Source organism: Paenibacillus sp. FSL F4-0097, from assembly GCF_038593125.1.
Classification (GTDB): Bacteria; Bacillota; Bacilli; order Paenibacillales; family Paenibacillaceae; genus Paenibacillus_AQ; species Paenibacillus_AQ odorifer.
Map to the genome: position 1 here is coordinate 1,211,097 of NZ_CP151965.1, position 461,373 is coordinate 1,672,469.

The following is a 461,373-nucleotide window of genomic DNA, read 5'->3' on the forward strand; positions in this document are numbered from 1 at the left end:
CTTTCCACTTGTGAAGCTCTTCTAAAGAGAAGGACGATAACGTCATATCAGTTCTCCATCCTTTCCTTGGTATAAATATTATAAAATAAACTCCCGATAAGGGACGTTCCATACCGTCTCGTGGGCAAGGCGATGCCCCTGATAGCCATCTTCCCCATAAGCGGTTCCATGATCTGAAAAAGCCAGGCAGAAGACCGGATTGCCGCGTTCCCGGAACGCATCGAACAACCGGCCCAGTTCACCGTCCACATAACGAAGAGCGGCGCGCTGGCTGTCTACGGAGTCTTTTTTAGCACCAGGTACAAAATAATGATTTGGTCCGTGAATGGCAGAGACGTTGAGGAACATAAACAATCTTTGCTCGCTAGGAGTATCTCTTAGCAGCTTCAAGGCATGGTTCACCTGATGCTCTGTGGAACGCGGATTGGTCACACCGAAGGTCATCCGCCAGTAGCTTTGCTGGAAATAGCTTGGCAACACACGAGCGAGTGGATTTTTTTTGGTGAAAAAAATAACGCCTCCAATACAAACCGTACGATAGCCCTCAGCAGCAAGTCCTGACACGATATCCGGCGTATCGAACAGCCATGTATGGGGATGCGTCTTCATTCCGGTGTTTCGGGAATGGAACATGCGGATATGCTCGGTTTTATCCGTTGTAGCTGGAGTAGGCAAGAAGCCGCCGAAAAAAGCGTGATGGGCCGCATAAGTAAAGCTGCCGGGAGTATGTCTTTTCTCCCAGGGTCCCGTTCCGCACAGGTTCGGGCAGTTCGCTTCCTCCATAGTAGCTGCATCGTATCGAAGGGTATCGAGTGTGATCATTAGAATGTCATGGGTGCCAACGATAGTGTTCATATCCATTAAGAGGATCCTTCCTTTATAAGCGGTGTTGAGGGATGAGTAATATAGTCTCTGGCGGTCAATACCTTCATTTCCCATTCGTAGGTGCTGCAGCCACGGTATTTCACATCGTACAGCAAATCGCCAAAAGGATTAACATCGGCGACAAAACACTGCTGCGATCCTCCAGATATCAGCACGTCTATCCCGGCAACTCCAGAACGGGGAAATGCCGCCAGCGCTTGCAACGCGGTATTTCGTACCTGCTCCTGTATGAATTCTGATAGACCGGCTTCCGAAGGAGACATCCGCTGGCTGCGTAAATGCAGATTCGTAATTGGGGTGGAACTTACACGAGCAATTGCATGACAGGCTTCGCGGAGAACCACGAGCTGGCGGATATCGAAGGCTTTGCCGTTATGGCCGATCTTAGGAATCCATTGCTCGGCATAACCACCATGTCGATAAATCCAGTTAATAATGCCGGAGATCGTGGCGGTATCTGTGTACCGCCGCAGTTTACCGGAATTATAGTAAATGGGTGGTCGGGTGATATAATTCTCGACCCCCACTGTTGTTAAGGCAATTTCGGCACCCGTCACGGGATGGATCTGATAGGCGACCACCCCAGAAGCCGCAGAGCCGAAGGCCAGCTTAATGAATACCCGGTGCATTCGCCGGGATAACATCATCTCCCGGAGAGAGGCATAATCCGTAGGCTGCTGATCTTCACCTACTGGGCGAGGAATTGGAATCCCTGCCTCGCTCAGAATCTGTTGCGTCTGGCGTTTATCGGTCATAGCCGCAATGTCAGTAGGGTCATTTAACCATAGTGAACCTGGACATGCGGTTTTGGCCTCGCGCTGTAGTCTTGCCAGCATCCGGCAGTAGCCACGGAACCATTGAGATGGATGATGCAGGACACCTTGCATTTCCTTCAATTGACGGACTACCTGCACGCGGAGTGGTCGCGGATCAGGTCTATCGGCGTAGGGATGAAGCGAATCGTCCATATCATCCGAGTCCGGTGCGCCTAGAGCGATTAAGGCACGTTCTACCTCGAAGCTGCTGCCAGGTGACTCTAGTCTCAGCAGCGGTGGAGCTGCACTGAGATCTACTCCGTTGTAAACGGAGGACTGATGGGATAATTGCTTCTTCTGCTCTTCCATAAGATCACCTAATGATCTACCTTGCAGAAACTCAGCGTACGATAAAATAATGGCAGGGGGCATTCCTAGATCGGAACGCGCTTGCTGGATGCCGCTAGCCCGTTTATCACCGGGAATACCGATAACGATCATCGGCCTCATGAGAGGCTCACTCTGTGATGGAAGGATAACGCCAGTCTTCCTCATCATCGCTTTCCTGCTTGTCGCTAACATCAACAGGCAATCCACTTTGCTTCCAGCGGCTAATCATCTCGTCAGACATATAATGATGGCTTAGGTTTAATGCTTTTAATTTTTTGATTCTGTCGCTGGCTAGAAGCAATTCCGCCCCCTCATCGCTTAGGGTACCGAGTGATAGATCGAGCGTATCTAGCTGATCCAGAATAGGAGCATTTGCTAGTGCACCTGCGATCTCATCTTGGATCTGGCTATTTTTTAAACCGAGATAAGTAAGCTTAGGAAACTTTCCTACTTCTATAAGAGGGAGAAGATCTGCGAGGCTGCCGTCAAATCCGTAGTCTTCTACACCTAGATATAGCTCCAGCTTGCGCAAATTCGGCAATTGGCTAGTTGCAATATGATCTAGAACGGCTTTACCTAAGCCTCCGCTTATAATAATCAATTCTTCTAGCTTATCGTGTTTTAGTTCTGCGAGGCTCAGCTCATTCCCACCTTGAATCGTGAGTGACTGTAGCTCTGGAAAAGCAGGGAGCAGCGGCGATAGATCGCTTTGGGTAATCCAAGAAATCTCGCATTCCTCATAGCCCATCTCGCCTATGAAAAGCTTGCGTAAAGCAGGGAAGCTAGCACTATGCGTAACCAGTGCCTCTACAACTTCTTCTGAACTATTTTCGTAGGCTTGCCCCCAATCACCGATAATTAGACTTGTCAGCGAAGAACTTTCAGGGGTGCTGCTAAGCTTCTCAATTTCCGTGCCAATTCTTTGGCCTTCCTCGAATTCGTCGTATCCGATACTAAGCTTTACTTCCGTCATGGGCATTCCCTCCCGGAAAAATTTAACTTCGAAAATACCCTATCATCTGTAGCCGAGGGAGTCAAATCACAGGTTTAAATGATTATAGTCAAATTCGTCATGTCATTGAGCTAATCATTTATGGTAGGTTTATGCTAGGGAGAATTACATTATTGAAGGAGCTGCTCTGATGAAGATCAAACTTCAGGAATGGATAATAGAAGCGGATATTGCAAAGCTGCAAGCGGCTATGGAAGCAGGCGTAGTCAGTTCAGAAGATTTGGTAGTAGCCTATTTGGAACGGATTCATAAGTACGATATAGACATAAACGCAATCTTAGAAATCAATCCAGAGGCTAAAGACATCGCGAGAACACTGGATATTGAACGTAAGGAACAAGGAAGTCGGGGAAGTCTACACGGCATTCCTATATTGTTGAAGGATAATATAGATACCGCGGATAAAATGCATACGAGTGCTGGGTCAGTAGCTTTAGCAGGATCATTTGCGGCAAAAGATTCCTTCGTAGCTGCGAAGCTCCGGTCAGCAGGAGCTGTTTTGCTTGGAAAGGCGAATATGTCGGAGTGGTCTAACTTTATGTCTAGTTCAATGCCGGCTGGGTATAGCTCACGAGGTGGTCTAGTACTTAATCCATATGGGCCAGGGAATGTATTTGTCAGTGGTTCAAGTTCTGGACCTGCAGCAGCTATTGCGGCGAATTTGGCAGCAGCCTCGATCGGAACGGAAACCGCGGGATCAATTGTTGGGCCAGCCTGTCAGCATGCTCTCATCGGGATCAAACCAACGGTCGGATTAGTCAGTCGTACTGGAGTGATTCCTATTTCAGTTAGCCAAGACACTCCTGGACCTATTGCTAAAACGGTTACGGATGCGGCGATTATTTTGGGGGCATTAACGGGAGTGGATGACAGGGATGAAGCAACATTATCGAGCGAGAAGCATGCTTTTACGGACTATACTCCATTTCTAGATAAAAGCTTTATACGGCAAGCAAGAATAGGCGTTCCACGGCACTATTATAACCATTTAGATGCAGAGCGACTTTCAATTATGGAAACAGCTATCCAGACTTTGAAGAACGAAGGGGCTACGATAATAGATCCGGTTACGCTTTACGTTGAACAACAAAACTGGAATAATGATGTAATCTGTTATGAATTTAAAAAGGGGCTCAACGCGTATTTATCTGGGGTAGATGATTCCGTTCCGATTCACTCTTTGCAGCAATTGATAGCGTATAATGAAAGACATGCTGAAATCGCATTACAATTTGGGCAAGATACATTAACTAGGTCAGAGGGTATAACTTTAACCGAAGAAGAATATCAGCAAAAGAAACAAGAATACAGAGAGCTAGCACTTGAGCAAGGCATAGATTATGTGTTGGAGCAATATAGCTTGGATGCATTATTACTGCCTGGAGATGTAGATGGTATGTATATTGCAGCACGCTTGGGGTATCCGTTAATTACCGTTCCGGCAGGATTTGTAGCTCAGGGCATTATTGATTCCGACGGTGACCCAACTCGGGGGCCCTTTGGGGTAGTTTTTTCCGGAAAAGCCTATAGTGAGCCTACGCTCCTATCCATAGCCTACGGGTTTGAACAAGCTACGCAGCATCGTGTTCCACCGCAATTGGAATAGGTATTGACTACTTTATTATAGAAGGAAGAGATCAGCTTGAAATATTGCCTAGAATGTGGAACAGCGTTAGTAATGAAAGAAAGCGATGGGGAAGGACAGGTACCTTATTGTAATGCATGCGAAATGTTCAGATTCCCTATTTTTAGCACGGCGATCAGTACAGCAGTATTAAATCAGGATATGAATAAGATTCTATTGATCCAGCAGTATAACCGACCAGATTATATATTGCTTGCAGGGTACGTGAATAAAGGTGAAGATGCGGAAACCACACTTATTCGTGAAGTAAAAGAAGAGGTAGGAATTGATATTGTAGCCTATGAATATATGCGCAGCTTATATTTCGCACCTTCTAATACGCTAATGCTGAATTTTATAGGTGTTGCAGATTCGGAGGACTTAAGTCAGATGAGTGCTGAGGTTGATCATGCAGAATGGTTTACCTTGGAAGAGGCCGCCAGAGCCATTAAAAAGAATAGTCTAGCCGAAACCTTCCTGTTGGCGATTATTGAAAAATTGCATGCAGATCAGGTACAGGTAAATCCGGTGTCGGTAGGAGGAACAGTGTAAGATGATAGTATATAGCTTTGCCAAAGAAGCTGGTAAATCTATTGATGCGTTCGGAAGCCAGCAGCTTTATATGTCGAGAATACTGACAGAGGCGGTTTCTCCGCATGTGGGTTGTATGCACTTGGGTGTGAATGGACTTGTTGGCTGGCATCAGGCTCCGGTTCCACAGCTATTTCTTGTCGTTAGCGGAGAAGGCTGGGTCAGAGCAGGGGAAGAAACAGAGCTTTCAGTTAGCGCTGGCTCAGCTGTGTATTGGGACAAGGGCGAGTGGCATGAGACACGCACAGAGACAGGACTAACAGCGATAGTAATCGAAGCAGAGAATATGAGTTTGGCGATGCCAATTGTGCAGGAGATTCTTGAGCGGAGGTAAAACAATGTTTAATCAAGAGAAAAGAACAATTACGACCGAAAGATTGATACTGAGACCCTTTGAATTATCTGATGCAAAACGTGTCTCTGACCTCTGCAATAATTATAATATCTACAAAAGTACGTTGACTCTACCTTATCCTTACACTATCGAATGTGCAATATCCTGGATTGAAGCTCATGAAGAGAATTTTATCAATAATATGTATTATGAGTTTGCCATTACTGATAAGAGTACAAACGAGCTTTATGGAGCTATAGGACTGACAAATAAGCAAGCATACAGAAATGGTGAAGTAGGATATTGGATCGGTGAGGAATATTGGGGGAAAGGATACGCGACTGAAGCAGCAAAAGCGATCATTGCGTTTGCTTTTTCAGAAAAGCATTATCATAAAGTATTTGCAAGACACTTTGCTTCAAATCCCGGCTCTGGGCGAGTGATGCAAAAATGTGGAATGGTGGAGGAAGGCATTTTATTGCAGCATATCTATAAAGAAAATAAATATGATGACCTAATTCATTATGGGATTATAAATACTGAAGGTTAGGCTACATAAGATGGATTTTTAAAGTTTTTACAAGCAAATAAAACAAAAAGGAGCCGAGTGGCTCCTTTTTGCTGTGCAATAAGGGCTATACAAATTGTTATTTGGATTTATTGCGATAGGTGCGCGGCGTTGTACCGACGATCTTTTTAAAAGCACGACCAAAATAGGAGAAACTGTTAAAACCCACGGCTTCCGAGATTTCTGTGATCGGCATGCTAGTATTTGTGAGCAGCCGCTTGGCGTGATGAATCCGTGTTTGGATTAGAAAATCGGTTATAGTCAGACCAATCGTTTTTTTGAACAAATGACACAGATAATACGGATTGATATATAAATCCTGTGCAAGCTTTTCGAGCGAAATATCCGTGGTGAAGTTTTTGGATAAATATTTTACCGCTTCTTCGATTTTGACATTGATTGTATTTCTCTCAATGGGCTCAAGACCATGCTCTTCTCCGTTAAACACAAGGCGGTGTATTTCAAGTAGCATCTCATTGAGGTAAATTCGCATAGCCAAAAAGTCACCAGTATTCAGCTTTACATATTCTTCTTGCAGTCGATCTAGGAGATATTCGAAATGACGCAGACGTTCACCGCTCATTCGTATATGCCTATGCTGGTTACTGCGGTCAAACATACGAAGAAATCGTTGCTGAATTTCAGAATCCAGGAGTTCAGGGAGAAAGTGGATGGCGGTACGTGTGCTGGGTACTTGCAGCTTAGGCGAACTTTTATGAGATTCTAGGGAGCTTATCAGAATCAAGTCGTTGCCTTCAAGCGGATAGATATTTTCTTCTATTAAAAAATAACCACTGCCTTCGTGAAACATATAGATCTCAAATCCGGCATGGGAATGGAAGTTCATGTAAAAGGTTTGTTCAGTTTCTCTATACTTCATATGAATGGGTAGTTCTTGCAATTTATTGTTCACGAAAACGTCAGTCGATTGGTAAGCTCGGTCTTCCATACTCCACTCCTCCTGTATTAGAATGCGCTTTCATACATCATATAGGCTCGTAATCAATAAAGCAATATCGGTATGGTTTTACGCAATTCATCGAGAGAATTGCATCCGTTTTCATAATATACTTGGATTCAGGCCGCTAATAGCGCCGTTGGGAGGTGGCGATATATTGTATGGCGGTATTCAACCAGAGGAGTGGAATTAAGGAAATGATTATTGAAATGAATGAACAAATAAGACATGCCGCTGATCGTGTGTATCGATATATGACGGAAAGCAGATCGACCGATTGGGGAATGAACATCAATGAATGGGACTGGGTCCCTGGTGTAGGTACGATGGCATTGCTGCATTATTACGAGAAGACGGGAAACCAGGAAGTTCTTGATTATTTAATTAGATGGGTCGAAAGAAATCAAGAAAAAGCAGGACGTACGAAAGTTATTAATTCGATGGCGCCGTTCGCCATTTTTCCCAGGCTGTATGAATTAACCAAAGAAACGTATTATTTGGACCAAGCGAAACAAATCTCTCAGTGGATGGTACGAGAGGCTCCGCGAACGCGAGAAGGTGCATTTGAGCATACCGTCACGGAGAAAGGTAGCTTCCCAGAGCAGGTATGGGCAGATACAATGTTTATGGCTGTACTACTGCTTGCCCGCACAGCGAAATTAACGCAAGATTCGGATCTTGCAAAACAGGCTTTGGAGCAGGTCAGCTTGCATATGCGGTTGCTGCAGGACGAAGTGACCGGGGTTCTATTTCACGGCTGGAACAGTGCCGAGAGAAATCATTTATCCGCTGCCAGATGGACGCGGGCGAATGCATGGGTTTGTATAGCCGTACCTGAAATCTTGCAGGACATCGTAGGACTAGTCACGATCCCGTCTGATATAAGGTCTAGCTACAAGCGCATGATGGATGGCTTGATCGAATACCAAAGCAGCAACGGTCTATGGCACACGGTAATGGACCGGACAGACTTTTACCAGGAAACGTCGGGAAGCGCGGGTATTGCCTGCGGAATACTGCTGGCTATCCGTACAGGTCTGTTGGAAGAAACCTATGGAGTACACGTGTTAAAAGCTTTAAAGGGTGTTTTGAGATGTATTAATACTGCCGGAGAAGTGAGCAGTGTTTCCGGAGGGACACCGATCATGCCGACCATCGAGGCGTATCAAACGATTGAGCGTATACCGACCTTGTATGGTCAAGGGCTTGTGTTGATGCTGTTTTCGGAGTGCTTCGGAAATGAGTAAACGAAAGCTATTTTTTGTTCTGGAGGGTTAGGTATGAACTTACAAAAGTCAGCGTCACCTCTGACCAGCCCCCGAAAGGGATCGATATTGCGCAGCATGTATCGCTATCGCAGGTTGTATGTGCTCGCGCTTCCCGGCATCATATATTTTATTATTTTTCATTATGTGCCAATGTGGGGCGTGTTGATCGCGTTTCAAGATTACAGTCCGTTTCAGGGTTTTTTTGGAAGTGATTGGGTCGGGTTTAAACATTTTATTGACTTCTTTCAAGGGGACAATTTTATCAGGTTGCTAAGTAATACACTCGTGATCAGTGTGCTGAAGCTTATCTTTTTCTTTCCTGCACCGATTGTACTGGCGCTTTTACTGAATGAGGTTCGGAATGCACTTTACAAGCGATGGGTACAAACGATCGTCTATTTACCTCACTTCTTATCGTGGGTCATCGTCATAGGGATCTATTCACTGATGTTTTCTTCAACGGGCTTCGTCAATGAACTTGTAGTCATGCTCGGAGGAACGGTCAAGAATTGGATGATGATGCCTGAGCTATTTAAAATAAGCATCGTACTCCAAAATATCTGGAAGGAAACAGGGTGGGGAACGATCATCTTTCTCGCTGCACTAAGCAGCGTATCACCTGAACTCTATGAAGCAGCGGTAATGGATGGGGCAAGCCGCTGGCGCCAGTTGTGGAACATCACGCTTCCTTCGATCCGCCCAACCATCATCATGATGCTGTTACTGCAGCTCGGCCATATCCTTAATGTCGGCTTCGAGCAAATCTTCTTGATGCTGAATCCGCTCGTTATGGATGTTGGTGATGTATTTCCTACTTTTGTGTACCGTGAGGGTATTCTTCAAGGGGACTTCAGCTTTGCCTCAGCGGCGGGTTTGTTCAACTCTCTGGTAGGACTCATCTTAATTCTGAGTGCAAACAAGCTGACCAAAAAACTGGGTGAAGAAGGAATATTCTAAAGAGGTGAAATTATGAGATTCAAAAGAACCCTTGGCGAAAGATTGTTTGACCGCTTGAACTATGTACTACTTGCCCTTGTGTCGGCTGCCATGCTGCTACCCTTTGTCAATGTGCTTGCTTCGTCGCTCTCTACCGGGGTTGGGCTGAGCAGAGGGGGTCTTGTTCTCTGGCCGCGTGGCTGGTCACTGGAGGCATACAGCTATATTTTCAAACAAGGGGATTTAATTCGGGCTTTGGGCGTTACCATCTTTATCACCGTAGTAGGAACAGCACTAAATCTAATCGTTACATTTACCCTCGCGTATGCACTATCGAAATCGCATTTGCCGTTCCGTAATCCGATGCTTATGATGGTATTCTTTACTACACTATTTAGTGGCGGGATGATTCCAACATTTATTCTAGTTAAAGATCTGGGGATGCTGGACAGTCTTTGGTCGCTTATCATTCCCGGAGCGGCAAGTGCATTTAACATCATTATCGTAAAATCGTTCATGCAGACGATTCCAGATGGGCTCGAAGAGTCAGCGACGATTGACGGATGTACGGAATTCGGTACCTTTTTCCGCATTGTGATTCCGGTGTCTATGCCAATCATTGCGACCATGATCCTGTTTTACGCCGTCGGACATTGGAATGAATTTTTTCAAGCGATATTGTATATCAACAACCCACTCAAATGGCCTATGCAAGTGTTCTTGCGCCAAGTGCTTCTGGTATTGAGTTCATCGGAGCTTAACGCTTCTATGATTGATCAGGATCAAATGATGCAGCTGGCTGAACCTATCAAGATGGCGATGATCATTGTGGCTACAGCACCGATTGTTATTGTTTATCCTTTTTTACAAAAGTATTTCGTGAAGGGTGTCATGATCGGTTCAATCAAAGGGTAGATTTCCCCTCGATAATTAAAGTAAGCGATTTATTCCAAGGAGGAATATCAAATGAAAATGCTGTCTAGAAAAAATGCTTATACCTGCTTCACTGCCCTGATTGGGGGAACGCTCATCTTGTCTGGCTGTGGCAATTCGAAGGGAGGTAGTTCTGAGGGAACTGCCAATGCTCCATCCAAGCCAGTACCGATTGAATTCTCGATGAACGTGAACACGGTTCCAGATGTTAATAACAATGAAGGGATCAAATGGTTGAATGAAAAGTTCAATATGGATCTAAAATTCACACCGATTCCAAACTCTAATTTTAAGGAAAAATTCAATGCGATGGTCGCTTCTGGCTCGATGCCTGATGTATTTACCTTTAATTTCGATGCAACCGCGATCAAGCTCATCAAGCAAGGAGCCGTCGCTCCGCTCGACGAGTACATTTCGGAGTATCCGAATTTGAAATATACCCAGCTTCATTATGATAATGTCAGCTATGATGGGAAGGTTTATGGTATTCCTATTGCACGCTCATTGCTTGCTGCTCCAAACGCGCCGCTGATCCGCCAAGATTGGCTGGATAAATTGAACTTGCCTGTTCCGAAGACATTGGATGAGCTGTACGCTACCATGCAGGCGATGACAAATAATGACCCGGACGGCAACGGGAAGAAGGATACGTATGGGCTGCAGCTTGGTGAAATTACTGGTCGAGCAGGCGATTTCAATGGACGGGAATTTTGGGGAACAGGCGACCTGTTATACAGTTTCGGTCTTGATGGCTCGGGCTGGGTGCTGAAGGATGGTCAGCTTGTTATGAACGAAGCGATGCCTGAATATAAAGTTTATCTGGATTGGCTGAAAAAAGCTGTCAGCGAAGGCTTGGTTGATCCTGATTTCGTCTTGAACCAAGCGAATGAGGCACAGGATAAATTTTTCAAAAACGGAAAAGGCGGAATTGCCTTCGACTTTGTTTCGATGATCCGTAATTTTACTTCGACCGTTCCAGTGACTACACCTGGGGCTAAGCTAACTGCATTTGAACCTCCGGTTGGACCTAATGGCGAAAGCGGAGTCGTATCTGGTCCGGGTAATGTAGGTGTCATCTTTATCAGTGCTGAGGCCGCGAAAGATAAGAATAAAGTGAAGACGATTCTGCAATGGCTTGACTACGGTCCGTCCATGGAAAATGGTTATGTTGTAGACGGTGTACAGAAATACAACAAATTGCAAAACTATGGGCTTGATGGCGTTACCTTCAAAACGAACAGTGACGGCAGTGTTGAAGTGACCGATAAGGATAAGCTGAAAAAACTTGGAGGCGGATACATTTTGCCAACTCAAGCACTTCCGAATCCGGAGAACACGAACTATACAAAAGATTCGGATGATCCTGAAACATTGGCACTGGAAATCGCTGCTAACGATATTTTGCTAAAGCATCTGAAAGTAAGCCCCATCGCCGGACTTCATTCCCCTACAGAACAAAACACTCCGGATATGTACATGGATCTTGTAAAAGCCAAAGTGAAATACGTCATGAGTCAATTGAGCTCTGAGGAATGGGACAACGCGCTTAAATCGTTCATGGACAAAGATGGTACAAAAGTGACGCAAGAATTTAATGAAGCACTGAAAAACGCTAAAAAATAAAGCTTCTCCCCCGGTTTCCGGGGGATATTTTCAAATTATCCTCTGTAAAGGAAGGGCAAGACATATGATGAATTCATCAATCCAACAAGTCTATAAAGATGTTATAGAGAAGCAGTGGAAGGATTTCGACAAGCAGTGGCTTGCACTTAAGACTAGGAGAGGCCCAGCCTACAATTATCATACTAATGTGCGCGACGCAGAGGTTCATTTGATTCGTGAATCGTTTTATTTTTCCTTATCTTTACTAGACCGCCAAGATGAGGGCGATGCCGAACTTGCGGCGCAAATGATCGGCTGTCTGCTCGACTTCCAGGAACTAGATAGAGAACACCCTTATTACGGAATTTGGCCTTATTATATGGAAGAATCAGTCGCCGATATGGCCTCTCCTGATCGCAATTGGGCTGACTTCTGTGGGAAAGCGCTCATTCAGGCCTATGTGGATCATGGCGATAAGTTGCCGGCTGAGCTACAGGGTCGAATTAAGAATTCACTGGAGGCAGCTGCTGAATTAATTAAAGAGCGCAATGTATTACCTTCGTATACGAATATTTGTATCATGGGGACTTACGTAGCACTGCTTGCAGGGGAATTGCTCGACAACAAGGACTTGTTCACTTACGGACGGAGTAAATTGAAGCTTCTGCATGAATATTGCACACTGCATGGTGCATTTACGGAGTACAATAGTCCGACTTATACCATTGTAGCGATTGAAGATTTGTCACTTATGCTCAGACATATACGGGACACAGCCAGTTTAGAGATGATCCGTGAGCTGCATGACATGGCGTGGGCTTCCATCGCTGAACATTATCATAGCACTACTGGACAATGGGCAGGACCCCATAGCCGATCATACGAAACGCTGCAAGGAAAGGGATTATTGTCATTCTTACAGCTTGCAGGGCAGGGACGTCTCCATTTCTTGGATGAGGATGAGCTGGAGATCAGCGCGCTTTGGGTGCGTGTCGGGTTAAATATGCCGGAACAGTATGTGTCTTATTTTAAGGAATCACGCGCTGCTTCATACTCGGAAAAGGTGATAGTTAAAGGAGCTATTCCGGTAGTTGCATCTTCTTACCTGACGCCTGAATTAGCGCTTGGTTCTTTCAACCATTGTGATCTGTGGAATCAGCGCAGACCACTGACCGCGTACTGGGGAGAGAGAGGGCATGCTTCCAGCCTGCGTTTCCGCTGTCTTCATGACCAATATGATTTTAGTTCTGGATTGCTACACACGGTTCAGCATCGTGGTATGCTGCTTGGCATCGCTCATTTCTGTGCGGATCATGGTGACAAACATTTTGTCTTGGACCCTATTCATGGAGTGGTTAAAGCTACTTCCTTACTCTTTCGATTTGAATTCGGTGGAGAACGAAGTCAGCTGGTGATGCCGGAGCAGATAGAAGCGGGCAAACCGCTGTTAATCCGTTCTCCATATGTAACGATAGGGCTTGTGTTTGAAGATTACCGTTTTGGAGCTTATATACCGCAGCTTCGCGTGATCGAAGAAGAAACAACAACCTCTCTGGAAATCATCCTATATGAAGGAGCAATTAAGGAGTTGAAGTTAACTGAACTAAAGGAAGCACATCTTGCGTTCGGATTAGTGGTTGAAAATGCGAATGGTTCAGAGGAAGAAATACTTGCTAAGCTTGCTGGTATAAGTACGGTAAACAAAGAGGGGCAGTTACAGCTTGCTTATGAGGATCCGTGCAAAAAGTTGGAATTACAGGTGCCAACTGGGGTATTGCCATTCCGTCAAACGATGGAGCAGGCTGCTGGAAGGATAGAAATTAAGCTCGAAGCGGGAGCGCCGATATGGTCGGTGTAAAAGGAGGAGCAGCTTCACGCTCGCTCCAACAAAAACATGTAAGTAAATATTAAGGTGTGGGAGGTCAACTATGAAGGATAGATTGAAACGAAACCCAAGCAAACGGTGGTACTCGCTGGTACTCACCATACTGCTTACAATCACTGCCGTTAGTCCGGCAGTGGAAGCTGTCGGGCTAACGACCATGACACAGGACACACCGATCTATTACGATAGGGTAGACAATGTCTATCCTGATTTGGCCAGAAGTGAAGTAATGCTGGACTTTTTTGAACAGAACCTAATTGCCAATCAGCAGCCTGATGGACGTTTTGACAATTATCCGCAAAAAGTATATGTCACAGGAGATACCTTAACCGCAGGAAACGTTACAGATAATTACGGTTTTGAGTCTGGCGCATCTGGCATAGCGGAAGGCTGGAGTATTATTGACGAAGCCGAAGGAGCACCAGAACAGGTAAGTGTCGCTTGGCAACAGGATGTTTCTGCGGCTCTGGAGGGTAAGAGTTACTTTGAAATGACAGCGCATTCATTTGGCAGTGCTGCGCTCGTACAGCATATAAGTAATCCGCTACATGTTTTGGTGGACTACACAAATCCCGCTGATGTAACGCTAAAGCCTGGCAGCCTGATGATTTTCAGCGCTTTTTATAAAGCGGATCAGGTTATGACAACACCACAAGGTCGGGGAATTTATGGCAAAGTGACATTTGTGGATCAGGGTGGTACCCCGATTGGAGACCCTTATGTGTTCAATGCTGCATCCAATGCTGCATCCAATGCGGTAGACTGGCAAGAGATTCGCGGGCTTGTGACGGTTCCTCCACAGCAGCCTGCTGGCATTATTGTGCAAGTAGGCTTGGATGAGAGTAAAGGAACCGTAATGTGGGATGGTGTCCGTCTGATGCGTGTGAACACATCGGTTGGAAGCGATCAGATTCCATATGCAACGAAAGGAACAGCAGCAGTTCCGAACGCCGGATTTGAATCGTCTGCTTCATGGATGCCGGTGACAGAAAGCGGATCGGTGGATTCCATAACACCGTCGGTCGCTGGAGGTTATAGTGGAAAGGGTGGCTGGATTGTGTCCTCATCCACCTCGGCTGTCGCTCTACTGAGCAATACGCTGTCCGCATCTGGTAACGGGACGCGGCAGTTTGGTGGGGATTATCGCATTTTCAACGTGAAGTACAAAACAGAACCGGGTTTTACCTCTACCGAAGAACATGGCGTAGAAGCTCGTCTTATCTATCTTAATCAAAGGAAGGAGCAAATCGGCAGCCAGAGCTTTTATGGAGATTCGACAGGGGGAGAGTGGATGGAGATCAATGGCGTCTTTGATACTCCATATCCCGTTTATTATGTGCGGATCGAACTGCGGAGCAATCATGCCCAAGGCACGGTAGTTTTTGATAATGTCTCATACATTGGTGTAGATCAACAGGCCAGCAGTACGGAGGCGGGCTTCGGCACGATAGGGCTGCTCGCTTTCAACTGGGTCCGCGGCGGCAAAACAGACGAGATGCTTGCCAAACGTGCTAGAGACGGACTTGATTTTTATTTAAATAGTAGAGTCACTGCAATCGATAATATTGCTAATGCAAGTAAGTTAATGCCCGGTCAGGCTAACAGTGGGGCAGCTTATGTTCCATACAGCGTAAGTGGTGCTACTACAGGTGCAGATTATCCAACGACAGCCTTTGGTCTGCATAACTTGGCTACGGCTATCGAGTATGGAGACGACTTGTTTACGCCACAGCAAATGGAGGACGCCAAGGAGAAAGCTTTGTCAATGTGGAATTGGCTCACTCGGGTAAGCCAATTCAATACACAGCAGTCTATGAACCAATCACTTGTCGCTTTGTTAGGTGGGATTCAGATGGCGAACCTGGTTCAAGATGATGCGTTGAAAAGAGAAATTCGCGATTATTATGCGGCAGGCATCGACGGCACAAATCTCCCGATAGTGTCTGGTGGCATGCGCAAGGCCGCGCGGCAAAATATCGATGGTTATGATATTTTTTACGAAGTTAATGGATTTGACGTGAGTTATGCGGGCGTTTCGTTAAGCGACTTAGCCGGTATTATGCAGGCTCTTCCCGATCAGGATGCTGGTTATGGTGATGTGAAGGAACTGCTATATCAGGATGGCTTGGAAATGGCGAACTATTTCAACATTCGCATGTCTGCGGATGGGTGGATTTTTGCGGGATCACGGCATAACGAGGGCGGCAGCTCAGCTTATAATATGGGGAACTTTTCAGGGCTTTCGTACTGGGGTCATGCACTGCAAGCGGATCTCGGTCGTTTTTTGATCAAATCGTTCGGCTCTCCTGTAATGTCATACGGGGATACAGCCAATTTGGGACATCTAGCGGTACATGGTCCGCTGCAAATGTACGAAACAATCAAGCGATATCCGTGGGATCGTACTCAGCAGCAGAAGCTGGAAGATAGCAGCATGCGCAAAGGAGAGGTATCGATTTATTTTAAAGCCGATTCCAAGCAGCCGCTTAATATTTCTGTATCCGGCACCGATTTCATGGAGAGCCTGCACGATACCGGAAAGGATGATCCCGATAAACCAGGCTTCCCAAAAATCGATCGGGTGAACGGTTGGTATGCAAAAGGGGCTGACGGAAACTGGAAATACGATGATATCAAACAGCTTACAGTGAGTCACGAGCTTCCTTCTTATTATGTACACCAAGATGAAGGTACGACAGCGAATGGAGTTAATTTGACGAAGCAATATTACATCACCGACGGCAAATCGTTATATAATCTTTTAGCGGTCCGGTTCGGATCTGCTCAAAGCTATTTATCACTTGGTGAACTGATCGGCTTGCCATATATGTCTGTACCAAATCGGGTGTATATTCCGGGGGAGAATGAGCTTGATCGGATTCGTATTAATGGTCTTTACGGCACGGACGGTACGCCACTGCTCGATTTAGCTCAGGATAGCGGTTCTGTATCAGCACCTGCTTTTGTGGCGGGGACGGCCAGAATTACCGGATTCCCGATGTTGAAGGCGGAGAATGCACCCGCTGGAGGAGCAGCCAAGCCGACATGGTTATCCACTGCAGATGAGGGGGCGCTAAGCACAGGATTTGTTACTACACCCGGAAAAATTATGGACGATTTGTATTCAAAAGCGTTATGGGATCCAACGAATGTTCGTTCTTCCGCGAACAACGGAAATATCGTTCAGTTCGCCAACAGCGATAAGATTACTGTTCAAGTAACGGACAGTACACTTCCTGTATCCTATAAAGAAGGAGACTGGGTCTACTTCGTTAGTAAAATCGAGCCTAATGCAGAGGCGTCCGGCTTTACAGTCAAATCAGTTGCGAAGTATACAGGACGAACGGACGTACTTCGTGTATTGATGATTGAAGATGAAGGGATGCAACTGGTGTTGTATGACGGGCACTCCCTGTTTATTGATAAAGCGGGGAAAGCAGCTTTAATTGATGGTCATCTCGTTCATGGATCAGGTTTGTCTTTGCTTAGGGGACAACTAGACCGTTCATTAGGAGACGATCCAGAACAATTTCCATATATATTAGATTTGAACGGGGACGGCCAAATTGATGCTGATGATTTGGAATTAATGTCAGTGAATCAACTTCAGACAGAGTAGTATCAAAAAAAGGAAGAAGTCGCGAGGACTTCTTCCTTATTTAAATTATTTAAGCTTATATACACGAGCTTCATAAGGACGAAGCTGAATTGTGTTTAGTTCTTCTTCTGGATTTATTTCGTAGTTGGCAATAAGCAATTCCTTCGCTTGGAATTTCACAGTAGAAGGAAGTTCGAAAGTCGTAGGCTCTCCGAAGAAATTCAATACAACCAGTAGCTGTTCTTCTCCAAGAGTACGTAGATAAGCGTATACCTGCTCATTCTCCTCGGCCAAGATTGTATAGTTTCCGTATACGATAATCTCATGCTGCTTACGCAGTTCAATTAGCTTCTTATAGTAGTGGAAAATAGAATCGGGATCAGCCAGTGCCTTCTCTACGTTGATATCTTTGTAGTTAGGGTTCACAGCCAACCACGGATTGCCGGTAGTGAAGCCTGCCTGCGGTTCCGAGTTCCATTGCATCGGCGTACGGCCATTGTCCCGACCTTTGATGTAAATGGAATTCATGATTTTTTCTTCCGAGTGTCCGGCAGCCAAGTATTCCTTATACATATTTACAATTTCAATATCCTTGTAGTCATCGATGGAAGCAAATTGAACATTTGTCATGCCGATTTCTTCACCTTGATAGATGTAAGGTGTACCTTGGAGCGTGTGAAGCAGTGTTGCTAGCATTTTGCCAGACTCTTTCGGGAACAGCTTATCATCACCAAAGCGGGATAGCATACGTGGCTGATCATGGTTGTTCATATACAAGCTGTTCCAACCCTTACCGTCGAGTGCGACTTGCCACTTGGAAATAATGGACTTAATGTCCGCCAGCTTCCAAGGCTGTACATTCCATTTACCTCCAGGACCAGAATCGACGTCCATGAGCTCGAAATGGAATACCATGTTCAGCTCGTTACGATCCTCGGAAACATACAGTGAAGCTTCTTCTGGAGTGACATTAACGGCTTCACCCACGGTCATGATATCGTACTTGGATAGCACCTCACGGTTCATTTCCTGCATATACTCATGTACGCGTGGACCGTTAACGAAATAGTCTCCACCGAAGTGGTACGTAGGCTGTTCTCCGTTACTTTCCCCAGAAACGCTAGGTAATTCCGGTACTTTGGAGATCAGGTTGATTACGTCCATGCGGAAGCCGTCAATTCCTTTATCCAGCCACCAGGTCATCATATCGTAGATTTCCTTGCGGAGCTTTGGATTGTCCCAATTTAGATCAGGTTGTTTACGGGAGAAGAGATGGAGGTAATATTCCTCCGATTTCTCATCGTATTCCCAAGCTGATCCACTGAAGAAGGAGCCCCAGTCGTTCGGCGGCTGTCCGTCTTTACCCGGACGCCAGATATAATAATCACGATAAGGATTATCCTGCGATTTGCGGGACTCTACGAACCAAGCATGCTCATCTGAGGAATGGTTGACCACAAGGTCCATAATCAGCTTCATGCCACGGCTGTGAAGACCAGCAAGCAGTTCCTCCCAATCGGAGAGCGTTCCGAAATCATCCATAATACTTTGATAATTACTGATATCATAACCGTTATCGTCATTAGGCGACTGGTACACTGGGCACAGCCACACCACGTCGACACCAAGATGATTTAAATAATCGAGTTTCGAGATAATCCCTTGCAGATCACCAATGCCATCCCCGTTACTGTCTTTAAAGCTGCGAGGGTAAATTTGATACACTACGCTTTCTTTCCACCATTTTTTATCCAAGGTTGTAATCTCCTATCTCTATATAGATCTAGCTATTTTATTTAATGGACCCTGATGTAAGTCCGCTGATAATCCATTTTTGTGCGAACAAATAGACGATGAGCATCGGGGTTAATGCGAGCAAATATGAAGCGAAAGCTAAGTTGAAATCTGTACTGAACTGCCCCTGGAATACATATTGTACCAGCGGAAGTGTGTAGGAATCCTGATCGCCGAGCAGAACCAGCGGTAGCATAAAGTCATTCCAAGTGGATAGACAAGACAGGATACCGATCGTTGCACTAACAGGAGCAAGAAGTGGAAAAATAATCTTCCAGAACGTTCCAAAGGTCGATGCGCCGTCTACTGTAGCCGCTTCTTCCAGTTCATACGGAATGGAACGGATATAACCGGTGTAAACAAACACGTTAAAGGCCAGACCATAAACGACGTATAGAATAATAATCCCTACAATGTTGTTCATGTGTAGATCCGTAGTCACTTTGACCACAGGCAGCATGATAATCTGGAAAGGGATAAACATTGCGCTGATAAAATAGAAGTACAGCACTTTGAAAAATCTTCGCTTCATATTACGTGCAATAGCATAGGCTACCATGGAGTTGGTAAGCAATATGAACACGACTGTTGTAACGGTAATCACGGTACTATTTCCTAATGCATTGAAGAAATTCGTTGCTTTAATCGCATTGGAGAAGTTCTCAAAATGCAGGCCAGTTGGCAGCGAGAAGATAGATTGAGCCATTTCCTCGGGATTCTTGAGTGCGATGGCAATGGTCATGTACAGCGGAAACAGGATCAGTAGTGAGCCTAGGGCGATAAGAATCGTTACAGGCCAGTTGGTTGATTTTTTGATCATAAGTCCATCTCCCGTTTCTGCAGAAATTTAAGCTGAAGGGCGGAGATAACGACAATCACGATAAAATAAATCACGGCGTTCGCCGATTGATAGGCAAATTCTCCGCCTTGGAAGCCGCCTGTGTAGATTAAGTGGGCAATGGATTGCGTTGAACGACCTGGACCCCCGCCTGTCAAGGCAACGATTTGGTCGAATACCATTAGACCGCCCTTCATCGCGAGCACCATATTGATGGTGAAGAAGGAAGCAAGCATTGGGAACGTAATGCTCCAGAATTCTCTCCAGCGGCTAGCGCCGTCCAGATTGGAAGCTTCGTAAAGATCATGAGGAATGGTTTGAAGGCCCGCGAGATAGAGAATCGTGTTATAAGCAATCCCCTGCCAAACGGCTACAATGACGATACCGATCCAAGCCCAGTCCGAGTTACCGAGAATGTTCTGTGATAGGAATTCGCTGCCGAGCTTCGCACCCCAAATAGGGAATACATTAGCGAACAAGTAGTTAAAAATAAAACCAACAATCAATACGCTGAGGATATTCGGTAAGAAATACACGCCACGGAAAAAGTTTTTAGCTTTAATTTTGGCGTTAAGTCCAAGCGCAATCAACAAGCTGATAATGTTGATAAGAATAGTGGTTAGAATGGCATATTTAAAAGTGAACACATATGAATTCAACACATTTTCATCTTGAAAAATGTTAATGAAGTTCTTAAATCCTACGTAATCAAAGCTGTCACTAAAGCCGTCCCAGTTCGTGAACGAATAATATATACCCTGGATTGCAGGAAAGGTATGGAAGGCAAAGAAAAGAAGTAATGCCGGTATAGTCATCAGATAAAAGGCGACTCGGCGTTTGGCCATCATGTAATCCTCCTCATTGTAAAAGCGAAAGAGAAGAGGGGAAGCCCCATTCTCTTTCGCGGTTCATGTTTGTCTGATCAGTTTATTTCCGGTTAGCTACTTTATCCCATTCCTTATCAAGCTGTTCTAGGTAAGCTTTAATGTCTTTCTTTTGCAAGAAGGATTGGTTGATGGTATCCACTTTCATTGCACTTGGGATGTAGTGGTCAGCAAAGTCAGCCAAGTTGCCAGCGGTAAACGCTTCTTTAAAGCCATCCATTGTTGGATCATCTTGTGTTACACCTTGTACAGCTGGGAATGCTTTTTGCTCATTGATGTATAGGCTAACATTCTCAGGTTGAAGCAGGAAGTCTACGAATTTCTTTGCTTCTTCTTTATGTTTAGTGTTCTTGGAAATCGTCAGTAATGTATCTACGCCAGAAATGACCTTGTTATCGGCAGCATTATTTGTCGCTGGGAATGGGAATACGCCAAGTTCAATGGATGGATTGGCTTTCACGATTTCTGGGATCGCCCATACGCCTTGCAGGTACATTGCGGATTCACCTTTAGCGAATGCTGTGTTTCCGTCATTGTAGCCTTTACCAAAAATATCTTTTTGTCCGTATTCCGTCAGCTTAAGCAGCTTTTCAGCAACCTCGTTAAAGCTGTCTGAGAAGGTTACAGTACCTGCCGCACGCTCCTTGAAGAAATCATTCCCTTTAATGATCGTGGAAAGGGAGTTGAACGGCGTAAGTGTTGTCCATGAATCCTTCAGTGTCAGGTAAAAAGCATTTTTACCGCTGTCCTTGAACTTTTGAGCGACAGCCATGAACTCATCCCAAGTAGTTGGAACAGTCACACCGGCTTCAGCGAACATCGCTTTATTGTAAATGACACCACTTGCGTTTGAAGAGAATGGAAGACCATTCAGTTCTTCCGAACCTGTCAGGTCTTTCAGCATTTGGAGATATGCTGGCTGGATATTCTCAGCAAGTGGATCGCCTGTGAAATCTTCAAAAAGACCGCTGCCAGATAACGTCTTGTAGGTGTCAGTTGCTCCGATCCCTACCACGTCAGGAATATCTTTTTTCGCTGCACGAGTTTTCAATACCGTTTCAGCATCTGGCGGGTTAACCTGTGTGACAACAATATTTGGATTGGCTTCATTGAATTTCGCAACCAGCTTGTTGAAGGTGGCTTTGGCTTCGGTTTTATTTTGGAAAAACTCGACTTTTACCTTTTCACCGGAGGAGGCATTTCCACCACTATTTGCGCTGTTGTCAGCCGCATTGCTACCACAGGCACTAAGTACGGACATAGCCAGTACGCTAACCACTACGGGTTTAATTGTTTTTTTCATGATAAATCCTCCTAATAATGTGTTGGTATTATGGTGAATTTGGTAAGAGTAAACGTTTACGTTGATTGCAGATTTAAATGATATGCATGTTCTTCTAAGCGACGGGTATGCCATAAAAGAGACAGTAAACGTTTACGTAATATTGATAAAAAGACTTAGGTAAGCGATCTTACCGTTTGTCTTTCCACAATTGTGTGATCGACAATCTGGCTGTTCACAGACTCGCCTGTTTCAATCATCTGAATGAGCTTCTCCACGGCGATCTTTCCAATATCGTACAGCGGTTGGCGTACTGTTGTTAAAGGCGGAATAACCATTTTGGCTAATCCAAGATCGTCATATCCCATAATGGAGATATCCTCGGGCACGCTTAGACCATTTTTGATAACGGTGGAGAGGGCACCAATCGCCATTTCATCACTAGCAGCAAAAACGGCAGTCACATCAGGCGCTTGCTCCAAAAGAGTCTCCATAGCTATACTTCCGCTCTCATACAAAAAATCTCCGTAAGCAAGATAGCGGCTGTCAAAAGGAATGCCATTTGCTTCAAGCGCATGCTTGTAACCTTCTGCTCTTGGCGCACCAGCGATAAGATCGCTAGGGTTCCCACTAATCATGGCTATTTTGCGGTGACCTTTTGAAATTAAGTAGAGGATAGCGTCAAAAGCAGCTCGATAATCATCTACTTTCACATAAGGGACCTTGGCGAATTCTGTTTGGGAAGAGACCAGTACAACGGGGATCCTCATGGTTTCTAGCACATCGTAATATTCTTTCTTAAGGACTTCACTCGAAAAAATAATGCCATCAACCTGTTTCTCTCTCAGGAGCTGCAAATACTTCAACGTTCTTTTACCGTCCTGATCGGTATTGCATACCATCACACTGTAGTTCCGGTCATTGGCCAATTCTTCAATACCTTTGAGCAGATCGGAAGAGAAGGCACCAGAAACACTAGGGAACATAACACCAATGGTCTGTGTACGCTTATTGATTAGACCCCGGGCAATCGCATTGGGTTGATAACCAATTTCTTTGATCGCCTCATTTACCTTTTGTTTCGTTTTGTCCGAATACCCACTTAAATTGTTTAGCACGCGAGAGACTGTGGCAATGGAAACGTTCGCTTTCTGTGCAACATCTTTAATCGTTGGGTTCATTCCTATGAGCTCCTTAAACTACGGTTATCCTTGAATTAAACGCTTACGCTGATGAGAGTAAGTTATGAAGGAAGAGAACGTAAACGCTTACCCCGAATATAAATGCTGGTAGGCGCTTTTGTCAACTGTACTTAAAAAATAAAAAAATGATCAAAACTACGCAAGAGCAGTAATCTTTTAATAGGAATGATACCGATGTATATACCAAAAATTTACTTAGAAATATCGGAATTGACAAAAGAATATTGGAGGTCTAACATTTAGAGAGTAAACGCTTACGTAAAATTTTAAAATATGGCATGCAAGCCCTGGTTTTAATGATTTACTCGGATAAGGAGTTGCATTTATGAATATTTATCTCGAGATTCCGGATGTAGATAAGCACTTTCCTTACCGCAGTTTACTCTGCAATGGTGATACGTTGTGTTATCCGCATTGGCATAAAGAAATTGAAATTATCTATGTTACCAAAGGAAGCCTGAATCTGGGAATTAACGATACCCCTATTCACATGGAGCAGGGCGAGGTTCAGTTTATCAATGGTGGGGATGTGCATTATTTTCTCTCTTCACCTGAGAGTGAACGGGTAGTGATTCAATTTGACCTGAATTTGTTCCAGGAAGTAGCCGCTTTGAACGGTAATGACTACTCACTTCGTGAGGTCTTTACGCTTATGGAGTATTCCAGTTCAAGATGGCCCGTGGCAACTGCCGCGAAGGTCAAAGGGCTGATTGAGAGTATTTACGAGGAAGATGTACAGCGAAGAGAAGGGTATGTTTTTCTAATCAAGGCTAGATTGTTTGAACTGCTGACCGTTATTTTACGGGAGGTGCCAAAGAGTCCGATCAAGAAACAGCCTAAGTTCTCGGAAGATACACTGAATCAATCCAGAGAAACACTGGAAAGACTAGAGCGGATTTTTATTTATGTGGAGCAGCATTATCAGGAGGCTATTTCGCTGAATGAGGTAGCTAATTATATGGGTTTTAGTCCTTATTATTTCACCAAATTGTTCAAGAAAAACACGGGCATGACCTTTATCGCGTTCTTAAATGAATACCGGCTTAACAAAGCCAAATGGATCTTGATCAATGAAGATCTGCCGATGTCTGCCGTGGCGGAAGCAGCCGGGTTTGGCAGCGTGAAGACCTTCCATCATTTTTTCAAGGAAGCAACGGGGATATCCCCGCTGAAATACCACAAGACAATATTCGGGAATAATACAGCAAGATTGCAGGAAGAAAGCCCTTCCTCAGCTTTGTATGATAGAGATATCAAAACAGGAATAAGTGGAGGTTAGACCAGAATGACTTTAACAGTAGGAATTATCGGCTGCGGAGGTATTGCGAACGGCAAGCACATGCCCGCGTTAAAAAAAGTAGAAGGTGCGCGAATGGTTGCTTTTTGTGATATCGTCGCTGAACGTGCCGAGAAGGCAAAAGCGGAGTTTGGAGATGAGCAGTCCGTAGTTTACACAGATTATAAAGAGCTTCTTAACGATGCAAGTATAGATGTGATTCATGTATGTACGCCGAACATTTCCCATGCGGAGATTTCCATTGCGGCTATGGAAGCAGGCAAACACGTAATGTGTGAGAAGCCGATGGCTAAAACCACGGCAGAAGCACAAGCGATGATCGAGGCCTCAGAGCGAACTGGGAAAAAGCTGACCATCGGTTATCAGAACCGTTTCAGACCAGATTCAGCTTATCTGCATGCGGTATGTGAGAATAATGAGCTTGGTGAGATCTATTACGCCAGAGCTAAGGCTATCCGTCGTCGCGCTGTCCCAACTTGGGGTGTGTTTTTGGATGAAGAAGCGCAAGGCGGCGGTCCGTTGATTGATATCGGCACCCATGCGCTCGATTTGACCCTGTGGATGATGGATAATTACAAACCTAAATATGTCGTGGGCAACGCTTATCATAAGCTGTCCGGTCGTAAAAATGCTGCAAATGCTTGGGGCCCGTGGGATCCTGAGAAGTTTACAGTTGAGGATTCCGCCATTGGATTCATCACTATGGAGAATGGGGCTACCATCGTCTTAGAAGCAAGCTGGGCACTGAATACACTCGATGTCGGTGAGGCCAAAACGGTACTTTGTGGGACTGAAGGCGGAGCAGATATGGAGAACGGTCTGCGCATTAACGGAGAAGCCTACGGTAAAACCTTTGAAAAGCATATCGGTCTGGATGCCGGTGGCGTCGACTTTTATGATGGTGCGGGAGATGATCCTGCGATGATAGAGGCAGCTCAGTGGATTGACAGCATTGTAAATGACACCGAACCTGTAGTGAAGCCGGAGCAGGCGTTGGTTGTGACTCGCATCTTGGAGGCTATTTATAAATCCTCTGAAACTGGAATGCCTGTGTTTTTTGAATAATTAAGCAAATTCGATGGTCATAGATAAATATGAACTAGGAGTGTGTCCCAAGTGACAAGAGTAACCGTATGGAATGAATTCCGTCATGAACGGCAGGAAGAAAGAATTCTTAAGGTCTATCCGCAAGGTATTCATGGACAACTGGCCAGCTTCCTTCAAGAAGCAGGACTGGACACTAAGACAGCTACGCTGGATGAACCAGAGCATGGACTGACGCAAGAGGTATTGGATAACACGGATGTACTGATCTGGTGGGGACATATCGCCCATCATGAAGTAAGTGATGAGATTGTAAACCGTGTACATGCGCGAGTGCTGCAAGGTATGGGACTTGTAGTGCTTCATTCGGGCCATATGTCCAAAATCTTTATGAAATTAATGGGCACCAGCTGCGATCTGAAATGGCGTGAAGCTGAGGAGAAGGAGCGCCTGTGGGTCATGGACCCAAGTCACCCGATTGCTGAGGGCATTGGTGAATACATCGACTTGGAGCAAGAGGAAATGTACGGTGCGCATTTTGATGTGCCAGCACCAGAGAGTCTTGTATTTGTCGGCTGGTTCGAAGGCGGCAACGTCTTCCCAAGCGGATCGACCTACCGTAGAGGCAGCGGTAAGATCTTTTATTTCCAGCCTGGTCATGAATCTTACCCAACCTATTACAACAAGGATATTCAAAAAGTTATCATCAATGGCGTGAACTGGTGTGCCCCAACGAAACGTGACTATCCGGTTTACGGACATTCTGAAGCCTTAGAGCCTATCAAAGAAAAGGTGGTCGTATAAATGAAATTAGGCGTATTTGATCCTGTATTTGGAAGCTTGAGTCTTGACGAGATGTTAGATAAAATCGCCGCCGCAGGTTTGAATGCGGTAGAAATCGGCTCGGGTGGTAATCCCGGTAATGCTCACTGTCCGACAGATGAGCTGCTTGCCAGCGAGTCAGCACGTCAAGAATATTTGGAAAAGTTCACGAAACGTGGCATTATGATCAGTGCCTTCAGTTGCCATAATAACCCGATTTCACCAGATAAAGAAGAAGCCCGCGCTGGAGATGAAATTCTCCGTAAATCGATCAAGCTGGCTTCACTCATGGGTGTTAAGGTCGTGAACACCTTTTCGGGAACGGCTGGGGACAGCGATGAGGCAAAAGCACCGAACTGGCCAGTCACGCCTTGGCCTACCGTGTACAGCGACATCAAAACCTGGCAGTGGGAACATAAGCTGATCCCTTACTGGAAGGAAATCGGCAAGCTGGCCGAGGAGCATGGCGTTAAGATCGGCATCGAGCTGCATGGCGGCTTCCTGTGCCATACCCCTTATACGATTTTGAAGCTTAGAGAAGCAACCTGCGATGCTATTGGAGCCAATCTGGATCCGAGCCATCTGTGGTGGCAAGGTATTGATCCTGTAGGTGCTATTAAGATTCTCGGTAAAGCTGGCGCGATTCACCATTTCCATGCCAAGGATACTTACTTGGATCAGGACAACATCAATATGTATGGTTTGACCGATATGCAACCTTATGGCGATGTGCAGACCCGCGCATGGACCTTCCGCTCCGTTGGTTGTGGGCACAGCATATCTGAGTGGTCAGATATCATGAGCGCGCTGCGCACTTACGGTTATGATTACGTGGTGAGCATCGAGCATGAAGACCCTCTTATGACGGTTGACGAAGGCTTCCAACGTGCAGTAACCAATTTGCAATCCATTCTTATTCATGACCAACCTCAGGGTATGTGGTGGGTGTAAGGTCAATTTAGAAAGCCTTGATTCTCTATTAAGAGAATCAAGGCTTTTTCTGTGTGTAGTGGGGGTGGAGGGGAAAACGGAAGAGCGGAAGGGGAGAACGGCAGAATGGGAGGGGAAAACGGAAGATCGGAATGAAAGAACGGAAGAGCGGAGGGGAGTAGAAATGAGCTGGCAAAGAGATAGGGAGGAGGTAGAGACGAGTAGGAGCTAATAAGAAACGAACTAGAAACTAACCAGAAATGTACTGGGGACGAACTAGTAACTAACCCAGAAATGAAACAAGAAACGAACGAAAAACCAACTAAAAACGAACTAAAAACGAACTAAAAACGAACTAACTAACTAACTACCAATCAAAAATGAACTAGTTTGCTAACGGACTCAAATGCAGCTATTCGCGTGTTTTAGGTCTTTTTGAGCGAGTTTCGGACCCGAGAGACCTTATTGGTCGTGAAAAGTAAGGAATTCGAGGTGTTTAGAGCAAATAACTGCGCTGGAGTCCGATAGCATCTCAAAACAGCGGATTTGTTGCAAATAGGGTCTCTGGAGTCCGCAACTAATGTGCTTATGCGCTAGCTGATCTTCGATGGTAAAACCGTAGTTAGTTTGGGGGCTGGTGCGTTGAGCTTCGGTAGAATGGGATACGGGTAAATGTGCAGCGCAGTTAGTCTGGGACTGGAGCGGAGCGTGGTGGAGATGTGGTGGAGATGTGGTGGAGATGTGGTGGAGATGTGGTGGAGATGTGGTAGAGATGTGGTGGAGAAGTGGTGGAGAAGTGGTGGAGAAGTGGTGGAAAAATGGTGGAGTTTTGGTGCAGATGTGGTAGGTAACTGTGCTAACGGTAACGGGCAAATGAGCGGACGCAGTAATGTATGAGACGTAGGGCGGAAATGTATGAGACGTAGGGCGGAAATGTATGAGACATAGGGCAGAAGTGTATGAGATGTAGGGCAGTAATGTATGAGACGTAGGGCAGTAATGTATGAGACATAGGGCAGAAATGATAGAGACATAGGAAAGAACAAGGTAGAACTGTGCTAAAGGACTCAGATGCAGCTATTCGCGTGTTTTAGGTCTTTTTGAGCGAGTTTCGGACCCGAGAGACACTATTGGTCGTGAAGAGCAAGGAATTCGAGGGTATTTGAGCAAATAACTGCGCTGGAGTCCGATAGGATCTCAAAACAGCGAAATAGATGCAAATAGGGTCTCTGGAGTCCGATAGCATCCCAAAACAGCGAAAAAGTTGCAAATAGGGGCTCTAGGGTCCGCAACTTATGTGTTTATGCGTTAGCTGATCTTTGCGTATCCAAAGGTCGGCTTTTTGTCGTGCATTCACTGGTTACAGTATTGCAATCTCTGCGTCAAGCGGGAGGGGACGAGTTGAAAAGAATAGGTACAGGCTGGTACGCAACATATTTGAAATGATTTCGTCTTTATATAACGGAGGTGGAGCAAGATGAATTTATGCTTTTCGGGAGGCCGGTTTCAAACTTTTTTACAGCGGAACATTAAACTGATGCTTGTATTTGGGCTTTTGTTCGCTGCTTGCTTTACAGGAGTTGGAAGGGTGGAAGCTGCTGGCTCAGATCTGATCATCGTGAACAAAAAAACAAACAAACTCGCGTATTTCAGTGACGGCAAGCTGGTGAAGACTTTTCCGGTTGCCACAGGAAAGTCGAAGGAACTGACGCCAGAAGGTAGCTTCAAAATGGTGGTTAAGGTAAAAAACAGACCCTACTACAAAGAGAAAATTCCCGGTGGGGACCCGGCCAATCCGCTTGGCGACCGCTGGCTGGGGCTGGAAGTGAACGGGACCTATGGCACGACGTATGCGATTCACGGCAATAATAATGAGTCATCGATAGGGAAGTATGTTAGCGCCGGTTGTATTCGAATGCATAATGATGATATTCATTGGCTGTATCCAAAAGTAGCCAAGAATACTCGAGTTATCATTACAACGAGCACACTGGCTATGGAGAATATTGCAACTAAAAACGGGTACTCTGTGGGAAGTAATAAGTTTGCGGGGACTTTTGAGATCAATGGGACGACAACAAAGCTGAAGGATCCTTTTATATTGGAAAATTCCCGTGTGTTTGTTCCGCTGAGAGAATCCGTGGCCTTACTGGGTGGTACTTTGCAGAGTGAAGCGGGGACAGGAGCACTGATAATTACGATCGGCAATCGTACGGTGACACATAAGCCATTATCTAATAAGGCTATTGTGAATGGGAAATCCATTACGATTTTACCGTCACGCAATGAAAATAACCGATTACTAATTCCGCTGAGTATCCTGCCTGATTTATTTGCTGTTCAGGTGCAGTGGAATGCGCAGACTCAGGTGGTAAAGATTAAGTTATAATTGTTCTTGACCTTTTATTTCTGATTTAAATTGTTATATACTGTACTTATTCTAAAATACGGACAATTACGGAGGGCCACCGACTGATGAATAACTAACACGTTTCCTGAAACAGACCATAAAGTTTGTGAAGTGCATATGCACAAGTCACGGAGCACCCGCGCAGGGTGATAACGGTCAGGGATACGTGTGTCGGTCGGGGGTCTTACGATGCTTTTATATGGATAGTTCTATCTATTGTGTTGGTTTACTCTGCATCCAGCAGGTGAACACGGCCGTAGTCTATCCATGTCTGGGCACATTCCCCCTTCATACGCTATTCGACCGCAGACCGTTGGCTGCGGTTTTTTATTTGCAATGAAATCGGAGGAATGAAAGATGACTGTAATTAAAGTGAAGAATTTACGTAAGGAATGGAATGGGGTCCCTTTATTTAAGGAGGTATCCTTTGAGATAGCAGAGGGAGAGCGCGTGCTTTTATTCGGACGAAACGGGATTGGCAAAACCACACTGCTTAAGGGGCTGATCGGTCGGCTTACTTTTGAAGAGGGAAGTATCTATCATGGTTTGCCATCTGAAGAATGGGGTGTGCTCGATCAACAGCTTGAGGTACCGGGGGAAGTAACCGCATTGGACTACGTTCTTTCAGGGTCAGCACAGCTGCCTGAATTAAAACGCCAGCTCGAAGCCCTCAGTCAGAGACTGCAGGAGCAGAATGCTGATAACGAAACTGAATTGGCTGAATATACAGAGGTGTACGATCGTTACTTGCAGCTCGATGGATATGGCTGGGAGGTCAAAGCGGAAAAAAGTCTAAAGCAGCTCAAGCTTGAACATGCAGTCTGGGATTTGCCATACGCCTCACTTAGTGGAGGGCAAAAGACACGGGTGCAATTAGCAGCATTATTAGCCCGGCAGCCCAAGCTATTGATTCTGGATGAACCGACCAATCACATAGATGGAGAAACGATGGAGTGGTTGGAGCATTGGGTGTGCACATACCCTGGAACCGTGTTTTATGTATCACATGATCGTACATTTATTGATCGAACTGCGACGTCTGTGCTGGAGCTTAGTCCGGAGGGATGCCGGCGTTATTCGGGTGGATATACACAATACCGGGAGCAGAAGACTATAGAGCTGAGAACATTGGAGGGACAATATAAAAAGCAGGAGCAAGAAAAGGAGAAGCTGCTGGAGAGCATTAGGCGGTATGCAGAATGGTTCCAGCAAGCGCATCGTGCTGCCGGACAAAATGATTTTCTGCGTTCGAAATCCAAGAAAAATGTGTCTCGTTTCCATGCCAAGGAAGCTGCACTGGAACGGTTAAATAAGAACCGTGTAGAATTGCCCCGTGAGACTGGCAAGCTGAAGATGAAGCTGGAAAGCGAAGAGTTTCTGGCAGATTCTTTGCTGACACTCCGTGAGATAGAGTTTGCCTATGAGGGGAGTGCGCCTTTTCTTAGGGATTTCAGTTTGTCGCTAAACCGGGGAGACCGATTGTCTATTCTGGGTCCTAATGGTGTTGGAAAGTCTACGCTGCTGAAATTGATTGCAGGGATCAATAAGCCTACAAAAGGTGAAGTGCGGCTGCATCCACGGACGACAATCGGTTATTTTGCACAAGAGCTAGATAACTTAGAAATGAACTCTACGATTCTGGATAGCTTGCTTGAACTGCCGGGAATGACCCAGACGGAGGCGCGGACAATTCTGGGTTGCTTTTTATTTACGCGGGACGATGTATTTAAACGGATTGGGGATTTGAGTCTGGGGGAGAAATGCCGTGTAGCTTTCCTCAAGTTGTATTTTGGAAAAGCAAATCTATTGGTCTTAGATGAACCCACTAATTATCTGGACATTGACACTAGGGAACGAGTAGAAGAGGCACTTATGGTGTATCCCGGCGGGTTAGTAATGGTCTCGCATGACCGTTATCTTCACTCTAAAGTGGCTAATCGCTTGGTGATATTAGAGCCGTCTCAGGCACCAAAGTTTTTTCAAGGAACGTATGCTGAATACTTCGCAAAAGACAGAACCTGTCTGCTTACTGGTATAGAACAGGCTCGGGAGGATGACCTTGCCCTCCTGCAGCTGCGTCTGAATCAGCTGATTCAGAGTAGCAGTGTGGATTCTGAGGCGGAAAATGCAGCGCTAGTGGCGGAAATCGTTAATTTGCAGCGACAAATACAGGAACTAAGGGGCGATGGGAAACCCGCATCCTCCTAAGCTGATAAAAAACACAACCTTGCTCAGGATAAATTTATCTTGGGCAGGTTGTGTTTTTAGGTAGGAGTCGTAAGGTGTAAGGTGTATAATTTGGAGGAATGTGGATTTTTTTGGCGATAAAGAAACCTTGAGAGGATGGTTGCAGAATTGCTGAAATTGGGCTCTTTTATATTGGAATTACTTCGCTTGTGTATATTGCTTGTGCTGACTTTGTTAGTTTTGGGTTGGGCAGAAAGATTGATCTATCAATTGATATTTGGTCAGCCCGTGTATAACTGGAGTATGGGACTCGGGAATTTATTTGTATTTTTTATGCTGTACCGGAATCATTTTCAGTTTAAGGGCTGGTATAAATCAGAGAAAAATAAAAAGCTAACGCTCCTCACCACAAGAATAATCACCGTAATTTCTATAGGACTAATAATCCTGCCGATAGGGCTAGGCTGAGCTTATGAAGATTAGAATCATTGGAGCTTGCGGCAGCGGCAAATCCTATATCGCCCGGGAGTTATCTAAAAAATACGGTGTAGAGTATTACGAGACTGACAACTTGGTATGGGACAGAAGTGCCGAGAATTTGCGCTTTTCAGTTGAAGCAAGGGATGCTCAGTTGGAGGAAATCCTTGATAAACCCTCATGGATTCTGGAAGGCGCACATTACAAATGGGGACAAGAGAGTTTTAAAGCTGCTGACTTAATCGTTATTTTGAATCCTAATAAAGTGATCAGGGATTTGAGAGTGTTTACAAGGTTTATAAAAACAAGACTGGGTTTAGAGCAAGCAAATTACAAGCAGTCATTTAAGAATCTCTATGTGATGATTTTTGAATGGAACCGTGGATATGATCATGAGGCCGCACATAGGATTATAGAGTTAACGGATACTCTGTCTGATAAACGGGTAATTGTGAAAAATAACAAAGAGCTGGAGTCCATTATCCAAGAGCATCTGAGGAAGGGATTGTTAAATAGGGATTGAGCGACAAAGTAAATGATAGAGAGAGGAGTGCTTGCATGGATAACATTCTACCCGAGCATTTGGATCAGGAGAATTTCATAGGGTTTTGGAAAAGAGTGCTGGCTTCCATTCTTGATTTCTTGGTCATTGGAATACCTGGGGTTATCGTATACTGGATACTCAATTCATTAGCTGTTTCATTACACTCGGAGATACCTATTATCCTGGAGTACATTTTGTTTATCGCATTTGATATCTTTATGATCGTTAGATTTGGCGGAACCCCTGGGAAGCTGATTTTAAAAATAAAAATTGTCAATGAACACGGGAATTACCCAACAGTGAAGGAAGCTCTGATTCGAAATGTTTTCCGAATGATTAGTATGATTCTTTCAATGGTAATTGCGGTCAGCAGCTATGACTTTACCGTTATTTCCGCCAAATTATCCTTATGGTCGGATTTGGCTTTTGACCTCACTCAAATCCTGGGTCCAATCATGCTGGTGGATTACCTGTTGGTTGGATTCCATCCCCGTAAACGTGCGATTCACGATTTGCTGGCTGGCACTTATGTTGTTGATAAATCCGCAATTTGAAGAATGCTTTTCACCAAGCATTCTTTTTTTTAATATTAGGTATTTTACTATTAAATATTTTAGTGTTAAAATACTTTTATAAGCAGCCGATCATCATGAATGTCAAAGGAGAACCTCTTGGAAAATCCAGATATTTTTAAGCTAATACATGCAGTTGAATTATTTACGAATGAAGTTATTGTCCGATGGATGAACGCATTTGATCACAATATTGGGATATCTCCAGTTCTAGTCTTGGGCGAATTGAATAAAAAAGGCCCCTTGAAGCAGACTATTTTGGCTAAGAGACTAGGATATACGCCGGGAGCAATGACTAACATTGCTAATCGCCTGATTAAGCAGGGGATGGCCGAGCGAAAATATAACGAAGATGATCGACGGAATGTACTTCTATCTATCACGGACAAAGGAAAAGACGTTTTGAAGGAAGCACAGCTTAAGGGACAGGAGCTAAGAGCTGAAATGTTCCAAAAGCTCAATGAGGAGGAACTGCAGCAATTCTTGAAAATCTATGAGAAGTTGTTAACGAGCTTTGATAGCTCTGAAACATAAACCAAGTCATCTTAGAAGCACAATAACATTATAAAGGGGTATGAACATGGGAAGAGTTCAAGGTAAAGTTGCATTAGTAACTGGAGGCGCTTCAGGTATTGGCTTATCAGCTGCCACTCTATTAGCTAGAGAAGGAGCAAAGGTTGTTATTGCCGATTTTAATGTGGAAGCAGCCAAAGAAGCAGCATCTAAGATTAAAAATGAAGGCGGAGAAGCTGAAGGTCTTTTCTTAGATGCCTCCCAAGCGGATTCGATCAAGGAAGCTGTTGACTTCACAGTTGCTCAGTATGGCACCATCACAATATTGTTTAATAATGTAGGTCTAACTAATCTGCAAAAAGACCTTGATGTGGTCAATATAGATTTGGAAGAGTGGGATCGCCTGATGAACGTAAATACCAAAAGTGTTCTGTTAGGCAGCCGGTTTGCTATTCCTCATATGATTAAAGCGGGCGGAGGCTCGATCATTAACACAGCTTCGATGTCAGCATTCGCAGGGGATTCATTGCGTACTGCTTATGGCTCCTCTAAGGCAGCTGTTGTGAACCTTACTCGTTACATCGCTACACAATATGGTAAAGACAAAATCCGTTGTAACGGGGTGGCACCAGGGCTGATCCTAACACCTGCCGCTGCAAGAAATATGCCGCCAGCGGTATTGGATATTTTCCAAAAATTCAACGCGCTTCCTTATCACGGTGAAGCTGATGATATCGGCAATACGGTTTTGTTCCTGGCATCGGATGAATCCAAATTCATCACAGGCCAAACGATTGAAGTAGAGGGTGGCCACTATATGTCTAACCCAAGTATCACGGATTTCCAGAATTACATGATGGAAGCTAAATCTAAATAAAAGATTATGTGTAATTAAAAATCCGGTCCATGCTCGAATTTGTCGAGCGGGACCGGATTTTTGTTTATTTTAATGAATTAGCTTACCTCTAAAACTGCCTGCATAAAGGTCTTCAAAGCGGAGGGTTTGGCATTTGCGATCCATTGCTTTAACTCATCAGTTTGACCATTCACATACCATCCAAGCTTCTCTTTTAACTCTTGGTCAAAGACTTTAGGTTGATTTTTTCGTTCCGCTAACAGTTGTTTAATCATTTGTGGCCAGCGATACCCACTATGACCAAAGCTGAGTTCAGGATAACGCTCAGCAAGTGTCATTACCGAAGAGAGTGATTCACCAGCGTATAATTCTGCCGCCAAAAAGCTGCCAATAAAACGATGGCTATCATCATACTTTAGGGCGATCGCGAATTGTTTACGAGCTTCTTCAAGCTTCCCTTGTTGCATGAGGGCTGTGGCGTTAATAGAAAGTACATAACCGTTAGTATTGGGTCCGTTTAGTTCGTTGTAGTAGGAATAATATTCGTTATACGACTTCCAGTCCGCATGGTCAAAATAGTACTGCGATAATGTGAAGGCGTAATTAGTAGAAGGCTGTAGTTGTATTAGCTTTTCGAGTAAGGGAATCGCCTTATCTTCTAATGTTGTATCCTTTGTGAGGGATGATTTTGCCAGCATCAACTTTACTAGCATGTGCATGGCATGAACATCCTGTGGGTCATCGGCAATATTTTTTTGGTACATTTCTAGTGCCTGATCCGTTTTTTTATCCAGTAGTAGTTGGTCAGCCGTAGTAAGCTCTCTTTCCTTGAGATAAAAGAACGGCAGATTGCCGACGGTGTCTTCGTTCAATCTGTAGCCATTACTGCGGGTAATCAGGCGTCCATCTGCATCTAAGGCTTCAATATTCCAAGAAAAGCGCACTTCGGGATTCATAAATCCGAGAAGGGAGAGGGGATCAATAGATTCCCAGCCATCTCCACTGCTGCCATAGGAAAAACCGCCGCCATCGTAAAGTTCTTCTACAGGAATGGAGATATGGTTATCTACAATACGATCCCGAATTTGTACGCCCAACACGGCCCCCTCCCCGCCACCGCTTAAACGATAGTAAGCTGCTCCTTCAACAGCTTTCCAGCGGAAATCTATGGTCTTGCCTGTTAGGGTTTCCTGATTAATGGGAGACTGCAGCTCAAGCAGAGGTTGTAGAACTATGCTCTCATTCAACCTGCCATCCGGTTTAACTTCAATCCAATCGTCATATTGTACAGGCCAAGTCCAGCCGTCGATCTGATCATAGCCAAGTCCAAGCTGTAACTGATAAAAGCCCGGAATCACACCGTGAAATTCGAAACGTCCTTCAGTATCTGTGACGATTCGGTAGGGTTCAGCAGAAGTGATGCTATGGTTAACTTCGCTTTCAGCGCGGAGAAAAATACCAGCCCGCGGAACTGGGGTGCCATCGCTTCTTGTAAGGGTACCGGAGACGACAGCAGTTGAAGTATTTCCCATATCTATAGCAGACTGAATTGCGGTTCGAAGCGATTCCAGCTGTCTTTCAGTATCCGAAGTCCCAGCTTCTGGTGCTGCTGCTGATCCTGTATTGTCTCTGGAGCCTTCGTTCGAACTGCTGGTGGCAGCGTTCATTTGTTTATGAATATCCTGCCAGAATTTTTTGTAGCTCTCCAAGCCATCGTTTACTACGGCAAGTGCTTCCTGCGCTTCGCCTTTTGTAAAGAGTAAACGCCCGGTAAGCCATGCCTTTTGTGCGTTTAGCTCTTCCTGAGACTCGGATGGAAAGGGGGTTTGTTCAAGAATTGTTTCAGCGGTTGTTATATCGCCACTATTTAGGGCTCGCTCCGCTCGAAGGAGCTCCAGCTGTTTAGCTACAGAGGAGCTGCTGTTTAACTGTTTCGCTGCGGTGATTAGCGCTTGATCTCCATCTTCCTTTCGGCCAAGAGCATCATATTCATAAGCTAACTGCTTAGCCGCAAATATACGTGTATTATCCGAAGGCCCCTCAAGGATATATTCCTCAAGTAAAGGTACTATGTCCTCCGGTAACAGACCGGAACGCTGGGTTTCATCATTACTCCACTGGCTCATCGAAGGGCTAACATTAACGTCATATCTGTAGGGATCATAGCTGTGATCCTTATCAAGGATGTTTGTACGGATTAGCTCGATACGTTTACTCCCGGTTGTGGAAGCCAGCTTTTGCAGAAGATCAGTCCTAGCTATGTTAGATTGAATAGCTGTGCTCTGATCTATCTGCGCCTGTGAAGGTAAGAAGTTAAACAGAAGAATAAGCAGGGAGGCAGGGAGTAACACGAATAACACCAGATGTTTGATTTTTATCTTAATTCTCATGTTTTTTCACCGCCTGCTCGTAGATATCCTTCCAATACGTATTTCCTCCAGCTTCGATTAGTTCTCGGTTCGCACGCTGCGGGGTGTTTTGTTGTGGCTGTTGTTTAATCTCTGGCTGATGCAGGGTCAGCGAAACGATTAGAATAATGGCACCGATCGCACCTATAGGTTTGACAGGGATCTCAATTTCCTTATTCCACAGCGCCAATAAACGAGCTCCAAAGGTTGGAGGGTGAGTCTGCTTAATGACCCGGTCGTGTCCAGTGAACTGGAGGTTCTTTAATTCTTCATCCAGCTGCTTTTTGACCACATCGCGTTCTGTATTCATAAGAAATGTCCCTCCTTCACCAAAATCTTTTTTAAGAGCGTCCGGCCTCTGGCGAGTCTGGATTTGATCGTATTTTCAGATGTATTTAATTGCTCGGAAATTTCCCGGATGCTCATCTCATGAAAGTAATATAAAGTCAGACATTCCCGGTATAGATAATCGAGATTTTTCAGGGACTCGGTGAGCCTGACATTATGCCATTCCACCATAAAAAGCTCTTCTGCTCCGGCTGTGAAGTCAGCATCCCCGTTGGTTTGCAGCTCTGACCCTCCCGCCGGGAAAATATTACGCCAGCTCCAAGTCCGTTGCCTCATGCGGCAGCGATTGACCACTATCCGTATCAGCCATGCCTTCAGCCGATCCGGCTCCTGTAACTGACTCATTTTGGTATAAGCTTGAATAAAAGTATCTTGTACCGCTTCTTCGGCACTTTGTCTATCTTTAAGCAGTAAAGAAGCGGTTCGCAGCAGCATATCTCCATATTCGTCCATTAACAGGCGGAGAGCTGACTCATCTTTTGCCACAATTCTCTCTATAATATTCAGATGCAGCTCCCCTCCCTTTACTAATAAGATGCGGCTTGGAGGATTAAGGTTGCGTTTGGATGGGAAATTCTTCAACAAATGTCGCGATTGCAGTTCGCCGGATAAGAGGTTACTGTTGGAATCTATTGTACAGATTGCAATGGGTCGCTTTTTCAAGCAGGATTAGCTCCTTTCTATTGTACGTTCTGCAATGAAACCCTTCGAGGCTGGGAATGACGTTTAAGGTCATATAGTTCATGGGTTTATGAGTTTATGAGCTTATGAGTTCACGAGTTTATAGTTAGATGGAGTTATGTGGAGATTTTAAAAGAGAAACTTACTTGAGTTAGGTGTCGGAAAAAAGGGTTTTATGTAGAAAAATAGAGTGTGTATGAATTTATATTTGTAGATATGGGTAAAAGAGGGTTAGCCAGAAAAATTGCCGCTATCCTGCAACTATTTGATTTTCACCTCGTCTGTATGTTCAGTTTCATTTTTGCAAGATGACTTTTGCAAGATGACTTTTAGGTAATCTACTAAGGAGATGACATCATGTCAGTACAGATAAAATTAATAGCAGGCTCTATCCTACTCGCAGGAATGATTGGGCTTGCTGGATGCAGCTCGAACAATGAGGCGGGGAATTCAGAATCCCAGGCAACGGCGCCAACAGAAACGGCTGTCACAGCAACCTCTGAGCCGGAAGTTAGTCCATCAAGCATCCCAGCAGAAACTGCGCCAGCAGCGACTTCCTCCCCTACGGAGACTGATAAAGATTCAACCAACTCAAATTCACAAAATAGCGACAAACAGCTTAAAGAGTTACTCGAGCTTGCCAAAAAGGGGAAGGTGCCTGGCGTAAAATATGCCGCTCATACCGGACTCATTGATGAGGTCGAAGCGGATTGGGGCAAACCTGATCAACAAGAGTCAGCGGGAAAAGGAATTTATGCTACCTACACTGACAAACATGTCGTGTTTGGATTTAATAAAGGAAGTTTAATCTTCGATGTTCGTTCAAGTGATTCCGCGCTGCAAAAGCTGACGCTGAAGCAAATTGAGGCAACATTCGGCAAGCCTGACGATACCAAAGTGAACGGAGACGATAAGATTTACACCTATCAAGCCAATGACCAATACCAGCTGAAATTTATTATTCCAAGCTCGACCGGTACAGTAGATCATATTTCCGTGTTTAGTGAACAGGACTCTTTTAACAATATGGCTGGGTAAGTGGCATGGGTTAGAAGAGGAGAGAGCAATTTTGCAGAGGAATCTGTGGGTTGCTCTTTTTGTATGTTCTTTTTTGAGGTGGAGTAGGCCTTGGACGGACTGTTATAATGTAACCAATGAGCGGGTTCGGGGAAAGTGAGGTTCTATCATGCAGCTGGAATTAAATGAAAGTGAATATAAAGTGACCGCAGAAGGGATAACGATAGAATTATTCCCAAAAGAATTTACGCTTTTTCAGTTCTTGTATAAAAATAGAGGGCGTACATTCAGTCGAGAACAGCTGTTGGATAAGGTGTGGCCGCTTGAATATCCGGTAGAGCGAACAGTAGATGATCATATTTATCGGCTTCGTAAAAAGCTAGGCAAGTTTCAAGACTTAGATATTAAGACTGTTCGGGGATTTGGTTATAGTCTGACTATGCAGGAGCCCTCAGCTGCTATGGCCAATCCGACTACATATGACTTAGAGATGCAAAAGACGATGCGGGAGGTATTCAAGAAATATCACCTATATGGCCAAGGTCGCTCGATGTTAATCCTCGCACGCCAACAGGATGTTTTGGGGTATGCGATGGATCCGTTTTATTCGATCTATATTCATTTTGTACAGGGAGATTTGGATTGGCTGCTGAACACAACCGAGGTGGGGATAGAGGAACGGTTTTATTCCTTATTAATCTGTTATGTTCTATTGGGTGATCCTAAGAAAAAATTAGAGTTCTGTGAGTTGGTCCTTGAGAAAAAAATTCTTTTGCCGCCTCAGCATCGCGAAGTGGAGATTCTAAATATTCTGGATTTGTACACGCTGGCAGGGCAACCGGAAAAAGCACTGGAACGACTAAAGCTAACATATGAAGTGATTAAAGAGCCGGGGTATGAGAGTTTCATTCCTATAACGGCGACCTCAGAAATGCTTACACACTTGTGGATGGGAACAGAAGATCACGTAATAGAACGGATGGCAACAGACATTGAAGCACTTTTGCTGGAGAAACCTTATTTGCGTGAGATTGGTAGTTATAAAGTTACAAGGGGCTTGTGGTTTCTACGGCGCAAGTCTTGGCGTGAAGCCGAGCAACTGTTGGATGAGGCACTTCAGGTGCTTGAGATGTCAGGGTTCGTGCCGATACGGATATATGCATTGTACCGAATAGTTCATTTTTGTAAACAGTTTCCACCTAAGCCAGCTTTGTATCGCAAATATGTGGATATATTTGAACGGGAGAAGGAAGAGCGGGGATTCCATCGGTTAGAACAATCCTTGGATACCGTGCTTACGAACCTTGTGACTGCCCCCTGATAATTCTCTGACAATTCTCCATTACATTAAGGTCATGCTAATAAGTTCTTAATTGTAATTTGGAGGAATGTTTAATGAATGCTTCAACACAAGCAGGCACGAGCCTGCTTAAGAACAAGGTGTATATGCGTGTGTACAGCGCATATGCGACGGCTACCTTTGGGGATTGGTTCGATGCCTTAGCAATTCAGGTACTCGTAGGGTACCGCTGGCAGGCCAGCCCGCTAATGCTGGCTTTGATTCCGGTCTCCATAGCTTTGCCGGGGATTTTGCTGGGCTCGTTCGCAGGGGTAGTGGCTGACCGACTGAACAAGCTGAAGCTAATGCGGATGTGTGATCTGCTTACGGCATTGTTAACCGTATTCGTATTATTTGCTCCCAGTATGGTGTGGTTGCTCCCGTTATTGATGTTGCGTGCTGCCATTTCTACGTTAAACGTGCCTGCTCAGCAGTCGATGACCCGTAGTATGGTTAGAGAAGACCAACTGCTTCAAGCTACCTCGCTTAATGGGCTTGTAAATCAAGGCTCGAAAATCGCGGGACCTTTACTGGGCGGCTTCGCGTTGTCTGTTCTTACGCCACAGTGGTGTATATTGATCAATGCTTGCCTTAGAGGCTGTTCCTATTTGCTCCTACTTACAGTTAAGAAAAGTGAAGTAGAACAAGTTGGCACAGAAGGCAAGGGCGATCAAGAGGAACGTGTTGCTCTCCGCACGATGTGGAAAGAAGGCTGGAATTTTATGCTGCATAGTAGGTTGCTGCTAAATACCATGCTGTTTGGCATAGTCTGTTCAATGGCTATTCAGATGATTGATTTTCAATTCACCAGTCTATTTAGGGTACTTGCACCCTCTAATGAATCTTTACTGGGCTGGCTCGTGGCGGCATCCGGAGGCGGTGCTGTATTCATCATTATGGTCATGAACAAAATGAATCGCGGAACAGGTTATGGCTGGAAGCTTGGAACGGGTTATGTGCTGATGGGTTTATCGGTTGGGGGACTTGGACTGCTTCAGCCAGGAGCTTCCAGTATTTCTGTATTGCTATTAGGGTTCTTACTAGGTATTGGGAATGGAATTTTTATTATCACGTTCAATTATTGTCTGCAAAAAGAAACACCCCCGCATATGACAGGGCGTGTGTTCGGTATTCAGAGTACCATTCTTAGCGGAGTTATGATTGGCGCACCACTTCTCGGCGGAATGATGGTTCAGATTGCTGGGCCTAGCCGTATCTTTTTGAATTTCGGCATCGTAATCGCTCTGATTGGTGTGCTGGGCATCGCATTTGGGCGTGTGCTGTGGCCCGCGCAGAAAGAGATGAACGATAGCTCTGCGGAGCAATCTAGGACAGTTGAGGTGATGGAGGGGAGCTAGCAGGTAGCACGCTAGTCTAGCTAGCGGGACTTCCTAGCTGGACTAGAAAGTTTGAGTGGTAAAGATAATCTAGCGTGGCAAACTAGCTAAAACTTAGCTAGACTGGGAAGGTTGAGTGGCAAAGACAATCTGGCGTGACTCCCTAGCAGATACTTAGCTAGACTAGACAGGTTGAGTGGCAAAGATAATCTAGCGTGACAAACTAGCCGTTTTCTAGCGTGACTAGAAAACTTGAGTGCCAAAGAGAACCTAGCCTGACAACCTAGCCGATACTTAGCTAGACTAGACAGGTTGAGTAGCAAAGATAATCTAGCGTGACAAACTAGCAGATACTTAGCTAGACTGGAAAGGTTGAGTGGCAAAGATAATCTAGCGTGACTTCCTAGCATTTAGTTGCAGAATGTGCAGTTAAATTCCCCTCCATCGATCAAACTGGGATTTAGTTGTATTTTGTGCAGTTATTATTTGATATTCTCCCTTTTAGTCTAGGAATGATGATTTTTAGTTGCACAAAGTGCACTTATTTGCTCAGGATGTCTCTTTTTACGCTTAATAGCTGTATATAGTGCAATTAAGAGTCTCCTTAGTCATAGTCGCCTTAATATGTGACTTCTCAGTAAGTGACTTCTCAATATGTGACTTCTCAATAAGTATCTCCTTAATAAGTGACCTCTCAATAAGTTATTACTTTGTGATCTAAAGCAACTGCTGCACGAAACGTTATAAGTTACAATATTACCTAGCCCGATAGGACAGTTTCTCGTCCGTAAGGGCTTTTTTAGTGTGTAGAGGAGATTGGCTAGAACATTAGAATTTGTAGAGGTAAAGGAGGGAAAGGATGGCTACTTTTATTTATATGGTGAGGCACGGTGAGTCGCCCAAACTGCCCGGAGAAACTGAAAGGACTCGCGGACTAACCGCGAAGGGGGAGGAGGATGCCCGCAAGATAACGGAAAAACTACGTCTGGAAGGAATTCAAGTCTTCTATTCAAGTCCATACCTTCGGGCTATACATACGATTTCTGGATTGGCGCAGGACTTAGGAGCAGAGATTCAGAGTGTTGAAGACCTCCGGGAAATCCATTTCTCGGACGGAAATAAGATTATGACTGATCAGGAGCTGTATCCATTACTGACAAAAATGTTTGAAGATCCGGATTTTGTCCCAGTTGGTGGGGAATCCATTCATGCGTGTCAGAAGCGTTCAGTTAGTGTGCTGGCAGAAATACTGAGCAATCACAGCGGTCAAAAGGTTGCTATTGGAACTCATGGGGCAGTCATGACGCTTATGATGAACTATTTTGATGCCAAATATGATCTGAGCTTTCTTCTTCAAACCACAAAGCCGGATATTTATAAAATGAAGTTCGCAGGCGGAACGTTAGTGGGTGTGGAGAGGTTATGATTATTGGGGACTGCTTACAAGCGTCCCGAGTCATCATCAACCTGAGGCTTACGGACCCAGATGACATTATTCGCAGATTATTAGCCTTTGGAGCATGGTTTCGGACTCCATGAAGCTAGAATAAAAAGTGGACAGTAGTTAACAGACTGGCGATAATGAGTCCACGGAGGTGTGTTCACATGGGAGAACATCGACAACGGTATAACGAAGAATTTAAAAAACAGACAGTGCAGTTCATTCAAGAGCAAACAAAGACAGTGGGCGACTTGGCGGAAGAGCTCAACATCCCAAAAAGTACCCTGCATCAATGGATGAGCCAGTATCGAGAACTAAAGAATGAACCGGCAGCTAGCGTGGATCGAGTACGGGAACTCGAGGCACAGTTGAAAGAAATGAGCCGACAACTTCAAGAAAAAGATAACAAGATTGCTGATGTGGAAGAGGAATTAGCGATCGTAAAAAAAGCAGTGCACATCTTCAGCAAACCAAGGAACTGAGATTCCAGTTTATTGAAAAACATCGCTCCGAGTTTCTCTTGGAGAAGATGTGCATGACCCTACATGTGTCACGGAGCGGGTACTACAAGTGGCGGACAGAAAAAACCAGTACGCATATGCTTCGTAAGGCTGCGATAATGAAGCGAATTCAGTATCATTTTGCAGACCATCAAAAGCGGTATGGGAGTCCGAAGATCACCCGCCTGTTGCATCAAGAAGGTTATACCGTTACCGAACGCACGGTGAGTGTGTACATGCGACATATGAAGCTTCGCTCCATTGTCTCCAAAACGTATCGCGTACAGACCACCGACTCCAATCATGACCATCCGATTGCCCCGAATACGCTGAACCAGCAATTTAAAATACTCAAACCCAATTCAGTATGGGTTACCGACATTACGTACATTCCTTGCCGGGGAGGGCGCTTGTACCTGGCTAGTGTGATGGACCTTTGCACGCGCGAAATCGTGGGGTGGCGCTTGGAGAACCATATGGAAACTAGCTTAATTTCGGGCGCCTTACAAGATGCTTACGAAGCTAAACAACCGGAAAAGGGTCTATTACATCACTCCGATAGAGGTTCTCAATATACTTCTCATGAATACAGGCAGCAGTTGAAAGCGTATGGCATGGAGTCCAGCATGAGCCGCAGAGGTAACTGTTATGATAACGCCTGTATCGAGTCGTGGCACAGCATTTTGAAAAAGGAGCTCATTTATTGTAATCCACGATTCAAAACTAAGGAGCAAGCCTACCAGACACTTTTTCAATATATTGAGTTTTATTATAACCGCAAGCGAATGCATGGCGCGCTGGGGTATCTTTCTCCAGTTCGTTTTGCTGAGCAATTGACTAGAATGTCTATTGCGTGACTGTCCACTTTCTTGACAGAGGTCCACCAGCGTCGTTATTCCTTAAAAAGAGCACCTTATTGGGTGTTTTTTATGCCAATAGCGACTCTGGGGTCCTTTCTCATCCCAAAAGTGGGGAATTGCTGCATATAAGGTCAGCTGTGTCCGATAGCGGCTTCACACACGTAAATACGTACGAGTGAATACGCACGAGTAAATACGTACGCGTAATTACGTACAGGTAATACGTACACGTAATTAGATACACGTAAATGGGTACGCGTAAAATACATACGCATAAATAAGTACACATAAACACGTACGCATAAATGCGTACAGGTATAAGTACGCGTAAACTACGTCCACGTAAATACATACGCGTAAATTACGTACGCATAAATACGTACGAGTAAATACGTACGCATAAATACGCACGAGTAAATACGTACGCATAAATACGTACGCATAAATACGTCCACGTAAATACATACGCAAAAATATGTACGCAAAAATATTACCGAAACGAAAATGGGTAAGGGGATTTGGATTAAGTAAGGTTGGCTTGTGAACAGTACTTCCACTATGAAAAATACGGCTTCACAAGCCAAGCTGTGTTTAATCATAACGTTAGTCTGACTTTAGGCTATTCTAGCTAAGGCACTGACTTTCTTCTACTCTAACAATAGAACTATCTACAAGCAATAGATCTATCTATAGTCTATAGAGCTATCTACAAGCTATGAAACTATCTACAAGCTATAAAATCGCTTAGTATTCGCAGTCACTAACTCTTCCGCTTCGCCGGGGGTGTAACCATGGAGCACTCCCCAAGCAGCGGCGACTTCGCGAATCATAGACGGATGGGTTATATTCCCAGCAAAAGGTCCTTCGAACGGCCAAGGACCATCGGTTTCAGCCATGACTAGCTCTGGGGGATAACGGCGGGCAAGCGCCTGTATCTCCGGCTCATACAGGATATCCGGGGTGAAGGAGATATAGTAGCCGTTCTTAATCATGCGGGCAATGGCTTCTTCTGGACCTTTGAACCAGTGAAAGTGGGCATGCTGTATGTTATGTTTTTCCAGGAGATCACAAGCAATAAGCGCATCTTCATAGACAGCATGCAGCACCACAGGTTTATCGAGACGGGCAGCTAACCCAAGCAACTGATCCAGCAGCTCAATATAGGGCTCCATATCAAAGGTTTCGCCACGTTCTAAAGCTTCAGCACGCGTATAGTAAGGCAGCCCGATTTCCCCCACAGCAATATAATCCTCACTAGATTGACTCTCGATCCATTTCAGCAGAGCAGCCAGCTCAGCATCCTGCGGCAGGGGTTGCTCTGGATGAAAGCCATAAGCTGGACGGACCACGCCGGGATTTATGGCTGCAAGTCTTTGGGTGCGTATACAAGAGTCCAAGTTCATAGAGACAGCGATAAGGGCTTTAATTCCCATGTCAGGCAGTTCACTCAGTATCTGTTCGGCAACTTCAGGTTCATATTGCTCTAAATGTATATGGGCATCAATCATAACTGTTCACCCTCCACGTAAGAAGCTAATTCCTCATGAACCTCAAAGCGAATAGAGTCGGGTTCCATTCCATCTTTTCCCGGTTTGTAGGCAAAGGTTAGTGTGCCAATACTCTCCAGAAATCCAATATAAACATTTGTTTCCGCCTTTAGCTTGCCCTCTTCCACTATGTAGTGAGTAACAGCACCAATGCCGGCTTGTTCGCCTAGATTGCCATCCTCAGCACGATCTGGATATCGCAAAGTCACCATGGATGGAGTTGAGCCTTTAACTTGAATTTGAATCAGGGCGTCCCCTTTTTCATTAGAAATTTTTGACGTAACCAATGCGGAGGCGGCTTTATCTGCAGAAGGGACAGTGACTTCTTCCCACGGGTTAGGCTTAATCACGTGAAGTTCCTGCATGGACATGCCCGTACCTGTTCCGAGCCACAGAATGACAACGACTTCTTCCTGTCCATCCTGATCGATGTCGGCATAATGAATCTCAGGAGGGTAACTTAGGAGTCTGGGTGTTTCCCAATCAAATGTATGCTTGTTACCGTTCACCTCTACAACAAATCCTTCGTAGGTACCGCCATCTTTAAGGGCAGTATACAGCTTCACTTGGTCATTTTCTGTAGCAATAGCGAGAGGTTCGCTGGGTGTTCTGACGGTAGTACTAACATCCCCTGATGTTATTAATACTTCAGTTCCAGCTGCATTCAGCTGCGCAGTGGCACCAGACAGAGAGTTTAAGGAATCGGCAGGAATATATAAAATACCATTTCGTAGAATAGCTGGTCCTTCAAGCGAGGTTTGATATCCATCAGCTTGCATATACTCATTGTCCGGCGTCAGAACATAACTACTGCTTCCATCAGAGATGGTCAAGGTCTTTAAGTTATTATCCCATTTTTGTTCTGAGGTGTAGTATTCCATTAGTACTTTTGCAGGTACATAGACCTTATCATCTAGGAAAAAAGGGGAGAGAGTAGGAAGAACGGCTTCGCCGTCCACGATTAGTTTCAGTGGTGCTGAAGTAGCTTGTGTTTGATTAATAGCCATTGTTGTATCCATATCTATGGTTGCCGATGCTCCGCATCCGGCCAAAAAGAGCGTGATAGCTCCTATAGCGATGATTTTATTCATAATTACCTCCAGGATAAAGTCCAGTCCCCTTAAGTATAGAATAAAACAGCGCGTTGTAGGTCACTTTCTATTAACAAAGAGAATACAAGCTTGTTACAGTTCGCTAGTTTTTTATAAAATGCAGGCATCCACGCAATAAACGACGAGTGTAATAGAAAGAAATGAACAAAAGTAAGGAGAGGCACAGACCAATTGGAAGGCTGAGAATGTTCGGGAAATCATAATCTGGGAAGGCATTTAGTCCTATCCCTTTGATGCCAACAATACCTAGCACACCACCGATAGGTGCAATGATTGCACAGACAACACTCCCCACGGCCCAGACACTAAGGATCGGTACACAGAACAAGATGGTGGCACCTTTGGCGATATTTTTGAGTACAGTGGCTCCTGACAAATGAGTGATTTTTTCCATGTAGACTCTCCTTTATTGGTTTAAAAATACAGTTCGGTCAACTTGCGACTTAAGATCCACCGTTAGACTTTTGCTATAGCGGATTTCCCCAATGGTACAACCCGGTCCGACGATGATTTCTTCACCGCACACAAGGTCAGCTGTCGTCCGGTATAACGTTATGCTAGTTCCTTCAATCGTTGTGCAGGTAAGTTTTCGAAAAGGGTGCATCAGCGCATTAATCAACTTGGAGGAGGGTTTAACGATAATGTCACCGCCAGCTCTCATAACCTCGACTGTGCTTCTATTGCCTAAACGGATCTCAATCGATGAATCTGCATTTAGTCTCTTTATGTTCACAGCACCTTCAGCATAAAAAGTCCCGGCCGCAGCATTTTCTGCTACGGACATGTATCCAGAAGATCGGAGATTATCTGCTTGGATATTTTGAACGCGCAGACTCCCTAGATTGTTTACCTGATTGGCCTTACAATTCCCCCCAATTGTACAGTCGCCAGATACTTTGAGTTTTGATGTCGAGACACTACTTTTAGTACTTAAGTGGCCAAACACATCAACAGTGACCGCACGAATATTCTCTCGGACAAACAGCGAACCTCTTACCTTCAACGGTGGATCGATCATGTCAGTACGTTCATAAGTATTGTTATTATTGGACATTTACAGTACCGTCCTTCAAAATATATTTTAATGATTAAAATATATATTCATTATAATATATAGTCAATATAATAATTTGGGAGTTTAACATAAAAAACACTGCCGTCAGTTTCCTGACAGACAGTGTTTATAGAAAAGAGTATAGCTGATAAGGAGCAAAATGAAGGCTGTTAGTGCATCATTTGTTCCATCAATTTATTTATTTGTTCTAAAGTTCCGGAGATTTTATTCAGATCTGAGGTAGGAAATGCTTCAAATATTGTATGGATACGCTGATCGCCTTGTTCTGTAAGGACAATATTGACAACTCTGCGGTCTTCTTTAGTCCGCACCCGTTCAATAAGTCCGGCTTCCTCAAGTTTATCGCACATGGAAGAAGCGGCTCCGGGTGTGACCACGAAGCGTTCAGAGATGTCAGTAATGTTCAAGCTTCCGGTAAGCCGGAGTTGAAACAGCAGCATGATCTGATTGTGAGTCAGGGCTTCCTTTTTAGTGATCATATCAATGAAAAACTGGGATTTCTGCTGCACATTTGCCATAGATTCCATGACCTTATGGATAGCATTTTGTTTCTCTTCCTTTGTGCTCATAACATTGCCTCGCTCCAATTTACTTTAGTTACTAAAATATATAGAAGCTATAATAAGCTTGTCAAGTTGACGGGTTACTGTAGCTTGGTTAGAAAGACTGAATTTAGCGCTGGAACCCTTCTTTTTTTTATATCTTGTAATGAAATTGGAAATATATCGTATTAACTGATGAATTTACTTAGCTAAGTGAAAATTTGGTGGGAAAGGAGAGTTAGATTGATGCATGAGCGCGCATTGCTTCATCCTTTTGTTAAAGAGAATATACAGGAAAATACTGACATAAATGTTTTGTTCACAACGATTTTTGAAACCTACTATAAAAGAATATTCAACTACATCGCTTACCGGGTTAGTTCTCTCCATACGGCTGAGGATCTGACAAGCCTTGTTTTTGAGAAAATGTTGGCGAAACTATCGACCTATTCTCAGGAAAAAGCTCCTTTAGAGGTATGGTTATTCGCCATTGCCAGAAATGTGGTCAATGATCATTACCGGAGTTTTAAAAGGAAAAGTTTCTTTTCGCTGGATGCCGTCAAGGAACTGGTTTCTAGCAGAAAAGATCCAGAATGTTTGATCCTCCAGGGAGAACGTAGTGGAAGGCTTAACGAAGCCTTGAATACATTGAGCTCAAAGGAGCGGAATATTGTGGCTCTAAAATTTGGAGCTAATCTGAGAAATAGAGAGATTGCCCAGGTTACGGGAATTTCGGAGAGCAATATCGGTGTGATACTCTACCGGACTATGAAAAAGCTGAAGACTGAAATAGGGAGCGTGGAGCAGCTATGAACAGTAAAGACATACAGCAGAAGTTCTCAGCAGATTTAGATGAAAGTATATATGGAGCGGCAAATGATTTAAAGGGTGCTGGGGAGTACAAGGAGCTGCTGGAGCTAGGCAGGGTTCTGGCCCATAAAGATTTCAGCGAGGGCTCTGACAAAACAGCCATTCTGAATAAGGCTCGGAGAAAGTATGCCGGCCAAAAGGAGGAGAAAGGATTGCATACAAAACATAGATTAAGACGTCCTGCTGTTATGCTGGCAACTTTGCTAGTGGTTAGCGTATTAAGTGTAACTTTTGTGCAGCCGTCATTTGCACAGGAGCTGTTAATGAAAGTATTGCAAACGATAAACTTAGGCCATATTGTAGCCCATGAAGTAGAATTTTCTGCGGATTCCAACGTGATTCCGGATGACTTTAAGGGGAAGATTTTTGATAGCAAAGGAAATGCGTTTGTGACCCTCGACGCTGCTCAAAAGGCAGGTGATATCTACAATGCTGATGGGGAAAAAATCGTCGGAGTTGAAGACGGCAGACTGGTTACGCAATCTGAGAGGGATCAAGAGAAAGCGGAATTGCTGATCGAGAGGGATTCTAGCAAGCTAAATGAATATACGATTTTTAATGTGGGATTGCCGGAGTATTTGCCAGACGGTTATACCTTTGATCGTGCAGAGTTTTATAAGGATAGCAATGGTGAAGTAATCGACAGCAAATATATTAATTTATATTTTGTTAATGAAGCTACCGATGAGATCATCTCGATGCAGCAGCGGCACGCTGATTCCGAAACGGCTTATGAGATGTCGACGGATGGCACCATCGAAAAAGTGAAGATTAACGGAGTTGATGCTGTATTGGTTAATGGAAAAGGGTTGGACTGGGAAGCCAATGGAGTCTTATACGGTGTAACATCAGCTAGCTTGGACAAGAATGATTTGATCAAAGTTGCTGAGTCTATCCGCTGACTGATTTTTTAGAGAGATAGGCGGTTACTGTTCGAGTATATATAGGCAAGGGGATGATCCATATGGATCTCCCCTTTTTCGCTTTATTGAGGGCACATGCAAACAATGAGTGGGAGAATATAGCTGTACTTCGTACAACTATATTTCTGCGAAATAACGCTTGGATGGATATAATTGTATTTCGTACACTTATTTTCACGATTTATCCCACTATAGGAAGTTTCTCCGCTTTTTAATTGTATAGAATACACTTAAAATCAGAGTAAACCTTTTTGCATATGGAATAAGTGTACAGAATGCAGTTATCTCATAGATTTCTGCGGGATCCGGCCAAAGCTGGCGTGTAAAGCCGAACATCAGCTTCCACCGCCCATAATCTGTTCAAGCAAAGCTGAACATCAGCTTCCACCTGTCCATAATCTGTTCAGCTGGCAGTCGCCTCGGCTTACTTCATCTACTCCATTAAGCCGCTGCAGAGTAAAAAATAAATCGAACGATTTATTCTCTATGTACCAATACATAGTGTAAGACCGAAGGAGGGATTGAGAGGGATGAAACATCCAAATGAATATTCTCAGCTCATTGCGCTTACGCTAGCCGGCAGCCGTGAAGCGTACAGTGAACTATATGAAGCAACGATTCGGGATGTGTATCAGACCGTTCATTTTCTCGTTCGCGAAACCTCCGATGTGGATGATGTTGTTCAGGAGATTTATATTCAGGTGCACCGGTCGCTTGAGCAATTTGACGTCAATCGTCCTTTTAGGCCTTGGCTTATGGGGCTGGTTATGCGGCAAATTCATGCCTATCGAAGAAAGAGATGGACGCATCTCCGAATGGTTAAAAAAGTAGAGCAGACTGATTTAAGGATGGAACCTGATTTCACTAGTGATGTTGTGGACAGGTTAGCTAACCGCCGTCTACTAGCAAGTGTAGATCGTCTTCCATTTAAGCTGAAGCAGGTGATTATTCTGCACTATTTAAATGAATATTCACAGGAAGAAAGTGCCGCGATACTGGGTATCCCTCTGGGTACGGTGAAATCCCGTATTCATGCTGCACTGCACAAGCTTCGTCAGAAGCCGGAGAATCATACTCTTTTTAAGGGAAAGGTGGAGGACCTGCATGAATTTCAATGAAGAGTTACGGACAGTTCTGCAGGAAGAGGCGAGAAATCTAAGTGCCCCACCGGAACTGAAGAAGCAAATACTAAATCAGACCGAGACGAGATCAGGGGGAAGACGAATGAAAAAATGGCTTGTAGCAAGCATTTTGGCGGCTGCATTATTAATTCCTACTGGAGCATATGCCGGATATAATTATTTGGCGGATACCCTGTATGGCTCACAAGCAACTGCTGCTACGATTGGAGTAACCCAGCAACAATATGACAGGCTTGAAGCCAAGCTGCAGAACGCGAAACAAAGCTTTAACGAAGAGGAATTTACAAGATTGATGTCTTTACTAGAGGAATTGGGAGCTTACAATCTGCAAATGGCCGATGCTGACGGAGTCTTTCACCTAGAACAGTTAAGTGCGAAAGATCAAAAGGCATATAATGATTTACAGGTTGAGCTTAAACCTTATTTCGAGAAAATGAATGAAAATGAAATCCCTCAGGCAAAGGCGGCTGTCGTTGATCGTGATACTTTCTGGAATGGCGTGCTGGAAAAAGCTGAACAGAGGTTTACTAAAGAAGAGTTTGAGGAGATCGAACAATTAATAAATGAGTTGCAAAGCTATGATGCCAAGGTATTTGATGCAGATGGAAGTGTTCATATGGATCGGCTTTCGAAAGAGGAGATACAAAACCAAGAGAAGTTAATTGAAGCGCTCGGTCCTTATATAAATAAGCTGGACATGATGATTAAACCTAGTTCTTAGTTGAATTTAAATGCATGTATTGAATAACTATGGATAGAAGTAGCATTAGAAAAGCCACCAGAAAAGGTCTAATACACCTTGTGTTCTGGTGGTTTTTTACATTCGGCTAATTTGTATTTTATACATCACTAATTGAATAAATGTATAATCAATTAAGCCAAAAAAAAGTATTTGACCACTGGAATAATTAGACATATTATTATTTAAATACTATTGATCTATATATGAATCATGATGGCGAAAGGTGGCTTTGATCATGAAGCAGATGACCATTCGTGCAGAACTGGCGGACTACCTCAAGAAGAATGGAATAACAATTAATCAATTCGCAGAGGTATCTAAAGTGAATTCGGGCACAATTAGCAACATTATCAATGGGAATCGGCCTATAGCCATGCAGCAATTAGACCGTATTACAAAAGGTATGGGATTAGAAGAAGGCGGCTTTTATGATATGTATGTGGAGGAGTGTTTCATACATTCCAATCCCAATTGGAGACGACTTCGACCTTTTCTATATCGCTGTGCTGAACTAGATAAGCTGGAATGTATAAGTCGGGTGATTGGAATCATGATGGACAGCCTATCTTATACACCCTCGTTGTTTGATACAGCAGAAGATTTTTTTGTACAAGGAAAATATGATGCTGCAGCGTTGTTATACCGGAGTGTCGCGGAGAGTGAGAAGTATCAGCATTCAGAGCGGCTGGCTTTTTGCCAATACAGACTGTTCACGATTGCTCTAGGGGGTGATCAGGATCTGAATTTGCGAGCAGCTGTGCAGTTTGAGGGTTTTGTAAATCGGCTTGATGAAGTCGATCAACTTGACGCGCTGAAGGCTCTGGCGAATACATATAGCGCATTGAGGTATTGGGATAAGGTAATGCTCATAGCTATTGAAATTGAAAAAAAAGCATCCATTCAATATAAGTATAATAATGAGCGAGCCAGAAAAAACGGGTTACAGAAGGAACCTGCAATGCCCTTATTTTCATATATTCTATTTTCTTATGTGTTACGTTCAGTAGTTTACAGAGAGCTGGGAGATTATGATAGAGCATTGCAGTATGTTAACCTTTACATGGATATGAGCTGGATCCGTGAGGATACGGAGGAAGCTTTGCAACTTATGAATCGATGTATGGGTTGGGCACAGGGCAATATATATTTACTGAGAATTTTAAAAGGTGATGTGACAGCGCTTCCGGAATATGTGACCTATATTGAAAAAAGAGAGGAAGACATTCTTCCAGGTCTGTTCAAAATCCTTCAGGCAGCCAATCACTATGATTTTAATGTGGATGATATTCTTCAGCGGTTTGAGCAAGAAATATCAGATTATAGAGATCAGCAGAGAAATCTTAAATGTTATAATCGACAAATTATCGAAGACAGATACACTTTTTTTATGGCTGAAATAGCATTGTATTATATAAGAAGAGGAAAATATGAGCTTAGTATAAAGTATATAATGGATAGTTTGGAGACTTCTATAAGGATTAATAACGAATCCTGTATAATAAAGTGTGTCAGAATGTTTGAGCAGCTTCGGCATACTGCATCTTTAGAAACGCAGAAGCAATACCAAAATCTGATTAGAATCAATGAAAAGAAAAATGGTTTTGTTATTGGAAGTGCCTAGTATTGATAGTTTTATAGAAGAAACAAAAAAGAGTTTTCAGATTAAATCTGAGATCGCTATCTATTGAATTGTAGTAATGCACTTTAATGTAAAATATAGAATTTGACATATACCTCTAATATATTAAATTAGGGAGGTAGTGTTAATGAATGATCAGGAAATTATCCAAAAGAGAATAGAGGGTGCTAGAAAAAAACTTTATTTAATGGAGAGGCAACACGGAGGGCTTTTGCATCCGAATGTGATCAGACAGTCCATGAGATTAGATGAATTAATTAATCAGTACAATAAAGCAGTACATAGCGATAATGAGGATTGAAGAGAATGGTTAAACACCCTACATAATGATATTGCAACTTCTGATGAAGTATAGAGCCAGCGCTGTGCGCGGGCTTTTTGGCTTGTTAGATCTCATAAAATAAATCAATGCTGCACGCTTGTCATGCCCGTCTGCATATTGCGGCCAAGTCCCTCATAGACATGTACTAATCAATGCATTCAAAACAGGTTAAGGGGATGATGTCATGCGCCGGATAACATGGGTACTCGCGATCATTATGAGCGTGGCCCTGGTGATGACGGGGTGCGGGAAGAAGGATGCCGCTTCCGTAGTCAAGGATTTGAACAATGTGGCTGACAAGTTGGAAAGTAAGCAGGGAACGTACCAAGGTTCTGGCACAATGACCCTGTATACCGGGGAACAGCCGCAGGAGTATAAGGTAGAAGTATGGTACAAGAATCCTTCCTACTACCGGATCAGCTTGGCAAATGTTCAGAAGGATATTACGCAGATCGTACTTCGTAATGATGAGGGAGTGTTCGTACTCACACCAAGTATGAATAAGAGCTTCCGTTTCCAAAGCGATTGGCCGGATGATCAAGGTCAGGTCTATCTGTATCAGACGTTGGTTCGTGGCATAGTTTCGGATAATAACCGCCAATTTGTGGAAGATGGAGATAACTATGTGTTCGAGGTAGCCGCGAATTATCAAAGCAATGCCCTTGTGCGGCAAAAGATTTGGCTTGATAAAAAGACTTATGAGCCTAAACAGGTTCAAGTCTCTGATTCTGAGGCGAAGGTAGTTGTAAACGTGAAGTTTGACACCTTCAAATTCGATACGGATTTCACCAAGGATTCCTTTGATATGGAAAAGAACATGGCCTCGGGTAAGTCCGCAGAGAGCACAGTAGCTGAGGTTGATGAGAATGGTAATCCGGTTACAGCTCCTGAGGGCCAGGAACAGGCTGAACAACCAGTGGCAGCAGAGCTTGGAGACTTTGGGATCATTGAACCTGATTATATTCCAGCTGGTGTAGAGTTCAAGGACTCGCATAAATTGGAGGGCAACAAAGACCATGCTGTTCTCATCCGATATGATGGGATTTATCAGTACACTATTATGGAATCCCGTCCACTGGACCGTGCGGTAGCACTGGCGCCTGGAACCCTGAAAGACCTTGGTTTTACATGGGGAGTTTTGAGTGGGGATGAGCAGCAGACATTGACTTGGATGTCTGAGGGTGTAGAGTACCGAATTACAAGTGCCAATCTTCCTGCTAATGAAATGATGCAAATTGCCGCTTCTATGGAGGCACAATCGGGTAAATAATAAAAAGTAGGCGGATACTGCGTTTTGTGGGATTCTTTCCTCTACAACGTAGTATCCGCTTTTCTTTATTTGCCGGGGCTCCAGCACACATTGACAGCCACCTTCTGTAGCATTACCATTGGTACTAAGACAATGATTAATGCAATGCAGCAATGACGTTTTACTACAACGTAAGAAGGTGACTTGAAGTGCAAGCAAGCTATCGACCGACAGTAGCCGAAATTAATCTGGATGATTTGCGTGCCAATTACGAAGCCTTTCGCCGCTACTTGCCGGCAGAGACAAAGTTTATGGGATGCGTCAAAGGAAATGCGTACGGCCATGGAGCAGTGGAAGTGACACGGGAGCTGGAAAGACTCGGAGCAGATTATGTTAGTGTGGCTTTTTTGGATGAAGCATTGGAGCTGCGTCAGGCGGGAATACTGATTCCTATACTGGTGCTTGGCTACACTTCCCCAGAAGGAATAGCCGTTGCCTGGGAGAACCATGTAACTGTAACACTGTTCACACCGGAGGTACTGGAGGCTATAAGACAGCTTCCTATAGATCCGGAACATCGGCTAAAGGTGCATATCAAGATTGATAGCGGGATGGGACGACTGGGTCTTTTACCAGCTGACGCACCTGCATTTATCTCTGAAGTGCAGTCTGTTGCGCAGGCGGAGCTGGAGGGTATGTTTACCCATTTTGCCAAGGCAGACGAACAAGACAAAAGCTATACACTGGAACAGCATCGACGGTTCATGAGCGTGGCGGAAACGCTGCGGGAGCAGAACATTCAGATCCCGATCATACATACGGGCAATAGCGCTACGGCCATTGATTCACCTTATTTATCCAGCAACATGGTGCGTGTAGGCATCAGCTTGTACGGATTTTATCCCTCCACAGAGGTGAACCGTCAACTGGTAGAACTACGTCCGGTATTGACGCTGAAGACGCAGGTTGTATATGTCAAAAGCCTGCCTGCCGATTGGGGCGTCAGTTACGGCACTAGGTACATCACAGAGAGCGAGGAGATTATTGCAACGCTACCTGTGGGGTACGCAGATGGATATTCCCGCATGCTAACTGGCAAAGCGGAGGTGCTAATACGTGGACGCCGCGTTCCTGTCGTCGGAACAATCTGCATGGATCAGTGTATGGTATCACTCAAATCTTTCGCTGCAGAAGCGGAACAAATTAAAGCAGGCGAAGAAGTTGTTCTCATCGGCCGTCAAGCTGACGTGATGATCACGGCAGACGAGTTGGCTCTCCAGCTTGGAACAATTCACTACGAGGTTATCTGCATGTTGGCTCATCGGGTGCCACGCGTTTATATAAGTGAAGGCACACTTCCTAAATTAGTAAATGCTCTACTCACAAACTGAAAGTTCTTGACAGTGATGTTATACAAGGGAGAAAATAGAAGGAATTGTATCGTATTAGGAGATGTGACTAAAAGCCTATACGAACCACCATTTCTAGTTTATAATGGGATGCAGCATACTTGATATACTGGCGGCATATATTCCTTGTATAAAATTCCTTGTATATTGTAACACTGGAACACAAGGGCAGAAGGTTTGTGGGGGTGGAAGAGAAGGTGGCTAATTTGCAGAACACCAAAAGAATCATGATCAGCTTGCCCGATCATCTCTTGCAGGAAGTGGACGGAATTGTTCAATTGGAGAATTCCAACCGGAGTGAATTGATTAGGCAGGCCATGAAGCTGTACTTGAGCGAACGGAGGAAACGTTCCATCCGGGAGTCCATGCAGCGCGGCTACATGGAAATGGCTAAGATCAACTTGACCATGGCATGCGAGGCTTTCCTCGCGGAGGAAGATGCAGACAGCACTCTTGGCCGCTTAGTAAGCGGGGTGTAGACATTGATCGTTAAACGTGGCGATGTTTTTTTTGCTGATCTTTCGCCGGTTGTAGGTTCTGAACAAGGCGGAGTAAGGCCAGTTCTGGTCATCCAGAACGATATTGGCAATCGCTTTAGCCCGACGGTAATTGTGGCTGCAATCACAGCCCAAATCCAGAAGGCTAAGTTACCTACACATGTGGAAATTGACGCAGCTGCTCATGGCTTTGACAGAGATTCTGTTATTTTGCTGGAACAGGTTAGGACGATTGACAAACAACGCTTAACTGACAAGATCACCCACCTTGATGATGAAACGATGAAAAAGGTGGATGAATCGCTGCAAATCAGCCTTGGTCTGATTGATTTTTAATCACCCTAGGTTATAGATAACTCATGAGATTGGCGCTCGGGTACGAATCCGGGCGTCTTTTAATGTGCGTTTTTGCGTATAGTAAATAAAGAATCGTTAGGTCTTCACTTTTTGAAAATGATCTGATATTATTAGACCGTACGGTCGGTTTAGGAGGTGCTTAGAATCAAAGGACGCTCAGACGGAGAAGAAACTAAAAAAAGAATTGTGCGCAAGGCCACGCAGCTGTTTGTACAGAAGGGTTATGCTGCCGTAACTATGAATGAAGTTTGTGTAGCCTCGAATGTCAGTAAGGGCAGTCTGTATCACCATTTTCCGAGCAAGGATGAGCTTTTTCTATTTGTAGTGGAAGTGGATACGTTAGAGTGGCTGCAAGCGTGGAATGATAAGAAACAGGAAATTGCAGGGATCGAAGAACGATTTTATGCGTTAGCCGAGCACTACGCAAATGATTTTCAGAATCCACTGATTCATGCGCTCGAGGAATTCTCCAGAAGCAGATGCCACCCGGAAGAGATTAGCAAGCGGCTTTCACTTCTTTATGAAGCAGCCTCACATGCTTGTCGTGATCTTTTGAAGGAAGGGATTGAAACAGGATATTTGGTAAAAGGCGACTTGGAGAACTATGTAATTATCGTGAGTGGCATGCTTGAAGGGATTGGAAGAGTTTCTGAATTCTCGATTCATGAGAAGACCCGGGAGGATATAAAAAAATATTACCGGGAAGCAGTAAATTTATTATTACAAGGGATTCGTACGGGGTAAGATAACGAGGGGCATGAAAAGGAGCTTTACATTCAGGATTATGAAGGCTGAAGCTTCTCAAAGGCACCGGAATAGGAAGGGTTATTTTTTTACTATTATTTAGACCGGATGGTCGGTCTTAACATCATAATATTCGAAGATTTGGCTTTAAACACACGGAGGGTTAATACAATGTCATTGTTACTTAGAAACAGAGGCGCTATGCTGCTTGTTATGCTTAATATTTTTCTGGCTTTCACTGGAATCGGGCTTGTAGTCCCAATTATGCCAACCTACATGAATGAGCTTGGGATCAGCGGAAGTACCGTCGGGCTCTTGGTCGCCTCCTTCTCGCTTGCCCAATTATTAATATCGCCATTTGCCGGCAGATTATCCGACAGAATCGGTAGAAAAAAGGTGATTGTCGCAGGTCTGATTGTGTTTGCGGTATCGGAGCTGATTTTCGGTCTGGCCAATGTACCTTGGCTCTTGTTCGTTTCGAGATTGCTTGGTGGTGCAGGAGCTGCTCTAATTATGCCGGCAGTTATGGCTTATGTAGCGGACACGACTTCTTTTGAAGAGAGAGCTAAAGGAATGGGACTAATTAATGCAGCCATTACCACCGGCTTTATTATTGGTCCTGGGATTGGCGGTTATCTTGCTGAGCTTGGAATGCGGGTACCCTTTTTCTGTGCGGCTGGTGCAGCTGGAGTTGCAGCTCTAATTACAGTTTTAATTTTGCCTGAGTCTCTGTCTGAAGAGAAACGTAAGGAAGCGACGTTATCAAAAAATAATCAGGAAAGCTTCTTGACGCAGCTGATGCGCTCTTATCGCGAACCGTATTTTTTCGGCTTAATTATTGTATTTGTCATGGCTTTTGGATTGGCTAATTATGAAACAGTGTTCGGATTGTTCGTGGATCATAAATTTGGCTTTACGCCTAAGGATATCGCTTTTGTAATTACCTTTGGTTCTATTGCAGGTGCGGTGGTGCAGGTGTCCGCATTTGGCTGGATCTTGAATAAATTCGGGGAGAACAAGGTGATCTCCACTTGTCTTATAGTCTCATCATTGTTTATTCTGCTGACCTTGTTTGTAAGCGGCTTTTGGGCGATTATTACGGTTACCTTTATTGTGTTCTTTGCAATGGATATTCTGCGTCCAGCAGTAGGTACACAGCTTTCCAAAATGGCCGGAGAATCACAGCAAGGTTTCGTAGCGGGAATGAACTCAGCTTATACAAGTCTCGGAAATATTGCTGGGCCTATCGTCGCAGGGTATTTGTTTGATCTTAGTATTAACTTCCCATATGGGGCAGCCGCGCTCGTTCTGGCTTTGTGTTTTGTATTGTCACTGAGTTCCGGCAAACGGGGAATGGGGCAGCGGGCGTAATCGCTAAATCCGGGCTCTGACCCGTCCACGATGCCTCGCTATATGCGCACAGCGGTTCAGTACAACGCGCGCTATTCGGGCTGGTCTTTGGTGCAGAGCCGAATCTGTGATACTATTTTAATTATGAGATCAAGATATGTATAAGCAGATTGTGTACGGGAAGAGGGATACTAATGGCGGTAGATAACAGCAATACGGAAGTCATTACGGATGAGGCAAACGCACAGCGGGAGCAGGAATTGATAACCGTAGCGATTGCCAAGGAATTGAACATTAGTCTGAAACAGGTACGCACTACGGTAGGATTGCTGGATGAGGGAAATACCATTCCGTTCATCGCCAGATATCGGAAGGAAATGACAGGTGAGCTGGACGAGAATGCGCTTCGTGATATTGAAGAACGGCTGGGTTATCTTCGCAATCTAGGCGAACGTAAAAAAGACGTTATACGCAATATTGAAGAGCAGGGCAAGCTGACCAAGGAGCTTCATGAGCAAATTATCAATGCGGTCAAGCTTCAGGAAGTAGAGGACTTGTATCGTCCCTTCAAGCAAAAGCGTAAGACGCGGGCTAGTGTTGCGAAGGAAAAAGGACTTGAGCCGCTGGCTAACTGGATCTTGGAGCAGCAAAGACAAGGGGACCCGCAGACTGAAGCATCGAAATATATTGATGTGGAAAAGGGAGTAGAGAGCGCAGACCAAGCGCTGCAAGGCGCACTGGACATCATTGCCGAGAACATAGCAGATGATCCTGCGATCCGCTCTTGGGTTCGCCAGTATACAGCAAGTCAAGGTATTCTTGTGTCTGAAGCAAAGGATGCAGAACAAGAATCCGTATACGAAAATTATTATAGTTACCGTGAACCTGTACACAAAATGCCACCTCACCGCATCCTAGCAATTAACCGTGGTGAGCGTGAAAATATATTAAAGGTAGGCATTGAGGTCGTCACTGATAAAATTCATGCCTATATTGCACGGAAAATTATTAAAGGGCCATCCCCGGTGAAGGAACTGCTGGAAGCAGTGACTGAGGATGCCTACAAACGTTTGATTGCTCCTTCAGTAGAGCGCGAAGTTCGTGGAGAGATGACCGAACGTGGGGAGAACCAGGCGATTTCGATCTTCTCTGGCAATCTACGTAGCCTGCTGCTGCAACCGCCAGTCAAGGGGCGTTGTGTTCTGGGGGTTGACCCTGCATACCGTACTGGATGTAAGCTAGCCGTTGTAGACGATACTGGTAAGCTGCTAGAGGTAGCCGTGACCTATCCGACGCCGCCGAATAACAAGAAGCGCGAAGCTGCTGCTAAGTTCAAAGAGTTGATTGCTAAGTACGGCATTCAGCTCATCGTAATCGGCAATGGCACAGGCTCGCGTGAAACGGAGCAGTTTACGGCAGAAGTGATTGCCGAGATTGGCAATCCAGAGCTGGCGTACCTGATCGTTAATGAAGCGGGAGCGAGTGTCTATTCTGCTTCCAAGCTGGCGCAGGAGGAATTCCCGGATCTGGATGTAGCGGAGCGCAGCGCGGCTTCTATCGCCCGCCGTGTGCAAGACCCGCTGGCGGAGCTGGTGAAGATCGATCCGAAAGCTATAGGTGTGGGACAGTACCAGCATGACGTCTCCCAAAAGCATCTGGAGGAGAGTCTTAAAGCCGTCGTGGAATCGGCGGTTAACCATGTTGGCGTAGATGTCAATACGGCATCTCCTGCCTTGCTCTCTTATGTAGCAGGGGTTAATGGAACGATTGCTAAGAATATCGTTAAATTCCGCGAAGAGAACGGCAAGTTCACGACCCGGAAGCAGCTGCAAAAGGTTCCTCGTCTAGGTGCCAAGTCCTATGAGCAATGTATCGGCTTCTTGCGGATTCCGGGTGGAGACAACACCTTGGACCGCACGCCTATTCACCCCGAGTCCTATCCGGTGGTGGATCGTTTGTTCCGTGAGCTAAGCCTCGATGTGAATAAGCTTGGCAGCAAAGAAGTAGCCTCACAGCTTGAGGTACAAAATGCCGAGGAGCTGGCTGTGAAGCTGGATGTCGGCGTGCCTACGCTGCGCGACATCCTGGAGAGCTTGCAGCGTCCGGGCCGCGATCCGCGCGAGGAGCTGCCGCTGCCGATCTTCCGCACCGATGTGCTTAAGATCGAGGATCTGGTTCCTGGCATGGAAATGCAGGGAACCGTCCGCAACGTTATCGATTTCGGCGCATTCGTCGATATCGGCATCAAAAATGATGGGCTGGTGCATATTTCCCAGCTCAGCGGCAGCTTTGTGAAGCACCCGATGGACGTCGTCTCCGTAGGAGACAATGTCACCGTCTGGGTGATGGGTGTTGACCTGAAGAAGGGCCGGGTCAGCCTGACCATGCGTCCGCCGCGTGTTGAGGCGGGAAGCGTGAAGTAGACAGATAGCAGTGATCCTCAAAGAACGACAACAAGAAGCCAGTCTCCTATTATTGGGGACTGGCTTCTTGTTGATTATTTTCAGCTGCAACCCTTTTTGTCATTATAGGAGTGAAGGACGTGCACTCTTTGGGTAAGTTTAGAGTAACAGTTGAACTAATGGCTTATTACTAGGAGGAGATAGATGTGGGAAATCCATTGAAAGAATTAAAAAATAGTGTGAATGGCCCAAAGCAATCCCTTGATGGAGTTAAGCAATCGGTAGAGGGATTGAAAGAACCTATAGATGAGATGAAGGGAAATATTCAGGTCACGTTGGAGCAAGCGAAGGACAGATCTGAGGGATTTAAATCGGAGATCAATCGTATGAAGGAATGTGTGGAGGAAACTAAGCTGGTTGTTAATGAGGCGAAGGAAACCGTAATGGAGGCGGGCGAGGTGCTATACACTCAGAAACGCTATAAAAAATTGTTGAAGCGAAACCGAAAAATGCAGCCTGCAAAGGCAGGCCGCCGTTTACTATAATCCGCCGGAAGTCCAAACATTCACCGCAGTTACAACCCGTACCTTTTAATTATAGGAATGAGAGGGAAGCGCATTTAAAAAAATCTGCAACAGCTCATTTACCGAAGCCTCCATATTGGAACGTTGCTCAGCTGCAAGCCAATCCTCTTGAATGATGATGTAGCTGCAGGAGCTGCTTTTTAAATAGCTGTATATTATTTGTGCTTCGTCAATTTCATGGCGCCCGATCGCTGCCGAGGTCTGATTGGGTTCACTGTGAAAAGTGGTCATAATCGCTGACTTTATTGCCGCTTGCAGGTGGGTGATATCCGGTTGATCATATTGTAGCTTGGTATGGGACAGGATACGGTTGCCCTTGAGCAGAATGAGTTTAAGCGTCTGTTCATTCATGGCCTCAAGAACTGCAATATTCTGATTCTCCTGTGCGAATTCGATGACCTTCTCTTTGTGAATCAGGAAGCTGACAGCTCCAATATAGTCCCTGTATTTGGCGGCGGTTTCGAAGTCATAGTGCTCCGCGGCCACTGCCATCCGTTGCTCCATTTCCTCAAGGATACTGGAATCTGAGCCGTTTAGTAAGCCAATGACTCGATCAATAATTTTATTATATTGAACAGCGGCATCTCCGCCTGCACACATCCCTATGCATAGGCCAAGCGAATGGTTTAGGCATAGGGAATTTTTAAAGCTAGGGTTACTGCAAAGGATTCTTGAACTTTCTTTAATGCCTTGCACGGCCCGTTCCACGGTGCTTCTGCTTGTATAGGGACCAAAAACCTGAGTGCCTTCTTTGACCGCAGGATCATAGGTAATCTCTAACGAACGTATTTTTTCATCCGCTCCTATTACGATATAGGTATAAGCCTGCGGATTTTTCATTTTTTTATTGTACATGGGTTTGATCTCTTTAATTAATTTGCATTCCAGCATAAAGGCTTCAAATTCGGTATCCGTAAGGATGATTTCCAGATCTTTAATATTTCTTACAAGCTGTTTAACCTTTGGGGAATGAGATTTTGAGTTTTGAAAATAGGATTGGACTCTCCGTTTTAACTGTTTTGCCTTGCCAACATATATAATATGACCGAGATTATCCTTCATGAGATAAACGCCGGGAGTTAGGGGAAGGCTTTTAAGTTTTTCTGTTAAATGAATAGTAACCCCGCCCTCTCATAAGAGTTGTATGATTGATAGTTTTAGTATAAGCTTGCAACCTTCATTTGTTCAAATCAGTCTAAAGAGTGAAGAATCAAAGCTAAGGAGGGATCTTATGTACTTCGCAAAAAAAATCGGTGGGCTGGCGCTTATAGCAGCTATGTTATGGCTTACAGCCTGCAGTGGAACGCCAGAAGCGGGAACGGAGCCGAAGCAGACGCCTGAGCAGTCACAAGAGCAGGCACCAGTGCAGACGCCAAAGCAGACACCAGAGCACACACAAACTGCACAGCCAGCGGCTACTACACAACCACCACAGGAGACGGAACTACCACAGGAGACGAAGACATCAAGTACGGGGCAGCCGCAGGATCTAGAGGGATTGCCGCCATTAGTTGAGGAAGCGGCGTCTACGGTAATGAACTCCATTAAGAATAAGGATATGAAGCAATTAGCGGCGTGGGTACATCGGGATAAAGGGCTACGCTTCTCTCCATATGCATACGTGGATACAAAAAATGATCTTGTATTCACCCAGGAGGAAGTAGAAGGATTAATGAATGACTCTACCAAAAGAGTCTGGCGAACATTTGCTGGCTCCGGTGATTTAATCGAGCTTACATTCGCAGATTACTACAAGCGGTTTGTCTACGATGCGGACTTCATTCAGAAGGCCGAAATTGCTGTGAACAAGGGGCTTGGACAAGGGACGACGATCAACAACTTAAACGAAGTGTATCCAAAGGAGCAATATGATTTCGTTGAATATCATATTGCTGGTATCGATCCTTCTGTCGAGGGAATGGATTGGCGCAGCCTGCGTCTAGTTTTTGAGAAGATCGGAGAAGACCATGCATTAGTCGGCATTATTCATGATCAATGGACGCCTTAGCTTACGGACTCAGATGACGCTATTATGGACGCTGTTTGCCTGCTTCAACTGATTATTCACATCCGTTGGCATACGCTGATCCTTACGGACCTAGATGACGCTATTCGCGTTTTTTTAGCGATTAGAGCACAGTTTCGGACTCCAGTGCAGCTATTCATCAGAAAAAGGCATATCTATGGTGCTTTTTGAGCCAATAGCGACGATGGAGTCCTTTAGTAGTCCAAATGTGCGATTATGCAACGAATAAGGTCAACTGGGTCCGATAGTAGCTGCATTCCTATCCGCTGTAGACCCATCTGTTGCACACCTAACTGCTGCATACCTAACTGGTGCACACCTAACTGCTGCATACCTAACTGTTGCACACCTAACTGGTGCACACCTAACTGCTGCATACCTAACTGCTGCATACCTAACTGGTGCACACCTAACTGCTGTGCACCTAACTGCTGTGCACCTAACTGCTGTGCACCTAACTGCTGTGCACCTAACTGCTGTGCACCTATCTACTACACACCTATCTACTACACACCTATCTGCTGCGTTCGCATAACGCAAACATTGGAGCATCGCTGATTTGTATATTGTTTTTGGCTACCTGCTTCAGCGGATTTTCATATCCGTTGATACACGCTGATCCTTACGGACCCAGATGACGCTATTCGCGTGTTTTTAGCGATTAGAGCATAATTTCGGACTCCAGTGCAGCTTTTCAATAGAAAAAGGAATATTTATGGTGCTTTTGGTGCCAATAGCGACTATGGAGTCCGATAGCATCGTAAAAGTGGCATATTTTTGCGTATAAGGTCATCTGAGTCCGATAGCTGCTGCGTCTGTGTAAATATGATCTAATCGCTCGAAGTTTGATGTTCATCACCATCAAATAGCCTCATGCACTCAAATATGATCTAATTGCTCGAAGTTTGATGTTCATTACCGTCAAGTAGCTTCATGCACACAAAATATGATCTAATCGCTCGAAGTTTGATGTTCATCACTGCCAAGTAATCAGCATTTCTGAGCCTGAGTTAGCTTGAGGACCCAGATGACGCTATTCGTATGTTTTTAGCGATTGGAGCACAGTTCGGACCCCAGTGCAGCTATTCGTTAGAAATAGGTTCATATTGGGTGCTTTTTGAGACAATAGCGACGATGGAGTCCGATAGCTAACAACAAGTTGGATTATGAGACGATCTATGGGGAATTACCAAAGACGTCCCACCCCTGCTTAAATATGTGTCAGACCCTGGTGGGGCCTCCTCTGTAAAAGTGGGGCAAAAATTATAATCAGTACAGCTTTTTTTCGGGAAATATGCTTTAAGCATGGAGTCTCAAGTGCGCTTCAGGAATTTCCCCCTGCACCGGAAGCCACACCAAAAAAACCGGCAGAGGATTCTGCCGGGTAATACAGGATAGATTAAGAAATTAAATATTAGCAGGTTTAAGCTTTCTCGCTTCTTGCAGATGAAAAGACAAGTATAATCCTAATCCGGCAAAAGCCGTCAACGTCCAGAATGCAATGTGGACCCCTTTGAGCATATCCAATGGAAAGGATAAGGAACTGGCACTCGCAGTAGAAGTCATTATCGTTACAAGCAAGGCGCCTCCTATTGAACCGCTGAGCGAGCGCAGCGTGATTGTCATTGGAGAAGCATGTGCAACCATGGTGTTGGGGATACTTGCCATGGCATAGGCCGTAATTGGAGCCATAACTGCCCCTACTCCAAACATAAGCAGGGCATACATTATAACCAGTAGATTAAAGGACGTCTCAGTTGATAACGTGAGGGAAAGAGCCGCTGCCATGATCAGAATGAGCAGAAATCCTCCCTGGGTTACGCGGCTAACCCCAAACCGGTCATATAGTCTGCCTGAGATCAGACCGGAGACACCAATCAGCAGTGCACCTGGCAACAACATAAGCCCGGACTCCCTTGGTGTTAAGCCTCTTATCGTCTGTGCATACAGAGGAAGAAGGAGTTCAACTCCCACCATCACCGCAAATAAGATCACCCCCACAATAGAAGAACGGGTAAAGGAGCGGTGCCGAAACAGCTTGAAATCGAGCAAAGGTGCCGTGAGCTTGAGCTGTCTTTTAATAAACAGCGCCACGATCAGGAATCCGGCCAGAAGGATGATCCCTGCGACAACAGGATTTCCCTTTTCTTCCCCGACAATGCTAAAACCATATAATATACCAGCGAATCCGAGTGAAGAGTAGATAATGGACCTGGTGTCGAGCTTGGTCTGATGAGTCTCTCCCACGTTCCGCAGCGTGAAATGCGCTAAGAATAAATTGGCGGCTGCGAGCGGAGCCACAGCATAAAACAACAGTCTCCATGAATGATTCTGAACCACGAACCCAGACAGAGTAGGCCCAAGTGCAGGAGCCAACCCCAGAACCAAACCGACTACTCCCATCGCTGCACCGATTTTCTCCTTCGGGAAGACTCTGAGTATCGTCGTCTGAAACAGAGGGAACAGAAGACCCGCACCGATGCCTTGAACCAAACGCCCCGTCAGGACTAGGGGGAAACTCCAGGCGATCCCGGCAATCAGTGTTCCTGCTGTGAACGCTCCGACAGAGGCCATGAACAAGGCCCTCGTAGTAAACTTTCCGATCAAAAATCCAGCAACAGGAACAGTTATACCTATCATCAGGTAGTACACCGTAATCAGCCACTGCGCTTGATTCTCATGAATGGCAAGATCCTGCATGACACGCGGCAACGCCGTATTTAACATCGTTTGCATTAATTGGGCTAGAAAATTGGCAACCACCAGAGAGGCTACAATAATGCTGGGTTTATTAGTCAAGCTGTCTTCACTGCTTTCAGAGGTATTATTGGGATGCAACGAGCTGCTGCAAGGCATGTATGGATAACATCCCCACCTCTTGTTGCCGTAGTTGTCCATCCTTGAATATGAGTGTGGCCGGTATACTCATCACGTGGTATTTTCCAGTCGTCTCCGGGTTGTCATCCACATTGACCTTCACTACAGTTATTGTAGCATCCGACTCCCGCTCAAACTCTTCCAGCACAGGTGCAAACATCCGGCACGGTCCGCACCAGGGCGCCCAGAAGTTGACTACAGTTATTCCTTTCGATTGAATGAGTTGTGCAAAAGTAGCATCTTCCGCATGGAGAACTGCCATTATGAATCATCCTTTCAAGATTAATGAAATATATTATAGATCCATTATATCTATAATTAGGATAAATAATAGACTTAGTGTATCCACAATATATCTAAATCAGTATTTTGTCAAACCGATTTTCACTTACTCCTGTGCTTGTACATATAAAACAAAAAGATCCGTTAATTGCGCTTGAAGCAGTTGATAGATCTATGATTGTAAATGATGCGGTCGAGAGGACTCGAACCTCCACGATATTGCTGCCACACGAACCTGAATCGGGCATGTAATTCGGTCACTAGCGGGTTGTGAAATCCTTGTATAATCAAGGGTTTTTGCGGTTTTTCTGTTTTTCTCAAGCACAACAAGGGGATGCCGGGTTCACCCAAAACGCAGTCAATTTTGTAAGTTTGAAAGAACTCAGAGAGAACTAGACAAGAAACAGCTGTGTTAAGGTCATCTGAGTCCGATAGCGGCGTTACTTAATCAATCAGAGTTCGGAGTTGGGATAAAGGGGGAAGGAACAACAAACAACAAATAAGGGATGCTTCAGCAGCCATATGATGGCTTTTGAGGCATCCCTTCTCCGTATCTCAGCCGTCATAAACGGCAGCTGGAAGTCCAAATATACACCGCAGCTGCGTCGGACTCTTAACTCTAAAACCTTCAAGTTGAATTTATATTATTGTGCCGCGCTAGAAGACGAATAAGAAGCAGAGCCTGTTACAGGTTGAGCGACAGCTTTGTATCCATCTGGCAGATAAGTGGCAACAGATGCTTTTGTGATCACCTGCGCGTACATTTTCCCTGGTTCAGGAGCAGTCACGTTAAAGTAAATCACAGCCGTATTGTCTTTACCAAATTCGATTCGCTCAATCACCAGCCCATACCCGGGGTTAGGCAGATTATTAACGGTAAGTGTGGCTTTATTTACGCCTTCACCCGCTTTGGTCAACGTAACCTCTGTTTCGTAGGTGGGAGTAGTGGGACTGCCATTAGATACAATTACACGTTTAGCAAAAGCGGCTGCATCATAGATGAGAGCGGCTGCTTCAGAGCGGGTAATAGCATCATTTGGCCGGAAATTACCGTTCTTATCGAGTGTGGCAATATGTGTATTCAGCAGGATCTGGAGACTATTTATAACCTCCGTAGAGAGTTTATCGCCATCCTTAATGTCTACATACATCAGCGTAACAGGGAAGTTACCTTTACTTTGCAGCGCTTGCGTCAATAAGTGAGCGAACTGAGCACGGGTGATGGTTCCGTTAGGATCCACTGTCCGGTCGAGTGAAAGACCATTTTGCTTGGCAGTCAGGAAAGCCGAAGCATACCAGGCTTTGTCGTTTACTTTATCGAAATAATCACTGGCTTTGGAAGAATTACTACCTACCGCTGGTTGCGGAGTCAGATTCAGACCCCCAACGATGAATTGTATCCCTTGCGCAAAGCTTACCTTAGATTTAGGGGCAAACTTATCTTTGTCTACTCCGTTTATAATCCCCTCTTTATGCAAAGAGTTGATTTTTGCTTCCGCAGGATCACCTTTCAAATCTGAAAAAGCAAAAGCGGATGCCCCAAAAGACACACTCGCTGCCAAAATGCCGCAGGCTATAGTCATTTTTTTAGCGTTATTTATGAATAATGGTTTTTTCATTTGCGTCACCTCCATACTCTTAGATGGTAGATTAGACCAAAATGTTGCATAGATTTTAAAATATTATAACGATTCGAGTAAAAACTTATCCGCGCAGGAGTGACTCGGCACCATCTACATAAATCTCAGTTCCCGTAACATGAAAAGATTCATCCGATGCGAGAAATAATACCAGATTGGCAACCTGCTCAGGCTTACCCGGTGCATTTTCCAGCGGATGATTACCTTCCGGAAATTCCACAGGAATCTTCACTTTTTGAAGATCATCGCTTTTATACGTATTATCTCCAATTTGTGTATCGATTGATCCAGGACAGATTGCATTTACACGGATGCCGTATTGCGCCAGCTCTAGTGCAGCCATTTTCATAAAAGCAACTTGTCCTGCCTTGGAAGATGAGTAAGCGGAAGCGCCAATGTTCGAGAATACTCGGTTGCCGTTAATGGAGCTGGTGATAATGATGCTGCCGCCATTTTCTTTCATATGGGGGATGGCATATTTTACTGTGGCAAAGGTGCTGCGTAGGTTGGTATCCAGTGTCTGGTCCCAATCTTCGATTTCTAGTGTTTCGATTGGAGACCATGTACCATTAATGCCAGCATTGGCAAAAACAATATCAATCTTCTCGGCCGCCTCCCCAACCTTACGAATACTTTCTTCGACCAGACCTGGATTGGAGACATCGCATTCAATTACTGTTGCTGTACCGCCAATAGATTCAATCTCACGTTTAGTTTCATAGGAATCCTCGGGAGTGCGGTCAAGCATATATACCTTAGCTCCGTGTTGGGCAAACCTTATGGCTGTAGCTTTTCCAATACCGGAACCAGCACCTGTAACCACTGCAACTTTATCCTGCAAACGTTTATCTGTCATGATGAATTTCCTCCTCGGCGTTAGATTTCTTATTAGTAATTACATACCCGGCATAGCTGAATCTAACCAATTGAACTGGAGGGTGGAACAACGTGGGTGGATATATTACTATGGGATATAAGGATGTAAATAATATAAATTCAGATAAATCTAGCTCATGATAGGGGAACTATAGATGATTCAGCAGCAGGGAGCAGAACGGATTAATGTGGGGATATTTGCCCATGTGGACGCCGGGAAGACGACAACAACGGAGCATATTTTGTATGAAAGCGGTCGCATTCGCGCGCTTGGTAGCGTAGACACTGGGACGGCATTGACGGATTCAATGGATGTGGAGCGGCAGCGGGGGATATCCGTACGGGCGGCATTGGCTTCTTTTGCTTGGAAAGGTGTGCATATTAATCTGGTCGATACCCCGGGGCACGTCGATTTTCTGTCCGAAGTTGAGCGGTCTTTGCGGGTGATGGATTGTGCGGTGCTTATTCTTTCAGCCGTGGAGGGTGTGCAGGCCCAAAGTGAGATGATCTGGAACGCGCTGCGGAAGCTGGGAATCCCCACGCTTATTTTTGTGAACAAAATGGATCGCGTAGGCGCTAACCCTGAAGCTGTGCTGGCAGAAGTGCGAAATTATTTGTCTAGTGATATCCTTCCAGTTCAGCAACCCATCGGCAAAGAGAAGGGGTACATAGGAGCAAGAGATTTATGGGAGAACGAAGCTGATGCTAGCGCACGAACAGAATTATTAGAGGCGTTAGCGGAACGGGACGAAGAGCTGTTGGAGAAGTATATGTCAGGTAGCACTATTGATTTGGCTGAATGGAAAAAATATATGAAAACAGCCTCCTCATCAGGCCGCTTTTTTCCGATGGTTTATGGCGTCGCCGCCAAGGGGCTTGGGATTACTGCCTTGCTGGATGCGATGGTTGAGTATTTTCCCCGCGCTGGTGGGAATGTGGAGGGGGCGGTGTCAGGCATCGTATACAATATTCAGCGTGATAAAAGTATGGGACGGATGGCGTTTGTCCGCCTTTATGAAGGGACGATCCGTAACCGCGATACGCTGATGAATTATACGCAGGATATTCAGGGGAAAGTGACCCAGATCCGCAAGGTCGAAGGTGGTCGGACCGAGGATGTCGGAGCGCTTGAAGCCGGAGATATTGCTGTTATCTATGGCCTTTCAGGGGTGCGCATCGGAGATGTGCTCGGCCATCCGGGGGCCATTCCGGAGGAGGCGAAGCTGGCTGTGCCGCTGCTAACGGTGCGTGTATTCTGGGAACCAGATGTGGATGACCATAAGGTTATCGGAGCGCTGCAGGAACTGGCGGATGAAGATCCGCTTTTGGATGCGCAGTGGCTGCAGGATGAGCGGGAGCTGCATATCAAAGTAATGGGACCGATTCAACTGGAGATTCTGAACAGTGTTCTGGAGGAGCGATATGCGCTGAAGGTTACTTTCGGTCAGCCTTCTGTCATATATAAAGAAACGCCAGCCCGTGCCGGGGAAGGTTTTATCGCTTACACGATGCCGAAACCGTGCTGGGCGATTCTGCGCTTTCAGATTGAGCCGGGATCTCCGGGCAGTGGTTTAGTCTACGATTCGGTAGTGCGGAGTTCCGACCTGCTGCCGCAATATCAGAGCGAAACCGCACGCCGAGTACCAGAAGCCTTACAACAGGGTTTGTATGGCTGGGAGGTTACCGATCTTAAAGTGACCTTGATCGAGGGACAACATCATGTATGGCATACCCATCCGCTGGATTTTGCTGTGGCGACTCCGATGGGAATTATGGACGGACTCGCTCGGGTAGGCACTAAACTCCTAGAGCCGATTCTGCAGGTTCGCATCGTGGTTCCTGAGGAGAATGGCGGACGGGTGATGAACGACCTTGTGCAGATGCGTGGCACGTTCGAGCCTCCCGTGCTGCAAGGCGAACGGATGATCATCGAAGGACGTCTGCCGTTGGCAACGTCGCTCGATTATCCCGTCAGCTTAAGCTCCTACACGAAGGGGCGCAGCACGTTTACTTCTTTTTTTGCCGGCTATGAAGAATGTCCACCAGACGTATCTGCTGAGCGCACCCGCCGGGGCGTGAACCCACTTGATCAGGCGAAATATATATTAAGTGTGCGAAAGGCACTGCAAGGTTAAATTGAGCTTGAGTGTTAAATAGGCTGACGGGGAATAAAAAACTAGAGAGTGTGCGAGGATGTTGGTACTAAGATATACTCAGAAAACTATTAGAAGATATGAAAGTAGCTCCAGTAGAAGTAGAAGTAGAAGTAGAAGTAGAAGTAGAAGTAGAAGTAGAAGTAGAAGTAGAAGTAGAAGTAGAAGTAGAAGTAGAAGTATAAGTAGAAGACATCTCCTCGTTTTTTAGTTGGCATGTGAATATTATACAGCTCAGAAAAACATATCAATTCAGTAGCCCAAAGTGATTTCAATAGTTTGTTTGAGAGGAATAAGTGGTTGAACACTAGTCAATGTTGGACTAGCTGAAGCTTTTATTGGAAATCTAAGGGGGAATTAAATTGAAGATTAGAGAAGCAACAGCTAGTGATATAGACGGGATCGCTTTTGTCCACGCTACGAGTTGGAAAACCACATACAGAGGGCTAATATCAGATGAGTTTCTCGATAAAATTACAGTGGAAGCTAGAAGGAAGCTCTGGATTCGGAATTTTGAAACGCCCAATAAAGACGAGGTTATGTATGTGGCTGAAGATGAGGCTGGGACGATTATTGGTTTTGCAAATGGAGGAGTGCGAAGAGGGCCAGATCTCTCAGATCTCTATGATGCGGAGCTATATGCACTCTATTTGCTTAAGGAACAGCAAGGAAAGGGTCTTGGAAGGCAACTCATAAGAAGCGTAGCACAGAATTTATTGGAGAAAAATTATAGCTCGTTCATGACTTGGGTGGTAACAGGAAATCCCGCGATTCATTTCTACCACAAAGTGGGTGGGCAATCTGTTGCGACAAAAGAAGTGAAGATTGGGAATGAGGTTGTCGAAGAGATCATGATCGGGTGGAGGGATATTGGGACTGTTGGGGATTAAGAGCCAAGGGGAGCGATGTGCAGAAGCTTTTAACTGTATTTTGTACAACTATAATCCTGCAAATAACCCGTCAAAGGATATAACTGTATTTCGTACACCTATTTTCGTGATTTATTACTCTATGGGCACATTTTCTAGTTTTTAAGTGTACAGAATACAATTAAAGTCTTGATGATCCCATTTGGATGCGGAATAAGTGTATGAAATGCAGCTATTTCATGAGTTCATAAAGCTCCGTGCACAAAACTATCTAGAGAAGGCCAGGTTTTTTTCGCTAAAAAATAGGATGAGTTAAAGGTTGTGAGAAAGTGAGTGATAAACAATCACGGCTATTTCGTATGGAGCAACTGAAAAAAAGAGTGAAAATAGAGAACTTATCAGGTTCTCTGTACAGTGAGTGTATCGAAGCTTTAGGTCCCAACACAAGAATATATAGTTTAGAAAAGTCGTCCGAGATTGTAGCTATGATGGAGAGTATAGTTAATTTCACACAGTGGGCGCGGATTGACTGGGAATCTATTGATCAAAAGAAATCCTTTAAGACACCGGAAGAACTGAAAGACATAGAGTCTATTTTATTGCGTGATAACTATTTTATTGTGTGGAATGAGTTCAATCTTCCGGTAGTGGAGACTAATTTAAAAAATATTATAAACAATTTCAATGATGTTATTGCTGTTGGATTTGATACATGGATTGTGAATTTGGATAAAGGAATTATTATTGAAAGTCATCACGAGGGGGATTTAACAGTGGGTTGGATCTCGCCTCCTCCATTACCAGCTTAACCATAGGCTCTAATGGATGCACAGAGAGTAAAAAATGTACGTAATTCACACTGCGCTAATAACCTCAAGTTTATCCTTCATACACATAACAAGCTTATATTAAGTATAAGAGTTTTAATATGATCTATTAGCCTATAGACTTTATTCCCCCTCAGACTCAGCCTTCTTCCGCGCCCGGAAACGCCGCACTTTCATAAGGTTGCCACAGGCTTTGTCATCGCAGTACCGCTTGGAGCGGTTGCGTGTATCATCGTAATAGACCCAGAGGCAATCGGGATTCTCGCAGATACGGAATCTTGTGGGTTCTCTTTCAAGTAATGCCTCGGCAAAAGACGCTGCAATCTCCGCCATTACCTGCTCCCAGCCACTATGGAGTGGCAATAGCTTTATTTCCGCTTGCTCGTCGCTTTTCCACACAATTCGCCGTATAACAGGACCCTTGTCCATATAGACATTGAGCTGTTCCAGTATTTCTCCATACACCGAGTTTCCTTGCACAATGGCCTGTACCCAGTTCCATAGTAGTGAGCGAAGCTTTTTAAGCTGCGCCATTTCTATCGTGTTCGGCATCTGTGTTTCTAATAGAGCATACTCCTTCAGCCATTTAAAAACCCACTCTTCTTCATCGAGTCTGTCCCGGTCTTTATTCTTATCTCCTGTTCGCCAATCCCGCCAGTAACTGTTAATGAAATCCTCCCACAACACGGTCTGTTCATCCTTTCCGATTCAACGCTCATTACAAATCATTGTAACAGTTAAAAATAAGTTTAGCTAGTTACTTGAATACAATCTGGAAATATGCTACATTTCTTTTGTAACCACTATATTATGGTTTAAGTCGTTACATATTAGTTCGCTTTGAAGTAGTTCTTTTTGAAGCTACACCATGAAGTTTATGTTTACACAAATTTTTAGGAGGTTGAACATGCAAAATAAAATCAGTGAGGTCTTGCTCCAAAATTGGGATTATTGCATGGATATCGAGGATTGGGCTCCGCCGCTTAGCGATGCGCTGGAAGGTGTGGATAGCAAACAGGCTCTCTGGAAGCCAGAGGGTGGGGCGGCCAATTCTATCTGGGAAACGGTTAACCATCTAACTTATTATAAGGTGCGTTTGCTGCGAAAGCTAAAAGGGTTGCCCAAACAACCCGATGCTGAAAGCAACGATGATACCTTTACTGTAACAGCTGAAGGAGAAGAAGCATGGGCGAAAGCCGTTGCAGACCTGAAAGACGTGCATGCTGCTCTTAGAGAAATCATTGAAGCGCTGGAAGAAGGCGCGTATGATTGGGGCGGTTCGGGTCATGCGCCAGGGGAAGAGGTAATGAGCCTTATCCTACACGATTCGTACCATACTGGACAAATTATTATGCTGCGTAAATTGCAGGGTTCGTGGGTGTCCAACCGTAGTTTTAATTAGAACCTCCATATTTAAAAATACAAGCCGTACACTGCTATTCCGGTATACCCGGGTCAGCGGAGGTACGGCTTTTTTTTGTGCAACTCTGGGAGGCACGAGTATATATTCTATATTGCTTTTTTTGGTTGATTTGGATAAATTAAAACGCGATATGGATATGGGCTCAGAAACTAATCACTGATATCATATAATCCAAAGGCTGAATTAACAAATAACTAGAGCTGTAGATGATTCCTGAAGATTCAAGGGTCATCTTTTTTGATGAGGAATCAAGTCTATCTGGCGGAGGGGAGTGTAAAGATTGACGAGGTTTGGACAGTTAAACACATTGCGTAATCAAATTTTCCTGGGTTTTATGTTTGTCATGGTGATCGTACTCGCCACGGTTGGTTTTTTTATGTACGGTCAAGTTTCGGTTCTATTACGCAATAGTGCGGAGAAGCATATTGAACAGACTGCAGTTCAGGCAACGGGCAAATTGGATGTACTGATCCGGCAGATTAACACGTTGACGGCGCAAGTGGCAACCAACGCCTCCATTCAGCGATTACTCGCTCAAGAGGCCGAAGGAAAGCCGATCAGCTTCGCCGAACGTCAAACCATCCAGCAGGAAGTACGTAAATATGAGGCGTATGCGACAGGGATTCGTTCCATTGAGCTGTATGCAGGTGATTATCAGAAATTACTTTCTGTTGATGACGCCAGCCTGAACAATCGAGTATCAGAAGAATGGATCAGCCGGGTGGACGAGGGCAAAGGACGTCTCGTATGGTTTGGACTTGACCCGCGGAATTCGGATATCGTCATCGCGATTCGTAATATTAGACTGATTGATCATTCATTCACGAAAGCTGGCTATATTATGGTTCAAATTGAGAAAAGTTACTTCCAGCTTACGGATGAGGTGGACAGCTCACAGGCGGAAACGCGTGAATTAATGAGATTATTTGATGAAGCGGGACGGCAAATTTCTTCCGATTTTTCCGTAAATGTTAATGCAAATAAGATACTGGATCATGGAGGAGAAAAGGTTGAGGTTGGCGGTGAAGACTACATTGTGATTCAGAAGCAGTCCAAGGCAACAGGTTGGAGGCTAGTAATCCTCACTCCAGTTGACTATACGACAGAGGGGATATCTGTCCTTCGTACAGCGATCATCGTATCCGGTGTTGTTGGCAGTTTATTGTTTCTCATTTTTACTTTTATTTTATCCACGATGATTACACGTCCTATACTGAATTTGATAAAAGTGATGCGCGGTTCACGATTTGGAACCTTGAAACCGATTTCAGTCACTTCTACAACTATGGAGATCAATGAGCTCAATAATACTTACAACCAGATGGTTCACTCTCTGAATGAACTAATTGAAGTCGTCTATCAGAAGGAGATCGTCCAGAGTCGCACAGAATTAAAGGCACTTCAGGCTCAAATCAATCCGCATTTCTTATTTAACACATTAGAAGCATTCTATTGGGCCCTCGATGAAAAGGGTGAGGAGGAATTAGCTCAAATTGTGGTTGATATGTCGGGGCTTTTTCGTTATGTCATCAATCGAACTGATGATGATGAATGGGTGACTATCGGCGATGAGCTCGACCATGCCGAAAGATATTTGAAGATTATGGAGATGCGTATGCTCGATAGGTTATCCTGGCGGATTGAGTCAGATGAAGCTTGCCGAAGTGTCCCGCTACCGAAGCTGTTAATCCAGCCTCTTGTCGAAAATGCGATTCTTCATGGCGTAGAGCAAAGGGTTGGACCGGGGACAGTTATGCTAATTGTAAGGCCCTCAAGTCGTCCGGGATATACATTGGTTACGGTAACTGACGATGGTCCAGGGATGGATGCAGCAAAGATATCGTCTATCTATCACACCATGGAGAAGGGGAGCATGAGGTCTTCCAAAGGGACCGGGATTGGTATTGCTAATATAGAGCGGAGACTGAAACTCAGTTACGTAGACAATACGGACGGACTTGGAATACGAAGTGAAGAAGGTTACGGAACTAGCATTTCTTTTACAATACCGAATGAACCTGGAGAGGGGAAAAACACGTGAAGACTATACTCATCGTAGATGATGAACCGAGAACAAGAGAAGGGGTTCGTAAAACATTAGAAGCCTGGTCATCCGGTCAATATCGCATCGAAACCGCAGCAAGCGGTGTTGAAGCACTGGCATGGCTGCAAAATAACGAAGTTAATCTGCTTATTACCGATGTGCGCATGCCTGAGATTGGAGGGCTAGAATTAGTTGAAAAGCTGAACGAAATGCCTCATCCTCCAGTGGTTATTGTGATCTCCGGCCATCCTGAATTTGACTATGCACAGAAAGCCTTGCAGTTTGGTGTGGTTGAATATTTACTGAAGCCACTCGACAAAACGAAGCTGGTCCGAGCAGTGGAACTGGCATTGAAACGCAAGGAGGATATATATCGAATCGAACGAATGGAGAAGCTGATCGATCCCAAGCTTATGGAAACGGTACAGCAGGAGAAAGTGTATAGCACTCAAGTGCGTGAGGCACTCCAATACTTAGACGAACATCTTCACGAATCGATATCCATGCGTGATATAGCGGATCAATTACACATGAATGCCAGCTATTTCAGCGTCCTTTTCAAAGAGCAGACGGGACTGACTTACAGTGAATATGTAACGAGAAGGAGAATACAACGAGCCAAAGAACTACTGGTGAGCACACGGCTGTCCATTGCTGAAATCGCGGAACAAGTAGGCTATCAGACGGCCAAATATTTTGTGAAGGTATTTCGTGCACTCGAAAATGTTAGTCCAGGGCAATACCGCCAGAACGTCATGACCACGGAGGAAAGAATCCAATAATAGTGGTATTAGTCCCAATCCTTATGACCTTACGACAGCATGGGATCCAAGCTACAATTTAGTTAAGCGGTTACAAGGCCGCTAGACAACAATAGAAAAGGGGTTGTAAGCGTGCGCAATAAAAAATGGACAATATTGTTCTTAACGATGTGCCTCGTTCTTGTCACAGCTGGTTGTGGTCAAAAAGATAACAATGCAGGTGAATCTAAAGGTAGTGCAAATGGGGGAAGCGACAAAGTCACCGTTAACTTCATGCATTTATGGCCAGAAGGTGTTTCTGCCGGGCAAAATAAAATTGTTAATCAAATCATTAAAGAATATCAAACAGAGCATCCCAATGTTGTGATCAAGCAAGAGGTTCTGGACAACGAGCAATACAAAAATAAGCTGAAGGTATTGTCTGCTTCTAACGAATTGCCAGACGTTGGGGTAACTTGGGCCGCTGGCTTTTTGCAGCCTTACGTTGAAGGAAATCTCTTCGCTCCTGTAGATGACTTGTTGAATGGTGAATTAAAAGACAAGTTCGTCGCAGGAACTACAGAAGCTTATGCTATTAACGATAAAACGTATGCGCTTCCACTTGAGTTTAACATCGCACCTATCTACTACAATAAAGCTATTTTTAAAAAATATAATCTTGAGGTCCCACAAACCTACGATCAGTTTAAGCAAGTTGTAAAAACACTATCTGAAGGGGGCATTGCACCGATTGCTCTCGGTAATAAGGATCGCTGGACAGGATCGCTTTGGTATATGTATCTGGCTGATCGGATCGCAGGCCAACAGGCACTTGCAGGTGCGATCAGTGGATCAGGCTCATTTATGGATGAAGGATTAGTAAAGGCGGCTTCTGAGGTTCAATCACTTGTTGACAGCAATGCATTTGTTAAGGGTTTCAACGGTTTATCAAATGAAGAGGCAAAATCAGAGTTCGTAAATGGCAAGGCAGCAATGTACATGATGGGATCATGGGATCTGCCAAATTTCACAACCAATGAAGAAATTCCACTGGAATTCCGTAATAGTGTTGGTTTCTTCAAATTCCCGACAGTTGAAGGCGGGAAGGGCGACATTAACAGCTGGGTAGGTGGACCAGGCGTAGGATTATTTGTTGCTGAGAACTCTGAGGTAAAAGAAGAAGCAAAATTATTCGTCGAGTATTTCGTATCCAAATGGGGAGAGCAATCCGTAACTGGAGCAGGCGTTATTCCAGCTACGAAGGTGGACACCGCCACACTGGATCTACCACAGCTGTACATCGATTTGTTTAACGAAATGAACAAGGCTAGCAGCATCACTTTATTCGCAGATGTTCAAATGCGTGCCAATGCAGCAGAAACGCATCTGAATATGATCCAGGCTCTTTTTGGCAAAGCGGTGACGCCAGAGAAGTATTCCGAGGAGCATGACGCAGCCATCTCCAAAGGCAACTAAAGCTTCGACAACTAGGTGAAGGGGACAATTAGCTTATCCGGCAGCGTGATGCCGGATAAGCCTTTCCTCAAACGGTTTATGAAGGAAAGGAGTCGGACACTTTGGATAAAGTGATGTCTAACAAAAAAATAATCGCGTTATACGTATTTCCCGCCTTGCTTCTCATTCTGGCTATTGTATATATTCCGATTGTTCTAACGGGTTATTACGGACTGAATAAATGGAATGGTATAGGCGCTCTGACTTTTATCGGATTTGATAACTATAAAGCTTTGCTAACAGACCAAACCTTCTGGAATAGTGCTTGGCACTCTCTGCAGTTAGCGTTGTTTTCTACCCTAAGTCTCATTATTTATTTGGCAATTGCTATGGTATTAGCCGCCCGGATCAAGGGAGCTAACTTGTTTCGCAAAATATATCTGATTCCGATGCTGCTATCGTCCGTTGCGATTGCGCAGCTTTGGCTAAGAATTTATCATCCGACGAACGGAATTGTGAACAGCTTATTAGTATCCATTGGTTTTGCTAATCCTCCTGCATGGCTTGCAGAGCCTACATTAGTTTTGTTTGCTTTATTTATTCCCATTCTGTGGCAATATGCTGGTTTCTATATTCTGATCTATTACGCAGCACTCAAGAATATCCCGACCTCTCTGGAAGAGGCAGCAAAGATTGACGGAGCCTCTGCCTTACAAATCGCTTGGAAAATTAAGCTTCCACTCGCAATGGAAGTCATCAAAGTTACGATTGTTCTAGCCGTTGTAGGTTCTCTGAAGTATTTTGACTTAATCTTTGTTATGACGGATGGAGGTCCTAATGGCTCTAGTGAAGTGATGGCGTCTTATATGTATCATCAGGCTTTTCGGGCTTATGATTTCGGCTACGGGAGTGCAATTGGATTCTTCCTGCTCGTCATCTGTCTCGTCATTACTTGGGTCATTCGCAAATTAACTGCTACGAAAGATTCGATCCAATACTCATAAGGAGGGGCGCTTCATGATGTCTGGAACTGCAGGAAGGCTAGAAATCGGGCCAAAGACAGGCGGCGCAGGTGCGGAGATCACACGTAAATTCGGCTACTCATTGCTATATATCGTGTTGATTGCCGTTGCTGCTCTGCAATTGTTTCCGCTTGTATGGCTGCTGTTTTTCTCATTAAAAAATAATCAGGAAGTGTTCAACCTTCCTGCTCTATCGTTGCCGATGAATCCTCACTGGGAGAATTACGCGAAGGTCTGGAATGTAGGGAACATCAACGTGTATTTCTTCAACAGCGTATGGATTACCATCGTGGCTACGGTGTTAACGGTTATCTTCGGGAGCTTGGTTACGTATGCAGTTACCAGGATGAAATGGAAGGGAAGCTCGTTCGTACTGGGTTTGTTTATGGTAGCGATGATGATTCCTGTTCACTCCACGCTTATTCCGTTATTTAGTATATTCAATAAGATTGGCTTAACGGATCACCCTTTGTCACTTATTTTGTCTTATGTCGCTTTTAACATGCCGATAACGATTATGATTTTGCTGGGTTTCTATTACGCACTGCCACGCGAAGTGGAAGAGGCCGCGGTTATTGATGGTTGTTCCGTGAACAGAATGTTTTTTAGAATTATACTTCCTATGACAAGCTCGGTGATCGCGACTACAGCCATTATTAATATGATCTATAACTGGAACGAATTTATTTTTGTAAACACATTTATTAGTTCTGATTCTTACAAGACGCTGACCGTGGGGGTGCAAAACTTCATTGGTCAATATACAACGGATTGGGGTGCGATCGGGGCAACGCTTATGATCAGTATTTTGCCTATCCTGATTACATTCCTGTTCCTCAGTAACCGTATCGTTGAGGGAATTGCGGCGGGTTCGGTTAAAGGGTAAGTAGAAAGAAGACCTGAATTTCTCAGCTCGAAAAGCTGAAGAGAATTCCGGTCTTTTTTTTTAATCCAATCTAGAATTTTGATTCAATCCTGAAAGCCTCGGGTTAATGGAGGCTATCAAAGATGAACATTCGAAAGGAGAGATTGCTGATGGAACCGGGCTATAAGGATAGAAGTGTTGAAGTGGAGCATAGGGAGGTACAACGGAAATCGGATTCCAGCGTTGTCGCATCTACCTTTATTAAATATGCTGCTTACATTATAATATTTTTTGGTTTTCTGTTCTTTTTGGTTAAATATGTATTTCCTAAGTTTTAATAAGAATTGATTCTTAAGGCGGAGTTTTATTGTTTCTCTGCGATGATCTTTTTTATTACTGCTATAGTTTCTGGTGCAGCATTCTCCAGCATAAACTCAATTGCAGCGAACTGCCGCATAACGTACCTGTGCTCAAGCTTCTCTAAAGGGTTGAAAAAGTCTTTCGGATAATCGATAATCTTCAGATCCCGCTCCGTGACCTGTCCTATGTATTCAAAGTTGTATTCGAATGTACCTTCTGAAATATATAAATCGACGACTTCTTCAATTCGCTTGCGATCAATATGATCCACGACAGTTAGATAATTAGGTGCACTCCAGTAGGCCCCATTTAGACAAGCACCACTTTGGATGTAGTCTTGTCGGATCGCTTCGATGTTCTTGAAGGTGTAGAAATCCGATGCCCAGCGGGAGCGGTCAGGGAATGTGACTATGACATAGAGATTATAATTGTCTTCTTCCTCAGTCCCACTTTCCGGAGACAGCTGTATATGTCTTGTTCTACTGATCATGATTATAAGTCCCCTTTCTTAACAAAAACGGATACCGTCTTCTTAAAAGACGATATCCGCTGCTTTAAAGATGTCCTAGATCTTAATCATCCGAGGCTATAACTTCATCTCATTACTCGATTCCGCAGAATTACGATAAAAGAACCAGCACTCATTCAGCAGCTTGATCTGACGGCGGTCTTTTTTGTAATAGGCTTTCATTAGCTGATGGCAGAGCCACTGTGGCAAGCGAATCCCTCCTCTAACAACTTACGTAAGTTAGAATATGGAGAAATAAGCCTAAAGGTGCGGATTACAGTAGGCTTTCTGCTTCCTCTTCGTACCACTGCTCCAATTGAGCCTGTAGCGCTCGGATCTCAGTAAGCAGGGAGATCAGTGGGTAGTTCTTCTGCTCTTGAACAGAGGCGAAGGCCTGTTCCAATCTATTGATATAATCCAGACCGGACTCCAGGGAGTAATCCTCACGTAACAGATCCAGCGAGTCACATTCGGCGATGGCTAAGGGCAGATCCGGAACATTATCGGCTGTCAGCTTATCGATTTCTTTGTTCAGGCGTAAATTGAGCGCACTTAGTTGGTACGCATATTCCTCAGGCATTTCCACGAATTGTAATTCTTGATTTTGCTGCAAAATTACATACCGCATTTTCGGCATTGTTCATTCTCCCTCCGTACTTGTCTTCCTTCTTGACAGTTTAGCCTATGCACAAGTTACAATTCAAGTAGAGATCTTATTTCCCGTGGAAAGGACTTGTGATAGAACGCTATGGAAACTATGAGCAACGAAGAGCTGCAGCTGTGGATTGAGCAGGTATCACGGGACAGCTTTGGCGTGCCGTTTAGACACAAGGCGAGCTTTAACAGCCGGTTGTCCTCAACGGGCGGCCGATATTTTACCAAAAGCCATAATATAGAGATTAATCCCCATCAGCTTGCCATGTTTGGCAGAGAAGAGACGGAGCGGATTATCAAGCATGAGCTCTGCCATTATCATTTGCATTTGGCTAAGCGAGGGTATATGCATCGTGACGCTGATTTCAAAAGCCTGCTGGCGCAAGTCGGCGGAAGCCGCTACTGTCAGACACTGCCGGGTGCAAAAGCTCGGAAGTCGCTGCCCTATCGATATAAGCTTGTATGCAGTGCCTGTGCCATGGAGTATCCGCGTAAGCGAAAAGTAGACCCTAAGCGTTATCGCTGCGGTAAATGTTCGGGCAAGTTGAAGTTATTTATTTTATAACCAAACCTAATAATCCGACAAAAGAAACAGCTTGCTGAGGCGAAATGATGCATCCTTCTAAATCTTTGATATCCACGATCAAGCCACTGAACTCGCAGTCACTAAGATCGATCCCATTAAGCTTTGATCCTGACAATGTGGCTTGATCCATATTACACTCGCTGAAGCTGATTTTTTGGAAATTTGACTGATAGTAGTCGGAACTCATTAATGAACTGCTCTCAAAAGCAACCTGCTTCAGATTAGCGAATCGAAACGTAGCAAAATCCCCGATACAATCTACTACACGAACATTTTGGAATCTGCCTCTTGTAAAGTCTGTGCCAATAAGCTTGCAGTTTCTAAATTCAGTTCGATGAATAATGCCATTCGTAAAATCCACATTAGATAGATCACAGCGATCAAAAATCACGTCCATAAGCTCGATCCCAGTTAGGGAGCACTCCGTAATCGTTACATTTTTAAAAATCACGCGATCAAAGCTGACCTTATTAGCCTCTTGATTATCAATAACCGTATCGCTGATGCTGCAACAGCTGAATTCGTCCTTGGTTTGCAGCGAATATATTTGCTCAGGAAGAAGAGAGTCTGGATCTGCTATTTTTGGCGAATCAATTTTGAAATTCATATGTACCTCCGTTTGTTTACTCTTTGCGGGTAGCTAAAACTAACTATCATCGCGTTAAACCGATTTGTCAATCTTCATGAAGGTTGTAGGGATTGGATATCCGTACAAATACACCTTTTTCTGGATAAAATCGCACATCGTTTTGTAAGCGTTCCCAAACTAATATGAAAAGGAAGTCCATATTAATTAGAGGGGGCACATGTATGAAACGAATCAGGTCCGCAATGGCGGGTCTGCTCGCGCTGCTGCTGATTTTTTCAAGCTTGCCTGTAATGGGAACCGGTAAAGGTTCCGTAGGAGCAGAAGGGGTTGGAGGAACAGGCGCTGAGCAAATTCCATCAGATACGGTACTCATCAAGAATAAGTGGAAAAACAACTTTTTATATGAGACATCCGCAGGAATCGTGCGTTATGGCATGACCAATCCAGCCGATACTTCAGCGCATTGGACGGTTGAGACGGTGAATGGGCTGTCACGAATCAAGAATGTGAAGACAGGCCATTACATTACAATGGATGGTAACAACGGCAAAGAGGATTCACTTAAGGCGGCAGAACGCCAAGGTTCAGGAAGTGTTGCGGATCAGTGGCTGATCGATACTTCCAATCGCAATGGATACATGATCATCCGAAGTGCGACTGTGCCAGAGGGGAAGTTGGTTATCCACGAGGAGAATCAGCTTGGTTATGCGCAAGTAAGCTCGGATATCAATGTTACGTTTGAGAGTCCGCAGTGGGCTTTTATAGATCCAAATGCAGCACCTGTACGGCTAGAGAGCCGTCTCCGCCCCGGTCAGGTAATGTATGAAAGTGAAGGGAACGTTCTTTACGGTAAACAGCCTGTCAGCAATGAAGCAGCACAGTGGTATCTTGAATCAGGGACGGATGACGGAACAGTAATGATTCGCAACCGTGCGACAGGCCATTATATTAAGCAAAATGAAGTGACCTGGGCTGGGGTTTTTTCGCAGGAAGTCGATATGGATCACGTGAAGCTAAGTGAGTGGACCCAAGAGCATGCACCAGGCCCTGATGGAACGGGCTTCATTACCCTTCGTAACAGTGGTTTAACTGAAGAGGGTAGTCCATTATGGCTAAATCCGCAATTCAGCGATGACAATAATGTGCGATCTAACAGCTGGCCGGGTTCAGCCTCTAATCCAAGTGCACAGTGGAGAATCGTGCCTATTTCCGAATTACAGCCTGTACGACTGGCAACTTATACGGATGCACAAGTGGCTACAGATTTTTTATATGAATCCGTAAACGGCGAGCTTAAGCATGGAATTATTGCGCCAGATGCCGCCAACACCTCTGACTATCTATGGTATATAGAGGATTATGACGGCAATAAGCGTATCCGTAATGCGGCAACCGATCATTATGTTTCTTATAGTGAAGGTACCGCCAAGGCCTTGCAGATTAGCGGAAGTCAGCCGTCGGATCAATGGATTTTTAATGATTCCGATGATTATGATGATTACCAGACGCTTCAGAATCTCGAAAGCACAGGCATTTATTTGTCTACATTGGGTGGAGAACAGGCTGGTGCGATTGGGGATGCGACTTCTTTGAGCGCTCAGTGGCAGCTTTTAGATCCTAACACACCGACTGACGGCACAATGCCATATTACCGGATTCAGAATGGCTGGAAGTCATTTTATTGGTATGAGAGTGTTGATGGTCTTTTAAAATATGGAAATATGCAAAAGGACGGCTCCGATCAATGGCTCGTGGAGAAATATAACGGCCGCAAGCTGTTCAAAAACAAGAAAACGGGCCATTACATGAACACGATGAACATGCCAAATGGCCACCTTCAGGTCACAGAGCTTCCAGACAGAAATCATGTGGAACGAGAATACATCTGGACAGGCAAAAATGTTGGGAACAACACCTACGTAATCAGTAGCGTTCTAGACAAGGAACTTAATAAAATCCCAGAGAAGTATATTTCACTTCAGAACCTCACTAAATATGCTGAGTACGGAGTGATCAATCCAGGTTGGGGCAGTCCGCAGTGGAGATTTGTACCGGTTACCGAGATAAAACAAGACTTGTTCCGTTTTCAGCTAGATGCTGTAAATGGAGAGGATCAATATCTTAAGGACGGTCCTTTGCTGACTTCTCCAGCTGCACTAGAGGAATTGCCAGAATCTAAGACGGTTACTGAAGCTGTCTATGCTGACCAGGACTCTGCTCACTCTAACCAAAATCTTGCACCTCTAGCAGCTGCCAACGAGGATGTAACAGTAGGCCAGGCTACTTATGGTCCACTTGATTTGAATGACGATTCCTTTGTCTGGCAGTTGCAAGAAATAGCCGGCAGCAATGGATCGGTGAAGATAAAAAATAAAGGCACTGGACGCTATCTCTCCCTTGAGCATATAGGTGGGGCTGTAGATGAGATTGATCCTAAAGTTAGCGTTCAGACTTTGCAAACAGTGTACGATGTATGGGCCAGCATTAAGTGGAAGGTTGATATGCAGGCGTCCGGTGTGACTACCATTATGAGCTCATGGGCTGGTCACTATATCTATGGTGCGCCGGATGATAACGGCAACCCAATTCTCCGAATCAGTAAAGCTGCAGATACAGCGGAAAAAAGCAGTGCACATTTTACTGCTGAAGCGGTTGAAGCGATTGCTCCGCCATTGCCTGATTACCCTGTAAGATTCAAGAATGCAAGCAGTGGAGAGTATTTATACGAAAATGAGCATGGGGTTGTTCTGTACGGGCAGCCGTCAGCAGACAATGGATTTTCGCACTGGAATGTATCTGTGCAGGAGGGTAAACAGACGATCACCAACCGGGCAACAGGTCATTTTTTAACGCTGAATGGTGATTATTCATATTTGGAGAGCAGTAGTACAGATCCTGCTGTAGACGGAGCATCCGCCTGGGAAGTGAGCTTGGCTTCCGATTATACACATTACACCATTCGTAGTCTCTTTGGAGAATACGACGATGAATTAATAAACATTGCCAATAAGACAGGATATGCTGAACGTGCGCTTTTGCTAGAAAGTGAGGGTACGGCACTATGGACACTTGAGGCGGCTCCACAGGAGTTTACTACTCCATCTGGAGAACTGCGCAATAACAATACAACAACTCCAGTTCAAAATGATACCAACATCATAACCATTGTACCGAAAGGCATGGCTGGTAAAGTATTGGCCGAAAAAGAGGGGGCTGTCCTATATGCAGATGCTTCCGATGTGGCGGCTCAATCCCAGTGGCTGGTGCAGGAGATAAACGGACGCAAACGAATTATGAATGTTCAGACACAACATTATCTTTCACTCAATGAATCGGGCCAAGTGGTCTTGTTAGCTGCTGGAGATACAGAAAGATCCCAATGGAAGCTGGAAGAGAAGTTAGGTTATGCTGTTCTGCTAAGTGCGAATGGAACAGGTCTTCTTTCTCACAGCGCATCGGCTGTTCAGCTTGGTTCTGCTGCAAATGGAACTGATAGTGAGCTCTGGAGCTTCTTACCTATCCCTGCTGATGCAATTTATGCAGGAGGAGAAGCATTCAAAGGGGAACGTGTTATACGGTTTGCAGTCAACGCCCAGCAGGCTGGGGAATACGATGCTGTTATTCGATACAAAAATACCGCTGCTGCCGCAACGGATCTGGCACTAGAGGTGAATGGATTAAACGAAGGGGGCAAGGTTAGTCTTGGCAAGTCTGCCTCTTGGAAGACTGTAGCGGTAAAACTGCAGCTTCGCGCAGGCATCAACACGGTTTCTCTAAGCAGTGACAACGTGGATTGGAGTAAAGTAACCCTTGATAGCCTGACCGTAAAAAACAGCGTAAACAAAACATACCGTGGAGCAACGGTTCCATATATCAGCTATGAAGCTGAGGATGCGGCAACAAACGGAACGTTGATTGGTTCGTCGCGGAAATATCTCAGCATGGCTTCCGAGGCTTCTGGACGACAAGCGGTGGCCTTAAAGAATACGGGAGATTATCTAGAGTTCAAGCTTGCAGAATCAGCTAACTCCATCGTTCTTCGATATTCTATTCCTGATAGTCCAGATGGGGCTGGTGCGGAAGAAACCTTGACTCTATATGTGGATGGAGTTAAGAAGCAGCTTAAGCTGACATCCAAATATGCTTGGGAATATGGCAGCTACCCATGGTCAAATGACCCTCGCCAAGGCAGTGGACACCGCTTCTTTGACGAAATCCATGCTCTGATCGGCGATGCTCCTGCCGGAGCAACTATTCGCTTAGAGAAGGGAACAGGAGACAACGCAGCTTCTTACGTCATTGACCTGGTGGATATGGAGCAGGTTGCCCCTGAGTTGGCTCGCCCGGACGGATTTATTTCCGTAACGGATTTTGGAGCGGGAGCGAATGATGAGGGAGATGATACCGCAGCCTTCAAGGCAGCCCTTGCCGAAGCGAATGCGACAGGTAAAGGTGTGTGGTTCCCGGCGGGTACCTTTAATGTCGGTGAGGGTCTGCTGGATCTGGATACCGCTGAAATACGTGGTTCCGGCATGTGGTATACAGTTCTGAATGGAGCTAAGTTTTATGGTCACGGCGGTAAGGTTGGTGTTTACGATCTGATGATTGAAGGCGGCATTAACGAACGGGATGATGAAGCGATCACCAACGCTTTCCATGGTGCTTTTGGCCAAGGTTCGATTATACAGAACGTTTGGATAGAACATACCAAAGCAGGCTTGTGGTTAACTCAGCCGATGGGTGAAAAGGCGCGTACGAATGGTCTGTACATGGCAGGTCTGCGGATCCGCAATCTTATGGCAGACGGAATTAACTTTGCCGTAGGGACTGGCAACAGCATGATGGAACAAAGTGACATCCGCTATCCAGGGGATGATGGAATCGCAATGTGGTCGTTTACTGACGGCAAGTTGACGGATGTGAATGGTACGGAACGTACACCGAGCTATAACAACACGGCACGTTTTAATACGGTATCCTTGCCTTGGTTAGCGGATAACATTGTAATCTTTGGGGGGAAAGATAACAAAGTCCAGGACAACGTGGTAAAAGACACTGTGACTAATGGAGCCGGGATTGCAGTCTCTACCCGTTTCACCGCCGAGCCCTTCCAAGGAACAACGGTTGTGGAGCGAAATACCTTGCTTAGAACTGGCAGTTACGATTCCGGTTACGGCGTGAATCTGGGTGCGTTATGGCTTTATGCTGGTGAGAGTGATCTGAAAGGAAAAGTACTCATTCGCAACAATACGGCACTGGACAGCACTTATTCGGGGTTGATTGCTCAAGGTGATCTAGAGGGAGATACTCTCACTTCCATTGATGGAGTTGTGCTGACGAATAATGTATTGGATGGCGCAGGTACAAGCGGTATAGAAGTTACGAAAAATCTGAAAGGGAGTCTGTTGGTCGACAACATGATTATTCGTGGTGAACGGATGAACCTACTGACCAATGCCTCTCCTGACTTAAGCATTAAAGAACAAAATCAAGGAATAGCCTCAGCCATTAAACCGTTCTCTATCAAACTAGCAGATGGACAGAGCGGGCCTGTGATATTAGAGCAGGGTAAGTCAGCTACGCTTAAGGTACTAGATAAAGAAGGCAGAGATCTTACCGCACAAGCTACTCTAAATATTATGAGCAGTGAGATTGCTACATTTACCAACGACAGTCTTAATGGAATTCAAGCGGGAATCACAGACTTCACGGTAACTGTGGGCAACGAGAAGAGGGGATATACAATTGAGGTGCTATCACCTGGCGGGACAGATCCTGTAGATCCGATCGATCCTGTGGACCCAACAAGTACTCCTAGTCCGACGAGTACTCCAGAACCAACAAGTACTCCTGGTCCAACAGACCCTACAGGGTCAGTGAACCCTGTTCAACCCGGCACACCGACGGCTACACCAGCACCTACGCCAGCAGCTAATCATGATGTGCAGCTAAAAGCTAAGGCGACTGCAGGGCAGGCTGTTATCGAGATTTCAGCTAACGGTGACGGCACAGCCCGGTTTAGTGCAGATGCTTTACGTAAGGCGGCGGCACTTAGCCCCAAAGCTGTGCTTGTTATTGAAAGTGGGGGGATGAGCTACCGCTTCCCGTTAGAGCTTGTGGAGAGTGTGCTCAAAGCCGCACAAATGCCGGCAGGCACACTGGAGTTCAATGTAAATTCGCTAAGCGGAAAAGGATTGGAACAACTGCTTGCCAAAGCTAAGCAGCAAGGCTTTACTGTGCAAGGAACACCGGCTAATTTCACTCTAAAGGTAACGGATGGAAAAACCTCTGTAGCAGCAAGCGGGTTCGGTACCACTTATGTAGATCGTACATTTATGCTTAAGGAGGCGCTGGATGCGAAGACAGGTGTAGTCCTTATTTACGATGAACAGACGGGTTCCTTCCGTTATGTACCTGCATTGTATGAGCTCGTTAATGGGATGACCAAGGTTACGGTTAAGAGCAGTATTGCGAGCGGTGTATTTGTCGCTGCGCTGCACCCTGTGACTTTTGGAGATATTTCCACACATTGGGCGAGAAATGAGATTGAGAGACTTGCCAGCCGACTGATCTTGACCGGACAATCCACAGATACCTTTGCACCTCAGAAATCTGTCAGTCGTGCCGAGTTCGCAGCTATGCTGATTCGATCGTTAGGTCTTGTAGCTGCGAATACGACGAAGACCTTCAGTGATGTGTCCGATTTATCTTGGTATGCAGCGGACGCCAGAGCTGCTGCAGCCTTAGGACTGGTTCAAGGCTATGAGGATGGAACCTTCCGTCCGAACGTCCCTATTACACGGGAGCAAATGGCTGTTATGGCAGCCAGAGCAATGAAGCTGCTGAATCTAGAAGCTGAAGGATCTAGAGCAATCGTTGCTACAGATGTTTTCAGAGACGCTTCAACTATTTCCTCATGGGCTAAAGAAGCAGTGTCTGACCTGGCTGCAAAAGGCATTATGAAAGGTCAACCATCAGGCAGCTTTGCACCTAGCAGTGATACTAGCCGTGCAGAAGCCGCCGTAATTCTTGTACGGTTGCTTAGAGCAGCTGAATTATTGAATTAGCTACCGTAGTAGAAGCTACAATATGGCATAAGTAAAAGGACAGCAGAGCAACGATCCTCCGGTTATTGGAGGATCGCTGCTCTGCGTTTTTGACGATGGCTGGCCTGCTATAAAAGCTTATGAGCAAGCGAAAGCTCATTGACTTTGAGTAACCCAATCACTTGCATAAACACCAACACCAACATCGCCGAGCTATCATTGGCTGAGGCTTGCGGACCCCAATGACGCTATTGGCAAGTTTTTAGCCTTTTGGGCAGGGTTTCGGACTCAAGTGATGCTATTCGTTCGAAAGAGGCTCATATTTGGTGTTTTTCGTGCCAATAGAGGCAATGGGGTCCGATAGTATGCCAAATATGCGATTATGCTGAGTATAAGGTCAACTGGGTCCGATAGTAGCTTCATATCCGATTCCGATACAGACTTATTTCAGTTTTCCCATCGATAGATTGACTCTGTAATTTCCGAACTTCAGCAGTTCGTCGAGAAAGCTATTCAACTCCTTTTGGCTTCCGGTACGAACACGTATCCAGTAGCAGCCTTCTCCGCTGACCCTATGTATTTCTTTTACACTATCATGCTGCTTTGCGAATGTCTGAAAGGCTGGGTGAACCGTATTCGAACCCAAAAAAACAGTAATAAAGGCATGAATAGTCTCCCCAACCTTATCCGGATTCCAGCGGACCGTGTAGCCTTCAATCACTCCGGTGTCCTGCATTTTGCGAATACGTGCGCCCACAGCCTGACCGGTCATATGCACTTGCTGCCCAATATCTTTGTGACTGATCGTGGAATCTTCAATTAGAAGCTGCAGGATGCGAAAATCCACATCATCTATAAAATAAGAACTCATTATTATCTAAAATCCTTTCTGCGTGAAAGTAGAACAGGCCAATCTTTTTCCAATCTCAATGTATTCTGTTTCAAGGTCCAACTATAATTAATTGTAGCAGAAGATATCTGAAAGAAAGAAGGGCTTCCGATGAAAATACAGCATATTCGCAACGCGACCCTATGGCTAGAGTATGGTGGCAGTACATTTTTAATTGATCCTATGTTGAGTGAACAGGGTGCTAATCCACCTATTTTTAATACTGACAATGATCGCCGCAATCCGCTCGTTCCTTTGCCGGGAGCCGTAGAACAATGGCTGAGTCCTAATGCAATTCTTGTCACACATCTACATCAGGATCATTGGGATGCCGCTGCTATTTCTTTGTTGCCGCATGATCTACCACTATTATGTCAGGAAGGAGATGGAGATAAATTAGCGAAGCAGGGGTTTGAGCATACCACGGAAATTAGCGGTTCACTGACGTTTAATGGAATAACTATAACACGTACTGATGGACGGCATGGCACTGGAGTGACTGGTAAACTTATGGGTAAGGTATCCGGGTTTGTGTTTCAGGCGGAAGGCGAACCTGTTCTATATGTGGCTGGGGATACGATTTGGTGTGATAAGGTGAGAATGGCATTGGAGGTTTTTAAACCTGAGGTGACCGTTGTGAATGCTGGTGGTGCGCAGTTTTTAAGCGGATGCCATATTACAATGAATGAGCAGGATGTCGTAGACCTATGTGAATATGCTCCTTCTACTAAAGTGATTGCTGTGCACATGGACGCCATTAACCATTGTTTGGTTACCCGAGATAAGCTAAAAGCTCATTTAGAGAAGGAATCGTTGGGGGATCGGGTACAGCTTCCGCAGGATGGAGAATGGTGTAATCTATAGACGGAGAGGGATGGAAATCTCTTTAAAAAATCTAGCAAGCGGCCGAATCATAGCATAAATTTGAAAACGATCACAAAAATTATTTTGCCCGCTTGACTAGACCTTGAAATCATGATAAATTAATTCATGTTCACTTGTAATGTTCCCTGATAGCTCAGTTGGTAGAGCACTCGACTGTTAATCGAGTTGTCACAGGTTCGAGTCCTGTTCGGGGAGCCATTTTCATGGAGAGATACCCAAGTGGCTATAAGGGGACCCTCTGCTAAGGGGTTAGACTGCGTAAGCGGTGCGTGGGTTCGAATCCCACTCTCTCCGTTCTGAATTACATAAGAAGAGCTTCCATTCTGGGAGCTCTTTTTTGTTGTGTGTGAATTTATTTTTCGGTTGCTATATGCGATTCTGAGAAACGGTGTATTCAATATTTTGGAAGGGGAATGGTGTGGAGGGATCGAATGTTTAATTGATAAGTGTGAAGAGTTTAAAGGAGGGAGCATGAAAACAATAAATCAAATACAAACAAAACCGTCAAGCCGATATGATAGTTTTGATCCGGATCAAGAGGGGAATAAAAATACTATTTTTGCCGACGTAATAATTGATGGTAGATCTCTTTACCAAATGTTAAAAAAATATGATAGGGTTCCTTCCCTCGGGTGGGGTAGTGAAGAGCATCAAAGGAAAATGATTAATTATTTTTTGTTAAACGAAATGCATGAATATTTGTACTACAGGTACCCAATATTAGTCTGTCCCTGGTGTGGCGATGAAGAGTGTGGCTTTATATCCGTATTTATTGAGAAAGAAGAGGATCTTATCATATGGAGAGATTTCAAATTAGAATCCGGTAATAAGACTATTGATATAGGCCCTTTTTGCTTTAAATGGGATGAATACGAAAAAGTTATTAAAGAGACATTTGGAACTGCGGGGATTCAATAAAGTAAACCTGAAAACCCATGGAAGAGATGTGCTCAAATAATTTATATGGGAAAGATCTATGAGTAAATCCAATAACTACATGGTCAAAGGAGTGGAATCAACATGGAACTGTTTAAGCAAATCCCCTTGTACAGATTTTTGGCATTATGCAATGAAAGTGGTATGGAAAAAAACATATTAGACTGCGGAGCGGGAGGGGATTCACCTCCACTAAGTTTGTTTGCGAACTATGGATACAGTACAAACGGAATTGAGATGAATGACGAACAAATTAAAAGAGCTAATCAGTTCGCAACTGAAAGGGGACAGAATCTAAATATACAACAAGGCGACATGAGACAGTTGGCGCTAAGTGATGAGTCGATGAGTTTTGTGTATTCATATAACTCTATTTTTCATATGAGAAAACAAGATGTGGAAAAAGCGATAAATGAAATGAAACGCGTTCTAAAACCTAATGGATTATTATTTGTGAATTTTTTAACCCTAAAGGATTTTAGAGTCGGCGATGGAGTTGATTTGGGGGATAATCAGTTTGAACAAATGGAAGACGATGAATTCGTAATACACTCATATTATGATTATCATGAGGCGGATTCTATGTTTGATGATTTGCAGTTATTATACAAAGAAGATCGAGTACTGGAAAGAAAGTTTGAAGGCGAATGGATACGACAAGGATTTATCGATTACATATATAAAAAATAGCTGGATGCTGAAGAACATATTAGTAGCTCCGAAAAAACTAGATATCTGCGAACAATACGTTCACGCTGTGGACCACGAGGTGTTGGTTCGATAGAAGGTAAAGGTTTGAAGAAGAGTTAGCCAGGTGGACAACCCCACGAGTCTAGTGCAAACTACTGTTTCCTAGGGTGATTTAAGCCGCTTGAATGTCAATCAGCACTTGATGCTTGTTCGCAACCATTATACTTCGGGGGGGATTTCAGATGGATGTAATTATAAATAACTCAATGATTCAGTTGATTCAAGGAGATATAACTAAATTAGATGTTGATGCTATCGTCAATGCAGCAAACACAAGCTTGATGGGTGGAGGCGGAGTAGATGGAGCTATCCATAGAGCTGGTGGAAAAGCGATATTAGAGGATTGCATGAAAATTCGTAACCAAAGGGGAGGTTGTGAGGTTGGAGAAGCGGTAATAACAACAGGAGGAAATCTGAAATGTGAATTTGTTATTCATACCGTTGGTCCTGTTTGGAATAGTGGAAAGAATAACGAAGAAGAGAAGTTAAGGAATTGCTATAAAAATTTATTAATATTAGCTGAATCTAATGAAGTAACAAGTATTGCGATACCTAATATAAGTACAGGAATATATAATTTTCCGAAAGATCTTGCTTGTAGCATAGCTATAGATGAAGTTTCAAAATATATTATAAATAATAAGTCGGAAATAAATAAGGTTATTTTTATATGTTTCGATGAAGCGAACTATGAACTATATAGGAATGAATTAAAGAGATTTTGTTAGAATTTTGATGTTTACCAGAAAAGGAGATGTGCCAATGAATAACAGATCAGATTTGCTAAATCAGTTTAAGGAATGGAATGGATTTGTTCTAGAAATTATTGATTTAGATTGGAAAACACCCATCGCTGAAGGAAAATGGACCATTCATGATGTTGTTAGTCATATTTTGTTATGGGATAAATACTTCTATGAATCGACGATCGAACCGATAGCATGCGATAAAGCGATAACACTTCAACTTATTGATTTCGATCAATTCAATAATGATGCTGTTATATATGGTAAGACAAAAACCAAAGACGAATTAATAGAATTGACTGTGAAGTATCGTAACTTAATATTAGATTGTATAAGTAGTCTTGAGGAGGGAAAATACTCAGGCAAATATGTGGACGGAAGGTTTTCCTTTGAGTCCTATTTAAAGGATTTTATATCGCATGACCTACATCATATGATGCAGATTAAAGAATTAAAAAAGAAAATGATGAGTAATTGACTCGTGACGGAAGTGCAAAGAATGGAACTGACCACCCTAATTAGCTTTCTCTCACTCGATTATTGTGTGGGACAGAGCTTTTTTTTGCGCAAAAATAGAGATACAACTTGACCAGGAACTCATAATAAACTCGAAAAACACATATCCAAAGAGACAAATGTTATATTATTTATCATTAAATGCAATCTGTAGGTAAAATCAAAGACTCCCCCTCTGAAAATCAAACTTTAAAAATCTCCATAATTCTCCTGTTTTCTTCTCTTTACCCACTTTCTATCTATATACGTCCCAAAGGATTAACTCAAAATGTTATGTAATATAACATAAAATATTGAATATTATAGTAAAAACCACAAATTTTACTGACGAATGTATAGTGCTGTGTTAATATAAGTGACATAAAATAATGAAAATGAATGTAAGCTAAAGAAAGGTGTTTTTAAAAATAAATATGGGGATTGGGGGACGGCGATGGAGTATTTCATTCAACAGTTAATTAACGGGATTTCTGTAGGGAGCATCTATGCTCTGATCGCACTTGGGTACACCATGGTTTACGGGATTATTAAATTGATCAATTTCGCCCATGGGGATGTGTTTATGGTTGGGTCGTTTATTGGATTGTTCAGTGCCAGGTACTTGGCTTCAGCAGGGCTTCCTCCGATACTGGTCTTACTTATCTCATTGGTGATCTCTATGACAATCAGTGCGTTGCTGGGGATGTCAATCGAACGGCTAGCATACAAACCTCTACGAAAAGCTTCGCGAATCGCTGTGTTGATTACTGCAATTGGCGTTTCTTTTTTACTGGAATACAGCGGAGTGTTTGTGCTTGGTCCTCAGGCTAAAGGATTTCCGGAGATTCTTAATAAGCAGCAATACAACTTGTTTGGTTCCTCGATTCAGGTGGACTCCAATCAAATCATGATCTTGGGGACGACGGTTATTTTGATGATCATCCTTCAGTATATTGTGCACCGAACAAAGATTGGTAAAGCGATGCGGGCCGTTTCCTTTGATATGGAAGCAGCACGGTTGATGGGGATTAATGTAGATCGGACCATTTCAGCCACCTTCGCGATAGGATCTGCACTTGCGGCAGCAGCAGGCGTTATTTTCGGAATGACTTACAATTCAGTGGATCCGATGATGGGGGTACTTCCGGGGCTTAAAGCTTTTGTGGCTGCGGTTTTAGGTGGCATTGGCAGTATTCCTGGTGCTCTGGTAGGGGGACTTCTGCTGGGCACAGTCGAGACAGAGGTTTCTTCTCTGGGATACTCTTCGTGGCGTGATGGTGTGGCATTTGCTGTACTCATCCTAATCCTTATCTTTAAACCATCCGGGCTATTTGGTAAAAATGTCCGCGAGAAAGTGTAGGGTGATGCCGTATGAAGAAGATAAACAAGTCATTTTGGATAGGCATTGTCTTTTCTATCATGCTATATATCGTCATTCAAGTTCTTCTAACAACGGGAATATTTGATGATGTCATGGAGTCTACGCTAATTCTAATTTGTATAAATGTCATGCTGGCGGTGTCTTTGAATCTGATTAATGGGATAACGGGACAATTCTCAATCGGGCATGCTGGATTTATGTCCATTGGTGCTTATGTTTCTTCCATTTTAACTTTGAACTTTGATATGCCATTCGTGCTGGCGCTAGTGATCTCTGGACTGGTTGCTGCATTTTTCGGTGTGCTTATCGGGATTCCGACCTTGCGGCTGAATGGAGACTATCTGGCGATTGCTACGCTGGGATTTGGTGAGATTATCCGGATTGTCCTGCTCAATACAGAATATGTGGGCGGAGCTTCAGGCCTAAGCGGCATCCCTAATCAAACGACTTGGACGATTATGTTTCTATTCACATTGGTCACGATTGTTGTGATCAATAACTTTATACGTTCCACTCACGGCCGGGCTTGTATAGCGATTCGTGAGAATGAAATTGCTGCTGAAGCGATGGGGATTAATACAACTTTGTACAAAGTCATTGCTTTTTCACTTGGAGCATTATTTGCGGGGATAGCTGGTGGTCTCTCTGCTCATAAGTTCTACGTCATCAATCCTGGAAGCTTTAATTTTCTAAAATCATTCGAAATTCTAGTCATGGTTGTGTTAGGTGGACTAGGAAGTACAAGCGGGGCCATCGTGGGTGCGATTGTACTGACGGTGCTCTTCACGGTGCTTCAGGAATATCCGGAGCTGCGGATGATTATTTACTCGGCGATTCTAATTCTGATGATGATTTTTCGGCCTAAGGGGCTGCTTGGCAGCACGGGTTTTTCTTTCTTGAAATGGTCTAAAAAGGAGGTCAAACCAAGTGACAGCATCAACAGTGGAAGTGCTTCTTGATGTTCAACAAGCAAGTCGTGCATTTGGCGGGCTTAAGGCGCTTAACGAGGTATCCCTCCATATTAATAAAGGCGAGTTGATTGGGCTCATCGGACCTAATGGCGCAGGAAAAACAACCCTTTTTAACTTGCTGACAGGTGTATACCCGCCTTCCAGTGGCGATATTATCCTCAGTAATCAGGCAGTAGGCGGGATGAAGCCTTATCGGATTAACCGAAAAGGGGCAGCACGGACATTTCAGAATATCCGTCTATTTACTTCTATGACGGTGCTGGATAACGTTAAGATCGCATTTCACCAGCATGCCAGACATTCGATGTTCACTTCCATGCTCCGCCTGCCTAAGCATTTTGCAGAAGAAAACGAAATTACGCAAAAGGCTATGGATATTCTCAAAATATTTAATCTTGCCGATCAATGTGATGAATGTGCCGGGAATCTTAGCTACGGAAATCAAAGGCGTTTGGAAATTGCGCGCGCGCTTGCAGCAGGACCTAAGCTTTTGCTATTGGATGAACCAGCCGCAGGGATGAACCCGAATGAAACTCGGGATCTAATGAATCTTATTGCCTGGATCCGTGAAGAGTTTGAGCTGACGATCCTGCTTATCGAGCACGATATGTCCCTGGTTATGGGGGTGTGTGACCGGATTTATGTGCTGGATCGCGGAATGTTGATTGCTGAAGGTACGCCCGTTGAAATACGGAATCATCCCAAAGTCATAGAAGCCTATTTGGGACAGGAGGCGTAGTGGACCATGCTTAGCGTACAGGGGATCAATGTATATTATGGGGCTATTCATGCCTTGAAGGATTTAAGTATGAATGTAAAAGAAGGCGAGATTGTAACTCTAATCGGCGCAAATGGAGCGGGTAAGTCCACATTGCTTAAGACGCTTTCGGGACTACTGAAACCCAAAACAGGCTGTATAGATTTCATGGATAAATCTATTACGAATCAGAGTGTTCAGTCCATCGTAAAACAGGGGCTTATTCATTGTCCGGAAGGCAGGCGTGTATTTGCTAATATGTCTGTGGAAGAAAATCTGGAGCTAGGAGCTTTTTTACAAGATTCGGGCAGCTTAGCTGCTGATTTTGCCAAGGTCTACTCCACCTTCCCGCGTCTTTTAGAAAGAAAAAAACAGCTTGCCGGCACATTATCCGGCGGGGAGCAGCAGATGCTTGCTATGGGGCGTGCGATGATGGGGCATCCCAAGCTTTTATTATTAGATGAACCCTCGATGGGGCTTGCTCCATTACTCGTTCAGGATATTTTTCGGATCATCCAGGAAGTAAATGCCTCTGGAACAACAGTGCTTCTTGTAGAACAAAATGCCCATCAGGCGCTTAAAATTGCTCATCGGGCTTACGTTCTTGAGACGGGCAGAGTCGTGCTTGAGGGAGATGCCAAGGAATTGGCAGATTCGGAAGAGATCAGAATGGCTTATCTGGGACATTAATTCATCGGCTAGTTCATAACAGCATCACAGAAAGAACCTATAAATTATTTATTTTGGGAGGCTGGAAGAGGATGAAGAAAATCGGGGCCATATTGCTGACTGCGTTACTGGCTGGTGGATTGCTGGCAGGCTGTGGGAACAAGACAGACAACACTACTGCTGAAGGTGGGAATGCTGGCGGAGGGACCATCAAGATTGGAGCAGACCTTGAGCTTACAGGCGGCCAGGCTTCCTTCGGTGATTCTGCACTCAAAGGGGCAAAGCTGGCGGTAAAAGAAATTAATGACGCAGGTGGAATACTAGGCAAAAAACTTGAACTGATTGAAGCGGATAATGCCTCCAAGTCAGAAGAGGCGACACGCGCAGCGCAAAAGCTGATTACTACCCATAAAGTTGTAGCTATTATCGGTGCAACTACATCTACGAATACCCTCGGGATTGTTCCCGTTGCTCAAGAAAAAGGCATCCCGCTGGTTAGCTCCTCAGCCACCAATCCCAAAGTGACAGTTGATGAACGTACTGGAGATTTGAACGAATGGGTATTCCGGGCCTCTTTTATTGATCCTTTCCAAGGTGAAGTAATGGCTAACTTTGCTAAGGATACACTTAAAGCGAAGACGGCTGTTATTTATACGGATGCTTCAAGCGATTATTCCAAAGGGCTGCAGACCTTCTTTAAAGCAACGTTTACTAAGAACGGTGGCTCTATCTTAAGCGAAGAATCCTATCAACAAAAAGATTCTGATTTTAAAGCTGTATTAACACGTATTAAAGAAGCTAATCCCGATGTTATTTATCTTCCAGGCTATTATGAGGAGGTCGGCAAAATCGTAAAGCAAGCTCGCGAAATGGGGATCACCGTTCCGTTTATGGGCGGGGATGGCTGGGATTCACCTCAACTGGCTGAGATTGCCGGAGCGGATGCCCTAAACAATACGTTTATGTCCAATCACTATTCACCTGAAGATAGTTCGCCAGAAGTAAAATCGTTCGTAGATGCCTTCAAAGCTGCTAACGGTGATCTTGTTCCAGATGGGATGGCTGCGCTTGGATATGACGCCGTGAAACTAGTGGCAGACGCCATTACACGTGCGGATTCCACAGAACCTGAGAAGCTGAAGGATGCACTGGCGGGGACGAAGGATTTACAACTGGCCACGGGTAAAATCACAATGAATGAAACGCATGACCCGGTAAAAGCAGCTGTGGTGCTAAAGTTTGTAGATGGGGTACAAACCTTTGAGGCAAAAGTAAATCCATAAGCGTTGTGATTAGAGGCGCGTACCTTTATTGGTGCGCGTTTCTTTTAGTTTAAACTTTTTTTTAAAAAAGGCTTGTCAAAATTCTTATGGTTTGATATACTCATTTTTGTTGTGACAAGAAAATAACTTGTAAAGCATGGCCCGTTGGTCAAGGGGTTAAGACACCTCCCTTTCACGGAGGTAACATGGGTTCGAATCCCATACGGGTCATATTATGCGGTAGTGGTGGAATGGCAGACACGCTATCTTGAGGGGGTAGTGGGTGTATACCCGTGGAGGTTCGAGTCCTCTCTACCGCATACAAATAAAAAGTAAGAAACCCTTTGTTCGCAGAGGATTTCTTACTTTTTTTTATAAGATCAGAAGTGAAATTCAGTGGCCTCAGGTCATCTCTTAAAAGCCCCAGCATACTGGGGATAGAGCTGTCTTATGCAGTCTGGGCAGATATCATGGGTGAATTGCAAAGAAAGCTGATGCTTTAAGAAATGTTCAATGGTGATCCATTCATCCTTGGGATTACGAATACATTTACAGGAAGCACAGATTGGGATTAGCTCAAAAGATGATGGTAAGGTTGAACGGAGGTTTATGATCTCCGGATGAAGAGGTTCTTCTTTATAGGGGCCCACATCATATAGTGAAATTATAAAAGTGGCTTCTGGGTGCGGATCTGAGAGAAATGGATAGATCTCCAAACGGAAGATTCGTTTCCCTTTATTAGCGGTTTGTATGGAGAATTCGGAAGTATAAACCTGATGCTCTCTGCGGAGTATATATTTCACTGATTCATAAAGCTTGGCCCATTGATCGGGATCGATAATCACATCTTGCATGAGCTCTGAGTAATACGCACCAATCCATTTCTTATTAGTAGAAAGACCATATTCATGACTAAAGGCCTTCCACCTACTGTTGGTGAACTGGATAATCCCATGACTGTTGATCACCACCGCATTGTGCGGTAAAGCTTCAAGTGAATGGATAATGGAAGATGATAAGCATTTTGACAAAAGTCACCGCTCCCTCCTAGAGATCATTCAGGATGATAAGTTAACAAAGGGGGCCAGACGGTATTCTAACAGATACTTGTCACCTGAGTCGCCTCTTATCGTCACTCCAGCCATATGATATAATCGGATAATACATAACAATACTAATTATATACTTATTTACGTTATTTTGCAATAGGAAATTACGTAAATAAGTAATTTATTTTTAGATGGAGGGCGATTCACCGATGCAGACCATATACGAACGTATAGAATACCTGATTAAGCAGAAAGGTTTGACCAAAAAATCATTCTGTGAGCAGTTAAATATCAGCACAGGTAATATGGGAGATTGGAAGCGGGGGAAGACTACTCCAGGAACACATAAGCTGATTGAGATCGGTGATTTTTTTCATGTTAGTCTGGACTGGCTTATTCTCGGCAAAGATACACCGGATACTGTACGAGAGAGCGGCGTAGACTATGATTTGAGTGATGTTCAGCTATCGGAAAGCCGAGTAGATGAATTGCTTCCAGCAGAAAAGAATTTTATCAAGGAATATATAGCTTTTGCTGAATATCGTAAACAGAAAATGGTCGACGAAGAATCTTAAAATCTGTATCTTTACTTTTGAGAAAAGTACATTTATAATAATGAATGTTGACCTCAAACAAATTTATGTTCTATGTTTAACACACCGCGCGGTAGTGGTGGAATGGCAGACACGCTATCTTGAGGGGGTAGTGGGTGTATACCCGTGGAGGTTCGAGTCCTCTCTACCGCATACAGAATGAAGAAAGAGGCCTTGCGATGCAAGGCTTCTTTTTTTGTACATTCCTCAATCACATAACCTACTTCTTTACAAGCGGCACGCATAGATTGGCTTCGAATCCTTCATCATCCGGACCGGACTTCTCCGTGTATTGGATGTAAAAGACTCCATCAGGGTTGAACTTATAACCGGAATCCGGCAGCCATTCATTATGTATATAATTCCAGGTGTGTTGAAAAGCCAACTGAGGGAAACCGTTTGCAGTAAATATAGCATAGGTAGACGCAGGAATTTTCTTATGAACAAGGCCTTCAGGGATACAATCTAACTGCTCGACTTCAACACCAAGGAAAAAATCAGTATCCCATGCGGTATGCTCCCACAGTTTAGGCACGGATGTACGGTTCTGAAATAGACCGAGATAACAACCGCTGCTTTGAACTTTTGTGGGTATAGCATCAAATTTTGCATCAATATCCAGCTCGCCAAAAACATATTCCCAAAGATTCGCGTATGGCTCCCCAGATGAGTTTAGATTTGCCCAGCCAATAACATTTAGTTCGGGTATATCAAGCAGTTGAACAGTCACCGATTATCCCTCCCAGAAAAAATATTCCAACAATATTATAAAATATTCCAAGAGATTAAAGGGTGCTGATATATAGCGATATTATGACGTTCTTCCAAGTTGAAAAGGATACTTTACCGCATAACAACAGGGGGGGCTGTGTGATGTGGTGAGTATCCTTTTACTAAAGAATTATTTTAAAAGCTTGGAAATATCGGATTCGATCTGCTGTGGAGTGGTTTTAGGAGCAAACCGTTTTAGAACACGGCCATCTTGGTCAACTAGAAACTTCGTAAAGTTCCATTTCACGTTTTTTGAGCCTAAGACACCAGGGGCTTCCTTAGATAAGTATTTGAATAATGGATGTGCTTCATCACCTTTTACATCAATCTTCTCGAACATAGGAAAGGTTACCCCATAATTAATCTCACAGTATTCCGCAATTTCATCACTTTCGCCAGGCTCTTGTCCAGCAAATTGATTGCTTGGAAATCCTAATACTTCGAACCCGCGGTCCTTAAACTTCTCGTACACTTCCTGAAGACCTTTATACTGGGGAGTAAATCCACATTTGCTGGCAGTATTCACAACCAGGAGTACTTTACCTTTGTACTTTGACAATGATTCCTCTTCACCCTTAAGAGTGTTGACCTCAAAATCATAAATACTCATGGATGACACCTCCATAGTTAATTTAAGTTTTTAACAATTTAATTGTACACTATTTATGGTCTGGAGCCAAATAAGAAAGTATTATGAATCATTCCTCATCTTCGTTTCAAATCATACCTGTTGTTTAAAGTATAAAGTATGAGCATGACCAATACAGCTTGATGAAGGAGAAGATGACTCATGAAAGCATTATACACAGCAACTACAACAGTCCATGGCGGTCGTGAAGGCTCCATTGAATCCTCGGATGGCGTGTTAAAGCATAATCTAAGCATGCCTAAAGAGCTTGGAGGACCGGGAGGTTCTGGTACCAATCCAGAGCAATTATTCTCGGCTGGTTATGGAGCGTGTTACGAGAGTGCACTAGCGAATATCGCTCGTAAAGAGGGCGTGAAACTCCATGACGTGGAGGTAACTTGTAATGTGTCCATTGGGAAGGATGACAGTGATGGAGGCTTTAGACTAGCTGTGAGAATGGATGTGAAGCTGCCAGGGATTGAGCATGACAAAGCAGAGGAACTGGCGAAGAAGGCTCACGAATTCTGTCCTTACTCCAAAGCAACCAGAGGTAATATCGAGGTTGAATTAAAGATTGTTGATTAAATGTATCTGTATATATTTTATGGAAATAATGGCTAAATAGAGACGTAAATCATAAAAGAGTAATAAATAGCTGCCGTGTTAGGCGTCTTTGGTTGACATCACCCTTAAAATTCTTTAATATGTCTAAGTATCTGAGAATGTGCCTGCGTGTGCAATTTACAACCAAAAATTTAAATAATGGGTGATGAAGATGTCTTACAGACCGAATATTACGAATGTGACCAAAGCCAGCAGCAACGATAAGGAAGGATTGTACGAGTTCATTATCAAGCTTGCTGATGGAACGGAGTGCCGCGCGTTTTATCATCGGTTTCCGGAATGGAAAATGACGAACATCAGCCGCCTGCTTAAAACTCCATGTCCAATTTGCCGCAAAGATTTCATCTGCAAATGCATGGAGGCATTCACTGCTGATTTCGAAGGGCAAATGATCGGGGATCAATGGATTGAGAAAGCAATCGCAGAATAATTAAAGAACGGCACTTGATGGCGCGGGAGGATATCCCGCGTTTTTGTTTACCCAAAAAAGCAGAAATTTACGCCTTTAAGACGGAGGGGGAGCCATGAACGAAGAACTGAACCTTATGAAAGATAAGTCCATTGTATTGATAGACGGAGTGTGTCATCTTTGCCAGGGGGTAGTTCGTTTCATTATCCCGCGTGACCCCGAGGCTAAATTTCTATTCGCACCTTTACAGAATGAAATTGCGGCAAATCTAATGAAAGAGTCCGGACTTCAGCCTGGACAATTAAACACGGTGATTTTACTGGAGAACGGAGTGTATTATACAGAGTCGGCCGCTGTGCTAAGAATTGCCCGTAAATTGAGATTTCCTTGGCCTGCCGCATACGTGTTCATCTTAGTACCACGCCCATTGCGCAATGCCCTTTATCGGTATGTAGCTAAGAACCGCTATCGTTGGTTCGGACGTGATGAGCAGTGTATGCTCCCTACCCCAGAGATCAAACGGAGATTTTTGTAAACCATAATCTGGGAGAATGTTATAATGAAACTATAAATTGGTATAGTTTTTTCATATTATCACTAGGGGTGAACGAATAGTGAAACGGAAAGGGCTTCTGCTTTTTATAGTCATGTTGTTATCTTTAAGTATGATCGGTACGGCCTCAGCTGCCCCCAAGCTTCGTATTATGGTGAACAATTCAAGTGTGGATGTTGGTGTGCAAATCGTGTCGGGGAAGACGCTGGTTCCGCTGAAAGCTTTTGAAAGATTCAAGAATACTTCTATTCAATGGGATGCCAATACCAAGCAAGCTACGATTGCTAGAGATTCTATGAAGATTAAGCTTACGGTTGGTTCACGGACGGCTTGGAAGAACTCGGAAGCTGTACAATTGGATGTATCGGCCAAAATAGTGGATGGAAGAGTAGCGGTACCCCTGCGATTTATTGCGGAGGCTCTTGGAGCGAGAGTAACAGTAGATGCTGCTACGAATACAGTCTGGGTTCAGGAACGGGCCAATGCTAAACTTGTGCAGAATTATAATAGTAATGACTTAGTTGTTTCCCGCATAGCTGCTTTGCAATTCCCGGTTGAAGAAAGAGAACCCTCCAAATTGACGGGTGATAATGAAGCATTGTCCATGACGTATTATTTTCCTGAAGGCAGATCTGATGGTTATTTTATAATGTATGGACATTTCGTAAAGTATTATGAGATCAAGGATAATATTGTAAAAGTAGTTTGGGAAGCTGATCTGGATATGTCCAAAGAGGCTACAAATAAAGATTTTACCGCGATATTCGGTTACCCAGTTGCGAAGGAATATGGTAAAGCACCTGTTCTAGCTCCATCTTATGCCTCTTTTTATACGAGTGTTTGGGGAAGTCAGATTATTTATGGAATGGTTCATGCGGATGGAACTACTAAAGTTTCAGGACAGTCTCTGACTTGGGACGATACTAGAAAACCATTTGTCGTGGCTATACCTGGAGAGACCAAGCTTCAGTAATATATAAGTCAAATAAATATGGAGATGAATTATGAATAAGGGGAAACCTAAAGGTTTTATGCGTTTTGATTGGCCTTATCATTTTGTAACTATGCCGCTTGCGCTGATTATATTTGTATGGTCGGGAATTTATGTCGTTCAGGTGTTACGTGATGATGGTGCTTTAACAGTGCCCTTGCTATTATTTGGTTTATCTCTATGCCTGTTATTTGCGATTACTCGAATTCGAATTTATGCGACAAAAAATCAGGATCGAGTAGTGAGGGTGGAGGAGCAGTTCCGGTATTTCCGATTGACAGGTGAAGCATTAAATCCAGAGCTTGAATTAGCTCAGATTATTGCGCTTCGGTATGCAGGAGATGAAGAGTTTCCGGCACTATGTCAGCGGGCGGTGAAGGAAAAGCTTAGTCCTGCCGATATCCGGTCTGCCATCAAGAATTGGCGCGAAGATACGATGAGAGTCTAAAAACCACTTGATGTGCGAAAAAACTTATTGCTGCCTTCTTATATATATGCTACTATAGCTGTAAATTAAAGGGATAGTAACGGAAGCACCGTTCAATGTACCGTATCCACGGTTATTGTCGGTGCTTTTTTGCTGTCTTTTTTTTGATAATATTTATAAATTTCTTACGAAAGGAGAGAGGTTTTATGGCGGCAAGGATTGTACTCGCAGTGCGTGAAAGCCAATATATCGAACCATTGCTACACTATCTTCATCATAGTGAGTATGGAGAAATGCTGCGAATTACGGCTTTTAGCCGGCTGGATGCTTTTATCGAATTTATGAGGGGAGAGGATATGCCGGATGCTGTTGTAGGTGACGTTACTTTTATCGAGGCTTGGCTTGTGGAGGGAAGAAATAAGGTGCCTTGGGCAGTTTTGAGTGAGGAGGGTGCTTATCTTAGCAGGAGTTCTAAGAGCTTGGCTGGAGGCATTATGATTGCGAAGTATCAGGCGCTGCCTTCTCTGCTGGGAGCATTTCTTCAGCTATGTGAAGTGAAACGAGCTAGAGGTTCCTCTGTATTAGATGAAACGCTGCTGCTCGGTATCGTCTCCTCAAGCGGGAACACGGGCAAAACCACAGTAGCTATGAATATGGCTAAGCAGCTAGGTGAAATGGGGCTTTCGGTATTTTATTTGAATCTTGAAAGTGTGGACAGCAGTGGATTATTTTTGCGCCCCCCTGCAGGGGATACGCCTGGACTAGAGCGGCTCCTTTATGAAATCAAAGCTAGTCGAGATAAGGGCGGAGCCGATACGATTGATTTGGGACAATACGTCATCAGGTATGATCACCTTCGAAGCGCTGCATTTAGGCCAATTATTAATGTAAAAGAAATGCTGCAGATGACTACGCAGGATACGCTAGATTTATTGGGGCTGTTGGTTGCCGAAAGGAATTTTGACGTAGTGATTGTAGATACCGGCAGTATTGAAGAAGAACGTGCCAAAGCTGTGTTACATAAATGCGGAATTCTATTGTGGGTAGTTAGAAATGATGAGGTAAGCATTCATAAGACCATGAGATGGCTATCCCATTGTAATGCTCCTAATTCTGGTATGCCCTCCCAAGTGATGGATAAAAGTAGATTTGCAGTGAATTTTGCTGCAGATGGTTTGGAGGTGTGGGCACCTCCCGAAGGGATAATCGTTGAAGGTGTACTTCCATATATCCCATCTTGGACACTGCAGCATCGTGAGGAGCTTTTTCTGAACTCACCACAATTCCAAAGGGAGATCTTACAGCTGTGCAAGCAGATTATAGAACCGTCGCTTCCGCAAGTATTCACTGGTAAGGGTTTACATGAATGAGGAAATGTTTAAGGCACTTCGTAGTGACATCCGGGCAGGATTAGATGTTACTTCTGCAGTTGGAAATCGTGAACTCACCCAATATATTGAAAGGACAATTTTGGACAGCGAAAATCTGCGTTATTTAACAGCACAGGAGAAACATGAGCTCGTGAAGAGATTGTTCGATTCTTTTCGAGGGTTGGATGTGCTTCAGCCCTTAGTGGATAATCCGTCGATCACTGAGATTATGATTAACAGCCATACTGAGATTTTTGTAGAAGAGGAGGGTCAGATTCGTCGCCTTCATTTGGAATTTGAGTCCAGCAGCAGGTTAGAGGATATTATCCAGACGGTTGTATCCGGTGTGAACAGGGTTGTAAATGACTCTTCTCCTATCGTTGACGCTCGGCTAAAAGACGGATCGCGTGTAAATATCGTGCTTCCGCCAGTAGCTCTGAAGGGCCCGGCGATGACCATTCGTAAATTCCCTGAAACACCGATGACGATGCAGGATTTAGTCCGTCGTGAAGCCTTAAGCTTGGAAGCCGCAGAGCTGCTGCAAATCTTAGTGGCTGCTAAATACAATATTTTTATTAGTGGCGGGACCGGCTCTGGGAAGACCACATTTCTTAATGCGTTATCTCAGTATATCCCCCCACAGGAGAGGGTCATTACGATAGAGGATTCCGCTGAACTCCAGATTGTTACGGTGCCGAACCTTGTTTCACTGGAGACCAGAAATGCCAACACGGAAGGTAGAGGGGAGATTTCCATCCGGGATTTGATTCGTACTTCCCTGCGAATGCGCCCAAACCGGATTGTTGTGGGGGAGGTACGGGGAGCGGAATGTCTCGATATGCTGCAGGCGATGAACACCGGACACGATGGAAGCTTGTCTTCGGGCCATAGTAACAGCGCACACGATATGGTCAGTCGACTGGAGACGATGGTGCTGAGTGCTGCGGAGCTTCCGGTAGCTGTTGTTCGCCAGCAAATTTCATCGGCAATTGATATCTTCGTACACTTATCACGTCTCCGTGATCGTTCCAGGCGGGTGATGGAGATCAGTGAGGTTGCGGGGCTGAAAGACGGGGAAGTAATCTTGAATCCTTTATATGAATTTCAAGAAGCTGGTGAACGAGAGGGACGGGTGCAAGGGGGGCTGCTTCCCTGTGGTAATCCATTGTTGCATACAACGAAGCTTAGGATGGCTGGCGTAACCTCCTATCCATTGGCTCAATAGAGATTCAAAATTCCAGAAGGGGGGAGGTCATGCTTAAGTTTAAATTTGTTGCTGCAAAGCCTGTAGAAGCGGATCCTGATGGTCCTTCTTTGTTGCCAGATTATAAGGTATACGAATTGACCTTGCTGCAGAGGATTCTGACCCTTACTGCAGGTGGACTGCTGATGTATGGAATTGGATATCTTTTTTATCATCATTGGCTGCTGTCGTTGCTGCTTATGCCATGCGGAGCTTATGCCCCGCGTATGCTGCGTAACTATTTGCTGAAAAGACGTCGAAATGCACTGAATTTACAATTTAAGCAGACGTTATTTTCGCTTTCTTCCTCCCTTTCAGCTGGGCGTTCGGTGGAGAATGCATTCCGAGAGGCGGTTCAGGATTTACGTATGCTCGACCCGGAGGGAAGCAGTGATATGATCTCCGAGTTAAACATTATCTGTGCACGCATGGAATATGGACAGCCTGTGGAAGAAGCGCTGCGGAACTTTAGTGAAAGAGCGGGAATGGAGGACATCGAGCGATTCGCGGATGTGTTCTCGGTCTGTAAACGTACTGGTGGTGATCTTGTAGAAGTGGTGCGCCGTACATCAACGATTATCGGTGAGAAGCTGGATATTCAGCAGGATATTGCTGTAAGTATTGCTCAGAAGAAATTTGAGGCTAAGGCACTGCTGATATCTCCGCTGATCATGGTGATGTTTATGAGTTTGACGGCTGGAGAATATATGCAACCTATGTATACAGGAGCGGGTATAGCCATATCGACAATAGCGCTTGTTGCTTTATTCCTATGTTATCTCTGGACTACTAAAATAATGGACATTCCACTGTGAAGGGGGTGAAAACATGCGCTGGCTATGTGCGGTGGTTACTGTTATTTTGCTGATAGTCTGGGTTCTACTGCGAATTCAATGCGGCAACAGATATGTCGCGTTACGCAGTCTTCCTATGGAAGGATTACGGCTTCGGAAGTTAGGCGAACCGTTATTACTGCTTATTGAGAAGAGTGGTATCGCCAGTCGGTTTCCCTCACTGCTGTTCAGAATTCAGCGTTCTCTACAGCGCAGTTATGGGATGCGTTATAGCGCAGAGCGGACCCTGCTGTTCATGGGTGAGATGATAAGTTACAGCTGGCTGTTGCTTGTAGGTGGAAGCTTGATCACAGCATTTAGTGGCGAACAGGCAGGTATGATATTGGGTGCTTTTTTGGCAATTGCTCTACCAACCGCTATGGTCAGTGATCTGCACAAAAAGGTGAGGGTAAGGGAGCAGAGTATTATGCTCGAATTGCCAGAGCTGCTGAACAGTATTGTGTTGTTGGTTGGCGCAGGAGAGACCGTGCAACGAGCTATTATTCGCTGTGTGGAAAGCCACCGGGGGGATACGAATCATCCTCTGTATAAGGAGCTAATGATTATGACTAGTGAATGGGAGGGCGGATATTCCTTCCAGCAGGCGTTTGAAAATTTCAGCAAGAGATGCGCTGTGCAGGAGATATCGGTATTCACAACGACAGTTCTGCTGAATTATCGCAGAGGCGGAGCGGATTTTGTGCTATCGCTACGTGATCTGTCGCGGATGCTGTGGGATAAACGAAAGGCACTTAGCCGGACGCGCGGAGAGCAGGCATCCTCCAAATTAGTTTTCCCGATGGTAGTTATCTTTTTAATAGTAATTGTACTGGTGGGAACGCCAGCATTTTTGATGTTAAAAATGTAGGAGGCTGAAGCTGATGGTATCAACAATGTTGGACAGTATGAAGAACTTTTGGGAAGACGAGGAAGGTTTAGGAACTTTGGAGATGATTTTGATTATTGCTGTCTTGATTGCGGTTGTTCTTTTGTTTAAGGACAAAATTCAAGAGGTAGTAGAAGCCTTAATTAAAACGGCGGGTGAAAAGAGCCAGGAAGTATTCGATTGAACAAGCTTAAGGGTGATCAAGGCAGCTTTACCATTGAAGCTTCACTTCTGTTGCCGATCGTCATGTTTATTACGATGCTTCTTTTGTTTTTTTGCTTGTATAGCTATCAGAAGTCCATGCTGTTGCAAGTGGCCTCAGGAGCTACTGAGCGGGCGGCTTACAACTGGGACAACAGTCACAAGGAGGTCTCTGGTTCTTACATGGCTGGTGAGTATGACTCCCTTTATTGGAGAATTGGGGATGATGCCTTGCTAGCCTCATTATTCGGTGCAGAAGCTGGCAGTGCTGGCGTGACAATAGAGTTGCCCGGTGAAGTATCAGATAAGGGTGATTTGCCAGTGCTTAAACTGGGCCATTCGTCTACCATGATTCCGGACAATATGCCAGGAACTATGCGTTATGCTCACAGCCTTACAGGACGGAGAGTAAGTGCTGAGTTAAACCGTCTACTGAGCTTACCTGTGCTTGATAAGGTTCTATCGGATGAGGCTAAACCAACTGTTGAAGCCCAGTCTATCATTGTTGAGCCTGTTGAGTTTATTCGTACGGTCGACCTGATGCGTTATTTCGGAGCTAAATTTAAAGGGGGCCCTGAGGGCAGTGGATCAGCAGTTTACATGGATAAGAAGGATGCTTCTGCTATGCTGACCAAGCTTCAGGATAAGTAAAATCTCTGCTCAAGGGAGGGGGTTTTAATGAAAAGTAAATTTACCGGTTGTCCTGCTAAGGGCAAAACAGAAGGCTCAGTTACAATTTTTCTAATCATGGTGCTGGCTTTCGTCTTTCTTTTTACTGCTGTGCTGATTGATTATGCGCGAATTGCTGCGTTCAACGTTCAGGAGGAACGATTAGCGAGAGCCAGTGTCCGCTCTGTTATGTCTTCATATCATGTTGAATTACGAGAGAAGTACGGTTTGTTTGCATTTGGTGATAGCAATGGAGATATGCTGCTGTCCAAAGTGCTCAACGAAAATTTGCATAAAAGTGGGCGGGGGGATACGTTCAATCTCTTACCCTTTGCACTGGAATCCTCCTCCTTGGAATGGAGCCGGCCGCTGGGAAGTTATGATGTTTTTCGTCATCAAATACTGGAAGAGATGAAGTATAAGGCTCCGGTAGATTTCGCCTTGGAGCTGGCAGGTAAATTCAAACCGCTGTCAGGCGTAATGGCAGAGGCCTCAAGAGCTACCGAATTACTTAGTAAGCTGCAACCTTTATATGATGAACGTGAAGAGAATTTGGATCTAATGTTAGAGCGGAGAAGCCAAGCGTCGGAGAGTGGAAGAAGAATACTGCTATGGATTATGAATCCGCCCGGGGATTCTATCTCGGCCCATTCGCTCGGAAGCATGCAAGCAGCCGCGGATATACCAGCACAGTATAGTGACTATCTCGGGAAATATTACGACGATCTGTATCGTGATAGTAAAAAGCCTGCAAAGTACACTTATCAGTTGGCACTTTATCAGAGCCGAACTTCAGAAATGTTATCGCGGCTCCCAGCCTTATTAACAACCTTTCGTGAAGAACATGGACAATCAATGGAGGAAGCGAAGGATGCGTTAAACAAGGCGCAGCAATTGAATGACGAGATGAGAGATGTTTTGGCAGCTTCCCGAATAAGTGGCGTAAATCTGGCGGACGATCCTGCTAAAGACTGGGATATTCCGGGAAGTTCAGGGGAAATAAGTGCTGAGCCACTTAAAAAGCTGCATGAACAGGAAGATGCCTTGATCCTCTCTTCGGCTGACATTAGTAGTATGGAGAATAGTTTATTTATGCAGCAAAGTGTGTACGAATCCATTGAACCGACGGTAACAGGATTGTCAGCAGAGCTGCAGGAAGCTTTGGGAGTCAACGGCGATTCCTACCAAATGATTTCCTCTGTTCTAGGGGCTTCGCATGTAGTGGACAACTATTATAAAAAATACGGTAAGAAGGGAAGTGTAATCGCTAGTGATTTGGCTTTTCTTGAACAGCATCGCAGCTCGGATAAAGCACGTAAGCAAGTAGAGTGGGAAGCTAAATCCAAGCTGGGCGAGGTTAGAGCACTGCTGGACAAGATTAGAATGCTAGGTAGCGGAGCGGCAGCTTCGATGGAACGTTATCAAATCCTTCATCAATTTTATGAGGACAATGTTTCATTTAACAACGGATTGGAGTCTCAATCCTCTGATAAATCTGAAGTATCCTCAGATCCCTATGCTGCTGGAAGTTCGGCGATGAAGGATATTGACGGGATTTATGCAGCAATGAGTGGCATTATGGGGGGCGCTAGAGACAGGCTTTTTCAAACGGAGTATTCCGCGCTTTATTTTCAGCATTTTGATGTTTCAAAGTTAGCTAGTCTGGCACTGAATTCTCTGGAAGACACTAGTGAGCTCACAGATCAGCTTGATCCTCGCGCTCAGGAGCTGGAATACATTTTATACGGATTTCATAATCCCGCGGGTAATGTGGCTGCAGCCTATGCCGAAATATTCGCGATGAGGTTGTCCATTCGCACGATGGAAGGTTTTATAGAGAAGGCAACCTTGGGAAATCCACTGGCTGTTCTAGCGGCGGCACTGTTGTATGGAATCCAGCATGCCATTCAGGATATGTTGCAGCTTTGTGAGAAGGATGCGATTCCTTTATCTAAATATATGCCGGCGCAGCTGACTTACCGTGATCATCTGCGACTGTTCATGATAATGCATGGAGGCGGGGAAGTGCAGCTATCGCGGATGCTGGCTCTGATTCAACTGAACACAGGAATAAATCCAGAGGAAAGAAACACCTATGTATCATCGGACATTAAGCTCCAAATGCAGTTATGGTTTCTGCCAGGTGTAGTTAAAATGTTGAATTATACTGCTGGTTTTCCGGGAGATGTACAAGGAAATAAGTATCTGAGGGCAGTAAAAGCTGATTATTCTTATTAGCGGGAGGTTGGTAAGGAGATGGGGGATGGGTATGGAATCAGAGGGGAGGACAAGGAAGAAGGTAGCATGGTAGTAGAAGCGGCGATGATTCTTCCGTTCTTCCTGCTATTCGTCCTGTTCCTGATATCTATCGTACAGATGACCTTGTATTCGACAGCTTTGCAAAGTACAGCATCAGACACTGTAAAGTCTATTTCAACTCATATGTATCCTGCGGCTTTGGCGGTGCAGAAATGGGGAACATCCAGCGAAGTAAGTGATGATTCAGGGTGGGATGACAGTGATCATTCTGCTGGCCTGAATTGGACTATTCCTCGCTTGTCACTTACTGATTGGGGCAATAGTTATGCTGAGTCTTTACCCAATCCGTTAAATGAGTGGGTTATGTCCGCTTTAGAAAGTGGTGAGGGACCGTTGCAGAAGCTTCAGGCAGAGACCAGTGAAAGTGTACTTGATCTTGCGATCAAACCTTTATTGAAACCATACCTGACATCAGATTTACTGGATTATGAGCGAATTCATGTATCCAATGTTATGGTGCCGGAGCTAAAAGAGGGTACTTGTCCATACCTTGGGCTAGTGGTTAGTTATAAGCTGCCGATGAAAGTCCCCTTTCTAAACCAAAGTATTGTATTAGAAGCAAGTGCTGTTGAACGTCTCTGGATCGGGGATACAGGAGAAGGCACAACCAAGGAGGGGAACGGTACTGGCCAACCAGAAGAATTCATTGAAATCTTAGAAAAGCCGAACCCGGCTGTAGCGAATAAGCAAGGCAAGGTTCGTGCCAGAATACCGCCGGATGCTTCTGCCAGCTTGTCAGTCTTTTATAAGAGCGGGGGCAGTACTGCCAAATATTTAGGCTGGAAACAAGCGGATGCAGATGGATATATCGAGTGGGAATGGAAAATTGGCGTAAATACCACACCGGGCTCGTGGCCGTTTGTTATACAACTGGATGACGGTAGATCTGTTGAGGTTATGTTCACAGTAGTGAAGTGAAAGGGTGGAAAAAGGAGTGTAATAAATGGCAGAGTGGGCATTTTGGGGATGTCTACCGTTTTTAGCAGCGGCACTTATTACAGATTTAAAGTCGATGAGAATACCAAACTGGATCACCTTGTCAGGCTTTTTCACTGGTCTGCTCGCACAAGGGGTGATAAATAGCTGGCATGGACTGCTGAGGGCTTTCGGGGGAGCTGCTGTAGGATTTACAGTCCTTCTGATCATGCATTTAATAGGGGCGGTTGGCGCGGGGGATGTTAAGCTTTTTGCTGGAATCGGCGCGTGGACAGGGATGTTTTTTACGCTGCAAGTCGTGATGTACTCCGTACTATTTGGAGCTTTAATAGGCTGGCTAATTGTTTTAAAGAGACGGGAGGCGATCAGTCGTTCGCGTAAGATCATCAGCAGAATTTCTGGATTCATTTTATGGAAGAGTCCGTTTCTATTAAAAAATAACGATAGTGAACTGTTGAAATTCCCTTTCATGCTGGCTGTTATCCCTGGTTCCATATGCGCTTATCTATACTTTTAGTTCGGGAGCTGATGTTTGTTGTTCGGATTAACCCATGATTTTATACAACAGGATGGTATATATATGATCCTTGGTGAACCCGAAGGAATACCTGCGGAGAAGCTTAATTTGATTCAGGCACGCATGCTGATGAACACCGACATTCCTCATCATTTGAGGCTGTTACTTAGAGAAATAGATATGAAGGTTACTATGGAATACGCTGTTTTACGCAAAAAAATGCTTAGTCATCTACTCAAAGGAGAGAAGCTAAGTATGAACTCGTTTTACGGGTTATTGCTGCAAATTGCCCAAGGCATGGAAGATGGCAGGTTATATATGCTGCGGGCGGAACAGTATGCTTTGCATACAGATTACATTTTTATTGAAGGGTCGTTACAGAGCGGTAAAGTATACCTAACCTACATACCCATTCAGGAGAGTAAGTCTGTTTCAAAGCTTGGAGAGTCACTCAAGACACTGATTATGGTGTTAATGGCATCTATCACAGAGCTTACTGGCAGTGGTGTGCAAAGACTATTGCAATATTGCAGTGAAGAGGGATTTACTCCAGCTGGCTTAAAGATTCTTTTATCAGAGTTGCTGACAGAAAGAGAGCCCGTTACACCTGAAAGACAGCTTCATGAAGGTGTAAAAGAATATCTAGTGAAAGAGGCAGCAGCTCCACCATTAAGAAAAATATATGAGCATCGCGAAGATAAGGAATTGGAGCTGCAGCCGACTGCTACTCCTTGGATCAGCAGCTATCCTAATCTTAAGATAAAAGAGGAGGAGAGCCTGTCTCTAAGCTTGGAGGATGAGCAGGTAACGAATCCACAAGCCTCAAGCTCAAGAACCTATATAGTGCTAGGGTTTCTATTAGGCGATGCACTACTGTGGAAGTTTCTATATTTGGATAGTCCCAAGCCGTTATGGCTTGCCGTCTGTGGAGTTGTGACGATTGTATTGGCTGTTTTAAGCTGGATGGTTTGGAGCGGAAGGCTAAAGGTTGGTAAAGAAGATGTTGATGGCCTGGGTGAGGATTCTGAAGATACTAACTGTAATCCGAGTCGAAAAGAATTGGAGTGGAATTTTGGCAGGAACCCTGTGACTTCTACGCGTTCTCCAGCAACAATTCCAAAGATAACTCCGCAATCCTCGGATTCAGCAGCTAGCGTTCCGGCGACACGTTATGAATCACTAGCAGAGGAACAAAGTTCTGTTAAAGCACCAGAAGCAATAGCTCCAACAACCTTATTATCACAGGAGAAACCGCCTGAGCAAGGACGACAAATCGAAAAGCTGGATCGGAGTATTCCTTATCTCCAAAGAAGCGGTGAGGAGGGCGAAGAGGCAGAGATGATCGAGTTAAATCGAACTAGCTTCATTATCGGCCGATCGGCAGAGGTGGCTCAATATGTGGAAAGATCAGAAGGCGCCTCTAGAGTACACGCTGAGATATCTAGAAGCACCAGCGGATATATTCTGAAGGATCTTGACTCCAGAAATGGAACGCTTTTTCAAGGTGAAGCCATGGTCCCGTATAAAGAGTATCCACTAACAGAGGGGACCACATTTAAAATTATAAAAGGAAGCTACACATTTCATACAGTATGAAGGTGAGTTCTAACGATGAATGTGGCTCTACAATTTTTGTTTTTTCAAATCTTCTAAAGCGACTTGAAGTGTAGGGAAGGTAAAGTCAAAGCCATGATTTAATGCCGCTGCGGGCAGGACGCGCTGACCTTTAAGTAAGATTTCGGATAATTCTCCGGCTGCTGTTTTTAACAGGAAGGCTGGTAAAGGGAACCAATGTGGCCGTTTGTAGACTGTGCCGATCGTTCTGCCGAACTCTTCGTTCGTTACCGGATGTGGAGCAGTCGCATTAACAGGTCCGTTAATCGTTGGATTTTGCGTACAGAAATCAATTAGACGGATGATATCCGTCAGATGGATCCAAGAGAGCCACTGCTTTCCAGAGCCAATGTTTCCGCCAAAACCTAATAAATAAGGCAGCTTCATTTTGGGGAATGCTCCGCTCTCATTGCCGAGCACAACTCCGGTACGCAGCTTGACCACGCGGATATCATGGTAGGTTTCATCTGAAGCCTCTTCCCATGTCTTAACTACTTCTGAAGGGAAATCCATGACCTGGGCTGGTGAGGACTCATTAAAAGTATCCTCTAAAGAGGTACCGTAAATCGCCACGGCGGAAGCCTGAATGATTACGGAAGGCTTTTGCTTCATTTGATCTACTAACTTAGCTGCTGCGGAAACGGTTGCAAGTCGGGACTGCATAATCGCTTTTTTGCGACTTGGACTCCAGCGCTGGCTAAGGGAAGCTCCGGCGAGATTAATTAGGGCAGCTGCATTTTCCACTGGAGCGGGATTAGAACTTAGACTGTCCCAGGTGTGGTAACTCAGCTTAGGATGAATTGTTGTTGCGTCTTTTGGTAAATTCCGACCTACAATAGCAACTTCATTACCTGCTTGCAGCCAGTATTTTGCTAGTTCGCTACCTATAAAACCGGTGCCGCCACATATCACATATTTCAAAGGAGGGCCTCCGTTCTAAATCGTACAATTCATTAAAAATTACTTAAACAAATGCTGGTAAGCAGAGTAATCGATTTTATTCTTTTCGAGAAAATTGACAAGAAAACGGTTATCGCGCCGCGGTGTGGCAACTATGTAACCTTTAATGCAGTGATCGCGAGTAACTTCTTTTGCATTGCTCTCGACTGCGATTTTTCCGATCTCGGCAGCAATAGAATGCTTCGCAATATCACGAAATGGCCCAGGTACAGGTTGAACAAGCTGGTCCAAAAAGGCCTTTGTTTCGTCACTCCAGAGCGGGCGGCTACGTTCCACCCAGTAATTTTGCCAGTCTAGCTTTGACTTTCCATCAGCTTTGGGCAGGACCTTTAGGAATTTGCGGAACATAAAAAAACCGCCGATACACATGGAACCAAGCAGCATAAATGTCCAGAAAGCGATAGAGTTCATAAACCAATTGCTCGGTGTGGATAATAAACCAAGTCCTGATTGGATAAACATGCATACACCACCTTTTGGCAATGAGGATTCTCACACGAATTATTCTCATATTAAAGTATAGCTTATTTCCAAAGTTTTGCGAAGCAGAACCCGGCATATTGGCCTCGTCTAGATTTATTTTTCCGATCACGGTAGAATAGGGGTTAATTCGTGAAGGAAAGAGGGAAGAAGTATGCTGAAAATAGGTTCACACGTGTCTTGCTCGGACAAGGGTCTTTTGACCGCAGCAAATGAAGCAAATGAGTATGGTTCCAGCTCGTTTATGATATATACAGGAGCGCCGCAGAATACGCGCCGCAAGCCGATTGATGCCATGTATCCCAACGAAGGGAAGCAGGTTATGAAAGAGAATGGTGTAGAGGAGATTGTTGTCCATGCACCTTACATTATTAATCTCGCTTCCTATAAAGAGAATACGTATCAACTGGCTGTTGATTTCCTGCAAGAGGAAATTCGCCGTACCCATGCACTTGAGGTCAAGCATATTGTATTACATCCAGGTGCGTTCACTGATAAAGATGCTGAATATGGTATTCAGCGGATTGCAGATGGTCTGAATGAGGTGCTTGGAGGCACGAACGAAACGGAAGTGCATATCGCTTTAGAAACTATGGCTGGTAAGGGAACAGAGATCGGCCGCAGTTTTGAAGAAATCGCTTCTATTATTGCTAAGGTCGAACATAACGAACGTCTGTCGGTCTGTCTTGATACTTGCCACATTCATGATGCTGGCTATGATATCGTTAATGATTTGGACGGTGTTCTCAACAAATTTGATGAGACTATCGGATTGAACCGTCTTGGTGTAATCCACATTAATGACAGTAAAAATCCATGTGGCGCTCGCAAAGACCGTCACACTCCAATTGGCTCGGGTTGGATTGGCTTTGATACGATTAACAAAATCGTACACCATGAAAAGCTGGAAGGTCTGCCTTTCATTCTGGAGACCCCATGGATTGGTAAAGATGCTAAGACACAACGTCCGATGTATGAGGTGGAGATCGCTTTGCTGCGTGGTAATGTAGCTGAACGGTTTGGAGCGGAATTCGTGCAGGATGTTGAAACATTACGTGAATTTTTTGCCAAGCAGGAGATCGATTCCCGTCAATATGTACTTAATGTCTGGGAGCTGCTGAAGAACGATGCCAAAGCTAAAAAAGCTGATCCACGTGAACCACTGGAGCGTCTATACGATGAAGTTGTCGCTGCCCAGCTGTTCCCGCAGCTAAGCGAGGAAGCTATTAATCATCGCTTAATTGCTTGGTTAGCAGGCAAATAAGTGCTCGTGAACGCTTAAGCTATACTTCAGATTGCGTATGTAGATGAGAGGATGGGAAGAGGGTCATGGAATTACACGTAAAAAGAAACAATTCGTCAGGTGTCGAGCATTATTCCAACCGGGCACGTATGCTCATTTCCTGTCCTGACGGACCGGGAATTGTGGCGGCTGTATCACACTTTCTGTATCAGCATGGCGCAAATATTGTGCAGTCAGATCAGTATACGATGGATCCAGATGGTGGAATGTTCTTTATGAGAGTCGAGTTTGACCTACCTGAATTAGGCGATCGTCTGGAAGAGATTCGCTCTCAATTTGGCGGAGTGGCGGAGCGTTTTAAGATGGACTGGAAGATCTTTAATGTTCGTCATAAGAAGAAACTTGCCATATTCGTCTCTAAAGAAGACCATTGTCTTGTTGAACTGCTCTGGCAGTGGCAAGCGGGCGATCTCGATGCCGATATTGCCCTCGTCGTTAGTAACCATTTGGATATGAAATCTTATGTCGAGTCGTTTGGCATTCCATTTCATCATATTCCAGTCACAGCGGATACTAAGGCTGAAGCAGAAAAACGCCAGTTAGAGGTCATCGGAGACGATATCGATGTTATTATATTGGCACGGTATATGCAGATTATTTCGCCGTCCTTTATTGAGCATTATCGCCATCAGATTATTAATATTCATCACTCTTTCCTGCCTGCCTTTATTGGCGGCAATCCATACGCCCAAGCGTATCAACGTGGGGTGAAAATTATCGGGGCAACTGCTCACTATGTTACTGAAGAACTAGACGGTGGACCGATTATTGAACAGGATGTACAGCGGGTAAGCCACAGTGATGATGTTATTGAGCTGAAACGGATTGGACGTACCATTGAACGTGTTGTTCTGGCTCGTGCGGTGAAATGGCATATCGAGGACCGGATTCTCGTCCATCAGAATAAAACTGTAGTATTTAAATAAAGGTATTCTCCGGTGAAAGCAACGATTATGCCCGAGGGCTTTCACCGGAACCCTTTAATTTAATAGTTCTCTAAATCTCTATGAGGTAAAAAAGCATTTTACCAGCAGCTTGGCTATTTATGCCAAGGTGCTTTTTGTCGTTCTCAAAAATCATGTAGTTAAGGAGGTGGAAGGTTTGTCGTTACAGCGGGGACGTTTGTTAAAACGTAATTATTTCTTCGCAAGTCTCATTTTGATTACTGGATTCGGGGGATTGCTAGGTTATGATCTCTATTTCAAGCCCTACGTGCTTTCCCAAACCGTGGTCAAAGTTAAGGTGGGAGCTGGGGAGTCTCTACCTAAAAATTATGAGCTGAAAGCAAGTGATTTGTATCTGGATTCTGTTCAGACCAAGGATATACCCTCTGGTGTAATTACGGAAATCGCACAAGTGGAGCACAAAATTACGAATGTGAATCTGACTAACGGTAGTATTTTGACAGCATCACTGGTGGATGTTAGTGATTTAGAGCCTTTGCGGGATGAAGGTATATTTCCTATTCCGAAGGAGGCCATCTATGCCATTAATGGTTCGTTGCGAAGCCGGGATAAGGTAGACATTTATCTTGTAGAAGGTGATCGAGAGAAGCAGCGAGAGGCGCTCGTTTCAAATACAGGGGAAAAAGAAAACGAGGAGCAGGTGAAAGAACAAAGCTGGCTTAGCGATCCTGCTAAAGAGATCTTCTTATCTGGAGTTACCGTGAACTATGTGCGAACAGAAGACAATAATGATGTGCAGGATTCTGAGAAAGGTAACAACAATAACCGATTCACTTCTACTGGCAAGGTGGCGACACCAGAATTGAAGCTGAAGAAAAATGAGGGTCAAAGGCTAGGGAAATTTTTGGAGCAGGGCAAAATGCTGTGGATCGTACGGGTAGAGTAGGGGGAGATTGCCTTGAAAATATTTAGTCTGGGCATAGATCAGTTAACGATTAATGATATCAAAAACGCGGGATTTAATGTAGTTACACAAAACGTGTATCCCGATCCGGCGCATACCGAAGGTCATATGTTAATGGTTACTAGTGACCAGGTACCTGTTCAAGCGCTTAGCGAGCTGCGATACAAATATCCAAGCTCTATGATCCTGTATTTATATCTGCAAAAGGGAATTCGGGGCTATCAAGCTGTGCATATGTTATGTGAAAGCTTAGGTCTATATTTTATTCCTCCTCGTTCTACCTCGTCAGCAGTGATAGAGAAGATTCGTTTTATCCTGGAAGAGGATGGGGAGGAACGGAGCAATTTGGTTGGTTTTTTTGGCTCAGGTCCAGGCATTGGTTGCACAAGTGTGGCGAAGCTGTTTGCAAGACGAATTGCTGCGGCAGGTCTACGTGTTCTTGTACTTGGTTTGGATCTATATGATCCCGGGTATGAGCGCAAAGCTACGATCAGTCTAGACAAACTGCGCCCCAAGCTTACAGGGAAGATGATTCATGATGAAGATTTCCAGCAATTGATTAGACAGGATGGCTATTTGTATCTACCGGGAAATTACGACTACTTAAGTGTTCAGGATTATCTGGAGGAGGAGATCGAATATTTCTTGGCTAGAGCTGGAGCAAATGCAGATGTGGTTATTGCTGATTTCGGTTCAATTCCCGAGAGTGCTGCGTGGTATGTCGGTATGCAAAAGTCGTCGTTACGCATGATTGTCACTCATCCTAAACATGAATACAGATTAGAACCTCTTTTCGAGCTTACGGGGCATATAGATCTGCGTCCGCATGATTTCCAGCTGATCATTAACCGCAGTAATGTGGAGGAAATATCTTCGTCCAAAAATATGGCCCTTAGATTTGGTACTGAAATCTTGCTGGAGTTACCGTATTACCAGCCCTTGCAGGAAAGCTTGCCTCTAGGCAAAAAAGAGCTGCAGCATGTGGATGATAAGGTACATTCTCTATTGGTGTCGATGGGATTAGCGCCAGAGGCCAAAAAGAAAGGGATATTTCTATGATTGAAACTCTCGCGAGTCGTCCACTCTTTTCTCTAAAACAAAGCGTGTTACGCACTAGCAAACCGGGCAAGGAAGATTTTTATGCTTTTTTACAAAAAATGAAGACCGAGATGAACGAAGGATTAGAACGTGAGGATGACGCTTACTTCGAGCTAAATGCAAAGGCTTTGATTGGCGATCCGCAGGCAGTTAGTTTTTTTATGAATGAGATTGAGAAGTACTTACGAAAAACACCTTTTACTGGAAAGGTTCCAGAAGCGTACCGAACGGCGGCAGAGGCGCTGTATCACGAGTGGAAGGGCTTTGGGCCAGCGTATCGTTGGTTTACTGATCGTGCATACAGCGAGTCAACTGGATTACAAATGATTGGGAAGCAAATTTTTTATAACTATAAAGGTGAATTTATAGCTTATCCGTATGAGATGCCTTCACTGGATCGGGTGGAGCAGCTGAAGCGTTCCTTACTAAAAAGTGATCCCAATAAAAAGCTGAACAAGGATAATCCTTCGGTGGAGTTCAAAATGGATGATCCGCTCTGGCCAGGTAGATTTATTCGGCTTGCGATTTGGGTATCACCTAGGGTCTGGGAGGGTTTTACTACGATATCACTGCGGCGACAGGTTGTAGAATTCCTGGATTTGGAGGATCAAGCGGGTACGGAATGTATTCCTGCAGAGGCGGTTGAGTTCATTCGTGCTTTATCGTCCACGTTTCGCAATACCATTATTGCAGGTGCTGTAGGGTCAGGAAAAACAACCTTTGCCAATACGATCGTTGGTGAGCAACTACTTGGCTCTTCATCCTGCATGGGAGTAGTGATGATAGAGAAACATCCGGAATCCATTTTACCGTATCAAATTAAAGGCCATCGGATTATTCCAATTCAAGCTGCGAATGAGGAACTGATGGAGGTGGGAGTAGAGTCGCTGCGGCATGACCCAAATATTTTGTATATGACAGAGATGCGTTATAACGAGTGGGAATTTTATTTGTGGAGTGGGGAAAAAGGATACGACGGGATTACCGGAACCTTCCACACCGTGGATTCGGAGGACATTCCTTATCAAGGTGCGTTTGCTGTGTCGACAAGAATTGGCGGGAGTCTTAAGGGGCATTTGATCTCTGCGCTGAAATCATGCGAGCTAGTGTTTATTTTGGAGAGTGTTCCGAACGGGAAGAAGCGGCTGGCGCGAATATCAGAAATCTTTTACGAAGAGGATAGAAATTCAGTGTTTGCTAATGATCTTATGCGCTGGGAGCCGCAGGAAATGTGTTGGTCTTACAATGACAAGCTGACGAAAAATCTGATGCTGAAAATGACTAAGAAAAATGCGCAGGCTACGCAGATTGTCCAAAAAGAGCTGGGACGACTTGCTTCAACAAAGCCGATGGATCAGCCGCTTAAAGAAAGCTTGAAATCTAAGATAGTACTTAATGAGTGAGGAGGTGCAGCTATGGATTTACTATTGTATATTTTTCGTTTTGTCCTTCATTTATGGATTGCGTGGGGACTGTGGTTACTCACCAAACTGCTCATCGAAAGGCATTTACGGCAGGTAGTCCAGAAAGTGGATTTTCGAATTAAACATAAGATGAGTATTTTTGGCAAAAGAGTCAGCTCGGTTAAAAAAAGGCTGTGGCTCTACCGCCATCTGGACAAGCTTCTCTATTTCGTACACCGGAAGTATGAACCGGGCATTAGCGTTATGCGTTTTGTTATGCGTACAGCCATTTTGTTTATTGCGGTTTTCTTATCAGGACTACTGACACTTAGTGAGCTCCCTGGAAGGTTGCGTTTTAACAATCCTTTTTTGGAGGGGATTACTTTTAATGAGGGACAGCCGATTCAGGGGGCGTGGAGATTTCCGCTTTTTATAGCTGTAATATCTGCGACGATTCCTTATTTTCGTATGAGATACATCTATGCACAGCGGAAGGTACATGGAAGCTACGATCTCCTCGATGTAGTCAAAATCTCCACCAAATTCACACATTTGTCGGTAGATTCGATCCTTGATCGGACAGCGGATTTTCTTACGGATAAAAATGTACTAAAGAGCCCTCTGAAGCTGCTAGGTGCCGCATTTTCTAATTACAGTAATGAGAAGGAGCTTGTTGAGGAGGCAGGGAGATTCTCCAGCGCGATTGGCACCACCTTCGCTTTAGAGTTTATATCAGATTTGCTCTATGCCGAGAAGGAGGGAACCCGTTATTTAAAAAGCTCGCTAATGCTGTTGAATCGTTCTATGGAGCAGCAGAGAGAGACGATTTTGACTGTAAAAACAGGAAGCAGAGATGCGATCAGCCTTGGCTTATATGGGAATCTTCTGGTGCTGGTATCTACGGTTGGAACCTTTATGTATATGCTGAAGCCCGATGTCTATTTTCAACTGCAGTTCGAAACTACGGTAGGTCTTTCCTTTTTGATGGTGATCGTCTCCGGCCTTTTTATCTCTTTTGTGATCAGTACTATTCTTGCCAGACCCAAACTGGACTACCACTAAGGTGATGAACTATGGATAGATTATTACTACTAATTACAGTGATCGGGATCGTGTATATCGCATTACTTGTGTTTGTGAGCAGCAGCAGTAAGCAGGAACGATATCTTGTCCGACTGGGCATACGGTGGAATGCGCTGGGTGAACGCGTGCAGAGTGATAGATTTCAGCAATTATTGAATGAATGTGGTTTATCAATTTCAGCTCGAAAAGTTACGCTATTTCGTTATTCAGCGGCAATCATCTATTTATTTAGCCAAGTCGTCAGCAATTTCATCCGATCTGTTCCTTTTTCATTCTATGACCCTCTAATTGCTCTACTTATTCTCGTAATCAGCAGTCCGATGCGTTATCTTCCGCTTGGTTGGGTGTTGGCGTGGCTTCACCAAAAGACGAATATTCAAAAAGATGGCGAGTTGATCTCCTTCATTCGCCTCTATGAGAATAATCGCCTACGTAAGCGCGGATATGTGCAGTTTGGTGCTTTTTGTGGGAGTACAGCGGGACATTTTCAATATATACGTCAGGACTTGTATGAGCTGTCAGAACGGGCAGTAGATGAGGGTGTGGAGGGGGCGATTGAATGGTTTTGTGCCAAATTTCCGGATAACCATCACTTTATTAATGACATCCGGTCCATTTTGCTGGCTACAGAAGGTATGGATGATGATACGGAAGCTGCAAACTATTTGCGTGAACAAGGCAAAGTTATCTCCAAAATCTCCAGCGATCAGTATTTAAAAAAATGGTCATTCATCGGTGATCTATCGACGATTATTAATGTTATTCCATCGATTGCTACTTTTTTGATGATCGTTGCGATGGCGATGCAGTACATTTTGCTAATCAAAGGAAATTTTAATGGAGTCGGCATGTTCCAGTGAAAAATTGTATATTCAACCTTATTTTTAAAACCTAAAATAAAAAGGGAGAAATTAACAATGAAAAAAGACGCTATTTCTACAGGTTTGTTTATCGCTATCGGTTTTTTGTGTGTGGCCATCGTAATTGCCATTTTGATTCCTCTGGTGCGTGACGTGATTAATGCTGCCGATGATAATAGACCGACGATCCCGGGGGTATCTCTAACTCAACCGCTGGTTCCTAGCCAAACTGCTGTAACTATGTCCATGACTTACGTTTCGGTATAAATCAGATGAAAAAAGACTCTATTTCCGTCGCTATGTTTTTGGCCATTGGATTTATAATTGCGGGGATGTTTGTCACGGTAGCTACGCATATGATCGGCAGCAGTCAGGACGACATCATCTCACATACTAAGCAAGTGGAACAGTATTAGAAGGAGGCGTATCTAATGAAGGAGACCGTCCTCCGGGCATTGTTCATGTGGCTAGTCCTGTTTATTATCCTGCAGCCTATCTTCACCTACATAGATTATCTGCTAGATTTACAGGTCAAAGCTAATACGTCCTATATCACACAAAAAGCAGCAACAGAGGGGATGGTTACAGCTTCTATGCGGAATGAAGTAATTTCAAATCTGAAGGCGATTGGATTTTCTGAAGCTTCGATAGAAATTATGAGCAGTACAGACACCGTTCAAGAGCGAAAGCAACGAATTGATGTGTATGTAACCGCGCCGCGGATAAATCTGTTTCCTTATAATTTTTCTACGGTTTCGCAGCCGACTCGATATTATGGGCATGGATCAATTATGAGTGAGTATCTCGATTGACTAAGGGATGAGCGTAATTTATGGATTACATTATTAAGCTGGCATTTGTCCTACTGATCTTTATCTACTCCTGGTTCTTTCAGATCCAGAATCAGGAGTGGGACCAGCTGCGCAGCATGTTAAAAGACGCAAATAATATCGCTGTTCACGATGCCGCACAGGAATTAGATGAGACCGAATTGACTCGTGGTCGTCTGATTATAGATCCCGAAGATGCGTACGATACTTTTCAGCAAACCCTACAGAACAATCTAGGCCTTGATAGCGGCCTTTCCCCCCAAGGGGGCAGTCGTTTTAAGACACAAGTAAAGATTGTGAAGTTCGATATTATTGACGATTCCGATGGCGTGAATTTTCCACTTTTATACGAGGATAGCGAATATGGCATAACCAAATACATCGCAGGTCCTTCGGTTATTGCCGTCATTGAGACGGAGCACCCGGTTCTGATCTCCAGATCCAAAACGCAACAGCCCATCAGGGTGCCAGCAGTTCAGGAGTATAAGATCAATAAGTAGTGAAAAGCCAATTAAAGAAAAGGGAGAGATTCAGTGATGAAGAAGACCATTGTAAGGGCAGTTTTGACTACGACAATGTTACTTAGCATGGTATTGGGGCAGAACGTGATTACTAACGCAGCAGCGGTTACACCAATAGCCGCAGCTACACCAACAACTACAACTACAGTAAAATCTACTGCTACACCAGTACCTATTATGAGGGATAACTTAAGTAAATATGGTTTGAAAAAGGATTTGGAGTTACCGATTACGGTTACGGCGGGTGGGCTTAGTTATACGCTGGAGAAGTTTATGATTTATGATTTCAAGTCAAAAGATGCACAAAATCTAGTGAAACAATTTAAATATGACTCATTTGGAGGAATGGTTAGTAATCCTAAACATTTCATTTGGACAAAGATTACGATTAAGAATAACAGCAATAAAATTGTTAAAAGATCCTTAAATGATCAAAAAGATAAGTGGAGTTTAACCCTTTCCTCAAGTGGTGGGAGAATAGATGCAATTTGGCCAAAGGCAAATGTGGAAAAATTGAACAATAAAGATGCTTTTTATTATTATTCTCTTAAGCCAGGGGAACAATTAACCACTTACCAAGCCTTCTTATATGATCAGGATTTTAAATATCTTGTCATTCGTTTGTTCCATGAAGGCGGATTCGACGAGAAATTTGTAGTCAACTCACAGGAGTAGTAGGAATGAAAAAAATAATCATCTCATGTCTATGCATTATGCTAATCAATTCGTTAATGACAACCATTTCAGTAGAAGCAGCCGAGACAAAATTGACCTCGGTTGCTGTCCCTATTACTACAGGTTTACAAGGATCAAATAATGCTGCGAAAGACTTTTATTTGGAACTTCCTAATGGCGTATCTAGCTCATCAGTTAAGACAAATACTTTAAAATATAGTGGATCTAACGAAAAAAACAACCTCTCTCTTGAGAACGGAAAAATTAAGATTACATTAAAAGGGGTTGCAAATCAAAAATATATAAAGGAAGTCCAGGGTTATAGAGGCTCTTTTGAAGAACGTTATTATACTCAAATCTACAATTCGATTTGGTTATACTCAGACGGAAGAAGATGGCAAATAAATCAGTATGATGAAAAAAAAGATAGTATGGTGACAGATGATAAAGCTGCAACGGATGGCTATCCTTCAAGAAATCCACCAACATCAGTAGTAACCGCAGGACCTTATCAAGATAAAGAATACCTAAAATGGTACAACGGATCGAAAACTGAGGTCATCGATACACATGACGTTATTCAGTCTACTATTAAACCTCAAATATTTAAGAAATCTTCTTATGCTCAAGATCCAAAATTTAAAAATGGAAGAATTATTTTGAATTATACGATTCCTGCGGGAGTTCCTTGGGATCCTGAAGATAACACAGGTTTAACTGGAAAAGCAGAAGGACGAAGATATATGGCATTTACGGAGTATTATTACACAGCTGACGCCAAAGTAACCACCTACAGCTACGGGGGAACAGTCAGCTTTGAATACGGTCTCCCAGATGAAGCTACACTCACAGGTTCCGCAATTATAGAACAACCTAATCCAAACCCAATTAAGTTTGATAATAAGAACGTGCCAGTTAAAATCGCTTTGAAGGGCGAACTCGTATCCTATAAAGATACTTCGAACATTTCAGAATGGATTTTTTATGCCAAAGAAAAAGGGAATGACAGTTCACTCCAGACAAAAAAGGTGTATACCAAAACCCTAACGGCAAACGAAACTTTCAAATTTGAAATTCCAAAGGAGAAAGTGGCAGGTAAAAGTAACTACAGTCAAGAGTACGAACTAAGTATAGTAGTGAGATTTAAGAATGAAGTCGTGACCAAAAGAAGTAAGTTCGACTCGTTAAAAGAATCTTTTACAGTCAAAGCAGGAGTGTATACAACCTCAGATCCTCCGGGAGGAGGGTTTCCAGGTCCTACATCACCGCCAGAACTACCGAGAGAGTTAAAACCTCCAGTAGCTCTTATAAATGCACCCAAAACTGTAAAAGCAGGACAAGAGTTTGTAGCCAGTGCAGCAGGGTCGTATGACCCTGATGGTTATATTACGGATTACTTTTGGGATACGCCTAATGCTAAGGGAGAATTGAGCACTTTGCCAAGGGGAACGCTTTGGTATGATAAAGACCATTTGGGGGAACAAACACTTGCTTTGACTGTAATAGACGATGACAAAATGACTGGAAGTACTAGCACTGAGATCAATGTCATCGAGCCAAAACCAGATGCATCTATCAGGGTAGATGGTACATTAAAGCAAAATCGAAAGGTTATCATACAAAGTTACGTTAGTAGCCCGACTCACTATCCGTTAGTAGATGCTAAGACTAAAATCACCATCACAGCCGTATCAGGTGGAACGAATTCTGATATTAAATATAGCGGATCCCTGAACGGAGTATATAGCAAAGATGTGCTATTCAAGAAGCCAGGGAAATATAAAGCAACCATTTTTGTGGAGAATACATTAGGGCTAACTGCGAGAAACGAAACAACTTTTGATATAGCACCAGACCAGAAACCTTTTGCGTACTTTACGATGGCTGGAACTGCGTATCGTAATCCTTCAGATGGTAATCAAGCGACCATATCAATAGATGATATGTCTTACTCTCCAGATCAAGATATTGTGGTTAGTAGGCTTTGGGAATACCGCTACGATTCAGATAACAACGGTAGTTTTACAGGTGAGCCATGGGCTATTTTTAGCAATGAGAATTTAGATCGTTTGAATCTCAAGGTAAAGGAAGTCGGAAAATACGAAGTAAGACTAACTGTATTTGAAGAGTTTGGTCAGCCGACTATTGCTGAGTTTGTGACGCAGGCTGATCGGCAATCCATAGATTCGGAAGCTACACAAAATGTAATCGAACGAATCTTTACGGTTAAAAATCAAGCACCTGATGTCGATTGGTCATGGTAGAGAGGATTAGAGATGCGGAAATTAAAAAAAACAATTTCAACGTTTATGGCCCTTGTATTACTACTTCTTTCATTCCCTGAATTTTATTCGGGGAGTGTTAAGGTAGAGGCGGCAGGTGACCCAAATATCGTCAATTTTATGGATATTCGTCTTGAAGGATTTAATAAAACAACTCCTTGGGAGCCTGCTATGGGGAATATAGGATCTTTGAATTTGAATATGCCTGCTATGACCCTAACCAATATTACTTTTAATCTAACAACAAGAATACTGCGCTACGATTATGTACCTGATGCGCCTGTAGTTTTAACATCAGGGGATATTAATTGGTACTATGATACGCAGCGTACTAGATTTCTTAATATTTACAGTTATATGTACAGGACAGATGGAAGTGGTAATACTGATTATGCTACTGATGCCTCATGGAGAATTGAAGAAATGCCACCTGTGAAAAGTTCGGATAGTCTTCAGTTTAACCTTGACAGAAATACGACCGCTTTTTATGAAAGTTATGCTTATCCAACGAAGTATGGAATTCCAAAAGCTCTTAAAGTCGCACTAAGAGCAAGTGATGCGCAACACCAACCTAACGAATGGATGAATGGTTGGCATAACAACGTATATTATGATTGGGATAACATACCTCTAATAATAAATTCAGCACCTACGCTCACAGTGACTACACCAAGCGAGCAGCAGCTACTGAATGAGCCAGGATTCAGTGGTATGAACATCGAGGGATATGTTCGAGATGTGGACAATAATGATCTAGTCGTTAGTGCTGAAATCCCTAATGTGTTCTATAAACAAGTCAATATCCAACAGGCATTAAATAATAAATGGTTTTCCATCCCAATAGATGTTTTGGCAGACGGAATTCCTCCTGGACAGCACAATATCATTATCAAGGTTGTGGATCCCTATAATTATAAGGATGAGAAATCGTTGGTCGTTAATGTATCCTATAGGCTTAGGAATAAATCCTTTATATTGATTAACACTCCTATAGACTTATCAACCACATACAAGGACTATGAAGGAGATTCTAAATATCAAGAACGCTATAGATACGACCATAACCCGTATTTCTTCGATAATTCGATGGGTATCATTTCGGATAGTGGGTTATGGCGTTCAGAAAGGTATACCTCCTTTCCATATAGCGGACTCTATAACGCAACCTTTCAAGCACGAGATAATCCTAAAAACGATGACAGATTCGATGTCTATCGTTTATGGAGCCGAGATAATTTATCTTCAATGACCTATCATGTTCATCGAAAGCCAATTGCATTGTTTGCTGCCAAACTGGCGTGGGGATCTCTTCTGCTAACAGATAGTTCCTACGATTTGGACCACATCACGGCTGTTAATAAGGGACTTATAGCTTGGCAATGGCAGTATAAAAAAACTGATTCTGAAATATGGACAGATGGTCAACCGCCAGCTCAATTACCGAGTTCTGTACAATATGACATACGCCTTAGAGTACGTGATGTCGATGGCGAAAATGGGTTGGGGGTCTGGAGCGACTGGTGTGTAAGGACGGTGGGGGCTGCAGGTAATCTACCTCCCGTAGCGCTATTTACTGTTGATCCTAATATTGTTTCCTATCGCAAAGCTACTACCATAACAGACAAATCGTTTGATCCGGATAATGATCCATTAGATATGTATTACTGGACGGTTATCAAAGATGGTTGGAACAAAGTTTGGGAGCATTGGGGTGGAGCTACAACGCCACCTAATATCGCAGCTTTTGGAATCGGTAATTATCAAATTAGTTTACAAGTGCATGACAACCGAGGTTTATGGTCAGATTGGTATCGCCAAAATGTCCAGGTGATTAATCACCCACCTGCAGCAGCATTTAACATGCCAGCTGAAGTATATCGAGATACTGTAATTACAATGGATAATCTAACACCAGATCCTGATGAAGATGGAGATTCGCTTGCTTATTTATGGTACGCCAAACTCAACAATAGTCCTTATTATTATGCTGGCAGCAACCGCAACCAATCTTTGACGATACGAGATCTTATTGCTGGAAACGGAATTTCACCGCAACAGGCTATATCAGAAGGATGGGAAATGCGCCTTAAAGCAACAGACGTACCTAATCCCTCAAGTATTGGAGCTTTAAGTTGCAATGCAACACGTGTATTTACTGTTAAAAATCATGTTCCAACAGCTGCTATTAATGGTCCATCGGCAGTATTCCAATATGATACCCGACAATATACATCTTTTGATGAGGATGGAGATCCCTCAGATCTCGCTAGTCTGCAATACTTCTGGAAAGTAACAGATAGTGATGGCATTACGCAATGGTTTCGAACTCCTAATATTGATGTTAATTTTCCTGAGTCCGGTATCTATACATTGGAACACTGGGTTATCGATCAGATCGGTGATAAGTCTAATATAGCTACGTTGAAGGTGAATGTTACTAAGAATCTAGCGCCCTCGATGACATTGATAACCCCGTCGGGAACCGGAACCAATCCATCCGTAATAGATGCCGAAATACAAGGAGATCCATTAATTAAATGGAATTATACAGATCCAGAGAGTGATCGGCAGGAGAAGTACCGTTTAGAATTTTTTTCAAAAGACGGACTCTTAGTTAGGACAGTTGAGAACCTTGACACCACAGGTCAGCTGCGGCAATATCAACTCCCTAACCATACATTCAATCGATTTGAATACTTCACTGTATATGGGCGGGCTTATTCCAAGTTATCCTGGTCAGAAATATCTAACGAAAAAACGTTTATCATCGACAATCCGCCGCAGCCTGGATTCACATTAATCACGGATACAGGTAGAGATGCTGCCAAAGAGCCGATTTATCGGACGGATCTTCTTAATATCAAGAGCAAAGCGACGGATCCAGACCTTCCAAAAGGAGATACGATCAGCCATAAGTATGATTTGAAATCATCTAACGGGACGGAAGGATTGGCTAGTACTCAAGCTGAATTTACGAAGAAATTCACCTCAAATGGCGTCTTTACCTTGAAACAGACCGTTACGGATTCTCTAGGACTGTATCGAGAGCTATCTCTGATTATCACCGTAGCCAACCGTAAACCGACCGTAACGATAACGTACCCAACAAGTACTGACTCAAGTAAGCCTATGATCGCAAGTACGCTTACACCAATCATCAAGTGGGATTATCAAGATGAGGATGGAGATGAACAACAGCGGTATAAGGTACAAATTATCAACTTGGCGACAGGGATGGTTAAGGTTCAATCTGGCGAACAAAATTCAAGTGCCAAACAGTGGCAAGTGCCCGCGGGAATATTGGTTGAGAACGAAAAATATGCCGTGGAAGTGGAAGCTTTTGATGGTTATAACTGGAGTAATATCTCAGCGCGTAAATATTTCATGGTTAATCTGCTGAATATTAAAGGTAGGGTCCAGCACACAGAGGAATGGAATAACAACCGTAAAGGCTACAATTTGAACAAGAGCGGTAATGAGGAGAGTCCAAGAGGCTACAATGTGTTTTGGGCAGGTGAGCGATTTATATTGCAAGGGATAGCAACCGGTCTACCTGATACTGTTGAGGTAACGATGACGGGAGGTTATTTTACGCAACTAAATCCAACGAACAGTGACAAAACCTTGTGGACAGGCGAATTATATGATCCAGCATTTGTGAAACTTCCCGATGGTCCAGTGAAATTTACCTTCACAGCTAAGAATGAGTACAATACCAAAATAGATACAGTTACTGTTGTGATCGCTGGCGATTGGTCCGAATATTTTCGGAACCATCGTGTGAAGTAATGATACATCTACGACTTTATCCTTTTTCCATCTAAAAAGGGCTACGCGGAAATACGATCCGTATAGCCCTTTTTTACGAGCAACAACTTATATAACTCCTTCAGTCCGTTCTTCATTCATTCTCATCATTCTTGTCGCAACAGAAGGTGTATGTAAAGGTATATTCGTCGAACGTGCCGAGGCTCTTTGAGCTCTACGCACATAATAGGATAACTTGCCGCTGAATATTTTATGGGAACAGAGTGAAAGAGCGAAATCCTCCGGGGTAACAAAGCAGGAAGGCTTATTCACAGGCTGAACTGCGGTATTTTCAAATAAGGAAGCAACAAAATGAGAGCAGAAATAAGCGTTCTCTCGATCTATTTTAACATTTAGAAGTACGCCGATCAGGCCTAAAAGATGGTATTTATAACGTTCCTGATTTTTCATCATCCCTTGGACATGATTGTACATGGCATCGTATTCCGTGGCACTAACACGTAACTGATAAATAGAGCAATTTGCGCTGCTATAAAAAGGGTGAATGAAATTTTCTTGAATCAGACCCGCGACGAATGGATTGTGCATTTTTTTTCTTCCGAAGCTGTACACCTCACGTAGTTCACTATCAAAGGCGATCGAAGCATGGTTCAGATCAGCTTTTGTAAACCACTTAATGAAACCACTGAAGGCTGTACCTGTACCGGTAAGCACAATATAAACATCCTTTTTCGAAGTCATGTTCAGAATTCCTTTCCACTTGGAGATATTGGATAATGAATGAAAATTTTACTTGAGTAACTCCATCTTACTTTATATTCGAGCATTGTAAAACAAACTTTAGTCGCAATAGAAAACTAGACCATAGGCTAAGTAAAAACCCGTCTCATGACATAGTTACTTTTGCGTATATAAATGCGTAGATATTGCAAAACATAAGCTGTCAAACAAAGAGTTTTTAAAAACAATTGGAATTGCTTCCACACTAGTGATACAATAAGAGTCAAAATGACATTCTTGAGATTTCAGAGGAGGAACTATTAAATGAGTGAACAAGAACAAGCGATCCAGAAGGAAGAAAACTCAACAGTAGATAACCTGTCTATCACAACAATTCGTACGTTGGCTATTGATGCTATCGAAAAAGCGAATTCCGGCCATCCAGGTATGCCAATGGGTTCTGCACCAATGGGCTACCAACTGTTTGCAAAAACAATGAATCATAACCCTGATCATCCAACATGGGTAAACCGCGATCGTTTTGTATTGTCCGCTGGACATGGTTCCATGCTTCTGTACAGCTTGCTGCACCTTAGCGGCTATGATCTTCCTATGGAAGAATTGAAACAATTCCGTCAATGGGGTAGCTTGACTCCTGGTCACCCGGAAGTTGGTCACACAGCTGGTGTTGATGCAACTACAGGTCCGCTTGGACAAGGTATTGGTATGGCCGTTGGTATGGCTATGGCCGAAGCTCAATTGGGCGCAACCTACAACAAAGAAGGACATAACGTAGTTGACCACTATACTTATGCTATTTGTGGTGATGGTGACCTTATGGAAGGGATCTCTTCTGAGTCCGCTTCTCTTGCTGGTCATTTGAAACTCGGAAAATTGGTTGTATTGTATGATTCAAATGATATTTCCCTTGATGGTAAATTGAATCTTTCTTTCTCCGAAAATGTAGCTCAACGTTTTGATGCTTATGGTTGGCAAGTTCTGCGTGTAGAAGACGGAAATGACCTTCCGGCTATTGAAAAAGCTATTGCTGAGGCGCAAGCTGAGACTAGCAAACCGACTTTGATCGAAGTGAAAACAGTTATTGGTTATGGTAGCCCTAACAAACAAGGTAAAGGCGGCCATGGCGGTACTCACGGTTCCCCACTTGGAGCAGAAGAAGCTAAGCTGACCAAAGATTTCTACAAATGGGTATACGAAGAAGATTTCTATGTGCCTGACGAAGTTCGTGCACATTTTGCAGAAGTGAAGAAAAACGGAATCGCAGCTAACAAAGCTTGGGACGATAAATTTGCAGCTTACAAAAAAGCATATCCAGAGCTGGCTGCACAATTCGAAACAGTAATCAATGGCGATCTTCCAGAAGGCTGGGATGCTAACCTTCCAACTTACACTACTGAAGATAAAGCAGTATCGACTCGTGTCGCTTCCGGTAGTGCGCTTAACGGTCTGACTGCTGGCGTTCCTCAGCTAGTGGGTGGTTCCGCTGACTTGGAAAGCTCCACTATGACGCATTTGAATGGTTTGACATCTTTCACACCAGAATCTTATGATGGCCGCAACATTTATTTCGGCGTACGTGAGTTTGGTATGGCTGCTGCAATGAACGGTATTGCTCTGCACACTGGTCTTAAAGTATTCGGAGGAACATTCTTCGTATTCACAGACTACCTGCGTCCAGCAATTCGTTTGGCATCGATCATGAAATTGCCAGTAACCTATGTACTGACACATGACAGTATTGCAGTTGGTGAAGATGGTCCTACGCATGAACCAATCGAACAATTGGCTTCCTTGCGTATCATCCCAGGTCTAACTGTTATTCGTCCGGCTGATGCTAACGAAACTTCTGCAGCATGGGCTTATGCTATGGAAAACAAAGAGAATCCGGTTGCTTTGGTTCTGACCCGTCAAAACTTGCCAATTCTTGCTGGAACCGTAGATGGCGTTCGTGAAAATATCAAACGTGGTGGTTATGTTGTCTCTGATTCCAAAAATGGCACTCCACAAGCACAACTTATCGCAACTGGTTCTGAAGTACAGTTGGCAGTTAAAGCGCAAGCTGCTTTGGCAGAAGAAGGCATCGATGTTCGTGTAATCAGCTTGCCAAGCTGGGATCTGTTCGAAAAACAAGACAAAGAATATCGCGATTCCGTAATTCTTCCAGGAGTCAAAGCTCGTCTTGCTATCGAAATGGCACAAACCTTCGGCTGGGAACGTTACACTGGTGACCAAGGCGATATCCTAGGCATCACTACTTTCGGAGCTTCCGCCCCTGGCGATAGAGTTATGAAAGAATACGGCTTTACTGTAGAGAACGTAGTTAGCCGTGTGAAAGCACTTCTGTAATTAACTGAATAATCATTAGGGGGAGAACAAGTAATGAGTCAGTTTAACAACGCAACGATCGAAAAAGCAGCCAATGTATATTATGGCGGACAAGTAACCAGCCGTACGGTAATTTTGCAAGATGGATCTAAGGTGACACTGGGCATCATGTTGCCGGGTGTGTATGAATTTGGTACTGATGGTCCTGAAATTATGGAGATTCTGTCCGGCGATCTTAAAGTGCTGCTTCCCGGCACTGAGGTATGGCAGGAGATTAAGGGAGCGTCAACGTTCAATGTTCCTGGCAACTCTAAATTTGCGTTGGAAGTATTTGAAGTAACTGATTATTGCTGTTCTTACCCGGTTCTATAGAAAACAGACTTTTCTAAGGGCTGTCCTATAAGTAGCTTTTTTCATTGAGTGAGACGACCCGGATACACTTTAAAAATCGTAGAAGTCAGCAAAGCAGCGGTTCTCCCGTTATTGGAGGATCGCTGCTTTTTGTTGTGGCTGGTGATTGCTTGATGTTCAATTATGTATTCACCATTCTCTTTTGGAGCTTAAGGACTCAAATGACGTTAGAGCTGAATCGGATAATCACTAAATTAGCACTGAGTCAGCACCATTCCTACCACTTAAGGACCCAGATGACGCTATTAGCAAATTTGTAGCCTTTGGAGCAAGCTTTCGGACTCCAGTGCAGCTATTCCATAGAAACAGCCTCATAATTGGCATTTTTTATGCCAATAACGACTATGGAGTCCGATAGCATGCCAAATGTGAGATTATACTGCGAATAAGGTCAGCTGAGTCCGATAGCGCTGTGTCATCACCAACTTTAGGCACCCGGTTAGCGCCAACCCACCGCGTACGGACCCAGATGACGTTAACACTAGATCAACACCAATGTAGCACCGGGTCGACACCAATCCTACCGCTAAGGACCCAGATGACGCTATTAGCAAATTTATAGTCTTTTGAGCAAGTTTTCGGACACCAGTGCAACTATTCCATGGAAATAGGCCCATAATTGGCGCTTTTTATGCCAATAACGACTATGGAGTCCGATAGCCAGCGACTAACTAGCCTAACCAGTAACTAACCAGCATTTCACCACTAATTCAGTAACTTTTTGCGACTAACCAGTACTTCGCGACCTTCTTAGTAACTATCCCACCAACACCGCCACAACGTCCCGAGTAACTCTACAGCAACCAATATTTTCTTGCACTACAACTGTTAATTTGGTATTATAAATATACAAACAAACGTTCGTATATTTGATTTAACAATGGAATTCTCCATAAAGAAAAGACCGTATCGCAATATCATGTGCGGGGCGGTCGTAAATGTTCTTATGAAGGAGGTATTGAGTTCTTGAATTTATTTATCGGATACATTTGCACCCATCTTTTGGCCGATCCACTCTTCGTAACATTTCACTACGGCAGAGAGATCTTCTTCACCATAACCTTGGGTGAATCCAGCTTGGAACATGCTTTTAGCCAAGCCCAGCATAGGAGAAGGAACGCCTGTTGAATCGCTGTGGGCAGAGGCAAGCTTCAAATCCTTAAGCATTAGAGCGAGGGAGAATTGATTGCTGAAATCATCTTCTATGATTTTACGGCCTTTAAGCTCAGCTTGTTTGCTGCCCGCAGAACCAAGTTGTACCAGTTCCAGGAACTTGTCTGCTGGTACGCCTGATTTAACGGCAATGGCGAACCCTTCGGCTAGGGCAACATTATGAATACCTACCATAGCATTGTGAGCCAGCTTGGCCACAGCGCCGCTGCCGTTATCACCCATATGTAGCAGCTTCTTACCCAAAGTATCAAAGATATCACGATGTTGTTCTATGACCTCAGCACTACCGCCGACCATGAACACTAAGGTTCCTTCAATCGCTGCTGGTTTGCTTCCAGTTACTGGCGCGTCTAGGAAATGTCCACCGCGAGCTTCTACAGCAGCGGCAATTTCACGAACTAGTCCTGGTGAAATTGTGCTGGAATCAATAATTAGTCCACCAGGCTTCACAGCATCAAGAATACCATCTTGACCATAAAACACTTCACGAACTGAATCATCATTGCTGATCATGGTAATAATAACATCCTTACCCTCAGCCGCTTCGCGGGGCGTGAGAGCAGTCTGGGCACCTTCTGCTTCAAGAGGTTTACATTTGGCTGCCGTACGGTTGTATACCGTAACCTGAAAGCCGCCACGTAGTAAATTGGAGGCCATAGGCGCACCCATTGTTCCGAGTCCGATAAAACCGATTTGTTTCATTTATATAGCCACCTTCCGTTTTCTTTATTCTATCACGGCACTTTGTCCAGCACCACAGCACACCTATGTCTTTTGATACAGGAAACGCTTCCAAGGAACTTTGAAAAACTTGGTTCTAATGCCCTCTATGTGCCCTAAGACCTTGCCAGTCAAGGCAAATTAAAGTATCCTAATTATAAAGTTGTAACAAACGGTTTTAAATTTAAAGAGATAAAACAGGAGGTTACCATTACCGATGTCTAAGAAGATTAATTTTGACTACACAAAAGCTCTTTCGTTTTTTAACCAACAAGAAATCGACAACCTTGCCGCCCCAGTTAAGCTAGCACACGAACAGTTGCATAACAAAACTGGTGTAGGTTCTGACTACCTTGGATGGATCGATCTGCCGACAGCATATGATAAGGAAGAATTTGCTCGCATTCAACAAGCTGCTAAGAAGATCCAAAGCGATTCCGAGGTACTGATTGTAATTGGTATCGGAGGTTCTTATCTGGGAGCACGCGCAGCTATTGAGGCGTTATCGCATTCTTTCTACAATAACCTTTCTAAAGATAAACGCAAAACTCCAGAAGTTTATTTCGCTGGTAATAACATTAGCTCTACATACATCACGCATCTGCTTGATCTAGTAGAAGGTAAAGACTTCTCCGTGAACGTAATCTCCAAATCTGGAACTACTACTGAGCCAGCGATTGCTTTCCGCATTTTCCGCGCTGCTCTGGAGAAGAAATACGGCAAGGAAGAAGCTCGTAAACGCATTTACGCTACTACAGACAAGGAAAAAGGTGCCCTTAAGAAATTGGCAACTGAAGAAGGTTATGAATCCTTCATCATTCCAGACGATGTAGGCGGACGTTACTCCGTATTGACACCTGTAGGCTTGCTGCCGATTGCTGTAGCTGGCATTAACATTGAAGAAATGATGCAAGGTGCTGCTGCCGCTGCGGATGAGTTCAACAATCCAGATGTAGCTACTAACCAAGCTTATCAATATGCTGCAGTTCGTAACGCTTTATACCGTAAAGGTAAAACAACTGAAATCCTCGTCAACTATGAGCCTTCCTTACACTTTGTATCTGAGTGGTGGAAACAATTGTTTGGCGAAAGTGAAGGTAAGGACTTCAAAGGAATTTATCCTTCTTCCGTTGATTTCTCCACAGATCTACACTCCATGGGTCAATTTATCCAAGAAGGTAACCGCAACATTTTTGAAACGGTTATCCAAGTAGATCAAGTAGCTCATCATGTTACGATTGAGAATGATCCGGATGATCTGGACGGCTTGAACTTCTTAACAGGTAAGACTATGGATTTCGTGAATAAGAAAGCTTTCCAAGGTACAATGCTTGCACATACAGATGGTCAAGTACCTAACCTTATCGTTACTATTCCTGATCAAACACCATACACCTTTGGATATTTGGTGTACTTCTTTGAAAAAGCCTGCGGTATCAGCGGATACTTGCTCGGTGTTAACCCATTTGACCAACCAGGCGTAGAAGCATACAAGAAAAACATGTTCGCATTGCTTGGCAAACCAGGTTACGAAAAAGAAAAAGCAGAGCTAGAAGCAAGACTTACTGAATAGTATTGCAGTAGGTTTTACAATAGCTAGTTATCACAGAACATTCATACTAATGTAAGTCACCAGGAGCAGTCCATAGGTAATCCAATACCGGGACTGCTCCTGACATTATATGAAGACATCATATGTAAATAAGGACTGGAATAATTATGTTAGAACACTATCGAACGGTCCGCTCTTCCGGCTCAAAGGAAGTTGTGATCCGCAAATCTCGCTTCATTGGTCATGTTATGCCAGTGGAGAATGAAGAAGAAGCTTTGTTGTTTATCGAGGACATCAAGAAGAAACATTGGAACGCAACGCATAACTGTTCTGCTTATGTGATTGGGGAGAGAGACGAAATCCAGAGGCAATCGGACGACGGGGAGCCGAGTGGTACAGCCGGCAAACCGATTTTGGAAGTAATCCGCAATCAGGGAGTTAAAAATGTCGCAATCGTAGTTACCCGTTATTTCGGAGGCATTATGCTGGGTGCCGGTGGGCTGATTAGAGCTTATACGGATGGAGCAGTGCTTGCGCTTGAAGCAGGAGAAGTAATCACCCGTGTACTGAGACGAGAGGTATTCGTAGAGATCGAGTACACTTGGCTGGGCAAGGTTGAGAACGAACTTCGAGGAAGAGGGATTCAGACTGGCGAGACTTTGTTCACCGACAAAGTAACGTTGTTATGTTTGCCGCGAAATGATGAGGGTGAGACTTTTATGGCATGGATAACAGATCTAACCCAAGGGCAAGCCCTGATAACAGAAGGGCGGCGGATTTACTACAGCGAAGGGGATTAGTATATGGCAAGGAGAGCAGTGGAGCAGGAGTTGTCGAGGGAAAGGATTCTAGAGGCCGCTAGGCATCTATTTATAACCAAAGGGTATCGGGCAATTTCAATGCGAAGTATTGGTCAGCATTTGGGATATAGCCACGGCTCTCTCTATTATCATTTCAAGGAAAAGGCGGAGTTGTTCTACGCTATTGTTGTAGAGGATTTTAATCATGTGGCTGCTTTACTCAGCCAAGTAATGAATAAACCGCCTGAAGAAGGAATGACAAGGGTAGAACAGCTGATTATGGAATTTATTAGATTTGGAATAGATCATCCCTATCAATATGAAATTATGTTCATGATTCGCGATGAGGAATTGCTAGCTTATTGTAGAGCAGAACAGGGACGATGTTTTGATTTATTCTCAAGTATTGTACGCCGTCATATGAAGGAAGAGGGATATGTGTCTGAGGACTGGCAGAATGTGCCGTTAACAATGTTCTTGTCTGCACACGGATTTATTTCTTATTATATCCAGGATAAAGTATCGTTTGACGATGTGAAAGAGGCAGCGTTAGCTCATATAAAGGTTTTATGTCGCAGCCTTTAACATGCTGTTTTTTTTATAGATCTTCACTTTAAAGCTGTGCATTGGTATAACACTGCTTCTCTGCTTGATGAAAGTATTACTAGACTCTAGTTATAGTCTAAATGGCCGCTCCGTAGCGATAACGGAAGCGGCCATTTGTATGTTTATTATCCCTCTACTATTTTTAAGAAACATTGCCGGCGTCTAGGTCCATCGAACTCACAGAAATAAATACCTTGCCAACGACCGAGAATTAATTCACCTTCGTGGATGATCAGGGTCTGGGAAGGCCCGGTAGTAATAGATTTAAGATGAGAGGCAGTATTGCCTTCCGCATGCCGATACTTCGGATGCTCCCAAGGGTAGACCTCATCCAGACGCATCAGAACATCATGCTTCACATCAGGATCCGCATTTTCATTAATAGCAATACCAGCAGTGGTGTGAGGACAATAAACTACAATTAATCCGTCTTGAATTCCACTTTTTTTTACATAAGAAATGACTTCCCGAGTAATATCACGCAATTCATCCCGCTTTGTAGTAGTGATCTCCATAGTATGCAACATAATCATTCCCCTTCCTGTGAGGTGCCATTTTTTAGTGTACCTTTGATACATATATTTTAACCCAAATTCACTTGAAAGTAATTGACGGCGGTGAGAAGGATTTGGTAAAGTAGTAATAATATAAAACCAAGTATATAAATAGGAATAATTAATGAGGATTTTGGTTAGTATACCGACCGGTTATCCGGAGGTGGGAGGGCAAAAATCATTGAATTCGCTGCTTAGACACAAAGGCTGGACTTGGGGTTTCCGAACTACAATTTTGCTCTATTTTGTAGTATTGATCGTGTTGCCCATACTCGGGGTCTATTACAACTCTTTTTCTCTTGGTTTTGGCAATTTTGTGGAAAGCGTCAGCGACCCAATTGCTTGGAAGTCGGTGCTGTTAACCTTAAAGCTGGCGATTATCGCTACTTTAATTAATGTCTTGTTAGGAACTATGATTGCTTGGGTCCTTATTCGTTATCAATTTGCTGGTAAAGCGCTGCTAAACAGTCTGGTCGATTTACCTTTTGCACTGCCAACAGCTGTCGGAGGTTTGATGATTCTACTGCTGCTTGGACCAGGGAGCCTTATCGGCAAAGCAGCTGAGGCACTTGGATTTGAAATTGTTTTTCATCAACCGGCTATCGTAATTGCTATGGTGTTCGTGACGTTTCCATTCGTGATTCGAGCGGTTCAGCCCTTGCTGGAGGAGTTGGATCCATCCGAAGAGGAAGCAGCATATACAATGGGTGCCAAGGGAGCAAGGGTATTCTGGCAAGTTATTCTTCCATCTATGGCGCCTGGGATGATCAGTGGTGGGATGCTCGCATTTTCAAGGGCACTTGCGGAATTTGGTGCAGTGGTACTCGTCGCAGGTAATATTCCGGGCCGTACGCTTGTATCTTCTGTTTTTATTTTTGGTGAAGTTGAAAGTGATAATCCGGTCTCCGCCGCTGCGGTTTCTGTTATTCTCTTGACCTTATCCTTTCTCATTCTTTGGCTGATTAATATGCTGCAGATGCGGGGGAGACGCTCATGAGAAAACTATGGATTGCTCTTACTTATTTAGTGTTTTTTTTGCTGATTGCTGCTCCATTAGGAAAAATGGCTATGGGTGCTTTTAGTGAAGGATTTGGTGGTTTCTGGAATGCTCTGACTAGGCCCGAAGCGCTGCATGCGCTAATGATGACTGGGCTTGTTGTGATAGTAGTTACGTTATTAAATACATTGTTCGGTATTATGATGGCTCTGTATCTTGTTCGGGCGAACTGGATCGGCAAGCGTCTAAAAGGATTATTGAACAGTATTGTAGATTTGCCTTACGCAGTATCCCCTGTAATTGGAGGATTGATGATTGTCCTGTTGCTGGGTCCCGATAGTACCTTGGGGGCGATTTTTGAGGGGATTGGACTAAAGATCGTTTATGCGATTCCCGGAATGATCATTGCCACTTTATTTGTTACCTTTCCTTTAATGGTGCGCGAGGTGATGCCGGTGCTTCAGGAGATTGGTTCACAGCAGGAGGAAGCGGCTTCGACATTGGGCGCTCGTAGCTGGACTATTTTTTGGAAGGTAACTTGGCCTTCGATTCGTTGGGCGGTTGTGTATGGTGTCATTCTTACGGTGGCACGTTCACTTGGAGAGTTCGGTGCGGTGCTCGTGGTCTCGGGGAACATTATGAATAAAACCCAGACGGCGACAACTTTAGTCTATCAGGATGTTGAGAATTTTAATGTAACGGCTGCTGGAGGAATAGCGCTAGTTCTGGCTGCATTTTCCGCAGGTCTGCTGCTGTTGATGGAATGGACCAAGAGAAGAAAGGAAGTGCAGTAATATGCATGTAGAAGTGCGGGGGTTAAACAAGCATTTTGGAGATTTTCATGCGGTCAAGGACGTCAATTTCACCATTACAAAAGGTCACCTGATTGGATTGCTCGGCCCAAGTGGAGGCGGGAAAACCTCAATTCTACGTATGCTGGCGGGACTGGAGTCACCGGATACCGGAGAGATTATTTTTCATGGTCAAACGGTGAACAATCTTCCTCCTCAAGAACGTGGGATCGGCTTCGTCTTCCAGAACTATGCACTCTTCAAACATATGACTGTATTTGATAATATCGCTTTTGGTCTAAAGGTTAAAAAGGCTAACAAAACAGCCATCCGCGATCGTGTTATGGAACTTGTGGAGCTTACAGGGTTAAAAGGGTTCGAGAAACGTTATCCGCATCAGCTATCAGGGGGACAACGTCAGCGTGTGGCTTTTGCACGTGCGCTTGCGCCTGAACCACAGCTGCTGCTTTTAGATGAACCTTTTGCCGCTATTGATGCGAAGATCCGCCAGGAGCTGCGCGCTTGGCTGCGTGAACTGATTGAACGTGTAGGTATCACCTCTATTTTCGTAACCCATGACCAAGATGAAGCGATTGAAGTAGCGGATGAAATCATGATTATTAATCAAGGACGCTTGGAACAAAAGGGTACCCCGTGGGATATTTACAAGGAGCCTAAAACACCGTTCGTGGCAACATTTATCGGTGAATCTACGCTGATTGAGAACGCTTCTGAGGTTAAAGGCTTTACAGGTGCGGGGGACGGCAAGCCTACCAAAGCACTGATTCGTCCTGAATATATTGAAGTGGGTAACCTGCATGAGTTCAAGATGGCTTCTGCCACGGAAAAAGGTGTTGTGAAACATCTGCATTTCCGCGGAAGCGAATGGCTCGTTGAGGTTGAAGTAAATGGCCACAAGCTGGTCACCTACCGTTCGTTGGAGAAAGAAACCTTGCAGCCGGGTCAGGAAATTTCAGTACTGGTACATCGGGCTTATTTATTTAATGATGAGCGCAGCTGGATCCAGGAGAACAACCTGAAAGAAGATCCAATGCCGATTTTTATTTAAAAATAAATAAAATGATTTTCAATTTTTTTGATAGTAGCGAATGTGATGAGCTAGGATTAGAGGAACTGATGTGAAGGTAAGAAGTAATGAAGTGGAAGTTTGGAACTGTAGGAGCGGAGTGACCGCCTTTGTTTCCGGATTTAATCCGCTGAGATTATAAAATCAATAAATCTGGGAACAACAGCGGCCGAAAGTCCAAACATTCCACGTAATTACGGCAAAGACCAAACGTTGGTTACTTGAATTTTAAGTTTCAGCCATAGAGCTACTTTCAAGGAAATATTAAAAATCATTACCTCGAAGGATGTGGGCCGCAATGAATGTCAAAAGGAGCAGACAACTGCACGGATGTTTTGCTGCCCTAATGCTGGCCATACTCACGCTGACAGCAGTCGGTTGCGGGAATGTGAAGGCAGTTACGACGATGGCAGAGCCTTCGAAGCAAGGGGATGTTACGCTGGTAATTGGCGCATACAGTGTGGCTAAGGATGCAATGCAGGATATTTTGCCGTTATTTGCTGCGAAGTGGAAAGCGGATACGGGTCAGGATATTAGTTTTCAGGAGTCTTATGAGGCTTCAGGGACACAGGCACGAGCGATTGTAGGTGGATTTGAAGCGGATGTGACGCTGCTAGCCATGGAAGGTGATGTCGAGAAGCTAGTTAAGGCTGGACTCGTAGCGTCAACATGGAAAGAGCAGGGTGAACAAGGTATGGTGACACGTTCAGTAGTTGCTCTTGGTACCCGCGAGGGAAATCCCAAAGGCATTCGCGATTTTGCGGACTTAGCCAAGCCGGGGATTAAGGTGTTATATCCAAACCCGAAGACCTCTGGTGGTGCGCAATGGGATATCAACGCGATCTATGGGGCTGGTCTGAAGCTGTCAGAGGAGCAGGAGGGGGCAAAGGATCCAGCAGCAGCCAAAGCTTTTTTGGAAAGCATCCATGCCAATGTAGAGTCTCTGGATAAGAGTGGCCGCGCTTCTATGGCAGCCTTCGAGTATGGAGTGGGGGATGTAATTGTCACCTATGAGAATGAACTGCTGGCGCGGATTGCTCAGGGAGTCAAATACGAAGTCATTATTCCTAAAAATACAATTCTGATTGAGAATCCGGCGGCTGTTATAGAGAAATATGCGGATGAGCATGGGACACGCATAGCATCAGAAGCACTGGTTGATTTTTTGATAACCCCACAGGCACAAGAGATCTTTGCAAAATATGGCTTTCGTCCCGTGGATAAACAAGTCTATACTGAGCACAAAAGCGATTACCCTGATCCGGCGGGCCTCTTTGATATTAACTATTTAGGAGGCTGGGATGAGGTGCGAAGTTCACTTTATTCCAAGCGTGGAATTTGGTATCAGGTACTTGCCGGAATATAAGGTAGAGGTATAACAAAAGAGTCATCCCAGCAGTTCTTCTGTGGTGGGGATGGCTTTTTTTGGTGGGTCTCTTTAAGATAGAGAGAGGGTAATTTTGATTTATTACTTCGTTGAAGAGAACCTGAAGGAGAGATAACAGATGGATACGTTGGTGTTTTTGGGTACAGGGGATGCCATGGGGGTTCCTCGGGTATATTGCAGCTGTGAGACCTGTACAGAGGCAAGGGAACAGGGTGAAAATATTCGCCTGCGCTCTTCTGTACTTATAGATAATGGCAGTGACTTTTTAGTGATCGATTGTGGGCCTGACTGGCGGCGTCAGATGGAGGCGCAGGGAGTACGGAATATGCGCAGACTGCTGGTGACACACGCTCATTTTGATCATATTGGTGGGCTGCCGGAATGGGCGGATTCTTGCCGTTGGATGGGATATAAGGGCCAGCTCTATGCACCAGCGGAAGTGATTCCGATTATTGAGCGGCAATACCCGTGGCTGCGCAATCAGATCGAGATGATTCCTTGTGATGAAGGTATAGAGCTAGACGGCTGGACAATAGATACCTGGAAAGTGAACCATGGCAAGAATGGATACTCGTATGCTTTTCGTCTGGAGAAGGAGGGCTATGTATGGGTGTATTGTCCAGATTCCATTTCTCTTGGAGCTGAAGAGACACGCCTGATGCATGGAGCTGACTTGCTGGTATTAGGTACAAGCTTCTATTACGAAGCAGCGGAGTTATCGACTCGTTCTGTGTACGATATGACGGAAGCAGCGGAGCTGCTGCAAACTGTGAAGCCTCAAAAGGCAATCTATACCCATATGTCGCATGATGTGGATATGAGAAAATCATATATTTTACCGGAAAATGTTACGCTGGCCGAGACGGGGATGAGAATACCCTTAGGATCTTCGGAGATCAGCTGAAATTTAGATAAAAAGAAAACTCCCTTTTGCTGGAAGGAAGTTTTCATGATCCTATTTAAACCTGTTAAATTCCGCCTTGTTGAATATGTTTAATGAACTCTTCAAGCCAATAAATGGAGTGGTCCGCTTTAGTTGAGATATTCACTAAATCAAAAAGGGACATCATTCGGGCAACTTCAGCCTGTTGATGTTCCTTTTGTGATTTCTATTGCATTCAGTATTCAGATCCCGATATATACTATATAATCAAAAAGCATATCGTATTATTTTTACATATTTAGAATAATTATCATCGCCAAAGGAGGAGTACGAAGTGGCTGACTCCAAGGATCCAATCCTGCTTGATTTTCCCGAGAGTTTTGAAACAGAGAGGCTGCTCATTCGTGCCCCTTTATGGGGAGATGGAGTTAGCATGAATGAGGCTATCCGTGAAAGTATAGATGAATTGAGACCTTGGATGGCTTTTGCTCAAGTAATACCCACATTAGAAGAATCAGAGAAAGTTACTAGAGAAGGCAGACTGGAGTTTCTAAAAAGGGATAAGCTACATATGCGTATTTTTAGAAGGGATACGGAGGGTTTTATCGGCTGCATTAGCCTGCATCATCTAAACTGGGAACTCCGCAATTTTGAGATTGGTTATTGGATCCGGAGCGCCTGTGCAGGCAAAGGATATATGACAGAAGCCGTAAATGGAATCACCAATTTTGCCATACGGGAATTAGGGGCGAATCGTCTCGAAATCTTTTGTAGTGCACGAAATATCAAAAGTGCCGCGGTAGCCGAACGTGCGGGTTTTACACTGGAGGGGATCCTGCGCAGTACGAGTCTTGGGCATGATGGGGAATGGCATGACAGTAAGGTGTTCGCTAAGGTTAGAGGTATAGAATTTTAAGTGAGAGGGCTGGTTCTTTGAAGCAGAAAGGCGTATTTTCAAGATTAAGTACATATATGTTAAGGCACAAGCTCTTATATACGATTTTATTATTTACGACTTTATTTGGGATTGTTCTGGATTTAACGATTGCTTGGCTGCTCTCAGTAATTACGGATGCTGCGGTTAGACTCGATGTGAAAGCTTTTAAAGGGCTGGTTATTTTCGGATTAATCTACTTATTAGTGAGTGCAATTAACGGTTTCATCGATCGATATTTCAAAAATAAAATCTCTGCCAAGATCAGAAATGAGCTGCGGTTGGATATGATGCGGCATGCCTTAGCTCTTCCTCAGTCTTATTTTGACCGTAATCATTCTGGGGATTTATTGTCCCGCTTTACTAATGATAATCAATCTGTTGGTAATGCTGCAGGCGAGGTAATGATTGATCTAATCCGTAACCCTTTACTAGCCCTCGCGGCTTTTGGTTATTTGCTCTATATTAACTGGTTACTGGCATTGATCTGTTTTGCAATGGGGCCTTTGATGTTCCTTACGGGAAAAATCTTCGGTTCAGCGATGCGTGAGAACAGTGTGAAGATTCAGACTAATATGAGTAAGATTACTTCCTTTTTACATGACATTCTAGGCAGTAGTATGGTGTTTAAATCCTTTAGCATTGAACGCAGACTAATGAAGCAATATCAGGAGCATAGTGAGAATATTACTTCTGAAGAATTAAAACGGGGAAGAATTGAGGGAGCTACTGGCTCATTCTCCTCTTTTTTGGGAAACTTTACGTTTCTTCTGGCGCTGGTCGTGGCTGGTTATTTTGTGGCAAAAGGATCACTTGAGGTCGGTGCGATGATTGCTTTCATCCAGCTCATGAATTATTTAGTGATGCCGTTCTCGTCATTGCCGGGACTGATCAATTCGATGCAGCAATCACTTGGGGCGGCGGGACGGATCTTTGAGGTGTTGGATAGCCCGGTGGAGGTTGAGACCCTTCCAGAAGTGGAGACAAAGCAACCAGAATTTGAGAGTATGGTTATGTCGTCGATCTCTTTCTCGTATCCGGGAGCAGAGAGACAAAGTATAAACAAGATCAGCTTAGAGCTTCAAAAAGGAACACAGATGGCGGTTGTGGGACCGAGTGGTGGAGGTAAATCTACGCTTTTCAAACTATTGCTGGGATTGTATGAACCCGATGAAGGCGAAGTAATAATCAATGGGCAGCGGATCAACGAGATGAGTCTGGCTAAGCTTAGAAGTTATTTTTCCTATGTGCCGCAAGAGGCAGGTCTTTATACGGGAAGCATTCGTGATAATATCCGGAATGGAAATCCAGAGGCGGATGAGCAAGAAATTCTGGAAGCTTTGCGAAAAGCGAATGCCTATGATTTTGTAATGGAATTGCCTGAGGGACTGGATACTGATATTGGTGAGGAAGGCTCACGACTGTCCGGGGGACAACGTCAGCGGCTTTCCATTGCAAGAGCAATTCTGAGAAACGCTCCTATTCTGCTGTTGGATGAAGCTACTGCTGCACTTGACAATGAATCAGAAAAACTGGTGCAGCAGGCCATTCGTAAACTAATGGGAGACAAAACTACACTCGTTATCGCGCACCGTTTATCTACGATTCAGAACGCTGATATCATTCTCGTGATGGAGAATGGTGAAATTGTGGAGAGTGGAACGCATGATGTACTGCTTGCTGCTGAAGGAAGATATAATGATTTGTATTATTCTCAGCTAGAGCAGGAAGAAGAGAGTGGAATGGGACCCGAGAAAGTGGAATTAGCTTCTACAGGTGTTTGAGTGTTGGAATAAAAAAGGGTGCAGCAACGTCATAAAATATGGCGTTGCTGCACCCTTTTGCTTAAGGAAGTTTAGTTCACTTTATTAAGAATGAATTTATCAATCGCATATTTCACGCCATCGTCATTGTTGCTTAAGGTCACAAAATCAGCAATTTCTTTCAGAGCAGGAATAGCATTCTCCATAGCGACGCCAAGTCCGGCAGCTTCCAGCATCTCATGGTCGTTCCAAGAATCACCTACAGCGATAGTCTCGGAAAGCTCACAGCCGTAATGTTTGGCTAGGAATTCAAGTGCAATGCCCTTGGTTCCTTCATGATGCATGATTTCCAGGAAGTGTGGTTTGGATTTGGTAATATGCACGGAATCACCAAGCAATTCATGCAGGATTGGAGCCAGTTCATCCAAGAAATCAGGATCATCGATAATTAGCATTTTTGGTGTTTTTTGCGGGACAAGCTTTTCCCAGTCAGGCTCAATAAAATATTGCGTTTTATTCAAGTCCGTATAGTCTTTGATCTTTTGGTTGTCTTCACGGGCATATAGCTTGTCGTCAATGTAAGTTTGCAGATGCAGATTATGCTCCACGCAGTAAGTGAACAGCTTGCGGACTGCATCTTGCGGGACGTAACGCTCATACAGTACTTTTTCATCGAGCAAGTTCTTAACGAGTGCACCCTGGTAAGTAATGATAGGTACGTTTAGTCCAGTTTGACGGGCAATGGCTTGAGCGGAAGCGTAAGCACGGCCTGTAGCAAGGGTTACAACAACACCTGCGGCAACAGCCTCTTCAAGCGCAGTTTGGGTAGCGGGTGTTACTTCCTTGTCATCATTAATCAGAGTGTCATCAATATCAATCGCGATCAATTTGTACATTTGTCTCTCTCCTTATCTCTTTCTAAATAGATGTAATTTGGAAAAATAACTCTTCTTATGTTGATTCTGACCCGGTTCCGGGCTCAGCTCTGCCATAAGCATAGCCCCCAGAATACAACCACAACCGAGCAGAGCGGACAACCCGAGTGTTTCCCCGCCAAAGGCTAAACCCGTCAGAACGGCAAATACCGGTTCTGTGGCATAAATAATGGCTACCCGTGATGGGGTAGTATATTTCTGACAGGCGGTTTGAATCCAGAAGGCAAAAGCGCTGGTTGGCCCGATGGAGATCAGCAGAGCCCAAAGCACATCTGGGTCCTTAATCAGCTCCCCGCTGTGGGCGAGCGGTGTTGCCCCTTCAAAAATAAGCGAGGCAGCAATACTGAACAGCCCAACGAAAGCAAGCTGCAGAGTAGCTAGCGGCAACGCCGGATAATGAGGTGCATAAACGCCAGTATAGGCTACCTGTAACGCAAAAGCTATGGCACACAGAAGAATCAAGGCATCGCCTTTATTCAAGGATAATGCAGAGCCCGTGAAGGTCAACAGATAAAGCCCGATTGCGGCGAGTGCCGCACTGAACCAAGTGTATCGTGAAATCGCATGCTTCAATAAGGCTAGAGACAGAAAGGGTACTAGGACAACTGATAGCCCGGTAATAAAGCCGGTATTAGAGGTTGTTGTATATAGAAGTCCCATAGTCTGAAAGCCATAGCCCATAAACAAAAAAAGGCCAAGCAGCAGAGAATCGCGTACCATGCGGAAACTTAGCTGTTTCCAATCCTTGCGGTAAGAAATAACTGTGATTAGAGCCAGCAACAGGGCAGCGCCCATAAAGCGGATGCTATTAAACGCGAGCGGTGGCAGCACCTTGACAGCATTTTGTACAATCAGAAAGGTACATCCCCACATCATCGCCACTAATAGCAGGCTAAAATCGGCTATACGGGAACGCTTCACTACTTAGGTCATCCTTTCTTCAGCAGCTGTCGCCTCTATGTAGACGACAAGGTCAAGTTGTCCAAATTGTATCGTATATTCATGGAGAGGACAAGATAGAAATCGCGTAAAGGCTTATATACTAAGCGATTTCAGCGTTTTATGTAGACAAAAAATCCGGGTCTTGATATACTTCGATAACCGCACATTTGTTCTTGTTTTTGCATCTTAGAAAGGAGCGGTTTCACTATGATGGGCAGATCCCATTTAATTATCAGCACCGGGGTTACCCTATCTGTTATGAGTTTGATGGCCCATGAGATTACAATCCCGGTTATTGCCGTCGCGGCATTAAGTTCGCTCCTGCCAGACATTGATGAACCGAATTCGTTACTGGTACGCAAGGCGATTCCTGACTTTCTGCTCAGGATACTACAGGTTGCTTTGATAGGAGCAGCGATTTATCTTTATTTTGCAGGAATCGTTGAAAGCCCGTGGAATATTGTACTGGCCCTACTTGTGGGGAGTGTAACTTTCCTGCCGGGAAGAAAGCTGCGGCATCTGGTGATGGTACTAATCGCTACTGCGGTATTTGCATACGGAGGGGCGTATGATCCTTGGAACTACATAGTAGCTTGTATACTCGTAGTTACATCACTTGTCCCGCATCGTGGATTGACTCATACCTTATATGCTGTTGCAGGCTGGAGCACTTTATTGTATTTTGCTTCATCGGGTATACAGGATGGTGGCAGTCTATGGATAGCAGGCGGCATGTCTTATGCGCTTCATCTATTGGCCGACTCTCTCACCCAAAGGGGAATTACGCCCCTGCCGCCCATTCCATTTAAGCTGCGTCTAAAGCTAATGAGTACAGGCACGAAAAAAGGTGGAGCTGTAGAGAATGTTTTTATCCTGCTCACACTCGCCCTAGTTGTATATGTATTTATACTTTCTCCTTGAGATTTACGGATATGAAGCACATAATGAATTACCGCTAGAACACACAGGAGGCGGCTGTTATGCGGGGGGATTCCTTAGTGAAGTGGTTTGGAAGATTGCAGATTCGTAATAAAATAATCCTTATTTTTATACCGTTGATCATTTTTCCATTGCTTGCTTTAGGCTTGCTCTCAGGGCAGATGTTCAGCCGTTCGATGATCGAAAAGGCTAAGTACAATTTTAAAGATGAATCCAAGCTCATCATGCAGCAAATAGATACGATTGTAAAAAATACGGAGAGCAGTGCCAACATTATAACTACCGACATCCATCGGATGTATGCTGAACGTCCGTTGTTATCCTCGACAGTGGAGCAGACGCGGTTTCGCAATTTAATGCAGAGCCAGCTTTCTATCGATCTGATTATTTTTCCGGATGTCGATTCTGCTGTATTTGTGGATACGGAAAGCCAGATTTATTCCTCTTACGCCTACGGTAATCCTAACGAGCAGAAGGTATTTACCAGCGATATGCTGGAGAAGGCTAAAGAAAAAGGCAGCTACGGTGTCAACCGTTGGCTTCCCATGGAACAGAGAGATTATCTGGTTAGTGATCCGGCAGTTCCGGTGCTCACACTAAGTAAAGTCGTGTACAATCTTAAAACGGGCAACCTAATAGGTACATTATTTGTGAACGTAAAAGAAGATGCTCTCTCTGCTTTTCTGGAAACCGCTAGAGAAACCTCTTCGGACAAGAAATATTTTATAGTAGACGGAACGCAAAGGACCGTGTCCACCCCTGATAAATCAAAGCTTCTACTGAAGCCTGAGGACAGACTGAACGGCAGTCTTAGGAAGACGGGAAGCTCTGTCTCGGAAATTATCGGCAAGGGGAGCGGGCGAGAGCTGGTCACTGTGACGTATTATGATAAGCTGAATTGGAAGCTTGTGAATACGATTTCGCTGCAGAAGTTAACTGCGGATATTCACCGTAATATAACGTTAACTATATTCGTGGGAATAGGATGCCTGTTACTGTCTCTGCTGCTTGCAGGAAAGCTGTCACAGATTATCGTAAATCCGCTTCTTCAGGTGACGAAGGCGATGCGTAAAGTAAGGGAAGGCGATCTGAATGTCACCTCACCAGTGACTACAGAGGATGAGACGGGGCTGATCTCCACCGTATTCAATTCCATGGTTGGTCGTATTCAGGAGCTGATGCGGACGATTACGAACGAACAAGTCCGGAAACGTGAATATGAACTAGCTCTGATTCATGCCCAGATTAAACCCCATTTTCTGTATAACACACTGGATACGATTTATGTACTCAACGATTTGGAGCTTAATGAAGCAGCTCGGGATACGACCAAGGCACTGGCAGACTTCTATCGGGTTGTTCTTAGCAAAGGGAACGAGGTTATTCCACTGTCCGAGGAAGTATCAAATGCAGCTGATTATTTGGCTATTATGCAGGTTCGCAACCCCGACGTATTACGTTACGAGATTAATATCCCGAAATCTCTCGAAGGAGTCAAGGTACCCAAATTGTCCCTGCAGCCGCTCATCGAGAATGCAATCTACCATGGATTAAAAACAAAGGGAAGTCAGGGGCTAATCTCAATAGAGGCTTATACACACGGAAGAGAAGTTATCATTACCGTGGAGGATAACGGTGTTGGCATGTCCGGGGAGCAGGTGTCGCGGATTGTAGAATACCGCTCACGAGAAGGAAAACCGGCATCCATTGGCATTTACAGCGTTCATGAACGGATTAAGCTGTATTTTGGAGAACCATATGGCCTATCGGTAGAAAGTAAACTGGGAAAAGGTACTGTTATGAAAATGACGATTCCCGGTACGGAAGCGCAGGGGGGCAGCATAGATGTATAAAGTGATGGTTGTAGATGACGAGCCGCTGTTTCGTTATTATATGCGGACCAAGCTGGATTGGAGTAAATATGATTTCAGTGTCTGTGGTGAAGCGTCAAATGGCAGAGAAGCGCTGGAAGAAGCGGAACGGACGAAACCAGATTTGGCTTTAGTGGACATTAGTATGCCCTATATGGACGGTATGGAGCTGGTTACCCGGTTACAGGCCAATGCTCCTGATATGCTTATTGTTTTTGTAACAGGGCACAATGAATTTGATTATGCGCAAAAAGCGATTCGCTTAGGTGTACAAGATTATTTATTGAAACCGTTTAACCAGCAAGAGTTTAACGAGATGATGATCAAGGTGAAGCAGCGCCTTCAGTCACATAAAATAGGTGCACGCAAAGCTGGGAAGCCGGAAATAATTGCAGAAGGAACGGCTTCCAATAAGCTCTTTCCACTCCAAATGGACGAGCAGAATTCCTCTGAAGGGATAGAGGAGTTCTCCTTTCCATCCAAAGAAATCACTCATCTTGGAATTCAGGATGCCATGCTGATGGCGTTAAAGATGGGGGATGGCGATGCAGCGGCGAAGGACATAAGCAAATTAATTGAGATTCTACGACGCCAGAGAGGGGGAGGCAGCTATTCCTTTACTCTATTAATGAGTATAGTATCCCTTTGCCTTGCCTATGCTGGAGAAAGAGGGATCAATCCGGAAAGTCTCTGGAAACCAGCAGGTTCACCGGAGCAGCGGCTACGGGAGATGGATAACTGGGATGAGACTGAAAGCTGGATAAAAGGCTTGTACAGTAAAGTCATTGATCAAGGTCGTGAGCACCGCCCCTCTAAGTCGTACAATTTATTCATTGCCGCCAAAGAGTACATCCGGGAGCATTATTCCGATTGTGAGCTGACAGTTGACCAGGTGGCGAATGGCGTTTATGTAGATACCAGCTATTTACGGAAGGTTTTTCGAAAAGAAGGTGGAATCTCTGTACTTGATTTCATTACCTATACTCGTATGAAGCAGGCCAAGGAACTGCTTGCTGGAGGAAATGTGAGACTGTCTGAAATCGCCGGTAAAGTGGGCTATAATGACCCGAATTATTTCAGTAAATGCTTTAAAAAACACTATGGCATGCCGCCGTCTGAATTTGAGCAGCTGGCTGCCCGTTCCCGCCATATTGGCGTTAATAATGAAATTTAATAAACATATTTGGTGGCGGCTCTCTGGTGAGGCCGCTTTCATTTTGTCCTGTTTATTACCGATTGTGCCCGATATGGCTCTTTTTGGGTCTTCAAGGCTCAAATATAATAGAAACAGGACGATGAAAACGCTAACAAATAGCGGATTCAACTAGCTCCACTAAATAGAGCATCAGAAAGGGGATTCATTATGAGCAACAAGCTATTCAGAACACTGGGGGTTGCAACCGTTTTATCCTTAGCTTTCTCACTTACAGCCTGTGGTGGTAACAATGCCGGAAACGGTGGTTCAACCTCTGAAGGTTCCAATACGACCGCTGGGAATACCGATAAGAAAATTCAAATAAAAATTTATGCACAGCATTTTGACGAAGATACTTCAAAGCCATTTGATTATGCCGTAGAGGAATTAAAAAAGGAAATGCCGGAGGTGGAGATTGTACTGGATGAGGCTGTTCAAGATGGCTACCAGAAGCTGAAAACATATGCCGCGACTGGGAACATGCCGGATATTTATGAAACAGACTGGCCTACGCTGCAAACCTTCGCCAAATCTAAAAATGTTGAGCTGCTTGATGAATACCAAGCCACCAAAGATTTCAAAGCGAATCTAAATACAGGGAATGAATCCCGTCTGATTGCCCCAGACGGTCATGTATATGCATTCCCATATACGGGAATTGAATTCCAAATGTTGTTTTACAACAAGGATATCTTTAAAGAGGTAGGCATCGAGATGCCGATCAAGACGATCGATCAGCTGGCTGAAGCGGCTAAGAAGCTTTCTTCAGCAGGTTATACACCGCTCTCAATTTTCGCGAAAGAGAAATGGATCACTACTTCTTTTTATAGCGGACTTGTGACTCGTGAGGAGACGAAAGGGTTTGGCCCACTCGAAACGAAGGGAACGACAACATTGCCTTCGCCTTATGTAACAGCAGCAGAACAAATGAAGAAGCTGGAAGAAGCAGGCTTGTTCGACGTCAATGCTACGAATACCAATTATGATCAAGCTTCATCTTTGTTCTACCAAGGAAAAGCTGGCATGTTCGTCAACGGTCAGTGGGAAATCTACAGCAGTGCTGAGAAGCTTGGGGATAAAGTGGATTGGATGTACTGGCCAGCTAAGGACGAAGCGACTTATGAGAACAACAAAATGTACATTAACGGTGCAGGAGGTCCTGGTGGCTTTGCCGTTTCTCCAAGCAGCAAGAATGTAGAGACTGCAGTGAAAGTAGCTAGTTTCATCGCACAAAAATATAGCGAATACAAATATACACAGCTGGGTAGCCCGATCGTAGCGACTAAAGTGGATAAAGAAATGACCGGTGAAGTGCCTGCCATGATGAAAAGAATCGCTGAAGAAGTGCTGCCAAACGTGAAGGGTTACGCCAATGCGGTAAGCAGTGTTCAAATTAAAAATGCACTGGACGACAATACACAAAATATGTTGATTGAAGGATTCTCGGCTAAGCAGTTCACGGATAACATGAACCGAGTGCTGAACAAAGAAAATAAATAATTAGAGAAATAAAATAAATAAAAATTGGTCCATGCCAAGCCGCTCACCCGGATCGAGCCCTTATATCGGGTGAGCGGCTTGGCAAGGAAGGAGTGGAATCTTACCGCATGCATAAATACTTAGGTAATAAGAAAGCCATAATGCTGTTTCTGCTTCCCGCTCTGCTGATTTATAGCGTAGTGATTATCTATCCGGTGCTTCAATCCTTTTATCGTAGCTTTTTCGAGTGGGACGGGCTCAGTACGGCTACTTTTAACGGATTGTCCAACTATGTAGAGTTGTTTGATGATCCATTGCTTTTGACTTCCCTTCGTAACGGCCTTATTTTTGCACTGGTACTCGCTGTATTTCAGATCGGATTGGGAACCATTCTTGCGCTTGCCTGTGCCGATCCTCGAATCAAAGGGCGTAAATTGTTGAAAACAGCTTATTTTATTCCCGTAGTTCTGTCGGTTACGGTTGTTTGTCAGCTATGGATTGCCATCTACGATCCGAATAACGGATTGATCAATAGGCTTTTTGAAATTTTGCATATTCCTTATCAACAAAACTGGCTTACTTCTCCAACCACATCCATAATTGCGATTGCCTTTGTTAATGCCTGGCAGTTCATGGGTTACCAGTTCAGTCTTTTATATGCGGGGGTTAAATCTGTCCCTGAGCAGTACATGGAAGCTGCCACGATTGACGGTTGCTCCAAATGGATGGCGCATCGTAAGGTGACAATTCCAATGATGAAGGAGACGTTCAAATTCTGTCTGATCATTGCCATTACTTCAGGAATCGGTGCTTTTGTACAAATGTTGATTATGACTAACGGCGGACCGGGAACGAGTAACTATACGCTTACCTTTATGATTTATCGTTATGCATTCTTGGAAAGCAACTACGGCTATGCCTGTGCGGTATCGGTTGTGCTTGTCCTTCTGTCGCTTCTGGCCACCATTATTATCAACAAGACATTTGACCGAAATGAAGCATAAGGCAGTACGCCGGAAAGGAAAAGGAACGTTATGAAAAAAGTGAGAGCATTGCTCATACAGCTTCCCTTATGGATTTATTTTATCATTTCCATCTATCCGCTATTATGGATGATTTCTTATTCTCTGAAAAATAACGATGAGATTTTTGTCACCAACCCTTTCGGATTTCCGACTAATTTCCGGATTGAAAACTATGTGGCCGCTTGGTCACAGTTCAATATACCGCGATATTTTACGAATAGCTTGGTAGTCTCTACGATTTCAACGCTACTTATTATCATATTATCGCTGATGTTCTCATTCGCAATTTCCCGGCTGCGGTGGAGATTCCGTGAAGGGGTCAGATTGTATATGACGATCGGAATGTTCATGCCGCTGCAGGTAATTATGATTCCACTTGCCATACTCGTACGGGATTTACATCTGACTAATACCTACGGTGGGCTGATTGTTCCTTATGTCGCCATTGGATTGCCGTTCTCTTGTCTGGTATTCTACGGCTTTATGAAGGGTATCCCTGGGGAGCTGGAGGAATCCGCTTGTATGGACGGCGCGAATGTATACCGGATGTTTCTGCAGATTATTGTGCCGGTTGTAACGCCAGCTGTCGCAACAGTAGCCATTTTTCAATTTCTGAACAACTGGAATGAATTTTTGCTGGCTTATATTCTGATCTCTGATGAGGGGATGAAAACACTGCCGCTGGGTCTATTGTTCTTCCAAGGCCAATACAGCACAGACTGGGGTGGCATGGGGGCGGTTATGACGATGGCGAGTCTGCCAATGGTTATTGTCTATTTGTTCTTTAGTGAGCAGGTGGAACGGGCAATGACAGTTGGATCTGCTGTAAAAGGATAAAGCGAAGAGTATTAATTCATGCAAAAGAGGACTTCTGGCGAATGCGCAGGAGTCCTCTTTTTGATTCAAATCATGACCAGTGAATTCATCCTATTCCTCTAGGAAGACCAATCCGATAAAATCCTCCGGCTCAATACGACCGAAATAATGCTTCAAATCGAGATCAGCTAATGCTTCTCTAACCTCAGCCTCGTCATAACGTTTGCCACGAAGTGCATTTTCAACATCTACTACGTCACCGACTCCGAAGAAGTCACCATAGATTTTGATGTCTTTAATGAGGGAATCTTCAATATCCATCCGAATATCAATAATTCCGGCAGGGAATTTGCGCGTGTGCTTAACGTTGCTTTTTGGTGACAGACCGTAGTTCCAGTCCCAGTTCTGGTAGTGCTCCTTGGAGATCTCGTTAATTTTGTCCCAGTCGGCTTGTTGCAGCTTGTACTGAGGAACCTCAGAAGAATCCATGCCAAAGATCGAACGCAGCAGGCCGGCGCGGAACTCCTCGATCGTCATATCTGTACCCAGCAGCTCTTTGATATTCGCTACACGACTGCGTACGGATTTGGTGCTCTTTGATTTAAACTTCTCTGGATTCACTTTTAGAGAGGCTTGTACATCATCTAAATTAAGATTGAACATCAAGGTACCATGGCTGAACATACGTCCGCGTGTGGAGAACTGAGCGTTACCGGAAATCTTTTGCTCACCAACTTGCAGATCATTCCTTCCGCTTAGCTCGGCGTTAACGCCCATGCTTTGCAGGTAATCGATGACCGGTTGGGTGAATTTCAAAAAGTTATGAAAGGATTGGCCGTCATCCTTGGTAATAAAGCTGAAGTTCAAATTTCCAAGATCGTGATAAACAGCTCCACCGCCGGATAGACGACGTACGACCTGAATATTATTATCTTTTACATACTCTTGGTTAATTTCTTCGATAGTATTCTGATGTTTCCCGATGATGATGGATGGGCTGTTGATATAAAAAAGCAGGTAACTCTCGTCCATCGGCAAGTGCTTCAGCGCATATTCCTCAATCGCCAAATTGATGGATGCGTCAGTAATCCCTGTGTTATCAATAAAAAGCATAGTGAATTCCTCCGTCGCAGCAAAATTGATTACAACCTTCATTTTAAACCAAAAGCGGTTTTTTAACAAAAGAGATCACATCTTTGAGATTCATGTCGGTTTGGGGGAAGCAGGGGATTTAGCTGGTTCCTTCTGCGAAAGCATTGACGTTCTTCCGGCAAAGAGTCAATAATGGTGGCAATGACATACATATCGTGCTAGAGAAAGTAGATAGAGGGAGTGTAATTATGCTTGAAAAATATGGACATGGCGGTGATTTGCTGACGGCAGCGGAGCTCTATGGAGAAGCTGGGGGCACATTTCTCGACTATAGTGCCAACATCAATCCACTCGGTCCTCCACCGGAAGTTTTGGAGCTGCTTAGAACAGCACTGTCAACGGTGGTTACATATCCGGACCCTGGACACCGACGCTTTAAACAACTACTGGCGGAAAATCTTGGCGTAGATAGTGGCTGGTTAACCGTGGGTAACGGAGCAGCGGAATCTATGGCTTTGCTGCTGTTGGCGATAGCTCCGCAAAAGGTTGGCATCGTGGAACCTTGTTTCTCTGAGTATAGGCAGCTTTCCGGGCAATTTGGTGCTGAAGTATTGTCGGTCCAGGGGACTAGGGAACAGCATTTTCGCGCTGGAGTGGAGGAGATTGCCGGGCTGCTGGAACAGGTGGAGCTGTTATTTCTCGGACAGCCGAATAATCCCAATGGAGTTCAGTATGCTGTGGATGAACTGCGCTTGTTAGCGCAGAAGGCTGAAAGCTGCGGGACTTATTTGGCTGTGGATGAAGCTTTTATTGACTTTATCCCGGAGTCAGAGCGAAATACACTCCTGCCGGAGCTGGAGCAGTTTCCGCATACGGTTCTGGTGCGGTCGATGACGAAGTTTTATGCGATTCCCGGACTGCGTCTCGGGTTTGCGATTTCGCATCCGAAGCTGGCGAAGGCGATGAGCGGAAAGCAGGTCACCTGGAGTGTGAACGGCTTGGCGCTGCTGGCAGGGGAAGCCTGCCTTACAAGCGGACGTGACTATGAACAGCGCACGCGTGAGCTTATTGCAGCAGAACGCGAAACGCTGCGGCAGGGTCTAGTGCAGTTGGGCTGCGATGTCCCACCGGGAGAAGCCAATTTTCTGCTCTGTGGCTTGCCGTCACCGTGGAGTGCGGCTGAGCTGCAGACTAGGCTTGGCCGCGTAGGTATACTTGTGCGCAGCTGCGCTATGTATGCAGGGTTAGCTTCAGGGCATATTCGAGTTGCTGTTAAGGGACATGAGGATAATGCCCGCCTTTTGCTGCAGATGGCGGAGATTCTAGCGACTAAGTGACAGGTGCACGTATTCTTTAATGATGTGCGGAGCGAGCTGACAGCGCTATTGGCGGGGCATCCTTTCGAGGATGGTTGTAAGTATTCAATGAAAGAAATGAGCGGTGAAAGGAGCGGGATCGGCTATGGTGGAAGTGAAGATTCCATTTAATCTTGCAGGGGGAATCAGGGAGTATCGTCCGGCCGTCTGGCCAGGACTTGCTCTGCAGTGGAAGGATAAGCATCTGCTGCTGGAGCTGCCAGCAGAAGCGGATGGTTTATCGAGCGCGTTCTACGGCGGAGGAATGAACCGGCTGCAGCGGGCGGTCAATTTATATGTTGATCGCAATTACGAATGTAGTGATCCTGTCCAGGATATGGAGAATAAGCTGCGCGATTGGGGTTATCCTTTATCCGGCTGTGCCGGTCTGATGACGGCTGTACCGCTAGAGCATGCAGCGGTAGCTGAAGAGGACACGGGTTCAGCGGGGATTTTTGTTTGCGTTACAGCCGCCGCAGGAAATGCTGCGCGCTCAGGCGTGGAACGCAATGTATTGGCTGTGTATCGGCCGGGTACGATTAACATCATGCTCTGCATTGATGGCCGCCTGACACCGGCGGCCATGGTCAATGCTGTGCAGACAGCTGTCGAAGCCAAAGCTGCTGCGCTGGCAGATCTCGGGATTACCGATCCGGAGAATGGCCTAATCGCAACCGGCACAACTACGGATGCTATTGTACTCGCTGTGAGCCAAAGCGGGAGATACAGCGCCGAGCATGTCTACGCCGGAACAGCAACCGATCTCGGAGGCGCTATCGGCCGGCTTGTATATAGCGCTGTGACGGGCAGCCTGCTGTCGGTGCAGGCAAGGAAGGACAGCTAATGACAATGGATAGCTGGAGAAGTAGAAGATTGTTCAGAGGTGATTGCCTGTGACAATCGCTTTGGTGTTGCTTGCGGCTTATGTGATTGACCGGATCGTAGGTGATCCGCGTAACCTGCCTCATCCCGTAATTGGTATGGGCAAAGCAATTACGGCTCTGGAGTGGGCGATCCGTCGTTTATGGTGCCGCCCGCAAAGCCTGCGCAGAGCTGGGGTGTTACTTCCGCTATGTGTGGCGGGCGGTGCTTGGGCACTGACAGCCATCCTGCTATGGCTGCTGTCATATATCTCACCTTGGCTCGTCTGGATAGCCGAGGTTTGGTTGATTTCAACCACGATTGCCTCCAAGGGACTAAAAGATGCAGGAATGGCGGTGTACGTGGAATTGCAGAAGGGCGATCTCCCTGCTGCCCGCAAGGCTTTGGGGATGATCGTGGGACGTGATACGACTTCGCTAGACGCCCCTGAAATTGTCCGTGGAACGGTGGAGACCATAGCAGAGAATATTGTCGATGCGATTATTTCTCCACTTTTCTACGCGCTGATTGGCGGTGCGCCGCTTGCTATGGCTTATCGGGCGGTCAATACACTCGATTCAATGGTTGGTTATAAGAACGATAAATACCGTGATCTCGGCTGGGCATCTGCCCGGCTCGATGATGTTGCTAATTTCATCCCGGCACGGATTACGGCATTACTTTTGGCTCTATGTGCAGGGATGCTTCGTCTGGATTGGCGTAGTTGCCTGCAAATGGTGAAGCGGGATGCACATCTACATCCAAGCCCTAACAGCGGTTATCCAGAATCAGCTGTGGCTGGCGCACTTGGCATCCGACTCGGAGGCGAAAATGTGTATCATGGCGTCGCTTCTTTTCGGGCTTATATGGGTGATCCGGTACGTACGATGGAACCAAATGATATTATCCAGACCTCGCGGATGATGATGCTCTGCTCTTCAATATTTGTAGGTCTATGCGCGGTTGCGGCATGGATATGGATTGGAGGCTGAGCGTCGGTATGGCAATTCCCTCTATAGAGCTTGAGCTAGTGCTTATCCGACACGGGCAGACGAAATGGAATGTTGAGCATCGTTACCTGGGACATACGGATCTTCCATTGCTTCCTGACGCAAGTGAGCGGCTATCCCAACTTCAGCAGCAGATCTGCATGCAGGCTGAGTTATCAGGTGGTTTTTGGCGTGTGTTCTGTAGCAATTTGCTAAGATGTCAGGAGACCTTGGCTTTCGTAGCACCTTCACTAGAGCAGGACGCTATTTACGATCAGCGGCTTCGTGAAATGAACTTCGGAGCTTGGGAAGGCTGCACCTATGAGCAGTTGAAAGATAACTCTCTATATAGACGTTGGATTGATGATCCTTCAAAGGTTACACCGCCAGAAGGAGAATCGTGGACAGAATTCGATGCACGGTTGCGTAGTTTCCTGTTAGATCTAGGTCAAGCTGCTATGGCTGCATTTGGATGCTGTGCTATCAAGGAGAAAAAAAGTGAGGTTACATCGAATAGAGTAATGGTAGTGACGCATGGGGGGGTAATCAGGAATTTACTTGCACAGTTAGTTCCTGACCTCACATTCTACAGTGCAGTGGCTCCTTCTCCAGGGAATGTAATGGTACTAAAAATACTCTGGCAGCATGGACAATGGTCAGCTGATAAAGCTGATATTGTGGAAAAAGGATGATTACATGAAAAAAGGGTTCCACATCATTAGGAAAACCTAATAGGTGGAACCCTTTATGTTTGAACTATCGTTTGCTGTCAGCAGAATAACGTGGTTAATTAGAGGTTAGGTAACCATTCCGTATAGGTATCTGCACGTGATTGTAATTCATTATACAGCATGCTGGCATGGTAACCGTCGCACACAGCATGGTGGAATTGCCCCGAGATGGGTAATAGTATTTTTTTGTCTTGCTGAAAATATTTCCCTATCGTAAAGATGGGAAGTAGGTAGGTTCCCTCGTTATACACGTTCAGGTTAAAGCTCGTGAAGCTGACCCACGGAATGCTGGAAATAGGGAAGGTGTTCGATGGTTCGTTTGCTTTAGCGATAAATTGTTTCACACTTCCGTACATTTTCATATCATCGAGATAACGGTTATAGAAATCATTAAACTGTTCACCGTACGAAGTCCAGATGCTTGAGAAAGTTTTATCATCATCATGGAAAATTGTAAAACTAGGTGATAAGCTATCCCAATAACCTAATCTACCTTCAGAATCAAAACATGTGCGGAATTCACTATGACGGTTCACCACCGTAGTTATCATGTGGATTAGTGCTGGGTACAGCTTAATTCCCTTATGCTTAAGCTCTGACAGTAGAAGGGTGATATCAATATTTACGGTCATGCTATAGGTGCATCTGACATTGTTTAAATAATGTTCAAAATAGGGTTTTCTACTCCAGTTATCAATGACAATCGGGTTAAAAATCATTTATTATGACCTCCTAAAATTATTTCATTTTTCATTTTTAGGAGGTCTGCTGGACTGATTTCACCATAACCTTATCACTATCCCTTGAGAAAGTATTTTGTAACGATGAGTATACCATCAATTGGAAGGGAGATGCATTTATAATGCTGAGCGAAAAGTTAGTTATTGAAAAATTGCTTCAGCAAAAGCGTACGAGTGTTGCTTCCATCGTAGTGATGATGTGCGGTGTAGCGGGGTCGGGTAAAACAACTTTTGCTAAAAAGCTGGAGAAAGAGGGATTCGCCAGACTTTCGATAGATGAAGATATTTGGGCCACGCACGGCCGTTTCGGGGTGGATTATCCAGAGCAGAATTATGAGTTCTATAAAGAAGAGTCGGAGATAAAACTGCGGGGGGAGCTGGTGAATCTGCTTCAGGCAAAACATCATGTTGTCATCGATTTCAGCTTCTGGCAACGTCAGAGACGGAACGATTACAAGCAACTTATTGAGGATTATGCTGGCGTGTGGGAACTGATTCACTTAAAGGTTCAGCCGGATGAATTACGTCAGAGACTGCTTATCCGGAGTGAACGTTTTGACGCCAATGCCGCATTTCCGATTACTGAGGACATATTAACCCGGTTTTTAAATGGTTTTGAGATCCCTGCTGGAGAAGGGGAGCTTGTGATCGAAGCATAGATCTGTAACTTGATTTTTGGGCATTTGTCCCCTCATAGAACCACAGCCGGATTAAAATCCCATGGCTGTGGTTCTTTTTTTAAGCGAGTGATTGTGCCATGATAGTCATGGGGGCGATTGAGAGATGTTTAAGGATTTTAAGCTCATAGCCGGACGGCCGGTGTATATACAAATTAAAGACTATATGAAGCACTTAATCATAAAAGGCGGTCTGCAAGGCAATCAAAAGCTGCCCTCCACACGAGAGCTCAGCACATTGCTTAAGGTTAGCCGCAACTCCGTAATCTCTGCTTATGCAGGGCTTGAGGATGATGGCTTTGCTTATGCCGTGCAAGGGCAAGGAAGTTATGTTGCAGCTACGCCGCCCGGCAGTGAAACGATCTCTTCCTGGACGATGGACTGGAAGTCACGTCTCAATGATCGCGCGGTGCTGGCGGAGGAACTGGATATCATGAAGCGCGGGATTCGAGCGGAGAAGGGGACGATCTCCTTCACCAGCATAGCGCCTGATGAGAGTCTTTTTGATCTGGATAATGTGAAGCGGTCCTTTATGGATCGGATGTCGGTAGAAGGCAACGTTCTGCTAAATTACGGCTATGCCAAAGGGTATAAGCCTTTAATAGACTATTTGAAGCAGTATATGGAGCACAAGGGCGTTGAAATGAGGGGCAAGGATATATTGATCACCAATGGTTTTACAGAGGGGTTCGATATTGTATTGTCTGCTCTGAGTAAAAAAAATGGTTCGGTCATTTGTGAGAATCCGACGCATCATACAGCGATCAAAAATTTGAAGCTGAACGGTTTTGAGATCACCGGGATTTCGATGGAGCGTGATGGGATTGATTTGGCGGAGCTGGAGAAAGCATTGCAACAGCAAGCTTTTGACTGTGCATACTTCGTCCCTTCTTACCATAATCCGACCGGAATTGTAATGTCTCCAGAGAAAAGACAGCGGCTAATGAAGCTGATGAATCGCTACCAAGTCCCGGTGATTGAGGATGGTTTTAACGAGGAATTACGATATTCGGGCTCACATGTGGCTCCACTTATCGCAGCAGCAGGCAGCGGCAACAGCGTGATTTATCTCGGCAGCTTCTCCAAGGTATTATTTCCGGGACTACGTGTAGGTTGGGTGCTGGCGGATCAGGAGTTGATTAATTCCCTCGAAAGCGTCAAGCGCGCCCGTACCATTCATACCTCGACGCTGGATCAATCCATTTTATATCAGTATTTATTGGGTGGCCATTTAGAGAAATATTTGAAAAAAGCCAGAGCGGAATACAAACGAAAGTATGAATTAACCCTGCAATGCTGCAAGGATTGTATTCCTTATACGGCGCTGTCAGGGGACGGTGGCCTGCATCTTTTTGTATCCTTCGCGGAGGGCTTTAATACAAGGACGCTGTTGGCGGCCTGTCATGAGCAAGGGGTTATTTTTACAGCAGGAGATATATTCTTCACGGACGGTAAGGGTCAAAATACGATACGGATCGGTTTCTCCAGAGTGACGGATGAGGATATCCGCAAGGGGATCGAGATTATTGGCAGAACAGCTCGACAACTAATGGGATAAAGAGGTGCTTGAGATGAAGGTAGGCGTAATTATGGGCGGGGTATCCTCAGAGTATGAGGTATCCATGAATAGCGGTAGAGAAATATTGAAGAATCTAGACCCCAATAAATATGAAATTATTCCAATTGTGATCACCAAGCGTGAGGAGCTTATTGAGCAGGCAAAAGGGATCGATATCGCACTGCTTGCACTTCATGGAGCTTACGGCGAGGATGGTACGGTTCAGGGGACGCTGGAGACGATGGGGATTCCGTATACGGGCAGCGGGGTTTTGTCTAGCAGCATTTGCATGGATAAAGATCTCTCCAAAAAGCTTATGCGCTGCGCAGGCGTCAATACAGCAGATTGGCTATGCTGGGACAGTATGAAGGATTATTCGGCTGAAGTGGTGGAACGGCTCGGATATCCGGTTATGGTGAAGCCATGTTCAGGCGGCTCGAGTATCGGAATGGAAAAAGTGAGCAGCAGCGAGGAGCTGTTGTGCGCAGTGCAGAAGGCTTTTGCCTGTGATCAGTCGATTTTGATTGAAAGCTACATTCAAGGCCAAGAAATTACCTGTTCTATTCTAAACGGAGAGCTGCTGCCTATTCTGGGAATTACCTCAGCAAATGCCGAGTGGTTCGATTACAGTGCTAAGTATGAAGAAGGCGGAGCAGATGAACGGGTCATTGAATTGCCTACTGAAGTGCATGAGCGGGTACGCGAGGCTGCCTTGAGCTGTTATAAAGCACTAAAATGTAGCGTGTATGCACGGGTTGATATGCTGCTTAAAGAGGGTATTCCTTATGTGCTGGAGGTGAATACGTTACCAGGCATGACGAAGGCCAGTCTTTTACCCAAAAGCGCGCAAGCGGCAGGCTACACCTTCAGCGGACTACTGGACGAAATCATCTCCCTTTCCCTAACGGAAAAGAGTGCAAAAGAAGAGGTGTACAGCCATGCATAATGAATGGATTGCTCCACGAGTGCGGGAGATTGCGCCATCGGGGATTCGGGCTTTTTTTGACCTAAGTACGGGGAATCAGGATATTATATCGCTGGGTGTAGGGGAACCAGATTTCGTTACACCGGAGCATGTAAGAGCTGCCTGTATTCGTGCCTTGAACAATGGGGAAACGATGTATACGCCAAATTCCGGTTTACTGGAGCTTAGAGATGAGATCGCTTCTTATCTGCACACAAGTTTCAAGCTTCGCTATGAGCCAAACGATGAGATTATGGTTACGGTGGGAAGCAGCGAGGCTGTGGACTTGGCATTACGAGCTTTCATTACACCTGGGGATGAGATTATCGTCCCTTCTCCGAGCTATATCGCATATTCGCCGATTACCCATTTGAACGGGGGGGTTACGGTGGAGGTAGAATCATCGGCCGAGCAGGGGTTTAAGCTTACTGCTGAAGCGTTACGGAAGGTGATTACCCCGCGTTCGAAGCTTCTTATGGTGAATTTTCCGACTAATCCTACAGGTGCAGTAATGACTTATGAGGATTGGCTGCCTATTGCACAGATTGTAAAAGAGAATAACCTACTGGTCATTTCAGATGAAATTTATGCCGAGCTTACGTATGACAGTCAGCATGTCAGCATCGCCTCTCTTCCCGGGATGCTGGAAAGGACGATTGTGATTAGCGGCTTCTCCAAAGCTTTTGCAATGACTGGCTGGAGAGTTGGTTATGCTTGTGGCGATCGAGAATTAATTGCTGCGATGCTAAAAATCCATCAATACACTGCGATGTGTGCCCCCGTGCTCGGTCAAATTGCTGCGATTGAATCATTGCGCAACGGAATGCAGCATAAGGAACACATGAAGCAATGCTTCGATGAGCGGAGAAAGCTGCTGGTTAGTGGGTTTCGATCCATAGGACTACCTTGCCATGAACCTGCGGGCGCATTTTATGCCTTTCCTTCCATCGCTCACACCGGAATGAAATCAGAAGACTTCGCTTTGCAGCTGCTCAGGGAGGTCGGTGTCGCTGCGGTTCCGGGTCATGTGTTTGGAGCAGGCGGAGAGGGTTATATTCGCTGCTCCTATGCCGCTTCCTTACAAAAATTGACAGAGGCGCTGGAGAGAATCGAAGATTTTATGAAAGTGAAGTTGTAATTCTAGAAGTCCCCCTCTATCATAGATGGGGGCTTTTCTGCGAATATGAGATAGAATAGGTTATACGGATACATTTAATAGGAGGTCGTAATTATATGCTTTCAGATATTCAAGACGTAATTAAACAAATCATTCCGGCTGATGATCAGTCCATCCTCAAGGCGGAGCATCGGCTGAACATTCTGACCAAACCTCCGGGCAGTTTGGGACAATTGGAACCTCTAGCTGTTAAGCTCGCTGGAATTTCGGGTACGGAGCAGCCTAGTTTCACCAAACGAACAGTTGTTGTGATGGCTGCTGATCATGGGGTGTGCTGCGAAGGGGTGAGCGCATTTCCACAGGAAGTCACGCTGCAGATGGCCCATAACTTTCTCAGCGGTGGAGCGGCTGTAAATGTATTGGCACGTCAAGCTGGGGCAGAGGTACAGTTTGTTGATATCGGCATAAACGGCGATCTTAGTCATGTCGATCTGATTGATCGTAAAGTGCGCCGGGGAACGGATAATATGGCTGTGGAACCTGCGATGAGTCGTGAGGATGCCATGAATGCTCTTCTTGTTGGGATAAGAGTTGCGCAGGAAGCGGTTAAGAACGGAACGGAGATTTTTATAACAGGCGAAATGGGCATTGGGAATACTACGGCTAGTGCTGCCATTCTATGTGCTCTCAAAGGAATAGCCCCTGAAGTAGCTGTGGGACGAGGAACGGGAATTGATGATGAACGTTTACTACATAAAATTGCAGTAGTGGAACGCGCCTTAAAGGTAAATCAGCCGAATTCAGCAGATCCGTTGGATGTATTATCTAAAGTTGGCGGACTGGAAATCGCTGGATTGGCGGGACTGATTCTTGGTGCGGCTGCTAATCGGACACCTATCATTTTGGATGGTTTTATTTCGGGGGCGGCAGCGCTTGTGGCAAAAGCCCTTGCACCTGAATCCATCGCTTATATGATAGCCTCTCATGTATCAGGAGAACGGGGTCATAAGCTAATGCTAGAGCAGCTTGGACTTGAACCGCTGCTTAATCTCGGTCTGCGATTGGGTGAGGGAACAGGGGGCGTATTATGCCTTCATTTAATCGAGGCGATCTGCCGCATTTTGAGCGAAATGGCAACCTTTGAAAGTGCAGGCATCTCTGGAGCTGGTCAACGATGAGCATTCTTGTAACGGGAGGCGCACGTAGCGGTAAAAGTGGTTTTGCAGAAAAATTGATGCATTCACTGGCAGATCAGGCCTTCTATGTAGCAACCGGACAGGCTTTTGACGACGAAATGAAGGAACGGATTGCTCTGCATCAGCATCAACGAATGGAAAGTGGTTACGCTTGGGAGACGCTTGAGGAACCGTATGATTTACCAGATCTGCTAAAGCGATTATCGGGTGAAAAAGCGGTGCTCGTAGATTGTTTAACCTTATGGTTATCCAATGCATTATTGGCCGTGGAAGGTTTTGAAAATAGGCAAGAGCTTGTTGAGAGTGAGATAACAAGACTTGAAGACAGTGTGCGTTCTTTCCAAGGGACGCTTATTCTGGTCACTAATGAGGTTGGCGACGGGATTGTTCCGGAGTATGCGCTTGGCCGATTGTATCGTGATCTGGCGGGACGAATGAACGCGCTGATCGCTCGGCAATGCGAACAGGTCTTTCTAGTAACTGTTGGGATTCCGATTGAGCTGAAGAGCAGGGAGTATCGTTTATGAGGGAGCGTAGGGATGCGGCCGTAGCTGCCTTTCAGTTCTTATCACGATTTCCTGTAAAAGGTGATCCGGGATTCTCTCCTGAACTGCTGCGCCGCAGTGTGATCTTCTATCCCATGGTAGGCGCAGCAATTGGGCTGTGCGTAGCTGCTGGAGCAGCCCTGACGGGATTGCTTTTACCTGCTTGGCCAGCAGCAGTGATCACTCTGATTCTGTGGGTAAGCCTCACAGGCGGGTTGCATCTTGATGGCTGGATGGACAGCGCAGATGGTCTGCTCAGCTATCGGCCACGGGAGCGTGCCCTGGAGATTATGAAGGACAGCCGTGTGGGTGCGATGGGCGTACTCGCCTGCGTGCTGCTCCTGCTGTTTAAAGCTTCTTTGCTGGCAGCTCTAATCGAAGGCTACGCCTACTACGAGCTGCCGCTGCTCTTGGTACCAGCGGTCTGGAGCCGCTGGTATATGGTGCGGGCAATGGTGCGTTATCCCATTGCCCGTGGAGACGAGGGGCTGGCCGCGAACTTCGCCGGCCTAGCTTCCTCGCATGAGCGGCGCGCGCTGGCAGTCGCCGCGCTGCTCTCGCTGGCCGCCGCCGCTGCGCCACTGGCGCTCGGCGCTGGCTTAGCCGCGTGGCCGCTGCATCTGGCGGCAGCTCTGCTGCTGCCGGTCGCGGCCTTGGCCTGCGGCACCGCAGCTGCGCGGCGGATCAGCAGCCGGCTCGGCGGGCTCACCGGCGACGTGTACGGCGCGCTGAACGAGCTGCTGGAGGTTGTGCTGCTGCTAGTGTTATTGCTGCTCCAGCACAATTTAATGTAAGCTCCACGGATGTATCTTGAGTAATTTGCAGTAGGTAGCCCCACGGATGAACCTTGAGTAATTTGCAGTAGGTAGCCCCACGGATGAACCTTGAGTAATTTGCTGTAGTAGCTCTACGGATGAACCTTGAGTAGTTTGCTGTAGGTAGCCCCACGGATGAACCTTGAGTAATTTGGTGTAGGTAGCACCACGAGGGAACATTGAGTGATTTGCAGTAGGTAGCACCATAAGTGAACTTTGAGTAGTTTACTGTAGGTAGCTCTACGGGTGAGCCTTGAGTAGTTTGCTGTAAGCAGCTCCACGGATGAACCTTGAGTAATTTGCTGTAGTAGCTCTACGGATGAACCTTGAGTAGTTTGCTGTAGGTAGCCCCACGGATGAACCTTGAGTACAATTTGTTATGAGTAACCTTTGCGTTTTTAGGAGATTGACAGGGAAGAGGGATGACATGTTATTTGCCATTCTGCTATTTATAATTGCTGGCCTTGCTGAGATCGGTGGCGGATATTTAGTGTGGTTATGGTTGAGAGAATCAAGGCCACTTTGGTACGGCTTAGTGGGGTCCTTGATTCTGATAGCGTATGGGATTATCCCTACGTTGCAGAAATTCCCTTCCTTCGGCAGAGTGTATGCGGCTTACGGCGGGGTGTTTATCGTGCTTGCGGTCTTATGGGGATGGCTTGTAGACAAGAAGACACCAGACGTATATGACTGGGTCGGAGCAGGTATTTGTGTGATCGGTGTATCGGTCATCCTCTGGACACCGCGACACTAAGTTGAGTGATGTTTGCTTAGCCATAAAAGCTGAATGAAAGCTGAGTAACCTAGTTTTTACTGAGTGAGTAACTTGGCTTCGGACTCAAGGGACCTTATTTGCGAAAAAAAGGGTTATTTTGGAGCGTTTTCGGACACCAGAGGCGCTATTTGAACAAAAAAGGCTGAGTCTGGGTTGATTATGAGGCCATAGCGTCTCTCGAGTCCGAAAAAGCCTCCAAATGGCATTTTTTCGAGTAATAGCGGCATCTGAGTCCGCAAGCCAGCAGCAAATAGCGTGCTGAGGTCTAAGTGAGAGCTTCGCGCAAGCTAGTGCATGTAGCTGATTCTATTGCTGTAGGTAGCATCCACGGAGGAACTTTGAGTAATTTGCTGTAGGTAGCATCCACAGAGGAACTTTGAGTAATTTGCTGTAGGTAGCATCCACGGAGGAACTTTGAGTAACTTGCTGTAGGTAGCATCCACGGAGGAACTTAGAGTAATTTGCTGTAGGTAGCATCCACGGAGGAACTTTGAGTAACTTGCTGTAGGTAGCATCCACGGAGGAACTTTGAGTAATTTGCTTAGGTAGCATCCACAGATGAACTTTAAGTAATTCGCTGTGAGTAACTTGGCTCCGGACTCAGGAGACCTTATTTGCGAAAAAAGGGTTATTTTGGAGCGTTTTTGGACACCAGAGGCGCTATTTGAACAAAATAGGCTGAGTCTGGGTTGATTATGAGGCCATAGCGTCTCTCGAGTCCGAAAAAGCCTCCAAATGGCAGTTTTTCGAGTAATAGCGGCATCTGAGTCCGCAAGCCAGCAGCAAATAGCGTGCTGAGGTCTAAGCGAGAGCTTCGCGCAAACTAGTACATGTAGCCGAGTCTAAGCGAGAGCTCCGCGCAAGCCTAGCGTATGCACCCTGAGTCTAAGCGAGAGCTCCGCGCAAGCCTAGCGCATGCAGCCGAGTCTAAACGAGACCTCAGCAAGCGCTAGCGAGCCATTGTAAACTAAAAACCCCCCTTCAACACTTCCGTGTGAACGGGGGTTTTTAGTTTACAAGCGTTAAATCTTAAATTGCTGCACAGCTTCTTGGAGTTTCTTGGCTTGCTCATACAGATGTTTAACGGTTTCTGCATGGCCTTCCAGTTCGACGCGCTGCCGCTCTGAGTTAGCAGCGAGTGTATCCGCACTTTCTTGCGATCTTGATGTAATTTGTGCAGTTTCTTCGACGGAAGCACTGACTTCTTCTGTACTTGCCGAGATTTGCTGTGTAGCCGCAGATACGGATTGGATGCTGTGATTGATGCTTTGGATAAGGATCAAGAGGTGATTAAAGGCATCACCTGCTTCTGCTACCTTGCCGACTCCAGAGGCAACCTCAGAATTCACGTGGTTCATCTCAGTAACGGAGCGGCTCATATCTTCCTGAAGGCCAAGTAGGAAGTCACGGATCTGTTCGTTTGCGTTACGGGATTGTTCAGACAGCTTGCGTACTTCTCCGGCAACAACAGCAAAGCCGCGTCCATGCTCTCCTGCGCGTGCAGCTTCGATTGAAGCATTCAGCGACAGCATTTGGATCTGTTTCGTAATTTCAGTAATGCTGTGAACGACTTCTCCGATCATTACTGAACGCTCATTCATGATTTGTAATTGATCCAGCGACTGTAGGGAAGCACGTTCAACCTGGCGCATTTGCAGCACAGCGCTTTGAGCAATTTCATTACCGCCACTTGCTTCAGCGGAAGCCTCACTGATTTGCTCCGTGACTTCATTCGCTGCTGAGGCAATACTTTGAATGCCTAAATTGATTTCTTCCATTGCTCTCGAGTTATCTGATGCACTGCTAGCGATAGTCGTACTACCTTTGCCGATTTCTACTACCGATGAGCTGGAGTGTTCTGCCATATCATTGAGAACCTCAACACGTTCTTTTAAAGAGTTGGAATCTGCAACGACAGTATTAGAGGTTACCAGTACATGTCCGATCATTTCTTTCAGGCGTTGGGTCATCGCTTGGAAGCTTACGGACAACTGTGCAACTTCGTCATTTCCTTTAATTGATAATTCTTCGGTGAAATCTCCCTCTGCGAGCCGGGCACTATAAGCTGCCAGTTTTGAGATTGGACGTGTTATACGCACACTCATAAACCATGCACCAGTTAGGCCGATGATCAACGTCAGAAGTGTGATGCCGGCACTTGTCCATAGAATGCTGTCTGTTTTTTCTTGAATGAAGCTTACGTCACTGCTTACACCGATGATCATCGTACTTCCGGGAATACCGATATAAGCTGTTTTATGTATACCATGCGCGTCGCTATATGTATCGCTTAGTCCAGTTTTTCCTTTAGAGGCTTGTTGCATTGCAGAGGATACGGTGACACTTTCTGCCCGTTGCAATTTTGCATCGTGATCTGCGGATAGAATCTCAGCTTCTTTCCCTTTCAGATTGACCAGAAAAATGGTTTCCACTCCATGTTGTTTCCTCTTATCCTGAAAATAGAACTCAAGATTGGTGGCAGATTGTTCGTTCTTATTTAGCGTTTGCTGGGCGTGCATTACGTTGAGATTCTTATATACGTCCTGAGCAGCGGCAGTAAGGATTTTGTTAATCTGCGGCATAACATAGCTGTTGAAGATATTGATGGAGATAAAGTAGAAGCTGGTGCTTAACAAAAGAGACGTGAGCAACAGAACAACAAATAATAAACGCGTGAATTTGCGACTGATCGAATGCTTGATACGAAACATATCGTTCTCTCCTTTTTTTATGGACGGTGAGGTCATTTCTTTTTTTGGTCTTCACTAGATACTCCATGCCAACTGCTGGAAATTGGCGACCCGAGATATATTCCATAGTTATGTCATATTTCTACTAAATGGATCGGGAATAAGGTGTTTGATACTATTCTATAGAATTAACCTCTGGATGAATAGTGAAAGTTTTGTCCTATAGAGCATTTTTTTCTGAAAAAAATGAATTATTGCTGACTATTTTAGATAATTGTCGAAAAAAAAGAACTGGAACTACCAATTTCATATAAAAATATTATTTTTATGGATTGTTAAGCGCTATTGTGATAGAGTATTAATGTTTTGTTCCAAAAATTTAATAATGTAAGCCGCGGTTCGTAACCATCCCGCGTAAACAAAACTAGGAGGAGTTTCAGTAATATGTTTAATTTGTTGTGGGGAGTTTTATTTGTTATTGTCAATTTTGCCTTTTTTCTACTCTGTTACCGCCTGTTCGGGAAAAGTGGAATGTATGCCTGGGTAGGTATTGCTACTGTAATTGCTAACATTCAGGTAGCTAAGACGATTGCTATGCCATTTGATATTGTGATGACACTCGGAAATACGATGTATGTCACTTTGTATATGACCAGCGATTTGCTTAATGAGAAGTACGGAAGAGCGGAAGCACGTAAAGCGGTCTGGTTTGGTTTCTTCACCTTGCTTATGACTACAGTCATTATGCAGATGGTACTAGTATTTAAGCCACAGGAGACCGATATCGCTCAGTCTTCTTTGGAGACGATTTTTGGGCTGATGCCTCGACTAGCTTTGGGTAGTCTTACTGCTTACTTCATTAGTCAGTTCCTAGATGTTCGGTTGTACTCTTGGATTCGTAAATATTACAGCACCTCAAGTCAGCTGTGGATTCGTTCCAACGGCAGTACGATGATTAGCTCCTTTGTGGATACACTTATTTTCTGTACCATTGCGTTTGCGGGCTTGTATGACTGGAATGTATGGCTTGAAATTTTGCTTACGACTTATCTAGCGAAGTTCTTACTAACCGCAGTAAGCACACCTATCTTATATATCGCCCGAACCTTTACTTTTGCTGAAGAGGGTAAACCATCATCCTTTCAAAAGAAGGACTAGACAACAATACAGCCAGCGCGTACCGATCATAATCGATGCGTGCTGGCTATTTTTTTAGTTGTAAGATGGACTTAATAGTTACATGAAAATGTGTACATAAAAATAATATAAAGCTAAAATAAGCTATCATAGCAATTCTAGCGGGTTAGTCTAACAGGAGCGCCTGCGATGGCGCTTATCACATATCCTTTAGTCTGGGCTGGACTTGCGGGGCAGTCCGATTGAAGAAAATGTATATAATTGGTAGTCACAGAAATTACGAACAGGTGTGATCAAGGATGAATCTAGTAGTTCCTATACTGCGTCATGCAGCACAGCAGCCTGACAACATTGCCTTAACCCATGACCTAGCAAGTCATACCTATACAACATTAGTAGAAACGATGCGGAGAATCGCGAATGGCCTACAGCAAAAGGGTCTGAGGCATGACAAAATCGCGATTTTATCTACGAATCGTATTGAATTTGTTGAGGTTTTCTTGGGGGCGATTTATGCGGGCTGTGTTCCCATTCCCTTAGATCCCAAATGGAGTGCTAATGAACTGCAGGTTATTATAGAACAGTGCCAGCCGACAATGATTTTTGCCGAGCCGGAAGCCGCAAAGAATCTGGTCCTCAAGGATCAAGCGATCCCAACACTGACCTTCTCAAATGAACGAACAAGTTCCTATGATCAGTGGCTGGCTGCCCTGAAGCCGGAGGCTGAGTTGGATGAGACGAATGAATTATTATTTATTGGCTTTACTTCAGGCACAACCGGGTTGCCCAAAGGTTATATGCGTACCCATTTATCATGGTTAAAAAGCTTTGAGGTCTCGAATATTGCTTTTGAATTGGACGCTATGAAGGATGTTTTGGCACCAGGTCCATTTGTGCATTCCCTATCCTTATTCGCCGTAATGCAGAGTCTATATTGTGGAGCAACCTTTCATATCACACAAAAATTTAGTGCCACGAAGGTGTTAGAGCTGTGCCAGCAAATTCCGGGTGTGGTGCTGTTCGTCGTACCAACAATGATCGAATCCATGATGTTGCAGGCTGTACCTGGGCAGATACAGATTGATGCGATTATTAGCTCAGGTGCAAAGTGGTCGGAGTTGTCCAAGAAAAGGGGCATGGAAGTGTTTGGTGGAGCGCGCCTTTATGAATCCTACGGTTCTTCAGAAGCGAGTTATATTAGTTATTTGAATGTTCTGACCGAGCATAATCCGACCTCTATAGGCAAACCTTATCCCGGGGTGCAAATTTCCATTCGTGATGAACAGTTCCGGGAAGTCCCTACTGGGGAGATTGGGCAGCTATATGTGCGTAGTGATATGATATTTTTAGGCTACCATCAATTGCCGAATGAGACAGCAGCAGCTTTTAGAGAGGGATGGCTTATTTTAGAAGACTATGTTTATCAGGATGAAGCTGGTTATTTATATATGGCGGGACGTTTGAAGAATAAAATCATATCCGGAGGCCTGAACGTTTATCCAGAAGAAATAGAGAGGGTGCTGGAGTTTCTTCCGGAAATAGATGAAGTGATGGTGCTTGGCGTGCCTGACGATTACTGGGGAGAACAGCTGATAGCCCTCGTGAAGTGGAGCGGAGAGCAGCATTTATCTGTCGACGAAATTAAGAATTATTGCCGCCAGTATTTAGCAAGCTACAAAGCGCCGAAGCAGCTGTTAACCCTGGATGAATTTATCTATACAAGCAGTGGCAAAATTGCCCGGCAAGCGATGAAAGACTATGTGAAAAGAGCGATGGTATGATAGAAGCAGTAATTGTCATGGCAAAACGTACACCGATTGGCAGAATGGGTGGCTTATTAAGTACACTTGAGCCGGAAGCATTACTGGCGCCGCTTATTCAGCATATTGTAGCCGAAACGAACTTGCCTAAAGAACTGATCGATGATGTCATTATTGGGAATGTTGTGGGCCCAGGAGGTAATATTGCCCGGGTAGCTGCGCTTGAAGCGGGGCTGCCTGTTTCGGTTCCGGGCGTCACCGTGGATCGTCAGTGCGGATCTGGGCTAGAGGCAATTAATATAGCAGCAAGACTGATTCAAAGCGGCGCTGGTGAGATTTATTTAGCGGGTGGTGTCGAAAGTACGAGCCGTGCTCCATGGAAAATGGTTAAACCACAGACCTTAATGGGGGTTCCGCAGCTATATACCCGTGCACATTTTACGCCTAGCTCTTACGGTGATCCGGATATGGGAATTGCTGCAGAGAATGTAGCTCGGAAATACGGGATTTCTCGAGAAGAGCAGGATCAATATGCCTTGAAAAGCCATCAAAAGGCGGTTCATGCTCAGCAAAGTGACCGGTTTCAGCAGGAGATAGTACCTCTTCAGGTAGAGGGGCAGTGGGTGAACACCGACGAATGTCCTCGGGCTAATACGAGTCTGGACAAGCTGCAAAAGCTGCCGCCAATTTTTGAAGAAAAGGGTACCGTCACTGCTGGAAATGCCTGTCCTATTAATGATGGCGCAGCGCTTCTATTAATGATGTCTCGGGAGAAATGCCAGCAGCTTAAGCTGAAGCCTATTTTACGGGTCGTGGATGCGCAAGCTGCGGGTGTAGATCCGAACTATTTAGGGATGGGGCCTGTACCAGCTGTGCAAAAGGTGTTAAAACGCCAAAAGCTTACCGTTGCCGATTTAGATATCGTAGAGTTTAACGAGGCTTTTGCTTCACAAGTATTGGCTTCACTGAATGAGCTTCAAATTCCACAGGAAAAGGTCAATCTTGGCGGGGGGGCATTAGCAATAGGCCATCCATACGGAGCTTCCGGGGCTATTTTAATGACTCGGTTATGTGCTGAAATGCAACATGCTCCTTACCAACGAGGGCTTGCTACTCTGGGAATCGGCGGCGGGATAGGTCTGGCAACACTCGTGGAGGTTATGGAATGAACAGTGTCCGACATCAGATCCATATGACTGCTGATTGGATTTCGGACTACGCACAGAGTATCGAAGCACCCATGCAGACGATAAATGGAAAGCTGATTGCTCCTGCGACGATGCCTATTATTTTCTGGCAAAACTTCGATATTCCTTGGTTAATCATCGGTGAACCCTTGCTTCACGGCACTCAGAAATTTTCATATCAGGCTCCGATTACGGCGGGGATGATTTTGGATTGTGAATTAGCGTTAACGGGCGAGGTGCAAAAAGAAGGCAGACAGGGTAAACTGACTTTTTACACACATACGCTGGTTTGTAGGTGTGAGGGTGAGCTTATAGTCACCGCAGAAACGGTGTTAATTCGGGTAGGTGATGATCATGATAAAAAAGTGCGTAACAGCTGAAGCTATCCGGCAATATGCAGCTGCTTCCCAAGATTCGGCGCCTATACATTTAGATGTAGATGCCGCTGCCAAGGCTGGCTTGAAGCGACCCATCGCACATGGGATGTATCTTATGGGATTAGCCCAATCCTTGTACATTGCTGAGCACCCTACACAGTGGATCACTCAATATGATATGAAATTTCATAAGCCTATAGAGGTCGATAGTGTCGTGATTTTTGATTTTGCAGCTGACGACTGCTTTGTGAAAGTGATCCTTACAACAGAAGCTGGCGATGTTATTGCTGCGGGAGCTTTTGCAGTGAAAGAGGTGTAGTGATGAATAGAGTAGCCTTAATTACTGGAGCAACAAGAGGGATCGGACGTAGTATCGCCATGCAGCTTGGTAAGTCAGGTTATATAGTGGTTGTAAATGGTACGAAACAAGTCTTAATCGATGAGGTTGTGCGCGAGATCCGCCAGGCAGGCGGAGAGGCACTAGGGTACGCTGCTAATGTAGCCGATCCAGTCGCAGTCACTGCTATGGTAGGTGAGGTCATTGCCCGATACGGTCGTATCGAGGTATTGATAGCTAACGCGGGAATTGTGCAGGATCAGAAATGTCAACGTATGACGGATGAACAGTGGAAGACTGTTCTGGATGTGCATTTAAATGGCACTTATTACTGCATTCAACGAGTATTACCACATATGCGTGAAACAGGTGGGGATATCCTGTTGATGACCTCTGCTGCTGGACTAGCAGGTTCCGTGGGTCAGGTGAATTATAGTGCAGCCAAGGCTGGAATACTCGGCATGATGTGGACGCTCGCAGCAGAGCTGAAACTTGACCAGATTAGGGTCAATGCGATCTCTCCAGCGGCGTTAACGGATATGACCAGACCTATAATTGACCATCTGAGGGAAAAACATGCCAGTCGGAATGAACCTTTGCCTGACTTTTGGAGAATAGGTGACCCGGAGGATATTGCTTCCTTCGTGACAGCATTATTGAGGGAGTCCGACGCGGATTTAACCGGTGAAATCTTTGCTGTGAATGGATCAAAAGTGACAAAATGGGAGAAGCCTGCACCTGCATTTTCCGAGAACAGCATTGAGGCATTTTTTGCTGCTTGGCACCTTCAAAAGGGGAGTGAATAAATGCTTACCTTCGATCAAGTTTGTTTTTATTATAAAAAGGGACAACCTCTCCTGGAGGATATTAGCTTTACGATAGAAGCAGGGGAGTTTGTGGCGATAGTTGGCGCGAATGGTTCTGGCAAATCCACTATTGCAAAGCTCATGGACGGACTGCTGCTGCCACGAAAAGGGGCTGTACAATTTAAGAGCTTGGACACGGCAAAACCAACGGATCTTGCGGAGATCCATCAGCAAATCGGTTTTGTTTTTCAGAATCCAGAGGATCAGTTTATCACCACAACCGTTATGGATGAGGTGCTTTTTGGTTTGGAGAATATCCGTGTGCCGAGGGAGGAAATGCGCAGCCGATTGGATCATGCCTTGCAGGCCGTTCAAATGGAGGATTATCTGGAGGCTATGCCACATCAGTTATCTGGAGGTCAAAAGCAACGTGTCGCTATCGCAGCTATATTGGCGATGCGCCCGCAAGTCATTATTTTTGACGAGGCTACCTCAATGCTTGATCCTCAGGGAAGACAGCAGGTTCTTTCCATCATGCAAGAGCTGCATCGTCAAGGCCTGACCCTTATTCATATCACCCACCATATGGAGGAAGTGCTTGCAGCAGAACGCGTATTACTCCTGCACCAAGGACGACTTGAGTTTGACGGCGATCCACTGACTTTTTTTGAAACCATGCCTGTTGCGGACTATCAATTACATCTGCCCTTCGCAGTGCGTGTACATACATTGCTCCATTCAGCAGCACCGCTAACAGCCGATTGGAAGGGGATAATTCGATCACAATGGTCTACCAATTAAAAAATCTAAGTGTGAACTATGCCGATCATGTGGCTTTGCACAATATAAACTGCACTATTCCTGAGGGCAAATGGATTTCTATTATCGGTCCAACAGGCGCAGGAAAGTCTACCTTTGTCAAAGTGCTGAAGGGCTTGATTCCCACCGTAAAAGGAGACTATTGGATTAATCAGCAGCCTGCCAGCAGAGATGCCAAAGGGCGCTTAAAGGTTGTCCCTGAGTTGGGTTTCGTTTTTCAATATCCTGAGCATCAGCTATTCGAAACAACGGTGTATAAGGAGCTTGCTTTTGCTCTGAATCAACAGGGCGCTTCACGTCAGCAAATTACAGAGGCGATTGAAACGATTTTGCCACAAGTGGGTTTGCCTGAGGGAATTCTCCCCTTAAATCCATTCCAGTTAAGCGGTGGTGAAAAGCGCCGTGTAGCTATTGCCTCTGTACTGATGACAAATCCGAAGCTGCTGATTTTGGATGAACCGACAGCGGGTCTCGATCCTGCTAGCCAAGTGTCTTTGCTGAAGCTACTAAAGGAATGGCAGCAACAAGACAATCACACGATCCTCTTCGTTTCGCATCAGATGGATGATGTTGCCGAATACTCGGATGAGGTCATTGTTTTTCATGAAGGTCAGTTAAAAGGGCATCATGATATCAGAACATTGTTTCTGGAAAAGGAAGAATTACTGCTGGAACTTGGACTATCCTTGCCTGAACCCGTACAGCTCTTGAAGCTAATGGAGGAATTATCTGACCAGAAGATTGAAGTTGCCAGCTGTAAAGAGCAGGATATCCTCGAAGCGATTTTGCCGATTTGGCATTCGAGGGGGCAAGAGCATGGCTGATTCCGTATTAGTCGGTCAATATGTGGAGACACATTCGATTTTTCATCGTTTAGATCCTCGTACAAAGCTTGTAAGTATCGTGATACTCATGCTTAGCTTTATGATGCTTGGAACGGGGATTAGTTATGTTGTTGCAACCTTTTTTGTACTGGGAATGTTGTTACTGTCGAAAGTTCCTGTGCATTTTTTTTGGCGAGGGCTGCGGCCGGTATTATTTATTTTATTGTTTACTTTTGTTTACAATGCCGTGTTCACCAAAGGGACGGTTCTCTGGTCATGGTTTTTTATCGAGGTGACTGAAGAGGGACTGCGAATAGGATTACGTTTTGTATGGCGTATTATATTGCTCATCTTGTTAGCCTCAGTTCTAACCTTAACTACTAAGCCGCTGGACTTAGCTTATGGTCTGGAAAAGCTGCTTGCCCCTCTATCCAAATTGGGGGTACCCGTAGAACAGTTCTCTTTAATGATAGTGATTGCGATCCGTTTTATCCCTACCCTCAAGGAGGAGCTTGATCGTATCTTTCTCGCACAAAAGGCTAGAGGTTATGATCTTACAGTATTGTCACTGCCTAAACGGATATACGCGTACATTCCGATCATTATTCCTCTGCTCTTCACAACGATTCAACGTGCTGAACAGCTGAGCTATGCAATTGATGCGCGTGCTTATGGTAATGGTAAAGGAAGGACTTCTTTTAAAAGACTGCAATTTCAGCAGATAGATTATCTGGCAGGGGGAGTTGCCCTTTTATTTGCCGTGATTCTGCTTTGCTTAAAGATAGGAAAGGTGTAGATGAAGATGAAATGGAACACCCGTATTACGGAGTTATTGCACATAGAATATCCTATTATTCAAGGAGGACTTGCTTATTTAGGTTATGCAGACCTCGCGGCTGCGGTTTCAAATAGCGGTGGACTGGGTCAGGTCACAGCAATGAGTCTTCCGGATGCTGAGGCCTTACGTGCAGAAATACGGCGGGTACGAACACTAACAGACAAGCCATTTGGTGTTAATTTTGCTATCGGCATGCATGGGATTGGTTATGAAGACCGGGTGCAGGTCGCCATCGACGAGCAGGTTCCCGTGGTGAGCCTCACTGGAGGGAATCCAGCCCCTATACTGGAAATGTTACTGCCCACCGATATTAAAACGCTCGTGCTCGTCTCCTCACGCAGACAAGCCCAAAAGGCCGAACAATTAGGCGCTTCTGCGGTTATTGTTGTTGGGCAAGAGGGCGGGGGTCACTTAGGGCGTGACGATGTTGGAACCATGGTGCTCGTTCCTCAAGTGGTCGATGCGGTTAATATCCCTGTGATTGCTTCAGGAGGGATCGGAGATGGCCGTGGATGGATGGCTGCTCATGCGCTTGGGGCTGAGGGAATCGAAATGGGCACTCGTTTCGTTGCTACAGTGGAATGTGTGCACGCGGCTGTTTCTTATAAAAAAGCTTTAGTAGAAAGCTCAGAGTCGGATACGGTTGTAATCAAACGTTCTATTGGAGCACCCGCACGAGTGTTGCGTAGTGACTACATTGATCAAATTCTTGAAATCGAGCGCGTGACACCGACCTATGAAGCATTAAAAGAATATATCAGTGGTGCAGCCAACAAGCGCTGGATTTATGATGGTATCAAAGAAGAGGGCATCGGCTGGGCAGGTCAAGTAACAGGAATGATCCAAGATATACCTACAGTCGCGGAGCTGGTCGGCAGGATGGTTAAAGAGGCTGGGTCGATTCGCGGGATGTGGGGAACACAGGTTTAAATAAAAACAAACACAGAGCGGTGATTCTCTCATTATTGGAGGAATCGCTGCTCTGTGTTTTTGACCGTGGCTTGTAATTCTTTTCTACAAATGAAGAATAGTCAGTTCCTTAGGGAAGCTTGTTAAGGTCTCTGCGCCTTCAGCTGTAATAATCAGATCATCTTCGATACGCACACCCGCTAGTCCAGGCACATAAATTCCTGGCTCAACGGTGAACACATTGCCGATCTCGATAATGTCATCGTTCTGTCCGTGAAGTGATGGATATTCATGAACATCCATGCCCAGTCCGTGTCCGACACGGTGCAAGAAATATTCCCCGAATCCAGCTTCCTCAATTACATCACGTGCAGCTTTGTCGACTGAGCCGAAAGGTGCTCCAGGATTGGAGGCAGCGATCCCAGCTTCGTTGGCAGCCAGCACAGTGTTATAAATAGTGATTAGCTTGTCGTCCACGGATTCAATTGCAAAGGTACGTGTAATATCAGAAGCATAACCATCAGCATACACCCCGATATCAAACATCAGGAAATCGCCTGGTTGAATGACCCGGTTGCCAGGAACACCGTGAGGTAGGGCAGTTTTCGGACCAGAAAGCACCATAGTGTCGAAGGAAGGACCGGAAGCGCCAACCTTTTTCATTAGATATTCTAGCTCCGCTACTAGATCGTTTTCTGTAACGCCTGTTTTTACGTGGGTAAGAACGCGGCGCAAGGCTTCCTCAACTAGCTCAGCGGCATGTTTCATGCGCTTAACTTCATCCGGGGTCTTTTTGGAGCGCATGCTGCGCAGCAATGGACCAATATCACTAAACCGTTCAGCTGGAACAGCAGCGGTTAGGTGTTCAAAACGGGCTACTGAGAAATGTTCCTTCTCTATGCCAAGAGTTCCAAGCTTGCTGCTGCCGAAACAATCTTTTAGCAGGTTATAGGGATTATCAGTGTCACTGTGAGTTAGGATTTTGGTGACCGAAGAAGCCGCTTGAGCCGCTTCTGCATCCAATGCAGGCAGAATGAGCATAGGCTCTTCTCCGCGTATCAGCAGCAGACCCAGAAAACGTTCATGCGGATCGCTGGCGAAGCCGGTTAAGTAGTAGACATGCTTGGGATCTGTTACGAGCAGGGCATCCAGGCCTTCGCCCGCCATTTGCTGCTCTAGGCTTGTCAGAGCATTATTCATAGTTGGTGTTCCCCTTTCAACTTCACGATTAGAACTGCAATATTCCTATTATAGATCAAAAATAGACCAGACGCACCTGACGAACTATAACTATCGTTGGCTAATCATGACATGAAGCTTTTCTTAACCCTACTAGTTGGTGTAACATATCTTTAAATATACTTCTCCTAAGGTTAGGCTAAAGCTTATTCGGGTACGGTTGTTGAGAGAGGAGTGATTCTTGGAATGAGAGGAACAATCGCACTTGTTACCGGAGCGAATTCCGGTATGGGGCTGGCTACAACAGTTGAACTGGCTCGCAAGGGAGCCAAAGTCATTATGGTTTGCCGTAATCGCCAGCGGGGAGAAGAAGCACTTGCTGCCGCCAAACAAAAGAGCCACTCCGAGGATATCGAGCTCATGTTGTGTGATCTGGCTTCACTTGAGAGCATTCGCAGCTTTGCTGAGGAATTTACTATGAAATATCCGATGCTAGACATACTTATCAATAACGCCGGGGTAGTCACGATTAAGCGTCAGCTTACGAAGGACGGCTTTGAGATGGATCTTGGCGTAAATCATTTGGGGCATTTTCTACTTACAAATCTGTTACTTGAGTCGTTGCAGGCAGCAGAGCAAGGCCGTATCATTGTGGTTGCCTCCGGTGCTTACAAAATAGGTGCGCTCCATTATGAAGATCCAACCCTGGCTCGCCGTTTTAATCCTGCAAAAGCCTATGCCCGATCCAAGCTAGCCAATATTCTGTTCACGCGGGAGCTGGCTTCGCGTCTTCACGGAACAAGGGTGACGGTGAATTGCTTGCATCCAGGTGCAGTGGGGACGAATATAGGTGTAAACCGGCAGACAGGCTTCGGCAAGTCGGTACTTAAGTTACTCTCATACTTTTTCTTAACACCTGAACAAGGCGCCGATACAGCGATTTATTTGGCTACAGATCCTGATCTTGAAGAGGTAACCGGTCAATATTATTATCGAAGAAAGATTAAACAACTGTCTCCCAGAGCGCAGAATACAATAGAGGCCGAACGGCTGTGGCAATGGAGCCAGGAGCAGGTCGGCCTGAGTTAATTAACACATTTGGAGGAATTAAGGGATGAATTGGGAGAACAGCAGAATTGAAGATGCGACATCTGCAGACTTAGCAGCTATTGTAGATATTTATAACTCAACGATTGCTGGGAGGATGGTAACTGCAGATCTGGAACCCATTACTGTTGCAGACCGGGAGAAATGGTTTCTTGAGCATAACAGCCATCACCGTCCCTTATGGGTACTGAAGCAAGGAGATGAAATTGCAGCATGGTTCAGTTTTCAATCCTTCTATGGTCGTCCAGCGTATAATGCAACAGCAGAAATCAGCGTATACGTGAATGAAAAGTTCCGTGGTGGTGGTGCTGGCAGAATTCTTCTGACAGAGGCCATTGAGAAAGCCCCTAGTCTCGGAATTAAGAATCTAGTCGGCTTTGTGTTTGGACATAATGATCCAAGCCTTGGTTTGCTGAAAAAATTTGGTTTTAAAGAGTGGGGAATGCTGCCTGGTGTGGCTGAACTTGACGGTATAGAGCGTGATTTAGTCATTGTAGGCCTTAAAGTCTAAAATACCAGATAAAACGCTTACATTTCGAGAGTTGGATTTAGGTTATCGGTGTCGCAATCGACCCATTCTTTGGACCAACTCTGTAAGTCTCGGATGACTGATTCCAGGGCAAGACCTTTATCCGTCAAAGAATATTGGATTCGCACGGGGGTCTCTGGAAACACTTCTCGAAGAACGATCCCTTCCTGTTCCAGCTCTTTGAGCCGTTCGGAGAGCAGTCTTCCACTGATGGGCAATGCCGCTTCAATTACATTGAAACGTTGGGGTCCTTGAAGGAGCTGGTAGATAATTAAACCAGTCCAACGCCTGCCGATAATATCCATACTTTTTTGTAGCCGGGGACATAAATCATTGGACTTCATAGGGCTCACCTCTTAGTAAACATTATAAACGAAAAGACCAATAACTTAAACAAATTCCAATTTAATTCAGTACTAGAAAGGATGATGGACAGTGGCTAAAAAAAAGAAAATGCCTACCACACCAAGAGCCGCTATGAATGATGGCCCTGCTACGTTAAAAGACCTGCTAAGCAGTGATGTTCTAGGAAAGCTGAAGGCGCAATCTGATGCGTTGAAAGCGGAGGAAAATGACCGTAAAGAAGCTGCCCGTAAGGCAGTGGAAGATCAGCGCAAGGCTGAGCAGAAGCGGTTGGAGAATGATTTTGCACATCTGCTGGAGAACAGTAATCAGGATTGGAAGAAATTTAAATAAATCCTATGGCTTCGCGCTAAAAATATGGCAGAGATTAAAGAGGCACCCGTTAGGGTGTCTTTTTTTATGTAACTTAAGCAGATAAGCCTAAGTCTTAATTATTTTAAATTTAAGTATATGAAAGGGTTGACCCTCAAAGTGGGCTTAGGTATAATTTAAAACATTGCGAATGAAAATCATTATCATAATATCGCATTTGTAAACTATTAAACAGATAAGGAACAACTCATGAAACTAAAATATTTGTCCCTACTTCTAATAGTATTTTCATTTATATCTTTGTTTATAGGCGTTAAAGATATATCCCCATTAGATCTCTTTCATCTTACGGAATCTCAAGCACAGACCTTGCTGGTAAGCCGGATTCCCCGGTTAGCCGCATTGATTATCGCTGGAGTCAGCATGAGTATTGCCGGATTAATTATGCAACAGCTGTCACGCAATAAATTCGTCTCACCGACTACGGCAGGGACGATGGATTCCGCAAAATTTGGTATTCTCGTATCCCTCATGTTATTCACAGGCGCAACGCCAATGCAGAAATTGCTTGTTGCTTTTGTTTTTGCGCTATTGGGCACCTTTATTTTTATGAGAATCCTGGATCGGATCAAGTTCAAGGATAGTATTTTTATCCCGCTGGTCGGACTCATGTTTGGCAACATTGTAGGCTCGATTACAACATTTTTTGCGTATAAAAATGATTTGATTCAGAATATCTCATCTTGGATGCTTGGGGATTTCTCGACGATTATCAAAGGCCAATACGAATTAATTTATATCAGCATTCCACTTGTCATTCTGGCGTATCTCTTCGCTAATAAATTTACAGTAGCCGGTATGGGCGAGGATTTCTCCGTCAATCTTGGCATGAACTACAAAGCGGTGGTCAACGTGGGATTGGTAATTGTAGCGTTAATCTCTTCTGTTGTCATTTTAACCGTAGGTACGATTCCATTTCTGGGTCTAGTAGTACCTAACATTGTAACGTTGTACATAGGGGATAACCTCAAAAAAAGTCTGGCGCATACAGCCATTCTCGGAGCGGTGTTCCTCCTGTTCTGCGATATTCTGGGCAGGCTCATTATCTATCCATATGAAATATCAATCAGTCTCACGGTAGGCGTCATCGGTAGTGGTCTGTTTATCTACTTGCTGATGAGAAGAAAGGCGAACTAGAGATGAAGACAAAACTAACTATATTATCAATAAGTGCTGTCGCCCTCATCGTCTTGTTTATGACGTATCATGCTTTGGGAAATTGGGACTACGTTCTGCCCAGCCGGGGAAGAAAGCTGGCGGCCATTCTGATTACCGGAGCTGTGATAGCTGTCTCTACCGTAGTTTTTCAGAGCATCACGAACAATCGTATTTTGACACCAAGTATTCTCGGGCTCGATTCCCTGTACATGTTAATCCAGACGTTCGGTGTTTATGCCTTAGGTTCATCGAATATGACCTTTATGAATAAAAACATCAACTTCTTGTTCTCTGCGTGCCTCATGGTCCTGTTTTCAGGCGTATTGTATAAGCTAATGTTCCGTAGGGAAGGACAAAATATTTATTTCCTGCTGCTGGTAGGGCTGATCATGGGGACGATGTTCCAGAGCGCGTCTTCTTTTATGGAAGTGCTTATTGATCCGAACGAATTCCTGATTCTACAGGGGAAAATGTTCGCCAGCTTCAACAATGTCAGCAGTGACCTATTGATTCTTTCCACCATTGTTCTGACGCTAACTACGTTGTACTTCCTGCGATTTGTTAAGTATTTGGATGTTATTTCGCTTGGAAAAGACGAAGCCATTAATCTGGGGATCAATTATGACTATGTAGTCAAAAGGCTGCTAGTTATTGTATCTATCTACGTTTCGATCTCGACGGCTTTAGTGGGGCCAATCACTTTCTTAGGTTTGTTGGTAGCTAATGTAGGACACCAGTTGTTCCGTACCTATAAGCATGCTTATCTGATTCCTGGAACGATTCTGTTGAGCATTGTTGCGCTTGTCGGCGGGCAGTTCCTGGTCGAACGTGTTTTTGGATTCAATACTACGGTTAGTGTGATTATCAATTTTGCAGGCGGCGTCTACTTCGTCTATCTGCTGTTAAAGGAGAATAAGTCGTGGTAGAAGTTAAAAATTTAACCAAACGTTATGGCGGAGTAACCGTCGTTGATGATGTGTCCTTGTCCATTAAAAAAGGCGCAATCACCTCGTTTATCGGACCAAATGGTGCGGGTAAAAGTACACTGCTCTCCATGATCAGCAGACTTATCTCCAAAGACGCGGGAGAGGTGCTGATCGAAGGTAAGGAAATCGGTACCTGCAAAAGTAATGAGCTTGCTCGTAAAATATCGGTGTTAAAGCAGTCCAATCATATTAGCGTACGCCTCACTGTGAAGGAGCTCGTTTCTTTTGGGAGATTCCCGTATTCACAGGGGAAGCTGAGTCCGGAGGATCGGGCGTTCGTTGACGAAGCGATTGCTTACATGGATCTCCAAGAGATGCAGGATAAATATATTGATCAGCTCAGTGGAGGGCAACGCCAGCGGGCATATATTGCCATGGTCATGGCTCAGGATACAGAGTACATTCTGCTCGATGAACCGCTCAACAACCTTGATATGAAGCATTCCGTCCAAATTATGAAGGTGCTTCGCCGCTTGGTAGACGAGAAGGGGAAGACGATTGTGCTCGTTATCCACGATATTAACTTTGCTTCTTGTTACTCTGACTACATTGTTGCGCTTAAAAATGGAAGAGTAGCTTCCTCGGGTACAGCGGATGAAATTATAGATTCTGCAGTTCTTAAAGAGGTATATGACATGGACATTCCTATTGAAACTATAGGAGGCCGAAAAATCGGTGTCTATTTCTAAAAGGTAACTATTACTATGCGGATATTATTATGACGTAACGTAAGAAGTGAAAGGCGCCAGCTTCTTAACGCATACGCGAATAATTCAAATAGCTTCACTATAAAAATTAGGGGTGAATACATTGAAGAAGAACTTATCTTTACTGATTATGACAGTATTTCTTGCGGTAATCTTGGCGGCTTGCGGCTCCAATAATGCAGCAACTTCAAATAACAACACAGCAGCGGCAGGCAATTCGGAGGCTACTACTGCACCAACAACGGAAGCAACTACAGCACCGACAGAGCTTACTTTCAAGCATGCGCTTGGCGAAACAACTATCAAAAGCAATCCGCAAAAAGTGGTTGTTTTTGACTTCGGTACACTGGATACGCTGGATAAACTGGGCGTAGAGGTGACTGGAGTGCCTCAAAGTAATGTACCGGCTTATCTCTCTAAATATAACGATGCTAAATATGAGAATGTTGGTGGTTTGAAAGAGCCTGACTTCGAAAAAATAAACAGTCTTTCTCCGGACCTGATCATCATTTCCGGCAGACAACAGGATTCTTATGAAGAATTCAGCAAAATTGCACCTACTCTGTATGTGGCTGTAGATAATGCAAACTATATGGAATCTTTTACGAATAACGTGAAAATGCTGGGTCAAATTTTTGGAAAAGAAGCAGAAGTAGAAACTGAGCTTGCGACTATCAATGATTCCATCAAAGCTTTGAATACGAAGGCAACAGCTGATGGCAAAAAAGCACTTGTTATTCTTGCGAATGAAGGCAAAATCAGTGCTTACGGTGCAGGTTCCCGTTTTGGGATTATCCATGATGTGTTCGGATTTGCACAGGCTGATGATAAAATTGAAGTATCCACTCACGGACAAAGCGTATCTTACGAATATGTAGCGGATAAGAACCCGGATTATCTGTTTGTAGTAGACAGAGATGCGGTTGTGAAGAGTGATGGCGGTGAATCCGGTTCAGCTAAAAAAGCAGTTGAAAACGATCTAGTGAAGAATACAAATGCCTTTAAAAACGGTAAGATCATCTACTTGGATCCTAACTACTGGTATTTGTCCGGTGGCGGTTTAATATCCGTTAGCGAAATGCTCAAAGAAGTTGAAGTTGTTCTGTAAGCAGAGTAACTTGGTGAATTAAAAAGCCTGTTGGCGGGAGTAATACTCCTTGCCAGCAGGCTTTTTTCGCTTTTTTCCATAGATTTACTGGTATATTCATACTAGTTGCTAAATTTATCTGTAACTTTTCAGGCTGGGATACGTGGTTAGGTTAAGGGGGGAGTGCATGAAGCGAAATTCATTGGATGAAATATATCAGATGTATGTGATGGATATTTACCGCTATTTGCGCTCCCTTTGTGGTGATCATTATGCGGCTGAAGATTTGATGCAAGAAACCTTTTATCGCGCTTATCTACATTTGGAGAATTGTAAAGAAGAGAAGATTAAACCATGGCTGTTCCGTGTCGCTTATAACGCCTTCGTAGATTACAAGCGAAAGGAAGGCCGCAGTACAGTTCAGAGTGAGGATTATTTCAAAAAGCTTGCTCATCCAGATACCACAGAAAGCACACTGCTTCATCAGGAACGTTGGGAAGAGATGAGGATAGCTGTAAGTGAGCTACCGGACAATCAGAGAAATGCACTGCTGCTGCATGATTTTCATGGGCTGAGTTATCGGGAAGCATCGGACATTATGGATGTGGGCTTGTCCCAATATAAGATATTGATCTTTCGGGCCAGACAGAAGCTGCGTGAGGCAGAGCGGAGGAGAAATGAACATGAGTGAAGAGTTTAAGGAGAAGTTAAGAAGGTATGGCGAAGGCACTCTTGCTGATGAGGATAGGGATGAGGTTGAGCGTGAGTTAGAGAAGATGGAAGCTTACCAGGCTTATCTGGATGAACTCATGGGCGAAGAAAAGCCGGCTCCAGATGAGGAGAAGAGCATAAAATTCGGAAAGGGTAAAAGAAACAGACCCGGCAAAGAAAAAAAGATCATCCGCCGTGGCAAGTGGAAAGCACGTATATCGAATACTTTAACGGTGATTTCTGCGTTTTTGATTTTTTTGATTGTCAGCAGTATCATCACAGCGGTATTTTATAGCACTGGAGAAAGAGGAGAGACTTACCGTGATGTCGTTTCTTCCGCAATTGCTGTTTCACAGCCGAATACGATCGTCCATTTGAGTAGCGATTCCGGACCGTTTTTTAGTATGAATCTGCAGGGTGAAATAATAAAACAAATTGGTGATGCGCGGATTAATGTTGGAGATTATTCGATGAAGTTTCTATTAGGCTGGCCTAGAATCTATAGTTATTCATGGACATATGAACGCAGTGGGACAGGTAATTACTTTATCTATCCCATTGAGAACCAGTCTGCAGAAAATAGGATGGATGACAGCAGTGAGTGGGAAAAACTAGAGAAGCTCCCTGAAGGTACGGTAGGAGAAGCCTATTTGTCTTTTGAACAATTTTTTACGACAGATGAGCTATTGAAGAAGTTTCAGCATAAAAATCTTGAGCTTTTATGGTTCGCAGCAGATACAGGTCCAAGGACACAAGAGCCAGTAATAAATGATCCCTTAGGATTTCCAAGTATGCCTATCTGGCATGCTGATGATATGAAGGTGACACAAGAATCAAAGAAAAAGTGGGGTTGGTTTGGAGGGGTGACTAGCCGCACGAGTGTTTCTCCATCTGTTGACTCATATGGGGATGGTGAACTGCGTAATGCGAACTTCCTTAAGACACTGCACTTAATGCAGGAGCATAAATCGATCGCCAACAAGGTAATTCCGTTTATTGATCTGGATGACTCCATTAGCTATCTGGAGAAGAACGGAGTTAGGCTGTATGGAGCTGTCGTAACCGGTCCGGTTAAAGAGTTGCTCAAGTTAAAGGAAGAAAAATGGGTCAGTAATATTCATGTTGAAGAAGTAAGATTATGGAATTGGCAGGATAGAGAGAACTGAGTTGGGATGCTAAATACTGTAGAAGGTAGTAAGCGTAAATGATTTCTTCGTAATTACTTAATGGCAGTCGGATATGCCCTGTGTTAGTGGGGTGTACCCGGCTTTTCTGTGTGGGAGAAGTCACAGAACTTGCTTCTCGTTTAAGCAAATCGTACAATTATTTGAATATGAGATGAGTATGATAGATTAGGAGCTGAGTTATATGAAAGTAGGCGTGGTATCAGATACACATATGACAAGAATGGCTAAGTCTCTGCCCAAAGCGCTTGTTGCTGAATTCCGGAATGTAGACTTGATTCTGCATCTTGGAGATTGGGTGAGTATGGGAATCTACGATTTGTTGGCTGAATTAGCTCCAGTGGAAGGGATTGCTGGAAATAACGATGGAATAGAGATCATTGAGCGTTTCGGGGAGCGTAAGCTGCTAACGCTTGAGGGAGTCCGGATCGGAATGGTCCATGGGCATACGCCACACTCCCGCAAAGGAACGGACGGGAATGCGCTGCTTGCTTTTGCGAACGATAAGGTGGATTGTATTCTTTTTGGTCATTCGCATCAGCCTTTATTGCGGGAAGAGAATGGGATTCTGCTCTTTAATCCAGGATCGCCAACAGATAAACGACGTGAGAAACTGTATTCCTTCGGAATTTTGGATATCGAAGAGGGTAAAGTCAGTGCCCGGCATGTGTTCTACGATTCCAAAGAATAAGAATAATTGTCCAAATGATCTGGCGTTCGCTCCATGGTGCACGGTACGGCTGAAATATACAATAACGTTAAAACGGTCCAAGCCGGAAAGTGAGCGCTGAGGATGAACAACTATCGTATTGAACGTGTGATCTATGATGATTTGGAACGGCTTATCCCATTGTTTGATGAGTATCGGGTATTTTATGGGGCAGTCTCTGATCTGGATGGTGCACGTGCTTTTTTATCAGATCGATTGAAGCTGAACGAATCGGTAATCTTTATTGCGGTGGGGGGAGAAGGCGAGGAGAAAAGAGCGTGGGGCTTCACTCAGCTCTATCCCTCTTTTTCATCGGTTTCTATGGAGCGTCTCTGGATATTGAATGATCTATATGTAACTGCGGAACTGCGAGGCCATGGGCTCGGCTCCAAGCTGCTGGAAAGTGCCAGAGCTCATGCGCTCGCTACGAATACGAAGGGCTTGTCCATGACAACAATGACGGCGAATGTGGGGGCACAGCGTTTATATGAAGCGCATGGCTACATTCGGGATGATGTTTTTTATACCTATAACCTTTTTTTCTAAAAGCTAGAGAGAAAGACGAGTAAGGGGCGTTAAAGTGGATACAAGTAATAAGTTGGCAATCTTTTTTGACCTTGATGATACCTTATATGATCATTTGGTTCCATTTAAAGAAGCGGTGCGTCAAGTACTTAAACCGGATGAGAGCAGTCTGGACTTTGCGGAATTATTTTATAAAGTAAGACATCATAGTGATGTATTATGGCCTATGTATTTACGTGGAGAAATTCCGCTGGAGGAGACTAGGGTACGCCGATTGGAGCTTGCTTTTGCAGAGTATGGTCTACAGCTTGATCGTGACCAAGCCACGGCGGTACAAGCGGCATACATTGGCCGTCAGTACACCATTCAAATGATAGATGGAGTCCGGGAGCAATTGGAAAGGTTCATTGCTGCTGGTCATAAAGTAGGCATCATTACGAATGGACCCAAAGATCATCAAATGAAAAAGATTCGCGGATTAGGTCTGGATCAGATGATCCCCGAGGAGATGATTTTTATTTCTGACGCTGTAGGTCTGGCCAAACCAGATCCGCAACTCTTTTTGCATGTAAATCAGCAGTCTGGCACTTCACCAGACCATTCACTTTATATAGGCGATACCTGGGCTAATGATGTAGTAGGAGCGCTTGCGGCTGGCTGGAAGGTCTGCTGGTATAATCCGAGAGGCAGACAGCCGGCTACGGAACATAAGCCTAGTTATATTTTCACGAATTATAAGGAATTTAGTGAGTTGCCTTTGGTGCTGCAAAAATCTTGATCGGGAATTAATTAGGGAAAAACTCCCTGAATTGAACCGGTTAGAGCGTGAAATTGAGGTTATTGGGGAATTCCTCCCTAATAAAACCTAAATAAACATGGTTATAGCCATATTCGGGTGATTTTTAGGGAGGTTTTTCCTAATCGAAGGTTTGCATTGAAAAAATCTAATGATTTTAGGGAGGAATTCCCTAATTATCAGGCTGCTGGGCGATGAATGGGCAATGAATATCCCTCAGCCACGCCAAAGAACCTTTATCCACAATAAAAGAGCTTGCCTCCCAAAGCCAACAACGGCCTTATGGGGGCAAGCTCTATTTCATTTAATCAGCGAAGCTGTACGTAGGGTCAGTCAGATTCATTCTTTCTTTAATGCCTGGTGTGGCGTAGATTTTGTTGTCATCGGTAATAAAGAAAGCTTCTACATCTTCAGGTAACGACTCCAGATATTTCATACCTTCTTCGATCCCCATCAAGAACACCCCAGTGGACAAAGCATCCGCATCTGTTGCATTAGGGCTCATAATGGTCAAGCTTTTGAGACCGTTCTGAGAAGGGTAACCTGTGCGTGGATCAAGAATATGGTGATAACGAACATTGTCTTGCATAAAATAACGTTCGTAAACACCAGAAGCATCGATGACCTCATCCGCGATTTTAATCGTTCCTAGCTGCGTGCCGCGGCTTTGGTCAGGGTCTTGCAGACCAATATTCCAATCCGTTCCGTTTGGTTTCGTACCTAACGCAATAATACTGCTGCCGCCGAGGTTGATCATTGCACTGTTAAGGCCTTGCTCTTTTAAATAATCAGCGATACGGTCAGCAGCATACCCTTTGCCGATACCTCCAAGATCCAGTACCATATTTTCCTTCAGTAGCTTCACGGTCTTAGCAGCCTCGTCAATTTCAACGTCCCTGTAATTGGTTAGGCTCTTGGCTGCATCGATAGCTGCTGGATCAGGGACTTTATCTCCGCCACTACCGATGTTCCAGAGGTCGATCAGCGGACCAATCGTGGGATCGAATAGCCCGTCCATTTCTTTTGCATATTGCACGGATTGTTTTACAACATCTAAGGTCTCGTCCGAAACGACAACCGCTTCTTTTCCTGCTGCTTGATTGACTGCGTAAACCTCGCCGCCTTCTTTTGTACGGCTAAGCTCCATATCCATTCGCTCCAGCATTTGCTGGATATCATCCATATTTTTTTGGGCTACATTTTCTCCGAACACTTTGATATTCACGACCGTGTCATAGATATAAAAGGTCTGTGAGAGTGACTTGGCTTCGCCTTTTCCTGAAGCTGTTGCGCCACCCGGTGTTTCCGTCGCTTTGTCATCCTTATTTTTAGTAATTAGCCAAGCGCCGACAGCTATGACGACGATGACGATAACAACGAGGATCAACGTCGTTTTTTTGTTCTTGAACATATTCCACCATCCATAAAGTTAGTTTCTAAAACACATTATTACTATCATACCCTAGATCAGAAGTTGATGGAAATTAATTTCATGGCGTATTTACGTACAACTCCGTCTGCACGAAAAAAAAGCCCCGCAATCTGATTCGGAGCAACGCTGTGGATATAGAGGTAGCTATTAAGCTAATCTAGCATGTATTCACGGTATTTGTTTTTACGAGGATTCATTACGAAAAGGATTCCTTTGGCATAACCGCTAACGGCTTTAAAATTTCGTTTGAGAGTTTCTTTACCTGTAAGACAGGTTAACGTCCAGATCAATGCGGCATAATTCATAGGGGGTGCTTTACGTAAGTTGAGCAGATAATAATGATTGATGGCAGTAGCTCTTGCAACAACGCCCGCCTTATCCCGAGAACCCGGCGACTCATGATGAATGATTTTCATAGCCGGGTTAATGACAAGCTTGCCATAACGGCTAGCCAAATGGGACAAGTAAATATCCTCGGCAATGGAGTAACTTGTCATCCAGGGATAGGGTTTCATATCTTGTAATGCTGAGCGCCGGAATGACATATTACAGCCGTGAAAAAAATCGGTCTCAAAAACCTGCTCCTTCTCTCCCCAGAGGAATAGGGAGCCTGCAAACATGCTTGGGGATAATCTGCCCGGGGATCCGGACATTTGTCCGGTCAGCATGCCAAACAGCCGGCCCGGTTTGCTGCTGCGCATGCCTTTTGCCACACCGCCTACACCGACAATTGAATCGTCCGCTGCATAAGTATCAAGTAATCGTCGAATATATAAGGAATCATCTAATTCTGCATCATCGTCTAAATGAAGCACAATTTCAGCATTTACTAGTCCAAGTGACTCATAACGGGAAAGCCAGAGTCCCGGATTAGTCTTACGATGATATCGAAACTCAGCCTGTGGCAATTTGTTCAGTATGTTACGATAATAGGTTAATCTCTCTACAGGAATCTCACCGTCATCTACAATCCAGAGCTCGATGGAGACATTCTCTAGCTCTGTCTGCTTGCTTATAGACTCTATGCACACTGTAAGGTCGTTTATACGGTTACGGGTAGGTATCACTATAGATACATCATGCATATGGGGATCTCCCTTCGGAATTCTGGTGTTAACTTTATTCTATCTGCCCAGAAGGGGAGCGTATATACCACTTTCGTTTACTTTTTGCTTTAACATTCACGTCTATAAATGTCATTTTATTAAAAGTTAAGTTTGTAATTTTGAGTTTTTAACTATATAATAGTAAGCGACGTATATTTAGTTATTACTCTTATATGACAGCTACAAATTATCAATAATATTAGGAGGTTTTTTCGTGAGAATAGATATCTGGTCCGATTATGCATGTCCTTTTTGTTATATTGGCAAAAGACGTTTGGAGAATGCGCTAAGCCAATTCCCGAACCGTGATCAAGTAGAGGTAGTATTCCGTAGCTTTCAACTGGATCCACATGCAGAGGTAAGTACAGACAAGAGTATTCATGAGCTGCTGGCTGCCAAATACGGGATGACCGTCGAAAAAGCAAAAGCAATGAACGCACAACTAGCGGAGCAAGCTAAAGATGTGGGTTTGGAATTTAATTTTGATACAGTAAAGCATACCAACACTTTCGACAGTCACAGACTGAGTCATTTTGCAAGCACAAAGGGAAAAGGTGCAGAAATGTCCGAACGTCTGCTGCGCGCCTACTTTACGGATTCATTAAATCTTGGAGATCGCAGTGTACTGGCTTCACTCGCTGCTGAAGTTGGTTTAGATCAAGTGGAAGCTGCGGCAATGCTGGAAACGGATGCTTTTGCGAATGAGGTTAATGGCGATATTGAAGAAGGAAGCCGTCTTAATATTACCGGTGTACCTTTCTTTGTATTCAACAATAAATATGCTTTATCTGGTGCACAACCAGGTCCTGTATTTACAGAGGTACTGGATACTGTGTGGGCGGAGGAACAAGCAGGACCAACATTACAAGTGGTTGGTAAGGGGAATTCTGAAGTATCTACCGATGATGGCTGCGCAGATGGATCTTGCAATATTTAAAGTTTGGATTCGAGTAAAACAAAAAAGAGCTGAGGGAGCCCTCAGCTCTTTTTTGTTTTGATAAAACTGTTCTTTTGTTACTCACCACTCCCAAAAACAAACGCTCCCGATATCCGGAAGCGCTTGTCGCTGAATTGTGGTTTTATCTGAAAGATGTAACAAAGCTTGAGAATAGTGTGCGTACATCGTATTGATATTGGTTGATTGGCTCGATAGGCCGTTCGATACCAAGTAGAGTATATACCGCAATTCTCGCTGCTCTCACGGAGTATTCTTCAGTGAATACAACGTCATCTGGAATTTCACAGAATTGTCCAATAAAGGCCAGGTTCGTGGAACCCTCAGGGACAACTTTTGGTCGGTCACTATTGAGTCTAGGCATGAACTGAGAAGTGATATAAGGCATCATGCAAGGAATACAATTGGCGGTAGCCATGATCTCGTCCTTATGTTCTTCAAAGTGAAGATGACCGATCAATTCTTGCATAATTTCTTCGCCGGTACAATCACACATTCTCTTTTTCACGAAATCTCCAACTTTGTCTGGATACAGTCCGTAACCCCAGAACACTTTAACATGCTCAGGCTGATTGCGGAAATGCGGTTGGAAGGCCAGTACAACGGACATAAACCAGCTCGAATCCTTAAATGTGACCAAAGCGCCTGTGCCGGCACGGTTACGTGTGAATTTTTCCATCAGATCGAAGAATTTGGAGTCATGGAAAGTTACAGTAAAGGACTCCCATTTCGAACCGTCTACATGATCATCGAACGAAGAAGGATTGCCAAGACTTGGTTTCTTGGAAGCGATGTTTTCCCATAATTTCCACGAGCTTCCCTTGCCGTTAAGGCGTGGAGCAGAAGTCATAGAACCAAGGCTGGAGCCTTCGGTCATAGAACCGTTTGTGATAATTACGAGATCATCTTCTTTTACATCAATCACATCTTTGACACCTTCGCGCACTACATTCATTTGGGTTACGGTAATTCCGTCACCTTTTTTGAACTGCAGATCAGTAACTGTACATTTCAGTGTGAAATCGACACCGAATGGTTCAAGATATTTGTGCAAAGGCAGAATGATGGAATCATATTGGTTATAAGGAGTGCGAGTTACACCTTCCAGTGTTTGAATTCTTGGGAATTCATGGAAGAAACGAAGCATATATCTTTTAAACTCTACAGCGCTGTGCCAAGGTTGGAATGCAAAAGTAGTAGCCCACATATACCAGAAGTTTGTTGTGAAAAAGTGAGGGGCGAACCAGTCGTTGATACGCGCTTTACCCATTTTATCTTCTGGTGTAATAATCAGCTTGCCCATAGCGAGACGATCAGCCATATCAAAACCCATGGACAATACATCTTCTACTTTGCCGTCTTTGTTTACAAGTCTGGCGTTTGAGTGTGTTGGGTTTGCGGTATCAAAAGCAATAATTTCATCCCGCACAGACAACCCCGGACGGTCGACAGAAGGAATCGTTGTTAATAGCTCCCAGAGATTCTCATAAGCTTCATCGTTGAGCATACGGCCGCCGCGGACAACGTAACCATGTTCAGCGTCACCTGCGCCGTCATTGCTACCACCAAGAATCTTCATCTCTTCAATAATGTGAATGTTTTGTCCCGGAAAATCACAGTCTCTGACCAGGTAAGCAGCGCCCGCTAAGGATGCAATTCCGCCACCGACAAAATAAACCTGTCTATTACCGTACTCTTTTTTCACAATGGTCGCCTCCAAGTAGTTGTTTAAATAATCACACTCTTAATGTAAACCAACTCCTATTTTGAAGGTATAATCAAACTCTTTAGAGTGTCTGGATTTTTGTCATTATGGGTGATCTGTCTAGTTTTTAGACAAAAAAAACCGCTGCAACCAAAGGTTACAACGGATGGTTCTCATATTTGTGTAAAGCTTTCAGAAAATTTCCTTCAATTAGATCACTTAGCTTCTCAATCATATGGTGCGGCTGTTCCTTCATGCCTTCTCTCATCCACTGAATGATTAGGCCTGTGAAGGCTAGCGTATAAAAATTGGCTATAAAGTGCTTGTCTTCTTCGCAAACCTCCATCCCGGAGGACAGCTCGTTTATAACCCCCATGATGAGATCGTTTGTCACCTCGTACAGATATGCATCCAGATGATTTCTGCCTAATGAATTTAGCGTGTTACAGCAAAAGGATTTATTCCGCTCAATGTAGCAGAAGATTCTATAAAACCCGTCTGTCCAAGTGCTGTAGCTGCGATACTGGGCGAGGCTTTCGACAGCCTCAGTCTTATAAATCCAACCTAGCAAATCAAATATATCCTGGAAATGATAATAAAACGTTTGTCTGTTTAGTCCGCAATGGTCCACTAGTTGTTTAACAGTAATTTTATTGAGCGGTGTATGCTCCATTAGCTCTTTTAAAGAATGCGACAATGCATTTTTGGTTAGAAAAGAATTGGACAACAGCGTTCACCTCTTCCATTCAAGACTTCGATGCTCGCTTATACAGCAGACGAATACCTTCGGCTAATAAACCCAGTGCAAATCCGGCGCATGAAAATAAGGAAAACGCGAGGAAGCCTGCGAGATCCTCCCAACCGGACATCTCTTGGTAGGTGTAGCCCAGCATAAATGCCGCACCTATGATTATTCCCGCCGTGCTAAATACCCAGAGCAGACGCGCTCCGAGCCAGCCTAATGTGTTGACGATCCCAGCCACTACAACGGAAAAAAGAGCAAAGCGCAGTAAGAGTGTGGCATCCATTTCCTGGGCCAGCATCACGAATCGGTGTAGAGGGAAGAGAAGCCATAGAAGAATGGCATAAACGGTCATCCAGAGAAACCAACTTTTACTTTTGGCAGCAGGCAGGAATTTCATTTCATGCACACCTCTTTTCCCATAGTACGAACGTTAAAAAGTAGGGATTATACCGTGAAGGATTCTAGTTCTTCCGCACTTTGCAGCAGGTGGCTTAGCAGGTTTGGAATGTCCTCCATTTGCTCTTCTGTGAGTTGTCTTTTGAATTGCAGCTCGATGCAGTTATTGTAAGTTTCACTTTCCTGGCCATATATGAAGCTTAAAGATTGCACAGGCTGGAAATCAGGTCCCCAGATCGCTTTTAGAATACTGTCTATCGCCTGACATTCGCTAGGAATATCTTCGACTTCCATATAAAAACGAAGTGAAAGATTACAGCCGGGATCCGTATTAGGAACCTCCAAGATTTCATCGCTGAGATCTTTCGTGGACGAAGTGAGCAGGATTTCGGCGGTTACTTTCCTGCCTGCAGTTAATTGGAAGGAGAGACTGAACTCTCTGGACATCAGCGCCATATTCAGAAGGTCGGAGCGATCCGTAACCACCAATATTCCGTCTAAATTATCGTAGTCATAAATCTGGTTCTCAAAGGCGATCTTAATATTATCGAAAACTGTAGGGTGGAACAATAAGAGCACCTTCTTTGTTTATTTATATTGTAACATGATGTGATAGGAAGTTAAAAAAAGACGCCCAGGACCAAATGGACCGGGCATCTTGTGTAGAAGTTACGGCTTCCCATAAGAGGGAATACTCCTCGGTTGTGGGTATACGTTCACTTCTTAGTTTGTAGGCGCAGGCGCAGTATATTTCAGGAACGTCTTCGGAATCGGGCTCTCAAAGGTCATCAGTTCTCCAGTGGTTGGATGAATAAAAGAGAGCACTCGAGCATGTAGGCCAAGTCTTCCTACCGTTTTGGTCTCTGCACCATATTTCTTGTCACCTGCGATAGGGTGGCCGATATCTGCCATGTGCACCCGAATCTGATTTTTTCGTCCGGTTTCGAGCTTAACCTCTAGCAAGGAAAAATGGCGGTTAGCCTGAATGAGTTTATAATGTGTAATTGCATGTAGTCCATCGCCTTCATGAGGACTGGAATACATTTTAAGGGTTGAGGTTTCTTTGAGCCACGAGCTTATCTTGCCTTCAGGTCTTTTAACCGCGCCTTCCACGAGCGCTACGTAAGAACGTTCCTTCACGGTATCTTTCCAAGTAGTTTGTAGCGCTTGCTGAATCCGTTCGCTTTTGGCAAACATCATTACACCTGATGTATCTCTGTCCAAACGATGTACGACAAAAATCCGATTTTGTGGATTGCTAACACGGACATGCTCCATGAGCTGGCGGTAAGCCGTCAATTCATTTTCTTCCGCAGTGGCGATAGATAGCAGTCCAGCATCCTTTTGAACAATAATCAGGTCTTCATCCTCATGAACGATTTTAAGTCCGATCATCTCTGCTGTTTGTACAGGCTTCTCTTGATCAATAGTAACGTTTTGACCCGGATGCAGTTGGAAATTATGCTGTGTAACTACCTTATTATTCACCGACACTTGTCCACGCGATAGGATGGATTTAATCGCATTTCGTCCGCGACCCGTGACGTGGGTGAGTAAGAAGGGCAATAGTTCAGAAGGTTCGTTTACAGTAAATGTTTTGGGTGCTGCGGGTGCTTTAGTTTTATGATTAAGCTTGCCAGTAGGCTTGCTGTGAGAACGAGTACCTCTTTTGGCTGTTTCTTTAGGATTTCTTCTTGAGTTCATGGATGCATTCTCCGTCCTTTAATATTGTACTCCTCAATATACCATGGGCTGTTAAGAAATACTATGGAGAGGCAGGCGTACTGGTTTGCTGCTGCTCAAAGATAGAACAGCTGTGCTAATCCAAGAAGCAGGAATAAACCGAGATATACCCAGCCTAACCTGCGGGCATATTTCTTTTCCCGGGGCATGGCGCTTACAGCATAGATCTTGGTATCCACAGTAAGCAGGAATAGTCCGGAGAGCAGGAGCACGAGAGTTAAATAAGTTAGTTGATGATAGATCATTTGAACACATCCCCATATCTAGTCTTCTTTAAGACCGACTCTTTCAATATTCGTCTTCACATTAAGTTCTATAGAGAGATCAGAATACTGTTGCTCCCAGTCATGTTTGTCACGAACATTAGCTTTCCAGTAGGAAGGAGCATATGCACGAACATATTCACCCATGCCAAAGATATCCGAGTGAGCCTGTTGCGTCTGTTTAATCAGATGGTCGAAGATGGTGAGGACTCCTTTTTGAAAGTTGGCCTCAAGTTTTTTTAAATCCTGGCTGGAATCAATACGAATATTATTACCTAGGTGCTCATCTAGCGCTGCTTCTAAATAAATATTTATAGTGATATGGGGTTTGCCGTCTTTGATTTTAACTTTAGACCTTGTAAATCGGTCGTTAACTTTAAGAGTCAGTGGGCCAAAGTCCTCTGAATTGAACATGACGGAATAGCCCCCAGGATCAAGACCTTTCATGGACATATATGCGCCAATCTCAATGGGAGTAGTCGAACCGACCATAACGCCTCCGCTAAAGTAAGCAAGACCTTTTATCAACATATTGTCTTTTTGATGTAAAGACACATAAGGCAGATAACCGCTCTCTCCCCATTTAGATTCAGCTGACCAGAATACGCCTATATAGTTAGCTGGGAACTTTCCGGATCTCACGGCTTTTTCCATGGTGGATAGGATATAGAGGGTTGGAACTCGCTGAAGTGGTGGATTAATATTCATAAATTTAGAAGCCTCGCCTTCGGACACTAATAACCAGGTACGGCGACGGACTTCAGGGTTGCGGCGTAAATAATCATTTAAATCCGACAGGTTTTTGCGTGCAAAATCCTCGCTGATGATAATCACCCGAAGATGGATGAGGTAACGTGGGTCAGAGATCTGTTGTTGCAAATTGTTTAAGGCATCATCTAGTGAGTAACCGTAAACTTGTACAACCCAAACCGGATTTTGATTCCCCCCGCTACCTTCTCCCCCGCTGCTAGGACCTAACGGAACTCTCCCTGGAACTGCAATTTGGGCGGTCACACGGATTTTGGGCAAATTAATATTTGCGCTTTTTAGATGTGTCGTTTGATCATCTTCGGTTTTACTATTTGCCGGCACTGAATCTATAGACAATCCCAGCACTAATGCACGATCTTCAATTTCGAGCTGGTCCCAGCAGCCCGTAAGGAATACAAATACCAGAGAGAGAAGGAGGAGAAGACTAATACGCTTGTTAATTACTTTATTCATTCGATAGCCCTCCTTTTTGCCGAATCAGAGCTATTAACCATAAAAGAAGAGGGTAGAGAGTCAAAAAAATTAACCCGATAATCGCTGTGACGGAAGAAAAGGTATAAACCTGGTAAATATTTCTTGGCAAAAGTGAAAAGACGAAGATAAGTGGAAGTGAGAAGCTTGATACAAGGCGGTGATCTTTGTACCGAAATACTTGCTGAAGTGAATATGCTGCTAAGTAGTAGTTCGTAAAAATGGTAGTAAATATAGATATTACCCAAACAGTAATAAACAGCGCATCGAATCGTTCTAGTAGTCCTGCACCAATAGAAATGGAGCGGGCGGTTTCTAAGGTTGGATAAGCGAGTAATTTGGTTTCTTGCGCTCCGAACATTCCTAAAGTGGCCGCAACAATCATTACATAGATGAAGCCAATAATAAAAAGGGCAGCAGCTCCTGCTTTAAGCACTTGCTGAGGTTTTTTCATTAAAGGAACCAGCAGTGTGATGACAAATGTGCCCTGATAAAGGGCAGCTGAAGTGACAGTCCCTTTGGAAAAGCTTGAAAAGGTGATGTAATTTCCAGTGAGTGGAAGTAAGTTTAAAGCATCTACATTTTTCATGGCTACTAATATAATGCTGAGAACGGTTAACAAGATGAAAGGCAAATAAAAAATATGTACATAGGTGAATTTCACAATGTTTCTGCGGATAGATAAAGCAGCCAAAATAAGCATTAATAGAATGACCGCTTCGATAGGTGTTTTTTTAAACACGACCGCAACACATACCTCTCCGAATTGACGCATGGTAATCCCGGCAGAGAAAGCAAAAAACAAAGAGATAAGTACATTGAAAATATCCGCGATGCTTCTCCCGACTAACCGGCGGCTGAATACAAACAGAGTTTCATTGGGGAATTTCCGACATACAGCGGCTGTAAACCAGCAGCCTAGAAATGCAACAGGGATGCCTGAAGCCGAAACCAGCGGCGCCCCGCTGTCTCCGGCTTCAGCCATATAACGGGGAATACTCAAGATACCTATTCCAATAATCGTACTAACGACTACTGCGACGACTTGGATCGTTGTTATGGGGCGGTTGTTGTTCATCGAGTTCACCCTTCTCCTTAAAAATCTGATCTGAATACGTCGTTGGTAACTCATGAGCGAGACGAGTAAGGTCTTGAGTGTTCAAGAAGCTCGGACGTCTTCTCATCCACCATAAGGGGACACGAATCAGACTGTCCTTCAGATCTCTCCATTTCGTGGGCACATATGGTGTCATGTAAGGAACGCCAAAGGATTCCAAGAATAATAAGTGATTCACGATAACGATGGTACCTAACATGACTCCGTAAAGACCAAAACAACCGGCTAGAATAATCAGTGGAAATCTTAGCATTCTGGATGAGATAGCGGCATTATAGGCAGGGGTGGCAAAAGAACCGATAGTGGTTATAGCGACAATAACAACGGTTGTCGGACTTGCTAGGCCTGCTGAAACAGCAGCCTGACCAATAACAAGAACACCTACAATAGAAAGGGCGCCCCCAATCATTTGTGGTAGACGAATAGTTGCTTCGCGGAGCACCTCCATGAAGACCTCCATAATCAGAACTTCCAAGACCGCTGGAAAAGGAACGCCTGCTCTACCCCCTGAAATCGCTACGGCAAATTCGGTAGGCATAAGCTCCGGGTTGAAGGAGATGACGGATACATATAGAGCAGGGAAAAAAAGAGAGAACAACAGGGCAATTAGTCGAATCCCCCGGATTAGGCTGCCTACAATAAAACGTTCCGAATAGTCGTCTATGGTCTGAAAAAATTGATTGAACAATGCAGGGACGATGAGCGAGAATGGGGAGCCATCTACCAGAATGATGACTCTTCCTTCCAATAAGGCTGCCGCTGATTTATCCGGACGTTCTGTTGGTTGAACCTGAGGAAAAGGAGATAATGGGTTATCCTCAATGAATTGCTCGATGTACCCTGCATCAAGGATGCTATCTGTGTTTATCATGGATAATCTCTTCATCACTTTTTCAACCAATTCAGGATCTACTATCCCTTCTATATAGCACACAGCAACCTGTGAGCGTGTCCGCACACCAAGCGGAGCAGTAATAACCCGGAAATCTGGCGTTTGCAGCCGATAACGGAGTAAGGAAAGGTTTGCCTCCAAGTTTTCTATAAAACCTTCGCGTGAGCCACGAATTACCTGCTCGGTCTGTGGCTGTTCAATGCTGCGATGTTCGATTTTACGCAAATTGAAGTGAAGTGCTTGATCCATACCATCTATAAGGAGTACAACGCTCCCTTCTAATAGAGCGAGTGGCAGAGAATTTAAGTCCTTCGTTCGGTTCCCAGCCGCTATTTGTATGGTCGTATTCCAGATGAAATCAGGCAGATCCTTGCGCTCTTCAGGAATTGTCGAGAGATCAGCGGGAGGGCTCATTAACGGTTTAAGCACATGCTCATGAATTTGATTTTGGTCCACCAAAGATGAAAAAAAGATAATTACCGCATCATATAAACCGTATACCCGAAAATTACGCACAACGAGATCTGCATCTTCTCCAAAAATTTGGCTAATGGCTTTAATATTATTTTTTAGGTCGGGATCTAGTGGCTTTTCCGAACGCTGATCAGGAATGGTGGGATCTTCGTGCGTTTTTTTTTGCTTAAAAGAACTATAGTTTTGCTTCCAGTTTTGCACGGCTATTCCCCTTTCCTAAAGAATGATGATTTTTAAAGCTTGGCTCAAAAGCGCTCCTTTTATGTAATTTTTCCAAAAGGAGAAACGAAAGAAGGACTTCTAGAGTGTTGCTCATTACACCATTGACCGCTAAACTAAAGATAGAAACGCCTAAGGAGTTATGAGAGATATGAAGATGCAAGCACCTACTATTGAACAGGCGCAGGCTGAGCTGCAAAAATATTACGGTTATCCAGACTTTCGGGATGGCCAGAAAAAGATTGTTCAGAACTTGCTGGAAGGACGCGACACACTGGGAATCCTCCCTACGGGTGGCGGGAAATCGATCTGTTATCAGGTTCCTGCACTGCTCCTGCCAGGGCTGACTTTGGTGATATCACCACTGATCTCGTTGATGAAAGACCAGGTGGATGCGTTAACTACTGCGGGTATTCCGGCAGCCTTTATTAATAGCACGTTAAGCGGAAAAGAAGTGAATGAGCGGATTCGGGCTGCCCGGCGGGGTGATTTGAAGCTGCTCTATGTTGCGCCCGAAAGACTTGAGCTGGACTGGTTCCGTCTGGAAATGGCTGAGCTGTCTATTTCCTGCGTGGCTGTTGATGAAGCGCACTGTGTATCCCAGTGGGGACATGATTTTCGGACAAGTTATCTGTCGGTATCTCCATTTGTAGATGAGCTGCCTGAACGTCCGATCCTGGCAGCATTTACCGCCACGGCGACGCCGGAGGTTATGGAGGATATGGTCCGGCTGCTGCGCTTGCGTGAGCCGGGTATTTTCATGACGGGGCTAGGAAGAGATAATCTGGCAATGTCCGTGCTGCGGGGAGAGAACAAGCGGGAGTTCGTTATGGATTATGCGGCTACGCATTCTCATCAGCCGGGGATTGTATATGCGGCAACCCGCAAAGAAGTAGATGATCTGTATCAGAGGCTGCAAGCTTCTGGCATAGCGGCAGGTCGCTATCATGCGGGTATGAATGATCAGGAGCGGGCAGATAGCCAGGAAGGGTTCCTCTATGACGATATCCGGGTCATGGTGGCTACGAATGCCTTTGGGATGGGGATTGATAAATCCAATGTCCGATACGTAATTCACTACAATATGCCCAAAAATATGGAAGCTTATGTTCAGGAAGCGGGTCGTGCTGGACGTGACGGGGAGCCGAGTGAATGTATTTTGCTGTTTAGTGCGCAGGATATTATGACGCAAAAGTTCCTGATCGAGCAGAATCCACAGGATACTGACCGTAAAGCTAACGAATATCGCAAGCTTCAGCAAATGATTGATTATTGCTATACTACTCGCTGCTTGCGCAGTGCCCAGCTGGATTATTTCGGGGAAGAACATGGGGACAAGCCATGTGGTATCTGCAGCTCATGTACGGATGAACGAGAGCTAGTGGATATGACCGTCGATGCGCAAAAGATCTTCTCCTGCATTCACCGCATGCGGGAGCGTTATGGTGTAGCGTTGGTAGCATCTGTGCTGAAAGGCTCTCGCAATCAAAAGGTGATGCAGTACGGCTTCGATAAGCTGCCCACACATGGGGCGATGTCGAGCCGGACGGAGAAGGAAATCTCAGAGAGTATCAATGTGCTTATCTCAGAAGGGTATCTTGCCTTGTCGGAAGGCCAGTACCCTGTAGTACGGCTCCAGCCTCTGGCTGCCGAGGTCCTGCGCGGACAGCGTGAGGTGATGCAGCGTGTGGCGCGGCCTTCGCGGGCAGGCACAACATCCGGTACGAGAGTTCGTAGTCGGGGGCATGACCTGTCGCCATCAGCCGTCAATGAGACTGTCTTTGAGCAGCTGCGTCTTATCCGGCGTGAATTGGCAGGACGCGAGCATGTGCCATCGTACATTATTTTTAATGATGCCACGCTGCGTGAGATGAGTGTGGTTTGCCCGCAGACCGAAGCGGAAATGCTGAGGGTAAAGGGTGTTGGGGAAGTGAAATACCGGAAGTACGGTAAGGCATTCTTAGAGTTTTTTCAAAATGAAATGTAGAAAAGGTCGTGTAGCATGAAAATCGTCCTGACCACGTTAAACGCCAAATATATTCATACCTCACTCGCAATCCGCTTGCTAAAAGCGTACAGTGAGCATGAATTTAAGGATATTCATTTGGCAGAGTACACCATCAAAGATCCCGTGATGAATATCGTGTCCGACTTGTTTCAGAAACGGCCAGATGTGATTGGCTTCTCCTGTTATATCTGGAACATCGAAGAGACGCTGAAGCTGATTGGTATTCTTAAGCAAGTGATGCCTGAAGTTACGATTGTTCTCGGGGGACCTGAAGTTTCGTATGAGCCGCTTCATTGGATGAAAAGAGAAGCTGGCATTGATTTTATAGTTAACGGAGATGGGGAAGAGACGTTCCACCATCTGCTGCAGGAGCTAAGGGATGATCGGAAGTTTCACTTTGTGTATGGAGCCGCTTATCGCAAGGGAGAAGAGATCATTGTCAATCCACCACGTCCCAAAAGCGATCTGAATACGCTGCCTACGCCGCATCGTTTTCCTGAGGATATTCCAGATTTGAGTAAACGTATTGTTTATTTTGAGACGAGCCGCGGATGCCCATTTAACTGCCAGTTCTGTTTATCCAGTATTGAAGTAGGCGTACGTTATTATGATATTGAACGAGTGAAATCTGATCTGCTTTATTTAATACAGAATGGCGCCAAAATCATTAAATTTCTGGACCGTACCTTCAATATCAACCGCAACTATGCGATGGAAATGTTTCAATTCCTGATCGATAATCATCAAGGCTGCGTGTTTCAGTTCGAAATTACCGCAGATATCATGCGGCCTGAAGTTCTGGATTTCCTATCTAAGAATGCGCCTCCGGGTATTTTTAGATTTGAGATTGGGGTGCAATCTACCAACGATGAGACAAATGAGCTTGTTAAACGCCGCCAGAATTTCAAAAAGCTGTCCCGTACCGTAATGAAGATTAAGGCAAGCGGCAATATCGATCAGCATCTGGATTTGATTGCCGGACTACCTATGGAGGATTACAGTACCTTCCGTAAAACGTTTAATGATGTATTCGTTATGGAGCCGGAAGAGCTACAGCTAGGATTCCTCAAAATGCTGCGGGGAACGGGGCTGCGGGCGCAGGCGTCTAAATATGATTACACGTATATGGAACATGCACCTTATGAAATCCTTAGCAGTCATATGATGCCCTTCTCAGACATTATCCGTTTGAAGCGGCTTGAGGATGTGCTGGAGAAATACTGGAACAGCCACCGGATGGACCATACGGCCAAGTACTTGATCCGTCATGTATTTGATTCGCCATTCGATTTCTTTCAGGAGTTCGGTGACTACTGGGAGGAGAGAGGCTGGCAAAAGATTGGCCATCAGCTGGAAGATCTCTTCACCCGCTTGCAGTCCTTCCTGATAGATCGCGGGACGCCATCTATGGATGTTATAACTGGCTTGATGAAGCTCGATTATTTCCTTGGACACAAGTACAAGCCGCGCAAAATCTGGTGGGATTTCGTGCTGGATAAATCGGATTGGTCGAGCTATTTGAAGGATATCGCGGCTAATCCGGGTCAAATTTCTGCCCAATTGGCTGAAGCAGGACTTAACGAAAGAGAACTGCAAAAGTATACTGTGCTGGAAGTGTTGCCATTCTCGCTGGAAGCGGTGTTGGATTCCATCAGCGGCATGCGTGCCGATGAGGGCCTTGAGGATGGTGAAGCTGATATGGCTAATCTGGAGGCTTTGCCTTCGGCAGACTCGCCATTACAGGGAGCAGCAGATAGTAGTTTAGAAGAGACTGCCCAAGCAGCAAGCTCGGCTGTAGCAGTAGCGGAGCCCGCTTCCATTAGGGAAGGGCGCACGCTACTAATCGTAATGTATCAGCAGAACGAGAGCCAACGCGCTCAGTACTACACACTGCCTTTGTGATAGGCGGGTGGAAGGATAGACCGTTCCTTAATGGGACGGTCTATTTCTTTTGCCTTGTGCGCTAGCGCATCTGAGTCCGGAAGCGGCGTGGGAAGTGATGATGTGTAGTTAGCGTCATCTGGGTTCGAAAGCGGTGAGTAACCCGTCGCAGGCGGACCCAGGGGACCTTATACGTGGAATTATCCTGTTTTTTGGATGCTAACGGACCGCATAGTCGCTATTGGCATGAAAAACACCCAATATGGACCTGTTTCGCATGAATAGCTGCACTGGAGTCCGAAACCTAGCTCAAATGCCTGGAAATTAGCAAATAGCGTCCACTGAGTCCGAAAGTAGCTGGGGAGAGTAAAGATGTGTAGCTAGTGTCAAATGAGTCCGGAAGTGATGAGTAACCCGTCGTAGGCGGACCCAGGGGATCTTATACGTGGAAATATCCTGTTTTTTGGATGCTAACGGACCGCATAGTCGCTATTGACACGAAACACACCCGATATGAACCTGTTTCGCATGAATAGCTGCACTGGAGTCCGAAACCTAGCTCGAAAGGCTATAAATTAGCAAATAGCGTCATCTGAGTCCGGAAGTAGCGGGGAGAGTAATGATGTGGCGATAGTGACATCTGAGTCCGTAAGCGGTGAGTAACCCATCGCAGGCGGACCCAGGGGACCTTATACGTGGAATTATCCTGTTTTTTAGATGCTAACGGACCGCATAGTCGCTATTGGCACGAAAAACATCCAATATGAACATGTTTCCCATGAATAGGTGCACTGGAGTCCGAAACCTAGCGCGAAAGGCTATAAATTAGCAAATAGCATCATCTGAGTCCGAAAGTAGCGGGGGAAGGTGATGATATGTAGTTAGTGTCAACTGAGTCCGGAAGCGGAGGGGAGAGTAATGATGTGTAGTTAGCATCATCTGAGTCCGGAAGTAGCGGGGGAAGGTGATGATATGTAGTTAGCGTCATCTGAGTCCGAAAGTGGTTGGGGAGAGCGATGAGCTGAAGACAGCGTCAACTGAGTCCATTAGCGGTGGCGGAAGTTTATTTACTAAAGTTCAGATGCGCGGAGGAACTGGAGATTGTTAGATTGAGAAGTCTGCTGAGATAAGCTACCCAAACCGCAAACCTCAAACCGCAAACCGCAAACCGCAAAGAAGCGACCCCCCAAATAACGGGGGCATCGCTTCTATATTGTCTCATAAATTCACTAACAACCGCGTTTTTTTCTTAACTTATCGTAGAAACCTCTGAAGGAAGGTGGCTCTCTAACCAGTTGAGTACATCGGCTGTGACTTGATCTCGATTTACTTCATTTAGCATTTCGTGTCTGCCTTCTGGATAGAGTCGGTACTCAACGTCTGATACTCCTCGTTTCTTATACAACTCCGCAAGACGGGGAATACCTTGACCGTTCATCCCGACAGGGTCCTTATCCCCACCAAATATATAAATGGGCTTACCTGTACATAATGTGCTAAGTGATTCCTCAGTATGAATCTCTCTTAGGAGGTGGAAGAAACCACGGAAAAAGCGGGTTGTACAAATAGCTCCGCAGAATGGATCGGAAATGTACTTATCTACTTCCGCAGTATCGCTGCTCAGCCAGTCAAATGTTGTTCTGACCGGGGAAAAAGCACGGTTATAGCTGCCGAATACCAGACTGTTCAGCAGTACACTGCGATGATGCTCACCCTTTAGCTTAAGCTGCGCGCTAGCCAAAGATTCTCCAATACGCAGCATACTGCGTGGACCGTTTGTCCCGCTTAGGATAAACCCTGAATAGATTTCGTTGCCTTCTTCGCACATGAGTTTTTGACCCAGAAAGGAACCCATACTGTGTGCGAATAAAATGATGGGCATTCCTTCATGCTTGGAGAGTGCTGCGGCACCTACCTGCAGAAGATTGCGCCGCATCCAATAAAATCCGTCCTCCCCAACATCACCAAGCAGATTGACTTGACCAGCGGTTCTACCATGTCCCCGGTGGTCATTGGCATATACTGCATAACCAACCCCGGTTAAAGCTTCCGCAAAACGAGCGTAGCGGGCAGCAGTTTCACACATCCCGTGTGAAATTTGCACAATTCCTCTAACTGGCACATCGGACTCAGGTAACCATTCATAGACATGGATGGTTACACCTATGGGATCCGTTAGAGTAAAGCTGTTTTCCTTCATGGTCCATTCCTCCTAAAGGTTCTCGACTTATGGTAAATAAGAGCGAAGCACAGTAGAATGACCCTCGATAGTATAACGGCCTAGGTTGGAAGGAATCAGATAACATTCCCCTGCGGCATAAGGCTGGGAGCCGCCTTCCCAAGTCAGATGTCCGCTGCCTTCGCAGATAACCAGAATAGTGAAGCTGTCTTCTGAAGTGGTGAGATCCCATGAACCATTTACGATCCCTTTTTCGACAATAAAATAAGGTGAAGCGGCAAGCTGCAGCCACTCTCCAGGCACTGCATGATCGGTCTTCATCGAAGTAGCGCCGGCGCCTTCATAAGCTGTAACATTCAGAGAATCCTCGATATGAAGCTCGCGTGGTTTTCCATCTAGACCTGGACGGTCGTAGTCATAAATACGGTATGTAGTGTCGGAATTCTGTTGAATTTCCGCTACAACGACACCAGCGCATAGAGCATGTACCGTTCCGGCAGGGATGTAGAAGGAATCGCCAGCGGAGACAGATACCTCTTGAAGGCTATCCATAACCGTGCCGTTTTCCAGTGCTTCGCGTAATGTTTCACGGTCTACGCCTTCTTTAAGGCCGTAGATGATTTTTGCATCTGGCTTAGCGTCTAGTACGTACCACATCTCTGTTTTACCCAGTTCACCTTTAGGCAATCCTACATAATCATCCGTAGGGTGGACTTGAACGGAAAGGTTGTCGTTGCAATCCAACAATTTGATCAAGAGTGGAAATCTTCCGCCAGCTTCTGATATTCCCTTGCTTCCGAACCACTCATGACCAAATTGCTCACGAATTTGATCCAGACCTTGTCCAGCTAATTCTCCATTAACCACCGAAGATGTTCCATTCGCATGATCGGCAATCATCCAGCCTTCACCAATATGACCTTCTGGTAGATTCAGGCCGAATTTCTCCAGCGCGCGGCCACCCCAGACACGTTCTTTAAACTCCGGTTGAAATTTTAAAGGATATGGTTGTGTCATTCATAATCTTCCTTCCCAATTACAAGATTGTTTGATTGTTTACAAAGCTTAAGATGGGGAACCTTTTTTCTTCTCGAGGGCAATTACATACGGTGCGTCCGTGCGCTGCAGCTGGCGATATACAATGCTCTGCGCTACCTTAGGGGAAACAGTCGTTGCCCAAGCTTCAACAGCGGCGGCTTCGAGATCTCCGCCTGCATGGCCAGGATACAGTACAGCTGTAATAATTCCCCCCGGACGCAGCAGCTGAAGTGAAGCTTCCAGGGCTGCAATAGAGCTGTCCGGCTCAGTAATGATATTCTTGTCGGCATCGCCTGAAGGCAGATAGCCAAGATTGAACATTACAGCACCAACGGTGCCTGGCCAGTTAGCCGGGACGGCTTCTGCCATTTCGGCATGGCTGCGTTCCAGTAAGGTAACGCCAGAGAGTGAAGAAGTTTCCTCCCGCGCAAGCCGGAGACGTTCTTCTGCCAGCTTCAGCGCCGCAGCTTGAATGTCAAAGCCGTAGACTTCGCCACGAGCTCCGGTTGTTTTGGCTAGAAAAAGCGTGTCAGCACCAGTACCTACAGTTGCATCAATCGCACGGTCACCTAAAGTCAGCCGCTCAGAGATTAATTTATGAGCAAAGCTTAGAACGGACATAAAGCCCATTAGCCCTTCCTCCAATACTTACCCTGCCAAGTATCACGAGCAACAAGCTCATCGTCAATGGCATTTAGCACTTCCCATTTCTTGAGACTCCACATCGGTCCAACTAAGAGATCCCGTGGGGCATCTCCAGTCAAGCGATGAACAATCATCTCAGGGGGCAGAATTTCAAGTGAATCAGCAATCAGCTTCACATACTCGTCCTGTTCCATGAATCGGAGCAATCCTGCTTCATACTGCTTCACCATTGGTGTTTTGCGCATGAGATGCAGAAGGTGAATCTTAATTCCCTGCACATCCATGCGAGCTACAGCAGATACCGTTTCAAGCATCATTTCGTGCGTCTCCTGTGGGAGACCGTGAATGATATGGGTACAGATTCGAATATTGTGACGGCGCAGCTTCTCTACAGCCTCCACATAACACTGCGTATCATGCGCCCGATTAATAAGCTCAGAAGTGGAGTCATGTATAGTCTGAAGACCCATCTCTACCCAAAGATACGTACGCTTGTTGAGCTCTGCTAAATATTCGACTACATCATCGGGCAGACAGTCAGGGCGGGTAGCAATAGACAATCCAACGACACCAGGCTGCTGCAAAATAACTTCGAAATATTCTTTCAGTTCTTCGACCGGAGCGTACGTATTAGTATAGGCTTGGAAGTAACCGATATATTTAGCATTTGGCCATTTCAAATGCTGTCTGTCACGGACGTTATTGAATTGTGTGACTAGGTCATCTCGGCGGCTTCCGGCAAAATCACCAGAACCTCTGGCACTGCAAAATGTGCAGCCTCCCTTAGCGATGGAGCCGTCACGATTGGGACAGGTAAAGCCTGCATCAAGCATAACTTTGAATACCTTGGTGTTCATGTGTTCACGCATTTCGTAATTCCAAGTATGAAAACGTTTATCTCCCCAAAGTTGCGGAGGAGAAGTGTATTGAAGATTAGACACGAGAAGCCCCTTTCTGAAAATATAATTATGGATAAGTTCCCTTATCCTTATATTTTTCTGAGACAGATGGCGTCCTTATCCCAGAGAACGCACAGCCGTTTCTTATAATCCAATACATTGTATCAAAAAACCGAGCTCGGCGTAACATTGACTCCCCATAACGGCATGAAAAATAGGCAGGAAATAAGGCGCTTTCGGCTTGAAAATGCTTACATAGTATGTTATATTCAGAGTGTGAAAAGCTGCTGTGGCATAAAGAAATTCATCCAGGAGTTCATAATTTCGTGTCGTCCGATCCATAATAATAACCGTGAGGTGATAGCAATGAATTCTCAAACGGTATATGCTGAGGGTAAAGATTCGATTGAAGTGCATTTAACGCCAGATGAAGCCCTTGCACTAACGGGCGTGGAATTTAACGGCAACCCTAAGATCAAGACAGATGCGCAGCGTAAAATTCGTAGCGCATTCGAAAAAAAGACATTTGCCACAAACACAAAGTAAATCCTGATCTGCCAGACAAGAACGAAATTTATTTCCAATATACAACAACGAAGGAATTCCTCTGAACAGCTCATTTAAGAGCTGAACCAGAGAATTCCTTTTTCTTTTTTACCGCAATCCCTTTACTTTTTGGGACAATTTCGGCACAATATTGCAAGTGACAGTTATCGTATAAGAGATAATCGGAGGAATACCTATGCGTTTACGCGGAAGAAAAGGAATACGTGAAAGTTTGGAAGAACAGACGGATTTAGTCATTCTAGATCCTCGGAGTTATAAAGGTGAGTGGTCCAAGCTGTTCGGTAACGATCATCCGATCCATGTGGAGTTCGGAATGGGCAAAGGACAGTTTATCAGCCAAATGAGCTTTAAATATCCTGATATTAACTTTATCGGAGTGGATATGTATGATGAGCTGATCCGCCGTGCTGGAGATAAGGCTAGAGCAGTATGGGAGCCGGCAGGACATGAAACACCGCCTAACCTGAAATTGGCACTTGCAAATATCGATTATGCTGAGGAAGTATTTGCTCCGGGAGAGCTTGAACGGATTTATCTTAATTTCAGCGATCCATGGCCTAAAAGCAAGCATGCCCGGCGTCGTTTGACACATCCGCGTTTTCTTGACAAATATCGCGGTTTGCTTAGCGATCTAGGTGAAATTCATCTGAAAACAGATTCCCGCAGTCTTTTTGAGTTCTCATTAAATGCCTTTGCGGACTTTGGCTTGCAGATGAAAAATATTTCTTTGGACCTACATGCAGATGGCATCATCAACGAGGATCATATCATGACAGAATATGAGACGAAATTTGTCGGACGTGGCGTGAATATCCATCGTTGCGAGGCAATTGTAGGCGCAGAAGCACTCAAACAGTATCAGGCTACCCGATTGGATAAATATCGGTTGTAGTTACAAAGCACTGCTCCATAAGGCATGCTTCAATAAAAAAGCGGCAAGTCTCCATGTGGTTTGGAGGCTGCCGCTTTTTTTATTAACTATTCCAATAATTCGATGATACTCTGAGCACATTGTAACGGGTGATAGCGAGCGATTTCTTCAAGGTGGAGTTTGCGCTTGTTTTGCACATCCTCATAGTTGTTCAAGAGGCGCTCCATCCACATTTCTACAACCTCTAAAGATTCGATGGGTTCTCCGAAGCCGGCTGCAGTAAAGTAGCGGCAATTCTCCTCCTCCTGACCGGGAAGAGGGTGATGGAAGAGCATCGGAATACCCTTTGCCAGCCCTTCACTGCAAGTCATTCCACCCGGTTTTGTAACCAGCAGATCGGAGACCTCCATTAGCTTGTGGATTTCACGCGTAAAGCCGATTAAGGAAATATTAGGATGATTATAATGCGGGTCTTCTTTCATTTCCTTTAGCAGCAGCTCATTTTTGCCGAGACAGAAAACAATTTGAATCTTGTCACGCCATTCCGCCAGACAAGCATTTACCACTTGGTCGTTCATGATTCCCCAGCCGCCGCCCATGACTAGAACGGTTGGCATCTCCCGCAGATTGAATTGCTCTCGAATCTCCTGCTTTCCGGGATGCTTCCAAAAATTAGGGTGTATTGGTATGCCTGTTACCTGAATTTTCGTGGCAGGAATATTTCGGCTGCGCAATTTGGATTTAACCTCAGGTGTTGAAACCAGATAAAGGTCTACCTCTGGGCTAATCCAGGTAGCATGCGCATCATAATCTGTTATAACGGTGACGAGCGGCACTTTTAAGGTAGGATCTAGTCTCTTTAGGCGGGATACTACAGCACCTGGAATAAAATGAGTGCAGACAATTACGTCAGGTTTCAGTTGTCTCACAATATTTTTGGCATGCGTATAAAATATACGATGCAAGGCAAGCGTGGTAAGACGATTAAATGATTTCTGGTGACGGTAGACATAACCCATTAATTTTGGCTGTGTCGTTACCGTCTTTCGGTAAGCAGACAGAATAATAGGTGCCATCTTGGGGTTTAGAAAATTTCCAAGTTCTAGCACCTTCGTTTGTAAATTAGGCGATAATTGGCGCAGACTGCTCGACAACGCATAAGCTGCTTGTGTATGTCCGGCGCCAAAACCTTCCGAGAGTATTAAGATTCTTTTTTTACGCAATGTTGATTCACCTATTCTCAAGGGTTTTCCCGGTTATTAACAATAAATGCTTCACATCCATAAGGCTATAGTACCAGCTGCTACGCAGGAACCGATCACTGCGCCAGCTATAACATCTGATGGATAATGCAATCCAAGATAAATACGAGAAAATCCGACAATACAAGCTAGCGGCAGCAGAATAACGGTCATAGCAGGAAACGCCAGCATATAAGGGACCGTAGAAGCAAAGATAGCTGTAGTATGACCAGATGGAAAAGAATGATCCTTTAATGGATTACGAAAAGTATTGGTTTCCGGTAACGCCAGATATGGACGCATTCGCGGGTACAGCTTTTTGGCGATAGCTACGGGTATATGGCTGACAGCTAGTGCTGTCAAGGCTTGTAAACCTGTAGTTCTCCAAGGCTCAGGAGCTAATACCCATATCAGTATATTGATAACAATCGTGCTTGTAGCTCCACCCAAATGAGTAAGGTAAAAGAGCCAAAAGTTCAAAAAACGATTATGCATTCGTCCGTTGATCCACTTAAAAAGATGCCGCTCCCAGAGATGTAGTTTCATGAATAAATGTCTCATATCTAATTCCCTCCGCTAGTCCGGTTACCGTTAACAGATGTTAATGCAGTAATCCGTTCTATAGCTTAGATCTGTCTTAATCATACTTTTTAAAGGTAGTTCATTTCAAGGAAAAGCTCAGGTTTACTCGAAATTTGCCAGTTTTGACTTAGAGCACTATTACGCTTTACAATGATTCAAGCAGACTAAACCTGTTTAAAAGGGTAAGAGATAAATAAGGATTCAAAAAAAGGAATCCATAGAATTCTTTTAAACAGCATATATAAAAATTGTGAAGTCTGCCGAGAATAAGAATACTCTTGGTCTATTGTTAAGGGATGCAACAAAAGGGTCAGAAAGAACGTCAAGCAAGCTAGAGAGAAAAAAAAGAACACCAAGAGTGAAAAAAGGGGGCATCAAAAGGTCATGACAGACGCACTGTTTGTTACGCTCCAAGTGATCTTGGCAGCAATCGCAGTCTATCAGTTTACGTTTTCATTATTCGGGCTGCACAGGAAAAAGAAAAAGACGCAGTATAAGCCGGAAAAATCTTTTGCCGTACTTGTTGCCGCACATAACGAGGAAGAAGTTGTCGGCGCATTAATGGAGAATCTGAAGCAGCTTAATTATCCATCAGAACTGTACGATGTATTTGTAATTTGTGACAATTGTACAGACGGTACAGCTCGCATCGTTAGAGAACACGGCATGAACGCTTGTGTCCGCACCAATGCAAATCTGAGAGGTAAAGGCTACGCAATAGAATGGATGCTTAAAGAGCTGTGGGCTATGCCGCGGCAATATGATGCTGTTGTCATGTTCGATGCCGATAACTTGGCGCATACTGAGTTCCTGATGGAGATGAATAATGATCTTTGTTCAGGTGCACGAGTAATCCAAGGTTATATCGATACCAAGAATCCAGAGGATTCCTGGATTACAGCTGCTTATGGTATTTCGTACTGGTATATTAACCGTTTGTGGCAACTTTCACGCCATAATTTAAATATGGCTAATTTCCTTGGCGGAACCGGAATGTGTTTTGAGACCACACTTCTTAAAGAAATGGGCTGGGGAGCTACAAGTTTGGTCGAGGACTTGGAGTTTACGATGCGTAGTGCAGCACATGGTGTATATCCTAAGTTCAATTATGATGCAAAGGTATTTGATGAGAAGCCGTTAACCTTCAAGGCCTCCTCAAGACAGCGTCTGCGTTGGATGCAGGGGCACTTCACTGTTGCTCGCCGTTATTTTTTTCCATTGCTTTGGCAAAGTATTAAAGAACGCAGCTTAACGAAGTTTGACCTCGCGCTTTATGGAGCGAATGTATATATTGTATTGCTCACTTTTTTAATGACGGCGGTAATGTGGGTGGATATGGCGTTCTTTAACGGACCGAATATCGCTAACATTTATGGCAGCTTGCCGATCTGGCTCAGCTTCCTAGCTATTGGCGCCAATCTGGTGACTTTTGGTATTGCGATGGCATTAGAGAAGGTTACGTTCAAGAAAGTATATGCTTATCTTGTATTCTTCCCGATCTACTTGATCTCGTGGTATCCGATTACGTTCTATGCGTTCTTCACGCAGAACAATAAGCAATGGAGCCATACCAAGCATACTCGCGTAGTACGACTTGAAGAGGTACAAAGTAAGCAGGTATAAAGTTCACGAAATTTCTGCTTAAAAGGATTGACACCCCAAATAGTGTGGTGTATAGTATTCAAGTACGCAAATCATAGGGATTGCAAGAAGAAGCACCTGCTTCTCACCTGACTGGCATATTCGCCGGCTGGTTTTGATCTCAATGCTTTATGAATGTTAATGTTCATGAACGTTGATCAAACACGGGGTGTCGGGTGTTACCGGCACCCCTTTTTTATGGAGTTACGTGAGAATAGTTGTTAAAAAGATCCGGAGGTGGAGAGTTATCAGTAAGGAACATATGATCAATGATGAAATTCGGGCCAAAGAGGTACGGTTGGTTGGTGCGGAAGGTGAGCAAATCGGAATTAAACCGATCCGCGAAGCGCTGCAAATGGCGATCGATCTTAATCTGGATCTAGTCAATGTAGCACCACAGGCTAAGCCGCCGGTATGCCGCATCATGGATTACGGCAAGTTCCGTTATGAAACGCAGAAGAAAGAGAAGGAAGCGCGTAAAAACCAGAAGGTCGTTGATATCAAGGAAGTCTGGTTCCGTGCTAACATTGAGGAACATGATTATCAAACTAAGTTCCGCAATGTGATCAAGTTCTTGGGTGAGGGCGATAAAGTGAAGTGCTCCGTACGTTTCCGCGGACGTGAGATTACACACGCGAATATCGGCCAAAAAATCCTCGAACGAGTGAAGAACGAAGTGGCTGATATATCTGTTGTTGAGCGCCAGCCAAAGCTGGAAGGCCGCAGCATGATTATGATTTTGGCTCCTAAAGCTCAATAAATCTGGAGTCACTTGCTTATCTGCAATTTGGCGCCGCATAATATTCAAGGAGGAAACACCATGCCTAAGATGAAAACACACAGCAGCCTGAAAGGCCGCTTCAAAATTACCGGAACTGGTAAAGTAACACGTTACAAAGCTCACAAAAACCACTTGCTGTCCCACAAATCTAAACGCGCTAAGCGCGTTCTGAACGGAAATCCAGTAATGGCCCCTGGGGATGTAAGACGTTTGAAACAAGGATTGGCTAACTTGAAATAGTTTATTACACATTTTTGGGAGGTTTATTAATATGGCAAGAGTTAAGGGCGGATTTGTAGTTCGTCGTAAACATAAAAAAGTGTTGAAATTGGCAAAAGGTTATTTCGGTTCTAAACACCGTATTTTTAAAACAGCTAAAGAACAAGTAATGAAATCGATGGTTTACGCTTACCGCGACCGTCGTCAAACTAAACGTAACTTCCGCAGACTGTGGATCGTTCGTATTAATGCAGCAGCTCGTTTGAACGGTCTTTCTTACAGCAAGCTTGTATACGGCCTGAAATTGGCTGGTGTAGAAGTTAACCGTAAGATGCTGGCTGATCTGGCTGTGAATGATCTTAACGCATTCAACTCCTTGGCTGGTATTGCTAAAGAGAAAATCAACGCGTAAGTGTTGTAATATAACCGAAAAGCACCGCCTGCGGGTTGCCCATGCAGCGGTGCTTTTTTGTGCGGTAAGATAGGTAGGAAGCAGCATTGGGTTTCCCTACATAAAAGAAAAAGCTCTGCGGATGCAGAACTATTCCCAATACTTTATGGTATTTAATTGAGCAGCGAGCTTTTTGCTGATGTTGCGGCGTACTTTTCGCAGCTCGGAACGTTCATTAGCGGATTCATTGATCAGCTTCTCTTCGTCTGTCTCTGGGATAATAGCTGGAACCGGAGTAGGTGTGCCATCCTCTTCGACTGCGACAAAGGTTAGAAATGAAGTGGCAGCGACAGCGCGCTCTCCAGTATATAGATTTTCTGAAATGATCTTTACAAACACCTCTATGCTTGTCCGTCCAGTCCAGGAGACGAAGGATTCAAAACATACGGAGTCAGTAGGCCGAATGGGTCTCAAGAAGTCTACAGAGTCTGTAGAGGCTGTGACGACGTTAGTTCGACAATGGCGCATAGCTGAAATGGAGGCTACTTCATCGATGCCGCTCATAAGCTTGCCGCCGAATAATGTTTTGTGATTATTGACATCATTAGGGAAAACGCGTCCGGTTTTGAAGACACGGGATTCACGGCAATATTTGAAGGCCGGTGATGTTTGTGGATTTATTTCTTCGGTCATGATCTGATAACTTCCTTTCAAGTGCAATTACTAAGGAATCATAATAATAGAAAACACTTAAGTGTGCAATAATATTTGTAATGTGTTGGAATACTATACAGAGTAAAATCAGGGTTTCTGACATTAACCAGACATAACTGTAACATGCTATGTCATGGAAAGCGGTTACTTGCTAAAAAGTGCAAATTATTATTGACCTGAGGTCATTTATGCACTGGATTTTAGATTTTATTGCAGTTATAATTTGAACTAATGGAATGTCCAAGCAGAACACAGAAGACATCCAATATTTTAAGGGGGATTACATTCAATGAAAAAAGGTTTAAAGCTATCTCTTGCAATGTTGCTGTCTCTTACAGTCGTTTTGACAGGCTGTGGAAACAACAATAACAACGCCGCTAAAGGTGAAACTAATGCAGGAACCAATGCAGGAACAAACGCACCTAAATCCGATTTCAAATTTGGTATGGTTACTGACATTGGTGGCGTAAACGATAAATCGTTTAACCAATCCGCATGGGAAGCATTGCAAGCTCTTGAAAAAGAAACAGGTAGTGGCGTTAAGTACTTGCAAAGTAAATCAAATGCTGACTATGAGCCAAACCTTAACTCCTTCGTTAAAGATGGATACAACTTGACTTGGGGTATTGGTTTTGATCTTGGCGACGCAATTAAAAAAGTAGCTACTGAGAACCCAAATGCTAACTTGGCTATCATTGATAGCGTAGTTGAAGCTCCTAACGTAGCTTCCGTTACTTTCTCCGAAAATGAAGGTTCTTTCTTGGTTGGGGTGGTTGCTGGTCTGACTACAAAAACTAACAAAGTTGCATTCATCGGTGGTCTGGAAAGCCCTGTAATCAAACGTTTTGAAGCTGGCTTTAAAGCTGGTGTAGCAGCAGTTAACCCTTCAGCTAAAGTAACACCTACTTATGCTGGTGGTTATGACAAACCAGACGTTGGTAAATCTCTTGCAGCTACATTGTATAACGACGGAAACGACATTATCTTCCCTGCTGCTGGACAAACAGGAAATGGCGTATTCAACGAAGCTAAAGCTCGTAACAAAGCAGGCGGTTCTAAAGTATGGGTTATTGGTGTAGATAAAGACCAATCCATCGAGTTTGGTACTGACGTTACTTTGACTTCCATGATCAAACGTGTAGACGAAGCTGTTCTTAAAGTTTCTAAAGAAGTAATTGACGGTACGTTCAAGGGTGGTACTACAACCGTTCTTGGTCTGAAAGATAATGGTGTAGGTATTTCTGATACTAAGGACAACGTTTCTGAAGAGATCCTGGCTAAAGTTGAAGAATACAAAAAACAAATCATTGATGGAACAATCACTGTTCCTTCCGAGTAATAGTTAGTCTCCATTTATTGCATTACAATAAGGATCAAAGAATAAGGCCGGTGTTGTGCTGGCCTTATTCCTTGTTAAAGCACTGGTTATGATATGAGGAACATAGATATACCGCCTTACAAAGGGCGGTACATCCGTGTCTATAAGGTAGTTATATATTCTGTGATGAGGGTGATTCCATGAGTGCTGCGGCTCCTGTCGTAGAGTTGAAGCAAATCACAAAACGCTTTCCCGGTATTGTTGCTAACGATTCCATTAGCTTGACGCTTAAAAAGGGTGAAATTCTTGCATTGCTTGGTGAGAATGGTGCAGGCAAGTCCACTTTAATGAATATTGTATTTGGATTGTATCAACCGGATGAAGGCAGTATTGAAATCGACGGGAAACCGGTTATTATTGATAACCCCAATAAAGCTATTGAGCTTGGTATTGGTATGGTTCATCAGCATTTCAAGCTTGTGGAGCCTTTTACGGTGACCGAGAATATTGTTCTTGGGATGGAGCCGAAAAAAGGTCTTAAAATTGACTATAAATCCGCTGCGGAACAGGTTCGGAAGCTATCGGAGCAATATGGCCTGCAAGTGAATCCAAATGCCGTTATTCATGACATTTCGGTAGGTATGCAGCAAAGGGTAGAGATTATGAAGACCCTGTACCGTGGAGCGGATATTCTCATATTTGATGAGCCGACCGCAGTACTTACGCCTCAAGAAATTACGGAACTCATGGCGATTATGAAGCGGCTTGTTGCAGAGGGAAAATCCATTATTTTGATCACGCATAAGCTTAAAGAAATCATGCAAATATCTGATCGGGTCACCATTATTAGACGTGGGAAAGTAATTGATACTGTGAATACCGCAGAGACTAACCCTAATGAGCTAGCTGAAAAAATGGTTGGGCGTGGCGTAACTTTCAAAGTGGACAAGAAAGCTCCTGAGGTTGGTCAATCTGTACTCAAACTGAAGGATGTCAGCAGTAAGAGTAAAGACGGGGTCTCCGTACTGGATGGTCTTAGCTTTGAAGTTAAAGCAGGGGAAATTCTCGGGATTGCTGGCGTAGATGGCAATGGACAAAGTGAGTTGATCCAGGCCATTACAGGTCTGCGCAAAATTGATTCGGGTTCGATTACCGTGTCTGGCAATGAAATTGCTAATTTATCACCGCGGAAGGTTTCAGAGATGAATGTCTCTCATATTCCTGAGGACCGCCACAAGCATGGGTTAGTGCTTGATTTCACCATGAGTGAGAATATGGTTTTGGAAACTTATTATAAGAGTCCTTACAACAAAAATGGCTTTTTGCAAAATGATGTCATTGATAAGTACGCAGCGAAGCTTATAGAGCAATTTGATGTACGTACACCTTCAATAGAGACCAAAGCCCGTTCTTTATCCGGCGGAAATCAACAGAAAGCGATTATTGCGCGGGAAATAGATAAAAATCCGACATTGTTAATTGCCGCACAACCTACACGCGGTCTAGATGTTGGGGCTATCGAATTTGTTCAGAAGCAACTCATAGCTCAGCGTGATCAAGGAAAGGCTGTTCTACTTATTTCCTTTGAATTGGACGAGATTATGAACGTCTCTGACAGAATCGCTGTTATCTATGAAGGGAAAATTGTCGGTGAAGTGTTCCCGCAAGATACGAATGATCAGGAACTGGGTCTTATGATGGCAGGCAGCTTGCAGCGGGGAGGTAAGGCAGTTGAATAAGTTCAAAAAAATCTTCACAACTGACAGCTACATCGTTCCTCTGGTTGCCATCGTGCTTGGTTTTCTTGTGGGAGCAATAGTTATGCTTCTGGGCGGTTATGATCCGATAACTGCTTACTCCGCACTGTTCAAACGGGTGTTTGGTAATTTGTATAACTTTGGTGAAGCTGTGCGCGAAATGACACCATTAATGCTTACAGGGCTAGCCGTAGCTTTCGCATTCCGTTCAGGGATGTTTAATATCGGGGCAGATGGCCAAGTAATGATTGGTATGACAGCGGCAACAGTGGTGGGTATTAAGATGGCAGGTCTGCCGTCCTTCCTGCTTGTCCCGCTTGCTGTAATTATTGCGGGTCTCTGCGGTGGTTTATGGGCAGGGATTGCCGGTTATTTGAAAGCAAAACGTGGGATTAATGAAGTTATTACCACAATCATGTTAAACTGGATCGCTCTTTACCTGTCGAATTATATCGTTAGAAACTTTTTGTTGCTTCCAGGACAAAATCGTTCCGAGGATATTCCGGCTTCACTTTCCATGACCTTTTTGAATTCGATATTTGATAATGCACGTCTACACTGGGGTACAGCTATTGCTCTTGCTGCAGCGGTATTCTTCTATGTGTACTTATGGAAGACCAAGCAGGGCTACGAAATGCGTGCAGTTGGTTACAATCCACATGCTGCCGAATATGCAGGGATGAATGTTGGACGTAACGTTATGAAGGCAATGTTCATAAGTGGTGTATTCGCCGGTCTGGCCGGAGCAGGAGAGGTGCTTGGTGTATTCCATTATCAAGCTATTTTCGCGGCATCGCCAGGATATGGATTTGATGGTATCGCCGTTGCTCTTCTTGGTTTAACACATCCACTTGGTGTTATTCTGGCTGCGATTCTCTACGGTACGCTGACTTATGGTTCTGCGGGTATGAGTTTTGCTGCAGATGTTCCACCGGAGCTTATTCGTATCGTTATTGGTTCAATCATATTCTTTATTGCGGCACAAGGGATTGTGCGCTGGGTGCTTAAGCCCTTTTACTTCAAGCGCAAGAAAGAGAAGGTGTTATAGATGGATCTGCAGACGTTAGGTCAACTGCTTAATACAACGCTTGTTTTTTCCACAGCGCTCATTTTTGCCTCACTTGGCGGCATCTTCTCTGAACGTTCCGGTGTCGTAAACATTGGACTTGAAGGTTTGATGATGTTTGGTGCCTTTGCGGCAGCAGTAGGCGGTTATTATGCTCAGGACGCTGGAATGGGCGAATGGGCTCCTTGGGTTGGTGTACTCTGTGCTATAGCTGTTGGTGTGCTAGGCTCACTAATTCATGCGGTTGCATCTATAACCTTTAAATCTGATCAGACGATTAGTGGTACGGTTATTAACTTTTTAGCTGCAGGCAGCACGCTCTACATGGTTAAGCTCCTGTTTGATGGATCTGCTGAAACTCCGATCATTGACGGATTCAGCAAGGTTGCAATTCCTGGGCTCTCCAAAATCCCAGTGATTGGTGAAGGGATTTTTAATTCCTATCCTACAACTTATTTGGCCATAATACTGGTCATCGTTATTTATTTGGTTCTGTTTAAGACGCCATTTGGATTGCGTTTGCGTGCTGTAGGTGAGCATCCAAGTGCTGCAGATACACTAGGTGTAAAAGTTAATCGGATGAGATATATCGGTGTAATGTTGAGTGGATTGATGGCGGGTATTGGTGGGGCTACAATCACTTTAACAACGACCGGAACCTTTGGACATAATACAATCTCTGGTCAAGGTTTTATCGCCATTGCAGCGATGATCTTTGGGAAATGGAATCCACTTGGCGCCTTTGGTGCAGCGGTATTCTTCGGATTCTCCCAAGCGATTCGCAACTATGTTCAATTGTATGAGTGGTCACAAAATATTCCTCAAGAGTTTATCTTTATGATCCCTTATGTACTGACTATCATCGTACTGGTAGGGGCTGTAGGCCGTTCCTCTGCTCCTAAGGCATTAGGACAGCCATACGATCCTGGTAAGCGATAGAAATGTAACTTTTCAAAGCCGTATTTCCGGTCTTTTCCCGGAAATACGGCTTTTTTATTAGGATCAGCAAGGATAAACATTGAGGTAGGAGGGCAAGTGTACAGGCGAAGGTCCTTTCCAACGAATAGACTGTTTTGTAGATGATGCGAATGAGAGGCGTACAAAACATTTAGGAGGGGATCATATGACTAAGCCAGTTACGAAGAAGCAAGTTATGAGACTCGTAGGTAAGCAGATCATTGCAGTAAAAAAAGACGGTACTCAGGTGACAGGTAAACTGCTGCGTGTATCCGGAAATCGTCTGATATTACAACGCGTAAGTGGTAAAAAAGTACAAACCAAAGCAATCATTCCTTTAGTGTTGTTTGATTTGCTTGCCATTGGTACAGCACCTTATGCTTTTGGTAGTGGCTATGGCGGTGGAGTACCTTATGGTGGAGGTCCTGGCTATGGCAATCCTTATGGAGGCTATGGGTACGGAGGCACACCCTATCCACCTTTCGGATTCTTTTAAGTTCAGTTGAGTTTTGATTTAATTAGATGAACCTTTTTTCCAGTTCGTAACAGAAGCTTAGGGATTGATAACGGGCTACGCTGTAGCCCAATTTTTGATAAAAGGCAAGAGCTGCTGTATTTCCTAAATCGACGGATACCTTAGCCCGATGACATCCGCGTGATAGTGCAAATCGTTCTGCTCGATCCATGAGCATATTCCCCAAGTGTTTGCGCCGTGCTGCGGGTGCTATGGCTAACATATCGATATAAAGTAAATCACCATGCAGCAGGAAATGGACAAACCCCATTGGATCACTCTCATAGTCGGGACAGGCGACTAAGGTGATACCGTGTCCCAGACGACGGGGGATATCTTTTTTGATTTTGGCAATTTCAGTCTTTGGCAAATGAGATAATGGTACAAGCTGTCGCTCGATTAAATCAAGGATAATGACGTCATCCTGCTTGGGTCGACGATAACGGATCATAGAGCGCCCCCTTTCTACGCATTGTCGTACATCATATGTCGGGAGCGGGGTGGGGGTTCCCAGCACGTAGAAGTAGGAGTTGTGACAATATTAAAAATAAGGGTATTGACTTATCCATGTTAGGAATCATATAATGTGTCTAAACATTTTATCGAACATACATGTATCGGCAATGATGAGGACGAAGTTTTAAGGGCTCTTTTGCTCAGAGAGTGTGAGGATCTGCTGCAACCTCCACCGAAATCCCTTATATACGAGCTCACCTCGGAGCTGTTTTCCTGAAAGGTCCACTGGCTAGAGTGGTGGAATTATTAGGGGAAATCGTTTAGTCCGCGTTAGGGACTTCAGGTTACAGAGATTAGGGCCCTTGCCTACATCGATGGATTTTTGTATACCTGATAAGGCGTTGCATCGCGAGATGTAATGCAAACATGGGTGGTACCACGGAAGATCAACCTTTCGTCCCTCACGCGCTAATACTGTGCGTGGGAGGCGAAAGGTTTTTTTGTTTTATAAGGAACCATTTGCTGATGTATAAAGGACGGTCCGTCATTTGCATAATGAATGTTAAATATCGGAGGAGGAATACTGATGAGCGCGCAAATACCGGAATTACGGTCTACTGAGCAGTTAAAAGAAAAATGGATGGAGCCGGAGGTCATTTCCGGTTCCGAGATATTACTCCGCAGCCTTGTATTAGAAGGTGTAGACACTGTATTCGGATATCCGGGTGGAGCTGTATTGTACATCTATGATGCATTGTACGGTTTTACGGATTTCAATCACGTGTTAACACGTCATGAGCAAGGTGCTATTCATGCAGCTGACGGTTACGCTAGAGCAAGTGGCAAACCAGGGGTATGTATTGCTACCTCGGGTCCCGGAGCAACGAATCTTGTAACAGGTATTGCTACAGCATATATGGACTCCACTCCATTGGTTGTAATCACAGGTAACGTATTCTCCAGCCTGATCGGTACAGATGCTTTCCAGGAAGCAGACATTACCGGGATAACGATGCCAATCACTAAGCATAGCTACTTTGTAAGAGATGTTGAGGATCTCCCGCGTGTTATACATGAAGCTTTCCATGTGGCGAATACCGGTCGTAAAGGTCCAGTGTTGATCGATATTCCGAAAGACGTGTCAGCAGCGAAGACGTTGTTCACACCAGTGAAAACAGTGAATCTTCGGGGCTACAATCCTTGTACAGTTCCAAACAAACTGCAGCTTGATAAATTGGTTCGTGCGATTGCGGTTGCTGAACGTCCGATTATCATTGCAGGTGGTGGAGTTATTTACTCCGGAGCACATGAAGCTATGTTCGAATTCGTGAAACGGACAGAGATTCCAATTACTACAACCTTGCTGGGTCTCGGAGCTTTCCCTAGTGCAGAAGAACTTTGGATGGGAATGCCGGGTATGCATGGTACGTATACCGCGAATAATGCGATTCAACAGTGCGATTTGCTCATTAATATCGGTGCACGTTTTGATGATCGTGTTACTGGCAGACTGGACGGCTTCGCGCCAAAAGCCAAAATCGTGCATATCGATATAGACCCTGCAGAAATCGGGAAAAATGTATCGCCTGATATTCCGATTGTAGGCGATGTGAAAACTGTATTGGAAATGCTGAATCCTGAGGTTGGACGCGCATCTAATGCTGATGCTTGGAGAACACAGATTGCTCAGTGGAAGCTAGATCAGCCGCTTCGGTATAAGGATTCAGAAACAGAGCTTAAACCACAATGGGTGATTGAAATGATCAATGACACCACTAAAGGTGAAGCGATTGTCACAACGGATGTTGGTCAGCATCAAATGTGGGCTGCACAATACTATAAGTTTAATCATCCGCGTTCATGGATTACTTCAGGCGGTCTTGGAACGATGGGCTTCGGATTCCCGTCAGCTATCGGTGCACAGATGGCACATCCTGAACGGTTGGTAGTATCGATTAATGGTGATGGCGGCATGCAAATGTGTTCCCAAGAGCTAGCAATATGTGCGATTAACAATATACCAGTCAAAATTGTAGTAATTAACAATCAGGTGCTTGGCATGGTTCGCCAATGGCAGAATCTTATCTATGATAAACGTTACAGCTTTACAGATCTCGCAGGCAGTCCGGACTTCGTTAAGCTGGCTGAGGCCTATGGCGTAAAAGGTCTACGGGCGACGAATAAGGAAGAAGCACGTGATGCATGGCAGAAGGCACTGGAAACACCGGGTCCAGTATTGGTAGAATTCGTTGTTCCAAAAGACGAGAATGTCTACCCGATGGTAACTCAAGGTTCAACCATCGATCATATGCTGATGGGGGATGAATAACAGTGACAAGACATACGATTTCTGTACTCGTAAATGACCAGCCGGGTGTGCTTCAACGGGTGTCGGGTTTGTTCGGTCGCCGCGGATTTAATATTGAGAGTATTACGGTTGGCCAGTCTGAAGAGGTTGGATTGTCCCGGATGGTTATCGTTACTCTTGGAGACCAGCATACGCTTGAACAAATCGAGAAGCAGCTCTACAAGTTAATTGATGTAATTAAAGTCGTTGATCTTGGATCTAAGCCAATGGTTGCTCGTGAGCTGGCTCTGATTAAAGTGAATGCTGATCCAAGTGAGCGTCCGGAAATTATGGGCGTTGTAGAAACCTTCCGGGCTTCAGTTGTTGATATTGGCAGCACTACATTGTTAGTACAGGTAGTTGGAGATACAGTGAAGATTGATGCGATGATCGAGCTTTTGAAACCTTATGGAATCAGAGAGCTGTCTCGCACGGGTATTACGGCTATGGTACGCGGTAACTCTTAAATATTTTATTTTGCGACTTTAACGGATTACTGCTTGATTGCATTAATCTGATATGATATGAATGAACTTCCCGCTAAAGAGCGGGAGCTTGAGGAGCAGCTAGATCTTCTATGAATCCAGTTCTCTTGAAGCACCCGCTCTTTATGATGGGTCTCAAATTAAAGGAGGATATTGACAATGGCAGTTACAACGTACTATGAACAGGATGCAGAACTTAGTGTATTAAAAGGAAAGACAATTGCGGTAATCGGGTACGGTAGCCAAGGACATGCCCAAGCACAAAACCTGCGTGACAGTGGTCTTCAAGTTGTCATCGGTCTTCGTGAAGGTAAATCTTTTGAAACTGCGAAAAATGACGGTTTTGAAGTATTGCCAGTTGCTGAAGCAGTATCCCGTGCAGATGTTGTGCAAATTCTAATGCCAGATGAAACACAGGCTTCGGTATATAAAAATGAAGTAGAACCAAACCTCAAAAAAGGCGCAGCTTTGATGTTCTCCCACGGATTTAACGTACACTTTGGACAAATCGTTGCTCCTAAAGATGCAGACGTGCTGCTTGTAGCACCAAAATCTCCAGGTCACATGGTTCGTCGTACTTATGTTGAAGGCTTTGGCGTTCCTGGCTTGATTGCTATCGAACAAGATGCAACTGGAAAAGCTAAAGAAATCGGTCTTGCTTATGCAAAAGGTATCGGCTGTACACGTGCAGGGGTTATCGAAACTTCTTTCCGTGAAGAAACCGAAACTGACTTGTTCGGTGAACAAGCTGTACTTTGCGGTGGTGTATCCGCACTGATCAAAGCTGGCTTCGAAACATTGACTGAAGCAGGATATGCTCCTGAAATGGCTTACTTCGAATGTCTGCACGAATTGAAGCTGATCGTTGACATGGTATACGAAGGCGGATTGTCCAGCATGCGCGATTCCATCAGTAACACTGCTGAGTACGGTGACTATGTAACTGGACCACGCATTGTAACTGAAGATACTAAAAAAGCTATGAAAGCTGTTCTGACAGATATTCAAGAAGGTAAATTCGCTCGTGACTTTATCCTTGAAAACCAATCCGGACGTGCTTTCCTTACCGCTACTCGCCGCAACGAAGCTGCTCACCCAGTAGAAGTTGTAGGTAGCCAATTGCGTGAAATGATGCACTGGATTAAGAAATAATCATAATCATACTTATGATTAAATAGTATTACCTTCAAATGCGGCCGTGACTTTGCGAGCCGCATTTGAGAGTTTCAGCACAATTTTTGGGAGGTGCTTAGCATGCGGAAAATTTATGTGTTCGATACGACACTGCGAGATGGAGAGCAGTCACCAGGTGTGAACCTCAACACGCGTGAGAAAGTGGAGATCGCTTACCAGTTAGAGAAGCTGGGAATTGATCGCATGGAAGCGGGTTTTCCTGCAGCTTCTCCAGGTGATCTAGCTTCTGTTAATGCGGTGGCAAGAGCTGTGAAGAACGTCACGGTAATCGGCCTTTCTCGTTCTAGAGAGACAGATATTGATGCTGTAAAAGAAGCACTACAGGGAGCGCAGGACCCTTGTATTCATATTTTTCTAGCTACATCTCCTATTCACCGCCAGCATAAGCTACGGATGGATAAGGCTCAGGTGTTGGAAACTGCACAGTCTGCTATCCGATACGCTAAAAAATATTTCCCTAAGCTCGAGTTTTCATTAGAAGACGCGGGCCGTACGGAGTATGATTTCATGGCTGAAATGGTCGGCATGGCTATCCGGGAAGGCGCTAATGTTGTTAATATCCCGGATACTGTAGGTTATTTGAATCCTTCGGAGTACGGAGCTATCTTTAAATATCTAAAAGAGAATGTGCCTGATATTGAACGCGTACAGCTTAGTGCCCATTGTCATAACGATCTTGGTATGGCTACAGCAAATACGCTGGCTGCGATTCAGAATGGTGCAGATCAGATCGAAGGAACGATCAACGGTATCGGTGAACGTGCCGGGAACACAGCGATTGAAGAAGTTGCGCTAGCGCTTGAGACACGAGCTGAATTTTTTGGCGCAAAAACATCGCTTACGTTATCCGAGATCTCTCGCACAAGCCGTCTGGTCAGCAAGCTGACAGGTATGGTGGTTCCAGGGAATAAAGCGATTGTAGGAGCTAACGCATTTGCTCATGAATCGGGTATTCACCAGGACGGGATGCTGAAAGAGAAAACTACCTACGAGATCATGACACCGGAGACTATTGGACTTAAAGAGAGCAAGCTGGTACTCGGCAAACACTCTGGACGTCACGCTTTCCGCGATAAGTTGAGTGATCTAGGGTATGATGTGTCCGAAGAAGAGCTGAACACCGCTTTTTCTAGATTTAAGGATTTGGCAGATAAGAAAAAAGAAGTATCAGATGAAGACATTTTGGCTTTTATTGAAGAGAAATTAATTGATACGCCAGAAGTCTTTAAGCTGCAAACGATGTTCGTTACTTATGGTAATGAAGCTGTTCCAACCGCCAAGGTTATTATTGCGGGTCCGGAAGACCAGCCGATTGTAGCTGAGGCAGAAGGTAATGGTTCAGTAGATGCCATCTACAATGCTATTGATAAAGCCACGAATGAGGAAGTTACCCTTGGAGATTATTCGATTAAATCGGTCTCCCGTGGTAAAGATGCGCAAGGTGAGGTTCATGTAGTACTGTCGCAGGGAGAAGTAGCTGCACAAGGCCGTGGACTTAGCACCGATATTCTGGAAGCAAGTGCCCGCGCTTATATTGATGCGCTGAACAAGCTTCTGGAGAAGCGTAAGACTTACACCAAACGTGATCACGCTAGTCTATAAGATGTACAATGTTATTTTTATTTTCCACTAAGTAGTAAATACGACAGGGATATGCGAGTTATTGCGCATATCCCTGTTTTTTTTTGCAATAAAAAGATCTCCAAGACTGCAATAGGACGCTGTTCAGATTATGTATAGATGGACTATTTACAATAGTTGTTAGGTTGCAAATTTATATCATGAGAAAGAGTCAAGGAGGTTAATGCGGGGGAGTAGAGTACGGGATTCAAAGGATAAAGCTTAGGAAAAGCACGATAAACGGAGTGATAAAGGAGGCATTTTTAATAATGTTATCAAAAAAGAAAATTAGCGCATTGCTCGTAGTATTCTTGCTTGTGACGCAATGGGCTTACAGCTTTGGCTTTGGAGTCAATTCGCAGGCATATGCGAGTGGCAACGGTACTGTAATTGGAGATGACCTCATTACTAGTGTTACGCTTGCTGTATACACTGATGATAAATACACAAATACGGTTACAGAAAGCGTATATGAACTTGATTCCTATTCGGAATTGAACTATACATGGTCACTTCCAGATGGGCATGGATATAAGGATGGGTCCACCTATACCTTTGATCTTCCAACACAGTTTGAACTTTATAACGATCTGAATGGTGATCTTATTTTTGACGATGAGCCTGTAGGGACTTATACCGTCGACAAAAATACTAACCGCGTTGTATTTACATTTAATGCTTATATCGAAACTCACGATAAAGTGGGAGGGACTTTCTCCGTAAGGTCGCTTTTGAGCTCCAAGAAAATTACAGGCTCCACGAAGCAAACCCTGATTTTCCCGATACAAGGCGGTACTCAGACTATTGAGCTTAATTTTAAGCCGAAGGTTAGCTCTACTATAGAAAAAGACGGTTCGCCTAAGCCGCAGTATTATAACCCAACAAGCATCGCTTGGACGGTTGATGTGAATAAGGCACTGGAAAGCGTAAAAAATGCAGTTGTCACCGACACACTTCCTGCGGGATTATCACTGAATACGGTATCTATTGCTGTTTATGAACTTGATGTGAAGGTCGATGGGACTGTGAGTCTTGGCAATCTAGTGGACAGCAGCAAGTATGATGTGACAGGATCCACTTTGGGAGAGTTAAAGCTGAAATTTGCGGATAACCCGCTTACTAAGGCTTACCGGATTGGCTTCTCTACGGATATTACTGGTACTGGTGTAGATGCGAAAACCTTTTTGAATGAGGCAGTCTTAACAGGAGATAACGGATTTTCTAAAAAGGCTAGCACTACAGTTACAGTAGGACGTGGCAAACCACTATCGAAAGAGTCCATCAATTACGATGCAGCGAATCAGGTGATTTCCTGGGCTGTTAATTTCAATTACAATGAAAAAACAATTTTAGCGGCAAATGCTATTTTGAAGGATACATTCAATAACACCCAAGATCTAATTCTCAGCTCGGTTAAAGTTTATCCTGTAACGATCGACAGTAATGGCAACGGGGTTAAAAGCGCGGAAATCGCTTCAAGCGAATATACAATAACTCCAACAACTGCAACGGGATTAAATGGTTTTGATCTGAAATTTAACAATGATATAAATTCTGCCTACCGTATTGAATATCAGACAAAGGCAAATGGCAGAGTATTTGATGATGGCAAGATTACGAACAAGATTACTTATGATGGAAAAACAGAAACGGGTTACAGTGATATCAAGCAGCAAATTCTCCATAAATATTATAGCAACGTTAATTATGCGACTAAGACCCTTGATTGGACTATCCAAATTAACGACGACAGCAAGACTATGGAAAATTTAGTGGTGACGGACACTTTTGGCAATGCCGGATTAAAGCTTGTTCCGGGTACATTAAAGGTTCAACCAACTAAAGGCGGAACTGCTACCGTCCATAGTGTTGTTTACAATGCGCATGATCCGGCTGCAGTAAACGATGGATTTGTGATTACTTTTAATGCGCCGATAAATGAGCCTTACACAATTACTTATACAACAAGCTTTAACTATGATTGGCTGGCTCCGGGCAAAACTCAATTCACTAATACAGGTGCACTCGATTGGAAAGAAACGGTTAATGGGGTGCAGGAGTCTAAGCATAAAGAAGCGACCGTAACCTTTAATCCAAGAGATGAGGTTAAAAACAATGGGAAGAAGAGTGGTTCCTACAATGCTGTAACTAAGGAAATCACTTGGAACATTGGGGCTAATTATAATCAGAAAACGTTAAACCAAGCTCAACTGGTTGATACCATTTCAGCTGGCCAAGTTGTAAATATGGATTCTGTGAAAGTGAATGAATGGGAGTATGGAAAGGATGGAAATCCTTCTCCTCAAGCTAGTGTGAATTCCGCGGACTATAAAGTGGAGCTGGATGGCAGTGAGCTGAAGGTGACATTTAATAAAACGATTAATTATGCGTTCTACGTCACTTTCAAAACAACGTTCGCGGATCAAGCGATTGATTCAAATGAAATTAAAAATACAGCTACGTTATATGATGGTACGAAAGTAGAGTCCGCTAAACTGCAAGCTTCTGTTAATATCCCTCAGGGCGGGGAATATGTTAACAAAGAAGGTGCGCAGGATGGCAATAAAATACATTGGACGGTTTACATCAACCGTAACCAATCTTTTGTAAAAGAAGCGGTAATTACGGATATTCCAAGCGACAATCAAATCCTGCTGTCCAATACATTCCATGTCTACAAAACGAAAGTTGCAAGCAATGGGGATGTAACATCCACCAACCAAGAATTGGTGAGTGGTACAGATTATAAGCTGGAAATCACAACGGATAATGACGGAAAAGAAAGCTTTAAGCTTAGTTTCCTGAAGGATATTTCCGAAGCTTATATTTTAAAATATGATTCCCTGATCACAGCACAAAACAATGATAAGGTAACCAATCAGGTTAGTTTTGATGGTAAAAACATCAAGGTAGTTCCAGGTGTAAGCACCGAGGAAATTATCGTTAAGCTCTCTAGCGGCTCCGGTACAGGAAGCGGCGTAAGAGGACCGTTGACGATTACCAAAGTAGAAGACGGGAATACCAGCAAGGTGTTAAGTGGGGCCGTTTTTGATCTGTATCGCGTAGTTGATGCCGATAAGATCTGGATTAAGGAAGGCACGACGGATACAAACGGGATACTTGAATTTACCAAACTGACAGGTGGGAAATATGTATTAATTGAGAAAACAGCACCTGCTGGTTATGTTCTTGATCAAACACCACATGAAGTGACTATTTCTTCGACGACAGGGATAAGCCTTCAGGTTAAAAACAAAGTTCCGACACCAACAGCAACGCCTATACCGACCGTAACGCCAGCACCAACGGTAACACCAACGCCAGCGCCAACAGCAACACCAACGTCGACGCCGACAGCAACGCCAACGTCGACACCAACAGCAACACCAACGTCGACGCCAACAGCAACACCAACGTCGACGCCGACAGCAACACCAACGTCGACACCAACAGCAACACCAACGTCGACGCCAGAGGAACCGACAGGTCCTATCTGGACACCATCACCGACTCCGGAAGTAGTCGTTACTTCTACGCCAACACCAACACCAGTTGTGGTGGCAACACCTTCACCAACACCGATGGTAACGCCAGTGTCGACAGCAACGCCAACGGTTACGCCAACAGCTACTCCAAGCCAGCCTGTGGCAACTAGTACGCCTGTTGTTCCGCAGGTAACTCCACCTGTGCAGAAAGAGATTACCAATGAAGATGTTCCTATTGAAGGTGAAATTCCACTTGGGGGAGTGCCAAGCCTGGGAGATGAGCCGGGACATGGCAAAGTAATTATTACTAAGGATGGCAAATGGGTCTACACACCTGATCCGGGCTATATTGGTAAAGATAAGTTCACCATTATTGTTACAGATGAGAATGGAAATGAAGAAGAAATCCTCATAGAGATTGATGTGGAGGAAGTACCAAAGGGTACAGTCACTAAGCCAGGAAATAACAGCAATAAACCGACTCAGCTTCCGAAAACGGGAGAAGACAGCGCATTTCCGATCTACTTGGTAGGTGGAAGTCTGGTACTACTAGGGTTTGTATTAACAAGACGATTCAAACGTAATAACTAGGAAGGTAATAATAAAGACACCCGGTTTTATCCGGGTGTCTTTATTATGTCTTGATAGGGTATTTAGCTCATCGCACTCTATGGTTAAACTGTTCCCATTGCTCGTACCAGTGCTCAACGCTGGCTGGAAGGCCAAGGTTAAGTTCCTTTTGGAACAACTCCTTGAGCAGCTTGTACTGCTCTTCCACAGCGGAACGTTCTCCAATACTGTCGTAGACCTTCATTAATCCTAAATGCCCTTGTTCAAAATAAGGCTGAAGCTGCACTACTCGTTGATAGACAGTAACGGCCTCGGCAATTCTGTTGCTTTCTATATAAAATTGGGCAATGCCCATTGCATGGTGCAGCCAAATGGTACGAAGGCGTTGCCGCTCACTTTCGGCCCATAAATAATCATAATCGTCAAAGTAATCTCCAGAATAAAGCTCGAATAAAACTTGATGCTCCGCACAATTAACTTCACTAATGGTTTCCAGAGCCAGAATCCCCTGTTCCCACTTATCTACATCGATCAACATTGATCCGGTTTCAAGGGTATAGCCTTCCCCCCCGCTAAGGTTGCTGATATGCAGGTCGACTTCATTCTGCTTTAAGCATTGCCGGACTTGATAAATTGTTGTATAGAGATGGGTAGAAGCCTTTTTCAGATTAAAGTCAGGCCACAGCAGTTCAATCAGCATGTCTTTACTTACAAAGCGGTTGCGATTATGGAGCAAAAAAGCAAATAACTCTTGGGCCTTAGAGGTTCTCCAACGCAGATTATTCAGAGATTGTCCGCCTCGTTCAAAACGAAGCGATTGAAGACAACGAATGGTTACCTCTTCTGTTGCAATGATGAGTTTTGGGGCAAGTGACAATCTTTCTTCTAACCGTTGGACGGCCTTCAGTAGTCGGTCATTTCGCACAGGCTTCAAAATATAATCGAGCGCATTGATCTCAAAGGCTTCCACAGCATAATGGTTATACGCGGTAACAAAGATAATATTTGCGTTTGGACAGGTCTCTTGGAGCATCTCCGCAGCTTGAAGACCATTAATTTCAGGCATTTCAATATCAATAAAAATAACGTCAGGATGATAAGACGGAGCCTCTTGAATGGCCTGCGAGGGGTCCGTATAGGAAGCGGCTATATGTATGGATGGTATTTTTTTTAACATAAACTCTAATTTCACAAGGGCAAGCCGTTCATCGTCAACTAATATTGCCTGAATCATTATTAATCACCACTCAGATATAGTATTTTAGCCAAAAATACGTCGAATCCTTACTTGATATTTGGGTTCACAATAGTTTGTCTGTTAATCAGAAAGTTTTCGAAGCGGATTTTTTTTGTCAGAAGGAATAATAAAACTCACAGAAGTTCCTTTCCCTTCGGAGCTTTTAATTTGCAGCCCTTTTCCGTAGACCCGCAACAGCCGTTTATGTGTATTTAAAAATCCGATTCCTCGTACATCATTAGACGGATTGCTGAGCAACTGCTGGAGTTGTTCGTTTTTCATGCCTTGGCCATTGTCTGATATCGTGATTTCAATATCGCCAGCTTGTTCCTTGATGGTTATGGACACCGTTCCTCCTTGGGAGCGACTCAAAATACCGTGCCGGACAGCATTTTCAACCAGTGGCTGTATAGTCAGAGGCGGCAGCTGAAAATGCAAGCTTTCCTCATAATCCCAATGAATGGTCATCCTATCTTCAAAGCGCTCCTTCTCTATGTAGAGGTAGGCACGAACAAGCTCAAGCTCTCGTTCAATCGGTATCATAGGCTCAGCATTCAGGAAATTGAAGCTTAAACGCAAATAAGAGCTGAAGGCATCCACAAGGTGACTCATTCTATTAATATCAAAAGAGGCCAGCGCGGATATTGAATTTAATGTGTTGAACAAGAAATGTGGTTGTATTTGCGCTTGAAGATAGGCAGCTTCCACACGAAGCCGTTCGTTTACGGACTGTTTTAGATCTGTTAAGGAGCGTACACGGGCCTTCAGCTCTATTGCATTCATAGGCTTCATTACATAGTCATTTGCACCTGAAATGAATCCGGTATAAATATCTTCTGGTTGGTTTCGTGCCGTCAGAAGCAAAATGGGAAGCTCAGCAATGGTGTAACGTTCACGAATTCTATGCGCCAGTTCATACCCGGACATTTGTGGCATCATTACATCTGTAATAATTAAATCCCACTGAGCGGTATCCAGCAATAGTAAAGCATCGTTTCCGCTGGTCACCGTAACGATTTCATAGTCCTTGATGGAAAGTACGTTGGTAAGTATTTTTAGATTAACCGGATCATCATCTACAGCCAGAAGCTTGGGTCTCCTTCCATGGGCTGATGAAACGATACCCGGCGCGGTTAATTTGGATAAAGTGATCATAGATGGCGTGTCCGAGAATTCAGTCATAGAGGGCAGTTCTGAATTCAATACCCGGCTGGTTGAATCGTATAACGGCATTGTGAATGTGAAGGTAGTACCTTCTCCAAGTGTAGAGACTACACTGATTTTCCCGCCGTGAAGTTCAACTAACTGCTTGCTGGTGCTTAATCCAAGCCCGATGCCACCGCTAACTTCGTTCATGCTGGAGTCGCCCTGTTCATAGGGCTGGAAAGCTCTGAGCAACGTCTCCTCGTTCATGCCAAGACCAGTATCCGTAATATGAATCTGCGCCGATTTTTTATGAATATCTGCATGGATTCTTATCGTGCCTACAGTCGTATATTTAACAGCATTTTGAAGCAGATTGAACAAGATCTGAATGAGTCTTTTTTCATCAGCCACAATAGAAGGGAATGAATCTGGTATTTCTGAGACTAAGGATAAAGATTTCCCTTCCGTTAAGAATTTGAACATATCAAGCACACCCACTGCGAAGGATTGAATCTTAAGTTCTCTGAGCTGCAATTGTATATTGCTTTCACGGAGCTGGGATTGATCCAGCAGATCGTCTACCAGAAGGGACATACGTCTTCCAACAGTAATGAGCAGTTTTAAATTCTCAGCATTTTGATGCGTTACAGTGTCACGCTCGCTGTCCAGAACAGTTTCGGCAATGTTAATGATACTGTACAGCGGATTTTTTAATTCATGTGAGGTGTTAGCCAAAAAAACATCCTTTTGCGTAACACTTCTCTGCAGGCTGTGCGCCAGTTTTTCTGTCTCCTTAGTATTCCAGTGATATCGCTTAAATCCAAAAGTCGCAAAGCACAAAAAGGCGATAATTAGATCAAAAGGATAATAGGTAACGTTGACCCAGTTATAATTCTTGAACATTCCCCAAAGTGTGCTGTTAACGATGGCAAGCATGGATAACAACAGGAAAATAGAGCCTTCGTAATTTTTAACAATAGATCTCAGAAAAAGAATTACGACACCTAATGCTAAAACTAATAAATTTATGCCGAAAATCAGTGTGTGAAATTCATAATAGTGAACAACGGGTCCAAATAATATGAACAGGATGTCTACTATGGACAGGATGGTTAGGATACGAATACTTTTTATTTTTAAATCCGCGAACAAAAGATGTTTGCTTGTCTGCAGGATAAAAATAAATACAGCAATATAAGAGATAAAAAATAGTTTGAAATTCCATTGATAGTTCAAGGGAAATACGTGCAATAAAAGCCTGTCATCATCTATGAGTACGGTAGTTATAGCGGATATTACCAGCAGAAAAAAATAGATCAACATCTTTTGCCGCAGCCCAATTATATATAAAATAACAGCATATACAGCGTGCAGCAGTAGAACAACACATAATAGCAACTGTAGGCTAATAGATAGCAGTCTTTCCTGTGTTAAAGCTTTTTCGCTGCCAAATACAATCGTTTTAGAAATTCCCCCCGTTTGGGAGAAGGAATAGTTGGCTACATGGATCACAATTTCAATCTCACTTTTATCGGTTGTAAAGGATACTGAATAAGGCAGTATGTATGGGATATAGTGCTCTTTATTCTCAGCAGGAGTGCCAGAGCTGCCCAGCCGTTCACCATTGATATACACTTCTGAAGAAGAGCGAGCTCCGGAAATGAGAAGACTATAAGATTGCTTCTTATTATTATCTGTAAGCACACGTAGTCGATAGGAGCCGTAGCCATAAGCAGATTTATCACTATCGCTATCGCTAAGTGCATCTTTCCAGTTCCCCGGGACTTGTATATATTTTGTAGGAGCAGAGGTTAGAGATTGTTCGTTGAATGAAGGAAGCAGCATACCCGGGTAGAACTCCCACTGCCCATCTAAAATAAGAAGTTTGTCCGGATTCATATTTTGATCCCGTAAATCCAACACCCCATTGATCAATGTTGGTTGTGTGGTGTGTGGAGAAATCATTACCCATAGGATACGAAATCCAGTGAGTATAATAAGAAACAATGCGATAATTAAGAAGAGTTTTCTTTTAGTCATAATAGTTAAACATTATTCGACAACAAACTATATATTCCTCTCTTCGGCCTATTTCAAAAAATTCAAAAAAATTTATGCATAGGTTGCAGGGGGGAAGGATTGTCTGGCGTCTAACGTTATGAAGGTGAAGGAGGGGAGAAAGCTGGAAGAGGCAGAATGGATTGCTGCTGTGCTGAACGGTCAACATCAAGCCTTTGGGCATTTGGTGACACGTTACCAAGGCATGGTATACAGAGTATGCGTCAAAATCACAGGGGAAGCCGAATCGGCCAAAGATATGGCCCAGGAGGTTTTTATAAAAGCATATAAAGCGCTCCCCTCTTTCAGAGGACAGTCCTCCTTCTCGACATGGCTGTATCGGATTGCCTACCGCACCTGTCTGGACTGGAAACGGGCCAACGATAGGGAGTGGAAGTACCGAAGTGCAGCTGATTACACAGAAAATGATTGGGTAACGTCTCAAACTCCGGAGCATGAGGTACTTGAGCAGGAAACATCAGCTGAATTAGGAGAGAATGTGAACAGTCTGGCGGAACCGTACCGGTCGGTCGTCCAGCTGTACTATTTTCAGCGGAATTCCTACCAAGAGATTGCAGAGCAAAAGGGAGTTTCCGTGAAAACAATCGAATCGCAGCTTTATCGAGCCAGACAGATGATGCGTAAACAAAGGGAGGAATGGCGATGAATTGTGCAATAGTGAAGGAATGGATGCCACATTATATAGACGGCCTACTGTCTCCAGAGATGGAGCTGAGTATCCGATTGCACATAGAGTCATGTCCTGATTGCGCAGAGTGGCTGGAGGAAGCCAAAGCAATGTCGGAGCTGTGGTCGGAAATGGATGCTGACAGAGAACAGCTGCAGGCGCAGATGGACTTCCCGGATCTCGCAGCAGATGTTATGACACATATTGAGCAGCTCGAAACAGGGCGCAGATCACGAGCGACTAAGGCGACAAATGTAAGACGTCGTTCTGCCCCAAAAACCTCATGGATTCATTATGGAGTGGCTGCTTGCCTCAGTTTGTTATTGTTGCAGTTTGGGGTATTTGAGAATTTGGCCTATGGCATTACCGAAATAAACGGCCATATGTCGAATTCAGTAACCCAGTGGTTTGGTGGCTTTTGGGAGATAGAAATAAAATAATTGATCATTAATAGATGTTTAAATTGGCTAAAGTTTTGCTACCCAAATTTTAGGAGGATGTATTATGATTAAGAAGAGACGTTGGCTCACTTTTATGCTGGCTATGGTACCTGGAGTAGGTCATTTGTACTTAGGCTTTAAAAAGCAGGGTTTACAGTTTATGATCGGGGCGTCCTTATGTATAATGTTTATTCCGTCCGAGCCCTTGATCTTCCCGTTTGCCCTGGCGGCGCTGTGGTTTTATCAATTGTTTGATGCCCTGCAGAAGGCGGCTTGGATGAAAATAACTGCTGCTGAACACGAACGAATGATGTTTCATCCAGACAGCTTCGGAGCCCCTTGGACCATGGGGATGTCCTCTATGCCTGGATATCCGCATGAAGAGATCAATCCAGCTTGGGTGGGAATCGGCTGTGTTGTTGCTGGATTCCTCATGTTGGTAATCACAGCTTTCCCTACCCTTTGGGATATGCTGACTGAGATCAACATCGGCACGATCTTATTATCAGTGGGTCTGATTGCGTACGGACTGAAGATGTTAAGGAACAATACGAGAGCATAAGAAACGGGGATTTAACTATGGGGAGATGGAAAATAGGAAGTTTCACAGCAGCCTTGGGCTGCATTGCCCTTGGTGTCATTATCGTGATGGCTCAGTATGATATGATCAGCTATGAGGTGCTTGGTTTTTTATGGCCGGCGTTGTTGGTCTTATTCGGACTTGAGATGTTGATTAGACTTTTTATCAAATCCGATGTCAAAAGCCGTGTAAGCGGCTGGGCCATCCTGTTAATTATTGTGCTGATCGGAGCAAGTGGTGCTCAGACAGTAATGGCCGGAGGTTCACTCAGCAATCTGATCGGTAATACACATCTAACTCCGCTTAGTGGGAATGTGGAAGTGAAAGAGAATATTACGACGCTCAAAATTGTACTTCCAAGTGGAAAAGTAAAGGTTGAGGGTGTAGCTGGAAGCTCTTTGGATTATGAGGGAAGTTTACTGCTGCCTGGAAAATCGCAAAGTGATGCTGAAAGTGCACTAGAAAAGAAATGGAAGGTTAGTACTGAAGGAGATACACTGATTATGGAGCTTGATACCGATCATAATTGGTTCTCTAACATTCAGTTTGGATTCAATACCAAAAGTCCTTATCTAAATGTAAGTGCACCCAATAACCTTGCTGTTGAGGTTGAGACAAGTGATGGCTCTATAGAAGCCTGGAATCTAAAGTCAGGTATAGAGGTTGAGACAAGTAATGGTGCATTAAATATTCATGATATTGTCGGCGAAGTGGATGCGCATACCAGCAATGGGTCACTATCCGTACAGAATATCCAAGGTGAAGTTGAACTCGTGAGCTCTAATGGAGCCATAGTATTGGATAACATTGATGGGGCGTTGTCAGCCAAGAGCAGCAACGGCAAAATTACTATAAACTCAGCAGTGACCGGAAACTGGAAATGTACATCCAGTAACGGGAAGATTATAGTGGGCTTGCCGGCCGTGTCGGATGCGAAGATTATTGCAGATACAAGCAATGGCTCGCTGAAGGGGAATGTACCCTGGGATCGGGACGGCGATAGCTATGGTACCGCTGTGCTTGGTAAAGCCACTTATACTGTGGACTTAAGCACGAGTAATGGAAGTGTGACCGTGGACACAGCTGAATAAGAATGAATAAAAGGGAGCTGGGCTTCAGCGTATTGATTCTGCTGAGGCCTCAGCTCCTTTGTGATAGAACTTACCTACCAAGCATACGCTTTAGGGGCTTCACCGCCGGGTCCAGGGAATATTTCATCTAGTCGTTTAAGCACAGCTTCATCTAGCACAATCTCAAGACTGCGCAGCGCACTCTCAAATTGCTCCAGGGTGCGGGGGCCGATAATTGGAGCAGTTACAGCAGGATTAGCCAGTAACCAAGCAAGAGCGACATTATCCTGTGGTTCTCCCAGCTCCATACATAAGCTGGCAAAAGCCTCAAGCTGGCTCTTGTGCTGCTCTACACGATCTGCATTTCCGCCACTCCGGCTGCCCTCTATTTTTTTGAGTGCATTTCTTCCGAGCAGACCTCCATCGAGTGGGCTCCAAGGAATAATACCTAGCCCCAGATGGCGAGCGGCTGGCAAAACTTCAAGTTCAGGAAGCCGACAGGTCAGGCTGTATTTATGCTGCTCTGAGACTAGTCCAAGAAAACCACGAGCCTTTGCTTCTTGTTGAGCTATGGCGATATCCCAGCCTGCAAAGTTACTGGAACCGACATAACCAATCTTGCCTTGACTCACAGCCAGCTCGAAAGCCCCCCAGAGCTCTTCCCAGGACGTACTGCGGTCTATATGATGCATCTGGTACAATTCAATATGATCGGTCTGAAGACGCTGCAGGGACCCTTCAAGATGGCGGCGAATGATATATGAGGATAATCCTTCTTCATCATTAGGACCATCAAGGTTATCATTCATGGCTCCATAAACTTTGGTGGCTAGTACAACCTTTTCCCGCCGTCCGCCGCCTTGTTTAAACCAGCGTCCGATAATGGTTTCAGTCAGGCCAGAATTTTCGCCCCAGCCGTAAATGTTAGCGGTATCAAAAAAATTAACACCTGCATCCAGTGCAGCGTCCATGATGCGGAAGGCTTCTTTTTCATCCGTCTGCGGGCCAAAATTCATCGTTCCTAGACATAGGCGACTGACCTTCATGCCGGATTTGCCAAGCTTTGCATATTGCACTTCGCATTCACTCCTTTGATAGATGACTTCATATTAATTGTAAACATCTTCAGAACTAAGAGCAAATATGCTCAGCATTGACGGTAGTGGTCTGATCCTCTCTATTTATAGGCTACACCTATCAGCTCAATAGAATCTATATCTTTGTCCTTTACGACTGGGTATGATACAACAATATAAAGAAGAACTATGTCTGTTAGAGCAGAAAACTTGAGGAGTGACTGAGATGAGTGAAGTTAAAAAAATCGCCGTAATCGCAGGGGACGGTATTGGACCAGAAGTTGTAGCAGAAGCGGAAAAAGTATTAAAAGTAACAGAAGAAGTATTCGGTTATGCTTTTGAAACAGAGCACGCATTATTTGGCGGTATCGCAATAGACGAGAAGGGCACTCCGCTGCCGGAAGATACACTTGAAATCTGTCGTAGCGCAGATGCTGTGTTATTGGGTGCTGTTGGTGGACCAAAATGGGATAATAATCCAAAGGAGCTTCGTCCCGAAACCGGACTACTTGGAATTCGCAAAGCACTGGGGTTGTTCTCCAACCTGCGTCCAGCTGTCGTATTTGACTGTCTTAAGGATGCTTCGACTTTGAAGCCTGAAGTCCTGGAAGGCACAGATCTTATGGTAGTTCGCGAACTGACTGGCGGGATTTACTTCGGAGATAAATTGCGCCGTCAAGGAGAACATGGTGAAGAAGCTGTGGACACCTGTGTATATAACGTAATGGAAGTAGAACGAATTGTCCGCCAAGCTTTTGAGATTGCCGGCAAGCGCCGTAATAAACTGGCGAGTGTTGATAAAGCGAATGTACTTGAAACTTCACGTTTGTGGCGTGAGGTTGTGAATAAGATTGCTCCAGAATATCCGGAGGTAGAGGTAGAGCATGTACTGGTTGATAACTGCGCAATGCAGCTGCTGCGCCGTCCATCTAGCTTTGACGTTATCGTTACTGAGAACATGTTTGGTGATATCTTGAGCGACGAGGCTGCTATGCTGACAGGATCTATCGGTATGCTTGCTTCAGCTTCGATGGGTGACGGCAACTATGGTCTCTACGAGCCCGTTCACGGCTCTGCTCCTGATATTGCCGGACAAGGGCTTGCGAACCCGATCGCAACAATCTTGTCGCTGGCCCTGATGTTCCGCTTAACCTTTGGTTATGAGGATGCTGCTGCTGCAATCGAAGCGGCAGTTGCTGCAGTATTGGATGCAGGACACCGTACAAGTGATATCGCCGTGGATAAGAGCAAAGCGATCAGTACAACTGAAATGGGCGACCTGATTGTTGCAGCAATCCGCAAAGCCTAATACTTTATTTATAATAATTATAAATAAATAATTGATCTAATCTTGACTTTGATTTTGTGCGATGATACCATTTGTTAAGTAGACAAGATATTATCTATTTCAGCATTTTTCAGTATATTGAGAGATACAAATGGTATTTTTTCTTACATAATCAGAGGGAGGATTCTAGCAATGGCGGAACGTTTAGTAGGTAGACCGGCTCCCGATTTTACTATGGAAACCGTATCAGGTGATGGTAAGGATTTTGGTAAAGTAAGCTTGTCTGATTATCGTGGCAAATGGCTTGTATTCTTCTTCTATCCGCTTGATTTCACATTTGTATGTCCAACTGAAATCACAGCTCTCAGTGACGCAGCAGCACAGTTTGAAGCACTTGATACAGCGATTCTCGGTGCAAGCATCGATTCGATCCACAGCCACAAAGCTTGGATTAATACCCCTAAGGATTCCAACGGCCTGGGTCGTTTGAATTTCCCGCTTGCAGCTGATATTACGAAACAAGTCTCTAAAGACTATGGCATTCTGATTGAAGAAGAAGGTATCGCATTGCGTGGCTTGTTCATTATCGATCCTGAAGGCGAATTGAAATATCAAGTCGTTAACCACAATGATGTAGGCCGCAGTGTGGAAGAAACTCTTCGTGTTCTGCAAGCCTTGCAATCTGGTGGTTTATGCCCAATGAACTGGAAGCCGGGCGATAAGAATCTGTAAATTTTAGACCGTTATCATAGTGATCTTTGATATTCTGATTTCTACCTCCTTGCAGAAAATTTTCTGTAAGGGGGTTTTTTGCACCAAAAGATCTTGTATATCTAAATAGATTTGAAAATAGGCGCGAAAAGTTATATTATGTCCTCGAGTGGAGGAATCTCCATTGGGGTAATGTAATACAATAATAAACAATCAAAGGGTTATTTCTAAGGAGGGCGAACAAATATGAGCTTTTGCTGTGGAGCGAGTATGGTAGGAACAAAGGGGACCCTAAAACATTATCGCACGCAAGTCCATAATGTTCCCCTGCTTTTTTGTCCGGTATGTCATCGTGTGGAGGTTCACTACAAGGTCGAGAATGAATATGAGATCTTAGCGGAATATGCACATGGAGATGGTGTTACCGACGTGGACTTTCAGGACTATGTCATGGAAGACGAAACTGCAATTTTCGAGAACGTCATTAACGTCGAGAGTGAAGATCCTCTAGCCGTTGTACGCAATCAAATCGATATGGCGCTTGATCTGCTAGCTGTAGCCAAACAGATTGAGGATACCAAGTGGGAACGGGAATTGAAAAAAAGGTTAGCTGTGATGAGTCAGCGCCGTCTACGCCTGCAACAAAAGGCATAAGTTTATTACTAATTTTTTGGGCATGCCCCATTTCCATGTAAGCCTCCGCAATCGCGGGGGCTTTTTAGCTTTTTATAATCCTTTTTAGTTTTTCGTGATCCTTTTTAGATTTTTTTAAATCATTTAGGCGAATAAATAGCGATAAATATAATTTGATGTGATGTTTCATATGTCTTTGGAATCATTTTATGAATTTTTTTACCATTCGACAGTTTCTCCGATTGCGTTGTCTAGTTCTCTTGGATATGATTGGAATATAATTGAACCGGTTGAAAAAAGTGCAACGATTACCGAATGTTCTGGCGGCTTCGTCATACACTCAAATACATAGTAATTTGATGTCGCTTAAGCGTCTTCGTCAAATGCAGTAAAAGGGGGAACTTCGTATCGTGATTAGCCAATATCAAGAAAGTCTTCTATTACCGGGAAGAACCTATCAAACTGGACCTGTGGATACTACATACGAGGATGTTCTAGAGAATATTGACAGCGGAATCATGCTTTTTGATGAAGAGGGAGTTATAAGTTTTGTAAATAAGCAAATGTACGGGATGCTCGAGCTTACCCGTCACTCTCTTGTGGGCTGCACATTTTCCCATCTGCTGTCTAATGTTCGACTGAGCCGTTCCAAGAAAAAACAAGTAATGCAGAGCTACAGAGAGATGGTATACAAAGGAAAATCAAATTATGAGTTTCTAGACGAGTATGGCCGTTACTGGAAGGTTACTTTATGCTGCGGAGAGCAAATGAAAGGCTGTTATTTGTTCACTGTCAAGGAAATCTCGGATTATAAGTTAATCGAACAAACGGCTTACCAGAACGATAGCTTAGCTATGCTAGGCAAATTATCCGCATCTATTGCCCATGAAATCCGGAATCCGTTGACCGCGATCCGGGGATTTATTCAACTGCTTCATCCATACTTGCACCAACTGGGGAAAGAGGAATATGCCAAGATTATATTGGCCGAGATCGATCGTGCGAACGATATTATCCATGAATTTCTCTCCTCCTCTAAGCCGTCAGTTCCGCAGGTGGGGATGATACCCGTGTCCGCATTGCTCAAGGAGGTTGTTCTCCTTACAGAGAGCGAAGCTTTAATGAAGGGCTGCCAGATCAATCTTCATCCTCTTCAAGAGGACATGGTGATTTCTGGAGATGTCAAACAGATGAAGCAAGTTGTGCTTAATATGATTAGAAATGCGATGGAGGCTGTAGCGGATCGAGAAGATGATTCGATGGGGAAAATCGAGGTTGGTGCCCGCAGAGAAGGCTCTGAGGTCCGTATGTTCATATCTGACAACGGTAAAGGAATGGATATTCGTACACTGGACAGGTTATTTAATCCTTTCTTTACTACCAAAGAGAATGGTACAGGATTGGGTCTTTCCGTAAGTGACCGCATCATCAAAAATCATGGCGGATGCATTTCTGTTAGCAGCAGAGTTAACGAGGGTACTCATTTTGTGATCTCTTTGCCATTAATCCATTAGAATAAGTAATAAGAGGCTGATCCCTGCGGATAATACAGATGCGGAGATCAGCCTTTGCTTATGTTACAATGGGTGTTGGTTTTGGGAAACAAATGGAGGTAATCACAATGAATATAGAATACAACAGTGGTGTTGCCAACAATGTGCAGGGTGATGCCCTTATCCTTATTATTTCTGAGTCTGAGGTCGAGAATGGAGGCTTTTCCGAAGGATGGGATGACAGAATTCGCCTATTGGGAAAGGCAGGTCTATTTAAAGGCAAGCTTAATCAGACTTATGTACTACCTGCTGAGAATTCATCTGGTTGTCCTGTTGTTATTTTGGTTGGCAGGGGGGACCAACTTCTCACGACTGAGGATCTAAGGCAAATGGGGGCTCAGACAGCCCGTGCAGCGCTTCGTTTGAAGGCGCTCAAGCTGGTATTTGAAGTGCCGGACACCTTGCAGGAGCTTACCGTAGAGAAGGATGTGACTTCTATTGCTTATGCGCTGACGGAGGGGCTAATGCTAGGTTCCTATCGTCGGGCTACCTATAAGCAGGTGCAGTCTTTTTATACAGGCCCAACAGCAGTTGTTTTCACTATAAAAGAGAAATTAGAGGGTAATGCCGGACGGGATTGGACTCAAGGCATTCAGAAGGGGCTAGCTTTCGGTGAGGCCACGAATTTGGCGCGGAGCTTGACCAACATGCCTGGTAATCTATTGACCCCCTCAGACCTTGCTGTGGCCGCTATAGAGGTTGCTGAGCGATATGGCTTTCCTTCTGAGGTGCTGGATGAACGGGAAATTGAGCAAAAAGGAATGGGCGGATTGCTCGCAGTCGGAAAAGGAAGTGTAAACCCTCCACGAATGATCGTCATCCGTTATCAGGGGACAGGGAATTGGGATAACGTAGTGGGGCTTGTAGGGAAGGGAGTTACCTTTGACACCGGCGGGATCTCCTTAAAAAGAGCACCAGGTATGGAAGAGCTGATTAGTGATATGGGCGGGGCAGCGGCTGTACTCGGAGTAATGGAGGCGCTTGGCCGCTTACGTCCACGAATTAATGTCGTTATGGTTATTCCATCTGCGGAGAATATGCCATCGGCCAATGCTTTTAAGCCTGGAGATGTTATTACCTCCATGAGCGGACGAACGATAGAAGTGTTGAATACCGACGCTGAAGGCAGAATTGTACTGGGAGATGCGCTGACTTATGCTCGGGAATGGGGAGCGAAACGTATTATCGATGTAGCTACACTGACAGGCGCTGTGTTGTCCACTTTGGGAGATATAGCAACAGGTGCTGTAACTAATGATGAAGCGTTTCTGGAGCGATTTCTGGCCGCTTCAAGCTATTCAGGGGAAAAGGTATGGCAGCTTCCGGCATACCCGGAATTTCGTGAGATGCTAAAGAGCGAGGTTGCCGATATCCGTAACACTGCTGGAAGATATGGTGGAGCCACTACAGGCGGATTATTTGTAGGTGAGTTTGCTGAGGGCTTGCCATGGATTCATCTAGATATTGCTGGCACTGCATATGTATCTAAAGAACGTGGAGTTAATCCTAAGGGAGCAACAGGTGTCATGGTTCGTTCTATCATTCAGTGGCTGCTGAGCGAAAGCGAGATCTAAACATCCGGGGAGCTGTCCGTTCTAAACAACAAGGGGTGTTCCCTAAACCAGAGTCTGGTTTAGGGAACACCCCTTTATTGAAATCCAAGAGCAGAAGCTTAAACAGTACGACTGGATTTTTTGGCCTTCGATTGGGAAGTGTAAGATTGAATGCCGTTCATAATTTTATCGCGAGTTCCCTTATTCTTCAGTAAATATGCTGCTCCCAATGCGACCGTTGTAAATAATGTCTTTTTGGTATTCATAGGAATTACCTCCTTGGTATTGTCTGTAGTTGCTTATAACAAACATACCCGTTAGTTAAGGAGGCTAAACGATAAATCACTATTTATTGCCCATTTTACAAGCCTACTTCTTGTTGTTAACCGGTGTTGAACAACAAGAAAGCGGGGAATCCATCGATGCTGCCGAGCAGCTTTTTCCTTTATCACAGCCTGCACAAGCGCCCTGCTTTCCCTTTTGCACATGTCGATAGATGGTCCAGCCAGAATAACCGAAAATTAAGGCGACAATCACAACATTTATCATAATGGTACCCCACTTTCATCATGAGAATCTTATAATTTACAAGTCTACGACCATCCTAATAACCGTCCGCCTTGAAAAATAATTAAAGATACGATATACGCCAGAACGAGAGAATACCCCATGGAGAAGAAGGTCCATTTCCAAGACGCTGTTTCTTTTTTGATAACCCCTACAGTAGCCAAACAAGGAATATAAAGCAGGATAAAGGCCATGAAGCTGATCGAACTTAGCGGTGTGAAGACTTGAGAGATTTGATTTTCTAAACCAGCAGCATCTGGTGCATGATAGATGATATTCATGGTAGAGACTACTACCTCTTTTGCCAAAAATCCCGGAACCAACGTAGAGCCAGCCTGCCATGTTCCGAAACCAAGCGGTGCCAGTAGCGGTGCGATCATACCCCCAAACTTAGCCAGGAAGCTGTGATCCATGTCCACATCAAACCCGCCAGGACCGGCATAAGACATAAACCAAATAATTGCTGAGCCTGCAAGAATAATAGTTCCAGCTTTTCGCAGGAAACCCTTGCCCTTTTCCCAAGTGCTGCGCGATAAGGTCTTGATCTGCGGCATACGATAAGGTGGAAGCTCGATCATGAAAACTGAGGATTCATTTTTGAATAAATATTTAGAGAATACCTTACAAAGAATCAGAGCAAACACAATACCCATCACATACATGGACAGAACTGATACGGCCTCTTGCGCCGGAAAAAACACAGCTGCGAATAAAGCGTAAACAGGCAGTCTCGCAGAACAGGACATCAGCGGCATTAGCAAGGTGGTCAGCATGCGGTCTTTGGGCTGTTCGATGCTGCGCGCCGCCATTATGGCAGGTACATTACAGCCGAAGCCAATGATGAATGGAATAAATGCTTTTCCGTTTAGTCCCATACGTTCCATGGTGCTGTCCATTAATAAGCAAACCCGAGCCATGTATCCTGAATCCTCCAAGAAGGAAATGATCAGGAAGAGAATGAAGATTTGCGGGACAAAGACGAGGACGCCCCCTACACCGCTAATTAATCCATCGACAATCAGGGCATGCGTGAAGCTGGATGCTCCAAGCGTCTGAAGCAGGGAATTGGCTCCATCACTAATCGGTCCGGAGATCAGGCCATCGAGGAGATCTGATAGAGGTCCGCCGACCCAGTCAAATGTGGTCTTAAAGAGAGCATACATAAAGAAGATAAATAAGGGCAGTCCTAGAAAACGATGCGTCAATATGGAATCTAATCTTTCTGTTAAGTTATGAGGTTTCTGCGTTGTTGTATCAAGTACAACCTCACAAATGGAGTGGATATAATCCATCCGCTGTGAGCGAATCCATTGGGGGAGCGTCAGGGCCAGCTTTTTGATCTGTAGCTCACTCTGACAGGATTCACAGATGTTTAGCAGGCGAGTGGTGTCCATACGTGTCTTCAGAAAATGAAGAATAACCGGATTCTGCTCCATAAGCTGTAGAGCAATCCAGCGGTGATTTGGTAAGTCCTTGATAGGAAGTAATTCCTTTTCTATAGAAGATATTGCATGCTCTACAATCTCACCGTAGTTCAACTTGAACTTTACAGCGGGAATCGCAGAGGATTTCTCTAAAATACTGAGGACTTGTGCGCAGCCTTTTCCCGTTCTTGCAACAAGCGGGAGGACAGTTATACCCAGTCGTGATTGTAAGACTTCATGATTGATGCGAATTCCACGTGCATTAGCGACGTCAATCATATTCAGTCCGAGTAAGGTAGGTTTGCCATACTCAAGTAATTGAAGCGTGAGCAGCAGATTTCGTTCCAGCTGTGAAGCATCCACGATATTAATTAAGGCTTCTGGAGATTCTTCTATTAGATACTGGGCAGCAACCCCCTCATCGCGTGAGAGTGGGTGCAAGGAATAGATGCCCGGCAAATCAATGAGCTTGCCAGCGCCGTTCTTCAGGCTGCCGATCTTCTTTTCTACCGTTACCCCTGACCAGTTACCAACATATTCGTATGAGGAGGTTAACGTATTGAAAAGAGAGGTTTTACCTGTATTGGGGTTACCTACAAGTGCTATTGAACTCAAGACACGTTCACCTCAATCAATGAAGCTTCCTTCCGGCGGATGGCGAACAGTTGTCCATTGCACTCTAAGGTAATAGGTCCTAAAAAAGGTCCTTTTCCTTTCAGGCGAATGCTCACACCCTCGGACACTCCAAGATCAGCCAGACGACGGCGTAGGATAGGATTGATTCCTTCTATTTTATGAATATATCCGGTCGAACCCGGTTGTAGTCGCAGCAATGAGCAAGAGGTAGAAGCCATTTTTATCCCTCCAAAAGAGACTGATAATCAATCTCAATGATTTTCTTGTAATGTAGCATTTTTAGGGCTTATTTACTGTGATCATTGTCGCTGACACGATGTGGTAATAGCATTAAGGAGAAGAAGATGAAATTCCTTTACATTTTATTCTTCATTAAAGTATGATTATACGATATAAATTGCATAGTAAAGCTATATTCGCGGTTATAATGATTGCAATAGTTGAAGGGAGATAATTATGAAGACTAATCAATGTAAGATTGTTGACTGCACCATCCGAGATGGGGGCCTAGTGAACAACTGGGATTTTAGTGTGGAATTTGTACAAAACTTATATGCCGGCTTGAATGAAGCTGGTGTTGATTATATGGAAATCGGTTATAAAAATTCACCAAAATTGCTCAAAGGAGCAGAGGGTGCCGGACCATGGCGTTTTCTGGACGATGATTTCCTGCGTAAAGTGATTCCGCAAAAAGGTCACACCAAGCTATCTGCTTTGGTTGATATCGGCCGCGTGGATGAGAATGATATTTTGCCCCGCAGCGAAAGTATGCTGGATTTGATTCGTGTGGCATGCTACAGCAAAGATGTAGAGAAAGCCCTCCAATTGGTACAAACTTTCCATGATCTAGGCTATGAGACAACGATCAACATTATGGCTTTGTCTAATGTTATGGAGAATGAATTGTTGGAAGCTTTTGAAATGATCCGTGAGAGCGTTGTTGATGTGGTATATATTGTAGATTCATACGGCAGCTTGGATCACAATGACATGAATTATCTGGTTGAGAAGTTCAAGACACATCTGCCAAACAAACGTCTAGGCGTACATACTCACAATAATCTTCAGTTGGCGTTCTCCAACACGTTGATTGCTGCTGAGAATGGTGTAGAGTTACTGGATGCTTCTTGTTATGGGATGGGACGAGCTGCAGGAAATTGCCCTACAGAGCTGTTAGTAACTCATTTGAAGAATACACGTTACTCCTTGCGCCCTGTGCTTGATATTATTGAACGCCTGATGATTCCTTTGCGTGAGAAAGAGGAGTGGGGCTATATCATTCCTTATATGATCACAGGTACACTTGATGAGCATCCACGTTCAGCAATGGCACTTCGTGCATCTGCAGACAAGGATAAATCCGTTGATTTTTTTGATAAGCTTACAACACCAGAAGTAACCTTTGGTGACAAATAAACCTGAGTTTCTTAGAAGCACTGAACCCTTTCGTAGGGGGAAGTGCTTTTTTGGTTGCCTGCTAGCAGAAAATGGTTTATATTTATGCAAGATTTATGAATATATAACTTATAAACGCGCCTTCCATTTGAATGCCGATAAAAGAAATGTAACTTAAAAGTCCTATCCCGCCGATATTTATACGTAGGACATAACTATACTTGAATGTTAATTAATAGATATTATTTTCAGACGCGAGGGACTTATGAGACAAGAAGAGAAAAAGACAATTCAAGCAGCTGCTGTAGGCGCCTTGCTGTTCCTTTTAATTCAAATTTTCCATACATCGCTTAACCGATTGGACGATTGGGATATTATTTCTTCTCTCTATCTCATTGTCGGCTGCTGTAATGTTGCTTTTGGATTTGCAATATTTGCACAGGGCTGGTTATTCTTCTCTAGCAGATTATCTAAAGGAAGATTATATGCCGCTGCTCTTTTTGGTGGAATATGTATTATTGATTTTTTGCATACACTGGGTTTTGTGGGCATCCCGTTGATTTCATCATTCATAACTTTTGAAGAATCGTTGTGGCTGCGAACCCTCTCACGACTAATCAGCGGTTTAGGAATGTTGTTTATTTTTAGCAGGGAAGATAAGCCCGTGTCTGTCTCTGAAAAAAGAAAGTTGTTTAGAATAGCCTTCATGCTGATTGTGCTTTCCATTGTTTTGTTTATATTCAGCCACTCGGCGTTACCTCAGTTTTTAACTAAACCTTGGATGAATCCTTTGAAGCAGATTGCTGATTTGGCAGTTCTTTTTGTTTACTTGGCAGGTGTTGCAGTTATTGTATTTCCTGAAAAAAGTGAAAAGTCAGCCTCCCTGCTTATTATTATTCGAGCACTTATCTTTTTCTCTTTGGGCCAAGCCTTTTTTATGAGTCCGTTCAGTAGTGGCAATATAGATGATCTTTTTGGAATGGTGTGTAGCGGTGTTGCATACTATTTGCTTCTTACTGGAGTATATCGTCTGACGATTGAAGAACCCTTTTACGAAAAGCAGTTGGCTGAGGAACGGATCAATTATTTAGCCTATCATGATGATTTAACGGGACTTCCCAATAGACGTCGTCTGACGCAGCGTGTAGAAGAGATGATTATTGCTGGAGAGAAGAAAACGAGCGATAAATTCTCAGCGTTAGCTATTATGAATATTAATCATTTCAAGAATATAAATGACTCCCTGGGCCATTTTGCCGGAGACCATTTACTGAAGCTGGTGTCTGAGCGCCTTGTGAATGAGGCTAAATCTACTGAAGAGCTTTATAGTATGGGGGCGGATGAGTTCGCTTTTCTTATGATGGAGAGAGCAAGTCTTGGAGAATGTTTGGTTCGAGCTACGGAGCTGCATAGATTATTTGAGGTGCCTATTGCCTTAGAGTCGGGGGAGTACCATATTTCGCTTAGTATGGGGTTAAGTATTTATCCCGGGGATGGTGAAACTGCGGAACATCTAATTCAGAATGCTGATACGGCTGTACATAATGCCAAGGAACAGGGAGTAGAGATTCGCCGGTATATCCCAGCCATGCAGATGAAAGCAAAGGAACGTCTAAAGCTGGAAAATGACCTCCGCAGAGCGCTTGAACGCAATGAATTCTTTCTGGTGTATCAGCCAAAGGTTTTGCTGGAGACGGAAGAGATCGTAGGAATGGAAGCTCTGCTCCGCTGGAATCATCCGAAGCGTGGTCTGGTCTCTCCTGCGGAATTTATCCCGTTAGCTGAGGAGAGTGGACTCATTGTTCCGATTGGGGAATGGGTACTCAAAACAGCTTGTCTGCAGAATAAAAAATGGCAGCTGGCCGGCTATGTGCCGATTTGCGTCTCCATCAACCTATCTATGCGGCAATTCCTTCAGCCCAATCTAGCAGGGAGGATTCATACCATCTTAACCGACATTGGATTAGATCCGTGTTATGTGGACCTTGAGATTACTGAGAGTATGACCTTGGATAAAGAAACAGCCTTTGATCAGCTGAAACGTCTGAAAGAGCTTGGTGTCTTCATCAGTATTGATGATTTTGGTACAGGCTACAGCTCCCTGCATTATCTAAAGAACATGCCGATCGACAGATTGAAAATCGACAGGTCGTTCGTATCAGAGGTTATGGAGGACAGCAACAATGCTGCTATAGTCTCTACAATCACTTCTATGGCGCATCATTTGAAGCTGAAGGTTACGGCTGAGGGTGTGGAGAACAAGGAGCAGCTGCAATTTCTGCGGGAGCAGCATTGTCATGAAGCTCAAGGATTTCTGTTCAGCAAACCTATTCAACCAGCAGAGTTTGAGGCGATATTTTTAAAAAAGGCACCCCTCGGCGCTTCCCTGTAAACTAAAAAAATGTTGATTTTTACTTGTAGAGATGATACAATAACTCTTGTATTCACTTTCTAGTGCGGGTGTAGTTCAATGGTAGAACTTCAGCCTTCCAAGCTGATAGCGTGGGTTCGATTCCCATCACCCGCTCCATAATTCAAACTTCCAAATCCTTGCGATGCAAGGGTTTTTTTATATCCCATCAGCCTATATTGGTTGGTGGGATTTTTTTTGTTTATACTATTTGCCTAATGGAAAAACTTTAATATAGCGTACTTTTAAGAAAAGGTTGTGAAAATTTTGAATGGTGCAAAGATTGCGTTCCTATCTGTACTTAGCAATACATTTATCGTTTCTTTAAAGCTTATAGTCGGAGTACTTACAGGTTCAGTAGCAATTATCTCGGAAGCGATCCACTCCTCCTTAGATTTAGTTGCTTCGTTGATTGCTTTTTTCTCGGTCCGATGGTCAAGTCGTTCTGCGGATAAAACTCATCCTTATGGTCATGGCAAAGTGGAGAATATCTCAGGGACGATTGAAACGTTGCTTATTTTTGTAGCTGGATTCTGGATTATAGATGAGTGTGTTCATAAAATAATGAATCCAACCGCGATCGAACTTCCCTTTTTGGGCATTATTGTGATGGTGGTCGGAGCGGGGATCAATTATATGGTTTCACGCAAGGTTAAAAAGAAGGCAGACGAACTTCACTCTGTGGCTATGAAATCGAATGCTCTGCATTTGCTTACGGATGTTTTCACCTCTTTGGGTGTTGCATTCAGTTTATTATTGGTTACCCTCACTGGATGGACGATACTCGACCCTGTCATTGGGATTGTGTTGGCTCTGTATATTATGGGTGAAGCCTATAAGCTTCTAAAGGAGTCATTTCCTCCGCTGTTGGATGCACGATTAACTGAGGCAGAAGAAAATGAAATATTACATGTCATAAAGTTATTTCAAGGGCGATATATTGAATTTCATGATTTTCGTACCCGCCGATCTGGTCCAGAAGAGTATGTCGACTTTCATCTTGTGATTCCTTCTAAAATGAGTGTTGCTACTGCGCATCAATTATGCGACGAAATTGAACTAGCCATTCAAGGCATATTTGAACGTGCCCAGGTGTTGATTCACATTGAACCCGAACATGAACAGTTAGCTAACAAACCGGTATTACATGAAGGGTAATATTTGTGATAGCAATGGTATGGTGGTTTTATAAATGGACTAAGCAATGATGCTCTTTTGTTTGGCCGCATACTAAAAAGCCAGGCTCCCAACTTAGGGAACCTGGCTTTATTTGTTTGTAGCTTGTGTATCTTAAACAGTCTTTAGGAACTCAACAATGGTGAGTAATCCCTTGTCGAAGTTCTCCAGGTTGAAATGCTCATCCGGTGCATGCAGGTTCTCATCATCGAGACCAAAGCCCATCAGAACGACAGGTGCTTCCAGCACACGGGAGAAGCTCTCCATGATCGGAATGGAGCCGCCGTCTTTGGTGAAGAGGGCACGGGTTCCATATACTTTGCCATATGCGTCTGCTGCAGTTTGCAGAATAGGATTCGACGGATCGATGTTAAAGGCACGTGCCTTCTCCATTTGCTTAACATGCACTTTCGCTCCGGTCTGAATATTAGCCTTCAGATGTGCTTCAACGGCATCGAGGATATGCTGTGGATCCTGATCGCCAACTAAGCGGCAGGTAATCTTCGCATGTGCTTCTTTAGGGATAACCGTCTTACTGCCTTCCCCTTGGAAACCGCCGTATACGCCGTTAAGCTCAAGCGTAGGACGAGCGCCAATCCGTTCTACAAAGGAATAACCTTCTTCGCCGTATAACGATTCCAATCCAAGACCTTCGCGGATTTTATCTTCATTCACACCTTGCTTCACGAATTCTTCCCGCAGCATTGGGGAAAGTTCAGGAACGCCATCATAGAATCCGTCTACAGATACGCGTCCTTTGTCGTCATGAAGCGAGCTTAGCAAAGATACTAGGGCATGCAATGCATTCGGAACGCCACCGCCGTAAGAACCAGAGTGCAGGTCTGTCAAAGCGGTAGTTACATCAACTTCAAGGGAAGCTAGACCACGTAGCCCAGTGCAGATGGCAGGACGACCGCGTTCCAATAGGGATGTATCGGAGACTAACACCGCATCCGCAGCGAGCTTTTCTTTATTGGCTTCAAGGAACGGAGGCAGATTCACACTGCCGATTTCTTCTTCACCTTCGATGCAAAGCTTGAGATTCACAGGAAGAGTACCTTCTTGTTTCAGGATCGCCTCAATGGCTTTGAGGTGAACGAATACTTGTCCTTTGTCATCTGTTGCTCCGCGTGCATAAAGCTTGCCATCACGAATCTCTGGTTCAAATGGAGGTGTGGTCCATAGGTTTAATGGATCTACTGGTTGTACATCGTAGTGACCATACACGAGAATAGTTGGTTTGCCTGGAGCATGAAGATAATCGGCATATATAACGGGATGTCCCGCTGTCGGATGCAACTCAATGTTCTCAAGTCCGGCTTTTTTCAGGGTGTCTGTCAGCCAATGGGCTGCCTTCAGTACATCGTCCTTATGTTCAGATAAGGCAGAAATACTTGGAATTCTGAGCCATTGTTTTAGTTCTTCGAGATGTTCATCCCGGTGGGTTGAAAAATACGTTTCGTATGACATAGTGAGTATGTACCTCCTTAAGTTTTGCTGCGCAAAACCGGCTTTGTAAGCGCCTGGGCATAAGCTTATTGGCCATGCGTGACCGTCTTGTTTAGCATTCTATAGGAACCATTATACTGGAGAACTCACTATGGATCAAAAGCGATGGGGCAAACCTCTCACCAGATGATTGTAGCCGGTGTCACACCTTGGGGAAAAGTATCCTCAGCTTTGCTTTTGTTCATATACATCTCATACCAAACATTAGCGATGAGTCCTGGATCTGTAGCGGTGCCGGGTTTAATGAATACACCAAGTGCTAAATGACCTACATAGATTCCTTGTGGAGCCAAATCTGCATGCAGGTTAAGTGCGTAGTTTCTTAATCCGCTAAGCGCAATGCCTACATTACCCATCATCTGCATGGGATAGATGGAGGACAATCCGGTTGTGAACAGCAGTGCGCCGCTGCGTTTCTCCAGCATCTCAGGCAAGACCTGTGCTACGCTGCGGATAGCGGCTACAACCAGTGCCTGAAAGGCATCCTGTGCATTTTCTTCTGTTACTTGTGAAGCAGGAGTAGGAGGGTAATTTCCACTTGTCGGGCTGAACTCGAGCACATCGATAAAGCCGTATTTTTTCTTGATATTATCGAAGGCTGTGGCTACTTGTTCTTTATTGTATACGTCGGCAGGAAAAGCAGCAGCCTCGATATTCAGTGCTTGCAGTTCCTGAACAAGGGTGTTCAGCTTCTCTTCATTTCGAGAGATTAATGCCACTTGAAATCCGTTGGCTCCGAATTTTTTGGCGATTGAGAGTCCTAAGCCGGGTCCAGCACCTATGATGGCAATGGTCTTTTTCATGATTTATTAGTTCCTTTCCGGTTGTTGATTACTAACAGTAACCATGATAAGCTGAATAGGCTTGAGGGACAAGAAGGCACTATTACATGCTTAAGTTACATGGAGGTAACCACAGTTGGAACATTCAAAGGAAGAACCCACCCGGTTCATGCCGATGCTGGAGGATTGCTCCATTACCCGCCAGATTCTGGACAGGGTCGGAGATAAATGGAGTGTACTGATCATAGTCAATTTAGGTGCTGAAGCTTTGCGGTTCAAAGAGTTGCAAAGACGCTCTGGAGGGATATCACAACGGATGCTGACCCAGACCCTGCGCCATTTGGAACGGGATGGATTAGTTTGGCGTAAAGCGACGCCTACAGTCCCATTGACTGTGGAATACGGTCTGACGAGCATAGGAGAATCATTGTTGGGACCTTTAACCTCGCTTGTGGACTGGGTCAACAAAAACAATGGGAAGATCGCCAAAGCGCGTATAGATTATGACCACCAGCACGACACACAGGAGTAACAAGACAGCAGAACAATTCACTGGGATAGAGGATGGATTATATTGCATAAGGAAAGTGGAACAAACACATTTATTTATACTTACACCTGTTCAGAGGACGAGTTATCGCTGTGTCAGATGGAGCTGCGATGTCTTTTTGGCGAGCAGGTGCCGACTGTTCTTTTTAAGAGTGAGGTTGAGGTGGATGTCAGCCGCAGTCCCTTCATTAAAGAGCGGATAGATGTAATGTATGAAGGGGACAGTCTGCCTGAGATTTATGATCAAACGGAGCAGGTGGAGCTTGGCGGCAAGACGTTTAAGGTTATTTTTGTGAAGACCAACGATCTGGGCCCTTCAGACAAAATAGAGTATGATGAGCGCAGAGTGATCGAGCGGGAAATTGGGTTGCGGATTGAAGGAGAAGCGGATGTTAACCATCCGGAGCTGGTATACGGCATTGTTACGCTGGGTGGACGCTGGTACTTCGGATCTTATCATAAAAACAAGGCAACTTGGTTCCGCCAAATGAAGAAGCCACGCAGCTATTCTATCGCGCTTAGTACACGTGTTGCCCGTGCCGCGGTTAATATGGCTATTCCGAATCCTGAAGGTATACGTGCTATAGATCCTTGCTGCGGTATTGGAACTGTAATGGTAGAAGCCTTGTCAATGGGAATCGATATGGTTGGACGTGATATTAACCCTATGATTGCTATCGGTGCGAGAACAAATATTGCCCATTTTGGATTCACCAGTGAGGTTACGCTCGGGGATATTGCGGATATCACTGATCATTACGATGTAGCCATTGTAGATATGCCATATAATCTATATTCTAGTATTACACCTGAGGAGCAGTTCGCGATTCTAGTGAATGCGCGCCGGATTGCAGATCGGGTGGTTATCGTTGCGATTGAACCGATGGACGAGATGATCACTGAAGCTGGATTTACAATCATAGACCGTTGTGAAGCTAAAAAAGGAGCCTTCTCGCGTCATTTAATACTTTGCCAGTAATCCTAATCAAGGTACCGAAAAAGGGGTGCAGCAATGGAGCAGAAATGGTTAACGTGGGCCAAAGAAATTCAGGCCATCGCACAGACTGGATTAACTTATGCTAAGGATGTTTATGATATAGAACGGTATCAAGCTTTGCGTGAGCTCAGTGTAGATATCCTCGCTAATTATACCTTCGAAAGCAAGGAGAGAATTAGACTCTCCTTTGCGGGTGAAGGGGGTTATGCTACCCCAAAAGTTGATGTCCGTGGTGTTGTATTCCGGGAGGATAAAATTCTACTTGTTCGCGAGAAGTTGGACGGGAATTGGGCGCTTCCTGGTGGCTGGGGGGACATTGGACTGTCGCCGAGCGAAGTTGTTGTGAAAGAAATCAAAGAGGAATCGGGTTTTGAGGCAGAAGCAGTTCGCTTACTGGCTGTACTGGATAAGAAATTTCATAACCATCCGCCGGAGCCTTATCACGTGTACAAGTTCTTTATTTTATGCCGCATCGTGGGCGGAGAGGCAATGGAAGGGGTAGAGACAAGCGAAGTTTCGTTTTTTGCTGAAGATAAGCTGCCTGAGCTTTCAGCGGAGCGGAATACAGAGGCACAGATTCGGACGATGTTTGAATATTTACGAAATCCGGAAAAAGTAGTAATATTGGACTAAGAATCTGCATATACTGTATGACTTCCGCAAATTTAAGTTTTTAATTATTCAAAATTTGGTTAATAACTAATATGTAAGCACTTACAACGGTTTGGCCGCTGAGCCTTTATATCTACCAAAATTCAAAATTTTAATTTTTTGGGTCGAGCGGTCTACATTTTTTCCTCTACTGTGACGATAAGATATTTTAGGAGGGGATCGCATGGAACAAGAAGAATTGAGCATTCCATTGAAACAGGAAAATGTGGTGCGTCCTGCAGAAGGCAATATTGCCACTGGGCTGGTTTGGGGTATTTTAATCAGCATTCCGTTATGGATCTCTGTTATTGGCTGGATTTTGGGATTTTGGCACTAAACCATAAATTAATGAGGATCTAATTCTGTTGATTTTATAGTATACACAAAAGGCTGTCCCTTCCTTGTGGAAGAGACAGCCTTTTGCGTTTTCTGAAGATCTTAGTCTTTTGTATATACCACTCTAAAGTTCTCACAAACAACTTTCATCTTTGGATCAAAGGGTTTGTTTAAGAATTTTAAGGATTCTCTGGTGAAGAACTGCTCATGATCATGACGCCATGACTTAAGCGTCCGGTCACCTTCTCCTTCAGTATAGGCAAACTCAGCGCTAACCTCATCAAAAGGTATAATTTGTACATCTGTAGTAACAATTATTGCCCGCGGATCACCAGATCCATCCAGCACGATACTGTGACTGCCAACTTGCGGAAACGTCTCGTCACAAGTTTCAAATATATCATAATTTGAAGCAGTTCCTGTCTTGATCCCACGAATCACCAGATCGAGCAGTTCATCGGCCATCTGGGGACTGTCACCAAAGGCCCAGGCGTCATAGTTATCCGCTGTTTGTGGATGAAGCTGGGTGTATTCTTTCCACAATAACTTAATCTTCTCTTTGTTGCTCATATGCTCATCTCCTTATAGATCAATCTATTCTATAGACCAGTTGTCTCCATCCATCCTGTATAGAGCTCATCCAACTGTTCCTGTATCGCATCACGTTCTTGTTGCAGCTCAGCAAGTTCAGCTGCATCGCTGCTGATCAGGGGATCTAACATCTTAGCATCGATCACGCCAAGGCGTTCCTCTACCTCTGCAATGGCCGTTTCCCAGTCGAAGGTGGCGTTTTTCCTACGGGAACTGGTGGATTTAGCGTTGGTTTCTTTCCCTGAATCGTTAGATTGAGGCTTATCAGGGCGTGAACTTGTTCGTTCTGCAGAGACAGGTTTAGCTTGATCCGCAAAAGAGGGAGCTAGTAATGCTTTTTCAGCTTGTTTTTCCTTGTAATATTCATAGTTTCCGTTGAACACTCCAAACCGCCCGTCTTCAATGGACCATAGTTTGTGAAATAGGCGATTGATGAAATAACGGTCATGAGATACCGCCAGAACCGTGCCTGGAAATTCCTCTAATGCTTCTTCGAGTGCTTCACGAGAATCTATGTCCAGATGATTGGTCGGCTCATCCAGAATCAGCAGATTTGGCTTGCGATGCATTAGTACAGCGAAACGCAGGCGGGTCCATTCACCACCGGACAGATTCGTAATGTCTTTGAATACATCGGGACCATAAAATAGGAAATGTGCAAGCTGCCCGCGTGCTTCACCTTCTTCAAGTCCAGCTTCTTCGCGGAAGTAGCGGAGTACAGACTGTTTGTTATTTTCAGGAACAGCCTCTTGTGCGAGGTAGCCGACCACAGTTCTTGAGCCGAGTGTACAGCTTCCGCTGTCCGGGGTTTCCTGCCCTAAAATAATTCTTAAAAGTGTACTTTTACCTGCCCCGTTACCGCCGATGAGTGCCGTAGTCTCTCCGTAGCGAAGTACTTCGTTTGCCTCTGCGAAAAGGCTTCGCTGACCATATGCTTTTCCGATATCCTCCAAAATGACAACCTGATTACCGGAACGGTCATTTTGCTGTAGCTGCAAATCCATCGATTTGCGCTCCAGAATAGGACGTTTAACCTTCACCATACGATCCAGTGCTTTTTGCATGGATGCTGCTCTCCGGTAAAAGGAAGGGTTAGGAGGTGTCCCGCGATTGCCAAATTCAATGAGACGTTTGATGCTTTCCTGCATTTGTTTTATTTTTTTCTGCTGCTCTTGATAATCGGCAAATTGTTGAAGAAGTCGTGTTTCCTTCTCCACTTGGTAGCCGCTGTAGTTGGTATGGAAGGTAAAGGCCTCGCCATCCTCAATCTCGATCACTTTCTTGACTACAGCGTCCAGAAAGTAACGGTCATGGGAGATCGCAAGCACTGTTCCATCATAACTCTGTAAAAATTGCTCCAACCATTCAATGGCGTTCATATCGAGATGATTGGTTGGTTCATCCAATAGAAGGATGTCTGGACGGCGCAGCAGCAGCTCCGCAAGTCCGACTTTTGTTTTTTCTCCTCCTGAAAGAGAGGCGAACAATCGGCTGTATTGTCCGGTTCCAATCCCGAGACCCGAGGCTACGCGCTGAATAGAGGATTCGATCTCGTAACCTCCGGCGGCCTCGAACTTATCCTGCAAGCTGCCATATTCTTTCAGCAGCCGATTCCAGAGGATTTCATCCGTTCCGTTGTTAAAGCTGGACATTTCAAGCTCAAGCTCCCGCAGGCGGTGCTGCCATTGCAAAGGTTCGGCAAAGCTGCGCTGCAGAACATCATATACGGTTTCTTTTTCGTTAACTTCTTGAATTTGAGCTAACAGACCTACTACGCTGCCTTTGCGTATTGAGATTTGCCCTTCATCGGGGCGTTCCTCCCCGTTCAGCAGGTGGAATAGTGTCGTTTTGCCACAGCCGTTACGGCCGATCAGGCCAATTTTTTCCCCTTGGCGGATATCGAAGGTAATGCTATTCAGCACGAGTTGTGCCCCGTGGTATTTTTGAACATTTTGGCATTGGATGATCATATATATTCTCCTTTAAGAATGCCCTTCGCACCGCCAGTACCCTAAATGGCTCCGAAATCCTGTAAAAAACCATAAAAAAAGACCGTAGGGAAATTTCCCCACGGCCTTATCATTCTCCGGTTAACTGATCCGTCCGGGTGATGGCAGGAAAGGCATTTCACAATTGTGTAGTGTTATTAAATTCATACAAATGGACAGACTTCTCCCGTTATCGCCATTTACATGAGCAATGCCAGCTATCGCTTTAGGTAGCCGACTCATAACACTGTTGGTCCAATTGTGATCCATTCCTTCCACACCCCTCTCTTAGTAAATTTAATGACAGTGTAATCAAAAATCAGAAAATAAGCAAGTAAAAAGATGTCAGAGAGTATTTTTACACAGCATAGAATATGAAAAATAGAATAATATGGTTCTGTAGTGGGGGGCAAGTGGCTAAATTTAACGGATGAAAAGAGGAAGAGATATGGCACTTTTTGACGGATTAATGGGCAATGCATCACAAGTAAATCTTACGGAGGTCCAGCGGGAATACGCACAAATTCTTGCTCCTCAGGAGAAAATCGAACGCGCCTATAAGCTGATTAGAGATATGTTCATTTTTACGGACAAGCGGCTTATTCTGGTGGATAAACAAGGTCTGACGGGCAAGAAAACAGAATATCATTCGATCCCTTACAAAAGCATCTCGCATTATTCCGTGGAGACGGCAGGGCATTTTGACTTGGATGCGGAGCTATGTATCTACATTTCCAGCAGCACGCTTCCGGTGAAGAAGACCTTCAATAAATCCGTAAATATTTACGAGGTGCAGGCCGTGTTATCGCAATATATTTTAAAATAAATTGTTTATTCGGTGTTTCAAAGCACAAGCCCCCCTCTAAAAGTGGCTAAGATTACTAAGGTTAGATGCAGCTATACATATTTGAGATAGGTAGCCACAAGACATAACCGAGATAGACAGCTATATGGCGGCAAAAGGTGACTAGACATAACCGAGATAGACAGCCATATGGCGGCAAAAGGTGACGGTAGTACGCCATGGCAGTATGCGGCTCCCTGTAATTAAAATGATTTTATAATATTCGTAGGCGTGAATCTACAAGGTTAAACAAAGATGACCTCTTATTTGTGCATAGCTCACAAAAAGAAGAGGTTTATTTTGCGTTTCAGCGTAACCGATTGACAAAGGATTTTCGTGTAATGTTAAATGACACTAATTAAGTCAGAAGTTATAGGGAGCTCGCAGCTGAACCCGCCGCAGAATATAGGAGATTGAATATGATGGAGAAACCCGCCGCAAAAAATAAGGAGTTGGGACATGGCGGAAAAACCCGTAAAACATAGGGGGATGGGCATGGTGGAGGGGAGAAACCCGTAAAACGTAGAGGAATGGCATGGGGAAGAAACCCGAAAAACATAGAGGGAAGGGCATGGCGGAGCGGAGAAACCCGTAAAAGATAGGGGGACGGAACATGGCGGAGAAACCCGTAATAGGCACAAAAACTATGGTAGTTAGCCCCCATTATTTAGCCTCGGCTGCTGGTGCACGTATGTTGGAAAAAGGGGGTAATGCCTTTGATGCAGCGGTGGCGATCAGTGCGACACTAGCTGTTGTATATCCGCATATGACGGGGCTAGGCGGAGATTCCTTTTGGTTGACCTATAACACGCAAGAGGCGCGTGTTCGGGCCTATAACGGAAGCGGGCGCTCCGGGTACGGAGTCCGCAGAAGCAGCTATGCCGGGGAAGCTTTCATCCCGCGGCGGGGGATTCGCAGCGCCATTACGGTGCCGGGGATGGCGGACAGTTGGGATGCCATACTGAGTAAGTATGGCCGCTTTATGCTGGCGGAGGTACTGGAGCCTGCCATTGGTTATGCTTTGGAGGGATTTCCGCTGTCGCCGGATCAGCGGAATAACACGGCTGTTGCGGGCTCTGCGCTGTCGCCGGAGGCGGCAGCGATTTACACGCCAGGCGGCGTGATTCCTTGTGCTGGATCGCGATTCCAGCAAAAACAGCTGGCGGCCACCCTGCGGACATTGGCGGCGGGTGGGCGGGATGCTTTTTATAAGGGGAAGATTGCGGAGGACATCTGTGACTATATGCTGGCAACTGGCGGGTATTTGACTCGGGATGACTTTGCGGATCATAAGGGGGATTGGGTCGAGCCGATTCATACGGATTATCACGGGCATACGGTATATCAAGTGCCGCCTAATTCTCAAGGTTTCACTGGACTAATGAGTCTTAATTTATTGGAACATTACAATTTTGAAGCAATCGGGCATGGTTCGTATGAATATTATCACCTGCTTGTTGAAGCGTTGAAGCTAAGCTTCCGCGATCGGGATAGGGTGCTTACAGATCCGGATTTTAGTGCTATTCCTTTGGAGCAGCTGCTGGATAAACGTTATGCAGGACAATTAGCGTCTACCATCTCGATGCAAAAAGCTGCGCAACTGACAAGTCAGCCTATCGGCAGTGATACAGCTTATGCTGCGGTTGTGGATGAGGACGGGAATGCGGTCTCTTTTATTCAGAGTCTGTATTTTGAATTTGGTTCGGGTGTGGCCGCTGGGGATACTGGGATTCTGCTGCAGAATCGAGGTTCGTTTTTTTCGCTGGACCCCGGGCACATCAATACGCTTGAGCCGCATAAGCGCAGCTTCCACACACTGATGCCAGCGATGGCCTGCCGCGAGGGCAAACCTGCGATTCTGTACGGGACGCAAGGTGGCGAAGGTCAACCACAGACTCAAACCCTGCTGCTCACACGGATGCTGCATTATGGCATGAATCCACAAATGGCTGTGAATGAGCCGCGTTTTGTGTGGGGGAGAACGTGGGGAGAGCCTACGCAAGAACTGAAGGTGGAGAGCAGGGTAGCTGATGAGGTGCTGGCAGATTTGGCCGCAGCCGGTCATATTGTCCGGAAAGTAGATGACTATGATGGGATTATGGGTCACGCTCACATGATTTCGATAGATGACAATGGATACCGCAGTGGGGGAACGGACCGACGCTGCGATGGTGCGGCGATTGGGTGGTAGGTATAGGTGTGATGGAAGGATTGGAAGGACTCTGAAGGAATCATAGGTGGAATGATGGATGGAAAAGCTGCTGATGGGGTCGTAGGAGGAAAAATGGAGAATTGGAAGGACTGCTGGAGGAATCGAAGGCGGTATGGTGTGGGATCCGAAAGGCTGATGGAAGAATCGTAGGTGGAATGATGGATGGAAAAGCTGCTGATGGGTCGTAGGAGGAAAGATGAGGAATTGGAAGGAACGCTGGAGGAATCGTAGGAGAAGCGTGGGATCCGAAAGGCTGATGGAAGGATTGTAAAAGTAATGGTCTAGGGAGGAGGGGGATTATGGTTTTGGATAATCGGTATGGTGCGTTTATAGATCCTGAGCTTACGGTTGAGAGTTTAGAAAGCGGGATATTGGATGGACTGACCTTTGCAGTAAAAGATGTATTCGCTGTAACTGGACACAGCTCTTCTGCAGGTAATCCTGATTGGCTGCGTAGCCACCATCCGTCCACGGAGCATGCGGTGGCTGTACATCGTTTACTGTTGTCGGGTGCTACACTTCGTGGTGCTGCCCATACGGATGAGCTGATGTATAGTCTGGGCGGCGAGAACCATCATTATGGAACGCCGATTAATCCGCGTGCTGTAGGTCGTATCCCAGGCGGATCTTCAAGTGGTTCGGCAGTAGCGGTAGCTTCTGGTAGTGTTGATTTTGCGCTCGGAACAGATACCGGTGGCTCAATTCGAGTACCTTCCTCTTATTGCGGAGTATATGGCTTCCGGCCAACGCATGGAGCTGTGGATTTTCAAGGTGTTATTCCATTATCTCCGGCTTTTGATACAGTTGGCTGGGTGTCGGATCGCTTGGATGTGCTCCAGAAGGTAGGGGAAGTGTTACTTGTGGCTGGGAGTACATCTGTGAAGACGTCGAAGAAAATAGGAAGTAGTCTAGAAGAAACTGTAGGGAAGAGCATAGAGAAGAATGTATTGGAAAATTTAGAGAACAACTTAGAGGGAGACATGGTGAAGACTGATAAAAATAATTTAGAAAAGAGCCAGAAGGAAGGTTTAGAAACGATTTTGGAGAAACGTATTGAGAAGAGTACTGAGAAGAGTACGGAGAAAATTTTAGAGATTGGCCCGGAAAACAAGTTAAAAAAGAATATGGAAGACAAAAATAAAATGGGTACTTTATTTGTTGCTACTGACTGCTGGGCTTTGGTTAATCTGGAGAATGCAACTATTTTATCGGAGGGATTAAGGTGTTTGCGATCCGGGGCAGATCATCTCATGGAGATAGAAATTGCTTTGGAGGGGTTAAAGGTCTGGATGGATGTTTTTAGAGAATTGCAGGGGAATGAAATTTGGGAAACTCATGGCGTTTGGATTGAGAACGAGAAACCAGGCTTTGGACCTGATATTGCAGCGCGATTCTCGTGGGCTGCCAGTTTGGCGGAAGAGGATCATAGCGTTGCACAATGTAAGCAAAAAGAGATTTCTAATCATTTGCGCCTGCTGCTAGGAGAGGACAATTGTCTTGTGATTCCGACAGTTCCGGGACCAGCGCCGCTGCGTGGAGGGGATTTGCGCCAATTGGAGGTGAATCGTAGTGGTGCGATGATGTTGAGTTGCATAGCTGGGTTGGCAGGTTTGCCTCAGGTAACATTACCTATGCTCTCCACAAGTAGATTGCCACTGGGATTATCCGTTATTGCCGGACATGGTCAGGATCTCCGGTTACTCTCTTGGGTGAATGAAGTGTGGCAGCAGTCTTGAGAGGCTGAGTGCAGTGGTCTTGAAAAAGCAGCGATACTAAACAGACCGTAGCTACGAACAACATATCTTGACACTTTTCTAGTTACATTTCTAGTTACTGTTAACCGATACTCCTCCATTACTCTCTTGGAATACACTCTAGAAATACATTCTAGGAAGACGCTTTAGGATTACACTCTAGAAATTCACTCTGGGAATACACTATAGGATTACACTCTAGGATTACATTCTAGCAATACACTCTAACGCCACACTCACTTATTGATTCACAAATTAACGAAATACACATGTCATTCCCGCCTACTCTTAGTTTTATTTACACCGGGGAGCCCAGTGGAGTTGCTTTAAAAACTAAGGTAGCTTAAGTTGGCTCAATAGTGGAGTGGTAGAGTGAAAAAGATAAATTCAGCGCTCGATTGTGTGGTATAAGACCAGTAGATTTAAGTGAATACGTCGCTGGAGAGAAAAGAACGGTATAAATCCCACAGAAATCGGGGGAAGTGCTTAAGTAACTAAAAAGAACGGTATAAATCCCGCAGAAATCAGGGAAATGGCTTAAGTAACTAAAAAGAACGGTATAAATCCCGCAGAAATCAGGGAAATAGCTTAAGTAACTAAAAAGAACGGTATAAATCCCGCAGAAATCGTGGGAAGTGCTTAAGTAACTAAAAAGAACGATATAACTCCCGCAAAATCCAGAAAAGTGGCACAAGTAGCTAAAAAGAACGGTATAAATCCCGCAGAATCTGGGAAAGTGGCCCAAGTAGCTAAAAAGAACGGTATAAATCCCGCAGAATCTGGGAAAGTGGCCCAAGTAGCTAAAAAGAACGGTATAAATCCCGCAGAATCCGGGGAAATGGCTCAAGTAACTAAAAAGTACAGTATAAATCCCGCAGAATCTGGGGAAATGGCTCAAGTAACTAAAAAGTACAGTATAAATCCCGTAGAATCCGGGGAAATGGCTCAAGCAGCTAAAAAGTACAGTATAAATCCCGTAGAAATCGGGGGAAGTGCTTAAGTAGTTAAAAAGAACGGTATAAATCCCGCAGAACTCAGGAAAGTAGCATAAATAACTAAAAAGAACAGTATAAATCCCGCAGAATGTGGCGAAGACGCCTATGTAGTCAAAAAGAAGGGCAAAAAGGCCCTTCATCCCGGCAATTCCGGCCGAATAGCCAAAAAGAAGTGCAAAAGTGCCCTCCACCTCTACCGGCAGCAGTGGATCTATAAGAGCTTGTACCTCCGCCACAGCTACAGTGGGGTGGTATTATCTCTACTTGTACGGATCTTCTACACTGCTCAATTCCCCGTCTTGCAGCGCTGGTGTGCCTGCGACTTCGATCTTGATGGCCAATTCGAATAGCCTGAGAATACCCTGCCACCTATTCCGACTCCCTATTCCGACTCCCGCGTGAACCCGTAAAAACTTGTTTTTACTCGAAAGCCCTCCCTCAACTCCACCTACTATTTTCCAATCCCCTTATACAGTTCACATGAACGATATGAGCTAAAGTTCAATAATTCATCATTCATCATTCATCATTCATCATTCATAATTAATAATTAATAATTAATAATTAATGATCCATGTTCATTTTGTGTTAAGTTTATTAACATATAAATCATGAAAATTTAACTTCCCTCTATTCAACACGGTTCATTTTAATTATAATGTTACATAAAATAACATTATAAATCAGAAATGGTTCTATTGATCCTAATAAGGAGGGGTGGCATGCATCTTACGGTTGAAGAAGCGTTGTCCATTTATCCTTTGTCCGAGGCGAAGCTTATCGCTGGGTCTAAAGGGAAACATCGAATTGTGAAGTCAATTAATGTGATGGATGCTCCCGATATCTCGGATTGGATCAAAGAAGGCGAGATGCTGCTGACGACAGCCTATTTGATAAAGGACAATATGGAGGAAGCCTCTGCCTTGCTGCAGACTTTGAATCGCCGGGGATCTTCGGCCTTGGGCATTAAGCTGGGGCGGTTTTGGGATGAAGTACCAGAGCAACTGGTTGCAGAAGCGGAGAGTCTTAACTTCCCACTAATCCAGCTACCGTTCGAGTTTACTTTTTCGGATCAGATGAATGGTCTGTTTCGCGCCGAGCTTAGCCGCAGCACTCACGTTCTGCAGAACATTATGGAGAAGCAGAAAAAGCTGATGCAATTCGCCCTAAGATCTGTCCGCAGCCGTCCGTTGTTTGATTCGGTGTCTGAAGTGATTGGCCATTCACTTGTGGTGGTTAGCGCACGGGGGGATGTGATCTACAACAACTCTGAATACTATCCTTCACAGCTGCTGGAGGGGTGGCCGTGGCAGAAACGGAATCAGCGCTTTCGTGTTGGAGATCATGTGGGCTACCGTACACCACTTTTGCAAGGAGAGAAGTGCTCCGGATATCTATTGTTTTGTGCCATCGACCCTTTATTGCTCCCAATGGAAGAAAGTTTGTTCGTTCAGGGAGCTGAACTTATTTCATATCATATTCATTCAGGATACGAAGATTATTTTGAACAGGCAGAACACAGGGAGTTTAGCGGATTGCTGAGACGTTGTTTGAGCGGTAATTTATCTTACACAGATTTGGCGCAGGCTGCTCTCGACTTGGAGATTGAGCTGCTTCAATCACCATTTTTTCTCTTATTGACCGATACAGCTGCGACTGGGGAAGAACGCCAAGGTGAGCTGCTCAGACTAAAAGAAGAATATCTTGAACATCCTGGGCTACGGGAAGTAAAGGGAATTCATGTGATCATAGATCAAGGACTTTTGTCTATATATCCGGGAGATCGTCAGCGTCCTGAACAATTCCGGGATATAATCCAGGTTTGTTTTAACAACATGAAGTTTGATAAGGGATATTATCCGCGAGCTGCGATAAGCAGTTGTAAAGCGAAGCCGGAGGGGCTGAAGGAGGCTTTTGCGGAGGTAAAGGATTGTATGGGAATGCTTCAGGGCGGGGGAGTAAAAGGGAATGTTGTGCATTACCGGCAGCTTGAGCTTAACCTGCTACTCGGGCAAATTCCGGCAGAGGTTATGGAGAAATATTGTAATGGAAGTCTTAGAGGGTTGCTTAACCGAGAACCGGAGTATGTCAGGGAGATGCTGCGGACGCTGGAAGTTTATCTAGAGAACGATGGTCATGTTAATGAGACGGCTAAGAAACTGTTTATTCATCGAAACACGGCTACCTACCGGATCGAGAAGCTTAGTGAGCTGCTGGACGTCGATTTTAAAAAAATAAATGATCTAATGAGGTTGAAGTTAGTATTCATGTTTCGGAGGATGCTCGGAAGGGACTAAGGTCTAAGGTCTAAGTTCTAAGTTCTAAGTTCTAAGATCTGGGTTGAAATGCAAACATGGAGGAGGGGAACCTCGTGAATACACATGAGATCGCAATGCATATTCAAACCCATCAGGCGCCTGCGGTGCTGGCAACGCTGATAGAGGTGGAGGGACACTCGTATCGCAAAGCCGGAGCGGTGATGTTGTTTTTTGAAGGAGGTACGATTGGGAGCCTGAGTCCAGGTTGTCTGGAAAACGATCTGCAGCTGCGAACTTCTGAGATCTGGGAACGAGGGCTGCCCGAAATTGTGGAATACAACATGCTGTCTCCGGATGATCTGTCCTGGGGTGAGGTTATCGGCTGTGGAGGCAAAATCAAAGTAGTGCTAGAACCCGTGCAGGGTCAGCTCTACAAGCTTTTAGTGCAGGCGAGTGACAGATTGGCTAGGGGAGAGAAGCTAATTTTGTTCCGCGAAGCAGTGGAGAAAGGTTTTATCTATAAGCTGGAGCTGGATCCAGACATTGTACTGCCGCAGAGCAAGAAACATCCGAAATTATCCCACTCGGCAAAAGAAAGCCTGGCGGCAGGTCGCTTTATGGCCGCTCCAGCAGAATTGACAGCATTCCATACGTCTTTCGTGCCCAAACCGCGGCTTGTGATTTTTGGCGGGGGACGTGATGTGGTTCCTATTGCGGAACTTGCTGACAGAGTTGGCTTTCGGGTAGCGGTTGCGGATTGGCGTGAAGGAAGCTTACACAATAAGTTTCCTCGAGCTGAACAAGTAATTTGTTCCCCTATGGAGGTTGTTCAGCGATTGGGCGTAGCTCGGGAGGATTATGTATTGATTTGCAGTCATCAACTTGGGCGGGATAGACAGTTCCTGGAGAGTGTGATTCCGCTTGCTCCTCTATATATAGGGATTATCGGTTCGAAGGCGCGGATATCTCTTTTACTGGAAGGGCTTGAGGCTCCTGCATCTTTGCATGCACCTGTAGGGTTGCCGATTGGAGGAGAAGGTCCGGAGGAGATTGCGGTCAGTATTATAGCGGAAATAATTCAAATTAGAAGGGTGGGCTCACGAGAGCTGCCCAAAGGAGCGGATAGTATTGAAGGTAGCAGGAATATATTTGGCAGCGGGGCAGAGCAGGCGGATGGGCGTGTCCAAGGTTTCACTGAAATTGTCGCAGGAGGTCTCACTCGGGAGCGTCGCGCTTAGTGAATTGGATCGTTGCAATCTAGAACCGCTAATCGTGGTAGTGCGTGCGGATGACAACTTGGAATGGCTGCCACCCGCGATTGAACCGCAAGCATCCAGACGTACCGAAACTTGCTTAACCGCACATCTAGGATTGTCTTTTTCACTGCGCTGTGGCCTTAATGCGGTATTACCTTTGCAGCCCGATGCAGTAGTTGTGGCGCTTGCGGATCAGCCATTTATTACTACAGCATTAGTGAACCGTCTAATACAAACGTTTGAACAATCTCCGGAGATGGATTATGTCGCTAGCGTCAGCAATGGGTCGGCTATGCCCCCGGCTTTGTTCTCGAAGACGTTGTTTCCAGCACTACAGGGATTAGATGGAGATCGAGGAGCGGCGGGGATATTGCGTTCACCTGATTATAAGGGGATTGTTCTGGAATCTGAGTCTGCCCATTATTTCATGGACGCAGATACAAAAGCGGATTTTGGTGAGATTCAGGAGCAATGGATTCTGAGAAATGGAAAGTGAAGTAAAGAATAGTCTGGAAGGTAATCTGAAAAGTAATCTGAAACAGTGTTCCTTTTCCACTTCTGGTCATATAATGTGACACGAAACTCACCATACAAAAACCAATTAGTGCATTACACACAAAAAAAGTTCTGATTCTTATATTCATATACAAACGTATGTTATATAAATTTACGCCAAGGCCACCTCTAAGTATAGTAGAAGTACATTAATGGTTGCAGCCATGATGAGAGATGATTTGGAGGAGGAGAATTATGAAAAAAAGGGGTCAGTTCATAACATCTTGTCTTGCATTAATGGTTCTAATGACGGTGGCTTTGGTGGGGTGTGGCAGCAATAATACTTCTACAAATGCAACGGAGGCACCAGCGACAACTACAGCGGCAACAGAGGCAACTGCAACAACAGAACCGGCTGCAAAGAAACCGACGGTTGCTTTTGTTTATATCGGACCTCCAGGGGATGGCGGCTACACATACCAACATGATCAAGGACGGCTGTATATGGAGAAGGAGCTTGGGATTAAAGCTGACTTTGTAGAAAATGTCCCTGAAAGTGCTGACGCCGAACGAATCATCACCGAGCTTGCACAATCACACGACATCGTGTTTACAACGAGCTTCGGATATATGGATTTTACATTAAATGTAGCGGGCAAATTCCCCAACGTGAAGTTCCTGCATGCTTCGGGTTACAAAACCGCAGAGAACATGGGAACCTACTTCGGGAAAAACTATCAAGCCAGCTATTTGAGCGGCATAGCGGCAGGGAAAATGACCAAAAATAATCAGTTGGGTTATGTAGGGGCTTTTCCGATCAGCGAAGTGATCTATAACTTGAATGCTTTTACCCTTGGAGCACAAAGTGTCAATCCTGATGTAAAGGTGAATGTGGTATGGACGAATACATGGTATGACCCGACGACTGAACGTCAAGCGGCAATCAGCTTGCTGGATAAGGGTGCGGATGTGCTTTTGGCCTATCAGGATTCACCTGCAACACTGCAGGCTGCTGCTGAACGAGGGGCATTTGCCGGGGGAAATGACTCGGATATGAGCAAATACGCTCCGGACAATTATTTGACGAACCCGGTATGGAATTGGGGGCCGTATTACGTAAAAGCTGTGCAGGCAGTTATGGATGGAACCTGGAAGAGCGAGCAGTATTCCGGTGATATGGCTGACGGTATGGTGGAGCTGGCTCCTTTCGGGAACAAGATCCCAGATGATGTGAAAAAGCTTGTCGAAGACGCCAAAGCCAAAATTATCAGTGGTGAGCTGGAGGTTTTCACAGGTCCGATCTCAGATAATCAAGGGAATGTGAAGGTTCAGGAGGGTCAGAAGCTGACCTTGGAGGAAGTGCTGGGCATGAACTGGCTCGTAAAGGGTGTGGAAGGAACTATCCCGCAATAATGTTTAAAAATAGGGAATAAGATGTGCACAATCTATGGGTGGGGCGGGTTCCGTTAAGCGGAAACTTCCCCACCCGTACTACAACTTGAAGGAAGGAGGGGTTCAGGCCATGCGGGGAACTTCAGTTGAAATGCGGGGGATTGTGAAAAAATTCGGCTCGGTAACCGCCAGTGATCAAGTCGACTTTTCGGCAAATGCGGGTGAGATTCATGCGTTGCTTGGGGAGAATGGGGCCGGAAAGAGCACGGTGATGAGCATGCTGTCAGGGGTGTATAGAGCAGACGAAGGAGAAATTTTCATTCATGGGAAAGGTACTCAGATCCGTTCTCCTAAAGATGCTGCGCAGCTGGGTGTAGGTATGGTGTTTCAGAACTTTAGGCTGGTGCAAAGCCTCACAGCAGCAGAAAATATCGTGCTTGGCGAAAAGTCGTCTTTCTGGCGCGGCCGTAAGTGGATGAAGAAGAAACACAAGGAGATCGAGGCATTAGCGGAACGGTTTGGACTGAATTTCCCGGTGGATCGCCCGATCTGGCAGTTGTCCGTGGGTGAGCAGCAGCGTGTTGAAATCGTTAAGACGCTGTATCGCGGGGCTGACATTATTATTCTGGATGAACCAACCTCTGTACTGACCCCGGGAGAGGTGGAACAGCTATTTGAAACGCTGTGGGTCATGAAGCAGGCAGGAAAAACGGTCATTATGACTACTCATAAAATGAAAGAGGTTATGGCGTCCTCCGATCGGATTTCCGTCATGCGCAAAGGAAAAATGATCGCCACGCTGACCACAGCAGATACAGATGAACTGGAGCTGGCTCGTCTGATGGTGGGCAAGGAAGTAACCATCACCCGTCAAGAACGGGAAGCCACTGAAGGGGATTCTTTATTAGAAGTGAAAGATGTGGACGTATATGCCGATCACGGGCGAAAAGCACTGGATCACTTCTCTCTGAACGTATGTAAAGGAGAGATTGTAGGCGTAGCTGGGGTAGCTGGCAATGGGCAAAAGGAACTGGCTGAAGTGTTAACTGGTCTTAGAGGCTGGAAAAGTGGTGAAATCACGTTTGATGGAAAGACGGTGAAATCGGCTTCGGTTAGAGGGGCAATTGATTCAGGAATCTCCCACGTGCCGGAGAACCGGATGAAGAGCGGTTTAGCTGGACGCCTCGGATCGGTGGATAATCTTTTGTTTAAGTCTTACCGCTCAGAGGAGCACTCCAAATTTGGTTTCTTGAAGTCCGCGAAGAACCGTTTGTGGTCACAGGAGCTGGTCCAGCGCTTTAACGTCAAGACACCTGAGCTGGAGACGCCAGTACAACAGTTGTCAGGTGGTAATCAGCAGAAGCTGCTCTTTGCACGTGAGATCAGTCATCGGCCTAAGCTGATGGTCGCCGTTCATCCGACACAAGGGCTGGATGTAGGTGCCACGGCAGGTGTTCACGACCTTCTTATGGAGCTGCGTGGTTCAGGTAGTGGCGTGTTGTTAATTTCGGAGGATTTAGATGAATTGCTTCAGTTGTCCGACCGTATTCTAGTGATCTATAACGGCTCAATTATTGGTGAGAGTACACATGAGGAAGCGAATCGAGAGAGCATCGGACTACTAATGGCTGGTATTCATAATAGAGAGGAGAGCGCCGTATGAGTCTGGAGAATGGAAGAAATACCGCAGCAGCTGTACTGGAACCCCTCCCCTCCCACTCCGGAAAACGATTCTCTCTACGTTTCGAATACGATGCCAGCCGCATCCGTTCTCCTTGGTGGACACCTATTGTATCTATAATTTTAGCGCTATTGTTGTGTGCCCTATTTATTGCGGCGAATGGCATGAATCCGGTGCTGGTCTATGAAAAAATGTTCCGTGGCGCATTTGGCACTGCGTATGGGCTCACGGAAACGATGGTTAAAGCGATCCCGCTTCTTCTATGTGGGCTTGGGATTGCTGTGGCTTACCGCATTTCGGTATGGAATATTGGAGCAGAAGGTCAGCTAACTGTTGGGGCTATGGCGGCCACAGCGGTCACGATTTATTTTCCTGACTTACCTTCATTCTGGTCCCTGAGCTTAATGCTGCTGTTCGGGATTGCCGCGGGTGCGCTTTGGGGATTGCTGACTGCTATTCCGCGGACACATTTTGGAGTGAATGAGCTAATCACTTCATTAATGCTGAATTATGTTGCCCTATTGGCGCTCGATTACGTGGTATTCGGACCCTGGAAAGATCCTAAAGGATTTAATTTCCCGGGATCACCTATGTTTACTGCGGCTCAATCGCTGCCTGTTCTCGGAAGTACAAGATTGCATATTGGATTGTTATTTGGACTTATCGCCGTAGTGATTTATTACTTAATGATTCGTTTTACCAAGTGGGGTTACGAGCTCCGGCTGATTGGGGCCAATCCTGTTGCAGCCAGATACGCGGGGGTTCCTATCAAGCGCCATATTATTATCGTCATGCTGATCAGTGGGGGGCTCGCCGGGATCGCTGGCATGGCGGAGGTCTCCGGTGTTACACACAAGCTGATGCAGGGCATTTCACCGGGTTATGGATACACCGCCATTATTGTAGCTTGGCTGGCCAAATTGAATCCACTCGGTCTAATCGTTACTTCTATTTTATTCGGTGGCTTAATTGTTGGCGGATATAGTGTTCAAACCATCGGGCTGCCCTCATCGATATCAGAAATGCTGCAGGGCTCCATCCTGTTTTTCTTGATTGCTGGCGATATGATCTATCGTTTCCGCATTCGCCGTAGCCGGGTTCAGCTGAAAGGGGGGAGATAGGCAATGGATTTTACAACACAGCTACTTATTGCCGCTATTTCCGCAGGGACCCCGCTGCTGCTGGCTACGCTGGGAGGCATTCTAAATGAACGAGCCGGCATTATACAGCTTGGGGCTGAAGGTCTGATGCTGATGGGAGCGGTCATCACTTGTATCGTGTATATTCGCTCCGGAAACCTGCTGCTGGCTCTGTTGGCTACCGTAGCTATAACGGCTGTACTTGGTTTGCTGCATTCTTTTCTCTGTGTGACCTTGCGGGCGAATCAAACGATGTCCGGTCTTGCGATGACCCTGTTTGGCAGTGGGTTGAGCGCTTATCTTGGTAAACCGATCAGCGGCATTCCTTTGCCGGGAACCTCCCCTAAGCTGCATCTGGCTTGGCTGGAAAATGTACCGTTCATCGGAAAAATATTCGGCAACATGGACTACCTAACCTGGTTCAGCCTGCTGCTAGTGCTTGCTCTGCATCTGCTAATTCACCGCACTTCATGGGGCCTGCATTTGCGGGCAGTCGGAGACAGTCCGGCTACCGCAGATGTGATGGGGATCCGTGTACAGCTTATCCGCTACAGCTATGTGATCACCGGTGCTGCTCTCATCGGCCTGGCCGGAGCGGATATGGTATTGGCCTACGCGCCAACCTGGAATGAAGGGCTGACAGCCGGCCGGGGCTGGATTGCGGTAGGGCTGGTGATTTTCGCCAGATGGAATCCGCTGCGTGCCTTGTTCTGCGCCTACTTTTTTGGGGCATTGGATTCACTTGGCTTCCGTATTCAATTGCTGGGCAGTGCAGTTCCGCCCTATTTTCTCAAAATGATTCCGTACCTTGTGACCATTCTGGTCCTGATGTACCTGGGGTACCGCAATCGCAACAAACCATCCGGCACACCGGAGGCGCTTGGAGTTCCTTATATTCGGGAACAAAGGTTTTAAGGCAGGCTATACGAGAAGGGAAGCGGCAATCTGGTACTCAAAAAGGGAGGCGGAGTGTATGGGAGCTATACGGGAAGAGGAAGGAAGGCTACCTGAAGTAATTCAACCCCGCAGCCTGCACGAAGCTTGGGAGAGAAAAACGGCGTTTGGAGACAGTGCTCGATATGTTGCAGGGGGAACACTGCTGAGAACAGGGTGGGAAAATGGAACGACTCATATGCCCAAACAGCTGATTGATCTTCGGCAAATTACAAATCTCGGCGACATTACCTTAACGGAATTTCACTTATCTCTGGGCGCTCTTGTTCCACTCTCCCAGTGCCGCAGTAATGAGCATTTGCAGGCCGTAGCTCCTGCGCTGCAAGAGGCTGCACGTTGCATAGCGGCTCCGTCGGTGCGTAATCTTGCCACGCTCGGGGGCAATATCGCTTCTGGCTTCGGAGATATTCTACCTGCGTTACTGGTCTATGACGCGGAGTTAATCTCCTTTGACGGCAAATTTATGACGGCACTACCTTTGATAGAGTGGCTAAACAATCACTGGAGCGGGATAAAACCTGCGGCGGATCTTGTGGCTGAGATTCGCATCTCACCTACTCGCTTAGAGAGTCCGTTAACGGATAGGCTAGAAATTTTTCGTAAGGTTGGCCGCAGGGAAGCGTTCACCCCTTCACTTGTAACGGTAGCAATCTCAGCATCAATCGATGAGGAACACCGTTTCCGTGAGGTGCGTATCGCCGCAGGTGGGGGCTCTGGTCGGCCACAGCGACTAAGTAGGGCTGAAGTTATGCTTGAAGGTGTGAGGTATACAGATGAGCTGTTGGCTTCTTTATATGAAGGGGTTGAGAACAGCTTTGAGACGTATAGTGATCCCTTTGCAACAGAACTTTACAAGAAAAAGACTGCTGGGAATTTGGTTGTATCTGAGCTGTGGAAGGCTATGAATATACGGAGTTTAGAGGTGAATAACCCGACGAAAGGAGAGAGGGAAAATGCTGCTGAATAAGGAATCCAGCGGTAGCCGCTGGCGTACACGACCTGATGGAGAGAGCAAGGTATCCGGTAAGCTGCAGTATTTGACCGACATGAGGGCAGAAGGAATGTTGATCGGCCGCGTGCTCCGCAGTGAGCAGGCACATGCTCGTATTTTGTCCATACGCATTGAGAAGGCCGTTGAAGTCCCTGGTATACACGCTGTAATCACTCATGAGGATGTGCCCGGACTTAACGGCTTTGGCATAGCTTTGCCGCATCAACCGGTATTTTGCAGTGACCGTGTGCGTTACACTGGCGATGCGATTGCGGCAGTTGCGGCTGAGACGGACGAAATTGCGGAATACGCCTTATCTCTTATCGAAGTGGATTATGAGCTTCTACCCTTGCTGGAGAATCCGGAAGAGGCGATGAAAAAGGACGCAATTTTGCTGCATGCCGAGGGAAACGTGCTTCATCATACGGAATATCGGAAAGGGGAGCCGGAAACGGTATTTACGGATTGCTGTCATGTGGTAGAGGAGACTTACTATACACCACGCCAAATGCACACCTATATGGAGACTGAAGGTGGACTGTTTATCCCAGAGGATAACGGACGGCTTACCGTATATTCAGCTACACAACATGGGTTGATGGATCGCCTGCAGCTATCCAGAATTCTGGCTATTCCTCAAGAAGATATTCGCGTCATCTCGAGTCCTATCGGCGGGTCCTTTGGAGGAAAAGACGAGCTGAATGTACAGCCGTATGGAGCGCTGCTCGCCTTGCGGACACTCCGTCCGGTAAGACTGCATAATTCGAGAGCTGAATCGGTACGTGCAGGACTAAAACGCCATCCCATGAAAATCACCATGAAGACTGGCTCCGACCCCGAAGGAATCATCAGGGCACATCAGGTCAGAATTATTTCGGATACGGGAGCTTACGCAACACTGGGGGCGGAGGTGCTCAACTTTGCGACAGAACATGTGATGGGCCCCTATATCATCGATCATGTGGATGTGAAGGGTTTTGCTGTATATACCAATAACGGTGTATCTGGTGAATTTCGCGGGTTTGGCGGCAATCAGGCGATTTTCGCTTTGGAGGGACAAATCGATCGGTTGGCTGAGCGATTGCAGATCGATCCGTGGGAAATGCGCCGCCGCAATTTGCGTAAATATGGAGATCTGGGGCCACTGGGTCAGGAAATTGCTCAGACCGATGGTGCCTTTCAGGTGTGGGAAGCGCTGGCGGGTTCGCCTCTTATGACTGAGGCCGCATCTACAGACAGTGATTCAGGTGTTGTGGAACCTTGGATCGTAACTGGAACGGGTGCTGCTATAGCTATGCATGGTGCAGGACTTGGTTATGGTATTCCCGATCCGGCGGGTGGCAGGCTCTCTTTGACGCTAGAGGGCAAGATTGAGGCGGTGTTTGGTTACGAGGAGTTTGGTCAGGGGTTAATCGCAACAATGGAACAAATGCTGATTGAACAGTTTGGCTTGGCGGCAGAGGATCTAAGCATCGTCATTGGCGATACGGATGTTGTGCCTGATAGCGGATCTAGTACGGCTTCCCGATCAACCAGCATGATGTGGATGGCCTTGAAACGGCTGCGTCCAGACTTCACCGCTCGAGTGCTGCAGGCAGCTGCGATGATAAAGCCAGAGCTGGATAACTATGAAATGAAGCTCGGCCCTGGCGGCATTTGGCTAAAAGACGGCGGTCTGCTTCTGACTTACAAGGACTTGGCACAGCGTATTTCAGAACCCATTGTCTGTAATACAAAGTTTACTTATCCAACCACACCCTTTAAAAGAGTGGGGGCACATTTCCTATATACCTATTCTGCAGTCGCAGTCCGCGTGGAAGTTAATCTGCTTACAGGACGTGTTCGTGTACTGGACCAATATCATGCGGTAGCGGCGGGACCGGTGGCTAATCCGCAAGGTTATCTTGGACAGATCGAAGGTGGCAGCAGTATGGCGGTAGGCTTCACCTTGTCAGAGGATGCTGTGATGTCTGGCGGCAGCTATGTCACCAAAAATTTAGACACCTATTTGGTGCCGACCATTGCCGACATGAATGGCAGCATTCAGGTACAGCCGATAGAGGATTTGCCGGATCATGACACGTACGGTCCTCGCGGCATTGGAGAGGTGGGTTCCGTCAATTTAGCTCCGGCAGTCGTGTCCGCCATATTTCAGGCTGTAGGGAAGCGGGTAACCAAGCTGCCCATTGATCCCGAATGGCTGCAGTCTACACCGTTTATTCCACAAAAGGTGGTGAACATCCATGCCGAGTCATAATTCAGATCACAATCTAGATGAAGAGAACCCAATCCCAGCTTCGTCTGAGGAAGCCTTCACAGAAGAGAGGTTCACCTTTAATTGCAATATTAATGGGAAAGCGATATCCACGGAGATTCCACCCTCCCGCCGGCTTTTACATGTCATACGTGAAGATTTGGAGCTGACCGGCACAAAACGTTCTTGTGAGATTGGCCGCTGCGGGGCATGTATGGTGCTGGTGGATGGACGTCCAGTGAATTCATGTCTGGTTATGGCCTATCAATGCTCAGGTGCGGAAATTACAACAATTGAGGGTCTTAGTGAAGTAGGCCTGCATCCCGTTCAACGGGCTTTTTTAGAAGAGGGGGGGTTCCAATGCGGTTATTGTACACCAGGGATGGTTATCTCGGTAGTTGCTCTGCTGGAAGAGAACCCGCATCCTACTCCGGCTGAAGTGGAAGAAGCTTTATCGGGTAATATTTGTCGCTGTACGGGGTACGGTGGCATTTTACGAGCTGTTAACAAAGCTATTGGAGGTTGAGTGGATGGTCGTTTCTGAAGGCAGGTTTACGTTGGAAGAGATAAATGCCATGAGTATAACGGATTTTGTGAAGCATCTAGGCGGCATTTTTGAACATTCACCGTGGGTAGCAGAGGAGATTTATAAGCAGATTCCGTTCCATTCTTTAGAGCATTTGCATAGCACAATGATGCAGACCGTACTGAGTGCTGACCGGAGCCGAATGGAGGGACTATTAAAAGCTCACCCAGATTTGGCGACTAGGCTTCAAGTTACGGCTTTGTCTGCCTCGGAGCAGCAGGGAGCTGGACTGGATCGGCTAACAACGGAAGAGTTCAATCTATTAAATGATCTGAATCGAAAGTATACGGACAAATTTCATTTTCCTTTTATTCTAGCTGTTCGTGGCAAAAACAAAGATGACATCATCAGCGCCATTGGAGTGCGAGTAGAGCGTTCCCCTCAGGAGGAATGGGTTCAAGCCTTTTCTGAAGTCGGTACAATTACGAGATTTCGCCTAAGTGATTTAATTATTTAATTATTCATTCACTCATTCATTCATTGATCATAAACGGGGAGGGTGTCAGCCATGCTGGAACCAATTAACGGACGTACAATGTTTTATGGAAAAAGTGATGTGCTAACTTATCGTACCTATGCTAAACCGCTGGCCGTTACCCCCGCTCCCGAATCTTCCTTCACGGGCTGCGACAACATTATATTCGCACATAATATTACATTCGCGGTCACGGGCGAAGCGTTTCTTCCTTCTTTTTCAGAGGGGGATAATTCCATGGTCGTTGCTACCGATTCTATGAAAAATTTCATCCTGCGCAATACCGCGGACTACACAGGAAGCACAACGGAGGGGTTATTGCAGCTTCTAAGCAGCCGTTTTCTCGATAAATACGATCATGTCACCGCAGTTTCAGTTTCCGCAGACCGGTTACCTTTTGAACAGGTGATGGTGCCCGGGGTTGAGGGGCTTAAACAGAGTCATTTAGTACTGCGTCACTCCAATAATGAATCTTATTCGGCTTCGTTAACTATAAAACGTGGAGAGAATGGGACTGAGGTTATCGCTCATGAATGCCGATTGAAGAATTTACAGCTGATAAAAGTAAGTGGAAGCTCGTTTTATGGATTCGTCCGTGATGAGTATACAACATTGCCGGAGAGCTTTGACCGTCCGCTTTATATTTTTCTGAATATTAACTGGACCTACAGTGATGTTGAGCATGCTCTGGATGGAGATTTAGGCCAATATGTGGCTGCGGAGCAGGTTCGCGATATCGCCCATAGCGCTTTTCATGAGCTGAACAGTCCTTCAATCCAATCGTTGATTTATCAAATTGGGCTGCGCGTATTGTCCCGTTTTCCACAGCTGGCTACCGTTTCATTTGAGTCCAATAACCGGACTTGGGAAACCATTGTTGAGCCTGAAGAAACTAAAGGTGGAGTCTTCACCGAACCTCGTCCACCCTATGGTTTTCAGGGCTTTTCTGTCAGCCGTGCAGATCTGGCCGGAGAGACAGCGTAATGAGCGGGCGTCTTACCACCCATGTGCTGGATCTGTCGCGGGGGATTCCTGCTACAGGTCTGACGCTTCAGCTCTGGAAGCTTACGGATGGGATGAGCAAGCTTCTGTGTGAAGAAGTCACGAACAGTGACGGGAGGCTGGATGCTCCGCTGCTGGAGGGAAACGAAATGGAGGCTGGATGTTACGAACTGCTGTTTATGGTTGGCGATTACTACCGTAGAGCTGATGCCAAAGCGTCAGCAGCTGGCATAGAAGTAACAGAAAGCTCAGTAGACACTCAACGTGAGATGTCTTTTTTTCTAGAACAGATACCTATTCGCTTTCATATAGAGAGCTCCATGCAACACTACCATGTACCTTTGCTAGTAGCTCCTGGTGGATATAGTACGTATCGGGGAAGTTAGGAGAAAGTTGACGACCGGAGGAGGTGGCAGCTCATGAAGGAATCCTATGAACTTGTGATTAAGAACGGGAATGTAGTGCTGCCCGATCAGGTACTCAAGCTGGATATTGCAGTATCAGAGGGTAAGATTGTCGCACTTGGAGAGGAACTTTCGCTTGCGCCGCTAACCAAAGTCATCGACGCAGATGGGTTCTATGTCCTCCCCGGTATGATTGATATGCATGTCCACTTTAATGAACCAACGTTTGGACATTGGGAAGGTTTTCGCAGCGGTTCTGCGGCGTTGGCAGCTGGCGGCTGCACAACCTATGCAGATATGCCGCTTAACGGCAATCCACCGACTGTGAACGAGGCTGCACTTCGTCAAAAGGTAGATGCTGCGGCTGGAAACTCTGCCGTTGATTATGTGCTGTGGGGTGGGCTCGTTCCCGGTAATCTGGATGATTTAGAAGTTTTGGCAGCCTCTGGTGTCACTGGGTTTAAAGCCTTTCTCTCCAATCCTGGAGGGGAGGGCGAAGGCAGATTCCGTGAAGTGGATGAGGATACACTCTATCAAGGGATGCTGCGAATCGCTTCTCTGGGCGGGATTTTGGCGCTGCATGCAGAAAGTGAGGCTATCACGGCGGTGTTGACCGCAGATGCAGTGCGAAATGGCAGAACCAGCGCAAGTGATTTTGCGGCTTGCCGCCCTGCTGAAGCAGAGCTGGAGGCAGTGTCCAGGGCGCTGCTGTACAGTGAACGAACGGGCTGCCGGTTGCATTTTGTTCATATCAGCACGGCCGCCGCCATTGAGAAAATCTATGAAGCTAAGCTTCGAGGTCTGGACGTTTCGGCAGAAACCTGTCCACATTATCTGGTCCTCACTGAAAATGATATGAAGGCTTTAGGTCCTGTGGCGAAGTGTGCGCCTCCGCTGCGAAGTGCGGTGGAGCAGGAGAAGTTATGGGAGATGCTGGCCCAAGGCAAAATCGATTTGATTGCTTCGGATCATTCCCCCTGTCCAACGGAATTGAAGGTGAAGCCGGACTTGTCTTTTTTTGCAGCGTGGGGTGGGATCTCGGGTGCGCAGAGCAGTCTGGAGCTTATGTTCCATGAAGGCGTGAATGTGCGGGGGTTGGCTGTTACATTAATTTCTAGTCTACTCGCAGGGCAACCCGCAAAACGTTTTGGAATAGAGCATCGCAAAGGCGCTATAGCTCTAGGTCTAGATGCCGATCTAGTTCTGCTTAATCCAAGCACAACCTATACGCTGACTGCGGAGGATTTATTGTATCGCCACAAGCACAGCCCCTACATCGGAAGAACTTTATCCTGCAAGGTAGTTGCTACGATCTGTCGCGGGAATGTGATCTATACCTCTGAAGAAGGAGTGATCAGTGAGGGGGGTGGACAGTGGCTGCGAATTAGGAAGGAGCAGTACAGCCTATGAATGATTCCAGAGTTCAAGCATCGACTCAGAAACTGCTGGACCTGCTGGAGGAGCTGGCGGCATTCAGCACAGCTGGGCCAGGAGTTACTAGACTGCTATATACGGAGGAATGGAGCCGGGCGCAGATTTTTTTGCAGGAAAAAATGGCTGGGCTCGGCTTAGAAGTTTCCGTAGACAAGGTTGGCAATGTATATGGACGATTGAGTGGACGCGATCCGCAGCAAAAGGTTATTTTAACCGGATCGCATATCGATACTGTAGTCAATGGCGGAAAATATGATGGTGCCTATGGGATCGCTGCGGCTATGATTGCGTTTCAAGATTTGCAGAGGAACTTTGGCCAGCCGCAGCGGACGCTTGAGGTCGTATCTTTTTGTGAAGAAGAGGGGAGCCGATTTCCGCTTGCTTATTGGGGTTCGGGCCATGTCACGGAAAGGTATGACGGAAGCGAGGCCGAGACCTGTATGGATGCAGAGGGCGTGACGTTAAAAGCAGCAATGGCACAATCCAGCTTCTTACAGGACATAACGGAGGAGAAAGCTTCTAAGCGGACTGGAGTTAGAAATGATATTGGTGCTTTTGTAGAACTGCACATCGAGCAGGGGATTATTCTGGAGAAGACGGACACTCAGATAGGCGTAGTTCAGGGGATTGTTGGCCAGAGACGATATGTGGTCAAGGTCAGTGGTATTGCTAATCATGCGGGCACGACACCGATGTTTATGCGGCAGGATGCACTGGCTAGTGCGGTTGAAATGCTGTACGTGCTTGAAAGTTCTGCTAAAACGGCTGGTGAACCTCTTGTAGCAACCTCGGGTAAGCTTGAGGTGAATCCGAATACGCCAAATGTGATCCCGGGTGAGGTTCTTTTTACATTAGATATCCGCCATAGTGAAGAGGACGAATTGGAACGTTTCTGTGAGAAGCTTCTTGCGGAATGTAATGAAATTGCCGTTAAACGTGGGGTAACTCTGGAGGTTACATCCGTGCTCCACACAGTCCCTGCGCCTATGGATATGAAGCTATCTGCAATGCTGGAAAATATCTGCCGCCAACAGGGGAAGACGTACCGCACGATGGTAAGTGGAGCGGGACATGATGCCCAGCTATTGGCGCCGCGTTGCCCTACTGCGATGATATTTGTGCCAAGCCGAGCTGGCATCAGCCATTCTCCGGAAGAGTATACCTCCCCTGAGCAGCTCGCGGCTGGGCTTGAGGTTCTGACTGCGATGTTATATGAGTTAGCTTATTAAAAAGAGTTCGCCGAACTTTTAAGGGAGGATCATCATGAAGCGTTACGAAGATTTGTCGCCGTCCCAACGCTGTATTATGACTCCGGGTCCGGTCGAGGTAGATCCGCGTGTACTGCGGGCGATGTCTTTTCCGGTGCTGGGTCAGTTTGATCCAGAGTTCACCTCTATTATGAATGAAACGATGGAAATGCTGCAGGAGCTGTTCGCTACTCGTAATTCATGGGCTTACCCTATCGATGGTACCTCCCGTTCTGGAATTGAAGCCGTGATGGTTAGTTTGATCCTGCCGGGTGAGCGTGTGCTGATTCCGATCTTTGGCCGCTTCGGACATCTATTGCATGAGATTGCTGAAAGATGTGGCGCTGAGGTGTTCGTGCTGGAAAAGCCATGGGGGAGTGTGTTTGAGCCGGATGAAGTGATAGCAGCTATGGAGACTTTTAAGCCACATGTGGTGGCAATGGTTCATGGGGAGACCTCTACAGGACGTGTGCAGCCACTCGCGGAAATCGGTAGAGCTTGCCGCCGGATGGATGCTTTATTCATAGTTGATGCAGTTGCAACCATTGGGGGCCTTCCTGTCGAGACAGATGCTTGGATGTTGGATGCCGTCGTTGGCGGTACACAGAAATGTCTGTCCGTCCCTTCCGGAATGGCACCGATAACGTATAATGATCGTGCTGAAGCTAAGCTCATGACCCGAAAACGAGTAGAACGAGGGATTAGAACAAGTGATGTCCAGCCAGGTGACTTATCTTTTGTCCGCAGCAATTATTTCGATCTCGGCATGCTTCAGGATTACTGGAGTCCACAACGTCTCAATCATCATACAGAGATGACCTCAATGCTTTATGCACTGCGGGAGGGCTTGCGGCTTACCCTTGAAGAAGGACTGGATGCCAGATTCGCCAGACATATCCTCCATGAAAAAGCACTTGTAGCTGGATTAACAGCTATGGGTTTAGAACTATACGGGGATCCTTCCTGCAAGCTTACTGTTGTTACCTGTGTGCTGATCCCTGAGGGGATAGATGGGGAAGCTGTCCGTTCGCTGCTGCTGGGGCGGTTCGGAATTGAAATTGCCAGTTCTTTTGGACCGTTAAAGGGAAGGATCTGGCGCATCGGTACGATGGGTTTTAGCTGTCGTGAGAATAACGTGTTGCGGCTGCTTGGAGCGCTGGAAGCCGCATTACAGCGTCATGGATTTAAGGGGCCTTGCGGGTTTGGGGTTCAGGCAGCACTTGACGTATATGAGGCAAAAGTAAGATAATCGTTGGAATAGAGCGGATGGCGGGAGAGTAAAAACAGGGGCATGTCCGGATGGTTTGGACAATCTTTGGGAATAAGTAAACGGCTATCATCTACAGGGATGATTGAGCCGTTTTTTCTTACAAATACAGACCTGCGCAACTATATTATCCTAGGCTTAATAGTTAGGCAATCCTCTATGATTACGGATCTATTCACTACATCAAGACAACACTTGGATACTAACGGGGGAGAGATGAAGATGACAACTTTTACAAGAAAGCCTTTAGCAGATTGTGTACCTGAGCTTGTGGCTACGGCAAGAGGCGATAAACCGGCAACACTGGTAATTACAGGTGGAAAGCTGGTCAACGTATGCTCTGGTGAAATTCTAGAAGGAATGTCTGTTGGTGTTCAAGGTGTACGAATTGCTTATGTTGGTAAAGATGTGACACATATGATTGGCGAAGGAACGCAAGTTATTGATGCGAACGGCAAGTATATAGCTCCGGGATTGCTCGATGGCCACTGCCATATTGAGAGCACCCAGCTAACCGTTACTGAATTTTCCCGCGCTGTTTTGCCGCTTGGCACAACAGGTGGTTTCTTTGATGCGCATGAGATTGCTAATGTATTCGGGCTGAAGGGTATTCAATTGATGCTGGATGAGATGCGGGGTACGCCGTTAGCTGCTTACATGCAGGTGGCTTCTTGTGTGCCTGCGGCAGGTGCGGAATTCGAGACAACGGGTGCCTCAATGGGTCCTGAAGAAGTTGCCGAAGCTTTTACTTGGGGCAAAGATGTGATTGCTCTGGGCGAAGTGATGAATTTCCCTGGCGTTGTTTACGGCGATGAGAAAATGCTTGGAGAGATTCAAGCTACGCTGCGGGCAGGCAGATTTGTTGACGGTCATTTCACATGGCCTTCCAGCGACTGGAGACTGCCAGTGTATGCTGCGGCAGGGGTGACTGGTGATCATGAGTGTGTTACAGCAGACGATGTGATTGAGCGCGTTCGACTGGGCATGTATGCCAAAATGCGCCGGGGCTCGGCTTGGCATGATGTTGCCAAGACCATCACCGCTCATACAGAGCGTGGACTTGATCCGCGCCGCATGATGCTGGTAACTGACGACCGCAGCTCGGAATCGTTACGCGACGAAGGTCATATGGATTTCGTTGTTCGCCATGCGATTGCTCAAGGCGTGAAACCAGTAACAGCCTTCCAAATGGCAACTATTAATACAGCAGAGCGTTTTGGGTTGTCTCAGGATATCGGATCTATTACTCCAGGTTCTTTTGCGGATATTATTCTGCTGGACGGGAATTTGGCCGATGTTCACGTGGTACTTACGATTGCCGCGGGTGTAGTAGTTGCCGAAAATGGTGTGATGACGGCAGAGCTTGCTAAATTCACTTATCCAGAGGAAGTTTTGGCTTCGGTTCATTTGCCACAGCGTCCTACCGCCGAAGATTTCATTATCGCGGCTCCAATTGAAACAGGTGAACTTACTGCAAGAGTTATTAAAGTAAGAGAAAATCATGTAGAGACCATTGAACGTATAGTTTCGGTACCTGTAGTGGCAGGGCAGTTGGATGTAAATGCTGTGGAGGGTCTGTGTAAAATCGCTGTGCTCGAACGGCATAAAGGAACAGGAAATAAATCAGTGGCTGTTGTGGAAGGCATCGGTTTTAAAGAGCCGGCTGCTATCGCAATGACTGTTGCTCATGATAGTCATAATGTACTCGTCATCGGCAATGATAATGAGTTAATGGCCAAAGCTGCGAATGCGGTGGCGGACGCTCAAGGTGGGGTTGCCGTAATTACTTCTAGTGGAGAAACGTTATTCCCGTTGGCCATTGCAGGCCTAATGTCTACAGAGCCATTTGAAATTGCTGCTGAGAAATCAGCTGCGATCAGCAAAGCGTTGTATGATGCCGGCTGTACTTTGAATTACGCGTTTATGACTTTATCGCTGCTTGCTCTGGCGGTTATCCCAACGTTACGTATCACCGATAAAGGACTCGTGCGGATTTCACCTGAGGGAATACAGTTAGTGCCACTGTTTGTTTAAGTAAATTAACTGAAGCATAATCCTAATGCGAAAAACTGTTCTGAGGTCGTAATGACCATTCAGAACAGTTTTTTTTGTTTAAATATAAGAAAGTAAAAGCTTCACATGATGCGTAATCTTTATACATCTTATTGTAATGAACAATAATATTAAACAGATTTTTAGAGAATGAAACATTTTTCTGAGCGAAATCCTAAAAAAATATAAATAAAGCATAGTCAGGTGACGATAATAATGTTAAATTAGATAAAATTAAAGTGAATTAATGGAGTTAATTTTACAATAATGGCATATAAAGAATTATAGATAATGGCAGGTTTCGAATAACCCAACTAAGAGGGACGAGGTGCATGGAGAGATGATCAGACTAGAAACGCAAGATATTTTGAATATTAGCATGAAGCAAATTGCTACTATTTTTAAGATGAAGCCGCTTGAACTGAGATTTGTCACCGATTTTCAGGGTGAGAAATATCTCTTAACTAATGATAAGTTACACCTCAACAACCAGCAATATTGGGCAAAGGTTATGGAATGTGTCTTTGATGATCATGTTAGACCTGTGTTAATGTGTGAGGTATTATATTTCCTTCGTAATGAATTTCTGGAAAGTGACATTAAGTTATGTTTTTCTTATGATTACGCAGAGGATGGGAATGGCGCAGCTACAGCTATGGCTGAAGTATCCTTTAATGACTCAGCAGATTTACAGCCGAGTGAGATTGCCGAGCTGATTGATTTTGCGTTGACCTTACAGGACAAGCAGTGGTTCCATGAACTGACTACGAAATATAAGCAGCTTACAGCATAAGTATCCTTTCGATTCTTCATGCTTAACAATTGATATAGCTAACCGTCTTGTCTACAACAGAGATGATCTGTGGACAAGACGGTTTTTTGTTTTACCACCCTTGGGTATTTTTTTCTACATGTTCAGCCAAAAAATCAAGCCAATCCTCATGGTTATTCAAACAGGGAATTGCCATAAATTCCTCTGCTTGTCCTCCACCAGCCTCGAATTGTTCTCGTCCTTCTATGGCTAGCTCATGCAGCGTTTCCAGACAATCGGTCACAAGACCCGGTGAAAAAATCAGAGGTCTACGTATTCCTCGTCCGGCAAGCTCTCCCAGAACATCCGCTGTAGACGGTCCTACCCATTCTTCTCGCCCGAAACGTGATTGAAAACTAAGCTGCCAGCGTTCGGGCTCCCAATTCATAGCTGAAGCAAGAAGACGCGCGGTTTCCATACATTGCTGCGGATAAGGATCACCGGTATCCGCATACCGTTTGGGAATCCCATGGAAGGTCAGTACAAAATAATCAGGTTCTATGCTCAGATTCTCCATTTGACGCAGCAGGTGTGACTTCAAGGCTGAAATATAACCGGGCTCATTATAGTAGGCATCAATAAATCTTAGAGCCGGAATTAGACGTTTAGTTACAGGTCCAGTGGAGCTTTGGCGACCTAAGGCTGCAAAGCTGGCTTGATCGAATACGGATGCGGTAGTCGTGGACGAATATTGCGGAAACAGCGGCACAATGATAATTCGGGTAACTCCGGCCGTGTCGAATTTCGCCATCGCTTGCTCCATGCTGGGTTCGCTATAAGCCAATCCAAGCTCTACCTGATACCTTGGACCCAGCAGTTCTTGCAATCCAGATTGCTGAGCTGAAGAATGAAGGAGCAGTGGTGATCCTTCGGTTGTCCATATTTGACTGTACAGCTCAGCGGACCGGCGTGGACGTGAACGCAGAATCACGCCTCGCAGCAAAGGCTGCCACAGCAGAGGAGAATAATCTATGATTCGGCGATCTGATAAAAAACGTTTCAGATAAGGCCGTACAGCTTTTGCAGTTGGTGCAGTAGGGGTGCCGATTTGGGCGAGTATAACTCCAATAGGTGGCTGTTTGCTCAAAGCACAGAACTCCTTTCCCATATAAGAGATCGTTCTAAAATAGCATAGCTAACCTTGAATGCACAGTTATTGAGATCACTTTGCGTGTATAAATTAATTTTAATCGCAAATAGTGATGTTTCTTATAGGGTGTGTGATTTTCGATACAGAAGAACCGCAGAAAGGTCTGGTAGTATCAAACCAGAAATTGATGGAAAACGGGTGTAAGTGTTTTTATAATAACTTATGTGAATTATTTCACCTTTTATGCAGCTTTGTGTTAAAAGGAAGAAATGAAATAGATTCAAGATATTTTTTTTATTGAAAATCGAGCGTGCAAAAGCATGAGAGGGGGGATGAGTTCTTATGAAGAGAGAAGTTATGCTTCATAAGAAGAGAAGGGGCGCATCGTACGAAAAAGGTTTGGTTAACAAAAAGCTACATATCACTGGGGTTTGGTAAAGGAGAATTTTCATTGAAAAAACTAATTTCTTTAACGGTTAGCGCGGCTATATTGTTAGCGCCGTTTGCTTACACACTTAATGTGCCTGCTGTAAACTTGAAGGTGGATGCAGTATCGGCAGCCTCCGAAGAAGCGGATGCACCGGCAGCAAAACCAACAGCAAAACCAACGGCAAAACCAGCAGCAACACCAAAAGCAACGGCAAAACCAGTAGCAACACCAAAGCCAACAGCAAAACCAACAGCAACGCCAAAGCCAACGGCAAAACCAACAGCAACGCCAAAGGCAACAGCCAAACCAGCAGCAACCCCAAAAGCTACAGCAGCACCAGTAGCAACCCCAAAAGCAACCGCTGCACCAGCAGCGACAGTAGTACCAGCAGAAACTGTTAAGCCTGTGGCTACAGCAAAGCCTGTTACAGTTAATGAAAACGTATACCAAGATGGAGTTTACGTAGCTTATGGCGATGCATACTCCAAAGGCACGGAAGGTGCCAAGATCGAAATTAAAGATGGCAAAATTACTAGCATTGAGCTTTTGAGAACCAGTCCTAAGCTGATTGATAGAGATGCCCGTAACAATTATAGTGCTTTATGGCAAGCTTATGGATTGATGAAGGATAGATTGCTTGGCAAAACAAGAGATGGAGCAGCGGCAGTTGATGCTGTTTCGGGAGCTACCCGCTCCAGTAATGGCTGGAAATTGTCTGTAGATAGAGCGTTTGAAAGAGCTCTAACAGTGAAAGATACAAATGCCGTTTACTTTGATGGAGTTCATATGGGCGTAGATCCTACAGGTAAATATTCTGTATTTGCGACCTACGAATCCAACAAGCTCACAGATGTTAAAGTGTATCCTATGAACAGCGCTGGTGATTTCATTGAGGAGAAAGCTTACACAGCTGAGCAAGCGGCAGCGGTTGCAGCTATAGCTCCAGCCTTGCTGGCCAAAGGAACAGAGGCACAACCTGCTGGAGGTCTTGAAGCCGACTTTAAAGCAGCGATTAACGCTTTCTGGGATGCTGAGCAGAATGCAATAATCAACAATACATCTGCTTATGTAGACGGATTCTATTCCTCTTATGGTACGGCAAGAAGTGTTGGCGTTGAAAGAGCTGACATCGTGATTCGCAACGGTAAGTTGGTTGATGTGAAGCTGTTTAGACTTGGCAACAACCTGATTGACAGAGGGGCAACAGCTTATGCGGAAGTAGTAAAAGCAAATGCTCCTATGACAGCTAAGCTGCTAGCGAATGGTTCATATATCGCTAACTATGATGAAAAGGTTGACGGAATTTCCGGAGCTACGGAAAGTAGTCACAGCTGGAACCAAGCTGTAGAAAGAGCATTTGAGAAGGCGCTGAAGGTTCCTGCTGAAGGTCAATATTTTGACGGCAAATTTGCCGGAGTAGATAACCAATCTAAAGTGCTGCTGCTAGTTGATGTTGATGCAGATGCGGTAACAGGCATTAAAGTAAGTCTGTTTGGAGCTGACGGCAAGCTGATTGCTGACGATAAACTGAGTGCAGAACAAAAAGGATGGGTAGCTACACTCACATCCGGGCTGTTAGAAAAAGGTGTGCAAATGGCCGATATTACAGGCCAAGAAGCATTGTCGGCAGCAGCTAAAGCAGCACTGACAGATGCTTTGACCAATGCATCCAAAGTCCAAGGAACCTATAAAGACGGAACCTTTACTGCATTTGGTGATGCTTATGATAAAGGAACGAACAGAGCGGACGTTACCCTGCGTAACGGCAAAATCGTAAATGTAGCATTGTATCGTGTAGGAATGAACCTTGTAGATAGAGGGAACGCTGCTTACCCTGAGGTGGTAAAAGCAATTCCTCAGTTGACGGCTAGCTTCCTCGCAGCAGGTACTAGAGAAGGCGTGCAGGAAGTAGATGCTGTGTCCGGTGCAACTAGCAGCAGCGTGGCTTTAAAGACTGCGGTGGATAGAGCATACGGAAAAGCTGAGGTTGTAGAAGCTAATAAAGCGGCTTATTTCGATGGAATCTTCATTGGTGTAAGTGCCGATAAGCTTGTAAATGTTATGGTGAATGTAGAGTATGGTGTTCCTGTCAAAATGCTCGTTTATTATTTGGATAAAAACGGAAGTGTAAGAACAATCAATCAGTTAACGGACGCGGAGCTGGCAGTGAAAGGTGAAATCGAGTCGACATCGACCGGATATAGCCTGCACAAATATGGTTACCGTCCAGCAGTCTTCGGAAAAAATGATGCAGAGAAAGAAATATCCGCTAAAGCGGTAGAAGCTATTAAATCAGCACTTGAATCGGCTGGTAAATAATTATCGTTTTATAATAAAAGGAGGATATTCCAGTGCCAGAATATGGCCGGGGAGTAGCCTCCTTTTTCAAATATTCTTGGCTTGTACATAAATATGAAAATAGATCGTATAGTGATTTAAAGGGATTTTGGAGGTGAGTGTCTAAAGTTTAATATAGAGAGCAGGCCGAAAGCCTGTTATTAATAGGAGGCTCCAAAATGACACAAATTAAACAGCTCGCTCCACAAGATGAATTTGTTGGCTTTTATCTTTTAAGAGAGCTGGCAATTAAACAAACGAACGGCACTCCTCCAAAAGATTATTTTGACATCGTCCTGGGGGATTCCACTGGACAATTATCCGCGAAATATTGGGATGCCAGCACAAATGATAAAGAAACTTTTTTTCCTATGGCGCTTGTGAAGGTACGCGGGATTGCTCATACTTATCGTGAGAAATTACAAATAAAAATTACTAAAATCAGGTTGGTTAACGATGAGGATGGCGTTGCACTTACGGATTTCATCCGTTCTGCCCCAATTCGTCCAGTAGACCTTATTCATACGATTAAAGGGGTTATGGCAAGTATTTCGGATCCGGAAATTGCTTCAATTGTCTCTTTTTGTGTGGGTAAAGTGGAAGAGAAATTGATGCATTATCCGGCAGCCAAAACACATCATCATGCTTATTTTGCCGGACTTGCTTATCATATGGTGCGTATGCTGGAAATCGGTGATTTTCTGTGCAAGCAGCGTCCGTTCTTGAATCCAGATCTAATGAAGGCCGGGATCATTCTGCATGATATCGCGAAGCCGGAAGAGATGGTCTCCCAGCTTGGGATTGTCTCGGAATACAGCGTTCAGGGCAAATTAATTGGCCATATCTCGATGGCGTCTAATTGGATCACGGAAGCGGCTATCCGTTTAGATATTGATTTGAATTCGGAAAAGGTTATGGCGTTACAGCATCTCGTATTGTCACATCATAATCTGGGCGAATGGGGTAGTCCTGTTCAGCCACAGACAGCTGAGGCAGTCGCTCTGCATCATATCGATGCGATGGATGCGAAGCTGCAAATGGTGGAGGATGCTTTGGATACCACACCGGAGACCGAGGAATGGACACCGTTCATCAGAGGTCTAGAGAATAAGGCTGTGTATCGTTTGAAGATTTAAGAGATACCCTGTAAAACCAAACCCCCAATCAGCAGAAAGGAGCTGGTTGGGGGTTTTTGATGTTCTTTGGTTATTTGGACAAAGTGGCGCGGCTGCTATAAATGGAGGGTTTATGTTTAGTGCCTTGTTTCTTAGCAGGCTTTTTCGCGCGAGTCGAAAATGGGGTATACCCACCGGCAAACATCGTTCCGCTAGTATATCCTTGACTGGCAGAGAGCAATAGAGGATCATAGTGCTCCTCTTGCTCCATAAGTTTTACTAGAATTGCAGCGGCTGCGCGTGCGTCATCCAAGGCATCATGGTGCTTTAGCGTAATGCCGAAAAAATCGGAGACTACATTAAGTTTATGGGAGGGCAGGTCGGGCAGCATTTTTTTGCCTAATAAATAGGTACATAAGTATTGAAAGCTTGGGTAGCTCAGGGACATTCCATCGAGACAATAACGCAGGACACTCATATCAAAAGCAGCATTATGAGCCACGACGATTTGTCCGTGTAGTAACGGTTCAACGGTGGGCCATAGCTCTTGAAAAGTAGGTTGCCCGATTACCATTGATGGTGTGATGCCGTGTATCGAAATGTTCATGCCATCAAACCGCTGCTGCGGGTCAATTAGCCAAGAATGCTCTGCGGTTATATTTCCAGCTTTAACTTCCACAAGTCCCAAGGCACATGCGCTGGATCGACTGGAGTTCGCGGTCTCAAAGTCAATTGCTATAAAGTCCATTCGTAAAGCTCCTTATCTATCATATATACGTTTCATATTAAAGTAGTAAAATGATAAATACAATCTAGTGAATCACAATGAGCTGTTCAGTAAAAATAAGGAGATGATAGAGTGCGGCTTATAAAGGGGCAAAAGGTGGATATTACGAAAGGGAGAAACGTGAACAAGCTTTTGCTGAAATTTGGGTGGATGACTGCTGATACTAGAATTGGCATAGACTCTGCTGCTTTTTTACTGTCAGAGCAGAACCGTTGCGAACGCGATGAGAACTTTATCTTTTATGGTAATCCGTTGTCTATAGACGAAGCTGTAACTCATTCTGTCTTACAACTAGGGGATAAAGAAGCTATCGCCATTACACTTTCTCGACTTCCTAAGGATATTACTAGAATAGCTTTAACTTTAACGATCTATGAAGGAGAAAAATTAGGACACTCTATGAAGCAAGTAACCTCTCCTTATCTACGCTTAGTGGATGCTGCTAGCGGTGAGGAATTATTCGTTTTCGAGTATGGCTCTGACCTGTCGACGGAGACAGCTATTGTGGTTGGAGAGCTATATCGCTATGGCCCAGAGTGGAAATTCAGTGCGATTGGTAGTGGCTTTGAGGGAGGATTGGCTGCGTTATGTACAAACTATGGGCTCGTTATTGAAGAAGACGAAGGGAACCCTGAGGTAGCGGCCACAGCTGAGTTATCCCTGCCTTTAGAGACGATCCGTTATGAAGAGAAGAATGTACTGTCCTCTATTGATTTACGTAAAAAAATTGTTCAGATCACCTTAGAAAAAAAGAATCTGACAGGAGTCATCGCAAGGGTAGGCGTTGTCCTGGATATTACAGGATCTATGAGAAATCTTTATAATAATGGAACCGTTCAAGAAGTAGTTGAGCGTATATTAGCCGTTGCCTGCAAATTTGATGATAACCAATCGTTAGATGTGTGGGTGTACGATACGGAGTTTAGCCGGCTGCCACCTGTGACAGAGCAGGATTTAGGAAGATATGTGTTTACACATATTTTAAATAATCGTACCATTCATAAGTTTGGCCGCAATAATGAACCGCCAGTAATGGAGGATATCATTAAAAAATATACGGAGGAAGAACCCGATTCTACACCGGTATTTATCATATTTATTAACGATGGTGGTGTAGTGAAATCCACTAAAAATGTGATTATGGCTGCTTCGGTCCAACCAATTTTTTGGCAGTTTGTCGGAATTGGTAACTCGGATTTTGAAGTATTGAAGCAACTTGATACGATGAAGGGACGTTTGGTGGATAACGCCAATTTTATTCATCTGGACCAAATTGAAAAGGTGACTGATGAAGATCTGTATGATCAGCTACTGAATGAATTCCCCATATGGCTAAGGGCAGCGAAAGAAAAAAGAATCCTGCGAGCATAAAAATACATTATTCAGAATGAATAAGCCTATGCGCTACAATAAGCCATAACCACCTATCTTAGGGATGTTATGGCTTTTTCCAGTTTCGCTATCTTGCTATTCTATTCAACAATCCGTACACTGCCAAATAGGTATTGTATATTAGGATTAGGGTCATCACTATCAGATACGGGAGGAAACACTTTGAGCAGCGTAATTACTAAGTTTTTTGATTATGGGCAAGAAGACATAGATTATCTCCGAAGTGTGGATCCAGTACTTGGCGCAGCTATGGCACGGATGGGCAGAGTGGAACGTGTAATTATACCGGATCTTTTTACTGCGCTTATCTATGCTATAGTAGGACAGCTTATTTCAGTAAAAGCGGTTCGGACCATTTGGAACAGAATGTTGGCTCAGTTCGGAGACATCACTCCGCAGCAGTTAGCGTTACATACGGCGGATGAGATTCAAAGCTGTGGGATGACGATGAAAAAGGCACTATGTATCCATGAGATTTCCAATTTGGTCGCTCAGGGTGATTTTAAGCTGGAGGAATTGCCTGGGTTATCAGATCAAGAGGTTATACAAAAACTTATGACGTTAAAGGGCATTGGCAAATGGACGGCAGAAATGATGTTAATCCATTCTATGGAACGACGGGATGTGGTCAGTTGGGGAGATATTGCGATTCGTCGGGGGATGATGAAGCTGTATGGACTTGATAAGCTTACCAAAGATCAATTTGAACAATACCGGCTAAACTATTCTCCTTTGGGTTCTGTGGCTTCTATATATTTATGGGAAATTTCATTTGAATAATGGACGGGTAAGGAGTACTACTATGGAAAAAACAATAAGAGAACAGCTATTGAATTTGGCAGAGGTGGACTACCAGAAGTTTTCTGCGGCCTTAATTCCGACGATAGATAATGTTATAGGCGTCAGGCTACCGGAACTGCGCAAGCTTGCCAAAATCATTGCAAAGGGTGATTGGAGAGCCTATTTGGAGCATGCCGAGACAGATTATTTTGAAGAAGTGATGCTGCAAGGTATGGTGCTTGGCTACGTGAAGACAGATCTTGAAGAAATCCTACGTTATATCGCAGACTTTATTCCCAGAATTGATAACTGGTCCGTATGCGATAGCTTTTGCACAGGCCTGAAGTTTACCGTAAAGAATAAAGAACGGGTGTGGGAGTTTATAATGCCTTACCTATTGTCAGATCAAGAATATGAAATCCGTTTTGCTGTGGTAATGATGCTTAATTTCTTTATTGAAGAGGCGTATATCAGCCGGATTTTACAATTGCTCGATAAGGTCAGTCATGAAGGCTATTATGTAAAAATGGCGGTTTCTTGGGCGCTTTCGATTTGTTATGTGAAATTGCCAGAGCCTACGATGAGTTATTTGAGAAACAACAGCTTAGATGATTTCACTTACAACAAAGCTTTGCAGAAAATCACTGAGTCTTATCGTGTGGATCCAGAAACGAAAAAATGGATTCGCGGGATGAAAAGAAGTAAAAAACAAGCCCCTTATTCAGCACAATAGCTGAGTAGTAAGAGGCTTGTTGTCCTATTTATTTTTTCTCAGTGTTTACTTCAGTGTTGGTTTTACGGTTGCGGATTCGCTCGATTTCGATGTCAACGGCGCTACGCAGGTTAGGATCGATGGAAGGACTTATTCCTGTGCCTGTATTGAATTTATTTTTGGAGTTTTCCGCCAATGCTTCCCACTCGAAAATCTTTTCTTCCATTCGTTCGAAACCTTGTGAAGCTGATCCTACATTTAGACCTTTCGTAGAAGAACGTGGAGCAGAGTTGAGTGTTTCTGTCGCTTGTTGAGCGCGAGCGATAAGTTCAGTTCTTTTCGCTTTGAGATGTTCACGCTCTTCTTTTGCTCTAGCGATATTGATCTCAAGCTCTGCAAGGGATTGCTTAGTTTGTACTTGGCTATTTATGGACTCTTCCAACTGTTCTACGTACCGTAACTTGGCTATGAGTGCCAGACGAGCTCTTTCTTCATTTCCTTGTTCAACTGCTTGAACGGCTTCGGCTTCACTTTGCTCTACTAACTGAGTATATTCTTGCTTACGGCGTTCCAACACACTTGCTGTAACTTGCAGATCACGCTCATTGCGTTCCGCCTTAGCGATATCATTTTCAAGATCACGTAAATACTGACCTGTCAGCAACACCGGGTTTTCTAATTTGTTTAAACCTTCGTGTAGGGCTGCTTTAGTAATTGTGGAAATTCTTTTTAATAGACTCATGTTCTATCTCTCCTTTTTTATGGTTGGATTAGGGTTAGTTTGTATTAAACGACGATTTATTAATAGAAATCATGTCCATCTGAAAAGCTGTTAAAAGGTTCTTTAGGAACGATGATACTAGCGATGACGTAGAAGATAAGTACTGTTCCGAAGCTGAACAATGCTGCGGCAACAGCAACGAGACGGATTACTGTAGCATCAATACCAGACCAACGAGCAAGACCTCCGCACAAACCACTTATCTTCTGATCACTTTGGGAACGATATAATTTTTTCATTTATTGTTTTCTTCCTCTCGTATGGGTGTGATTGTTATTGAATCCTGCAACCCGTTTGCTTATGTACTCATTCTAATGTCTTTTTGCATGCGAAAAAACGGCCTGGAGGCGGTTTTGTATACCAGACCTGAGTCGAGGTTCGTTCCCGCAGGAAGGCGGGGAAAGGGGTAGTAAATCGGTTATAGGCTACAAACCATGGACGAAGTTAGGTACAATAAAGAAAGGAATACTTCTGGCGGTGTCGAAATATGCTTATATATGACTACTACGGAATTGGGGGCTGAATATGAGTTTTTTTAACAAAGTAAAAGCAGGGGTAAGCGAGGCTGGGAATAAAGCAAAAACAGTGGTGGAGATTAACCGGTTGAAGCTGCAAAATAACGGTAAGCAAAATGATATTGACCAGCAGTATCAGGTCATGGGCAAACTGTTATTTGAAGCCGTAACTCAAGGTGCAGGACCACTGCCAAGTGAGCAAATCGAGACTAATATCAATCGTATTCTCGAATTGAAGGCTGAGATTGAGACGAACCTTCAGCAAATTGCTGAGTTGTCCGATGTAAAGCATTGCAAAGCATGCGGTGGGAATGTGGCGATCGAGGCACGCTTTTGTCCGGCCTGCGGATCCACTTTTGAAGTGGCAAAAGAACCTGTCAGTGATGTAACTCCGTCCTCGATTTCTTTGGATAAGAAGGAATAGATTTACTTCATACAAGAAACTTATGAATAAAGAGGCTGTCTCAAAAGTAGTGAATACTACTTATGAGGCAGCTTCTTTTTAGTAAAAAGGCTATAAGCGGATTCTTGCTGTAGCCAATAGACTATGGGCTACGCACACAAAGTATTCTATGCCATTAGGTTGGGCGGCGGAATATTCATTTTGTGTGATACCTGTTGGGGACGATATCTATTGGACGGTGCGATAAGCAGTATGCGGGGGCCGTTTGTGTTGTCTGCGTTTATGAGTGTGCGAAGCCGGCCTAAAACTAATTAGGGAAAAACTCCCTGAAAATAACCAATATTCGCTCTAAATGAACGAATTTAGGGAATTCCTCCCTAATAATAAGGGGAATTTCTTTAATTGCTAACGAATCAGCTGAAATTTAGGGAGGTTTTCCCTGATCATTAGTCTAATGAACGAAAATCCCAGAAATTTCAGGGAGAAATTCCCCAATTATTTTAGCGGAGCGTAATTAGATCATTAAGCGGGATTCGTATCTACAATCTTAATTTCACTTGTCCATAATCTAATGTCGTTTAAACCTTAGAAGCACGGCGTTTCTTAAATTGATACACAATTAGCAACATAAGCGGCAGAACAAATGCACAGGTGAAATCCCAATCTACCCAGTAGGCGGGGATCTCCTTTACATAGAAAATGATGTCTTTGGCAATCAGTTGTGACATACCGAATAACAAAAATCCAGTAGGTATGATCAGAGGACGGTGGCTTTTGAGTTTAAATAATTGGGCTGTACCTAAGGTTAAAGCATAGTAATAAACTGCTGTTTTGAAGTACGTGCTGATAATCCATGCTGTAGCCATAAGCGCTTCAATACGTTGCAGAGAATTAGCAATATTAATTTTTTGAGCAAGAATATAAGCGGCATAAAATTGATGTTCAGAAGCGTAAACACCTAGAACGGTAAGGGAAAACAATAAGATGAGGTTAAGGCCCAGAGCTCCGATGATCAAGGCTATGAAAATATCCCGGCTTGTTTTGCTATTTTTCTGAGCATAAGGATATATCATTAGAAACACGCACAATTCGCCAAAAGGATAAAAAACACCATACATCAAAGTATGAAGCATGTCCGGTACTGGTGTGTTTAAGATGGGGTATAAACGTTCCATTTTGACATCGGGGGTCAGCAGGAGCAGCAGACCGATCAAAAAAACTGCAAATAAAGGAAAAAAAAGCTGAGCTGCCCGGCCCAATGTTTCTAGGCCAAGTCGTACCCCATATACCAGCAGGAAAATGGCCATGAAACGAATAACCCCACCGGGTGTTTTCTCGTAAATCTGTGTACACATGAAATCTTCAATTTCTCTTATGTAGGTGGAGGCAGCAATCAGGAAGAACCCTAAATAGAATAAGGCCACAGCAGTTCCGACCCATTTTCCTAAAATTTGTAGGCTAAGCTCGATAATATTCTTGTTGGGTTCAAGGTCTGCTAAGCAGAGTAACAATTTTATGGTCACTAGACCCAAGGGAATACTAATCAAAGCAGCAATCCATGCATCTTGTTTCGCTCCTGATATCATTAACGCCGGATACACAAGCGCCATATCCCCAATAAATGTGAATAGCCCGAGTATAATCATTTGATTGGTACTAATTCGATCTTTCTCCAAACTCATATACCCCCTCAAATTTATTGGACTAGTTTTAGTATGGTTGTAGTTACCAGAATTATGCCATCCCGATTTTTTAATCCGAAGGAATAATTATCATAATTAACATCAAACTATACTCATCTATCTATGGAGAAGTGGAGGCTGCATCATGAAAGATACGGAGATTGGTACATTATCAAGCCGGTTGGAAGTTAATATTGCTAATTTGTACCAATTGATGGGTGAAAGCTCTGATGTAGTGATAAAAGAGTTGCAGATAGAAGAGAACACTCATATTTCTTTGATTTACATAGATGGTCTTGTGGATACTCAGGTGCTGCATAATTCAATTTTGTATTCCTTGCAGGAACACATTCCTTACGAACAGCTGAGGGGGCTTTCTCCCGAGCGGAAGTTTGAGATGATTAAGAAACAGATATTAATAGCCGGCGATATAGCCGTCATTGACGATTACAGCCAATTTATTCATCATTTATTGTCCGGTAATATAATGCTGCTGCTTGACGGGTTATCCAGCGCTCTGCGGATCGGCTTACCAGGCTGGGAAGATCGTAATGTAGGGGAGCCTAGCTCACAGTCGGTTGTTCGGGGTCCAATGGAAGGATTCACTGAGAATTTACGGACGAATACGGCACTGGTTCGGCGAAAAATCAAAGATAGCCATTTATGGCTGGAAACCGTTCAGATCGGAAGGGTGACTCAAACCAGCGTATCCATTATGTATCTAAGTAACATCGCGAATAAGGAACTGGTGCAAGAGGTAAAGCGCCGTCTGAATAAAATAGATACGGACAGTATTCTCGAGAGTGGATATATTGAGGAGTTTATTCAAGAGACGGCAGTTACACCTTTTCCTACCGTATACAACAGTGATCGTCCGGATACGATTGCAGCGGGTATTTTGGAAGGAAAAGTGGCCATTCTTGTTGATGGAACTCCTTTTGTACTGCTGGTGCCCACATTTTTTGTGGCATTTTTCCAGTCAGCTGAGGATTATTACCAAAGGGCTGATATTGGAACATTGCTGAGATTAGTTCGTTTTATTTCATTTTTTATTACTTTGCTTGCCCCTTCATTGTATGTTGCGATTACTACCTATCACCAGGAGATGATACCGACCAATCTTGTAATCAGTTTAGCTGCCCAGCGGGAGAGTGTTCCTTTTCCTGCTTTTGTTGAGGCGCTGATCATGGAAATGACTTATGAGATTTTGCGGGAAGCCGGGGTGCGGATACCCAAAAATATTGGTCAGGCGATTTCCATTGTCGGAACGTTGGTGATTGGACAAGCCGCGGTAGCAGCGGGTTTTATTTCATCCGCAATGGTCATTATTGTATCGCTAACAGCCATTTCTAGTTTTGTTATTCCGGAGACAGGAATGTCTATAGCTGCGCGGATGATCCGTTTTGTGCTTATAGCTTTGGCCGGATTTATCGGATTATATGGAATTCTCTTCGGTATTTTCATCATCGTATTGCATTTGTCGAGTCTGCGTTCTTTCGGAATGCCTTATATGAGTCCGCTCGGACCGTATAATTCCAAAGATTTAAAAGACTCTATTTTTCGCTTTCCGTGGCCGTTTTTAAAGACAAGGCCTGCTGAGAATAAGACGCAGAACCTGTTTCGTCAAAGCACATCCAGTGATAAGGAACCAACCAAATGAATAAAAAATTAGTTAGAGGCGTTCTTCGATTAATGATAGCTCTCCAATTTACGTTAGTGCTAAGCGGCTGTTGGGAAAGAAATGAGCTGAATGAGATAGCTTTTGTCTTGGGGATAGGGATTGACAAGGCAGAAAAAGGTTATACCGTTTCGATGCAGGTCGTTATTCCATCTGCGATTTCCTCCCAAACGAATGGAGGAGGGGGAGGCAGTGGAGTCCCAGTGGTTGTATATAAATTTACTGTACCTACGTTTTATGATGCGCTGCGTAAGCTGAATCTGGATAGCTCTAGGTCAAGTTATCTCGGTCATATCCGGGTGTTGGTGATTGGGGAGGAGCTTGCCCGCACCGGAGTGGGTGAGATACTCGATGTATTTAAAAGAAGTCGGGAACCCCGGATGGATTTCTACGTTATGGTTGCCAGAGATACAACCGCCAGCAATGTCTTGAATGTCCTTACACCTATGGATAAATTACCAGCGAACAAATTATTTAGCTCTTTGGATAATTCTTATAAAGATTCAGCAAAAACAGTCGCTGTCACGCTGGATGATTTTATTGAGAATTTATTGTCTGAAGGTGAGAATCCTGTGCTAACCGGAGTGAAAATTATAGGAGATCCCAAAGATGGAGAAGACAAAAGCAATGTAGAGCGAACAATGCCTAAGGCAAGATTGGAATACCATACTGTAGCTGTGTTCAAAAAAGACAAGTTGATCGGTTGGCTAAACGAGGGAGAAACGATTGGTTACAATTATATCAACGATAAGGTAACCGCACATTCTGGCTCGATCGCAGGGGAAGACGGAAAGCCCATAGTAATCGAAGCGATCCAGGCTACAACTAAACGCAAAGTGAAAATCATTAATGGGGAGCCGCATATTTACCTTAGTGTTAAGACGCTTTGCAATATTGAAGAAGTGCAAAGTGTAGAAAATTTGGAATCGGAAAGCACTATAAAACGTTTGGAAAAGGAAACAGAGGAGCGGATTATAGAGCGGATGCAAAAAACTGTGGAGCATGTAAATGATCGTTTCAATGTTGATATTATGGGATTCGGACAATCGATCTACCATGCCAGCCCTAAAGCTTGGGCAAAGCTGCAGCAACAAAAGGGTGACGATTACCTTAAATCATTGCGCATCCATTACAAAGCCTCAGCAGTTATTAACCGCGTGGGTCTCACAGATAATTCTTTTCTTGAAAAAATCAAGGAGTGAAGTCAAATGCTAGTACTGTTATTCTTGGTGATTGCTGTAGGTTGTATGGCACTTGATTTGCCTAAATTAATGCGAAAGCGCCGAGTGCGTGATCTTAGCGTATATTTTATTTTTTGGATTTTGGGTCTTGGCGCGACCTTCTGCTCGTTGTTAAAATTGAACATCCCCAGTCCGCTGTTTCTTATTATCTTTATCTATAAGCCAATAAATAATTTATTTGGCTTATTGTTTCATTAACAATGAAGCTGCAATTATCGCGGCTTTTTTTGTTTTATCATGTAGAAGTTCTTGTCCTTAACTTAAGAATATTTCATAGAATGAAAATGAGAGGTTGACCATATTTGTCGGTGGGGCATATTATTTGGAATGAACAATTTTTAAGTAAGCTTACGGCTTTACTTGTATAGGAGCTTGCTCCTTGTTGGATGTATTGTATACTAACGAATAAAAAGAAAACGGTTACAAAGAGATTTTCAATTCAAGGAAAAAGGCATAATCATTCTCAGGGCTGCAAGGGGGAAGAAATGAAACCAATATTCAAAGTTATGATTGTTGATGATGAGATGCTTGTAAGACAAGGAATCAAACATCTTTTGGATTGGGAAAATGAAGGGTATCGAATTGTTGGTGAGGCTGCTAACGGTCTTGAAGCACTAAATATGATGGATGAGGTTAATCCTCATGTGATCATTACAGATATTGTTATGCCAATAATGGGCGGGGAGAAACTGGTCAAGATCGTTAAGGAGAAATACCCTCATATTGAAGTAATCGTCTTAAGTAGTTTCAGTGAATATGATTATGTCCGATCCACATTTCAAAGTGGTGTAGCGGACTACATTCTGAAGCCAAAGTTGGAAGCTGATTATCTGTTAACCATCCTAAATAAAACCACTGCTAAATTGGTAGGGATGGAGATGACCGATCAAGGAAAGGATCCTGGGGAAAAGCAAGTTTTGCTAGTTATCGAGAAGCTTATGACCGGATATGAGTCTGGGCTTGAGTCTGCTTTGCTTCATGCAAAGTTTCCACACACACTATTCGCGTTTTTCGGAGCGGATATGAAACATATTAAAGATTCTGGGGATAGGTTAACTTTCACACAAAAAATAGAAAAAGGGCTTAGTAAGCTCCCTTTGGGCGATACAGTGTTTATTCGGCTGAAGTTTGTCAATGATTCGGTTATATATTTGCTTAATGCAAAGCCGGAACAGTGGGACGAGCTTGTTATAGAGCTCCGATATCTAGTCTCGGAGATGGACCATTGGGCGAGAGAAACACATTTCGTTATCAGTCAAAGCTTTACGGATTTTAATAAGCTGGGGGAGATTTATCGAGACAATTATTTAAAGCTTACACGATACAGTTTCTACTTGCCGGATCGAAGCTTAATTGAAAATGATCATTTGCCCAGCCTTCCGAGTGAATATCAGGAATATGATATGGGCGAATTAATGGAACAACTGAAACGTAAGCAATACCAGAAGGCATTCACTGGATTTCTGGAATATGTTCATCTCCGTTCGATGGATTATCGGACCGATATTTTCGAATTCAAATCGTTATTGGGGAATTTTATATTTAACGTAGCGACCACACTTGGAAAAATGAAGTATGAGACCGGAGGCTTGGAGGAATCCAAATACGACTTCTTTCGAAAAATAGATGAAGCGATGTATGCCGGAGATGCAATCGCTGTTGCTGAAGCTTTTATTCGCGAAGCTGAACGTGCGATTGGTGAGACGAACCTAACGATCAATCCAAATATGACCCGCTTGCTTGAATACATTCAGGATCATTACGCTGATCCCATCACGTTGACTGGGGTTGCGCGGCAGTTTCATTTCAACGCTTCTTATTTATCGAGCCATTTCACAGCTCAGAATGGTGAAGGATTTAATGAATATCTGAACAAAGTCCGGTTGGAGAAAGCCATGGAGTTACTCGTGACAACGGAAAAAACAATTTCTGATATTAGCGCTAGTGTGGGCTATTCGGATCAGAGTTATTTCACTAAAGTGTTTAAGAAGCAGGCGGGCATTTCTCCGAGCCAGTACCGAAGACGGGACGTAGAGCGACCATGATTGGAACAATCATCAACAAGATTAGAAAACAGGGCTTATTTCTCAAGCTTTTTCTTGTGACCCTCATAAGCATTGTTGCCGTATCCCTTCTGACTTTGTCTATTACCATCCGTATGTCAGAAAATTTATTCTTAAAGACCTTCAGCATAACGAATGGCAAACTACTGAATCAGATGAAGACAAACTTGGAGTCCTACAACAACGTTGTAGCTACGGGTGCTACAATGACAGCTCAGAATGGTGCCATCCGCAGCTATTTGTCCGGGGGAGAGACGGATTCATTGACGCTTGCTATCAAAACCTACCAGATGACAGAAAGCATGCGTGCAGTCCGCTCCAACCTGAGTGCCTTTGATGTGGGTATTATGATTGTAGGTGCGAATGGCAGAAGTTATTCAACCGATCCTTGGTATTGGTCTGCTACTGCTGATGAACTGAAGAACCACCCGATTACGAAAGCGACAGTGGCCCATCCACAGCAAATTCTGTACCAGCTTTATCAAAAAGAGGATGGTCAAACCAAAAAGAAAGAGATCCTGTTAGTGGCTTCTAAAGCTCTATTTGATCATTCGACCGGCCGTATCTATGGCACTATGTACATTGCAATTCGTGATAGCGATTTTAAGGCCTTCTATGCCAATTTTACGAGTGAAGGTAATGATGTTGTTTTGCTGAATGCAAAAGGGCAAATTGTATCCAGCAACAGGACAGAGCTGATTGGGCTGACCGATCAACAGCTGCTTCATGAAGTAGTTGATGAACAGAGCACAGGAGACAATGGAGAATCTGTCTATGTGATGGGGAATGAACGGGTAGTATTCTCGGAATACTTGCCTGAATTTGATGTTTATTTGGTGAATCTGATCGATAAGAAAGCTGTAACGGGTCAGATGGTAAATGCTAAAGCAGTGTCGTTGACGATCATGGCTATCGTAGCCATTTCGCTTATTATTGTATTTTTAATTACCAGGAAAATGACGAAGTCCCTGCGTGTACTCGTTGAACAGATGTCGAGTATTCCTAAGGGGGGATTTGATAATCATGTGGATGTCGCCACTAGTAGTTATGAAGTTAAGGAGCTAGGAAATGCCTTCAATTTTATGCTTGATTCCCTACATGATTATGTTGATCGGTTGATGGAGACCCAGAAGCAGCAGCGTAATGCGGAGCTGGCCGCCCTTCAAATGCAGATCAATCCACATTTTTTATATAATACGCTGGCTTCTATCAAATTTCTGGTGCAACAGGGCAACAAGGAAAAAGCAGCTGGAACAATAAATTCGCTAATCTCACTCCTGCAAAACACTGTCAGTGATATTCAATCCACTATACCTGTTAGTCAGGAATTAGAATCGCTGAAGCATTATGTGTATATCAATCATGTAAGGTACGGTGAAAAGATTCGCGTCAATTATTTTGTGGAGCCTGAAAGCTTGGATTATCATATGCCAAAGCTAATTCTGCAGCCTTTTATCGAAAACGCGTTCTTTCATGCATTCAATCTTAAAGATGAGGGAAGAATTCTGATCATGATCGCCGTTCAGGAAGATCAGCTTGTATGCGAAGTTGTAGATAATGGTGATGGGATGGACCTTGATCCGAATTTGATGAAAGAAGAACAGCTGCCAGCCTCGAAGCACAAACGACAATTATTCTCCGGGATCGGTATACGGAATGTTGATGACAGAATCAAATTGTTGTACGGAGAGCGCTATGGTATTAACATTACAAGCAAACGAAATGAAGGTACGAAGATCATAATTACGCTTCCATTGTTAAAAAGCTAAAATTTTTACAAGAACCTAAAAATAGTACCAGAGTCGATCTTAGAGTAAAAATAGAATCCAATAATAACACCAAAGCTAACAAAGATACTGCCAAAGAAAGCGAATACAAAATGATAAGATGGAAGCGTAGCAGAGAAAACGCTTCCATCTTTATTATTTTACAGATTATCAAGGGGGTTACGAAGTGAAAAAATTATTATCCGTAATGCTGGCTAGTGTGGTTCTACTTTCGGCATGTTCCTCAGGTGGAACGAAAAACGAAACGAGCAACTCCGGAAGCGAAGGTAGCAGCAAGCCACAAGAGATCACAGTTTGGGCTTGGGACCCAGCGTTTAACATTGCAGCCATGAATGTTGCTAAAGAAGCTTATGCGAAAGTCAATCCAGACGTAACGGTAAACGTCGTTGAGAACGCGCAGGCTGATATCGTGCAAAAGCTGAACACAGGACTGAACTCTGGATCTACGAAGGGTCTTCCTAACATTGTATTGATTGAGGATTACCGTGCGCAAAGCTTTTTGCAAGCGTATCCGGATTCCTTTTATGAATTGACGGATGTTGTAAAAGCTGCTGATTTTGCGGATTACAAAATTGGCCCGACCAGTGTTGACGGCAAGCAATATGGTGTTCCGTTTGATTCTGGTGTAACTGGAATGTATGTACGTACAGACTATCTTGAGCAAGCAGGCTATAGCCTGGATGCACTACAGGATATCGACTGGAAGCAATATATCGAGATCGGTAAGGCTGTAAAAGAAAAAACCGGCAAAAGCATGATCACACTGGATCCCAATGATCTTGGACTTATCCGGGTCATGATTCAATCGGCGGGTGCATGGTATACGGGTGAAGACGGTCAAACTCCGACCATTGCAGACAACGCTGCTTTGAAAGAGGCGCTTGTATTGTACAAAGAAATGATGGATTCCGGCATCGTGAAAGTTAACTCAGACTGGAGTCAATTTGTAGGCGCATTCAATAGTGGTGAAGTGGCTACTGTGCCAACGGGTAACTGGATTACACCTTCAATTAAAGCCGAAGCTTCCCAATCCGGTAAGTGGGCAGTAGCTCCACTTCCTAAGCTGGCAGCCACAGCAGGCTCCGTCCATGCATCCAACCTTGGGGGCAGCTCCTGGTATGTAATGAATGTAGATGGTAAAGAAGCTGCTGCGGAGTTCCTTGCAAAAACATTTGCTTCTGATGCGGAATTGTATCAGACGTTAAATACAAAAGTTGGTGTTATCGGCACTTTAAAAGCTGCGGCAAGCGGAGAAGCTTATTCAGCTGCGGATGAATTTTTCAAAGGTCAAAAGGTCGTATCCGATTTTGCGGCTTGGACCGAACAAATTCCTAACGTCAACTATGGCATGAACACTTACGCAATAGAGGACATTATGGTTGTAGCAGTGCAATCTTATCTTGGTGGAAAAGATGTAGATACTGTTCTGAAGGATGCCCAGAAGCAAGCAGATACCCAAGTTCGCTAATCACACTTAGGCTGTACAATCTAGGCCCTTGCTTCTTCTTCTCCTGTAAATTGGATTTCTACAGAAGGATGGGTAGCAGGGGCTTTCATCTCTAATTTATCAGACAGAAGGGTGTGGAGTAGAGTGGAAACTGTAAAGCCAGGGCTAAGCCCTCAAAGACATAAGAGCACTAAAGGTCAACGGCAAATCCATCTGACAGGCTGGTTATTCGTTCTTGTGCCGGTCATTATGATCAGTATTTTCTATTTTTATCCAATGATTCAAGCCTTAATTCTATCCTTCAAGACAGGCAGAGGCAACAATCTTCAGTTTACCGGCCTTGATAACTATATTCGTCTGTTTAGCGACACCACTTTCCTTACAGCCGTCAAAAACACTTTTATTTACTTGATTATTCAGGTCCCAGTTATGCTGGTGCTGGCGCTCTTTATCGCTGTGCTGCTAAATGACGAAAGACTGAAATTTAAAGGATTTTTCAGAACGGCGATATTTCTGCCAACGGTAACTTCACTTGTAGCGTACTCCGTTGTTTTCAAGTACATGTTTGGAGCCGAAGGTATCGTCAATAAATTTCTGGTGAATCTGCATCTAATCAGCGAACCGATTCAATGGATTACCGATCCCTTCTGGGCCAAAGTTACTATCATTATCGCTATCACTTGGCGCTTTACTGGCTATAATATGATTTTCTATTTGTCCTCACTGCAAAATGTCGACAAATCAATATATGAGGCTGCTCATATAGATGGAGCGAGTGCATTTACACAATTTTTCAAAATTACAATTCCCCTATTGAAGCCGATTATCTTGTTCACGACGATAACATCGACCATTGGAACACTTCAGTTGTTTGACGAGGTGGTTAACATCACGAAAGGTGGACCCGGCAATGCAACCATGTCGATTTCCCAATATATTTATAACCTTTCCTTTGAATACACACCTAACTTTGGATACGCTGCAACCGTCTCCTATTCGATTGTTGTAATGGTGCTCATTCTGACGCTTATTCAGAACAAACTAGGAGGGGATAAGAGATAATGAAAACCAAACGCATGTTTACTTACGTATTTCTAATCATCGCTGCGCTGATCTCTATCTTTCCATTTATCTGGATGGTTATAAGCGCCACGAACCAGTCGGTTGATGTAACCAAAGGGACATTGTTGCCGGGTGCACATTTAGTGGAAAATATAAACAATCTATTTAGTTCAGTGGATATGTGGCAGGCTCTCTGGAACTCTGCAAAAATCTCTGTGGTGACTACTGTGCTTTCACTGCTAGTAGCATCGGCGGCTGGATATGGTTTTGAAATGTACCGCAGCCGGAGTAAAGATATCGTATTCAATATTTTGCTGGCTTCAATGATGATTCCATTTGCGGCGATTATGGTACCTCTATTTCAAATGTTCGCCAAAGTATCTAGTGTAGTGCCGTTTCTCGGTATCGATACAGCATCGGCAGTCATTCTTCCGACATTTACAACAGCATTCCTAATTTTCTTCTTTCGTCAAAGTACAAAAATGTTTCCTAAGGATATGATGGAGGCTGGGCGCATCGATGGGCTCTCGGAATTTGGTTTGTTCTTCCGCATTTATATGCCAACGATGAAATCAACTTACGCCGCCGCTGCGATTATCACATTTTTAAACAGCTGGAACAATTATCTGTGGCCTTTGATCGTATTGCAATCACCAGAAAATATGACTGTGCCCCTTCTTATCTCGAATCTAGGCTCAGGTTATGCCCCTGACTATGGTCTGATCATGTCAGCGATTGTCATTACGACCTTACCGACAGCATTAGTGTTTTTCATGATGCAAAAGCAATTTGTAGCTGGGATGACGGGTTCGGTTAAATAAGTTAGCGTTCATGTGAAGAATAGAGGAGGAAGTATAGATGAAGCAGCAGGTTGAACGAAACCTCACTCCAAGTCTGGAATGGTTATCAGACCCGTCCATTTATGCAATAGGCAGAGTGCACGCGCATTCTGACCATCGATATTACCAAACGAAAAATGAAGCCGAAGCGCTTGGAGAAATGCCCTGGCGCCATAGCCTGAACGGCAGCTGGAAATTTAGTTATGCCCAAAATGCCATGGAACGACAGGTTCATTTTTATAAGGAGGACGTGTCTTGCAGAGGCTGGAAGGATATTAAAGTTCCCGGTCATATCCAACTTCAGGGTTATGGGCAGCCTCAGTACGTGAATACGATGTATCCATGGGACGGTCATGAGCATCTTAGACCTCCGATGATCTCTGAGGACCACAATCCTGTAGGCAGCTATGTCAAATATTTTGAAGTTCCTGCGGGCTGGGAGCAACGTCCGGTGTATATATCTTTTCAAGGAGTTGAATCGGCTTTTTATATATGGCTAAACGGGGAGTTTGTTGGCTATAGCGAAGATAGCTTTACACCGAGTGAATTTGATTTAACATCGTACTTGACGGAAGGCGAAAATAAGCTGGCGGTTGAAGTCTATCAGCGCAGCACGGGGAGTTGGTTGGAGGATCAGGACTTCTGGCGTTTTTCGGGAATTTTTCGTGAGGTGTATCTATACACCGTGCCGGATGTTCATGTGCGGGATCTCCACGTTCAAACCGATTTGGATGAAAAGTTTGAGCAAGGAACGCTGACGGCTGTCATGCAATTGATAGGTAAGTCTGCCTCAAAAGTGCTCCTTGAGCTTAAGGATAGAGCAGGTAATCTTGTGGCTAGTACTGAAAGTGAAGTTTCAGGAGATTCCCTTTCGCTTACGCTTGCGGCAACAAAGGTGCAGCTGTGGAGCGCAGAAGCTCCTAATCTGTATACCCTTTACGTATCAGTTTACAACGCATCCGGGGATCTTGTAGAAGTTGTGCCGCAAAAAATTGGTTTTCGGAAATTCGAAATGATAGATAAGATTATGCACTTAAACGGCAAACGTATTGTATTTAAAGGCGTTAACCGGCATGAGTTTAATCCGCGCTTTGGACGCAGTATTACAAAAGAAGATATGCTGTGGGACATAAAAACCTTGAAGCAGGCGAACATCAACGCGGTTCGGACCTCGCACTATCCGAATATGACACTGTGGTATGAGTTGTGTGATGAATACGGAGTCTATGTCATTGACGAGATGAATTTAGAGTCGCATGGATCATGGCAGAAAATGGGGGCAGTTGAGCCGTCTTGGAACATCCCCGGCAATAAGCCTGAATGGCAGGATATCGTGATGGATCGTGCGATTTCCATGGTGGAGAGAGACAAAAATCATCCCTCCATTCTAATTTGGTCCTGTGGGAACGAATCTTTTGCAGGAGAAGTAATTCTGAACGTAGCCAATTATTTTCGAGAGAAGGACCCTACTCGGTTGGTTCATTACGAAGGGGTGTTCCATAACCGTGAATATGATGATTCGAGCGATATGGAGAGCCGGATGTATGCGAAAGCAGCAGATATCGAAAGGTATTTAACAGAAGATCCGCTAAAACCATATATTAGCTGTGAATACATGCATGCGATGGGCAATTCCGTCGGGGGGTTGCATAAATACACAGAGCTAGAGCAGAAGTATCCAATGTATCAGGGTGGATTTATCTGGGATTATATGGATCAGGTGATTGTGAAAAATGATCGATACGGTAAGCCCTTCATGGCTTATGGAGGAGACTTCGATGACCGTTCAACCGATTACAACTTCTCTGGTAACGGAATTGTGTATGCGGATCGGAGATGGTCGCCAAAAATGCAGGAAGTGAAATTTCTGTATCAGAACTTCAAGCTGCTCCCGGACAGTCAGGGTTTTACAATCAGAAATGAAAACTTATTTGTGGGCTTGGATGCTTATGAATTACAATACGCTCTGAACTATGAGGGTAGGGTCATCCAGCGTGGAACTGTCTTCGCTCAGGTTAATCCGGGCGAGGAAAAATATGTAGAAGTTGATCTACCCGATATTAAGAATCAGCCTGGCGAGTATAGCTTGGATGTTTCTCTTGTTCTGAAGGAAGATTCTTTATGGGCGAATAGCGGTTATGAAATCGCTTTTGGCCAGCATGTTTTTCAAGTGGCAAATACGTCAGCCGAGGAGTCTTTAACAGATGCTAAGATAACATCTGTCGTGAATGATTTTCGCGTGGTTGAAGGAGATGTGAATATTGGCGTACATGGTCGTGACTTCTCCGTAATGTTCTCAAAGCAGGCGGGTACATTAATTTCTGTTAAATATTCAGGGCAGGAAATGATCTCTTCACCGCCGGCACCGCTCTTCTGGAGAGCAATGACAGACAATGACAAGGGGGCGGGAATGCATTTCGACTCTTCCCCTTGGTATGCAGCAAGCTTGACCCGTAGAACGTTAAGCTTCGAGCTCGTGGAGGAGAAGGACCGTGCGACGGTGACTTACGTGTATAAGCTTAGTGTATCAGAGGGAGTACGGGTAAGTGTAACTTACACAGTGTTCTCCGATGGAAGCATACAGGTGAAATCAAGCTACCATGGAGCAGCGGGTTTACCAAAGCTTCCGCTCTTCGCTTTAAGCTTTAAGGTGCCAGCGGATTATCATCAGCTGAATTGGTATGCAAATGGGCCGGAAGAAAATTATATCGACCGTGCGTATGGGGCGAGATTGTGTCGCTTCCAGAATCATGCGATGGATAATGTGTCGTCCTATTTGGTGCCGCAGGAATCGGGCAACCGCACAGGTGTGCGCGAAGTATCCATAATGAATGATTATGGCCAAGGCATTATAATATCTGCACCAGCTACAGCCCCTGTTGAAGCCAATATCTCGCCTTACTCGGCAATGGAGCTGGAGAATGCGACACATCATTATGAGCTGCCGAACGTTCACTATACCGTTGTTACCATTGCTGGACGTCAAATGGGCGTAGGCGGGGATGACAGCTGGGGAGCTCCAGTTCTTGATGAATATCAAATCAATCCATCCTTAGATATGGATTTTGAATTTACAATTCGCAGAGCATGATTTTTTTGCAATATTTGAAGTTCATGTATTAGATGATAAATATTCCAGGCTCGGTTCAACGTTAAATTTGAACCGAGCTTTTTTATGCTCGTTATAATCCCGTATAATTTGAGCTCAGTAAAACCTTATAAAGTCCTTAGATTTGCTATATATGATCAACGTATAGCAAATGAGAGGATGATAAAGGATGGGAGAGTATATTTTACAAACTAATAATTTATGCAAGAATTTCAGGGGGCAGCGTGCGGTTAACGATATCAACATAACCGTAAAAACTAATTCGATTTATGGACTGTTAGGCCCAAACGGCGCAGGTAAATCGACGACTCTAAAAATGATAACAGGAATACTTCGAGCGACGTCAGGACAAATTTTATTTGACGGTCATCCATGGACACGTAAGGATTTACTACACATTGGAGCGCTGATTGAGTCCCCGCCACTTTATGGGAATCTGACTGCTGTCCAAAATTTGAAGGTACACACGACAATATTAAACTTACCGGATTCTCGGATTCGGGAAGTTCTTGAAATTGTTGATTTAACAACAACAGGCAAAAAAAGAGCGGGACAATTCTCTATGGGCATGAAGCAACGTCTCGGGATTGCGATCGCTTTGTTAAATCAACCTAGACTCTTGATTCTGGATGAACCGACAAATGGGCTTGACCCGATTGGAATTCAGGAATTACGTAAGCTTATACGCTCATTTCCTGCACAAGGGATTACAGTTATTTTATCGAGTCATATTCTTCATGAGGTGGAGCAAATTTCCGATCATATTGGAATCATTAGTAATGGTGTTCTAGGGTATCAGAATGCAATATTTCCTGGTGATGATTTGGAGAAATTGTTCATGGAAGTCGTGAGTCGGAACAGACAGGAGGTAACCAGATGATCCACTATCTTTTATCCGAAAATATTAAATTCAAACGAACATTTTCGCGAAAATTGATTGTCGTGGTGCCACTGTTTTTTCTTCTATTTTCATTTTTCACACAACAGAACCTGCAAACTGAAGACCACTATTTTATGGAAATGGTCTTTAATTGGTGGCCGCTGTTATTCATGACCATAGGACCTGCTTTGTTGTCTACACTATCGAATAACAAGGATCGTAAGGCTGGAGGATACCGCAGCTTAAGCAGTCACGGAATTAGCATCGTTAAACTTTGGCTCAGTAAAATTATTGTGGTGTCATATTATTTGCTGTTGTCTTCGCTGCTCCTTATTGCAGTAATGTACCTATCTGGTCTTTTGTTTCCTTTGGGTGCAGCACCCTTATCTGAAATTACAACAGCCGCTATGGTTGTTTGGTTGACCTCTTTGGGGATGATTCCAATCTATCTATTCTTAGCTGAACAATTTGGGTCTGTAGTATCTATTCTTGCAGGTCTGTTTGGGATGATTGTGAGTGTACTAGCAGCGGATCAACCTTCATGGATTTATGTTCCGTGGAGTTGGGCTTTAAGGTTAATGTGTCCCATTGTTGGTGTACGTCCAAATGGTGTGGCTCTTTCAGCACAGGATGCTCTAAGAGACTCTTCGGTTATTTTACCTGGAATTGTGGTGTCGCTTGTATTCTTTTTGGTAACCCTCACCTTAACTAGCTGCTGGTTTAGTAGAAGAGAGGTGCGATAGAGATGGTGATACTCCGGCTATTACAAGCTGAATGGTTGATGACTAAGCACACTGCAATTCGTTGGTTGATATTCCTTGTTCCTGTTCTATATCCGATGATGGTACTTTGGTATTTTTCACAGCGTGCGGATCAGTTTCACATCTATGATGGTTATTTTTCATTAATAGCCTTTGGGTTACCTGTTGGGATAGGATTATTCTCTGCTTTAATGAGTGGTTTAGAGGAGGGGGCAGGGGGATTCTATAATCTATTAAGTGCTCTTTCACGTCCGAAGTGTTATATAAGAAAACTCGGGTTCATAATCTTGGCGATGATATGGATCGTATTCGGTTCAACATCAATTCTAATACTGGGCATGAAACAAATTTTGCATATAGAGCAGATACAATATCTAATATTCTGGCAAGGAGCTTGTTGGGTTATAGGCACTGCTCTAATCTTAATGATCTTTCATCTCATCTTAAGTTATGCTGGAGGTTTGGGACTTTCTCTAACGGTGGGTAGTGCAGGTACGCTAATTGCAGCTATCGTAGGTGGAACCATTGTAGGAGATAAAGTGTGGTTATACATACCGTGGGCCTGGTCGATGCGGATGATTCAACTTCCCTTGTTTTATGCACAACCTAACGGGTTCATTGAAACGGAAGTATTGAAGCTGCAACTTCTTCATTCCGTACCTGCTATACTTATTAGTACAATGATAATGGCAATGTTAGGCTTGATATGGTTTCATTACTTTCAGGGTAGGAAATCATATGAATAAATAGGAGTGAGGTCACTGGCTAATATTTTAATAATAGATGATGAACCTGATATTTTGGCGCTAGTAAATAATATTCTTAGCAAAGATCACCATAGGGTTACGGTAAAAACAAGTGCACGACATATGCCTTTGAACGAGTACTCGACATTTGATTTAATCCTGTTGGACGTGATGATGCCAGATATCGATGGTTTTGAGCTCTGTACTCAAATCAGGGATATCGTAGACTGTCCGATTCTGTTTCTTACAGCTAAATCAATGGAGACAGATATTATGTTTGGACTTAGTGTAGGGGCAGATGACTATATCGTGAAGCCTTTTCGCGCAGGCGAGTTGAAGGCTCGGGTTAACGCTCATTTGCGGCGTGAGAATCGAGGGAAAAATCATATGTTAAGCGCATCTGGAGTGAAATTCAATCTCTCGGCAAAGGAGATTTCTATTGATAAAGAGAAAATAAATCTCACTAAAAGTGAATATCAGATATGTGAATTTCTTGCTAGAAATAAAGGTCAGGTTTTTTCCAAAGAACAAATTTATGAATCGGTTTATGGCTATGACAGAGAAAGCGATAGCTCAACTATTACAGAACATGTAAAAAATATCCGCAGTAAGCTGAGTGCGAGGGAGGTTTCACCGATTGAAACCGTTTGGGGGATAGGTTACAAATGGGTGTGAAACGAATACGGCTCCGTTCAGTCTTCATTCAATATTTATTATCATTAGGTGCGTGTACTCTATTATTGGCATTTCTGTGTTTAGGGGTATTTACTCTATTAATGCAGTATGGAATGATTGTTCCAGCAAACCATACTGAGCAATCCATTGCAAAGTCTTGGGATGTTTTGCAGCGTGCGCCAGAAATTACGCAAGAAATGATCCCTTGGGGAGCGGAACATGCGGTATTGGATCAGCAAAAGAACTATATTTCAGGAAATATTCCTAAAGAACGCGCTCTAGATATATTGCAGAAGAATCAAAGCAGTTGTAATCTCATGGGTACAAACTGCACCGATGTGATTGAGCGGGAGCATGAGGTTATCGTACTGCAATATGCAATCGTACCGCAGTTCACCTCGAATTTTCTGCATAACACGCTGCCTAATCCGCAATTAACGTTATTGCTGTTTTTTGTAGTTCTGATGTTACTGGAAGTTATTCTGATTTCTGGATTTTTCGCTCGAAGACTGAGTCAAAAAATGGCTTCCTTGCAAGAAGCTGCACATCACATTGAAGCTAAGAATTTGGATTTTACTGTCGTGTATTCTGGGGTCAGTGAAATTGATGAGGTGCTATCATCCCTGGAACAGCTGAGAGAGGAATTGAAAAAGTCGCTAGAACAGCAATGGAATTTGGAACAAATGAAAAAAGAGCAGATTTCTGCGCTTGCCCACGACATTAAGACTCCTCTTACGATTATTCAAGGAAATGCAGATTTGCTGATAGACTCAGATTTAGCGAAGAATCAGCAAGAATATATAGGGTATATTTCCAAAAATGCGGATCAAATCGAACAATACATGGCAACACTTATTGAGATTTCTAATACGAGGAAACAAATTTCTCCCCGCTCTAAATGGGTTAGAACGGAAGCTTTTATCCAGCAAATTCGTACGCAGTTAGATGCGTTGGTTGTCCCTAAGCATCTTCGGATAGAATTCCACCAGGACAATAATCTGCCCCCTGAGGTGTTGATAGACAATGAGCTACTTCATCGGGCTGTGATGAATGTACTCGCTAATGCGGTAGAGTATTCCCCGTATGAGAGTGTGATTTATTTGCAGGTTGAGGCAAAACAAGATTGGTGGAGTATAACGGTAGCAGACAGTGGATCAGGATTTACGAGTGAAGGACTCCAATCTGCAGTTAAGCAGTTTTATCGAGGGGACAGTAGCCGTACCTCCAAAAGTCACTATGGATTGGGACTTTATATTGCCGACACCATTGTCAGGCAGCATCAGGGCAGTCTGCATATTAGCAATTCTCCCCTGACGGGTGGAGGTCAAGTTCGAATCGACGTCCCAGTTCGTGGAGTTAGGTAGAGGTTTATTACACCTCTTAGAATAACATTGGATAAAACTTCTGGTTTATCTGATGAAATTCTAAGGGGTGTATTTTTTATGACGATCAAAACCAAATTCTCAATTGTTGGAAAAGTAGATTAAAATATTGATTGCTATATACAATTAAATACAATAAAGTTGTCATATAGAGGATAATTTTGTCGATTTTTCTGCAAAAATGTTCCAATCCACACTGTATCAGGTGACATTAGGGTCTATGAGGTTCAAATCCTCTTCCTGAAAAAGACATAAGAAAGTGGTGCGCATAATGAGTAGCAACAGATTTGAAAACAAAGTAGTTATTATTACGGGTGCTGGTACCGGAATCGGAAAAGCTACAGCATTGAGAGTAGCAAGAGAGGGTGGTACTGTAGTAGTTGCCAATCGATCAGATGCTGGCGCTAACACAGTCGAAGAAATCAAAGCTTTAGGTGGAGAAGCACTGTTTGTGCGGTCAGACGTTTCAGTTGAAGCAGACTGCAAAAATATCGTAGATCAAACCTTAGCAGCTTATGGAAAGATTGATTGCCTTTATAATAACTCAGCAATTACAGGAGATAATGCGGATGTTACAGAATATGATCCGATATTGTTTCAAAAGGTGATTCAGACAAATCTTAATGGCCAATTCTACATGTTGCATTATGCATTACCACATATGAAATCCGGTGCTTCCGTTCTAAACTGTTCCTCCTTGCATGGTATTTTTATTGGGATGGCAAATGATGCAGCTTATTCAGCAAGTAAACACGCCATTGTGGGCATGACTAAATCGGTTGCTAAAGAAGTGGGTCACCGTAATATCAGAGTAAATACTATTTGCCCTGGTCCTATCCCTACACCAACCATGAACAGATACGAAAAGCTGTTGTCTGATGATGTAGAGATGCTTCAATCTCTTATCGCTTCTGGAACGGCTTTGGGCAGATATGGTACGCCTGAGGAAGTAGCTGCTTTTGCATGTTTCCTTCTAAGTGATGAGGCTTCATTTATTACAGGTACAGCACATGTGATTGACGGGGGCTACTCCGCAACTAAGTAATTAGTCGGATTAATCTACTTATATAAGCATCTAGTATCGAAGGCTTTGCGGCGTATTCCTGTTCGGAAATCCTGTAGGATAAATGGACTGGAGTTGAAGGCGCACGCAGAGCCTTTTTTAGTTGTTTCTAAATGATAACGGAATTACACAAGTGTGAATGAAATTAAGGCAAATATAACCATGGATATGTTGGAATTTGTAGAAATTTGTATTTTAATATAAATAAAAAAAGAAATTTGTCGATAATAATATAGGTAATAGGTATGAGTTAAAATATATTAGAAAGGATGTTGCAATAAAACGATACAGGAAATAGATGTCATTTACTATTGATTGTAACGATATGGCATCATTTAAACAAGGCAGTTTGTTCCAAACCCAGTTGCCAAAAGTAGAAGTTACTAAAAAGCCTGGGCAGAAATTTTTTGTCTGTTGGAGTTACATACATTTCTTTCTATTATTAAAAAATAACTATTAAAACTTGGAGGAATACAATTATGTCATACACAATTAAATACAACAAAAGTGAAAACCACATCGATGTAGTATCTATCGATTTTTCTGCTGAGGATGTTCCAGGATACTTGAAAGATTTTGAGAATATCATGAAGCTTGTTAGTCCTAAATTTACGGGTACAACTGATGTAACTGAATCTGCAAGTGTACTTTCTCCTGAAGTTGCAGCAATGTTGGCTCCAACAGGTGAGATGGCGAAAGCAGCTGGTCAAGCAGGATGGGCTTATGTAACTAAAAACCCAATTTGGAAAATGCAATTGAAACGTATTTTTGGCAGAGATTTTGCTGATGCTTACGATACCTATGAAGAAGCTAGAACAGTACTGAAAAAATTGCAATAATCTAATAAATAGAGTTAGCAAAAAGTGCGGAGAGCTTTCTCCGCACTTTTTGTTTTTCTTTGGAAAACTTATGCCTATATAGTGGAGATACTATGGATATGAATAGCCAGTAGAGCAAGCTTGTTTTGTTTGAAGAGGTTTATTCGGCTAGAGTTTAATCCAAAAAGAGTATGCTATAATGATGATAAGAATGCCTACAGGATGGAAGGTGAATGGTTATGAATCTTGTTCAAGATTTGCATAAATTAATCAAGCTTACAGGCGAACGAGCCAAGTTGGATGCAAAAGCAAACGGAACTTACATTGTATATAAAACGAAAAATGGTTTGATTGTTAAGGAATATCCAAATGGTGTGATCGTACCTATAGATAATCAGGAGACATCTCATGAGTGAGCCCTCTGCGATGATGTATGTATTTGCTGGGAATAATGGCAGCGGGAAAAGTACAATTAGGAATTTGATTGTAGATCGACTTGGAATTAGTGTGAATATCGATCCTGATGCTTTAGCTCGCCGCATTGATCCCGATGATCCAAACCGTCGGAAGATATCCGCAGGTAAAGAGGCGATAAGACTAGCTAGGAACTGTATAGACAATAGGCGTGATTTCACAATAGAGACAACATTGGCCGGTGGAAATGTAATTCGACTCATGCAGAGTGCTAAGGAAAGCGGTTTTGAGACAACTATGTTCTTTGTAGGACTTGGTGATTATCAGCTAAATATCGAACGGGTTGCTTTACGCGTTCGAAATGGTGGCCACGATATTCCAACTGAGGATATTATTAGAAGACATACAACATCAATTCAAAACTTACTTTCTAATTTGTACCTTATTGATCATTTGATTGTTATCGACAACAGTAAGTCGGATGGAGAAATTGTTTTGGAAGCAGGGTATTGCTCTATAAAATATCAGGTTGATCCTCTCCCAGCTTGGGTCCATAAAATTAAGGAGAATTTAAAAGTTGAACCATTATAAATAACCTTAGTCCGAAAGCCTACTGGACTAAGGTTATTTAATTTAGACATGAAACATTTATTGTAAATAATATAATACACTTGAGCTGGCATCTATTAGATACAACAACCTCTGATGATTTTATTTAAAATTGAAAATCTTCATCCTTCAGTGGCTCCACATTAAGCGCCCGGACATATCCGTTGCCTTTCTTCGAGAAGAAGTCATGCTGCTTGGTGTGGGTGCTGATCCCGTTCTGAACAATCGGGTTGATCTCTTCCTCGTCAAATAGCGGATCATGGCCCAGATTCATCATCGCTTTATTGGCATTGTATCTTAGGAAAGTCTTAACCTCGTCCACCAATCCGATAGGGGCATAGATCTGCTCGGTATAACGCTCTTCATTCTCATGCAGCAGTCGAAGCAATTCTACCAGCGTATGGTGAAGTTCGCGTTGCTCGTCTTCTGGGAGCCCGTCAAAGATCTCTTGTGCCAGCACGCCGACATATACCCCATGGATGCTCTCATCCCGTAGAATAAGGTCGATGATCTCACCGCTGCAAGTCATTTTGCCCTGCCCAGCCAGATATAGGGGATAGAAGAAACCACTGTAGAACAAGTAGCTCTCGAGCAGGACGGAGGCTGCCATGGCAAGGTACAGGTCTTTAGGTGAGTCTATGTTTTTGTAATATTGTGATATGGTCTCCGCTTTGAACTGGAGGAAGGGGTTCTCTTCTACCCAGCGGAATACACTGTCGATCTCCTCTGTAGAGGACAAAGTGGTGAAAATACTGCTGTACGATTTGGCGTGAATTTGTTCCATCATACCCATGAAGCCCAGTACGGCTTTACGTTGAAGGCCTTCGACATGCTCCATAATCTGCGGCATACCGACTCCGCCTTGAATCGTATCCAGCAGTGTCAGACCGCCCAGCACCTTCATATAGGAGTCCTTTTCTTGCTCACTGAGCGTGAGCCAGGACATTTTATCATCGGATAATGGAATTTCATCGTCCGTCCAGAATTGCATAATGTTCTGATTCCAGAACATCAATGAGAAATCGTCGTCGGGACGGTTCCAGTTAACGGCTTGGATAGCGGTCATAATATTGCAATCTCCTTTTCTGCGGCTATAGCCTTCCTTTTAGATTGAGCAGGTGAGGCATTCCTCGACAGACAGCTTTTTGGTCCGGGTGTAATACAGCGACTTCAAGCCTTTATGCGCCGCATACAGGTAGGAGCGGGCCAGTTCTCTGGTGGAAACATCACTGTTAACATGCAGAACGGTCGAGATACCTTGGTCGATATGGGGCTGAATTTCCGCGATCAGATCGATTACCTTGAACTGGTCCATCTGGTAAGCCGATTTATAGAAAAACACATTGTCCGGCCGCAGGTACGGCATCGGATAATAAGTAGTTGAATTAGCATAAGTCCGAGTCTCAATCTGCTCAACAATCGGCATAACGCTTGAAGTGGCGTTTTGGATATAGGAAATGCTGGCCGTTGGCGCAATCGCCAAACGGTAAGCATGGTATAGGCCATTTGCTTTTACCGCATCCCGCAATTGTTCCCAGTCAGCTGGGGATGGGATATAAATATCTCCGAATAACTCTTGTACCCTTGGGGTAACCGGACGGTAATCGGTAGTCAGGTAACGCTCAAAATAAGCTCCCGTAGCATAATCAGAAGCCTCAAATCCATGGAAAGATCGGCCCGTCGCGGCAGCGATTTCCATGCTTTTCTCCAGCGAGTGGAAATTCATGGTCATAAAGAAGGTCCGGGCAAAATCGCGGGCCTGCTCGCTTTCATAAGCAATGTTGTTCTTAGCCAGATAGCCGTGCAGATTCATGACGCCAAGACCGACAGAGTGCATTTCCTTGTTTGCTTTGGCTACGCCTGGGGCATTGGAAATACTGGTCATATCGCTAACAGCGGTCAGGGCGATCATGCCCTCATGTACGGATTCACGGATTTTGCCATGTTCCATCACGTTAACAATGTTCAAGGAAGCCAGATTGCAGCTTACATCGCGGCGGATTGTACTCTCCTGTCCGTAGTCGGCAATCTCTGAGGTCTCCTGCAGCTGGAAGATTTCAGTACAAAGGTTGGACATTTTGATCTGTCCGACGTTTTTCAGGGCATGGGCCGCATTGGCATTGCTCTTGTTCATGATATATGGATAGCCAGATTCCAGCTGGATCATGGCAATTTTGGTCAGCATATCCCGTGCGCTCATAGCTTTCTTCTTTTTGACACGTGGATCGGCCAGCAGCTTATCATACATGTCATCCAGATCCATATCGTCGAGATGCGTTCCGTAGGCTTTGTACACACTGTAAGGAGCAAATACATGCAGCGCTTCATTGTCCTTCGCCAGCTTATAAAAGCGGTTCGGAATAATCAGGCCGATGGACAGGGTTTTGAGTCTTGTTTTTTCGTCGGCATTGATCTTCTTGCTGTCGAGGAATTCCAGAACGTCCCAGCCAAAAATGTTGTAATAGGCTGCTCCTGATCCTTTACGCTGACCCATCTGATCTGCATAGGAGAAGCCGTCTTCCATCAGCTTGAGTACAGGTATAATTCCCTTCGCAGCATCCTCAACACCCTTGATAGTTTCACCACGGGAGCGTAGCTTGGATAGGTTGACGGCCACACCGCCACCGATCTTCGACAACTGCATGCAGGTATTCAGCACATAGTTGATGGAATTGAGCGAGTCGTCCATTTCGATTAGGAAGCAGGAGACGAGCTCACCACGCCGGCTCTTACCGGCATTTAAGAAGGTTGGGGTCGCAGGTTGTAGGCGCTGTTCCATCATCGAACGGGCAAGTACCCCGGCAGTATCGGCGTTGCCGCGTCCCAGGTGAAGGGCGACTGCCGCCACACGGTCCGGGTAATGCTCCAGATATTGTTTGCGGTCATTGGTTTTTACAGCGTAATCCGTGTAGAACTTCGAAGCTGCCATATAAGATGGAAAACTGAAGTTGTAGGCGTGGGTAATCTGGTAGACTTCTTCAATCTCCGCCGTGCTGTACTGTTCGTAAAAATTCTCGTAGAAATCCTGTTCAATCATATAATCAACCTTGGCTTTTGTATTCGCAAAAACCAGACTCCGGCGCTCTACATCCCGCATAAATTCAGCTACTGCCTCAAGATCTTTGTCTAACTGAAAGAAGCCACTTTCGTCTCTCTTCATCAACATGTTGTTTAATTCAATATGCCGCAACCCGGCTCACCTCCTGTTTAATCCGTTCTACATCGCCAAATGTACCCGATAACTCAAATTTACCGATAACGGGCACGTTATACCGATCTGCAATCAAGTCCGCGCTGTGCGCGAACAGCTCGCCCCAGTTCTTATTGCCGCTGGCGGCTATGCCTTTCAGATTGGCATTATTGTTCTTCAAGAAAGTAGACACCTTTTCTGGAATCTGTCCAAAGCCGGTGGTATATGTAATAAGCACATAGGGCTCGTCAATCGTCATATGCTCCTCAATCTGCACAGCCGGCAACTTAAGTTTGCTGATGAAGCGTCTGACATTTCCTGTTTTTGAATCATACGCGACTAGCATGGTGTCTGTCCCCCTGTAAATATTAAAAACTATTGAAAATAGTATGAAAACTGAATGGATAAGCTTTAAATACTGAAAAATCGTATCTATACTATATTTAGTGTGCGTTGTTTATTTTAATTACTATATGTTGAAAAGTCAATATGGGAACAGCCGTCTTAATAGCTGGGAAAGTGTCTCGTAAGCGGTCTTTTGGCAGGCTTTTAGGGCAGAAAGACCGGAGTATTAGCATTTTGCTAGTTTAAAAATAAAAATAAAAAAATTGCAGGAGTAAGGGTGATACTTAGGGATGCTGCTGAGGGTGATGGCAAGCCAATAAATCTGCAAGGAACAGAGCCTGCTCCTTGCAGATTTATTGGCTTTATTTTTGCGAAGTGGGGTTATTCTTAATAATCTCTTGATCTCAAGAACGGTTGTTTACTCCGAGGCTTCGGTCAGGCGGTGAATCTGCTTTAAGTTGCTGCATGTATTCTCTGGGGGAAATTCCGGTTACCTTTTTGAAGACCTTGCTGAAATAGAAGGCACTCTCATATCCCAGCTTCTGTGAGATTTCGTAGATGCGACCTTCCCCGCGTGCCATCATTTCTTTGGCTGTCGTGATTTTGATCTCCGTGATATATTCCACATAGTTGACCTTGGCAACCTTGGAGAAAAGGTGGCTCAGATAGTTGGGACTGAAATTGAAGACATCCGCCACTTGATTGAGCGAGAGCTTAGTTCCGAGATTTCGTTTAATATACTCTTGGACATTTTTGACGAGCTGCTCCTTGTAGCTTTGTCTGCGGGTAGAGAGGATGTCCGAGCAACCGTCCCTGAACTGGATCAGCCAGCCGGCGATCTCTTCAATCGTATGCATCTGGTAGATAGCCCGGTAGCCCTCCGGTTCATTTTCGAAAATTTGCTCCACAATATTCTCACCGTCTGCAAGTAGTGAAGTGGCCATATACAGAATGTTGCAGGCGGCATCAGTGGCGGGAACCAGCAGGTCGGCCCGGCCGTCGAAGATTTCGATCATTTTGGAGATAATGGCGTATAAAGCTTGGGTATCCATTTCTTCAAAAGCACGGCGGATCTCTGTACGCAATTCGGAGAAATCAAACAACAGATGATCCTGCTCCAGCGACTCTCCTTCGGCAAAAAACACAAACGACTGTGCTTTAACCGCAGCAGGAAGCGCTTTTCGCGCAGCGAGGTAGCTTTCCCGCAGCAAATAAGGATCCTCGACCGCAAAGCCGATCGCGCCGATGATCCTTACATTGAAGTAGTTATGGAGTATGGAGGCCATATGGGTCAATAGCATTTCAATCTCAGGCATCCATTGCCGTGAATCCGTCCCGTTGACGGGCAGGGTTACAGCAAAATTGCGCAAGTCCAGACTGGTCACATAACAAGGTCTTATGGAAGTAAGCGTATCTTTGGCCATTTGGACGGTACTTGAGCACAGAGCAACCATTTTATCGCCGCGGGGCGGGACACTGTCTGGTCCCAAAATACGGCAAGTGCAGACTAGATAAGCAGGTTCCTTGAGCTCAAGGTTTAAATCATCTCTCTGCAGAAGGTACTGGTTTTTATTTGCGAATAAGTTATTGAACAGGCGGATGAAAAATTTATCGCGTTGGGCTTGTAGATTGCCTCTATGAGCAAGCATGGGATAGCTGTCTAGGGTTTGAAAAGCCTCCAATTGGGAAATTGCTTTCCGAATGGAGGCATCAAGTGCCTCTGGTGTCAGTTCCAGCTTCACTAGATAATCTGTGGCTTGCACTTCAATCGCTCCACGTGCGTATTCGAATTCCTCGTAGCTTGTTAAGATGATAAACAGCGGAAGCCGGCCGTGTTTTTTGCGTACCGCATTGGCAACTTCTAAGCCGCTTTTAATTGGCATTTTTATATCGCTGATTACAATGTCAGGACGGAGGGTGTCAATCATTTCTTCCTCTTGAGCCCCGTTGTGTGCAATGCCGACAATTTCTATATTATATTGCTCCCACTTCAGCATGGACTGCAAGCCGATACAGACCAGCGCCTCGTCATCAGCGATTAACAACTTGATCAATTCCATCACATCCTTGCTTGGTATGCTACTCTATTCCTTTTGCAGGAACGGCAGAAGAATCTTCATCCGGGTATATTGGCCCGACTCACTCTCAATCGAAAGACCGTAATTATCCCCAAATGCCAGGCGCAAACGTTCATTTACGCTGCGGAGTCCAATATTCTCGGGCATTTCTTTGCTTCCGTCACCTGGATTCGACAGAATCGTGGAGATTTCTTCTTCCTTCATCCCTACACCGTTGTCTTCAATCGTAACTAGAATATCGGCGAATCCACTTTTGGCCACCTTAATGAGAATTTCTCCTCTGCCTTTGGGCTCAATGCCATGGAAGATGGCGTTCTCGACCAGGGGCTGGAGCGTGAACCGTGGAATTAGGCCGGTTAGCAGTTCCTCGTTGTCAATCTCCTTTACCATAGAGACCGTACTGCCATAGCGGTATTTCTGAATCAGAAAATAATCATCCAGCAGGCTCAGCTCATCCTTCAGCGGCATCAGTCTACGGTTGTCTTTGGCGATGCTGCGCAGCAGTCTAGATAGTGAAGTGGTCATTTCTGCGATGCCGGTAGCATTCTGAATTGTAGCCATCCATTTGATCGAATTCAGTGTGTTGTACAGGAAATGGGGATTGATCTGACTCTGCAGCATCCGGTATTCCAGCTCCTGTTTCTGTTTCTCGTCAGCGAGCCGGCTGTCCATAAGCGCTACGATATCTTGGGACAGGCGGTTAATACCCCGTCCGACATCGCCAAGCTCGCTGTTCCATTCGATATTGCGGTCCAGCAGGAAATTGCCCTGGGCGATCTTATCAATCCGCTTCTTCAGTTTTTCCACCGGAAGACTGATGGTACGGGTCAGATACAGCGTAATGATAGCGCTTAAGACAATAACCAGGAGACAGACGCCGAGCATAACCAGAATCCATATATTTGTCTTGGGAGCGAACAGGTCATTGGATAAAGTCTGTGACAGAATGACTCCGCTGCGTACGGGATAAGATACCACGATATGGCTCTCTTTCTCGTCCGCCAGCTTGACCATGGACAGCTCGGTTTGCGGACCGACAGGTTTATCATTGGTATAGGCCACCGGTTCATACGGCTCTGCAATGGCGATGACCTGATCGCCGATGAGCTGATAATGATGATTGCCGAGCGTCAGCAGCAGCCGGGAATTCTTCGGCAGGGAGTACCCCTTCAGCTTGTCGGTAATAACAGTGGTATTCGCTAACAGGTACACTGTTCCAACGCGGGAAGCTCCTTTGCCGTAAATAGGAAAAACAAAAGGAATTCCGTTCGTGTTGGAGAGCGGGTCCTTGATCACCCGGTCCCATTTCTCCTCGGCATCGTTGCTAAGGCCGGTAATTTGACCGATATTGTGTATGGTAAGCGGAACAGAGGTGCCGGTTTTATCCACCTGCAGAAACTTGCCGTTGCTATCCGTAACAATCAGACGGCGGGCATAGCTGTTGGAGCGGTTGTTCAGGAAGTCCTGCTGCATCGAGTTGAATACATTAACTGCTTCCTTAGAGCTAGCCTTAGGTGAGCTGAAGTAGTCTGTGATCAGGGTATTAGTAGAAGAGTTAGTGCTGCAGGTCATCGCCAGGGATGACAGATCAATCAAATCCTGTTCAATAATATGAGATACCAGCTGCAGATTGAACTCGGTCGCCTGGATGGTTGTTTTACGCTGATAATAAGTAATTAATTCATAGCTGAAAAAAGAAAGCAGCGACGCTATCAGCAGTGCGAATACGGCCATGAGCAGAATAATGCGACTTTTAATGGTGGATTTTCTTACCGTATTTAACACTCCTCTACAAAATGTGAAAACATATAAAGCGTTTTCATATACCATAGCATATTCCTGCGTTCCGATACAGGGGGAGGTACATAAGCTGAATATTTTACATGTTTTAGATAGAAAATTACAGGTTTGAACCGGAGCAGGGAAGAAGAACACAGAAAAGTGAATGAACTTTGTTTGATAATGCATGCCATTCTTGCGGAAAAAGCTATAAACTTTGAACTAAGCTCAGAAGAGCCGATCGTAGTTACACAATCAGAAGAAAAGGGGATATTTAAATGAAACTGAAAAGATTCTATGGCATAACCCTCGCCACAGTATTCTCCATGAGTCTGCTGGCTGGATGTTCTGGTAATAACAACAACGAAGGTGCTGCTGCAACGACAGCTCCAGCAACGGGGAATTCTGCAAACGCTTCCGCTGAACCGAGCCAGGAGCCTGTGACTTTGAAATGGGCCTTGTGGGATTGGGAAGCTACCGCTTACTACAAGCCACTGATCGATGCCTACAAAGCTGAGCATCCGAATGTAACGATCGAATATGTCGATCTGGGGTCGACGGACTATATGACCATGTTAAGCACACAACTGTCCGGTGGCGCAGATCTGGACGTACTTACAATTAAAGATATTCCGGGCTACTCGAACCTTGTGAAACAGAATCACCTGGAGCCGCTTAAAAGCTTTATGAGTGGCAACGCTATTGATCCTTCGGTATATGGAGGTACTGTAGAACAAATCGAAGTGAACGATGAGGTGTATGCGCTTCCTTTTCGCAGCGATTTCTGGATTCTCTACTACAATAAAGATTTGTTCGACAAAGCAGGAGTGGAATATCCAAGCAATGATATGACATTCGAGCAATATGATGAGTTGGCCAGAAAAATGACTTCTGGCAGCGGTTCTGAAAAAGTGTACGGAGCTCACTACCATACTTGGCGTAGTGCGGTTCAACTGTTCGGTATTCTGGACGGCAAGAACACTGTTGTTGACGGAAACTACGATTTCTTGAAGCCAACCTATGAGCGGATCCTGAAAGAACAGGAAGACGGCATCGTAATGGATTACGCCACACTGAAGACTTCAAGCACGCACTATTCTGGCGTATTCTACAATAATTCCGTTGCTACTATGAACATGGGCAGCTGGTTTATCGCTACACAGATTGAGAAAGTGAAGAGCGGCGAGTCCCAATCGGCTAACTGGGGCATTGCGAAATACCCTCATCCGGATGGTGTGGAAGCCGGTACAACCCTGGGTACAATTACTTCTCTGGCTGTAAATCAGAAATCCAAACATAAAGAAGCAGCACTTGATTTCATGAAATTCGTGACTGGTGAAGAAGGCGCTAAAGTTATTGCTTCCACCGGAACCATTCCAGCGATTAAGAATGATGAAGTTATCAATTCCATTACTTCCATCGAGGGCTTCCCTGCGGATGAGAACAGCAAAGCGGCACTGACTACTGTTAAGACTTATCTGGAAATGCCTATGCATGAAAAGAGCGCGGACATCGAAGTTATTTTGAATGAAGCGCATGACAATATTATGACTAAAAATGCTTCGATTGACGAAGGTTTGGATGATATGAATGCTCGCGTACAGCAGCTCTTGAATAATTAACCTTAAGAGAGCCGGTTCTAAGGGCGGGTGAAAGCCCGCCTTTTATATTAAAGCGTATAGATTTGTGGGGAAGTTTTAGAAGGTTTGGAGGAGAAAGAATGCAGAACGAAACCATATTGGGTACAAAAAAGATCCCTAAACGTCATTTGTCAAAAGGTGTCCGGGAAAACCTGGTAGCTTACAGCTTCATTGCGCCGAACTTTATCGGATTTGCCCTGTTTACACTGGTACCTATGTTCTTTGCCTTTATCCTTGCTTTTGTGAAATGGGACGGGGCCAATCCAATGAAGTTTATCGGGCTGGACAATTTCACCCGGTTGATCAGAGATACAACATTTCACAAAGCATTATGGAATACCATTGTTTACACTATTGGCGTAGTACCGTTTACCATGATTGTCGCGCTGGCGCTGGCGATCCTGCTTAATCAGAAGATAATGGCCCGCAATTTCATGAGAACCGTATTCTTTTTCCCTTATGTAGCATCCCTGGTAGCCGTTGCTGCCGTATGGAACTTTATCTTCAGTCCTACGATGGGTCCGATCAACAATATCCTGCATACCCTTACCGGTATCCCGCTGGAGGATCTTCCCCGCTGGGCGGCGGATAAACACTGGGCGATGTTCACAGTAATACTGTTCACAGTGTGGAAAAACATGGGTTATTACATGGTTATTTACTTGGCAGGTCTGCAGGGCATCAACCCTGAATTGTATGAGGCTGCTGAACTTGATGGTGCGGGCGCGTGGAGAAGATTCCGCAATGTGACGGTCCCTCAACTGGCGCCTACCTCTTTCTTTGTTCTGATGATTCTAGTCATCAATTCGTTCAAAGTCTACGATATCTTTATCAACCTATTTGCCGGCGCCGATAACCAGTTGAATGATTCTACAAGGGTTATGGTGTATCAAATCTACAATACGGCGTTCCGCTCGCTTGATTACGGATATGCCAGCGCCATGGCCATTGTATTGTTTCTGCTGGTACTTGGCATCACCATCGTCCAGTTCCGCGGCGAGAAGAAATACGGACAATAGGAGGATTCAAAAGATATGGTTGGTAAAAGTAAAGGACTTAGAATCAGCCTTATGGTTCTTGTGTATATTTTGTTGTTTGCGACAGTACTGGCGATGCTGGTTCCGTATATATGGATGTTGTCTTCTTCACTCAAGATGAACAAAGATGTGTTTTCCTTCCCAATGCAGTGGATTCCACAGAATCCGCGCTGGGAGAATTTCGCGGATATCTGGACACGCATTCCGCTGGGCCGTTTTATTTACAATACGGCGAAATTATCGATTATCGTAACGATTCTACAACTACTGACTTCCAGCTTTGCTGCGTATGCGTTTTCCAAACTGCATTTCCGGGGAAAAAACATTCTATTCCTTGGATATATTGCAACAATTGCGATCCCTTGGCAGGCTTACATGGTGCCGCAATTTATCCTGATGCGTTACATGGGGCTTAACAACACGCATTTGGCAATCATACTGCTGCAGGCATTCTCGGCATTTGGAGTATTTCTGATGCGCCAGTTCTATCAAGGTGTTCCGGATGAATTATGCGAGGCTGCCCGTATTGACGGCTTGAGCGAATATGGAATTTGGGCGCGAATCATGCTGCCGTTGTCCAAGCCAGCATTGTCTACATTGACGATCTTCACCTTTGTCGCTACCTGGAATGACTTCCTGGGGCCAATGATTTATCTGACAGATACGAAACTCAAGACCATCCAAATCGGACTAAGAATGTTCATCTCGCAATATTCCGCCGAGTATGGCCTGATTATGGCTGCAAGTGTGGTGTCCATTATTCCGGTTGTGATTGTTTTCCTGGCTCTGCAAAAGTACTTTGTACAAGGTGTTGCAGCATCGGGCATTAAGGGCTAGAACCGTATTTGACCTGGCAGTTGCATGCTTCATAGGCTGCCAGGTTTTTTTATAAGTCAAAGGGGTCAGTATAACTCTAGTAATTATTCATTTAACAATGAAATGAATACGCTTTCTTTTATTATTGGCCATCAAAGGAGGAGAAGAGAATGAACAGAAGTCACTTTCGTAAAAGGTTTTTCTCAATAACGATGACTACTGCGCTCGTAGTTGGGATGTTTCCGGCATTCACTCTGTCTGCAGCCTCTGCTGCTACCGTAAATTCTATCTACGCTGCCGCCCATATGGGGGCGACAACAATTGCAGATACTACTCTGCCATCCAGCATTGATATCGGAGGCCAGAGCACAGCAGTGAACTGGAATATTGGTGCAGATACCTTTGCCGTGCCATACGATGCCGTGACCGTCAGCGGTACAGCGAACGGGGGGCGGGTCGTTGCCAGTGTGGAAGTTATTCCGCCCGCAAGTAATCCGTTGGTTTACTTTGTGGATAGCGGCAGAGGGGGCGATTCCGTAGGCAACGGGCCTACTTCCTCGCCGCTGTACGAAGCGGTTCGCACGCTGAGCGGCAGCGATTTGCTCAACCAGTCCCCCGACCAGAAGTATATCAGCGGTACGGCGGACTGGGGATTTGATGATTCCGTAAACAAGGTCAAGAATTCCAAAGACGGGGGACTTACCGATCCAGCTACTGATCCGTCCCTATGGACTGTCGGACTTCGTGCCGACCCTGCCAGCAATCATATCGTGTATAAATTAAAAGCGCTTGAAGCTGGAACCTATACGCTCAGCAGCGGTTTCCATGATTGGTATGGCAGCCGCTCCCGTGTAATACGTCCTCAGATCGAGTATAAGGATGCTAGCGGGGCAACCAAGACGATCTTGTTTGACCAGTTCAACACTAATGTGACTAAGCTAATTTCAGGCGAATTCACCATTCCTGGAGACATTGACGTTAGTAGTCCAATGACGTTGACTTACGCCTATGTTGCTGACGAAAAACCTATTTTGAGCTGGTTCGCCGTTGCCAAGGGCGGAATCAAGAAACAGATCGAAGAAGCTACACAGAGCGCAGCTTCTATGGTCAAGGTTCTGCTTGACGGCAACGATATCCAAGCTGACAATGTCAACGGCCTCACATTCAAGGGATTTGGTGTACTAAGCGCTAACAGCACCAGTGCGCTTTTGCTGGATTATAAGTCAGAGCATCCAGAGGCTTATGCAGAAACGCTTCAGATCTTATTTGGTGGAGAACATCCGCTCATGACGCATGTGAAAATCGAGATGGGCAATGACCGCAATAACTCCACCGGACCTGACCCGGCGACTATGCGTACGGCCGATGAAGAGGCAAATGTTACCCGGCATCCCGGCTTCCAGCTTGCCGCAGATGCCAAGGCAGTGAACCCTGATCTTAAAGTGAGCATCCTGCGATGGAGTGCTCCGGCCTGGGCGAATAACAACGACAAAATCTATACCTGGTACAAAAAAACCATTCTGGCCGCTTATCGTGAATACGGTTATATGGCCGATTACGTTAATCCTTATATCAACGAGCACGCTCCAGATTTGGCGTGGACCAAACAGTACGCTGAGAGAGTCAAGACTGACAGCGAAGGCTTCAACAGCACCGAAGAGCGGGAACTGTACAACCGGATCAAGTCTGTGATTTCCGATGAAGTCGGGATTGGTAGCTTCGGTGCCAGTATGGTGAGTGATCCTTCTCTGCGGGAAGCTGTGCCGATCGCTGGATACCACTACAACACGGACGACGACAGCGCAGGCAATTTCAAAAAACTCGCAGAACAATATGATATTGAGGTCTGGAACAGTGAGGCGCAGTCTACCTTCAGTAATTCCTCTTTCCGTCCTAACAACAATATGAAAGATCCTACAGTGGCAGGAACCGGCATTGGTGGTGTCGGCAGTCCGCTGGAGATGAGTAACACGATTATTAAAGGATTCGTTAACTCCCGCCGGACGCACTTTATTTACCAGCCAGCCATTGGCTCCTTCTATGAAGGCGGACAATATTCCTTCAAGGAATTGGTCAGCATGCGCGATCCGTGGTCAGGCTGGATTCATTATGATGCGGGTCTTGTTACTCTGCAGCATTACAGCTGGTTTGCGAATGTAGGCTGGGAGAACGAGGATAATACTGCTGGGATCTGGCGAGCGGTTCCTCAAGCCAGCTCCACAGGTGCGACAGGCACCAATCCGGTCAGCGGCCGCAACGGTTCCCCTAGCTATATAACCCTTGCAGCACCTGATAAAAAAGATTTCTCGACGGTTATCGTGAACGACAGCGAGTATTCCAAAATCTACAAGCTGCAGACAGTCAATATGGCTTATACGGGTAATCCATCCATGGAAGTATGGGAAACCCGTGCTGCTGATGCAGGAGAAGCGTTCAACAGCAATTATATGCAGTATCTCGGTGATATCACTGCTGATGGCAGCGGGGTGTATACCGTTAAAGTTAAACCGTATTCGACCGTGACCGTGTCTACTTTGAAGAACAAGGACAAAGAAGAATATAATACACCGCTGCCTGTAGAAGGCGAGCGTACCGTACTGGATACCGATACTACAGGAGCGGGACACAGTACTGGGGACAACATTCTGTACGCTGATGATTTTGACTATTCTAAGCAAACTGTCGTGAAGATTGGTGCAGGCGGCCAATATGAGGGTACCCAGAGCTATATTGAATCCCGCGGCGGTTCCCAAAGCGTTACCCCGCGTTATACCCATGACCGCAATGGGGCATTTGAGGCCTATCTTCCGGACGGGTCTGATAATTATGTCCTGCGGCAGCAGCTGGACACGGGAACCATGGGGCTTGGCGGCACATGGAACAGCGGAGATCCAGTAACGGCCATCGGCGACAACCGGTGGATGAACTACAAGGCCAGTGTTGATGTTTCGTTCGAAACAAACAATACTCAGGGCGGAGCCAATTATGCTGCGATAGGTGCCCGTTATCAGGGAGGTGGCAGTTCCCACTCCATAACCGGTACACCGTATGTGCTGAAATTCTGGTTCGACGGCGGCTGGCAGCTGCTGGTCAACAATAGCGCAGTTGCGAGCGGAAATGCCGCGAACGGTTCCGGCGGCGTGAAGATCGACGGATTCGATACCGCATATGACGCATGGCATAATATTGCCGTTCAGGTTGCGGGCGATAAAGTGACCGCCTATCTGGATGGGGTGAAGCTGGCTTCCTATACCGATCCTACTCCTGAATTGTCCGGCCGGGTAGATCTGGCCAGCGGCTACTATCACGTCCGCTTCGATAATTTGAAGGTGGAGAAGGTTGAGGGCTACACGCCGTATTATTCAGAGCTTCTAGACAATCTTGAAATGTATGACCTGGCTGCTGCTCCGAACCCTAAATTGATATATACCGGGTCGTGGAGCCATATAAACGGAGCGGGCATGTACATTTACCAGCGTTCTCTTTCTACCAGCCAGGCTGTAGACGCTGCAATGGAATACACGTTTGAAGGTACCGGACTGGATATTCTAGGAGCGAATAACGGATCGGCGAAGCTTGAGGTAACGGTGGACGGAAAAGTTATTACTCTATCGGCTGATACATTAGCTTCCAAGGAGCTGTACCAGACGTACACACTCCGCGGGCTTAAATATGGCCAGCACCATGTGCAAATAAAGGTGGTAAGCGGCACCTTGGTTGTCGATGCGGTGGCGGTTGTTTCCGGGGAAGTAACCGGCACTGTAGATACTGCTGCTCTTCAGGCGGCGGTAACAGCCGCGAAAGAAATGAACAAACAGGATGAATATTCGGACAGAGACTGGCAGCTCTTCGTAGATGCACAGAGCGCTGCACAGGAAGCGCTGGATAATCCTATTTTATACAAATTGGATCAGGAAGGAGTTACTCAGCTTGAAGCACGCCTGATCTCCGCCCAGAACCAGTTGACTACGGGAGATATACGGGAGCTTGTCGCTCCTCAGGATTTGGCTACTTATGCCGGAAAACTGCCGAATCTTCCAGACAAGGTGGAAGCCACTCGGGCAGACGGATCCAAATTGCTGGTATCAGTAAAGTGGAATGTAAATGCGGCCAGCTTCAATAATCCGTATGAACGGGTAGCTGTAACCGGCACTTATGGAAATCTGAAAACAACTTGTTATGTGGAAGTGGTGCCGGAGGGGCTCTTATACTTCCTCGATGCTGGTGTATCGGTGGACGGTATCACGCCGCCGTATACGTTAATCAAGGATTTTGTAGGTGACAGCTTGCTTAATAACAAGGCGGATCAGCCTTCGACAGGCAATAGCGTATGGGGGCATACCAGTACTAAGTACCTCCTCAAGGGGCTTGGTGGCGCTGTAGTTCCTTCTGATAAAAGTCAGACAGGTGTTTATGGTTCGGATACAAAAAATAATCCACTTGTATACCTGCTCCCTTTGAACGCAGGCAAATATACGATTACGTCATTCCATCGGGACTGGTGGAACAACACCAACCGCACGATGGATATTACGCTCAGCTATATTGACGCTGAAGGGAAAGAAGTGACCAAACCGGTCCGAACCGGCCTCGTCGCAGGTCCTAATGGCGCTATGATTAACTATGACTTCACGCTTCCGGTGAGCGGTACTGTGAAATACTCAATAAACAATACGTATTCAGGCAATCAGGCTGCATTGATCAGCTATGTGGCTGTAGCTAGAGATAAAGCCAGCGTTGCTAATGAGCAGGCTGTAAATGAGGCTAAGAGTATCATAGAAGGTGCGGTATACAGCGTGCAGAAGGAAGCGGCAAACAGCGAAGAAGCTGTCCAGACTTGGCTGCTGCAGACGATAGGCGCTCTGCCCGGTCTCAATGATACTGGAGTTGCGATCGGTGAGATTACCTTGGCTTCCTTCCAAGAAGCAACCGATGAGACTAACGGCAGCTTCAGCTTTACGGTATCACTGAGTAAGGGAGAGGCTACAGCGGACAGTTCAGCGAGCGGAACAATCAAGCTGCCGGAGCCGGATACTGTTCAGCCTTTGATTACTCTGTTAGGTGATGCGACAGTGATTTTGCACATCGGTTCTGAATATACAGATGCAGGAGCGACTGCTTATGATGACAAGGATGGTGATATTACAGACCGTATAACTACAACAGTTAGCAGTGAAGTATACGGCTTGACTGCTCTCGATACGGCGAAAGCTGATATTTATACCTTCCATTATAATGTCAGCGATACTGCAGGCAATGCGGCTGCGGAAGTGACAAGAAAAGTAGTCGTTGCACTTGATCCGGATGTAATGAAGCCGGTGATTACACTGCTTGGTGAACCATCCATTCAACTGGAAAATGGCGCAAGCTATACGGATGCCGGAGCCACAGCGGTAGATGACCGTGACGGCGACATTACGGAGCACATTGTAGCAACGATTACGAAGAATGAGGAGAATGTACTGGCACTGGACACTAAGGCGGCAGGCATCTACACCTATCATTATAATGTGAGTGATGCGGCGGGCAACGCGGCTATCGAAGTGACTAGAACCGTGACAGTGGGCGAAGCAGAGCAACCTCCGGTAGTGACACCAACACCAACACCAACACCAACGCCGGAACCGGCGCCAACAACAGCACCAACATCTACGCCGGCGCCAACGGAAGCACCAGTGTGGACGGCAGCACCAACGCCAGCAGTCACCCCGTCCCCGGCGCCAACACCGCTGCCGCAGGCCGAAAAGGTTCTTGATCGAAAGGATTTCACGGCACCGGTTGGAGGAGTAATAACGGTTCAGCTCACTGAAGCTACAGAATCCATACTGCTTCCAGCAGGACTATCAGGAATCATCGGAGAGAACACTCTACGTCTGGATTGGAGTAAGGTTGCTATCGATCTGACCCCAGAAGTGTTGAAGAGCATTCAAGAAAAAGCTACTGGAGGTCAAACGGAGGGGGCGCGAATTAAGCTCTCAGCAGTGAAGGTATCCAGAGATGCTGTGGAACAGTTAATCAATAATCGGGCTGTTAATGGTTCCGTACATTTATCTGCGGCAAGTGATGTGATCAACTTCAGCTTGGAGGTTGTTGCTGCGAACGGCACTGCTGTAACGGTAACTGCTTTTGATAAACCGTTGACACTTACGTTCAACGTAGATCCGGATGCCAATATAAGCTTGCTAGGCAGCTACTATATTTCTGCAAATGGTGCGCTTGATTTCATGGGCGGAACGTTGACTAATGGTAAGTGGACTGCTGAAATACGGCATTTCAGCCAGTATGCGGTCCTGGAATACGATAAGCTGTTCACGGATGTCAGCAGTGACAGCTGGGCCACTAATGTGATTAAGACCATGGCCGCGAAGCATATTATCGAAGGCATTTCCAGTACGGAATTTAATCCGCAAGGGGATGTAACTAGGGCACAATTCGCTGCTATGATTGCACGCGCGCTTGGGCTTAAGGCAGGAAGCCATGCAACATTTGGTGATGTGGATTCCAAGGCCTGGTATGCCGAAGCCGTTGCAGCTGTTAGCGGAGCTGGCATCGTGCTCGGACGAAGTGCAGATTCGTTCGCACCGGATCAGAGCATTACCCGCGAGGAAATGGCTGTGATGATCGTTCGTGCTTATGAATATTTGCAGGGAAGCGGGACCAATGAACCTGCTGTAGGATCGTTCAGTGATTATTCCCGGATTCATGACTGGGCGAAGAGCGCAGCAAATATCGCCGAGCAGGCGGGACTGATCAAGGGGCGCGGCAATAAGCAATTCGCGCCACAAGAGACGATGACCCGTGCCGAAGGTGCGCAAGTTATCTCCAATCTGCTGGGATATTTGTAAGTAGCATTTCAAAGAACCTGGCAGGCTGCATTAAGCGGGCTGCCAGGTTCTTTATAGATTTGGAGAGGCAGGGAGTGCTCAGGAAAACAGCGGCCGGAAGTCCAACTATTCACCGCAGTTGCGAGTGCATCTTTTTTTGAAAAATCCTTGAATTTGAGTTTTATAGCTCAGCTCTTTTACCATATTTTCCGGGTGGAATGCCCGTGATGTTCTTGAAGGTACGGATGAAATTGGCATAATCGTTAAAGCCGGACAGATAGCAGGTATCGGATACGGAGTTCCCGGCGGACAAGAGCTGCTTGGATAACGCTATTTTTTTGAGCAAGACGTAACGGTAGATGGTTCCGCCTGTCTGCTGTTTGAACAGATGGCTGAGATAATATTTATCGACGTTCAGTTCTCCAGCGATTTGCTCCAGTGACAGATTTAGATGCAAGTGGTTGTCGATATAGCTCATGGCTGATTGAATATGTGAGGAAATAATGCTGGGCACGGTGGATCGGGTACGGCTGTACAGCTCATTGATGAGGACGAGGATTTGAACCAGGTAGGTCAGAGCCAGAACTTCGCTCCCGTACTGCTGATTCTCTAATGTCTCAATCAGGCGGGAAGCAAGGGTTGTATACTCTGCAATCAGCGGTTCATCCATTTGCGCGAGATTATGTTCTCCGGGCTGGCGGTTCTGGAAACAAGCGAGCAGATTTGTAGATGCGGTACAGAAGGGATAGACAAGTGGAGCTTTGAAATGGATTGTCAACCGTTCATAAGGCTCTGGAGATAAATTGATGATTTTATGAATCTCGTGATTGTTGAACAACAGAACATTGCCCCGCTGCAGGGGATAGCTGAACTGATCTACAAAACCGTTCACCTTGCCGCCCAAGAACAGGAAAATTTCATAGTGATCATGGATGTGAAAATCCCTGGTAGGTGAGATGGGCGAGTTTCCGATACCTGCCAGAATATCTCCATCGAACGGCTCATAATACTGGGCATGCTTCATTGGAATTGCCCCTTTCAGATTGATCACAATATACGCAATAAAACATCATTATTCGCAAAGACATTGCAATAATACAACACTAAACTATAGTAGAAGATTACGCAATATAACAAGATTCAGGCGGTAGGCAAGAGAAATAGCTGTAGCTGATTAGACGCAATTGGAAGGGTGGAATTGTGCATGAATGGGAAGGAACAGCGTAAATACTGGCTGGATACAATGCTGCTGATCGGGGGGCCTGTGCTGAATGCTTTGGCTGAGCGGAAATTAAAGGAACAGCTGCCTACAGAGTTTCATAGGGATCGGAGCCAGTTTGCCCATTTGGAGGCTTTTGCGAGATTGGCTTGCGGAATGGCCCCTTGGCTTGAACTAGAGGGACTTGAGGGTGCGGAAGAACAGCTTAGAGCACGTTATGCAGGGCTAATGCTGGAAGCCATTGATGCCGCTGTTGATCCGAATTCACCTGATTATATGGAATTCAAGACCGAAGGCCAACCGCTGGTTGATGCGGCATTCCTGGCACACGCGCTGGTTCGTGCGCCAAAGCAGCTTGCCGGCAAGCTGAGTGCGCGGGTCAAAGGGAACTCAATAACAGCGTTGAAGCAGACACGCCGGACAGCGCCAAGCGGAAGCAACTGGCTGCTGTTCAGTGCAATGGTGGAAGCCGCTTTGTATATACTCGGCGATCCTGAATATGACCGGATGCGCGTTGGTTATGCGGTCCATATGTTCATGGATTGGTATAAGGGCGACGGAGTTTACGGGGATGGCAAGGACTTTCACTGGGATTATTACAACAGCTTTGTTATTCAGCCGATGCTGGTGGATGTAGTAGCACTTTTTAAACAGGAGTCGGAGCAATATTCCGCATTGAAACCGCTGATTCAGCAACGGGCACAGCGATACGCTACTGTTCTCGAACGGAGCATTGCACCGGATGGAACCTATCCCTTTATCGGGCGTTCGATCGTTTACCGTTTTGGGGCGTTTCAACTGCTGTCGCAGGCGGCGCTGCAGCATTTTCTCGAGGAAGCATTGCCTCCTGCACAGGTACGCTGCGCTTTGACAGCTGTGATTACGCGAATTATGGAATATCCGGGTACGCTGGATGAGTCCGGATGGCTACGTCCGGGGGTATACGGTTATCAGCCGGAGCTTGCGGAGAGCTATATCAATACAGGCAGTCTTTATTTATGCGCCTCCGTATTTCTCCCGCTGGGGCTGCTCCCTTCTGATCCTTTCTGGTCAGGGGAAGAGATGAAATGGACTTCATTAAAAATTGCAGCCGGTGAGGATGTTATGAGAGATCATGCCTTGGAATAAAAAGTATTCAGCCATATTAGTGAAGAATAAGATGCTTCGCGGATCTGACTGATCTATAAGGAGGAAAAAAGGCATGAATAAACAGATGCTTTTGGAAATAGTGCATAAAATGAAGCCAGTCGATCTGAGCTTGTATTATCCAAAGGGGGATGCGGCTGCTTTTTGGAAACGGGCGTTATCATCGGGAGTACTACAGGCAGATATCAGCGAGATCCGCGCGGAGGCGGTAAGGCTGGACGGGCAGTCTATACCTGAACTGTCGTATACGTTATTTTCCATTTATTCGCGTACGGGTTCGAGGCTGGAATATGAACGGGTCTATTTTGAACGGAGAAGAAGGCTGAATACTTATGTATTTCTGGCTTTGCTGGAGCCGGAACATCCGGAAGTACTGGAGAAGCTGGAGGACATCCTCTGGGCTATATGCGATGAGTACACCTGGTGTCTTCCGGCCCACCTCCCAGCGGATCATAATGCAGCTGATATCAACCGGTATATTGATCTGTTTTCTTCCGAGACCGGATTTACTTTAAGTGAAGTTTTACTTTTGCTCGGGGAACGACTTTCGCAGCTTCTGAGATCCCGAATCCACCATGAAGTAGAGCGGAGACTGTTTCGTCCATTTCTTGAAAATGGTCCTTATGATTGGGAGACAGCGCGGCATAATTGGGCAGCGGTCTGTGCGGGATCAATCGGGGCTGCTGCCTTGCTGTCTGTGGAGGACCCAGCCATGCTTGCGGATATTCTGCTGAGGACAGAGCGCGCCATGTTGTATTACCTGGAAGGGTTCGGTGAGGACGGTGCCTGTCTGGAAGGCCTTGGGTACTGGAATTATGGGTTTGGTTATTTCACTTATTATAGCGATCTCCTCTGTTCCAGAAGCGCAGGCAGACTGGACTGGTTCAACCAAGAGAAGGTAGCGCAAATCGCGCGCTTCCAACAAAAATGTTTCATTGACGGAAGTCATGTAGCCAATTTCTCTGATTCAGTGCCTCAGGTGCTAGTACATATGGGATTGTCCCATTATCTGGTGGAAGTCTGTACGGATGTCGAACGCCCCCCATCCGCTTTGCGTGCTCCTTACACTGAAGATCATTGCAGCCGCTTTGCACCGGCTTTCCGCAATCTGATCTGGACCAGGGCTGGCAAGGAGGACGAAGCTTGGCGAGCCGCCAGCTATTTTCTCCCTGATGCCGCTTGGCTTGTCTCGCGTCATGTGTCGGAGGCGGGTTCATTCGGGTTCGCCACTAAGGGCGGGCACAATGCTGAACCGCATAACCATAATGATCTGGGACATTTCATTCTGAGCGGCCGGGGAGAAATCTATGCATCCGATCTTGGGAGCGGAGAGTATACTGCTGATTATTTTGGGGCTGGCCGTTACCAGTATGACTGCAATGGATCGCAGGGTCATTCGCTGCCGATCATTGATGGCCAGTATCAGCTGGCCGGTCGGGAGTTCAGCTCCACAGTGCTGCATGCATCGGCGGCGGAGGAGAATGATGAGCTGACACTGGATCTGACACAGGCTTATCAGGTAATAGGACTACAGTCCTTAATCCGTTCGTTCGTCTGGCATAAAGAGGAACGTCCTCGGCTGGAGCTGACAGATACTTACCGGTATGCGGGAATTCCGGCGAGCTGGACGGAGCGGTTTGTCACCTGGCGTGAGCCTGAGCTCCTTCACCCGGGCACCTTGCTGCTGCCGGGGACTATGACTCGCGGCGTTGAAGTAACTTACGATTCACTGAAAGTTGAGCCGGAGATTACTGTGCATGTGTACCGGGATCATTTTGGCATGGAGAAGCTCTGGTATAGTATGGACTTCCATGTGCTTCAGCTTGGCGCGGTGGGCAACCTGGTATTCACTTTTCAATTTCTATAAAAGATGCGCCTGGGCTTATAAAAAGTCCTCTATCAGAGGGTAGAGGCTAATTCGAATAAAGGCGGGATTTAGATGAGTAGATTAGTAAAGCAAGCTTGGGTAGACGAGGCTTGGGGCAAAGCCTTGGAGAAGACTAGAACGAACAGTCGGAGAATCGGTGCAGAATTCCCCCATGCCAGTCAAGGCGGCAAATACGTGCTTGAAGCACCAAACTGGTGGACAGCCGGCTTTTGGCCGGGAATGCTCTGGCAGCTCTATGCTGAGAGTGGTGATGAGGATTTGAAAGCGGTTGCTGAGCAGTGTGAGGAACGTCTTGACGAGGTGCTGGATGGTTATGTGAAGCTGGACCATGATCTAGGCTTTATGTGGCTGTTGACCAGTGTTGCGAACTATAAGCTCACGGGCAGAGAAGCATCACGAGTCCGGGCGTTGAAGGCAGCCAACTATCTGGCGGCCCGCTTCAATCTGAAAGGACGCTACATCCGGGCCTGGAATCCATGGAGTGAAGGCGAGGATAACAGCGGGGTAGCCATTATCGATTGCTGCATGAATACCAGCCTGCTTTTTTGGGCTTCCGAAGTAACAGGGGATCCACGTTATCGGCATATCGCTGAGGCGCATATGGATACGGTGCTGGAGCATTTCATCCGGCCGGATGGTTCGGTTTATCACATCGTCAAATTCAACCCGGAATCGGGCGAAGTGGTTGAAAAGCTTGGCGGGCAAGGTTATGCGCCCGAGTCGGCTTGGTCGCGCGGGGCAGCCTGGGCGCTCTACGGACTGTCATTGGCCTATCATCATACGGGCAAGCAGAGTTATCTTAATGCAGCCAAGCAGGTCGCGCATTTCTTCTTGACCCGTCTGCCCGAAGATCACGTTCCACATTGGGATTTCCGTGCTCCCGGTGAAGTTGGCGAGATTCGTGATAGCTCTGCTGGTTCCTGTGCAGCGAGTGGCTTGCTGTTGTTAGCTAGCCAGGTTGACGACTCGGAGGCTCATGTGTATCGGAACGGGGCTATAAGAATTACAGAATCCCTTTATAGGAATTATGGAACTTGGGACAATGCAGAAGAAGAAGGATTGCTGCTTCATGGTACGAGTAACTATCCTGAGAATCGGAATATAGATGTTCCGCTTATCTATGGCGATTTCTTCTATATAGAAGCGCTAGCCCGGCTAAAAGATGCCGGACCGTTCTACTGGGAATAGGGGGGATATGATGCAGACCATGAAGGCTTCTACTACTATAGCTATGAATCCGCTGAAGACCCGGGAGGATCTGGTCTCTGCTCTTGAACAGCTTACAGATCCGCTTCGGCCGCTCTACAGCAGAGGCGGCGCACGGCTGGCAATCGGCGGAACAGGAGCGAGCTATCCAGCAGCAACTGCAGAAATGGAAGGTTTCTCCCGGGTATTGTGGGGCTTAGTGCCCCTGCTCATGGGAGGCGGAGAAAACGGGCTTTGGGATACTGTGCTGGATGGCATACGCCACGGCACGGATCCTGCCCATGAAGAATACTGGGGTGAAGTTCAAGATTATGACCAGCGTCTGGTAGAGATGGCGGTCTTCGGTTTCGCCTTAGCCGCCATTCCTGAACAGATCTGGTCACCACTTACCCAGAAGGAACAGGAGCAATTGTACAGCTGGCTGAATCAGATTAATTCCCATCCTTGCTATGACTGCAACTGGCTGTTCTTCAACGTGCTGGTTAATGTCGGATTCCGCAGAGTCGGCCGTCCCTACGACGCGGAGCAGCTGGAGAACAATCTGAAGCGAATGGATGATTTTTATCTGGGTGATGGCTGGTACAGTGATGGAATTAACGGGCATAGCGATTATTATGTTCCTTTTGCCATCCATTACTATGCGCTACTGTACGCGAAGCTGATGGAACAGGAGGACCCGGAACGTTCACAGGTGTTCAAAGAACGGGCCCGGCTTTTTGCCACCGAATTCTTGGGCTGGTTCGCTCCGGACGGATCTGCCCTTCCTTATGGAAGGAGCTTAAGCTACCGTTTTGCCCAGTCTGCTTTCTGGGGTGCCCTCGTCTATGCAGGCGTTGAAGTATTCCCTGTAGGTGTGGTCAAAGGATTAGTACTGCGCAATTTGCGCTGGTGGTTCAGCCAGCCGATCTTTGATGCCGGAGGCGTTCTGACGATTGGTTATACCTACCCCAACTTGGTCATGGCGGAGAATTATAATGCTCCCGGTTCCCCCTACTGGGCGTTAAAGACATTCCTGCCATTGGCTCTCAGCGCGGAGCATCCATTCTGGAAGGAAGAAGAACTGCCGCTGCCGGATATTCCTGCAGTTATAGTCCAGAAGCCTGCGCATCTTGTCATTGTCCGCGAACCTGCTTCCGGCCATGTGGCTGCCTTCAACAGCGGTCATCTATATACGAATGAACATACCCACACGTCTGCCAAGTATGAGAAATTTGTATACTCAACAGGCTTCGGATTCAGTGTGCCCCGCTCCGAATGGGGATTGTCTCAAGGGGCATTTGATTCCATGCTCGCTCTGAGTGAGAGCGGGGACAACTTGTATCGGGTCAGACGGCGGAATATGGAGACAACAATTGTGGACAATGTGCTGCACTCCGTCTGGAAGCCATGGACTAATGTGGAGGTTCGGACCTGGATCGTTGCTGGGCTGCCCTGGCATATTCGGATACACCGGATCGAGACCGGACGACCGTTGGACGCCGCAGAGGGCGGCTTCGCGCTTGGTCAGGAAGCGGGGGTGGAACAGCAGATCGGTCTTACAACCGCGGCAGTATCTACAGCATGGGGAATAAGCGGAGTCAAGGGGTTGATCGGCTACGAAAAGGCTGAGCTAATTTGGCCTAATGCCAACACAAACCTGCTTCATCCCCGGACTGTTTTGCCTACACTGACGACTTTCCTTGAGTCTGGAATCCACTGGCTGGCTTCGGCTGTATACGGTGATCCGTCCGGAGATTCTTGCGGCGGTATTATAGAACAATCACCTGAGTCTATTTTGAAGGTTACTTTTGATAAGGACATCATAAAGGTTTTTACGTCTAGTGAAGCGGAAGTTATTATCAAAAGAGAGTGAGAATTACCGCTAACAACATCGTGTTAAAAGACAAGTGAATGAGTAGAGTATGACTGATTTCTCGTATAAAAAATAAATTTCTGTGGTTGTACAATTTCCCCCGTACAGGCACTTCTAGGCGCACGCCCACATACAATAAGGATGACCATGAACCCGTAAGGCAAACAGATCGGTTTCATTGTACAAGTGCGGGAGGTGTCGCCAAGTTGCCTGGATTCTTAAGCACGATTGCGTTGCTGATCAAAGAACTGACGCTGCTGGTATCATACGTAAGGAATAATGCATTTCCACAACCGCTCTCGGAGCAGGAGGAAAGCCGATACTTAGGGATGATGGCTGAGGGAGATGCCAAGGCCCGCAATTTGTTGATTGAGCATAATTTGCGGCTCGTTGCCCATATAGTGAAAAAATTCGATAATACCGGAGAAGATATGGAGGATCTGATCTCCATCGGCACGATCGGCTTGATTAAAGCTATCGAGAGCTACCGCCCGAACAAAGGCACAAAGCTGGCCACTTTTGCTGCCCGTTGTATCGAAAACGAGATCCTAATGCACCTGCGTTCGCTCAAGAAAACACGTAAAGACGTATCTCTGCACGATCCAATTGGGACAGACAAGGAAGGTAATGAAATTACTCTCATCGATATCCTTGGCTCCGAAGCTGATGATGTTATTAAAGAAGTCGATCTTAAGATTGAGAAGAGTAAGATATATCGTAACCTAGATATTCTGGATGACCGGGAGAAAGAAGTTGTGGTGGGTAGGTTTGGACTGGATACAGGTGGAGAAGAGAGGACACAGAGGGAGATTGCTAAGGAGTTGGGGATCTCGCGGAGTTATGTTTCGAGGATAGAGAAGAGGGCGCTCATGAAGCTATATCATGAGTTTTATAAGGCGAAGCGGTAAGACTGATGACAATTACACAGTAATAATCTATTAATAATAAAACTTAAAAAACGACTTGTCTACGGATGAGTCGTTTTTTGTGTGGATAGGGTTCGCCCTACTTATGATACGGTTCATCGCACCATCTGTAACGGCAAGTTATAAGGCCATCCCTTTCGGGATGGCCCTTCCTGTAAACATGGTTACTCAAGTACTCTGTCATTTATAATTGAACTTATTTTAATTATTAGTTTCTAGTAATCTGGATACAATAGTTGCAAACTCAGCTCTAGTAATATCTTTTTCAGGCTTAAATGTACTGTCTGCGTACCCTGTAATAATATTATTGGATGCGAGTGCGTCGATGGAATCATAATACCATGCATTTCTTGTAACATCTTTGAATGATGTGTTTCCAGTACCAGTTAGCTTAAAGGCTCGAGTGATTAGTGCCGCTAATTCACTACGGCTAATCTTCTCATCTGGACGGAAGCTTCCGTCGCTATATCCGTTCATCAAGCCTGATCCGGCTGCTGCACCGATAAACTTATTCGCCCAATGAGTTGAAGCTACATCTGTAAAGTTACTTTCATGTCCTTCAAGTCCCATGTGCGTTGCAATTACCTTGATGGCTTCGGCACGAGTCAAACCTGAATTTGGGCGGAATGTTCCATCGGAATACCCCGTCAATAATCCCTTAGCAATTAGTGCGTCAATGCTTGTTTTTGCCCAATGATTCATTGTATCTACAAAACTAACAACTTTCGGCTTATCTGCTGGTGTTATTGTTTCTGCAGGTGCCGGTGTTTCTATAGGCGTTGTTATTGCTGGAGGTGTCACTGTACCTCCTCCAGTATTTGGATGGGTTGGTCCATTATCTGTGTTTGGATCAGGATTAGTAGAGTTTGAAACGTATTGAAGTGCTGGAGCAAATGTTGTAAGTAGTCTAGCTTGACTTTGTTGCTCAAGAGCGTAGCTCATGCCTAAAACTTTTGCATCGTCCCATGCTCTACCAACCAGTTGCATAGAGATAGAATATCCGCTGTCATTCGTTCCTACAGGAACAACTACCGTAGGTAGACCCATAGTAGAGGTTAATACGCCTGTGTTACGGTCTGAACTTAATTGAGAAGCTGCTGCGTCATTGTTATATACGTCGCTAATAAAACCTGCATAAACAACAGCATCAACACCATTCGCGTCCATCCAGCCTTTGATAACTTCCTTATAGTCAGTTCTATACTTAATGTAATCTTGTACAGCCTGTTCAGTCATGCGAGTTGGGGTACTATATCCTCTTTGGTTATAGATAAGCACCTTATCTGAAGCTAGTACACTTGCTCCATCAATATAAGGGAAGTCCTTATGCAACTCAATATAACGTGCCCAACCTTCAGTAGATCCATTAATACCTGAAGGACGACTAGGGCCTGATGGTACAGCTGACATTTCAACCATAGTCGCACCCGCTGCTTGAAGCTCTGAGAACTTATCCATCACTGCCTGTCCAGTATCATCATCAGCATATGCAGATACAAAGGATGCAGGAATGTATCCAATTTTCTTTCCTTTCAATGCATTAGCATCCAGAGATTCCTTCCAATCCACTGGACGCTTATGATCTGCATCAGCAGTGACTGTGAAAATATCCTGTGGGTCCGTACCCGTTGTAGCATTCAATATAATGGCTAGGTCAGTTACTGTTTTGGCAATGGGACCTGCATAATCTTGTCCCCAAGTGAGTGGCAGTACACCTGTAGTACTTGCCATACCGTCTGTACCCCGGAAGCTTTTTAAGCTAGCGCCTGTAGTTGGTGCATATAGAGATACCCCTGTTTGCGATCCCATTGCTGCTGCTGCAAAATCAGCTGCAACAGATACTGCAGACCCGCCGCTTGAGCCAAAAGATGTTTTCGATGGATAGAGTGCATTCCATGTTTGCTGCCAGCCGCTTTCACTAAAGCTTCCGCTGTTAGCAAACTCAGAAGTGTTTACTTTACCAATAATTACAGCTCCAGCTTCCCGCAGTTTTTTCACTTGGAATGCATCAGAATCAGGCTGCCAGCCTTCAAGAGCTTTACTGCCACCGGTAGTAGGCATATCCTTTGTATCATAAATATCTTTTATCGCAATTGGAATACCCAATAAATCACCTTTTACACCTTGTGCACGGGCATCGTCAGCAGCTTTTGCTTGGTTAAGCGCAGTTTCAGATACATGCAGGAATGCATGGAATCCCAATTGTCCCTCATCGTATACCTTGATTCTATCTAAATAGGCTTGAGTAATTTGTACAGAAGTAGTTTTGCCATTAATCATATCCTGCTGCATTTCTGCAATTGATTTATTCTTAACATCATACGGCGATGAAGTTACTAATTCTTTAGGTGCAGGAGCAGTTGGAATAACCAGATGATCTCCAGTATCAAGTCCCTCTATAGCAGATATATCCCAGTTGCTAATTGACCGAATTTGTGCGTTTGTTAATCCTGTTACATCCAGCAGACTATTAAGTCCATCTAGCATAGCAACCAGATTTTTCAACCCTTCTTCACCAGCTTCTCCAACTTGCACATAATTTACTAGGGATTTCGATTCGCCCGGCCCAATATTTAGTGAATTAATGAACCCATAGAAATTCGCTTCATTTCCATGCTCAGCTAAGGGTATTGTGAATGGATCCTGTTGCTGATTACCTAGACCGGTTAATCCATTATCAAACGGCTTTGGAGATCCCACTGCAACGCCTAGCGGCTTATTGTTTTTGGCGCTACTATCTACAACAATCCATGAATCATCTGTAGTTACCTTTAGATCGCCTGAATAGGTTGCCTTAACTACTGAAGCATTTGTTGTTGTACCATATCCTAAAGAGCCACCGAATGATACATCAACTTTTATTGCCACATCATTTTTATTAGTGAAAGTATCAAAGAATCTCGTTCGATTATGAATAGTATCCACATACACCTCACGTGTTACAGTTACATTTCCTAGATTTACAGATTGAGCCGAAGTAAACTTATTAACGCCGTCATATTTCAAGTCAAACCCACGCATCATTTGACCATTCATCAGTGGAGCTGAAGGCGAGGACACTTTAACAAAGATATTGCCGAAACCTTGTACTTGTGTAGCACCAACTGTACGTAAACTTCCTGTGTCTAAGCTAGGAGCAAAAACATCGTGAATCTCCCATACTGTACCACTTTCTGAAGTAACTCTAGTTAAAGCGTCAGCTGTTTGGAACGGAATTACACTCGTAGCAATAACAGATAACACAATTGAAGTAGCTATAAATTGCTTTTTACTCCAATTTTTTTTTGCTGGTGAATATTCAGATCGGGTGGAACCAGAATGCTCTCTTTTAGTTTCACGTAGACGTTTGAACTTATTCATGTGCGTAATCTCCTTTTCCTGTATGTATTTTATTATTTAATGTTAGGAAATATAACACTAGTATTTGTTTCAGTCAATGAATATTATGAATTTAATATATTTTAAGTTTGTAAAAAGAAAAAAACGGCTCTTTTAATTATTTAATGTAATGTATATGTAAACTATTGTGTTAAATATATTACATTTTATGATAGTTTTTGGAGAATCCATAGGATATTGAGTATCATCATCCGGCTGCATCACCAAAAACCTTGAATTTTACTTAACTTTATGTGAATTTGACGAAATGAAAAAGAAAGGAACAGCTAAAAATTAACGGAGAATATTATGTTTTTCATTTCATGAAAGTGGAAGATTCTATATCGGAGTATGGCATAAAGCAGAATCACTGATGATTCCAGATGCATAGCCGCAAGATCACTAATGGGCATCCTGAAAAGAGTGAAGTTTCTGCTGGGAAAGAAGCCATAAGAATAGCCAGATAGTGTATCTGGAATAAGTGGGATTTCATTGTGGAAACCATTTTAGCGGGTGGTAACGTTATAAGGCAGATGAGGATGCAAAGGAACAAGGCTTTGAAATTATTGTGTTTTATGTGGGACTAGCAGATGTTCGGCTAAATATTGAATGTATCGCTCTACGTGTGAAAAACGGTGGCTATCATATTGAAGCCGAGGATATTGTTAGACGCAATTTAACAAGTATGAATAATCTGATATCTCACTCAGAGTTGATTGTTCAAGTAAAGTGTTATTTAAATGGATTACCAGGATGTACACAAGAAATCAATCGGAAACTACAAATTAAATATAATATGCAAAAGGAAACCAATTCGAATCAGAATCGATCGTAATTGGTTTATTTTTTGACATCACATCGCGTCCATAACCTCAAGAAATTCGCATAACACTGGGGAGGACATGGAGGATCTGATCTCCATTAGCACCATCGGCCTGATTAAAGCTTTTGAGAGCTATCGTCCAAACAAAGGAAGCAAACTAGCCACATTTGCAGCACGTTGTATTGAAAACGAAATCCTTATGCACCTGCGTTCGCTCAAGAAAACACGTAAAGACGTATCCCTGCATGATCCAATTGGGACGGACAAAGAAGGGAATGAAATTACACTTATCGATATCCTTGGCTCCGAAGCTGATGATGTCATTAAAGAAGTCGATCTGAAGATCGAAAAGAGTAAGATATATCGTAACCTTGATATTCTGGATGACCGGGAAAAAGAAGTTGTGGTTGGGCGGTTTGGATTGGATACAGGTGGAGAAGAGCGGACACAGCGGGAGATTGCCAAAGAGCTGGGGATCTCGCGGAGTTATGTTTCGAGGATAGAGAAGAGGGCGCTCATGAAGCTTTATCATGAGTTTTATAGGCTAAGCGGTAAACTCATAATCACAAGGTAGTATCCGTTAACCGGCATACATAGAAAGCTTCAAGGACCATATTAGAATTTTTTAGAGAAGATATAGTTCAGCGAATTTTTGTATTAAACCAACTCATAAAAATACATGAGAAAGGGAGAGGGCAAATTGTTAAGTGGTGCTCTGAAGAGTACATATATCCAGTCATCTTTTGCGATTATCCTGGGTATTGGGCATATTGCATTTTGGCTGTGAAGATATTTAGCTGTTGTTGCAATTAAAAAGAAAGGTACGGAAATCTTTAGTTAAATACAACACAAAAGCTTATTAAATATAACTAAATTTGAGTATCAAGCGAAATGAAAAACCACTTATGCTCGGAAATCCCAAGCTTGCTTAAGTGGTTAATCGTGCTTTTGAATCTTATAACAACCTTAAGTTGTCGGGTTCAATGCCCCTTGATACTCATCCATTAAATTGTCGATAATCTGCTGTACGGACAAAATCTCTTTAATCTCATGAACTCTGGACCCAGCAAAAACCAATCCGTTCTTAACATCTCCTCTAAGGGAAGTGAGCAGGGATTCCATTGTACAGAAGCGATGTGAACAAACCTTTAGACAATTATAGCATTTGACTATCTTTAATTTGGCATCATCACTGATCCGGTCCGTAAATTCATTCCGAATCGCTCTACCTTCTAGACCCACAGTAGACTTGATTAGGACAGTATCTCCTTGCTGAGCATCTACATACTTTTGCTTGAAGGCTAAGGGAGCATCACACTCAAGGCTAGCCACAAAACGGGTACCCATTTGAACACCAGATGCGCCGATCCGAAGGGCTTTTGCGATATCATCCCCTGTTAGAATTCCACCCGCAGCAATAACAGGAATCGAAACGGCCTCTAAGACTTCAGGAAGGATATCAAACATGGATCTGTCTGTACCTAAATGCCCTCCAGCTTCGAACCCTTCCACAACGACTGCGGAGGCACCAAGTCTTTCGGAAATTCGGGCTAATTTGGCGGATGAAACAATAGTTACGACAGGAGTACCATATTCTTTACCCCAAGCATAAATATCTCTAGAAATTCCGGCTCCGGAAATAATAAAGTCAACCTTTTCCTCCAAAGCAATCTTCATTTTTTCGGCAAAGTCCTTCACTGCGAATAGTACATTCACACCGATGTAGCCATTCCCTTTAGAGAGTTCTCTTGTTTTGCGAATATGCATTCTCAGCTCATCAGGAGTGATCCCTGTACCAGAGATGGTGCCGATCCCGCCTGCATTGGCTACAGCAGCGGCTAGTCCACTTAAGGATATGCCTACACCCATTCCACCTTGAATAACAGGAACTCTCGATTTAATATGTCCGAATTGGATTGTTGGAAGTTTCAATTACACACCTCTTTTGCAAGTTGTTGACATTATTAATACTCCTCTAGAGTAATAAGATATATCGTAACACAGCTAATTCTTTCCCGGATGTGACTGTAAACATGCTCAAACTATGTTAAATATCATGTCTTTCAACTGTTTTCTTTAAGTTGTTGATATCAAGTGAAAATTTAAGAAAACGAAGTGACTATTAAAAAAAGGACAATGAATAACAAAAAAAGAGCCATCCATCCGGTAAAACCTTCATACTTCTATCAACGCTTTTCTATCAAGAAAGTGGATTTTGACATCGTATCGTGTCCACAACCTCAAAAATTCGATAATGCCGGAGAAGACATGGAGGACTTAATCTCCATCGGAACCATTGGCTTGATTAAAGCCATCGAGAGCTATCGTCCGAACAAAGGAACCAAACTGGCCACATTTGCAGCACGTTGTATTGAAAACGAAATCCTAATGCACCTTAGATCCTTAAAGAAAACGCGGAAAGACGTATCTCTACATGATCCAATTGGGACGGACAAAGAAGGTAATGAAATTACACTTATCGATATCCTTGGCTCCGAAGCTGATGATGTCATTAAAGAAGTCGATCTGAAGATCGAGAAGAGTAAGATATATCGTAACCTCGATATTCTGGATGACCGGGAAAAAGAAGTTGTCGTTGGGCGGTTTGGATTGGATACAGGTGGAGAAGAGAGGGCGCAGCGGGAGATTGCTAAGGAGTTGGGGATCTCGCGGAGTTATGTTTCGAGGATAGAAAAAAGGGCGCTGATGAAGCTGTATCATGAGTTTTATAAGGCTAAGCGGTAGGGTCTTAGATAATAACTAAATAATCACTATTGAGTGTTTTAGAAGCGACTTGCCAATAAGGGAGTTGCTTTTTTGTTAAGAAAAGTAAAGAGCAGTGAAAGTGATGATATTTCAATGTAGAGACGGACTAATGGGTTTAATAATCAAAGTTTAACAGTCGAACCGAAGGAGATATTAAAGCTCAAAAAGAATGGGGATTAGGCAACTTGTTGATGAGATCTCTAAGAGGATTGTTTAACATAAAAATGGACAGCATGTACTTGCTTTATCAATAATGTGGAATTAACTAGATATATATGTAAAAATAATTAATTTCTTTTATAATGTTCATTTGATGTAAGAGGTTCGCTTGAGAAGAAATTCAGAAGACCGGTAAGAACAAAGACCAAAAGTATTAATAAAGAATTTATTAGTATTGGAGTTCCCGGAAAAACAACACAAGTCCGGAGAATGAATCCGGATTGTGTCGATTATAAAGGGCTGGATGAATGGAAGCCGCTATAGCTGGTGGAAGACTCACGTATAATCAGCTGAGGCGGAATAATAATTCTGGTAGGTTCTGACTGATCGCCGTTGATTCGTTTGAGCAGCAGCTTGGCAGCCTCGCTTCCCCATTTATCCTGGAATACGGAAACGCTGCTTAGACCAGGCTTGGCAGTCTCCGTTTCCTGTACATTGTCAAAGCCAACGATGGCCATATGTTTCCCAGGCGTACGTCCTTGCAACTGCAGGCCGATCATGGCGCCCAGGGCAATGACATCATTGTTGCAAAAGCAGGCGGTTGGCGGATTGTTTAACTGCATCGCCTCTTGCACAGCGCGGGTGCCGCCGTCACGGTTGATCGGGCTTGTAATGATTAGAGCGGGATCGATCTCCAATCCAAATTGCTGCAGGGCTTGGCAGTAACCGGCAAAACGCTCCTTGTAGGATGTGTTTCCCTGAGGGCTGCCGCCCAGATAAGCGATGCGCCGGTGCCCTTGCTCGATGAGATGGCGCACGGCCATTTCGGCTCCCAGCCGATAATCCGTCCCGACATAGTCGGTATTCACGGTATCAACCTCACGTCCAATCAGCAGCGTGGGGATGTTTAGATTTTGCAATTTGGTGAACAGGGCGGGCGATGTAGAGGCGACAGGAGTCATAATAATGCCGCACACACGGTGCTCAAGCATTGTTTCCAGCACACGCTCCTGCTTTTCGGTTGATTCAAAGCTCATGCCCAGCAGCACATTGAACCGCTGTTCGTATAGAACATGCTCAATATGCGTCAATATATGTGGATAAAACGGATTTTCGATATCAGTGACAATAACGCCTATCGTTGAGGAACGCTGTAATCTAAAGCTGGCGGCTACGCGATCATATACATAGCCGAGCTTTTCCATGGAGTCCAGCACCTTTTTGTGTGTACTAGGTTTAATGGATTTGCTGCCGCGAACGACAAGAGAGGCGGTTGCTCTCGAAACGCCGGCATCATCGGCAACATCTTGTAGTGTAACTCTTTTTTCTCTAGAAACCACAAACTGTTCCTCCTCTCAACTACCTTCCAGTATATCATAATTCATTTGACAGAAAGGTTTAAAAAATAGTGTTGACAGGCTACTGTAGAGCTGATAACATAAATCAAAGTAAACTGATAGGAATTGTTTTAGGTTAAAATTAGATCGATCTAATTTATTTAGAAAAAGCATTTTCTGGGTGCATGAAAGGAGTGGATAGGATGGTCGGACAACTGGAGGGCAAACCTACGGAGCTTGTCGGTTCAGGCATAGAAATTCGTGATTTATTTAAATCATTTGGAGGTAGGGAGGTTTTGTCTGGTATTAATGTCAACATTACGGACGGGGATATTTTCGGACTTGTTGGGGTGAGCGGCGCAGGCAAGTCAACGCTTTTGCGCTGTATCAACGGTCTGGAGACCTTTGACCGCGGCAGCTTGCATGTCAACGGAGTTGAAATCCGCAGCATGCGGGGAGCAACACTACGCAAGTTTCGCAGCAATATCGGCATGATCTTTCAGCATTTCTCTCTGCTGGAGCGAAAAAATGTGTATGACAACATTATGTTTCCAATGAAATGCTTTGGCTACAATAAAGCGGTGGCTGATGCGCGCGTGAAAGAGCTGCTGCAGCTCGTGGAATTGACAGACAAGGAAAAGGCACTGCCGCGCGAGCTTTCCGGCGGACAGAAGCAGCGGGTTGCCATCGCCCGGGCGCTTGCTATGAACCCACGCATTCTGCTTTGTGATGAAGCGACAAGCGCACTTGATCCCAACATCACCAAATCCATTCTGGGTCTGCTCAAAAAAATTAACAAAGAGCTTGGCATCACCATTGTCATTGTGACGCATCAAATGGAAGTGGTAAAAGAAACTTGCAACAACATCGCGGTGCTTAGCAAGGGTCAGTTGCAGGCTGCCGGAGCGGTGCAAGATATCTTCCTGGAAAACTCCGGTCATCTGAATGATTTCCTGGGCGCACATGAAGTGAAAACTGGCGAGGATAACATTCTGTTTGAGCTTATTCAGCGACCAGGTCAGGAAGACATGCTTTCCCGCTTCGCCTTGTCAACAGGGGTGCCGTTTGAAGTTGTATGGGGCGGACTGGACCGTTATGTGGACAGTATCGCGGGGTCGTTCACCTTATCGGTCAGCAGGCAAGATTTTGACAAGGTCAGGGCCTATCTGGAGCAGAGCGGCATGGAATGGAGGAATTTGTAATGTATCAGTACGATTACCAGACTCTGCTCGATAAAATCATTTTTCCGGGGCTGCGCGATACGCTGATTATGTTGGGCGGCACCGTTGTGACCTGTACCCTGTTCGGTTTCATCTTGGCACTCATTCTCATTACTACAGATGCCAAAGGACTCAGGCCCAACCGAGCAGTCTACGAGACCTTCAGCGCAATCATTAATGTGCTGCGTTCTGTACCCTTTATTATTCTCATTATTACAATAATTCCGTTAACTCGCTTTGTTGTGGGGACGACCATTGGTACAACAGCTGCCATTTTCTCCATTACCATTGTAGGCTCTCCGTTACTGGCGAGATTGCTGGAGGGCTGCTTTAAGGAGGTGAATCCGAGTCTGATCGAGGCTGCTAGGTCATTTGGCGCATCCGATTGGCAAATAACATTTAACGTTATTGTCAGTGAGGCGATTCCATCCATCATTTCAAACTTAACGATTGGTTTTATTTCGTTGCTGGGCTTTACAGCTATGGCAGGGACCGTTGGAGCCGGCGGGCTGGGGGCAGTTGCGCTTTCCTATGGCTACCAGAATTTCAATGACACGATTATGTACACAACCGTTGTTATTTTAATTGTTATTGTTCAATTTATACAACTGGGCGGGAATATGTTGTACTGCAAGTTGAAATAAAACATCAGAAATGAGGGGTTTTACATGAAAAAACAGGCAACTGCCAAGCTGATTCTGATCATGACCACTGTCATTGTGCTGCTGGTCGGATGCTCTCAGTCATCCAGCTCATCCTCCGACGCACAATCGGATGCAAAGTCCCAAAAAATTGTGATTGGCGTGATTGCCAGGGAGCAGCCGGATATTGATTATGTGGCCGAAAAGCTGAAGCCGGAAGGCTATCAAATTGAGACGCAAGTCTTCAATGACAATATTGCCTTGAACAATGCGACTGCAGACGGCAGTATCGATGCCAATTATTTTCAGAATGAAAAATATATGAACAGCTTCAATGAAAGCAACGGTACAGAGTTGGTCGCTTATGGCCCGAATATTTATACAACACCGGTGCTGTTCGTATCCAAGAAATACAAAACTGTGGATGAGCTGCCGCAAGGAGCGAAGATCGGCATTGCCAACGATTCCGCCAACAGGGCGCGAGAACTGCAACTATTGGCGGATAATGGGCTAATCCAATTGCGCGAGGGTATTGACCTGCCAACAGTACTCGATGTTGTCGAGAACAGCAAGAAGCTCGAATTCGTTGAAATTGATCCGCGCAGCCGCGTAGGGGCTTTTGCTGATCTGGACGCCATGACTGCGCCGGCTATTACGGTAGCTCAAATGAATGATCCCCAGGTGACGATTGATACGGCGCTGCTACAGGAAACACCTGAGGTGTACAAACAATATGGCGGTATTTTGCTGGCTATTAAGAAAGGAACTGAAGAGAAGAATAAGGAATGGCTGGATGCTATCGTATCGGTGATGACTTCGAAAGAATATTCGCAATGGCTGCTGGATACGTACAAGGGAGTCAAGAAACCGTATAACGAATAATGCATCCTGAGTAATGGGAATGCGGAAATAAGCAAAGCGTTTGTCTGAAAAAACTAACTATAATGATAAAGGAGTGCTGAACCATGGCAACTGTATTGGCATACGCAACGACATCTCTGAAGGAAGAACAAAAGACAAAATTGGTAAGTGAGTTGGGCACGGCAGTAACAACGGGTCTTCGCCTGCCTCCGGAGCTAAGAACTATCTCCTGGATCGAACTTCCACAGGCATCGACAACACCTAAGGACTTTTATGAAATTACATTTTTTGTATACACCGCACCAGGAAAACCAGTTGAGGCGAAGCGGGACTTGGTTCGTAATCTGCAGGAGACTACGGATCGGGTGCTTTCCGGCTTGCAGGTAAAAACGATTGTCATCATTAAAGAACACGCCGATGAAAATGTGGGTGTGGGTGGGCAGCTCCGGTTGGATATTGTTGCTGCACAGGCGAATCAATAAAGTGGGAGGATACAGTCACGATGAGATATAAGGAGATTGGACAGAGCGGCATACAAGCCTCTGTCGTTACTTTCGGCGCTTTCGGTATTGGTGGAGGATTCCAGTTCCCAGATACCAATGATACGCAATCGATTCGCGCCATTCATGCCGCGCTGGATCTGGGCATCAATATAATTGATACTGCCCCGGTTTACGGCTTTGGGCACAGTGAGGAAATCGTTGGGCAAGCGATCAAAGGCCGGCGGGATAAGGTCATTATTTCGACAAAATGCGGCTTGTGGTGGGGTGACGAGGAAGGCAGTTATCGTTTTACCTGGGACGGGCATCGCGTGAAGCGGAATTTGAGCCCGCGAACGATTCGCATGGAGGTGGAGCAAAGCCTGAAGCGGTTAGGGACGGATTATATCGATATTTACTATACACATAATCCGGCGATGGAGCCTTTTCTAACACCAATTGAAGAAACGATCGAGGTGCTGATGCAACTGAAGCAGGAAGGCAAGATTCGCGCCATAGGCGCGTCCAATTGCGAGCCGCATCACGTGCAGAGCTACATCGATTATGGTGAAATCTCAATCGTGCAAAAAAAATTCAATATGCTGTCCAGAGAACCCGAGCAGGCGATCCTGCCTCTGTGCAACGAGCACCAGATTAGCTTCCATGCGTATTCGCCGCTGGCGCAAGGGTTACTGACAGGACATATTCGGCCTGATCATGTGCTGGAGCCGAACGATCCCCGCCAGAACGATGCCTGGTGGCATGGACGCAACCTGAAGCTGGCCACTGAGTTTGCCGGCGGTCTGGTTGAGATCGGAAGTGAATATGGGGTTAGCGCCAGTTCTATTGCCGTAGCCTATTTGTTGAACAAGCATGCCAATGTCAATGTGATTTGCGGCATTCGCAAGGAAAAGCACCTTCATGAGAATATTGCCGGTGCCGAGGTAGTACTGCCGCCAAATGTCATAGCTGAGCTGGATTTCCGTCTACAAAAGCTGGAACTTGCAGCCGAGCTGTAAACCTGAAAGGGGTGAGCGATTATGACCAGTATGGAGCTGGACAAGCAGGTTGAACAGTTTCTAGCCGATCATCAAGCGGCGATTCTCGAAGATATCAAACGTCTGATTCGTGTGCCGAGCGTGGGCACCACCTTTCATCCGGATAGCCCGGAGCCTTTTGGTGCCGAATGCGCTGCTGTATTGCGTGAGGCGGAGCAGTTGGCCGCGCGGGAAGACTTGTCGGTAAGAGCTTTTGCTGGCTATGGCATTAAGGTGCAGCTGGGAGACAGTGAGGAGGGCATCGGCTTGTTCGCCCATCTGGACGTGGTGCCCGCAGGGCGGGGCTGGAGCTTTCCGCCCTTCTCCCCGTTCGAGAAAGATGGGTTTCTATTTGGCCGAGGTGCGATGGATAATAAATCGGCTGCTGTGCTTGCGCTTTATGTACTGAAGTTTTTCAAAGAGACCAACGTGCGGCTGGATCATAATGCTTATGTATTTCTGGGCGTCAACGAAGAGAGCGGCATGCGGGATATCCGCTATTTCCTGTCCCAGCATCAGTCGCCGTCCTTCGGGATTGTTGCTGACGCTTATTATCCGGTATGCTATGCGGAAAAAGGGATTGTGCGAGCCGATGTGACTGGAAGCGCGTCCGACGACAGGTTGCTGTCCTTTCAAGCTGGCGAGGATTACAATATGGTGCCCGCTGTTGCGGAGGCCCGGTTGCGCGGATTAACCTCATACGAAGTGCAAAAGCTGCGGTCGGAGGGGTTTGAAGTCGCGGAGCTAGAGGGGATAGCGGTTGTTCGCGCGCAGGGTAAGGCCGGGCATGCGGCGTTTCCTGCCGGGACGCAAAACGCGGCAAGAAAGCTGGCGGGGGCGCTCCTTGCGCATGAGCTGGTTGAGGATGCTGCGGCGCGTGCTGTGCTCACTTTTTTGTCACAAGCGCTGGGTGACCCTTACGGGGAGGGGCTTGGTATCACTCACAGGGATGAAACGGGTCCTACCACCAGCAATGCCGGCATCGTAGCGTGGAATGAGGGAACCGTTCGGATCGGAATCGATGTCCGTTACGGTCTGTCGCAATCCGCGGATGCGCTGCGGGAGCAGTTGGCAGCCTACTCGCGGCAGCATGGACTGTCACTGACTGAGTGGACGGACAGTCCGCCACACTACATGGACAAGGATGACCTGATCATAGCGGCCTTATGCAGGCTTGCCAACAGTGAGCTGGGCTTGTCGCAAGCGCCCTATGCAATGGGTGGGGCAACGTATGCCAGATGGCTGCCGCGCACAGTAGCCTTCGGCCCGCTTCGCACCGATGTACAGACTCCTTTTCCCGAAGGAAAAGGGAGCAGCCATCAGCCGGACGAGGCCATGCGCATCAGCCAGATCTGGGACGCATTCAAGATTTATATTAAGGCAATTGTGGAAATTGACCAGCTGCTGAGTGACCAAGAAGAGACTGGGTGAGGTGAGCAGCGCGGCGGGTTTCAGATAAGAAAATAAATATACACTTTTTATGCCCACGCAACTTGGCTGCCAAGGTTTTTAGCAGACATTAGAAGCTGGGCTTATTTTCATTTTCTGTGATAATAAAAAGACTTGGCTTCGAACTGGACAACTCTTTCTGTTGGGGCGTGGATCTCCATTGGCACAATCGGCCTGATTAAATCTATTGAGTGCTATCGTCCAAACAAAGGAACAAGGTTAGCCACATTTGCTGCTCGTTGTATTGAAAACGAAATCCTGATGCACCTGCGTTCGCTCAAGAAAACACGTAAAGACGTATCCCTACATGATCCAATTGGGACGGACAAAGAAGGTAATGAAATTACACTTATAGATATCCTTGGCTCCGAGGCTGATGATGTCATTAGAGAAGTAGATCTGAAGATCGAAAAAGCAGTGTTCCCTTCAAAATAATGCTCAGTGCTGACCGATCTGCTTATCCAAATCATTGAATACTATCAATAAAGATAACCGTCAAACAATAGAATATATGATATAATGACGTGGTTGTTGCAAGGTGCAATTTTAATATGAAAAATAGGATGGGCAATATGAAGGGTTATCTTTATAACGTTGATAAAAAACGATTGATTATTATGGTTATCGGCAATGTATTTCTGGGCATGGGAATCAGTATTTTTAAGCTGTCCGGCATGGGGAATGATCCCTTTAGCGGCATGGTAATGGCACTTGCAGAGTGCGTCGGTATAACATATGCAAATTTTCTGATCTTGCTGAACCTGGTATTGTTTGTAATCGAATTCATAACCGGACGAAGGTTTATTGGAGCCGGGACTTTTGTAAACGCAATCTTTTTGGGATATATCGCTACGTTCTTTCATAGTACTTGGCTATCTCTGTTGGGCGAACCTCAGCTGTTATGGCAGAGGGTGGTCGTCGTAGCGATTGGCGTGGTGGTATGCAGTTTTGGGGTATCCTTGTATCAGACATCGGCTGTGGGAGTAGCTCCTTACGACAGCCTGTCCCTGATTATGAGGGATAACTTCCCGAAAATATCTTATTTTTGGCACCGGATGTTTACGGATGCGCTTTGTGCTTTGATTTGCTTCCTGGCAGGAGGCGTTATAGGCTTAGGAACTCTAGTGTCCGCACTTGGTCTGGGACCCATTATTCATTTTTTTGATGTGAATTTTACGGAGAAGCTGCTGGCAAAAAAGCGTCCAAATTAAGAAAGGCGGGGCAGATCAATCTGCCCCGCCTTTACTGTAATTTGAAGGTTCATTTCTAATGAGTAAATGCACTCTTAATGTTATTTTTTTTATGAACATCTTCCGTGCCGCTATCCAAGGCGGTCTTGTAGTAGAAGCATTTATGTTCTATGACTTCCATCGTTTTTCTTAATTCTTCCATCTGTGCTTCTACGGAAGCTTTTCGCTCCAGGAACATGTCATATCTCTGCTGCAAGGTGGAGTCCCCCTCAGAGCACCACTCAATGAAATGTTTTATTTCCTTAATCGGCATCCCGGATGACTTCAGGCATTCAATTACTTTTAAAGCGTCCATATCCGTTTCTTTGAAAACGCGTTTCCCGCTGGGGGTTCTTTCTATAAAAGGCAAAAGCCCCTCCTTGTCATAGTAACGCAGGGTATGTGATGTCATATTAAAGTATTCTGCAACTTCACTTATGGAGTATGTCTTCATCATCTATCTCCAGTCTTAATTATATTTTGTGCTTGACTTAGAGTTAACTTTAAGTAATAACATAGGTTTTGTAAAGTCGGCATTACAGTTTTTTATATTAACTAGAAGAGAGGTTTCACTATGATAAAAGTTAATGCACGCGCTACATTCAGTCAGGAAGGCCCGTTCAAGCTAACTACAATCGAACGCCGGAATCTGCAGCCGCACGATGTTCTTATAGAGATTAAATACGCGGGCATTTGCCACTCGGATATTCATACAGCCCGCGGGGAGTGGGGACCGGTTAAGTATCCACTTGTTCCAGGGCATGAGATCGCCGGTATTGTCAGCCAGGTCGGTTCCGAAGTTACAAAGTACACAGTTGGCGATCGTGTAGGGGTAGGTTGTATGGTTGACTCCTGTGGAGAGTGCAGTAATTGCCAGAAAGGTGAGGAGCAGTATTGCCTGAGTGGAAATACGGGCACCTATGGAGCTATCGACCGGCACGGTCACTATACACAGGGCGGATATTCCACGCACATCGTTGTAACAGAAGACTTCGTGGTCCGGATTCCTGACGCTATTCCGCTTGACGCGGCTGCACCGCTTTTGTGTGCAGGAATCACCACCTATTCACCGCTGCGCCATTGGGGAGCCGCTCCCGGCAAAAAAGTAGCTGTAGTGGGTCTTGGCGGGCTTGGACACATGGCTGTGAAGATTGCTCATGCTATGGGAGCTGAGGTTACTGTGTTATCACAGTCACTGAAGAAGAAGGAAGACGGATTGCAATTAGGAGCGGATCATTATTATGCCACAAGCGATCCGGAGACATTTAAGCAGCTTGCCGGTTCATTCGATCTAATCGTGAATACAGTAAGCGCACAGATTGATATCGATGCCTATCTTTCACTTCTAGCGCTGGATGGTACATTAGTCAATGTCGGTGCGCCTGCTGATCCATTGGCAGTTAACGTATTCTCGTTGATCGGCCACCGCCGTTCGTTTGCCGGATCGATGATTGGCGGAATCCGTGAAACGCAGGAAATGCTTAATTTCTGCGCTGAACATAATATTGCATCTGAAATCGAGGTCATTTCTGCTGACCGGATAGATGAAGCCTGGGAGCGTGTGCTTGCTTCAGATGTCCGTTACCGGTTTGTCATCGACATCAGCACGATGGGGAACGAATAAAAGACGTCCTCTTTCTTGACATCGGTTCGTGTCCACAACCTCAAGAAATTCGATAACATAGCGGGAAATCGCAAGGAGCTGGAAAACTCACACAGTTGTGTTTCGAGAATAGAAAAACGGCGTTGCTTCATACAGCAGCGTAGTGTATAAATGCTAAATAGGCAGAGCAGTGCTTCTACCATTGGGGTAGGAGGGCGGCTCTGCTTATTGTCGTTACTGCAAGTGAATATTTTGGATCAGCTGATTCTGCTGTTTTATAAAAAAGATGATTCTTTAAAGGTTGGAATTTTTAAAAATCAGGTTGAAAAATGCTATTTTCCCTAATAGAAAATCATGACACAATAACAATAAAGCGCTTACTTCATTAAAACATCCCAAGTTCATGAAGACTCTATACCACTTTTTGAAAATATTTACGATATTAAAAGTCGTATCGGCTGGCCGAAATTTCGGATTCCAAGCAAAGGTTGGAATTATTAAAAAAAGTTGGTACTAAACGTTTAACTCAATAACTTAGGGGGTCAAACGGTTGGACATATCTATGTGATTATGAAGGGGGAGAGGGAAATGAAGGTAGGTAAAGCATTCGGGGTAGGTATTCTTTCAACTGCACTAGCATTAAGTGTCATTGGCTGCGCGAAAGATGAGACAAACACAGCAACCAAGGCAACTGATGGACCCAAAGCATCTGAGAACGCCACCTCCAAGCCTGAGGAGAAGGTCAAAATTATCTATTCGATGTGGGGAAGTGCGGAAGAGGGAAATGTAACCCAGGGAGTGGCGGATAAGTTTAATGCTTCTCAAGACAGAATTGAAGTAGAAGTACAAGCAATTCCTTGGGAAAACTACATGACCAAGCTGAATACAATGGCTACGGCAGAGCAATTGCCTGATACAGGGATGCTCAGAGAAGATGGTGTCGTTCAGTGGTCTACCCAAGGCATGCTGAATGATGTAAATACAATGTACGAAGGAAGCGACAGCAAACCACTGGATAGCCTAGCCTACAAATATCAAGGGAAAACCGTAGCCTACGCGGCTGCCAATGAAATCTTACTCCTCTATTACAACAAAGATATGTTCGACAAAGCCAATGTACCCTATCCCCCAGCTGCTCTGGATAAAGCGTGGACATGGGAGGAATTTGTAACAACAGCAAAGAAGCTGACCCTTGATAAAAATGGTAAACATCCTGATGAGAGTGGCTTTAATGAGCAGAGTATCGTTCAGTTTGGCGCATCCGTTGAAAACTTACCATGGCAGCTTGAGACCTGGGCGCTTGGTAATGGTGGGGGGTTCTATTCGGGTGATGGGACTGAGGTGAGAATTGGAGAAGACGCCAGTATAGAGGGAATTCAGAAGGTTGCAGATCTTTACTTGAAGGATCATGTTGCTCCGTTGTCTGTCGGACAGACTGATGATGGCATTCAACGAACCATTATCGCAGGGACTGTTGCCATGGCTACTAACGGTGCGTGGAACGTGGGAACTAGTCTCAATACGGCTAAGAATGAAGGCCTGAACTATGGCGTTGCAGTATTGCCTTACATGAAGGATAAGGTTACCCTCAACACGGGTGGCGCCAATGTCGTGTTCTCCCAGACTAAGCATCCAAAAGAAGCGATGGAATGGCTGAAATGGTACAACTCAGAAGAAAATAACTGGGGCCTCATTAGCTCGGGAATCTGGATGCCGACACTGGAGAAGTGGTACACGGATGAGACCCTTACCCGTAAATGGGTCGAAAATCCTAACTTCCCTGTTTATGACGAATATAAATCTGCAGTAGTCGATTATGCGCAATCACCTGCTGTGAAGCCCGCAGCGTGGTTCTATACGAATCATACGACGGAGTTTAACACCTTACTCGGGTCGGTTCTAGGGGATGTATGGACGGGAAAGACGACCGCTAAGGATGCTATTTCTAAGAATCTCGATGCGTTGAAAGCAGCTCATTCAGGCAATAAGTAAAGTCCGTAAAAGAATGGCCGCTGCCAAGCTCACACCCGCGGCGGCCATATTATGATCTTCAGGTGGGGATATAGAGATGGAAATAATTAATAGATCTCCGAAACGTCGTTCACGTATTCATGCAGGTGAGGCACGAGCCGCGTATATATTATTGATCCCTGCCTTCATTGGGCTGATCTTTCTAACGTATTTACCTCTTATTGGGGTGCTCGGGATCAGCTTAACGAATTGGACGGGACTTTCAGACCCCAAATTTATTGGCTTCGAGAATTATATTAATCTATTTACCACTGATCCTTATATTAAAGATTCTATTATAGCTACGGTCTACTTTGCCGTTTTATCGGTAGTTGGAGGCATGATTTATTCACTTTTTATCGCGATGCTACTGAATCGTAAAATTCCGGCAAGAGGGTTTTTCCGAGCTGTTTTCTATGTACCGTACGTTTTGCCGGCAGCCGCGATATATGTAGGATGGTCTTGGTTATACGAAGCTAATTTTGGATTTTTTAACTTTATTCTCTCTGAGATTGGTTTGAACAAAGTTTCTTTTATCGCGGATTCCAGCTATGTTGTTCCATCTCTATCCTTGATTTCAGTTTGGCTGTCAGGTAACTTAATTGTTATTTTCTTAGCGGGGCTGCAAAATGTTCCGGTCGTCTACCATGAAGCGGCTGAAATGGATGGTGCGAATGGATGGAAACGATTCTTGCATATCACTTTACCGTGCATGTCGCCCATTATCTTTTATAATTTGCTAATGAGCTTGATTGCCAATCTCCAAATTGTTACGCCGGCTCTTTCATTAACGAATGGCGGCCCGGGTAATTCTTCACGATTTTTAACTTATCTGATGTATGATCAAGCTTTTGTAAATTATAAATTAGGGTATGCTTGTGCAACAACGGCCGTTATTTTTGTTATTCTTGCAGGCTTTACTGGTGTATTATTCAAAACCTCCAATCTATGGATTTTTAATGAAGGAGGCGATGACAAATGAGTGTAGCCACATACGGAAGATTAAAGAGTAAAAAACGTAATAATCAATGGATGAACCTGATCTCGTTTGTCGTCGTCATTTTTTTTACTATACTCGTGCTCTTTCCAATCTGGTGGATATTTCGCACGTCGCTCATGTCGAATGCCGAGATATACAAATATCCGCCTTCACTGCTGCCAGGAAGTTGGTTGTTTTCAAACTATGCAGAAACGCTAGAGATTTTTAAGTTTTGGAAATATTTATGGAACACCATGATTATTATTGTACCCGCTTGTTTGGCAGGAACCTTTACAGCGACCTTATGCGGTTATGCCTTTGCAAGACTGCGTTTTCGGGGCAAAAAATTGATTTGGGCGCTTTGTGTCGGTTCGATGCTTCTACCTGCCATGGTTACTCTTATTCCGCTATATATTGGGTGGACGAGAGGCTTAGGAATCCATGACAGCTATCTGCCGTTGATTTTGCCTTATTTCTGTGGTGGTGGCGCTTTTAATATCTTTTTGATTAGGCAGTTTATCATGTCTATTCCAAGAGAGCTTGATCAAGCAGCAACGATCGATGGTGCTGGATATTACCGCATTTTGTTCAGCATTATTATGCCGGCCATTAAATCTGCAATGATCGTTGTGGCATTATTTATCTTTATCGGTTTATGGAATGATCTACTTCAACAGATGATTTACATAAACTCAAGCGATAAGTATACGATAGCCTTGGGACTAACCGCTTTTAGAGGCCAACTAAAGCAGGACTGGTCGCTGACGATGGCGGCTACGTGTATGTCCTTTGCGCCGGGCGTCATTTTTTATCTGATTGGTCAAAAATATTTCGTAGAAGGAATCACGTTGACAGGACTGAAAAATTAGCTCCAATGGCTAAAGATAGCGCACTGTAATCTGCTCTGAAGTGTTAATGGGGGCACCTTTCTGCTAAGGCTTAAGTTCCGAGCCTGGCGGTATAAGGTGCCCTTTATTTGTGCTGTGAAAATATAAATTTAAAGATAAAATCCTTTATGAGATAGAAACAATCCCTTTTGCGGTAGTTGCTAGCCATCCTGTCTTATAGACTTGTTAATGTAAGGAGTCCCGTAAATCTTTGAACGAGGACTTCGCATATTCAGTCAAAAGAAGGAGAGAAAATCCACATTATGAACACTGTAACACAGATAAACAACAGCAAAGACAAGCAGACGCATTTTATTCTCAACGGTAATCTATGGAATATTATGGTCCAGTTATCATGGCCCGCTATCATCGCAATGGTTCTCTATGGCTTAAATGCGGTTATTGCCGCTGTATTTGTGGGAAGGTTTGTCGGAGAGGAAGCACTGGCTGGGGTTTCGGTAGCTTATCCTTTAACCCAGATCAGCTTGGGACTGGGCTCCTTGATCGGGGTGGGTGCCGGTTCTGCTTTAAGTTTAGCCCTCGGCAGGCAGGACAAAGAAATGCAGAAACGTTTGATGGGGAATGTTAATTATCTGTCCATCCTTGTAACGCTTGTCTATATGGTGTTAGGTTTACTTTTCTCCACACAGCTGGTGCGAATTATGGGAGGAGAAGGGGAAACTCTGGCTCTTGGAGACAGCTATTTTAGAATTACGGTGATCGGTTCATTTTTCTGGATTTATGGACTGGCTGCCAATATGATTGTGCGTGCCGAAGGGAAAATGAAATCGGCAGCCGTGGTAATGGGCATTGGACTGGCAGTTGATGTATTGTCCAATTATATTCTGGTAGCCTGGCTGGATTTTGGAGTAGAGGGTGCTGCCTGGGCTACAAATATCGGGATGCTGGTCTACACCTTGCTGGGATGGATTTATTTTGGCAAAGGATTTGCCTCATTCCGAACGAATGTCTTTGCAATCTATCGGGATGCTGCCACAATCAAATCCATAGTTGGACTGGGAATGTCCTCTTTCATTATGAACTTTATGAATCTGGTACAGGCTGTTGTAGTATTTAATGCACTGTCGAGATACGGGACTACAGCAGATATTGCATTTTATGGTGTGGTTTTCCGTGTATTCACCTTCCTGTTGACGCCGATATTCGGATTAATGCGCGCCTTGCAGCCAGTCATCGGCATTAATTTTGGAGCAGAACAGTATGAGCGCGCCATCAAAGCCTATAAAATATTCACACTCGTCTCCATGCTGCTGACTTTGCCTTTCTGGATAATTTCCATGATCTCGCCGGCTTCCATTCTGGGACTAATGCTGCCGGATCAAATCTTTAAAACCAGCGAAATGTTATATTTCCGGTTGAACATGGCGGTTCTGCCGTTATTGTCGCTCATTTTTATGGCCATGACCTTTTTCCCTGCGATTAATAAAGGGAAGCCGGCGGCCGTTATCGGCATCACCAGACAACTTGTTTTTTATGTGCCAGTGATGCTTGTTTTGCCAAGATGGTTAGGCGTCTCCGGAGTATATTGGGGTTCGCTTGTGATTGATACTGTGGTTGTAGTGTGGACGGTAATCCTGGTAACTAAGGAATTCACCCGGCTCAGAGCTAAGTCCAAGCTAGCCAGGACTTACAATATGTGAAGGTAAGATGCTGGAACTTCTGCTTTGCCTGGATGGACAATTTAATAGATATACCCCAAAAGAGCCTTGGAACTATAAGGCTCTTTTTTGTGCTACTGGTTGACATTATAAACAAAAAGAAAGTATGATATTTTAAATCGTAATAATTACGAATAAATATAATTTGGAAGTTGAATTGATTTGTGGATAATGAATGGTCAAAAGCGGACTCTATCGTTCCTCACGAGGACTTCGAGCGGCAATTAGCGCAGGTTGAACTGGATTCAGAAAGGATCTTTTGGATTTCTTGAAAATAACCATTTTAAAGGAGCTTTAATAAATAATGAACAAAAGCAGCAACAATCAACGTCTACCCAGAGCAAAAGGGATTGATATGGGTACCTATTATACACCCAAAGAATGTGCCAAAAAGGTTAGACATCTCGTCCTACCCGATATGAATCGAAAGATTGTCGAAGAATTCATTACGATCTTAGGTATGAGGGGAAGCTTTGAAGAACATCGAGTTCCCATTCCCAATAAAGTGGTTATGTATGGTCCACCGGGCACAGGGAAAACACTTACTGCATTTTATATGGCGCAAATGCTGGAGCTTCCACTTATCCTGGTTAGACTTGATGCAATTATTCACAGCCATTTGGGTGAGACAGGAAGTAATATCCGGAAAATATTTGAGTATGCCAAAGCATCTCCTTGTGTTCTTTTCCTGGATGAGTTTGATGCCATTGCAAGAACACGGGAGAGTAATGACGAGGTTAAAGAAATGGCCCGTGCGGTGAATACACTGCTGCAATGTCTCGATGATTTTGGTGACAATAGCATTTTTGTAGCAGCGACGAACCTAGAAAATGAACTGGATAGAGCTATTTGGCGAAGGTTTGATACAAAAATGATTTATTCCAACCCGGATGAATCAAGTAGGCGTCAATATGTTGAACTGTTAATTAATGACTTTGAAAGTGAAGCTGGGTTGATGGAGGAGGCATGCGAACGTCTTTCCGGTTGCAGTTTTGCTGATATTGAACAAATTGTCCTGAAAGCGAAACGTAAGGCGATCATAGAGCATTGTCTGCTAAAACGAGAGCATATTGTTCTATCCTATGAAGAATACAATCCTTCCATAAACTAATTGTGGGCGATTATATATACAGGATATTGTAATTGGAACAATTCAACGAAAAAAAAGAACCCCAGCGACGGAATTATTAATCGCTTGGGTTCTTTTTAAATTCATCAACTGATATTAGGTGTAGAGTCTCTTATGATGAGTTTGGTATAAATATGAGAAACCTGATAGGGTTGCTTCGGATCATGAATTCGGGAAAGTAGCATTTCGGCTGCTTTGACACCCATCTGATTACTATAAATATGAACAGTAGTGAGATGGGGTTCAACAATGTTTGATTCAGGACCATTATCAAAACCACAAATGACGATGTCATTAGGAATGGAAAGCATGTTTTTGAGTGACTTCATAAAGGTAACCGCAATATAATCGTTAGCACACACGAAAGCAGAAGGAAGCTCATTGATTTGACTCAGCCTAGTATCTGCCCACTCCGGATTCGAAAAAAATAGTCGATCGTCATCGAGAATACATTGTGAGAGATCAAGCTGGATGCCAGATTCTATCAATGCGCGATTAAAGCCCACCCATCTTTCATTAAAGCTCCTACAGTGATTATAGTCCCCGATGAACCCCAGTGATGTGTAACCGCCATCAATTAACTTTTTTGTAAGTTGATATGTGCTATGTTCGTTTTCCATGAGAAGTACATCTGCTTGGAATTCAGGGTAGCAGATATCTGCAGAACAGTCGATGAAAATAGTTGGAATGCCTAGACTTGTAATTAGCTTACTATATTCCGAATTGAACAACTCAATACAAATAATTCCGTCTACATTGGCGACATCAAAATTATTTGGAAGAGACAGGGACTCCTGATCAATGTCTCTTATAATGTGCATGGATAAATTATATCCTTCTGCACTGATTCGTTTCTCCATGCCACTGATCAGTTTCGATCCAAAGTGGGAAGTGTTAGGTAAGTTTTCTGTTAATAAAGCGATATTTCCAGAGTTTCTTGGTTGAACACTCTCGGTGTCCATAAAAGCAAATTGTTTATATTTTAACTCTATCGCTTTCTTTATAACCTTGTTTCTAGTTTCATCAGGTATACCATTCGTTCCATTTAAGGCTTTGGAAGCTGTATTTCTGGAGATTCCTAAAGCATCCGCGATGTCTTGTATGGTTACTTTTTCCCTGGCCATCTATGTAATTCACCTCTATATTCTTGTTCTTAACCTTCGCCACAAATAGTGTACTATTTGGCATGATTCCAACTCTCTTTAATGTATATTAGTTTACTCAAAATAGCAATATGATATTTACAAATGCACAATTTAGTTTACATTTTATCGGCGGATAAGTGTGCAAAAAAGGTATTATTCTTTTCATCTTCATGAGAATATGTTGACTTTAAAGTATATAATCCTATTTAAATTGGCTGTATTTGTAATTATGTAAAATTATATGCATCATTTATGAACATAATACTTTGTCATATGCACATAAATATTTTTACAAAATGTATTGACGAACGATTAAGTGTTTGGTAAATTGTAAAAGCAGCAGGACATAAGCCAATTGAAAGCCCTTACTGCATCAAGATATAAACATTGATAAGAACGGAGGTAAAGGCATTGCAAAACCTAATAGAAGCTGAACACAGAACAATGGTGACCAAACATAAGAGCTCCTTACTAGACTATCTAAAGAAGTACTACTTTCTTTATATTTTGCTCGCACCAGCTGTGATCCTGACCCTGATTTTTAAATACGGTCCTATGTATGGTGCGATTATCGCCTTTAAAGATTTCAGCCCAATCAAAGGGATTATGGGAAGTGAATGGGTAGGCTTTTACAACTTCGAGAAATTCCTGTCATCCCCCAACTTCGAAGTTATCTTTATGAATACGCTTAAATTAAGTTTCTTCGGATTAATTCTGAGTTTTCCAATTCCTATCCTGCTTGCGTTGATGTTAAATCAAATTCGCCGTGCAGGCGTCAAAAAGAACATTCAATTGTTCTTGTATGCACCTAACTTTATTTCTGTTGTCGTTGTGGTCGGGATGTTGTTTATCTTCTTGTCCCCAACGGGACCGATTAACCAGTTTTTTACCTGGCTTACAGGTGAACCAATCATGTTCATGTCTCGTCCGGAGTACTTCCGTTCGATCTACATTCTGTCCGATATTTGGACCGGAGCCGGTTGGGCATCCATTATTTATGTAGCAGCGCTTGCTAATGTCGATCCTGAGTTACATAATGCAGCCAATCTTGACGGCGCTAATCTTCTACAAAGAATACGCCATATCGATTTGCCAACCATTCGTCCAATTATGGCTATTGTATTTATCCTTGCAGCTGGTGGGATTATGTCCATTGGCTTCGAAAAAGCCTATCTCATGCAAACGGCGATGAACTTGCCAACCTCAGAAATCATTCCGACTTACGTTTATAAAATTGGTTTGCAGTCGGGCGATTATGCCTATTCAGCCGCAGTAGGATTGTTTAACTCTATCATCAACATCGTCCTGCTCATCACCGTTAACTTCACCGTGAAGAAACTGAATGAGGGCGAAGGTCTTTACTAAGAAAGGAGCAACAAGCTATGCCCATTAAACATTCCGGATTAGATCGCTTTATCGTCGTGCTTAACGCGATCTTCCTGACGCTGGCCGTACTTATCATTGTACTTCCTTTGATTTATGTAGTGATTGCATCTTTTATGGATCCATCAGTTCTGCTCAGTAAAGGATTATCATTCAACCTTTCGGATTGGTCATTAGAAGGGTATATAAAAATTCTTTCTAATCCGGCCATGATCCGAGGTTTTGGAAACTCTGTTTTATACTCTGTTTCATTTGCTATGCTTACCGTTCTCGTCTCTATCTGTGCAGGGTACGCACTGTCTGATGACAGGCTCAAAGGAAAAGGATTCTTCATGACCTTGTTTATTATCACCATGTTCTTTGGGGGTGGGCTTATACCAACCTATCTGCTCGTTAAGAATCTTGGTCTGCTTGATACAGTCTGGGCGGTGATTATTCCAGGGGCAGTTAATGTATGGAACATCATTCTCTCTAGAACTTTCTTCAAAGGAGTACCGAATGAAATGAAGGAAGCCGCTAATGTAGACGGAGCTTCGGAGATGCGGATCTTCTTCAGTGTCGTATTACCGCTCTCCAAACCGATTGTTTTCGTGCTCGCTCTTTATGCCTTTGTGGGCCAATGGAATTCCTATTTTGACGCGATGATCTATTTAGATAATCCGAATCTTCATCCACTGCAGCTCGTGTTGCGTTCCATCTTGATCCAGAATCAGGTAGATCCGGGCATGATCAGCGATCAACTCGCCATGGCGGAAATGAAACGATTGTCTGAAATCATCAAGTACGCTGCCATCGTTGTTTCCAGTTTGCCACTTATTGTTATGTATCCGTTCTTCCAGAAGTACTTTGAAAAAGGTGTTATGGTCGGTTCCCTTAAGTAGGAAACAGGCTGCACATAGATAAAGATTAATTCATTCATATCTAATTTGGAGGTCATACCCTATGAAAAGAATTAAGAAATCAAGAGTATCAACGAAAGTAGCTTCTGCATCTGTACTTGCTTCGTTTATGTTCCTTACTGCATGCGGTGGCGGAGGAGGAGGGGGAAGTGCGGCTAGTAAAGAACAGGACGCCAGCGGTAAAGTAACTTTGAACTTTATTACGCAAAGCTCTCCACTTGCACCAGTTGATCCAAATGAAAAACTGATTAATAAGCGTCTTGAAGAAAAGACGAATGTTCATATTAATTGGAAGAATTTCACGAAAGACGTATTTGTTGAAAAAAGAAACTTGGCTGTGGCAAGCGGTGATCTTCCTGATGCGATTTTTAATGCGGACTATAGCGACTATGAGCTGCTCAAGCTTGCTAAAGACGGTGCCATTATTCCGCTGAATGATCTCATCGAGAACAATATGCCCAACTTCAAAAAGGTGCTGGAAGAAGCACCGGAATACAAGAGTATGATTACGGCACCAGACGGTAATATTTATGCCTTTCCGTGGATCGAAGAGCTGGGCAATGGCAAAGAAAGAATCCAGGCGGTAGACAGTATGCCTTGGATCAATGTGGAATGGCTTGAGAAGCTGGGCCTTGATATGCCTACGACAACAGAAGAATTAAAAGAAGTATTAATTGCATTCAAGACAAAAGATCCAAATGGCAACGGTAAGGCTGACGAAATTCCTCTGTCCTTTATTAACAAGCCTGGAGCAGAAGATCTGGTTTTCCTATTTGCTTCGTTCGGATTGGGTGAGAACCCTGACCATGCGGTTGTGAGCAATGATGGAAAGGTAATATTTACGGCGTCACAAGATGACTACAAAGAAGCCGTTTCTTTTATTAACGAGCTGTATAAAGAAGGACTCATTGATATTGAAGCCTATACACAGGACTGGAGTACTTACCTTGCAAAAGGGAAGGATCAGAGATACGGACTTTACTTCTCATGGGATAAAGCCAACATCACTGGAGCAAATGACACTTACGAGGTTATGCCTCCGCTTGCTGGACCAGATGGTGAAGTTAACGTAACAAGAACGAACGCGCTTGGTTTGGGCAGAGGCAAGATGGTTGTTACTAGCGCCAATAAGAACTTAGAAACGACAGCGAAATGGGTTGATCAACTCTACGATCCGATTCAATCTGTACAGAACAACTGGGGAACGTATGGAGACGATAAACAGCAAAATATCTTCGAATTTGATAAAGAAAAAGAAATGCTGAAACATTTGCCGCTGGAGGGTGCAGCTCCTGTAGAACTACGTGAGAAAACAAGTGTCGGTGGACCATTAGCTATCCTTGATTCCTATTATGGCAAATTCACAACCATGCCGGATGATGCCAAAGGCAGAATGGATATTATCAAGAACATCATGGCGCCAAAAATGAAAGCAGAAAACGTAATGCCGAGTGTATTCCACTCCATTCAAGAGCTTGATCGCCTAACGACAATTGAGACGGATCTTTTTGCCTACGTGCTTAGAATGCGTACTGAATGGTACCAAAACGGTAAAGTTGAAGCGCAGTGGGATGAATACCTGAAAGAATTGGACCGTCTGGGCTTGCAAGAATGGCTTGAAATTAAACAAGGCGGCTATGACAGAGCAAGCAAATAATAAACTATAAATAATATACGGTAAAGACCGTGTTCGGGAGTAAAGGAGAAAACAATAATGTCTACGATTGCGAAACAAAATTACCGCGGAGTGTATCATTTTTCGCCTAAGGAAAAGTGGATGAATGATCCAAACGGAATGGTTTATTTTGAGGATGAATATCATTTGTTTTTTCAGCACCATCCAGGTGGAATGACTATGGGCGCTATGCACTGGGGCCATGCGGTCAGTAAGGATCTTGTTACATGGGAGGAGCTGCCTATCGCTCTTGCTCCAGATGAATTAGGTATGATTTTTTCCGGCAGTGCCGTAGTCGACTGGAACAATACGACTGGATTTTTTGAAGATAAACCAGGTCTAGTAGCAATTTTTACACACCATTTGGATATGCCGGAAGGCAAGCCAGCCATTCAGCGTCAAAGCTTGGCCTATAGTAAAGATAACGGAAGAACCTGGACGAAATATGATGGGAATCCGGTACTTGAACATGATACATTCATTGATTTCCGTGACCCGAAAGTATTTTGGAATAAAGATACTAATAAATGGGTGATGATTGTAGCTTGTGGCCAAACGGTGTGTCTATATCATTCTTCTGATCTGATGAACTGGACATTTGCCAGTGAATTCGGAGAAGGAATCGGTTCTCATGACGGGGTATGGGAATGCCCGGACTTGTTCCCGCTGGCCATTGATGGCGATCCTTCGAACACGAAATGGGTGATGCTAGTGAGCATCGGTGCGGATCCCGCTTTTGTGGAAGGATCAAGAACACAGTATTTTACAGGGGATTTTGATGGAGAAGTGTTCACGCCAGATGAAGATTCGATTAAAGTTCGCTGGCTTGATTATGGAAGAGATAACTATGCAGGTGTAAGCTGGTCCGATATACCGGCTGAGGATGGAAGAAGACTATTTATCGGCTGGATGAGCAACTGGATGTATGCTAACAAGACGCCAGCAGAAGAATTCCGTGGTGCGATGACAATTGCAAGAGAACTTCAGCTCGAATCAAGACAAGGGGGAACTTTTCTTGTGCAGAAGCCGGTACAAGAGTTGGAATCAGCTCGTGTACAAGTCCTTTCTATAAAAAATGCAACGGTGCAAGAAATCAATACTCTTCTTAAAGAGATTCGCTTGGAATCTTATGAGATTATAGCTGAGTTCACTCGGGGTAAATCTGTAGGTTTCAAAGTAAGAATTGGTGCGGATGAACAAACAGTGATCGGTATCAACGGTGACACAGAGGAACTTTATGTAGACCGGAAGGCTTCGGGCCAGCATGATTTCCATGAACATTTCGTAGGACATCATTCAGCCAAACTCGCAGCGCTTGATGAGTCAAATGATCTCCGTATTTATGTGGATTGCTCTTCCGTTGAGGTGTTTAGTAATGGAGGTCAGGCAGTAATTACGGATCTTATATTCCCTGGACTAGAATCTAAAGGTATTGCTGTATTTGCAGAAAATGAGAATGACTTGCTGATTTCCCTGGATATCTATGAGCTTACTCTCTCTGCTGAGCAAGACAAGAATTAGTCACCGAGAGGAGTCTTGTATATGCGTATAGGAGCGATTGAAGCTGGCGGGACGAAGTTTATATGTGGCATCGGGAATGAAAATGGGATCATTGAAGATCAGATCAGTTTCCCGACAGAACATCCTGAGTTGACGTTGCCCAAAGTTATTCAATATTTTCAAGACAAACCAGTAGAAGCTATCGGAATTGGATCGTTTGGTCCAATCGATATACGCCCAGATAGCCCGACGTATGGTTACGTTACAACAACACCAAAACCAGGTTGGGAAAATTACGATATGCTGGGCACTTTGAAAAGATACTTTTCGGTTCCCTTTGGCTGGGACACGGACGTCAATGCAGCGGCATTTGGTGAAGCCAAATGGGGCGCTGCCCAAGGGTTATCCAGCTGTTTGTACTATACAGTTGGCACGGGTGTTGGTGTGGGAGTGTATTCAGAAGGCAAACTTATTCATGGTCTTGTGCATCCTGAAGGGGGTCATGTTCTTACAAGACGCCATCCTGAAGATGAATTCCCAGGGGGATGTCCCTATCATGGGGACTGCCTAGAAGGGATGGCGGCAGGTCCTGCTATTGAAGCAAGGTGGGGGAAGAAGGGACATGAACTTCCTATAGATCACCTTGCATGGGAAATGGAAGCATTTTATATTGCGCAGTCGATTACGGGTGCTATATTGCTTAACTCTCCTCAGAAAATCATTCTGGGTGGTGGTGTTATGCAGCAATCACAATTGTTTCCACTTATTCGGCAGGCCGTGCTTCAGAACCTGAACGGTTATGTTAGCTCAAGTACTATTTTAGAACACATAGATGAGTATATCGTTCCACCAGGTCTAGGCCAACAGGCGGGATTATGTGGTGCTCTGGCTCTTGGACTCACAGCACTGGAAAGTCAGATTTCTGCTCAATTGTAAAAGAATATAGAGAGGAGGTCAGTGCAGTAATGAATTGGCCTCCTTCTTGTTTTTCAATATTAATGATAGAAAAGAGGCTGAAGAAGATGAAAAATAAAGGAAAATTAGTTTTGTCCTTTCTCATGGCAACAGGATTTGTTATGACTTCAGCAGGCATTTATGTAGCAAATCCCGGTACTGGGTGGGCTGCGCCCGCTGATCAGGAGGTAAGTAAACAAGCTAAGGAGGGGCTTTCTATTTTTGAAAGCGTAACCAAAACAAACACAAACTTGACAGGTTGGCAAATAAAAGGAAAAGGTAAGTTGGCGGATACTGTTGAAGGGATTTTACTGACTTCCGATCCACAAGAAAATGTAATGGCAATCTCCGAAACGGTGTCAGAGGATTTTATCTATGAAGCTGATGTCATGATCAAGGATATGCAAGTGGACGCGACCTTATTGTTCCGTTCTAATGAAGATGGCTGGGGTTCCTACATGCTCCAAATTGTTCCGAATGCAGGTATGATCCGCTTACGAGACGCAAGTGATGGTGAAGGGAAATTAAAAGAGGAGCGGAAGGTTACTGTTAAGGCAGGAGAGATCTATCATCTCAAGGTAAAAGCAGAGGGTTCATCACTGAAAGTATATTGGGACAACGAATATAAATCTGTGATTGAGGTTCAGGATCATGCGTATCGTACTGGTAAGCTAGGGCTCAATGTATGGAATGGTTCTGTTTTGTTCCAAAATATTATCGTAAGCGACCTGAAAGGAAATCTGGGTGCTGTGGTTACAAATAAAGGACAATGGCAGCCTAATATCAACGGCAAAAAAGGAATGGCAGTAAACCAGATGAAGTCACAGCAAATTTATAATAAACAAGCTGCTGATTTTGTATATGAAGGAAATATATCTCTTCGTCCTGATTCTGTTGCAGCGCTCGCATTTCGTTCATCGGCTGATGGAACAAAGGGATATGAAGCATCCCTGACAAAGGAAGGAAATCAGGTTCGTGTAAGTTTGACGAAAGCTAACGGAGCAACAATTGCAAGTTCACAGCAAACCTATCCAAGTCAGACCGGAGCAAAACATCATGTAGAGATAAAGGCGAAGGGAAACAGAATTCAGGTCTTCCTAGACGGATACACCCCGGCTGCGATCGATCTAACAGATAAAACCTATACCGATGGATATGCAGGAATCGTCGTTAAACAGGGAACGGCTTACTTCCAGGATACCTATGTGACGGATGCCAGCAGTTATTATAATGAAAAATATCGTCCTCAATACCACTATACGCCAATTCGTGGTTCTGCCAGTGATCCTAACGGACTTGTCTACTTCGATGGAGAATATCATCTATTCCATCAGGACGGAGGCACATGGGCACATTCTGTCAGTAAAGATATGCTGAACTGGAAGCGCCTTCCGATTGCGCTGCCGTGGAATGATCATGGGCATGTCTGGTCTGGATCAGCTGTGGCAGATTTGACGAATGCATCAGGTTTGTTCGGGGATTCAGGAGGCAAGGGGCTGATTGCCTACTACACTTCCTATAATCCCGATGGCCCGAATGGGAATCAGCGTATCGGTCTTGCATACAGCAAGGACCAAGGTCGTACTTGGGAATATTCCAAGACGCGTCCTATGGTTATCGGAAATCCAGGCGATAATGGAGGGCAGCCCGGAGGTTGGGATTTCCGTGATCCGAAAGTGATTCGTGATAACGACAATAACAGATGGGTAATGGTTGTATCCGGTGGAGATCATATTCGTTTCTTTACTTCAACAAATCTACTTGATTGGACCCTAACAGATAGCTGGGGATACGGGGAATATGTTCGCGGCGGTGTATGGGAATGTCCGGATTTGCTTCAGCTTTCGGTAGACGGAACATCACAGAAAAAATGGGTTCTGATGATTAGTACAGGAGCGAATTCAAAAACAGGCGGATCAGATGCTGAATATTTTGTGGGTCATTTAACAGCGGAAGGTAAATTCGTTAATGATAATCCAGCAGGGAAAGTTTTGCGAACAGATTTTGGAAAAGAATTCTACGCTTCAATGTCTTTTTCGAACATGCCAGATCATCGCAGCGTAATGATGGCGTGGATGACAAACTGGGACTATCCGTTTGCTTTTCCAACAACCCATTGGAAAGGCGTACTGTCAATCCCAAGAGAAGTCTCATTAGTAACGACAAAAGATGGGATTCAGCTCGCTCAAAGTCCGATCAAGGAGTTGGAATCGCTGCGTAATCAGCTGTATTCTACTGCTAACAAAGAGGTGAGTCCTTCTTCTCAGAATCTATTGAAAGGGGTTACCTCTGGTGCATACGAAATTGAAGCTGAAGTAGAAATTCCAGCAGGTAGTCAGGTTAGTGAATTTGGCTTTAACGTTCGTGTAGGGGGAAGTCAGCAAACGGTTGTTGGATATAAACCTAGTGAGGGTCGGATTTTCGTGGATCGGTCTGCATCTGGTTTGACGGATTTTTCGAATCTATTTAGTACAAGACATGAAGCGGCAATGCAAACGGAGAACAAGCGAGTTAAGCTGCGTATCCTTGTAGATGAGTCTTCTGTTGAGGTTTTTGGCAACAACGGTAAAGTTGTTTTCTCTGACGTCATTTTTCCGGATCCAGCCAGCAGAGCTTTGAGTTTTTACACCAAAGGAGGCAACGTAAAAGTCGTATCTCTGAAGGTGAATCAGTTAGGCTCTGTATGGAATCAGGAGACGGGCTCAGCTACCAAGATAATGATGGATACAAGTGATCGCGAACTGAGCAAGGGGCAAAGCGACATACTTTTGGCGATGGTAGAGAATGGTACCGGTAATGGGGCACAGCCGCTTAAATGGAATTCCAGTAACAAGGATGTAGTTGAACTAAACGTGGTGGATAAATCCCAGGCAACCCTTGTAGCTAAAAAAGAAGGCGAGTCTATCATTACCGTCTCTACTCCAAATGGGAAGACATCAGCTAGCTTATTAGTTAAGGTATCTGGGGGTGAATTTCATACGAACTTAAGCGGGTGGACTAAAGATCTATCTGCAGCCTCCTGGGTCATTGGTGAAAATGGGATTCGTGGAAATTACTTGAGTGACGCGAATTATATCGCAGAGAAGCAGGCAGGAGATTTTACTTATGAAGCAGATATGATGTTAGGGAAATCCGGAGGAGCAGGCTCTATGTTGTTCCGTGCCAGCGAAGATGGACGCAGCGGATACTACTTAAATCTGGATCCGAATATGAAGTCCATCCGTCTGTTTTATAAAATCGACGGCCGTATTGAAGAGCGTCAGATTCTAGCAAAAGTTCCGACGTTCATTCAGCCGGGTCAAACCTACAAAGTGAAAATCGAAGCGAAGGGCCCGCATATCGTGGTTTATGTGGATGGGCAGAAAGTCATCGACCTCCAGGACGGCACATTTGCCGAAGGCCGCTTTGGACTACATGTATTTGGCGGAAATGCTTCATATCAAAACGTTAACGTGAGCGGAGAAACACCTGCCAATTTAACCACTTCCAGTCTAGTAAATGCAGAACTACAGAAATCCCTTTATACAGCAAATCTCGCAAATGGTGAAGCTGTTACACTGAAGGATGCAAATGATTCTACGGATCAGAAGTGGGTATTCGTGCCGACGGGGGACGATGCAGGTTCTTATTCTATTCGTACAACAGCCGGTCAGGCGCTTGATCTCGACACAGGGCAAAATAAAATCCAGTTATACCCTTATCTTGGATATAACAATCAGCGTTGGATTTTTCACAAGAATGATGATGGTACCGTAAGTATTATTTCTGCTCATCATAAGAAAGCGCTGGAAGTATCGGCGGATGGGACGACACTGTCTCTAAGCGAGCTTGATCCTACTCTTGATCGACAAAAATGGGTAATTACCAATTAACCTGAGGAAGATAGAAGCAAGGGAAGGGGGGAATAGCGTGTCTAAAAAGCAACTTGTCTGCGGATGAGTTGCTTTTTGTTTTGGCTGCATTTTATGTATTGACGGATATTGGAAATGTAAGTAGAATGTAAATTAGTTAAAACCTTAAAACTTTTGTAAAGAATTTTGGTGTTCTTGATAAAGGCAAAGCTGACATTCAGTGTGCAATTTTCAATCAGAACATAGAAATATCACGAAAGGTAAGGTTTTTTTATTTACCTAAAAAGTTTAATCGTTTAAACTTTCGGGTGACGGAGGTATGGAAGCTAAGATGAATATACATGATGTAGCCAAAAAGTCGGGACTCTCTGTAGTGACCGTATCCAGGGTGCTTAACAATTTACCCTCTGTACGGGAAGCTAATAGACAGAAAGTGCTGAAAGCTATGGAGGAATTGAATTATCAGCCCAATTCAGCAGCGCGGAGTCTTGTGAGGGGCAAAACGGGAGTCATCGGGATGTCGATTACCAACTTTAACGACTCTTTCTATGACCGGGTTATTCGCGTGGTGAACCGGAAGCTGGCAGCGCAAGGGTATTTTTTAGCCCTATCGATCGCCGAGAATGAGGATGAGGGCGACAATTTCCTGTTTCAGAAGGATCGCGTTGACGGAATTATCCTGTTGTCCCCACTTGAAGAAAAGGCATATGTAGAGGAACTGAAAAGAAAAAACATTCCGTTTGTATTGCTGGATAACCAGTTTCAGCATGAGGATGTGCCTAGCGTCGTGGTCGATAACTATCAAGGCGGGTATGAGGCTACAAAGCACTTGATCGATCTTGGGCACACTCAAATTGCCTATATTGGCGGCCCTTCGGTATTTCTAAGTGTAGCGGAGCGAAAGCGAGGTTATGTCCAAGCGCTCGAGGATGCCGGGTTAACGCCATTCGGAACGGAATACTGCAGCTTTACAGTAAGCGGCGGCTATGAGGTGGCCAAGAGATGGATCCGCGAAGATAAGCTGCCGACAGCTTTTTTTTCGGGGGACGATTTTATTGCTCTTGGAATGGTTCAGGCTCTCCGGGAAGAGGGAATTCGAGTACCCCACGATATCTCAATTGTTGGATTTGATGATCAGCAGTTCGTAGGTGAATTTTACCCGCGGTTGACGACGGTCAGACAACCTGAGGCACAAATGGGCAATATAGGCGTTGATTTACTACTAAAAATGATCAATGGGGAGGTGATGCCGCCCGCTGTAACGAAGCTCGCTCCGCAGCTACTCATTCGTGAATCCACCGCATCTGTTAGATTACCTTGAATTTTAGGAGTGAAATCATCCGTGAAGTATTTTTTGGGAGTTGATGCAGGAGGCAGTAAAACCCACGCAATGATTGCAGATGAACAAGGGAAGGTCATCGGAGTTGGCAAGGGTGGGATCGGAAATCATCAAATAAACCGTGAGCAGGCGGTGAACAGTTTGCAGCAGGCCCTATCGGAAGCAATTATGGCGTCAGGGCTGACCAAGGATCAGCTGGATTACTCCTGGTTCGGCTTAGCGGGAGCGGACAGAGAGGCTGATTTCCGGATTTTGCGACCGATCATCAGCAGCTTTGATCTTCCCCAAACTGAGATTTCCTGCGATACATGGATAGCCTTGCGGTCAGGTACAGAGAAGAACTACGGGATCGTGCTGATTTGCGGATCGGGCGTGAACTGTAGTGGTAAAAATCCGTTGGGTGCTACATACCAATGTGGTGGATTCGGCTACCGGTTCGGGGATTATGGCGGTGGCTATGATTTAAGTATTGAGGTATTCCGTAGCGTCCTTCGGGCGGATGAGGGAAGAGAGAAGGAGACGGTCCTAACCGAACGCTTAACGCAATTGTTGGGCTATTCCAATGTGTCGGAATTAAGAGAGGATTACCTGGATCATTTCAGAGACCTGCCTCCCCATATTGCTGAACTATTATTTCAAGCGGCAGAGGAAGGGGACCAGGTTGCCACCGAGCTGCTGGTCAAGCAAGGGGATGAGCTGGGTTTGGCCGCGGTATCGGCCATCCGTCGCTTGGGCATGGAGGAGGACTTCTTCGACATCGTACTTGCAGGCAGCCTGCTGACAAAGGGAGACCGCTCAGGCATCATCCGGCGGGCCATTGAGAGAAGAGTGAAGTTGTCGGCTCCGAATGGCACTTTAAGGATTTTGACCCGGGAGCCGGTTGTAGGATCGGTCGTTCTGGCTATGGAAAGCAGCGGTATGCGTGTAGATCAGAAGGTTCTAGATAATCTATCACAGGGGAAAGTACCGAACACAATAGGCTAGTTTTTATAAGACCAAAATGAAAAAGATGAAGGAAGGGTCTATCATGGAGGAAACATTGAAGCTGGTTGTCATCGGAGCGGGATCATCGTATACGCCTGAGCTTATTGAAGGCATCATCCTGCATCACCAAGAGCTTCCCATCCGCGAAGTATGGCTGGTGGATATTGAGGAGGGAAGGGAGAAGCTGCATACGATTGCAGAACTGAGCAAACGCATGATCGCTGAGTCCGGACTGCCGATTACCGTGGTCCAGACGTTTGAACGCAGGGAAGCCATTGCCGGAGCGGACTTTGTATGCACGCAAATCCGGGTAGGCATGCTGGAAGCGCGCAAATGGGACGAATTAATTCCGCTTCAATACAATGTCATCGGCCAGGAGACGACAGGTCCCGGAGGGATGATGAAAGGCCTACGGACCATCCCGGTCATTCTGGATATTTGCAAAGACATTGAGGAGCTGGCTCCGGATGCCTGGTTGCTGAATTTTACGAATCCGGCCGGTATGGTGACTGAAGCTGTTCACAAATACTCATCGGTAAAAAGCGTAGGATTGTGCAACTCACCGATCGGTTTTCAAAAGTGGCTCTCCGAGTTCTTCGGACTTCCTATGGAGAAGATCTACGCGGAGTTTGTCGGCATCAACCATCTGCACTGGGTATCCGATATCGTGATTGACGGTAAAAGCAAGCTGCAGGAGCTCATTGATTACCCGCAGAGCTACAAGGCGAGCAATGTGCCGTTTGATTCCTGGGACTACCGGTTTCTGAATGCTTTGAAAGCGATTCCCTCTTATTACCTGAGCTATTACTATATGACGGACGCGATGCTTGCGGAACAGAAGGAAGCAGCAGCAACGACTGGATCGCGCGCTGAGGTAGTGAAGAAGGTGGAGGAAGAGCTGTTTGAACTGTACCGGAACGTAGAGCTGAAGGAAAAGCCCAAGCAGCTGGAACAGCGCGGCGGAGCCTACTACTCGGAGGCGGCAGTGCTGCTGATGCGCTCCATTTATAATGATTCCCGCGATATCCAGACGTTGAATGTAAGGAATAACGGAATTATTGACTTCTTGCCGGACGATGCCTCCATTGAGGTGAATTGTATGGTCACCAAGCAAGGTCCGCTGCCGATTCCGATGCGCATAATTCCCCAGCCCGTAAAAGGCTTGCTGGCTGCAGTCAAACAATACGAGAGCCTCACCATCGAAGCGGCTGTGCATGGAGACCGGGATATAGCCCTGCAGGCTATGGTTCATCATCCGCTCGTGCCTTCGGTCACCGTAGCTGAACAACTGCTGGATGAAATGCTGGAGAAGAACAAATCGTTGTTGCCGTTGTTTCACTAGAATCGTCCAGAGGAGGAAAAGCGGATGAACACGGCCGAGAAACCGCGTAGATGGAAGAAATTTATCAGTCAATTGGATTTGCAGTCCATGGTTTGGCCGGGAATTATCTTTGTATTCATTTTTAGCTACATTCCGATGTATGGCGTGGTTATGGCATTCCAGCAATACGATATTTTTGGCGGCATTATGAAGAGCCCATGGGTTGGATTTATGCATTTCAGAATGTTCTTCGAGGCGCCGGAGTTCTGGAATGTGATGCGAAATACCCTTGTGATCAGCTTGCTTAAATTGATTATCTCTTTTCCTGCCCCGATTCTTCTTGCGCTGATGCTGAATGAAATCGGGAATATGGGCTTTAAACGCATTATCCAGACCGTCAGTTATTTACCTTATTTCCTGTCCTGGGTTATAGTATCCGGTTTTGTATTTTCGCTGTTATCCGTTGACAACGGGACGGTGAACTATGTGCTGGAGCGATTCAATCTGGTAGGGGAACCAGTTAACTTCCTGGCGTTACCCAAATACTTCTGGTCGATTCTAGTAAGCGTAAATGTGTGGAAAGAGGTCGGATTCGGGAGCATTGTCTACCTGGCCGCGATTGCAGGCATTGATCCAACCCTATATGAGGCCGCTTCTATAGATGGAGCAAGCCGGTTTAAGCAAATTCACTTGATTACACTCCCCAGCATTACCCCCATTATCATCATCTTTATGATTCTTGCCATCGGCAGTCTGCTCAGTGCGGGCTTCGAGGACATTTTGCTGCTGGCAACCAATCCAATTCTGCGACCCTACTCCGATGTTATCGACACCTATGTGTACCGTGTTGGGATTTTAAATGCCAGATTCTCTTATGCGACAGCGGTAGGGCTATTCAAGGCGGTGATCAGTGTCATTCTGCTAGTGACGGCCAACAAAATCGCTCGCCGGGCAGATGTTAGTCTCTGGTAGTACTACTACTCATAGCGAATGCTTCCGATGCTCCATAAACCTTTTAGGAGGGGTGAACAATGAGACTAAGCCTAGGCGACAAAATCATGCAGCGGAGTATTTATATCCTTTTGACGCTGCTGGCGTTACTCATGCTATACCCGTTTTGGAATGCGCTGGTCATTTCCTTTAATCTAGGGAGCGATACTGCGCTCGGTGGTGTAACCTTGTTACCGAGAGCTTTTACTCTGGAAAATTATTATATTGTGTTTCAGGATCAACGCCTGCTGAATTCTTTTCTGATCACCATTCTTAGAACGTTATGCGGCACGGCATTGTCTGTCTTTTTCACGGCACTGTTAGCCTACGGAATGTCCAAGAAGACATTGCTATTTCGAAAACAATATATGGTGTTCTTCATGATTACGATGTTCTTCAGTGGAGGGCTCATCCCTAGTTATTTACTAGTTCGCTCTTTGGGTATGCTGGACACCTTTTGGGTGCTGATTATCCCCGGCATCATCAGTGTCTGGAACATGATTGTCATCCGCACCTTCTTCCACGCTCTGCCGGAGGGGTTAGAGGAATCGGCCAAAATCGACGGCAGCAGCAACTACGGCATTTTTTTCCGAATCGTCATTCCCGTCTCCGGCCCGGTGCTGGCCACGATTGCCTTATTCACCGCAGTAGGTTACTGGAATGACTGGTTTACGGGAGCGATCTATATTACAAAGGATCACTTGCTTCCTATACAGACCCTGCTGCGCCAGATTATGAACTCCAACATCATGACCCAAATAGGCTCATCGAATGCTATCGCGCTGGATCATATGAACCGAAATCGGACGATTACCACGAAGTCACTGACTATGGCTACGATGATGATCGCTACCATTCCAATTATCCTGACGTATCCTTTTCTCCAAAAGTACTTTGTTAAGGGCGTAATGATCGGTTCGATGAAAGAATAGCAGTCTCCATATTATGTAGAAAGAAGGGAAAAGATGCGCAATCGTATGAAATGGGTATCTCTTTTGCTGACTTCACTGGTGCTTCTTCTCGCTGCCTGTAGCGGAGGAGGAAATTCTAACACTTCACCAAACACAAGCGAGAAAAATCTGAATACTGAGGCCGCCACAGATGACGGCAGCGGGATCAAGCCCGTCACCTTCAGCTTCTATGGAAACTATGACTGGCTTACGACATCACCATGGGGGGATAATGAGGCGACAAAATGGATTCAGGAGAACCGTAAGGTTACTATTGAACCCATACAATCCGGAGGAGCGGCCGGAGAAAAGCTCAACACGATGATCGTCGGCGGTGATTTACCGGATGTCATTTTTACTGACCGGGGATCCTCAGTGGAACGGCTGGTGCAGGCAGGACAACTCGTTGCGCTGGATGATTACTATGAGAAGTATCCGAACTTCAAGAAATATGTGAAGGAATCCACCCTGAATTTGCTCCGTTCAGAAGACGGGAAAATCTATCAAATCCCGAACTGGTATACATCCGGGCAATTCGGCAACGGCGGATGGATGGTGAATAAAGATATTTATAACGAACTCGGCAGACCGGCGCTTGAGACCTTTGATGATTTGTATCAATATTTGCTTAAGGTGCAAGAAAAGTATCCGGATGTAGTACCTCTGGAGGTTGGGGAGAAGGGGGCAGGTCTGGAAATTATGTATGGTGGTTTTAAGGAGAACTCCACCAGTAAGTTCATTTCACTCATGGGATATCCGGATGGCGACAAGCTGTCATCTATCTTGGACGATCCCGCTTACGAGGAGATGGTGCTGTATATTAATAAGCTGTATCGTGAACGGCTGATTACGCAGGATGCTCTGCAGCAAACCCAGGATGCGGTCAAAGAAAAGGTCAATACCAACCGGGTAGCAGTCATGGTCGAATCCAATATCACTACGTATGGAGCCGAGGGACACCGGGCACTGACAGCGAATAATCCGGACAGCGGTTATGAGATTATATGGCCGATTCATAAAGCCGGTCTAGACAAAACACAAGTGTTTGTAAGCGGCTTTGAGACGCTGGGTTGGAACGTTAATGTCATTACGAAAAAGGCCAAGGATCCAGAGGCCATCTTCGCTTATTTTGACTGGATTACGGGTCCGGAGGGACAGAGGGTGCTTTTCTTCGGTCCTAAAGGCTTGTACTGGGATGAAGAGGATGCGGACGGAGCGCCAATCCCGAACGAGAAATACAAGACGACTCCTGCTAACGAGCGCACGGAAACGATGCGGAAATTCGAGGACTTTAACTGGGCGGGAAATACGACCTTTATTGATACGGCGAAAATGAGCCTCGAGGCGCTGCTTTCTGCGAACCAGAAGTCCTGGGAGACCGTGGCGCAGTCCACGGTGACCTGGAAAACCGCGTTGGATATCACGGAGTTTGTAAATACCGATCCGATTCCGGATACGGAGATCGGCATCATCGCACAGAATATCGGGGATATTTATACCCTTGCTTACGCCCAGATGGTACAGGCGAAGTCGGATGAAGCGGTGCTGTCGGCGCTGGAGACAGCTAAAAAGAACACCGAAAAAGCGGGGCTGGCTAAGCTGCTTGAATTCAGAACCGAAAAATGGCAGGAAAATGTTAAGAAAATCAACGCGACGAAATAAGACTATTATAAAATTTTATACTTGTGGAGGCGAGATTATGGTATTTGCGTTGAGATCGAGGTTCATAGCACTGTTAAGCATCGTGTTGGTTTCTTCGATAGCCGGTGGTTCCGTTCCTGTTATGGCCGAGGAGGAGAGTAACCCCCCTTTCGAAACGGAAGTTATTGTACGGACCGTAAACCAGTTTAAAAACATGACGGATGTTCAGAATTTCATCGCGCTGTCTACAAGCTATGGCGTCGATGTTATTAGCATGAACGTGAAGCAGGATGAAGATGATGAGGTTCCGTCTGGAAGTGTATTTTATCAGAGTGATATCGCACCAATTGCCCAAGGCTACCAGAATTTCGACGCCCTGCAGGCTGTCATTACGGCAGCCCATGCTGCAGGAATCAAGGTTCATGCCTGGATTCCACAGTTCCATGATCAGCAGGCCTTCCTGGAGCACGATGAATGGCAGATGCAGGCGCTGGTTGACGGGGTTCAGACTCCGTTTACAGGTTCTAACGGCAACGAATACTTCGTCAATCCAATTCACCATGAAGTGCAGCAGTATGAGCGTTCCATCATTCAGGAAGTGATCGAGAATTATGATGTGGATGGCGTTGTGCTGGATTGGATCCGCTTCGATAATTACAACATGGACGTCAGTGATTACACGGTTACGAAGTATCAGGCGCAGTTCGGGTATTCACCGCTCAGCATTGACTTCGAGACGGATTCTCCTCAGAGAGAGCAGTGGAATGAATGGAGGACCGATCAAATTGGACAGTATGTGGGCGATATCCGTCAGGATATCACCCAGTCCTCGAAGCCGGATGTGCAGCTCGGCGTGTATATTTTGCCGCCAGAATTCATTGAAGTTGGGCAGAATGTAGCCAAATTCAAGGATGATATCGACTTTGTTGCACCAATGGCGTACTTTGATGACTGGGAGTTCAACAGTGATTGGGTATACAGCACTTCCTACGGCATCCTGAAGGATACGAGCGACCGGATTAGCGGCAGTGACGTGGAAATTGTTGCGACGCTGGATAATGACTGGACAGATGATCAATATCAGGAGATTTACAAGGGAATCCGCGAGAATTATCCAGGTGTGAAGCGTCTGTCGTTCTTTGCTTACGGGGCCTGGCCAGAAGATGAGCTGGCTAATATCAAAGAACGTGAAACCTGGCCTACGCCAGGCTGGACGCCTCCGGTAGAACAAGACTATCCGGCTCAATTACCAACAGGATGGAAGGCGCGGAATATCGGTTCCATGCCGGGGAACGTTACCTACAATTCTTCCAATAAGCAATTTACACTCAGCAGCAGCTCTACGGATATTTGGGGAAATGGAGATCAACTAAATTATATATACCAATCCGTGCGAGGCAATGCGGAGATTATTGTTAAAGTGCAGTCCACTAGCCGATTGGACGGCTGGGCCAAGGCCGGCATTATGATTCGGGAGTCGCTGGGTCATAATTCGAAGCATGCAGATATGATGCTTACCCCCGAAAATGGGGCAGCCTTCCAGTATCGTGCAGAGACTGCCGGCAATATGGTTGATCAGACTGCGGCTGCCTCGGCTCCAAGATGGCTAAAGCTGACCCGAAGTGGAAATACCTTCAAAGGGGCTATTTCGACGAACGGGAATAACTGGAAAACGGTCGGAACTGTTCAGATTCCGATGAACCGCAAGGTGTATATTGGCATAGCACTTAGCAATCCCGGGGATGACTCGAGGAATAAGGCTGTGTTTGGAAATGTGAAGATTACGGATTAAGCTTAATACAAGGGCACCGGTTCTTCTTTATCCGGGGGAGTTTTCGTTTATCAGGTTAACCAGAAATATCTGGTTAACCTTTTTTATTTCGGTATAAGGTGATGGTGGGGGATAAATCCAATTGAAATCTGAAATGAATATAAAGCTGCTAAATCTGGTGGTATATTTAATGCAGCTAATTTTATAATATAGCTAATTCTATAATGCAGTTTAGCTTATTAATAATAGTCTTTGAGAATAACTTATACAGAATAGGAGAGATACGATGAGCGAGCGTATACCCTGCCAAACCTCAGACTGCAAGGGAAGCATACTTCCTGCAACTGCTTTAAAGACAGGTGGAATCTGCATGCCCTGTCATCAAAGGAAGCTTACGCTGGAGCAAAAGGCTTATATTGAACAAAATCGAAAAGACATTGATTTGTACGCAGGTGTGAATGATCCGGTTGAAATTCTTAAAATCATGCACAAACCGCGGAGGTTGAGCCCGCTTGAACACGTAATTCCCTATCACAAAACCGCGCAAGAGTTATATCGTCAACTGACTGAAAGCGAAAGGGAGCGATTGGAAACCTACGCCATTAAATTGATGGAAGAAGATGATTTTGACCAGGCTGAGACTATTTTACTGTCGCTTATATGTTTTTCAAGTGCTTCCATTGAACGGGGGCTGGAGGCTTTTTTTCTTAACGGGAAGTATTATCCCGGTATTCTCTATAAAGAAGCGGGTCAGGAGATCCGTGATAAGATCATTCATCAGTTGGAGCATGACTCGGAAAACCGTAATCATTTGCTGCTTGCATTGGCCTGGATTGGCGATGAAGAGGTTGTTCGGCAGTTCGAGACATGGCGGCAGCATCCGCCTCGATGGACATCGGAGTTAAATGTGCCTCCGGAAACCTATGCTCACGAAGCAGGATGGGAATTAGATCCCGATGGTGGGAAAAGGCTGCTTTTTTACCCCGAGAGTTATCATTTTGAAGTAAACAGGGACGGAAAAAATGGGATGGATCGGGATCATACGGCGGTAGCGGCGCTACAGGCGGGTGAGCATTCCTGCCCTTGGTGTGGCGGTAAGTTGACAGTGCTGTTTGATTACGATTTGCAGAATCCACTGGTTCAATTTATAAAGCTTTCCGGCCAGCGGTTAAGGATTGCAGCTTGCATGCATTGTAATTGTTATGGCACCGTGTTTATGAAAGCGGAGCTGGATGGCCAATATTCGTGGAGTGAATATAATACCGTTCCTGATTTTTTGCCTGCAAATGAAGACAGGGAAGAAATAGCATGGCATGCCATGCAGCTATCGGAACGACAGATGGGAACCTATGAAAATTCATATTGGATGCTTGAGGCGCCTGCGTCGCAGATTGGAGGACATCCGGCTTGGATTCAGGATGCGGAATATCCTGTGTGCCCTTGCTGTTCGAAGACGATGAAGTTTATTGCCCAAATGGACATGGAACAGGCCGAGGACAGCGAGGGGATTTATTATGCATTTTTGTGTGAGGGTTGCCTGCAGGTAGCTGTGAATTACCAGCAGACGTAAATCAACTTATTTCTGGTTAGCGTAGATTGGAACTTCAGACTTAAAAAGAAAAATGCTGCCTTAGACAACTAAGGACGGCATTTTTTTATTTTGTATAAACATGATGATCAAAGTACATTGACTGTCACAGTAGTATGATATACAATGCGATTATGAGGTGATGAAATGAGTGAGAACAAAATCACATCCGATCTGCTGCGAGGACATACCGATACGATGGTATTGCGGCTCTTGTCCGAAGCCGATCGTTATGGATATGAAATCGTCAAATTGATTGCTGAGCGTTCCGGAGGCGAGTATGAATTAAAAGAAGCTACGATGTACTCCAGCGTCCGGCGGCTTGAGGCAGACGGTGACATTGAATGGTATTGGGGGGATGAGTCTCAGGGGGGACGACGGAAGTATTTTCGGATTACCGAGAAGGGGAAAGCTGTTTACGCCAATAACAAGACTAATTGGGAGTATGCAAAGCGTGTGCTTGAAAACTTATTATAAGGAGACTTGATAATATGAATGAGAAATTAAACATGTATTTAAATGGCGTATTCGCACCCTATGACGGGATAAAAAGCGTTGCTGAATTAAAGAGTGACCTTCTTTCCGATTTGCAGGAGCGGTTCAGTGAACTCAAGGCTGAAGGCAAGGATGATGAAACGGCGTTTAAGATGACGATAGACAGCATCGGCGACATTGAACAGACGGTGCAGGAGGTTGCCAATCTCTCCCGTTCACTTGAGCGTCAGGTGGTGACGAGCTTTAGGGCGAGCAACTTATCGAAGAGTGATTTTGCAGGCGTTACCGCCCATAAAGGGGATTTTAAAGTGAGCGCGTTGCGGGGTTCGGATTTTACAGGCGCTGACTTGACTGGCAGTTCTTTCGCGGGCAGTGACGTAGGCGAGGCCAAGTTCGACAGCGCTAATCTCACCGACTGCAATCTGTCCGGCATTGAACTGGCAAATGCGAGCTTTCACAAATCTATTCTTGTTCGTACCAACTTTAGCTCATCAGGACTTACAGGGGCGAAATTTATCAATACAAGACTGACTGACGTCAAGCTGTGTACGACTGATCTCACGAAAACAATCTTTGAGAACTGTATCTTTGACGGTGTGGAATTTAAAACCTCTGATCTGCGGGGATTATGTTTTGACGGCCAGACCTTTATCGGGGTCAAGTTTGAAAAGTCGGCGCTGAACGATATTTCGTTTAGAGGTGCGACGTTAAAAAATGTGTCATTCCTCTCCGGGTTTTCGTTATCCAAGAAGTTTTATCGTGCAATCAAAACGATCAACTTTGACGGTGCAATGATGGATAAGTTGACCTTCGCTGCGCTCAAAGGCATGGAAGCTGATTTGACAAAGGTTACAGTCCTATAAGCCGGAGCTTCCGAAGTGAGTTTTGCGGGGAGAATTCCATGAAGATATGCTAACAAAACCTTGAGGAGGGAATGCAATGAACAAGTCCATTAAAGTGGTTGGGTTGGAAAAGTCCTACAGACAGCTTCAAGTTTTAAAGGGGGTGGATTTTGAAGTGGAGCAGGGCAGCGTTTTTGCCCTGCTTGGCTCCAATGGCGCAGGCAAGACCACCATTGTCAAAATCCTCACCACTTTGCTAAATCAAGATGGTGGGACTGCTGCAGTGAACGGATTCGATGTCGCCACAAAGCCTGATTATGTACGCCAGTCCATCAGCCTGACGGGTCAATTTGCCGCCGTGGATGAGATTCTGACCGGCCGGGAAAATCTGATCATGATTGCGAGGCTCCGCCATGATAAGCATCCGCGTCAAGTTGCGGACGATCTGCTGGAACGCTTCACTTTGACCGATGCCGCGGATCGCAAGGTATCCACTTATTCAGGCGGGATGCGCCGGAGATTAGATCTCGCGATGAGTCTTGTTGGAAAACCGCAGATTATTTTCCTCGACGAACCAACCACTGGACTTGATCCTGAGGCAAGGATTGATGTATGGAAGATGGTTAAGGAGCTTGCCGACGGCGGTACGACTGTCTTTTTGACGACGCAGTATTTGGAAGAGGCAGAGCAGCTTGCTGATCAAATCGCCATTCTACATGAAGGTAAAATTATTGCGAGCGGTACACTCGAAGAACTAAAAAAGCGATTCCCGCCCGCAAAAGTTGAGTACATTGAAAAGCAGCCGACGCTGGAGGAGATATTCCTCGCAATCATCGGCAAAAAGGAGGGAAAGTAAATGGAAATGATTAAGAAGCACTTTTTCAGTGACATGAGTGTAATGCTTGGACGCTCTATGCGCCATATTCTCCGCAGTATGGATACCATCATCACGGTAACTATCATGCCAATTGCATTTATGCTGTTGTTTGTTTACGTGTTCGGTGGGGCCATCCAGGCGGGTACGGATAACTATGTGAATTATTTATTGCCCGGGATCATACTGATCGCTATTGCAAGTGGTGTAACTTATACGGCTTACCGCCTGTTTAACGATGTGCAAAAAGGGATTTTTCAGAGATTCCATTCTATGCCGATTGCACGTTCTACCATGCTGTGGGGACATGTGCTGACCTCCCTGATATCCAATGCGATTTCAGTTAGCGTCATCATTCTTGTTGCATTGATTATGGGGTTTCGTTCATCGGCAGGAGTGCTCTCATGGCTGGCGGTTGCCGGCATCCTCATATTGTTTACGCTGGCTCTAACTTGGGTCGCGGCAATTGCTGGACTATCCGCAAAATCGGTGGACGGCGCGACTGCTTTTTCCTATCCGATTATTTTCCTTCCTTTCATCAGCTCGGCCTTTGTGCCTACCGAATCGATGCCGCCAGTCGTTCGCGCCTTTGCTGAAAACCAGCCCGTTACATCTATAGTAGAGGCGGTTCGCTCCCTCCTGATGGGGCAGCCTGTCGGCAATGATATTTGGGGAGCCATCATATGGTGCATAGCCATTCTAGTAGTTGCGTATTTATTAGCGATGCGGGTATACAAACATAAAGTTGTTTAATTGCCAGATAACGTTACAGGATTTAGAAGCGACTTGTCTGCGGATGGGTTGCTTTTTTTCATTTCTCTACGTATCACTAAGCAGTATCCCTTTTTCTTTCACAAACTTCTCCAGAACCTTGAAATCCTCAGTAACCTTTTTAAAAGGTAAGGCTTCCAGTACCTGATCCCGGTAATCCTTTTTGGCGGCAATGGACAGGCGGGAATCGAGTATGCTGAGTACACCAAGGTCAGTTTCACTGCGGATCAGGCGCCCGGTTCCTTGTCTTAACCGAAGCAGCATGTCCGGTACAAAAACCTCCTTCAAGGGATTCTTTGCCATCGAAGTCTTATATTCATAGACAGGATCGGCAGGAACAGGGAAAGGCAGACGGAAAATGATTAACTGTGACAAATCGGAACCTTCGATATTCACACCTTCCCAGAATACACCGGTACTAAGTAGAACGCCTTTACTGCCCCGAAAGTCAGCGATCACCCCGTCCTGGGACGAACCTTCCCTTTGAACATGTAATGCCCATGCAAGCTTCTCAGAGTTTAATTTCTTATGAATATACTTCATATCCTCTTTAGCTGAAAAAAGAACCAATGTCCGCCCGTCTGTTAAATTACAGAGCCTCATCATTTCCTTGTATGCCGCTTCAAGATAATCTTCCCGCCGCTGATGGTTATAGTAGGGGATGTCCTTGGCAATATACAGCATGGTGTGGTTGTCATAATCAAACGGTGAAGCTTGGCGCTCCATATAATCTCCCCTGTAACCGAGGGACTCAGTGAGATAAGCGTATTGTTCCTCCAGCGTTTCTCCGCTTTGACACATGGTTGCTGACGTTAAAATAACTGAGGTTTTCCCGTTAAATAAGGTATATTTCAGAAACTGGCTTATCCCTTTAGGGCAGATACTAAGGGTACTCTCCCGCTGGGTATTACTTGCCCAGATCAGATAGTTATCCTCTACTCCGGCGAGTACATCAAAGAGGTCGATAAGTCCGTTCATGGCTTCAAAAATATTGTCAATCTCCCGTTCATGCCGTGAAGTTAAGACGGAAAGGCTGAGATTAAAATCTTTTAAAACCTGTGCCGCTCGTCTTAAGGGGATTCCTGTGATCTGCGATATTTTTATACGGTCATTGTCCTGCTTGGCTGTTTGCAGTAAGTCTGCCTCTACTTGTTTAAAAATATGGCCAACGCATCTTTTTATAAATTTAAATTGCGGCATAAGCTCCGTATCGGCAGATTGCTTGAAGAGAATCTGTAAGGCGTCATCCAGAATACGGCAGGTTCCCCGGTAAGTAAATTCGAGCGTTCTTGCATCTCTAACCTTTGCTTCCAGATTATGCGCTTCATCAATTACGATCAGAGCCGGCCGTTCGGTGATTAACCCCTTCGTTCCTTCCTTTTTCTTGATTAAATCACGGATGAGCAGATCCTGGTTTACGATAATAAAATCCATGTCGCTCGCGTTGGCATTAATTTTAGCTCTCATCTCATAAAACGTACATGTACTTTTATAATGGCAACGTTCAAATTTGCAATCATTCACACAAACGTTAGACCATACAGCATCACTAACCCCGCCCTTAATATCTGCCCGCTCATCAATTTCATAATTCACAATCTGTTGAGAAAGCGCAGACAGAGGAGTGTTTGAATCATCCGCTTGGAACAGATCTGCTGCCCTATACCGGCAAGCATACTGCCCCATGCCTTTTCCAACTACCGAACGTACCCTTGTAAATCCGAGACGACTTCCGATGAATCTCAGATCTTTATGTATTTGTTCTGAAAGTTGTATGGAGGATGTCGCAATAATAACCGGTTGCCTTGAGATTTGGTTAATAAGCAGGCTGGGAATGAGGTAGGCAAAGGACTTGCCGATACCGACTCCAGCTTCAATCATCGCGTTACGACCATTTATATAGGCATCAGCGATATCTAGAGACATATCCTGCTGGCCGATCCGCTCTTTAAGTCCAATCCTGGGGAATTTATCATACATTCGAAAGATAGCATTGACTAAAGAGGGCTCGATGTCCTTCTTTAGCTTCTGCTTCTGTAATTTATAGAGATCACTTAACCAGCTAATGACGACCGCCCCTTTTCAAAATCAATGATCTTCCTAATTATAGTTTTTTTGGTGAGGTTGTAATTATCTTCGATGCTACTCTAACAGTCAAGTGTCAGAATATAATATAGTGATTAAAACAAAGTGAATTACTGTGTTTTTGAAGCAGGAAAATATACACATATCTTGAATACAAACTACAAAGAAGGAGGATGAAAATGTCATACAAAGAAAATGAATTGCGTTCGTCATTAACCTTAGCAGTTCCAATCATTTTAAACAGGCATTATCATTCTATGACTATGAAAAACATCGAATTCTCCTGGTTTGTAGAGGCGCATAAGGAATTGTTAGATTCATCATTCAGTACGATATTAATGAGTATGGTAGAAGCCTTGTTTTTTGATTCTTTTGGTTACGATCAATACTTAAACCTGCTAGAAAAAGAGGGGGCTGAGCAAGGGGTTTATACTGCAGAAATATTCGGTGATCATTTTGATATCTTACTTGATATGAGCAAGGATTTAAATTTAACCGCTCAGAATATTATGTTTAAGATCATTGAAGAGTTTGTAGATGATTCCGCGATCCGATTGTTTTTTTATAATCGTTTAATGGAATGCAACTGGACCCGTTTTACTGGCTTTGCACAAGGTTATTTGTCTAATAAAAATCAACAGATTGACAATTTACATGAACAAAAAATTGCTGTTATGGGACAAATGGCAGCAGGAATGGCGCATGAAATAAGAAATCCGCTAGCTTCGATTAAAGGTTTTGCTCAGCTTGTAAATATCAGGCTAAATGAGCCGGAGATCAAAGCGGATGAATTGCGTGCATATCTGGATATCACCATCAAAGAGATTGATGCTCTGAATGGATTAGTAACGGACTTTCTAATACTGGCTCGAAAAGGTGACAGTACAAAAAATAACGGCGTAGTATTTAACGTTATGGAGGTTATACATAGAGTTAATAACATTGTGAATCAACTCATACTTAGTGATGATATTATACTTTCAGTAGAGTGCTCTTTAGAAAAAGTACTAACGTTTGGAAGCGCCTCTCAGCTAGAGCAGGTAATTCTTAATATTTTGAAAAATAGTATCGATTCCTTCACAGCTTTTAGAGGCAGAATAGATATTTCTGTTACCACAGCTGCTGAGACAAACGAAATTATTCTACTCTTTAAAGACAATGGAGAAGGAATTCCACAGGATAAATTAAAACGGATATTTGACCCTTTCTTTACTACCAAGCAAAAAGGGACAGGGATTGGATTATCGATTTGTAAACAACTAATCGAAATGTATGGGGGGCATATTAAGGTAGATTCAGAGGTTCAGGTTGGAACTAGCGTGAGGGTTATTTTGCCTTGGGTTTATGATTATCATATTTGAGATGCTGCTGCATCTAAGGAATGAAGGAGCGACTTGCCAATAGGGAAGTTGCTTTTTTTTGTTATAGTTCTACAAAAAATCAGGATGTGCGTAAGATCACAAAGCAATTATTGGATACGTTTATACTCAATATATCAATTAAATTTGAAATATAAATTACATAAGCAATTGGAGGCTACTGGCATGGATCAATTTACTTTTACAGATATGAAAAAAATAAAGAGAAAAAATTTAGGTAATGTCGTACCTTTAGAGCTTTTCAGAACGATTAGACTGATTGGTTTATATCAAGCGTTACCCATGAATGGTAAGGGTACAACGTTGACTATAGGAAGAAAAATTGGGGAAGAATTTGGTGTTACCTCGGTTAATGAACTATTCGAGTTATTCGAAGAATTGAAGATAGGGATTCCTATAATAACCCATGAAGATGACAAGGGGATGACGATTGCAGTACACGATTGTTTCTGCGAAGGGTTACCTATTATGGAAGGGAAAATGGTTTGTGACCTGGAGGGGGCCATTATTGAAGGAGCACTTACTAAAATTCGTGGAAAGCGGGTTTCCGTCCGGGAAATAAAATGTAATGTTAATGGGGATGAATATTGCGAATATCTCGTCAAATATTAAATTCATATATAAATGCGAGTAAGCGACCTTCCGATTTTAAAAGGTCGTTTTTTTTATGAAGAAGTTGTGATGGAATTAACATTCATTTAACATGCCTCTTATGCTGAAATGATATAACAGTTACAAATAGGTGAAAAGGTGGCTGTTAGATGAAACTTAGCAAAGAGGAAAAATCATGGATTTTATATGACTGTGGGAATTCGGCCTATTCGATGGCGGTTACAACTGCTTTATTGCCTATTGTATTTGGCATGTTTTCAAATGTTAACAGCAGCATGGATTTAGGGTACTTTAATTCCATTGCGAGTATTCTAGTGGCTATCCTTAGTCCGATTTTAGGCACGATCGCAGATTACAAGGATAAGAAAAAGCGCTTTTTCTTATTTTTCTCTTTGATCGGTGTGCTGGCTACGGCTTCGTTGGCATTCGTTGCACCTGCGAGCGGGCAGTGGCAGTTATTGATTGTGTTTTATATCCTGTCTGTTATAGGTTTTGCCGGAGCCAATATTTTTTATGACTCTTTTCTTGTGGATATAACCACTGATGAAAGGATGGATAAGGTATCCACAAAAGGTTTTGCTTATGGATATATCGCCAGCGTCATTCCATTTGGCATCAGCCTGCTATTGATTCTGTTTATGGGGATGGATAAGTCGATCGGTTATCAGATTGGGTTTATCATTACTGCCCTTTGGTGGGGGCTGTTGACCATACCCATGATCAGAGATGTGAAGCAGAGATATTATATTGAGCCTGAACCAAGACCTGTAATCAACAGTTTTAAAAGACTGGGAGACACCTTTAGGAATGTTAGACAGCATAAAGTTGTATTTGTTTTCTTAATTGCGTACTTTCTTTATATTGATGGGGTAGATACGATTATTAAAATGGTGGTGCCCTATGCCACATCGGTTCTGGGTGCGGATGCTTTTGACACCTTTACCTTACTGGGGATATTATTAGTTATCCAGATCATCGCTTTTCCTTGTGCAATCCTGTATGGTAATCTCGCCAAAAAATACTCCGCCAGGACTTTGATAATCGTGGGGATTGTTACATATATCATTTCCTGCATCGCGGCTTTTTTTATCACTTCAGTGTGGCATATATTTATTTTAGGTGCGCTAATTGGTTCCGCTCAGGGAGGCATTCAGGCGCTCAGCAGGTCTTATTATGCGAAGATCATTCCAAAGGAGAATTCCAATGAATTCTTTGGTTTTTACAATATTTTTGGCAAGTTCGCGGCCATTGTTGGTCCTGCTGTAATGTCTTTAACAACAACCTTAACAGGTAATGCTAAATTTAGTATTTTAGCGATTATCCCACTTTTTATTATTGGATTATTCGTATTTATAACTTTACCTAAAGAGCAGCCTGAACATGACGAACCTAAGGGGCTTATTCTATGAAGTCAATTAAAGCACAAACGGCTATGGCCAAGCATTTGATCGTCATCTCTTACGATGCCTTTTCAGAAGACCACTGGGCATTGGCCAGCCGGCTTCCAAACTTAAGTAAATTAATTAAAAACGGAGCTCATAGCCATAAATTGAAAAGTGTGTATCCGACACTCACATATGTAGTGCACACGACCATAGCAACCGGTGTATATCCGGATAAGCATGGCATCCACCACAACAATCCGTTTCAGCCCTTTATTAAGGAAGAGGAGCAAAATTGGTTCTGGTTTAGAAATGCGATCAAGGTGCCAACGATTTACGATGTTGTGCGCGAGCATAAGATGAGCACAGCCGGAATCCTATGGCCAGTATCGGGTAAATCCTCCATCCAATACAATATACCTGAAATCAGAGCCATCAAAAACGAAAATCAGGCACTGAAGATATTAAAAAGCGGAAGCCCCTTATACTGCGTGGATATGGAGCTGAAATATGGCCGGATCCGCCAAGGGATTGAGCAGCCCTATCTGGATGACTTCACGACCAAATGTGCTATAGACACGATTAAGCGCAAAAAACCTAATCTTCTAATGATGCATCTGATCGATCTGGATGATGCCAAACATGCTTATGGAACTGACAGTGACGAAGTGAAGCAGGTAATCACACGTATGGATAAAAGGTTAGGCGATATTATGCAGGCAGTGGATGAAGCGGGGATGAAGGATGATACGATTTTTTTAATTTTGGGGGACCATGGCCAGTTTAATGTTAGGTACAGAGTGCATTTGAACAACCTTTTGCAGGAAAAGGGCCTGATCTATGAAGAGAACGGCGAAATGAAGTGGAGAGCTTACTTTCAGTGTGGGGGTGGAGCGGCTTACTTGCATATCCGGCAGGGCGATGAAGAAGCTGAGCAAATAGCATTAGCTGTTATTGGAGATCATATGAGAGATGAATCCTCAGGTATAGAGAAATTGTATGCTAGAGATGAACTGGATTATTTTCATGTGGGCCAAACCACAAAGTATATGCTTGAGGCTAAGAGAGGTTATTGTTTCGACGAAAGTATGGATGAACCAACGATTGTTGATTTGGACAAACAAGGCGTTAAATTTGCCACGCATGGCTATTCTCCTGATAAAGACGGCTATAGATGCAACTTGGTTGTCTCTGGGGAAAAGATTAGAAATGGGCATCCTATAGGGGACATCGAAATGGTAGATATAGCCCCCACGATGGCAAAGATTTTAGGGATTGATTTTAATCCAGGTGACGGAAGACCTTTAGAGGAAATTTTTATGGACTAAATTAAGCAATGTGAAACGGAGAAATTCAATGATTGAAACGCGAAAACAGAAATCAAATAAACTCAAGATATTCTCAAAAGTATTCATGATTATTATTGGGGCGCTAATAGCTGCCTATGGTCTAGAATCTGTATTGATACCCAACAATGTCTCAGATGGAGGTGTCACAGGTCTAAGCATCGTTGGCTCTGAACTGTTTGGCTTACCGCTAGGGCTGCTAATTGGCATAATTAATATTCCTTTTGTGTGGCTAGGATATAAGCAAATTGGTAAAAGCTTTGCTCTTTATTCCGTTATCGGTATTGCTTCACTGGCTATTGGCACTAGTCTTATGCATCATGTACCGACGATTATAGAAGGTGATACCTTATTAATTACCGTTGTTGGCGGGATTATTATCGGTTTTGGTATGGGTTTAGCCTTACGTAATGGTGGAGCATTAGATGGGATAGATATGTTAGCTGTCTTACTTTCACGAAAATTACCTTTTGGGACCAGTGATTTAATCTTATTTCTAAATATGTTTGTCTTTATTGTTGTTTCAACAGTATTTGGCCTACAAGGAGCTATTCTATCAGCGCTTGCTTATTTTATTGCTTCTAAGGTCATTCATATTATTGAAGAAGGTTTGAGTGGCTCTAAAACGTTTAAAATCATCACTATTCAACCGGAAATCATGGTCGAGACTATTCGTGACCGATTGGGTCGTGGAGCAACTTATACAGATGCTTATGGCGGCTACTCAAATGAACAATTCAAAGAAATCACTTGTGTCATTAACCGTCTGGAAGAAAGTAAAATAAAAGATATTATTCGTGAAATTGACCCTAATGCCTTTGTAGTAGTCTACGATGTTGCAGAAGTTAAGGGCGGCAGTTTCAAAAAGAAAAATATTCACTAATGACTATAAATCGCGTTGGAGAGAAGCTAATTATGCTCTTGCCAGCGCGTTTTTTGTTTTCTTTGAAGGAGAGGAAAGGCTTGGTATAGATTTAATATAATTAAAGTCGGAATACCTACTTTAACAACATGCTTATACAATAGAATTAATAAGGTTGGAGAGGGGACATGGATATGGATGATGTTCATAAAGACAAGATTTTAATCAAAAATGAAAAGCTTATTAGCATGGTCATTGAACGGGTTAAGAGAGATTTTTCTGATGATATTGCAATTATAGGGCTTACAGGTTCTTTTAGTACTGGGGATTTTCATGAAAAAAGCGATCTTGATCTAATCATAATTAATAACACAGAGCAAGGCTGGGGGATATCTTCGTGTTTTATTTTGGATGATATTGGATACGATCTATATTGTACGCCATGGGAAACAAGGATAGAAGATCAAGCCAATCTCGAGAGTCCAATGATTTCATGTCTGGTGGATTTACAGGTGTTATACTGTGCAAAACCCGAATATTTGGAAAAGCTAAATTTATATAAACAGAGAGCACTCGATGCTCTGGCCATGCCTATAGGGAGAGAATGTATCAGTAGAGCGAAAAAGTGTATAGACATAGCAAAACAGGAATATGCGAATACATTACTTTCTGCAGATATAGGAGCAGTAAGGTATGCTTCAAGCGAAGTTTTATACAATTTGTTAAATGCGCTAACTCATTTGAACAATACTTATTTCAAACGGGGAATTAAGAGATATTTGGAGGAAATAGCTACGTACCGTTATGTTCCTGATGATTTTGAAAAGACATATATGGCTGTGATAGAGGCGAAGACTATCGATGAAATCAGAAGTGCAGTATATAAGGCACTTAAAAACATCAATGATTTATATAATAAAATGTATAAGGATTTTGTAGTGCAGCCTGTCCCAAGCTATGATAATCTTGGCGGAACTTATGAGGAATTATGGTGCAACTACCGCAATAAGATTATAGCAAGTGTAGAATCGGGTGATAGATCGTATGCGTATCTTGCAGCAATGGGCATACAAGGTTTTCTTGATGAAATGACAGAATGGAAGGGAACTAAAAAGTTTGATATCATGCAGTATTTTGATTCTGACCATCTTCAAGTCTTTAAAAATGAGATTCTGAAGGTCATGGATGAATATCTGGAGGAATACAATAAGGTAGGCAGGAAAGTCGAACGATACAATACTTTCGAGCAATTATATAACGAATATATGAAGGTATAGAAAATAGCCCACTACCAATCTTTGGATTGGAGTGAGCTATTTTTTATTTGACAAGAAAACTTGGCGTATTATAATAATGATGACAAGAAAACTTGTCATCATCTTTTCAATTTGAAAGGAGAAATTTTTATGAAAAAGGAAGAAATATTAGAAAAAAGCAGAAATGAAAAAGGAGACGAAGGAAAAGAATTTGTATTTGCTAAAGGCAGAAAAAGCGGATTCATTGGAATGTTGATTGTATTTTGCATTCTGAGTGTCTTCAGTTTATATAATCATAGTCAGGAAACAAATCTTGCATTAAAAGCCTTGATAGCCATGTTTTTTGGATATTTGAGCTGTGAAGGTCTTGGGATGTATTCTGTAACTAAGAAAAAGATGCATTTACTCAATTTCATTTTAGGATTAATTATAAGTGTTTCGTTTTTGTTTATTTACTTTTATGGGATGAGTGATTAGTATGAGTGAACCTTTGGTTTTAAAAAATAAACTGCGCGAAGCAAGAACGGAACAAAAATTATCGCAAGCACAATTGGCAGAAATGGTGGGTGTCTCAAGAAATACTATAAGCTCGATTGAAACCGGACAGTTTAACCCTACTGCAAAATTAGCTTTGATTTTATGTATTGCGTTGGATAAAAAATTCGAAGAATTATTTTATTTTGATTAAAATCAACAGAAGTTTTTCTGGGTTTAACTCTAGATGTCAGAAAAACAGCGATACTCCATCATTGGAGATCGCTGTTTTTTTTTTCAGTCAATTATAGCTTACTCAGGAATTTACAGGGTTCTGTTCAACAGATTTGGGTGTAAAAGCTCTTCGAACAACCTTCGTTAATTCCATTAGGATGAGGGAGCCGAGGGCTAAGCCTGCTGCAATCAGCCACTCTGACATTCCAAATGAAGCCGGAATCGAGAAGATTTCTCTAACTCCTGGCAGAACCGCAATGCCGTAAAAGGCAAAGCAGACCAGAACGGCTCCGATGACGTATTTGTTGCTGAAAAGGCCAGCTTCAATAGCAGTTTGACTGTTCGAACGGGCGGCAAAGGTCTGCAATGTACGAGACAAGATCAGGGTTGTGAATGCCATAGCTACGCCCATATCAGGCGAATCCTGAAGTCCGATATACAGGGATATGATAACAGCTATACCTATGAGTAGACCACGAGTGACAATGGCCTGCATCATTCCTCCTGCGAATATTCCTTCCTTGAGCTCTCTTGGTTTTCTGTTCATCACATTAGGTTCAGGTTTTTCCATCCCAAGAGCTATGGCGGGCAGAGAATCATTCGCCAGATTGATGAATAGAAGCTGAATCGCTGTGAAAGGATTAATCCAGTTGAAAATAAGGGCAAAGAGGATGGCGATAATTGCACCCAGGTTACCTGAGAACAAATAGGCGATCGCTTTTTTAATATTGTCAAATACCGTTCTGCCCACAGATACAGCATTGACAATGGATACAAAATTATCATCGGTCAAAATCATGGCAGCCGCATCTTTGGCAACATCGGTTCCACTGCCCATGGCAACTCCGATATCTGCTTGTTTCAAAGCAGGCGCGTCATTTACACCATCACCGGTCATGGCTGTTATTTTGCCTTTCCGCTGCCACGCGCGGACAATTCTGATCTTGTTCTCCGGAGAGACACGGGCGTAGACACCGATCTGTTCAAGTTTTTGATCAAGTTCCTCGTCAGACATGGCATCGAGTTCTTGGCCGGTTACGGCAATTTCATTCTCAGTCATCAGACCGATATCGCGGCCGATCGCTTGTGCGGTTGTCTTATGATCACCGGTAATCATGATGGTTCGGATTCCAGCCTTCTGAGATTCTGCGATCGCGCCGTAGACAGCTTCCCGAGGTGGATCAATCATAGCTGTCAAACCTACGAGCACTAGATTTTGTTCATCCTCCAATCCGACTTCAGTAACTGTATTTGGTACGGTTTTGTAGGCATAGGCAAGTACACGGAGTGCTCTGCTGGAGAACTCCTCATTGGCTTCGAAGAAGCGTTCAAGAACTTCTGGTGTCATCGACACTTCTTTTCCACTTAACAGTACATGCGAGCATAGACCAAAGAGCACATCGGGTCCACCTTTAGTAATCATTGCTTTTTGTCCGTTAAAAGTATGCAAGGTCGTCATCAGCTTGCGATCCGAGTCAAAAGGTAGTTCGGCTTCGCGAGGGAAATTATCGCGTATTTCCTTATAATCTTTATTTTTGCTGTTGCTGAAGGCAATAAGTGCTACCTCTGTAGGATCACCCAGCTCTTTACCATCCTCATTAATGTTAGAGTCGTTGCAGAGCACGGCAATATGCAGGAGCCGCCGGGCTTCTTCAGACCATTCTTCAGGCGCTTGATTGAATTGATCACGGTCACCTTCTGGAAGAAAGTAATCTACAACAGTCATTTTATTCTGGGTGAGGGTACCGGTTTTATCTGTACAGATGACACTGGTTGACCCAAGGGCTTCGACAGCGGGTAGCTTACGAATAATCGCATGTTGCTTAGCCATCTTATTAGTACCTACGGATAGGACAATAGTTACTATTGAGGAAAGAGCTTCGGGAATCGCAGCAACCGCCACAGCGACTGCAAACATTAACGCATTCAGGATAGCTTCTGTTGTATCCACAGTCTCATTCGATAACCAAACACGTCCGGCCTGGATGGCAAAGATTACAATGGACAGGAGTATAATTGCTACCCCCAGCTGCTTGCTGAATGTTTCGAGCTTGCGCTGCAGCGGCGTTTGCTTGGCTTCGGCGCTTTCAATGAGTTCAGCAATTTTTCCGATTTCGGTAGTGAGTGCAGTTCCCGTTACTACTAGCGTTCCGCGGCCATATACAACTAGTGAACCGCTGAACGCCATATTACGCCGGTCTCCAAGCGGAGATTCTTTCGCGATGATATTTGTATGCTTTTCCACAGCTTCGGATTCTCCGGTTAGCATACCCTCATTTATTTTTAAGCTTTCCGATTCTATAATCCGGCCATCGGCGGGTACGAAATCGCCGGCTTCCAGCCAGACGATATCACCGCGTACAAGTTCCCTTGCCGGGACGGTTTTTAATTCTCCATCACGCAGCACTTTGGCCTCGGGGGCTGACATCTGCTGCAAGGCATCAAGTGAACTCTCCGCTTTACGGGTCTGGATGACACTTATAACTGCATTGAGAATCAACACGAGGAAAATAATAAGCGACTCCATAACTTGTCCCATAACAATCTGGACAATGGCGGCTATAAGCAGTACGACTACCATAGGGTCTTTGAAGTTTTCAAGAAAAAGCTTCCAAACAGGATCTTTTTTCTTTCCTTTTAATTCGTTAAAACCATAATCTTTTAGACGATTGTCGACTTCTGCCGAAGTAAGCCCGTTAGCTGAACTCTGAACATCCTGTAAACTGTCGGCTACATTGTTGCGGTAATATTCCACTAATGATAGCTCCTCTCTGCTGTGCTGTGTCTTTGTTCTTAAAAATTACGGTTCAAGCCGGGACAAGTTTCAAAATATCGAGCTGCATAAACTGTTTTCACATTATAAATGTGTCTTTTGAGCTTGAAACTGGACTGAGCATTGAGCTTGACGTATAGTATTAATACTGTCGAATCTTGTAATAAATTGAGTTCTGAACTAGATAGAAATTTGGAGGAACCTCGTGAAGTTTACATTCAAGGAAGAAAAAATATATGTAAATCTGGTTCGTTTCGTTGGGTCATTGCTCTTAGCAATTTCCTATTACAAAGATTATAGCGGTCAAGGATTCATTAACCTTCTAGGTGGTCTGATCGTGTTGTTGCTATATATGGTGTTGATTTGGGCAAAAAACGCTTGGTGGACTGAAGTGAAATATTATGCTGTTACTTTTATAATGATTTTGATTATATTAGTGCTTCATTATGTTTTTGGCTCACCGAATACAAGTTTACTATGGCCGCTTTATTTTATTATCCTATTTATGAATCGAGTTTATCCCCGTGTTTCTTTTATTGTTGGAATCACTACACTTACTGCTGTTTTTCTGATTTATTCATTGTCCTTAAGCAGTTTTTTAGGGCTGCTTTGTGTAATCCTCGTAGCGCGAAGTATAAAAATCAGAAGAGATGCTCACTACTTAACAACGCTCCACCTTGAAGAGTTAAATAAAACTCATAAAGAGCTGGAGGCTACGCATAACGAACTTCAAGAAGCTATGGTTCATTCGGTACGTTATGCAGCTTTAGAAGAAAGAACCCGGCTTGCCAGCGAAATTCATGATGGACTGGGTCATCAATTGACTTCACTGATAGTACAATTGCAAGCCCTTCAGATTATGCAAGTAAATGATCCTAAAAGAGCAGCTGAGTCCACCAGCCAGTTAATTACTATTGCTCGTCAAGCTATGGCGGAAGTTCGAGTTGCGGTAAAGGAATGGTCAAATGACGAAATGGGTTTAGGGCTAGTTGCTTTAAAAGGCCTCGTAGCCCAAACTCAAAGCAGATCTTCTATACAGTTCAAACTTAATCAAAAATCGGAAGTCACAGAGTGGCCTATTGAAACAAGTATCGTGTTATATCGAGTTCTGCAGGAGTCATTAACCAATGTGCTTCGTCATTCAAATGCGACTATTGCCAGCATTGATATTGAAGAAGTAAACGATACGATTTACCTTACGGTCACAGACAATGGAGTAACTGCTAAAGAAGAACCTTTAAATTTAGGGTATGGTCTAAATGGCGTAACAAAGCGGTGTAAAGCATCGGGGGGCTACTGTTTTTTTTCGTCTATAGAACCTCATGGCTTTCGCCTGCAGGCAGTCGTTCCCGTTGCATGTAGACCTATTGTGGAAGAGAAGGAGTAGTTCACTTGGATAAAATAATTAGGATTGTACTTGCTGACGATCAGCCTTTCGTCCGGCAAGGATTAAGGTACATTATAGATTCACAACCTGATATGGAATGCGTAGGAGAAGCCTGTGATGGGGAGGAAGCTTACCTTGTTTCACTTGAAACTAAACCCGATATTGTGTTAATGGATATTCAAATGCCTAATTCCTCGGGGCTTGAAGCAACTCGCAAAGTTCTCCGTGTAAGTCCAGAAATTAAGATTGTACTTCTAACCACTTTTGATGTTCAAGCCTATGTTATTGAAGGGATACGTGCAGGCGCAGTAGGGTACTTGTTGAAGGATACGGATATGCAAGAAGTTCTTGCGGGAATACGCTGGGCGAATCAAGGTAATGCAATTTACAGGACACCTACTGCAAGTAAGGCGCTTATAGCAGCCATTTCGAGTGATGCTAAACTAAACAAAACAGAGCAAGCATCAGATGATTTTTCTGAATCTCTGACCGAACGTGAACTTGATGTACTCCAACAAATGGCATACGGGCGCAGGAACTCTGAAATTGCGGAAATTCTGAATATTTCACAGGGCACGGTTAAGACTCATATTCATCGTATTCTCCAAAAGCTTGAGGTCGAAGATCGTACACAAGCTGTTGTATTGGCTATACGGACAGGGATGGTAGAGTAACAGAGGGAGAAGTTGTTCTATAAAAAAAATAGCCATGTAGTTAGAAAGACCGGCCACAACCGGTCTTTTTTTGTTTTGTTTGTGGGGTCTGCTCAAACATTGTATATCTCTAGATAGAGGTATCGTTGCTTATAAATCAATCGCTGTGTAGATGTGTTAGTCCCTATGATTTTTTATTATTAGTAAGGCAACACAGTGGAACTGCAACGCTCTATACAAGGAGGAAATATAATGCACATTACAGTCACACAAGTAATTTCAAGCACACCATCATGGGTGTGGATATTATTCATTCTTTTGTTCATAATGGGGATTAAAAATTCTCAGGAACGGCCTGTTATTTTTTCACGGATGTTTATTGCCCCGCTTATTTTTATGGCATGGGGATTACGGACAATAACAACTACTTTTCCTCAATTAGGTCTAACGTTGACGAGTTATATGATCTTTATCATTCCAGGTTTCCTGATTGGCTATCTTTTAAATAAGAGGTACCAATCCTTTGTTAGAAAAGAATCAGTAGTGTTCAAAAAGAAAAGTTATCTTCCATTATTTATTGTCCTACTGAATTTTATTGTTAAATATATTCTGAATGTGATGTTGATTTTTTACCATAGCAGCGTATTTCATATCATTTATTCTTCAGCAAATGGGCTAACTGTTGGATTGTTTTTTGGAAGTATCGTATATACCTTTTATATGCAATGTAAGCTTAAAAACTCTATAAGTGGCAGAAGGGGGATCAATTGATCTCGTTAAAAGAACAAAATAAGACCTGTCTGATGACAGGTCTTATTTGTCTGTACTTTCCTATTTGTTAGCGCCCGAATTAGCCGACTCCTGCAATTGCCCTGATTCACGGTGCTTCCGACTCATGAATACCAAAGACAATGCAATTATCGTGAGGATAACCCCAAGGACTTGAAATCCCGCGAAGCTAAACTTACCTCCCATTATGATACCTATTAACAATGAAGAGAGAATGGTTCCCAGGTATCTCGATGTATTAAATAATCCGGAGGCTACACCGATGATTTCTTTTGGAGAACTTTGGAACAAGGCTGCTTGCAGGCCGACATTGTTCAATCCGTTGCTGATACCAAATGCAGCTAAAGCCACACATACACTGATCACCGGTGAAGTCTGATTTAAGGTCACAAGCCACACTGATCCCAATGTCATCAGGACCCCGGACACCAGCAATGCTGGCCGGGGTCCTGATCTATCGATCCAGCGTCCTGCTATTGGAGCAGTAACCAGCGAGCATAATCCCAGCGTTAGCATGAGAATCCCAGTTTGGAATTCACTGACATGACGTACCATTTGCAAGTAGGATGGAATCCCGAAAAAGAGTGAGTAAAAAAGTACATTAACGAGCATGAATTCAACATTAACCCAAGTCATTGCCGGATATTTGGCAAATGTACGTAAAGGAATAAAGGGTGACGCCGCTTTTAGCTCATGCCGGACGAATGCCCCCAGCAGAATGAGTCCTGTTAGCAAGGTAATGACATGTATTAATGAGATATGTCCGGATGATTTTGCTGAAAGCAATCCAAGGAGCACGCCAACCAGCCCCACAGTGAAGAGCAGGATTCCTGACGCATCAATCAAATCAAACCATTTGCGCAGGGACATTCCCCGGGTAATGGTTGTTGACGGTTCGTCCTTGGGGATATGCCTCCAAGATAATAGAAAGCTCGCCACCACGAATGGAATATTGACGAAAAAGATAGCTGGCCAGTCCCACCAGTGAATAATAACCCCGCCAATAAAGGGTCCAATTGCTGCCGCGCCGGATAGGAAGATGGATAAAACAGACAGTGCGGTCGCTTGTTTCTCCGTAATATGAATCCGCACAATGGCCATTCCAACGGCAACCATCATGCTAGTTCCAATGGCTTGCACAATACGGAACACGATGAGACAGCCAAAGTTTGGGGAGAGAGGAGCTAATAAACCTGCAATGAAGGATACGACAAGCCCGGTAAGAAATATTTTCCTCCGGCCGAATAAATCGCTGGCCTTTCCCATGACAGGTTGAGCGATGCTGCTTGCAATGTAAAAAGAAAAAATAATCCAGGAAACACCTGTATAGTCAAGCTGGAATACATTTTGCAGCCTTGGAATAGCCACAGACACCATCGAAGAATTTAAAGGGTTCAATAAAATCCCCAGACCTACTGAAATCATTAACCACCTGTTGCGAACACTCATTTTAAATCCCCCTAAAGCTTATTAATGTCATCGTACTTGAAATCGATTATTCATTCCAACGCATTTTATGTTATGATCTCATTGACTTGAGGGAATGAATGGAGGTGCGAAATGGAACTTCTGCAACTGCAATATTTTCTCGCGGTAGCTCGGTTGGAACATATGACTGAAGCTGCACGAAATCTACACGTTACTCAATCTTCACTAAGCAAAACGATTCAGCGTTTGGAGGAGGATCTGGGGGTACCTTTATTCGATCGGGTAGGAAGAAAGCTGCGACTGAATGAGTCCGGAAGCCGGTTCCTTCGCCGAGCTGAAAGGGCATTATTTGAATTGGAGCAGGGAAAACAGGAGCTTAGCGATTTATCCAGTCCTGAACATGGCACACTCGAATTAGCGGTGACGACCGCAAGCACATTACCCAATATCCTGCGAGAGTTTCGGAAAAAGCGGCCTGATATTCAATACCATGTGCAAATGTTGACCATGCAGGAAATGGTTACACTTCTTAATAGAGGAGAGGTTGATTATTGCTTATCCTCACCTCCAATAAAAGGGGATGACATCGAATGTCAAATCGTCTTTATCGATCCGATTCTTGTGGCTGTTCCAAAGGGGCATCGGCTGGCTAATCGAAGCAGCGTATCTTTGACAGAGCTAAGGGATGAATGGTTTGTTGGTGTAAAGAGTGGCTATGGTACTCGCGATTTAATAGACTCTGTATGCAAATCGGTAGGATTTGTGCCTAAATATGTGTATGAGGGGGATGAACCTGCAAGGCTTAGCACTCTTGTGGAAGCTGAAATTGGCTTAGCTTTCATACCAAGCACGGCACGGAATTCACGGGAAGATATCCAATACCTCCAAGTAGAGAATCACGAATTGGAAAGGGAGATAGCTCTATTGTGGCACAGGAGCCGGTACATTTCTCAGGCTGCTTTGGAATTTCGGGAGGTAGTTGTAGAATATTTTGGAGCGTTATCCAAACAGACAATTTAATTACGCCGCAGAACAAATAACAAACCAAGTCCCCGTTACCTTCCGTTACGTTCAACGGTCCGCAAGTGGGGTTTTCTTTTGGGTTAAATACGTAGAATCTTTAATCATACATACGTTTTCCTATAATTATGGGGGGGAACACCTTTAATATTAGCGTAGTAGTGCGTAGCAGCGAGGCTGTAAAATAGTGTGAGTACACATGAAAGCGTTTACATAAAAGGAGGGGGTCTGTAAGTAAAAAGATTCATTTGTGATGATGTTCTACTGCTCTTCGGAATGATTGTGCCACTGTTGAAATTGAGGATTTAGCAGGTAAAGAAATTAGCGTGGGAATATAGGGCTGGTGCTAATAAGGTAGGTCATTAACTGATTTGTATGAAAATCACTAGAGGAGGAATGCATTAAATGAGTAGAATGCTTAAACAAGTAATCTCGATTTTACTCGCAGCTGCCTTGCTTATTCCGACAAGCTGGATCGCTCCGGTTACTGAAGCTGCGGCGCAGGATACGACAGTATCATCAGATACGGTAACGGTATATCACGAAACTTTTGCGAGTGGCAAGGGTATTGCAGCTCAAGCAGGCAGTGCTAGCCTTACACCTGTGACCGATAAAGTTTTTGCGGGCAATGCTGACGGGGCAGCTTTATATGTAAGCAACCGAGCGAATAACTGGGACGCGGCTGATTTTAAATTCAGCGATATGGGCCTAGAAAACGGCAAAACCTACACGGTAACTGCATCCGTGTATGTAGACGCTGATGTGATTGTACCTAGCGGTGCCCAAGCTTATCTTCAAGCGATAGGCAGCTACGCTCTTTTGGCAAATGTGAATTATGAAGCAGGCCAAGCGGTCACCTTGACGAAAGAATTTACCGTGGATACGGACAAAGATACAACGCTGCGTGTTCAATCCAACGATGACGGGAAAACGGTTCCGTTCTACATTGGGGAGCTCCTCATTACAGCAAAAAAAGCAGTGACGGAAACGGATAAAGAAATCTATCACGAAACTTTTGCGAGTGGCAAAGGTTTAGCCTCACAATCAGGTAGCGCTAACCTAACCCCTGTCACCGGAAAAGTTTTTGCGGGCAATGCTGACGGGGCAGCTTTATATGTAAGCAACCGAGCGAATAACTGGGACGCGGTTGATTTTAAATTCAGGGATATGGGCCTAGAAAACGGCAAAACCTACACGGTAACTGCATCCGTGTATGTAGACGCTGATGTGACTGTACCTAGTGGTGCCCAAGCTTATCTTCAAGCGATAGGCAGCTACGCTCTTTTGGCAAATGTGAGTTATGAAGCAGGCCAAGCGGTCACCTTGACGAAAGAATTTACCGTGGATACGGACAAAGATACAACACTGCGTGTTCAATCCAACGATGAAGGGAAAACGGTTCCGTTCTACATTGGGGATGTATTGGTCACAGAAAAGGTGGCTACAGTAGAGCCAACTCCAACACCAGAAACACCTAGAGACCCAGCTTTACCTTTTACCACTGTTACTTTTGAGGATCAAACGGCAGGTGGTTTTGAAGGCAGAGCAGGTACTGAAACGCTTACGGTTACTAATGAAGCGAATCATACAGATGGTGGTTCATACGCTTTGAAGGTTGAGGGCAGAACCAGTACATGGCATGGGCCGACATTACGTGTGGAGAAGTTTGTGGACAAAGGCTACGAATATAAAATTTCGTTATGGGTCAAGCTGATCCAGCCAGCAAGCTCGCAGCTTCAGCTGTCCACGCAGGTTGGCGATGGAAGCAGCGCCAATTATGTGCAGCTCGCACCTAAAACCATCAGCGCAAGCGATGGCTGGATTCAGTTCGAGGGAACTTACCGTTATAACAATGTAAGCAGTGAGTATTTGACCATTTATGTGGAAAGCTCCAGTAATAGCGCGGCCTCATTTTATATCGATGATATTAATTTTGAAAAGGTAGGCTCTGGCCCGGTTGATATCGAAAAAGATCTTGTGCCGATTAAGGATGCTTACCAGAGTGATTTTCTGATCGGAAATGCGATAACCGCTGAGGATCTGGAAGGTGTCAGACTTGAGCTTCTGAAAATGCATCACAATGTTGCTACGGCAGGTAATGCCATGAAGCCGGACGCGTTGCAGCCTACGAAGGGCAACTTCACGTTTACCGCGGCAGATACAATTGTAGATAAAGTACTGGCTGAGGGCATGCAGATGCATGGACATGTGTTGGTATGGCATCAACAATCGCCTGCATGGCTGAATACAACAACAGACGCAGCTAACAACACGATCCCCTTGGGACGGGATGAAGCTCTTATGAATTTGCAGACCCATATCCAAACCGTTATGGAGCATTTTGGTGACAAGGTGATCTCCTGGGATGTTGTAAATGAGGCGATGAGCGATAACCCATCCAACCCAACAGATTGGAAAACTGCGCTGCGTTCCGCCCCATGGAAAAGTGCTATTGGAGCAGATTACGTAGAGCAAGCCTTCCTGGCGGCAAGAGAAGTGCTGGACACGCATCCAGATTGGGATATTAAGCTCTATTACAACGATTATAACGAAGACAATCAGAATAAAGCGCAGGCCATCTACAGTATGGTCAAAGAAATCAATGATAGGTACGCGCTGACTCACCCTGGCAAATTGCTTATCGACGGGGTTGGCATGCAGGGGCACTACAGCATCAATACGAACCCAGAGAATGTGAAGCTATCCTTGGAAAAGTTCATTTCCTTGGGTGTCGAAGTAAGCATAACTGAGCTGGACATTCAGGCCGGAAGCAACTATCAGCTTTCTGAAAAGCTTGCTAATGCGCAGGGTTATCTGTATGCACAGTTGTTAAATATCTTCAGGGATCACGCTGATTCTATCAAACGTGTTACCTTCTGGGGAATGGATGATAATACAAGCTGGAGAGCTTCATCCAATCCGTTGTTATTCGATAAAAATCTGCAAGCTAAGCCGGCTTACTATGGCGTTATCGATCCTGATACCTTCATTGAAGAGCATGAGCCTGAATCAGTAGAAGCCAATCAATCTACTGCCAAATTCGCTGCACCTGTTATAGACGGAACAGTTGACGAGATCTGGAGCCAGACCGCTGAGATTCCGGTCAATCGGTATCAAACCGCTTGGCAAGGAGCGAGCGGAGTAGCAAAAGCACTCTGGGATGATCAATATTTATATGTCCTAGTCCAGGTGAGTGATACGCAGCTTGATAAGAGCAGCGTGAATGCACATGAACAGGATTCGGTCGAAATCTTCGTAGACCAAAATAATGGGAAAACGACGTTTTATCAAGATGATGATGGCCAGTACAGAGTCAATTTTGACAACGAGACTTCATTTAATCCTTCAAGTATCGCAGCCGGCTTCGAATCGGCAACCCAGATTTCCGGAACAAACTATACGGTTGAAGTGAAGATTCCACTTCAAGGGATCACTCCGGACAACGATAAAAAGCTTGGTTTCGATGTACAGATCAACGATGCTAAAGAGGGCTCACGTCAAAGTGTCGCGGCTTGGAACGATACGAGTGGAACTGGGTATATGGACACATCCGTTTATGGTGTGCTTACTTTAAAGGGGAAATCTGCCGGTCCGGAACCAACCCCAACGCCGACAACAGCACCGACACCGACACCAACGAGCCCAACCGATCCAACAGACCCAACTGACCCAACAGATCCAACAAACCCAACCGATCCAACCGATCCAACAAACCCAACGGAACCATCGGCAACCCCGACACCTGTTCCAACAGCGACGCCAGCACCAACAAATGCACCAACGGGTAGCAGTAACTCGGGTAATGTAGTATCAACTCCACAGCCTGGAGCCATTACAAACAAAGATGGTGTTGTTACGATTAAACTGGAGGTAAAGTCTGATAACGGGCGGGTTATAGGTACGATCTCCAGCGACAACATGAAAAAAGCGCTTGAACAGGCTACTGTAGCAGCAAACGGCAAGAAACAAATTATCATTGAAGTGCCAAAGCAAACGGACACGAAAGGGTATGATATACAATTACCGACCCAAAGCCTAACAGGGAAAGAAAACTATGAACTATTGCTTAAGACGGAAAATGCCACAATTCAAATTCCAAGCAATATGCTGTCCAACATAACAGACAATGCTGAGCAAGTATCCATACGAATAAGTAAAGTCACCACGGACAGCTTGGAAGCAGCTACCCGCAATTTGATTGGCAACCGTCCAATTATCGGTCTAAGCGTAGTAGCAGGTGACAAAGTTATTCCTTGGAATAACCCTAACGCACCTGTAACGGTAGCCATTCCTTACGTGCCGACAGCGGAGGAGCTTAACCATCCAGAGCTTATCGTCGTTTGGTACATTGATGGCAAAGGCAACGTAATGCCGGTTCCGAACGGTCGATATGATGCTGCAACCCAAACGTTTGTCTTTCAAACAACCCACTTCAGCACTTATGCAGTAACCTTCGTAAAGAAAGACTTCGGAGATTTGCAGAATCTGTCTTGGGCTAAACAAGCTATAGGCGTTATGGCAGCTCGCGATATCATCAAAGGAACGTCCACGAACAGCTTTTCACCTGCAGATTCAATCAAACGAGCGGATTTCATTGCTCTCCTCGTAAGAGCGCTTGAACTGAAGGGAACGGGCAAAAGTGCAATAATGTTCAACGATGTCCAAAAGACAGACTACTATTATGATGAACTGGTCATCGCGAAGGAATTGGGAATTGCTACAGGTTTTAAAGATGATACGTTTAGACCCAATAGCAATATCTCCAGACAAGATATGATGGTGCTGACAGCACGAGCGCTGGCGGCAGCCGGCAAGCAAGTTAAGGCGAGCGGTACTGTAGCTGCTTATCTAGATGAAGCAAGTATATCCAGCTACGCAAAAGACAGCGCATCATTGTTGATCAAATCCGGAGTTGTAAACGGAAAGAATAATAGAATTGCGCCGAGCGATACGCTTACCCGTGCTGAAGCGGCAGTCATCCTGTACCGTATCTGGAAGCTGTAGTCCCGGCAGCAGAGAAAAAAAGTCTGAATTGGCTCATGTTCATTTTTAATCTGAAGAGCGGAAATACGTGTATATCCATCCCTTGCGTTCTTCTGTTTTAAGCATCGCTGCTCACCTCCCTGCGGAGAGGAGCAGCGATTTTTTTGTGTATGTTCCGTTAAATTGGAGCTAAAACGGAAAAAAATGTCACGAAACAGACCGCTCAAGTGTTATAACTGTACTGATAGTAGAAAGGAGACAGTCGTGGACTCTATTGAAGAAAAGATAAAGCGGGTACAAGCGGGGGAAGTCTACCTTTTTTCAGATATTATCAGACTTTACCAACAACGGATCTACCTCTACTGCTTTCGCTTGTTGAACAATAAGGAAGAAGCCGAGGATGCGGTTCAGGACATATTTATTAAGGCTTACCAGAACATCGGCCATTTTGAGTCTCAGGTGAGTTTTAACTCATGGCTCTACAGGGTTTCTTATAATCATTGCCTGAATCAACTGCGCCGGAAGAAATTTCAAAATCAGCTGCGAAAATTACTCAGACAGGATGTAACCACTAAAAGCGCTGAACAAATGGTAGAAAATCAGTTGTTCAGTGAATCCGTGGCCTCTGCCCTGGAAAAGCTTAGCGTGGAGGAACGCAATCTGTTGATTTTGCGCATTTTTGAAGATAAATCATTTGCAGAAATTAGTGAAATTCTGGGTAAAAGTACGGTCACAGTTAGGAAACGGTACGAGCGGACAAGGTGCAAGCTCAGAGAAGTCATTGAAAGAAAGGAGAAACAACTATGCGCAAGGACGAATTGACTTCCGAAGAGTTGTTTCTGAAGGAGGGGGATAATTCTGCCAAACTTCCGCTGGTTGATGTTCATGATTCTGTAATGCAAGCCATCGGGCTAGGTAATGGTCACCTTGCTGTTAAGCCTGTACCTCACCAGCAGGAGGGGGACATCCCAGATATTATGCATAGAGTGGAGCCAGAAACCTATGCCAAACGATACCGTAAGCGCATGTGGAGCAGGCCTGTAAGGAGATGGGCAGCGGTGCTGATCCTGGTTGTCTTGGTAGGAGGCAGCTATTCCTTGTTTAAGGAGAGTCCCTGGCAAGCTGCCAAATTTCAATATGAGGTGCTGCCATACGAGCCGCTTCTTGCAACGAAGGAAGGGGGGACGATTGAAGTATCTAAGAATCCGTTAGTTCCTTCAAAGGTAAAAATTCCTCAGAGAGTGGCGACCAAAGAAGAAGAGCTGCTGAGTGAAAAAAATTTAGAGGCATATAGAGTTGTAGAGAAATTATTACTACCGGGAGAGGGCGCTTCTTACGTGTTAAAAAAGGAAGGTGCTGGAGATGAACGTCCTCAGCTTGGCAGAGTTATTCCTGCGATGCTATTTAATGATTATTCCAGTTATTTAGCCAAAGCAGAAGAGTATAAGGTGCCATATTTGCCACGTCCGGAGTATCTGCCAGAAGGGTATGTTTTTGATCAAGCATGGATACAACCTGATTTTGAGGTCAACGAGAATGAACTGCTTGCCCTGACTGATGGTATAAAGCTGGAAGGCGGTTACCGGGTTATGTGGAAAAAAGAAGCTACGGCCAGTATTAATTATGACTATTCGTCGATGAGATACAAAAAAGGGGAGAGTATGGTAAGAATTAATGCCAAACACATCAAGGCAAAGTCCGGAACGGTGGAAAGCTTACTAAGGACGAACACCACAATCGTACAGAATATTCTTGTTAACGGAACCCAACTGATCTATACGGAAACTACAAACAATGAAATAAAGTTGGGGTATAGATACAGACTTGTCTGGACGGATCCAGAACAAAATGTAGTATACGATATGACTGCTGCACCGGAGTCTTCTTCTTTAACCAAAGAGGAGGTTATCCGAATTGCTGCCGACATGATGAAATAAGTATAGAAATTTGATGTCACAAATCCGGTAACGTAAGTGTTATGTAAGAGTACTACATATACAGGAAGGTGAGGTATTTTAATGAATAATAGAAAAACACTCATTGCCATGACCAGTATGACCCTAATGTTCGGTTTAGGTTATGGCTTCAAAGGAGAAGCTTACGCCGAGAAGACTGTTGCTCAGTCTGTGGAAGAAACCGCCATTAAGGCGGAAGTCAAATATATAGCTCAGGGCATCGATGAAGCTGCCAAAGCGAAAACAGATCAGGAACAAAAAAAATTCAAAAATCTCAAAGATCTGCAGCAGAAAGCATTAAGTGAAGAGCTTAAACCTGGAGAAATCAGATATGTGTATATTAATGACAAGGAATATCAAGCCTATGCTAAGGGATCACCCACTGCGGGTGCATATTATTCCCTTTCGTTTAATACGTATAATGAATATGTGGAAAAGTATGCTGCCGGCAATACCTCCATGCCACTGCAATTGCAAGAGCCTCCGGAAGGCTACAATTTTTTCAGGGCAATTGTTTCTCCATATATGACGAAAAAAGAACAGGATAAGATATACTATCAAGTGATCGCCGAGGGTAAGGCGTCCGATAAGAAAATATATGTAAAGAAATTGCAGGAGAAGCGTACAGCTATCAACATCATCTATAATATGACCACAGAGAAAAATGGTAAAAGAGGAGTTCTTGCCATCGCTGCCGAACCTGCAGGACCTAAGGATACGACTGTTGAATCCGAACCAGCAAATGCACAGTCGCAGAAGCTAAAAGTGAGTGGCCAAGAGGTGGTATACACACCTATTGATAAGATGGAGTACAAGTCAGTTGCATGGATGAATCCAAAGACCCGTGTCAATTATATTATTCGGGAAACCGGTGGACACCTGACCAAGGAGGATTTGATTGCTTTGGCAGGACAGATCATTGAAGCTTCGGCGTAGAATGATTCTAAGACACTTACTAATTAATTTGATTAAGGCAGCCCCCAGGGCTGCTTTTTGGTTTGAGTATAAAGATCTATAGTATTCACGCTATTTAGGAGATTAAAAGCGAAATGTGGCGTTGGCAATGGAAATGTGTCTTTTTTAAGTATTCACAAATAAAGAACGAATATCCTATCATTCCAATATTTACAATATTCGATATAAAGTGATATAATTTTCGAGATTCATATACATAAACATGAAAGAAGAGTGTAAGATGCTAAAGGTAACAAGTAAAAAAGTCATGTCAATTATTACAGTTAGCTCAATGCTGTTGGCTGTGGGTGCAGTCGCTTACGCAGACACGACATTGAAGAAGATTTCTGCATATCAGAATGCGGCCATCAGCATTGAAGTGGATAATCAGAAAGTGAACCTGTCAAGTAGTGAAGGAACAATGTACCCAATTATCTATGAGGGACATAGCTATGTATCCGCCAAGGCTGTATCTGAAGCACTGGGGGCAACCGTGAAATGGGATAACAGTCGTCAAGCTGTTGTGATCACATCGGCGAACGGCGGAACATCTACATCCGTTGTCCCGGATAAGGACAATACCGTTGCACAAGCTACTGCGAAGCCAGCAACCGTATCTACTCCGCCTGCAACCGAGTCCACACCGCAGGCAACACCAAAGCCTGCTGCCTCATCTTCCGCTACGACTTCCAGTAACAGCGGCGCTTCGTTTGCAGATGCAGTGAAGTTAGGTACTTCTTTTACTTATACGGACCTTGATAACAATTATAGCCCTAAAGGTGATTCAACATCTGTTCAATATACTTTCACTATCAATAAGGTTACGTCGACTACTCTCGGACAATTACATGCTCTTGGGTTTGAGGAACATGTCACTGATCCCGATGTAGCTGTAGATTATGTCCTGCTTGATGTAACGCTTAAGGTGAAGAACGCCACTCTTGTAAAAGGTAGTCAGGACCAAGGGCGGAAGTTCCTTTCAAGTTTTACACCTACCATTTGGGGGGTAGAAACATCCAGTGGACAGTACTATATTGGTGGCTCTAGTGATTATTTTGAGGGATCTCTCGGAGAAAATATCGAAAAGTTGTTAGCTGATTTTCCTGAAGTCACCCCAAGTAAACCGGGTTCTTTTGAAGCTTCGGGTAAAGTTATTCTGCCAATAATCAAAGGCAAGGAGAACAACCTTGTTCTTTATAGAAACGATAGCAAGCTTGAGTCCGACAAAAGGTCCATCTATTTTAAACTGAAATAGTTATGCAAGTTAGCAGATGGTTTGGTCGCTAATTGTTGTAATAAAGATCAAACTAAAAAGAGATCAACGATGTCATTCATCGTTGATCTCTTTTTTATGATTCTTAAACAGTGCTGATAACTTCTATATATCAAGCTTCTTTGGCAATGACTTTTTTTAGCTTCACTTTGGGTTCTTGCTCAGGATCAGGCGCTTGCCCAACACGTTTAATAAAGAAAGATAGCAGCAGACCGAGGATGCCAATTCCCACAATCACTAGATAGGAATCATTGATCCCTTGAATGGATGCTTCCATAATCATATGTTCCTGTGTTCCGTTCTGTGTGCTGCCAGAGGCCAGCATATCCTTCATATGCGTTGTAGTACGGCTCGTCATTACGGTGACGAGCAGGGAAGTCCCGACGGCGCCAGCTACTTGTCGAATGGTATTTGAAATCGCTGTACCATGCGCACTAAGCTTGGCGGGTAGTTGATTTAGACCCAAGGTTTGTATAGGCATGAGAAGGAGAGCCATCCCGATCCGGCGGCCTGTTGACATGTATACCAGATACATGTAGCTGGTTGAGTCGGTTAAGTTCACAAAGCTTAGAGTCGTTGCAATTGTAATTAATAATCCGATGATGGCGAGCCATTTCGCTCCGAACCGGTCGAACAGCTTTCCGGTTACCGGCATCAACAATCCCATTACGAGTGCACCGGGAAGCAGCAGCAAACCGGACTCCATCGCTGTAAAACCGCGGGCATTCTGCAGGTACAGAGGCAGCAGCATCATATCCGCATACATCACGATTGTAACTGCGATACTGATGACAGTCGTTAAGGAGAACATATTGTATTTAAAGGCCCGGAGATCAAGCAGTGGATTTTGGGAAGCCAGCTGTCTCCAAGTAAATAAGCCAAGGGAAAGCACACCTGCTGCTAAAGACAATAACACTTCTGCGCTCGACCAGCCTGCACTGGCGGCGCGGCTGAAGCCATACAGCAAGGTTCCAAAACCAATGGTAGAAAGAGTTACGCTAACAATGTCCAACTTGGGAAAGATGCGTTCTGATACATTTTTTAAATAAATAAATCCGCATATGATTACAATGACGGTCAAAGGAATCATGCCATAAAACATAGTCTCCCAAGAATAATGTTCCAAAATATATCCAGCCAGAGTAGGTCCAATCGCAGGTGCGAAAATAATGGCTAGCCCTACCATCCCCATGGCGGCCCCTCTCTTTTCAGGAGGGAACAGGGTCAAGATGACATTCGTGAGCAGTGGCATGATAATCCCGGCACCAGCTGCCTGAATCATACGCCCGGTCAACAGAACAGGGAAGTTTGTCGCGAGGGCCGATACGATCGTTCCAGCCAAAAATATAAACATAGAAGCTTGAAAAAGCTCTCGCGTCGTAAATCGTTGCATTAGATAAGCTGTAATTGGAATTAGAACACCATTAACCAGCATATATCCCGTTGTCAGCCACTGAGCTGTAGCCGCCGAGATATTAAAATCATGCATTAACTCCGGAACGGCAACGCTCATTACCGTTTGATTCAGTGTCGCAAGAAAGGCGCCCAAAATCATAATGAATAAGATGGGGCCCTTTTTCACGGAACTGCTTGTTACTTCTGTCTTTGTACTCACTCCACTCCATCCTTTCAACTCGTCGATCATGGACTAAATTTACAGTGTGTTGTATAGTTTACAATGCATGAATTAGATTATAAATGAAATTTTCATGTAATCAAGCAACAATTTGCGAAAAAATGTAAAGTAGTTTACATTCGTTCTGAAAATGTAGTTTTTTCTTTTTAAAAAACAACAATTATCTAAAATATGTAGCTTACAATATGAAAGTAAAAGATTGGAGAGTACAAGATGAATAACACAACGCAACGTACAGATCCCCGGGTACTTCGAACACGTCAATTGCTTAGAGATGCTGTGATTGAATTGCTTGAGGAAATGGATATTGAGAAAATATCAGTAAATCGTATTGCAGAGCGGGCTAAAATCAATCGGGTTACTTTTTATCTGCACTATCGGGATCTCCCGGATATGCTGGAAAAGATGGCGGATGAGATGGTGGAGGACATTCTACAAGTGGTGAACAACGATGACAACCATCACCAGTCGGTTGATGAAGAGAATTTGAGGATATTAGAAAGTCTGCTTAAGCATATTGCGGAAAATGCAAAATTCTACAAGGTCATACTCACATCCAAACGAAGCCCGATTTTTACAGATCGCCTGTTTAATTTGATGGCGGAAATCATTTCTGCGCACCAGGAGAAAAAGGAGGGGACTGCTGATCATTCAAAGACGCCGATACAAAAGGACATTGCCGTTTGGTACGGTTCAGCAGCTCTAATCGGCACGGTTATTTCTTGGCTCCGAGATGACATGCCCTATACGCCTGTGTATCTTGCCAGACAAATTAGTATGCTGCGTGCGAACTAGCAACGGGTTCCGACTAATGAACGGAGAGGAATTAAATGAACACGAACAAACAGCCACGCATCGTTGCGCGGCTGTTTGTCGTATTTAGAGCAGGTAAATCACTGCACACTGAGATTATCCCAGTTGACTTGGAATTCCTTCAACATCCCTTCTTTGGTCAGCTTGCCGCCGAGATACCCTTGTATGCTGCTGGATAATTCCTGTGGCATCCCGTTCGGCAGACGGGTCCAGTTCCAGGTCAGCGCTTGATCTTTATCGGTATAGGCCAGCACCTCAGCACCTAGTGCTCCAAGATCTTCTTCGGTTCCCTTAATGTTGTCGAGCGCAGGGATGAATTGGAATTCCTTGGTGATATATTTTTTTCCGGTCTCGGAGGTGACGAGCCAATTCAGGAAGACCTTGGCCTCCTCCTTAACGGGAGAGTTTTTATTGATAACCCAATTGCTGGGTACGCCTACATAAAGCTTGTCGTTGTCTTCGGGAGTGTCGTCAATGGGCATGGGCAGGAGGCCCAGATTAAGATTGGGATCGATGCCGTCGATCTGTCCTTGTGTCCAGTTACCCTGCTGCATCATCGCAGCTTCACCGCTCGCTAGCATAGTGACTTGAGTATTATAGTCGGTCGAGAGCGGGTTCTTATTGCCGTACTCTACAGTAAGGTCAAGTAGATCGATCCACTTGGAGAAAATAGGGTCTCCGGCGAAGGTTTTGGAACCGTCTGTAAGTCCGGCGATGAATGCCTCCGGATCAGGCTGCTGGGCGAAAGGTACGTTTACATTATGATTGCCAAGCACGAACCATTCTTGGTAACCATTCGCAAAAGGTGTGATGCCTGCCGCTTTTAACTTCTCGGAGGCTTCGCGCAGAGCGGTTAGCGTTAATGGCTTCTCGGTGATTCCGGCTTTCTTAAATAGATCCTTATTATAGATGAAGCCGTATCCTTCCAGATTCATCGGCATCCCATAGAGTTTGCCATCGATGGTCATTTGTTCTGCTGCGAGTGGCTTTACATCCTTGGCCCAAGCTTCGCCGCTCAGGTCCTCCAGATATTCCAGCCACATATCACGTTCATTGTTGCCGCCGATGGTGAAGATATCCGGCTCATCTCCGGAAGAGAATTTGGCACGCAGCGAGGCGCCATAATCGGTCCCGCCTCCCACGCTTTGCACCTCAAGCTTAATATCGGGATGTTCTTTCTCGAATTCGGTCTTGAGCGAAGCCAGCGCTTCGGATATTTCAACCTTGAATTGGTAGATATGCACGGTTTTTACTCCGTCTGCATTGTCGCTGCTGCGTCCGCAACCGGCTGTCAGAGCAGCCAGCAGCAGGGAGCATGCGAGGAGAATTCCACGTTTTGTTCTCATATTCATTCATCCTCTCTGGCTGAAAGCAACATGTATCGTTAGCCCTTTACGGAGCCTTGGGCAATGCCTTCAATAATATATTTTTGCATTACTAGGAAAAAGATGACCACCGGCGTAATCCCGAGCACAAGTCCTGGAAGCGCCAAATCCCACTGCTTCGTATATTGTCCGAAAAAGCTATAAGTGGCGATGGGAATGGTGCGGAGCACCGGATCCTGCAGAATAAGCGATGGCATCAAGTAATCGTTCCAGATCCACAGGGTGTTCAGTATGATGACGGTGACGATAATCGGTTGCATAAGCGGAAGAACAATCCGGAAAAAGGTACCATAAGGACTGCTTCCATCTACTCTTGAAGCTTCCTCTATATCGAGAGGTACCGATTTGACGAAGCCGTGGAATAGAAAAACAGTCATCGGGGCGCCAAACCCAAGATACGCTAAAATCAAACCGGCGGTTGAATCCATGACGCCCAAGCCGCTGACGACCTGCACCAGCGGGATCATAATAGATTGAAATGGGATAACCATGGCGGCTACTAATGCAATATAGAGCACACGGTTATACAAGCTGTTGTTGCGGACCATTTTGTAAGCGCACATGGAGCAAAGGAATGCTAGCAGAATATTACTAATCACCGTGATGATAAAAGAGTTCAGGAAAGCGCGGGGGAAATTGGTAGCTTTCCAAGCTTCCGCGTAGTTGCTCCACTGGAGTGCTGAAGGCAGCGCAGCAGAGTCTGATAGTATTTCACTATAGCTTTTCACTGAGTTAGCCAGCAAAAAGTAAAATGGCACTAAAAATAGTAGTCCCAGCAGGATTACAATCACTTCGATGAGAAGCAGGGGGACATTAAATTTCTTGGCGGTAGTCTCCATTACAGCTCCACCTCTCTTTTCTTGGTTGCTCTAACCTGTAATAGGGAAATCAAAGCCACGATGACGAAGAAAACCATCGCTTTGGCCGAGCCCATTCCGAACCGACTGATGGTATAGGCTTCATTGTAAATATTCAAGGCTACAGATTCGGTAGCTTTAAAGGGTCCACCCTTGGTCAGCGACAGGTTGAGGTCAAACAGCTTAAAGGACCAAGAGATAGATAGAAATAGACAAACAGTTACAGCGGGCATGACCAGTGGAAGAGTGACATGGCGCAAGGCCTGAAAACGTCCGGCTCCATCCACTTTGGACGCTTCAATTAGGCTTTGGGGAACATTGTTGATAGCAGAGATGTAGATCACCATCAGATATCCCGCATTTTGCCAGACAAATACGATAACAATCGCCCAGAATGCTGTTCCTCCGGTGCCTAACCATGGAAGATTAAAGAAGGACCAGCCGGTGGCCTGCCCAATAGAGGAGAATCCTCTGACAAAAATAAACTGCCAAATAAACCCGAGCAAAAGTCCGCCAATGACATGCGGTACAAAAAATACCGTTCTCAGGACATTGCGTGTGAACAGTTTACGCGTCAGCACATAAGCGAGTGTGAAGCCAAGCAGATTGGTCAGCACTAGACCGAAGATAGTGAACTTCGCCGTGAACCAGAATGAATTAAGAAAGGAAGGGTCCTTGGTGAAAATATGTAGATAGTTCCGCAGCCCGGTCCACTCCACATGCCGCGAGATTCCGTTCCAGCTGGTAAATGAATAATAGAGTCCCAAAAAGAAAGGAATCAGCACAATAATAAAGAAAAACAAGGAAGTTGGCCCGACAAAAATAAACTGCTGCATCAGGCGTGATCTTTTTCTATGGTCCATCGTTCCTCACCCCTTTTGTTAATTTAAACTTTTCATTCTATAACCGAATTGGTCATTAACCGAAACAAAAAGTAACATCACGCACCAAATATTCTTAACCAGTTGCGGCATCTGGAGAGGTATAAATGCCTATGATAGCGCCGAAGTCGGCTGGACTTTCTCTGGATAATTTTCACTGGCCCGGAGCGATTTATTTTCAGGCTTGACAGCCTTTTCAAAGAATCGGTATGGTGGACTTGTCAGACAAATGGGAGGTAGAGTACATGTCAGGATGGCTTGGGAATCATTTTGTTACGCAGATTGGAATTTTGGTGAATGATGTTGAAAAGGTAAGCACGGCTTATGCGGAGTTTTTTGGACTGGAGAAGCCGGAAATTATCGTTACAGATACAGAAGATAAGGCGCAGACTCGGTATAATGGCGAGGCGACGGTGGCGCGGGCTAAGCTGGCTTTTTTTGATATGGGCTCCCTGCAGCTTGAGCTGATTGAGCCAGATCAGCAGCCCAGTACGTGGCGTGATTATTTGAATGAGCATGGTGAGGGACCTCATCATATTGCTTTTGTGGTTGAAGGAATGAAGGAGAAGATTACGCTGCTCGAAGGCAAAGGGTTCCCACTCCAGCAAAAGGGTGAGTATACCGGGGGGAGTTATGCTTATCTGGACACGTTCAAGGAGTTAAAGATGATTGTGGAACTGCTGGAGAACGATAAGGATAAAGGAGAGGATTTATAGTGAATATACTAATTACTGGTGCCGGACGTGGATTGGGTTATGAGCTGGCGGCTGAGGCATTGAAGCGGGGGCATGGAGTCATTGCCGGGGTTCGCCGTCCTGATCAGGAACAAACAGCACTATCCCAGCTTGCTGCGACCTATGGCGAGAAGCTGACTGTGGCCGCGCTGGACGTGACGGATGAAGAAGGAATCGCGGCGCTTGCTGCGAATCTGCAAGGACAAGGCCGGACACTTGGTGCCATTATTAATAATGCGGCGGTGCTGACCGCCAGGGACACACAGATTGAAGAGCTGGATTTCCAAGATATGCTTACCACGATGGATATTAATCTTTACGGACCGATGCGGGTGGTTAAGCATTTCTTGCCGCTGCTCACTGAACCCAAACTTTCGATTATCAATATATCGTCGGAAGCAGGCAGCATTACTAATGCTTATTCGGGAGACTATCCATATTCCATCTCCAAAACGGCACTTAATATGTTCTCACAGCAGCTGCATGTGTATTTAAAAGAACGCGGGGTACAAGTACTCGGCGTACATCCTGGCTGGATGCATACGGAGATGGGCGGGGCAGAGGCGCCAACGAATCCGACCCAAAGTGCTGAGGGCATCATGGACTTGATCGAGAAGCGGACAACACCGGAAGGTCATTTCATGTTTGTAGATTATACGGGTAAGGACATGAAGATTTAAGTAAGAGTGTTCTAACTAAAAGAGGTAACTCAATAGCCATTCGTGGCTTCTGAGTTACCTCTTTTTGATTTTTCTATATGCTTATTTATTTCTTAATCAATAAATAAGTCTATGAATGGTATTATATTATTCATTTCTATGGGACTAATTATAATCTCCCGTTTGGGACAAGCCGCATAAATGACCACAAAGTATAAGAGGAACTAATCTCCTAGATGAATCCATTGGTCCAAGAGTCCCTAAGGTAAAGCGAATATAAATACTACTATGATCCTTCATCCATTTTAAAAGAGGTGAATCTAAGATGAAAAGACAGGTGAAACCTAGTAGGAGAAGAAGACCTGCCTCCAGACTGCAGCCTAAACGTAGTTTAATTCTTAAGGCAAAAGCACAAATCATTAACTTTGCGGTTATTGGTGATAGTCATGTGGGGTATGGAAACAGCGCAAGCATTTTTAGGAATCTTTTGCCTAAAGCTGTGAATAGCGGGAATAAGAGATTTGTTATTTTTGGAGGAGATAATACGCAAGCGGGAGCTAATCATGGAAATAATGCGAATGCTTACTACAAGGACTTCAAGGATACGGTAACAAGCACGCTCGGGAGTATTCCTTATAAAGCATCTATAGGAAATTGGGAGGCAAGTACACAGTCCTTATTCAGACAATATTTAGGTGCTGATGAAGGGCAAATGAATTTCCCGGGTACTCAGGGGAAGGTCAAGTATGTATGGCTTAATTGTGCGCTTGGACGGTTCACTCCGGGTAGTATAAATTTGTTGAAAAATTTAGATGATAGTTTTTATTATATTATAGATTTTCATTGGCCCCTCAAAGTGAGCGGGATTACGGTGGACCCAACCCATGTATTAAGCGCATCGGAGACGAATAAGTTTTTTTCATCCATTCCTACAAAAGTGAGAGATAAGGTGCTAGCTATTTTTACGCATCATGGACATCTGTTTTACCAAAAACTTAGTAATATATATCCCGGTTACAACAAAACTAAATTTTTTGTATGCGGATGTTCCGGGGAATATAAATGCAAAACAAATGGCGATCGGGGTTATTACAATGCCACATTATCCATCAACGGGACAACATTTAATGTGGATGCTTTTAAGGTAGCGGTCAATTAGTAAAACAAAGCTAAGCTGATTTTCGGGAGAAGCCGGGGTCAGCTTTAGCAACAATTCAGGCACAGGATAATAGTAAGCTAGCAGGATTATTTAATATATTTGTATAATAGTTTATATATGTATTAAATGAATCATATTGGAGGGCTACCGATGAGAGGGTTAGTATTTAATTCTTTAGAACAGGCGGGTGTCTCGGCTTTTGGTGTGGAGCGCATTCGTACAGCCGCCGCGCAAATGGTTGAAGACAATATCACACCTGCGCAAGTTATTGTTGCTGCGAGAAAGGGGACGCTGCTGGTCCATCAAGCGAATGGAAAAACCGGCCCTGAAGCAGACGCAGCGGAATTAACCGTGGATACTATATTTCCACTCTGTTCCATAACAAAACTATTTACTGCAACCGCTATTATGATGTTAGTGGAACAAGGGAAAGTGGGTCTAAATAGGCCGGTTTCTGATTACATCCCCGAATTTACAGGGGAAAACAAAACAAAGGTATGCGTACATCATTTGTTGACACATACCTCTGGAATTGAGGTTGATGTGATTCGTTCTAATGGAATTGCCAAACAGGCGCAAGAGGAATATCCTCCACACGAACCTAATCAAGATCCAGAACTGCATAGTTACTTATATGGCGGTTATGATGCACCACTTAGCCATGAGCCAGGTACTGTGATGTCTTACTGTGGATATGGTTATGAGCTGTTGGGTGAAATCATACGGCGTGTTAGTGGACAAGCTTATGATGTATTCGTAAAGGAAACCATTTTTAAACCGCTGGGAATGGAAAATACATATTATCATGTGCCAATGGAAGTGCGGAACAGAGTAGTTAGACGTGCTCCTGAGGCAGCATGCGCGGAATGGGTAGACAGCGAATACAATTTGAATTCTGTATCTGCGGGGGGCGGCGCTTACTCAACGGCTATGGATTTGGCTGTTTTTGGCCAGATGTTCCTTAACGGTGGAATTTATAACGGAGTACGATTCCTTAGTCCGGTAACAGTAAAAGAAATGACCCGCAATCAAATTCCGGGCGTATCCTCACAATATAGAGATGAAGTTTTTCCTGAAGCGTACTGGGGATACGGATGGGCGATTAATGGCACGAAGCGTGACGGCGGAGATCTGCTCTCTCCTGATGCCTATTCACACTGGGGGGCGGCAGGTCCATTCCTCTGTGTGGATCCGATTTATCAGACGGTGACGGTTCATTTATCCGTTGAGCTGGATCACCAGAAGCCATTTAAAAATATGTATGTTGATTATTTCAATAATACCGTTCTGGCAGCGATCACAGATCTGTAATTCGCCCAAGGATCTGCAAGAATTTATCAAGGGTTGATTTTATAAAATCTAATATAAGAAAGCCAGTGGCATATATTAGTCCTATCTAATATGCACCACTGGCTTATTTTTTAAAAAATCTCTTGTTCAGCTACTGTTATCTGTAAACTCGATGATTGTGGCAGGATTTCTTATGTGTGTGCTTAACGCTTCCTTGAAGGAAATCCGTAATCTTTAGCATGCCACGCTACTAGCAGCGCAAGAATCAATAGTATAAACATTACCCACGGGAAGGAGCGGACACCAAGTGTTTCAATAAGAATCCCGCCCATCACGCCGCCACCGCCAATAGCTAGGTTCCATGCCGTCACCAACATCGATTGGGCCACATCTGCACTTTCGCCAGCGGTTTCGGCAACGGCTGTCTGTAGCAAAGTAGCCGCTCCTCCAAACGTCAACCCCCATACACCAACCACTAAATAGATCACTACGGGCTGGCTGCTACTAATGCCTAGTACAATGGATGACAAGGCGAAAGCAGCGAGGCTGATCAGAACCAATGGACGCAGCTTGCGGTCGATCAAAATACCGATGACCCAGATGCCAACAAGCGCTGTAATGCCGAAAATAAGCAGTACCAAGTCAACGCGCTGGGTTAGCCCGGCCTGAGTAAGATAAGGGGCAATGTAGGTATACAAGATGTTGTGTGCCAGTACCCATGCCAGAACAACAAACAGTACCGGCCGTACCCCCGGAATAACAAAAACCTTGTAGAGAGGGAGTCGCTTATCAGGGGCCTCTCCTGGATAGTCCGGTAGCTTCCAAAACACCCAAGCGATTAGCATCAGAGCCAATAGCGACATGATCCCGAAGATAGAGCGCCAGCCTACAAGGGTGCCAAGAAGTGTTCCCGCAGGGACACCGAGTGCCAGAGCGAGAGGCGTGCCAACCATGGCTACCGCCATTGCTCGTCCCTTGAGTGACTCCGGCACCATGCGCCGGGCGTAACCTGCTATCATCCCCCATAAGACTCCAGCGGATACGCCTGCGAAGAACCGAGCTGTCAGCGTAAGTATATAATTGGAAGAAAAAGTGGTGACGGTGTTGAATATGAGAAAACCAAGGATGCACATTAGTAGCAGTGGTCGCCGCCGCCATCCACGCGTCACGGTAGTTAAGGGGATCGCCGCCAACAGTGAACCCAGGGCGTACAAAGTGACAAGTTGACCTGCAAGGGCCTCGGAGACTCCAAGCCCGTCACCTATTTGGAGCAACAAGCCGGCCGGAATCGTTTCGGTAAGAATACAGATAAACCCCGTCATAGCTAGGGCGAGTAATCCAGCCCATGGCAGACGTTCAGAAGAGGGAGTGCTGGAGGCACTTTGTGTGGCAGAAGATGTGTTTTGGCTCATAGAGAAGCCCCTCTCTTATATAATTTTAGCAAACTCAATGATACACACGACGAATAGGTCTACTAGACAGAGCGCCTAGGCCGGTTTATTCCGGACCCAGGCACCTTGTGTTCTTGCTCTATTTATTACGTCTGTCATAAATGGCATCACAAAGGTCAACAGTAAACTGACCCGACATGCCTTCCAGTGCAGTATTAGTGAAAGCCACGACACTGAGGCGTTGCTTGGGATCGACGAACCACGAATGACCATAAGTGCCACCCATGCGCCAAGTACCCGGGGATTCCGGAGTGTCTGCGGCGACAGGATCCTTTAGTACCGTAATGCCTAGGCCAAAGCCTCGTCCTGGCCAGAAGGCCATTGGCAGATCACCGATCTGGTTGGTCGTCATATCGTGAACCAGTGACTCTGGTAGCAGCGGCGCTCCGCCCTTACGTAATGTTTCCAGCAGTTGCAAAAAGTCTCCGGCGCTGCCGACCATGCCAGATCCTCCAGAAGGATAGGCAGTAGTGTCAAATGCTCGGCTAGGGGCAAGCAGGAACCCAGCCGTTCCCTCCACAAAGGCAATACTGTCGGGCTCAAGTAAGGGCCGTGGCTCTGGAGTATCATTGGCATAGGAAGTGGCCAGCCGTTCTCGGTCAACTGCAATAAAACCCGTGTCGCTCATGCCAAGCGGCTTTGTCACGAGTGAATGTACAGCTTCACTAAGCGGTGTTTCTGTGACCTTTGCAATTACTGCTCCCAGTACATCTGTCGCGATGGAATATTTCCACTCGGTACCTGGCGTATAAAGGAGGGGGACAGAGGCAAGACGACGCAGGTTCTCTTCCAACGTGATGCCGGGCTGATCCATACCATCTGATACCCCTGCTGACTGATAGGAACCCTTCTCTTCTTGAAAAAATCGGTAAGACAGGCCTGCGGTGTGCGTCATCAAATGACGAATCGTCAAGGTCGCGAACTCGCCATTCTGCAAACGCGGCTGAAACTCTGGAAGCCAACGATCAACGCGGTCGTCCAGCTGTAGACGACCTTGCGCAACTAATACTAGGGCTGCCGTTGAAACGATAGGTTTAGTAACTGAAGCTAGCCGGAATAAGGCATCTTCTCGCATAAGTCGGCCTATCTCGCGGTCGGCAAAACCGGCAGCACGGCTATAAACCAGTTCCCCATCTATCATTACTTTAATGACAGCACCGACCAAACGCTTGTCAGCGAGGGTTCGATCGATTACTCTATCGATGCGACCTGATAAACATTCTGTATTTATTTTGTTTGAATCCAATATACTCATCTGTCTTCATCCCTTCGGAATAGTTAAAGCCAGGAACACTTTACTATGTAGGGTTATTATATATAACGAGTTATCTTGATTACATAAGGCAACTAAGTTAAATTAGCCTTATAACGGTTAATTACAGGCTAGTTAATATAGAACACCTTAAATTTAAAGGAGGCGATTTTGATGGACCATGTTGATAAGCAAATTCTTTTCCATCTTCAAAATCAAGCAAGAATTTCTATGACAGAGCTGGGGAAATGTGTCGGTTTATCGCAACCTGCGGTTACGGAGAGAGTTAGGCGTATGGAGGAAAAAGGCATCATCAGCGAATATCGCACCATAATTTCTCCTGAAAAGATTGGGAAACATGCTGCTGCCTACATGTTATTTCATTCTAGGGATTGTAATGCATTCCTTGATTTCTGCCGCTCAAGTCCTGATGTCGTCGAATGTTACCGTATAAGTGGGGAACACAACTACTTATTGAAAGTAGTAACCGACTCTACACGAGCCCTCGAGGAGTTCGGAAATCAATGTGATAAATACGGTACCTACACGATTCTAATCGTGATGTCATCGCCAATCGATCATAAATTTCTTATACCATCGCTTGAAGAAGCAAGCCTAAACTTACTGAGTTAGATTTTAAACATAATCCGTTAGCCTGTCGCAACAAAAAAAGACTCTTCTATATAAATAGAGGAGTCTTTTTGGTGTGGATATTGTAATAAAAATGATTGCAGCTGCTCCTTTTTCGTAGATACATCATGGACTCTCTATTTTATAAGTCTGGCGGTATTTTAATGGAGAAAGCCCGGTGATTTCCTTAAATACCCGACCAAAGTGAGTCATATTATCAAATCCAACATTTTCAGCTATCTTGGCTACTTTAAAGGCAGTATTAATTAACAAGGCACGAGCTTCCTTTATCCGCACATTATTCAAATATTCTGTAAAGGTGAAGCCTGTACTATCACGAAAAGTTTTGCAGAAGTAGGAAGGACTGATATAGAATCTGTTGGCAATATCGCGTATGGAATGACGTTGGTCGTAATAACGGTTGAGATAGTCAACAATTTCAAATATTTTTTTGTTCACTACACTGATTTCTTCAGTGATTGCAGGAGGCATCGCTTCCTGGTGGCGATAAATATAAATAAGCAGCTCAAACATAAGTGTTTTTAGATAGAATTCATAGCCGGGAGGTTGCTTCGTAAATTCAGAGACCATTTTATTGAATAATTTCTCGATAAAGTTTTGTTCAGAGCCATTAAATCGCAGCAGATGACAATCTCGTGTAAAAGTGGACAGCAAATCAAGCGTCTTATTGTTCGGAAACAGATCTTCGAGGAACTCGCGTTTAAATACAAGTGTTATTCGTTCAAAGGTCTCCCCACTCGAATTGACAAGCTTATGAATTTTATTGATGTCAATCAGCAATAGAGAACCCCCGACAACCTGATAAGCCTTATCCTCTATGAAATAGCAAATATCCCCCGAAACCATGTAAAAAACCTCATAACCGTTATGGTAATGTCGTGTAGGCATGCTGGATTGACTTTTTTTCTCTCGACTGATGTCGAATTTTTGTACTTCATAAAAATTGGTTTCCATTTGCTATCCCTCCCAATTCAGTTGTATGTCAACTATATTAACAAGAATATATGCAGAAAAACAATATATTTAGTGAATATATGTGCTGAAAATCATATTTTTAGACGCTATGATGAAGTTGTTCCGAATGGTTTAGCAAAGGGGGTGTGAAGAGAAAATTAGAATGTTATCTAAATTATCGAATTGTGTAATCTATATGTAAACTTATGCTGAAATTAGAGATACTTTGAACGATTTTAAACGAAAAATGAAAAAAGGTGGGACATAAAAATGAAATCTCAATTCTTAAAAAAGAACCTTCTTTCTACATTTCTACCCGTTGCAGTTCTCGGAATGTCATTGTCGGCATGTGCCGGATCTGGTGATAAGGAATCTACTATCGACCCTTCAGGTGTGCAGAGTAATAAGGGAGAGACAGTAGAGATTAATTGGGTGATGGCTGCAGATCCGGATAAAAAAGCTTGGCAAGACGAGACGATCGCTTCGTTCGAAGCCACTCATCCTAATATTAAAGTTCATCTTGAGAATATTCCGTATGATCAGTTCGATCAGAAGTTGACCACTATGATCTCAAGCGGCAACGCTCCTGATGTGTGGAATCCGAACCAGGCGGACAGCGGTTTTGCTACTTATATGAAGATGGGTGCCCTGAAGGACTTAACGCCTTACATTGAAAAAGGGGCTCCAGAGCTGGATACGATGGATAAGGATTTGCTGGATGTATATAAAATTGATGATAAATTTTTCGGAATTCCGCTTGTCAGCAATGCGACGTATCTGTTTTACAATAAGGATTTATTCGATCAGCAGGGTATTCCTTATCCAACAACGGACTGGGATGACACTTCATGGAACTACGATAAAATGTTAGAAATTGCTCAAAAGCTTTCTCATGATGTAGGTAATGTACGCAAGCAGGTATTCGGATTTGCAAGCGGCCTTAGTCCGAATGCTATGGCTTGGTCATTTGGCGGTGATTTTTTTAAGCCAGAAGCGTATACCTCAGGGGTTATGGGGGAGCCGGATCTACTTAATGACAAAAATATTGAAGCGTTACAATTTAACCTCGATTTAATTAACAAGTATAAGGTTACACCGGACCAACAGACTGTGTCTGCCGCGGCTCAGCTTGGAGATGTGTTCATGACGGGGGAAGTTGCCATGTACATTAATGGAGGTTGGGGATTGGGTTCTTATGAAAAAGCGGACTTTCGTTGGGGTGTCGCAGCTGTTCCCTACCATGATGGCCGCAAAGTGACACTTTTTGTGGACCCATGGAGCATCTCAAACTCAAGTAAACATCCGGATGAAGCCTGGGAATTTGTCAGATATCTGGCCGATCCCAAAACCGATGGAGGCGCCTATCGCTATATGAATGATGTCGGTAGAACGCCAGCGGACAGCAGCTTGTTTGAACTGTGGTACGAAAAAATGTCCTCGCAGATTGGGATGGATAAAGCGGAATTCAAACAAGTCCATGAGGGTGCTATTAAGTATGGACGTGAAGCTGAAAATCATCTGATCGTAAAGTTCAATACGATTCTAGAAACCATGAACCAGACCATGTCTTCTGTATGGAATGGAAGTAAAGATTTGAAAGATGGACTGAAGGAAGTGGATCAGAACCTCCGTTCACTCAAACTGGATTAACTAGAACTGGAAGGATAAGCGGCCGCTAATCGCAGACTAACCGGCCGCGTAAGGAGGATGATTCATGAAGCGAATGGCAACTGAGAGTAAGCGGGAGGAACGCGCCTTCTGGATGTTTATTATGCCGTGGTTTATCGGTTTCATATTGTTTACTGGCGGACCGATCATCGTGTCGCTGATGTTAAGTTTCTCCGAATACAATGTAATTTCGTCTCCTGAATTTATAGGGTTTGATAATTTCAGGCTGTTATTTCAGGATAGGCTGTTCTACAAATCGTTATCTGTCACCATCTATTATTCCTTATTGTCCGTACCCTTTACCATTGTATCTTCGTTGGTGATTGCCCTGCTGCTGAATCAGAAGGTTCGAGGACAGTCATTACTTCGTACGCTGTATTATGCGCCAAGTGTTATTTCCGGGGTGGCTGTGTCTTTCCTGTGGTCTTGGCTGCTTAACCCGACCTTCGGGGTAGTCAATTCCTTACTCTATGACTGGTTTGGTGTGGAAGGTCCAGGCTGGTTCACGAGCCCGGGGACGGTCGTCCCATCTATGGTTCTGATGCAGTTAACGGCGTCAGGTTCAACCATGGTGATATTCCTAGCTTCCTTGCAATCTCTTCCGAGTGATCTATATGAAGCGGCGTCAATTGAAGGAGCAGGTGTGTGGAAAAAGTTCTACAAAATTACACTTCCGCTCATTTCGCCGGTGGTTTTGTTCAATACGATTATTGCAATGATCGCTTCCCTGCAAGTATTTACTGAATCCTACGTCATTACGAAAGGCGGACCGGACTGGAGTTCATATTTCTATGTATACTACTTGTTTGATACAGCCTTTAAACAATTTCGGATGGGTTATGCCTCTGCTCAGGCCTGGATTCTATTTATCATCCTTTTTACACTGACTCTTGTATTCATGTGGAGTTCGAAGCGGTTTGTCCACTATGAATATGACTCTAAAAGATAGGAGGGATTCACATCATGAGACAGCGAAGTTTTTTACACGGCAAGCTGAAGCCCATTCAGAAGATACTGTTATATCTAATCCTTTATGGCGGCGTTATTCTTTTCGCATTCCCGTTATTCTGGATGTTGGTCACCTCGCTAAAAACCATGGGCGACATTCATAAAGTCCCGATGATATGGCTGCCATCCTCTATTCAATGGAGTAATTATAAGCAAATTTTCATAGATGCTCCAATGGGGCGATATTTATTGAATTCGGTAGGCTACACATGTATCTCAGTATTTGGGACTGTGCTTGCCTCCTCTATGGCTGCGTTTGCGTTCGCTCGTCTGCGTGCCCGTGGAAATATGCTTCTGTTTGTGCTTGTACTCAGCACAATGATGATCCCGTCACAAGTGACTTTGATTCCTCAATATTTGTTATTTAATCAAATTCATTGGACAAATTCTTATTTGCCGCTTATCGTTCCGGCATTTACAGGCAGTGCATTTGTTATCTTTTTGCTACGCCAATTCTATCTTGGGATCTCTAGGGAAATGGATGAGGCAGTTAAGATAGATGGTGGAGGACATCTGGTCATGTATTGGAGAATTCTCCTGCCCTTGTCGGCACCGGCACTCGCTACATCGGCTGTTCTAGAAATCATGTCCCGTTGGAATGATTTATTTGGTCCACTTATTTATTTAAGTGAAAGCAGTCAATATCCTCTTTCACTAGGATTAGCAAATTTCACAGCCGCATATGGACAAACACCATGGAATCTGTTGATGGCAGCATCTGTGGTAACCGTCTTTCCGTTGCTGTTATTGTTCTTTTTTGCTCAAAAAGTATTTATTCAAGGAATTGTTATTTCTGGATCGAAAGGTTAACGCGAATCATAAAAAAGTTTATTACCTGGAGGGAACTTATGAAGTTTGATTATCATACACATCATAATCGTTGCGGGCACGCAACAGGAACAGTAAGAGATTATGTAATTGCAGCCATTGAAAAGGGATTACAGGTTATTGGAATCTCAGATCATACTCCTGCATTTGCGCTGGAGGAAGACCTGCCCTGGCCCGGAGGAGCTATGGCGAAGAGTGAATTTCCTGCATACGTGGATGAGGTTCTAGCTTTAAAAAAAGAATTTGCGGGACAGATTGATGTAATGCTGGGGATTGAAGCGGACTTTTTGCCTGATTCCCTGGATATATATCGTAGTGTCATCGCCAGTTATCCCTTTGATTATGTGATTGGTTCGATTCATAATTTCGGCGGAATCAGCATTTACGATGGAGAATACTGGGACGGATTGGATCAGGCGGGGAAACTTGCGACCAAAAATCTGTATTATGATTATGTCTCTCAATCGGCTAAAAGTGGCTTATACGACATACTAGGCCATGTGGATGCTTTAAAGCGGTATTTTCCCGGTTATTCCGGCTTGTGGACAGAAGCGCTGGATTTCACCCTGCAAACCGTTGCAGCAAGTGACGTAGTTCTCGAAATTAATACTTCTGACGATAACTGTGTCCCAGATACGGCTTTTCTAGAAAGAGCTCTGTTTCATGGTGTGAAGGTCACGATTGGATCAGATGCACATGAACCCGAACGGGTGGGAGATCAGTTCGAAGAAGTCCGGAAAAACCTGCAGGCCATTGGCTATCGGGAATGGGCTACATTCCATAAACGGGTTAGAACAATGGTTAGTCTAGACCAAATATAAAATGAATTAAGTAGCCAAGCTAATGCCGGCATCACCTAGTTTCCAACGGCAGGTCATTATCAGCTGCTCATCCTCCAGTTCGGCTGTCAGCGTGCCACCCATTTTATTCATCAGACTTTTGGCGATGGAGAGACCCAGCCCGGAGGCTTGAGAAGATCGGGTACGGTCTGCGGTATAGAATCGGTCAAATAAGAGGTTAACGTCGCTTCCGGCTAGTTCCTTCGCATCGTTTACTATCGTTAAATCAGCTGTTTCCTGCCGTCGTTCGAAACGGATTTCCACATACCCGGTTGCGTGTTTGACCGTATTGACAAGTAAATTCTCGACAACTCTCCGCACAGCGGATTCATCGGCGTATACGGATACATTTTCCTCAGGTAGCCGTATATCCGGTGTAATATTGCGTTCGTTGAAGGAATCGTAAAATCCGACCAGAATTTCCGAGAGCAGGGCCGTCATCCCAAGCTTTTCGGTATGTAGAGGATAATCTAGCGATTCGATCAAGGAAAGCTCAAAAAAATCATTCAGCAGCGCCTGCAGCCGTTTCGTCCGATTTTTAACGATGGCAACATATTCAAGCTTTTCATCAGGGGTAATAGACTCATCCTCCAACAGTTGAATATAACCGAAGATGGAGGTGAGGGGTGTACGGATATCATGTGAAATATTCGCAACAGCCTGACGGAATTCTTGTTCGACACGTTTTCGCTGGGCATCCGCTTCGACGATTAAATCAGATTGACGATTGATTTGTCCCGCAAGCGCCTCAAGCTTCTGGTCGAATAGAGCCACATCAATTTTTTTACCGGTTGCTCGCTCATTGTAGGTATGCAATTGCCCTGTTATCCGCCCTAGCTCTCGCCTTAGCATCAACAAACGGAAAAGCAGGAGAGCTCCTGCCGCAAACAATATGATTGTCAGAATAAGCAACACTCTCCTGCACCTCCTATTTGTTATTTGATTTCTTTTCGGTGGAATACGAGAATACCGAGTACCCCGGAAACGGCTATTGTCAACAACGGTACAAGTAAAAGCGCTGGCCAATCTCCACTGTCGATACTGGGCTTACCGATATCGCTCACCAGTTTGAATATGGAATAATCATACAAATTACTGAAGAAAGAGATCTTTGAACCTATACTAGCCAAAACCGTATCAATCATAAGGAAGAAAATCATTGAGAAGCCGATAGTTTTGCCGCTGTCGGTTAGGATTACGGTGAACAGCGCCCCGATGGCTGCGTAACCAGCTGTGTACAACAGGGTTAGCCCGAGGGCTCGCGGTATAAAAAGTGTAGTGCTTCCTTCTGGCAGATGACCGAAGCCCGAAAGCAGCGTGACTTCGACTGTGCTGACAATAGGAAAGACGAGCGAAATCGCCATGGCCCCAACTGCGAATACGATTAGTTTTGCCGCGAACAGCCGGCCTCTGGTGTTGCCCGAAGATGCGATCGTCTTCATGACCCCTGTGGAATATTCGTTAGAGATAAAGAATCCAGCCAGAATGGCTACGCCGAATTTAATAATGTAGGCATTGCTTGAAATAAAGGTAGTCAGAAATTCAGCACCGGTGATCTGAGGTTCCCCATTGGACCGATGATCAAAATAATATAGCAATGGGTAAGCAAGTGAGAGGACGGAAAGTGCCAATAGAAAAGTCCAAAATGATCTATTCTTACGGAGCTTGAAAAACTCAACTCTGATCAGATTATACATTTGGATTCCCCCCAATTCGCTTCGTAAAATAACTTTCCAAGTCTTCACCCATAGGCATAAACTTCTCGATCTCGAGGCCGGCAGAGAATAACGCTGTTGATACTTTGCCTGGCTGCTCAATGCGGCTATACAACTTGATGGTTCCATCCTGCATCACTTCGAAATCGGCCGTACCCAGCTCGTTCTGAATGACGGCTGTTGCCTTGCCCGGATCATCCACTTTGATAAACAAATACTGCTGACATTTCTCGTTTAATTCCTCCGCAGTGAGTTGTTCAAGCAACTGACCGCGATGAATAATGCCATAATGACTTGCCATTAAATGCAGCTCACTTAGAATATGACTTGAGATCATTATCGTAATGCCAAGCTCACGGTTTAGTCGCTTGAGCAGTTCGCGCATTTCGACGACACCCATCGGATCCAACCCATTGGTCGGCTCGTCCAGAATCAGAAATTCTGGATCTCCCAGCAAGGCGATGGCAAGACCTAACCGCTGCTTCATTCCAAGTGAGAAATTTTTGGCTTTCTTCTTGCCAGCGCCCTGCAGTCCAACTTGTTCTAGCATTCTAGGAACGCAATCTTTGCCGGGAATACCGCGTAGAATCCGGTTTGCTTCTAAATTTTCGCTTGCAGTCATATGGGGGAACAAAGCGGGGCTCTCGATAATCGAGCCGATTCGCTTACGAGCCTGGATCAAGGCCTGCTCTTCACTGGCTCCGAACAGCTCGATCGTCCCCTGAGTCGGAAAAGCAAGTCCGGTCACAATCCGGATTAATGTTGATTTTCCAGCTCCGTTTTGCCCAATAAAACCATAAATAGAGCCTTTACGGATTGACAAATTGACTTTGTCCAGCGCCGTATGGCCCTTGAACTTTTTGGATAGTTGATTTGTTTTTAATACATACTCGTACATCTCGTCTTGGCCTCCTTTTCGTGATAGACCAAGTATAGAATTGAAAACATAAGAAGAGCTAAAGCCAAATCTTAAGAATGTCTTAAGGCTTGAGCCGATAACCTATGCCCCATACCGTCTCGATAAATTCGCTTCCTGGTGCGGCCTTGGTTAGCTTGCTGCGCAAATTGCTCATGTGGACATTGACCGTATTGTCGTCCCCGAAATATGGCTCTTGCCAGACTCTTTCATACAAATTCGCTTTCGTAAACACCTTTTTTGGGGCCGACAAAAGTAACGAGAGAATCTCAAACTCTAGAGCTGTGAGCGTCAGTTCCGCACCATTTGCCGTAACCGACATCGCATCTCGATGAAGTACAAGGCCCTGATGCTGGAGCACGTTAGGCAAAGCCGATTGCGCAATCCGCGAATACAAACGTAGATGAGAATCGATCCGTGCAGAGACTTCTTCAACATCGAAGGGTTTTGTAATGAAATCATCCGCCCCCGCCCGTAGGGCAGACACCTTGGTCTGGGGCTCACCCTTGGCGGAAATGATAATTACCGACATATCGTCCCGCCCGGCAATCCTCTCAAGTAGTTCCTCTCCCGACATGCCAGGCAGCATCAGATCCAGTAGCAGCATGCTCCATTGACGTTGCTCCAGATAGAGAAGTGCCTCCGTTCCCGAGTAAGCGGGTTGGGGAATGTAGCCGCTTTTCTTAATAATGCTGCACAGCAATCGGTTGATGTCGCTGTCGTCCTCAGCAACAAGAATATGTATCGGGTTATTCATTTAATCTCCTTTTTCCACCTAAAATAGGTCGTTATTCGGATGAATGCCTATTAAATAGGATAGCAGGTTTTAGATTCTGTATCCAGATCCAGCCAATTTCTGCATTTTGGTTATTCAAATCTATATCACCGATTCTCGTGAGTTCATTTTTATATAAAAAAGAGACTCTTCTATTTAAATAGAGGAGTCTCTTTGCTATGTTAAGGTATTTAGATAAATAGATTATGACCCGACTGATCGGCTTGGCCGAGGTAATAACCAACGCCGCCGATTCCGACACCGTCAATCAGTTCTTCACGAGTGATGCCCATAAGATCCATGGACATTTGGCAGGCGACGATTTCCACACCTTGGTCGATAGCCATCTGAATCAATTCTTCCAAGGAAGAGATATTTTTGCTCTTCATTAGAGAGCGGATCATCTTCGAGCCCATGCCCATCATGTTCATATTTGAAAGCGTCAGCTTCCGGCTGCCGCGTGGCATCATGGCACCGAACATTTTACCGATGAAGTTCTTGTTCACATGCACCTTCTCATCCTTGCGGATAATATTGAGGCCCCAGAAGGTAAAGAACATCGTGACTTTTTTGCCGCTGGATGCTGCTCCGTTGGCAATGATGAAGGAAGCGATCGCTTTATCCAAATCCCCGCTAAAAACAACCATTGTGCTTGCGTTGCTAGTTTGAATTACTTGTTCGCCTGCTCCGGTTGGTGCTGATGCTGAAGCCTCGATAACTCCTTTGCGCAGATAAGCTTCGATCATACCAGTAGGCAGCTTTGTTAGCTGCAAAAGCGTATGGTTGGACATACGAGCCCAAGCCTTGATATCCTCATAAAATCCGGGATCGGAAGCAGTTACCTTCAGGACTTGGCCGTCCAAGAGCGGGTCCATGCTCATTTTAACTTGGATCAGCGGCCCTGGGCAGCACAGTCCGCAGGCATCAAGCACGGAATCAGGTGCTAGTTCCGTTTCTATTTTGGATGAAGGGGCACCTATTGTGCTGGAGTTAGCTGTGAAAGCTGTAGCATTGACGGTTGGTGTAACTGTGCCAGTCCCAGTCCCAGTCCCAGTCTCTGTCCCAGTCCCAGTCCCAGGCTCCGTCATTGCTCCCGTTGCTGCGATTTCTATACTGGCTACGGCTGTATCAACGTTTGGCGTCAAGTTATCTTTTTTTTTAGGCGTAAATTGGCTCATCTGATAGGTTTTATAACCGCCGGTCAGATTCTTCACACGGTAACCTTTTTGCTGCAAAATCCGGGAAGCGGTGTAGCCTCTGAGTCCAACTTGGCAATACACCCAAATTTCTTTACTAGGGTCAAGCTCGTTTAGCCGACCACGCAGATCATCCACAGGGATATTAATGGACCCTTCAATATGACCGTTGGCATGTTCGATTTCCGAACGTACGTCAACTAAAATGGTGTTGTTTTTGTCACGACCCTCTAAATCCTTAGGGACGAATACCGTAGTCAAACCTTGCAAAATATTTTCAGCGGCAAAGCCGGCCATGTTCACCGGATCTTTTGCGGAAGAATAAGGAGGGGCATAAGATAGCTCCAACTCCGTCAAATCAGTGACCGTACCTCTAAAACGAATAACTGTAGCGATATCGTCGATACGTTTATCTACACCGCTGTAACCCACAGCTTGTGCTCCTAGCACCGTACCTTTTGGATCAAAAATCAGCTTCATAGATATCGGAGTTGCCCCCGGATAATAGGTTGCGTGTGAGCTTGGATGTATATAAATCACGTGATACGGCAGACCCAAACGTTGTAGTGTTTTTTCGTTATTTCCAGTAGAAGCACCTGTGACTCCAAAAACCTTAATAATAGAAGTCCCTTGTGATCCTTTGTAAGTTGTGCCGAGACCACTGACGTTGTCCGCAGAAATGCGCCCTTGCTTATTGGCAGGACCAGCTAGTGGAATGGCAGTTTTTGTTCCGTTTACGAAATCAACCACCTCAACCGCGTCACCTACAGCGTACACTTGATCCAGATTTGTCTCCATCCGCTCATTGACTACAATATGGCCACGGGGACCGAATTCTAAGCCACTGTCCTTCAGGAAAGAGGTATCCGGAGAAACGCCGATAGCCAGCAGAACCATATCACTTTGCAGTACAGTACCACTTGCTAATTGCACCTGTATTTGTTCTCCCACCTCAGCAAACCCTTGGACCATATCGGAAAAAATAAGATTAACGCCATGCTCGTCAAGTTCTTTTGCCAAAATAGAAGACATTTCAGTATCGAACGGAGCTAATATTTGTGGTCCTGCTTCAATTAAGGAAACTTCCAGACCAGCTTCTCTAAGGTTCTCAGCCATTTCCACACCGATAAATCCACCACCGATCACCACGGCCGAACGTGTGCCTTCCGCAGCGACTTTAGCTTTGACTTTGTCAGTGTCGGGAATGTTACGCAACATGTGTATTTTGGAACTCTCGATACCAGGCAAATTCGGACGAATCGGTTTAGCACCTGGCGATAAAATAAGCGCATCATAACTCTCTTCATAGGAGCCTTTTTCTATACTTTCTACTCGCACTTTTTTGTTCACGGGGTCGATAGACACTACTTCACTTTGAATCCGAACATCGATGTTAAAACGTTTATGCATCGCCTCCGGTGTCTGCACTAGCAGCTTGGAGCGGTCCTGAATGGAACCCCCGATATAATAAGGAAGTCCGCAATTGGCAAAAGAAATGTACGGATCACGCTCAAACATTACAATATGCGCATCTTCATCTAATCTCCGAAGTCGAGCGGCTGCTGATGCGCCTCCTGCAACTCCACCAACAATCAATACTTTTTTACTCATGATGACTTATTCCTCCCCTAAAAATAACTGAATCAGATGTTTGATTTTTTCGTCTTTAACAGAATAGTTAATTTCCAGCCCATTACGTTCGGTTTCAACGATGCCTAGTGATCTAAGCTTCTGCAAATGCTGGGAAACCGTAGATTGGGGAAGGTCGAGACAGTCCTGCATGAAGCTCACGTTGCAGCTGCCCTTTTCCAGAAGTCCTTTGATGATGCACAAGCGCACGGGATGAGCTATAGCCTTTAAGGTTTCGGCGGTTTGGTTATAAGCTTTAAAATTTTTGTCCATGGTAACGAACACCTCACTTTACAATATCCTTATATCGTAATATTATGATATAGAGATATGAAAATCAAGTTATTTTTATAAAGGTGAAGGAGAGATGCTCGATGTCTTTTAAAATTTCAAAGGAAATTACCCCACAGCAAGTTGCAGAACGCTTGAAGAATGGCGAGACTCCTACCATGTTGGATATACGCGAACCAGCCGAATGGGTGGAGGGACATGTAATGGGTGCTAAGCATATTCCGCTTGGACAGCTATTGATGCGCACAGATGAACTGGATTCTCATGGCGAGATAATTGTGATGTGCTTAAGTGGTGGCCGTAGTGGACTGGCTTGTGAGCTGCTGAGTGAAAAGGGGTATAACGTTGTGAACATGACGGGTGGATTAGGCGCTTGGACGGATGTTTTTTTGGTACGGGAGTAATGGCATGAGCATGATGGTACGGATCCTACTGAGTATCATAATTGTCTTTAGTATTTTGAGGTTTTTACGTTATGCATGGCCTGTTCGTTCACTTTCTTATATAGAAGTCCGTGAGGTTCGCGAATTAGCAGATCAATCACTGGCTATGAAAATGCTCGATGTCAGGGATGCCGTTGATTACCAGAAGGACAGTATCCGTGGTTCGATAAATATATCGCTTGGGCGGTTACCTTATGTCTGGCAGCACTGTCTATCTCCAGGCGATTCGGTCTTAATTCTTGCAGGAAGCTACTACAATAGAAATAAAGCTGCGCGAATTCTTTATAAGCAGGGATTTCGTAAGTTATATGCGGTAAACGGTGATTTGTTAGGGAACAAAAGAACGCTCTCCGACATTTCTGTGAAAGGTTGTTGTGAAGGATAATGGATTTATGATCATTGATTTCCCGTCTCGGATTGAAGCTAGGGTATCGAAGTCAGGGTGTCGATGGAATGATCTCTTATGATGCCTATGGGCGAGGCGCTCGGCATGCACATTTGCTAGGTGAGGGAGAGCAGTGAAGAGGAGCAATATGTCACTCTAGTTGAGCCGCTATATTAATGGTGCTAAGTTGTGATGTTGTGGCTAGGTCGCTAAATCAATGTAACTAAGTCGCGATGTTGTAGGTAGGTTGCTACATTAATGTTGCTAAGTCGCGATGTTGTGGCTAGGCCGCTAAATCAATGTAGCCAAGTCGATGTTGTAGCTAGGTAGCTACATTAATGTTGCTAAGTCGCGATGTTGTGGTAGGTCGCTAAATCAATGTAGCCAAGTCGATGTTGTGGCTAGGTCGCTAAATCAATGTAGTTAAGTCGATGTTGTAGCTAGGGCGCTAAGTGATGTAACTAAGACGCAATCCAGCCAGCCTCACTCGAACTCAGTTTTAATTGCATTTTGTGCAGCTAAACTTCAGTAGTTTTAGGAAAAGTAACAATTAACTGCACTTTGTACATCTAAATTTGATCATTTACGCGTAACTACCTTATATCTCCTTTTTTAGTTGTAGAAAGTACAACTAAATGGACTTTTAGGGGGATAAGGGTTAAATAGTTGCATGAAATACAATTAAATAGAAAAATCACAGGTCGATAGCCAGTGAATAGTAGAGAATGGGAGACGATTTTAGACAATTTCAAAAAGGTAGGTCGAATAATATTATTCTAGGGGAACTTAGTCAAACCGAGATTACTTTAACTGAACCTACTATACAAAACATACTATATTGAGCTAAGTCTAGTCGTCTAACTCAAAAGTAGTTTACTTAACCGAGATTGTTCTTGCTGAGCTAATACTAACTGAACTGTAGTGATCTAACTGTAGCTAAATTTAGCTGAACTCACTGTAGTGATCCAATTCTAGCTGAACTCACTGTAGTGATCTAACTGTAGCTGAAATTACTTTAATGCAACATACTCTAACCAATGTGATTTTTTAATAGGCAAGTATATTTAGCTCGATGCTAACGTTGAATGTAGAGTGTCATTGACAGCATAAGAAGGCGAATACTATACTTTTGAGTAATAGGACGAAGCACGTCCCGCATCCATAATTGGGTGCGGGATTTTTTTATGCCAAGGAGGAGGGGAACGTTATGGGATTTACGGAAGAACATCGTAAGTGGGTGGAAGATCATATTAGTCGAAGAACGGGAGAAAGACGGGGGAGATTGGAGCGGGGACATGGGCATGGTGAGCGAATGTTTGCGGAGAAGGTTTGGTGGCCGATGATGGGTCATTTTGATAATCTCCATCCTGAATATGAAGTGTTGGATTGGCGGGGATGGCCTTATTTTGTTGATTTTGCGTGGAAGCCTGGGCAGGTTAAGTTTGCTTTTGAGGTAAAAGGTTACGGCCCACATGTGCAAAACACAGATCGGACGCGTTATCGGCAGGAATTGAATCGAGAGACTTATCTACAAATCGCGGGTTATCGGGTAGTGGCGATACCATATGATGATCTGGAAGCCAATTCTGAGAATACTATTTTTTTGTTGAGATCATTACTGATGCCGTACCTTGCCTTGAGGACAGAAGAGAAGGAGGCGTTTAGTCGACTGGAGCGTGATATTTTGCAAATTGTGGTGCGTTCGAACGGGGACATTCGGCCTGTTGATTTGGTGAGGGAGCTTGGCATTGATCTGCGTACAGTTAGGAAATGTATGAGGTCACTTTGTGAGAAAGGTAAGTTTAAGCCGATAGTTTCCCAGGTGAGTGGGAGGGTTTGTCGCTATGAATATGTACATTCACTTAACGATATTCAGCTGTGGTGAATAAACGGTATAAATCCCGTAGATGTGGGCGTGGAGCGGGAATTGGGCAAATGAACGGTATAAATCCCGTAGATTGCGGAGATGGAGCGAGAAGTGGGCAAATGAACGGTATAAATCCCGTAGATTGCGGAGATGGAGCGGGAATTGGGCAAATAAACGGTATAAATCCCGTAGATTGTGGGCGTGGAGCGAGAAGTGAGCAAATAAACGGTATAAATCCCGTAGATTGTGGGCGTACAGCGGGAAGTGAGCAAATGAACGGTATAAATCCCGTAGATTGTGGGCGTACAGCGGGAATTGGTCAAATGAACGGTATAAATCCCTTAGATTGGAGGCGTGGAGCGGGAAGTGAGCAAATGAACGGTAAAAATCCCGTAGATTGTGGGCGTGCAGCGAGAATAGGGCAAATAAACGGTATAAATCCCGTAGATTGTGGGCGTACAGCGGGAAGTGGGCAAATGAACGGTATAAATCCCGTAGATTGTGGGCGTGGAGCGAGAAGTGAGCAAATGAACGGTATAAATCCCGTAGATTGTGGGCGTGGAGTGGGAAGTGAGCAAATAAACGGTATAAATCCCGTAGATTGTGGAGATGGAGCGAATAACGAGCAAACCTACGTACTCACATCATCCCCCTAAATCTCTAATTATGACCTGATTTCTATTTAGATTGTTAAGGTGTTGCGGAGGAGGGGAATCTTCTATGATTAGATGGATAGGACGTATAGGAGTTTTTTTGAAGGATTGTCCTCGGGAATGAATGAAACCGCTATCAACAAGAGACGAAGGAGCGATTTTGATGGGAACAGATATAGCTAAATATCCATTTCAACAGATTGATTTACCTTTAAATGAGCGAGTGCAGGATCTGATCTCCAGACTAACACTTGATGAAAAAGTAAGCCTGATGCCTCAGTATCAAGCTGCCATAGAGCGTTTGGGTGTTGGGGCCTACAAGCATGGTACGGAAGCGGCGCACGGGATTTCTTGGCTTGGAAAAGCGACTTCTTTTCCTCAGCCAAGCGGACTGGCTTGTACTTGGAATCCAGAGCTGCTGAAGGAGATTGGTTCGGCCATCGGAGATGAAGCTAGAGCCTTTTACAAAAAGAATCCAACGGTGAACGGTCTGACGTTATGGGCGCCAACTGTGGATATGGAACGTGACCCGCGTTGGGGAAGAACCGAGGAAGCTTACGGTGAAGATCCAGAGTTGACCGGCCGACTCAGCACATCACTAGTGCAGGGAATCCAAGGTGATCACCCGGTCTATTTGAAAGCGGTAGCAACGCTGAAGCATTTCCTCGGCAACAATAATGAGATTGAACGCGGGAACTGCTCCGCGAGCATCGATCCGAGAAATATGCGGGAGTATTATCTGGAAGCGTTTAAGCCTGCTTTTCAAGAAGGTGGCGCACAGTCCATGATGACCGCTTATAACTCGGTGAATGGCGTGCCTGTTATTCTTCATCCGGCAGTAATGGATGTGGTTAAAGGCGAATGGGAAATGGATGGCTTTATTGTAAGCGATGCCGGCGATCTTTTTGGGATCGTGAAGGACCACAAGTATTAT

At 44.7% G+C, this 461,373-nt stretch carries 410 protein-coding genes, 6 tRNA genes, 4 pseudogenes, 1 riboswitch and 1 other annotated feature (2 of these 422 running past the window's edge); of the genes and pseudogenes, 311 read left to right on the forward strand and 109 right to left on the reverse strand.

Features of this window, described 5'->3' with window-relative positions:
• The 4 genes in view from MHH86_RS05230 to MHH86_RS05245 are tightly spaced (at most 32 nt apart) and all read right to left on the reverse strand, a layout consistent with a single transcriptional unit that may run on beyond the window.
• Positions 1 to 46, reverse strand: partial view of an STM4012 family radical SAM protein gene (locus MHH86_RS05230; RefSeq protein ID WP_076273323.1) — the 5' end (the start) only. Its footprint begins 1,304 nt before the window's first position; only the first 46 of its 1,350 coding nucleotides appear in the window; the start codon lies at positions 44 to 46; the stop codon falls past the left edge of the window.
• A gap of 32 nt (positions 47 to 78) precedes the next feature.
• A complete protein-coding gene (locus MHH86_RS05235; RefSeq protein ID WP_341144681.1) occupies positions 79 to 861 on the reverse strand; it encodes an STM4013/SEN3800 family hydrolase in 783 nt (260 codons plus the stop codon).
• Complete coding sequence (locus MHH86_RS05240) at positions 861 to 2,198, reverse strand: STM4014 family protein (RefSeq protein WP_341144682.1); 1,338 nt, start codon at positions 2,196 to 2,198, stop codon at positions 861 to 863. Before MHH86_RS05240 ends, MHH86_RS05235 begins: the two co-directional genes overlap by 1 nt.
• Entirely contained in the window at positions 2,158 to 3,003 is an 846-nt protein-coding gene (locus tag MHH86_RS05245; RefSeq protein WP_036680382.1) for an STM4015 family protein, read from the reverse strand. The genes MHH86_RS05240 and MHH86_RS05245 overlap by 41 nt, the downstream gene beginning before the upstream one ends.
• Positions 3,004 to 3,172: 169 nt before the next feature.
• Between MHH86_RS05245 and MHH86_RS05250 the strand changes: the two genes are divergently transcribed.
• The 4 genes from MHH86_RS05250 to MHH86_RS05265 are packed head-to-tail and all read left to right on the forward strand — an operon-like array spanning position 3,173 to position 6,141.
• Entirely contained in the window at positions 3,173 to 4,648 is a 1,476-nt protein-coding gene (locus tag MHH86_RS05250; RefSeq protein ID WP_036680384.1) for an amidase family protein, read from the forward strand.
• A 36-nt stretch (positions 4,649 to 4,684) separates the two neighbouring features.
• The gene (locus MHH86_RS05255) at positions 4,685 to 5,218 is read left to right on the forward strand and encodes an NUDIX domain-containing protein (RefSeq protein WP_042124672.1); all 534 of its coding nucleotides are present in this window, start codon (positions 4,685 to 4,687) and stop codon (positions 5,216 to 5,218) included.
• 1 nt (position 5,219) lies between these two features.
• Positions 5,220 to 5,591: a cupin domain-containing protein gene (locus MHH86_RS05260; protein ID WP_036680386.1), complete on the forward strand. Its 372-nt coding sequence runs from the start codon at positions 5,220 to 5,222 to the stop codon at positions 5,589 to 5,591.
• 4 nt (positions 5,592 to 5,595) lie between these two features.
• The gene (locus MHH86_RS05265) at positions 5,596 to 6,141 is read left to right on the forward strand and encodes a GNAT family N-acetyltransferase (RefSeq protein ID WP_036680387.1); all 546 of its coding nucleotides are present in this window, start codon (positions 5,596 to 5,598) and stop codon (positions 6,139 to 6,141) included.
• A 97-nt stretch (positions 6,142 to 6,238) separates the two neighbouring features.
• On the opposite strand, the gene MHH86_RS05270 is transcribed toward MHH86_RS05265, so the two are convergent.
• Positions 6,239 to 7,108, reverse strand: coding sequence for a helix-turn-helix domain-containing protein (locus MHH86_RS05270; RefSeq protein ID WP_036680388.1), 870 nt, complete (start codon positions 7,106 to 7,108; stop codon positions 6,239 to 6,241).
• Between the two features lie 170 nt (positions 7,109 to 7,278).
• Here MHH86_RS05270 and MHH86_RS05275 point away from each other — a divergent pair, with 170 nt between their 5' ends.
• From MHH86_RS05275 to MHH86_RS05300, 6 genes are all read left to right on the forward strand, one after another.
• Entirely contained in the window at positions 7,279 to 8,364 is a 1,086-nt protein-coding gene (locus MHH86_RS05275) for a glycoside hydrolase family 88 protein (protein ID WP_231574052.1), read from the forward strand.
• 33 nt (positions 8,365 to 8,397) lie between these two features.
• Positions 8,398 to 9,342: an ABC transporter permease subunit gene (locus MHH86_RS05280; protein ID WP_036680389.1), complete on the forward strand. Its 945-nt coding sequence runs from the start codon at positions 8,398 to 8,400 to the stop codon at positions 9,340 to 9,342.
• Positions 9,343 to 9,354: 12 nt separating this feature from the next.
• A complete protein-coding gene (locus MHH86_RS05285) occupies positions 9,355 to 10,236 on the forward strand; it encodes a carbohydrate ABC transporter permease (RefSeq protein ID WP_036680390.1) in 882 nt (293 codons plus the stop codon).
• A gap of 51 nt (positions 10,237 to 10,287) precedes the next feature.
• Complete coding sequence (locus MHH86_RS05290; protein ID WP_042124676.1) at positions 10,288 to 11,877, forward strand: extracellular solute-binding protein; 1,590 nt, start codon at positions 10,288 to 10,290, stop codon at positions 11,875 to 11,877.
• 64 nt (positions 11,878 to 11,941) lie between these two features.
• Positions 11,942 to 13,714 carry a hypothetical protein gene (locus tag MHH86_RS05295; RefSeq protein ID WP_036680394.1) on the forward strand — a complete coding sequence of 591 codons (1,773 nt, stop codon included), beginning with the start codon at positions 11,942 to 11,944 and terminating at the stop codon, positions 13,712 to 13,714.
• Positions 13,715 to 13,784: 70 nt separating this feature from the next.
• A complete protein-coding gene (locus tag MHH86_RS05300; RefSeq protein WP_042124678.1) occupies positions 13,785 to 17,360 on the forward strand; it encodes a hypothetical protein in 3,576 nt (1,191 codons plus the stop codon).
• A gap of 45 nt (positions 17,361 to 17,405) precedes the next feature.
• Here MHH86_RS05300 and MHH86_RS05305 read toward each other — a convergent pair whose 3' ends face one another.
• The 5 genes from MHH86_RS05305 to MHH86_RS05325 all read right to left on the reverse strand — a co-directional run bounded on the left by MHH86_RS05305 (position 17,406) and on the right by MHH86_RS05325 (position 23,318).
• Positions 17,406 to 19,094: an alpha-glucosidase gene (locus MHH86_RS05305; protein ID WP_036680398.1), complete on the reverse strand. Its 1,689-nt coding sequence runs from the start codon at positions 19,092 to 19,094 to the stop codon at positions 17,406 to 17,408.
• Between the two features lie 37 nt (positions 19,095 to 19,131).
• Positions 19,132 to 19,953, reverse strand: coding sequence for a carbohydrate ABC transporter permease (locus MHH86_RS05310; RefSeq protein WP_170914277.1), 822 nt, complete (start codon positions 19,951 to 19,953; stop codon positions 19,132 to 19,134).
• A complete protein-coding gene (locus MHH86_RS05315; protein ID WP_036680400.1) occupies positions 19,950 to 20,816 on the reverse strand; it encodes a sugar ABC transporter permease in 867 nt (288 codons plus the stop codon). Before MHH86_RS05315 ends, MHH86_RS05310 begins: the two co-directional genes overlap by 4 nt.
• Before the next feature lie 82 nt (positions 20,817 to 20,898).
• Positions 20,899 to 22,158: an extracellular solute-binding protein gene (locus tag MHH86_RS05320; protein ID WP_036680401.1), complete on the reverse strand. Its 1,260-nt coding sequence runs from the start codon at positions 22,156 to 22,158 to the stop codon at positions 20,899 to 20,901.
• Between the two features lie 155 nt (positions 22,159 to 22,313).
• Entirely contained in the window at positions 22,314 to 23,318 is a 1,005-nt protein-coding gene (locus MHH86_RS05325; protein ID WP_036680403.1) for a substrate-binding domain-containing protein, read from the reverse strand.
• Positions 23,319 to 23,664: 346 nt separating this feature from the next.
• Between MHH86_RS05325 and MHH86_RS05330 the strand changes: the two genes are divergently transcribed.
• The 12 genes from MHH86_RS05330 (at position 23,665) to MHH86_RS05385 (ending at position 35,012) form a co-directional block, all read left to right on the forward strand.
• A complete protein-coding gene (locus tag MHH86_RS05330) occupies positions 23,665 to 24,618 on the forward strand; it encodes an AraC family transcriptional regulator (RefSeq protein WP_052096809.1) in 954 nt (317 codons plus the stop codon).
• A 6-nt stretch (positions 24,619 to 24,624) separates the two neighbouring features.
• On the forward strand, positions 24,625 to 25,701 hold the full coding sequence (locus MHH86_RS05335; RefSeq protein WP_038569004.1) for a Gfo/Idh/MocA family oxidoreductase: 1,077 nt from the start codon (positions 24,625 to 24,627) through the stop codon (positions 25,699 to 25,701).
• Between the two features lie 51 nt (positions 25,702 to 25,752).
• Positions 25,753 to 26,484, forward strand: a complete 732-nt coding sequence (locus tag MHH86_RS05340; protein ID WP_036680406.1) for a ThuA domain-containing protein — start codon at positions 25,753 to 25,755, stop codon at positions 26,482 to 26,484.
• Positions 26,485 to 27,453 (forward strand): sugar phosphate isomerase/epimerase, encoded by a 969-nt coding sequence (locus MHH86_RS05345; RefSeq protein ID WP_036680409.1) that lies wholly within the window; start codon positions 26,485 to 26,487, stop codon positions 27,451 to 27,453. It begins immediately after the preceding gene.
• A 651-nt stretch (positions 27,454 to 28,104) separates the two neighbouring features.
• Positions 28,105 to 28,329: a hypothetical protein gene (locus MHH86_RS05350; RefSeq protein ID WP_036680410.1), complete on the forward strand. Its 225-nt coding sequence runs from the start codon at positions 28,105 to 28,107 to the stop codon at positions 28,327 to 28,329.
• A gap of 580 nt (positions 28,330 to 28,909) precedes the next feature.
• Positions 28,910 to 29,821 carry a L,D-transpeptidase family protein gene (locus MHH86_RS05355; RefSeq protein ID WP_076129557.1) on the forward strand — a complete coding sequence of 304 codons (912 nt, stop codon included), beginning with the start codon at positions 28,910 to 28,912 and terminating at the stop codon, positions 29,819 to 29,821.
• 378 nt (positions 29,822 to 30,199) lie between these two features.
• Entirely contained in the window at positions 30,200 to 32,050 is a 1,851-nt protein-coding gene (gene abc-f, locus MHH86_RS05360; protein ID WP_076316916.1) for an ABC-F type ribosomal protection protein, read from the forward strand.
• Positions 32,051 to 32,197: 147 nt separating this feature from the next.
• Complete coding sequence (locus MHH86_RS05365; protein WP_081386495.1) at positions 32,198 to 32,497, forward strand: hypothetical protein; 300 nt, start codon at positions 32,198 to 32,200, stop codon at positions 32,495 to 32,497.
• A gap of 4 nt (positions 32,498 to 32,501) precedes the next feature.
• On the forward strand, positions 32,502 to 33,029 hold the full coding sequence (locus MHH86_RS05370; protein WP_076145488.1) for a hypothetical protein: 528 nt from the start codon (positions 32,502 to 32,504) through the stop codon (positions 33,027 to 33,029).
• Between the two features lie 35 nt (positions 33,030 to 33,064).
• A complete protein-coding gene (locus tag MHH86_RS05375; protein WP_038569014.1) occupies positions 33,065 to 33,604 on the forward strand; it encodes an RDD family protein in 540 nt (179 codons plus the stop codon).
• Positions 33,605 to 33,721: 117 nt separating this feature from the next.
• Positions 33,722 to 34,156: a MarR family transcriptional regulator gene (locus MHH86_RS05380; RefSeq protein ID WP_036680418.1), complete on the forward strand. Its 435-nt coding sequence runs from the start codon at positions 33,722 to 33,724 to the stop codon at positions 34,154 to 34,156.
• 46 nt (positions 34,157 to 34,202) lie between these two features.
• Positions 34,203 to 35,012: an SDR family oxidoreductase gene (locus MHH86_RS05385; protein WP_076129551.1), complete on the forward strand. Its 810-nt coding sequence runs from the start codon at positions 34,203 to 34,205 to the stop codon at positions 35,010 to 35,012.
• A 77-nt stretch (positions 35,013 to 35,089) separates the two neighbouring features.
• Here MHH86_RS05385 and MHH86_RS05390 read toward each other — a convergent pair whose 3' ends face one another.
• From MHH86_RS05390 to MHH86_RS05400, 3 genes are read right to left on the reverse strand one after another with little or no spacing between them, the layout of a single operon-like run.
• Positions 35,090 to 37,381, reverse strand: coding sequence for a carboxypeptidase-like regulatory domain-containing protein (locus tag MHH86_RS05390; protein ID WP_076316917.1), 2,292 nt, complete (start codon positions 37,379 to 37,381; stop codon positions 35,090 to 35,092).
• Entirely contained in the window at positions 37,371 to 37,709 is a 339-nt protein-coding gene (locus tag MHH86_RS05395) for a hypothetical protein (protein WP_076129549.1), read from the reverse strand. The genes MHH86_RS05390 and MHH86_RS05395 overlap by 11 nt, the downstream gene beginning before the upstream one ends.
• Positions 37,706 to 38,410 carry a sigma-70 family RNA polymerase sigma factor gene (locus tag MHH86_RS05400; RefSeq protein WP_342479654.1) on the reverse strand — a complete coding sequence of 235 codons (705 nt, stop codon included), beginning with the start codon at positions 38,408 to 38,410 and terminating at the stop codon, positions 37,706 to 37,708. Before MHH86_RS05400 ends, MHH86_RS05395 begins: the two co-directional genes overlap by 4 nt.
• 375 nt (positions 38,411 to 38,785) lie before the next feature.
• Between MHH86_RS05400 and MHH86_RS05405 the strand changes: the two genes are divergently transcribed.
• The 6 genes from MHH86_RS05405 to MHH86_RS05430 all read left to right on the forward strand — a co-directional run bounded on the left by MHH86_RS05405 (position 38,786) and on the right by MHH86_RS05430 (position 44,919).
• Complete coding sequence (locus MHH86_RS05405; protein ID WP_076141949.1) at positions 38,786 to 39,466, forward strand: YjgB family protein; 681 nt, start codon at positions 38,786 to 38,788, stop codon at positions 39,464 to 39,466.
• A 148-nt stretch (positions 39,467 to 39,614) separates the two neighbouring features.
• Positions 39,615 to 40,766, forward strand: coding sequence for a winged helix-turn-helix domain-containing protein (locus MHH86_RS05410; RefSeq protein WP_051491128.1), 1,152 nt, complete (start codon positions 39,615 to 39,617; stop codon positions 40,764 to 40,766).
• A gap of 74 nt (positions 40,767 to 40,840) precedes the next feature.
• On the forward strand, positions 40,841 to 42,142 hold the full coding sequence (locus MHH86_RS05415) for an MFS transporter (RefSeq protein ID WP_036680431.1): 1,302 nt from the start codon (positions 40,841 to 40,843) through the stop codon (positions 42,140 to 42,142).
• Positions 42,143 to 42,980: 838 nt separating this feature from the next.
• The gene (locus MHH86_RS05420) at positions 42,981 to 43,547 is read left to right on the forward strand and encodes a histidine phosphatase family protein (RefSeq protein WP_339811804.1); all 567 of its coding nucleotides are present in this window, start codon (positions 42,981 to 42,983) and stop codon (positions 43,545 to 43,547) included.
• A 179-nt stretch (positions 43,548 to 43,726) separates the two neighbouring features.
• Complete coding sequence (locus MHH86_RS05425; protein WP_036683594.1) at positions 43,727 to 44,044, forward strand: transposase; 318 nt, start codon at positions 43,727 to 43,729, stop codon at positions 44,042 to 44,044.
• Between the two features lie 11 nt (positions 44,045 to 44,055).
• Positions 44,056 to 44,919 carry an IS3 family transposase gene (locus tag MHH86_RS05430; protein WP_342479777.1) on the forward strand — a complete coding sequence of 288 codons (864 nt, stop codon included), beginning with the start codon at positions 44,056 to 44,058 and terminating at the stop codon, positions 44,917 to 44,919.
• 728 nt (positions 44,920 to 45,647) lie between these two features.
• On the opposite strand, the gene MHH86_RS05435 is transcribed toward MHH86_RS05430, so the two are convergent.
• The 5 genes from MHH86_RS05435 to MHH86_RS05455 all read right to left on the reverse strand — a co-directional run bounded on the left by MHH86_RS05435 (position 45,648) and on the right by MHH86_RS05455 (position 49,225).
• Entirely contained in the window at positions 45,648 to 46,430 is a 783-nt protein-coding gene (locus MHH86_RS05435) for a TatD family hydrolase (protein ID WP_076141951.1), read from the reverse strand.
• Positions 46,427 to 47,560: a copper amine oxidase N-terminal domain-containing protein gene (locus MHH86_RS05440; RefSeq protein WP_076141952.1), complete on the reverse strand. Its 1,134-nt coding sequence runs from the start codon at positions 47,558 to 47,560 to the stop codon at positions 46,427 to 46,429. Before MHH86_RS05440 ends, MHH86_RS05435 begins: the two co-directional genes overlap by 4 nt.
• 103 nt (positions 47,561 to 47,663) lie before the next feature.
• A complete protein-coding gene (locus tag MHH86_RS05445; protein ID WP_036686758.1) occupies positions 47,664 to 47,975 on the reverse strand; it encodes a hypothetical protein in 312 nt (103 codons plus the stop codon).
• Positions 47,976 to 47,987: 12 nt separating this feature from the next.
• Complete coding sequence (locus tag MHH86_RS05450) at positions 47,988 to 48,635, reverse strand: hypothetical protein (RefSeq protein WP_036686760.1); 648 nt, start codon at positions 48,633 to 48,635, stop codon at positions 47,988 to 47,990.
• 170 nt (positions 48,636 to 48,805) lie between these two features.
• The gene (locus tag MHH86_RS05455) at positions 48,806 to 49,225 is read right to left on the reverse strand and encodes a MarR family transcriptional regulator (protein ID WP_076225047.1); all 420 of its coding nucleotides are present in this window, start codon (positions 49,223 to 49,225) and stop codon (positions 48,806 to 48,808) included.
• A 219-nt stretch (positions 49,226 to 49,444) separates the two neighbouring features.
• On the opposite strand from MHH86_RS05455, the gene MHH86_RS05460 reads away from it, so the two are divergent.
• Both MHH86_RS05460 and MHH86_RS05465 read left to right on the forward strand, forming a co-directional pair.
• Positions 49,445 to 50,011: a sigma-70 family RNA polymerase sigma factor gene (locus MHH86_RS05460; RefSeq protein ID WP_036686762.1), complete on the forward strand. Its 567-nt coding sequence runs from the start codon at positions 49,445 to 49,447 to the stop codon at positions 50,009 to 50,011.
• Positions 50,008 to 50,970, forward strand: a complete 963-nt coding sequence (locus tag MHH86_RS05465) for a DUF4367 domain-containing protein (protein ID WP_036686764.1) — start codon at positions 50,008 to 50,010, stop codon at positions 50,968 to 50,970. The genes MHH86_RS05460 and MHH86_RS05465 overlap by 4 nt, the downstream gene beginning before the upstream one ends.
• Before the next feature lie 398 nt (positions 50,971 to 51,368).
• Here the strand turns inward: MHH86_RS05465 and MHH86_RS05470 are convergent, their stop codons facing one another.
• Positions 51,369 to 51,491 (reverse strand): hypothetical protein, encoded by a 123-nt coding sequence (locus MHH86_RS05470; protein WP_342479655.1) that lies wholly within the window; start codon positions 51,489 to 51,491, stop codon positions 51,369 to 51,371.
• A 30-nt stretch (positions 51,492 to 51,521) separates the two neighbouring features.
• Here MHH86_RS05470 and MHH86_RS05475 point away from each other — a divergent pair, with 30 nt between their 5' ends.
• From MHH86_RS05475 to MHH86_RS05530, 12 genes are all read left to right on the forward strand, one after another.
• Complete coding sequence (locus MHH86_RS05475) at positions 51,522 to 52,109, forward strand: sigma-70 family RNA polymerase sigma factor (RefSeq protein ID WP_036686766.1); 588 nt, start codon at positions 51,522 to 51,524, stop codon at positions 52,107 to 52,109.
• Positions 52,096 to 52,854 carry a DUF3600 domain-containing protein gene (locus tag MHH86_RS05480; RefSeq protein ID WP_036686768.1) on the forward strand — a complete coding sequence of 253 codons (759 nt, stop codon included), beginning with the start codon at positions 52,096 to 52,098 and terminating at the stop codon, positions 52,852 to 52,854. Before MHH86_RS05475 ends, MHH86_RS05480 begins: the two co-directional genes overlap by 14 nt.
• A 256-nt stretch (positions 52,855 to 53,110) precedes the next feature.
• Complete coding sequence (locus MHH86_RS05485) at positions 53,111 to 54,496, forward strand: helix-turn-helix transcriptional regulator (protein WP_036686769.1); 1,386 nt, start codon at positions 53,111 to 53,113, stop codon at positions 54,494 to 54,496.
• Between the two features lie 145 nt (positions 54,497 to 54,641).
• Positions 54,642 to 54,815 carry an aspartyl-phosphate phosphatase Spo0E family protein gene (locus MHH86_RS05490; RefSeq protein WP_094903681.1) on the forward strand — a complete coding sequence of 58 codons (174 nt, stop codon included), beginning with the start codon at positions 54,642 to 54,644 and terminating at the stop codon, positions 54,813 to 54,815.
• Positions 54,816 to 55,020: 205 nt separating this feature from the next.
• Positions 55,021 to 56,106 (forward strand): outer membrane lipoprotein carrier protein LolA, encoded by a 1,086-nt coding sequence (locus tag MHH86_RS05495; RefSeq protein ID WP_036686774.1) that lies wholly within the window; start codon positions 55,021 to 55,023, stop codon positions 56,104 to 56,106.
• 188 nt (positions 56,107 to 56,294) lie between these two features.
• Complete coding sequence (alr, locus tag MHH86_RS05500) at positions 56,295 to 57,476, forward strand: alanine racemase (protein ID WP_036686775.1); 1,182 nt, start codon at positions 56,295 to 56,297, stop codon at positions 57,474 to 57,476.
• A gap of 215 nt (positions 57,477 to 57,691) precedes the next feature.
• Positions 57,692 to 57,973, forward strand: coding sequence for a CopG family ribbon-helix-helix protein (locus MHH86_RS05505; RefSeq protein WP_025698676.1), 282 nt, complete (start codon positions 57,692 to 57,694; stop codon positions 57,971 to 57,973).
• A 3-nt stretch (positions 57,974 to 57,976) separates the two neighbouring features.
• Complete coding sequence (locus MHH86_RS05510) at positions 57,977 to 58,327, forward strand: type II toxin-antitoxin system PemK/MazF family toxin (protein ID WP_036686777.1); 351 nt, start codon at positions 57,977 to 57,979, stop codon at positions 58,325 to 58,327.
• Between the two features lie 156 nt (positions 58,328 to 58,483).
• Complete coding sequence (locus MHH86_RS05515) at positions 58,484 to 59,092, forward strand: TetR/AcrR family transcriptional regulator (RefSeq protein WP_052096817.1); 609 nt, start codon at positions 58,484 to 58,486, stop codon at positions 59,090 to 59,092.
• A 171-nt stretch (positions 59,093 to 59,263) separates the two neighbouring features.
• Positions 59,264 to 60,463, forward strand: a complete 1,200-nt coding sequence (locus tag MHH86_RS05520) for a tetracycline resistance MFS efflux pump (RefSeq protein ID WP_036686779.1) — start codon at positions 59,264 to 59,266, stop codon at positions 60,461 to 60,463.
• Positions 60,464 to 60,636: 173 nt separating this feature from the next.
• Positions 60,637 to 62,865, forward strand: coding sequence for a Tex family protein (locus MHH86_RS05525; RefSeq protein ID WP_076100050.1), 2,229 nt, complete (start codon positions 60,637 to 60,639; stop codon positions 62,863 to 62,865).
• Between the two features lie 185 nt (positions 62,866 to 63,050).
• On the forward strand, positions 63,051 to 63,389 hold the full coding sequence (locus MHH86_RS05530) for a hypothetical protein (protein ID WP_342479656.1): 339 nt from the start codon (positions 63,051 to 63,053) through the stop codon (positions 63,387 to 63,389).
• A gap of 45 nt (positions 63,390 to 63,434) precedes the next feature.
• On the opposite strand, the gene MHH86_RS05535 is transcribed toward MHH86_RS05530, so the two are convergent.
• Positions 63,435 to 64,490, reverse strand: a complete 1,056-nt coding sequence (locus tag MHH86_RS05535; protein WP_341032140.1) for a GIY-YIG nuclease family protein — start codon at positions 64,488 to 64,490, stop codon at positions 63,435 to 63,437.
• Positions 64,491 to 64,659: 169 nt separating this feature from the next.
• Here MHH86_RS05535 and MHH86_RS05540 point away from each other — a divergent pair, with 169 nt between their 5' ends.
• Positions 64,660 to 65,436 (forward strand): hypothetical protein, encoded by a 777-nt coding sequence (locus MHH86_RS05540; protein WP_036686786.1) that lies wholly within the window; start codon positions 64,660 to 64,662, stop codon positions 65,434 to 65,436.
• A 212-nt stretch (positions 65,437 to 65,648) separates the two neighbouring features.
• Here the strand turns inward: MHH86_RS05540 and MHH86_RS05545 are convergent, their stop codons facing one another.
• The 5 genes from MHH86_RS05545 to MHH86_RS05565 all read right to left on the reverse strand — a co-directional run bounded on the left by MHH86_RS05545 (position 65,649) and on the right by MHH86_RS05565 (position 71,109).
• Complete coding sequence (locus MHH86_RS05545) at positions 65,649 to 65,861, reverse strand: hypothetical protein (protein ID WP_341032139.1); 213 nt, start codon at positions 65,859 to 65,861, stop codon at positions 65,649 to 65,651.
• A gap of 1,000 nt (positions 65,862 to 66,861) precedes the next feature.
• Positions 66,862 to 68,292: a DHA2 family efflux MFS transporter permease subunit gene (locus MHH86_RS05550; RefSeq protein WP_256717378.1), complete on the reverse strand. Its 1,431-nt coding sequence runs from the start codon at positions 68,290 to 68,292 to the stop codon at positions 66,862 to 66,864.
• A complete protein-coding gene (gene trxA, locus MHH86_RS05555; RefSeq protein ID WP_076142441.1) occupies positions 68,279 to 68,593 on the reverse strand; it encodes a thioredoxin in 315 nt (104 codons plus the stop codon). The genes MHH86_RS05550 and trxA overlap by 14 nt, the downstream gene beginning before the upstream one ends.
• A 664-nt stretch (positions 68,594 to 69,257) precedes the next feature.
• Positions 69,258 to 70,232 (reverse strand): S-layer homology domain-containing protein, encoded by a 975-nt coding sequence (locus MHH86_RS05560; RefSeq protein ID WP_051491481.1) that lies wholly within the window; start codon positions 70,230 to 70,232, stop codon positions 69,258 to 69,260.
• Between the two features lie 85 nt (positions 70,233 to 70,317).
• A complete protein-coding gene (locus MHH86_RS05565; protein WP_036686790.1) occupies positions 70,318 to 71,109 on the reverse strand; it encodes an SDR family NAD(P)-dependent oxidoreductase in 792 nt (263 codons plus the stop codon).
• A gap of 175 nt (positions 71,110 to 71,284) precedes the next feature.
• Here MHH86_RS05565 and MHH86_RS05570 point away from each other — a divergent pair, with 175 nt between their 5' ends.
• From MHH86_RS05570 to MHH86_RS05580, 3 genes are all read left to right on the forward strand, one after another.
• Entirely contained in the window at positions 71,285 to 73,264 is a 1,980-nt protein-coding gene (locus MHH86_RS05570; RefSeq protein ID WP_341032137.1) for a translation factor GTPase family protein, read from the forward strand.
• A 380-nt stretch (positions 73,265 to 73,644) separates the two neighbouring features.
• Positions 73,645 to 74,172 carry a GNAT family N-acetyltransferase gene (locus tag MHH86_RS05575; protein WP_341001406.1) on the forward strand — a complete coding sequence of 176 codons (528 nt, stop codon included), beginning with the start codon at positions 73,645 to 73,647 and terminating at the stop codon, positions 74,170 to 74,172.
• 308 nt (positions 74,173 to 74,480) lie between these two features.
• Positions 74,481 to 74,960 carry a hypothetical protein gene (locus MHH86_RS05580; protein WP_076100041.1) on the forward strand — a complete coding sequence of 160 codons (480 nt, stop codon included), beginning with the start codon at positions 74,481 to 74,483 and terminating at the stop codon, positions 74,958 to 74,960.
• A gap of 141 nt (positions 74,961 to 75,101) precedes the next feature.
• On the opposite strand, the gene MHH86_RS05585 is transcribed toward MHH86_RS05580, so the two are convergent.
• Complete coding sequence (locus MHH86_RS05585; protein ID WP_341144688.1) at positions 75,102 to 75,665, reverse strand: CGNR zinc finger domain-containing protein; 564 nt, start codon at positions 75,663 to 75,665, stop codon at positions 75,102 to 75,104.
• A 220-nt stretch (positions 75,666 to 75,885) separates the two neighbouring features.
• On the opposite strand from MHH86_RS05585, the gene MHH86_RS05590 reads away from it, so the two are divergent.
• The 7 genes from MHH86_RS05590 to MHH86_RS05620 all read left to right on the forward strand — a co-directional run bounded on the left by MHH86_RS05590 (position 75,886) and on the right by MHH86_RS05620 (position 82,865).
• The gene (locus MHH86_RS05590) at positions 75,886 to 76,380 is read left to right on the forward strand and encodes a DinB family protein (protein ID WP_036686798.1); all 495 of its coding nucleotides are present in this window, start codon (positions 75,886 to 75,888) and stop codon (positions 76,378 to 76,380) included.
• 301 nt (positions 76,381 to 76,681) lie between these two features.
• Positions 76,682 to 78,442, forward strand: a complete 1,761-nt coding sequence (locus MHH86_RS05595) for a sensor histidine kinase (RefSeq protein WP_036686799.1) — start codon at positions 76,682 to 76,684, stop codon at positions 78,440 to 78,442.
• Positions 78,439 to 79,227, forward strand: coding sequence for a response regulator (locus MHH86_RS05600; RefSeq protein ID WP_036686801.1), 789 nt, complete (start codon positions 78,439 to 78,441; stop codon positions 79,225 to 79,227). The genes MHH86_RS05595 and MHH86_RS05600 overlap by 4 nt, the downstream gene beginning before the upstream one ends.
• Before the next feature lie 111 nt (positions 79,228 to 79,338).
• Positions 79,339 to 80,661 carry an extracellular solute-binding protein gene (locus MHH86_RS05605; protein WP_036686802.1) on the forward strand — a complete coding sequence of 441 codons (1,323 nt, stop codon included), beginning with the start codon at positions 79,339 to 79,341 and terminating at the stop codon, positions 80,659 to 80,661.
• A 101-nt stretch (positions 80,662 to 80,762) separates the two neighbouring features.
• Positions 80,763 to 81,644: a sugar ABC transporter permease gene (locus MHH86_RS05610; protein ID WP_036686803.1), complete on the forward strand. Its 882-nt coding sequence runs from the start codon at positions 80,763 to 80,765 to the stop codon at positions 81,642 to 81,644.
• 13 nt (positions 81,645 to 81,657) lie between these two features.
• Positions 81,658 to 82,548 (forward strand): carbohydrate ABC transporter permease, encoded by an 891-nt coding sequence (locus MHH86_RS05615; protein ID WP_036686804.1) that lies wholly within the window; start codon positions 81,658 to 81,660, stop codon positions 82,546 to 82,548.
• Between the two features lie 122 nt (positions 82,549 to 82,670).
• Complete coding sequence (locus MHH86_RS05620) at positions 82,671 to 82,865, forward strand: hypothetical protein (protein WP_036686806.1); 195 nt, start codon at positions 82,671 to 82,673, stop codon at positions 82,863 to 82,865.
• 26 nt (positions 82,866 to 82,891) lie between these two features.
• Here MHH86_RS05620 and MHH86_RS05625 read toward each other — a convergent pair whose 3' ends face one another.
• From MHH86_RS05625 to MHH86_RS05635, 3 genes are all read right to left on the reverse strand, one after another.
• Positions 82,892 to 83,377 carry a hypothetical protein gene (locus MHH86_RS05625; RefSeq protein WP_076100033.1) on the reverse strand — a complete coding sequence of 162 codons (486 nt, stop codon included), beginning with the start codon at positions 83,375 to 83,377 and terminating at the stop codon, positions 82,892 to 82,894.
• Between the two features lie 96 nt (positions 83,378 to 83,473).
• On the reverse strand, positions 83,474 to 83,605 hold the full coding sequence (cmpA, locus tag MHH86_RS05630) for a cortex morphogenetic protein CmpA (protein WP_094903512.1): 132 nt from the start codon (positions 83,603 to 83,605) through the stop codon (positions 83,474 to 83,476).
• A gap of 64 nt (positions 83,606 to 83,669) precedes the next feature.
• Positions 83,670 to 84,032: a hypothetical protein gene (locus MHH86_RS05635; RefSeq protein ID WP_036686808.1), complete on the reverse strand. Its 363-nt coding sequence runs from the start codon at positions 84,030 to 84,032 to the stop codon at positions 83,670 to 83,672.
• Between the two features lie 120 nt (positions 84,033 to 84,152).
• Here MHH86_RS05635 and MHH86_RS05640 point away from each other — a divergent pair, with 120 nt between their 5' ends.
• A complete protein-coding gene (locus tag MHH86_RS05640) occupies positions 84,153 to 84,614 on the forward strand; it encodes a SprT family protein (protein WP_080742673.1) in 462 nt (153 codons plus the stop codon).
• On the opposite strand, the gene MHH86_RS05645 is transcribed toward MHH86_RS05640, so the two are convergent.
• Complete coding sequence (locus MHH86_RS05645) at positions 84,604 to 85,242, reverse strand: pentapeptide repeat-containing protein (RefSeq protein ID WP_036686811.1); 639 nt, start codon at positions 85,240 to 85,242, stop codon at positions 84,604 to 84,606. The two genes, MHH86_RS05640 and MHH86_RS05645, sit on opposite strands and share 11 nt — an antisense overlap.
• A gap of 203 nt (positions 85,243 to 85,445) precedes the next feature.
• Here MHH86_RS05645 and MHH86_RS05650 point away from each other — a divergent pair, with 203 nt between their 5' ends.
• A complete protein-coding gene (locus tag MHH86_RS05650; protein ID WP_339211449.1) occupies positions 85,446 to 92,291 on the forward strand; it encodes an S-layer homology domain-containing protein in 6,846 nt (2,281 codons plus the stop codon).
• Positions 92,292 to 92,712: 421 nt separating this feature from the next.
• Here the strand turns inward: MHH86_RS05650 and MHH86_RS05655 are convergent, their stop codons facing one another.
• The gene (locus tag MHH86_RS05655) at positions 92,713 to 93,141 is read right to left on the reverse strand and encodes an Lrp/AsnC family transcriptional regulator (protein ID WP_038569079.1); all 429 of its coding nucleotides are present in this window, start codon (positions 93,139 to 93,141) and stop codon (positions 92,713 to 92,715) included.
• Positions 93,142 to 93,270: 129 nt separating this feature from the next.
• Between MHH86_RS05655 and MHH86_RS05660 the strand changes: the two genes are divergently transcribed.
• The 14 genes from MHH86_RS05660 (at position 93,271) to MHH86_RS05725 (ending at position 102,331) form a co-directional block, all read left to right on the forward strand.
• Positions 93,271 to 94,023: an MBL fold metallo-hydrolase gene (locus MHH86_RS05660; RefSeq protein ID WP_038569081.1), complete on the forward strand. Its 753-nt coding sequence runs from the start codon at positions 93,271 to 93,273 to the stop codon at positions 94,021 to 94,023.
• A gap of 143 nt (positions 94,024 to 94,166) precedes the next feature.
• A tRNA-Asn gene (locus MHH86_RS05665) sits at positions 94,167 to 94,242 on the forward strand.
• A 7-nt stretch (positions 94,243 to 94,249) separates the two neighbouring features.
• Positions 94,250 to 94,338: transfer RNA gene (locus MHH86_RS05670), tRNA-Ser, on the forward strand.
• A 177-nt stretch (positions 94,339 to 94,515) separates the two neighbouring features.
• Positions 94,516 to 94,962: a hypothetical protein gene (locus tag MHH86_RS05675; RefSeq protein WP_038574166.1), complete on the forward strand. Its 447-nt coding sequence runs from the start codon at positions 94,516 to 94,518 to the stop codon at positions 94,960 to 94,962.
• Positions 94,963 to 95,064: 102 nt separating this feature from the next.
• Complete coding sequence (locus tag MHH86_RS05680) at positions 95,065 to 95,670, forward strand: class I SAM-dependent methyltransferase (RefSeq protein WP_038569083.1); 606 nt, start codon at positions 95,065 to 95,067, stop codon at positions 95,668 to 95,670.
• Between the two features lie 242 nt (positions 95,671 to 95,912).
• Positions 95,913 to 96,458, forward strand: coding sequence for an O-acetyl-ADP-ribose deacetylase (locus MHH86_RS05685; RefSeq protein ID WP_212592233.1), 546 nt, complete (start codon positions 95,913 to 95,915; stop codon positions 96,456 to 96,458).
• Positions 96,459 to 96,492: 34 nt separating this feature from the next.
• Positions 96,493 to 96,954: a DinB family protein gene (locus MHH86_RS05690; RefSeq protein ID WP_038569085.1), complete on the forward strand. Its 462-nt coding sequence runs from the start codon at positions 96,493 to 96,495 to the stop codon at positions 96,952 to 96,954.
• A 471-nt stretch (positions 96,955 to 97,425) separates the two neighbouring features.
• The gene (locus MHH86_RS05695; RefSeq protein WP_038569087.1) at positions 97,426 to 98,331 is read left to right on the forward strand and encodes a branched-chain amino acid ABC transporter permease; all 906 of its coding nucleotides are present in this window, start codon (positions 97,426 to 97,428) and stop codon (positions 98,329 to 98,331) included.
• An 11-nt stretch (positions 98,332 to 98,342) separates the two neighbouring features.
• Positions 98,343 to 99,311 (forward strand): branched-chain amino acid ABC transporter permease, encoded by a 969-nt coding sequence (locus MHH86_RS05700; RefSeq protein WP_036681661.1) that lies wholly within the window; start codon positions 98,343 to 98,345, stop codon positions 99,309 to 99,311.
• Positions 99,280 to 100,062: an ABC transporter ATP-binding protein gene (locus MHH86_RS05705; RefSeq protein WP_076106951.1), complete on the forward strand. Its 783-nt coding sequence runs from the start codon at positions 99,280 to 99,282 to the stop codon at positions 100,060 to 100,062. The genes MHH86_RS05700 and MHH86_RS05705 overlap by 32 nt, the downstream gene beginning before the upstream one ends.
• A 6-nt stretch (positions 100,063 to 100,068) precedes the next feature.
• Complete coding sequence (locus tag MHH86_RS05710; protein WP_076317341.1) at positions 100,069 to 100,770, forward strand: ABC transporter ATP-binding protein; 702 nt, start codon at positions 100,069 to 100,071, stop codon at positions 100,768 to 100,770.
• Positions 100,771 to 100,841: 71 nt separating this feature from the next.
• On the forward strand, positions 100,842 to 102,032 hold the full coding sequence (locus MHH86_RS05715) for an ABC transporter substrate-binding protein (protein ID WP_036681667.1): 1,191 nt from the start codon (positions 100,842 to 100,844) through the stop codon (positions 102,030 to 102,032).
• 138 nt (positions 102,033 to 102,170) lie between these two features.
• Positions 102,171 to 102,242: transfer RNA gene (locus MHH86_RS05720), tRNA-Glu, on the forward strand.
• Positions 102,243 to 102,248: 6 nt separating this feature from the next.
• Positions 102,249 to 102,331: transfer RNA gene (locus MHH86_RS05725), tRNA-Leu, on the forward strand.
• A gap of 87 nt (positions 102,332 to 102,418) precedes the next feature.
• Here MHH86_RS05725 and MHH86_RS05730 read toward each other — a convergent pair.
• A complete protein-coding gene (locus MHH86_RS05730) occupies positions 102,419 to 103,042 on the reverse strand; it encodes a hypothetical protein (RefSeq protein WP_051491199.1) in 624 nt (207 codons plus the stop codon).
• Positions 103,043 to 103,269: 227 nt separating this feature from the next.
• Here MHH86_RS05730 and MHH86_RS05735 point away from each other — a divergent pair, with 227 nt between their 5' ends.
• Both MHH86_RS05735 and MHH86_RS05740 read left to right on the forward strand, forming a co-directional pair.
• On the forward strand, positions 103,270 to 103,635 hold the full coding sequence (locus MHH86_RS05735) for a helix-turn-helix domain-containing protein (protein WP_036681672.1): 366 nt from the start codon (positions 103,270 to 103,272) through the stop codon (positions 103,633 to 103,635).
• Positions 103,636 to 103,723: 88 nt separating this feature from the next.
• Positions 103,724 to 103,806: transfer RNA gene (locus MHH86_RS05740), tRNA-Leu, on the forward strand.
• A gap of 67 nt (positions 103,807 to 103,873) precedes the next feature.
• On the opposite strand, the gene MHH86_RS05745 is transcribed toward MHH86_RS05740, so the two are convergent.
• Both MHH86_RS05745 and MHH86_RS05750 read right to left on the reverse strand, forming a co-directional pair.
• Positions 103,874 to 104,383, reverse strand: a complete 510-nt coding sequence (locus tag MHH86_RS05745; protein ID WP_339211452.1) for a GyrI-like domain-containing protein — start codon at positions 104,381 to 104,383, stop codon at positions 103,874 to 103,876.
• A 171-nt stretch (positions 104,384 to 104,554) separates the two neighbouring features.
• Positions 104,555 to 105,034 (reverse strand): glutathione peroxidase, encoded by a 480-nt coding sequence (locus MHH86_RS05750; RefSeq protein ID WP_036681674.1) that lies wholly within the window; start codon positions 105,032 to 105,034, stop codon positions 104,555 to 104,557.
• Positions 105,035 to 105,214: 180 nt separating this feature from the next.
• Here MHH86_RS05750 and MHH86_RS05755 point away from each other — a divergent pair, with 180 nt between their 5' ends.
• The 15 genes from MHH86_RS05755 to MHH86_RS05825 all read left to right on the forward strand — a co-directional run bounded on the left by MHH86_RS05755 (position 105,215) and on the right by MHH86_RS05825 (position 118,626).
• Positions 105,215 to 105,637, forward strand: a complete 423-nt coding sequence (locus tag MHH86_RS05755) for an organic hydroperoxide resistance protein (protein ID WP_036681676.1) — start codon at positions 105,215 to 105,217, stop codon at positions 105,635 to 105,637.
• A 190-nt stretch (positions 105,638 to 105,827) separates the two neighbouring features.
• The gene (locus MHH86_RS05760; protein WP_036681678.1) at positions 105,828 to 106,106 is read left to right on the forward strand and encodes a hypothetical protein; all 279 of its coding nucleotides are present in this window, start codon (positions 105,828 to 105,830) and stop codon (positions 106,104 to 106,106) included.
• A 94-nt stretch (positions 106,107 to 106,200) separates the two neighbouring features.
• A complete protein-coding gene (locus MHH86_RS05765; RefSeq protein ID WP_038569098.1) occupies positions 106,201 to 106,620 on the forward strand; it encodes a thiol-disulfide oxidoreductase DCC family protein in 420 nt (139 codons plus the stop codon).
• Between the two features lie 79 nt (positions 106,621 to 106,699).
• The gene (locus tag MHH86_RS05770) at positions 106,700 to 107,611 is read left to right on the forward strand and encodes a copper amine oxidase N-terminal domain-containing protein (RefSeq protein WP_076224657.1); all 912 of its coding nucleotides are present in this window, start codon (positions 106,700 to 106,702) and stop codon (positions 107,609 to 107,611) included.
• Positions 107,612 to 107,642: 31 nt separating this feature from the next.
• Entirely contained in the window at positions 107,643 to 108,077 is a 435-nt protein-coding gene (locus tag MHH86_RS05775) for a DUF6526 family protein (RefSeq protein ID WP_036681683.1), read from the forward strand.
• A gap of 185 nt (positions 108,078 to 108,262) precedes the next feature.
• A complete protein-coding gene (locus tag MHH86_RS05780; RefSeq protein WP_076224660.1) occupies positions 108,263 to 109,426 on the forward strand; it encodes a hypothetical protein in 1,164 nt (387 codons plus the stop codon).
• Complete coding sequence (locus MHH86_RS05785; protein ID WP_076224663.1) at positions 109,419 to 110,651, forward strand: CpaF family protein; 1,233 nt, start codon at positions 109,419 to 109,421, stop codon at positions 110,649 to 110,651. Before MHH86_RS05780 ends, MHH86_RS05785 begins: the two co-directional genes overlap by 8 nt.
• Positions 110,652 to 110,680: 29 nt before the next feature.
• The gene (locus tag MHH86_RS05790; RefSeq protein ID WP_076224665.1) at positions 110,681 to 111,484 is read left to right on the forward strand and encodes a type II secretion system F family protein; all 804 of its coding nucleotides are present in this window, start codon (positions 110,681 to 110,683) and stop codon (positions 111,482 to 111,484) included.
• A gap of 13 nt (positions 111,485 to 111,497) precedes the next feature.
• The gene (locus tag MHH86_RS05795) at positions 111,498 to 112,370 is read left to right on the forward strand and encodes a type II secretion system F family protein (protein ID WP_076224668.1); all 873 of its coding nucleotides are present in this window, start codon (positions 111,498 to 111,500) and stop codon (positions 112,368 to 112,370) included.
• Positions 112,371 to 112,383: 13 nt separating this feature from the next.
• Positions 112,384 to 112,572, forward strand: a complete 189-nt coding sequence (locus MHH86_RS05800; RefSeq protein WP_036681690.1) for a Flp1 family type IVb pilin — start codon at positions 112,384 to 112,386, stop codon at positions 112,570 to 112,572.
• Complete coding sequence (locus MHH86_RS05805) at positions 112,569 to 113,240, forward strand: TadE family protein (protein WP_235219464.1); 672 nt, start codon at positions 112,569 to 112,571, stop codon at positions 113,238 to 113,240. Before MHH86_RS05800 ends, MHH86_RS05805 begins: the two co-directional genes overlap by 4 nt.
• 27 nt (positions 113,241 to 113,267) lie before the next feature.
• Positions 113,268 to 115,496 (forward strand): hypothetical protein, encoded by a 2,229-nt coding sequence (locus MHH86_RS05810; RefSeq protein WP_339211456.1) that lies wholly within the window; start codon positions 113,268 to 113,270, stop codon positions 115,494 to 115,496.
• Positions 115,497 to 115,514: 18 nt separating this feature from the next.
• Positions 115,515 to 116,495 (forward strand): TadE/TadG family type IV pilus assembly protein, encoded by a 981-nt coding sequence (locus MHH86_RS05815; protein ID WP_076272060.1) that lies wholly within the window; start codon positions 115,515 to 115,517, stop codon positions 116,493 to 116,495.
• Positions 116,496 to 116,520: 25 nt separating this feature from the next.
• The gene (locus tag MHH86_RS05820) at positions 116,521 to 117,030 is read left to right on the forward strand and encodes an A24 family peptidase (RefSeq protein WP_076316888.1); all 510 of its coding nucleotides are present in this window, start codon (positions 116,521 to 116,523) and stop codon (positions 117,028 to 117,030) included.
• 63 nt (positions 117,031 to 117,093) lie between these two features.
• Positions 117,094 to 118,626: a DUF6382 domain-containing protein gene (locus MHH86_RS05825; protein WP_341070370.1), complete on the forward strand. Its 1,533-nt coding sequence runs from the start codon at positions 117,094 to 117,096 to the stop codon at positions 118,624 to 118,626.
• Positions 118,627 to 118,653: 27 nt separating this feature from the next.
• Here MHH86_RS05825 and MHH86_RS05830 read toward each other — a convergent pair whose 3' ends face one another.
• Together MHH86_RS05830 and MHH86_RS05835 are read right to left on the reverse strand one after the other, a co-directional pair.
• Complete coding sequence (locus MHH86_RS05830) at positions 118,654 to 119,556, reverse strand: TIGR01777 family oxidoreductase (protein ID WP_305953632.1); 903 nt, start codon at positions 119,554 to 119,556, stop codon at positions 118,654 to 118,656.
• 48 nt (positions 119,557 to 119,604) lie between these two features.
• Positions 119,605 to 120,066, reverse strand: a complete 462-nt coding sequence (locus MHH86_RS05835) for a DUF2621 domain-containing protein (protein WP_036681700.1) — start codon at positions 120,064 to 120,066, stop codon at positions 119,605 to 119,607.
• A 172-nt stretch (positions 120,067 to 120,238) separates the two neighbouring features.
• Here MHH86_RS05835 and MHH86_RS05840 point away from each other — a divergent pair, with 172 nt between their 5' ends.
• From MHH86_RS05840 to MHH86_RS05905, 14 genes are all read left to right on the forward strand, one after another.
• Entirely contained in the window at positions 120,239 to 121,348 is a 1,110-nt protein-coding gene (locus MHH86_RS05840; RefSeq protein WP_038569120.1) for a deoxyribonuclease IV, read from the forward strand.
• 65 nt (positions 121,349 to 121,413) lie between these two features.
• Positions 121,414 to 122,313, forward strand: a complete 900-nt coding sequence (gene purU, locus MHH86_RS05845; protein WP_036681703.1) for a formyltetrahydrofolate deformylase — start codon at positions 121,414 to 121,416, stop codon at positions 122,311 to 122,313.
• A 175-nt stretch (positions 122,314 to 122,488) separates the two neighbouring features.
• Entirely contained in the window at positions 122,489 to 123,238 is a 750-nt protein-coding gene (locus MHH86_RS05850) for an SAF domain-containing protein (RefSeq protein WP_339211462.1), read from the forward strand.
• 12 nt (positions 123,239 to 123,250) lie between these two features.
• On the forward strand, positions 123,251 to 124,315 hold the full coding sequence (locus MHH86_RS05855) for a hypothetical protein (RefSeq protein ID WP_038569124.1): 1,065 nt from the start codon (positions 123,251 to 123,253) through the stop codon (positions 124,313 to 124,315).
• 110 nt (positions 124,316 to 124,425) lie between these two features.
• Positions 124,426 to 125,757 (forward strand): ATPase, T2SS/T4P/T4SS family, encoded by a 1,332-nt coding sequence (locus MHH86_RS05860; RefSeq protein ID WP_178420242.1) that lies wholly within the window; start codon positions 124,426 to 124,428, stop codon positions 125,755 to 125,757.
• Positions 125,758 to 125,769: 12 nt separating this feature from the next.
• A complete protein-coding gene (locus MHH86_RS05865) occupies positions 125,770 to 126,819 on the forward strand; it encodes a hypothetical protein (RefSeq protein ID WP_339211465.1) in 1,050 nt (349 codons plus the stop codon).
• Positions 126,820 to 126,830: 11 nt separating this feature from the next.
• Entirely contained in the window at positions 126,831 to 127,700 is an 870-nt protein-coding gene (locus MHH86_RS05870; RefSeq protein ID WP_076274600.1) for a hypothetical protein, read from the forward strand.
• 57 nt (positions 127,701 to 127,757) lie between these two features.
• Positions 127,758 to 127,967 carry a hypothetical protein gene (locus MHH86_RS05875; RefSeq protein ID WP_076316894.1) on the forward strand — a complete coding sequence of 70 codons (210 nt, stop codon included), beginning with the start codon at positions 127,758 to 127,760 and terminating at the stop codon, positions 127,965 to 127,967.
• Positions 127,968 to 127,972: 5 nt separating this feature from the next.
• A complete protein-coding gene (locus MHH86_RS05880) occupies positions 127,973 to 128,116 on the forward strand; it encodes a hypothetical protein (protein ID WP_155288092.1) in 144 nt (47 codons plus the stop codon).
• Between the two features lie 15 nt (positions 128,117 to 128,131).
• Complete coding sequence (locus MHH86_RS05885) at positions 128,132 to 128,512, forward strand: hypothetical protein (RefSeq protein WP_339211467.1); 381 nt, start codon at positions 128,132 to 128,134, stop codon at positions 128,510 to 128,512.
• Between the two features lie 20 nt (positions 128,513 to 128,532).
• Positions 128,533 to 129,030, forward strand: coding sequence for a hypothetical protein (locus MHH86_RS05890; protein ID WP_339211469.1), 498 nt, complete (start codon positions 128,533 to 128,535; stop codon positions 129,028 to 129,030).
• A gap of 36 nt (positions 129,031 to 129,066) precedes the next feature.
• Positions 129,067 to 129,726 carry a hypothetical protein gene (locus MHH86_RS05895; protein WP_339211471.1) on the forward strand — a complete coding sequence of 220 codons (660 nt, stop codon included), beginning with the start codon at positions 129,067 to 129,069 and terminating at the stop codon, positions 129,724 to 129,726.
• Positions 129,727 to 129,731: 5 nt separating this feature from the next.
• A complete protein-coding gene (locus tag MHH86_RS05900; RefSeq protein WP_339211473.1) occupies positions 129,732 to 131,990 on the forward strand; it encodes a PKD domain-containing protein in 2,259 nt (752 codons plus the stop codon).
• Positions 131,991 to 132,002: 12 nt separating this feature from the next.
• Positions 132,003 to 135,797 (forward strand): hypothetical protein, encoded by a 3,795-nt coding sequence (locus tag MHH86_RS05905; protein WP_342479657.1) that lies wholly within the window; start codon positions 132,003 to 132,005, stop codon positions 135,795 to 135,797.
• Between the two features lie 87 nt (positions 135,798 to 135,884).
• Here the strand turns inward: MHH86_RS05905 and MHH86_RS05910 are convergent, their stop codons facing one another.
• Complete coding sequence (locus tag MHH86_RS05910; protein WP_036681725.1) at positions 135,885 to 136,517, reverse strand: hypothetical protein; 633 nt, start codon at positions 136,515 to 136,517, stop codon at positions 135,885 to 135,887.
• Positions 136,518 to 136,820: 303 nt separating this feature from the next.
• Between MHH86_RS05910 and tkt the strand changes: the two genes are divergently transcribed.
• Positions 136,821 to 138,863, forward strand: coding sequence for a transketolase (gene tkt / locus MHH86_RS05915; protein ID WP_036681727.1), 2,043 nt, complete (start codon positions 136,821 to 136,823; stop codon positions 138,861 to 138,863).
• A gap of 33 nt (positions 138,864 to 138,896) precedes the next feature.
• Positions 138,897 to 139,214 carry a pyrimidine/purine nucleoside phosphorylase gene (locus MHH86_RS05920; protein ID WP_036681729.1) on the forward strand — a complete coding sequence of 106 codons (318 nt, stop codon included), beginning with the start codon at positions 138,897 to 138,899 and terminating at the stop codon, positions 139,212 to 139,214.
• Between the two features lie 1,011 nt (positions 139,215 to 140,225).
• On the opposite strand, the gene MHH86_RS05925 is transcribed toward MHH86_RS05920, so the two are convergent.
• Positions 140,226 to 141,128, reverse strand: a complete 903-nt coding sequence (locus MHH86_RS05925; protein ID WP_076215746.1) for an NAD(P)-dependent oxidoreductase — start codon at positions 141,126 to 141,128, stop codon at positions 140,226 to 140,228.
• A 235-nt stretch (positions 141,129 to 141,363) separates the two neighbouring features.
• Between MHH86_RS05925 and MHH86_RS05930 the strand changes: the two genes are divergently transcribed.
• From MHH86_RS05930 to MHH86_RS05940, 3 genes are all read left to right on the forward strand, one after another.
• Positions 141,364 to 142,719 carry a glucose-6-phosphate isomerase gene (locus MHH86_RS05930; RefSeq protein ID WP_036681734.1) on the forward strand — a complete coding sequence of 452 codons (1,356 nt, stop codon included), beginning with the start codon at positions 141,364 to 141,366 and terminating at the stop codon, positions 142,717 to 142,719.
• 146 nt (positions 142,720 to 142,865) lie between these two features.
• The gene (locus tag MHH86_RS05935) at positions 142,866 to 143,498 is read left to right on the forward strand and encodes a YigZ family protein (protein WP_076104841.1); all 633 of its coding nucleotides are present in this window, start codon (positions 142,866 to 142,868) and stop codon (positions 143,496 to 143,498) included.
• Positions 143,499 to 143,501: 3 nt separating this feature from the next.
• The gene (locus tag MHH86_RS05940) at positions 143,502 to 144,083 is read left to right on the forward strand and encodes a TetR/AcrR family transcriptional regulator (protein WP_036681739.1); all 582 of its coding nucleotides are present in this window, start codon (positions 143,502 to 143,504) and stop codon (positions 144,081 to 144,083) included.
• A gap of 146 nt (positions 144,084 to 144,229) precedes the next feature.
• Here MHH86_RS05940 and MHH86_RS05945 read toward each other — a convergent pair whose 3' ends face one another.
• On the reverse strand, positions 144,230 to 144,631 hold the full coding sequence (locus tag MHH86_RS05945) for a secondary thiamine-phosphate synthase enzyme YjbQ (RefSeq protein WP_339211479.1): 402 nt from the start codon (positions 144,629 to 144,631) through the stop codon (positions 144,230 to 144,232).
• A 208-nt stretch (positions 144,632 to 144,839) separates the two neighbouring features.
• Here MHH86_RS05945 and cysT point away from each other — a divergent pair, with 208 nt between their 5' ends.
• From cysT to MHH86_RS05980, 7 genes are all read left to right on the forward strand, one after another.
• On the forward strand, positions 144,840 to 145,655 hold the full coding sequence (cysT, locus tag MHH86_RS05950; protein WP_038569140.1) for a sulfate ABC transporter permease subunit CysT: 816 nt from the start codon (positions 144,840 to 144,842) through the stop codon (positions 145,653 to 145,655).
• Positions 145,652 to 146,449: a sulfate ABC transporter permease subunit gene (locus MHH86_RS05955; RefSeq protein ID WP_036681745.1), complete on the forward strand. Its 798-nt coding sequence runs from the start codon at positions 145,652 to 145,654 to the stop codon at positions 146,447 to 146,449. Before cysT ends, MHH86_RS05955 begins: the two co-directional genes overlap by 4 nt.
• 1 nt (position 146,450) lies before the next feature.
• Positions 146,451 to 147,515, forward strand: coding sequence for a sulfate ABC transporter ATP-binding protein (gene cysA, locus MHH86_RS05960; RefSeq protein ID WP_076104838.1), 1,065 nt, complete (start codon positions 146,451 to 146,453; stop codon positions 147,513 to 147,515).
• Positions 147,516 to 147,831: 316 nt separating this feature from the next.
• Positions 147,832 to 148,899, forward strand: coding sequence for a sulfate ABC transporter substrate-binding protein (locus MHH86_RS05965; protein ID WP_076099033.1), 1,068 nt, complete (start codon positions 147,832 to 147,834; stop codon positions 148,897 to 148,899).
• A 139-nt stretch (positions 148,900 to 149,038) separates the two neighbouring features.
• Positions 149,039 to 149,824 carry an MBL fold metallo-hydrolase gene (locus MHH86_RS05970; protein WP_076099032.1) on the forward strand — a complete coding sequence of 262 codons (786 nt, stop codon included), beginning with the start codon at positions 149,039 to 149,041 and terminating at the stop codon, positions 149,822 to 149,824.
• A 313-nt stretch (positions 149,825 to 150,137) separates the two neighbouring features.
• Positions 150,138 to 150,719: a GNAT family N-acetyltransferase gene (locus MHH86_RS05975; RefSeq protein ID WP_076099031.1), complete on the forward strand. Its 582-nt coding sequence runs from the start codon at positions 150,138 to 150,140 to the stop codon at positions 150,717 to 150,719.
• Positions 150,720 to 150,736: 17 nt separating this feature from the next.
• Positions 150,737 to 152,521: an ABC transporter ATP-binding protein gene (locus tag MHH86_RS05980; RefSeq protein ID WP_052096828.1), complete on the forward strand. Its 1,785-nt coding sequence runs from the start codon at positions 150,737 to 150,739 to the stop codon at positions 152,519 to 152,521.
• Between the two features lie 71 nt (positions 152,522 to 152,592).
• Here MHH86_RS05980 and MHH86_RS05985 read toward each other — a convergent pair whose 3' ends face one another.
• Together MHH86_RS05985 and MHH86_RS05990 are read right to left on the reverse strand one after the other, a co-directional pair.
• Positions 152,593 to 153,396 (reverse strand): Cof-type HAD-IIB family hydrolase, encoded by an 804-nt coding sequence (locus MHH86_RS05985; RefSeq protein ID WP_038569149.1) that lies wholly within the window; start codon positions 153,394 to 153,396, stop codon positions 152,593 to 152,595.
• Between the two features lie 12 nt (positions 153,397 to 153,408).
• Entirely contained in the window at positions 153,409 to 154,356 is a 948-nt protein-coding gene (locus MHH86_RS05990) for a DMT family transporter (protein ID WP_339211484.1), read from the reverse strand.
• 228 nt (positions 154,357 to 154,584) lie between these two features.
• Here MHH86_RS05990 and MHH86_RS05995 point away from each other — a divergent pair, with 228 nt between their 5' ends.
• From MHH86_RS05995 to MHH86_RS06020, 6 genes are all read left to right on the forward strand, one after another.
• Complete coding sequence (locus MHH86_RS05995) at positions 154,585 to 155,298, forward strand: metal-dependent hydrolase (protein ID WP_038569151.1); 714 nt, start codon at positions 154,585 to 154,587, stop codon at positions 155,296 to 155,298.
• 59 nt (positions 155,299 to 155,357) lie between these two features.
• Complete coding sequence (locus MHH86_RS06000) at positions 155,358 to 157,169, forward strand: sensor histidine kinase (RefSeq protein WP_339211486.1); 1,812 nt, start codon at positions 155,358 to 155,360, stop codon at positions 157,167 to 157,169.
• Entirely contained in the window at positions 157,162 to 158,361 is a 1,200-nt protein-coding gene (locus MHH86_RS06005) for a response regulator (protein ID WP_051491207.1), read from the forward strand. Before MHH86_RS06000 ends, MHH86_RS06005 begins: the two co-directional genes overlap by 8 nt.
• Positions 158,362 to 158,550: 189 nt before the next feature.
• Positions 158,551 to 159,882 carry an extracellular solute-binding protein gene (locus MHH86_RS06010; protein WP_076104830.1) on the forward strand — a complete coding sequence of 444 codons (1,332 nt, stop codon included), beginning with the start codon at positions 158,551 to 158,553 and terminating at the stop codon, positions 159,880 to 159,882.
• Between the two features lie 107 nt (positions 159,883 to 159,989).
• Complete coding sequence (locus tag MHH86_RS06015) at positions 159,990 to 160,865, forward strand: sugar ABC transporter permease (protein WP_339211488.1); 876 nt, start codon at positions 159,990 to 159,992, stop codon at positions 160,863 to 160,865.
• 30 nt (positions 160,866 to 160,895) lie between these two features.
• Positions 160,896 to 161,723, forward strand: coding sequence for a carbohydrate ABC transporter permease (locus tag MHH86_RS06020; RefSeq protein ID WP_036681776.1), 828 nt, complete (start codon positions 160,896 to 160,898; stop codon positions 161,721 to 161,723).
• A 90-nt stretch (positions 161,724 to 161,813) separates the two neighbouring features.
• Here MHH86_RS06020 and MHH86_RS06025 read toward each other — a convergent pair whose 3' ends face one another.
• On the reverse strand, positions 161,814 to 162,815 hold the full coding sequence (locus MHH86_RS06025) for a lipoate--protein ligase (protein ID WP_036681778.1): 1,002 nt from the start codon (positions 162,813 to 162,815) through the stop codon (positions 161,814 to 161,816).
• A 227-nt stretch (positions 162,816 to 163,042) separates the two neighbouring features.
• Here MHH86_RS06025 and MHH86_RS06030 point away from each other — a divergent pair, with 227 nt between their 5' ends.
• The 5 genes from MHH86_RS06030 to MHH86_RS06050 are packed head-to-tail and all read left to right on the forward strand — an operon-like array spanning position 163,043 to position 166,691.
• Positions 163,043 to 164,131 (forward strand): threonine-phosphate decarboxylase, encoded by a 1,089-nt coding sequence (locus MHH86_RS06030; protein WP_076274608.1) that lies wholly within the window; start codon positions 163,043 to 163,045, stop codon positions 164,129 to 164,131.
• 3 nt (positions 164,132 to 164,134) lie between these two features.
• Complete coding sequence (locus MHH86_RS06035; RefSeq protein ID WP_155986560.1) at positions 164,135 to 164,281, forward strand: hypothetical protein; 147 nt, start codon at positions 164,135 to 164,137, stop codon at positions 164,279 to 164,281.
• Positions 164,256 to 164,993 (forward strand): adenosylcobinamide amidohydrolase, encoded by a 738-nt coding sequence (locus tag MHH86_RS06040; RefSeq protein WP_036681780.1) that lies wholly within the window; start codon positions 164,256 to 164,258, stop codon positions 164,991 to 164,993. The genes MHH86_RS06035 and MHH86_RS06040 overlap by 26 nt, the downstream gene beginning before the upstream one ends.
• Before the next feature lie 49 nt (positions 164,994 to 165,042).
• Complete coding sequence (gene cbiB / locus MHH86_RS06045) at positions 165,043 to 166,002, forward strand: adenosylcobinamide-phosphate synthase CbiB (protein WP_339211492.1); 960 nt, start codon at positions 165,043 to 165,045, stop codon at positions 166,000 to 166,002.
• Between the two features lie 8 nt (positions 166,003 to 166,010).
• Positions 166,011 to 166,691 carry a histidine phosphatase family protein gene (locus MHH86_RS06050; protein ID WP_076274610.1) on the forward strand — a complete coding sequence of 227 codons (681 nt, stop codon included), beginning with the start codon at positions 166,011 to 166,013 and terminating at the stop codon, positions 166,689 to 166,691.
• Between the two features lie 98 nt (positions 166,692 to 166,789).
• Here the strand turns inward: MHH86_RS06050 and catA are convergent, their stop codons facing one another.
• Positions 166,790 to 167,449 (reverse strand): type A chloramphenicol O-acetyltransferase, encoded by a 660-nt coding sequence (catA, locus tag MHH86_RS06055; protein ID WP_038569162.1) that lies wholly within the window; start codon positions 167,447 to 167,449, stop codon positions 166,790 to 166,792.
• 143 nt (positions 167,450 to 167,592) lie between these two features.
• Here catA and MHH86_RS06060 point away from each other — a divergent pair, with 143 nt between their 5' ends.
• From MHH86_RS06060 to MHH86_RS06095, 8 genes are all read left to right on the forward strand, one after another.
• Positions 167,593 to 168,129: an ATP-binding protein gene (locus MHH86_RS06060; RefSeq protein ID WP_036681786.1), complete on the forward strand. Its 537-nt coding sequence runs from the start codon at positions 167,593 to 167,595 to the stop codon at positions 168,127 to 168,129.
• A gap of 124 nt (positions 168,130 to 168,253) precedes the next feature.
• Complete coding sequence (locus tag MHH86_RS06065; RefSeq protein ID WP_076316904.1) at positions 168,254 to 169,705, forward strand: PLP-dependent aminotransferase family protein; 1,452 nt, start codon at positions 168,254 to 168,256, stop codon at positions 169,703 to 169,705.
• A 13-nt stretch (positions 169,706 to 169,718) separates the two neighbouring features.
• Positions 169,719 to 170,651: a D-alanine--D-alanine ligase gene (locus MHH86_RS06070; RefSeq protein ID WP_036681791.1), complete on the forward strand. Its 933-nt coding sequence runs from the start codon at positions 169,719 to 169,721 to the stop codon at positions 170,649 to 170,651.
• Positions 170,644 to 171,807, forward strand: a complete 1,164-nt coding sequence (locus MHH86_RS06075; RefSeq protein ID WP_038569166.1) for an aminotransferase class I/II-fold pyridoxal phosphate-dependent enzyme — start codon at positions 170,644 to 170,646, stop codon at positions 171,805 to 171,807. Before MHH86_RS06070 ends, MHH86_RS06075 begins: the two co-directional genes overlap by 8 nt.
• Before the next feature lie 95 nt (positions 171,808 to 171,902).
• The gene (gene cobT, locus MHH86_RS06080; protein ID WP_076316905.1) at positions 171,903 to 172,964 is read left to right on the forward strand and encodes a nicotinate-nucleotide--dimethylbenzimidazole phosphoribosyltransferase; all 1,062 of its coding nucleotides are present in this window, start codon (positions 171,903 to 171,905) and stop codon (positions 172,962 to 172,964) included.
• Entirely contained in the window at positions 172,961 to 173,509 is a 549-nt protein-coding gene (gene cobU / locus MHH86_RS06085; protein ID WP_036681798.1) for a bifunctional adenosylcobinamide kinase/adenosylcobinamide-phosphate guanylyltransferase, read from the forward strand. Before cobT ends, cobU begins: the two co-directional genes overlap by 4 nt.
• The gene (gene cobS / locus MHH86_RS06090) at positions 173,506 to 174,321 is read left to right on the forward strand and encodes an adenosylcobinamide-GDP ribazoletransferase (protein WP_076316906.1); all 816 of its coding nucleotides are present in this window, start codon (positions 173,506 to 173,508) and stop codon (positions 174,319 to 174,321) included. Before cobU ends, cobS begins: the two co-directional genes overlap by 4 nt.
• A 448-nt stretch (positions 174,322 to 174,769) precedes the next feature.
• Positions 174,770 to 175,096 carry a YnfA family protein gene (locus MHH86_RS06095; RefSeq protein WP_094903927.1) on the forward strand — a complete coding sequence of 109 codons (327 nt, stop codon included), beginning with the start codon at positions 174,770 to 174,772 and terminating at the stop codon, positions 175,094 to 175,096.
• 1,043 nt (positions 175,097 to 176,139) lie between these two features.
• Here MHH86_RS06095 and MHH86_RS06100 read toward each other — a convergent pair.
• Positions 176,140 to 177,828 (reverse strand): methyl-accepting chemotaxis protein, encoded by a 1,689-nt coding sequence (locus tag MHH86_RS06100; protein WP_076147460.1) that lies wholly within the window; start codon positions 177,826 to 177,828, stop codon positions 176,140 to 176,142.
• Positions 177,829 to 178,195: 367 nt separating this feature from the next.
• Positions 178,196 to 178,241: riboswitch (PreQ1 riboswitch) on the forward strand.
• Positions 178,242 to 178,251: 10 nt separating this feature from the next.
• On the opposite strand from MHH86_RS06100, the gene MHH86_RS06105 reads away from it, so the two are divergent.
• The 10 genes from MHH86_RS06105 to MHH86_RS06150 all read left to right on the forward strand — a co-directional run bounded on the left by MHH86_RS06105 (position 178,252) and on the right by MHH86_RS06150 (position 186,822).
• Complete coding sequence (locus MHH86_RS06105) at positions 178,252 to 178,965, forward strand: queuosine precursor transporter (RefSeq protein ID WP_076274615.1); 714 nt, start codon at positions 178,252 to 178,254, stop codon at positions 178,963 to 178,965.
• Between the two features lie 278 nt (positions 178,966 to 179,243).
• The gene (locus MHH86_RS06110) at positions 179,244 to 180,725 is read left to right on the forward strand and encodes an AMP-binding protein (RefSeq protein ID WP_076272030.1); all 1,482 of its coding nucleotides are present in this window, start codon (positions 179,244 to 179,246) and stop codon (positions 180,723 to 180,725) included.
• Positions 180,722 to 181,873 (forward strand): thiolase family protein, encoded by a 1,152-nt coding sequence (locus tag MHH86_RS06115; protein ID WP_076272029.1) that lies wholly within the window; start codon positions 180,722 to 180,724, stop codon positions 181,871 to 181,873. The genes MHH86_RS06110 and MHH86_RS06115 overlap by 4 nt, the downstream gene beginning before the upstream one ends.
• Positions 181,870 to 182,271 (forward strand): MaoC family dehydratase N-terminal domain-containing protein, encoded by a 402-nt coding sequence (locus MHH86_RS06120; RefSeq protein WP_076137506.1) that lies wholly within the window; start codon positions 181,870 to 181,872, stop codon positions 182,269 to 182,271. The genes MHH86_RS06115 and MHH86_RS06120 overlap by 4 nt, the downstream gene beginning before the upstream one ends.
• Positions 182,246 to 182,587 (forward strand): MaoC family dehydratase, encoded by a 342-nt coding sequence (locus MHH86_RS06125; RefSeq protein WP_339823695.1) that lies wholly within the window; start codon positions 182,246 to 182,248, stop codon positions 182,585 to 182,587. The genes MHH86_RS06120 and MHH86_RS06125 overlap by 26 nt, the downstream gene beginning before the upstream one ends.
• Positions 182,588 to 182,589: 2 nt before the next feature.
• Positions 182,590 to 183,411, forward strand: coding sequence for an SDR family NAD(P)-dependent oxidoreductase (locus MHH86_RS06130; protein WP_342479658.1), 822 nt, complete (start codon positions 182,590 to 182,592; stop codon positions 183,409 to 183,411).
• Positions 183,412 to 184,212, forward strand: a complete 801-nt coding sequence (locus MHH86_RS06135) for an energy-coupling factor transporter ATPase (protein WP_036681818.1) — start codon at positions 183,412 to 183,414, stop codon at positions 184,210 to 184,212.
• Positions 184,197 to 185,054: an ATP-binding cassette domain-containing protein gene (locus tag MHH86_RS06140; RefSeq protein WP_038569181.1), complete on the forward strand. Its 858-nt coding sequence runs from the start codon at positions 184,197 to 184,199 to the stop codon at positions 185,052 to 185,054. The genes MHH86_RS06135 and MHH86_RS06140 overlap by 16 nt, the downstream gene beginning before the upstream one ends.
• Positions 185,047 to 185,850, forward strand: coding sequence for an energy-coupling factor transporter transmembrane component T (locus MHH86_RS06145; protein WP_076274621.1), 804 nt, complete (start codon positions 185,047 to 185,049; stop codon positions 185,848 to 185,850). The genes MHH86_RS06140 and MHH86_RS06145 overlap by 8 nt, the downstream gene beginning before the upstream one ends.
• Before the next feature lie 6 nt (positions 185,851 to 185,856).
• Complete coding sequence (locus tag MHH86_RS06150; protein ID WP_038574185.1) at positions 185,857 to 186,822, forward strand: nitronate monooxygenase family protein; 966 nt, start codon at positions 185,857 to 185,859, stop codon at positions 186,820 to 186,822.
• A gap of 84 nt (positions 186,823 to 186,906) precedes the next feature.
• Here MHH86_RS06150 and MHH86_RS06155 read toward each other — a convergent pair whose 3' ends face one another.
• Positions 186,907 to 188,001, reverse strand: a complete 1,095-nt coding sequence (locus tag MHH86_RS06155) for a Xaa-Pro peptidase family protein (RefSeq protein ID WP_036681827.1) — start codon at positions 187,999 to 188,001, stop codon at positions 186,907 to 186,909.
• 225 nt (positions 188,002 to 188,226) lie between these two features.
• Between MHH86_RS06155 and MHH86_RS06160 the strand changes: the two genes are divergently transcribed.
• A complete protein-coding gene (locus MHH86_RS06160; RefSeq protein WP_076099019.1) occupies positions 188,227 to 189,069 on the forward strand; it encodes an SDR family oxidoreductase in 843 nt (280 codons plus the stop codon).
• Positions 189,070 to 189,094: 25 nt separating this feature from the next.
• Positions 189,095 to 189,598 (forward strand): GNAT family N-acetyltransferase, encoded by a 504-nt coding sequence (locus MHH86_RS06165; protein ID WP_036681829.1) that lies wholly within the window; start codon positions 189,095 to 189,097, stop codon positions 189,596 to 189,598.
• A 17-nt stretch (positions 189,599 to 189,615) separates the two neighbouring features.
• Here the strand turns inward: MHH86_RS06165 and MHH86_RS06170 are convergent, their stop codons facing one another.
• A complete protein-coding gene (locus MHH86_RS06170; RefSeq protein ID WP_076099018.1) occupies positions 189,616 to 189,960 on the reverse strand; it encodes a helix-turn-helix domain-containing protein in 345 nt (114 codons plus the stop codon).
• A 91-nt stretch (positions 189,961 to 190,051) separates the two neighbouring features.
• Between MHH86_RS06170 and MHH86_RS06175 the strand changes: the two genes are divergently transcribed.
• The 10 genes from MHH86_RS06175 to MHH86_RS06220 all read left to right on the forward strand — a co-directional run bounded on the left by MHH86_RS06175 (position 190,052) and on the right by MHH86_RS06220 (position 198,196).
• Positions 190,052 to 190,312: a YqkE family protein gene (locus MHH86_RS06175; RefSeq protein ID WP_076099017.1), complete on the forward strand. Its 261-nt coding sequence runs from the start codon at positions 190,052 to 190,054 to the stop codon at positions 190,310 to 190,312.
• Positions 190,313 to 190,540: 228 nt separating this feature from the next.
• A complete protein-coding gene (locus MHH86_RS06180) occupies positions 190,541 to 191,488 on the forward strand; it encodes an ABC transporter permease (protein ID WP_036681839.1) in 948 nt (315 codons plus the stop codon).
• 2 nt (positions 191,489 to 191,490) lie between these two features.
• Positions 191,491 to 192,435 (forward strand): iron chelate uptake ABC transporter family permease subunit, encoded by a 945-nt coding sequence (locus MHH86_RS06185; RefSeq protein ID WP_036681842.1) that lies wholly within the window; start codon positions 191,491 to 191,493, stop codon positions 192,433 to 192,435.
• On the forward strand, positions 192,429 to 193,184 hold the full coding sequence (locus MHH86_RS06190; protein ID WP_036681845.1) for an ABC transporter ATP-binding protein: 756 nt from the start codon (positions 192,429 to 192,431) through the stop codon (positions 193,182 to 193,184). Before MHH86_RS06185 ends, MHH86_RS06190 begins: the two co-directional genes overlap by 7 nt.
• 121 nt (positions 193,185 to 193,305) lie before the next feature.
• The gene (locus MHH86_RS06195) at positions 193,306 to 194,310 is read left to right on the forward strand and encodes a siderophore ABC transporter substrate-binding protein (protein WP_303396593.1); all 1,005 of its coding nucleotides are present in this window, start codon (positions 193,306 to 193,308) and stop codon (positions 194,308 to 194,310) included.
• A gap of 166 nt (positions 194,311 to 194,476) precedes the next feature.
• Positions 194,477 to 194,980: a sigma-70 family RNA polymerase sigma factor gene (locus MHH86_RS06200; protein WP_038569189.1), complete on the forward strand. Its 504-nt coding sequence runs from the start codon at positions 194,477 to 194,479 to the stop codon at positions 194,978 to 194,980.
• Positions 194,973 to 196,166 carry an anti-sigma factor gene (locus MHH86_RS06205; RefSeq protein ID WP_038569190.1) on the forward strand — a complete coding sequence of 398 codons (1,194 nt, stop codon included), beginning with the start codon at positions 194,973 to 194,975 and terminating at the stop codon, positions 196,164 to 196,166. Before MHH86_RS06200 ends, MHH86_RS06205 begins: the two co-directional genes overlap by 8 nt.
• Before the next feature lie 202 nt (positions 196,167 to 196,368).
• Positions 196,369 to 196,875, forward strand: a complete 507-nt coding sequence (locus MHH86_RS06210) for a metallophosphoesterase (protein WP_036681852.1) — start codon at positions 196,369 to 196,371, stop codon at positions 196,873 to 196,875.
• 102 nt (positions 196,876 to 196,977) lie between these two features.
• Positions 196,978 to 197,439, forward strand: a complete 462-nt coding sequence (locus tag MHH86_RS06215; RefSeq protein WP_076099016.1) for a GNAT family N-acetyltransferase — start codon at positions 196,978 to 196,980, stop codon at positions 197,437 to 197,439.
• A 34-nt stretch (positions 197,440 to 197,473) separates the two neighbouring features.
• Positions 197,474 to 198,196, forward strand: coding sequence for an HAD family hydrolase (locus MHH86_RS06220; RefSeq protein ID WP_076099015.1), 723 nt, complete (start codon positions 197,474 to 197,476; stop codon positions 198,194 to 198,196).
• Positions 198,197 to 198,518: 322 nt separating this feature from the next.
• Here the strand turns inward: MHH86_RS06220 and MHH86_RS06225 are convergent, their stop codons facing one another.
• Together MHH86_RS06225 and MHH86_RS06230 are read right to left on the reverse strand one after the other, a co-directional pair.
• Positions 198,519 to 199,625 (reverse strand): FAD:protein FMN transferase, encoded by a 1,107-nt coding sequence (locus MHH86_RS06225; protein ID WP_036681858.1) that lies wholly within the window; start codon positions 199,623 to 199,625, stop codon positions 198,519 to 198,521.
• Between the two features lie 173 nt (positions 199,626 to 199,798).
• Positions 199,799 to 200,731, reverse strand: coding sequence for a glycosyltransferase family 2 protein (locus MHH86_RS06230; RefSeq protein WP_076099014.1), 933 nt, complete (start codon positions 200,729 to 200,731; stop codon positions 199,799 to 199,801).
• Between the two features lie 235 nt (positions 200,732 to 200,966).
• On the opposite strand from MHH86_RS06230, the gene MHH86_RS06235 reads away from it, so the two are divergent.
• Complete coding sequence (locus MHH86_RS06235; protein WP_076099013.1) at positions 200,967 to 201,689, forward strand: DsbA family oxidoreductase; 723 nt, start codon at positions 200,967 to 200,969, stop codon at positions 201,687 to 201,689.
• A gap of 142 nt (positions 201,690 to 201,831) precedes the next feature.
• Here MHH86_RS06235 and MHH86_RS06240 read toward each other — a convergent pair whose 3' ends face one another.
• From MHH86_RS06240 to MHH86_RS06280, 9 genes are all read right to left on the reverse strand, one after another.
• Positions 201,832 to 203,412 carry an oleate hydratase gene (locus tag MHH86_RS06240; RefSeq protein ID WP_076099012.1) on the reverse strand — a complete coding sequence of 527 codons (1,581 nt, stop codon included), beginning with the start codon at positions 203,410 to 203,412 and terminating at the stop codon, positions 201,832 to 201,834.
• 157 nt (positions 203,413 to 203,569) lie between these two features.
• A complete protein-coding gene (locus tag MHH86_RS06245) occupies positions 203,570 to 204,139 on the reverse strand; it encodes a TetR/AcrR family transcriptional regulator (protein ID WP_036681438.1) in 570 nt (189 codons plus the stop codon).
• Between the two features lie 19 nt (positions 204,140 to 204,158).
• The gene (locus MHH86_RS06250; RefSeq protein ID WP_076099011.1) at positions 204,159 to 204,554 is read right to left on the reverse strand and encodes a hypothetical protein; all 396 of its coding nucleotides are present in this window, start codon (positions 204,552 to 204,554) and stop codon (positions 204,159 to 204,161) included.
• A gap of 47 nt (positions 204,555 to 204,601) precedes the next feature.
• Entirely contained in the window at positions 204,602 to 205,123 is a 522-nt protein-coding gene (locus MHH86_RS06255; RefSeq protein ID WP_036681441.1) for a hypothetical protein, read from the reverse strand.
• Between the two features lie 153 nt (positions 205,124 to 205,276).
• Positions 205,277 to 206,257 carry an RluA family pseudouridine synthase gene (locus MHH86_RS06260; protein WP_076099010.1) on the reverse strand — a complete coding sequence of 327 codons (981 nt, stop codon included), beginning with the start codon at positions 206,255 to 206,257 and terminating at the stop codon, positions 205,277 to 205,279.
• A gap of 95 nt (positions 206,258 to 206,352) precedes the next feature.
• Positions 206,353 to 206,541 carry a CLC_0170 family protein gene (locus MHH86_RS06265; RefSeq protein WP_038569199.1) on the reverse strand — a complete coding sequence of 63 codons (189 nt, stop codon included), beginning with the start codon at positions 206,539 to 206,541 and terminating at the stop codon, positions 206,353 to 206,355.
• An 18-nt stretch (positions 206,542 to 206,559) separates the two neighbouring features.
• Positions 206,560 to 207,783 (reverse strand): Ger(x)C family spore germination protein, encoded by a 1,224-nt coding sequence (locus tag MHH86_RS06270; protein ID WP_038569201.1) that lies wholly within the window; start codon positions 207,781 to 207,783, stop codon positions 206,560 to 206,562.
• Positions 207,776 to 208,879, reverse strand: coding sequence for an endospore germination permease (locus tag MHH86_RS06275; RefSeq protein ID WP_036681452.1), 1,104 nt, complete (start codon positions 208,877 to 208,879; stop codon positions 207,776 to 207,778). The genes MHH86_RS06270 and MHH86_RS06275 overlap by 8 nt, the downstream gene beginning before the upstream one ends.
• On the reverse strand, positions 208,827 to 210,485 hold the full coding sequence (locus tag MHH86_RS06280; protein ID WP_076099009.1) for a spore germination protein: 1,659 nt from the start codon (positions 210,483 to 210,485) through the stop codon (positions 208,827 to 208,829). The genes MHH86_RS06275 and MHH86_RS06280 overlap by 53 nt, the downstream gene beginning before the upstream one ends.
• Positions 210,486 to 210,654: 169 nt before the next feature.
• Here MHH86_RS06280 and recQ point away from each other — a divergent pair, with 169 nt between their 5' ends.
• Complete coding sequence (recQ, locus tag MHH86_RS06285; RefSeq protein ID WP_036681455.1) at positions 210,655 to 212,490, forward strand: DNA helicase RecQ; 1,836 nt, start codon at positions 210,655 to 210,657, stop codon at positions 212,488 to 212,490.
• 15 nt (positions 212,491 to 212,505) lie between these two features.
• Entirely contained in the window at positions 212,506 to 214,413 is a 1,908-nt protein-coding gene (locus MHH86_RS06290) for a B12-binding domain-containing radical SAM protein (protein ID WP_036681458.1), read from the forward strand.
• Positions 214,414 to 215,641: 1,228 nt separating this feature from the next.
• Here MHH86_RS06290 and MHH86_RS06295 read toward each other — a convergent pair.
• From MHH86_RS06295 to MHH86_RS06310, 4 genes are read right to left on the reverse strand one after another with little or no spacing between them, the layout of a single operon-like run.
• The gene (locus tag MHH86_RS06295; RefSeq protein WP_038569205.1) at positions 215,642 to 216,592 is read right to left on the reverse strand and encodes an alpha/beta hydrolase; all 951 of its coding nucleotides are present in this window, start codon (positions 216,590 to 216,592) and stop codon (positions 215,642 to 215,644) included.
• Between the two features lie 27 nt (positions 216,593 to 216,619).
• Positions 216,620 to 217,588 carry a type I phosphomannose isomerase catalytic subunit gene (locus MHH86_RS06300; protein ID WP_038569207.1) on the reverse strand — a complete coding sequence of 323 codons (969 nt, stop codon included), beginning with the start codon at positions 217,586 to 217,588 and terminating at the stop codon, positions 216,620 to 216,622.
• 48 nt (positions 217,589 to 217,636) lie between these two features.
• Positions 217,637 to 218,239, reverse strand: coding sequence for a class I SAM-dependent methyltransferase (locus MHH86_RS06305; protein ID WP_036679532.1), 603 nt, complete (start codon positions 218,237 to 218,239; stop codon positions 217,637 to 217,639).
• Positions 218,239 to 219,195: a TIGR01212 family radical SAM protein gene (locus tag MHH86_RS06310; protein ID WP_038569209.1), complete on the reverse strand. Its 957-nt coding sequence runs from the start codon at positions 219,193 to 219,195 to the stop codon at positions 218,239 to 218,241. Before MHH86_RS06310 ends, MHH86_RS06305 begins: the two co-directional genes overlap by 1 nt.
• 324 nt (positions 219,196 to 219,519) lie before the next feature.
• Between MHH86_RS06310 and MHH86_RS06315 the strand changes: the two genes are divergently transcribed.
• Complete coding sequence (locus MHH86_RS06315) at positions 219,520 to 219,699, forward strand: hypothetical protein (protein ID WP_036679526.1); 180 nt, start codon at positions 219,520 to 219,522, stop codon at positions 219,697 to 219,699.
• A 196-nt stretch (positions 219,700 to 219,895) separates the two neighbouring features.
• Positions 219,896 to 220,612, forward strand: a complete 717-nt coding sequence (trmB, locus tag MHH86_RS06320) for a tRNA (guanosine(46)-N7)-methyltransferase TrmB (RefSeq protein WP_036679523.1) — start codon at positions 219,896 to 219,898, stop codon at positions 220,610 to 220,612.
• 86 nt (positions 220,613 to 220,698) lie between these two features.
• Here the strand turns inward: trmB and MHH86_RS06325 are convergent, their stop codons facing one another.
• Entirely contained in the window at positions 220,699 to 221,814 is a 1,116-nt protein-coding gene (locus tag MHH86_RS06325; RefSeq protein WP_038569210.1) for a UDP-N-acetylglucosamine--LPS N-acetylglucosamine transferase, read from the reverse strand.
• A gap of 51 nt (positions 221,815 to 221,865) precedes the next feature.
• The gene (locus MHH86_RS06330; protein WP_036679516.1) at positions 221,866 to 222,393 is read right to left on the reverse strand and encodes a phosphatase PAP2 family protein; all 528 of its coding nucleotides are present in this window, start codon (positions 222,391 to 222,393) and stop codon (positions 221,866 to 221,868) included.
• A gap of 405 nt (positions 222,394 to 222,798) precedes the next feature.
• Here MHH86_RS06330 and MHH86_RS06335 point away from each other — a divergent pair, with 405 nt between their 5' ends.
• From MHH86_RS06335 to rplT, 4 genes are all read left to right on the forward strand, one after another.
• Complete coding sequence (locus tag MHH86_RS06335) at positions 222,799 to 224,037, forward strand: glycosyltransferase family 2 protein (protein ID WP_036679513.1); 1,239 nt, start codon at positions 222,799 to 222,801, stop codon at positions 224,035 to 224,037.
• Positions 224,038 to 224,115: 78 nt separating this feature from the next.
• Positions 224,116 to 224,260, forward strand: a sequence feature (ribosomal protein L20 leader region).
• Between the two features lie 57 nt (positions 224,261 to 224,317).
• Positions 224,318 to 224,815, forward strand: coding sequence for a translation initiation factor IF-3 (gene infC, locus MHH86_RS06340; RefSeq protein ID WP_036679510.1), 498 nt, complete (start codon positions 224,318 to 224,320; stop codon positions 224,813 to 224,815).
• Between the two features lie 60 nt (positions 224,816 to 224,875).
• Positions 224,876 to 225,076 carry a 50S ribosomal protein L35 gene (gene rpmI / locus MHH86_RS06345; RefSeq protein ID WP_036679507.1) on the forward strand — a complete coding sequence of 67 codons (201 nt, stop codon included), beginning with the start codon at positions 224,876 to 224,878 and terminating at the stop codon, positions 225,074 to 225,076.
• Between the two features lie 31 nt (positions 225,077 to 225,107).
• Complete coding sequence (gene rplT / locus MHH86_RS06350) at positions 225,108 to 225,467, forward strand: 50S ribosomal protein L20 (RefSeq protein WP_036679505.1); 360 nt, start codon at positions 225,108 to 225,110, stop codon at positions 225,465 to 225,467.
• A gap of 129 nt (positions 225,468 to 225,596) precedes the next feature.
• Here rplT and MHH86_RS06355 read toward each other — a convergent pair whose 3' ends face one another.
• A complete protein-coding gene (locus MHH86_RS06355; RefSeq protein WP_052096840.1) occupies positions 225,597 to 226,139 on the reverse strand; it encodes an acyl-CoA thioesterase in 543 nt (180 codons plus the stop codon).
• A gap of 310 nt (positions 226,140 to 226,449) precedes the next feature.
• Here MHH86_RS06355 and MHH86_RS06360 point away from each other — a divergent pair, with 310 nt between their 5' ends.
• From MHH86_RS06360 to MHH86_RS06380, 5 genes are all read left to right on the forward strand, one after another.
• Entirely contained in the window at positions 226,450 to 227,499 is a 1,050-nt protein-coding gene (locus MHH86_RS06360) for a BMP family ABC transporter substrate-binding protein (protein WP_036679503.1), read from the forward strand.
• Between the two features lie 179 nt (positions 227,500 to 227,678).
• Positions 227,679 to 229,217 carry an ABC transporter ATP-binding protein gene (locus MHH86_RS06365; RefSeq protein WP_036679500.1) on the forward strand — a complete coding sequence of 513 codons (1,539 nt, stop codon included), beginning with the start codon at positions 227,679 to 227,681 and terminating at the stop codon, positions 229,215 to 229,217.
• Entirely contained in the window at positions 229,210 to 230,283 is a 1,074-nt protein-coding gene (locus MHH86_RS06370; RefSeq protein WP_036679498.1) for an ABC transporter permease, read from the forward strand. The genes MHH86_RS06365 and MHH86_RS06370 overlap by 8 nt, the downstream gene beginning before the upstream one ends.
• A complete protein-coding gene (locus tag MHH86_RS06375) occupies positions 230,284 to 231,240 on the forward strand; it encodes an ABC transporter permease (protein WP_036679496.1) in 957 nt (318 codons plus the stop codon).
• 184 nt (positions 231,241 to 231,424) lie between these two features.
• Positions 231,425 to 231,754, forward strand: coding sequence for a hypothetical protein (locus MHH86_RS06380; RefSeq protein ID WP_038569211.1), 330 nt, complete (start codon positions 231,425 to 231,427; stop codon positions 231,752 to 231,754).
• 22 nt (positions 231,755 to 231,776) lie between these two features.
• Here the strand turns inward: MHH86_RS06380 and MHH86_RS06385 are convergent, their stop codons facing one another.
• Positions 231,777 to 232,223 (reverse strand): GNAT family N-acetyltransferase, encoded by a 447-nt coding sequence (locus tag MHH86_RS06385; RefSeq protein WP_036679492.1) that lies wholly within the window; start codon positions 232,221 to 232,223, stop codon positions 231,777 to 231,779.
• Positions 232,224 to 232,814: 591 nt separating this feature from the next.
• Between MHH86_RS06385 and ilvB the strand changes: the two genes are divergently transcribed.
• The 5 genes from ilvB (at position 232,815) to MHH86_RS06410 (ending at position 241,950) form a co-directional block, all read left to right on the forward strand.
• Entirely contained in the window at positions 232,815 to 234,557 is a 1,743-nt protein-coding gene (gene ilvB, locus MHH86_RS06390) for a biosynthetic-type acetolactate synthase large subunit (RefSeq protein ID WP_036679490.1), read from the forward strand.
• Positions 234,554 to 235,042: an acetolactate synthase small subunit gene (gene ilvN, locus MHH86_RS06395; protein WP_170914191.1), complete on the forward strand. Its 489-nt coding sequence runs from the start codon at positions 234,554 to 234,556 to the stop codon at positions 235,040 to 235,042. The genes ilvB and ilvN overlap by 4 nt, the downstream gene beginning before the upstream one ends.
• A 177-nt stretch (positions 235,043 to 235,219) precedes the next feature.
• Positions 235,220 to 236,212, forward strand: coding sequence for a ketol-acid reductoisomerase (gene ilvC, locus MHH86_RS06400; RefSeq protein WP_036679485.1), 993 nt, complete (start codon positions 235,220 to 235,222; stop codon positions 236,210 to 236,212).
• A gap of 102 nt (positions 236,213 to 236,314) precedes the next feature.
• Positions 236,315 to 237,856, forward strand: a complete 1,542-nt coding sequence (locus tag MHH86_RS06405) for a 2-isopropylmalate synthase (protein WP_340939435.1) — start codon at positions 236,315 to 236,317, stop codon at positions 237,854 to 237,856.
• A gap of 287 nt (positions 237,857 to 238,143) precedes the next feature.
• Positions 238,144 to 241,950: a collagen binding domain-containing protein gene (locus MHH86_RS06410; RefSeq protein ID WP_342479659.1), complete on the forward strand. Its 3,807-nt coding sequence runs from the start codon at positions 238,144 to 238,146 to the stop codon at positions 241,948 to 241,950.
• Between the two features lie 67 nt (positions 241,951 to 242,017).
• On the opposite strand, the gene MHH86_RS06415 is transcribed toward MHH86_RS06410, so the two are convergent.
• Both MHH86_RS06415 and MHH86_RS06420 read right to left on the reverse strand, forming a co-directional pair.
• On the reverse strand, positions 242,018 to 243,163 hold the full coding sequence (locus tag MHH86_RS06415) for a response regulator (RefSeq protein WP_081384450.1): 1,146 nt from the start codon (positions 243,161 to 243,163) through the stop codon (positions 242,018 to 242,020).
• A gap of 84 nt (positions 243,164 to 243,247) precedes the next feature.
• Complete coding sequence (locus tag MHH86_RS06420) at positions 243,248 to 246,352, reverse strand: ATP-binding protein (protein ID WP_342479660.1); 3,105 nt, start codon at positions 246,350 to 246,352, stop codon at positions 243,248 to 243,250.
• 118 nt (positions 246,353 to 246,470) lie between these two features.
• Here MHH86_RS06420 and MHH86_RS06425 point away from each other — a divergent pair, with 118 nt between their 5' ends.
• The 4 genes from MHH86_RS06425 (at position 246,471) to MHH86_RS06440 (ending at position 249,169) form a co-directional block, all read left to right on the forward strand.
• Positions 246,471 to 247,037, forward strand: coding sequence for an RNA polymerase sigma factor (locus MHH86_RS06425; protein ID WP_051491104.1), 567 nt, complete (start codon positions 246,471 to 246,473; stop codon positions 247,035 to 247,037).
• A complete protein-coding gene (locus MHH86_RS06430; RefSeq protein WP_036680116.1) occupies positions 247,034 to 247,498 on the forward strand; it encodes a zf-HC2 domain-containing protein in 465 nt (154 codons plus the stop codon). Before MHH86_RS06425 ends, MHH86_RS06430 begins: the two co-directional genes overlap by 4 nt.
• A gap of 64 nt (positions 247,499 to 247,562) precedes the next feature.
• Positions 247,563 to 248,060: a hypothetical protein gene (locus MHH86_RS06435; RefSeq protein ID WP_036680114.1), complete on the forward strand. Its 498-nt coding sequence runs from the start codon at positions 247,563 to 247,565 to the stop codon at positions 248,058 to 248,060.
• 17 nt (positions 248,061 to 248,077) lie between these two features.
• Entirely contained in the window at positions 248,078 to 249,169 is a 1,092-nt protein-coding gene (locus MHH86_RS06440; protein ID WP_036680112.1) for a DUF5668 domain-containing protein, read from the forward strand.
• A 74-nt stretch (positions 249,170 to 249,243) separates the two neighbouring features.
• Here the strand turns inward: MHH86_RS06440 and MHH86_RS06445 are convergent, their stop codons facing one another.
• On the reverse strand, positions 249,244 to 250,224 hold the full coding sequence (locus MHH86_RS06445) for an aldo/keto reductase (protein ID WP_036680109.1): 981 nt from the start codon (positions 250,222 to 250,224) through the stop codon (positions 249,244 to 249,246).
• A gap of 226 nt (positions 250,225 to 250,450) precedes the next feature.
• Between MHH86_RS06445 and leuB the strand changes: the two genes are divergently transcribed.
• From leuB to MHH86_RS06470, 5 genes are all read left to right on the forward strand, one after another.
• Positions 250,451 to 251,533: a 3-isopropylmalate dehydrogenase gene (gene leuB, locus MHH86_RS06450; protein WP_036680106.1), complete on the forward strand. Its 1,083-nt coding sequence runs from the start codon at positions 250,451 to 250,453 to the stop codon at positions 251,531 to 251,533.
• 171 nt (positions 251,534 to 251,704) lie between these two features.
• On the forward strand, positions 251,705 to 252,244 hold the full coding sequence (locus MHH86_RS06455; protein WP_036680102.1) for a peroxiredoxin: 540 nt from the start codon (positions 251,705 to 251,707) through the stop codon (positions 252,242 to 252,244).
• Positions 252,245 to 252,469: 225 nt separating this feature from the next.
• Entirely contained in the window at positions 252,470 to 252,877 is a 408-nt protein-coding gene (locus MHH86_RS06460; RefSeq protein WP_036680100.1) for a hypothetical protein, read from the forward strand.
• 389 nt (positions 252,878 to 253,266) lie between these two features.
• Positions 253,267 to 254,370, forward strand: a complete 1,104-nt coding sequence (locus MHH86_RS06465) for an ATP-binding protein (RefSeq protein WP_038569226.1) — start codon at positions 253,267 to 253,269, stop codon at positions 254,368 to 254,370.
• A 107-nt stretch (positions 254,371 to 254,477) separates the two neighbouring features.
• Positions 254,478 to 255,983, forward strand: coding sequence for a leucyl aminopeptidase (locus MHH86_RS06470; RefSeq protein ID WP_341001531.1), 1,506 nt, complete (start codon positions 254,478 to 254,480; stop codon positions 255,981 to 255,983).
• Between the two features lie 98 nt (positions 255,984 to 256,081).
• On the opposite strand, the gene MHH86_RS06475 is transcribed toward MHH86_RS06470, so the two are convergent.
• The 4 genes from MHH86_RS06475 to MHH86_RS06490 all read right to left on the reverse strand — a co-directional run bounded on the left by MHH86_RS06475 (position 256,082) and on the right by MHH86_RS06490 (position 258,807).
• Positions 256,082 to 256,228 (reverse strand): hypothetical protein, encoded by a 147-nt coding sequence (locus MHH86_RS06475; protein WP_169744741.1) that lies wholly within the window; start codon positions 256,226 to 256,228, stop codon positions 256,082 to 256,084.
• Between the two features lie 103 nt (positions 256,229 to 256,331).
• Positions 256,332 to 256,511: a FeoB-associated Cys-rich membrane protein gene (locus MHH86_RS06480; protein WP_038569228.1), complete on the reverse strand. Its 180-nt coding sequence runs from the start codon at positions 256,509 to 256,511 to the stop codon at positions 256,332 to 256,334.
• Positions 256,512 to 256,555: 44 nt separating this feature from the next.
• Positions 256,556 to 258,568: a ferrous iron transport protein B gene (feoB, locus tag MHH86_RS06485; protein ID WP_076141105.1), complete on the reverse strand. Its 2,013-nt coding sequence runs from the start codon at positions 258,566 to 258,568 to the stop codon at positions 256,556 to 256,558.
• Positions 258,565 to 258,807: a FeoA family protein gene (locus tag MHH86_RS06490; RefSeq protein WP_036680093.1), complete on the reverse strand. Its 243-nt coding sequence runs from the start codon at positions 258,805 to 258,807 to the stop codon at positions 258,565 to 258,567. The genes feoB and MHH86_RS06490 overlap by 4 nt, the downstream gene beginning before the upstream one ends.
• A gap of 238 nt (positions 258,808 to 259,045) precedes the next feature.
• Here MHH86_RS06490 and MHH86_RS06495 point away from each other — a divergent pair, with 238 nt between their 5' ends.
• From MHH86_RS06495 to MHH86_RS06510, 4 genes are all read left to right on the forward strand, one after another.
• Positions 259,046 to 260,005, forward strand: coding sequence for an aldolase catalytic domain-containing protein (locus tag MHH86_RS06495; RefSeq protein ID WP_170914180.1), 960 nt, complete (start codon positions 259,046 to 259,048; stop codon positions 260,003 to 260,005).
• A gap of 244 nt (positions 260,006 to 260,249) precedes the next feature.
• Positions 260,250 to 262,376: an EAL domain-containing protein gene (locus tag MHH86_RS06500; RefSeq protein ID WP_036680073.1), complete on the forward strand. Its 2,127-nt coding sequence runs from the start codon at positions 260,250 to 260,252 to the stop codon at positions 262,374 to 262,376.
• Positions 262,377 to 262,440: 64 nt separating this feature from the next.
• Positions 262,441 to 262,514: transfer RNA gene (locus MHH86_RS06505), tRNA-Gly, on the forward strand.
• A 147-nt stretch (positions 262,515 to 262,661) separates the two neighbouring features.
• Entirely contained in the window at positions 262,662 to 263,552 is an 891-nt protein-coding gene (locus tag MHH86_RS06510) for a cation diffusion facilitator family transporter (RefSeq protein ID WP_036680071.1), read from the forward strand.
• A gap of 132 nt (positions 263,553 to 263,684) precedes the next feature.
• On the opposite strand, the gene MHH86_RS06515 is transcribed toward MHH86_RS06510, so the two are convergent.
• Together MHH86_RS06515 and MHH86_RS06520 are read right to left on the reverse strand one after the other, a co-directional pair.
• Complete coding sequence (locus MHH86_RS06515) at positions 263,685 to 265,040, reverse strand: dipeptidase (protein WP_036680069.1); 1,356 nt, start codon at positions 265,038 to 265,040, stop codon at positions 263,685 to 263,687.
• 158 nt (positions 265,041 to 265,198) lie between these two features.
• Entirely contained in the window at positions 265,199 to 265,882 is a 684-nt protein-coding gene (locus MHH86_RS06520; protein ID WP_076179191.1) for an SDR family NAD(P)-dependent oxidoreductase, read from the reverse strand.
• Between the two features lie 115 nt (positions 265,883 to 265,997).
• On the opposite strand from MHH86_RS06520, the gene MHH86_RS06525 reads away from it, so the two are divergent.
• The 4 genes from MHH86_RS06525 (at position 265,998) to MHH86_RS06540 (ending at position 268,395) form a co-directional block, all read left to right on the forward strand.
• Positions 265,998 to 266,393: a helix-turn-helix domain-containing protein gene (locus MHH86_RS06525; RefSeq protein WP_244886429.1), complete on the forward strand. Its 396-nt coding sequence runs from the start codon at positions 265,998 to 266,000 to the stop codon at positions 266,391 to 266,393.
• 42 nt (positions 266,394 to 266,435) lie between these two features.
• On the forward strand, positions 266,436 to 267,389 hold the full coding sequence (locus MHH86_RS06530) for an RNA methyltransferase (RefSeq protein WP_076179192.1): 954 nt from the start codon (positions 266,436 to 266,438) through the stop codon (positions 267,387 to 267,389).
• A 33-nt stretch (positions 267,390 to 267,422) separates the two neighbouring features.
• A complete protein-coding gene (locus tag MHH86_RS06535; protein ID WP_076147563.1) occupies positions 267,423 to 268,040 on the forward strand; it encodes an NUDIX hydrolase in 618 nt (205 codons plus the stop codon).
• Positions 268,041 to 268,242: 202 nt separating this feature from the next.
• On the forward strand, positions 268,243 to 268,395 hold the full coding sequence (locus tag MHH86_RS06540) for a hypothetical protein (RefSeq protein WP_155288093.1): 153 nt from the start codon (positions 268,243 to 268,245) through the stop codon (positions 268,393 to 268,395).
• 101 nt (positions 268,396 to 268,496) lie between these two features.
• Here the strand turns inward: MHH86_RS06540 and MHH86_RS06545 are convergent, their stop codons facing one another.
• From MHH86_RS06545 to MHH86_RS06555, 3 genes are all read right to left on the reverse strand, one after another.
• Complete coding sequence (locus tag MHH86_RS06545) at positions 268,497 to 268,964, reverse strand: ASCH domain-containing protein (protein ID WP_342479661.1); 468 nt, start codon at positions 268,962 to 268,964, stop codon at positions 268,497 to 268,499.
• Positions 268,965 to 268,993: 29 nt separating this feature from the next.
• A complete protein-coding gene (locus tag MHH86_RS06550; RefSeq protein ID WP_342479662.1) occupies positions 268,994 to 270,955 on the reverse strand; it encodes an ABC-F family ATP-binding cassette domain-containing protein in 1,962 nt (653 codons plus the stop codon).
• A gap of 120 nt (positions 270,956 to 271,075) precedes the next feature.
• Positions 271,076 to 271,243 carry a hypothetical protein gene (locus MHH86_RS06555; protein WP_162636617.1) on the reverse strand — a complete coding sequence of 56 codons (168 nt, stop codon included), beginning with the start codon at positions 271,241 to 271,243 and terminating at the stop codon, positions 271,076 to 271,078.
• Positions 271,244 to 271,421: 178 nt separating this feature from the next.
• On the opposite strand from MHH86_RS06555, the gene MHH86_RS06560 reads away from it, so the two are divergent.
• The 22 genes from MHH86_RS06560 (at position 271,422) to MHH86_RS06665 (ending at position 298,458) form a co-directional block, all read left to right on the forward strand.
• On the forward strand, positions 271,422 to 271,799 hold the full coding sequence (locus MHH86_RS06560; RefSeq protein ID WP_036680049.1) for a PH domain-containing protein: 378 nt from the start codon (positions 271,422 to 271,424) through the stop codon (positions 271,797 to 271,799).
• Between the two features lie 631 nt (positions 271,800 to 272,430).
• On the forward strand, positions 272,431 to 274,008 hold the full coding sequence (gene ggt / locus MHH86_RS06565; protein WP_076147567.1) for a gamma-glutamyltransferase: 1,578 nt from the start codon (positions 272,431 to 272,433) through the stop codon (positions 274,006 to 274,008).
• 326 nt (positions 274,009 to 274,334) lie between these two features.
• Positions 274,335 to 275,765, forward strand: coding sequence for an amidase family protein (locus MHH86_RS06570; RefSeq protein WP_256719526.1), 1,431 nt, complete (start codon positions 274,335 to 274,337; stop codon positions 275,763 to 275,765).
• Between the two features lie 703 nt (positions 275,766 to 276,468).
• Complete coding sequence (locus MHH86_RS06575) at positions 276,469 to 276,783, forward strand: hypothetical protein (protein ID WP_342479663.1); 315 nt, start codon at positions 276,469 to 276,471, stop codon at positions 276,781 to 276,783.
• Positions 276,784 to 277,500: 717 nt separating this feature from the next.
• Entirely contained in the window at positions 277,501 to 279,075 is a 1,575-nt protein-coding gene (locus MHH86_RS06580; RefSeq protein ID WP_036680042.1) for a PucR family transcriptional regulator, read from the forward strand.
• Between the two features lie 74 nt (positions 279,076 to 279,149).
• Positions 279,150 to 280,274 (forward strand): XdhC family protein, encoded by a 1,125-nt coding sequence (locus MHH86_RS06585; protein WP_339823654.1) that lies wholly within the window; start codon positions 279,150 to 279,152, stop codon positions 280,272 to 280,274.
• Positions 280,216 to 280,788, forward strand: a complete 573-nt coding sequence (locus MHH86_RS06590; RefSeq protein ID WP_170914181.1) for an NTP transferase domain-containing protein — start codon at positions 280,216 to 280,218, stop codon at positions 280,786 to 280,788. Before MHH86_RS06585 ends, MHH86_RS06590 begins: the two co-directional genes overlap by 59 nt.
• Before the next feature lie 254 nt (positions 280,789 to 281,042).
• Entirely contained in the window at positions 281,043 to 282,200 is a 1,158-nt protein-coding gene (locus MHH86_RS06595; RefSeq protein ID WP_339823651.1) for a BMP family ABC transporter substrate-binding protein, read from the forward strand.
• 109 nt (positions 282,201 to 282,309) lie between these two features.
• The gene (locus MHH86_RS06600) at positions 282,310 to 283,842 is read left to right on the forward strand and encodes an ABC transporter ATP-binding protein (RefSeq protein WP_076144439.1); all 1,533 of its coding nucleotides are present in this window, start codon (positions 282,310 to 282,312) and stop codon (positions 283,840 to 283,842) included.
• On the forward strand, positions 283,839 to 284,981 hold the full coding sequence (locus MHH86_RS06605; protein ID WP_076179195.1) for an ABC transporter permease: 1,143 nt from the start codon (positions 283,839 to 283,841) through the stop codon (positions 284,979 to 284,981). Before MHH86_RS06600 ends, MHH86_RS06605 begins: the two co-directional genes overlap by 4 nt.
• A gap of 3 nt (positions 284,982 to 284,984) precedes the next feature.
• Positions 284,985 to 285,914: an ABC transporter permease gene (locus tag MHH86_RS06610; protein ID WP_036680033.1), complete on the forward strand. Its 930-nt coding sequence runs from the start codon at positions 284,985 to 284,987 to the stop codon at positions 285,912 to 285,914.
• 58 nt (positions 285,915 to 285,972) lie between these two features.
• Positions 285,973 to 286,920, forward strand: a complete 948-nt coding sequence (locus MHH86_RS06615) for an FAD binding domain-containing protein (RefSeq protein ID WP_076107240.1) — start codon at positions 285,973 to 285,975, stop codon at positions 286,918 to 286,920.
• Complete coding sequence (pucD, locus tag MHH86_RS06620; RefSeq protein WP_341170624.1) at positions 286,907 to 289,201, forward strand: xanthine dehydrogenase subunit D; 2,295 nt, start codon at positions 286,907 to 286,909, stop codon at positions 289,199 to 289,201. Before MHH86_RS06615 ends, pucD begins: the two co-directional genes overlap by 14 nt.
• Positions 289,188 to 289,724, forward strand: coding sequence for a (2Fe-2S)-binding protein (locus tag MHH86_RS06625; RefSeq protein ID WP_081386783.1), 537 nt, complete (start codon positions 289,188 to 289,190; stop codon positions 289,722 to 289,724). The genes pucD and MHH86_RS06625 overlap by 14 nt, the downstream gene beginning before the upstream one ends.
• A gap of 4 nt (positions 289,725 to 289,728) precedes the next feature.
• The gene (gene uraD / locus MHH86_RS06630; RefSeq protein WP_076099506.1) at positions 289,729 to 290,241 is read left to right on the forward strand and encodes a 2-oxo-4-hydroxy-4-carboxy-5-ureidoimidazoline decarboxylase; all 513 of its coding nucleotides are present in this window, start codon (positions 289,729 to 289,731) and stop codon (positions 290,239 to 290,241) included.
• Positions 290,242 to 290,292: 51 nt separating this feature from the next.
• The gene (gene pucL, locus MHH86_RS06635; protein ID WP_076099507.1) at positions 290,293 to 291,243 is read left to right on the forward strand and encodes a factor-independent urate hydroxylase; all 951 of its coding nucleotides are present in this window, start codon (positions 290,293 to 290,295) and stop codon (positions 291,241 to 291,243) included.
• On the forward strand, positions 291,243 to 291,647 hold the full coding sequence (gene uraH / locus MHH86_RS06640) for a hydroxyisourate hydrolase (protein WP_038569253.1): 405 nt from the start codon (positions 291,243 to 291,245) through the stop codon (positions 291,645 to 291,647). The genes pucL and uraH overlap by 1 nt, the downstream gene beginning before the upstream one ends.
• Positions 291,648 to 291,680: 33 nt before the next feature.
• Positions 291,681 to 293,075, forward strand: a complete 1,395-nt coding sequence (locus MHH86_RS06645; protein ID WP_076275376.1) for an allantoinase — start codon at positions 291,681 to 291,683, stop codon at positions 293,073 to 293,075.
• Positions 293,072 to 294,328, forward strand: a complete 1,257-nt coding sequence (locus MHH86_RS06650; protein WP_342479664.1) for a Zn-dependent hydrolase — start codon at positions 293,072 to 293,074, stop codon at positions 294,326 to 294,328. Before MHH86_RS06645 ends, MHH86_RS06650 begins: the two co-directional genes overlap by 4 nt.
• 34 nt (positions 294,329 to 294,362) lie before the next feature.
• Positions 294,363 to 295,595, forward strand: coding sequence for an alanine--glyoxylate aminotransferase family protein (locus MHH86_RS06655; RefSeq protein WP_076099510.1), 1,233 nt, complete (start codon positions 294,363 to 294,365; stop codon positions 295,593 to 295,595).
• A 234-nt stretch (positions 295,596 to 295,829) separates the two neighbouring features.
• Positions 295,830 to 297,647, forward strand: a complete 1,818-nt coding sequence (locus MHH86_RS06660; protein WP_342479778.1) for an adenine deaminase C-terminal domain-containing protein — start codon at positions 295,830 to 295,832, stop codon at positions 297,645 to 297,647.
• A 358-nt stretch (positions 297,648 to 298,005) separates the two neighbouring features.
• Positions 298,006 to 298,458, forward strand: a complete 453-nt coding sequence (locus MHH86_RS06665; protein ID WP_036680123.1) for an IDEAL domain-containing protein — start codon at positions 298,006 to 298,008, stop codon at positions 298,456 to 298,458.
• 91 nt (positions 298,459 to 298,549) lie between these two features.
• Here MHH86_RS06665 and hemH read toward each other — a convergent pair whose 3' ends face one another.
• The gene (gene hemH / locus MHH86_RS06670; protein ID WP_341137878.1) at positions 298,550 to 299,563 is read right to left on the reverse strand and encodes a ferrochelatase; all 1,014 of its coding nucleotides are present in this window, start codon (positions 299,561 to 299,563) and stop codon (positions 298,550 to 298,552) included.
• 454 nt (positions 299,564 to 300,017) lie between these two features.
• On the opposite strand from hemH, the gene MHH86_RS06675 reads away from it, so the two are divergent.
• Both MHH86_RS06675 and MHH86_RS06680 read left to right on the forward strand, forming a co-directional pair.
• On the forward strand, positions 300,018 to 302,315 hold the full coding sequence (locus MHH86_RS06675; RefSeq protein ID WP_036680007.1) for an FMN-binding protein: 2,298 nt from the start codon (positions 300,018 to 300,020) through the stop codon (positions 302,313 to 302,315).
• A 197-nt stretch (positions 302,316 to 302,512) separates the two neighbouring features.
• Positions 302,513 to 303,469, forward strand: a complete 957-nt coding sequence (locus MHH86_RS06680) for an HD domain-containing protein (RefSeq protein WP_076099512.1) — start codon at positions 302,513 to 302,515, stop codon at positions 303,467 to 303,469.
• 70 nt (positions 303,470 to 303,539) lie between these two features.
• On the opposite strand, the gene MHH86_RS06685 is transcribed toward MHH86_RS06680, so the two are convergent.
• A complete protein-coding gene (locus MHH86_RS06685) occupies positions 303,540 to 304,196 on the reverse strand; it encodes a 3'-5' exonuclease (RefSeq protein ID WP_036680002.1) in 657 nt (218 codons plus the stop codon).
• Positions 304,197 to 304,307: 111 nt separating this feature from the next.
• Here MHH86_RS06685 and MHH86_RS06690 point away from each other — a divergent pair.
• The 4 genes and pseudogenes from MHH86_RS06690 to MHH86_RS06705 all read left to right on the forward strand — a co-directional run.
• A pseudogene (locus tag MHH86_RS06690) lies at positions 304,308 to 304,823 on the forward strand (TerD family protein); the annotation flags it as partial.
• A 111-nt stretch (positions 304,824 to 304,934) separates the two neighbouring features.
• Positions 304,935 to 305,606 (forward strand): VWA domain-containing protein, encoded by a 672-nt coding sequence (locus MHH86_RS06695; protein WP_256717363.1) that lies wholly within the window; start codon positions 304,935 to 304,937, stop codon positions 305,604 to 305,606.
• Positions 305,607 to 305,789: 183 nt separating this feature from the next.
• Positions 305,790 to 306,407 carry a DNA-3-methyladenine glycosylase gene (locus MHH86_RS06700; RefSeq protein ID WP_076099514.1) on the forward strand — a complete coding sequence of 206 codons (618 nt, stop codon included), beginning with the start codon at positions 305,790 to 305,792 and terminating at the stop codon, positions 306,405 to 306,407.
• 22 nt (positions 306,408 to 306,429) lie between these two features.
• Positions 306,430 to 307,140, forward strand: a complete 711-nt coding sequence (locus MHH86_RS06705; RefSeq protein WP_036679998.1) for a DNA alkylation repair protein — start codon at positions 306,430 to 306,432, stop codon at positions 307,138 to 307,140.
• Between the two features lie 28 nt (positions 307,141 to 307,168).
• Here MHH86_RS06705 and MHH86_RS06710 read toward each other — a convergent pair whose 3' ends face one another.
• Together MHH86_RS06710 and MHH86_RS06715 are read right to left on the reverse strand one after the other, a co-directional pair.
• A complete protein-coding gene (locus MHH86_RS06710; protein WP_076099515.1) occupies positions 307,169 to 307,861 on the reverse strand; it encodes a PspA/IM30 family protein in 693 nt (230 codons plus the stop codon).
• Between the two features lie 59 nt (positions 307,862 to 307,920).
• Entirely contained in the window at positions 307,921 to 308,139 is a 219-nt protein-coding gene (locus MHH86_RS06715; protein ID WP_038569266.1) for a PspC domain-containing protein, read from the reverse strand.
• Positions 308,140 to 308,425: 286 nt separating this feature from the next.
• On the opposite strand from MHH86_RS06715, the gene MHH86_RS06720 reads away from it, so the two are divergent.
• Positions 308,426 to 308,839, forward strand: a complete 414-nt coding sequence (locus MHH86_RS06720; protein ID WP_036679993.1) for a zinc ribbon domain-containing protein — start codon at positions 308,426 to 308,428, stop codon at positions 308,837 to 308,839.
• Positions 308,840 to 309,396: 557 nt separating this feature from the next.
• Here the strand turns inward: MHH86_RS06720 and MHH86_RS06725 are convergent.
• Positions 309,397 to 310,500, reverse strand: a complete 1,104-nt coding sequence (locus tag MHH86_RS06725) for an endospore germination permease (RefSeq protein WP_038569268.1) — start codon at positions 310,498 to 310,500, stop codon at positions 309,397 to 309,399.
• 145 nt (positions 310,501 to 310,645) lie between these two features.
• On the opposite strand from MHH86_RS06725, the gene MHH86_RS06730 reads away from it, so the two are divergent.
• From MHH86_RS06730 to MHH86_RS06815, 18 genes are all read left to right on the forward strand, one after another.
• On the forward strand, positions 310,646 to 312,160 hold the full coding sequence (locus MHH86_RS06730) for a spore germination protein (protein WP_076099516.1): 1,515 nt from the start codon (positions 310,646 to 310,648) through the stop codon (positions 312,158 to 312,160).
• A complete protein-coding gene (locus MHH86_RS06735) occupies positions 312,157 to 313,380 on the forward strand; it encodes a Ger(x)C family spore germination protein (RefSeq protein ID WP_038569271.1) in 1,224 nt (407 codons plus the stop codon). The genes MHH86_RS06730 and MHH86_RS06735 overlap by 4 nt, the downstream gene beginning before the upstream one ends.
• A 6-nt stretch (positions 313,381 to 313,386) precedes the next feature.
• Positions 313,387 to 313,617 (forward strand): hypothetical protein, encoded by a 231-nt coding sequence (locus MHH86_RS06740; protein ID WP_036675888.1) that lies wholly within the window; start codon positions 313,387 to 313,389, stop codon positions 313,615 to 313,617.
• 287 nt (positions 313,618 to 313,904) lie between these two features.
• Entirely contained in the window at positions 313,905 to 315,464 is a 1,560-nt protein-coding gene (locus MHH86_RS06745; RefSeq protein WP_076144447.1) for a response regulator, read from the forward strand.
• Positions 315,461 to 317,251: a sensor histidine kinase gene (locus MHH86_RS06750; RefSeq protein ID WP_036675887.1), complete on the forward strand. Its 1,791-nt coding sequence runs from the start codon at positions 315,461 to 315,463 to the stop codon at positions 317,249 to 317,251. Before MHH86_RS06745 ends, MHH86_RS06750 begins: the two co-directional genes overlap by 4 nt.
• A gap of 184 nt (positions 317,252 to 317,435) precedes the next feature.
• Positions 317,436 to 318,737: an extracellular solute-binding protein gene (locus MHH86_RS06755; protein ID WP_036675885.1), complete on the forward strand. Its 1,302-nt coding sequence runs from the start codon at positions 317,436 to 317,438 to the stop codon at positions 318,735 to 318,737.
• Positions 318,738 to 318,965: 228 nt separating this feature from the next.
• Entirely contained in the window at positions 318,966 to 319,778 is an 813-nt protein-coding gene (locus MHH86_RS06760) for a sugar ABC transporter permease (RefSeq protein WP_235219373.1), read from the forward strand.
• Positions 319,778 to 320,599: a carbohydrate ABC transporter permease gene (locus tag MHH86_RS06765; protein WP_036675882.1), complete on the forward strand. Its 822-nt coding sequence runs from the start codon at positions 319,778 to 319,780 to the stop codon at positions 320,597 to 320,599. The genes MHH86_RS06760 and MHH86_RS06765 overlap by 1 nt, the downstream gene beginning before the upstream one ends.
• A 37-nt stretch (positions 320,600 to 320,636) precedes the next feature.
• Positions 320,637 to 323,708 (forward strand): glycoside hydrolase family 2 TIM barrel-domain containing protein, encoded by a 3,072-nt coding sequence (locus MHH86_RS06770; protein WP_038569274.1) that lies wholly within the window; start codon positions 320,637 to 320,639, stop codon positions 323,706 to 323,708.
• A gap of 187 nt (positions 323,709 to 323,895) precedes the next feature.
• Positions 323,896 to 324,606 carry a lantibiotic protection ABC transporter ATP-binding protein gene (locus tag MHH86_RS06775; RefSeq protein ID WP_036675879.1) on the forward strand — a complete coding sequence of 237 codons (711 nt, stop codon included), beginning with the start codon at positions 323,896 to 323,898 and terminating at the stop codon, positions 324,604 to 324,606.
• Positions 324,603 to 325,349, forward strand: coding sequence for a lantibiotic immunity ABC transporter MutE/EpiE family permease subunit (locus MHH86_RS06780; RefSeq protein WP_076144449.1), 747 nt, complete (start codon positions 324,603 to 324,605; stop codon positions 325,347 to 325,349). The genes MHH86_RS06775 and MHH86_RS06780 overlap by 4 nt, the downstream gene beginning before the upstream one ends.
• Before the next feature lie 2 nt (positions 325,350 to 325,351).
• Positions 325,352 to 326,113, forward strand: a complete 762-nt coding sequence (locus tag MHH86_RS06785) for a lantibiotic immunity ABC transporter MutG family permease subunit (protein WP_340939463.1) — start codon at positions 325,352 to 325,354, stop codon at positions 326,111 to 326,113.
• Between the two features lie 15 nt (positions 326,114 to 326,128).
• Positions 326,129 to 326,788, forward strand: a complete 660-nt coding sequence (locus MHH86_RS06790; protein WP_036675961.1) for a response regulator transcription factor — start codon at positions 326,129 to 326,131, stop codon at positions 326,786 to 326,788.
• 113 nt (positions 326,789 to 326,901) lie between these two features.
• Entirely contained in the window at positions 326,902 to 328,152 is a 1,251-nt protein-coding gene (locus MHH86_RS06795; protein WP_179089052.1) for a HAMP domain-containing sensor histidine kinase, read from the forward strand.
• Between the two features lie 289 nt (positions 328,153 to 328,441).
• On the forward strand, positions 328,442 to 329,215 hold the full coding sequence (locus MHH86_RS06800) for an SDR family NAD(P)-dependent oxidoreductase (protein ID WP_076316710.1): 774 nt from the start codon (positions 328,442 to 328,444) through the stop codon (positions 329,213 to 329,215).
• A gap of 497 nt (positions 329,216 to 329,712) precedes the next feature.
• Positions 329,713 to 330,072 (forward strand): hypothetical protein, encoded by a 360-nt coding sequence (locus MHH86_RS06805; RefSeq protein ID WP_036675871.1) that lies wholly within the window; start codon positions 329,713 to 329,715, stop codon positions 330,070 to 330,072.
• Between the two features lie 212 nt (positions 330,073 to 330,284).
• Positions 330,285 to 330,467: a hypothetical protein gene (locus MHH86_RS06810; RefSeq protein ID WP_036675869.1), complete on the forward strand. Its 183-nt coding sequence runs from the start codon at positions 330,285 to 330,287 to the stop codon at positions 330,465 to 330,467.
• Positions 330,460 to 331,056 carry a zeta toxin family protein gene (locus MHH86_RS06815; protein WP_036675867.1) on the forward strand — a complete coding sequence of 199 codons (597 nt, stop codon included), beginning with the start codon at positions 330,460 to 330,462 and terminating at the stop codon, positions 331,054 to 331,056. Before MHH86_RS06810 ends, MHH86_RS06815 begins: the two co-directional genes overlap by 8 nt.
• Positions 331,057 to 331,180: 124 nt before the next feature.
• On the opposite strand, the gene nrdF is transcribed toward MHH86_RS06815, so the two are convergent.
• The 5 genes from nrdF to MHH86_RS06840 all read right to left on the reverse strand — a co-directional run bounded on the left by nrdF (position 331,181) and on the right by MHH86_RS06840 (position 338,421).
• The gene (gene nrdF / locus MHH86_RS06820; protein ID WP_076099522.1) at positions 331,181 to 332,140 is read right to left on the reverse strand and encodes a class 1b ribonucleoside-diphosphate reductase subunit beta; all 960 of its coding nucleotides are present in this window, start codon (positions 332,138 to 332,140) and stop codon (positions 331,181 to 331,183) included.
• 39 nt (positions 332,141 to 332,179) lie between these two features.
• Positions 332,180 to 334,264 (reverse strand): class 1b ribonucleoside-diphosphate reductase subunit alpha, encoded by a 2,085-nt coding sequence (nrdE, locus tag MHH86_RS06825; RefSeq protein ID WP_036675863.1) that lies wholly within the window; start codon positions 334,262 to 334,264, stop codon positions 332,180 to 332,182.
• A complete protein-coding gene (nrdI, locus tag MHH86_RS06830) occupies positions 334,251 to 334,610 on the reverse strand; it encodes a class Ib ribonucleoside-diphosphate reductase assembly flavoprotein NrdI (RefSeq protein WP_036675861.1) in 360 nt (119 codons plus the stop codon). Before nrdI ends, nrdE begins: the two co-directional genes overlap by 14 nt.
• Before the next feature lie 403 nt (positions 334,611 to 335,013).
• Entirely contained in the window at positions 335,014 to 336,663 is a 1,650-nt protein-coding gene (locus MHH86_RS06835; protein WP_052096847.1) for a helix-turn-helix domain-containing protein, read from the reverse strand.
• A gap of 30 nt (positions 336,664 to 336,693) precedes the next feature.
• Complete coding sequence (locus tag MHH86_RS06840; RefSeq protein WP_244886431.1) at positions 336,694 to 338,421, reverse strand: sensor histidine kinase; 1,728 nt, start codon at positions 338,419 to 338,421, stop codon at positions 336,694 to 336,696.
• A gap of 323 nt (positions 338,422 to 338,744) precedes the next feature.
• On the opposite strand from MHH86_RS06840, the gene MHH86_RS06845 reads away from it, so the two are divergent.
• The 4 genes from MHH86_RS06845 (at position 338,745) to MHH86_RS06860 (ending at position 348,804) form a co-directional block, all read left to right on the forward strand.
• Entirely contained in the window at positions 338,745 to 340,088 is a 1,344-nt protein-coding gene (locus MHH86_RS06845; RefSeq protein ID WP_038569278.1) for a sugar ABC transporter substrate-binding protein, read from the forward strand.
• Positions 340,089 to 340,186: 98 nt separating this feature from the next.
• On the forward strand, positions 340,187 to 341,125 hold the full coding sequence (locus MHH86_RS06850) for a sugar ABC transporter permease (RefSeq protein WP_036675858.1): 939 nt from the start codon (positions 340,187 to 340,189) through the stop codon (positions 341,123 to 341,125).
• 15 nt (positions 341,126 to 341,140) lie between these two features.
• Positions 341,141 to 341,980, forward strand: a complete 840-nt coding sequence (locus MHH86_RS06855) for a carbohydrate ABC transporter permease (RefSeq protein ID WP_080742424.1) — start codon at positions 341,141 to 341,143, stop codon at positions 341,978 to 341,980.
• 149 nt (positions 341,981 to 342,129) lie between these two features.
• Positions 342,130 to 348,804 (forward strand): S-layer homology domain-containing protein, encoded by a 6,675-nt coding sequence (locus MHH86_RS06860; protein ID WP_342479665.1) that lies wholly within the window; start codon positions 342,130 to 342,132, stop codon positions 348,802 to 348,804.
• A 160-nt stretch (positions 348,805 to 348,964) separates the two neighbouring features.
• Here MHH86_RS06860 and MHH86_RS06865 read toward each other — a convergent pair whose 3' ends face one another.
• Positions 348,965 to 349,834 (reverse strand): AraC family transcriptional regulator, encoded by an 870-nt coding sequence (locus MHH86_RS06865; protein WP_141118462.1) that lies wholly within the window; start codon positions 349,832 to 349,834, stop codon positions 348,965 to 348,967.
• Positions 349,835 to 349,987: 153 nt separating this feature from the next.
• Here MHH86_RS06865 and MHH86_RS06870 point away from each other — a divergent pair, with 153 nt between their 5' ends.
• From MHH86_RS06870 to sigK (MHH86_RS06890), 5 genes are all read left to right on the forward strand, one after another.
• Positions 349,988 to 351,130: a DUF2264 domain-containing protein gene (locus MHH86_RS06870; RefSeq protein WP_340889177.1), complete on the forward strand. Its 1,143-nt coding sequence runs from the start codon at positions 349,988 to 349,990 to the stop codon at positions 351,128 to 351,130.
• A 73-nt stretch (positions 351,131 to 351,203) separates the two neighbouring features.
• Positions 351,204 to 353,015, forward strand: coding sequence for a heparinase II/III family protein (locus tag MHH86_RS06875; protein ID WP_342479666.1), 1,812 nt, complete (start codon positions 351,204 to 351,206; stop codon positions 353,013 to 353,015).
• A gap of 72 nt (positions 353,016 to 353,087) precedes the next feature.
• Entirely contained in the window at positions 353,088 to 354,224 is a 1,137-nt protein-coding gene (locus tag MHH86_RS06880; protein WP_340395176.1) for a glycoside hydrolase family 88 protein, read from the forward strand.
• A gap of 19 nt (positions 354,225 to 354,243) precedes the next feature.
• Positions 354,244 to 356,094, forward strand: coding sequence for a DUF2264 domain-containing protein (locus MHH86_RS06885; protein WP_342479779.1), 1,851 nt, complete (start codon positions 354,244 to 354,246; stop codon positions 356,092 to 356,094).
• Positions 356,095 to 356,300: 206 nt separating this feature from the next.
• Positions 356,301 to 357,002, forward strand: coding sequence for an RNA polymerase sporulation sigma factor SigK (sigK, locus tag MHH86_RS06890; RefSeq protein WP_036675850.1), 702 nt, complete (start codon positions 356,301 to 356,303; stop codon positions 357,000 to 357,002).
• 219 nt (positions 357,003 to 357,221) lie between these two features.
• Here the strand turns inward: sigK (MHH86_RS06890) and MHH86_RS06895 are convergent, their stop codons facing one another.
• Positions 357,222 to 360,380, reverse strand: coding sequence for an amidase family protein (locus MHH86_RS06895; RefSeq protein WP_081384383.1), 3,159 nt, complete (start codon positions 360,378 to 360,380; stop codon positions 357,222 to 357,224).
• A gap of 905 nt (positions 360,381 to 361,285) precedes the next feature.
• Here MHH86_RS06895 and sigK (MHH86_RS06900) point away from each other — a divergent pair.
• Positions 361,286 to 361,795 (forward strand): annotated as a pseudogene (gene sigK / locus MHH86_RS06900) (RNA polymerase sporulation sigma factor SigK); the annotation flags it as partial.
• Positions 361,796 to 362,187: 392 nt separating this feature from the next.
• Here sigK (MHH86_RS06900) and MHH86_RS06905 read toward each other — a convergent pair.
• The gene (locus MHH86_RS06905) at positions 362,188 to 363,153 is read right to left on the reverse strand and encodes a nitronate monooxygenase (protein WP_036675848.1); all 966 of its coding nucleotides are present in this window, start codon (positions 363,151 to 363,153) and stop codon (positions 362,188 to 362,190) included.
• 309 nt (positions 363,154 to 363,462) lie between these two features.
• Between MHH86_RS06905 and sigK (MHH86_RS06910) the strand changes: the two are divergent.
• Positions 363,463 to 363,966: pseudogene (gene sigK, locus MHH86_RS06910) on the forward strand (RNA polymerase sporulation sigma factor SigK); the annotation flags it as partial.
• Between the two features lie 470 nt (positions 363,967 to 364,436).
• Here the strand turns inward: sigK (MHH86_RS06910) and MHH86_RS06915 are convergent.
• Positions 364,437 to 365,486 carry a LacI family DNA-binding transcriptional regulator gene (locus MHH86_RS06915; protein ID WP_036675840.1) on the reverse strand — a complete coding sequence of 350 codons (1,050 nt, stop codon included), beginning with the start codon at positions 365,484 to 365,486 and terminating at the stop codon, positions 364,437 to 364,439.
• 200 nt (positions 365,487 to 365,686) lie between these two features.
• Between MHH86_RS06915 and MHH86_RS06920 the strand changes: the two genes are divergently transcribed.
• From MHH86_RS06920 to MHH86_RS06955, 8 genes and pseudogenes are all read left to right on the forward strand, one after another.
• Positions 365,687 to 366,685 carry an ATP-binding cassette domain-containing protein gene (locus tag MHH86_RS06920; protein ID WP_051490878.1) on the forward strand — a complete coding sequence of 333 codons (999 nt, stop codon included), beginning with the start codon at positions 365,687 to 365,689 and terminating at the stop codon, positions 366,683 to 366,685.
• Complete coding sequence (locus tag MHH86_RS06925) at positions 366,685 to 367,347, forward strand: methionine ABC transporter permease (protein WP_076098909.1); 663 nt, start codon at positions 366,685 to 366,687, stop codon at positions 367,345 to 367,347. Before MHH86_RS06920 ends, MHH86_RS06925 begins: the two co-directional genes overlap by 1 nt.
• 24 nt (positions 367,348 to 367,371) lie before the next feature.
• Positions 367,372 to 368,226, forward strand: a complete 855-nt coding sequence (locus MHH86_RS06930) for a MetQ/NlpA family ABC transporter substrate-binding protein (RefSeq protein ID WP_036675837.1) — start codon at positions 367,372 to 367,374, stop codon at positions 368,224 to 368,226.
• Positions 368,227 to 368,309: 83 nt separating this feature from the next.
• A complete protein-coding gene (locus MHH86_RS06935; protein WP_036675836.1) occupies positions 368,310 to 368,687 on the forward strand; it encodes a tautomerase family protein in 378 nt (125 codons plus the stop codon).
• A 20-nt stretch (positions 368,688 to 368,707) separates the two neighbouring features.
• Complete coding sequence (locus MHH86_RS06940) at positions 368,708 to 369,703, forward strand: aldo/keto reductase (protein ID WP_076098908.1); 996 nt, start codon at positions 368,708 to 368,710, stop codon at positions 369,701 to 369,703.
• A 21-nt stretch (positions 369,704 to 369,724) separates the two neighbouring features.
• A complete protein-coding gene (locus MHH86_RS06945; protein ID WP_076144466.1) occupies positions 369,725 to 371,152 on the forward strand; it encodes a Sapep family Mn(2+)-dependent dipeptidase in 1,428 nt (475 codons plus the stop codon).
• A 171-nt stretch (positions 371,153 to 371,323) separates the two neighbouring features.
• Positions 371,324 to 371,587: pseudogene (locus MHH86_RS06950) on the forward strand (sigma factor); the annotation flags it as partial.
• A 146-nt stretch (positions 371,588 to 371,733) separates the two neighbouring features.
• On the forward strand, positions 371,734 to 372,381 hold the full coding sequence (locus MHH86_RS06955) for a hypothetical protein (RefSeq protein WP_341286488.1): 648 nt from the start codon (positions 371,734 to 371,736) through the stop codon (positions 372,379 to 372,381).
• Positions 372,382 to 372,436: 55 nt separating this feature from the next.
• On the opposite strand, the gene MHH86_RS06960 is transcribed toward MHH86_RS06955, so the two are convergent.
• Complete coding sequence (locus tag MHH86_RS06960) at positions 372,437 to 372,853, reverse strand: MerR family transcriptional regulator (RefSeq protein ID WP_036675831.1); 417 nt, start codon at positions 372,851 to 372,853, stop codon at positions 372,437 to 372,439.
• 120 nt (positions 372,854 to 372,973) lie between these two features.
• Here MHH86_RS06960 and MHH86_RS06965 point away from each other — a divergent pair, with 120 nt between their 5' ends.
• The 6 genes from MHH86_RS06965 to MHH86_RS06990 all read left to right on the forward strand — a co-directional run bounded on the left by MHH86_RS06965 (position 372,974) and on the right by MHH86_RS06990 (position 380,668).
• Complete coding sequence (locus MHH86_RS06965; protein ID WP_036675829.1) at positions 372,974 to 374,023, forward strand: NAD(P)-dependent alcohol dehydrogenase; 1,050 nt, start codon at positions 372,974 to 372,976, stop codon at positions 374,021 to 374,023.
• A gap of 567 nt (positions 374,024 to 374,590) precedes the next feature.
• Positions 374,591 to 375,994 carry a sugar ABC transporter substrate-binding protein gene (locus MHH86_RS06970; protein ID WP_076178997.1) on the forward strand — a complete coding sequence of 468 codons (1,404 nt, stop codon included), beginning with the start codon at positions 374,591 to 374,593 and terminating at the stop codon, positions 375,992 to 375,994.
• Positions 375,995 to 376,070: 76 nt separating this feature from the next.
• The gene (locus MHH86_RS06975; protein ID WP_036675826.1) at positions 376,071 to 376,994 is read left to right on the forward strand and encodes a sugar ABC transporter permease; all 924 of its coding nucleotides are present in this window, start codon (positions 376,071 to 376,073) and stop codon (positions 376,992 to 376,994) included.
• Positions 376,991 to 377,860, forward strand: coding sequence for a carbohydrate ABC transporter permease (locus MHH86_RS06980; protein ID WP_076137964.1), 870 nt, complete (start codon positions 376,991 to 376,993; stop codon positions 377,858 to 377,860). Before MHH86_RS06975 ends, MHH86_RS06980 begins: the two co-directional genes overlap by 4 nt.
• A gap of 281 nt (positions 377,861 to 378,141) precedes the next feature.
• On the forward strand, positions 378,142 to 379,539 hold the full coding sequence (locus MHH86_RS06985; protein WP_036675823.1) for an MATE family efflux transporter: 1,398 nt from the start codon (positions 378,142 to 378,144) through the stop codon (positions 379,537 to 379,539).
• A gap of 322 nt (positions 379,540 to 379,861) precedes the next feature.
• A complete protein-coding gene (locus MHH86_RS06990; protein ID WP_176462605.1) occupies positions 379,862 to 380,668 on the forward strand; it encodes an ATP-binding protein in 807 nt (268 codons plus the stop codon).
• Between the two features lie 104 nt (positions 380,669 to 380,772).
• Here the strand turns inward: MHH86_RS06990 and MHH86_RS06995 are convergent, their stop codons facing one another.
• Complete coding sequence (locus MHH86_RS06995; protein WP_076098905.1) at positions 380,773 to 381,810, reverse strand: LacI family DNA-binding transcriptional regulator; 1,038 nt, start codon at positions 381,808 to 381,810, stop codon at positions 380,773 to 380,775.
• Positions 381,811 to 382,275: 465 nt separating this feature from the next.
• Here MHH86_RS06995 and MHH86_RS07000 point away from each other — a divergent pair, with 465 nt between their 5' ends.
• The 18 genes from MHH86_RS07000 to MHH86_RS07085 all read left to right on the forward strand — a co-directional run bounded on the left by MHH86_RS07000 (position 382,276) and on the right by MHH86_RS07085 (position 405,641).
• Positions 382,276 to 383,196 (forward strand): ABC transporter permease subunit, encoded by a 921-nt coding sequence (locus MHH86_RS07000; protein WP_076098922.1) that lies wholly within the window; start codon positions 382,276 to 382,278, stop codon positions 383,194 to 383,196.
• Positions 383,197 to 383,213: 17 nt separating this feature from the next.
• A complete protein-coding gene (locus MHH86_RS07005; RefSeq protein WP_036675818.1) occupies positions 383,214 to 384,095 on the forward strand; it encodes a carbohydrate ABC transporter permease in 882 nt (293 codons plus the stop codon).
• A gap of 61 nt (positions 384,096 to 384,156) precedes the next feature.
• Complete coding sequence (locus MHH86_RS07010; protein ID WP_051490876.1) at positions 384,157 to 385,770, forward strand: ABC transporter substrate-binding protein; 1,614 nt, start codon at positions 384,157 to 384,159, stop codon at positions 385,768 to 385,770.
• 57 nt (positions 385,771 to 385,827) lie between these two features.
• Complete coding sequence (locus MHH86_RS07015; protein ID WP_076098904.1) at positions 385,828 to 387,309, forward strand: glycoside hydrolase family 32 protein; 1,482 nt, start codon at positions 385,828 to 385,830, stop codon at positions 387,307 to 387,309.
• A gap of 21 nt (positions 387,310 to 387,330) precedes the next feature.
• Positions 387,331 to 388,224 carry an ROK family protein gene (locus MHH86_RS07020; protein WP_076098903.1) on the forward strand — a complete coding sequence of 298 codons (894 nt, stop codon included), beginning with the start codon at positions 387,331 to 387,333 and terminating at the stop codon, positions 388,222 to 388,224.
• Positions 388,225 to 388,310: 86 nt separating this feature from the next.
• Positions 388,311 to 392,114 carry a GH32 C-terminal domain-containing protein gene (locus tag MHH86_RS07025; RefSeq protein ID WP_052096862.1) on the forward strand — a complete coding sequence of 1,268 codons (3,804 nt, stop codon included), beginning with the start codon at positions 388,311 to 388,313 and terminating at the stop codon, positions 392,112 to 392,114.
• Positions 392,115 to 392,412: 298 nt separating this feature from the next.
• A complete protein-coding gene (locus MHH86_RS07030; protein WP_036675812.1) occupies positions 392,413 to 393,414 on the forward strand; it encodes a LacI family DNA-binding transcriptional regulator in 1,002 nt (333 codons plus the stop codon).
• Between the two features lie 21 nt (positions 393,415 to 393,435).
• Positions 393,436 to 394,416, forward strand: coding sequence for a BadF/BadG/BcrA/BcrD ATPase family protein (locus MHH86_RS07035; protein ID WP_036675810.1), 981 nt, complete (start codon positions 393,436 to 393,438; stop codon positions 394,414 to 394,416).
• 43 nt (positions 394,417 to 394,459) lie between these two features.
• Positions 394,460 to 395,758 carry a 6-phospho-beta-glucosidase gene (locus tag MHH86_RS07040; RefSeq protein ID WP_076316715.1) on the forward strand — a complete coding sequence of 433 codons (1,299 nt, stop codon included), beginning with the start codon at positions 394,460 to 394,462 and terminating at the stop codon, positions 395,756 to 395,758.
• A 24-nt stretch (positions 395,759 to 395,782) separates the two neighbouring features.
• Positions 395,783 to 396,709 (forward strand): ABC transporter permease subunit, encoded by a 927-nt coding sequence (locus tag MHH86_RS07045; RefSeq protein ID WP_036675807.1) that lies wholly within the window; start codon positions 395,783 to 395,785, stop codon positions 396,707 to 396,709.
• A 59-nt stretch (positions 396,710 to 396,768) separates the two neighbouring features.
• On the forward strand, positions 396,769 to 397,659 hold the full coding sequence (locus MHH86_RS07050; RefSeq protein ID WP_076098900.1) for a carbohydrate ABC transporter permease: 891 nt from the start codon (positions 396,769 to 396,771) through the stop codon (positions 397,657 to 397,659).
• Between the two features lie 33 nt (positions 397,660 to 397,692).
• Positions 397,693 to 399,339, forward strand: coding sequence for an extracellular solute-binding protein (locus tag MHH86_RS07055; protein ID WP_076316716.1), 1,647 nt, complete (start codon positions 397,693 to 397,695; stop codon positions 399,337 to 399,339).
• A gap of 37 nt (positions 399,340 to 399,376) precedes the next feature.
• Positions 399,377 to 401,110, forward strand: coding sequence for a family 10 glycosylhydrolase (locus MHH86_RS07060; RefSeq protein WP_076224194.1), 1,734 nt, complete (start codon positions 399,377 to 399,379; stop codon positions 401,108 to 401,110).
• A 265-nt stretch (positions 401,111 to 401,375) separates the two neighbouring features.
• On the forward strand, positions 401,376 to 402,659 hold the full coding sequence (locus MHH86_RS07065; protein ID WP_076179002.1) for a DUF1963 domain-containing protein: 1,284 nt from the start codon (positions 401,376 to 401,378) through the stop codon (positions 402,657 to 402,659).
• Between the two features lie 165 nt (positions 402,660 to 402,824).
• Positions 402,825 to 403,154 (forward strand): PadR family transcriptional regulator, encoded by a 330-nt coding sequence (locus MHH86_RS07070; protein ID WP_036675798.1) that lies wholly within the window; start codon positions 402,825 to 402,827, stop codon positions 403,152 to 403,154.
• 14 nt (positions 403,155 to 403,168) lie between these two features.
• The gene (locus MHH86_RS07075; RefSeq protein WP_076206819.1) at positions 403,169 to 404,035 is read left to right on the forward strand and encodes a pentapeptide repeat-containing protein; all 867 of its coding nucleotides are present in this window, start codon (positions 403,169 to 403,171) and stop codon (positions 404,033 to 404,035) included.
• A 76-nt stretch (positions 404,036 to 404,111) separates the two neighbouring features.
• Positions 404,112 to 404,870: an ATP-binding cassette domain-containing protein gene (locus MHH86_RS07080; protein WP_076224192.1), complete on the forward strand. Its 759-nt coding sequence runs from the start codon at positions 404,112 to 404,114 to the stop codon at positions 404,868 to 404,870.
• Positions 404,871 to 405,641, forward strand: a complete 771-nt coding sequence (locus MHH86_RS07085; RefSeq protein WP_038569396.1) for an ABC transporter permease — start codon at positions 404,871 to 404,873, stop codon at positions 405,639 to 405,641. It abuts the gene before it with no gap.
• Positions 405,642 to 405,707: 66 nt separating this feature from the next.
• Here the strand turns inward: MHH86_RS07085 and MHH86_RS07090 are convergent, their stop codons facing one another.
• Positions 405,708 to 407,639: an ATP-dependent DNA helicase gene (locus tag MHH86_RS07090; RefSeq protein WP_249267680.1), complete on the reverse strand. Its 1,932-nt coding sequence runs from the start codon at positions 407,637 to 407,639 to the stop codon at positions 405,708 to 405,710.
• 284 nt (positions 407,640 to 407,923) lie between these two features.
• On the opposite strand from MHH86_RS07090, the gene MHH86_RS07095 reads away from it, so the two are divergent.
• The 8 genes from MHH86_RS07095 to MHH86_RS07130 all read left to right on the forward strand — a co-directional run bounded on the left by MHH86_RS07095 (position 407,924) and on the right by MHH86_RS07130 (position 415,269).
• Positions 407,924 to 409,105 (forward strand): ATP-binding protein, encoded by a 1,182-nt coding sequence (locus MHH86_RS07095; RefSeq protein ID WP_076098893.1) that lies wholly within the window; start codon positions 407,924 to 407,926, stop codon positions 409,103 to 409,105.
• 183 nt (positions 409,106 to 409,288) lie between these two features.
• The gene (locus MHH86_RS07100; protein WP_036675792.1) at positions 409,289 to 409,735 is read left to right on the forward strand and encodes a V4R domain-containing protein; all 447 of its coding nucleotides are present in this window, start codon (positions 409,289 to 409,291) and stop codon (positions 409,733 to 409,735) included.
• Positions 409,736 to 409,884: 149 nt separating this feature from the next.
• Complete coding sequence (locus tag MHH86_RS07105; protein ID WP_076098890.1) at positions 409,885 to 411,144, forward strand: MFS transporter; 1,260 nt, start codon at positions 409,885 to 409,887, stop codon at positions 411,142 to 411,144.
• Positions 411,141 to 412,445 carry an ectonucleotide pyrophosphatase/phosphodiesterase gene (locus MHH86_RS07110; protein ID WP_342479667.1) on the forward strand — a complete coding sequence of 435 codons (1,305 nt, stop codon included), beginning with the start codon at positions 411,141 to 411,143 and terminating at the stop codon, positions 412,443 to 412,445. Before MHH86_RS07105 ends, MHH86_RS07110 begins: the two co-directional genes overlap by 4 nt.
• A gap of 28 nt (positions 412,446 to 412,473) precedes the next feature.
• The gene (locus MHH86_RS07115) at positions 412,474 to 413,346 is read left to right on the forward strand and encodes a YitT family protein (protein WP_036675789.1); all 873 of its coding nucleotides are present in this window, start codon (positions 412,474 to 412,476) and stop codon (positions 413,344 to 413,346) included.
• A gap of 167 nt (positions 413,347 to 413,513) precedes the next feature.
• Positions 413,514 to 414,602 carry a nucleotidyltransferase domain-containing protein gene (locus MHH86_RS07120; protein WP_256719426.1) on the forward strand — a complete coding sequence of 363 codons (1,089 nt, stop codon included), beginning with the start codon at positions 413,514 to 413,516 and terminating at the stop codon, positions 414,600 to 414,602.
• Between the two features lie 129 nt (positions 414,603 to 414,731).
• On the forward strand, positions 414,732 to 415,058 hold the full coding sequence (locus MHH86_RS07125) for a DUF6442 family protein (RefSeq protein WP_036675787.1): 327 nt from the start codon (positions 414,732 to 414,734) through the stop codon (positions 415,056 to 415,058).
• A 1-nt stretch (position 415,059) separates the two neighbouring features.
• A complete protein-coding gene (locus MHH86_RS07130; RefSeq protein WP_036675786.1) occupies positions 415,060 to 415,269 on the forward strand; it encodes a helix-turn-helix transcriptional regulator in 210 nt (69 codons plus the stop codon).
• A gap of 102 nt (positions 415,270 to 415,371) precedes the next feature.
• Here the strand turns inward: MHH86_RS07130 and MHH86_RS07135 are convergent, their stop codons facing one another.
• Positions 415,372 to 418,044: a cation-translocating P-type ATPase gene (locus MHH86_RS07135; protein WP_036675784.1), complete on the reverse strand. Its 2,673-nt coding sequence runs from the start codon at positions 418,042 to 418,044 to the stop codon at positions 415,372 to 415,374.
• Between the two features lie 223 nt (positions 418,045 to 418,267).
• On the opposite strand from MHH86_RS07135, the gene MHH86_RS07140 reads away from it, so the two are divergent.
• The 3 genes from MHH86_RS07140 (at position 418,268) to MHH86_RS07150 (ending at position 420,873) form a co-directional block, all read left to right on the forward strand.
• Positions 418,268 to 419,449: a sensor histidine kinase gene (locus tag MHH86_RS07140; RefSeq protein WP_036675782.1), complete on the forward strand. Its 1,182-nt coding sequence runs from the start codon at positions 418,268 to 418,270 to the stop codon at positions 419,447 to 419,449.
• Between the two features lie 5 nt (positions 419,450 to 419,454).
• Positions 419,455 to 420,123, forward strand: a complete 669-nt coding sequence (locus MHH86_RS07145) for a response regulator transcription factor (protein ID WP_076098888.1) — start codon at positions 419,455 to 419,457, stop codon at positions 420,121 to 420,123.
• Positions 420,124 to 420,354: 231 nt separating this feature from the next.
• Positions 420,355 to 420,873, forward strand: coding sequence for a DUF6622 family protein (locus tag MHH86_RS07150; RefSeq protein ID WP_036675779.1), 519 nt, complete (start codon positions 420,355 to 420,357; stop codon positions 420,871 to 420,873).
• A 60-nt stretch (positions 420,874 to 420,933) separates the two neighbouring features.
• On the opposite strand, the gene MHH86_RS07155 is transcribed toward MHH86_RS07150, so the two are convergent.
• Complete coding sequence (locus tag MHH86_RS07155; RefSeq protein WP_036675777.1) at positions 420,934 to 422,340, reverse strand: MFS transporter; 1,407 nt, start codon at positions 422,338 to 422,340, stop codon at positions 420,934 to 420,936.
• A 111-nt stretch (positions 422,341 to 422,451) separates the two neighbouring features.
• On the opposite strand from MHH86_RS07155, the gene MHH86_RS07160 reads away from it, so the two are divergent.
• From MHH86_RS07160 to MHH86_RS07185, 6 genes are all read left to right on the forward strand, one after another.
• A complete protein-coding gene (locus MHH86_RS07160) occupies positions 422,452 to 423,339 on the forward strand; it encodes a LysR family transcriptional regulator (RefSeq protein ID WP_036675776.1) in 888 nt (295 codons plus the stop codon).
• Between the two features lie 405 nt (positions 423,340 to 423,744).
• Positions 423,745 to 428,343 carry an endo-1,4-beta-xylanase gene (locus MHH86_RS07165; protein WP_341137860.1) on the forward strand — a complete coding sequence of 1,533 codons (4,599 nt, stop codon included), beginning with the start codon at positions 423,745 to 423,747 and terminating at the stop codon, positions 428,341 to 428,343.
• Positions 428,344 to 428,586: 243 nt separating this feature from the next.
• Entirely contained in the window at positions 428,587 to 429,144 is a 558-nt protein-coding gene (locus MHH86_RS07170; RefSeq protein WP_036675772.1) for an RNA polymerase sigma factor, read from the forward strand.
• Positions 429,126 to 430,259 (forward strand): hypothetical protein, encoded by a 1,134-nt coding sequence (locus MHH86_RS07175; protein WP_036675771.1) that lies wholly within the window; start codon positions 429,126 to 429,128, stop codon positions 430,257 to 430,259. Before MHH86_RS07170 ends, MHH86_RS07175 begins: the two co-directional genes overlap by 19 nt.
• Positions 430,260 to 430,340: 81 nt before the next feature.
• Positions 430,341 to 431,213 carry a hypothetical protein gene (locus tag MHH86_RS07180; RefSeq protein ID WP_036675769.1) on the forward strand — a complete coding sequence of 291 codons (873 nt, stop codon included), beginning with the start codon at positions 430,341 to 430,343 and terminating at the stop codon, positions 431,211 to 431,213.
• A 259-nt stretch (positions 431,214 to 431,472) separates the two neighbouring features.
• A complete protein-coding gene (locus tag MHH86_RS07185) occupies positions 431,473 to 432,486 on the forward strand; it encodes a stalk domain-containing protein (RefSeq protein ID WP_051490872.1) in 1,014 nt (337 codons plus the stop codon).
• A gap of 130 nt (positions 432,487 to 432,616) precedes the next feature.
• Here MHH86_RS07185 and MHH86_RS07190 read toward each other — a convergent pair whose 3' ends face one another.
• The gene (locus tag MHH86_RS07190; protein ID WP_235219372.1) at positions 432,617 to 434,059 is read right to left on the reverse strand and encodes a DHA2 family efflux MFS transporter permease subunit; all 1,443 of its coding nucleotides are present in this window, start codon (positions 434,057 to 434,059) and stop codon (positions 432,617 to 432,619) included.
• 294 nt (positions 434,060 to 434,353) lie between these two features.
• Between MHH86_RS07190 and MHH86_RS07195 the strand changes: the two genes are divergently transcribed.
• Positions 434,354 to 434,935, forward strand: coding sequence for a TetR/AcrR family transcriptional regulator (locus tag MHH86_RS07195; RefSeq protein ID WP_036675766.1), 582 nt, complete (start codon positions 434,354 to 434,356; stop codon positions 434,933 to 434,935).
• 98 nt (positions 434,936 to 435,033) lie between these two features.
• Here MHH86_RS07195 and MHH86_RS07200 read toward each other — a convergent pair whose 3' ends face one another.
• Genes MHH86_RS07200 through MHH86_RS07210 form a run of 3 tightly spaced genes read right to left on the reverse strand, consistent with a single transcriptional unit; the run spans position 435,034 to position 438,058 of the window.
• Complete coding sequence (locus tag MHH86_RS07200; protein ID WP_038569411.1) at positions 435,034 to 436,299, reverse strand: ABC transporter substrate-binding protein; 1,266 nt, start codon at positions 436,297 to 436,299, stop codon at positions 435,034 to 435,036.
• 38 nt (positions 436,300 to 436,337) lie between these two features.
• A complete protein-coding gene (locus tag MHH86_RS07205) occupies positions 436,338 to 437,177 on the reverse strand; it encodes a carbohydrate ABC transporter permease (RefSeq protein ID WP_036675762.1) in 840 nt (279 codons plus the stop codon).
• A complete protein-coding gene (locus MHH86_RS07210; RefSeq protein ID WP_038569413.1) occupies positions 437,177 to 438,058 on the reverse strand; it encodes a sugar ABC transporter permease in 882 nt (293 codons plus the stop codon). The genes MHH86_RS07205 and MHH86_RS07210 overlap by 1 nt, the downstream gene beginning before the upstream one ends.
• A 263-nt stretch (positions 438,059 to 438,321) precedes the next feature.
• Between MHH86_RS07210 and MHH86_RS07215 the strand changes: the two genes are divergently transcribed.
• From MHH86_RS07215 to MHH86_RS07230, 4 genes are all read left to right on the forward strand, one after another.
• On the forward strand, positions 438,322 to 438,792 hold the full coding sequence (locus tag MHH86_RS07215) for a VOC family protein (RefSeq protein WP_076225217.1): 471 nt from the start codon (positions 438,322 to 438,324) through the stop codon (positions 438,790 to 438,792).
• Positions 438,792 to 439,490 carry an SDR family oxidoreductase gene (locus MHH86_RS07220; RefSeq protein WP_036675756.1) on the forward strand — a complete coding sequence of 233 codons (699 nt, stop codon included), beginning with the start codon at positions 438,792 to 438,794 and terminating at the stop codon, positions 439,488 to 439,490. Before MHH86_RS07215 ends, MHH86_RS07220 begins: the two co-directional genes overlap by 1 nt.
• A 304-nt stretch (positions 439,491 to 439,794) precedes the next feature.
• Complete coding sequence (locus MHH86_RS07225) at positions 439,795 to 440,628, forward strand: metallophosphoesterase (RefSeq protein ID WP_076098875.1); 834 nt, start codon at positions 439,795 to 439,797, stop codon at positions 440,626 to 440,628.
• Between the two features lie 150 nt (positions 440,629 to 440,778).
• A complete protein-coding gene (locus MHH86_RS07230; RefSeq protein WP_076316720.1) occupies positions 440,779 to 441,939 on the forward strand; it encodes a serine hydrolase domain-containing protein in 1,161 nt (386 codons plus the stop codon).
• A gap of 182 nt (positions 441,940 to 442,121) precedes the next feature.
• Here MHH86_RS07230 and MHH86_RS07235 read toward each other — a convergent pair whose 3' ends face one another.
• Positions 442,122 to 443,330, reverse strand: coding sequence for an MFS transporter (locus MHH86_RS07235; RefSeq protein WP_076144493.1), 1,209 nt, complete (start codon positions 443,328 to 443,330; stop codon positions 442,122 to 442,124).
• 118 nt (positions 443,331 to 443,448) lie between these two features.
• The gene (locus MHH86_RS07240; protein ID WP_051490868.1) at positions 443,449 to 444,624 is read right to left on the reverse strand and encodes a serine hydrolase domain-containing protein; all 1,176 of its coding nucleotides are present in this window, start codon (positions 444,622 to 444,624) and stop codon (positions 443,449 to 443,451) included.
• Positions 444,625 to 444,795: 171 nt separating this feature from the next.
• Here MHH86_RS07240 and MHH86_RS07245 point away from each other — a divergent pair, with 171 nt between their 5' ends.
• Positions 444,796 to 445,254 carry an Lrp/AsnC family transcriptional regulator gene (locus MHH86_RS07245; protein WP_036675753.1) on the forward strand — a complete coding sequence of 153 codons (459 nt, stop codon included), beginning with the start codon at positions 444,796 to 444,798 and terminating at the stop codon, positions 445,252 to 445,254.
• Between the two features lie 123 nt (positions 445,255 to 445,377).
• Here the strand turns inward: MHH86_RS07245 and MHH86_RS07250 are convergent, their stop codons facing one another.
• A complete protein-coding gene (locus MHH86_RS07250) occupies positions 445,378 to 446,226 on the reverse strand; it encodes an AraC family transcriptional regulator (protein ID WP_036675751.1) in 849 nt (282 codons plus the stop codon).
• 270 nt (positions 446,227 to 446,496) lie between these two features.
• Between MHH86_RS07250 and MHH86_RS07255 the strand changes: the two genes are divergently transcribed.
• The 4 genes from MHH86_RS07255 (at position 446,497) to MHH86_RS07270 (ending at position 450,551) form a co-directional block, all read left to right on the forward strand.
• Entirely contained in the window at positions 446,497 to 447,876 is a 1,380-nt protein-coding gene (locus MHH86_RS07255) for a sugar ABC transporter substrate-binding protein (RefSeq protein WP_076316721.1), read from the forward strand.
• A 64-nt stretch (positions 447,877 to 447,940) separates the two neighbouring features.
• On the forward strand, positions 447,941 to 448,843 hold the full coding sequence (locus tag MHH86_RS07260; protein WP_036675748.1) for a sugar ABC transporter permease: 903 nt from the start codon (positions 447,941 to 447,943) through the stop codon (positions 448,841 to 448,843).
• 14 nt (positions 448,844 to 448,857) lie between these two features.
• Positions 448,858 to 449,712 carry a carbohydrate ABC transporter permease gene (locus MHH86_RS07265; RefSeq protein ID WP_036675746.1) on the forward strand — a complete coding sequence of 285 codons (855 nt, stop codon included), beginning with the start codon at positions 448,858 to 448,860 and terminating at the stop codon, positions 449,710 to 449,712.
• 38 nt (positions 449,713 to 449,750) lie between these two features.
• Positions 449,751 to 450,551 carry a histidinol-phosphatase HisJ family protein gene (locus MHH86_RS07270; RefSeq protein WP_036675745.1) on the forward strand — a complete coding sequence of 267 codons (801 nt, stop codon included), beginning with the start codon at positions 449,751 to 449,753 and terminating at the stop codon, positions 450,549 to 450,551.
• A 6-nt stretch (positions 450,552 to 450,557) separates the two neighbouring features.
• On the opposite strand, the gene MHH86_RS07275 is transcribed toward MHH86_RS07270, so the two are convergent.
• The 6 genes from MHH86_RS07275 to MHH86_RS07300 all read right to left on the reverse strand — a co-directional run bounded on the left by MHH86_RS07275 (position 450,558) and on the right by MHH86_RS07300 (position 457,073).
• Complete coding sequence (locus MHH86_RS07275) at positions 450,558 to 451,484, reverse strand: HAMP domain-containing sensor histidine kinase (RefSeq protein ID WP_256717361.1); 927 nt, start codon at positions 451,482 to 451,484, stop codon at positions 450,558 to 450,560.
• A gap of 20 nt (positions 451,485 to 451,504) precedes the next feature.
• Positions 451,505 to 452,266 carry an ABC transporter permease gene (locus MHH86_RS07280; protein WP_038569425.1) on the reverse strand — a complete coding sequence of 254 codons (762 nt, stop codon included), beginning with the start codon at positions 452,264 to 452,266 and terminating at the stop codon, positions 451,505 to 451,507.
• On the reverse strand, positions 452,259 to 453,182 hold the full coding sequence (locus tag MHH86_RS07285) for an ABC transporter ATP-binding protein (RefSeq protein WP_036675740.1): 924 nt from the start codon (positions 453,180 to 453,182) through the stop codon (positions 452,259 to 452,261). The genes MHH86_RS07280 and MHH86_RS07285 overlap by 8 nt, the downstream gene beginning before the upstream one ends.
• Before the next feature lie 82 nt (positions 453,183 to 453,264).
• Positions 453,265 to 453,957, reverse strand: a complete 693-nt coding sequence (locus tag MHH86_RS07290; protein ID WP_076316722.1) for a response regulator transcription factor — start codon at positions 453,955 to 453,957, stop codon at positions 453,265 to 453,267.
• A gap of 209 nt (positions 453,958 to 454,166) precedes the next feature.
• On the reverse strand, positions 454,167 to 456,782 hold the full coding sequence (locus tag MHH86_RS07295) for an FAD-dependent oxidoreductase (protein WP_076316723.1): 2,616 nt from the start codon (positions 456,780 to 456,782) through the stop codon (positions 454,167 to 454,169).
• Between the two features lie 6 nt (positions 456,783 to 456,788).
• Positions 456,789 to 457,073 carry a metalloregulator ArsR/SmtB family transcription factor gene (locus MHH86_RS07300; RefSeq protein WP_036675735.1) on the reverse strand — a complete coding sequence of 95 codons (285 nt, stop codon included), beginning with the start codon at positions 457,071 to 457,073 and terminating at the stop codon, positions 456,789 to 456,791.
• Positions 457,074 to 457,174: 101 nt separating this feature from the next.
• Between MHH86_RS07300 and MHH86_RS07305 the strand changes: the two genes are divergently transcribed.
• From MHH86_RS07305 to MHH86_RS07325, 5 genes are all read left to right on the forward strand, one after another.
• A complete protein-coding gene (locus MHH86_RS07305; RefSeq protein ID WP_076104728.1) occupies positions 457,175 to 457,495 on the forward strand; it encodes a rhodanese-like domain-containing protein in 321 nt (106 codons plus the stop codon).
• 4 nt (positions 457,496 to 457,499) lie between these two features.
• Positions 457,500 to 457,919: a rhodanese-like domain-containing protein gene (locus MHH86_RS07310; RefSeq protein ID WP_076316724.1), complete on the forward strand. Its 420-nt coding sequence runs from the start codon at positions 457,500 to 457,502 to the stop codon at positions 457,917 to 457,919.
• Positions 457,920 to 459,126: 1,207 nt separating this feature from the next.
• Positions 459,127 to 459,804 (forward strand): winged helix-turn-helix domain-containing protein, encoded by a 678-nt coding sequence (locus tag MHH86_RS07315; protein ID WP_076225212.1) that lies wholly within the window; start codon positions 459,127 to 459,129, stop codon positions 459,802 to 459,804.
• Positions 459,801 to 460,442: a hypothetical protein gene (locus MHH86_RS07320; protein WP_342479668.1), complete on the forward strand. Its 642-nt coding sequence runs from the start codon at positions 459,801 to 459,803 to the stop codon at positions 460,440 to 460,442. The genes MHH86_RS07315 and MHH86_RS07320 overlap by 4 nt, the downstream gene beginning before the upstream one ends.
• 160 nt (positions 460,443 to 460,602) lie before the next feature.
• Positions 460,603 to 461,373 carry the start of a glycoside hydrolase family 3 protein gene (locus MHH86_RS07325; RefSeq protein ID WP_076225111.1) on the forward strand. 2,061 nt of this gene lie beyond the right edge of the window, so only the first 771 of its 2,832 coding nucleotides appear in the window; its start codon is at positions 460,603 to 460,605; its stop codon lies beyond the right edge, outside the window.

Excerpts from the sequence above, each read along its gene's own strand:
- MHH86_RS05235 (WP_341144681.1), bottom strand. The coding sequence starts at position 861 with ATGGATATGAACACTATCGTTGGCACCCATGACATTCTAATGATCACA.
- MHH86_RS05240 (WP_341144682.1), bottom strand. The coding sequence starts at position 2,198 with ATGATGAGGAAGACTGGCGTTATCCTTCCATCACAGAGTGAGCCTCTC.
- MHH86_RS05245 (WP_036680382.1), bottom strand. The coding sequence starts at position 3,003 with ATGACGGAAGTAAAGCTTAGTATCGGATACGACGAATTCGAGGAAGGC.
- MHH86_RS05250 (WP_036680384.1), top strand. The coding sequence starts at position 3,173 with ATGAAGATCAAACTTCAGGAATGGATAATAGAAGCGGATATTGCAAAG.
- MHH86_RS05260 (WP_036680386.1), top strand. The coding sequence starts at position 5,220 with ATGATAGTATATAGCTTTGCCAAAGAAGCTGGTAAATCTATTGATGCG.
- MHH86_RS05265 (WP_036680387.1), top strand. The coding sequence starts at position 5,596 with ATGTTTAATCAAGAGAAAAGAACAATTACGACCGAAAGATTGATACTG.
- MHH86_RS05270 (WP_036680388.1), bottom strand. The coding sequence starts at position 7,108 with ATGGAAGACCGAGCTTACCAATCGACTGACGTTTTCGTGAACAATAAA.
- MHH86_RS05275 (WP_231574052.1), top strand. The coding sequence starts at position 7,279 with ATGGCGGTATTCAACCAGAGGAGTGGAATTAAGGAAATGATTATTGAA.
- MHH86_RS05280 (WP_036680389.1), top strand. The coding sequence starts at position 8,398 with ATGAACTTACAAAAGTCAGCGTCACCTCTGACCAGCCCCCGAAAGGGA.
- MHH86_RS05285 (WP_036680390.1), top strand. The coding sequence starts at position 9,355 with ATGAGATTCAAAAGAACCCTTGGCGAAAGATTGTTTGACCGCTTGAAC.
- MHH86_RS05290 (WP_042124676.1), top strand. The coding sequence starts at position 10,288 with ATGAAAATGCTGTCTAGAAAAAATGCTTATACCTGCTTCACTGCCCTG.
- MHH86_RS05295 (WP_036680394.1), top strand. The coding sequence starts at position 11,942 with ATGATGAATTCATCAATCCAACAAGTCTATAAAGATGTTATAGAGAAG.
- MHH86_RS05300 (WP_042124678.1), top strand. The coding sequence starts at position 13,785 with ATGAAGGATAGATTGAAACGAAACCCAAGCAAACGGTGGTACTCGCTG.
- MHH86_RS05310 (WP_170914277.1), bottom strand. The coding sequence starts at position 19,953 with ATGATCAAAAAATCAACCAACTGGCCTGTAACGATTCTTATCGCCCTA.
- MHH86_RS05315 (WP_036680400.1), bottom strand. The coding sequence starts at position 20,816 with ATGGCCAAACGCCGAGTCGCCTTTTATCTGATGACTATACCGGCATTA.
- MHH86_RS05320 (WP_036680401.1), bottom strand. The coding sequence starts at position 22,158 with ATGAAAAAAACAATTAAACCCGTAGTGGTTAGCGTACTGGCTATGTCC.
- MHH86_RS05325 (WP_036680403.1), bottom strand. The coding sequence starts at position 23,318 with ATGAACCCAACGATTAAAGATGTTGCACAGAAAGCGAACGTTTCCATT.
- MHH86_RS05330 (WP_052096809.1), top strand. The coding sequence starts at position 23,665 with ATGAATATTTATCTCGAGATTCCGGATGTAGATAAGCACTTTCCTTAC.
- MHH86_RS05335 (WP_038569004.1), top strand. The coding sequence starts at position 24,625 with ATGACTTTAACAGTAGGAATTATCGGCTGCGGAGGTATTGCGAACGGC.
- MHH86_RS05345 (WP_036680409.1), top strand. The coding sequence starts at position 26,485 with ATGAAATTAGGCGTATTTGATCCTGTATTTGGAAGCTTGAGTCTTGAC.
- MHH86_RS05350 (WP_036680410.1), top strand. The coding sequence starts at position 28,105 with ATGTGCAGCGCAGTTAGTCTGGGACTGGAGCGGAGCGTGGTGGAGATG.
- MHH86_RS05355 (WP_076129557.1), top strand. The coding sequence starts at position 28,910 with ATGAATTTATGCTTTTCGGGAGGCCGGTTTCAAACTTTTTTACAGCGG.
- abc-f (WP_076316916.1), top strand. The coding sequence starts at position 30,200 with ATGACTGTAATTAAAGTGAAGAATTTACGTAAGGAATGGAATGGGGTC.
- MHH86_RS05370 (WP_076145488.1), top strand. The coding sequence starts at position 32,502 with ATGAAGATTAGAATCATTGGAGCTTGCGGCAGCGGCAAATCCTATATC.
- MHH86_RS05375 (WP_038569014.1), top strand. The coding sequence starts at position 33,065 with ATGGATAACATTCTACCCGAGCATTTGGATCAGGAGAATTTCATAGGG.
- MHH86_RS05385 (WP_076129551.1), top strand. The coding sequence starts at position 34,203 with ATGGGAAGAGTTCAAGGTAAAGTTGCATTAGTAACTGGAGGCGCTTCA.
- MHH86_RS05390 (WP_076316917.1), bottom strand. The coding sequence starts at position 37,381 with ATGAGAATTAAGATAAAAATCAAACATCTGGTGTTATTCGTGTTACTC.
- MHH86_RS05395 (WP_076129549.1), bottom strand. The coding sequence starts at position 37,709 with ATGAATACAGAACGCGATGTGGTCAAAAAGCAGCTGGATGAAGAATTA.
- MHH86_RS05405 (WP_076141949.1), top strand. The coding sequence starts at position 38,786 with ATGTCAGTACAGATAAAATTAATAGCAGGCTCTATCCTACTCGCAGGA.
- MHH86_RS05410 (WP_051491128.1), top strand. The coding sequence starts at position 39,615 with ATGCAGCTGGAATTAAATGAAAGTGAATATAAAGTGACCGCAGAAGGG.
- MHH86_RS05415 (WP_036680431.1), top strand. The coding sequence starts at position 40,841 with ATGAATGCTTCAACACAAGCAGGCACGAGCCTGCTTAAGAACAAGGTG.
- MHH86_RS05420 (WP_339811804.1), top strand. The coding sequence starts at position 42,981 with ATGGCTACTTTTATTTATATGGTGAGGCACGGTGAGTCGCCCAAACTG.
- MHH86_RS05425 (WP_036683594.1), top strand. The coding sequence starts at position 43,727 with ATGGGAGAACATCGACAACGGTATAACGAAGAATTTAAAAAACAGACA.
- MHH86_RS05435 (WP_076141951.1), bottom strand. The coding sequence starts at position 46,430 with ATGATTGATGCCCATATACATTTAGAGCAATATGAACCTGAAGTTGCC.
- MHH86_RS05440 (WP_076141952.1), bottom strand. The coding sequence starts at position 47,560 with ATGAATAAAATCATCGCTATAGGAGCTATCACGCTCTTTTTGGCCGGA.
- MHH86_RS05445 (WP_036686758.1), bottom strand. The coding sequence starts at position 47,975 with ATGGAAAAAATCACTCATTTGTCAGGAGCCACTGTACTCAAAAATATC.
- MHH86_RS05450 (WP_036686760.1), bottom strand. The coding sequence starts at position 48,635 with ATGTCCAATAATAACAATACTTATGAACGTACTGACATGATCGATCCA.
- MHH86_RS05455 (WP_076225047.1), bottom strand. The coding sequence starts at position 49,225 with ATGAGCACAAAGGAAGAGAAACAAAATGCTATCCATAAGGTCATGGAA.
- MHH86_RS05460 (WP_036686762.1), top strand. The coding sequence starts at position 49,445 with ATGCATGAGCGCGCATTGCTTCATCCTTTTGTTAAAGAGAATATACAG.
- MHH86_RS05465 (WP_036686764.1), top strand. The coding sequence starts at position 50,008 with ATGAACAGTAAAGACATACAGCAGAAGTTCTCAGCAGATTTAGATGAA.
- MHH86_RS05470 (WP_342479655.1), bottom strand. The coding sequence starts at position 51,491 with ATGTATTGGTACATAGAGAATAAATCGTTCGATTTATTTTTTACTCTG.
- MHH86_RS05475 (WP_036686766.1), top strand. The coding sequence starts at position 51,522 with ATGAAACATCCAAATGAATATTCTCAGCTCATTGCGCTTACGCTAGCC.
- MHH86_RS05480 (WP_036686768.1), top strand. The coding sequence starts at position 52,096 with ATGAATTTCAATGAAGAGTTACGGACAGTTCTGCAGGAAGAGGCGAGA.
- MHH86_RS05485 (WP_036686769.1), top strand. The coding sequence starts at position 53,111 with ATGAAGCAGATGACCATTCGTGCAGAACTGGCGGACTACCTCAAGAAG.
- MHH86_RS05490 (WP_094903681.1), top strand. The coding sequence starts at position 54,642 with ATGAATGATCAGGAAATTATCCAAAAGAGAATAGAGGGTGCTAGAAAA.
- MHH86_RS05495 (WP_036686774.1), top strand. The coding sequence starts at position 55,021 with ATGCGCCGGATAACATGGGTACTCGCGATCATTATGAGCGTGGCCCTG.
- MHH86_RS05520 (WP_036686779.1), top strand. The coding sequence starts at position 59,264 with ATGTCATTGTTACTTAGAAACAGAGGCGCTATGCTGCTTGTTATGCTT.
- MHH86_RS05525 (WP_076100050.1), top strand. The coding sequence starts at position 60,637 with ATGGCGGTAGATAACAGCAATACGGAAGTCATTACGGATGAGGCAAAC.
- MHH86_RS05535 (WP_341032140.1), bottom strand. The coding sequence starts at position 64,490 with ATGAAGGATAATCTCGGTCATATTATATATGTTGGCAAGGCAAAACAG.
- MHH86_RS05540 (WP_036686786.1), top strand. The coding sequence starts at position 64,660 with ATGTACTTCGCAAAAAAAATCGGTGGGCTGGCGCTTATAGCAGCTATG.
- trxA (WP_076142441.1), bottom strand. The coding sequence starts at position 68,593 with ATGGCAGTTCTCCATGCGGAAGATGCTACTTTTGCACAACTCATTCAA.
- MHH86_RS05560 (WP_051491481.1), bottom strand. The coding sequence starts at position 70,232 with ATGAAAAAACCATTATTCATAAATAACGCTAAAAAAATGACTATAGCC.
- MHH86_RS05565 (WP_036686790.1), bottom strand. The coding sequence starts at position 71,109 with ATGACAGATAAACGTTTGCAGGATAAAGTTGCAGTGGTTACAGGTGCT.
- MHH86_RS05570 (WP_341032137.1), top strand. The coding sequence starts at position 71,285 with ATGATTCAGCAGCAGGGAGCAGAACGGATTAATGTGGGGATATTTGCC.
- MHH86_RS05590 (WP_036686798.1), top strand. The coding sequence starts at position 75,886 with ATGCAAAATAAAATCAGTGAGGTCTTGCTCCAAAATTGGGATTATTGC.
- MHH86_RS05615 (WP_036686804.1), top strand. The coding sequence starts at position 81,658 with ATGATGTCTGGAACTGCAGGAAGGCTAGAAATCGGGCCAAAGACAGGC.
- MHH86_RS05620 (WP_036686806.1), top strand. The coding sequence starts at position 82,671 with ATGAACATTCGAAAGGAGAGATTGCTGATGGAACCGGGCTATAAGGAT.
- MHH86_RS05625 (WP_076100033.1), bottom strand. The coding sequence starts at position 83,377 with ATGATCAGTAGAACAAGACATATACAGCTGTCTCCGGAAAGTGGGACT.
- MHH86_RS05635 (WP_036686808.1), bottom strand. The coding sequence starts at position 84,032 with ATGCCGAAAATGCGGTATGTAATTTTGCAGCAAAATCAAGAATTACAA.
- MHH86_RS05640 (WP_080742673.1), top strand. The coding sequence starts at position 84,153 with ATGAGCAACGAAGAGCTGCAGCTGTGGATTGAGCAGGTATCACGGGAC.
- MHH86_RS05645 (WP_036686811.1), bottom strand. The coding sequence starts at position 85,242 with ATGAATTTCAAAATTGATTCGCCAAAAATAGCAGATCCAGACTCTCTT.
- MHH86_RS05650 (WP_339211449.1), top strand. The coding sequence starts at position 85,446 with ATGAAACGAATCAGGTCCGCAATGGCGGGTCTGCTCGCGCTGCTGCTG.
- MHH86_RS05655 (WP_038569079.1), bottom strand. The coding sequence starts at position 93,141 with ATGAGTTCTTATTTTATAGATGATGTGGATTTTCGCATCCTGCAGCTT.
- MHH86_RS05660 (WP_038569081.1), top strand. The coding sequence starts at position 93,271 with ATGAAAATACAGCATATTCGCAACGCGACCCTATGGCTAGAGTATGGT.
- MHH86_RS05675 (WP_038574166.1), top strand. The coding sequence starts at position 94,516 with ATGAAAACAATAAATCAAATACAAACAAAACCGTCAAGCCGATATGAT.
- MHH86_RS05680 (WP_038569083.1), top strand. The coding sequence starts at position 95,065 with ATGGAACTGTTTAAGCAAATCCCCTTGTACAGATTTTTGGCATTATGC.
- MHH86_RS05685 (WP_212592233.1), top strand. The coding sequence starts at position 95,913 with ATGGATGTAATTATAAATAACTCAATGATTCAGTTGATTCAAGGAGAT.
- MHH86_RS05690 (WP_038569085.1), top strand. The coding sequence starts at position 96,493 with ATGAATAACAGATCAGATTTGCTAAATCAGTTTAAGGAATGGAATGGA.
- MHH86_RS05695 (WP_038569087.1), top strand. The coding sequence starts at position 97,426 with ATGGAGTATTTCATTCAACAGTTAATTAACGGGATTTCTGTAGGGAGC.
- MHH86_RS05700 (WP_036681661.1), top strand. The coding sequence starts at position 98,343 with ATGAAGAAGATAAACAAGTCATTTTGGATAGGCATTGTCTTTTCTATC.
- MHH86_RS05710 (WP_076317341.1), top strand. The coding sequence starts at position 100,069 with ATGCTTAGCGTACAGGGGATCAATGTATATTATGGGGCTATTCATGCC.
- MHH86_RS05715 (WP_036681667.1), top strand. The coding sequence starts at position 100,842 with ATGAAGAAAATCGGGGCCATATTGCTGACTGCGTTACTGGCTGGTGGA.
- MHH86_RS05735 (WP_036681672.1), top strand. The coding sequence starts at position 103,270 with ATGCAGACCATATACGAACGTATAGAATACCTGATTAAGCAGAAAGGT.
- MHH86_RS05750 (WP_036681674.1), bottom strand. The coding sequence starts at position 105,034 with ATGAGTATTTATGATTTTGAGGTCAACACTCTTAAGGGTGAAGAGGAA.
- MHH86_RS05755 (WP_036681676.1), top strand. The coding sequence starts at position 105,215 with ATGAAAGCATTATACACAGCAACTACAACAGTCCATGGCGGTCGTGAA.
- MHH86_RS05760 (WP_036681678.1), top strand. The coding sequence starts at position 105,828 with ATGTCTTACAGACCGAATATTACGAATGTGACCAAAGCCAGCAGCAAC.
- MHH86_RS05765 (WP_038569098.1), top strand. The coding sequence starts at position 106,201 with ATGAACGAAGAACTGAACCTTATGAAAGATAAGTCCATTGTATTGATA.
- MHH86_RS05775 (WP_036681683.1), top strand. The coding sequence starts at position 107,643 with ATGAATAAGGGGAAACCTAAAGGTTTTATGCGTTTTGATTGGCCTTAT.
- MHH86_RS05780 (WP_076224660.1), top strand. The coding sequence starts at position 108,263 with ATGGCGGCAAGGATTGTACTCGCAGTGCGTGAAAGCCAATATATCGAA.
- MHH86_RS05785 (WP_076224663.1), top strand. The coding sequence starts at position 109,419 with ATGAATGAGGAAATGTTTAAGGCACTTCGTAGTGACATCCGGGCAGGA.
- MHH86_RS05790 (WP_076224665.1), top strand. The coding sequence starts at position 110,681 with ATGCTTAAGTTTAAATTTGTTGCTGCAAAGCCTGTAGAAGCGGATCCT.
- MHH86_RS05795 (WP_076224668.1), top strand. The coding sequence starts at position 111,498 with ATGCGCTGGCTATGTGCGGTGGTTACTGTTATTTTGCTGATAGTCTGG.
- MHH86_RS05800 (WP_036681690.1), top strand. The coding sequence starts at position 112,384 with ATGGTATCAACAATGTTGGACAGTATGAAGAACTTTTGGGAAGACGAG.
- MHH86_RS05810 (WP_339211456.1), top strand. The coding sequence starts at position 113,268 with ATGAAAAGTAAATTTACCGGTTGTCCTGCTAAGGGCAAAACAGAAGGC.
- MHH86_RS05815 (WP_076272060.1), top strand. The coding sequence starts at position 115,515 with ATGGGGGATGGGTATGGAATCAGAGGGGAGGACAAGGAAGAAGGTAGC.
- MHH86_RS05820 (WP_076316888.1), top strand. The coding sequence starts at position 116,521 with ATGGCAGAGTGGGCATTTTGGGGATGTCTACCGTTTTTAGCAGCGGCA.
- MHH86_RS05825 (WP_341070370.1), top strand. The coding sequence starts at position 117,094 with ATGATCCTTGGTGAACCCGAAGGAATACCTGCGGAGAAGCTTAATTTG.
- MHH86_RS05835 (WP_036681700.1), bottom strand. The coding sequence starts at position 120,066 with ATGTTTATCCAATCAGGACTTGGTTTATTATCCACACCGAGCAATTGG.
- MHH86_RS05840 (WP_038569120.1), top strand. The coding sequence starts at position 120,239 with ATGCTGAAAATAGGTTCACACGTGTCTTGCTCGGACAAGGGTCTTTTG.
- purU (WP_036681703.1), top strand. The coding sequence starts at position 121,414 with ATGGAATTACACGTAAAAAGAAACAATTCGTCAGGTGTCGAGCATTAT.
- MHH86_RS05860 (WP_178420242.1), top strand. The coding sequence starts at position 124,426 with ATGAACGAAGGATTAGAACGTGAGGATGACGCTTACTTCGAGCTAAAT.
- MHH86_RS05865 (WP_339211465.1), top strand. The coding sequence starts at position 125,770 with ATGGATTTACTATTGTATATTTTTCGTTTTGTCCTTCATTTATGGATT.
- MHH86_RS05870 (WP_076274600.1), top strand. The coding sequence starts at position 126,831 with ATGGATAGATTATTACTACTAATTACAGTGATCGGGATCGTGTATATC.
- MHH86_RS05875 (WP_076316894.1), top strand. The coding sequence starts at position 127,758 with ATGAAAAAAGACGCTATTTCTACAGGTTTGTTTATCGCTATCGGTTTT.
- MHH86_RS05880 (WP_155288092.1), top strand. The coding sequence starts at position 127,973 with ATGAAAAAAGACTCTATTTCCGTCGCTATGTTTTTGGCCATTGGATTT.
- MHH86_RS05885 (WP_339211467.1), top strand. The coding sequence starts at position 128,132 with ATGAAGGAGACCGTCCTCCGGGCATTGTTCATGTGGCTAGTCCTGTTT.
- MHH86_RS05890 (WP_339211469.1), top strand. The coding sequence starts at position 128,533 with ATGGATTACATTATTAAGCTGGCATTTGTCCTACTGATCTTTATCTAC.
- MHH86_RS05895 (WP_339211471.1), top strand. The coding sequence starts at position 129,067 with ATGAAGAAGACCATTGTAAGGGCAGTTTTGACTACGACAATGTTACTT.
- MHH86_RS05900 (WP_339211473.1), top strand. The coding sequence starts at position 129,732 with ATGAAAAAAATAATCATCTCATGTCTATGCATTATGCTAATCAATTCG.
- MHH86_RS05905 (WP_342479657.1), top strand. The coding sequence starts at position 132,003 with ATGCGGAAATTAAAAAAAACAATTTCAACGTTTATGGCCCTTGTATTA.
- MHH86_RS05910 (WP_036681725.1), bottom strand. The coding sequence starts at position 136,517 with ATGACTTCGAAAAAGGATGTTTATATTGTGCTTACCGGTACAGGTACA.
- tkt (WP_036681727.1), top strand. The coding sequence starts at position 136,821 with ATGAGTGAACAAGAACAAGCGATCCAGAAGGAAGAAAACTCAACAGTA.
- MHH86_RS05920 (WP_036681729.1), top strand. The coding sequence starts at position 138,897 with ATGAGTCAGTTTAACAACGCAACGATCGAAAAAGCAGCCAATGTATAT.
- MHH86_RS05925 (WP_076215746.1), bottom strand. The coding sequence starts at position 141,128 with ATGAAACAAATCGGTTTTATCGGACTCGGAACAATGGGTGCGCCTATG.
- MHH86_RS05930 (WP_036681734.1), top strand. The coding sequence starts at position 141,364 with ATGTCTAAGAAGATTAATTTTGACTACACAAAAGCTCTTTCGTTTTTT.
- MHH86_RS05935 (WP_076104841.1), top strand. The coding sequence starts at position 142,866 with ATGTTAGAACACTATCGAACGGTCCGCTCTTCCGGCTCAAAGGAAGTT.
- MHH86_RS05940 (WP_036681739.1), top strand. The coding sequence starts at position 143,502 with ATGGCAAGGAGAGCAGTGGAGCAGGAGTTGTCGAGGGAAAGGATTCTA.
- MHH86_RS05945 (WP_339211479.1), bottom strand. The coding sequence starts at position 144,631 with ATGTTGCATACTATGGAGATCACTACTACAAAGCGGGATGAATTGCGT.
- MHH86_RS05955 (WP_036681745.1), top strand. The coding sequence starts at position 145,652 with ATGAGAAAACTATGGATTGCTCTTACTTATTTAGTGTTTTTTTTGCTG.
- cysA (WP_076104838.1), top strand. The coding sequence starts at position 146,451 with ATGCATGTAGAAGTGCGGGGGTTAAACAAGCATTTTGGAGATTTTCAT.
- MHH86_RS05965 (WP_076099033.1), top strand. The coding sequence starts at position 147,832 with ATGAATGTCAAAAGGAGCAGACAACTGCACGGATGTTTTGCTGCCCTA.
- MHH86_RS05970 (WP_076099032.1), top strand. The coding sequence starts at position 149,039 with ATGGATACGTTGGTGTTTTTGGGTACAGGGGATGCCATGGGGGTTCCT.
- MHH86_RS05985 (WP_038569149.1), bottom strand. The coding sequence starts at position 153,396 with ATGTACAAATTGATCGCGATTGATATTGATGACACTCTGATTAATGAT.
- MHH86_RS05995 (WP_038569151.1), top strand. The coding sequence starts at position 154,585 with ATGATGGGCAGATCCCATTTAATTATCAGCACCGGGGTTACCCTATCT.
- MHH86_RS06000 (WP_339211486.1), top strand. The coding sequence starts at position 155,358 with ATGCGGGGGGATTCCTTAGTGAAGTGGTTTGGAAGATTGCAGATTCGT.
- MHH86_RS06005 (WP_051491207.1), top strand. The coding sequence starts at position 157,162 with ATGTATAAAGTGATGGTTGTAGATGACGAGCCGCTGTTTCGTTATTAT.
- MHH86_RS06010 (WP_076104830.1), top strand. The coding sequence starts at position 158,551 with ATGAGCAACAAGCTATTCAGAACACTGGGGGTTGCAACCGTTTTATCC.
- MHH86_RS06015 (WP_339211488.1), top strand. The coding sequence starts at position 159,990 with ATGCATAAATACTTAGGTAATAAGAAAGCCATAATGCTGTTTCTGCTT.
- MHH86_RS06020 (WP_036681776.1), top strand. The coding sequence starts at position 160,896 with ATGAAAAAAGTGAGAGCATTGCTCATACAGCTTCCCTTATGGATTTAT.
- MHH86_RS06025 (WP_036681778.1), bottom strand. The coding sequence starts at position 162,815 with ATGCTTTTTATTGATAACACAGGGATTACTGACGCATCCATCAATTTG.
- MHH86_RS06030 (WP_076274608.1), top strand. The coding sequence starts at position 163,043 with ATGCTTGAAAAATATGGACATGGCGGTGATTTGCTGACGGCAGCGGAG.
- MHH86_RS06040 (WP_036681780.1), top strand. The coding sequence starts at position 164,256 with ATGGTGGAAGTGAAGATTCCATTTAATCTTGCAGGGGGAATCAGGGAG.
- MHH86_RS06050 (WP_076274610.1), top strand. The coding sequence starts at position 166,011 with ATGGCAATTCCCTCTATAGAGCTTGAGCTAGTGCTTATCCGACACGGG.
- catA (WP_038569162.1), bottom strand. The coding sequence starts at position 167,449 with ATGATTTTTAACCCGATTGTCATTGATAACTGGAGTAGAAAACCCTAT.
- MHH86_RS06060 (WP_036681786.1), top strand. The coding sequence starts at position 167,593 with ATGCTGAGCGAAAAGTTAGTTATTGAAAAATTGCTTCAGCAAAAGCGT.
- MHH86_RS06065 (WP_076316904.1), top strand. The coding sequence starts at position 168,254 with ATGTTTAAGGATTTTAAGCTCATAGCCGGACGGCCGGTGTATATACAA.
- MHH86_RS06070 (WP_036681791.1), top strand. The coding sequence starts at position 169,719 with ATGAAGGTAGGCGTAATTATGGGCGGGGTATCCTCAGAGTATGAGGTA.
- MHH86_RS06075 (WP_038569166.1), top strand. The coding sequence starts at position 170,644 with ATGCATAATGAATGGATTGCTCCACGAGTGCGGGAGATTGCGCCATCG.
- cobT (WP_076316905.1), top strand. The coding sequence starts at position 171,903 with ATGCTTTCAGATATTCAAGACGTAATTAAACAAATCATTCCGGCTGAT.
- cobU (WP_036681798.1), top strand. The coding sequence starts at position 172,961 with ATGAGCATTCTTGTAACGGGAGGCGCACGTAGCGGTAAAAGTGGTTTT.
- cobS (WP_076316906.1), top strand. The coding sequence starts at position 173,506 with ATGAGGGAGCGTAGGGATGCGGCCGTAGCTGCCTTTCAGTTCTTATCA.
- MHH86_RS06095 (WP_094903927.1), top strand. The coding sequence starts at position 174,770 with ATGTTATTTGCCATTCTGCTATTTATAATTGCTGGCCTTGCTGAGATC.
- MHH86_RS06100 (WP_076147460.1), bottom strand. The coding sequence starts at position 177,828 with ATGTTTCGTATCAAGCATTCGATCAGTCGCAAATTCACGCGTTTATTA.
- MHH86_RS06105 (WP_076274615.1), top strand. The coding sequence starts at position 178,252 with ATGTTTAATTTGTTGTGGGGAGTTTTATTTGTTATTGTCAATTTTGCC.
- MHH86_RS06110 (WP_076272030.1), top strand. The coding sequence starts at position 179,244 with ATGAATCTAGTAGTTCCTATACTGCGTCATGCAGCACAGCAGCCTGAC.
- MHH86_RS06115 (WP_076272029.1), top strand. The coding sequence starts at position 180,722 with ATGATAGAAGCAGTAATTGTCATGGCAAAACGTACACCGATTGGCAGA.
- MHH86_RS06120 (WP_076137506.1), top strand. The coding sequence starts at position 181,870 with ATGAACAGTGTCCGACATCAGATCCATATGACTGCTGATTGGATTTCG.
- MHH86_RS06125 (WP_339823695.1), top strand. The coding sequence starts at position 182,246 with ATGATAAAAAAGTGCGTAACAGCTGAAGCTATCCGGCAATATGCAGCT.
- MHH86_RS06130 (WP_342479658.1), top strand. The coding sequence starts at position 182,590 with ATGAATAGAGTAGCCTTAATTACTGGAGCAACAAGAGGGATCGGACGT.
- MHH86_RS06135 (WP_036681818.1), top strand. The coding sequence starts at position 183,412 with ATGCTTACCTTCGATCAAGTTTGTTTTTATTATAAAAAGGGACAACCT.
- MHH86_RS06140 (WP_038569181.1), top strand. The coding sequence starts at position 184,197 with ATGGTCTACCAATTAAAAAATCTAAGTGTGAACTATGCCGATCATGTG.
- MHH86_RS06145 (WP_076274621.1), top strand. The coding sequence starts at position 185,047 with ATGGCTGATTCCGTATTAGTCGGTCAATATGTGGAGACACATTCGATT.
- MHH86_RS06150 (WP_038574185.1), top strand. The coding sequence starts at position 185,857 with ATGAAATGGAACACCCGTATTACGGAGTTATTGCACATAGAATATCCT.
- MHH86_RS06155 (WP_036681827.1), bottom strand. The coding sequence starts at position 188,001 with ATGAATAATGCTCTGACAAGCCTAGAGCAGCAAATGGCGGGCGAAGGC.
- MHH86_RS06160 (WP_076099019.1), top strand. The coding sequence starts at position 188,227 with ATGAGAGGAACAATCGCACTTGTTACCGGAGCGAATTCCGGTATGGGG.
- MHH86_RS06165 (WP_036681829.1), top strand. The coding sequence starts at position 189,095 with ATGAATTGGGAGAACAGCAGAATTGAAGATGCGACATCTGCAGACTTA.
- MHH86_RS06170 (WP_076099018.1), bottom strand. The coding sequence starts at position 189,960 with ATGAAGTCCAATGATTTATGTCCCCGGCTACAAAAAAGTATGGATATT.
- MHH86_RS06180 (WP_036681839.1), top strand. The coding sequence starts at position 190,541 with ATGAAACTAAAATATTTGTCCCTACTTCTAATAGTATTTTCATTTATA.
- MHH86_RS06185 (WP_036681842.1), top strand. The coding sequence starts at position 191,491 with ATGAAGACAAAACTAACTATATTATCAATAAGTGCTGTCGCCCTCATC.
- MHH86_RS06200 (WP_038569189.1), top strand. The coding sequence starts at position 194,477 with ATGAAGCGAAATTCATTGGATGAAATATATCAGATGTATGTGATGGAT.
- MHH86_RS06205 (WP_038569190.1), top strand. The coding sequence starts at position 194,973 with ATGAGTGAAGAGTTTAAGGAGAAGTTAAGAAGGTATGGCGAAGGCACT.
- MHH86_RS06210 (WP_036681852.1), top strand. The coding sequence starts at position 196,369 with ATGAAAGTAGGCGTGGTATCAGATACACATATGACAAGAATGGCTAAG.
- MHH86_RS06215 (WP_076099016.1), top strand. The coding sequence starts at position 196,978 with ATGAACAACTATCGTATTGAACGTGTGATCTATGATGATTTGGAACGG.
- MHH86_RS06225 (WP_036681858.1), bottom strand. The coding sequence starts at position 199,625 with ATGTTCAAGAACAAAAAAACGACGTTGATCCTCGTTGTTATCGTCATC.
- MHH86_RS06230 (WP_076099014.1), bottom strand. The coding sequence starts at position 200,731 with ATGCATGATGTATCTATAGTGATACCTACCCGTAACCGTATAAACGAC.
- MHH86_RS06250 (WP_076099011.1), bottom strand. The coding sequence starts at position 204,554 with ATGAAATTCCTGCCTGCTGCCAAAAGTAAAAGTTGGTTTCTCTGGATG.
- MHH86_RS06260 (WP_076099010.1), bottom strand. The coding sequence starts at position 206,257 with ATGAACTCAAGAAGAAATCCTAAAGAAACAGCCAAAAGAGGTACTCGT.
- MHH86_RS06265 (WP_038569199.1), bottom strand. The coding sequence starts at position 206,541 with ATGATCTATCATCAACTAACTTATTTAACTCTCGTGCTCCTGCTCTCC.
- MHH86_RS06270 (WP_038569201.1), bottom strand. The coding sequence starts at position 207,783 with ATGAATAAAGTAATTAACAAGCGTATTAGTCTTCTCCTCCTTCTCTCT.
- MHH86_RS06275 (WP_036681452.1), bottom strand. The coding sequence starts at position 208,879 with ATGAACAACAACCGCCCCATAACAACGATCCAAGTCGTCGCAGTAGTC.
- recQ (WP_036681455.1), top strand. The coding sequence starts at position 210,655 with ATGAAGATGCAAGCACCTACTATTGAACAGGCGCAGGCTGAGCTGCAA.
- MHH86_RS06290 (WP_036681458.1), top strand. The coding sequence starts at position 212,506 with ATGAAAATCGTCCTGACCACGTTAAACGCCAAATATATTCATACCTCA.
- MHH86_RS06295 (WP_038569205.1), bottom strand. The coding sequence starts at position 216,592 with ATGAAGGAAAACAGCTTTACTCTAACGGATCCCATAGGTGTAACCATC.
- MHH86_RS06300 (WP_038569207.1), bottom strand. The coding sequence starts at position 217,588 with ATGACACAACCATATCCTTTAAAATTTCAACCGGAGTTTAAAGAACGT.
- MHH86_RS06305 (WP_036679532.1), bottom strand. The coding sequence starts at position 218,239 with ATGGGCTTTATGTCCGTTCTAAGCTTTGCTCATAAATTAATCTCTGAG.
- MHH86_RS06315 (WP_036679526.1), top strand. The coding sequence starts at position 219,520 with ATGAATTCTCAAACGGTATATGCTGAGGGTAAAGATTCGATTGAAGTG.
- trmB (WP_036679523.1), top strand. The coding sequence starts at position 219,896 with ATGCGTTTACGCGGAAGAAAAGGAATACGTGAAAGTTTGGAAGAACAG.
- MHH86_RS06330 (WP_036679516.1), bottom strand. The coding sequence starts at position 222,393 with ATGAGACATTTATTCATGAAACTACATCTCTGGGAGCGGCATCTTTTT.
- MHH86_RS06335 (WP_036679513.1), top strand. The coding sequence starts at position 222,799 with ATGACAGACGCACTGTTTGTTACGCTCCAAGTGATCTTGGCAGCAATC.
- infC (WP_036679510.1), top strand. The coding sequence starts at position 224,318 with ATGATCAATGATGAAATTCGGGCCAAAGAGGTACGGTTGGTTGGTGCG.
- rpmI (WP_036679507.1), top strand. The coding sequence starts at position 224,876 with ATGCCTAAGATGAAAACACACAGCAGCCTGAAAGGCCGCTTCAAAATT.
- rplT (WP_036679505.1), top strand. The coding sequence starts at position 225,108 with ATGGCAAGAGTTAAGGGCGGATTTGTAGTTCGTCGTAAACATAAAAAA.
- MHH86_RS06355 (WP_052096840.1), bottom strand. The coding sequence starts at position 226,139 with ATGACCGAAGAAATAAATCCACAAACATCACCGGCCTTCAAATATTGC.
- MHH86_RS06360 (WP_036679503.1), top strand. The coding sequence starts at position 226,450 with ATGAAAAAAGGTTTAAAGCTATCTCTTGCAATGTTGCTGTCTCTTACA.
- MHH86_RS06365 (WP_036679500.1), top strand. The coding sequence starts at position 227,679 with ATGAGTGCTGCGGCTCCTGTCGTAGAGTTGAAGCAAATCACAAAACGC.
- MHH86_RS06375 (WP_036679496.1), top strand. The coding sequence starts at position 230,284 with ATGGATCTGCAGACGTTAGGTCAACTGCTTAATACAACGCTTGTTTTT.
- MHH86_RS06380 (WP_038569211.1), top strand. The coding sequence starts at position 231,425 with ATGACTAAGCCAGTTACGAAGAAGCAAGTTATGAGACTCGTAGGTAAG.
- MHH86_RS06385 (WP_036679492.1), bottom strand. The coding sequence starts at position 232,223 with ATGATCCGTTATCGTCGACCCAAGCAGGATGACGTCATTATCCTTGAT.
- ilvB (WP_036679490.1), top strand. The coding sequence starts at position 232,815 with ATGAGCGCGCAAATACCGGAATTACGGTCTACTGAGCAGTTAAAAGAA.
- ilvC (WP_036679485.1), top strand. The coding sequence starts at position 235,220 with ATGGCAGTTACAACGTACTATGAACAGGATGCAGAACTTAGTGTATTA.
- MHH86_RS06405 (WP_340939435.1), top strand. The coding sequence starts at position 236,315 with ATGCGGAAAATTTATGTGTTCGATACGACACTGCGAGATGGAGAGCAG.
- MHH86_RS06410 (WP_342479659.1), top strand. The coding sequence starts at position 238,144 with ATGTTATCAAAAAAGAAAATTAGCGCATTGCTCGTAGTATTCTTGCTT.
- MHH86_RS06415 (WP_081384450.1), bottom strand. The coding sequence starts at position 243,163 with ATGATTCAGGCAATATTAGTTGACGATGAACGGCTTGCCCTTGTGAAA.
- MHH86_RS06420 (WP_342479660.1), bottom strand. The coding sequence starts at position 246,352 with ATGACTAAAAGAAAACTCTTCTTAATTATCGCATTGTTTCTTATTATA.
- MHH86_RS06425 (WP_051491104.1), top strand. The coding sequence starts at position 246,471 with ATGAAGGTGAAGGAGGGGAGAAAGCTGGAAGAGGCAGAATGGATTGCT.
- MHH86_RS06430 (WP_036680116.1), top strand. The coding sequence starts at position 247,034 with ATGAATTGTGCAATAGTGAAGGAATGGATGCCACATTATATAGACGGC.
- MHH86_RS06435 (WP_036680114.1), top strand. The coding sequence starts at position 247,563 with ATGATTAAGAAGAGACGTTGGCTCACTTTTATGCTGGCTATGGTACCT.
- MHH86_RS06440 (WP_036680112.1), top strand. The coding sequence starts at position 248,078 with ATGGGGAGATGGAAAATAGGAAGTTTCACAGCAGCCTTGGGCTGCATT.
- leuB (WP_036680106.1), top strand. The coding sequence starts at position 250,451 with ATGAGTGAAGTTAAAAAAATCGCCGTAATCGCAGGGGACGGTATTGGA.
- MHH86_RS06455 (WP_036680102.1), top strand. The coding sequence starts at position 251,705 with ATGGCGGAACGTTTAGTAGGTAGACCGGCTCCCGATTTTACTATGGAA.
- MHH86_RS06460 (WP_036680100.1), top strand. The coding sequence starts at position 252,470 with ATGAGCTTTTGCTGTGGAGCGAGTATGGTAGGAACAAAGGGGACCCTA.
- MHH86_RS06470 (WP_341001531.1), top strand. The coding sequence starts at position 254,478 with ATGAATATAGAATACAACAGTGGTGTTGCCAACAATGTGCAGGGTGAT.
- MHH86_RS06475 (WP_169744741.1), bottom strand. The coding sequence starts at position 256,228 with ATGAATACCAAAAAGACATTATTTACAACGGTCGCATTGGGAGCAGCA.
- MHH86_RS06480 (WP_038569228.1), bottom strand. The coding sequence starts at position 256,511 with ATGATAAATGTTGTGATTGTCGCCTTAATTTTCGGTTATTCTGGCTGG.
- MHH86_RS06490 (WP_036680093.1), bottom strand. The coding sequence starts at position 258,807 with ATGGCTTCTACCTCTTGCTCATTGCTGCGACTACAACCGGGTTCGACC.
- MHH86_RS06495 (WP_170914180.1), top strand. The coding sequence starts at position 259,046 with ATGAAGACTAATCAATGTAAGATTGTTGACTGCACCATCCGAGATGGG.
- MHH86_RS06500 (WP_036680073.1), top strand. The coding sequence starts at position 260,250 with ATGAGACAAGAAGAGAAAAAGACAATTCAAGCAGCTGCTGTAGGCGCC.
- MHH86_RS06515 (WP_036680069.1), bottom strand. The coding sequence starts at position 265,040 with ATGTCATACGAAACGTATTTTTCAACCCACCGGGATGAACATCTCGAA.
- MHH86_RS06520 (WP_076179191.1), bottom strand. The coding sequence starts at position 265,882 with ATGAAAAAGACCATTGCCATCATAGGTGCTGGACCCGGCTTAGGACTC.
- MHH86_RS06535 (WP_076147563.1), top strand. The coding sequence starts at position 267,423 with ATGGAGCAGAAATGGTTAACGTGGGCCAAAGAAATTCAGGCCATCGCA.
- MHH86_RS06540 (WP_155288093.1), top strand. The coding sequence starts at position 268,243 with ATGGAACAAGAAGAATTGAGCATTCCATTGAAACAGGAAAATGTGGTG.
- MHH86_RS06545 (WP_342479661.1), bottom strand. The coding sequence starts at position 268,964 with ATGAGCAACAAAGAGAAGATTAAGTTATTGTGGAAAGAATACACCCAG.
- MHH86_RS06550 (WP_342479662.1), bottom strand. The coding sequence starts at position 270,955 with ATGATCATCCAATGCCAAAATGTTCAAAAATACCACGGGGCACAACTC.
- MHH86_RS06555 (WP_162636617.1), bottom strand. The coding sequence starts at position 271,243 with ATGGATCACAATTGGACCAACAGTGTTATGAGTCGGCTACCTAAAGCG.
- MHH86_RS06560 (WP_036680049.1), top strand. The coding sequence starts at position 271,422 with ATGGCACTTTTTGACGGATTAATGGGCAATGCATCACAAGTAAATCTT.
- ggt (WP_076147567.1), top strand. The coding sequence starts at position 272,431 with ATGGCGGAGAAACCCGTAATAGGCACAAAAACTATGGTAGTTAGCCCC.
- MHH86_RS06580 (WP_036680042.1), top strand. The coding sequence starts at position 277,501 with ATGCATCTTACGGTTGAAGAAGCGTTGTCCATTTATCCTTTGTCCGAG.
- MHH86_RS06595 (WP_339823651.1), top strand. The coding sequence starts at position 281,043 with ATGAAAAAAAGGGGTCAGTTCATAACATCTTGTCTTGCATTAATGGTT.
- MHH86_RS06600 (WP_076144439.1), top strand. The coding sequence starts at position 282,310 with ATGCGGGGAACTTCAGTTGAAATGCGGGGGATTGTGAAAAAATTCGGC.
- MHH86_RS06605 (WP_076179195.1), top strand. The coding sequence starts at position 283,839 with ATGAGTCTGGAGAATGGAAGAAATACCGCAGCAGCTGTACTGGAACCC.
- MHH86_RS06610 (WP_036680033.1), top strand. The coding sequence starts at position 284,985 with ATGGATTTTACAACACAGCTACTTATTGCCGCTATTTCCGCAGGGACC.
- MHH86_RS06615 (WP_076107240.1), top strand. The coding sequence starts at position 285,973 with ATGGGAGCTATACGGGAAGAGGAAGGAAGGCTACCTGAAGTAATTCAA.
- pucD (WP_341170624.1), top strand. The coding sequence starts at position 286,907 with ATGCTGCTGAATAAGGAATCCAGCGGTAGCCGCTGGCGTACACGACCT.
- MHH86_RS06625 (WP_081386783.1), top strand. The coding sequence starts at position 289,188 with ATGCCGAGTCATAATTCAGATCACAATCTAGATGAAGAGAACCCAATC.
- uraD (WP_076099506.1), top strand. The coding sequence starts at position 289,729 with ATGGTCGTTTCTGAAGGCAGGTTTACGTTGGAAGAGATAAATGCCATG.
- pucL (WP_076099507.1), top strand. The coding sequence starts at position 290,293 with ATGCTGGAACCAATTAACGGACGTACAATGTTTTATGGAAAAAGTGAT.
- uraH (WP_038569253.1), top strand. The coding sequence starts at position 291,243 with ATGAGCGGGCGTCTTACCACCCATGTGCTGGATCTGTCGCGGGGGATT.
- MHH86_RS06645 (WP_076275376.1), top strand. The coding sequence starts at position 291,681 with ATGAAGGAATCCTATGAACTTGTGATTAAGAACGGGAATGTAGTGCTG.
- MHH86_RS06650 (WP_342479664.1), top strand. The coding sequence starts at position 293,072 with ATGAATGATTCCAGAGTTCAAGCATCGACTCAGAAACTGCTGGACCTG.
- MHH86_RS06655 (WP_076099510.1), top strand. The coding sequence starts at position 294,363 with ATGAAGCGTTACGAAGATTTGTCGCCGTCCCAACGCTGTATTATGACT.
- MHH86_RS06660 (WP_342479778.1), top strand. The coding sequence starts at position 295,830 with ATGAAGATGACAACTTTTACAAGAAAGCCTTTAGCAGATTGTGTACCT.
- MHH86_RS06665 (WP_036680123.1), top strand. The coding sequence starts at position 298,006 with ATGATCAGACTAGAAACGCAAGATATTTTGAATATTAGCATGAAGCAA.
- MHH86_RS06680 (WP_076099512.1), top strand. The coding sequence starts at position 302,513 with ATGACACAAATTAAACAGCTCGCTCCACAAGATGAATTTGTTGGCTTT.
- MHH86_RS06685 (WP_036680002.1), bottom strand. The coding sequence starts at position 304,196 with ATGGACTTTATAGCAATTGACTTTGAGACCGCGAACTCCAGTCGATCC.
- MHH86_RS06705 (WP_036679998.1), top strand. The coding sequence starts at position 306,430 with ATGGAAAAAACAATAAGAGAACAGCTATTGAATTTGGCAGAGGTGGAC.
- MHH86_RS06710 (WP_076099515.1), bottom strand. The coding sequence starts at position 307,861 with ATGAGTCTATTAAAAAGAATTTCCACAATTACTAAAGCAGCCCTACAC.
- MHH86_RS06715 (WP_038569266.1), bottom strand. The coding sequence starts at position 308,139 with ATGAAAAAATTATATCGTTCCCAAAGTGATCAGAAGATAAGTGGTTTG.
- MHH86_RS06720 (WP_036679993.1), top strand. The coding sequence starts at position 308,426 with ATGAGTTTTTTTAACAAAGTAAAAGCAGGGGTAAGCGAGGCTGGGAAT.
- MHH86_RS06725 (WP_038569268.1), bottom strand. The coding sequence starts at position 310,500 with ATGAGTTTGGAGAAAGATCGAATTAGTACCAATCAAATGATTATACTC.
- MHH86_RS06730 (WP_076099516.1), top strand. The coding sequence starts at position 310,646 with ATGAAAGATACGGAGATTGGTACATTATCAAGCCGGTTGGAAGTTAAT.
- MHH86_RS06735 (WP_038569271.1), top strand. The coding sequence starts at position 312,157 with ATGAATAAAAAATTAGTTAGAGGCGTTCTTCGATTAATGATAGCTCTC.
- MHH86_RS06740 (WP_036675888.1), top strand. The coding sequence starts at position 313,387 with ATGCTAGTACTGTTATTCTTGGTGATTGCTGTAGGTTGTATGGCACTT.
- MHH86_RS06745 (WP_076144447.1), top strand. The coding sequence starts at position 313,905 with ATGAAACCAATATTCAAAGTTATGATTGTTGATGATGAGATGCTTGTA.
- MHH86_RS06750 (WP_036675887.1), top strand. The coding sequence starts at position 315,461 with ATGATTGGAACAATCATCAACAAGATTAGAAAACAGGGCTTATTTCTC.
- MHH86_RS06760 (WP_235219373.1), top strand. The coding sequence starts at position 318,966 with ATGATCAGTATTTTCTATTTTTATCCAATGATTCAAGCCTTAATTCTA.
- MHH86_RS06765 (WP_036675882.1), top strand. The coding sequence starts at position 319,778 with ATGAAAACCAAACGCATGTTTACTTACGTATTTCTAATCATCGCTGCG.
- MHH86_RS06770 (WP_038569274.1), top strand. The coding sequence starts at position 320,637 with ATGAAGCAGCAGGTTGAACGAAACCTCACTCCAAGTCTGGAATGGTTA.
- MHH86_RS06775 (WP_036675879.1), top strand. The coding sequence starts at position 323,896 with ATGGGAGAGTATATTTTACAAACTAATAATTTATGCAAGAATTTCAGG.
- MHH86_RS06780 (WP_076144449.1), top strand. The coding sequence starts at position 324,603 with ATGATCCACTATCTTTTATCCGAAAATATTAAATTCAAACGAACATTT.
- MHH86_RS06785 (WP_340939463.1), top strand. The coding sequence starts at position 325,352 with ATGGTGATACTCCGGCTATTACAAGCTGAATGGTTGATGACTAAGCAC.
- MHH86_RS06795 (WP_179089052.1), top strand. The coding sequence starts at position 326,902 with ATGATTGTTCCAGCAAACCATACTGAGCAATCCATTGCAAAGTCTTGG.
- MHH86_RS06800 (WP_076316710.1), top strand. The coding sequence starts at position 328,442 with ATGAGTAGCAACAGATTTGAAAACAAAGTAGTTATTATTACGGGTGCT.
- MHH86_RS06805 (WP_036675871.1), top strand. The coding sequence starts at position 329,713 with ATGTCATACACAATTAAATACAACAAAAGTGAAAACCACATCGATGTA.
- MHH86_RS06810 (WP_036675869.1), top strand. The coding sequence starts at position 330,285 with ATGGTTATGAATCTTGTTCAAGATTTGCATAAATTAATCAAGCTTACA.
- MHH86_RS06815 (WP_036675867.1), top strand. The coding sequence starts at position 330,460 with ATGAGTGAGCCCTCTGCGATGATGTATGTATTTGCTGGGAATAATGGC.
- nrdF (WP_076099522.1), bottom strand. The coding sequence starts at position 332,140 with ATGACCGCTATCCAAGCCGTTAACTGGAACCGTCCCGACGACGATTTC.
- nrdI (WP_036675861.1), bottom strand. The coding sequence starts at position 334,610 with ATGCTAGTCGCGTATGATTCAAAAACAGGAAATGTCAGACGCTTCATC.
- MHH86_RS06840 (WP_244886431.1), bottom strand. The coding sequence starts at position 338,421 with ATGGCCGTATTCGCACTGCTGATAGCGTCGCTGCTTTCTTTTTTCAGC.
- MHH86_RS06845 (WP_038569278.1), top strand. The coding sequence starts at position 338,745 with ATGAAACTGAAAAGATTCTATGGCATAACCCTCGCCACAGTATTCTCC.
- MHH86_RS06850 (WP_036675858.1), top strand. The coding sequence starts at position 340,187 with ATGCAGAACGAAACCATATTGGGTACAAAAAAGATCCCTAAACGTCAT.
- MHH86_RS06855 (WP_080742424.1), top strand. The coding sequence starts at position 341,141 with ATGGTTGGTAAAAGTAAAGGACTTAGAATCAGCCTTATGGTTCTTGTG.
- MHH86_RS06860 (WP_342479665.1), top strand. The coding sequence starts at position 342,130 with ATGAACAGAAGTCACTTTCGTAAAAGGTTTTTCTCAATAACGATGACT.
- MHH86_RS06870 (WP_340889177.1), top strand. The coding sequence starts at position 349,988 with ATGAATGGGAAGGAACAGCGTAAATACTGGCTGGATACAATGCTGCTG.
- MHH86_RS06875 (WP_342479666.1), top strand. The coding sequence starts at position 351,204 with ATGAATAAACAGATGCTTTTGGAAATAGTGCATAAAATGAAGCCAGTC.
- MHH86_RS06880 (WP_340395176.1), top strand. The coding sequence starts at position 353,088 with ATGAGTAGATTAGTAAAGCAAGCTTGGGTAGACGAGGCTTGGGGCAAA.
- MHH86_RS06885 (WP_342479779.1), top strand. The coding sequence starts at position 354,244 with ATGAAGGCTTCTACTACTATAGCTATGAATCCGCTGAAGACCCGGGAG.
- MHH86_RS06895 (WP_081384383.1), bottom strand. The coding sequence starts at position 360,380 with ATGAATAAGTTCAAACGTCTACGTGAAACTAAAAGAGAGCATTCTGGT.
- MHH86_RS06920 (WP_051490878.1), top strand. The coding sequence starts at position 365,687 with ATGGTCGGACAACTGGAGGGCAAACCTACGGAGCTTGTCGGTTCAGGC.
- MHH86_RS06925 (WP_076098909.1), top strand. The coding sequence starts at position 366,685 with ATGTATCAGTACGATTACCAGACTCTGCTCGATAAAATCATTTTTCCG.
- MHH86_RS06930 (WP_036675837.1), top strand. The coding sequence starts at position 367,372 with ATGAAAAAACAGGCAACTGCCAAGCTGATTCTGATCATGACCACTGTC.
- MHH86_RS06935 (WP_036675836.1), top strand. The coding sequence starts at position 368,310 with ATGGCAACTGTATTGGCATACGCAACGACATCTCTGAAGGAAGAACAA.
- MHH86_RS06940 (WP_076098908.1), top strand. The coding sequence starts at position 368,708 with ATGAGATATAAGGAGATTGGACAGAGCGGCATACAAGCCTCTGTCGTT.
- MHH86_RS06945 (WP_076144466.1), top strand. The coding sequence starts at position 369,725 with ATGACCAGTATGGAGCTGGACAAGCAGGTTGAACAGTTTCTAGCCGAT.
- MHH86_RS06955 (WP_341286488.1), top strand. The coding sequence starts at position 371,734 with ATGGGCAATATGAAGGGTTATCTTTATAACGTTGATAAAAAACGATTG.
- MHH86_RS06960 (WP_036675831.1), bottom strand. The coding sequence starts at position 372,853 with ATGAAGACATACTCCATAAGTGAAGTTGCAGAATACTTTAATATGACA.
- MHH86_RS06965 (WP_036675829.1), top strand. The coding sequence starts at position 372,974 with ATGATAAAAGTTAATGCACGCGCTACATTCAGTCAGGAAGGCCCGTTC.
- MHH86_RS06970 (WP_076178997.1), top strand. The coding sequence starts at position 374,591 with ATGAAGGTAGGTAAAGCATTCGGGGTAGGTATTCTTTCAACTGCACTA.
- MHH86_RS06975 (WP_036675826.1), top strand. The coding sequence starts at position 376,071 with ATGGAAATAATTAATAGATCTCCGAAACGTCGTTCACGTATTCATGCA.
- MHH86_RS06980 (WP_076137964.1), top strand. The coding sequence starts at position 376,991 with ATGAGTGTAGCCACATACGGAAGATTAAAGAGTAAAAAACGTAATAAT.
- MHH86_RS06985 (WP_036675823.1), top strand. The coding sequence starts at position 378,142 with ATGAACACTGTAACACAGATAAACAACAGCAAAGACAAGCAGACGCAT.
- MHH86_RS06990 (WP_176462605.1), top strand. The coding sequence starts at position 379,862 with ATGAACAAAAGCAGCAACAATCAACGTCTACCCAGAGCAAAAGGGATT.
- MHH86_RS06995 (WP_076098905.1), bottom strand. The coding sequence starts at position 381,810 with ATGGCCAGGGAAAAAGTAACCATACAAGACATCGCGGATGCTTTAGGA.
- MHH86_RS07000 (WP_076098922.1), top strand. The coding sequence starts at position 382,276 with ATGGTGACCAAACATAAGAGCTCCTTACTAGACTATCTAAAGAAGTAC.
- MHH86_RS07005 (WP_036675818.1), top strand. The coding sequence starts at position 383,214 with ATGCCCATTAAACATTCCGGATTAGATCGCTTTATCGTCGTGCTTAAC.
- MHH86_RS07010 (WP_051490876.1), top strand. The coding sequence starts at position 384,157 with ATGAAAAGAATTAAGAAATCAAGAGTATCAACGAAAGTAGCTTCTGCA.
- MHH86_RS07015 (WP_076098904.1), top strand. The coding sequence starts at position 385,828 with ATGTCTACGATTGCGAAACAAAATTACCGCGGAGTGTATCATTTTTCG.
- MHH86_RS07020 (WP_076098903.1), top strand. The coding sequence starts at position 387,331 with ATGCGTATAGGAGCGATTGAAGCTGGCGGGACGAAGTTTATATGTGGC.
- MHH86_RS07025 (WP_052096862.1), top strand. The coding sequence starts at position 388,311 with ATGAAAAATAAAGGAAAATTAGTTTTGTCCTTTCTCATGGCAACAGGA.
- MHH86_RS07030 (WP_036675812.1), top strand. The coding sequence starts at position 392,413 with ATGGAAGCTAAGATGAATATACATGATGTAGCCAAAAAGTCGGGACTC.
- MHH86_RS07040 (WP_076316715.1), top strand. The coding sequence starts at position 394,460 with ATGGAGGAAACATTGAAGCTGGTTGTCATCGGAGCGGGATCATCGTAT.
- MHH86_RS07045 (WP_036675807.1), top strand. The coding sequence starts at position 395,783 with ATGAACACGGCCGAGAAACCGCGTAGATGGAAGAAATTTATCAGTCAA.
- MHH86_RS07050 (WP_076098900.1), top strand. The coding sequence starts at position 396,769 with ATGAGACTAAGCCTAGGCGACAAAATCATGCAGCGGAGTATTTATATC.
- MHH86_RS07055 (WP_076316716.1), top strand. The coding sequence starts at position 397,693 with ATGCGCAATCGTATGAAATGGGTATCTCTTTTGCTGACTTCACTGGTG.
- MHH86_RS07060 (WP_076224194.1), top strand. The coding sequence starts at position 399,377 with ATGGTATTTGCGTTGAGATCGAGGTTCATAGCACTGTTAAGCATCGTG.
- MHH86_RS07065 (WP_076179002.1), top strand. The coding sequence starts at position 401,376 with ATGAGCGAGCGTATACCCTGCCAAACCTCAGACTGCAAGGGAAGCATA.
- MHH86_RS07070 (WP_036675798.1), top strand. The coding sequence starts at position 402,825 with ATGAGTGAGAACAAAATCACATCCGATCTGCTGCGAGGACATACCGAT.
- MHH86_RS07075 (WP_076206819.1), top strand. The coding sequence starts at position 403,169 with ATGAATGAGAAATTAAACATGTATTTAAATGGCGTATTCGCACCCTAT.
- MHH86_RS07080 (WP_076224192.1), top strand. The coding sequence starts at position 404,112 with ATGAACAAGTCCATTAAAGTGGTTGGGTTGGAAAAGTCCTACAGACAG.
- MHH86_RS07085 (WP_038569396.1), top strand. The coding sequence starts at position 404,871 with ATGGAAATGATTAAGAAGCACTTTTTCAGTGACATGAGTGTAATGCTT.
- MHH86_RS07090 (WP_249267680.1), bottom strand. The coding sequence starts at position 407,639 with ATGTATGATAAATTCCCCAGGATTGGACTTAAAGAGCGGATCGGCCAG.
- MHH86_RS07095 (WP_076098893.1), top strand. The coding sequence starts at position 407,924 with ATGTCATACAAAGAAAATGAATTGCGTTCGTCATTAACCTTAGCAGTT.
- MHH86_RS07100 (WP_036675792.1), top strand. The coding sequence starts at position 409,289 with ATGGATCAATTTACTTTTACAGATATGAAAAAAATAAAGAGAAAAAAT.
- MHH86_RS07105 (WP_076098890.1), top strand. The coding sequence starts at position 409,885 with ATGAAACTTAGCAAAGAGGAAAAATCATGGATTTTATATGACTGTGGG.
- MHH86_RS07110 (WP_342479667.1), top strand. The coding sequence starts at position 411,141 with ATGAAGTCAATTAAAGCACAAACGGCTATGGCCAAGCATTTGATCGTC.
- MHH86_RS07115 (WP_036675789.1), top strand. The coding sequence starts at position 412,474 with ATGATTGAAACGCGAAAACAGAAATCAAATAAACTCAAGATATTCTCA.
- MHH86_RS07120 (WP_256719426.1), top strand. The coding sequence starts at position 413,514 with ATGGATATGGATGATGTTCATAAAGACAAGATTTTAATCAAAAATGAA.
- MHH86_RS07125 (WP_036675787.1), top strand. The coding sequence starts at position 414,732 with ATGAAAAAGGAAGAAATATTAGAAAAAAGCAGAAATGAAAAAGGAGAC.
- MHH86_RS07130 (WP_036675786.1), top strand. The coding sequence starts at position 415,060 with ATGAGTGAACCTTTGGTTTTAAAAAATAAACTGCGCGAAGCAAGAACG.
- MHH86_RS07150 (WP_036675779.1), top strand. The coding sequence starts at position 420,355 with ATGCACATTACAGTCACACAAGTAATTTCAAGCACACCATCATGGGTG.
- MHH86_RS07155 (WP_036675777.1), bottom strand. The coding sequence starts at position 422,340 with ATGAGTGTTCGCAACAGGTGGTTAATGATTTCAGTAGGTCTGGGGATT.
- MHH86_RS07160 (WP_036675776.1), top strand. The coding sequence starts at position 422,452 with ATGGAACTTCTGCAACTGCAATATTTTCTCGCGGTAGCTCGGTTGGAA.
- MHH86_RS07165 (WP_341137860.1), top strand. The coding sequence starts at position 423,745 with ATGAGTAGAATGCTTAAACAAGTAATCTCGATTTTACTCGCAGCTGCC.
- MHH86_RS07175 (WP_036675771.1), top strand. The coding sequence starts at position 429,126 with ATGCGCAAGGACGAATTGACTTCCGAAGAGTTGTTTCTGAAGGAGGGG.
- MHH86_RS07180 (WP_036675769.1), top strand. The coding sequence starts at position 430,341 with ATGAATAATAGAAAAACACTCATTGCCATGACCAGTATGACCCTAATG.
- MHH86_RS07185 (WP_051490872.1), top strand. The coding sequence starts at position 431,473 with ATGCTAAAGGTAACAAGTAAAAAAGTCATGTCAATTATTACAGTTAGC.
- MHH86_RS07190 (WP_235219372.1), bottom strand. The coding sequence starts at position 434,059 with ATGATTTTGGGCGCCTTTCTTGCGACACTGAATCAAACGGTAATGAGC.
- MHH86_RS07195 (WP_036675766.1), top strand. The coding sequence starts at position 434,354 with ATGAATAACACAACGCAACGTACAGATCCCCGGGTACTTCGAACACGT.
- MHH86_RS07200 (WP_038569411.1), bottom strand. The coding sequence starts at position 436,299 with ATGAGAACAAAACGTGGAATTCTCCTCGCATGCTCCCTGCTGCTGGCT.
- MHH86_RS07205 (WP_036675762.1), bottom strand. The coding sequence starts at position 437,177 with ATGGAGACTACCGCCAAGAAATTTAATGTCCCCCTGCTTCTCATCGAA.
- MHH86_RS07210 (WP_038569413.1), bottom strand. The coding sequence starts at position 438,058 with ATGGACCATAGAAAAAGATCACGCCTGATGCAGCAGTTTATTTTTGTC.
- MHH86_RS07215 (WP_076225217.1), top strand. The coding sequence starts at position 438,322 with ATGTCAGGATGGCTTGGGAATCATTTTGTTACGCAGATTGGAATTTTG.
- MHH86_RS07225 (WP_076098875.1), top strand. The coding sequence starts at position 439,795 with ATGAAAAGACAGGTGAAACCTAGTAGGAGAAGAAGACCTGCCTCCAGA.
- MHH86_RS07230 (WP_076316720.1), top strand. The coding sequence starts at position 440,779 with ATGAGAGGGTTAGTATTTAATTCTTTAGAACAGGCGGGTGTCTCGGCT.
- MHH86_RS07235 (WP_076144493.1), bottom strand. The coding sequence starts at position 443,330 with ATGAGCCAAAACACATCTTCTGCCACACAAAGTGCCTCCAGCACTCCC.
- MHH86_RS07240 (WP_051490868.1), bottom strand. The coding sequence starts at position 444,624 with ATGAGTATATTGGATTCAAACAAAATAAATACAGAATGTTTATCAGGT.
- MHH86_RS07245 (WP_036675753.1), top strand. The coding sequence starts at position 444,796 with ATGGACCATGTTGATAAGCAAATTCTTTTCCATCTTCAAAATCAAGCA.
- MHH86_RS07250 (WP_036675751.1), bottom strand. The coding sequence starts at position 446,226 with ATGGAAACCAATTTTTATGAAGTACAAAAATTCGACATCAGTCGAGAG.
- MHH86_RS07255 (WP_076316721.1), top strand. The coding sequence starts at position 446,497 with ATGAAATCTCAATTCTTAAAAAAGAACCTTCTTTCTACATTTCTACCC.
- MHH86_RS07260 (WP_036675748.1), top strand. The coding sequence starts at position 447,941 with ATGAAGCGAATGGCAACTGAGAGTAAGCGGGAGGAACGCGCCTTCTGG.
- MHH86_RS07265 (WP_036675746.1), top strand. The coding sequence starts at position 448,858 with ATGAGACAGCGAAGTTTTTTACACGGCAAGCTGAAGCCCATTCAGAAG.
- MHH86_RS07270 (WP_036675745.1), top strand. The coding sequence starts at position 449,751 with ATGAAGTTTGATTATCATACACATCATAATCGTTGCGGGCACGCAACA.
- MHH86_RS07280 (WP_038569425.1), bottom strand. The coding sequence starts at position 452,266 with ATGTATAATCTGATCAGAGTTGAGTTTTTCAAGCTCCGTAAGAATAGA.
- MHH86_RS07285 (WP_036675740.1), bottom strand. The coding sequence starts at position 453,182 with ATGTACGAGTATGTATTAAAAACAAATCAACTATCCAAAAAGTTCAAG.
- MHH86_RS07290 (WP_076316722.1), bottom strand. The coding sequence starts at position 453,957 with ATGAATAACCCGATACATATTCTTGTTGCTGAGGACGACAGCGACATC.
- MHH86_RS07295 (WP_076316723.1), bottom strand. The coding sequence starts at position 456,782 with ATGAGTAAAAAAGTATTGATTGTTGGTGGAGTTGCAGGAGGCGCATCA.
- MHH86_RS07300 (WP_036675735.1), bottom strand. The coding sequence starts at position 457,073 with ATGGACAAAAATTTTAAAGCTTATAACCAAACCGCCGAAACCTTAAAG.
- MHH86_RS07305 (WP_076104728.1), top strand. The coding sequence starts at position 457,175 with ATGTCTTTTAAAATTTCAAAGGAAATTACCCCACAGCAAGTTGCAGAA.
- MHH86_RS07310 (WP_076316724.1), top strand. The coding sequence starts at position 457,500 with ATGAGCATGATGGTACGGATCCTACTGAGTATCATAATTGTCTTTAGT.
- MHH86_RS07315 (WP_076225212.1), top strand. The coding sequence starts at position 459,127 with ATGGGATTTACGGAAGAACATCGTAAGTGGGTGGAAGATCATATTAGT.